General features: G+C 53.3%; 451 protein-coding genes, 6 tRNA genes, 1 pseudogene and 1 riboswitch (2 of these 459 only partly in view). Of the genes and pseudogenes, 223 read left to right on the forward strand and 235 right to left on the reverse strand.

Annotation, left to right across the window (positions count from 1 at the left end; all coding sequences use genetic code 11):
- The 3 genes in view from sucD (QBD29_RS08395) to QBD29_RS08405 are tightly spaced (at most 14 nt apart) and all read right to left on the reverse strand, a layout consistent with a single transcriptional unit that may run on beyond the window.
- A protein-coding gene (gene sucD / locus QBD29_RS08395) for a succinate--CoA ligase subunit alpha (RefSeq protein ID WP_280100852.1) crosses the window boundary here: on the reverse strand, positions 1–613 show its 5' portion. The gene continues 290 nt to the left of window position 1, outside the view; 613 of the gene's 903 nt are visible here — the first part of the coding sequence; the start codon lies at positions 611–613; its stop codon lies off the left edge, out of view.
- Positions 610–1,809, reverse strand: coding sequence for a malate--CoA ligase subunit beta (locus tag QBD29_RS08400; protein WP_280100853.1), 1,200 nt, complete (start codon positions 1,807–1,809; stop codon positions 610–612). The genes sucD (QBD29_RS08395) and QBD29_RS08400 overlap by 4 nt, the downstream gene beginning before the upstream one ends.
- 14 nt (positions 1,810–1,823) lie before the next feature.
- A complete protein-coding gene (locus QBD29_RS08405) occupies positions 1,824–3,065 on the reverse strand; it encodes an aminotransferase (RefSeq protein ID WP_280100854.1) in 1,242 nt (413 codons plus the stop codon).
- A gap of 214 nt (positions 3,066–3,279) precedes the next feature.
- On the opposite strand from QBD29_RS08405, the gene QBD29_RS08410 reads away from it, so the two are divergent.
- Positions 3,280–3,903: a response regulator transcription factor gene (locus QBD29_RS08410; protein ID WP_280100855.1), complete on the forward strand. Its 624-nt coding sequence runs from the start codon at positions 3,280–3,282 to the stop codon at positions 3,901–3,903.
- 113 nt (positions 3,904–4,016) lie between these two features.
- Positions 4,017–4,991, forward strand: coding sequence for a CoA ester lyase (locus QBD29_RS08415; protein ID WP_280100856.1), 975 nt, complete (start codon positions 4,017–4,019; stop codon positions 4,989–4,991).
- Positions 4,992–5,089: 98 nt separating this feature from the next.
- Here QBD29_RS08415 and QBD29_RS08420 read toward each other — a convergent pair.
- Both QBD29_RS08420 and QBD29_RS08425 read right to left on the reverse strand, forming a co-directional pair.
- A tRNA-Ala gene (locus QBD29_RS08420) sits at positions 5,090–5,165 on the reverse strand.
- Between the two features lie 68 nt (positions 5,166–5,233).
- A complete protein-coding gene (locus QBD29_RS08425) occupies positions 5,234–5,578 on the reverse strand; it encodes a TIGR02300 family protein (protein ID WP_280100857.1) in 345 nt (114 codons plus the stop codon).
- A gap of 142 nt (positions 5,579–5,720) precedes the next feature.
- Between QBD29_RS08425 and QBD29_RS08430 the strand changes: the two genes are divergently transcribed.
- The gene (locus tag QBD29_RS08430; protein WP_280100858.1) at positions 5,721–6,407 is read left to right on the forward strand and encodes a SprT family zinc-dependent metalloprotease; all 687 of its coding nucleotides are present in this window, start codon (positions 5,721–5,723) and stop codon (positions 6,405–6,407) included.
- 37 nt (positions 6,408–6,444) lie between these two features.
- Entirely contained in the window at positions 6,445–7,101 is a 657-nt protein-coding gene (locus QBD29_RS08435) for a GntR family transcriptional regulator (RefSeq protein WP_280100859.1), read from the forward strand.
- Between the two features lie 7 nt (positions 7,102–7,108).
- Here QBD29_RS08435 and QBD29_RS08440 read toward each other — a convergent pair whose 3' ends face one another.
- The 17 genes from QBD29_RS08440 to QBD29_RS08520 all read right to left on the reverse strand — a co-directional run bounded on the left by QBD29_RS08440 (position 7,109) and on the right by QBD29_RS08520 (position 22,648).
- Entirely contained in the window at positions 7,109–8,107 is a 999-nt protein-coding gene (locus tag QBD29_RS08440) for an ABC transporter ATP-binding protein (protein WP_280100860.1), read from the reverse strand.
- A gap of 104 nt (positions 8,108–8,211) precedes the next feature.
- Positions 8,212–8,943 (reverse strand): sulfite exporter TauE/SafE family protein, encoded by a 732-nt coding sequence (locus QBD29_RS08445; protein WP_280100861.1) that lies wholly within the window; start codon positions 8,941–8,943, stop codon positions 8,212–8,214.
- Entirely contained in the window at positions 8,943–9,749 is an 807-nt protein-coding gene (locus QBD29_RS08450; protein ID WP_280100862.1) for a polysaccharide lyase, read from the reverse strand. Before QBD29_RS08450 ends, QBD29_RS08445 begins: the two co-directional genes overlap by 1 nt.
- On the reverse strand, positions 9,746–11,134 hold the full coding sequence (lpdA, locus tag QBD29_RS08455; protein ID WP_280100863.1) for a dihydrolipoyl dehydrogenase: 1,389 nt from the start codon (positions 11,132–11,134) through the stop codon (positions 9,746–9,748). The genes QBD29_RS08450 and lpdA (QBD29_RS08455) overlap by 4 nt, the downstream gene beginning before the upstream one ends.
- Before the next feature lie 61 nt (positions 11,135–11,195).
- Positions 11,196–11,579 carry a hypothetical protein gene (locus tag QBD29_RS08460; protein WP_280100864.1) on the reverse strand — a complete coding sequence of 128 codons (384 nt, stop codon included), beginning with the start codon at positions 11,577–11,579 and terminating at the stop codon, positions 11,196–11,198.
- 2 nt (positions 11,580–11,581) lie between these two features.
- Positions 11,582–12,232, reverse strand: coding sequence for a VOC family protein (locus QBD29_RS08465; RefSeq protein WP_280100865.1), 651 nt, complete (start codon positions 12,230–12,232; stop codon positions 11,582–11,584).
- On the reverse strand, positions 12,229–12,654 hold the full coding sequence (locus QBD29_RS08470; RefSeq protein WP_280100866.1) for a hypothetical protein: 426 nt from the start codon (positions 12,652–12,654) through the stop codon (positions 12,229–12,231). The genes QBD29_RS08465 and QBD29_RS08470 overlap by 4 nt, the downstream gene beginning before the upstream one ends.
- A complete protein-coding gene (locus QBD29_RS08475; RefSeq protein WP_280100867.1) occupies positions 12,651–13,061 on the reverse strand; it encodes an MAPEG family protein in 411 nt (136 codons plus the stop codon). Before QBD29_RS08475 ends, QBD29_RS08470 begins: the two co-directional genes overlap by 4 nt.
- Positions 13,058–13,270, reverse strand: coding sequence for a hypothetical protein (locus QBD29_RS08480; RefSeq protein WP_280100868.1), 213 nt, complete (start codon positions 13,268–13,270; stop codon positions 13,058–13,060). The genes QBD29_RS08475 and QBD29_RS08480 overlap by 4 nt, the downstream gene beginning before the upstream one ends.
- A 92-nt stretch (positions 13,271–13,362) precedes the next feature.
- Positions 13,363–14,883: a 2-oxoglutarate dehydrogenase complex dihydrolipoyllysine-residue succinyltransferase gene (gene odhB / locus QBD29_RS08485; RefSeq protein WP_280100941.1), complete on the reverse strand. Its 1,521-nt coding sequence runs from the start codon at positions 14,881–14,883 to the stop codon at positions 13,363–13,365.
- Entirely contained in the window at positions 14,883–17,840 is a 2,958-nt protein-coding gene (locus QBD29_RS08490) for a 2-oxoglutarate dehydrogenase E1 component (protein ID WP_280100869.1), read from the reverse strand. The genes odhB and QBD29_RS08490 overlap by 1 nt, the downstream gene beginning before the upstream one ends.
- A 2-nt stretch (positions 17,841–17,842) precedes the next feature.
- On the reverse strand, positions 17,843–18,484 hold the full coding sequence (locus tag QBD29_RS08495; protein ID WP_280100870.1) for a hypothetical protein: 642 nt from the start codon (positions 18,482–18,484) through the stop codon (positions 17,843–17,845).
- Positions 18,477–19,175, reverse strand: a complete 699-nt coding sequence (locus QBD29_RS08500; RefSeq protein ID WP_280100871.1) for a sulfotransferase family 2 domain-containing protein — start codon at positions 19,173–19,175, stop codon at positions 18,477–18,479. The genes QBD29_RS08495 and QBD29_RS08500 overlap by 8 nt, the downstream gene beginning before the upstream one ends.
- A 67-nt stretch (positions 19,176–19,242) precedes the next feature.
- Complete coding sequence (gene sucD, locus QBD29_RS08505) at positions 19,243–20,124, reverse strand: succinate--CoA ligase subunit alpha (RefSeq protein ID WP_280100872.1); 882 nt, start codon at positions 20,122–20,124, stop codon at positions 19,243–19,245.
- Between the two features lie 146 nt (positions 20,125–20,270).
- On the reverse strand, positions 20,271–20,795 hold the full coding sequence (locus QBD29_RS08510; RefSeq protein WP_280100873.1) for a succinyl-CoA synthetase subunit beta: 525 nt from the start codon (positions 20,793–20,795) through the stop codon (positions 20,271–20,273).
- A gap of 4 nt (positions 20,796–20,799) precedes the next feature.
- On the reverse strand, positions 20,800–21,993 hold the full coding sequence (sucC, locus tag QBD29_RS08515; RefSeq protein ID WP_280100874.1) for an ADP-forming succinate--CoA ligase subunit beta: 1,194 nt from the start codon (positions 21,991–21,993) through the stop codon (positions 20,800–20,802).
- 262 nt (positions 21,994–22,255) lie between these two features.
- Positions 22,256–22,648: a carboxymuconolactone decarboxylase family protein gene (locus QBD29_RS08520; RefSeq protein ID WP_280100875.1), complete on the reverse strand. Its 393-nt coding sequence runs from the start codon at positions 22,646–22,648 to the stop codon at positions 22,256–22,258.
- Positions 22,649–22,762: 114 nt separating this feature from the next.
- On the opposite strand from QBD29_RS08520, the gene QBD29_RS08525 reads away from it, so the two are divergent.
- The gene (locus QBD29_RS08525; protein WP_280100876.1) at positions 22,763–23,050 is read left to right on the forward strand and encodes a cupin domain-containing protein; all 288 of its coding nucleotides are present in this window, start codon (positions 22,763–22,765) and stop codon (positions 23,048–23,050) included.
- 4 nt (positions 23,051–23,054) lie between these two features.
- Here QBD29_RS08525 and QBD29_RS08530 read toward each other — a convergent pair whose 3' ends face one another.
- Together QBD29_RS08530 and QBD29_RS08535 are read right to left on the reverse strand one after the other, a co-directional pair.
- Positions 23,055–23,531, reverse strand: coding sequence for a hypothetical protein (locus tag QBD29_RS08530; protein WP_280100877.1), 477 nt, complete (start codon positions 23,529–23,531; stop codon positions 23,055–23,057).
- Positions 23,532–23,533: 2 nt separating this feature from the next.
- Positions 23,534–25,108 carry a bifunctional metallophosphatase/5'-nucleotidase gene (locus tag QBD29_RS08535; RefSeq protein ID WP_280100878.1) on the reverse strand — a complete coding sequence of 525 codons (1,575 nt, stop codon included), beginning with the start codon at positions 25,106–25,108 and terminating at the stop codon, positions 23,534–23,536.
- A gap of 212 nt (positions 25,109–25,320) precedes the next feature.
- Between QBD29_RS08535 and surE the strand changes: the two genes are divergently transcribed.
- From surE to QBD29_RS08550, 3 genes are read left to right on the forward strand one after another with little or no spacing between them, the layout of a single operon-like run.
- Positions 25,321–26,100 (forward strand): 5'/3'-nucleotidase SurE, encoded by a 780-nt coding sequence (gene surE / locus QBD29_RS08540; protein WP_280100879.1) that lies wholly within the window; start codon positions 25,321–25,323, stop codon positions 26,098–26,100.
- Entirely contained in the window at positions 26,100–26,741 is a 642-nt protein-coding gene (locus tag QBD29_RS08545) for a protein-L-isoaspartate(D-aspartate) O-methyltransferase (RefSeq protein ID WP_280100880.1), read from the forward strand. Before surE ends, QBD29_RS08545 begins: the two co-directional genes overlap by 1 nt.
- Positions 26,742–26,781: 40 nt before the next feature.
- The gene (locus tag QBD29_RS08550; RefSeq protein ID WP_280100881.1) at positions 26,782–27,942 is read left to right on the forward strand and encodes a peptidoglycan DD-metalloendopeptidase family protein; all 1,161 of its coding nucleotides are present in this window, start codon (positions 26,782–26,784) and stop codon (positions 27,940–27,942) included.
- Between the two features lie 57 nt (positions 27,943–27,999).
- Here QBD29_RS08550 and serS read toward each other — a convergent pair whose 3' ends face one another.
- The gene (gene serS / locus QBD29_RS08555; protein WP_280100882.1) at positions 28,000–29,292 is read right to left on the reverse strand and encodes a serine--tRNA ligase; all 1,293 of its coding nucleotides are present in this window, start codon (positions 29,290–29,292) and stop codon (positions 28,000–28,002) included.
- A gap of 132 nt (positions 29,293–29,424) precedes the next feature.
- On the opposite strand from serS, the gene QBD29_RS08560 reads away from it, so the two are divergent.
- Entirely contained in the window at positions 29,425–29,748 is a 324-nt protein-coding gene (locus QBD29_RS08560; RefSeq protein ID WP_280100883.1) for a hypothetical protein, read from the forward strand.
- Here the strand turns inward: QBD29_RS08560 and QBD29_RS08565 are convergent.
- Complete coding sequence (locus QBD29_RS08565) at positions 29,740–31,086, reverse strand: pentapeptide repeat-containing protein (RefSeq protein ID WP_280100884.1); 1,347 nt, start codon at positions 31,084–31,086, stop codon at positions 29,740–29,742. The genes QBD29_RS08560 and QBD29_RS08565 overlap by 9 nt on opposite strands.
- A gap of 361 nt (positions 31,087–31,447) precedes the next feature.
- Between QBD29_RS08565 and yajC the strand changes: the two genes are divergently transcribed.
- From yajC to QBD29_RS08600, 7 genes are all read left to right on the forward strand, one after another.
- Positions 31,448–31,768: a preprotein translocase subunit YajC gene (yajC, locus tag QBD29_RS08570; protein WP_280100885.1), complete on the forward strand. Its 321-nt coding sequence runs from the start codon at positions 31,448–31,450 to the stop codon at positions 31,766–31,768.
- Positions 31,769–31,816: 48 nt separating this feature from the next.
- Positions 31,817–33,490, forward strand: a complete 1,674-nt coding sequence (gene secD, locus QBD29_RS08575) for a protein translocase subunit SecD (RefSeq protein ID WP_280100886.1) — start codon at positions 31,817–31,819, stop codon at positions 33,488–33,490.
- Positions 33,491–33,502: 12 nt separating this feature from the next.
- Positions 33,503–34,471, forward strand: a complete 969-nt coding sequence (gene secF, locus QBD29_RS08580; RefSeq protein ID WP_280100887.1) for a protein translocase subunit SecF — start codon at positions 33,503–33,505, stop codon at positions 34,469–34,471.
- A gap of 1 nt (position 34,472) precedes the next feature.
- Positions 34,473–35,225 carry a sulfite exporter TauE/SafE family protein gene (locus QBD29_RS08585; RefSeq protein ID WP_280100888.1) on the forward strand — a complete coding sequence of 251 codons (753 nt, stop codon included), beginning with the start codon at positions 34,473–34,475 and terminating at the stop codon, positions 35,223–35,225.
- Between the two features lie 10 nt (positions 35,226–35,235).
- The gene (locus tag QBD29_RS08590) at positions 35,236–35,589 is read left to right on the forward strand and encodes an Mth938-like domain-containing protein (RefSeq protein ID WP_280100889.1); all 354 of its coding nucleotides are present in this window, start codon (positions 35,236–35,238) and stop codon (positions 35,587–35,589) included.
- Between the two features lie 54 nt (positions 35,590–35,643).
- Positions 35,644–36,105 (forward strand): hypothetical protein, encoded by a 462-nt coding sequence (locus QBD29_RS08595; RefSeq protein WP_280100890.1) that lies wholly within the window; start codon positions 35,644–35,646, stop codon positions 36,103–36,105.
- A gap of 107 nt (positions 36,106–36,212) precedes the next feature.
- On the forward strand, positions 36,213–36,812 hold the full coding sequence (locus tag QBD29_RS08600; protein ID WP_280100891.1) for a superoxide dismutase: 600 nt from the start codon (positions 36,213–36,215) through the stop codon (positions 36,810–36,812).
- Between the two features lie 56 nt (positions 36,813–36,868).
- Here the strand turns inward: QBD29_RS08600 and QBD29_RS08605 are convergent, their stop codons facing one another.
- Positions 36,869–37,417 (reverse strand): TIGR00730 family Rossman fold protein, encoded by a 549-nt coding sequence (locus QBD29_RS08605; protein WP_280100892.1) that lies wholly within the window; start codon positions 37,415–37,417, stop codon positions 36,869–36,871.
- A 112-nt stretch (positions 37,418–37,529) separates the two neighbouring features.
- On the opposite strand from QBD29_RS08605, the gene QBD29_RS08610 reads away from it, so the two are divergent.
- Positions 37,530–38,525: a LysM peptidoglycan-binding domain-containing protein gene (locus tag QBD29_RS08610; RefSeq protein WP_280100893.1), complete on the forward strand. Its 996-nt coding sequence runs from the start codon at positions 37,530–37,532 to the stop codon at positions 38,523–38,525.
- Between the two features lie 74 nt (positions 38,526–38,599).
- Positions 38,600–40,438, forward strand: a complete 1,839-nt coding sequence (locus QBD29_RS08615; protein ID WP_280100894.1) for an ABC transporter ATP-binding protein/permease — start codon at positions 38,600–38,602, stop codon at positions 40,436–40,438.
- A gap of 115 nt (positions 40,439–40,553) precedes the next feature.
- Here the strand turns inward: QBD29_RS08615 and QBD29_RS08620 are convergent, their stop codons facing one another.
- Positions 40,554–44,111 (reverse strand): efflux RND transporter permease subunit, encoded by a 3,558-nt coding sequence (locus tag QBD29_RS08620; RefSeq protein WP_280100895.1) that lies wholly within the window; start codon positions 44,109–44,111, stop codon positions 40,554–40,556.
- Entirely contained in the window at positions 44,108–45,199 is a 1,092-nt protein-coding gene (locus QBD29_RS08625) for an efflux RND transporter periplasmic adaptor subunit (RefSeq protein WP_280100896.1), read from the reverse strand. Before QBD29_RS08625 ends, QBD29_RS08620 begins: the two co-directional genes overlap by 4 nt.
- Positions 45,200–45,409: 210 nt before the next feature.
- On the opposite strand from QBD29_RS08625, the gene QBD29_RS08630 reads away from it, so the two are divergent.
- From QBD29_RS08630 to der, 3 genes are all read left to right on the forward strand, one after another.
- On the forward strand, positions 45,410–46,081 hold the full coding sequence (locus QBD29_RS08630) for a tetratricopeptide repeat protein (RefSeq protein WP_280100897.1): 672 nt from the start codon (positions 45,410–45,412) through the stop codon (positions 46,079–46,081).
- 100 nt (positions 46,082–46,181) lie between these two features.
- Entirely contained in the window at positions 46,182–47,528 is a 1,347-nt protein-coding gene (locus tag QBD29_RS08635; RefSeq protein ID WP_280100898.1) for a PQQ-binding-like beta-propeller repeat protein, read from the forward strand.
- An 80-nt stretch (positions 47,529–47,608) separates the two neighbouring features.
- Entirely contained in the window at positions 47,609–49,099 is a 1,491-nt protein-coding gene (gene der / locus QBD29_RS08640; RefSeq protein WP_280100899.1) for a ribosome biogenesis GTPase Der, read from the forward strand.
- A gap of 156 nt (positions 49,100–49,255) precedes the next feature.
- Here der and QBD29_RS08645 read toward each other — a convergent pair whose 3' ends face one another.
- The 23 genes from QBD29_RS08645 to QBD29_RS08755 all read right to left on the reverse strand — a co-directional run bounded on the left by QBD29_RS08645 (position 49,256) and on the right by QBD29_RS08755 (position 69,453).
- Positions 49,256–50,638 (reverse strand): sulfatase, encoded by a 1,383-nt coding sequence (locus QBD29_RS08645; RefSeq protein WP_347936449.1) that lies wholly within the window; start codon positions 50,636–50,638, stop codon positions 49,256–49,258.
- 99 nt (positions 50,639–50,737) lie between these two features.
- A complete protein-coding gene (locus QBD29_RS08650) occupies positions 50,738–51,379 on the reverse strand; it encodes an HAD-IA family hydrolase (RefSeq protein ID WP_280100900.1) in 642 nt (213 codons plus the stop codon).
- Positions 51,380–51,382: 3 nt separating this feature from the next.
- Positions 51,383–52,033 (reverse strand): SDR family oxidoreductase, encoded by a 651-nt coding sequence (locus QBD29_RS08655; protein ID WP_280100901.1) that lies wholly within the window; start codon positions 52,031–52,033, stop codon positions 51,383–51,385.
- Positions 52,030–52,722, reverse strand: a complete 693-nt coding sequence (locus tag QBD29_RS08660) for a DUF4145 domain-containing protein (protein ID WP_280100902.1) — start codon at positions 52,720–52,722, stop codon at positions 52,030–52,032. Before QBD29_RS08660 ends, QBD29_RS08655 begins: the two co-directional genes overlap by 4 nt.
- Entirely contained in the window at positions 52,719–54,194 is a 1,476-nt protein-coding gene (gene purF, locus QBD29_RS08665) for an amidophosphoribosyltransferase (RefSeq protein WP_280100903.1), read from the reverse strand. Before purF ends, QBD29_RS08660 begins: the two co-directional genes overlap by 4 nt.
- Positions 54,195–54,305: 111 nt before the next feature.
- The gene (locus QBD29_RS08670; protein WP_280100904.1) at positions 54,306–54,902 is read right to left on the reverse strand and encodes a CvpA family protein; all 597 of its coding nucleotides are present in this window, start codon (positions 54,900–54,902) and stop codon (positions 54,306–54,308) included.
- Positions 54,903–54,916: 14 nt separating this feature from the next.
- Positions 54,917–56,290 carry a DNA repair protein RadA gene (radA, locus tag QBD29_RS08675; RefSeq protein WP_280100905.1) on the reverse strand — a complete coding sequence of 458 codons (1,374 nt, stop codon included), beginning with the start codon at positions 56,288–56,290 and terminating at the stop codon, positions 54,917–54,919.
- An 18-nt stretch (positions 56,291–56,308) separates the two neighbouring features.
- Complete coding sequence (locus tag QBD29_RS08680) at positions 56,309–56,785, reverse strand: paraquat-inducible protein A (RefSeq protein ID WP_280100906.1); 477 nt, start codon at positions 56,783–56,785, stop codon at positions 56,309–56,311.
- A gap of 120 nt (positions 56,786–56,905) precedes the next feature.
- Positions 56,906–57,937 carry a glycosyltransferase family 2 protein gene (locus QBD29_RS08685; protein WP_280100907.1) on the reverse strand — a complete coding sequence of 344 codons (1,032 nt, stop codon included), beginning with the start codon at positions 57,935–57,937 and terminating at the stop codon, positions 56,906–56,908.
- 81 nt (positions 57,938–58,018) lie between these two features.
- Complete coding sequence (locus tag QBD29_RS08690; protein ID WP_280100908.1) at positions 58,019–58,390, reverse strand: hypothetical protein; 372 nt, start codon at positions 58,388–58,390, stop codon at positions 58,019–58,021.
- Complete coding sequence (locus tag QBD29_RS08695; protein ID WP_280100909.1) at positions 58,391–59,137, reverse strand: ATP-binding cassette domain-containing protein; 747 nt, start codon at positions 59,135–59,137, stop codon at positions 58,391–58,393.
- Positions 59,138–59,315: 178 nt separating this feature from the next.
- Entirely contained in the window at positions 59,316–60,110 is a 795-nt protein-coding gene (locus QBD29_RS08700; RefSeq protein WP_280100910.1) for an ABC transporter permease, read from the reverse strand.
- A 99-nt stretch (positions 60,111–60,209) separates the two neighbouring features.
- Entirely contained in the window at positions 60,210–61,262 is a 1,053-nt protein-coding gene (gene alr, locus QBD29_RS08705) for an alanine racemase (RefSeq protein WP_280100911.1), read from the reverse strand.
- Between the two features lie 112 nt (positions 61,263–61,374).
- Positions 61,375–61,821, reverse strand: coding sequence for a hypothetical protein (locus tag QBD29_RS08710; RefSeq protein WP_280100912.1), 447 nt, complete (start codon positions 61,819–61,821; stop codon positions 61,375–61,377).
- The gene (locus QBD29_RS08715; protein ID WP_347936453.1) at positions 61,821–62,891 is read right to left on the reverse strand and encodes an agmatine deiminase family protein; all 1,071 of its coding nucleotides are present in this window, start codon (positions 62,889–62,891) and stop codon (positions 61,821–61,823) included. Before QBD29_RS08715 ends, QBD29_RS08710 begins: the two co-directional genes overlap by 1 nt.
- A gap of 3 nt (positions 62,892–62,894) precedes the next feature.
- The gene (locus QBD29_RS08720) at positions 62,895–63,740 is read right to left on the reverse strand and encodes an arginine deiminase family protein (protein WP_280100913.1); all 846 of its coding nucleotides are present in this window, start codon (positions 63,738–63,740) and stop codon (positions 62,895–62,897) included.
- Between the two features lie 17 nt (positions 63,741–63,757).
- A complete protein-coding gene (locus tag QBD29_RS08725; RefSeq protein ID WP_280100914.1) occupies positions 63,758–64,378 on the reverse strand; it encodes an isochorismatase family protein in 621 nt (206 codons plus the stop codon).
- A complete protein-coding gene (locus tag QBD29_RS08730; RefSeq protein WP_280100915.1) occupies positions 64,375–65,307 on the reverse strand; it encodes a 2OG-Fe(II) oxygenase family protein in 933 nt (310 codons plus the stop codon). Before QBD29_RS08730 ends, QBD29_RS08725 begins: the two co-directional genes overlap by 4 nt.
- Before the next feature lie 994 nt (positions 65,308–66,301).
- Entirely contained in the window at positions 66,302–66,712 is a 411-nt protein-coding gene (locus QBD29_RS08735) for a VOC family protein (RefSeq protein WP_280100916.1), read from the reverse strand.
- A gap of 2 nt (positions 66,713–66,714) precedes the next feature.
- On the reverse strand, positions 66,715–68,214 hold the full coding sequence (locus QBD29_RS08740; RefSeq protein WP_280100917.1) for a replicative DNA helicase: 1,500 nt from the start codon (positions 68,212–68,214) through the stop codon (positions 66,715–66,717).
- A gap of 456 nt (positions 68,215–68,670) precedes the next feature.
- Entirely contained in the window at positions 68,671–68,892 is a 222-nt protein-coding gene (locus QBD29_RS08745; protein ID WP_280097710.1) for a hypothetical protein, read from the reverse strand.
- A gap of 1 nt (position 68,893) precedes the next feature.
- Positions 68,894–69,103 (reverse strand): hypothetical protein, encoded by a 210-nt coding sequence (locus QBD29_RS08750; protein ID WP_280097711.1) that lies wholly within the window; start codon positions 69,101–69,103, stop codon positions 68,894–68,896.
- 8 nt (positions 69,104–69,111) lie between these two features.
- Complete coding sequence (locus QBD29_RS08755) at positions 69,112–69,453, reverse strand: hypothetical protein (RefSeq protein WP_280097712.1); 342 nt, start codon at positions 69,451–69,453, stop codon at positions 69,112–69,114.
- A 269-nt stretch (positions 69,454–69,722) separates the two neighbouring features.
- Here QBD29_RS08755 and QBD29_RS08760 point away from each other — a divergent pair, with 269 nt between their 5' ends.
- Genes QBD29_RS08760 through QBD29_RS08770 form a run of 3 tightly spaced genes read left to right on the forward strand, consistent with a single transcriptional unit; the run spans position 69,723 to position 72,333 of the window.
- Positions 69,723–70,415 (forward strand): prolipoprotein diacylglyceryl transferase family protein, encoded by a 693-nt coding sequence (locus QBD29_RS08760; RefSeq protein WP_280097713.1) that lies wholly within the window; start codon positions 69,723–69,725, stop codon positions 70,413–70,415.
- Positions 70,382–71,821 (forward strand): radical SAM protein, encoded by a 1,440-nt coding sequence (locus tag QBD29_RS08765; protein ID WP_280097714.1) that lies wholly within the window; start codon positions 70,382–70,384, stop codon positions 71,819–71,821. Before QBD29_RS08760 ends, QBD29_RS08765 begins: the two co-directional genes overlap by 34 nt.
- Positions 71,818–72,333 carry a hypothetical protein gene (locus QBD29_RS08770; RefSeq protein ID WP_280097715.1) on the forward strand — a complete coding sequence of 172 codons (516 nt, stop codon included), beginning with the start codon at positions 71,818–71,820 and terminating at the stop codon, positions 72,331–72,333. The genes QBD29_RS08765 and QBD29_RS08770 overlap by 4 nt, the downstream gene beginning before the upstream one ends.
- Before the next feature lie 305 nt (positions 72,334–72,638).
- On the opposite strand, the gene pyrC is transcribed toward QBD29_RS08770, so the two are convergent.
- Positions 72,639–73,676: a dihydroorotase gene (gene pyrC, locus QBD29_RS08775; protein WP_280097716.1), complete on the reverse strand. Its 1,038-nt coding sequence runs from the start codon at positions 73,674–73,676 to the stop codon at positions 72,639–72,641.
- A gap of 127 nt (positions 73,677–73,803) precedes the next feature.
- On the opposite strand from pyrC, the gene mbfA reads away from it, so the two are divergent.
- A complete protein-coding gene (gene mbfA / locus QBD29_RS08780; protein WP_280097717.1) occupies positions 73,804–74,787 on the forward strand; it encodes an iron exporter MbfA in 984 nt (327 codons plus the stop codon).
- Between the two features lie 10 nt (positions 74,788–74,797).
- Here mbfA and QBD29_RS08785 read toward each other — a convergent pair whose 3' ends face one another.
- Entirely contained in the window at positions 74,798–75,607 is an 810-nt protein-coding gene (locus tag QBD29_RS08785; RefSeq protein WP_280097718.1) for a crotonase/enoyl-CoA hydratase family protein, read from the reverse strand.
- Positions 75,608–75,766: 159 nt separating this feature from the next.
- A riboswitch (FMN riboswitch) is annotated at positions 75,767–75,896 on the forward strand.
- Between the two features lie 75 nt (positions 75,897–75,971).
- Here QBD29_RS08785 and QBD29_RS08790 point away from each other — a divergent pair.
- From QBD29_RS08790 to QBD29_RS08800, 3 genes are all read left to right on the forward strand, one after another.
- Positions 75,972–76,397 (forward strand): 6,7-dimethyl-8-ribityllumazine synthase, encoded by a 426-nt coding sequence (locus tag QBD29_RS08790; protein WP_280097719.1) that lies wholly within the window; start codon positions 75,972–75,974, stop codon positions 76,395–76,397.
- A complete protein-coding gene (locus tag QBD29_RS08795; protein WP_280097720.1) occupies positions 76,397–76,846 on the forward strand; it encodes an RpiB/LacA/LacB family sugar-phosphate isomerase in 450 nt (149 codons plus the stop codon). The genes QBD29_RS08790 and QBD29_RS08795 overlap by 1 nt, the downstream gene beginning before the upstream one ends.
- Positions 76,847–76,971: 125 nt before the next feature.
- Positions 76,972–77,322, forward strand: coding sequence for a hypothetical protein (locus QBD29_RS08800; protein WP_280097721.1), 351 nt, complete (start codon positions 76,972–76,974; stop codon positions 77,320–77,322).
- Between the two features lie 75 nt (positions 77,323–77,397).
- On the opposite strand, the gene QBD29_RS08805 is transcribed toward QBD29_RS08800, so the two are convergent.
- The 8 genes from QBD29_RS08805 to QBD29_RS08840 all read right to left on the reverse strand — a co-directional run bounded on the left by QBD29_RS08805 (position 77,398) and on the right by QBD29_RS08840 (position 81,936).
- Positions 77,398–77,928 carry a DsbE family thiol:disulfide interchange protein gene (locus QBD29_RS08805; RefSeq protein ID WP_347935654.1) on the reverse strand — a complete coding sequence of 177 codons (531 nt, stop codon included), beginning with the start codon at positions 77,926–77,928 and terminating at the stop codon, positions 77,398–77,400.
- The gene (ccmD, locus tag QBD29_RS08810) at positions 77,928–78,080 is read right to left on the reverse strand and encodes a heme exporter protein CcmD (protein WP_280097723.1); all 153 of its coding nucleotides are present in this window, start codon (positions 78,078–78,080) and stop codon (positions 77,928–77,930) included. Before ccmD ends, QBD29_RS08805 begins: the two co-directional genes overlap by 1 nt.
- Positions 78,077–78,802: a heme ABC transporter permease gene (locus QBD29_RS08815; protein WP_280097724.1), complete on the reverse strand. Its 726-nt coding sequence runs from the start codon at positions 78,800–78,802 to the stop codon at positions 78,077–78,079. Before QBD29_RS08815 ends, ccmD begins: the two co-directional genes overlap by 4 nt.
- A 78-nt stretch (positions 78,803–78,880) precedes the next feature.
- Positions 78,881–79,375: a hypothetical protein gene (locus QBD29_RS08820; RefSeq protein ID WP_280097725.1), complete on the reverse strand. Its 495-nt coding sequence runs from the start codon at positions 79,373–79,375 to the stop codon at positions 78,881–78,883.
- A gap of 70 nt (positions 79,376–79,445) precedes the next feature.
- Positions 79,446–80,102, reverse strand: a complete 657-nt coding sequence (gene ccmB / locus QBD29_RS08825; protein ID WP_280097726.1) for a heme exporter protein CcmB — start codon at positions 80,100–80,102, stop codon at positions 79,446–79,448.
- On the reverse strand, positions 80,102–80,716 hold the full coding sequence (gene ccmA, locus QBD29_RS08830; protein WP_280097727.1) for a heme ABC exporter ATP-binding protein CcmA: 615 nt from the start codon (positions 80,714–80,716) through the stop codon (positions 80,102–80,104). The genes ccmB and ccmA overlap by 1 nt, the downstream gene beginning before the upstream one ends.
- Positions 80,717–80,746: 30 nt before the next feature.
- Positions 80,747–81,718 carry a zinc transporter ZntB gene (locus tag QBD29_RS08835; protein ID WP_280097728.1) on the reverse strand — a complete coding sequence of 324 codons (972 nt, stop codon included), beginning with the start codon at positions 81,716–81,718 and terminating at the stop codon, positions 80,747–80,749.
- A 62-nt stretch (positions 81,719–81,780) separates the two neighbouring features.
- Positions 81,781–81,936: a hypothetical protein gene (locus QBD29_RS08840; protein ID WP_280097729.1), complete on the reverse strand. Its 156-nt coding sequence runs from the start codon at positions 81,934–81,936 to the stop codon at positions 81,781–81,783.
- Positions 81,937–82,042: 106 nt separating this feature from the next.
- Between QBD29_RS08840 and gcvA the strand changes: the two genes are divergently transcribed.
- The 5 genes from gcvA (at position 82,043) to QBD29_RS08865 (ending at position 87,088) form a co-directional block, all read left to right on the forward strand.
- Positions 82,043–82,975 carry a transcriptional regulator GcvA gene (gcvA, locus tag QBD29_RS08845; protein ID WP_280097730.1) on the forward strand — a complete coding sequence of 311 codons (933 nt, stop codon included), beginning with the start codon at positions 82,043–82,045 and terminating at the stop codon, positions 82,973–82,975.
- Positions 82,976–83,086: 111 nt separating this feature from the next.
- Positions 83,087–85,780 carry an aconitate hydratase AcnA gene (gene acnA / locus QBD29_RS08850; RefSeq protein ID WP_280097731.1) on the forward strand — a complete coding sequence of 898 codons (2,694 nt, stop codon included), beginning with the start codon at positions 83,087–83,089 and terminating at the stop codon, positions 85,778–85,780.
- A 95-nt stretch (positions 85,781–85,875) separates the two neighbouring features.
- A complete protein-coding gene (locus QBD29_RS08855) occupies positions 85,876–86,247 on the forward strand; it encodes a TM2 domain-containing protein (RefSeq protein ID WP_280097732.1) in 372 nt (123 codons plus the stop codon).
- A gap of 9 nt (positions 86,248–86,256) precedes the next feature.
- Entirely contained in the window at positions 86,257–86,604 is a 348-nt protein-coding gene (locus tag QBD29_RS08860) for a TM2 domain-containing protein (protein WP_280097733.1), read from the forward strand.
- 34 nt (positions 86,605–86,638) lie between these two features.
- The gene (locus QBD29_RS08865) at positions 86,639–87,088 is read left to right on the forward strand and encodes an isoprenylcysteine carboxylmethyltransferase family protein (RefSeq protein WP_280097734.1); all 450 of its coding nucleotides are present in this window, start codon (positions 86,639–86,641) and stop codon (positions 87,086–87,088) included.
- A gap of 36 nt (positions 87,089–87,124) precedes the next feature.
- Here QBD29_RS08865 and QBD29_RS08870 read toward each other — a convergent pair whose 3' ends face one another.
- Positions 87,125–88,144 carry a 2-dehydropantoate 2-reductase gene (locus QBD29_RS08870; RefSeq protein WP_280097735.1) on the reverse strand — a complete coding sequence of 340 codons (1,020 nt, stop codon included), beginning with the start codon at positions 88,142–88,144 and terminating at the stop codon, positions 87,125–87,127.
- A 166-nt stretch (positions 88,145–88,310) separates the two neighbouring features.
- Here QBD29_RS08870 and QBD29_RS08875 point away from each other — a divergent pair, with 166 nt between their 5' ends.
- Positions 88,311–89,012, forward strand: a complete 702-nt coding sequence (locus tag QBD29_RS08875) for a DUF1223 domain-containing protein (protein ID WP_280097736.1) — start codon at positions 88,311–88,313, stop codon at positions 89,010–89,012.
- A 37-nt stretch (positions 89,013–89,049) separates the two neighbouring features.
- Here the strand turns inward: QBD29_RS08875 and QBD29_RS08880 are convergent, their stop codons facing one another.
- The 4 genes from QBD29_RS08880 to QBD29_RS08895 are packed head-to-tail and all read right to left on the reverse strand — an operon-like array spanning position 89,050 to position 91,166.
- A complete protein-coding gene (locus QBD29_RS08880) occupies positions 89,050–89,946 on the reverse strand; it encodes a DMT family transporter (protein ID WP_280097737.1) in 897 nt (298 codons plus the stop codon).
- On the reverse strand, positions 89,943–90,593 hold the full coding sequence (gene nthA, locus QBD29_RS08885) for a nitrile hydratase subunit alpha (RefSeq protein WP_280097738.1): 651 nt from the start codon (positions 90,591–90,593) through the stop codon (positions 89,943–89,945). Before nthA ends, QBD29_RS08880 begins: the two co-directional genes overlap by 4 nt.
- Positions 90,583–90,858 carry an SH3-like domain-containing protein gene (locus tag QBD29_RS08890; RefSeq protein WP_280097739.1) on the reverse strand — a complete coding sequence of 92 codons (276 nt, stop codon included), beginning with the start codon at positions 90,856–90,858 and terminating at the stop codon, positions 90,583–90,585. The genes nthA and QBD29_RS08890 overlap by 11 nt, the downstream gene beginning before the upstream one ends.
- Entirely contained in the window at positions 90,855–91,166 is a 312-nt protein-coding gene (locus tag QBD29_RS08895) for an SH3-like domain-containing protein (RefSeq protein WP_280100944.1), read from the reverse strand. The genes QBD29_RS08890 and QBD29_RS08895 overlap by 4 nt, the downstream gene beginning before the upstream one ends.
- 108 nt (positions 91,167–91,274) lie before the next feature.
- Between QBD29_RS08895 and QBD29_RS08900 the strand changes: the two genes are divergently transcribed.
- Positions 91,275–92,165, forward strand: coding sequence for a glycine/sarcosine/betaine reductase selenoprotein B family protein (locus tag QBD29_RS08900; RefSeq protein ID WP_280097740.1), 891 nt, complete (start codon positions 91,275–91,277; stop codon positions 92,163–92,165).
- Between the two features lie 79 nt (positions 92,166–92,244).
- Here the strand turns inward: QBD29_RS08900 and infC are convergent, their stop codons facing one another.
- Entirely contained in the window at positions 92,245–92,799 is a 555-nt protein-coding gene (infC, locus tag QBD29_RS08905) for a translation initiation factor IF-3 (RefSeq protein WP_280100945.1), read from the reverse strand.
- A 209-nt stretch (positions 92,800–93,008) separates the two neighbouring features.
- On the opposite strand from infC, the gene QBD29_RS08910 reads away from it, so the two are divergent.
- A complete protein-coding gene (locus QBD29_RS08910; protein ID WP_280097741.1) occupies positions 93,009–94,283 on the forward strand; it encodes a hypothetical protein in 1,275 nt (424 codons plus the stop codon).
- 157 nt (positions 94,284–94,440) lie between these two features.
- Positions 94,441–95,073: a hypothetical protein gene (locus QBD29_RS08915; RefSeq protein WP_280097742.1), complete on the forward strand. Its 633-nt coding sequence runs from the start codon at positions 94,441–94,443 to the stop codon at positions 95,071–95,073.
- Between the two features lie 47 nt (positions 95,074–95,120).
- Here the strand turns inward: QBD29_RS08915 and QBD29_RS08920 are convergent, their stop codons facing one another.
- On the reverse strand, positions 95,121–95,543 hold the full coding sequence (locus tag QBD29_RS08920) for a hypothetical protein (RefSeq protein WP_280097743.1): 423 nt from the start codon (positions 95,541–95,543) through the stop codon (positions 95,121–95,123).
- A 93-nt stretch (positions 95,544–95,636) separates the two neighbouring features.
- Here QBD29_RS08920 and QBD29_RS08925 point away from each other — a divergent pair, with 93 nt between their 5' ends.
- On the forward strand, positions 95,637–96,653 hold the full coding sequence (locus tag QBD29_RS08925; protein ID WP_280097744.1) for a hypothetical protein: 1,017 nt from the start codon (positions 95,637–95,639) through the stop codon (positions 96,651–96,653).
- A gap of 8 nt (positions 96,654–96,661) precedes the next feature.
- On the opposite strand, the gene QBD29_RS08930 is transcribed toward QBD29_RS08925, so the two are convergent.
- From QBD29_RS08930 to hisA, 5 genes are all read right to left on the reverse strand, one after another.
- Positions 96,662–96,979: a phosphoribosyl-ATP diphosphatase gene (locus QBD29_RS08930; RefSeq protein ID WP_280097745.1), complete on the reverse strand. Its 318-nt coding sequence runs from the start codon at positions 96,977–96,979 to the stop codon at positions 96,662–96,664.
- A gap of 2 nt (positions 96,980–96,981) precedes the next feature.
- On the reverse strand, positions 96,982–97,740 hold the full coding sequence (gene hisF, locus QBD29_RS08935) for an imidazole glycerol phosphate synthase subunit HisF (protein WP_280097746.1): 759 nt from the start codon (positions 97,738–97,740) through the stop codon (positions 96,982–96,984).
- Positions 97,741–97,816: 76 nt separating this feature from the next.
- Positions 97,817–99,286: a metallophosphoesterase gene (locus QBD29_RS08940; protein ID WP_280097747.1), complete on the reverse strand. Its 1,470-nt coding sequence runs from the start codon at positions 99,284–99,286 to the stop codon at positions 97,817–97,819.
- 192 nt (positions 99,287–99,478) lie between these two features.
- Entirely contained in the window at positions 99,479–99,763 is a 285-nt protein-coding gene (locus tag QBD29_RS08945) for a hypothetical protein (protein WP_280097748.1), read from the reverse strand.
- Positions 99,760–100,482 carry a 1-(5-phosphoribosyl)-5-[(5-phosphoribosylamino)methylideneamino]imidazole-4-carboxamide isomerase gene (gene hisA, locus QBD29_RS08950; protein WP_280097749.1) on the reverse strand — a complete coding sequence of 241 codons (723 nt, stop codon included), beginning with the start codon at positions 100,480–100,482 and terminating at the stop codon, positions 99,760–99,762. The genes QBD29_RS08945 and hisA overlap by 4 nt, the downstream gene beginning before the upstream one ends.
- Before the next feature lie 141 nt (positions 100,483–100,623).
- Between hisA and QBD29_RS08955 the strand changes: the two genes are divergently transcribed.
- Complete coding sequence (locus QBD29_RS08955; RefSeq protein WP_280097750.1) at positions 100,624–101,013, forward strand: DUF2147 domain-containing protein; 390 nt, start codon at positions 100,624–100,626, stop codon at positions 101,011–101,013.
- Between the two features lie 18 nt (positions 101,014–101,031).
- On the opposite strand, the gene hisH is transcribed toward QBD29_RS08955, so the two are convergent.
- From hisH to QBD29_RS08970, 3 genes are all read right to left on the reverse strand, one after another.
- The gene (gene hisH / locus QBD29_RS08960) at positions 101,032–101,667 is read right to left on the reverse strand and encodes an imidazole glycerol phosphate synthase subunit HisH (protein WP_280097751.1); all 636 of its coding nucleotides are present in this window, start codon (positions 101,665–101,667) and stop codon (positions 101,032–101,034) included.
- Positions 101,664–102,257, reverse strand: a complete 594-nt coding sequence (gene hisB, locus QBD29_RS08965; RefSeq protein WP_280097752.1) for an imidazoleglycerol-phosphate dehydratase HisB — start codon at positions 102,255–102,257, stop codon at positions 101,664–101,666. The genes hisH and hisB overlap by 4 nt, the downstream gene beginning before the upstream one ends.
- 114 nt (positions 102,258–102,371) lie before the next feature.
- The gene (locus tag QBD29_RS08970; protein WP_280097753.1) at positions 102,372–102,836 is read right to left on the reverse strand and encodes a sel1 repeat family protein; all 465 of its coding nucleotides are present in this window, start codon (positions 102,834–102,836) and stop codon (positions 102,372–102,374) included.
- A 21-nt stretch (positions 102,837–102,857) separates the two neighbouring features.
- Here QBD29_RS08970 and QBD29_RS08975 point away from each other — a divergent pair, with 21 nt between their 5' ends.
- From QBD29_RS08975 to QBD29_RS08985, 3 genes are all read left to right on the forward strand, one after another.
- Positions 102,858–104,108 carry a cytochrome c peroxidase gene (locus QBD29_RS08975; RefSeq protein WP_280097754.1) on the forward strand — a complete coding sequence of 417 codons (1,251 nt, stop codon included), beginning with the start codon at positions 102,858–102,860 and terminating at the stop codon, positions 104,106–104,108.
- A 125-nt stretch (positions 104,109–104,233) separates the two neighbouring features.
- Positions 104,234–105,151, forward strand: coding sequence for a LysR family transcriptional regulator (locus QBD29_RS08980; RefSeq protein WP_280097755.1), 918 nt, complete (start codon positions 104,234–104,236; stop codon positions 105,149–105,151).
- 42 nt (positions 105,152–105,193) lie between these two features.
- On the forward strand, positions 105,194–106,159 hold the full coding sequence (locus QBD29_RS08985) for a LysR family transcriptional regulator (protein WP_280097756.1): 966 nt from the start codon (positions 105,194–105,196) through the stop codon (positions 106,157–106,159).
- Here the strand turns inward: QBD29_RS08985 and QBD29_RS08990 are convergent, their stop codons facing one another.
- Positions 106,160–107,674, reverse strand: coding sequence for a trimethylamine methyltransferase family protein (locus QBD29_RS08990; protein ID WP_280097757.1), 1,515 nt, complete (start codon positions 107,672–107,674; stop codon positions 106,160–106,162).
- Positions 107,675–107,827: 153 nt separating this feature from the next.
- On the opposite strand from QBD29_RS08990, the gene QBD29_RS08995 reads away from it, so the two are divergent.
- The 4 genes from QBD29_RS08995 to QBD29_RS09010 all read left to right on the forward strand — a co-directional run bounded on the left by QBD29_RS08995 (position 107,828) and on the right by QBD29_RS09010 (position 110,922).
- Positions 107,828–108,490: an SOS response-associated peptidase gene (locus QBD29_RS08995; RefSeq protein ID WP_280097758.1), complete on the forward strand. Its 663-nt coding sequence runs from the start codon at positions 107,828–107,830 to the stop codon at positions 108,488–108,490.
- Between the two features lie 57 nt (positions 108,491–108,547).
- Positions 108,548–109,441, forward strand: a complete 894-nt coding sequence (locus tag QBD29_RS09000) for a LysR family transcriptional regulator (protein ID WP_280097759.1) — start codon at positions 108,548–108,550, stop codon at positions 109,439–109,441.
- 87 nt (positions 109,442–109,528) lie between these two features.
- Positions 109,529–110,692, forward strand: a complete 1,164-nt coding sequence (locus tag QBD29_RS09005) for an aromatic ring-hydroxylating dioxygenase subunit alpha (RefSeq protein WP_280097760.1) — start codon at positions 109,529–109,531, stop codon at positions 110,690–110,692.
- A complete protein-coding gene (locus QBD29_RS09010; RefSeq protein WP_280097761.1) occupies positions 110,689–110,922 on the forward strand; it encodes a hypothetical protein in 234 nt (77 codons plus the stop codon). The genes QBD29_RS09005 and QBD29_RS09010 overlap by 4 nt, the downstream gene beginning before the upstream one ends.
- Here the strand turns inward: QBD29_RS09010 and QBD29_RS09015 are convergent.
- Positions 110,919–111,866 carry a LysR family transcriptional regulator gene (locus QBD29_RS09015; RefSeq protein WP_280097762.1) on the reverse strand — a complete coding sequence of 316 codons (948 nt, stop codon included), beginning with the start codon at positions 111,864–111,866 and terminating at the stop codon, positions 110,919–110,921. The two genes, QBD29_RS09010 and QBD29_RS09015, sit on opposite strands and share 4 nt — an antisense overlap.
- A gap of 125 nt (positions 111,867–111,991) precedes the next feature.
- On the opposite strand from QBD29_RS09015, the gene QBD29_RS09020 reads away from it, so the two are divergent.
- Together QBD29_RS09020 and QBD29_RS09025 are read left to right on the forward strand one after the other, a co-directional pair.
- Positions 111,992–114,412 carry an FAD-dependent oxidoreductase gene (locus QBD29_RS09020; protein WP_280097763.1) on the forward strand — a complete coding sequence of 807 codons (2,421 nt, stop codon included), beginning with the start codon at positions 111,992–111,994 and terminating at the stop codon, positions 114,410–114,412.
- Between the two features lie 3 nt (positions 114,413–114,415).
- A complete protein-coding gene (locus QBD29_RS09025) occupies positions 114,416–115,177 on the forward strand; it encodes an NAD(P)-binding domain-containing protein (protein ID WP_280097764.1) in 762 nt (253 codons plus the stop codon).
- 143 nt (positions 115,178–115,320) lie between these two features.
- On the opposite strand, the gene QBD29_RS09030 is transcribed toward QBD29_RS09025, so the two are convergent.
- Genes QBD29_RS09030 through QBD29_RS09040 form a run of 3 tightly spaced genes read right to left on the reverse strand, consistent with a single transcriptional unit; the run spans position 115,321 to position 118,688 of the window.
- Positions 115,321–116,628: an FAD-binding oxidoreductase gene (locus QBD29_RS09030; RefSeq protein WP_280097765.1), complete on the reverse strand. Its 1,308-nt coding sequence runs from the start codon at positions 116,626–116,628 to the stop codon at positions 115,321–115,323.
- A 10-nt stretch (positions 116,629–116,638) separates the two neighbouring features.
- The gene (locus QBD29_RS09035; protein ID WP_280097766.1) at positions 116,639–118,009 is read right to left on the reverse strand and encodes a glutamine synthetase family protein; all 1,371 of its coding nucleotides are present in this window, start codon (positions 118,007–118,009) and stop codon (positions 116,639–116,641) included.
- The gene (locus QBD29_RS09040) at positions 118,002–118,688 is read right to left on the reverse strand and encodes a type 1 glutamine amidotransferase (RefSeq protein ID WP_280097767.1); all 687 of its coding nucleotides are present in this window, start codon (positions 118,686–118,688) and stop codon (positions 118,002–118,004) included. Before QBD29_RS09040 ends, QBD29_RS09035 begins: the two co-directional genes overlap by 8 nt.
- A 226-nt stretch (positions 118,689–118,914) precedes the next feature.
- On the opposite strand from QBD29_RS09040, the gene QBD29_RS09045 reads away from it, so the two are divergent.
- Entirely contained in the window at positions 118,915–120,138 is a 1,224-nt protein-coding gene (locus QBD29_RS09045; RefSeq protein ID WP_280097768.1) for an acyl-CoA dehydrogenase, read from the forward strand.
- A 65-nt stretch (positions 120,139–120,203) separates the two neighbouring features.
- Here the strand turns inward: QBD29_RS09045 and QBD29_RS09050 are convergent, their stop codons facing one another.
- The 3 genes from QBD29_RS09050 to secG form a co-directional block, all read right to left on the reverse strand.
- On the reverse strand, positions 120,204–120,656 hold the full coding sequence (locus QBD29_RS09050) for a TerB family tellurite resistance protein (RefSeq protein WP_280097769.1): 453 nt from the start codon (positions 120,654–120,656) through the stop codon (positions 120,204–120,206).
- Positions 120,657–120,713: 57 nt separating this feature from the next.
- A complete protein-coding gene (locus QBD29_RS09055) occupies positions 120,714–122,357 on the reverse strand; it encodes a CTP synthase (RefSeq protein WP_280097770.1) in 1,644 nt (547 codons plus the stop codon).
- Between the two features lie 237 nt (positions 122,358–122,594).
- Entirely contained in the window at positions 122,595–122,960 is a 366-nt protein-coding gene (secG, locus tag QBD29_RS09060; protein ID WP_280097771.1) for a preprotein translocase subunit SecG, read from the reverse strand.
- 229 nt (positions 122,961–123,189) lie between these two features.
- On the opposite strand from secG, the gene QBD29_RS09065 reads away from it, so the two are divergent.
- The 4 genes from QBD29_RS09065 to QBD29_RS09080 all read left to right on the forward strand — a co-directional run bounded on the left by QBD29_RS09065 (position 123,190) and on the right by QBD29_RS09080 (position 126,904).
- The gene (locus QBD29_RS09065) at positions 123,190–124,485 is read left to right on the forward strand and encodes an adenylosuccinate synthase (RefSeq protein ID WP_280097772.1); all 1,296 of its coding nucleotides are present in this window, start codon (positions 123,190–123,192) and stop codon (positions 124,483–124,485) included.
- A gap of 10 nt (positions 124,486–124,495) precedes the next feature.
- Positions 124,496–124,726 (forward strand): DUF2842 domain-containing protein, encoded by a 231-nt coding sequence (locus tag QBD29_RS09070; protein ID WP_280097773.1) that lies wholly within the window; start codon positions 124,496–124,498, stop codon positions 124,724–124,726.
- Positions 124,727–124,861: 135 nt separating this feature from the next.
- The gene (locus QBD29_RS09075; protein ID WP_280097774.1) at positions 124,862–126,346 is read left to right on the forward strand and encodes an inorganic phosphate transporter; all 1,485 of its coding nucleotides are present in this window, start codon (positions 124,862–124,864) and stop codon (positions 126,344–126,346) included.
- Between the two features lie 96 nt (positions 126,347–126,442).
- The gene (locus tag QBD29_RS09080) at positions 126,443–126,904 is read left to right on the forward strand and encodes a helix-turn-helix domain-containing protein (RefSeq protein ID WP_280097775.1); all 462 of its coding nucleotides are present in this window, start codon (positions 126,443–126,445) and stop codon (positions 126,902–126,904) included.
- Between the two features lie 56 nt (positions 126,905–126,960).
- Here QBD29_RS09080 and QBD29_RS09085 read toward each other — a convergent pair whose 3' ends face one another.
- From QBD29_RS09085 to rpsF, 6 genes are all read right to left on the reverse strand, one after another.
- Complete coding sequence (locus QBD29_RS09085) at positions 126,961–128,343, reverse strand: aminotransferase class III-fold pyridoxal phosphate-dependent enzyme (protein ID WP_280097776.1); 1,383 nt, start codon at positions 128,341–128,343, stop codon at positions 126,961–126,963.
- 126 nt (positions 128,344–128,469) lie between these two features.
- Positions 128,470–128,853, reverse strand: a complete 384-nt coding sequence (locus QBD29_RS09090) for a DUF2237 domain-containing protein (protein ID WP_280097777.1) — start codon at positions 128,851–128,853, stop codon at positions 128,470–128,472.
- Between the two features lie 64 nt (positions 128,854–128,917).
- Positions 128,918–129,451 (reverse strand): tetratricopeptide repeat protein, encoded by a 534-nt coding sequence (locus tag QBD29_RS09095; protein WP_280097778.1) that lies wholly within the window; start codon positions 129,449–129,451, stop codon positions 128,918–128,920.
- Between the two features lie 277 nt (positions 129,452–129,728).
- Positions 129,729–130,367: a 50S ribosomal protein L9 gene (rplI, locus tag QBD29_RS09100; protein ID WP_280097779.1), complete on the reverse strand. Its 639-nt coding sequence runs from the start codon at positions 130,365–130,367 to the stop codon at positions 129,729–129,731.
- Between the two features lie 11 nt (positions 130,368–130,378).
- Positions 130,379–130,606 (reverse strand): 30S ribosomal protein S18, encoded by a 228-nt coding sequence (rpsR, locus tag QBD29_RS09105; protein WP_069299854.1) that lies wholly within the window; start codon positions 130,604–130,606, stop codon positions 130,379–130,381.
- 16 nt (positions 130,607–130,622) lie between these two features.
- Positions 130,623–130,976: a 30S ribosomal protein S6 gene (gene rpsF, locus QBD29_RS09110; protein WP_280097780.1), complete on the reverse strand. Its 354-nt coding sequence runs from the start codon at positions 130,974–130,976 to the stop codon at positions 130,623–130,625.
- 287 nt (positions 130,977–131,263) lie between these two features.
- On the opposite strand from rpsF, the gene QBD29_RS09115 reads away from it, so the two are divergent.
- A complete protein-coding gene (locus tag QBD29_RS09115) occupies positions 131,264–131,836 on the forward strand; it encodes a YceI family protein (RefSeq protein ID WP_280097781.1) in 573 nt (190 codons plus the stop codon).
- Between the two features lie 54 nt (positions 131,837–131,890).
- Here QBD29_RS09115 and QBD29_RS09120 read toward each other — a convergent pair whose 3' ends face one another.
- Positions 131,891–133,081: a cytochrome b/b6 domain-containing protein gene (locus QBD29_RS09120; RefSeq protein WP_280097782.1), complete on the reverse strand. Its 1,191-nt coding sequence runs from the start codon at positions 133,079–133,081 to the stop codon at positions 131,891–131,893.
- Between the two features lie 152 nt (positions 133,082–133,233).
- On the opposite strand from QBD29_RS09120, the gene fabD reads away from it, so the two are divergent.
- Complete coding sequence (gene fabD, locus QBD29_RS09125; RefSeq protein WP_280097783.1) at positions 133,234–134,172, forward strand: ACP S-malonyltransferase; 939 nt, start codon at positions 133,234–133,236, stop codon at positions 134,170–134,172.
- Between the two features lie 5 nt (positions 134,173–134,177).
- Positions 134,178–134,915, forward strand: coding sequence for a 3-oxoacyl-[acyl-carrier-protein] reductase (fabG, locus tag QBD29_RS09130; RefSeq protein ID WP_280097784.1), 738 nt, complete (start codon positions 134,178–134,180; stop codon positions 134,913–134,915).
- A 50-nt stretch (positions 134,916–134,965) separates the two neighbouring features.
- Here the strand turns inward: fabG and QBD29_RS09135 are convergent, their stop codons facing one another.
- Complete coding sequence (locus QBD29_RS09135) at positions 134,966–135,613, reverse strand: hemolysin III family protein (protein ID WP_280097785.1); 648 nt, start codon at positions 135,611–135,613, stop codon at positions 134,966–134,968.
- A 74-nt stretch (positions 135,614–135,687) separates the two neighbouring features.
- Complete coding sequence (locus tag QBD29_RS09140) at positions 135,688–136,536, reverse strand: lytic transglycosylase domain-containing protein (RefSeq protein WP_280097786.1); 849 nt, start codon at positions 136,534–136,536, stop codon at positions 135,688–135,690.
- Between the two features lie 598 nt (positions 136,537–137,134).
- Here QBD29_RS09140 and ftsY point away from each other — a divergent pair.
- The 4 genes from ftsY to QBD29_RS09160 all read left to right on the forward strand — a co-directional run bounded on the left by ftsY (position 137,135) and on the right by QBD29_RS09160 (position 140,782).
- Positions 137,135–138,505 carry a signal recognition particle-docking protein FtsY gene (ftsY, locus tag QBD29_RS09145; RefSeq protein WP_280100946.1) on the forward strand — a complete coding sequence of 457 codons (1,371 nt, stop codon included), beginning with the start codon at positions 137,135–137,137 and terminating at the stop codon, positions 138,503–138,505.
- A gap of 23 nt (positions 138,506–138,528) precedes the next feature.
- Positions 138,529–139,431, forward strand: coding sequence for an EamA family transporter (locus tag QBD29_RS09150; protein ID WP_280100947.1), 903 nt, complete (start codon positions 138,529–138,531; stop codon positions 139,429–139,431).
- Between the two features lie 19 nt (positions 139,432–139,450).
- Complete coding sequence (locus QBD29_RS09155) at positions 139,451–140,062, forward strand: inner membrane-spanning protein YciB (protein ID WP_280097787.1); 612 nt, start codon at positions 139,451–139,453, stop codon at positions 140,060–140,062.
- A 135-nt stretch (positions 140,063–140,197) separates the two neighbouring features.
- Entirely contained in the window at positions 140,198–140,782 is a 585-nt protein-coding gene (locus QBD29_RS09160; protein WP_280097788.1) for an HNH endonuclease, read from the forward strand.
- On the opposite strand, the gene QBD29_RS09165 is transcribed toward QBD29_RS09160, so the two are convergent.
- Together QBD29_RS09165 and QBD29_RS09170 are read right to left on the reverse strand one after the other, a co-directional pair.
- Entirely contained in the window at positions 140,779–141,234 is a 456-nt protein-coding gene (locus QBD29_RS09165; protein ID WP_280097789.1) for a disulfide bond formation protein B, read from the reverse strand. The two genes, QBD29_RS09160 and QBD29_RS09165, sit on opposite strands and share 4 nt — an antisense overlap.
- Complete coding sequence (locus tag QBD29_RS09170) at positions 141,231–141,809, reverse strand: YqaA family protein (protein ID WP_280097790.1); 579 nt, start codon at positions 141,807–141,809, stop codon at positions 141,231–141,233. The genes QBD29_RS09165 and QBD29_RS09170 overlap by 4 nt, the downstream gene beginning before the upstream one ends.
- 112 nt (positions 141,810–141,921) lie before the next feature.
- On the opposite strand from QBD29_RS09170, the gene QBD29_RS09175 reads away from it, so the two are divergent.
- The 12 genes from QBD29_RS09175 (at position 141,922) to QBD29_RS09230 (ending at position 151,984) form a co-directional block, all read left to right on the forward strand.
- Positions 141,922–142,776, forward strand: a complete 855-nt coding sequence (locus QBD29_RS09175; RefSeq protein WP_280097791.1) for a neutral zinc metallopeptidase — start codon at positions 141,922–141,924, stop codon at positions 142,774–142,776.
- Positions 142,777–142,834: 58 nt separating this feature from the next.
- Positions 142,835–142,919 (forward strand) — tRNA-Leu (locus QBD29_RS09180).
- Between the two features lie 148 nt (positions 142,920–143,067).
- Entirely contained in the window at positions 143,068–144,990 is a 1,923-nt protein-coding gene (locus QBD29_RS09185) for a tetratricopeptide repeat-containing sulfotransferase family protein (RefSeq protein ID WP_280097792.1), read from the forward strand.
- A gap of 282 nt (positions 144,991–145,272) precedes the next feature.
- Positions 145,273–145,962 carry a 50S ribosomal protein L21 gene (locus QBD29_RS09190; RefSeq protein WP_280097793.1) on the forward strand — a complete coding sequence of 230 codons (690 nt, stop codon included), beginning with the start codon at positions 145,273–145,275 and terminating at the stop codon, positions 145,960–145,962.
- An 11-nt stretch (positions 145,963–145,973) separates the two neighbouring features.
- Entirely contained in the window at positions 145,974–146,243 is a 270-nt protein-coding gene (gene rpmA / locus QBD29_RS09195) for a 50S ribosomal protein L27 (protein ID WP_280097794.1), read from the forward strand.
- A 115-nt stretch (positions 146,244–146,358) separates the two neighbouring features.
- Positions 146,359–146,913, forward strand: coding sequence for a GNAT family protein (locus QBD29_RS09200; RefSeq protein WP_280097795.1), 555 nt, complete (start codon positions 146,359–146,361; stop codon positions 146,911–146,913).
- Complete coding sequence (locus tag QBD29_RS09205; RefSeq protein ID WP_280097796.1) at positions 146,910–147,512, forward strand: LysE family translocator; 603 nt, start codon at positions 146,910–146,912, stop codon at positions 147,510–147,512. Before QBD29_RS09200 ends, QBD29_RS09205 begins: the two co-directional genes overlap by 4 nt.
- Positions 147,509–148,051, forward strand: a complete 543-nt coding sequence (locus QBD29_RS09210; RefSeq protein ID WP_280097797.1) for a GNAT family N-acetyltransferase — start codon at positions 147,509–147,511, stop codon at positions 148,049–148,051. Before QBD29_RS09205 ends, QBD29_RS09210 begins: the two co-directional genes overlap by 4 nt.
- A gap of 71 nt (positions 148,052–148,122) precedes the next feature.
- Entirely contained in the window at positions 148,123–149,154 is a 1,032-nt protein-coding gene (gene obgE, locus QBD29_RS09215) for a GTPase ObgE (RefSeq protein WP_280097798.1), read from the forward strand.
- Complete coding sequence (gene proB / locus QBD29_RS09220; protein WP_280100948.1) at positions 149,154–150,260, forward strand: glutamate 5-kinase; 1,107 nt, start codon at positions 149,154–149,156, stop codon at positions 150,258–150,260. Before obgE ends, proB begins: the two co-directional genes overlap by 1 nt.
- 12 nt (positions 150,261–150,272) lie before the next feature.
- The gene (locus QBD29_RS09225) at positions 150,273–151,529 is read left to right on the forward strand and encodes a glutamate-5-semialdehyde dehydrogenase (RefSeq protein ID WP_280097799.1); all 1,257 of its coding nucleotides are present in this window, start codon (positions 150,273–150,275) and stop codon (positions 151,527–151,529) included.
- Complete coding sequence (locus QBD29_RS09230; RefSeq protein ID WP_280097800.1) at positions 151,526–151,984, forward strand: GNAT family N-acetyltransferase; 459 nt, start codon at positions 151,526–151,528, stop codon at positions 151,982–151,984. Before QBD29_RS09225 ends, QBD29_RS09230 begins: the two co-directional genes overlap by 4 nt.
- A gap of 55 nt (positions 151,985–152,039) precedes the next feature.
- Here QBD29_RS09230 and QBD29_RS09235 read toward each other — a convergent pair whose 3' ends face one another.
- Positions 152,040–152,612 carry a DUF882 domain-containing protein gene (locus tag QBD29_RS09235; protein WP_280097801.1) on the reverse strand — a complete coding sequence of 191 codons (573 nt, stop codon included), beginning with the start codon at positions 152,610–152,612 and terminating at the stop codon, positions 152,040–152,042.
- 316 nt (positions 152,613–152,928) lie between these two features.
- On the opposite strand from QBD29_RS09235, the gene QBD29_RS09240 reads away from it, so the two are divergent.
- From QBD29_RS09240 to QBD29_RS09255, 4 genes are all read left to right on the forward strand, one after another.
- Positions 152,929–154,536, forward strand: a complete 1,608-nt coding sequence (locus tag QBD29_RS09240; RefSeq protein WP_280097802.1) for a L,D-transpeptidase family protein — start codon at positions 152,929–152,931, stop codon at positions 154,534–154,536.
- 64 nt (positions 154,537–154,600) lie between these two features.
- Positions 154,601–155,695, forward strand: a complete 1,095-nt coding sequence (gene lpxD / locus QBD29_RS09245) for a UDP-3-O-(3-hydroxymyristoyl)glucosamine N-acyltransferase (RefSeq protein ID WP_280097803.1) — start codon at positions 154,601–154,603, stop codon at positions 155,693–155,695.
- Positions 155,696–155,732: 37 nt separating this feature from the next.
- Positions 155,733–155,993, forward strand: coding sequence for a phosphopantetheine-binding protein (locus QBD29_RS09250; protein ID WP_280097804.1), 261 nt, complete (start codon positions 155,733–155,735; stop codon positions 155,991–155,993).
- A 2-nt stretch (positions 155,994–155,995) separates the two neighbouring features.
- Positions 155,996–157,210 carry a beta-ketoacyl-[acyl-carrier-protein] synthase family protein gene (locus QBD29_RS09255; protein ID WP_280097805.1) on the forward strand — a complete coding sequence of 405 codons (1,215 nt, stop codon included), beginning with the start codon at positions 155,996–155,998 and terminating at the stop codon, positions 157,208–157,210.
- A gap of 46 nt (positions 157,211–157,256) precedes the next feature.
- Here the strand turns inward: QBD29_RS09255 and QBD29_RS09260 are convergent, their stop codons facing one another.
- Positions 157,257–157,871, reverse strand: coding sequence for an invasion associated locus B family protein (locus QBD29_RS09260; RefSeq protein ID WP_280097806.1), 615 nt, complete (start codon positions 157,869–157,871; stop codon positions 157,257–157,259).
- 421 nt (positions 157,872–158,292) lie between these two features.
- On the opposite strand from QBD29_RS09260, the gene QBD29_RS09265 reads away from it, so the two are divergent.
- Positions 158,293–159,861 carry a helicase HerA-like domain-containing protein gene (locus QBD29_RS09265; RefSeq protein WP_280097807.1) on the forward strand — a complete coding sequence of 523 codons (1,569 nt, stop codon included), beginning with the start codon at positions 158,293–158,295 and terminating at the stop codon, positions 159,859–159,861.
- A gap of 21 nt (positions 159,862–159,882) precedes the next feature.
- Here the strand turns inward: QBD29_RS09265 and QBD29_RS09270 are convergent, their stop codons facing one another.
- A complete protein-coding gene (locus QBD29_RS09270) occupies positions 159,883–161,199 on the reverse strand; it encodes an HlyC/CorC family transporter (protein ID WP_280097808.1) in 1,317 nt (438 codons plus the stop codon).
- Between the two features lie 74 nt (positions 161,200–161,273).
- Here QBD29_RS09270 and QBD29_RS09275 point away from each other — a divergent pair, with 74 nt between their 5' ends.
- Positions 161,274–162,092 carry a metallophosphoesterase family protein gene (locus QBD29_RS09275; RefSeq protein WP_280097809.1) on the forward strand — a complete coding sequence of 273 codons (819 nt, stop codon included), beginning with the start codon at positions 161,274–161,276 and terminating at the stop codon, positions 162,090–162,092.
- Here QBD29_RS09275 and QBD29_RS09280 read toward each other — a convergent pair.
- From QBD29_RS09280 to QBD29_RS09290, 3 genes are read right to left on the reverse strand one after another with little or no spacing between them, the layout of a single operon-like run.
- Positions 162,071–162,991 carry a site-specific tyrosine recombinase XerD gene (locus QBD29_RS09280; RefSeq protein WP_280097810.1) on the reverse strand — a complete coding sequence of 307 codons (921 nt, stop codon included), beginning with the start codon at positions 162,989–162,991 and terminating at the stop codon, positions 162,071–162,073. The genes QBD29_RS09275 and QBD29_RS09280 overlap by 22 nt on opposite strands.
- Complete coding sequence (locus QBD29_RS09285) at positions 162,991–164,493, reverse strand: hypothetical protein (protein ID WP_280097811.1); 1,503 nt, start codon at positions 164,491–164,493, stop codon at positions 162,991–162,993. The genes QBD29_RS09280 and QBD29_RS09285 overlap by 1 nt, the downstream gene beginning before the upstream one ends.
- Positions 164,483–164,617: a hypothetical protein gene (locus QBD29_RS09290; protein ID WP_280097812.1), complete on the reverse strand. Its 135-nt coding sequence runs from the start codon at positions 164,615–164,617 to the stop codon at positions 164,483–164,485. The genes QBD29_RS09285 and QBD29_RS09290 overlap by 11 nt, the downstream gene beginning before the upstream one ends.
- 198 nt (positions 164,618–164,815) lie before the next feature.
- Between QBD29_RS09290 and QBD29_RS09295 the strand changes: the two genes are divergently transcribed.
- Both QBD29_RS09295 and aroB read left to right on the forward strand, forming a co-directional pair.
- Positions 164,816–165,370, forward strand: a complete 555-nt coding sequence (locus QBD29_RS09295) for a shikimate kinase (protein ID WP_280097813.1) — start codon at positions 164,816–164,818, stop codon at positions 165,368–165,370.
- Positions 165,370–166,482: a 3-dehydroquinate synthase gene (aroB, locus tag QBD29_RS09300; RefSeq protein WP_280097814.1), complete on the forward strand. Its 1,113-nt coding sequence runs from the start codon at positions 165,370–165,372 to the stop codon at positions 166,480–166,482. Before QBD29_RS09295 ends, aroB begins: the two co-directional genes overlap by 1 nt.
- On the opposite strand, the gene QBD29_RS09305 is transcribed toward aroB, so the two are convergent.
- A complete protein-coding gene (locus QBD29_RS09305) occupies positions 166,479–167,366 on the reverse strand; it encodes a DMT family transporter (RefSeq protein WP_280097815.1) in 888 nt (295 codons plus the stop codon). The two genes, aroB and QBD29_RS09305, sit on opposite strands and share 4 nt — an antisense overlap.
- Positions 167,363–168,325 (reverse strand): radical SAM protein, encoded by a 963-nt coding sequence (locus QBD29_RS09310; RefSeq protein ID WP_280097816.1) that lies wholly within the window; start codon positions 168,323–168,325, stop codon positions 167,363–167,365. Before QBD29_RS09310 ends, QBD29_RS09305 begins: the two co-directional genes overlap by 4 nt.
- A 141-nt stretch (positions 168,326–168,466) precedes the next feature.
- On the opposite strand from QBD29_RS09310, the gene zwf reads away from it, so the two are divergent.
- From zwf to QBD29_RS09330, 4 genes are all read left to right on the forward strand, one after another.
- Positions 168,467–169,921, forward strand: a complete 1,455-nt coding sequence (gene zwf, locus QBD29_RS09315) for a glucose-6-phosphate dehydrogenase (protein WP_280097817.1) — start codon at positions 168,467–168,469, stop codon at positions 169,919–169,921.
- Positions 169,918–170,595 (forward strand): 6-phosphogluconolactonase, encoded by a 678-nt coding sequence (pgl, locus tag QBD29_RS09320; RefSeq protein WP_280097818.1) that lies wholly within the window; start codon positions 169,918–169,920, stop codon positions 170,593–170,595. The genes zwf and pgl overlap by 4 nt, the downstream gene beginning before the upstream one ends.
- 9 nt (positions 170,596–170,604) lie before the next feature.
- Positions 170,605–172,209 carry a glucose-6-phosphate isomerase gene (gene pgi, locus QBD29_RS09325; RefSeq protein ID WP_280097819.1) on the forward strand — a complete coding sequence of 535 codons (1,605 nt, stop codon included), beginning with the start codon at positions 170,605–170,607 and terminating at the stop codon, positions 172,207–172,209.
- A 625-nt stretch (positions 172,210–172,834) separates the two neighbouring features.
- On the forward strand, positions 172,835–174,397 hold the full coding sequence (locus QBD29_RS09330) for a response regulator (RefSeq protein WP_280097820.1): 1,563 nt from the start codon (positions 172,835–172,837) through the stop codon (positions 174,395–174,397).
- A 22-nt stretch (positions 174,398–174,419) separates the two neighbouring features.
- Here the strand turns inward: QBD29_RS09330 and QBD29_RS09335 are convergent.
- The 6 genes from QBD29_RS09335 to QBD29_RS09360 form a co-directional block, all read right to left on the reverse strand.
- Positions 174,420–174,493 (reverse strand) — tRNA-Gly (locus tag QBD29_RS09335).
- A gap of 73 nt (positions 174,494–174,566) precedes the next feature.
- Positions 174,567–176,621: an ASKHA domain-containing protein gene (locus QBD29_RS09340; protein WP_280097821.1), complete on the reverse strand. Its 2,055-nt coding sequence runs from the start codon at positions 176,619–176,621 to the stop codon at positions 174,567–174,569.
- Positions 176,622–176,742: 121 nt separating this feature from the next.
- Complete coding sequence (locus tag QBD29_RS09345) at positions 176,743–177,129, reverse strand: ectoine synthase (RefSeq protein ID WP_280097822.1); 387 nt, start codon at positions 177,127–177,129, stop codon at positions 176,743–176,745.
- A gap of 6 nt (positions 177,130–177,135) precedes the next feature.
- Positions 177,136–178,224, reverse strand: a complete 1,089-nt coding sequence (locus tag QBD29_RS09350; protein ID WP_280097823.1) for a methyltetrahydrofolate cobalamin methyltransferase — start codon at positions 178,222–178,224, stop codon at positions 177,136–177,138.
- A gap of 11 nt (positions 178,225–178,235) precedes the next feature.
- On the reverse strand, positions 178,236–179,162 hold the full coding sequence (locus QBD29_RS09355; protein WP_280097824.1) for a methylenetetrahydrofolate reductase: 927 nt from the start codon (positions 179,160–179,162) through the stop codon (positions 178,236–178,238).
- Between the two features lie 27 nt (positions 179,163–179,189).
- Entirely contained in the window at positions 179,190–179,486 is a 297-nt protein-coding gene (locus QBD29_RS09360; protein WP_280097825.1) for a virulence factor, read from the reverse strand.
- A gap of 185 nt (positions 179,487–179,671) precedes the next feature.
- Here QBD29_RS09360 and QBD29_RS09365 point away from each other — a divergent pair, with 185 nt between their 5' ends.
- From QBD29_RS09365 to QBD29_RS09375, 3 genes are read left to right on the forward strand one after another with little or no spacing between them, the layout of a single operon-like run.
- Positions 179,672–180,781 carry a Ppx/GppA phosphatase family protein gene (locus tag QBD29_RS09365; RefSeq protein ID WP_280097826.1) on the forward strand — a complete coding sequence of 370 codons (1,110 nt, stop codon included), beginning with the start codon at positions 179,672–179,674 and terminating at the stop codon, positions 180,779–180,781.
- A gap of 2 nt (positions 180,782–180,783) precedes the next feature.
- On the forward strand, positions 180,784–181,491 hold the full coding sequence (locus QBD29_RS09370) for an RlmE family RNA methyltransferase (RefSeq protein ID WP_280097827.1): 708 nt from the start codon (positions 180,784–180,786) through the stop codon (positions 181,489–181,491).
- Between the two features lie 2 nt (positions 181,492–181,493).
- The gene (locus QBD29_RS09375; protein WP_280097828.1) at positions 181,494–181,973 is read left to right on the forward strand and encodes a hypothetical protein; all 480 of its coding nucleotides are present in this window, start codon (positions 181,494–181,496) and stop codon (positions 181,971–181,973) included.
- Here QBD29_RS09375 and QBD29_RS09380 read toward each other — a convergent pair.
- From QBD29_RS09380 to speB, 4 genes are read right to left on the reverse strand one after another with little or no spacing between them, the layout of a single operon-like run.
- A complete protein-coding gene (locus QBD29_RS09380; protein WP_280097829.1) occupies positions 181,970–182,860 on the reverse strand; it encodes a fatty acid desaturase in 891 nt (296 codons plus the stop codon). The genes QBD29_RS09375 and QBD29_RS09380 overlap by 4 nt on opposite strands.
- On the reverse strand, positions 182,850–183,275 hold the full coding sequence (locus QBD29_RS09385; RefSeq protein ID WP_280097830.1) for a cupin domain-containing protein: 426 nt from the start codon (positions 183,273–183,275) through the stop codon (positions 182,850–182,852). The genes QBD29_RS09380 and QBD29_RS09385 overlap by 11 nt, the downstream gene beginning before the upstream one ends.
- Positions 183,272–184,177 (reverse strand): aminotransferase class IV, encoded by a 906-nt coding sequence (locus QBD29_RS09390; RefSeq protein WP_280097831.1) that lies wholly within the window; start codon positions 184,175–184,177, stop codon positions 183,272–183,274. Before QBD29_RS09390 ends, QBD29_RS09385 begins: the two co-directional genes overlap by 4 nt.
- Positions 184,174–185,133, reverse strand: a complete 960-nt coding sequence (gene speB / locus QBD29_RS09395; RefSeq protein ID WP_280097832.1) for an agmatinase — start codon at positions 185,131–185,133, stop codon at positions 184,174–184,176. The genes QBD29_RS09390 and speB overlap by 4 nt, the downstream gene beginning before the upstream one ends.
- Positions 185,134–185,202: 69 nt before the next feature.
- On the opposite strand from speB, the gene QBD29_RS09400 reads away from it, so the two are divergent.
- Positions 185,203–186,165, forward strand: coding sequence for a hypothetical protein (locus QBD29_RS09400; RefSeq protein ID WP_280097833.1), 963 nt, complete (start codon positions 185,203–185,205; stop codon positions 186,163–186,165).
- 9 nt (positions 186,166–186,174) lie between these two features.
- Here QBD29_RS09400 and hpt read toward each other — a convergent pair whose 3' ends face one another.
- Positions 186,175–186,717 carry a hypoxanthine phosphoribosyltransferase gene (gene hpt / locus QBD29_RS09405; RefSeq protein ID WP_280097834.1) on the reverse strand — a complete coding sequence of 181 codons (543 nt, stop codon included), beginning with the start codon at positions 186,715–186,717 and terminating at the stop codon, positions 186,175–186,177.
- A 114-nt stretch (positions 186,718–186,831) separates the two neighbouring features.
- Between hpt and QBD29_RS09410 the strand changes: the two genes are divergently transcribed.
- Both QBD29_RS09410 and QBD29_RS09415 read left to right on the forward strand, forming a co-directional pair.
- Positions 186,832–187,293, forward strand: coding sequence for a type II toxin-antitoxin system RatA family toxin (locus QBD29_RS09410; RefSeq protein WP_280097835.1), 462 nt, complete (start codon positions 186,832–186,834; stop codon positions 187,291–187,293).
- Between the two features lie 9 nt (positions 187,294–187,302).
- Positions 187,303–188,367 carry a nitronate monooxygenase gene (locus QBD29_RS09415; RefSeq protein WP_280097836.1) on the forward strand — a complete coding sequence of 355 codons (1,065 nt, stop codon included), beginning with the start codon at positions 187,303–187,305 and terminating at the stop codon, positions 188,365–188,367.
- 23 nt (positions 188,368–188,390) lie between these two features.
- Here QBD29_RS09415 and QBD29_RS09420 read toward each other — a convergent pair whose 3' ends face one another.
- From QBD29_RS09420 to QBD29_RS09430, 3 genes are read right to left on the reverse strand one after another with little or no spacing between them, the layout of a single operon-like run.
- The gene (locus QBD29_RS09420) at positions 188,391–188,867 is read right to left on the reverse strand and encodes a CinA family protein (RefSeq protein WP_280097837.1); all 477 of its coding nucleotides are present in this window, start codon (positions 188,865–188,867) and stop codon (positions 188,391–188,393) included.
- The gene (locus QBD29_RS09425) at positions 188,867–189,358 is read right to left on the reverse strand and encodes a phosphatidylglycerophosphatase A (RefSeq protein WP_280097838.1); all 492 of its coding nucleotides are present in this window, start codon (positions 189,356–189,358) and stop codon (positions 188,867–188,869) included. Before QBD29_RS09425 ends, QBD29_RS09420 begins: the two co-directional genes overlap by 1 nt.
- Positions 189,355–190,497 carry a bifunctional 2-C-methyl-D-erythritol 4-phosphate cytidylyltransferase/2-C-methyl-D-erythritol 2,4-cyclodiphosphate synthase gene (locus QBD29_RS09430; protein WP_280097839.1) on the reverse strand — a complete coding sequence of 381 codons (1,143 nt, stop codon included), beginning with the start codon at positions 190,495–190,497 and terminating at the stop codon, positions 189,355–189,357. The genes QBD29_RS09425 and QBD29_RS09430 overlap by 4 nt, the downstream gene beginning before the upstream one ends.
- A gap of 108 nt (positions 190,498–190,605) precedes the next feature.
- Here QBD29_RS09430 and dusB point away from each other — a divergent pair, with 108 nt between their 5' ends.
- The 20 genes from dusB to QBD29_RS09535 all read left to right on the forward strand — a co-directional run bounded on the left by dusB (position 190,606) and on the right by QBD29_RS09535 (position 213,940).
- Positions 190,606–191,595, forward strand: coding sequence for a tRNA dihydrouridine synthase DusB (dusB, locus tag QBD29_RS09435; RefSeq protein ID WP_280097840.1), 990 nt, complete (start codon positions 190,606–190,608; stop codon positions 191,593–191,595).
- Complete coding sequence (locus tag QBD29_RS09440) at positions 191,592–192,665, forward strand: ATP-binding protein (protein ID WP_280097841.1); 1,074 nt, start codon at positions 191,592–191,594, stop codon at positions 192,663–192,665. Before dusB ends, QBD29_RS09440 begins: the two co-directional genes overlap by 4 nt.
- 2 nt (positions 192,666–192,667) lie before the next feature.
- Positions 192,668–194,038 (forward strand): response regulator, encoded by a 1,371-nt coding sequence (locus QBD29_RS09445; RefSeq protein ID WP_280097842.1) that lies wholly within the window; start codon positions 192,668–192,670, stop codon positions 194,036–194,038.
- Between the two features lie 47 nt (positions 194,039–194,085).
- Positions 194,086–196,335, forward strand: coding sequence for a PAS domain-containing sensor histidine kinase (locus QBD29_RS09450; protein WP_280097843.1), 2,250 nt, complete (start codon positions 194,086–194,088; stop codon positions 196,333–196,335).
- Positions 196,336–196,359: 24 nt separating this feature from the next.
- The gene (locus QBD29_RS09455) at positions 196,360–197,775 is read left to right on the forward strand and encodes a sigma-54 dependent transcriptional regulator (protein WP_280097844.1); all 1,416 of its coding nucleotides are present in this window, start codon (positions 196,360–196,362) and stop codon (positions 197,773–197,775) included.
- A 58-nt stretch (positions 197,776–197,833) separates the two neighbouring features.
- Positions 197,834–199,210, forward strand: a complete 1,377-nt coding sequence (gene trkA, locus QBD29_RS09460; RefSeq protein WP_280097845.1) for a Trk system potassium transporter TrkA — start codon at positions 197,834–197,836, stop codon at positions 199,208–199,210.
- A gap of 17 nt (positions 199,211–199,227) precedes the next feature.
- Positions 199,228–200,733 carry a potassium transporter TrkG gene (locus QBD29_RS09465; RefSeq protein WP_280097846.1) on the forward strand — a complete coding sequence of 502 codons (1,506 nt, stop codon included), beginning with the start codon at positions 199,228–199,230 and terminating at the stop codon, positions 200,731–200,733.
- A gap of 158 nt (positions 200,734–200,891) precedes the next feature.
- The gene (gene hfq / locus QBD29_RS09470) at positions 200,892–201,128 is read left to right on the forward strand and encodes an RNA chaperone Hfq (RefSeq protein WP_280097847.1); all 237 of its coding nucleotides are present in this window, start codon (positions 200,892–200,894) and stop codon (positions 201,126–201,128) included.
- A gap of 61 nt (positions 201,129–201,189) precedes the next feature.
- Positions 201,190–202,452: a GTPase HflX gene (gene hflX / locus QBD29_RS09475; RefSeq protein WP_280097848.1), complete on the forward strand. Its 1,263-nt coding sequence runs from the start codon at positions 201,190–201,192 to the stop codon at positions 202,450–202,452.
- A gap of 175 nt (positions 202,453–202,627) precedes the next feature.
- Complete coding sequence (locus QBD29_RS09480; RefSeq protein ID WP_280097849.1) at positions 202,628–203,530, forward strand: MoxR family ATPase; 903 nt, start codon at positions 202,628–202,630, stop codon at positions 203,528–203,530.
- 3 nt (positions 203,531–203,533) lie between these two features.
- Positions 203,534–204,775 (forward strand): VWA domain-containing protein, encoded by a 1,242-nt coding sequence (locus QBD29_RS09485; RefSeq protein ID WP_280097850.1) that lies wholly within the window; start codon positions 203,534–203,536, stop codon positions 204,773–204,775.
- Positions 204,772–205,746: an XdhC family protein gene (locus QBD29_RS09490; protein WP_280097851.1), complete on the forward strand. Its 975-nt coding sequence runs from the start codon at positions 204,772–204,774 to the stop codon at positions 205,744–205,746. Before QBD29_RS09485 ends, QBD29_RS09490 begins: the two co-directional genes overlap by 4 nt.
- On the forward strand, positions 205,743–207,341 hold the full coding sequence (locus tag QBD29_RS17310; RefSeq protein ID WP_347935681.1) for a molybdopterin-binding/glycosyltransferase family 2 protein: 1,599 nt from the start codon (positions 205,743–205,745) through the stop codon (positions 207,339–207,341). The genes QBD29_RS09490 and QBD29_RS17310 overlap by 4 nt, the downstream gene beginning before the upstream one ends.
- Positions 207,342–207,396: 55 nt before the next feature.
- Positions 207,397–208,356, forward strand: coding sequence for a GAF domain-containing protein (locus tag QBD29_RS09505; RefSeq protein ID WP_280097852.1), 960 nt, complete (start codon positions 207,397–207,399; stop codon positions 208,354–208,356).
- Positions 208,357–208,460: 104 nt separating this feature from the next.
- On the forward strand, positions 208,461–208,904 hold the full coding sequence (locus QBD29_RS09510; RefSeq protein ID WP_280097853.1) for a carbon monoxide dehydrogenase subunit G: 444 nt from the start codon (positions 208,461–208,463) through the stop codon (positions 208,902–208,904).
- A gap of 52 nt (positions 208,905–208,956) precedes the next feature.
- The gene (locus tag QBD29_RS09515) at positions 208,957–209,439 is read left to right on the forward strand and encodes a 2Fe-2S iron-sulfur cluster-binding protein (protein ID WP_280097854.1); all 483 of its coding nucleotides are present in this window, start codon (positions 208,957–208,959) and stop codon (positions 209,437–209,439) included.
- Positions 209,440–209,453: 14 nt separating this feature from the next.
- Positions 209,454–211,814, forward strand: a complete 2,361-nt coding sequence (locus QBD29_RS09520) for a xanthine dehydrogenase family protein molybdopterin-binding subunit (protein WP_280097855.1) — start codon at positions 209,454–209,456, stop codon at positions 211,812–211,814.
- A gap of 13 nt (positions 211,815–211,827) precedes the next feature.
- The gene (locus tag QBD29_RS09525) at positions 211,828–212,622 is read left to right on the forward strand and encodes a xanthine dehydrogenase family protein subunit M (RefSeq protein ID WP_280097856.1); all 795 of its coding nucleotides are present in this window, start codon (positions 211,828–211,830) and stop codon (positions 212,620–212,622) included.
- A 64-nt stretch (positions 212,623–212,686) separates the two neighbouring features.
- Complete coding sequence (locus QBD29_RS09530) at positions 212,687–213,568, forward strand: LysR family transcriptional regulator (protein ID WP_280097857.1); 882 nt, start codon at positions 212,687–212,689, stop codon at positions 213,566–213,568.
- Positions 213,569–213,706: 138 nt separating this feature from the next.
- Positions 213,707–213,940, forward strand: coding sequence for a cold shock domain-containing protein (locus QBD29_RS09535; protein WP_280097858.1), 234 nt, complete (start codon positions 213,707–213,709; stop codon positions 213,938–213,940).
- A gap of 40 nt (positions 213,941–213,980) precedes the next feature.
- Here QBD29_RS09535 and ilvN read toward each other — a convergent pair whose 3' ends face one another.
- Positions 213,981–214,532: an acetolactate synthase small subunit gene (gene ilvN, locus QBD29_RS09540; RefSeq protein ID WP_280097859.1), complete on the reverse strand. Its 552-nt coding sequence runs from the start codon at positions 214,530–214,532 to the stop codon at positions 213,981–213,983.
- A gap of 46 nt (positions 214,533–214,578) precedes the next feature.
- On the reverse strand, positions 214,579–216,333 hold the full coding sequence (locus QBD29_RS09545) for an acetolactate synthase 3 large subunit (protein ID WP_280097860.1): 1,755 nt from the start codon (positions 216,331–216,333) through the stop codon (positions 214,579–214,581).
- A 588-nt stretch (positions 216,334–216,921) separates the two neighbouring features.
- Between QBD29_RS09545 and QBD29_RS09550 the strand changes: the two genes are divergently transcribed.
- The 3 genes from QBD29_RS09550 (at position 216,922) to QBD29_RS09560 (ending at position 221,816) form a co-directional block, all read left to right on the forward strand.
- Entirely contained in the window at positions 216,922–218,013 is a 1,092-nt protein-coding gene (locus QBD29_RS09550; protein ID WP_280097861.1) for a TRAP transporter substrate-binding protein, read from the forward strand.
- Positions 218,014–218,154: 141 nt separating this feature from the next.
- The gene (locus QBD29_RS09555; RefSeq protein ID WP_280097862.1) at positions 218,155–219,147 is read left to right on the forward strand and encodes a TRAP transporter small permease subunit; all 993 of its coding nucleotides are present in this window, start codon (positions 218,155–218,157) and stop codon (positions 219,145–219,147) included.
- A 17-nt stretch (positions 219,148–219,164) separates the two neighbouring features.
- On the forward strand, positions 219,165–221,816 hold the full coding sequence (locus QBD29_RS09560) for a TRAP transporter large permease subunit (RefSeq protein WP_280097863.1): 2,652 nt from the start codon (positions 219,165–219,167) through the stop codon (positions 221,814–221,816).
- Between the two features lie 61 nt (positions 221,817–221,877).
- Here QBD29_RS09560 and QBD29_RS09565 read toward each other — a convergent pair whose 3' ends face one another.
- Both QBD29_RS09565 and QBD29_RS09570 read right to left on the reverse strand, forming a co-directional pair.
- Positions 221,878–222,084, reverse strand: coding sequence for a hypothetical protein (locus QBD29_RS09565; protein WP_280097864.1), 207 nt, complete (start codon positions 222,082–222,084; stop codon positions 221,878–221,880).
- A 2-nt stretch (positions 222,085–222,086) separates the two neighbouring features.
- A complete protein-coding gene (locus tag QBD29_RS09570) occupies positions 222,087–224,546 on the reverse strand; it encodes a penicillin acylase family protein (RefSeq protein WP_280097865.1) in 2,460 nt (819 codons plus the stop codon).
- A gap of 115 nt (positions 224,547–224,661) precedes the next feature.
- Here QBD29_RS09570 and QBD29_RS09575 point away from each other — a divergent pair, with 115 nt between their 5' ends.
- The gene (locus QBD29_RS09575) at positions 224,662–225,525 is read left to right on the forward strand and encodes an NAD(P)-dependent oxidoreductase (protein WP_280097866.1); all 864 of its coding nucleotides are present in this window, start codon (positions 224,662–224,664) and stop codon (positions 225,523–225,525) included.
- Positions 225,526–225,664: 139 nt separating this feature from the next.
- The gene (locus tag QBD29_RS09580) at positions 225,665–227,041 is read left to right on the forward strand and encodes a DEAD/DEAH box helicase (RefSeq protein WP_280097867.1); all 1,377 of its coding nucleotides are present in this window, start codon (positions 225,665–225,667) and stop codon (positions 227,039–227,041) included.
- Positions 227,042–227,050: 9 nt separating this feature from the next.
- Here QBD29_RS09580 and QBD29_RS09585 read toward each other — a convergent pair whose 3' ends face one another.
- The gene (locus tag QBD29_RS09585; RefSeq protein ID WP_280097868.1) at positions 227,051–228,385 is read right to left on the reverse strand and encodes a dienelactone hydrolase; all 1,335 of its coding nucleotides are present in this window, start codon (positions 228,383–228,385) and stop codon (positions 227,051–227,053) included.
- A 150-nt stretch (positions 228,386–228,535) separates the two neighbouring features.
- Here QBD29_RS09585 and rpe point away from each other — a divergent pair, with 150 nt between their 5' ends.
- Both rpe and QBD29_RS09595 read left to right on the forward strand, forming a co-directional pair.
- Complete coding sequence (rpe, locus tag QBD29_RS09590) at positions 228,536–229,222, forward strand: ribulose-phosphate 3-epimerase (RefSeq protein ID WP_280097869.1); 687 nt, start codon at positions 228,536–228,538, stop codon at positions 229,220–229,222.
- Positions 229,223–229,226: 4 nt separating this feature from the next.
- Positions 229,227–229,868 carry a DUF3885 domain-containing protein gene (locus tag QBD29_RS09595; RefSeq protein ID WP_280097870.1) on the forward strand — a complete coding sequence of 214 codons (642 nt, stop codon included), beginning with the start codon at positions 229,227–229,229 and terminating at the stop codon, positions 229,866–229,868.
- Here QBD29_RS09595 and QBD29_RS09600 read toward each other — a convergent pair.
- Positions 229,865–230,479, reverse strand: a complete 615-nt coding sequence (locus QBD29_RS09600) for a LysE/ArgO family amino acid transporter (RefSeq protein ID WP_280097871.1) — start codon at positions 230,477–230,479, stop codon at positions 229,865–229,867. The two genes, QBD29_RS09595 and QBD29_RS09600, sit on opposite strands and share 4 nt — an antisense overlap.
- Positions 230,476–231,165, reverse strand: a complete 690-nt coding sequence (locus QBD29_RS09605) for a DUF502 domain-containing protein (RefSeq protein ID WP_280097872.1) — start codon at positions 231,163–231,165, stop codon at positions 230,476–230,478. Before QBD29_RS09605 ends, QBD29_RS09600 begins: the two co-directional genes overlap by 4 nt.
- Before the next feature lie 123 nt (positions 231,166–231,288).
- Here QBD29_RS09605 and QBD29_RS09610 point away from each other — a divergent pair, with 123 nt between their 5' ends.
- Complete coding sequence (locus QBD29_RS09610) at positions 231,289–232,221, forward strand: mechanosensitive ion channel family protein (protein ID WP_280097873.1); 933 nt, start codon at positions 231,289–231,291, stop codon at positions 232,219–232,221.
- Positions 232,222–232,241: 20 nt separating this feature from the next.
- On the opposite strand, the gene QBD29_RS09615 is transcribed toward QBD29_RS09610, so the two are convergent.
- From QBD29_RS09615 to QBD29_RS09630, 4 genes are all read right to left on the reverse strand, one after another.
- On the reverse strand, positions 232,242–232,721 hold the full coding sequence (locus QBD29_RS09615; RefSeq protein WP_280097874.1) for a hypothetical protein: 480 nt from the start codon (positions 232,719–232,721) through the stop codon (positions 232,242–232,244).
- Positions 232,718–233,623, reverse strand: a complete 906-nt coding sequence (locus tag QBD29_RS09620) for a pseudouridine-5'-phosphate glycosidase (RefSeq protein ID WP_280097875.1) — start codon at positions 233,621–233,623, stop codon at positions 232,718–232,720. Before QBD29_RS09620 ends, QBD29_RS09615 begins: the two co-directional genes overlap by 4 nt.
- Positions 233,620–234,513 (reverse strand): PfkB family carbohydrate kinase, encoded by an 894-nt coding sequence (locus tag QBD29_RS09625; protein ID WP_280097876.1) that lies wholly within the window; start codon positions 234,511–234,513, stop codon positions 233,620–233,622. Before QBD29_RS09625 ends, QBD29_RS09620 begins: the two co-directional genes overlap by 4 nt.
- 63 nt (positions 234,514–234,576) lie before the next feature.
- Entirely contained in the window at positions 234,577–235,395 is an 819-nt protein-coding gene (locus tag QBD29_RS09630; protein WP_280097877.1) for a hypothetical protein, read from the reverse strand.
- Between the two features lie 453 nt (positions 235,396–235,848).
- Here QBD29_RS09630 and QBD29_RS09635 point away from each other — a divergent pair, with 453 nt between their 5' ends.
- From QBD29_RS09635 to tsf, 3 genes are all read left to right on the forward strand, one after another.
- Positions 235,849–236,253, forward strand: coding sequence for a hypothetical protein (locus QBD29_RS09635; RefSeq protein WP_280097878.1), 405 nt, complete (start codon positions 235,849–235,851; stop codon positions 236,251–236,253).
- A 152-nt stretch (positions 236,254–236,405) separates the two neighbouring features.
- Complete coding sequence (gene rpsB / locus QBD29_RS09640) at positions 236,406–237,164, forward strand: 30S ribosomal protein S2 (RefSeq protein WP_280097879.1); 759 nt, start codon at positions 236,406–236,408, stop codon at positions 237,162–237,164.
- 74 nt (positions 237,165–237,238) lie between these two features.
- The gene (gene tsf / locus QBD29_RS09645; protein ID WP_280097880.1) at positions 237,239–238,120 is read left to right on the forward strand and encodes a translation elongation factor Ts; all 882 of its coding nucleotides are present in this window, start codon (positions 237,239–237,241) and stop codon (positions 238,118–238,120) included.
- 72 nt (positions 238,121–238,192) lie between these two features.
- Here tsf and QBD29_RS09650 read toward each other — a convergent pair whose 3' ends face one another.
- From QBD29_RS09650 to QBD29_RS09660, 3 genes are all read right to left on the reverse strand, one after another.
- Positions 238,193–238,753 (reverse strand): hypothetical protein, encoded by a 561-nt coding sequence (locus QBD29_RS09650; protein WP_280097881.1) that lies wholly within the window; start codon positions 238,751–238,753, stop codon positions 238,193–238,195.
- An 80-nt stretch (positions 238,754–238,833) separates the two neighbouring features.
- Positions 238,834–239,082, reverse strand: a complete 249-nt coding sequence (locus QBD29_RS09655; RefSeq protein WP_280097882.1) for a zf-TFIIB domain-containing protein — start codon at positions 239,080–239,082, stop codon at positions 238,834–238,836.
- 73 nt (positions 239,083–239,155) lie between these two features.
- Complete coding sequence (locus tag QBD29_RS09660) at positions 239,156–240,568, reverse strand: M20 family metallopeptidase (protein ID WP_280097883.1); 1,413 nt, start codon at positions 240,566–240,568, stop codon at positions 239,156–239,158.
- A 319-nt stretch (positions 240,569–240,887) separates the two neighbouring features.
- Here QBD29_RS09660 and QBD29_RS09665 point away from each other — a divergent pair, with 319 nt between their 5' ends.
- The 9 genes and pseudogenes from QBD29_RS09665 to dddP all read left to right on the forward strand — a co-directional run bounded on the left by QBD29_RS09665 (position 240,888) and on the right by dddP (position 250,013).
- Positions 240,888–242,519 (forward strand): thiamine pyrophosphate-dependent enzyme, encoded by a 1,632-nt coding sequence (locus tag QBD29_RS09665; RefSeq protein WP_280097884.1) that lies wholly within the window; start codon positions 240,888–240,890, stop codon positions 242,517–242,519.
- Between the two features lie 8 nt (positions 242,520–242,527).
- Positions 242,528–243,304, forward strand: coding sequence for a 3-hydroxybutyrate dehydrogenase (locus tag QBD29_RS09670; protein ID WP_280097885.1), 777 nt, complete (start codon positions 242,528–242,530; stop codon positions 243,302–243,304).
- 172 nt (positions 243,305–243,476) lie between these two features.
- Positions 243,477–245,012: pseudogene (locus QBD29_RS09675) on the forward strand (cryptochrome/photolyase family protein).
- Positions 244,993–245,139, forward strand: a complete 147-nt coding sequence (locus tag QBD29_RS09680) for a DUF2256 domain-containing protein (protein ID WP_280097886.1) — start codon at positions 244,993–244,995, stop codon at positions 245,137–245,139. The pseudogene QBD29_RS09675 and the gene QBD29_RS09680 overlap by 20 nt, the downstream one beginning before the upstream one ends.
- Positions 245,140–245,282: 143 nt before the next feature.
- Entirely contained in the window at positions 245,283–246,068 is a 786-nt protein-coding gene (locus QBD29_RS09685) for an amino acid ABC transporter ATP-binding protein (protein ID WP_280097887.1), read from the forward strand.
- A gap of 21 nt (positions 246,069–246,089) precedes the next feature.
- On the forward strand, positions 246,090–246,815 hold the full coding sequence (locus QBD29_RS09690; protein ID WP_280097888.1) for a transporter substrate-binding domain-containing protein: 726 nt from the start codon (positions 246,090–246,092) through the stop codon (positions 246,813–246,815).
- Positions 246,816–246,890: 75 nt separating this feature from the next.
- On the forward strand, positions 246,891–247,745 hold the full coding sequence (locus QBD29_RS09695; RefSeq protein WP_280097889.1) for an ABC transporter permease subunit: 855 nt from the start codon (positions 246,891–246,893) through the stop codon (positions 247,743–247,745).
- Positions 247,742–248,581: an ABC transporter permease subunit gene (locus QBD29_RS09700; RefSeq protein ID WP_280097890.1), complete on the forward strand. Its 840-nt coding sequence runs from the start codon at positions 247,742–247,744 to the stop codon at positions 248,579–248,581. The genes QBD29_RS09695 and QBD29_RS09700 overlap by 4 nt, the downstream gene beginning before the upstream one ends.
- 91 nt (positions 248,582–248,672) lie before the next feature.
- The gene (gene dddP, locus QBD29_RS09705) at positions 248,673–250,013 is read left to right on the forward strand and encodes a dimethylsulfonioproprionate lyase DddP (RefSeq protein WP_280097891.1); all 1,341 of its coding nucleotides are present in this window, start codon (positions 248,673–248,675) and stop codon (positions 250,011–250,013) included.
- Between the two features lie 52 nt (positions 250,014–250,065).
- Here dddP and clpX read toward each other — a convergent pair whose 3' ends face one another.
- Positions 250,066–251,337: an ATP-dependent Clp protease ATP-binding subunit ClpX gene (gene clpX, locus QBD29_RS09710; protein WP_280097892.1), complete on the reverse strand. Its 1,272-nt coding sequence runs from the start codon at positions 251,335–251,337 to the stop codon at positions 250,066–250,068.
- A gap of 218 nt (positions 251,338–251,555) precedes the next feature.
- Entirely contained in the window at positions 251,556–252,185 is a 630-nt protein-coding gene (clpP, locus tag QBD29_RS09715) for an ATP-dependent Clp endopeptidase proteolytic subunit ClpP (protein WP_280097893.1), read from the reverse strand.
- A 180-nt stretch (positions 252,186–252,365) separates the two neighbouring features.
- Between clpP and QBD29_RS09720 the strand changes: the two genes are divergently transcribed.
- Positions 252,366–253,379 carry a hypothetical protein gene (locus QBD29_RS09720; RefSeq protein ID WP_280097894.1) on the forward strand — a complete coding sequence of 338 codons (1,014 nt, stop codon included), beginning with the start codon at positions 252,366–252,368 and terminating at the stop codon, positions 253,377–253,379.
- A 72-nt stretch (positions 253,380–253,451) separates the two neighbouring features.
- Here the strand turns inward: QBD29_RS09720 and tig are convergent, their stop codons facing one another.
- The 3 genes from tig to QBD29_RS09735 form a co-directional block, all read right to left on the reverse strand.
- Positions 253,452–254,780: a trigger factor gene (gene tig / locus QBD29_RS09725; RefSeq protein ID WP_280097895.1), complete on the reverse strand. Its 1,329-nt coding sequence runs from the start codon at positions 254,778–254,780 to the stop codon at positions 253,452–253,454.
- A 153-nt stretch (positions 254,781–254,933) separates the two neighbouring features.
- Positions 254,934–255,018 (reverse strand) — tRNA-Leu (locus QBD29_RS09730).
- A 252-nt stretch (positions 255,019–255,270) separates the two neighbouring features.
- Entirely contained in the window at positions 255,271–256,998 is a 1,728-nt protein-coding gene (locus QBD29_RS09735; RefSeq protein WP_280097896.1) for an NAD(P)H-hydrate dehydratase, read from the reverse strand.
- Between the two features lie 159 nt (positions 256,999–257,157).
- On the opposite strand from QBD29_RS09735, the gene QBD29_RS09740 reads away from it, so the two are divergent.
- The 3 genes from QBD29_RS09740 (at position 257,158) to QBD29_RS09750 (ending at position 259,726) form a co-directional block, all read left to right on the forward strand.
- On the forward strand, positions 257,158–257,496 hold the full coding sequence (locus QBD29_RS09740) for a P-II family nitrogen regulator (protein ID WP_280097897.1): 339 nt from the start codon (positions 257,158–257,160) through the stop codon (positions 257,494–257,496).
- 39 nt (positions 257,497–257,535) lie between these two features.
- On the forward strand, positions 257,536–258,942 hold the full coding sequence (gene glnA, locus QBD29_RS09745; RefSeq protein WP_280097898.1) for a type I glutamate--ammonia ligase: 1,407 nt from the start codon (positions 257,536–257,538) through the stop codon (positions 258,940–258,942).
- A gap of 79 nt (positions 258,943–259,021) precedes the next feature.
- Entirely contained in the window at positions 259,022–259,726 is a 705-nt protein-coding gene (locus tag QBD29_RS09750; protein ID WP_280097899.1) for a VWA domain-containing protein, read from the forward strand.
- A 4-nt stretch (positions 259,727–259,730) separates the two neighbouring features.
- Here QBD29_RS09750 and QBD29_RS09755 read toward each other — a convergent pair whose 3' ends face one another.
- The 12 genes from QBD29_RS09755 to QBD29_RS09810 form a co-directional block, all read right to left on the reverse strand.
- Positions 259,731–260,396, reverse strand: a complete 666-nt coding sequence (locus QBD29_RS09755) for a hypothetical protein (protein ID WP_280097900.1) — start codon at positions 260,394–260,396, stop codon at positions 259,731–259,733.
- Between the two features lie 86 nt (positions 260,397–260,482).
- On the reverse strand, positions 260,483–261,487 hold the full coding sequence (locus tag QBD29_RS09760; protein WP_280097901.1) for a LacI family DNA-binding transcriptional regulator: 1,005 nt from the start codon (positions 261,485–261,487) through the stop codon (positions 260,483–260,485).
- A gap of 107 nt (positions 261,488–261,594) precedes the next feature.
- Complete coding sequence (locus tag QBD29_RS09765) at positions 261,595–262,815, reverse strand: cysteine desulfurase (RefSeq protein ID WP_280097902.1); 1,221 nt, start codon at positions 262,813–262,815, stop codon at positions 261,595–261,597.
- A 4-nt stretch (positions 262,816–262,819) separates the two neighbouring features.
- On the reverse strand, positions 262,820–263,425 hold the full coding sequence (locus tag QBD29_RS09770) for a YIP1 family protein (protein ID WP_280097903.1): 606 nt from the start codon (positions 263,423–263,425) through the stop codon (positions 262,820–262,822).
- Positions 263,422–264,087, reverse strand: a complete 666-nt coding sequence (locus QBD29_RS09775) for a hypothetical protein (RefSeq protein WP_280097904.1) — start codon at positions 264,085–264,087, stop codon at positions 263,422–263,424. The genes QBD29_RS09770 and QBD29_RS09775 overlap by 4 nt, the downstream gene beginning before the upstream one ends.
- A gap of 40 nt (positions 264,088–264,127) precedes the next feature.
- Positions 264,128–264,625 (reverse strand): YIP1 family protein, encoded by a 498-nt coding sequence (locus tag QBD29_RS09780; RefSeq protein ID WP_280097905.1) that lies wholly within the window; start codon positions 264,623–264,625, stop codon positions 264,128–264,130.
- A complete protein-coding gene (gene sufD, locus QBD29_RS09785; RefSeq protein WP_280100950.1) occupies positions 264,625–265,911 on the reverse strand; it encodes a Fe-S cluster assembly protein SufD in 1,287 nt (428 codons plus the stop codon). The genes QBD29_RS09780 and sufD overlap by 1 nt, the downstream gene beginning before the upstream one ends.
- Positions 265,912–266,017: 106 nt before the next feature.
- On the reverse strand, positions 266,018–266,773 hold the full coding sequence (gene sufC / locus QBD29_RS09790) for a Fe-S cluster assembly ATPase SufC (protein ID WP_280097906.1): 756 nt from the start codon (positions 266,771–266,773) through the stop codon (positions 266,018–266,020).
- A 36-nt stretch (positions 266,774–266,809) separates the two neighbouring features.
- Positions 266,810–266,998 (reverse strand): hypothetical protein, encoded by a 189-nt coding sequence (locus QBD29_RS09795; RefSeq protein WP_280097907.1) that lies wholly within the window; start codon positions 266,996–266,998, stop codon positions 266,810–266,812.
- 4 nt (positions 266,999–267,002) lie between these two features.
- Complete coding sequence (gene sufB, locus QBD29_RS09800) at positions 267,003–268,514, reverse strand: Fe-S cluster assembly protein SufB (protein WP_280097908.1); 1,512 nt, start codon at positions 268,512–268,514, stop codon at positions 267,003–267,005.
- 10 nt (positions 268,515–268,524) lie between these two features.
- The gene (locus QBD29_RS09805) at positions 268,525–269,658 is read right to left on the reverse strand and encodes a cysteine desulfurase family protein (protein WP_280097909.1); all 1,134 of its coding nucleotides are present in this window, start codon (positions 269,656–269,658) and stop codon (positions 268,525–268,527) included.
- 49 nt (positions 269,659–269,707) lie between these two features.
- A complete protein-coding gene (locus QBD29_RS09810) occupies positions 269,708–270,169 on the reverse strand; it encodes an Rrf2 family transcriptional regulator (protein WP_280097910.1) in 462 nt (153 codons plus the stop codon).
- Between the two features lie 180 nt (positions 270,170–270,349).
- Between QBD29_RS09810 and QBD29_RS09815 the strand changes: the two genes are divergently transcribed.
- On the forward strand, positions 270,350–271,003 hold the full coding sequence (locus tag QBD29_RS09815; protein ID WP_280097911.1) for an alpha/beta hydrolase: 654 nt from the start codon (positions 270,350–270,352) through the stop codon (positions 271,001–271,003).
- Between the two features lie 41 nt (positions 271,004–271,044).
- Here the strand turns inward: QBD29_RS09815 and QBD29_RS09820 are convergent, their stop codons facing one another.
- Entirely contained in the window at positions 271,045–272,145 is a 1,101-nt protein-coding gene (locus QBD29_RS09820) for an anhydro-N-acetylmuramic acid kinase (RefSeq protein WP_280097912.1), read from the reverse strand.
- 70 nt (positions 272,146–272,215) lie between these two features.
- Here QBD29_RS09820 and tyrS point away from each other — a divergent pair, with 70 nt between their 5' ends.
- On the forward strand, positions 272,216–273,466 hold the full coding sequence (gene tyrS / locus QBD29_RS09825) for a tyrosine--tRNA ligase (RefSeq protein ID WP_280097913.1): 1,251 nt from the start codon (positions 272,216–272,218) through the stop codon (positions 273,464–273,466).
- 49 nt (positions 273,467–273,515) lie between these two features.
- Here tyrS and QBD29_RS09830 read toward each other — a convergent pair whose 3' ends face one another.
- The 6 genes from QBD29_RS09830 to QBD29_RS09855 form a co-directional block, all read right to left on the reverse strand.
- Positions 273,516–273,809, reverse strand: coding sequence for a hypothetical protein (locus QBD29_RS09830; RefSeq protein WP_280097914.1), 294 nt, complete (start codon positions 273,807–273,809; stop codon positions 273,516–273,518).
- A 298-nt stretch (positions 273,810–274,107) separates the two neighbouring features.
- A complete protein-coding gene (locus tag QBD29_RS09835; protein WP_280097915.1) occupies positions 274,108–274,689 on the reverse strand; it encodes a peptidylprolyl isomerase in 582 nt (193 codons plus the stop codon).
- Complete coding sequence (locus tag QBD29_RS09840) at positions 274,689–275,198, reverse strand: peptidylprolyl isomerase (RefSeq protein ID WP_280097916.1); 510 nt, start codon at positions 275,196–275,198, stop codon at positions 274,689–274,691. Before QBD29_RS09840 ends, QBD29_RS09835 begins: the two co-directional genes overlap by 1 nt.
- 90 nt (positions 275,199–275,288) lie before the next feature.
- Entirely contained in the window at positions 275,289–275,783 is a 495-nt protein-coding gene (gene coaD, locus QBD29_RS09845; RefSeq protein ID WP_280097917.1) for a pantetheine-phosphate adenylyltransferase, read from the reverse strand.
- Between the two features lie 92 nt (positions 275,784–275,875).
- Positions 275,876–276,310 (reverse strand): CBS domain-containing protein, encoded by a 435-nt coding sequence (locus QBD29_RS09850; RefSeq protein ID WP_280097918.1) that lies wholly within the window; start codon positions 276,308–276,310, stop codon positions 275,876–275,878.
- Between the two features lie 72 nt (positions 276,311–276,382).
- Positions 276,383–277,288 carry a LysR family transcriptional regulator gene (locus QBD29_RS09855; RefSeq protein WP_280097919.1) on the reverse strand — a complete coding sequence of 302 codons (906 nt, stop codon included), beginning with the start codon at positions 277,286–277,288 and terminating at the stop codon, positions 276,383–276,385.
- 104 nt (positions 277,289–277,392) lie between these two features.
- Here QBD29_RS09855 and QBD29_RS09860 point away from each other — a divergent pair, with 104 nt between their 5' ends.
- The 4 genes from QBD29_RS09860 (at position 277,393) to mmsB (ending at position 282,092) form a co-directional block, all read left to right on the forward strand.
- The gene (locus QBD29_RS09860; RefSeq protein WP_280100951.1) at positions 277,393–278,892 is read left to right on the forward strand and encodes a CoA-acylating methylmalonate-semialdehyde dehydrogenase; all 1,500 of its coding nucleotides are present in this window, start codon (positions 277,393–277,395) and stop codon (positions 278,890–278,892) included.
- Between the two features lie 150 nt (positions 278,893–279,042).
- The gene (locus QBD29_RS09865) at positions 279,043–280,188 is read left to right on the forward strand and encodes an acyl-CoA dehydrogenase family protein (protein ID WP_280097920.1); all 1,146 of its coding nucleotides are present in this window, start codon (positions 279,043–279,045) and stop codon (positions 280,186–280,188) included.
- Positions 280,188–281,210, forward strand: coding sequence for a 3-hydroxyisobutyryl-CoA hydrolase (locus tag QBD29_RS09870; RefSeq protein WP_347935699.1), 1,023 nt, complete (start codon positions 280,188–280,190; stop codon positions 281,208–281,210). Before QBD29_RS09865 ends, QBD29_RS09870 begins: the two co-directional genes overlap by 1 nt.
- Before the next feature lie 9 nt (positions 281,211–281,219).
- Complete coding sequence (gene mmsB / locus QBD29_RS09875) at positions 281,220–282,092, forward strand: 3-hydroxyisobutyrate dehydrogenase (protein WP_280097921.1); 873 nt, start codon at positions 281,220–281,222, stop codon at positions 282,090–282,092.
- Positions 282,093–282,219: 127 nt separating this feature from the next.
- Here mmsB and uvrA read toward each other — a convergent pair whose 3' ends face one another.
- The gene (gene uvrA, locus QBD29_RS09880) at positions 282,220–285,078 is read right to left on the reverse strand and encodes an excinuclease ABC subunit UvrA (protein ID WP_280097922.1); all 2,859 of its coding nucleotides are present in this window, start codon (positions 285,076–285,078) and stop codon (positions 282,220–282,222) included.
- Between the two features lie 117 nt (positions 285,079–285,195).
- Positions 285,196–285,780, reverse strand: coding sequence for a lytic transglycosylase domain-containing protein (locus QBD29_RS09885; protein WP_280097923.1), 585 nt, complete (start codon positions 285,778–285,780; stop codon positions 285,196–285,198).
- Positions 285,781–285,963: 183 nt separating this feature from the next.
- Here QBD29_RS09885 and ssb point away from each other — a divergent pair, with 183 nt between their 5' ends.
- The 7 genes from ssb to gluQRS all read left to right on the forward strand — a co-directional run bounded on the left by ssb (position 285,964) and on the right by gluQRS (position 294,982).
- On the forward strand, positions 285,964–286,470 hold the full coding sequence (ssb, locus tag QBD29_RS09890) for a single-stranded DNA-binding protein (RefSeq protein WP_280097924.1): 507 nt from the start codon (positions 285,964–285,966) through the stop codon (positions 286,468–286,470).
- Positions 286,471–286,521: 51 nt separating this feature from the next.
- Entirely contained in the window at positions 286,522–287,910 is a 1,389-nt protein-coding gene (locus tag QBD29_RS09895; protein WP_280097925.1) for a hypothetical protein, read from the forward strand.
- A gap of 124 nt (positions 287,911–288,034) precedes the next feature.
- Positions 288,035–290,812, forward strand: a complete 2,778-nt coding sequence (gene gyrA, locus QBD29_RS09900) for a DNA gyrase subunit A (protein ID WP_280097926.1) — start codon at positions 288,035–288,037, stop codon at positions 290,810–290,812.
- Between the two features lie 182 nt (positions 290,813–290,994).
- Positions 290,995–291,831: a LysR family transcriptional regulator gene (locus QBD29_RS09905; RefSeq protein WP_280097927.1), complete on the forward strand. Its 837-nt coding sequence runs from the start codon at positions 290,995–290,997 to the stop codon at positions 291,829–291,831.
- 305 nt (positions 291,832–292,136) lie between these two features.
- Entirely contained in the window at positions 292,137–293,486 is a 1,350-nt protein-coding gene (gene trmFO / locus QBD29_RS09910) for a methylenetetrahydrofolate--tRNA-(uracil(54)-C(5))-methyltransferase (FADH(2)-oxidizing) TrmFO (protein WP_280097928.1), read from the forward strand.
- Positions 293,487–293,519: 33 nt separating this feature from the next.
- Complete coding sequence (locus tag QBD29_RS09915) at positions 293,520–294,137, forward strand: methyltransferase domain-containing protein (RefSeq protein ID WP_280097929.1); 618 nt, start codon at positions 293,520–293,522, stop codon at positions 294,135–294,137.
- Positions 294,134–294,982, forward strand: coding sequence for a tRNA glutamyl-Q(34) synthetase GluQRS (gluQRS, locus tag QBD29_RS09920; protein ID WP_280097930.1), 849 nt, complete (start codon positions 294,134–294,136; stop codon positions 294,980–294,982). The genes QBD29_RS09915 and gluQRS overlap by 4 nt, the downstream gene beginning before the upstream one ends.
- Here the strand turns inward: gluQRS and hisI are convergent.
- Positions 294,954–295,328: a phosphoribosyl-AMP cyclohydrolase gene (gene hisI, locus QBD29_RS09925; RefSeq protein WP_280097931.1), complete on the reverse strand. Its 375-nt coding sequence runs from the start codon at positions 295,326–295,328 to the stop codon at positions 294,954–294,956. The two genes, gluQRS and hisI, sit on opposite strands and share 29 nt — an antisense overlap.
- Positions 295,329–295,406: 78 nt before the next feature.
- Here hisI and QBD29_RS09930 point away from each other — a divergent pair, with 78 nt between their 5' ends.
- A complete protein-coding gene (locus tag QBD29_RS09930; RefSeq protein WP_280097932.1) occupies positions 295,407–295,853 on the forward strand; it encodes an iron-sulfur cluster assembly scaffold protein in 447 nt (148 codons plus the stop codon).
- A 188-nt stretch (positions 295,854–296,041) separates the two neighbouring features.
- Here QBD29_RS09930 and QBD29_RS09935 read toward each other — a convergent pair whose 3' ends face one another.
- From QBD29_RS09935 to QBD29_RS09955, 5 genes are all read right to left on the reverse strand, one after another.
- Positions 296,042–296,167, reverse strand: a complete 126-nt coding sequence (locus tag QBD29_RS09935; RefSeq protein ID WP_280097933.1) for a hypothetical protein — start codon at positions 296,165–296,167, stop codon at positions 296,042–296,044.
- A 99-nt stretch (positions 296,168–296,266) separates the two neighbouring features.
- The gene (recG, locus tag QBD29_RS09940; protein ID WP_280097935.1) at positions 296,267–298,357 is read right to left on the reverse strand and encodes an ATP-dependent DNA helicase RecG; all 2,091 of its coding nucleotides are present in this window, start codon (positions 298,355–298,357) and stop codon (positions 296,267–296,269) included.
- Complete coding sequence (gene ligA, locus QBD29_RS09945; protein ID WP_280097936.1) at positions 298,354–300,480, reverse strand: NAD-dependent DNA ligase LigA; 2,127 nt, start codon at positions 300,478–300,480, stop codon at positions 298,354–298,356. The genes recG and ligA overlap by 4 nt, the downstream gene beginning before the upstream one ends.
- A gap of 149 nt (positions 300,481–300,629) precedes the next feature.
- Complete coding sequence (locus tag QBD29_RS09950; RefSeq protein ID WP_280097937.1) at positions 300,630–301,343, reverse strand: response regulator transcription factor CtrA; 714 nt, start codon at positions 301,341–301,343, stop codon at positions 300,630–300,632.
- Between the two features lie 127 nt (positions 301,344–301,470).
- On the reverse strand, positions 301,471–301,755 hold the full coding sequence (locus QBD29_RS09955; protein ID WP_280097938.1) for a DUF1153 domain-containing protein: 285 nt from the start codon (positions 301,753–301,755) through the stop codon (positions 301,471–301,473).
- 155 nt (positions 301,756–301,910) lie between these two features.
- On the opposite strand from QBD29_RS09955, the gene mnmA reads away from it, so the two are divergent.
- Both mnmA and QBD29_RS09965 read left to right on the forward strand, forming a co-directional pair.
- Entirely contained in the window at positions 301,911–303,056 is a 1,146-nt protein-coding gene (gene mnmA / locus QBD29_RS09960) for a tRNA 2-thiouridine(34) synthase MnmA (RefSeq protein WP_280097939.1), read from the forward strand.
- Positions 303,057–303,115: 59 nt separating this feature from the next.
- Positions 303,116–303,661: a hypothetical protein gene (locus QBD29_RS09965; RefSeq protein WP_280097940.1), complete on the forward strand. Its 546-nt coding sequence runs from the start codon at positions 303,116–303,118 to the stop codon at positions 303,659–303,661.
- Here the strand turns inward: QBD29_RS09965 and QBD29_RS09970 are convergent.
- The 3 genes from QBD29_RS09970 to QBD29_RS09980 form a co-directional block, all read right to left on the reverse strand.
- Entirely contained in the window at positions 303,658–304,086 is a 429-nt protein-coding gene (locus tag QBD29_RS09970; RefSeq protein WP_280097941.1) for a PaaI family thioesterase, read from the reverse strand. The genes QBD29_RS09965 and QBD29_RS09970 overlap by 4 nt on opposite strands.
- Before the next feature lie 115 nt (positions 304,087–304,201).
- Positions 304,202–305,749: a trimethylamine methyltransferase family protein gene (locus QBD29_RS09975; RefSeq protein WP_280097942.1), complete on the reverse strand. Its 1,548-nt coding sequence runs from the start codon at positions 305,747–305,749 to the stop codon at positions 304,202–304,204.
- A gap of 128 nt (positions 305,750–305,877) precedes the next feature.
- A complete protein-coding gene (locus QBD29_RS09980; protein WP_280097943.1) occupies positions 305,878–306,414 on the reverse strand; it encodes a gamma carbonic anhydrase family protein in 537 nt (178 codons plus the stop codon).
- Positions 306,415–306,522: 108 nt separating this feature from the next.
- Between QBD29_RS09980 and guaA the strand changes: the two genes are divergently transcribed.
- From guaA to QBD29_RS09995, 3 genes are read left to right on the forward strand one after another with little or no spacing between them, the layout of a single operon-like run.
- Positions 306,523–308,121 carry a glutamine-hydrolyzing GMP synthase gene (gene guaA / locus QBD29_RS09985; RefSeq protein ID WP_280097944.1) on the forward strand — a complete coding sequence of 533 codons (1,599 nt, stop codon included), beginning with the start codon at positions 306,523–306,525 and terminating at the stop codon, positions 308,119–308,121.
- Between the two features lie 6 nt (positions 308,122–308,127).
- Entirely contained in the window at positions 308,128–309,897 is a 1,770-nt protein-coding gene (locus QBD29_RS09990; protein WP_280097945.1) for an acyltransferase family protein, read from the forward strand.
- A gap of 38 nt (positions 309,898–309,935) precedes the next feature.
- Entirely contained in the window at positions 309,936–310,787 is an 852-nt protein-coding gene (locus QBD29_RS09995; protein WP_280097946.1) for a class I SAM-dependent methyltransferase, read from the forward strand.
- Positions 310,788–310,791: 4 nt separating this feature from the next.
- Here the strand turns inward: QBD29_RS09995 and QBD29_RS10000 are convergent, their stop codons facing one another.
- Positions 310,792–312,177, reverse strand: a complete 1,386-nt coding sequence (locus QBD29_RS10000) for an MATE family efflux transporter (RefSeq protein ID WP_280097947.1) — start codon at positions 312,175–312,177, stop codon at positions 310,792–310,794.
- A gap of 57 nt (positions 312,178–312,234) precedes the next feature.
- Complete coding sequence (locus QBD29_RS10005) at positions 312,235–313,122, reverse strand: endonuclease/exonuclease/phosphatase family protein (protein WP_280097948.1); 888 nt, start codon at positions 313,120–313,122, stop codon at positions 312,235–312,237.
- 132 nt (positions 313,123–313,254) lie between these two features.
- Between QBD29_RS10005 and parE the strand changes: the two genes are divergently transcribed.
- The 3 genes from parE (at position 313,255) to QBD29_RS10020 (ending at position 316,919) form a co-directional block, all read left to right on the forward strand.
- The gene (gene parE, locus QBD29_RS10010) at positions 313,255–315,243 is read left to right on the forward strand and encodes a DNA topoisomerase IV subunit B (protein WP_280097949.1); all 1,989 of its coding nucleotides are present in this window, start codon (positions 313,255–313,257) and stop codon (positions 315,241–315,243) included.
- Positions 315,244–315,393: 150 nt separating this feature from the next.
- A complete protein-coding gene (locus QBD29_RS10015) occupies positions 315,394–316,065 on the forward strand; it encodes a hypothetical protein (protein WP_280097950.1) in 672 nt (223 codons plus the stop codon).
- 176 nt (positions 316,066–316,241) lie between these two features.
- Positions 316,242–316,919: a hypothetical protein gene (locus tag QBD29_RS10020; RefSeq protein ID WP_280097951.1), complete on the forward strand. Its 678-nt coding sequence runs from the start codon at positions 316,242–316,244 to the stop codon at positions 316,917–316,919.
- 41 nt (positions 316,920–316,960) lie between these two features.
- On the opposite strand, the gene QBD29_RS10025 is transcribed toward QBD29_RS10020, so the two are convergent.
- Both QBD29_RS10025 and QBD29_RS10030 read right to left on the reverse strand, forming a co-directional pair.
- Positions 316,961–317,953 (reverse strand): Ldh family oxidoreductase, encoded by a 993-nt coding sequence (locus tag QBD29_RS10025; protein WP_280097952.1) that lies wholly within the window; start codon positions 317,951–317,953, stop codon positions 316,961–316,963.
- Positions 317,950–319,044 (reverse strand): CaiB/BaiF CoA-transferase family protein, encoded by a 1,095-nt coding sequence (locus tag QBD29_RS10030; protein ID WP_280097953.1) that lies wholly within the window; start codon positions 319,042–319,044, stop codon positions 317,950–317,952. The genes QBD29_RS10025 and QBD29_RS10030 overlap by 4 nt, the downstream gene beginning before the upstream one ends.
- 184 nt (positions 319,045–319,228) lie before the next feature.
- On the opposite strand from QBD29_RS10030, the gene QBD29_RS10035 reads away from it, so the two are divergent.
- The gene (locus tag QBD29_RS10035) at positions 319,229–319,783 is read left to right on the forward strand and encodes a lipid-binding SYLF domain-containing protein (protein ID WP_280097954.1); all 555 of its coding nucleotides are present in this window, start codon (positions 319,229–319,231) and stop codon (positions 319,781–319,783) included.
- 52 nt (positions 319,784–319,835) lie between these two features.
- On the opposite strand, the gene QBD29_RS10040 is transcribed toward QBD29_RS10035, so the two are convergent.
- Positions 319,836–321,551 (reverse strand): extracellular solute-binding protein, encoded by a 1,716-nt coding sequence (locus QBD29_RS10040; RefSeq protein WP_280097955.1) that lies wholly within the window; start codon positions 321,549–321,551, stop codon positions 319,836–319,838.
- Between the two features lie 391 nt (positions 321,552–321,942).
- Here QBD29_RS10040 and QBD29_RS10045 point away from each other — a divergent pair, with 391 nt between their 5' ends.
- From QBD29_RS10045 to QBD29_RS10065, 5 genes are all read left to right on the forward strand, one after another.
- Positions 321,943–322,425 (forward strand): arsenate reductase ArsC, encoded by a 483-nt coding sequence (locus tag QBD29_RS10045; RefSeq protein WP_280097956.1) that lies wholly within the window; start codon positions 321,943–321,945, stop codon positions 322,423–322,425.
- Complete coding sequence (locus tag QBD29_RS10050) at positions 322,425–323,081, forward strand: MIP/aquaporin family protein (protein WP_280097957.1); 657 nt, start codon at positions 322,425–322,427, stop codon at positions 323,079–323,081. The genes QBD29_RS10045 and QBD29_RS10050 overlap by 1 nt, the downstream gene beginning before the upstream one ends.
- Positions 323,082–323,122: 41 nt before the next feature.
- The gene (locus QBD29_RS10055) at positions 323,123–324,628 is read left to right on the forward strand and encodes an AMP-binding protein (protein WP_280097958.1); all 1,506 of its coding nucleotides are present in this window, start codon (positions 323,123–323,125) and stop codon (positions 324,626–324,628) included.
- Positions 324,625–325,281 carry a DsbA family oxidoreductase gene (locus QBD29_RS10060; RefSeq protein ID WP_280097959.1) on the forward strand — a complete coding sequence of 219 codons (657 nt, stop codon included), beginning with the start codon at positions 324,625–324,627 and terminating at the stop codon, positions 325,279–325,281. The genes QBD29_RS10055 and QBD29_RS10060 overlap by 4 nt, the downstream gene beginning before the upstream one ends.
- 105 nt (positions 325,282–325,386) lie before the next feature.
- Positions 325,387–326,601, forward strand: coding sequence for a multidrug effflux MFS transporter (locus QBD29_RS10065; protein WP_280097960.1), 1,215 nt, complete (start codon positions 325,387–325,389; stop codon positions 326,599–326,601).
- Here QBD29_RS10065 and QBD29_RS10070 read toward each other — a convergent pair.
- The 3 genes from QBD29_RS10070 to QBD29_RS10080 all read right to left on the reverse strand — a co-directional run bounded on the left by QBD29_RS10070 (position 326,598) and on the right by QBD29_RS10080 (position 331,809).
- The gene (locus QBD29_RS10070; protein ID WP_280097961.1) at positions 326,598–327,689 is read right to left on the reverse strand and encodes a Hint domain-containing protein; all 1,092 of its coding nucleotides are present in this window, start codon (positions 327,687–327,689) and stop codon (positions 326,598–326,600) included. The genes QBD29_RS10065 and QBD29_RS10070 overlap by 4 nt on opposite strands.
- A gap of 106 nt (positions 327,690–327,795) precedes the next feature.
- The gene (gene mfd, locus QBD29_RS10075; protein ID WP_280097962.1) at positions 327,796–331,242 is read right to left on the reverse strand and encodes a transcription-repair coupling factor; all 3,447 of its coding nucleotides are present in this window, start codon (positions 331,240–331,242) and stop codon (positions 327,796–327,798) included.
- A 42-nt stretch (positions 331,243–331,284) separates the two neighbouring features.
- Positions 331,285–331,809, reverse strand: coding sequence for a component of SufBCD complex (locus QBD29_RS10080; RefSeq protein WP_280097964.1), 525 nt, complete (start codon positions 331,807–331,809; stop codon positions 331,285–331,287).
- A gap of 114 nt (positions 331,810–331,923) precedes the next feature.
- On the opposite strand from QBD29_RS10080, the gene hemB reads away from it, so the two are divergent.
- Entirely contained in the window at positions 331,924–332,937 is a 1,014-nt protein-coding gene (gene hemB / locus QBD29_RS10085) for a porphobilinogen synthase (RefSeq protein ID WP_280097966.1), read from the forward strand.
- On the opposite strand, the gene QBD29_RS10090 is transcribed toward hemB, so the two are convergent.
- On the reverse strand, positions 332,934–334,745 hold the full coding sequence (locus QBD29_RS10090; protein ID WP_280097967.1) for an ATP-binding cassette domain-containing protein: 1,812 nt from the start codon (positions 334,743–334,745) through the stop codon (positions 332,934–332,936). The two genes, hemB and QBD29_RS10090, sit on opposite strands and share 4 nt — an antisense overlap.
- 79 nt (positions 334,746–334,824) lie before the next feature.
- On the opposite strand from QBD29_RS10090, the gene QBD29_RS10095 reads away from it, so the two are divergent.
- The 3 genes from QBD29_RS10095 (at position 334,825) to trpE (ending at position 339,508) form a co-directional block, all read left to right on the forward strand.
- Positions 334,825–336,021, forward strand: a complete 1,197-nt coding sequence (locus QBD29_RS10095) for an aminotransferase (protein WP_280097968.1) — start codon at positions 334,825–334,827, stop codon at positions 336,019–336,021.
- Between the two features lie 95 nt (positions 336,022–336,116).
- Entirely contained in the window at positions 336,117–337,991 is a 1,875-nt protein-coding gene (locus QBD29_RS10100) for a SurA N-terminal domain-containing protein (protein WP_280097969.1), read from the forward strand.
- Entirely contained in the window at positions 337,991–339,508 is a 1,518-nt protein-coding gene (gene trpE, locus QBD29_RS10105) for an anthranilate synthase component I (RefSeq protein ID WP_280097970.1), read from the forward strand. Before QBD29_RS10100 ends, trpE begins: the two co-directional genes overlap by 1 nt.
- Positions 339,509–339,512: 4 nt before the next feature.
- Here trpE and QBD29_RS10110 read toward each other — a convergent pair whose 3' ends face one another.
- Positions 339,513–341,147 carry a divergent polysaccharide deacetylase family protein gene (locus QBD29_RS10110; RefSeq protein ID WP_280097971.1) on the reverse strand — a complete coding sequence of 545 codons (1,635 nt, stop codon included), beginning with the start codon at positions 341,145–341,147 and terminating at the stop codon, positions 339,513–339,515.
- Between the two features lie 138 nt (positions 341,148–341,285).
- Here QBD29_RS10110 and QBD29_RS10115 point away from each other — a divergent pair, with 138 nt between their 5' ends.
- The 6 genes from QBD29_RS10115 to lexA all read left to right on the forward strand — a co-directional run bounded on the left by QBD29_RS10115 (position 341,286) and on the right by lexA (position 346,157).
- On the forward strand, positions 341,286–341,867 hold the full coding sequence (locus QBD29_RS10115) for an aminodeoxychorismate/anthranilate synthase component II (RefSeq protein WP_280097972.1): 582 nt from the start codon (positions 341,286–341,288) through the stop codon (positions 341,865–341,867).
- The gene (gene trpD, locus QBD29_RS10120) at positions 341,864–342,889 is read left to right on the forward strand and encodes an anthranilate phosphoribosyltransferase (RefSeq protein WP_280097973.1); all 1,026 of its coding nucleotides are present in this window, start codon (positions 341,864–341,866) and stop codon (positions 342,887–342,889) included. Before QBD29_RS10115 ends, trpD begins: the two co-directional genes overlap by 4 nt.
- Positions 342,882–343,694: an indole-3-glycerol phosphate synthase TrpC gene (gene trpC / locus QBD29_RS10125; RefSeq protein ID WP_280097974.1), complete on the forward strand. Its 813-nt coding sequence runs from the start codon at positions 342,882–342,884 to the stop codon at positions 343,692–343,694. The genes trpD and trpC overlap by 8 nt, the downstream gene beginning before the upstream one ends.
- Positions 343,694–344,164, forward strand: a complete 471-nt coding sequence (gene moaC, locus QBD29_RS10130) for a cyclic pyranopterin monophosphate synthase MoaC (protein WP_280097975.1) — start codon at positions 343,694–343,696, stop codon at positions 344,162–344,164. Before trpC ends, moaC begins: the two co-directional genes overlap by 1 nt.
- Positions 344,161–345,345, forward strand: a complete 1,185-nt coding sequence (glp, locus tag QBD29_RS10135; protein WP_280097976.1) for a gephyrin-like molybdotransferase Glp — start codon at positions 344,161–344,163, stop codon at positions 345,343–345,345. The genes moaC and glp overlap by 4 nt, the downstream gene beginning before the upstream one ends.
- Before the next feature lie 125 nt (positions 345,346–345,470).
- Positions 345,471–346,157, forward strand: a complete 687-nt coding sequence (lexA, locus tag QBD29_RS10140; protein WP_280097977.1) for a transcriptional repressor LexA — start codon at positions 345,471–345,473, stop codon at positions 346,155–346,157.
- A 42-nt stretch (positions 346,158–346,199) separates the two neighbouring features.
- Here lexA and QBD29_RS10145 read toward each other — a convergent pair whose 3' ends face one another.
- Positions 346,200–348,308, reverse strand: a complete 2,109-nt coding sequence (locus QBD29_RS10145) for a ComEC/Rec2 family competence protein (RefSeq protein WP_280097978.1) — start codon at positions 348,306–348,308, stop codon at positions 346,200–346,202.
- Positions 348,309–348,332: 24 nt separating this feature from the next.
- Between QBD29_RS10145 and gltX the strand changes: the two genes are divergently transcribed.
- From gltX to QBD29_RS10165, 4 genes are all read left to right on the forward strand, one after another.
- On the forward strand, positions 348,333–349,742 hold the full coding sequence (gltX, locus tag QBD29_RS10150) for a glutamate--tRNA ligase (protein WP_280097979.1): 1,410 nt from the start codon (positions 348,333–348,335) through the stop codon (positions 349,740–349,742).
- 58 nt (positions 349,743–349,800) lie between these two features.
- On the forward strand, positions 349,801–351,096 hold the full coding sequence (gene gltA / locus QBD29_RS10155; RefSeq protein ID WP_280097980.1) for a citrate synthase: 1,296 nt from the start codon (positions 349,801–349,803) through the stop codon (positions 351,094–351,096).
- Between the two features lie 130 nt (positions 351,097–351,226).
- Entirely contained in the window at positions 351,227–351,880 is a 654-nt protein-coding gene (locus tag QBD29_RS10160; RefSeq protein WP_280097981.1) for an alternative oxidase, read from the forward strand.
- A gap of 87 nt (positions 351,881–351,967) precedes the next feature.
- On the forward strand, positions 351,968–353,101 hold the full coding sequence (locus QBD29_RS10165) for a hypothetical protein (protein ID WP_280097982.1): 1,134 nt from the start codon (positions 351,968–351,970) through the stop codon (positions 353,099–353,101).
- 3 nt (positions 353,102–353,104) lie between these two features.
- On the opposite strand, the gene QBD29_RS10170 is transcribed toward QBD29_RS10165, so the two are convergent.
- The 13 genes from QBD29_RS10170 to QBD29_RS10230 all read right to left on the reverse strand — a co-directional run bounded on the left by QBD29_RS10170 (position 353,105) and on the right by QBD29_RS10230 (position 362,889).
- Positions 353,105–353,881 carry an enoyl-CoA hydratase-related protein gene (locus QBD29_RS10170; RefSeq protein ID WP_280097983.1) on the reverse strand — a complete coding sequence of 259 codons (777 nt, stop codon included), beginning with the start codon at positions 353,879–353,881 and terminating at the stop codon, positions 353,105–353,107.
- A gap of 67 nt (positions 353,882–353,948) precedes the next feature.
- On the reverse strand, positions 353,949–354,401 hold the full coding sequence (locus QBD29_RS10175) for a cytochrome c-type biogenesis protein CcmH (protein ID WP_280100953.1): 453 nt from the start codon (positions 354,399–354,401) through the stop codon (positions 353,949–353,951).
- A complete protein-coding gene (locus QBD29_RS10180) occupies positions 354,401–356,383 on the reverse strand; it encodes a heme lyase CcmF/NrfE family subunit (protein WP_280097984.1) in 1,983 nt (660 codons plus the stop codon). The genes QBD29_RS10175 and QBD29_RS10180 overlap by 1 nt, the downstream gene beginning before the upstream one ends.
- Positions 356,384–356,468: 85 nt before the next feature.
- The gene (locus QBD29_RS10185; protein WP_280097985.1) at positions 356,469–356,951 is read right to left on the reverse strand and encodes a holin family protein; all 483 of its coding nucleotides are present in this window, start codon (positions 356,949–356,951) and stop codon (positions 356,469–356,471) included.
- On the reverse strand, positions 356,942–357,553 hold the full coding sequence (locus QBD29_RS10190; protein WP_280097986.1) for a holin-associated N-acetylmuramidase: 612 nt from the start codon (positions 357,551–357,553) through the stop codon (positions 356,942–356,944). The genes QBD29_RS10185 and QBD29_RS10190 overlap by 10 nt, the downstream gene beginning before the upstream one ends.
- A gap of 77 nt (positions 357,554–357,630) precedes the next feature.
- Positions 357,631–358,071, reverse strand: a complete 441-nt coding sequence (gene ccmE / locus QBD29_RS10195; protein WP_280097987.1) for a cytochrome c maturation protein CcmE — start codon at positions 358,069–358,071, stop codon at positions 357,631–357,633.
- Positions 358,058–358,891, reverse strand: a complete 834-nt coding sequence (locus QBD29_RS10200) for a YihY/virulence factor BrkB family protein (protein ID WP_280097988.1) — start codon at positions 358,889–358,891, stop codon at positions 358,058–358,060. The genes ccmE and QBD29_RS10200 overlap by 14 nt, the downstream gene beginning before the upstream one ends.
- Positions 358,891–359,922 carry an N-acetyl-gamma-glutamyl-phosphate reductase gene (argC, locus tag QBD29_RS10205; protein WP_280097989.1) on the reverse strand — a complete coding sequence of 344 codons (1,032 nt, stop codon included), beginning with the start codon at positions 359,920–359,922 and terminating at the stop codon, positions 358,891–358,893. Before argC ends, QBD29_RS10200 begins: the two co-directional genes overlap by 1 nt.
- Positions 359,923–360,020: 98 nt before the next feature.
- On the reverse strand, positions 360,021–360,833 hold the full coding sequence (locus tag QBD29_RS10210; RefSeq protein WP_280097990.1) for an aspartate/glutamate racemase family protein: 813 nt from the start codon (positions 360,831–360,833) through the stop codon (positions 360,021–360,023).
- The gene (locus QBD29_RS10215) at positions 360,833–361,234 is read right to left on the reverse strand and encodes a hypothetical protein (RefSeq protein ID WP_280097991.1); all 402 of its coding nucleotides are present in this window, start codon (positions 361,232–361,234) and stop codon (positions 360,833–360,835) included. The genes QBD29_RS10210 and QBD29_RS10215 overlap by 1 nt, the downstream gene beginning before the upstream one ends.
- A gap of 105 nt (positions 361,235–361,339) precedes the next feature.
- Entirely contained in the window at positions 361,340–361,843 is a 504-nt protein-coding gene (gene rpsI / locus QBD29_RS10220) for a 30S ribosomal protein S9 (RefSeq protein WP_280097992.1), read from the reverse strand.
- The gene (gene rplM / locus QBD29_RS10225) at positions 361,840–362,307 is read right to left on the reverse strand and encodes a 50S ribosomal protein L13 (protein WP_280097993.1); all 468 of its coding nucleotides are present in this window, start codon (positions 362,305–362,307) and stop codon (positions 361,840–361,842) included. Before rplM ends, rpsI begins: the two co-directional genes overlap by 4 nt.
- A 162-nt stretch (positions 362,308–362,469) precedes the next feature.
- On the reverse strand, positions 362,470–362,889 hold the full coding sequence (locus QBD29_RS10230) for a PaaI family thioesterase (protein WP_280097994.1): 420 nt from the start codon (positions 362,887–362,889) through the stop codon (positions 362,470–362,472).
- A gap of 69 nt (positions 362,890–362,958) precedes the next feature.
- Here QBD29_RS10230 and QBD29_RS10235 point away from each other — a divergent pair, with 69 nt between their 5' ends.
- A complete protein-coding gene (locus tag QBD29_RS10235; RefSeq protein ID WP_280097995.1) occupies positions 362,959–363,753 on the forward strand; it encodes an enoyl-CoA hydratase in 795 nt (264 codons plus the stop codon).
- Between the two features lie 9 nt (positions 363,754–363,762).
- Here the strand turns inward: QBD29_RS10235 and QBD29_RS10240 are convergent, their stop codons facing one another.
- The 7 genes from QBD29_RS10240 to recA all read right to left on the reverse strand — a co-directional run bounded on the left by QBD29_RS10240 (position 363,763) and on the right by recA (position 371,709).
- Positions 363,763–365,250 carry a carboxypeptidase M32 gene (locus QBD29_RS10240; protein WP_280097996.1) on the reverse strand — a complete coding sequence of 496 codons (1,488 nt, stop codon included), beginning with the start codon at positions 365,248–365,250 and terminating at the stop codon, positions 363,763–363,765.
- A gap of 14 nt (positions 365,251–365,264) precedes the next feature.
- On the reverse strand, positions 365,265–366,401 hold the full coding sequence (ctaA, locus tag QBD29_RS10245; RefSeq protein WP_280097997.1) for a heme A synthase: 1,137 nt from the start codon (positions 366,399–366,401) through the stop codon (positions 365,265–365,267).
- Between the two features lie 86 nt (positions 366,402–366,487).
- Positions 366,488–367,261: an RNA methyltransferase gene (locus QBD29_RS10250; RefSeq protein WP_280097998.1), complete on the reverse strand. Its 774-nt coding sequence runs from the start codon at positions 367,259–367,261 to the stop codon at positions 366,488–366,490.
- A 6-nt stretch (positions 367,262–367,267) separates the two neighbouring features.
- Entirely contained in the window at positions 367,268–367,552 is a 285-nt protein-coding gene (locus tag QBD29_RS10255) for a DUF1330 domain-containing protein (protein WP_280097999.1), read from the reverse strand.
- Positions 367,552–367,836, reverse strand: a complete 285-nt coding sequence (locus QBD29_RS10260; RefSeq protein WP_280098000.1) for a DUF1330 domain-containing protein — start codon at positions 367,834–367,836, stop codon at positions 367,552–367,554. The genes QBD29_RS10255 and QBD29_RS10260 overlap by 1 nt, the downstream gene beginning before the upstream one ends.
- Positions 367,837–367,838: 2 nt before the next feature.
- A complete protein-coding gene (gene alaS / locus QBD29_RS10265; RefSeq protein WP_280098001.1) occupies positions 367,839–370,490 on the reverse strand; it encodes an alanine--tRNA ligase in 2,652 nt (883 codons plus the stop codon).
- Positions 370,491–370,620: 130 nt separating this feature from the next.
- Positions 370,621–371,709, reverse strand: coding sequence for a recombinase RecA (gene recA / locus QBD29_RS10270; protein ID WP_280098002.1), 1,089 nt, complete (start codon positions 371,707–371,709; stop codon positions 370,621–370,623).
- 229 nt (positions 371,710–371,938) lie between these two features.
- Here recA and QBD29_RS10275 point away from each other — a divergent pair, with 229 nt between their 5' ends.
- Positions 371,939–372,538 (forward strand): sulfotransferase family 2 domain-containing protein, encoded by a 600-nt coding sequence (locus QBD29_RS10275; protein ID WP_280098003.1) that lies wholly within the window; start codon positions 371,939–371,941, stop codon positions 372,536–372,538.
- Here the strand turns inward: QBD29_RS10275 and QBD29_RS10280 are convergent.
- From QBD29_RS10280 to QBD29_RS10320, 9 genes are all read right to left on the reverse strand, one after another.
- A complete protein-coding gene (locus QBD29_RS10280; RefSeq protein WP_280098004.1) occupies positions 372,535–374,310 on the reverse strand; it encodes an ATP-binding protein in 1,776 nt (591 codons plus the stop codon). The genes QBD29_RS10275 and QBD29_RS10280 overlap by 4 nt on opposite strands.
- Before the next feature lie 69 nt (positions 374,311–374,379).
- Complete coding sequence (locus QBD29_RS10285) at positions 374,380–375,552, reverse strand: RsmB/NOP family class I SAM-dependent RNA methyltransferase (RefSeq protein WP_280098005.1); 1,173 nt, start codon at positions 375,550–375,552, stop codon at positions 374,380–374,382.
- Entirely contained in the window at positions 375,553–377,007 is a 1,455-nt protein-coding gene (gene guaB, locus QBD29_RS10290) for an IMP dehydrogenase (protein ID WP_280098006.1), read from the reverse strand.
- Between the two features lie 153 nt (positions 377,008–377,160).
- On the reverse strand, positions 377,161–378,114 hold the full coding sequence (lipA, locus tag QBD29_RS10295) for a lipoyl synthase (RefSeq protein WP_280098007.1): 954 nt from the start codon (positions 378,112–378,114) through the stop codon (positions 377,161–377,163).
- Between the two features lie 21 nt (positions 378,115–378,135).
- Positions 378,136–379,530, reverse strand: a complete 1,395-nt coding sequence (lpdA, locus tag QBD29_RS10300) for a dihydrolipoyl dehydrogenase (protein ID WP_280098008.1) — start codon at positions 379,528–379,530, stop codon at positions 378,136–378,138.
- Between the two features lie 109 nt (positions 379,531–379,639).
- Complete coding sequence (locus QBD29_RS10305) at positions 379,640–380,218, reverse strand: DUF924 family protein (RefSeq protein WP_280098009.1); 579 nt, start codon at positions 380,216–380,218, stop codon at positions 379,640–379,642.
- Between the two features lie 254 nt (positions 380,219–380,472).
- The gene (locus QBD29_RS10310; protein ID WP_280098010.1) at positions 380,473–381,747 is read right to left on the reverse strand and encodes an MFS transporter; all 1,275 of its coding nucleotides are present in this window, start codon (positions 381,745–381,747) and stop codon (positions 380,473–380,475) included.
- Between the two features lie 155 nt (positions 381,748–381,902).
- On the reverse strand, positions 381,903–382,961 hold the full coding sequence (gene queA / locus QBD29_RS10315; RefSeq protein WP_280098011.1) for a tRNA preQ1(34) S-adenosylmethionine ribosyltransferase-isomerase QueA: 1,059 nt from the start codon (positions 382,959–382,961) through the stop codon (positions 381,903–381,905).
- A gap of 48 nt (positions 382,962–383,009) precedes the next feature.
- Positions 383,010–386,270, reverse strand: coding sequence for an AsmA-like C-terminal region-containing protein (locus QBD29_RS10320; RefSeq protein ID WP_280098012.1), 3,261 nt, complete (start codon positions 386,268–386,270; stop codon positions 383,010–383,012).
- Between the two features lie 132 nt (positions 386,271–386,402).
- Between QBD29_RS10320 and QBD29_RS10325 the strand changes: the two genes are divergently transcribed.
- The 4 genes from QBD29_RS10325 (at position 386,403) to QBD29_RS10340 (ending at position 389,667) form a co-directional block, all read left to right on the forward strand.
- On the forward strand, positions 386,403–386,864 hold the full coding sequence (locus tag QBD29_RS10325; RefSeq protein ID WP_280098013.1) for a peroxiredoxin: 462 nt from the start codon (positions 386,403–386,405) through the stop codon (positions 386,862–386,864).
- Positions 386,861–387,673, forward strand: a complete 813-nt coding sequence (locus QBD29_RS10330) for a ferritin-like domain-containing protein (protein WP_280098014.1) — start codon at positions 386,861–386,863, stop codon at positions 387,671–387,673. The genes QBD29_RS10325 and QBD29_RS10330 overlap by 4 nt, the downstream gene beginning before the upstream one ends.
- Positions 387,674–387,839: 166 nt before the next feature.
- On the forward strand, positions 387,840–389,177 hold the full coding sequence (locus QBD29_RS10335; RefSeq protein WP_280098015.1) for a DUF5930 domain-containing protein: 1,338 nt from the start codon (positions 387,840–387,842) through the stop codon (positions 389,175–389,177).
- Entirely contained in the window at positions 389,167–389,667 is a 501-nt protein-coding gene (locus tag QBD29_RS10340; RefSeq protein WP_280098016.1) for a polymer-forming cytoskeletal protein, read from the forward strand. The genes QBD29_RS10335 and QBD29_RS10340 overlap by 11 nt, the downstream gene beginning before the upstream one ends.
- A 71-nt stretch (positions 389,668–389,738) precedes the next feature.
- Here the strand turns inward: QBD29_RS10340 and QBD29_RS10345 are convergent, their stop codons facing one another.
- Positions 389,739–390,248 carry a c-type cytochrome gene (locus QBD29_RS10345; RefSeq protein WP_280098017.1) on the reverse strand — a complete coding sequence of 170 codons (510 nt, stop codon included), beginning with the start codon at positions 390,246–390,248 and terminating at the stop codon, positions 389,739–389,741.
- A 169-nt stretch (positions 390,249–390,417) separates the two neighbouring features.
- Here QBD29_RS10345 and QBD29_RS10350 point away from each other — a divergent pair, with 169 nt between their 5' ends.
- The gene (locus QBD29_RS10350; RefSeq protein WP_280098018.1) at positions 390,418–392,217 is read left to right on the forward strand and encodes an IlvD/Edd family dehydratase; all 1,800 of its coding nucleotides are present in this window, start codon (positions 390,418–390,420) and stop codon (positions 392,215–392,217) included.
- Positions 392,218–392,263: 46 nt separating this feature from the next.
- A complete protein-coding gene (locus tag QBD29_RS10355; RefSeq protein ID WP_280098019.1) occupies positions 392,264–393,514 on the forward strand; it encodes an NAD(P)/FAD-dependent oxidoreductase in 1,251 nt (416 codons plus the stop codon).
- A gap of 48 nt (positions 393,515–393,562) precedes the next feature.
- On the opposite strand, the gene QBD29_RS10360 is transcribed toward QBD29_RS10355, so the two are convergent.
- Positions 393,563–393,650: transfer RNA gene (locus tag QBD29_RS10360), tRNA-Ser, on the reverse strand.
- A 308-nt stretch (positions 393,651–393,958) separates the two neighbouring features.
- Here QBD29_RS10360 and QBD29_RS10365 point away from each other — a divergent pair.
- The 7 genes from QBD29_RS10365 to QBD29_RS10395 are packed head-to-tail and all read left to right on the forward strand — an operon-like array spanning position 393,959 to position 400,336.
- Complete coding sequence (locus QBD29_RS10365) at positions 393,959–394,840, forward strand: SPOR domain-containing protein (RefSeq protein WP_280098020.1); 882 nt, start codon at positions 393,959–393,961, stop codon at positions 394,838–394,840.
- Between the two features lie 59 nt (positions 394,841–394,899).
- The gene (locus QBD29_RS10370) at positions 394,900–396,027 is read left to right on the forward strand and encodes a D-alanyl-D-alanine carboxypeptidase family protein (protein WP_280098021.1); all 1,128 of its coding nucleotides are present in this window, start codon (positions 394,900–394,902) and stop codon (positions 396,025–396,027) included.
- Positions 396,027–396,650: a dTMP kinase gene (gene tmk, locus QBD29_RS10375; protein WP_280098022.1), complete on the forward strand. Its 624-nt coding sequence runs from the start codon at positions 396,027–396,029 to the stop codon at positions 396,648–396,650. The genes QBD29_RS10370 and tmk overlap by 1 nt, the downstream gene beginning before the upstream one ends.
- Positions 396,638–397,771, forward strand: a complete 1,134-nt coding sequence (locus tag QBD29_RS10380) for a DNA polymerase III subunit delta' (protein WP_280098023.1) — start codon at positions 396,638–396,640, stop codon at positions 397,769–397,771. Before tmk ends, QBD29_RS10380 begins: the two co-directional genes overlap by 13 nt.
- A 32-nt stretch (positions 397,772–397,803) precedes the next feature.
- Positions 397,804–398,604, forward strand: a complete 801-nt coding sequence (locus QBD29_RS10385; protein ID WP_280098024.1) for a TatD family hydrolase — start codon at positions 397,804–397,806, stop codon at positions 398,602–398,604.
- Positions 398,604–399,401 (forward strand): MBL fold metallo-hydrolase, encoded by a 798-nt coding sequence (locus QBD29_RS10390; protein WP_280098025.1) that lies wholly within the window; start codon positions 398,604–398,606, stop codon positions 399,399–399,401. The genes QBD29_RS10385 and QBD29_RS10390 overlap by 1 nt, the downstream gene beginning before the upstream one ends.
- The gene (locus tag QBD29_RS10395; RefSeq protein ID WP_280098026.1) at positions 399,398–400,336 is read left to right on the forward strand and encodes an AEC family transporter; all 939 of its coding nucleotides are present in this window, start codon (positions 399,398–399,400) and stop codon (positions 400,334–400,336) included. Before QBD29_RS10390 ends, QBD29_RS10395 begins: the two co-directional genes overlap by 4 nt.
- An 86-nt stretch (positions 400,337–400,422) precedes the next feature.
- Here QBD29_RS10395 and QBD29_RS10400 read toward each other — a convergent pair whose 3' ends face one another.
- The 4 genes from QBD29_RS10400 to QBD29_RS10415 all read right to left on the reverse strand — a co-directional run bounded on the left by QBD29_RS10400 (position 400,423) and on the right by QBD29_RS10415 (position 405,302).
- Complete coding sequence (locus QBD29_RS10400) at positions 400,423–401,697, reverse strand: ABC transporter permease (protein ID WP_280098027.1); 1,275 nt, start codon at positions 401,695–401,697, stop codon at positions 400,423–400,425.
- 4 nt (positions 401,698–401,701) lie between these two features.
- Entirely contained in the window at positions 401,702–402,967 is a 1,266-nt protein-coding gene (locus tag QBD29_RS10405) for an ABC transporter permease (protein ID WP_280098028.1), read from the reverse strand.
- 72 nt (positions 402,968–403,039) lie between these two features.
- Entirely contained in the window at positions 403,040–404,122 is a 1,083-nt protein-coding gene (locus tag QBD29_RS10410) for an ABC transporter substrate-binding protein (protein WP_280098029.1), read from the reverse strand.
- An 88-nt stretch (positions 404,123–404,210) separates the two neighbouring features.
- Positions 404,211–405,302, reverse strand: coding sequence for an ABC transporter ATP-binding protein (locus QBD29_RS10415; protein ID WP_280098030.1), 1,092 nt, complete (start codon positions 405,300–405,302; stop codon positions 404,211–404,213).
- Between the two features lie 340 nt (positions 405,303–405,642).
- Here QBD29_RS10415 and QBD29_RS10420 point away from each other — a divergent pair, with 340 nt between their 5' ends.
- Complete coding sequence (locus QBD29_RS10420) at positions 405,643–406,530, forward strand: Hint domain-containing protein (protein ID WP_280098031.1); 888 nt, start codon at positions 405,643–405,645, stop codon at positions 406,528–406,530.
- 681 nt (positions 406,531–407,211) lie between these two features.
- Positions 407,212–407,649: a type II 3-dehydroquinate dehydratase gene (gene aroQ, locus QBD29_RS10425; RefSeq protein ID WP_280098032.1), complete on the forward strand. Its 438-nt coding sequence runs from the start codon at positions 407,212–407,214 to the stop codon at positions 407,647–407,649.
- A gap of 35 nt (positions 407,650–407,684) precedes the next feature.
- Here the strand turns inward: aroQ and QBD29_RS10430 are convergent.
- Together QBD29_RS10430 and QBD29_RS10435 are read right to left on the reverse strand one after the other, a co-directional pair.
- Positions 407,685–407,771: transfer RNA gene (locus QBD29_RS10430), tRNA-Leu, on the reverse strand.
- Positions 407,772–407,826: 55 nt separating this feature from the next.
- Positions 407,827–408,327 carry a DUF2306 domain-containing protein gene (locus QBD29_RS10435; RefSeq protein ID WP_280098033.1) on the reverse strand — a complete coding sequence of 167 codons (501 nt, stop codon included), beginning with the start codon at positions 408,325–408,327 and terminating at the stop codon, positions 407,827–407,829.
- Positions 408,328–408,425: 98 nt separating this feature from the next.
- Here QBD29_RS10435 and QBD29_RS10440 point away from each other — a divergent pair, with 98 nt between their 5' ends.
- Positions 408,426–409,205, forward strand: coding sequence for a LytTR family DNA-binding domain-containing protein (locus QBD29_RS10440; protein WP_280098034.1), 780 nt, complete (start codon positions 408,426–408,428; stop codon positions 409,203–409,205).
- Positions 409,206–409,252: 47 nt separating this feature from the next.
- A complete protein-coding gene (lipB, locus tag QBD29_RS10445; RefSeq protein ID WP_280098036.1) occupies positions 409,253–409,927 on the forward strand; it encodes a lipoyl(octanoyl) transferase LipB in 675 nt (224 codons plus the stop codon).
- Here the strand turns inward: lipB and QBD29_RS10450 are convergent.
- Complete coding sequence (locus QBD29_RS10450; protein WP_280098037.1) at positions 409,910–411,478, reverse strand: DUF2235 domain-containing protein; 1,569 nt, start codon at positions 411,476–411,478, stop codon at positions 409,910–409,912. The two genes, lipB and QBD29_RS10450, sit on opposite strands and share 18 nt — an antisense overlap.
- Positions 411,479–411,722: 244 nt before the next feature.
- Here QBD29_RS10450 and QBD29_RS10455 point away from each other — a divergent pair, with 244 nt between their 5' ends.
- The 4 genes from QBD29_RS10455 to QBD29_RS10470 all read left to right on the forward strand — a co-directional run bounded on the left by QBD29_RS10455 (position 411,723) and on the right by QBD29_RS10470 (position 416,652).
- Positions 411,723–413,402 carry a cytochrome c oxidase subunit 1 gene (locus QBD29_RS10455; protein WP_280098038.1) on the forward strand — a complete coding sequence of 560 codons (1,680 nt, stop codon included), beginning with the start codon at positions 411,723–411,725 and terminating at the stop codon, positions 413,400–413,402.
- 81 nt (positions 413,403–413,483) lie between these two features.
- Positions 413,484–413,945: a cbb3-type cytochrome c oxidase subunit I gene (locus QBD29_RS10460; RefSeq protein WP_280098039.1), complete on the forward strand. Its 462-nt coding sequence runs from the start codon at positions 413,484–413,486 to the stop codon at positions 413,943–413,945.
- Positions 413,946–414,025: 80 nt separating this feature from the next.
- Entirely contained in the window at positions 414,026–414,565 is a 540-nt protein-coding gene (locus tag QBD29_RS10465; RefSeq protein WP_280098040.1) for a DUF2244 domain-containing protein, read from the forward strand.
- A 749-nt stretch (positions 414,566–415,314) separates the two neighbouring features.
- On the forward strand, positions 415,315–416,652 hold the full coding sequence (locus tag QBD29_RS10470) for a calcium-binding protein (RefSeq protein WP_280098041.1): 1,338 nt from the start codon (positions 415,315–415,317) through the stop codon (positions 416,650–416,652).
- Positions 416,653–416,738: 86 nt separating this feature from the next.
- Here QBD29_RS10470 and QBD29_RS10475 read toward each other — a convergent pair whose 3' ends face one another.
- A complete protein-coding gene (locus QBD29_RS10475; protein ID WP_280098042.1) occupies positions 416,739–417,194 on the reverse strand; it encodes a GatB/YqeY domain-containing protein in 456 nt (151 codons plus the stop codon).
- Between the two features lie 184 nt (positions 417,195–417,378).
- Between QBD29_RS10475 and carA the strand changes: the two genes are divergently transcribed.
- A complete protein-coding gene (gene carA / locus QBD29_RS10480) occupies positions 417,379–418,530 on the forward strand; it encodes a glutamine-hydrolyzing carbamoyl-phosphate synthase small subunit (RefSeq protein ID WP_280098043.1) in 1,152 nt (383 codons plus the stop codon).
- A gap of 67 nt (positions 418,531–418,597) precedes the next feature.
- A complete protein-coding gene (locus QBD29_RS10485; protein WP_280098044.1) occupies positions 418,598–420,541 on the forward strand; it encodes a glycosyltransferase family 2 protein in 1,944 nt (647 codons plus the stop codon).
- Here QBD29_RS10485 and QBD29_RS10490 read toward each other — a convergent pair.
- From QBD29_RS10490 to QBD29_RS10500, 3 genes are read right to left on the reverse strand one after another with little or no spacing between them, the layout of a single operon-like run.
- Positions 420,454–421,233 (reverse strand): hypothetical protein, encoded by a 780-nt coding sequence (locus QBD29_RS10490; protein ID WP_280098045.1) that lies wholly within the window; start codon positions 421,231–421,233, stop codon positions 420,454–420,456. The two genes, QBD29_RS10485 and QBD29_RS10490, sit on opposite strands and share 88 nt — an antisense overlap.
- Positions 421,199–421,855 carry a GntR family transcriptional regulator gene (locus QBD29_RS10495; RefSeq protein WP_280100954.1) on the reverse strand — a complete coding sequence of 219 codons (657 nt, stop codon included), beginning with the start codon at positions 421,853–421,855 and terminating at the stop codon, positions 421,199–421,201. Before QBD29_RS10495 ends, QBD29_RS10490 begins: the two co-directional genes overlap by 35 nt.
- A gap of 4 nt (positions 421,856–421,859) precedes the next feature.
- Positions 421,860–422,630 carry an FkbM family methyltransferase gene (locus QBD29_RS10500; protein WP_280098046.1) on the reverse strand — a complete coding sequence of 257 codons (771 nt, stop codon included), beginning with the start codon at positions 422,628–422,630 and terminating at the stop codon, positions 421,860–421,862.
- Positions 422,631–422,764: 134 nt separating this feature from the next.
- Here QBD29_RS10500 and QBD29_RS10505 point away from each other — a divergent pair, with 134 nt between their 5' ends.
- Positions 422,765–423,406: a pyrimidine 5'-nucleotidase gene (locus QBD29_RS10505; protein WP_280098047.1), complete on the forward strand. Its 642-nt coding sequence runs from the start codon at positions 422,765–422,767 to the stop codon at positions 423,404–423,406.
- A 38-nt stretch (positions 423,407–423,444) separates the two neighbouring features.
- Complete coding sequence (locus QBD29_RS10510; protein ID WP_280098048.1) at positions 423,445–424,635, forward strand: UbiH/UbiF family hydroxylase; 1,191 nt, start codon at positions 423,445–423,447, stop codon at positions 424,633–424,635.
- Here QBD29_RS10510 and QBD29_RS10515 read toward each other — a convergent pair whose 3' ends face one another.
- Entirely contained in the window at positions 424,636–428,055 is a 3,420-nt protein-coding gene (locus QBD29_RS10515; RefSeq protein ID WP_280098049.1) for an indolepyruvate ferredoxin oxidoreductase family protein, read from the reverse strand.
- 142 nt (positions 428,056–428,197) lie between these two features.
- Between QBD29_RS10515 and QBD29_RS10520 the strand changes: the two genes are divergently transcribed.
- A complete protein-coding gene (locus tag QBD29_RS10520) occupies positions 428,198–429,091 on the forward strand; it encodes a LysR family transcriptional regulator (RefSeq protein ID WP_280098050.1) in 894 nt (297 codons plus the stop codon).
- Positions 429,092–429,258: 167 nt separating this feature from the next.
- Here QBD29_RS10520 and QBD29_RS10525 read toward each other — a convergent pair whose 3' ends face one another.
- The 3 genes from QBD29_RS10525 to QBD29_RS10535 form a co-directional block, all read right to left on the reverse strand.
- Positions 429,259–430,545: a sigma-70 family RNA polymerase sigma factor gene (locus tag QBD29_RS10525; protein ID WP_280098051.1), complete on the reverse strand. Its 1,287-nt coding sequence runs from the start codon at positions 430,543–430,545 to the stop codon at positions 429,259–429,261.
- A 3-nt stretch (positions 430,546–430,548) separates the two neighbouring features.
- The gene (locus tag QBD29_RS10530) at positions 430,549–430,899 is read right to left on the reverse strand and encodes a YciI family protein (protein WP_280098052.1); all 351 of its coding nucleotides are present in this window, start codon (positions 430,897–430,899) and stop codon (positions 430,549–430,551) included.
- Positions 430,900–430,964: 65 nt separating this feature from the next.
- Positions 430,965–431,354 (reverse strand): MAPEG family protein, encoded by a 390-nt coding sequence (locus QBD29_RS10535; protein WP_280098053.1) that lies wholly within the window; start codon positions 431,352–431,354, stop codon positions 430,965–430,967.
- Positions 431,355–431,527: 173 nt separating this feature from the next.
- On the opposite strand from QBD29_RS10535, the gene purL reads away from it, so the two are divergent.
- The 5 genes from purL to grxD all read left to right on the forward strand — a co-directional run bounded on the left by purL (position 431,528) and on the right by grxD (position 434,731).
- Complete coding sequence (gene purL / locus QBD29_RS10540; RefSeq protein ID WP_280098054.1) at positions 431,528–433,687, forward strand: phosphoribosylformylglycinamidine synthase subunit PurL; 2,160 nt, start codon at positions 431,528–431,530, stop codon at positions 433,685–433,687.
- Between the two features lie 19 nt (positions 433,688–433,706).
- A complete protein-coding gene (locus QBD29_RS10545; protein WP_280098055.1) occupies positions 433,707–433,943 on the forward strand; it encodes a BolA/IbaG family iron-sulfur metabolism protein in 237 nt (78 codons plus the stop codon).
- Entirely contained in the window at positions 433,940–434,068 is a 129-nt protein-coding gene (locus QBD29_RS10550) for a hypothetical protein (RefSeq protein WP_280098056.1), read from the forward strand. The genes QBD29_RS10545 and QBD29_RS10550 overlap by 4 nt, the downstream gene beginning before the upstream one ends.
- Entirely contained in the window at positions 434,065–434,283 is a 219-nt protein-coding gene (locus QBD29_RS10555; protein WP_280098057.1) for a hypothetical protein, read from the forward strand. The genes QBD29_RS10550 and QBD29_RS10555 overlap by 4 nt, the downstream gene beginning before the upstream one ends.
- 85 nt (positions 434,284–434,368) lie before the next feature.
- The gene (gene grxD / locus QBD29_RS10560; protein ID WP_280098058.1) at positions 434,369–434,731 is read left to right on the forward strand and encodes a Grx4 family monothiol glutaredoxin; all 363 of its coding nucleotides are present in this window, start codon (positions 434,369–434,371) and stop codon (positions 434,729–434,731) included.
- Between the two features lie 43 nt (positions 434,732–434,774).
- Here grxD and QBD29_RS10565 read toward each other — a convergent pair whose 3' ends face one another.
- Both QBD29_RS10565 and QBD29_RS10570 read right to left on the reverse strand, forming a co-directional pair.
- Positions 434,775–435,218, reverse strand: coding sequence for a cell division protein ZapA (locus tag QBD29_RS10565; protein WP_280098059.1), 444 nt, complete (start codon positions 435,216–435,218; stop codon positions 434,775–434,777).
- 1 nt (position 435,219) lies between these two features.
- Positions 435,220–435,738, reverse strand: coding sequence for a hypothetical protein (locus QBD29_RS10570; protein WP_280098060.1), 519 nt, complete (start codon positions 435,736–435,738; stop codon positions 435,220–435,222).
- Positions 435,739–435,946: 208 nt separating this feature from the next.
- Here QBD29_RS10570 and tkt point away from each other — a divergent pair, with 208 nt between their 5' ends.
- The 10 genes from tkt (at position 435,947) to QBD29_RS10620 (ending at position 446,676) form a co-directional block, all read left to right on the forward strand.
- Entirely contained in the window at positions 435,947–437,965 is a 2,019-nt protein-coding gene (tkt, locus tag QBD29_RS10575; RefSeq protein ID WP_280098061.1) for a transketolase, read from the forward strand.
- Between the two features lie 134 nt (positions 437,966–438,099).
- Entirely contained in the window at positions 438,100–439,101 is a 1,002-nt protein-coding gene (gene gap / locus QBD29_RS10580; RefSeq protein ID WP_280098062.1) for a type I glyceraldehyde-3-phosphate dehydrogenase, read from the forward strand.
- Positions 439,102–439,291: 190 nt separating this feature from the next.
- Entirely contained in the window at positions 439,292–440,476 is a 1,185-nt protein-coding gene (locus QBD29_RS10585; RefSeq protein ID WP_280098063.1) for a phosphoglycerate kinase, read from the forward strand.
- 27 nt (positions 440,477–440,503) lie between these two features.
- The gene (locus QBD29_RS10590; protein ID WP_280098064.1) at positions 440,504–441,397 is read left to right on the forward strand and encodes a fructose bisphosphate aldolase; all 894 of its coding nucleotides are present in this window, start codon (positions 440,504–440,506) and stop codon (positions 441,395–441,397) included.
- A 157-nt stretch (positions 441,398–441,554) separates the two neighbouring features.
- Complete coding sequence (locus tag QBD29_RS10595) at positions 441,555–441,818, forward strand: septum formation initiator family protein (protein WP_280098065.1); 264 nt, start codon at positions 441,555–441,557, stop codon at positions 441,816–441,818.
- Positions 441,819–441,963: 145 nt separating this feature from the next.
- The gene (locus tag QBD29_RS10600; protein WP_280098066.1) at positions 441,964–442,563 is read left to right on the forward strand and encodes a hypothetical protein; all 600 of its coding nucleotides are present in this window, start codon (positions 441,964–441,966) and stop codon (positions 442,561–442,563) included.
- 127 nt (positions 442,564–442,690) lie between these two features.
- Positions 442,691–443,680: a pyruvate dehydrogenase (acetyl-transferring) E1 component subunit alpha gene (gene pdhA / locus QBD29_RS10605; protein ID WP_280098067.1), complete on the forward strand. Its 990-nt coding sequence runs from the start codon at positions 442,691–442,693 to the stop codon at positions 443,678–443,680.
- An 11-nt stretch (positions 443,681–443,691) separates the two neighbouring features.
- Positions 443,692–445,062 carry a pyruvate dehydrogenase complex E1 component subunit beta gene (locus tag QBD29_RS10610; RefSeq protein WP_280098068.1) on the forward strand — a complete coding sequence of 457 codons (1,371 nt, stop codon included), beginning with the start codon at positions 443,692–443,694 and terminating at the stop codon, positions 445,060–445,062.
- Positions 445,059–445,376 carry a DUF5076 domain-containing protein gene (locus QBD29_RS10615; RefSeq protein WP_280098069.1) on the forward strand — a complete coding sequence of 106 codons (318 nt, stop codon included), beginning with the start codon at positions 445,059–445,061 and terminating at the stop codon, positions 445,374–445,376. The genes QBD29_RS10610 and QBD29_RS10615 overlap by 4 nt, the downstream gene beginning before the upstream one ends.
- 10 nt (positions 445,377–445,386) lie before the next feature.
- Entirely contained in the window at positions 445,387–446,676 is a 1,290-nt protein-coding gene (locus QBD29_RS10620) for a pyruvate dehydrogenase complex dihydrolipoamide acetyltransferase (protein ID WP_280098070.1), read from the forward strand.
- A gap of 87 nt (positions 446,677–446,763) precedes the next feature.
- On the opposite strand, the gene QBD29_RS10625 is transcribed toward QBD29_RS10620, so the two are convergent.
- The 6 genes from QBD29_RS10625 to rpiA form a co-directional block, all read right to left on the reverse strand.
- Complete coding sequence (locus tag QBD29_RS10625) at positions 446,764–448,227, reverse strand: Do family serine endopeptidase (protein WP_280100955.1); 1,464 nt, start codon at positions 448,225–448,227, stop codon at positions 446,764–446,766.
- A gap of 195 nt (positions 448,228–448,422) precedes the next feature.
- Positions 448,423–448,596, reverse strand: a complete 174-nt coding sequence (locus QBD29_RS10630) for a DUF2065 domain-containing protein (RefSeq protein WP_280098071.1) — start codon at positions 448,594–448,596, stop codon at positions 448,423–448,425.
- Positions 448,597–448,610: 14 nt separating this feature from the next.
- Positions 448,611–449,480: a protease modulator HflC gene (locus QBD29_RS10635; protein ID WP_280098072.1), complete on the reverse strand. Its 870-nt coding sequence runs from the start codon at positions 449,478–449,480 to the stop codon at positions 448,611–448,613.
- Positions 449,480–450,628, reverse strand: a complete 1,149-nt coding sequence (gene hflK / locus QBD29_RS10640; RefSeq protein ID WP_280098073.1) for an FtsH protease activity modulator HflK — start codon at positions 450,626–450,628, stop codon at positions 449,480–449,482. The genes QBD29_RS10635 and hflK overlap by 1 nt, the downstream gene beginning before the upstream one ends.
- A gap of 81 nt (positions 450,629–450,709) precedes the next feature.
- Entirely contained in the window at positions 450,710–452,059 is a 1,350-nt protein-coding gene (gene gor / locus QBD29_RS10645; protein WP_280098074.1) for a glutathione-disulfide reductase, read from the reverse strand.
- 39 nt (positions 452,060–452,098) lie between these two features.
- Entirely contained in the window at positions 452,099–452,887 is a 789-nt protein-coding gene (gene rpiA, locus QBD29_RS10650; RefSeq protein WP_280098075.1) for a ribose-5-phosphate isomerase RpiA, read from the reverse strand.
- A 201-nt stretch (positions 452,888–453,088) separates the two neighbouring features.
- Here rpiA and QBD29_RS10655 point away from each other — a divergent pair, with 201 nt between their 5' ends.
- The gene (locus QBD29_RS10655; protein WP_280098076.1) at positions 453,089–454,468 is read left to right on the forward strand and encodes an L-serine ammonia-lyase; all 1,380 of its coding nucleotides are present in this window, start codon (positions 453,089–453,091) and stop codon (positions 454,466–454,468) included.
- On the opposite strand, the gene QBD29_RS10660 is transcribed toward QBD29_RS10655, so the two are convergent.
- Positions 454,449–455,129: a thiamine diphosphokinase gene (locus QBD29_RS10660; RefSeq protein WP_280098077.1), complete on the reverse strand. Its 681-nt coding sequence runs from the start codon at positions 455,127–455,129 to the stop codon at positions 454,449–454,451. The genes QBD29_RS10655 and QBD29_RS10660 overlap by 20 nt on opposite strands.
- A gap of 137 nt (positions 455,130–455,266) precedes the next feature.
- Between QBD29_RS10660 and QBD29_RS10665 the strand changes: the two genes are divergently transcribed.
- The 3 genes from QBD29_RS10665 to QBD29_RS10675 all read left to right on the forward strand — a co-directional run bounded on the left by QBD29_RS10665 (position 455,267) and on the right by QBD29_RS10675 (position 459,109).
- The gene (locus QBD29_RS10665) at positions 455,267–456,739 is read left to right on the forward strand and encodes a hypothetical protein (RefSeq protein ID WP_280098078.1); all 1,473 of its coding nucleotides are present in this window, start codon (positions 455,267–455,269) and stop codon (positions 456,737–456,739) included.
- Between the two features lie 160 nt (positions 456,740–456,899).
- The gene (locus QBD29_RS10670; RefSeq protein WP_280098079.1) at positions 456,900–458,525 is read left to right on the forward strand and encodes a choline dehydrogenase; all 1,626 of its coding nucleotides are present in this window, start codon (positions 456,900–456,902) and stop codon (positions 458,523–458,525) included.
- A complete protein-coding gene (locus QBD29_RS10675; protein WP_280098080.1) occupies positions 458,522–459,109 on the forward strand; it encodes a LysE family translocator in 588 nt (195 codons plus the stop codon). Before QBD29_RS10670 ends, QBD29_RS10675 begins: the two co-directional genes overlap by 4 nt.
- On the opposite strand, the gene prfB is transcribed toward QBD29_RS10675, so the two are convergent.
- Together prfB and QBD29_RS10685 are read right to left on the reverse strand one after the other, a co-directional pair.
- On the reverse strand, positions 459,106–460,230 hold the full coding sequence (gene prfB / locus QBD29_RS10680; protein WP_280098081.1) for a peptide chain release factor 2: 1,125 nt from the start codon (positions 460,228–460,230) through the stop codon (positions 459,106–459,108). The genes QBD29_RS10675 and prfB overlap by 4 nt on opposite strands.
- 60 nt (positions 460,231–460,290) lie before the next feature.
- Positions 460,291–461,373: the 3' portion of an aminotransferase class I/II-fold pyridoxal phosphate-dependent enzyme gene (locus tag QBD29_RS10685; protein ID WP_280098082.1), read on the reverse strand. It continues 75 nt past the right edge of the window; the window shows 1,083 of its 1,158 coding nt (coding positions 76–1,158); its start codon lies off the right edge, out of view; the stop codon is at positions 460,291–460,293.

The following is a 461,373-nucleotide window of genomic DNA, read 5'->3' on the forward strand; positions in this document are numbered from 1 at the left end:
TTTCGTCATCGTTTTCAAAGCGTTGCAAGATGTCTTTGAAAGAGGAACCGTTGATGGGGTCGCCGCCAATGCCCACGCTGGTGGACACGCCGATCCCCAAGTCTTTGAGCTGGGCCGCCGCTTCGTACCCGAGTGTCCCTGATCGGCCGATGATGCCCACATTGCCAGGCAGGAAGATGTGGCCTGGCATAATGCCGAGCATGGCTTTGCCGGGGCTGATTGTGCCTGCGCAGTTTGGGCCTGTAAGAACCATGCGCGATTCCTTTGGGTAGCGCATCATGTAGCGTTTCACGCGGATCATGTCCCCCGCTGGGATACCATCGGTGATACAGACACAATGGCGGATACCTGCATCGGCGGCTTCCATAATGCTGTCTGCCGCAAAGGGAGGCGGGACAAACACGAGAGAGGCTTCGGCCCCTGTTGCGGCCACTGCTTCTTTGACGGTGTCAAACACGGGCACGCCTTCGACGGATTCGCCGCCTTTGCCGGGAACCACGCCGCCCACGACCTTGGTGCCGTAGTTCAGCATGTCTTGGGTGTGGAACCGCGCCATCTTACCTGTGATGCCTTGGACGATAACCTTTGTATCGTTGTCTAAGAGAATGCTCATTTCGCCACCTTTAACTGAGTTCCGAGTGTCGTATCGTTTTGCCATGCCCCGACGGCGCGTTCGGCTGCTTCCATCAAAGTGTTCGCGCGAATGATGGGCAGGCCGCTTTGGGCGAGGATTTTTTGGCCCTCTTCGACGTTGTTTCCTGCCAGACGGACGATTACGGGCACGTCCACTTGCACATCTTTCAAGGCCTGTACGACCCCATCGGCCACCCAGTCGCAGCGGTTGATGCCTGCGAAAATATTGACCAAGACTGCTTGGACATTTTGATCTGACATGACCAAACGGAAGGCTTTGGCCACGCGTTCGGGTGTGGCACCGCCCCCGATATCGAGGAAGTTCGCAGGTTCACCCCCTGCGAGCATGATGGTGTCCATCGTGGCCATAGCAAGGCCAGCGCCGTTGACGATACAGCCAATTTTGCCATCAAGCCCCACATACGACAGACCGCGATCCGCTGCGCGGCTTTCACGAGGGTCTTCCTGGCTTTTGTCGCGCAGTTCGCTGATTTGAGGGTGACGGAACAGGGCGTTGTCATCAAAGGTCATTTTTGCATCAAGTGCGATAACGCGGTCGTCACCTGTAACAACCAGCGGGTTGATTTCCACCATCGTCGCATCAAGATCGGTGAAAGCGCGGTAACACCCCTGAAGGGTGCGCACCATTTGCGGGATTAGCCCAGGTGCGATGCCAAGGTTAAAGGCGATTTCGCGGGCTTGGAAGTTTTGCAAGCCAACTGCGGGTTCCACAGTGGAACGCACGATGCTGTCTGGCTTGGATGCGGAGATTTCTTCGATTTCCATGCCGCCTTCGGCGCTGGCAACGATCATCACACGTTGGCTGGAGCGGTCCATCACAAAGCCGAGGTAATATTCCTGTTCAATTGGCACAGCTCCTTCGACGTAGACGCGGTAGATGCCTTTGCCTTCGGGGCCTGTTTGATGTGTGACCAGTTTTTTGCCGAACATATCTTCGCAGGCGGCTTCGATTTCATGTTCATTTGCGCAGAGTTTGACCCCACCTGCTTTGCCGCGACCGCCTGCGTGAATTTGGGCCTTTACGATCCATTTTTCACCGCCAAGTTCGCGGGCGCGGTAGGCGGCTTGTTCTGGACTGTAGGCGAGTGCGCCCGGAGGCACAGCAACGCCAAAGTTCGATAACAGCTCTTTGGCCTGATATTCGTGGATGTCCATTTGGCTCTCCTGTTTTAAGCGGCCACTGACACGCCGTAGCGTGAATCAAGCAAGGCGTTGATGGCGTCTTGGTCCACTTCGCCGCCCAGATCGCGGATGGCTTGCCCGAACCGATTGATGATTTCGGTGATGGCGTGGCGGTTCAACTGGTTCAGAATGCCGATGCGCACTTGGACAGGGGCGCTGAGGGTTGGCCAGATGCCAAAGTTTTGCGCACGGCAGTGTTGCACCAGTTCCATCTCGCGGCCCGCCATGCTGGGCGGGAGGTTGAGCACGACAAGGCTTGTCATGTTTGATGTGACTTCACAGCCCATCAACTCCACGGCTTCGCGCAGGACGTTTTCATGGGTTTGATAGGATTTGGCACGGGCTGTGACGCCCTGTTCAAGAGTAAGGCGCAAGGCTTCGTGGAAGGCTGCCACGGCATAGCCCGAGTGGGTGCGGTGATAGGTGCCTTGTGCCACGTCTTCGCCATCAATGATGCCCCAGTGGCGGGCTTCGAAGATGGGGTGATTGGCGTATGTGGCCGCGCCCGTTGTTTTTAATTCGGTGATAAAGCGATCCGTAAAGGACACGGGCGCATAGGTGAGGGGCAGGCAACAGATGCCCTTTTGCGGGCAGGAAGCCCAACCCACCACACCAGGAAAATCATCAATGCGGAAATCTTCGACCCCAAGGGAAGAGACCGCGTCGATGAGGCCCATTGCACCGTGTGCTTCGCAGGCGTCGGAAAATCCTTGCAGATCGTTGATGCGGCCAGACCCTGTTTCCCAATGCGCCATGAAAGCCCATTTTGGTTTATGCGCCGCAAGGGCTGCGTCCACCATTTCGCGGGTAACGGATTGGCCGTGGGGCACGTCAATCACTGTGACGCTGGCAGCATCTGGGTTGAGGCTGTCTTTGGCCAGTTCTTCGGCGGTGGCCGCTTTGATCCGAATGGTCAGACCGTCGATGCCCGAAAACGTGCCGTTGTTAAACGCAACAACCTTGTCGCCTGGGCGAATGGCGGAAAACATCATATCAAGAGCGGACCAACCGGTGCCAGCAACGCCGAATGTGTAGGTGTTTTGAGTTCCCCAAACGGCGCGCAGCATGTGTTTTGCTTCGACCATGCCCCGCAGCACATCGGGTTGCATGTGATCAGCAACGCCAGCGGCGGCAAATCTTGCCAGCACCCGCGCATCGGTGTTTCCAGGCCCTGGACCCGCTGCCAGTGTTTCGGGGATTTCGAGTTGAGGGAAGAGTGTTGCCGTCATGGGGTCTCTTTCGTGTTCGAGGTTTCGATTGCTTGAGGGCAGCAGACCCCGCATTGCTAAATAGGACAACACACTCTATTACTGCTTTTGGGTAGCTTTATGGGTGGGTAAAATACCACCCATTTGTGTGAGTATTCGACGGTATACCGTAATCTGTCCCATACTTATGGGTAGTTTATTGGGATTTTGTTTCTAAAAACAAAAGGATAGTGAAATGGATCGTCCTATTGAGATCATGCTCGCGGATGCAAACCCGTTGGTTTTGTCGGCCATGTCCGAACTTTTTGAACGGGATGCGCGATTCTCTTTGGTGGCCACCTCTGCCACGGCGGAGGGGTTTCTGGGCATGGTGATGCGGTTGAAGGTTGATGTGGGGGTGATTGACTGGAATTTGCCTGCGTTGGGCGGGGGGAAGCTGATCGAAGTTCTGCGCGAACAAGACAACGCGCCACGGTTTGTCGTGTACGGGGAGAATGCCAAGAACTTGCCACGGTTGGCTATGACGGCAGGGGCGGCAGGGTTTGCGCCGCGATCTGCGGATGGAACCGCGTTGCTGAACACCTGCGCCGATGTGGCGGCGGGCAAGATGGTATTTCCGTTCATTGATGTGCGCGAATTACAGACCGATCCGATGCAAAGTCTGAGCCGCAAAGAGCGGGTGATGTTAGAGGCGCTGTCCAAGGGTTTGACGAACCGAGAATTGTCCAAGGAATTGGGCATTTCCACGAACACAGTAAAGTTCCATTTGTCGAACATGTATGACAAGCTTTCGGTGAAAAATCGCGCCCAAGCGATTGCGTTTTACTACGGGTCAAAACAGACCTTGAACGACCCGTAATTGGCGCGTTTTGGTATACAAAAGTACGCCCAAAAAAATCTTGACTTAGAGAATTTTTGCCCGCTTTTCTGGCCGCTATGCAAATCATGCAGCACAACCAGGAGCGTTAAAACATGTCTTTCCACCCCATCGAACAAGCCCCAGGGCGCCTTAACCGCAGCGAGTTGGCCGTACCAGGATCACAGCCGCAAATGTTTGAAAAAGCAGCAGAATCTGATGTTGATGTGATCTTTCTTGATATGGAAGATGCGGTCGCGCCAGACGAAAAAGAGCAAGCCCGCAAAAACATCATCAAAGCGTTGAATGAAATTGACTGGGGCACCAAAACCATGTCGATCCGCATCAACGGGCTCGACACACATTACATGTATCGCGATGTTGTGGACGTGGTTGAGCAGGCTGGCGAGCGGCTGGATCTGATCATGATTCCGAAGGTTGGAACAGCGGCAGATGTCTATGCAGTGGACATGATGGTGACCCAGATTGAGGACGCCAAAGGGTACACAAAACGCATTGGTTTTGAACACATCATTGAGACCGCTTTGGGCATGCAAAATGTGAACGAAATTGCAGGGGCTTCCAAGCGCAATGAGAGCCTGCATTTTGGGGTTGCGGATTACGCCGCGAGCATGCGCGCACGCACCACGGTTATCGGCGGTGTGAACGAACATTATTCGGTGCTGACAGACCCAGCAGAAGACGGGTCACGCCAAGTGCATTGGGGCGACATGTGGCATTCTGCGCTGGCCAATATGGTGGTGGCTGCGCGGGCGAATGGATTGCGTCCGATTGATGGGCCGTTTGGTGATTTTTCCGATCCGGAAGGGTACAAAGCGGCAGCCTATCGTGCGGCGGTTTTGGGGTGTGAAGGCAAATGGGCGATTCACCCAAGCCAAATCGCGCTGGCCAATGAGGTGATGAGCCCGTCAGAAGCCGAAGTGACCAAAGCGAACCGTATTCTGGAAGCTATGGCAGAGGCGGAAGCGGCAGGCAAAGGGGCGGTATCGCTCGATGGTCGTTTGATTGACTATGCGTCCATCCGCCAAGCAGAAGTTTTGGTCCAAAAAGCCAAGCAAATCGCGGCTTAAGCTTTAAAATTCATACTTGCGGGCTTTGGCTCGCAAGTATGCACACAGGGTTAAACGCACGATATGCGAAACCCGAAATTTTCTGAACTTTGGGAAATTGGTGGAGCCTAGGAGGATCGAACTCCTGACCTCTTCGCTGCCAGCGAAGCGCTCTCCCAGCTGAGCTAAGGCCCCACATGTGCGGTTGCACGCACGGTGTTTAGGAAGTCCCGCCTGACCTTGCAAGCGGAAAATCCAAAAAATTAACTATCGTCGTCGTCGCTTGTTGCAACGTCTGCGATTTCTTCGAGCGGAACTGTGTCGTCGTCGTCATCATCCAACACGTCATCGCCCAGATCCACATCCACATCAGCGTCATCATCGTCGAGTACATCGAGATCGTCGCCGTCTTCGGCTTCGGTCGCTTTCTTGATGGCGGATTTATCTTCTTTGTCGGCCATTGTGGTTTTGGATTTATCCGAAACGAAATGGGACAGTGGATATTCTTTACCGGTGTACGGGCTGACGATTGGGTCTTTGCCCAGATCATAAAAACGTTTGCCTGTTTCAGGGCAGACGCGTTTTACACCCCATTCTTCTTTTGGCATTGAGAACCCCTTGGGTTGACTGATTTCTCGAGTATCGCCGCCAATTGCCATAGGGGACGAGGGTTGTCAAAGGCTGAATGGGACTTTTTTGACGCAGTGGTTTTGTATTGCCGTTTTTTGTGGCCACGGTAAGGATGCGAGCATGGCAGAAACCTTGGACATTGGCGATCCTCCAATCCGTGTTTTGATTAAGAAATCGGCGCGCGCGCGGCGGTTTTCTTTGCGCATTTCCAATGTGGATGGAGCGGTGAGCTTGACCATGCCAAAACGGGCCGCGCTGCGGGATGCGGTGGCATTTGCACAAGATCACGACGGGTGGATGCGCAAGCATTTGGGAAAGCGGCCCGATCAGATTGTGCCAACCTTTGGCGGTAGCATACTGTTGGACGGTGTGGATGTGCCCATCACGCTTGGAACAGGGCGCAAGGTGCAGTTTGAGGCGGGTGTTCTCTATGTGCCTGGAACCGGGGCGCAGGTGCCTGCAAAGCTGCGGGCGTTTTACAAAACACTGGCGCGGGATCGGTTGGCCGAAGCATCAGAGCGGTATGCTGGATTGGTGGGGCGGAGATTTTCGCGCATTACCTTGCGCGATACGCGGTCCCGTTGGGGTTCTTGTACCAGTGATGGCAACTTGATGTATTCTTGGCGTCTGATTATGGCCCCGCGTGCGGTGCAGGACTATGTGGCGGCCCATGAGGTGTGCCATCTGGTAGAGATGAACCATTCTGATGCTTATTGGCGGCAGGTGGCGGCGGTGTTTCCAGATTATAAGGCGCAGCGGAGTTGGCTGAAACGCAACGGCCAGCAGCTGCATCGGTATCAGTTTTAACGTTGACTTGCCGCGCTGATGTGATCACAAAAGCCGCATGATCCGACCAGACCGCATTGCAAGCAGTGAAACCAGTGTACCAACCCACGAACGGGTGTTTCGGGCGCTGCGCGCGCGCATCATGCACGGGGAAATCGTTCCAGGCCAAGCCATGACCATTCGTGGCATTGCAGAGGAATTTGACGTGTCGATGACCCCCGCACGCGAGGCCGTGCGGCGATTGACGGCGGAAGGGGCCTTGTCCATGTCGAAAACGGGGCGGGTGACGGCCCCTTTGTTAAGCACAGATCGGATTGAAGAGCTGGCCTCCATTCGGGCGTTGTTGGAGCCAGAGTTGGCGGCACGGGCCCAGCCAAGGGCGCATATGGCGTTGATAGAGCGTTTGCAGAACATCAACACCACCATTGAACAAACCATCGTTAAAAATGACGCGGTGGGGTATATCCGCGCCAATCTGGAGTTTCACCGCACATTGTATTTACGCGCGCAAGCGCCTGCCATGCTGGCCATGGTGGAAACTGTTTGGTTGCAGATGGGCCCAACCATGTCTGCGCTTTATGCGCGGTTGCAGCGGCCCAATGCGGCGAGCAACCATCGCATGGCGATTGAAGCATTGCGTGCAGGGGATGAACCGGGGCTGAAAGTGGCCATTCGCGCGGATGTGACCCAAGGGCTGCGGATGTTGGGGAATTAACGAGCGACTACGCTTTGGATTTTGTTGCTTTCGGATCCTCGTCGACCACATGTTCATCGGGAAACCCATCGAGCAGCGTGGCATAGCGCATGCGGGCATCTGTGATTTGGCTGTATGAGCCAACGAGTTCCCGCACGGGTGATGACAGGCGTTCGAGGCCTGTGACAAAGGCGAGGATGACGCCCACTTCCATTTGGCCATTGATCGCCAGATAGCCGCCGTAAGTGATAACCCCAAAGGGCCCGAGTGCGATGAGGATGTTGTTGATCGTCTTCATCACGTTCTTGGTTAGGATAAAGCGGGTGCGCAATGACAGGATGGTTTCAACGAGGCTGGTGAACCGTTCCGGGGGGGCTGCGCGTAAGATATCGTCTTCGGGGGTGTCGACGATAAAGTTACCGAGTTTGCGCACTTCAAGCGCTTTTTTCTGGGCCAAACGGTTCATGATGCTTTGCATGTAAGGCACGATAAACAGTTGCGGTGTGTAAAGAGCCACGCCGATAGAAGCGACGAGTGGTTCCACATAGAACATGTAGCCGAGGATTGAGACGAGCGTGCCTATTTCAAACAGCGGACCGGAAATGGCAGACCCTGCAAAAGCGCCGAGTTTTTCCACCTCTGACGACATCATGGAGACCACCGCGCCTTCGTCCACTTCGTTTTCAAGCGCTTCGCGGCTGTCTGGGGCGTGGGTGTAGATGGAGTAGTAGACCGAATAGCGCAGTTTGCGCACGATATTGGCCGAGATGATTTCGCGCTGATACCGCATGGCGAATTTGAGCGCGGCGGCAAGAAACAATGCGCCAAGGTACAGCATGCCAAGCCAGATCAGGAGGTCGAAATCTTTGCCCGCCACCGCGTCATCGAGCATGCGGCGTTGCAGTTCAAGCGGGATGGGGGCGAGGGGGAGAAGAGAGAGTGTGAGCAGGATCACCACCACCTGTTGCCATTTCGAACGCTCGAAAATGTAGCGGTAAACGGATAATGGCATTTTGCGGCTGGGCATTGGATCGGCTTTGTATTGCTAAGGTTTGCGCGAGCCTAAGGTGGACGGTGTCTGCTGCAAAGGGGGAATTGGATATTTGCACCAAGAAAAAGGGCAGACGGGCGTTATCCTGTGAGAACAGAGATCACGAGGTTGGTGGCGGAGAGGGCAAGGAGGATGTTGATGAGTTTGCTAAATCCAGCGTTGCCCATGCGTTCAAAGATGCGCACGCCGATGCTGGCGGCCAACAGGGTTAGCGGTAATGCGATGAGCGCGGTGTAAAAGAATTGTTTATCAAGATAGCCCCAAGCGGCGAAGAGGATCAGTGACAGGATGCCCATTGAGAGGTTAAACGCCTGAAACACGCCGCGTTTTTCTTGTTTTGTCCAGCCAAAGAGCCCAGACCAGATGGTTGTGACCACGCCAGATAGGGCGGAGATGCCGCCAAAGATACCGCCGATAAAGCCTGCGATAATGTGAAAGCGTTCTGCGGATTTCGGCAGGGAAAAGCGGGATTGCAGGGTGAGGACGTAGATAAGATTGATGAGGATCAAGCTCGCCACAAAGAGTTTGAACGTGGGCAGTGGAATCAAGGGTAGGATCGCGATGCCGATGGGAACGCCTGCTAAGCCGCCAAGGGTGAGCGGGCGCGCACGTTTAACATCAATCATGCGCCAGATGCGGGGCAGGGTGAAAAGCTGGCTGGCCGTCATGCAGACCGCCATGAGGGGAACGACGCTGGTGGGGGGCAGGATCAGCAGCCAAAAGCCAGCGGACATGAGTGCAAAGCCAAAACCCGTTAACCCGTTAATGAAGCCACCAGCAATGGCGCCAAGGGCAAGGAGAATAAGTTCCATTAGTGCAGACCTTTGCGGGATCGGGCGCGTTTCACATTGGTAAAATAGGCGATTTGGGTTGGGACCGTATCAGCGGTTTTGGCGGATTTATAGCGCGATACAAAGCTGCGATTGACGCCGTAGCGAAAATAGACCGTGTCAGCGGTCATGGTGGGACCTTTGTGGGTGAAAACCTGCTCGCCGTTGATCCAAACGTCGAAAGTGCCTGTTTCGTCTTTGGCCCATTTGGATCGTATTTCAACTTTGTGCCAACGGTCGCGCATATCGGCATCGGGGATTAGGGTAATTACGCGGGATGTGAGCCCTGTGGTCTGATCGTCGAGCACCAGCCCGAACGGGTGCATGAGGAGCATCCAAACGGGTTGCGTGCTGCGTCCTGTCTGATCCGTTTGGTGGAATTGGGCCAGCGTGGTTTTGGTGGGCCAAACGTCTGGAAAATCAGGCGGAAGATAGAACGACCAGCCGTACCAGAGTGTTTCACCTTCGCCTATGTTGCGTTTGGTTTGCGCCAGTTCAGAGCGTTCGCGATCTTGGGCGCATTCATCCCACGCGCCGTTTTTGACGCAGTCGCCGTTGCGTACCTCGAACCGTTCTACGTGGCGGGTTGGGGCCAGTTCGGTGGGGTCTGGGACAATCTGATAACCGTGATCGGTGGTGTTAAGCGCGCGTTCGAACGGGCCGAACCCGCCATTTTTGGATGTAATCGGTGCTGAGAGCATTGCCATGGCGCTAATCAACGCCACAAGCCCAAGGGCCGCGCTGCCGCGCCAGATTTTGAGGTTGGCGCGGCGGGTGGCATTGGTCATGCGTGGATTGCGCCGTCACCACAGGCGAGCGCGGCTTCGCGCACCGCTTCGGAGAATGTGGGGTGAGCGTGGCAGGTGAGGGCGATGTCTTGGGCGGAGGCGCCAAATTCCATCGCTACGCAGATTTCGTGGATCATGTCGCCTGCCGCAGGGCCGATCAGATGACAGCCCAAAATGCGGTCGGTTTCGGCATCCGCCAAAATTTTCACGAACCCATCGGATTGATGCACCGCCTTGGCACGGCCATTGCCTTTGAAGCTGAATTTACCAGCTTTATATGCGATGCCTTCGTCTTTGAGTTGTTCTTCGGTTTTGCCGACACTGGCCACTTCGGGGGTGGTGTAGATCACACCTGGAATGACGCCGTAGTTTACGTGGCCATGGTTGCCAGCAAGGACCTCGGCGACGGCCATGCCTTCGTCTTCGGCTTTGTGGGCGAGCATGGGGCCTTCGATCACATCACCAATGGCGTAGATGCCGTCGATGTTGGTTTTCCAATGATCATCGGTTTTGACCTGACCGCGGTCGGTCATTTCACCGCCAAGATCCGTAAAGCCAAGGTTATCGGTGAACGGACGGCGGCCCGTGGCCACGAGGACGACATCGGCATCAAGCGTATGTTCGCCGCCTTTTTTGCGATCTTCGTAGGTGAGTTTTGCTTTGGTTTTGGAGGCTTCGACGGATTGCACCGCAGCGTTCAAAATGAAGGTAAGTCCTTGTTTTTTCAATGTGCGTTGAAAGGTTTTGCCTGTGTCTTTGTCCATGCCAGGGGTGATGTGGTCAAGGTATTCGATCACTGTGACCTCGGTTCCCAAGCGGGCGTAAACAGAGCCGAGTTCAAGCCCGATGACACCCGCACCGATGACGGCCATGGTTTTTGGCACTTTGTTCAATTCGAGCGCACCTGTGGAGGTAACAACCACCTTTTCGTCCACATCCACACCTTTGAGGGTGGAAGGTTCAGAGCCTGTGGCGATGACGATGTTTTTGGCGGTATGCTTTTCGTCACCAACTGTGACTTCGCCTTTGGCGGTGATTTTACCCCAGCCCTGAATGTGATCGACTTTGTTCTTTTTCAGCAAGAACGCCACGCCGCCTGTGTTTTGATCGATGGTGTCCTGTTTGTAGGCCAGCATTTGTTTCCAATCCACGGACGGGGATTTGCCTTTAAGGCCCATGGCGGCGAAGTTGTGTTCGGCTTCGTGGAGCATGTGGGAGGCGTGTAAGAGCGCTTTTGACGGGATGCAGCCCACGTTGAGGCAGGTGCCGCCGAGGGTTTCGCGGCCTTCAACCACAGCCGTTTTCAGGCCGAGTTGGGCGCAGCGAATGGCACAGACATAGCCGCCGGGCCCGCCACCGATGATGATTACGTCATAGTCTGCCATGTCATGTCCTTTCGAGGAAATCTTTAAGACTTTTTACTGTGTGTTTGTGCGAAGTGCCAGATCATTCGCGGTTTGGGTTGGGTGTTTCAGGAAGGTTTGATCGGTGCATTGGGCGGTATTGCTGCGTGGCCCATAGGATCAGCATGAGGCCGATCAGGATTGGCGCGGGCAGCAGAAAGAGTGAGGATTGTGTGGCGTAAACGGCGACCATGACCCGATCAAAGGTGGCGGCGGTGTAGGCGAGATAGATCGGGATCACAAGGAGCGAGCGGCGGGTGTGCGCAAAGAAGACAGCGACGGACAAGGGCATTGTAAACCAGTGTTCGTACAAATCTCCGCCAAGGTTGCCCGCAAAGCTGAGGCAAACGGCACCTGCCAGACAGACGGTCGTGAGCCAAAAGAGCAGCGTGGGCAGCATAGAGCCGTTTGTCGGGGGACGATACACGGTTAACCGACCACCATGGTACGTCCGTCGGGCGTGGTGTAGGTGGCTGTGATGTGTTTTTCAGAGCCGTGTTCCACAAAGAGGCGGTTGTCTTGAACGTTTATCGCAGTGAATAGCGCGGTGAGCGCATCCGCATCGGGTGTGGCGATGGTGAGTTTGGTGAGGATCAGGCCCGCGTCTGGCATGGTGTGCGACACGTGTGGGCCAGCGGGCCATTCGATCAGAGGCGGGGCCGCGCCATTGAGTGCCAATGTGCGGTCTTTGCGCAGAACAAGCACCCAGCGCAGATCGCCACGTGCAGCATCGACAATTTCCCCCAGATCGACGCCTGCATCGCGGGCCAGTTGCAGATCGCGGGCGGCATCGTCTGTGCGCAGGATGACGTTTTGGATGTGGGGGCCAGCGGCGGTTTTGGCCACCGTTGCAGGATTGTCGAGGTCAAAGGCCCGTGGGGTTGCGGGTTCTGGTTGGTTCGGGTCCTTGGCGATTATTTCGATGTAGCTGTCATCGCCCGTGGCCATCAGGCAGTTGTGTGTGCCCATGCCTTGGTGAACGCCGCCAAGGGGTACGGTGAGGCCCGTGATGTTGCGCACGTATTCTTGACCGATTTCAAGGGTTTGCGCGGCGAGGGCGAAGTGGTCGATGCGGATCATGAGAGGTGTCCTGCTTGGCGAAGGCGTCGGGTTGCAAAGAGGAGTGCGACGAGGATCGCGATTTGCGCAGCACAAGGTGCAGCCACAACGGCGAGGATTCTGTAACCTGACAGACCTGAGGTGTTGAACAGATAGAATTGCGCCAGCGGTGCAACGTGCATCACGCAAGAGACCACGATGTAGAGGAGAGCGATGAGCAGGACCGCGCTGACCCAATGGGATCGTTTTCGTGTGGCAAAAATCAGGGCTGCGCCGATGGCCAACCAAAACAGGCTGTTGAGTACCAGAACGGCCTGATCCGAAGCTGAGTAGAGCGGATCTGTCCAAACATCGCCAGACGTGAGGAGGGTGTACACCGTCCACAAAATCGCAATGGCCCCAAGGGTGTAAAGCGCCGCAAATGTGATCGTTTGCTTGTTCATATCAGTGCCGCCAGAAGCATGATGAACGTGGCGCCAAAGCCCACGAACCAGATGAACGAACGCCACGGGGCCCAGCCAAAGTAATAGGCAGGGATATAGGCGATGCGGGCGATAAGGTAGGCCCAAGCGGCAGTTGAGGTAACGCTGGTGGATTGATCCCCGAGCGTAACCACGACCACCGCGATGGTGAACAGGGTGAGGCCTTCGAAGTGGTTGTTAAAGGCGCGGAACAGGCGACCTGGCTTTTCGCTCAGCAGCTCTTGGACGGGTTTGCCAAGGCGGGCGGGATCGCGCGGTGACATGGTTTTGGCAGGGCCGACATCGAGGTTTGCTGAAATGGACATCAGCGCGAATTGCACGACTTGGAGAAGGGCCGCGTAGGTGAGGACGGTGAGTTCTGGGGTCATGCTTTTTTCCCGGGTTTGTCAGCCCAAAGGACGGTGCCGTCATTGGGGCAGGTGATAGAGGGGCCGTCTACGCCTGTTTCGCGGCGGTTGTGCGCTTGGTACGGTATGTCGCCCTTTTTGGAGTGGGGACCGACGCCGACGACCACTTCGATTTCCGTGGTGTAATCGCAGTTGGGGCAGCGGAGGATTTCGGGTTTTAGGTAGGCCATGGATTTGTGTCTAGTATCCTTTAAACCAAAGCGGCAGGTCGAAAGCCCAACCTACGGATGGGGGTAGGGCGGGGTTTTACCCCGCCGCTGTTTTACAAATCCATCAACAACCGTCGCGGATCCTCAAGTGCTTCCTTAACCCTTACAAGGAACGTCACAGCGCCCTTACCATCCACGATCCGGTGATCGTAGCTGAGGGCGAGATACATCATCGGGCGGATCACAACTTCGCCGTTGATCGCCATGGGGCGGTCTTGGATTTTGTGCATGCCGAGGATGCCTGATTGGGGTGGGTTCAGGATCGGGGAGGACATGAGCGAGCCGTATACGCCGCCGTTTGAGATGGTGAAGGAACCGCCCTGCATATCGGCCATGGAGAGTTTGCCTTCGCGGGCCAAACCGCCCAAACGACCGATTTCTTTTTCAATCGCGGCGAATGACATGCTGTCGGCGTCTTTGACCACAGGGACCACGAGGCCCGTAGGTGTGCCAGCGGCGATGCCCATGTTTACGTAGTTTTTATAGACGATTTCGTCGCCGTCGATTTCGGCGTTCACTTCGGGCACTTCTTTGAGGGCGTGGTTGCACGCCTTAATGAAGAAGGACATAAAGCCGAGTTTCACGCCGTGTTTTTTCAGGAACAAGTCCTTGTATTCATTGCGCAATGCCATGACCTCGGTCATGTCCACCTCGTTATAAGTGGTGAGCATAGCCGCGGTGTTTTGGCTGTCTTTCAGACGGCGCGCGATGGTTTGGCGCAGGCGGGTCATTTTAACCCGTTCTTCGCGGGCGGCCTGATCTGCGGCTACGGGTGCGGCGGGGGCTGGTGCGGGCGCTGGGGCCGCTGCGGGTGCAGAGGCGGGGGCGCTGGCGGCCTTCATCACGTCTTCTTTCATGATGCGGCCATCGCGGCCTGTGCCTGTGACTTGATCAGGAGACAGGCCCTTTTCCGCTATGAGTTTTTCGGCGGAGGGGGCGTTTTTCGTGCCGTCCTTGCTGATTTCGGGTTTGGCGTCTGCTTTAACCTCGGCGCTGTGGGCGGTAGAGGCCGCACCTGCACCAGAGGAGATGACGGCGAGTTTGCCGCCAGCTTCGACCGTGACGCCATCACCTGCAATGATTTTGGACAATACGCCAGCGGCGGGGGCGGGCACTTCGACGCTGACTTTGTCGGTTTCCAACTCGCACAGCATTTCATCGGCAGCGACAGTGTCACCTTCGGCTTTGAACCATGTGGAAACAGTGGCCTCGGTGACGCTTTCGCCCAAGGCGGGGACCATGACGTCCACATCTTCGCCGCCTGCTTCTGGCTCTGCCTTTGCTTCAGCTTTTTCGGCTTTCGGGGCTTCTTTGGCGGGGGCTTCGGTTGCTTCGTCGCCTTCGGAAATAACGGCGAGCAGGGCATCCACGCCAACGGTTTCCCCTTCGGTAGCAACGATTTCGCCGAGTGTTCCTGCAACAGGGCTTGGGACTTCGACGGTGACTTTGTCCGTTTCCAGCTCGCAGAGCATTTCATCCACGGCCACGCTGTCCCCTGGTTTTTTAAACCAAGTTGCGATTGTGGCTTCGGTTACGCTTTCGCCAAGGGTTGGGACTCTTACATCAGCCATGATTATTTACCTTCCAGTGTCAGCGCTTCATCCACGAGCGCTTGTTGTTCTGCTTTGTGCCGACTTGCGAGACCTGTCGCAGGTGAGGCAGATGTGTTGCGGCCCACATAGGTTGGCCGTTTGTTTTTGTGATCAATCCGCGTGAGAATCCATTCGATGTTGGGTTCCACGAAGGTCCACGCGCCCTGGTTCTTGGGCTCTTCCTGACACCAGATAAATTCGGCGTTGGGGAAGCGAGACAGTTCTTTGACCATGGATTGCGCAGGGAACGGGTAGAATTGTTCAAGGCGCAGCAAGTAGATGTCTTCGATGCCGCGTTTGTCCCGTTCTTCGAGCAGGTCGTAGTAGACTTTGCCTGAACAAATAACGACGCGTTTGATTTTGTCGTCCTTTGCCAGTGTTGTATCTGAATTGCCGTATTGCGCATCATCCCACAAAACGCGGTGGAAGGACGATCCTTCGGACATTTCATCAAGGGTGCTGACAGCCAGTTTGTGACGCAGCAAGGATTTTGGCGTCATCAGGATCAGCGGTTTGCGATAACTGCGGTGCATTTGGCGGCGCAGGATGTGGAAATAGTTTGCAGGGGTTGTGCAGTTGGCCACAATCCAGTTGTCGTTGCCACACATCTGCAAGAACCGTTCCAATCGGGCGGAGGAGTGTTCTGGCCCCTGACCTTCGAACCCGTGGGGCAACAGGCAGACAAGGCCAGACATGCGCAGCCATTTGGTTTCACCAGAAGAGATGAACTGGTCAAACATGATCTGCGCGCCGTTGGCGAAGTCGCCAAACTGTGCTTCCCAGAGGGTCAGCGCGTTGGGTTCGGCCAAAGTGTAACCGTATTCATACCCCAGCACGGCATATTCAGACAGCATGGAGTCGATGACTTCGTATTTTGCGTGAGTGTCTGGGATGTGGTTGAGCGGTAAATAGCGTTCTTCGGTTTTCTGGTCGATGATACCAGAATGGCGCTGGGAAAACGTGCCACGGGTACAGTCTTGGCCAGAGAGGCGCACAGGGTAGCCTTCTGTTTGCAAGGACCCGAATGCAAGCGCTTCGGCGGTGGCCCAGTCGAAGTTTTTGCCCGTGTTGAACATCTCTTTCTTGGTATCGAGCAGGCGTCCAACAGTGCGATGCACGTTGTAGCCTTCGGGCAAGGTCGTAAGCGCTTTGCCCACCTTTAAGAGTGTGGATTTGTCCACTGCTGTGGCACCGCGCTGGTATTCTTCGCCCCGTTTATCAAGGTGCGACCAACGCCCGTCGAGCCAATCGGCTTTGTTTGGTTTGTATTCTTTGCCCGCTTCGAATTCTTCGTTGAGGTAGGCCTGGAAAGCAGCTTTTTGATCCTCAATCTCGCCTTCTGGGATCAGCCCATCACGCACGAGCCGTTCGGTGTAAACGGCGAGCGTGGTTTTATGGCTTTTAATGGCGGAGTACATCTCGGGGTTGGTGAACATGGGTTCATCCCCTTCGTTATGGCCAAAGCGGCGATAACAGATGATGTCGAGCACCACGTCTTTGTGGAATTTCTGGCGGAATTCCGTTGCCACTTTGGCGGCGTGAACCACCGCTTCGGGATCGTCGCCGTTGACATGGAAAATCGGGGCTTCAACCATCAGTGCGATGTCAGTGCAATAGGGGCTGGAACGCGAGTTCGCAGGTGCGGTGGTGAAACCAATTTGGTTGTTAACCACGATGTGCATCGTGCCGCCAGTTTTGTGACCGCGCAGGCCAGAAAGGCCGAAACATTCCGCCACAACACCTTGGCCTGCAAAGGCTGCATCACCGTGCAACAGGATCGGCAGGACCTTGATGCGGTCTTCGTCGTCGAGTTGTTCTTGTTTGGCGCGGGCTTTGCCCAGAACCACTGGGTTCACCGCTTCTAGGTGAGAGGGGTTGGCGGTGAGGGACAGGTGGACGGAGTTGCCATCAAATTCACGGTCTGAGGAGGCGCCGAGGTGGTATTTCACGTCACCAGAGCCATCGACGCTTTCTGGTTTAAAGCTACCGCCTTGAAATTCGTTAAAAATCGCGCGGAAGGGTTTTTGCATCACGTTTGACAGTACGTTCAAACGGCCACGGTGAGGCATGCCGATGATGATGTCTTGCACGCCAAGAGAGCCACCGCGTTTGATGATTTGTTCCATCGCAGGGATCAGGCTTTCGCCGCCATCAAGGCCAAAACGTTTGGTGCCTGTGTATTTCACGTGCAGGAATTTTTCGAACCCTTCTGCTTCGACCATTTTTTTCAAAATGGCTTTGCGGCCTTCCTTGGTGAATTGGATTTCCTTGCCGAACCCTTCGATGCGTTCCTTGAGCCAGCTGGCCTGTTCCGCATCAGAGATGTGCATGTATTGCAGGGCAAATGTGCCGCAATAGGTGCGGTTCACGATGGCGAGGATTTCGCGCATGGTCGCGGTTTCAAGGCCAAGAACATTATCGAGGAAGATCGGGCGATCCATGTCTGCTTCGGTAAAGCCGTAGTTTGCAGGCTGTAGTTCTGGCAGGTCTGGGTTTTTGTGAAGGCCAAGCGGATCAAGATCAGCGTTGAGGTGGCCCACAATGCGGTAGGCGCGGATCAGCATCAGTGCGCGCACACTATCCAGAACAGCATTGCGGACTTGGTCTTCGGTGACCGAGACGCCTTTTTCAGCGGCTTTTGCGGTGATCTTTTTCTCGGCATTGGCGCTTGGGTCGTCGCCCCATTGACCATCCAACGCTGCGGTCAGATCATCGGCGGGTTGTGGCGGCCAATCTGTGCGGGCCCAAGAGGGGCCAGAGGCTTCTGCCACCACTTCACCAGACGGGTCACCCATCGCCTTAAAGAAATCTTGCCATGCGGCATCCACAGCGTTCGGGTCTTGGGCATATCGTGCATAAAGCTGTTCGATATATTCCGCATTGTGCCCTTGCAGGAAGCTGTCTGCATGGAATTGTGCGTTTGATGGATGTTCAGTCATGGTCAATTTTCCTTTGCAAGGAAGCTGAGGTAGGTTTCGATGATGGCGTCTGAGGGGACAGGGACGCCGAGGTCTTGGGATAGGCTTGCACGGTTGAGCGCGACGATGTCCTGACTGGCTTGGGTCTGGTCTAGGGAAGCGTTCGAATGAGGGATGCGCAAAAACAGGGGCATGGCATCTGGATTGGGGACGTGAGTGGCCCAATTGTCCACCGAGGACGCGCCCACGGAAAAGGTGCAGTGGATCGTTGTTTGGGTGGGGGAGACCGCGACCCATACAACTTTGGCCAGTTCAATTTGAGTGTCTGTTTGGCGGGTTAAAATGCGTGTTTGGGCGTCTGGTAGGTCTTTTTTGCGCAAAATCCCACGGGCTGACATGCGTTTCATATCCAGCACGTTGGCGAGCGATTGCCCGCCGCTGTCTCCTGCGAAATACTGCGGCATGCCTGTCCATGTGAGATGTTCAATCACCAGATCAGAGCGATCAGTTGTTGTTTCCCAGCCATCTTTGGCCAGATCGTCGGTGACGCTGGTCAGAGTGGTCGCGGGTTGAAAACAGGCCGAAGTGTCGAGTGCAAGGGCCGGGGCCGCAAGCGTGCAGGTGGCAGCACACGTCATCATGATGTATTGAAGGCCGTTACGCATCTTTGGGCTCCGCTGAATAGTCAAAGCGGTCAAACACCCAAGACTGCGCGCGCAAAACGGCATCTGTGGTGGCGGTGGTAAAGTAATCGGCCACGGGCACATCTTTGGGGCGCGAGGTCTGGGATTTGGTGCGTGGGATCGGTGTAGTTGGGGCAATCGGCAGGTTGAGCCGCTTGCACAGGGCGTGCAGATCATCGGCCAGATGTTCAAAGCGAATGGCGCCTTTCATCCAGTATTTGCCCTTACGATGCACAATGGAGCGATCATCGCGGTATTCGCCAGAATGGAGAATAAATTCCTGAAACCCGTCTTTCATATCTTTGAAGGTGTGAAAGGCGGGCCATTTGAAAAAGTCGTGCAGCCAGTGGAACATGCTGACCGCGCGATCAAACGGGTTTCGCACGGAGGTAAACCGAAAATATTCTTTCCATGTTTCACGTCCTAACGCTTTGCGGGCTTCCCAAACGGGAAGATGTTCGCGCCACATGGACACTTCGGCGATGTTTTTTTCGCCGTCCCACATGGAACGGTGTCCGATGATGCCTTCGACTCCTTCGCGGCCCATGGTTTTTTCAACCACGGTGTGGCCGCGCGGGGCGCACAGCGGTTCCAGATACAGTTCGATAGACGTGCCCGCCGTTTTACGGGTTTTCATGTAGATGAATTTATGGCTGTGACAGATTAAAACCATCAGCGCACCCCGCTGACACGGCCAACAGGGGCCGTGATCGCATATTGGATGGGGTGCGCGTGGTGCATTAGCCGATTGCCTTTAACACCGCTTCGCCCAAGCCTGCGGGGCTTTCAGCAACAACAATGCCTGCGGCTTTCATGGCTTCGATTTTGTCTTCGGCGCCGCCTTTGCCACCAGCGACAATCGCCCCAGCGTGGCCCATTCGACGGCCCGGAGGCGCTGTGCGGCCTGCGATAAAGCCTGCGGTTGGTTTGGAGCGGCCCTTTTTGGCCTCATCAATTAGGAATTGGGCTGCGTCTTCTTCAGCGGAACCGCCGATTTCGCCGATCATGATGATGGCTTGGGTTTCGTCGTCACCCAGCAGCAGATCTAGTGCGTCGATGTGTTCTGTGCCTTTGATCGGGTCGCCGCCGATGCCGATGCAGGTGGATTGGCCAAGGCCAATGGCGGTGGTTTGGCCCACGGCCTCGTATGTCAGCGTGCCTGAACGGGACACGACGCCAACAGAGCCACGTTTGTGAATGTGACCCGGCATGATGCCGATTTTACAGGCATCTGGTGTGATAATGCCGGGGCAGTTTGGGCCGATCAGGCGGGATTTGGAACCTTCGAGTGCGCGTTTCACCTTCATCATGTCGAGCACTGGGATGCCTTCTGTGATGCAAACGATCAGTTCCATTTCCGCGTCGATAGCTTCGAGGATGGAGTCCGCCGCGAAGGGGGGCGGCACGTAGATGACGGAAGCGTTGGCTTCGGTTACGTGCTTTGCTTCGTGAACAGAGTTGAACACGGGCAGGCCAAGGTGGGATTGTCCGCCTTTGCCAGGGGTCACGCCGCCAACCATTTTGGTGCCATATTCAATGGCTTGTTCGGAATGGAAGGTGCCTTGGGAACCTGTGATGCCTTGGCAAATCACTTTGGTGTTTTCATCTACGAGTACGGCCATGTTTTTGGTCCTTAGGTTGCGGCATGCTGGGTCAGCGGTGCCTGAATATTGTCGTCGCGCCAGAGGCTGGCTTGGGTGAATTTAAAATCGAAACCCGCTGATGCAGAGGGTGAAGGGTGAGCGGAGGTCGGTTTTTGCTGTGGCCATCAATTTCCCCCAGTGGGGCGCAAGCGTTCCACGGTCATATAGGTTTCTACGCCGTTGGGCCCTGCGCGTGTGCCGACAATGACCACTGCAACACGGCGAGGGTTTAACTGTCGAGCGCCCACAAATGTTGCGCCGTTGATGTTGGCGTATGCTGGTGGGATCGGTGCGGATTTGCGGATGCCTTCTTGGCGCAGACCGCGTGCGGCTGCCTTAGCGGCGGCGTCAGTTGCAATACCATCAAAGCTGACTTCGCAGCGGCGATCTGTGTTGGGGGTGACGGCGCGTTTTAGAGCGGGTGAGGGGGCGTTTGAGCGCACGAATGGGTCAAGGTCGTAAAAATCGTACCGAGTGCCCGCGTGTGGCAAAACAGACTTGGCCCGCGCGGCGGTCATGGTGGGGCGAAAACAGTTGTCGGCAAAGGCTTGCATCGCGCGGGTTGGATTTGCTGTCGCAGCGTGGATCGGAGTGGTCAAGAGACACACTGCGAGTCCAAGCCTGCGAAACAAGAGAGTCCCAGCGCGCATCGCCTTACCCTTTAACGGCCTTAACGATTTTTTCTGCCGCATCGCCAAGATCGTCGGCGGCGATCACGTCCACGTCGCTTTCGTTGAGGATACGTTTGCCTTCTTCGACGTTTGTCCCTTCGAGGCGGACGACGAGGGGCACTTGCAGGCCGACTTCTTTTACAGCCGTTACAACGCCTTCAGCGATGACGTCACAGCGCATGATGCCGCCGAAGATGTTCACGAGGATGCCTTTGACCTGTGGATCGGAGGTGATGATTTTGAAGGCTTCGGTAACTTTTTCAGTTGTTGCACCGCCACCCACGTCGAGGAAGTTGGCAGGTTCAGAGCCATACAGTTTGATGATGTCCATTGTGGCCATCGCCAGACCTGCGCCGTTTACCATACAGCCGATTTCTCCATCCAAAGCGATGTAGTTGAGATCGAATTTGGAGGCTGCGAGCTCTTTTGGGTCTTCTTCTGTTTCGTCGCGCAGATCGAGGATCGCTTTTTGACGATAAAGGGCGTTGGAATCAAAACCCATCTTGGCGTCCAAGCATTTGAGATCGCCTTCATCTGTGACGATCAGTGGGTTGATTTCCAGCATTTCCATGTCCCGTTCAATGAACATGCGGTAAAGATTTGAGATCAGCTGCACGCATTGTTTGACTTGCTTGCCTTCGAGGCCAAGGGCAAAAGCAACGCGGCGCCCGTGGAATGAGGAAAGGCCAGACGCAGGATCGACAGAGAATGTGACGATCTTTTCAGGGGTTTCTGCGGCCACTTCTTCGATGTCCATGCCGCCTTCGGTTGAGGCAACGAAAGACACGCGAGATGTAACGCGGTCCACCAGCAGGGCGAGGTAGAGTTCCGTTTCAATGCCAGAGCCGTCTTCGATGTAGACGCGGTTCACTTGCTTGCCTGCGGGGCCCGTTTGGTGCGTGACCAATGTGCGGCCCAGCATTTTTTGGGCTTCTTCGGCGGCTTCAGCCACAGATTTTGTCAGGCGCACACCGCCAGCTTCGCCAGCAGCGGCCTCTTTGAAGGTGCCTTTGCCGCGACCCCCTGCGTGAATTTGTGCTTTGACCACCCAAAGCGGACCATCCAGTTCACCTGCCGCTGTTTTGGCATTTTCTGCCCGCAAAACGGCCCGACCATCGGAGACGGGAGCGCCGTATTCTTTGAGAAGTTGCTTGGCTTGGTATTCGTGGATGTTCATCTGAGCTGTCCCTTACGGCGATAATTTTCACTTTGGTCGCACAGTTGGGACAGCGTTCAAAGGGGAAAACGCCAATAATTGTTGATATCACGCAATTTTGTGTATTTTGTGATCACACGAATTTTTTACGTGATCACAAAATTGTTGAGCTGTGGCGAAATTCTGTTTTTTCATTGAGTCGGTGTTGTGACGCGGGTTGGCGATCTAATGCCAGTGGGCAATCACCATGCCCCCTCAGCGCGAGACGGATTGTCCACAGACCCTAAAGTTCACCAGCTTCTTCCAGCACCTTTCGAGCCACGCGAAAACATTCTAGCGATTGGGGGACGCCGCAGTAAATGCCGACCACATGGATGATGGCGCGGATTTCTTCTTTGGTGACGCCGTTTGTCAGTGCGCCACGACAGTGGATTTCCCATTCGTGCATTTTACCAAGCGCGCCGAGCATGGCGAGGTTCATCATGGAGCGGGTTTTGGCAGGGATCACATCATCGCCCCAACCAAAGCCCCAGCACCATGCTGTCATTGCTTCTTGAAACGGTTGGGTGAATTCATCCGCAGCGGCAAGGTTCTTTTCCACGTATTCCGCCCCAAGGGTGGATTTGCGTTGTTCCAAACCTTTGAGGAACAGGTCTTCGTTAAAGAGATCGGCCATGAGGTGTCTTTCTGCTGAGGAATCGTCCCCTTATGCCTAACATGGGATTGCGCATTTGACAGGGTGCTGATTGCCTGTTTCTTTTGTCCTAACAAATCCAAAAGGAAATTCCCGATGCCAAAGCCACAAGCCGTTGCGACCCAGATGATTGATGACGCGCGGGTGCGTGTAACGCGGTTTGATTTTGCGCCTGGTGCGGAAACAGGCTGGCATACTCATGCGTATGATTATGTGATCACGGCGGTCACGGATTTGCTGATGTTGTTGGAGCATCCCGATGGGACCACGTCAGAGGTGAATATCCCTGCGGGAACGGCTTATCGCCGTGAAGAGGGTGTGGAGCATAATGTGATTAACACGAGCGACACGACCATCAGCTTTGTTGAGGTAGAGCTGAAATAGGGGCTTAGTCGTCCAAAGGCGGGCAGTTGTCCATCGAGGCGCGGTTGAGGCGGAAAGTGGTAAAGCCGTCGGTTTTGTCTTTGACCAGACGTGTGTCGGATGCCGCGTCATCACAGCCGCCAGAGACCACAAACCCATCGGTTTTCAGATAGATCGTTTCGCGATTTTTCCATTTGATTTCTGCGCGTCCCCCGTCGCATTCGACACCGCAATAATGCGATCCGTCGTATGACGAACAATAAAGGGTTTGGGTGTATTTGGTGTCTGAGCCGTGAAAGAACACGGTGGTGTCGCCCCATTCGCCAGTGTTGGATTTATCTGTGGCGGGGCCTTCAAACCGGATGGCGATGCTGTCGATCACTTGTTCAGGGTTTTTGCGCAGATGTTCGGTATCATAGTGGCGGGCAAAGCAGCTTTGTTGTGCGAGGGTCGACGTTCCCAGCGCGGCGAGTGCCGCGCTGAGGAAGAGAGTTTTGCGCACGATCATTTGGCTGTGATGCGGCCATCTGTGTAGGGTTGGTAATTCCCCGACTTTGCCATGTATTCCGCCAGAACATCGGCCACATCTGGGCCGTAGTCATAGGCGTTTTTCGCATCGCGGAACATCGCATATCCATCGCCGCCGCCACGCACATAGTTGTTGGTTGTGACGTTGTAGGTTGCGTTTAAATCAATGGGGGCAAATCCGTTGTCTGTTGCGACCATCACATCAGAAACGCGGCCTTCGTTGGGGGCCACTGTGATGTCCCATGTGAATTTCAGACCTGCCACTTGGGGGAAGCGGCCTTTGACCTCTTCCACTTGGGACACGCCGTTTTCAAGAGCGTCGACAATGGTTTGGCCTGAGACTTGGAAGGTGGAGAGCGTGTTTTGGAACGGCAGCACGGTCAGGACTTCGCCCATGGTGACTTCGCCTGCATCCATCGACGCCCGCACGCCACCAGAGTTGACAATGGCAATGGTAACGCCTTGGTCTTTGACGCGGTCGAGCAGGGCATCCGCCACAAGGTTGCCCATTTCGCATTCTTGAATGCGGCAGACGCCACGGTCCCCTTCGATGGGGGCGGCGGCGCTGGCCACAACTTTGTTGCGGATTTCATCAAGCGGTTGCGCGGCCTCGGCGATGCGGGCTTTGGTGTCGGAATCTTCAACGACTGTGCCGTCCATTACGAGTGGTTCGCCCGTTGCGGCGGTTAATTCGCCAGCGTCATTGAAGGTGACATTCAATTCGCCCAAAAATTTGCCGTAGGCGTAGGCCTGCACAATCGCGGTGGAGCCGATCATTGTGGGGTAGGGACCCGCTGCGCGGTCATTGGTGTTGGACAGCAACGTGTTGGAATGCCCACCCACGATCACGTCAACGCCGGTGGTTTCGGCGGCGACTTTCTGATCCACCACATAGCCAGAGTGGGACAGGACGATGATTTTGTTCACACCTTGGGCGGTGAGTTTGTCCACCTCACCCTGAACGGCGGCCACGGGATCGGAAAATGTGATGTTTTCACCAGGGGAGGCCAGTTCATGTGTGTCTTCGGGGGTAAGGCCGATCAGGCCAATTTTTTCGCCACCCCTTACAATCACGGCGGATTTTTCCAGTTTACCCGCGAGGATTTCTTCGGCGGATACATCGGCGTTGGACATTAGGACGGGGAAGTTTACGGCATCCATAAAGCCGCGCAGCACTTCAGGGCCATCGTCAAATTCATGGTTGCCGACGGTCATACCGTCATAGCCCATCTTGTTCATCATTTCGGCGGCGAGTTTGCCTTTGTAATAGGTGTAAAACAGCGAGCCTTGGAATTGGTCGCCGCCATCCACAAGGATTGAATTGTTAGAGCGTTTGCGTGCGTCAGCGATGGCCGTGACCAGACGGGCGGAACCGCCAAAACATTTGCCTTCGGCGTTGTCTTCTTCGCCGCATCCGCTGTCGTATTTGCTGATGGGTTCAAAACGGGCGTGGAAATCGTTGGTGTGCAGGATTGTCAGTGAATAATCTGCTGTGGCTGCGGTGGCGCTGAGCGCGAGAGCGGAAATGGTTGATAGGAATTTGGCAGACATTTGGGGCAGCTCCTGTTGGTTTGGGGGCACGCGGCACGGCAGACATGTGCAGGCGTTCATGGTGTAAGTGTTGAGTTTGCGCCCCAAGCTGTCAAGGTTTCCCTTGCGGTGGCATGGACAAAGCGGTGATTTGCTTCTTTTCATGAGAGGCCACTTGGGGTAGCAACGAAGCGAGTGGCGTTAGATCACATTTATCATGAGGGCAAAGTGCGGTGCGTATCCTAATTACGAATGACGATGGTATTGGTGCGGAGGGTTTGACCGTTCTGCATGAAATCGCCTGTGCGATTGCTGGAGAAGACAATGTTTGGACGGTTGCGCCTGCGTATGAGCAATCTGGTGTGGGGCATTGCATTTCTTATTCCAACCCTGTCCAGCTGATCAAACACAGTGAGCGACGGTATTCGGTGACGGGATCGCCAGCGGATTGTGTGTTAGCTGGTTTGTTCGAGGTGATGAAAGATTGCCCGCCAGATATCGTTTTGTCTGGGGTCAATCGGGGCAATAACGCGGCGGATAACACGCTATATTCTGGGACCATCGGGGCCTGTATGGAAGCGGTTTTGCATCATGTGAAATCCATTGCGCTGTCCCAGTATTATGGCCCGAAAAACAGAGACTTGGACGACACATTTGAAGCATCGCGCAAGGCGGGTGTTGAGGTCGTGCGTAAGTTGATCGAAGAGGCCCCGTGGCATGAAGGGCCTTACGAGTTGTTTTACAACGTGAATTTCCCGCCCTGTTCTGGGGCAGAGGTTAAGGGCATCAAAGCGGTGACGCAGGGCTGGCGTGAAAATGTGGAGTTTAGCGTGGCCCCCCATGACGTAGGCATGAAGAAGTTTCTGTTCATCCAAGGGGGGCCGCAGGATCAGCCAACGGCCCCGGGCACAGATGTGCATGCCAATCTAAACGATTTTGTATCAGTGACACCAATGCGAGTTGACCTAACCGCCCATGAGAAAATGGGGCAAATACAAGAGATTTTCGACTGATGGTTGATGCGCAAACCAAGATGCAATTCATGTTTGCCCTGCGTGCGGCAGGGGTAACGGACGCCAAAGTGTTGGCGGCCATGGAAAAAGTGCCGCGCCATGACTTTGTGCAGGGGCATTTCGCGCCCCGTGCGTATGAAGATTTGGCCATTCCAATTGCCAGTGGGCAAACGATCAGCCAGCCTTCGATTGTGGGCAAAATGACGGCGGCGTTGAATGTGCAGCCACGCGATAAAGTGTTGGAGATTGGAACGGGGTCTGGGTATCAGGCGGCGATCCTGTCCCATCTGGCGCGACGGGTTTACACGATTGAGCGCCACCGTGGATTGGCGCGGGATGCGCGTCGGTTGATTGACGAGATGCGGTTGGTGAATGTGATCGTTATGACAGGCGACGGGAGCCAAGGTTTGGCAGATCAAGCGCCGTTTGATCGTATTTTATTAACCGCAGCGGCGGAAGACCCGCCTGCAAACCTCTTGGCGCAATTGCGTGTGGGCGGTATAATGGTGTTGCCCGTGGGGCAAACGGATGCGGTTCAACATCTGATCAAGGTCGAAAAAACAGAAAACGGCTTTGAATACACAGAGTTAGAACCCGTTCGATTTGTGCCATTGGTAGAAGGGGTTGCGCAGGAACCCTAAACGATAAGCCCAAAAACGGGCAATGATTGAGGTATGCAGTATGGTGATTGGTCTCCCAAAAGCGCGCAAATTTGCGCTGATGCTGACAGGTGGCGTTTTTTTGCTTACGGCCTGTGAAGGCGGTTTTGACCTTGGAAATCTGAGCGAACGGTTGGATCGACGCCCCACCGCTGGTGCGGCAGAGCAGGGCAATGTTGCCCCGCGACCCAAGCCCGATAGTCGTGGTTTGATCACTTATCCCAATTATCAGGTGATCGTTGCGCGGCGCAATGACACGATGAACGATGTGGCAGGTCGCGTTGGCCTGACGGGTGCGGAATTGGCCCGTTACAACGGGTTGCCAGCGGATTATCTGCCCCGCTCGGGCGAAGTTTTAGCCTTGCCCAAGGGGACAGTTATTCCTGTTGAAGCGTCCGATGCGGATGCGGTGGCGAGCCCAAACAGTTTGGAAGCGATTGCGCAATCGGCCATTGGGCGGGCCAATGATGCGGCCCCCAAAGTGGCGGTGCAAGATGGGCCAGAGCCGATCCGACATGTGGTGGAACCAGGTGAAACGATTTATTCCATTGCGCGGTTATACCGTGTGTCTGTGCCCGCATTGGCCAGTTGGAATGGGTTGGGCAAAGATTTGGCCGTGCGTGAAGGACAGCGTTTGCTGATCCCAGTTGTGGAAGACGGCAGTGTTAAGTCACAAGACAATGATTTCGTGGTGGAAGAACCCGCACCCGGGGAAGGTTCGATTACGCCGATCCCGCCAAGTGCGGATGATCCGCTGCCAGATGCGGTTGAAACGGCGGTTATCCCAGAAAGCCCAGATTTGGTGCAGGACCGCACACCCGTTGGCGCATCGCGTAAGTTGTTGCGGCCTGTGTCTGGCGAAGTCTTGCGCGGGTATTCCAACAAACCTGGCGGGAACGAAGGTTTGGACATTGCGGCGGCCAAGGGAACATCAGTGAAGGCGGCGGAAAACGGCGAGGTGGCGCTTGTGTCATCTGCGGGTGGTAACACCAAGATCGTTTTGATCCGCCATCCTGACAATCTGTACACAGTGTATTCGAATGTGTCGGATGTGGCTGTGAGCAAAGGTCAGAGCGTTAGCCGTGGGCAATCCATCGGTAAAGTGGCAGGCGGCAGCCCCGCGTTTTTGCATTTTGAAATTCGCCGTGGCACGGAAAGCGTGAACCCAGAGCCTTATTTGTAAATCGGATGCTTAGAATCGAAAACGCCGCCCAATGGGGCGGCGTTTTGCATTTTAGGTTCAGGCCATTTGCCCATCGGCGTTGATGCGAGTTTTGCCGCCAAGCCAAGGGTGGAGTGCCTTTGGCAATTCCACAGAGCCATCGGCCTGTTGGCCGTTTTCCAGCACTGCGATCAAGCAACGGCCCACAGCAAGGCCAGAGCCGTTGAGTGTATGGACAAACTCTGGCTTTTTCTCGCCTGCGCGTTTGAAGCGGGCATTCATGCGGCGGGCCTGGAAATCGCCACAGACTGAGCAAGAGCTGATCTCGCGGTAGGTGTTTTGGCCCGGCAACCAGACTTCGATGTCGTGGGTTTTGCGCGCGCCAAAGCCCATGTCACCCGTACACAGAACAACCGTGCGGTAGGGCAGTTCCAGACGTTCCAAAATACCTTGGGCGCAGTCTGTCATACGGTCCAACTCGGCAAGGCTGTCTTCGGGTTTGGTGACGCTGACCATTTCGACTTTTTCGAATTGGTGCTGGCGCAACATGCCAGATGTGTCACGGCCCGCGCTGCCTGCTTCGGAGCGGAAGCATAAGGAATGCGCGGTATAACGGCGGGGCAGGGTGTCTTCGTCCACCATTTCGCCAGCCACGAGGTTTGTGAGCGTGACTTCGGATGTGGGGATCAGCCACCAGCCGTTGGTTGTTTGATAGCTGTCTTCGGCGAATTTCGGGAGTTGCCCTGTGCCGTGCATCGCTTCGTCACGAACCAGAACAGGGGTGTTTACCTCTGTCAGGCCGTTTTCTGAAGTGTGCGTGTCGATCATGAATTGTGCAAGTGCGCGGTGAGCACGCGCCACAGCACCAGACATGACAACGAAACGAGAGCCAGACAGTTTGGCGGCGGTTTCGAAATCCATGCTGCCTTGGACGGCGGGCAGGTCGTAATGCTCTTTTGCTTCGAAATCGAGTTCGACAGGCGTGCCCCAGCGGTGGATTTCGACGTTGTCTTCTTCGTCGGCCCCTTCTGGAACATCGTCATGTGGCAAGTTCGGGATGGTTGCGAGCAATTCTTGCAGGCGTTCATCTTCGTCTTTGGCTTCGTCTTCCAAAATGCCGATTTGGGCCTTTTTGTCGGCCACAAGGGCGCGAAGGCGTTCGAATTCTTCTTCTAAACCTTGGGCTTTGGCGGCACCGACCTGTTTGCTGGCAGCGTTGCGATCCGCAAGCGCGGTTTCAGCGGCGGTGATTTTGGCGCGACGGCTCTCGTCGATTTCGAGGATTTGGGACGACAACGGGGCCAATCCACGCTTTGCCAGTGCGGCATCGAACCCTTCAGGGTTTTCACGGATCAGTCGAATGTCATGCATTTTCCTCTAGCCTTTCATGAGTGTGCAAAATGTAGCGCGGGGATACCGCAGGTCGCGCGGCGGTGCAATGGTTGGTGGCGTGCTGGTGCGCGTTAGGGATTTATTAACAACACTGTTTCAAAGATGGCGATTATGAGAGCTGCCATTCTATCCCTTATTGTTCCACTGCTGGCTGTTGCCGCCTGTGACACGCCGCGGTTTGGATTTCAGTATGACCAAGTGGATCAACTGTCTGTCGCGGGCAATGATTACAAGGTATATTACACCAAGACAGAGGCCCAAGCGGTGCGGTTAAACCGTGTAGGAATTAAATCCCTGCAAACAGCGGCGGACGCGGGGGTGTTGGCGATAAAGCTCGCCACACAATGCGATATCAAACGAGTGGACCCAAAATCAGATCCTGTGCTGATTATCGCGCGGATTAATTGCGCGGACCCCAAAGAAACGTCAGGTTAGCCCTGCTTGTTTCTTCACATTGCGCCACAGGCTGAAGAAGGTTTCAGACGGCAGGACCTTGTCTGTCCATGTTTCGGTTTGGGGCATCAGAATGTTCACTGGCAAAATCGTAGAGGCATCGCCCACACTGTCGGCCAGTTGTTCAACGCCAAGGTGTTTGGCGTTTGTGAAATCAGCGTTTTTGACGGCGGCATAGCTGAGTTCAGTTGCAGAAAAATTGGCGTTTTGGAATTTGGCCAAAGACAGCTGTGAGCCATGGAAAACTGCCCAATCCAGCCAAGCATTTGAGAGTTTCGCACCAGAGAGCCATGCTTCGGTCAAGTTGGCTTTGAAGAGGTCGGCGCTTTCAAGGCTGGCGTCTTTCAGACGTGCGCCGCGCAGGTTGGTAACGCAAAGGGAAGCGTGATTGAGGCTGGCCCCGTCCAAAATGGCGTTGGCCAAGTTGGCGTTGGACCAATCAATGCGATCCAGATGAACACCGCGCAGATCAAGGACGTATTTTTCGCGCACTTCCAGATCAATGGCATCCAAAGATCGACGGCCCAAAATGGTGGCCGCCGCCTGCACATCGGCACGGGGGACGGCATAGGTCAGGCAAGCGGCTTTGTCGCTGGCGTCCAGTTCGGATGTTTTAATCTTGAGCCGTTTGGCAGCCGCCTTTTCATTTTCGCGGGTTGTGACTGTGTCGATGTGCGGCGCGTTGGCGTTTTCGCGGATGTAGGCACAGATGGTCTCTGCGATGGGGACGTGGTCGCGCGGGCTGTCTTTGGCGATAAGTTCCAACAGGTACAGCGCGCCCATGCGCACCTCTAGGTTGGGTTCAGAGGATTGTTTGTTGTCGCGCCATACGATGCGTTCAGAGCCAAGCTTTTCGACGGCTTGGGCAATGCGATCCGTCAAATAGCTTTCCTCGGATGCGCGGGTGCGGCGTTCGGCGTGAAAGGCATTCATGATGAGAAGGGGGATGGACAAGAGGCCGCCGAGGGCAGCGATCATGCCCACGATGGCCAACACATGCCAGCGCATGCTTTCAACGCCAATGGCCTGCCCAAAGGTGGTGGCCAGTTTCCAGATTGAGAAAAATACGAGGAAGATGAGGGCAACCCAGAGAGGGGAGATCAGCACAGACAGCCAACCGATAAATTTCAAAAGGGGCTTTTCGGTACGGCGAAACAGGTTGAGGCGACGTTTCCAACCGCGCCAGATTTTGTAGCGCAGGGCAAGAATGAGCAACAAAACCACAGCGGCAATGGCCCAAGGCATGGTTTGCGCATCTAGCGAATTTGGAATGGTGAAGGGCGGCAGATCAAAGACCAGCCCCGTTTCCGTCTTTTCCATAAAATGTACCCCCCCAAAAGGCACGCAATCAGTAATTGTTTTGCAGCAACTTTGATAGGCTGCGCTTAATTTGGTTAATTTTCAACAATTTTGATGCAAATGAGGGGCAGATAATGTGCAATTGCATGTGACAGTTTCCATAATTGAAACGGTGGGACACACCTTTGGGCGTTTCGGCCATAGATGGAAACAAGGTGAAAAAATCGGACGGATTGGGGGCGGACGCTCATAAAACCGCGATTCGATTGGAGATTCCTTGCTTTCCCTCTTGCCAGACGGGTTGCTATCCCCCATCTGAAAGTCTAGGTTCCACGCGAAATTTCGGTGGCCGATCTGGCCGCCTCTCACAAAGGAAAATGATATGTTTGCAAGTCCTGCTTATGCTCAGGCCGCTGGTGGTGGATTAGGTGGTATCGGTGGGTTTGTTCCCCTGATTTTGATCTTTGCCATCATGTACTTTTTGATGATCCGCCCACAGCAGAAAAAGATGAAAGAGCATCGTGCAATGGTGGATGCCCTGCGCAAAGGGGATCAGGTTGTTACGGCTGGCGGTTTGATCGGCAAAGTGACCAAGGTTAAAGAAGACAACGAAGTCGAAGTTGAACTGGCCACAGGCGTGAAAGTGCGTGTTGTACAGTCCACAATTCAGACCGTTCTGAACAAGACCGAGCCAACAACGTAATCACGGTTAAGTGGTTGTAAATTAACACATTCGCAATAAGGGCGGACCATGCTTCAATTCCCACTTTGGAAGAAAATTGTTATTTGGGGCGTCTGCGTTTTTGGCGTTTTATTGGCTGCGCCCAACTTGCAATACACAAAGGTAGAACTGCACAATGATGCCAAGGCGACCATTGCGCAGCTGCCCGAAGGATCAGCGATTTCCCCCGAGCTGCAGGCGCAATTGGATGGGTATCCCAACTATCTGCCTTCTTCCTTGGTGAACTTGGGCTTGGACTTGCGCGGTGGGGCGCATTTGCTGGCGGCGGTTCAATTGCAAGAGGTTTATGCGGCGCGTATCGACGGCATGTGGCCAGAAGTGCGGGATGTGTTGCGTGAGCAGCGTGCCACCATTGGCACCATTCGCCGCCAAGATGGACCTGACGATCAATTGCGGGTTCGCATTTCCCAACCGGAGGCGATTGGCGAAGCGGTGGCCGCGGTGCGCACTTTGGCACAGCCCATTTTGTCGCTGACTGGTGCGGGCACGTTTGACATTGATGTCAGCTCTGATGGGGCGGATGTGATTGTTCAGCTGTCTGAGGCCGAAAAATTGGCCACAGATCAGCGCACGATGGAGCAAACGCTCGAGATCGTGCGCCGTCGTGTGGATGAGGCAGGGACGCGAGAGCCGACCATTCAACGCCAAGGCAATGATCGGGTTTTGATCCAAGTGCCGGGTATTGGGTCTGCTGAAGAGTTGAAAGAACTGATCGGAACCACGGCAAAGCTGACGTTTCATACAGTGGAAACGCGCACGGGTGATCAATCCTCACGGGTAAACTCACGCCAGTTGCTGTTGCCTGCAGAAGATGAGCCAGGCGTGTATTATGTGTTGACCAAATCGCCTGTGATTTCGGGCGAGCATTTGGTGGATGCGCAGGCGGCGTTTGATCAGAACAATCAGCCAGCCATTAACTTTCGTTTGAACCCAGCGGGTGCGCGGATTTTTGGTGAATACACCGCCAACAACATTGGCACGGCCTTTGCGATTGTGTTGGATGACGAAGTGCTATCCGCCCCTGTGATCCGCAGCCATATCCCCGGGGGATCGGGCATTATCACAGGGCAGTTTGGTGTGGAAGAAACCGCAAAACTGTCCATCCAGCTGCGGGCAGGGGCCTTGCCTGCCAAAGTGACTTATCTTGAAGAGCGCACCATTGGGCCAGAGTTGGGCCAAGACAGCATTGATGCAGGGCGTATCGCTTGTATCGTCGCGTTTATTGCGGTGCTGGTGTTCATGGGGCTGAGTTATGGTTTGTTCGGGGTGTTTGCGAATATCGCGTTGATCATCAACGTTGGTTTGATTTTCGGGTTGCTGAGCGCCATTGGAGCCACGTTGACCCTGCCCGGTATTGCAGGGATCGTATTGACCATCGGGATGGCGGTGGATGCCAATGTTTTGGTGTTTGAGCGCATCCGAGAAGAGTTGAAATCGGCCAAAGGCCCTGCACGGGCGATTGAGCTGGGGTATGAGCGTGCGTTTTCGGCGATTATTGATGCGAACGTGACCACGTTTATTGCAGCGGTGATCTTGTTTGTCATGGGTTCTGGCCCTGTTCGCGGCTTCTCTATCACGCTGGGGCTGGGTATTTTGACATCAGTGTTCACAGCGATCTGGGTGACGCGTTTGATAATTTCAATCTACATGGGTCGCGTGCGTCCCAAATCAATCGAAGTGTAAGGGAGCAATATTATGCGTTTGAAACTGGTCCCGACATCGACGAATGTTGATTTTTTCAAGGTCAACAAGATCACCTTTGGCGCGTCAATCTTAGCGATGATTGCATCCATTGTGGTGTTTTTCCTGATCGGCCTGAACTATGGCATTGATTTTCGTGGCGGCACAACGATCCGCACGGACAGCCAAGTGGCAGTGGATGTAGGTGCATACCGCACGGCGTTGGAGCCGTTAAATCTGGGCGATATTTCGATCACTGAGGTGAACGACATTTCCAACCCTGATCAGAATGTGGCGCAAATCCGCATTCAGGCGCAGGATGGGGATGAAGCAATTTCCAACGATCTGATCCTGAGTTTGAAAGCGGCGTTGAACGCGCTCGACAGTACGATGACGTTTCCGCAGGTGGAAAGCGTCGGCCCAAAGGTTTCGGGCGAGTTGATCCAGACGGCCGTGATTGCGGTGGTTTTGGCCATGTGTGCGGTGTTGTTTTACATCTGGTTGCGGTTTGAATGGCAGTTTTCTGTGGGTGCTGTGGCAGCACTGGTCCACGATATCGTGCTGACCATCGGCGTGTTCAGCCTGTTGCAGATTAAGTTTGATCTGGCGATTATCGCGGCGCTTTTGACCATTGTAGGCTATTCCTTGAACGACACAGTGGTTGTGTTTGACCGTGTTCGCGAAAACCTGCGCAAGTACAAAAAGAAGCCGTTGAAAGACGTTTTGAACCTGTCGATCAACGAAACCCTGAGCCGTACGGTGATGACATCTGTGACCACGCTGATCGCGTTGATTTCGCTGTTTGTGTTGGGTGGCGATGTGATCCGCGGCTTTGTGTTTGCGATGATCTGGGGTGTTCTTGTTGGGACATATTCATCTGTGTTTGTGGCCTCCGCGATTTTGCTAAAACTGGATGTAAAGCGCGATTGGTCCAAAGAAGCCGCCGCAAATGCGGGTGGCCAATACGCCAACATCGACGCCTAAGATGGATGCCATATCCACAGCCCTTGCCGTTGATGGGCTGTGGTGGATTTTCATAGGGGCCGTGCTGGCAGGGATCGTGCGCGGGTTCACGGGGTTTGGTACTGCGATGGTGTTTTTGCCGTTTGCAGGTGCGGTTCTAAACCCGATTGCGGCGCTTTTGTCGCTGGTTTGTATGGATATCTTTGGGCCCTTGCCGTTGGTTCCAAATGCACTGCGCAAAGGGCATCCGCGTGATATTGCGTTGATGGGTCTGGGCATGATTGTGATGCTGCCTGTTGGTGTTTATTTGCTCGGAAAGATGGAAGGCAGCACCTATCGGTATGTGGTGTCAATCGCCACGCTCATTGCGTTGATCGTGCTGATTTCGGGGTTTCGGTATACCCGTGCGCTGACGTCAAAGGTGATTGTTGTGACGGGCGGATTGGGCGGATTTTTGGGTGGTGTCGCGGGATTGCCAGGGCCGCCTGTGACAGTGCTTTATATGGCAAGCAAGCTGCCTGTTGAAACGGTTCGTGCAAACATGATCTTGTTTCTTTTGATGGCGGATATTTTGATTTTCCCGATAATGGCAATGCAGGGAATGTTAAGCCTGCAACCCTTTATTATTGGCGCGTTGATGTTACTGCCCTATATGGCGGGCAGTGCAATTGGGGTGATGTTGTTTAACCCTGAAAAAGAGCTGGTTTACCGTTTGGTGGCCTATGGCGTGATTGCTGGGTCTGCGATATTGGGCCTGCCGTTTGTGATGCAGTGAGGTGATGGATATGCAGCTGAATGAAGTGAAATTCGAAGATCAGGTTCCCGTTGATGGGTATGGTCCAGGATTTTTTCGTGTGGCAGATCAGGTGTATAATGGCGCGATGTTTTTGACGGCGGAGGGTGTGAAACCATGGGGCGGGTATGCGGATTTAACGCCTTTGATCGACTCTGTTGGCACCTATGATTTTGTGTTTGTCGGAACGGGTGCAGATATTGCCCCTGTGCCAAAAGATATCCGCGAAACACTGGAAAATGCGGGTGTCGCAATTGAAGTGATGTCGAGCCCGAGCGCCTGTCGCACCTATAATATCCTGCTGTCTGAGGGGCGCCGCGTGGCCTTGGCCGTGCTTCCTGTTTGAAACTATTTGCTAAAGTCGCTTGGAAATTAACCTTTTGGCTCTAGGTTTATTCACATGAAACAGACCAAGTTAGCGATTGCGGCCTTTGCAATCGGCCTTTCGGGGACCGCCAGTATGGCGGAAACCTTCATTTGTGAACTGCATGATGCACGCAATTCGGGCTGGCTGCCTGAAAAGTTGGTTGTGCAGATCAGCTCTGATGAAACCATGGGGCAAACCTATGACCCGATTACATTTTCGACGTTGAATGGTTTTGCGCCCACGCGGGTACACGCGGAAAATTCTGTGCGGGTCGAATTGAGGTGGAAAACGGGACGGTATCGAAACTCGAGCGAAATGCGCAGTCGAGATCGACCATCCTCTGTTCCAACCGAAATCGAATATCGCGCCACGATTTTGCGGGGTGGTAATAAGATTTTGATGCGGGCGGCCCCAGACGGCGTGCGCGATCGGTTTAGCGCCAAGGGCTCGTGTGAGATTGTGAACGCGTCGATCAATGAAGTGGTGCGGCGCTAATCTGGTAGGCGTCGAAAATCCGCCTTTCCCTGAAGGGCAGAACCGCTATATACAGAGGCGGACGCCAGTGCATTTTGCTGGCATTAATTTTTGAGAAAGAGGCACAGATGGCTTTTGAACTTCCAAACCTTCCCTATGCACACGACGCGCTGGCCGATGGCGGCATGTCCAAAGAAACGTTGGAATACCACCACGATCTGCACCACAAAGCCTATGTGGACAATGGCAACAAGCTGATCGCTGGTACTGAATGGGCAGATAAGTCCATGGAAGAAATCATCGTTGGCACATATGACTCGTCCAGCGTTGCGCAAAACGGCATTTTCAACAACATCAGCCAGTTGTGGAACCACAACCAATTCTGGGAAATGATGGGCCCAACGGGGCGCAACATGCCATCCGAGTTGGAAGCGGCGATCAAAGACAGCTTTGGGTCTGTTGATAAATTCAAAGAAGAATTCGGCGCAGCGGGTGCTGGGCAGTTTGGCTCCGGCTGGTGCTGGCTGGTAAAAGACGCTGACGGCGGTTTGAAAGTGACGAAGACAGAAAACGGTGTGAACCCATTGTGTTTCGGTCAAACTGCGCTGCTCGGCTGTGATGTGTGGGAGCATTCCTATTACATTGATTTCCGTAACAAACGCCCTGCGTATCTGACGAATTTCTTGGATAACTTGGTAAACTGGGAAAACGTGGCGTCCCGCCTGTAATTTCCCGTCATTCCTGAATTTTGAAAGCCCCGCAGTGTTCTGCGGGGCTTTTTGTTTTAAAGCTGAGCCATAAGATCGTTTACGGTGGGCACAACCGTAAACAAATCACGCAAGGACGCGTCGGCGAAGCCTGAGGCGATTTGGTGGTCTATGAGGGTGACGAGCGGATCCCAGTAGCCTTCGACGTTGAGCAGGAATATCGGTTTGTCGTGAAGACCGAGTTGAGACCATGTGAGGACTTCGAAAAACTCTTCTAACGATCCTGCGCCCCCGGGGAGTGTGACAATGGCATCGGCGTTCATGAACATCACCTTTTTGCGTTCGTGCATGTTTTCGGTGACGATAAAATGGGTGAGGTCGCGTTTGCCCACCTCCAAGCCCATCAAATATTCGGGGATCACGCCAAAGGTTTCGCCGCCTGCGGCTTGGCAGGCGTTGGCCACTGTGCCCATTAAGCCCACATCACCCGCCCCATAGACGAGCTGTATGTGACGATCTGCGAGCGTTGTACCAAGGTCTTTGGCGGCCTGTTCAAAAGCGGGGTTCGTGCCAAAGCGAGAACCGCAGAAAACACAGACGGAGGAAATGGGGGAGTTTGCAGGCATGGATCAGGTCTTTGTGATTGGGGTTTTGTGATAAGTGGGTTTCGGTGTATCACGTAAGCGATCCTGTGAAACGCTGAAAGTTAAGCAAGCGAAAGCGAATGTTGAAATGATTATGTCTGCGCCCCTTCGAATTGCTGCTGGTGCCACGTCTTTGGGGGCGGTTTGTGTCGTGGGTGTGTTGTCTTATGGGACACAAACGCTGGAACCGAATGACGCAACGCCCTCCGAAAGCGTTGTGGTGGAAACACCAACAGCGCAAGAGGCCGAAACACTGAGTTCGATTGTGCCCAATGCGCCGTCTTTTGATTTGGTGCGTGTGGATGACAGTGGATCGGCCGTATTTGCAGGCAGTGCGGAGCCGCTGAGCAATGTGGCGATCACGATGGATGGCACGGTGTTTGAAACGGTGCAGGCAGATAACAACGGTGCGTTTGTGGCGCTGGTACAGTTGCCCGCCGCAGAGGACGCGATGACCGTGGGGTTGCAGCAACTGCGCGATGGCAATGTTGTAGCGGTTTCGATGGGCACGGTCCTTGTGGTTCCGCCATTGCCAGAGTTGGAAGAGGTAACAGTTCCAACGATTGTATTGGCCGATGAAACGGGTGTGGAAGTGTTGCAAGGGGGCGCACGCGGATTGGAAACGGCGGCGCGAAACCCGCTGACCCTTGATACGATATCATACGATGATAGTGGCGCGGTGGTTTTGTCAGGGCAGGGCACAGGCGCACAGTTTGTGCGGGTTTACGTGGATAACACGCCGATCGAAACGGAGTTGGTGCCTGATGATGGCAACTGGCGGGTGGTTTTGCCTAACGTGAATGAAGGCCGATACACGTTGCGGGTGGATGAAATTGACGAAGCGGGCAAGGTTAAAGCCCGTGTCGAAAGCCCGTTTCAACGGGCAGCAGCGACAGATTTGGTGTCTGAAGAGGTTCAGTCGTCTGACACGGGACGTGTGGTGGTGCAGCCTGGTCACACGCTTTGGGCCTTGGCAGAGGATACCTATGGGGATGGGATCAAATATGTGCAGATTTTCCATGCCAACCGTGACACGATCCGCGATGCCAACTTGATCTATCCAGGACAAATTTTCGAAATTCCCGAATAAACGACGCAATTGAGTTTCGAGGTCTGGCCAATGGGTCGCCTTGGGACTATTTACAGGTGTTCAGGAGAATACCTATGCGCAAGACCCCCATCACAGATGCAGAAATTGACCGCAAAAGCGGCATGCGGACCATTCGCAAAGTGGCGCCGTATTTGTGGCCTGCTGACAAGCCGTCTGTCAAAGTTCGTGTGGTGTTGGCGCTGATTGTTTTGGTTCTAGCGCGAGCGGTTTCTGTCGCCACGCCGTTTTATTACAAGGCAGCGGTGGATGCGCTGGCCCCTGTGGCCAAAGAGGCGGATCCAGTGTTTTTGTTGGCCATGGGCGCGGTTGGGTTGACCATTGCCTATGGTGTTTTGCGCCTGTTGGCGGTTGGGTTTAACCAACTGCGGGATGTGATTTTCGCCCGTGTGGGACAGCGGGCATTGCGTAAACTGGCGCTTGAGACATTTGAACATATGCACGCGCTGTCTTTGCGGTATCACATTACGCGCAAAACTGGTGGGTTGAGCCGTATTATCGAACGGGGTGTGAAGGGCGTTGAGTTCCTGCTGCGCTTTATGCTGTTTTCGATTGGGCCGCTTGTGCTCGAATTGTTGATGATTTCGGCGATTTTGTTTTTCGTTTTTGATGTTTGGTATCTGGCGGTGGTGGTGCTGACCATCGGGATTTACATCTGGTTCACGTTCAAAGTGACCGAGTGGCGCGTGCAAATCCGTAAGGAAATGAACGATCAGGATACGGATGCGAACCAAAAAGCTATTGATAGTTTGTTGAACTTTGAAACCGTCAAATATTTCGGGGCAGAGCAGCGCGAAGCCATTCGCTACGACGAGAGCATGAAGGGGTATGAAGCGGCGGCGCTCAAGACCAATTATTCGCTAGCGTTTTTGAACTTTGGGCAATCGTTTTTCATCACCACGGGGTTGGTGATTGTGATGGTGATGGCGGCCATGGGGGTGCAAAACGGTGATCTGACCGTGGGCGATTTTGTGATGGTGAACGCCTATATGATCCAGATCACTATGCCGCTGAATTTCCTTGGCACGGTATATCGTGAAATTCGCCAAGCCTTGGTGGATATGGGCGAGATGTTTGATCTGTTGGAGCAACCCGCAGAGGTGACGGACAAGCCAAATGCTAAGGCGCTGAATGTAACGGGTGGGCGTATTGCGTTTAAGGGTGTGGATTTTGGATATGACCCTGATCGCCAAATCCTCAAATCGCTCGACTTAGAAGTGAAGCCTGGCCAGACCGTGGCGGTTGTGGGGCCGTCTGGATCAGGGAAATCCACCATTGGGCGTTTGTTGTTTCGGTTTTACGATGTGAATGAGGGCAGTGTTGCGATTGATGGGCAAGATATCCGCGATATTACGCAGATTTCGTTGCATGATGCGCTCGGGATTGTGCCCCAAGACACGGTTCTGTTTAACGACACGATTGGGTACAACATCGCCTATGGGCGCGAGGGCGCGACGCGCGATGATGTGATTGCAGCGGCGAAGGCGGCGAAAATCCATGACTTTGTGGTGGATTTGCCTGACGGGTATGACACCACGGTCGGCGAGCGGGGATTGAAGCTGTCGGGTGGTGAAAAGCAGCGTGTTGGGATTGCACGGACCTTGCTGAAAAACCCACCAATCCTGCTTTTGGACGAGGCCACATCGGCGCTCGATACAGAAACCGAACGGGACATTCAGGATAGTTTGCGGGCTATGGGGCAGGGACGGTCGGTGATTACGATTGCACACCGTCTGTCCACGGTTGTGGATGCGGATAAGATTGTGGTGCTGGAAGATGGGCATCTGGTGGAGCAGGGCACGCATGATGAACTGCTGGAGCTGGGGGCGCGGTATTCGAGCATGTGGCATCGCCAACTAGCCGATGAAGAGGATGACGCACCGCAGGTGGCCTAACGGCGCCGCTTGCGCGGCATTCCATGAGCCGCTGGCGCGGCGGTTCGCTCCGCTTGGGGGATATTTTAGGCCAGAAGAATGTTGAAAGGCGCGGTGTTTGAACCGCGCCTTTCTTTTATTCGGCAGCTTTTAACGGGGTGACAGGGGCAGGATCAGGAGCTTCGACCAAAGGTTCGGGGCCGTTGTCTGCTATGTCTTCCCATGTGAGTTCTGCCGCTTGGGCTTTCTTGGTGGCTTTGCGTTGGACGCGGTTTTTCGCAACCTTGCTTTGTGCGCCAGCGATGAGTGAGCCGACGGTTGTGCCACCAAGGTAGGCGCCTTCGGCCACCCAAACGCGGAAGGCAAGCATGGAGGGCGTAAAGACAAGCGTGAGGACCGTAGCAATGCCAAGGCCAAACACAACGGCGGTGGCCAGTTGTTTCCACCAAAGCGCTGTGGGTGCATCAATGGAATAGCCGCCATTGGCAAAGTCGATGGAGAGACCAATCATCATGGGGGCAAGACCCGCCATTGTGGTGATCGTGGTCAAAAGAACAGGGCGAATGCGGTCTTCGGCGGTGCGCACGATGGCCTGCAAACGCGGCATGTATTTGGCGTATTCCTGATAGGTGTCGATAAGCACAATGTTGTTGTTCACCACGATCCCTGCCAAGGCGACGATGCCTGTACCCGTCATGATGATCGAGAAGGTTTGATCCATCACAAGCATGCCGATCAGCACACCTGTTGTGGACAAAACCACGGCAAGCAAAACCAGAACGGAGTTGTAGATCGAGTTGAATTGCGCGAGCAGAATAACAAACATCAGACCCAAAGCGCCCATGAAGGCCTTGCCCAAAAAGGCAGCGGATTCTTCTTCGTCTTCTTGGTCGCCTTCCCATTTCCAGTTCACACCGTTGGGCAGGTCTGCTTCTTCTTCGAGCCATTTGGTCATGGCGGCGATAGCAATGGAGCCGCTGAAGGGTTTTGCGCCCGCTTCGTCTGCATCTACAAATTCACCGTCGGCATTCACGAAGAGCGTGGCATCCACGTCTGATTTCACATCGAAATACCGTTGGGAATCCGCGCGGTCGATTTGGCCGAGTTTTTGCACAGGGGTGCGGGTGATAAAGTTTGACAGCGGGATCAGGCCAGAGGCGGTACGCACTCGCAGCGTGTCGATGGTGGACAAGATGCGATCCTGTTCGGGGAGGCGGACGCGGATTTCGATTTCTTCATCCGAAGAGTCCACACGCATAGTATCCAGCAAGAGGCCACGGGTGACGAGCTGAACCATTGCGCCTACGGAGAGTACATCGGCGCCGTAGCGGCCTGCGCGTTCCACATCCACGTCAATTTGCCAGTCGATACCGGGCAGGGGGCGCGTGTCTTCGATTTGGGTGAGGCCTTTGGTGGCTTCGAATTTGGCGCGTACGATTTCAGCGGCGGCGAGCAATTGATCCCAGTCTTCGCCTTTGAGGCGCAGGTTTAGGGGTTTGCCAGAGGCGGGGCCCATAGCTTGTTCGGTGACTTCGGCTTGGATGCCTGGGATGTTTTTGATGCGTTCGTTGATTTCGTCCAAAATGCCTTGACCCGAGCCGATAGGACGTTCGGACCAGTTCACCAGTTCGATTTGCACTTGGCCGATGGTGTCGATGGGCGGGGCAGCGCCACCTGTGTTTTGCGACAGCCCACCTTCGCCTGCGAATGCGAAAGTGCTTTCGATGTATTTCACGTCTTTGATGCTGGCCTCGACCTGACGCAAAAGCTGGTCTTTTTCGTCAAGGGACAGGTTCCCGCGTGCGCGAACATAAGCGTTGGCGCGTTCGGGTTCGGTGGTGACGAAGAATTCGGTGCCTTTAGAGTTTTCACCGAATACAGAGAACACCATCATGACAAAGCCTAAAACGGCGATGATCGAAACAACTGGCATGATCGGGTTGCCTGTAATGGCGTGAATGAACCAGCCAAATGGCGAGCGTTTGTAGCCTGCTTGGACTTTCTTTTCCTTGCGAAGGGGGGTGATGGAGCCTCCTGTGATCGCCAAAGCTAAACATGCAATCAGGAAGGACGGTGCTGAGCCGAGGACTTCGCCACGCAACAGCATGAGAACGCTTGAGAACAGCAGCGCCGCGCTGGCTGCAAACAGTGCAAGACGGATCGTCCAATGCAGTTTTGCGCGCATCGCGGATGCGATGTTTTCAAGCAGCGCCGAGACACGCCCTGCAACGCCACCAACGACGGGCAGGTAGACGAGAGCCACGAGGAGAGACGCAGAGAGGACAAAGATCAAGGTGATCGGGAGCATGCGCATGAATTCACCCGGCACACCCGGCCAGAACAGCATGGGCAAGAAGGCGCAGAGCGTTGTGGCGGTGGAGGAGATGATCGGCCAGAACATGCGTTTGGCCGCGGCGGCATAGGCGCGCATGGGGCCGACACCTTTGGATATTTCCTTGTCAGCGTATTCAACGACAACAATGGCACCGTCCACCAGCATCCCCACTGCGAGGATGAGACCAAACATCACCATGTTCGAAATGGAAATGCCAGACAGCGCCATCAGCGCAAACGCAAGCAGGAAGGATGTCGGAATGGCAAAGCCAACGAGCAGGGCCGAACGCACGCCAAGGGCTGCTAAGATGACGATCATCACGAGGGCAACGGCGGTGAAAACCGAGGCTTCGAGTTGGCTGACCATATCGGCCACTTGGTTTGATTCATCCATGGAAAAGCTGACTTGGATTGAATCTTGCAGCTCTTCTGGCCAATCCGCTTTGGCGTCGTTCACCAGTTGGCGCACGTCCGTTACGGTGTTGATGAGGTTGAAACCTTTGCGTTTGACAACTTGCAGCGCCACCGTGGTTTGCCCGTTGTAGCGGGCGGTGCCGAGGCGATCTTCGAAGGTGAGGCGGATGTCTGCGAGATCACGCAGGGTGATGACGCTGTCGCCGTTAACCTTTACGGGCAGGTTATAGACGTCTTGGGGCTCATCAAAGGCTGATGGGATTTTGACGGAGAATGCGCCGTTGGCGGTTTCCACTTCGCCTGCGGCGATCAATTGGTTGTTGTTGGTGACAACGTTGATCAATTCACCAGCGGTGACGTTGTAAGCTTCGAGTTTGAGGGGGTCGATCAGAACTTCGAGCATTTCATCGCGGTGCCCAGCGAGGCCTGCTTCGAGCACGCCTGAGTGGCCTTCGATGTCGTCTTGCAGGTCTTTGGCTACACGCAGCAACGTGCGTTCAGGGATTTGGCCGGAAAGGGACACGACAAGGATCGGGAACTGAGAGAAGTTGAATTCGTCGATTGTGTATTGTTCGCCGCCTTCGGGGAAGTCTGCTTCGGCTTGATTTACCTTATCGCGCACGTTGGCGATGGTGGCGGTTTTGTCCCAGCCAAATTCAAACTCCATCACCACAAGGGCATAGTTTTCAGAGGCGATGCCTGAAATTGTCTTTAGGCCATCCAATTCTGAGAGTTTGGATTCCAGCGGTTTGACGAGGAGTTTTTCGCTGTCTTCCGCAGAGATGCCCGGAAATGGGACCGAAACAAAGAGAGCGGGGACGTCAATGTCGGGTTCGCCTTCTTTTGGCAGTGTCGCATAGGAATAGCCCCCTGCAATCAGGGACAATGCGATAAAAGCGAAGATCATTCGCGCGCGGGCAGAGGCCCAATCTACAAGGCCAGTCATGACTCGTCCTGTTGGTAGGTAACGGTGACGCGCCGTCCTGTGACGACATATTCTTGGCCCACGACGATCACTTCTGCGGTTTCGCCAAGGCCAGAGACCCAAAACCCATCTGAGGTTTCGTTGATGATGTTCACAGGCATGAATTTGGCGGTTTCGCCGTTTACGACACGCACGCCAATGACGCCTTCATCGTTAAGCGTAAGCGAGGATTGCGGCAGCAAGTGACCCGTTTCACCAGAAAGAGCAATGTAGATTTCAGCGGTGGAACCGTCGCGGATTTTTAAGTTCTCGTTTGGAACCGTTACCTCGACCTTGAAGGTGCGGGTTTGGGGATCGGAGCTGCGAGAAATGAACGTCAGTTTGCCCACAACGGTTTCGCCGCCAATCAAGCGCGCACCTGCTGTGCCGCCAACGGCTATGCGTTTGACCTGTTGTTCAGTGGCAAAGCCCACAAGTTTGATCGGGTTGAGTTCCAAAATGCGGGCGCATGTGGCGCCGGGCTGCATCAAAGCACCAAATTCTGCGGTATCCGTTTCCAAGATGCCCGAAAACGGGGCGTGGATTTCCAGATGATCCATTTCTTTTTCGGCACGATCGACGGCGGCTTGGGCTGCTTCAAGTTGTGCGACGCGAGAAATGGCGGTGGTTTCAGACGCATAGCCCTTTTGGACAAGGCTGGCGGAGGCGTTGTTGTTTGCTTGTGCTTCGGCCAATCGGGCCTTTGCTTCGGCGAGGGATGCCTTTTTCGTGCCTTCGTCCAAACGGCAGAGCAGTTCGCCTTCGCCCACCATTGTACCTGCGCGCAATGGGGTTGAAATGACTTGTCCGCTGGTTTCAGATTTTACATCCAGCAAACGGAAAGCTGCGGTTTGACCCCGCAGTACAATGCCCCGCTCAACAGGTTTCGCTTTTGATTTCAGGACCATAACAGAGACAGGAGGTTTGTCTTCGATGCGGTTTGAAACGGGTTCTTCGACGGTTTCTTCTTTTTCGACTCCAGCAAAAGCCAGCAGGGTTTCGCGTTCTAAGATCAGCATGTAGGTGAAAGCGCAGACCAAAGCCGCAGTTAAGAAGGGGGTAAATCGCATGTTCGTAACCTCTGGCCCTTAAAAACAAGATATGCTGCGGGCGTAAATAAGCACTGCTCTCTAAATAGGGGGATGGTGGGGGGGTGGCAAGAGAGCAATGCTTATTTTCTGTTCAAATCGTTGAAAGGTCGCAGGCAAGCGGTAAATGCGCCTTGGCAAAGGGTCCTGCTTCGCAGTAGGGTCCGCGCGAATTCTGGTCAGGAGACAGACGTGAGCGATACCGATTCCTTTATTGAAGAAGTGACCGAAGAAGTTCGGCGGGAACAGCTGTTTAAATACGTCCGCCGCTATGGGTGGATCGCGATTGTTTTGGTTTTGGGTGTTGTGGCCCTGACGGCGTATTACGAATACCAAAAGGCAACAACAACGCGGATGGCGCAAGAATTGGGTGATCGGTTGGTGTCTGCCATTGATGAAGAAGATCCAGCGGCGCGGGCTAAAGCATTGGCCGTTATTGCCCCTGAAGCGGGTGATGCGCGGATTATCGTTGATTTGCGCCGTGCCAGCGATTTGGTTGATGCAGGTGACACAGCGGCCGCGATTGAAGTGTTTGAATCCGTTGCGAACAGCGGTGCGAATGCGGCCTATGCAGATATGGCGCTGTTAAAAGCGATCATCCTGAAAGGCAAAGACCAAGACGCCACAGAACGGGATGCGACATTGGCACAGTTGGCCGCGCCCGGTGCGTTGTATCGTCCATTGGCAATGGAACAGCAGGGGTTGTTTGCCCTTTCCGATGGAAATCAGGACAAAGCGGTCGAGATTTTCACTGAATTATACCAAGACAGCGAGATCACAGATGCGTTGCAAAATCGGGCCACACAGATGCTTGTTGCCTTGGGTGCTGATGTACCCACGGTGACGTCACTGTTGCCTGAATAAGATGCGAAGGGTTTGATTGCTTTTTCAGTGAGAACCTTGCACAAATAAACCAGCAATTGGGTCAACCAATAAGATTAAGGCAAAGCGGGTGGCGAAGACGATGACAGGACAGACGATAAAATTCGGGCAGGCGGTGATGATGTCGCTGTTGGCGGGTGCAGTTTTGTTTGGCTGTGCGCAGCGTGAAGCCCCGTTGGAAGGCGAGCGGCTCGATCTGCGTGCGCCAAACTTGCAAGTTGGGGAAGAAGCACCTGAGGTCGAAGAAGAAGAGGTGCGCATTGACAAGCTGTCTTTGGCATCCCCGGCGACGAATTCAGAATGGACCCATCGCAATGGGTCCGCGCAGCATTTGATCCGGCATCCTGCCCTTGGACGCAGCCTGACACGGGTTTGGAGCGCGAACATCGGTTCTGGTAACTCCAAAAAGCACTTTGTGACCGCAAGCCCGATTGTTGCGGGTGGCCGTGTTTTCACAATGGATGCCAATTCTGGTGTGCGGGCGTTCACCACAGCGGGCGCGCCTGTTTGGGCGGTTGATCTGACCCCGCCTAATGAGAAATCAAACGAGGCGTCAGGGGGCGGTTTGGCCTTTGGTGGTGGCGTTTTGGCTGTGACCACGGGCCACGGCGAAGTGATCGCCATGGACCCTGCATCAGGTGCGGTGCGCTGGCGTCATCAAATGACAGGCGCGATTTCTGCGGATCCTGTGATTGTTGGAAACACAATTGTTGCTGTGGCCCGTAACAATGTGGCGCTGGGGTTAGACATTAAGAATGGCCGAATTCGCTGGCAACAAGTCAGCCCGGGCAACACCGCAGGTGTGGCAGGGGCAGGGGCACCAGCGGCCAAAGGGAAATTGGCTGTGATCCCGTTCTCTTCTGGGGAATTGGTTGGCACTGTGGCGTCAAACGGGTTGCGCGCGTGGAGCGGGTCTGTTTCTGGCGGCAACAAAGGTTTGGCGCGCAACTTGGTTGCTGATATTTCTGGCGATCCTGTGATTGATGGGCGCACGGTTTATGTTGCGAACCAGACAGGGCGGCTCGCGGCGATGGATCGTCGGTCTGGGGAGCGGATTTGGACCGCGAAAGACGGGTCGTATACTCCTGTGTGGCCAGCGGGCGGCGCGGTGTTCATGATCACGGATCGTTTTGCGGTAAAACGGTTGAATGCGTCTGACGGGACCGAAGTGTGGTCCCAAGAATTGCCTGACTTTAAATCAGAAAGGGACCGCCGCAAACGCGCAACCTATGCGTATTTCGGGCCCGTTGTGGCAGGTGGCCAAGTGTGGGTTGGCGGCAGCGATGGTTTGTTGCGCAGCTATAACCCTGTGGATGGCACGCTGACGGGTACGTTTGATATTCCAGGTGGTGCGGCATCCCAGCCTGCCATTGCTGGCAATCGGCTGTATATCCTGTCTGGCAACGGTCAAATTCACGCCTTCCAATAAGGGCACGGGGCCCAAGCCCCTTTTCATTAAATCCGCAATGGGCTAGACGGCACGTCTAACCATAAGCACAGGTGTGTAAAATGTCGTTTACGCTGGCCATTGTTGGGCGTCCCAATGTGGGAAAATCCACGCTGTTCAACCGTTTGGTGGGCCGCAAGCTTGCGCTTGTGGATGACCAACCAGGTGTGACGCGCGATTTGCGTGAAGGGGATGCACGGCTTGGGCCGTTGCGGTTTACCGTGATTGACACGGCTGGGCTGGAAGAAGCCACCGATGAGAGCCTGCAAGGGCGTATGCGGATGCTAACAGAACGGGCCGTGGAAATGGCCGATATCTGTTTGTTTATGATGGACGCGCGGGCAGGAGTGTTGCCTGCGGATCAAGTGTTTGCAGAAATCCTGCGCAAGAAAAACGCGCGGGTGATTTTGGCAGCGAATAAGGCGGAAGGTAACGCAGGCGAAGTTGGTTATTACGATGCGTTTTCGTTGGGTCTGGGCGAGCCTGTGCAGCTGTCTGCAGAACACGGTGAAGGCATGGATGACCTGCTGCGCATGTTGCAGCCTGTGGCCGAAGAATTTGCGGATCGACAGATTGAGCCCGAAATCGAAGTGGAGATTGATGACGAGGATTTTGACAACGAAGATGTTGAAATCACATATTCCACGTCGCGCCCGTTGCAAATTGCAGTTGTAGGCCGCCCAAATGCGGGTAAGTCCACGTTAATCAACAAGATTTTGGGGCAGGATAAGCTGCTGACAGGGCCAGAGGCTGGCATCACGCGGGATGCCATTTCCACCAATGCAAACTGGGATGGTATTCCGTTTCGCATCTGGGACACTGCGGGGATGCGCAAACGCGCAAAGGTTCAGGAAAAGCTGGAAAAGCTGTCTGTGTCTGATGGTTTGCGTGCCGTTAAATTTTCCGAGGTTGTGGTGGTTCTGCTGGATGTGGATATCCCGTTTGAACAGCAAGATTTGCGCATTGCGGATTTGGCCGAGCGCGAAGGCCGTGCGGTTGTGATCGCGGTGAACAAATGGGACCTTGAGGACGAAAAACAAAGCAAGTTGAAAGACTTGCGCGAACAGTTCGCGCGGTTGTTGCCCCAATTGCGGGGTGCTCCTATGGTGACGGTTTCGGCCAAGACGGGCAAAGGATTGGATCGCTTGCATGGGGCCATTTTGGCGGCGCACCGTGTTTGGAACCGCCGTGTATCCACCGCGCGTTTGAACCGTTGGCTGGAAGGCATGCTGGAGGCGCATCCGCCCCCCGCACCTGGTGGCAAACGCATTCGCATGCGGTACATGACGCAAGTGAAGACGCGGCCGCCAAGTTTTGTTGTGATGTGTTCGCATCCTGATTTGGTGCCTGAAAGCTATAACCGATACCTTATCAATGGGTTACGTGCTGATCTTGATCTGCCTGGCACGCCCATTCGCATCTATCTTCGGTCGCAATCGGATAAAAATCCGTATGCGAATAAGAAGGAGAAGAAGGTGACGAAACTGAACAAACACACCGAAGGGCGCTATCGGAAAGAAGCGGGTCGTGGTGTGAAGCCCAAGAGCAAGTAAAGCAGGGGTAAAGCGCGCGGGCGTGGCGTTACCATGACAGGTGTGGCGGGTTTGCCGAAAAAAGCAAACCACCCCGAAACAGGGGTTCTGTAGGTATGGGTTGCGTGTTTTTTTCACCGCTGCGCAAAAGTTAACGGCAGAAATGCACCTGTTGCGCTAAATCGGGCGGGCTTGCACGGGGTCTGCAAAGTCTTCGGGCAAAAGCAGTTGCATGGTTTCTCGCAAAGTTTCGAGATCTTCTGAAAGATCATCGGACTGTTCAGCCAAGAGGTTTGTGTGTTCAAAGGGGTCGGTGCGGTGGTCGTACAACTCCTCCGTTCCATCCCAATAGAGAATATAGCGGTGAGTGCGCGAGCGGGACGACATGGCCAGTTGTGGGCCGTCTGATCGGAATCCTTTACCCCAGACCGCGGTGGCGTGACCGCGCAATTGGATCGTGGGATCGTCAAACAGCGGTGTGAGGTCTTGGCCGTCAAAGTCATCGGGGCAGTCGAGCCCCATTTTGCTGAACAATGTGGGGGCAATATCGGTGAGGGTGACAGGTTCGGCACTGCGCGAAGGGGCAATATCGGCCCCTGCGAACATCAAGGGCACACGCAAGGAGCGTTCCCAGAGTGTGAATTTGCGAAAAGCGAGTTTTTCGCCCAATTGCCAGCCGTGATCGGACCATAGCACCACCAGCGTGTCATCCCACAAATCACACGCATCCATGTGATCGAGGACTTTGCCAAGCAGTTCATCGGCATAATTGATGCAGGCGAGGTAGGCGCGCAGGAAGTCTTTGTACTCGCCATGGCGGTTCAGTTGATTGCGCAACACGCGGCTGTTGTTGGCCATGCCTTGCCCTGCTTTTGGCAGGGGGTGGTGCAGGGTTTCATTGTCGGGATCAAAACGGTTGAGACCAAGACCTGGGGGATCGGCCACCACATCGGGCAGACGATCGAAACAGCGTTTTGGGGCGATAAAGGGCAGGTGTGGGCGATAGATGCCAAGGGCCCAAAATTTACCCGTGTCCCCGGCTTTGATCTGGTCGATGATCCATTTGGTGTTGAAATCATCGTATTGTAAATCGTCGTCTTCTATCGCGCCGAAATCGGTGTTGCCGCCTGCTTTGCCCACTTCGCGGGTGCGTGAAATGGCATCAAATTGTTCGATGTCGCGGCGGTTGTAATCCGTCCAGTCGGCCGCGTCGAAGTGATTTGGGGCCACGTGGAAGACTTTGCCCGCGCCGTAGGTTTCAAAGCCCGCATCCTTGAAACGGCCGACGAGGGATTGTTTTGCGCCGTGATCAAAGGCGAAGTGGGATTTGTGGTTGTTGGCATAAACACCTGATGTCCAAGGATGTTTTCCAAAAAGCGTAGCTGTTCTTGACGGGGAGCAGGCGGGGGCCTCCGCATAGGCGTTTTCACACAACAGACCGCGATTGGCGAGGCGGGTGAGGTTTGGTGTCAGCGTGTCAGGATGGCCGCCAAGCGGTTCAATCCAGTCGTTCAAGTCCTCGATCGAGAGGAAAAGCACGTTTTTAGGTGTGGTGGACACGGGGCTGTACTGCCTTTTGATTTCCTGAGAGTTTGGTGGAAAACAGCGCGTTTGGGAAGCCTTCGGCGAGGATATTTTTGGCCAAAAGAAGCGAGTGGTTTACAGGTGAAGGAGTTTGGGGAGGTCGGCCATGGATGCAAAAGGGATCGCGCCGTGCGGGGGATCGGCAGGTTTGGGCGTGTAGACAAGGCAGGGCATATTGGCGGCGGCTGCGGCGGCGCAGCCCGATGCGCTGTCTTCGATCACCAGGCAATCGGCGGGATCGGTTTGGTTTTGCGCGGCAGCATGAAGGAACAGATCGGGGGCGGGTTTGCCGTTTGGCACGTCATAACCAGAGTACATTTTACCCGCAAAATAAGGCAGAAGACCCGTTTTGGTGAGTGTGGCGTTCATTTTCGGGTGGATTCCGTTCGACGCGACACAAAACGGGATGTTAGCCGCCACAAGCGCATCCAAAGCGGATTGGATGTGGGGGATCGGTTGGCAGTGTTTGGACAGCTCTGCGATGGAGCGGTCATAAAATTCATCAGACCAATTTGCGGGCAGAGAAAGACCGTGGGAGTCCATATAAGCGGTGATGGCGTAGCGGTTTTTACCCGTGAACTCTGCCTCTGACTGGGCGAGGGTCAGGGGGGCGCCGTGGCGTGCGAGGATATCGTGTAAAACCGCGTTGGCGATGGCTTCGCTGTCCACCAAAACCCCATCGCAATCAAATATGACGAGTTTTGGTGGCATCGTCATGAATCAGCCTTGCAGTTGTTCGATAAGGCGCTGTGCTTCATCGGCGCAAGGGGTGAGGGTTGAACGGTCTTCACCTGGGAAAAAGCGGGCGCGGGTGGCGGTGGGCATAGGGTTAGGTGAAAATCCGATAACTTTGCGGCCCTTTGGCTCCACCTCTTTGGCCCATGAATTGAACAGCGCGCGTTGTGCGGCCTTGGATGCGCCGTAAACGGCAAAGAATTTGTCGCCTGCGCGGTGGTCTATGCAGTGGACAGCCGTGCCTTTGCGCGGTTCCAGCAGCGGATCAAAGTTGTTGATCAGCTGTTGGGCCATGCGCACATTGACGTTGAAGCTGTCGTCCCAGTCTTTTTGTGCGGCCATATTGGCTGGGGACATAGGCGGCGCGTGAACAACGCAGTGGACCCACAGATCAAGACCGCCCCAACGATCATTGATGGACATGGCCAGCCGTGCAATGGCGTCGGTGTCTTTGATATCGAGAGGCACGAGGGTTGATGTGCCGCCAGCCGCTTGGATGCGGTCGTCGAGTTCTTCGAGCGCCCCAGTGGTGCGGGCGAGCGTGATGATGTGGTGACCTTGGGCGGAGAGCGCTTCGGCGGTGGCAGCGCCAAGGCCGCGCGATGCGCCAGTGATGAGGGTGATGGGTTGTGTCATGGGAGGGTGTTCTTCTTGGGGATATTCTTTGACAGTTTTTTTGTTCTCTCTGGTATGAGAATTGCTCTTTCGACAAAGCTCTCTAGCACAGAAATCATCATTTCAATTTCGGTATCTGAAGGTCGCCAATTTCGATGCGCAGCTGCACTGCCAGCATCGACTAGGCTATGCAAAGAAATTTTGTCGCGTCCCGAAATGTGACCATCTCGGAAAAGCTGGTCCAGTTTTTTGCTGAATGACAGATTTATGTCAACGCCAACTATTTCCGACGCTTTATCAAATGCAGTCCTAGTTCCTATCGCCGCTAGTACTGCTAGATTATTTGCCCAAGCCTCGTAAATGTCATGTAGTAAATGATGAAGCAAACCATCCTTCAATTCACGCTCAACCAACCATCTGGGCATCGGGCGGGGTGGAGCTGGTGGCCAGAATTCATACTCTTCAATTTGAACTAGTGTTGGGTTTCCGTTTTCATCGAAGTCGTGTTCATAGTTTTCGCTGAAATGGGACTTTGTTTTAAAATATATTTCGCCACAGCCGCTGCATTCAACTATCATATGCCAATTTGTTACAGAGACGTGCTGATCGGTATCTGTGGTTTTAAACTCCTTCCGTACCCGAGCGCGTTCAGAAGCACACTTTGAACAGTGGCCGAGCTCGTAAGGAAGTGCTTTAACGTACCTTTTCACTCCGCCGCTTTCATCACAAACCCGTTCTCTATCTGATCTGCTGGTTTCACAGGGTATTCGCCGCTGAAACAGGCATCGCAGTAGGCGGGGCTGGTTTTGTCGCGGCCGTCTTTTTCCCCTGCGGCGCGGTAGAGGCCGTTGAGGGAGATGAATTTGAGGGAGGACACGGCGAGGTGTTCGCGCATTTCGTCTTCGCTCATGGTGGCGGCGAGGAGTTTTTCGCGTTTGGGGGTGTCCACACCATAGAAACATGGCCATGCAGTAGGGGGCGAGGCGATGCGCAGGTGGACCTCTTTTGCGCCTGCGTCGAGGATCATGTCTTTGATTTTGATGCTGGTCGTGCCGCGTACCACGGAGTCGTCGACGAGGATCACGCGCTTGCCTTTGATCAGGGCGCGGTTCACGTTGAGTTTCAGGCGCACGCCCATGTTGCGAATTTGTTCGGTGGGTTCGATAAACGTGCGGCCCATGTATTGGTTGCGGATGATGCCCATGGCGTAGGGAATGCCGCTTTCTTGGGAATAGCCAATCGCGGCGGGTGTGCCGCTGTCTGGGACGGGGCAAACGAGGTCAGCTTCTACAGGGGCTTCTTTGGCCAGTTCCACGCCGATTTGACGGCGGGTTTCATAGACAGATTGCCCGCCCAAGATGCTGTCAGGGCGCGAGAAATAGACGTGTTCAAAGATGCAGGGGCGCGGTTTTGCGGCCTCAAACGGGGTGGAGGTTTCGATGTGACCATCGGCATGACAGATGACCATTTCACCAGGGTTTACTTCGCGAATAAACTCGGCCCCGATGATATCGAGCGCGCAGGTTTCAGAGGACAGCACCCAACCATCGCCAAGTTTGCCCAGCACAAGGGGACGCACGCCAAGGGCATCGCGCACACCAATGAGTTTGGTGCGGGTCATGGCGACAACGGAAAACGCGCCTTCGACGCGGCGCAGAGCATCTTTGAGCCGTTCGGGTAAAGAATTTTGATAGGATCGCGCGATCAGGTGAATGATACATTCACTGTCTGAGGAAGACTGAAAGATAGAGCCGCGTTCGATCAGTTCAGTGCGCAAGGCTTCGGCATTGGTGAGATTGCCGTTGTGCGCGATGGCGCAACCACCAAGGGAGAACTCGCCAAAGAAGGGTTGCACGTCGCGGATGGCTGTTTGGCCCTTTGAGCCCGCAGTGGAATAGCGCACATGGCCAATGGCGTTGGAGCCTGGCAGGGTTTCCATTAGCGATGCTTTGGTGAAGTTGTCACGCACATAGCCAAAGCGGCGGGCGTTGTTAAAGCCATGGTCCGCATCATAGGAAACGATGCCGCCTGCTTCTTGGCCGCGATGTTGAAGCGCATGGAGGCCAAGGGCCACGAAGTTTGCCGCATCTTTCACGCCAATGGCGCCGAAAATACCGCACTCCTCTTTCAATTTGTCGTCGTCGAACGGGTGCGCGAAGAAGGGCTTGGCAGTGCTCAGCATGAGGGCGATTCCGAGTAGGGCAGCAGATACACATGGTATAGCGTGATGCTGCTCTGAGAGTCTATGGCTGAGGTCGGAAATGAGGGTGCGACATCGCTGCCGCAACCAGACTTATGTTTCAGATTCGTTTGGTGCAGCGTCTTCGCCAGCAGGTGCGCCGCATGCGCCAACAAAACCTTCGTAACGATCTTTAAGCCACGGTGGCACTTCGGTTGGGAGCATCGCCGCCAGATTAGATTGGCTGGAAGACAGGATTTCGCGTGATTTGCTGTTTTCAACAATATCAAGGCGATCCCCTTCGGGGAAGATATTATCGTACAAAATCAGAGCGATAAGAACGAGAAGGATGCCGCGTGCCACACCAAAGAGGAAACCGAGACCTTGATCAATGCCACCAAGTGCGGATTTTTGGATCATGCCAGAGAACAGCGGCGTAAAGATCGACACCACAATCAGGGCCACCGCAAAGACCACGGCAAACGCGATAATCAAGGACAGAACGCAAGAGCCGCTGATCAAATCAGAAAGAACGGGAACTTCTTTTAAGAAAGGTTCAACAGTGGGGGTAAAGGCATAGGCCACGATGGCTGCTACAACCCAGCCCGCAATGGACAGAACTTCGCGTACCAATCCACGCGAATAGGCCAAGATTGCCGAGATCAAAATGATGACAGCGACGCCGCCGTCTACCAGAGTAAAACCTTCCATTCGTGTCCCCTTCGTCAGGCCTCTATTTCGCCGAAACAGTCGGCAATGAATGTGCCGACATCATCCACTTTTTTAACGTTCATGCCAGATGTGCTGGCTAATTTCATCCGTGATGGCGCAAATGCGCCACTGAACCCGAGCTTTTTGGCTTCTTTCAGGCGCGCTTCTGCCTGAGAAATTGGTCTTAATCCACCCGAAAGACTGATTTCGCCAAAAATTACGAGGTCTCCTGCCAAGCTGGTGTCTTGGCGGGCCGATATCAAGGCAGCGGCCACAGCCAAATCGGCGGCGGGTTCGGAAATGCGCATGCCCCCTGCGATGTTGAGGTAGACATCCATGCCATTGAACGAGAGCCCGCAGCGGGATTCGAGCACGGCGAGGATCATGGACAATCGCCCACTGTCCCAGCCCACAACCGTGCGCCGTGCATTGGCGAGCGCGGATTGGGCGACGAGGGCTTGGATTTCCACAAGAAGCGGACGCGTGCCTTCGATGCCTGCGAAAACGACGGAGCCGGGGGCGGGTTTTTCGCGATCTGAAAGAAACAGGGCGGAGGGGTTTCGAACTTCGTCCAAGCCTGCACCCGTCATTTCAAACACGCCGATTTCATCTGCGGGGCCGAAACGGTTTTTCACAGCGCGCAGGATTCGGAACTGGTGGCCGCGTTCGCCTTCAAAATAGAGGACAGTATCGACCATGTGTTCCACAACGCGCGGACCTGCGATTTGGCCTTCTTTGGTGACATGGCCCACAAGGATGACGGCGATGCCTTTGCGTTTGGCAAACGTGGTAAGTTCGTGCGCAACGGCGCGGACTTGAGATACAGAGCCAGGTGCGCTGTCGATGTGATCGACCCACATGGTTTGGATCGAATCGATCACCACAAGATCGGGCTGTTCCGCCTCGAGCGTTGTGAGGATGTCACGCAGGTTCGATTCAGAGGCCAGTTGCACGGGGGAATGGGTGAGATCAAGGCGTTGGGCGCGCATACGGATTTGGCTCGCGGCTTCTTCGCCTGACACATAGATCGCTTTTTTGCCCGTGAGCGCGAACCTGGCGGCGGCTTGCAACAGGAGCGTTGATTTGCCGATACCTGGGTCACCGCCCACAAGGACGGCGCTGGCAGGGACAAGACCACCGCCCAATACGCGATCCAGTTCTTCGATGCCGCAGTTGGCGCGGGGCAACGGTTTGTCTTCGGTTTTGAGGTCAGACAGCTGAACCTTGCGGCCCTTCGTTGCGCCCAGCGTTTTTGTGCCTGGACCTGCCGCCAAAGGCGCTTGTTCTTGAATCGAATTCCATTCCCCGCAGGCATCACAGCGGCCTGCCCATTTTTTGTGGGACGCGCCGCAAGACGCACAAGAGAAGGAAAGGTTCGTTTTAGCCATAGCGCGTGTTTGCGGGTTTTAGGCGTTTGGATCAAGCGTGTCTTTGCCCGATTTATCGAAAATCGTGATGGCATAGGACGCCAGCACGCAGGCGGTAAAGAGATAGAGACCCCAGCCTGTTTCCAAACGGCCCACACCCACGCCTTTGGCAACCACGATGTAGATGGCGATAAGAAAGACATCGGCCATGGCAAGGCGGCCCATATGGATGAGGATGGGTTTGATGCGGGCGGATACGAGACCGAATTGGATAAGGGCGGTTGAGATGACTTTGATCATTGGGGCGGCAAGCGCGAGCAGAGACACGACGATGGCAAGGAAGATGTCTTTTTCCCAAAGGGCTTGGATGCCAGAGATCACGGAGATTTCGGAGAGTTTGAAGAAAGGCAGGAGACCCGCCTTTAGCAGCGGGGCGAACCAAGCAATGGGAAACAGGATAAGAAGCGCGAGGTTGGCCAGTTTAAGGAGGGTTTGGGGAAGGGTGGTTAGCTGCATTTGGCAGGCCTTTGGTTATTGTGGCTTTGCGGTGCAAAGCGGTGTGCCTGCGGCGCGGATATTTTTGGCCAAAAGAAGCATGGGGCACGTGATACTGGGCTTTTGGAGTGAAGGGAAGGGTTAGCGCATTTTAGACCAAACGGTGTCTTCGAAATAGTCTTGAAGGGTATCTGACAGGCGGTATCGGCGGGTGATGGTGGGCAGGGTTTCGTGGCTGTCGACTGCGGTTTGGCAGAGCTGGGTGAGTTTTGTGAAGCGGTCGATCGCGCGGGATTCGATGGCGGCGACTTTGGGATTTTGGCGCAGGGTGTGGGCGATGTCTGCGGCGTGGATGGCGTGTGCGGTGTTGAGCGGCAGGTGGACGGTGTTGGGGTTCATTTCGTCAAACATTTTGGCCCCGAGTTGGGAGCGTTTGTCAGGTGGCGTGCAGGCGAAACCACGCACGATTTTCACGCAAAACTCGGGGTAGGATTTGGTGTGGTAGTGGCGCAAGTTGGCGGTTTTGAATTGGAAATCGGACAGTTGCGCGGAGTTGCGCATCTGGGGGCGGATGGGCGTGCCATCTGGATCAAGCCATGTGACGCCTTCGCGAAAGGCGCGGGGTTTGTGCAGATTGTAAAGGCGGGTGATTTTCGGGCGGTACAGGGATTTGACCTGTTTGAAGGGGCGTTCGGTGCCTTGGTCGTTGATGTCCGCGGCCATGGTGAAGCGGGTTGTGACGGGGGCTGGATCGAAAGCTGTTTGGCCAGAGGAGCCCATCATGCGCCATGGCATGGAGACCACGTCTGGGTGGTTGAGGCGGGTGAGGAAGGTGGTAAGGTCGGTGTCGGCTGGCAGTTCGAGGTATTCGTCTGCGTCGATGACGAGGATGTAGTCGGAGGATTGCACCACTGGGTGACGCAGGGCACGGCCATAAGCGCGGCGTTGGGGGGGGAGGTCGCGGAATTTTGGTGGGGCGTCGGCGGGGTTGGTGTTGTCGATGTAGTGGATATCGCCTGCGTCTTGGAGGGTTTGGAGAAGGGCGGTGGTGCCGTCCACTGAGTCATTTTGGTAGAGGACGAAGTCGGTGATCCCGATGGCGCGGTGGTGGGCGATCCAGTCGATGATGTAGGGGGACTCGTCGCGGAGGGTGGCTAGGAGGGTGAGTTGCATTATTTGCGGTGACGGGGCGGAAATGTGCTGAAAAACTCAAAGTAAAGTAAGAACATTCAGGTTCTCTTTAATGAAATCGGATCAATAATTTGGTGCGAGATATGGGCTGTCTCGACTGAAGGGCGGGTTATCAAAAGCGTTACGCCAAAAGGCTATCAACGCGTAAAAAGTAATTTGAGCGGAAGTTTCATCTTCCGATGGCAAGACGGGATAAATAAGTGCATCGTCAAAACAACCGTTTGTCCGGCCTGTAGGAAACGTTGCAGCTACGCTTTTCGCGCGGTCAAAGTAAACGTGTTCGAGATGTTCAAGAATAATTTCAAATTTCTTCAGGCGCAGGCCCATGTTGTGTGTCTCACAGAATTTCATCAGAGTGTAGGTCGCATGCCAGGCATTCACCACTTTGTATTCCGTATTGCTTGATAAATTTTTTGGGGTTTGTTTGAAGATCATCTATCGAACCGCCTCAATCGGGCCTTCAGCCCGCGCGTTGATGAACTGATCTAGGTACGGGTCGCCACTTTCGTCCATATCCGCGACTTCGCCTGTCCACTGCACCTTTCCCTCGTGCAGCATGGCGACTTTGTCGGCTATGGCGCGGACGGAGGACATGTCGTGGGTGATGGTCATGGCGGTCGCGCCCATTTCGACAACGATTTCGCGGATGAGTTCGTTGATAACCCCTGACATGATCGGGTCGAGGCCTGTGGTGGGTTCGTCAAAGAAGATGATCTCGGGTTCGGCGGCGATGGCGCGCGCCAAGCCGACGCGTTTTTGCATGCCGCCTGAAAGCTCGGCGGGGAAGCGGTCGGCGACGTCTGCTTTGAGGCCGACGCGGCGGAGTTTTTCGATGGCGAGGTCTTTGGCGTCTGATTTGTTCAGCTTGTTCGCGCCGCGCATCAGGCGGAAGGCGACGTTTTGCCAGACGGAGAGGCTGTCGAACAGGGCGCCGCCTTGGAACAGCATGCCGAATTGGGCGAGAAAGGCATCGCGGTCGCCTTTGGTGGCGTCTGCGCCGTTGACTGTGATTGTGCCACTATCGGGCGTGATCAGGCCGAGGACGCATTTGAGCGCGACGGATTTGCCTGTGCCAGAGCCGCCGATGATCACCATGCTTTCGCCTTTGTCGATTTGTAGGTCGACGCCTTGGAGGACGTGGTTGGAGCCGAAGGATTTTTTGACGTTTTGGAGGGTGATCATGTGTTTAATCCAACTGCGAGAGCGGCACGGATGTGCCAAGCCCGACCTCCCCCATGGGAGGGCTTTTTCCACGGTGTCATTGATGGGCTGAACGGAGCGGCATGGGCCATCGGTGTCTCTGGGCCTAGGGCCTCCCGAGGTCGGGCTTGGCACATCCGTGCCTGTGTGTTTTCCATTTTCATGATGTGAAAAACACCTCTGTGAGAATGTAGTTTGCGGCTAGGATCAGCACGCTTGCACTGACCACCGCGTTTGTTGTGGCTTTGCCGACGCCCTGTGCGCCGCGGCCTGAGTTGTAGCCGTGATAGCAGCCCATGATGGCGACGATGAAGCCGAAGACGGCGGCTTTGACGAGGCCTGAGAAGACATCGCCAAATTCCAGAAAATCGAGAGTGTTGTTGATATAGGTGGCCGCGTTGAAATCGAGCCGCTGTGTGCCCACAAGGAAGCCGCCCATGATGCCGATGACGTCTCCGATAAAGGCGAGGACAGGCATGGCGAGAGTGGCGGCGAGGACGCGAGGGACGACGAGGTATTTCATCGGGTTTGTGCTGAGCGTGGTGAGCGCGTCGATTTGTTCTGTGACGCGCATAGTGCCAAGTTCTGCGGCGATAGAAGATGCTACACGGCCCGCGACCATAAGGCCGCCGAGCACGGGGCCAAGCTCGCGCACCATGGCGATGGCCACAACCGTGGGGACCACGGCTTCGGCGTTAAAGCGTGCGCCGCCTGAGTAGATTTGCAGTGCCAATGCGCCGCCCGTAAACAGGGCTGTGAGCCCGACAACGGGGAGCGAGAAGTAGCCGATGGTGAGCAGCTGTTGGGCAAATTCACGGAAATAAAACGGCGGGCGGAACAGGTGCGCGATGGTCATAGCCGCAAAAATAACGATGCGCCCGACCGAGGCGCAGAGGCCCAGAACGCTGCGGCCGATGGAGGCGAGCGTGTTGTCGATGAATGTCAGTGCCTGCATGGGGTTCCCTATTGCGTGCGTCGCTCGTTGCCAATTCGCGTTTGGTTGTGGCGCGTAACGGCCCCTTTTTCAAACTGTTTGGCATGTAAGAACATGCCTTTATCCGCCTTCATATACGCGATTGTAGCGTCCGCCAAGGGAGGTGAGGATTTCATAGCCGATTGTGCCTGCGGCATTGGCGAGATCGTCCACGGTTTGGTGATCACAGAGGATATCAAGGTGTGTGGGTGTTTGATCTAGGTCAGTGATGTCGACGGTGATCATGTCCATCGACACGCGGCCAATGAGCGGGCAGGGCGTGTCGCCTGCGAACAGGTTTACGCGGTGGTCGTTGGTGTGATTGCCCATCTGGCGGATCAGGCCATCTGCGTAGCCTGCAGCGATGGTTGCTACTTTGGATGTGCGTTTGGCCTGCCAGAACGCGGCGTAACCGACTGCTTCGCCCACTTCAACCGTGCGGGTTTGGATAACGGGGATTGAGACACGAACCACGGGGGCAGCATCAGTAAACGGAAAGCCGCCGTACAGGCCAACGCCTGGGCGGGTGAGGTCGAAGTGATAATCGGGGCCAAGAAGTGTGCCGCCTGTGGCTGCGAGGGATTTTGGGATGGTGAGGCCGTCTGTCATGGCCTTAAACGCCGAGCGTTGTTGGGTGTTCATGGGGTGGTCGGGTTCGTCTGCGCAGGCGAGGTGGGACATGAGGATTTCTGGCTCAGCTGCGATGATTTGGTCGCGTAGTGCGTTGAATTCATGGGGTTCTAGGCCGAGCCGGTTCATGCCGCTGTCAAGTTGGATGCCGAAGGGGGAATCCTCAGCAGCGTATTCTTGCACCTGTTCAGGGGAATTGAGCAGCGGGACAAGGTTGTTTGCCTTGAGGATGTCGTGATCGCCCATGCAGCCGCCAGAAAAGACATAAATCGTTGTGTCATTTGGCGTGTTTTTACGCACGGCAATGCCCTCTTCGGCCGCGGCGACGAAAAATGTTTTCGCCCCTGCTTTTGATAATGCGGCAGAAACGCGCCCTGCGTCACAGCCGTAGCCGTCTGCTTTGACAACAGCGGCGGTTTCCACGTTTGAGGCGGATTTCGCATCCAGCGCCCGCCAGTTTTCAACGAGCGCTGCGAGGTCGATTGTGAGGGTTGCAACAGCCATATCTGTGATCCTTTTCCTTGCATCCGTAGGGACACCACAGCGCGGTTTGGGTCAATAGGCATGGGGTGGATTTTGGATATTTAAACCAAGAAAAAGGCGCAAAAGGCAGCGATTATTGGCAGCTGAGCGATGCGCCGCAGTGTTGTGCGCGAATGTCTGCAATAAGGTTTGACACATCTGTTGTGTATCCCTGCCAATCATCCGAGGTGCAGAAATATTGGGTATGTGGTGCAATGCGTTCGGCGATTGCCGAATCCCAATCCGATTGCGTGGCGAGGATTTGTTCGGAGGTATAGAGCAGGTGTTCAACAAAGGCGGTGTAGGCGGGGGCTTTGTCAGATGAAGTGAGGGCGCAGACGTCTGGTTGGGCAAATTCTGGGTTGGCGATAGACAGGGTGAGGTGTTCGCGAAAGATATCACGGGCCGATTGCGTGGCTTGCAGATGGGCATTGGCGTCGAGTTGCAGTTTCACGCCGATAAGGGCCGCGACGGCCACAAGGGCCGTGATCAAAGCGGCAATGGCCTCAATACTTGGGGCGTTTTCTTTGAGCCAGCGCATTAGAGTTTGGGTTGTTGCTGTGTAGCGCAGTGGATGCCACCGCCCAGCTCGCCAAGCGGGTCCACATTGAGCGTGATCACTTCACGACCTGGATAGTGTTTTTGCAAGGCGTGTTTGGCGATTTTGTCGGTACGCTTATCGCCAAATTCTGCGGCGATTACAGCACCGTTGCACACGTAGTAATTGGCGTAACTTGCCACAAAATCATGGCTTTGCACGCGCCGTGTAACGGGTTCAGGGATGACAGTGATGTCAAAGGCGCGTCCTGATGCGGCGCGACTGCCGCGAATGAAATCATAGGTTTCGTAAGGGACAGTCTGCCAGTTGTCGTTTGGATCGGGATCTTCGATCAGTTGGATCAACACACGATTTGGACCTGTGAACCGTGCGAGGCTGTCGATGTGATAATCGGTGATGTCTTCGTTCCAGATGCCTGGCGCCCAGATGATTTTTGTGGCCCCATAGGCGGCCAGAAGTCGGGTTTCGATTTCGGATTTCGAAATTTTGTTGCGGTTTTTGTTCACCCAAGAGCTTTCATGGGCCAAAAGCGTGCCGTGGCCATCGGTTTCAACACCACCTGGTTCCCCCACAAGCCCTGTATCGTGGAATTCAAGGCCGAGCCGCTCGGCCACGCGCGCGGCGATTTTACCATCGCGCTCGTGGGTTTGGCGATTGCCCCAGCCGTTGAAATTAAAGTTGTGGATTCGTTGGGTTTTGCCGTTTTGGGCAAAACATGGCCCTGCATCGCGACACCAGAGGTCTTCGGTTGGAACATTCCAAAGCTCCACTTTTTCAGAGACTTGCGCGCGGATGTTCGCGTGATCATCTTTGTGAGCGAGCAACACCACGGGTTCAAAATCGGCGATGGTGTTGGCGATATCTGCGATGGTGGCTTGGGTGTCGGCCAAGAAGTGCGATGAACTATACACTTTGCGGCTGGTGGGCCATTGCATGAAAGTGCGTTCGTGGCGGGCCTCTTCGGCGGGGATATAAAATGGTGTGGTTGCGGCAGCCGGCCGTGCAACGCTGGCAGCAGCGCTGGTGGCGACAAATGTGCGGCGTGTCATCATGGCTTATCCTCGCAGTATTGGACGGGTGAGACAGGTGGGTCCGCCTTCGCAGGCGATGCAAAGCGCATCGGCGGAAAAGGTGGTGACGGAGATACCTGCGGCCTCGATCAAGTTTTGTGTTTTTGGGATGCCGTTCAGCATGATCACATTTTTGGGGCTGGTACACAGCACATTGGTGGACAGGGTGCCCGTGGATTGGAATTCATCAAATGGGGCGGGGATCAAGGTGATGCCCTTATCCGCAAGGAGTTCGAACATCGCTACAGGCAGCAGTTCCATGCAAACAAGAGCGGTTTTCGTGTCGAGCATTGAAATCAACGACATAAGGTGGAGGCAGGCATCGGCCCCTGTGTAAACGGGGAGGTCGAAGGTAGGGCAAGTGATGCCATACGGGGCCAGCGCGGCGGCGATTTGATCAGCACCTGCTTGATTGGTGCGAAAACCTTTGCCGATCAGCAGGGTTTCATCGTCAAGCCAAAGGGTATCGCCTGCTTCGGCGCGGGCGTTTGTGACCTCGGCCAAGATCGGAATTTGGTGGCTGTTGTAAAAGGCGCGGTGCAGCTCTTGTTCGCCTTGACGTAAGCGTTTGCCTGGGGACATGAGAATGGCGCCGTGCGGGGTCATAAGGGAGGCGTCGTAGGTAAAAACCGCGTCGGCGATACCCTGATCATCGCCATCCATGTAAATCACATCACATCCCGCAGTTTGTAGGATTTGTGCAAATTGTGGATAACATTCTTCAATTTTTTCTGCATCGTACAGGTCGGAATAGTGCCATTTGTGCAGGTCTGCATTGAGCAACGATGGGCCTGGTGCCCGCAAAGCGACCCGTTTGAGGGGCGCTGTCATGGAAGAAACGCCGTATGTCATTCGTTGCCCTGTACACGATCAAGGTGAGGGGCGTCCGCATCCATAAGGGCGTGAGCGTCTTTGGTCGAAATGGCGGTGCAGAACTCCCCATGTAAGGAAGCGAGGGCCATGTTGTGGACCAAATCGGGATCGTAATCCGTGCCGTCGATGCCGATCATGTTCATGGTCGCGCAGGCGTCATGCACAAGGTACGTATCATAGCCCATGTTGCCCGCCATACGGGTGGTGGTTTCCACGCAGATGTTGGTGAAATAGCCGACAATCACAAGGCGGTGGATGCGGGCGCGGTGGAACTCCTGTTCCAGATTTGTGCCGATAAAGCCGCTGTTGGCGGATTTGCTGACCGCGATGTCCCCTTCGTGAATTTCCATTCCTGGCAGCTGTTCGCCAGATTCGAGCGAGAGTTTGAGGGGGGAGCCGTCTTCGATGCTGTCGTGGCGGGTGAAGGCGACTTTGCCACCCTTTTTGCGCCATGCGTTCAACAGGCCGATGATGTTGTCTTCGGCATCAAAGTTGTTGCGACGGCCCGTTGGGCCACCGTAGTAGGCCGTGTCGTTGACGCCTTTTTGGACGTCGATGAGCAAAAGAGCGGTGTTTTCGTCAAATTGTGGGATCATGGGTCGGCTTTCTTGTGTTTATCGTAACTTGCGCCAAGTTCAGCGCGAAGGAAATCCCCGAAATGCAGCGGAGAGAATTTTGGATCGCCTGTGCCTGCGAGTGGTTGAACGGTGGTGTTCACGTGTGGGTCAAAGAAGAAGGGGATGGAGTAGCGTTCGCGCCCTGATCGGTTGATGACCCGATGGGGAGTGGATTTGAGGAAGCCGTTTGAGAAACGGTTCAGCATGTCGCCCACATTCACCACGAAAGTGCCGTCGATTTTTGGTGCGTCGATCCAGTCGCCTGAGGGTGTTTGGACTTGCAGACCGCCCACGCCGTCTTGGGCGAGGAGGGTGAGGGCGCCGAAATCGGTGTGCGGAGCAGAGCCGTAGAGATCATCAGCGGAAAGTGGCGGTGTAGGGGGGTAATGGAGCAGGCGGAGCCACAGGGTTGGGTTTTCGAAGGCAGGTGCGAGGTTTGCTGGATCGGCATTGCAGGCCTTGGCCGCGATAGAGATGAGGCGTTGGCCAAGGATTGTCATCGCGGCGGTGTAGGCGGTGAGGGTATCGCGGAAGTTTGGCAGATTGGGCCATTGGTTGGGGCCTGAGAGGTATTCATCAGGATTGGCCGCGCTGTCGTGCATCATCATGAAGCTGCTGGATTGGTTGGGTTTTTTCACATCAGCTAGTTTGGAATTTACGTCCGTGGATGTGTTAATGGGGATGTAGCCGCGATGATTTTCGTTGAGGGCGATGGCTTGTTTCGTGGCCTCGGGTAAAGAGTGAAAATCGGCGGAGGCTTGGAATGTGGCGTCGATCAGGGATTGAGGGATGCCGTGGTTTTTGATGTAGGCAAAGCCAGCGGTAGAATAGGCTGCGGCGAAGTCGGAAACGATGGTTTCGTCCGACTGGGACAGATCAATTACGGAGATTTTCGTGAAATCAGTCATAAGGGCACCTTGTGCAAAAAGTTGAAGGGACTAGGGCGCGGGTGGGCGCTATCCTTCGAACCGTTTGCGGCGGTGAAAATCGTGGCGTTCAAGTGAGACGCGGGGTGGGAAAGGCATCATCATCGTCAAAACCGTAACAAGGTGATGGTGCGGGAGCAAGCGTTGTCATTTAGACCGTTGTTTTTGCCTAATCAGCGTTTCGATCCCGAGCCAATTGTGACAGGGATAGAATATGCGCAACGACCGCGTAAGGCACCAAAAAGAGCGGAATAAGCCCAAGGGGGTATTCGATGACCTTGTTGGGGGCTTCAAACGAAAACAACTGGATTGGTGTTGCTGAACTTGTGAAGCCGAAAAAGAAGGCGCTTGCGAAGTCCAGAAGGCCAAGACACGCGACCATCAGCACCCAAAACGTTGGAATTTCGCGCTGCCAGAACCTCCAAAGTACGTAGGCTGCTACGCACCCAACCAACAAGTCACCCCAACCAGCTGGATGCGCAAAAATGCCTGGAAGCGTTCCTCTGTAGTATTCAAACACAAAAACCAACCCAATCGGGCGGATCAATTGGAGTCCTATCAGGACATGTTGGCTGACGCCTGAATCTAGGATCCAATTTCGCGCCAAATAGGCCATCAAACTGATAAGGCTGAGGTAAATCAACGGTCGGGCAGGCGCTATTGGCCCCAAGAATGCCAGATCGAATTGTGTTGTCACGGCTGTAAATGCGAAGACAGTCCAAGCCACCATGAAGGTCAGAATGAGACAGCGTTTTCCAAAGGCATGACCGGCTGATCGCGATACAATCAGCATGTGCCAAAATGGGCTCGACAGAAAAAACAGGACCCAGAATTCGGTGATCGGTGAGAAAGGCAAGGCTCGTTCATCTCTTTATTTCACTTTTCTACGGTACGCGGCAAAAGACGGACTGGATCAACAATGCGCGCTAAAAATCAGCGGTTGTCGTCTTAAATTGGGGGCAATCGTGCCGCAGGTTCAGTGAAAGAAGCGCATCCCTTCGGGCCGCATTTTTTCATAATGCGCCAACCGCGATTGCAAACTCCCCGCGTGCAGTTCCAGTTTGTGCCCGTCTGGGTCTAGAAAATAGAGCGACGCGCCTTCGGACGTGTTTTCTTTCCACTGTTGCGCGCTTTCGGCGATGTGGTCGGCAGTGTAGTCAAACGCGGATTCTGTGCAGTTGAAGGCGATGTGGGTGTCATCACCGCGCGGGGTGACGTTTTGGGCGAGTTCCAAGCAAAGCCATAGATCGCCGAGTTCAAAATATGCGCCACGCGGCCATTCGGCCTTGAGCGTTGCGCCCAGCACATTGCGGTAAAAGGCGATGGATTTTGGCAGATCGGAGCAGGCCAGTGTGATGTGGTTCACGCCCTGTAAGTCTATGGTCATGCTTAGAATTCTTCGTTGCGGGGGCCGCCTTGCCACGGTTGGGCAAGATCAGAGAAGCGGGTGAAGCGGCCTTCAAAGGCCAGATCAACGGAGCCGATAGGACCGTGGCGTTGTTTGCCGATGATGACTTCGGCTTTGCCCATCAATTCTTCCATTTCGGCCTGCCATGAGGCCATTTTTTCCAGCTCGTGTTCGGCGGGTTTTTCCCGTTCTTTATAATATTCGCCGCGATACACGAACATAACGCAGTCGGCGTCTTGCTCGATCGAGCCAGATTCACGCAGGTCAGACAGTTGCGGGCGTTTGTCGTCGCGGCTTTCCACTTGGCGGGACAGCTGGGAGAGGGCGATGACGGGAATGTCGAGTTCCTTGGCGATGGCTTTCATGCCTTGGGTGATTTCGGACACTTCGTTTACGCGGCTGTCTTTGGCAGAAGCGGGGCGGACAAGTTGCAGGTAGTCGATGATCAGCACATCAAGGCCGTGCGTGCGTTTTAAGCGGCGGGCACGGGCGGCGAGGGCTGAAATAGGCAGGGCGGCGGTGTCGTCGATGAACAGCGGGCAGTTTTCGAGGCTTTTGGCGGCTTCGACAAAGCGGCGGAATTCTTCTTCGGACATGTCGCCAGAGCGGATGCGGTGAGATTCCACTTCGGCGGCTTCGGACAAGATACGCGCAGCAAGCTGTTCTGCGGACATTTCGAGAGAGTAAAACCCAACAACGCCGCCTTCTACTGCCCCTTCGGTGCCATCGGGGCGCACGCCTTTTTTATAGGCTTTGGCGATATTGTAGGCGATGTTCGTGGCAAGCGATGTTTTCCCCATCGAGGGGCGACCCGCAAGGATCAAAAGGTCAGAATTGTGCAGACCGCCGAGTTTTGAATCCATGTCCCGTAGGCCAGTGGAAATACCCGCCATGTCGCCGTCCCGTTGGTAGGCAGCATTGGCGACATTCACAGCGTCGGTGACGGCTTTGAGGAAGGACTGGAAGCCTGAATCCACGGACCCTTGTTCGCCAAGGGCATAGAGGCGCTGTTCAGCGGCGACGATCTGTTCTTTGGGCTCGTCATCCACATCCATGGCGTTGGCTTTGATTGTGATTTCTTCGCCAATGGCGATCAGATCACGGCGGATGGCCATGTCATAGATCATCTGGGCGTAATCTTTGGCAGCAAACACCGACATAGATGCGCCAGCAAGGCGGACGAGATAGGCAGGACCGCCAAGCTCGGCAAGACCGGGATCGTCTTCGAGAAAGGCTTTGATCGTAACAGGTGAAGCGAGCGCGTTTTTCTGGATTCGGCGGGCGATGACTTCGAAAATGCGCCCATGGACGGGATCAAAGAAGTGCGCTTCGTTCACAAGAGAGGCAACGCGATCATATACCTCGTTGTTGACGAGCAACGCACCGAGCAGGGCCTGCTCCGCTTCGATGGAATGCGGCAGGGCCATTGTCGGGTCATTTTGCGTCTCTTGACCGTCTTGGGGTGGGGCGTTGCCGTCCATTTTATCCTCGGAATTTGATAAAAATGGTTGTTGTGGATTTGGGTCCAAATGGCAATCTTGATAAGGTTGTGGATAACCTTTGTATAAGCCAGAAAATGACACAGAATTCGGGGGTTAAGGGGTTTAGTGAATGCGCGAAAAAAGTTTGCTATGCAAATGTGTGAACACTAAATCCTGTGGAAAACTTTTGCTCCACCACAATTCGTGCTAGGTTTCAAACATGAGAACGCGAATCGGGTGGGGTTCGGGTGTGTACAAATCCTCGTCTCGGGAAGGCGCAAGCTGATCCGATTTTTGTATGCAAAAGGGCCTCCTGCGCCAGCTTTGTCTGGATTCGGACTGTCGTTCTTGTAACTGCCTCATGGCTGTTGTGCCCTCCAAGGTCGACGGCTATTCATCAGGTATACTTACCCGGCTGCTTTTGAAGTCGGGTTTTTTCTTGGAATGTGCTTGGGATTAGGGGGCGTTCTGATCTTCGGCCGCACGCTTTTCCTTGTGTTTGTTCACGGCGATGCCGACGAACAATATGCCAACCCCAATGGCAAAGGGAACGCCGCCTACCACCAATGCGGCGCCTGCGAACGGGTCATTTAGACCCATATCCGAGAGCGCGAGGAGGGTGCAGCCGCCACACAAAATCGCGACAAGTGCGCCCAGAACGATTAAAAAAGTGCCCATATCAGTTGCTTTCGTCTTGATCCGGTGAGGGTGTTTCGTTTTTTGCCACGATGGATCGGTAACATACAATGGCGATGATCAGCGCCACAACAAAGGGTGGGCCAGCGAGCAGAAAGGCGGCGTCGGCAAAGCCACCAGTGGCAAACACCAGACCGCAGCCACCTGTGCCGATCATGACGATGATGCTGAGAACGAGAAAGAATTTGGCCATATTGGTGCCTAACGTTTTGATTTAGATTTAATCCGATCCAGGGTGAAACTACCCGATTTTCGGCGGCGTTCTGAAATTTTGTTTTTAGGTATAACAAAGATGCCGAGTGCGACCAGAAATGGCAAGCCACCGATAACAATCGTGGAAGGGCCGATCCCGATCACAAAGAAAAGAGTACATCCGCCGATCAACACCAACATAAGGGTGCTGAGGACGAGAAAGAAATTAGGGCCTGTTAACTCTATCGACATCTCCGCAGCGCGAGACGGATTTTGCTCTGCACAAGGCATCTGGCGTGCATAAATCAGGCGATTTTCAGCGATAGATAACGCCCCCTCTCGGGCATGCAAGCATGCCCTGCCGGGCAGCGGAGCAGGGCAAAATCCGCCGTGCCGCGTTGCGGTTTCGCGAATTTTCGCCAGACCTGCGTTATCTGCCCTTGAAATAGATCACTATTCCTGCGGTCAGATGCCTTGTTCTGACGAAAATTCGACTGAAACTGCGGTGGTGTCGATAGTGTTAACAGGCCCTAGCCAATGGATTTCTTTCAATGTGGGTGGACAGTGTTCATAGAATTGCCCAATGCTGTGTCAAAGGCAAATAAATTGAGGCCCTTGGGGTGAACAACGTCCATCTGATATTTGATTTGATCGCGGCCAGTTGTTCGGGGGGGCTGACGTTTTTGTTGTCCAAAACCGTACTGCACACGGGGTTGGAGCGGGTCAATGCGCTGGGGTGGCCATATTATGGTGGGTTGCTCGTCGGGGCGATTTGGGGAGCGTTTTTCTTTGGCAGTTTGAACCTGTGGATCAGTGGAGAGCCGCAGTTGGGGCGATCCATCCTTGGGGCGCTGGTGGGGGCGATCCTGTTCGTGGAGGTGGCGAAGGTTTGGCTGGGGGTGTCCGGGTCCACGGGGGCGTTGTTTGTGCCTGCATTTACGATTTCCACTGTGGTCGGGCGCTGGGGCTGTCATTTCACGGGACTTGACGATGAAACGGTAGGGATCCGCACAAACGTGGCTTGGGCGGTGGATTACGGGGATGGGCCGCGCCATGCGGTTGCGCTCTATGAGAGTGGGGCGATGGGCCTGTTTTTTGTGCTGTGTCTTTTTTTAATGCGAACAAATCTGACCTTTTTTCAGAAATACGGTTTCTATCTGATGTGCGTTTGGTACGGTGGTCAAAGATTTTTGTGGGAGTTTTTAAAGCCTTACGGCACAGTGATTGGCCCGTTTAACGTGTTTCATCTGTGTTGTATCGCCTTGATAGGATATGGATTATGCATGATGGTAGCCGCCCAGAAGCGGGCTTAGACGGGTTCACACGCAAGGTCGCGCCTTATGTGTTTTTGGGGCAAACTCTTTCGATGTGCGAAGAGTGTTGGCAGTTGGTGCCGACGAAGATCATGCGCGAAGGGGATAACGTTTATTACCAAAAGCGGTGTCGCGAGCATGGGGTGCAAAAGACGATTGTTAGCACGGATGCAGCGTATTTTTTGGCCGCTCGGGACTATTTGAAGCCTGGGGATCGGCCGTTAAAGCCACAAACACGGACAGATTATGGCTGCCCCTATGATTGCGGGCTGTGTCCAGACCATGAGCAGCATTCGTGTTTGGCGATTATTGAGGTTAATCAGGCCTGTAACCTGACGTGCCCTGTGTGTTTTGCCAATTCATCGCCAGCAAAGGATGGGACGAAGACGCTGGCAGAGGTGGAGCAAATGCTCGATCTGCTGGTGGAAAGTGAAGGGGAGCCTGATCTGGTGCAGATTTCAGGCGGGGAGCCGACGATACATCCCCAGATTATGGATATTCTGCGTCTGACCATGACCAAACCGATCCGCCATGTGATGTTGAACACCAATGGGCTGCGGATTGCCCGTGAGGATGGGTTTGCAGCAGAGTTGGCCAGCCTTGGCGAGGGATTTGAGGTGTATTTGCAGTTTGATAGCACCGAGAAGGACGCGTTGAAGGATATTCGGGGCGCAGATTTGAGTAAGGTGCGAATGCAGGCGCTCGCGGCGCTTGAAAAGCACGGAATTTCCACAACGCTGGTGGCGGTGATCAAGAAGGGTGTGAATGACCACGAGATTAACGCGATTATTGAGGAAGGTTTACGCTGGAATTGTGTGCGGGGCGTAACCTTTCAACCTGTGCAATCTGCAGGGCGGAATGAGGGGTTTGACCCGAAGAAGAACCGCATGGTTCTGTCGGAAATTCGCCGCGCGATTGTGGATGGGCCAACGGCGTTTGAAGGGGGCGATATGATCCCGCTGCCGTGCAATCCTGAAAGTATTTCAATCGGTTACGCGTTGCGCAATGGGGAGCAAATTGTGCCGATCACGTCGATGATCCCGAAAGATGTGATTGTCGACGAAGTGCCAAATGCGGTTACATTTGAGAAATATCCAGAGCTGAAGGCGCGGATATTTGAGTTCTTTAGCCTGTCTACGAATGACCAAAACGCAAGCCAGCGGATGGAGGCGTTGCTGTGCTGTTTACCGAGCATCGAAACGCCGCAATCGGTGAGTTACGAGAACCTGTTTCGGGTGGCGATTTCAGAGTTCCTTGATCCCTATAATTTCTGCGTGGCGCGGGTGAAACGATCCTGTGTGCATTTTGTGACGCCCGATCAAGGGATTATCCCGTTCGATACTTATAACCTATTGTACCGGGACGGAAAAATTGAGGAACGCCGCCGCGCAGCAGGGTTGTTGTGAGCGTAACGCGGCCATCGGGCGTTCCCTTTTCAGACAAGATAAAGTTCGGCTGGGCCGCTGTGGCCCGACACGGCATGTTGTGGGGAATTTTTGGTACGTTTATGGCCGCTGGGGCGTTGGTGGTTTGGGCTGCACCCGTTCTGGATGATGCTTGGTTTGTCTATGCCTTTGGCTGGCTGTTTATCCTGTTTCCCCTTGGTATGATGGTCTGGACGATGCCATCGAGCCTGATGTTTTATTATGAAAAACAGGTGGTTAAGAAGTATGGGCGCAGTGCCGAAGCTGTGGTGACAGATATTTACGATGAGGTATTGGATGAGAATGTAACGCTGTATTATGTGGAATATGAGTTCACTTATAAATCCGCGCAGCATTCGGGAAAATTTTATGTGGATGAGCACAAACTGGTGGCGCGGATGAGGGTTGGCGACAATGTGCCGATCAAGTTTCTGGCGTTTGATCCCAGCCAGTCAGATGTGCGCATGCGCAGCCTGAAGGGCAAGTATAAGTAAGATGCCTGCGGCGCGGATATTTTTGGCCAGAAGAAGTTAAGACGCGGACCAAATAGAGCCCATGCTTTGCTCAAACTTAGTGTCAGAAAAAGAGACCTAATAGAATGGCTGCAATAATTGAAATCAAAATAGAGAAGGTAACTGCCATTAGGATTGTGAGGAATTTTTGGCCGTAACTCAGTGTTTTCCAATTTTTGAAATTTACCCAAACTCTGTGAATCGCCTTGCAGAAATCTACAAGTGCGGAAAACCATGAAAGATACAATTATAACTCCCAAATTTTAAAAATATGAGGCAAGGGGTAACTAAGCCACCTGCCAGTATAGCGGGAAACCTGGATCAAAAAGAGTCACAGGATCGGTGCTGGTTTCGATTTTGGCGGGGAAGGTCACGGGGGTCCCTTGCTTTGTTAAAGTGAGCGTTTCTGTGTTCACAGGTAGGCCGTAGTAGGTGGGGCCATTGAGGGATGCGAAAGCTTCGAGGTTTTCGAGTTTCCCTTCGGTTTCAAACACATGGGCGAGGCAGGACATTGTGTTGGTGGCAGAGAATACACCAGCGCAGCCACATTCCATCAGTTTGTTGGGATCGGTGTGCGGGGCGCTGTCCGTGCCAAGGAAAAACCGTGCATCGCCAGAGGTTGCTGCATCAACGAGGGCGCGGCGGTGCTCTTCGCGTTTGGCCACGGGCAGGCAGTAGTAATGAGGACGAATGCCGCCCGCGAGGATATGGTTTCGGTTGATGATCAGGTGATGCGTTGTGATGGTCGCGGCGAGGTTTTTGTCCGCCGATTTCACGTAATCCACGCCGTTTTTCGTGGTGATGTGTTCCGAGATGATTTTGAGGTCTGGCAGGCGTTTGCGCAGGGGATCAAGGATCGTATCGATGAACACGGCTTCGCGGTCAAAAATGTCGATATGGCTGTCGGTGACTTCGCCGTGGATGCATAGGGGGCATCCGATTTCTGCCATTTTTTCAAGGATGTGCATGGCGTTGTTGATGTCTTTTACGCCTGAGTCCGAGTTGGTGGTCGCGCCAGCGGGATAAAGTTTTACGGCGGTGATGAGGCCGCTCTCATGGGCGGCGGCGAGGTCTGCTGGATCGGTCCCTTCGGTCAGATACAGGGTCATCAGCGGTTTAAAATCAGCGCCTTCAGGCAGGGCGGCCAAGATGCGGTCGCGATACGCGGTGGCATCAGCGGCGGTGACAACAGGAGGCACAAGGTTTGGCATGATAATCGCGCGCCCGAAATCACGCGCGGTTTCAGGGGCCACAGCCTTGAGCATATCCCCATCGCGCAGGTGCAAATGCCAATCGTCGGGGCGGCGGATGGTGAGTGTGGTCATGGGGCGGCTCCTGTTTTTGTTCCTGTCTGATAACGGGTAGTGGGGGCACGGGGCAAGGTGGATTTGTGGTTGAAGGCGTGGGAACTTCGCCTTACTTTAGAATCATTCTAACTCTATTGGTGTAAAAATGCTGTCCCGTTTCATCCGTCCCTCAAAGCGTGATTTTTCAGATCTAAGTGAGCAGGAAATCCTTGCGCTTGCGATTTCGGCTGAAGAAGATGATGCGCGGATTTATGCGGCTTATGCAGATGGGTTGCGGGAAGAGTTTCCTGACAGTGCCAAGATATTCGACGGCATGGCAGAGGAGGAGAATACCCACCGCAATTGGTTGATTGAGCTGCATAAAAAGCGGTTTGGGGATGTGATCCCACTGATCCGTCGGGACCATGTGAAGGGGTTTTACGAGCGCAAACCTGATTGGCTGGTGCGCCCGCTTGGGATTGAAAAGACCCGCACTGCAGCACGCGAGATGGAAGCACAGGCGGCGCGGTTTTATCGGTTGGCGGCGCAGAATACGACGGATGCAGATACGCGAAAACTGCTTGGCGATTTGGCGCTGGCAGAAGCTGGACATGAGGCCACCGCCGTTCAGTTAGAAGAAACCCATGTGGGCGAAGATGTGGCCCGTGCGGAGGCAACTGAAGAGCACCGCCAGTTTGTACTGACGTGGGTGCAGCCTGGTTTGGCGGGGCTGATGGATGGCTCTGTGTCCACGCTTGCACCGATTTTTGCGGCGGCCTTTGCCACAGGGGATACGTGGCAGACTTTTCTGGTGGGCCTGTCGGCGTCCGTGGGGGCGGGGATTTCCATGGGGTTCACCGAAGTGGCGTCCGATGACGGTGTGATTTCGGGGCGGGGATCGCCGATGAAACGGGGGATTGCAGCGGGGGTGATGACCACGCTTGGAGGGCTTGGTCATGCCTTGCCGTATCTGATCCCCGACTTTTGGACGGCGACAACCATTGCCATTTTGGTGGTGTTTGTCGAGTTGTGGGCGATTACGTGGATTCAGAACAAATATATGGAAACCCCGTGGTTGCGGGCGGGGTTTCAGGTGATCCTTGGCGGCGCATTGGTGTTTGCGGCGGGGATATTGATCGGAAATATGTAGGGGGTGATGCCTATTCTTGATTGCGGCGCACACGGGCGGCGGATTTATCAGCGAAAGCGGCAAGGCGTGCGCGGGCATCGTGTTGAGTGTTGACCACGCCTGCGACCACAGCTTCGGCGTAAGCACCGTCCATTGCTGACATGTTTTGGATGTGGCTGACGGCAGAGCAGATGGCAAAGTTGGAAAGGGGCAAGTTTTGCGCGGTTTTACGCGCCAGTTCGAGCGCTTTTTCCAGTGGATCACCGTCGACTTTGTATTGTGCGAACCCGAGTTCAGCGGCCTCGGCCCCTTGATACACACGGCCTGTAAGCATCATGTCAATCATGCGCGATTTACCCACGAGATCGGTGACGCGGATGGTGGCGCCACCGCCTGTAAAGAGACCGCGCTGCCCTTCAGGTAGAGCAAAATAAGTGGTTTTATTCATTACACGGATATGGGCAGAGCTGGCGAGTTCTAGGCCGCCCCCGACCACTGCACCCTGTAGGGCTGCAATCACGGGAACGCCGCCATATTCCATTTTGTTAAATGCCTCGTGCCATCGCAAGCAGACGTGCATGAAATCTGCAGGGCTGCGATCTGCGTCATGGTGTTCGATCAGATCGAGCCCAGCACAAAAGTGATCACCCGCACCTGCAAGCACCACAGCGCGAACTCCTGCACGTGGGGCGGTGGAAAAGAAATCTACCAATTCGTCTATGGTGGCAATGTCGAGTGCGTTGCGTTTTTGAGAGCGGTTTAGTGTGACCATCCACACGCCATCGCCTTGATCCGTAAGAGCGAGGTTCGTGTAGCGGCTGGGGTCGATCTTGGGCTGCATGGGTGGCTCCTGTTAAAAGCTGTTTGCACCAGCAAGAACAGGTAGAATGGCAATGTGCAAGACGCGGAATCCAATGTTGCGTGACGTTACGATGGGCGTGTCTGGATCGGTATGGGGCGGGATTGGTCTTGTGGCGCGGGGCTGGGCTTGATACCGATTTGATATTCTCAGGGCGGGGTGTGATTCCCCACCGGCGGTGATGGCGTTAAGCATGAGCCCGCGAGCGATAAAACGCAGACTTGGTGTGATCCCAAGGCCGACGGTATAGTCCGGATGGAAGAGAATGGATGTGCTAGCACGGGATGCGTGCGCGTATGTCTGAACGCTCTGGGTCTTGTCTTGTTGTAAGGAAAGGATCAGAGCAATGACAAAACCCAACAAAATCGCCTTTATCAAAGCCCGCTGGCATGCGGAGACTGTGGATCAGGCGTATGATGGATTTAAGGACGCGATGGGCAACGCAGAGATTGATGCGTTTGATGTGCCTGGTGCGTTTGAAATGCCGCTGCTGGCCAAAAAGCTCGGTGAAAGTGGTGAATATGCTGCGGTTGTGGCTGCCGCGTTGGTTGTTGATGGTGGGATTTATCGCCATGATTTTGTGGCCAGTGCTGTTGTGGATGGATTAATGCGCGCGCAGATGGATACAGGTGTACCCGTATTTTCCGTCAGCCTGACGCCACATCATTATCAAGAAACCCCAGATCATGACGCATTTTACAAAGCGCATTTTGTGAAAAAGGGGGCTGAGGCGGCCAATGCGGTGAAAATGGTTTTGGAGCTTGGGGTCTGATGGCGTTGAACAAACGAGTTGTCTTATCAAGCGATCACGCCGCGATTGAAATGCGTATGGCGGTGGCACAGCGTGTAACCGATTTGGGGTGGGAGGCTGTGGATATCGGACCGAGCACGCCCGAAAGCACGCACTACCCTGAACATGGGGCCGCTGCGGCGCAATTGGTGGCATCTGGTGATTGTCGGTTCGGCATCATCCTGTGTGGCACGGGCCAAGGAATTATGATGGCCGCCAATAAGGTCAAAGGTGTGCGCTGTGGTGTGTGCAGTGATCTGTTTTCTGCGGAAATGATCCGCGCTCATAATGACGCGAATATGCTGTCGCTGGGTGCGCGGGTGATCGAAGAAGCCGATGCGATGCAGATTGCAGAGGTGTTTTTGACCACGGAATTCGAAGGCGGGCGACATGGCACGCGTGTGGATATGATTTCGGCGCTTGAGGGGTAGGCAAGCGTAAGGGCACGCAACCACATTGTCTAAGCATCATTGAATAGTGTCTTGTTGGCGGAATGTTGGCGTTGTCCTTCATTGGCAATGACATGCAGCTTGCTCTCGCTGCAGAGGAGAAATGCGTGTCTAATCCCGAATTTGAAAAATCAGTGCAAGATTTCCTTGCACCAATTCTTTCTTTTTTGTCAGATGGTAACCCATCTCGTCAGGTGTATTGGGTCCATCCACGTGAACCGCAGGAAAACCACGACTTTTCAATGCCTCCAGAAGAGGTTGAGCCCTACACACGCTCTTTCATGTTTGAAGGTTTCTGCGTCGGTATTCGTAGCACTGCGAATGGAGAAGAAAAGCAACTTCAGATCGTTTTTTGGGAAGACGGGGATGGCAATTTTAAGCAGGTAGATTGGCCCAGTTTTAACGGAGTAGGAATGAAGGAATGGGTTTGGCGCGGCTTTTCAACAGCACCAGAATGACCATTTTAGATTAAGGTGGCGCGTTCGGGGCTGTCACTGTTGGCGCTAGCCCAGCTGTCCCAAAGTTTTAGACGCCTATTGCGCAGCTGCCGTCATCGCTGGAATCAGCTGTTCGCGAATGACGCGTTGTGTGATGGGGCCAGCGGCGCGGAACAGGATTGTGCCGTTGCCATCGAGCAGAAACGTTTCGGGCACGCCGTAGACGCCCCATTCGAGGGATTGACGGCCGTCGATGCTGCTCACACCCTGGTAAGGGTTGCCCAGTTCTTCAAGGAATGCGAGCGCGTTGGCGTCGGCATCCTTATAGTTGAGGCCGATGACCGGCAAGCCGTTGTCGGCAAGCTCTGTGAGGTTTGGGTGTTCTACGCGGCAAGGGCCGCACCAACTGGCCCAGAAGTTCACGAGTTTTAGATCGCCAGAACGGATCATGTCTTCGGTCACAGGGGGGAGGGAGCCGAGCGGTTCAGCCACAAGCGGTGGGGCGGATTTACCGATAAAGGCGGATGGCAGTGTGTTTGGGTCCGCGCGGAACAGGCCGACTGCAAACATGGCCGCGATGGAGAGGAAGATAACAGGGGGGGCAATGACCCAAGGGGAAATGCGCATCACGTTTTATCCTGTTGTTCGGCTTGAGTTAGGGCAGCGCGCGCTTTGGCGGCTTGGCGCACGGAAAGGACAACCAGACCGACAAGCAACAGTAGGGCAACTGCATAAGCCGAAAGAACATCGGCGGCGTATTTTCCAAGATCGGGGATCATGCGTTTGACCGTGCGAGCAGCGCTTTGGCCCGGCGCAAGCGGATGTGCATGCGGGTGCGCAAAAGCACAAGCGTGAAAAAGAGGAGAACAAAGCCCGCGATGGAGATCAGAAGCGGGTAATAATAACTCGCGTCAATCGGGCTGCGTTCTGTGGCAGTGAGGGTCGCGCCTTGGTGCAGACCTTGGTTCCACAGGTTCACCGCGTATCGAGACAACAGCGCGAAGACGGAGCCCACCATACAAAGGATCGACGTAAGATCGGCGGCGGTGTCGTCGTCTTCGACCGCTTGCCACAAGGCGAGATAGCCGAGGTAGAATACAAACAGGATCATGAACGACGTAAGGCGTGGATCCCATGCCCAATAGGTACCCCACATGGGTTTGCCCCAGATTGCACCAGTAAACAGGGCAATTAGGGTCATGGTGACGCCAATTGGTGCTGCCGCGCGCGCTGCAAGAGCGGATACATGATGGCGGCGCACAAGCCAGATAAGGGAAGCGACCAGCATCATGATCCAAACGTTGATGGCCATCATGGCGGCAGGAACGTGGATAAAGATGATCTTAACCGTAGAGCCCTGTTTGAAATCATCAGAGGTAAAGAAAAAGCCCCAGATCAGACCCGTTGCAAGAAGCGCAGCTGTTAGGATCGCTGCAAACGGCAAAACACGGCCCGAAAGAGCCATGAATTTTACTGGATTTGCGTATTCCCAAAGCGACATGAGCCGTATCTAGCGGGTTTTGTAATGTTCGCCAATGGACATCGGGTCACAGGCTTTGTGAATTGGTCAATACGTGAGTTAATACTTGCCGAGTTCAACGCGCGCCGAGCCGAGTTTCTTTTTCTTGCCGTTCATGGCGTGGACATCGGCGAAATACCGGTTACCGGCGCCACCTGAACATGGGGGCAGGTATCCTTTGGAGGCATATTTGCCTTTGCTTTTGGCGCGTTTGTGAACGAAAGCACCGCCTGCAAGTTTGCTCGAATTTGCTTTGACAGCGGGGAGTTTCGCGCTGCTGCCTTTGACGGGGTAGCCGATAGAGCCGTGCCCCCCGCGTTTTGACAGAGGTTTGTAGTCGCGGTCGTTGTATTCTACCAGCACCCATTCGGTGCCTTCGGGCAGACCCGAAATGACCATTGGGGGCGTTTTGCCTTTGCCACCATGAAGTTTGCAGTGCTGTCCTGCTGGTACAGTTTTGCCGTTCCAGCCGCCTGCGAGTTTTACCTTGAAATCAGCGGCGTATGTGGCGCTTGCCATGGAAAGCGCGATGAGTGTTGCGGTGGTTCTGAGCATAAGAAACTCCATATAAAATTTGCGAAAAGACGAAGAATAGGGCCACTATGCAAAGTCAATTTGCGGATTGTCAACGCAGATTGGCTCGCAGCGCCATGCTGGCGGCAAATGGGATAAGTGCAATTGTCAGAAGGGATAGTCCGCTGAGAAGCGCAAAGGTCGCCAAAGTGCTGTCTCCGTCGATGGCGCGTGTGACGCATTGGGCCCCGAGGATCAGCGTGGGGATGTAAAGCGGCAGCACCAGAAGGGAGAGCAGTAAACCGCCGCGTTTGATACCCACGGTGACGGCTGCGCCAAACATTCCGATGAAGGAGAGCGCCACAGTGCCAGACAGTAAGCTGAGCGTGAGAGGGAGGTAGCCAGACGCGGGGAGGCCAAGCAGATAGCCAAGGGGGGCGCTGGCGATTGTAAGCGGCAGGCCAGTGGTGACCCAATGAGCGAATGCTTTGGCCGTGGCGATCCCTGTTAACGGGATGGGTGCGGTTGCGAGGGCTTCGAGTGTGCCGTCTTCGGCATCGAGCTGGAAGATGCGGTCGAGGGAAAGGAGGCAAGAGAGAAGAGCGCCGATCCACAAAATACCTGGGGCGATGATTGAAAGGAGCGCGCGATCTGGGCCGACCCCGAAAGGAACAAAGAGCGTTAGGATTAGAAAGAACGCGAGCGCGAGGCCAAAACCGCCGCCTGAGCGCAAGGCCAAGGTGATATCGCGTCGGATGAGGGCAAGCATTAAAACGCCCCTTCGAGAAAGGGATCGTTTGCAGAGATGTCCTCTGCGCCAAAGGCGGCTACGTTTAGGGTTTGAGCATGAGGGATGGGCAGATCGAGGTGAGTTGAGACAACAGCAATGCCACCCGCAGAACAATGATCGGTGAGAATTTGCGCAAACTGCGCCACGTGATTTGCATCAAGGGCGGTGGTCGGCTCGTCCAGCAACCAGATTTTGCAGCCAGAGATGTGCAAACGCGCCAGCCCAAGGCGACGTTTTTGCCCTGCGGACAATGTTGCGCCATCGCGCTGGGCTAAATCAGATAGATTGAAGCGGGTTAAGGTGTCTGTTTGTTTGGTTTGATAAACTGCGTGCCAAAAGGCGATGTTTTCTGCCACGGTGAGTTGTGGTTTCACAGCGTCCAAATGGGCCGTGTAGACGATTTCATCTGGATTGACGTTGATCGTTCCCGCGCTGGGCGGGGTCAGGCCCGCAAGGGTGCGCAGCAGCGTGGTTTTACCAGATCCATTCGGCCCGCGTAAAAACAGGCAGGCCCCCGCATTGAGTGAAAAGCTGACATTTGTCAGAACGCGGCGGGTCCCGCGCTGGGCATCTATGTTTTGGACGTGAAACATGCCCGCAGCCTTAGTAGATTTGGCGCGGTGTCACAACAGCCCCCATTTTCGGAACAGCCAGATCAGCAGACCTGTTAATCCCACAAGGGCTGCGCAGACAATCCAAAAGGCGTTGGGATTTTCGACCCCGGGAATGCCGCCCACATTGATGCCGAGCAATCCTGTGATCAGGCCAAGAGGCAAGAAAATTGCTGCCACGGCGGACAATAGGAACAGCTGGCGGTTCATGGCCTCGGACCGTTTGTCGAGAATTTGTTCCTGCACCAGTTGGGCGCGGTCGCGGATGGAATCGAGTTCTTCGGCCAAAAGCGTGATGCGATCTGTGGCTTCGCGCAAATGGGTAAGGTCGGTTTGCGAAAGCCAGCTGAAATCTTGGATCAGCAATGTGGTCAACGCATCCCGTTGTGGCAGCATGTAACGGCGCAGCGCGATGGCGGTGCGGCGGATTTCCGACAGAGTAGCGAGATCGGGCAGGGTGCTGTCGCTGAGCAGGGTTTCTTCGACACCGTCGAGTTCTTCGTTGAGTTCTGTCACCGTAGGTTCAGCGCGATCAGCCAAGCGGCGGGACAGGCGTGAAATCAGATCGCCTGTGGATTTTGCAGGGTTTGGGCCAAGCGTGGCGGTTTTCAGGTCTTCGACCGCCATCAAAGGGCGCAAGGCGTAGCTGACGATGCTGGTTTTGGTGATCCAAAGGCGGATGGAGATCATATCTTCGGCCCGCGCCCCATCGTTAAGGTTGACGCCGCGCAGGATCACAACAGCGCCGTCACCATGGGGTGTGCAGCGGGGGCGTGTTTCTTCGGCGGTAAGAGCGGCAAGGATGACAGGTGGTAGTTTCGTGGCCGCCATCCAATCAGCGGTTTTAGGATCAGATTGCACCAGATGCGCCCAAGTGAAACCCTGTTTCGGGATCAATTGGCTTTCGGTGATGTCGATTTTTGTTGCACGTCCTTTGCCATCAAAGAAAAACGCACAAGAGGAATGGTTGGTCTGGTCTGTCATGGGCGCAACATGACGGGAAACGGCCCCCCTGTCACGTGATTTGTGACAGGGGGACGGGGGTATTAGGCGGAACGGTACGTTCCAAAAGACGGGGCTTTTTTGGTGGCTTTAAAGGGGCTTGTCAAAGCCTCGAGCGCATCAAAAAATGCTAAACTGCGCAATTCATGGGCGCGTTTGATGCCATCGTCGATTTCGTCTTGTGTAAGTGTATGTTTCATTGTCATGATCCAATCATTGTTCATCTGTTGAGATTGAATATGGCGGATAAGGAAAATTTTACAAACGAGACTTTCTTTCACGTCAGTTAAGGTTTACTAATCTGATATGAGCACACCCCATCCCGATAGATTGCCCCCCTTAAACGCGCTGCGTGCGTTTGAGGCCGCGAGCCGGCATTTAAGTTTTGCGAACGCTGCGGCGGAGTTGCACGTGACGCCCGCCGCGTTGAGCCAGCAGATTAAATCGCTGGAGGCGCATCTGGGTGCGCCCGTGTTTTTGCGTTTGAATAGACGTGTCGAGTTGACCGACATTGGACGCATGCTCGCACCCGTCGTTTCAGAAGGATTTGACACCTTGCTGGCCGCGTGGTCGGCGGCGTTGCGGCGTGTGGAAAAGCAACATCTGACGGTCACGGCTGGGCCTGCGTTTATGGCGGGCTGGTTGGCGCCACGCATGGGGAGTTTTGTAACTGCCCATCCCGAGGTGGAGTTGCGGTTCACGGCGAGTCTGCGGATGCTGAGTTTTGAACGGGACGAAATTGATTTGGCCATCCGCTTCGGGGCAGGGGACGATGAGGGATACTTCAGTGAAGAGTTGTTTGTGGATTGGGTGACGCCGATGGTGGCCCCAAATTTAGCAGAGCGCATTAAATCGCCCCAAGACGTGGGACATCTGCCCATGATCCAACAAGACAGCGGTGGCATGTTGCAGGACTACGAACGTTGGAATGCGTGGTGTAACATGTTTGATGTGCAGAAAAACGATGATGGCCCTGTGTTTACGACGCCTGATTCCGCGCTGACCTATGCGGTAAATGGCAGTGGTGTTGTGCTGGGGCGTTTGTCGTTGGCACAGCATTTGTTGCAAGCGGGGCAATTGGTGATGCCGTTGCGCGAAAGCCTGCGGCGATCACTGCGGTATCGTTTGGTGTGTCCGCTTGGTAAAGAGCAGGACCAGAACGTGCAGGTGTTTCGCCAATGGATCAAAGGAGAAATGGCCGCGTTAGAGAATTGGTCTGAAGGGCGTTTGTTTGTTTAAACTTCACGTTAGATCACCATTGTACACAATTGTATACAATAGCCCTTGCGAGGCCGCGCCAAATGGTGCATTACCCATCCAAATTCAAAAAATCCCATAACGGAGGCCAGTATGACCGTACAAGTCGGCACAGACACCAGCAAAACCCGTAAGACAATCAGCGCAGGTGGTGCGTCGATTGATTACTATTCCATTCCAGCGGCGACAGCGGCGGGTTTGGGGGACTTTTCCAAGTTGCCCGCATCTTTGAAGGTGGTTTTGGAAAATATGCTGCGGTTTGAAGACGGCGGTCGCACCGTTTCTGTGGATGACATTAAGGCGTTTGCCGAGTGGGGTGCCAATGGCGGTAAAAACCCGCGCGAGATCGCCTATCGCCCAGCACGTGTTCTGTTGCAGGATTTCACTGGCGTTCCAGCGGTAGTTGATCTGGCCGCGATGCGTGATGCGATTGTCGAACTGGGTGGTGATGCAACGCAGATTAACCCGCAAAACCCTGTTGATTTGGTCATCGACCACTCTGTTATGATTGACGAGTTTGGCAACCCACGTGCGTTCCAGATGAACGTAGACCGCGAATACGAGCGTAACATGGAGCGGTATACTTTCCTGAAATGGGGTCAGAGCGCGTTTGACAACTTTAAGGTTGTTCCTCCGGGTACTGGTATTTGTCACCAAGTGAACCTTGAGTATCTGAGCCAGACGGTTTGGACGGACAAAGACCAAAACGGTGTTGAGGTTGCGTATCCTGACACGCTGGTCGGTACAGACAGCCACACAACCATGGTAAACGGCGCTGCTGTTCTGGGTTGGGGTGTTGGCGGGATCGAAGCGGAAGCAGCGATGCTGGGCCAACCGATTTCCATGTTGATCCCTGAAGTGATCGGCTTTGAGCTGACCGGGCAGATGGTTGAAGGCACAACGGGTACTGATTTGGTGCTGAAAGTTGTGGAAATGCTGCGCGAGAAGGGCGTGGTTGGCAAGTTCGTGGAATTCTACGGCGCTGGTTTGGATACGCTGCCATTGGCGGATCGTGCGACGATTGCCAACATGGCCCCAGAATACGGCGCGACCTGTGGTTTCTTCCCAATTGATGGGGAAACACTGCGTTACATGCGTACAACGGGCCGTGACGAAGCACGGATCGCATTGGTTGAGGCCTATGCCAAAGAAAACGGCATGTGGCGGGATGCGGATTATGCGCCGATTTACACAGACACGCTGAAACTCGACATGGGCACAATTGTTCCTGCGATTTCGGGGCCAAAACGACCACAAGATTTTGTGGCTTTGGACAATGCCAAAGCGGCATTCAAAAAAGAGATGGAAGAGACCTTTAAACGCCCAATGGGCAAAGAGGTTGCTGTTAAGGGCGAAGATTACACGATGGAAAGCGGCAAGGTTGTGATCGCGTCGATCACCTCCTGTACGAACACATCGAACCCATATGTGATGATCGGTGCGGGCCTTGTGGCACGCAAAGCCGCCGCACTTGGCCTTGATCGGAAGCCTTGGGTGAAAACATCCCTCGCGCCAGGTTCGCAGGTTGTTTCTGCGTATTTGGAAGCAGCCGATTTGCAGAAAGACCTTGATAAGGTTGGATTTAACCTTGTTGGCTATGGTTGTACGACCTGTATTGGTAACTCTGGCCCGATCCAAGCTGAGCTGTCTGAAGCGATTGCCGAAGGTGATTTGGTGGCCACGGCTGTTCTGTCTGGTAACCGTAACTTTGAAGGTCGGATTTCCCCTGACGTGCGTGCGAACTATCTGGCGTCACCGCCGCTGGTTGTGGCCTATGCGCTGGCAGGGACGCTCGATATCGACCTGACCAAGGATGCCATCGGGCAGGACAAAGACGGCAACGATGTTTATCTGAAAGACATCTGGCCATCTACGCAGGAAATCGCAGATCTGGTTGAGCAAACCGTGACGCGCGAAGCGTTTTTGGAAAAATACGCGTCTGTGTTTGATGGGGATGAGAAGTGGCAGAGTGTTGCGACAACTGACAGCCTGACATACGACTGGCCAGCCACATCAACATATGTGCGTAACCCACCGTATTTCCAAGGAATGTCAGCAGAGCCTGCGGATAAAATCTCTTCTGTTGAGGGGGCGAAAGTGCTCGCGCTGCTTGGGGATATGATTACCACAGACCACATTTCCCCAGCGGGTTCTTTCAAGCAATCCACCCCAGCGGGTGAGTATCTGACATCGCATCAGGTGCCTGTGCGTGAGTTCAACTCTTATGGGTCCCGTCGTGGGAACCACGAGGTGATGATGCGCGGTACGTTCGCCAACATCCGCATCAAGAACGAGATGCTGGATGGCGTTGAGGGCGGCTACACCAAGGGGCCAGATGGCGAACAAACTTCCATCTATGACGCGGCGATGGCGCATCAGGCAAATGGCACGCCTTTGGTTGTCTTTGGCGGTGTTCAATACGGCGCAGGGTCCTCACGTGATTGGGCGGCCAAGGGCACAGCTCTGTTGGGGGTGAAGGCGGTTATCGCGGAAAGTTTTGAGCGTATTCACCGGTCCAACTTGGTTGGCATGGGCGTGGTTCCGTTTGAATTCACAGGCGGGGACAGCCGCAAAACGCTGAACCTGACGGGTGAAGAAACTGTTTCTATTCATGGACTTGAAAGCGTTGAGCCGCTTGCCGATGTGTCTTGCACGATTACGTACCCGAATGGCGAGAGCAAAGAGATCACGCTGAAATGTCGTATCGATACGGAAGTTGAAATCGACTACATCAAAAACGGCGGTGTGCTGCACTATGTTCTGCGGAACTTGGCCAAAGCTGCGTAAATCGCAACACATTTAAATCAATTGAAAGCGCCCCAATCGGGGCGCTTTTTGTTTGTGCCTGATGGCCCTAGAGTACAAGAAAAAAGAGGGCACACATGCAAAACGAAAAATCGAAAATCACGGCTTATGCGTTGTGGTTGGTTATTGGCGCCTTTGGGGCGCATCGGTTTTATTTGGGGCGGATCAAGACGGGCATTTTACTTGCGGCGCTGTTGGTTGTGAGTATCGGCTTAGCAACTGCGGGTGGTTTGATGTTGTACCGCGCAGTTGATAGCGGCGCGTCCATTGAAACAGTCGTTGCCCCCGGTTCATCTTATATTGTTTTAACTTCTGTCGGAACGTTGATGTTTTTTGCATGGGCGGTTTGGTATTTGTTGGACCTGATTTTCATCCATACGATGATGAAAAAGGATCAGTTGCGGGCAGGTAATTTAACGCAAAAAAAAGCCGCCGAGGTTTTTGAATAGGGGCCGAACATGCAGAAAATGCGCACAGAAAAGTCTATGGTGATTGCCTATGTGATTTGGTTCTTTTTGGGTCAATTTGGGGTGCATCGGATGTATTTGGGGCGGGTGCGTTCTGGTCTGTTGATGTTAGGATTGATCGTTGGGTTCGGTATCTTCCTTTTGATTGGTTTGTCACAGGATGCAGGGACCCTTAGTGACACTGGGCTTATGATCATGTCTGTATCGAGCTTTTCGATGCTTGCACTTTGGTTTTGCTGGTACATCGTTGACATCGTTTTGATTGCGGTCATGGTGTCAAAAGACAATAATGAGGCGCGAAAAACCAACCCTGACCATATGGAACAGGTGTTTAAGTGACCCCGAATTTTTTGGTTCGCGCAAGGATAACCAAATGAAACACTTCCCAGATTTACCGCCTGTTTGGACCATTGGCGCGTTTGTGCTGAGCTGGGTGTTTTCACAGGTTTTGCCCCTTGTCAGCGTTCAATCCTTTGGGTTGCAGTTGTTGGGGCTGGCGTGGATCGGTATTGCGGTTTTGATTGTGCTTTGGGCTGCACTGCAATTTCGCAAAAGCAAAACAACGATTGAACCGCATCACACACCAACTGCGTTGATTATCAAAGGGCCGTATCGGTTTTCACGCAATCCAATTTATGTGGCGATGGTGTTGTCATCTGCTGGTGTGGCGCTGTGGTGTGCCGCATTGAGTGCATTTATCCCTACAATCGTGTTGGCGATTGTGTTGCACCGCCGATTTGTCATGCCCGAAGAACGCTTGTTGCGCGAAACGTTCGGGAACGATGCGGATGCCTATATCAGCTCGTCAAAACGGTGGGTATAAGCTTTGCCGTTTGGAGCGGTTGCTGATCGTGAAACCTTAGTTGTTCAGACCGAGCGCATTTAAGAGGTCTTTCCCTGAATAGGTTTTTTTTCCACCAGCTTCGGCGTGTTTCACCAAGTCTACCAACCTCGCATTAATAGGGGCGTTTTGTCCTGTTTGTGCAGCGATATGACAAACCTCTCCGTTGATCGTGTCGATTTCAGTGGGTTTGCCCGCAGCGAGGTCTTGGGCCATTGACGTTTGTGCCGTTGGGTCCAGTTTTTGGCGCGGCAGAACCAGAGTGTTAAAGATCCAATTGGGCATCCGCAGCATTTTCACAATTTTACGGGCAGGCAAGGGGCCAGACTGTGCGTGTTGAATGCCAGCCAATTCGATAACGTCAATGGCTTCGGCCAGCGTGGCTGCATAGACGCAGCGATAGTTGCGGTCGCGCAGTTGATGAAACAGGGTTTTTCCAGAAAGTGCGTTGATTGGGTTGTTCAGGTTTAACAAAAGTTTGCCATGCTGCACGGATTCGATATCCGTTGACAGAACGATGGGTTCTACCGCGTCAGATAGGGCAGTGGCCAGTGTCTGCGTAATTTGCGCATCTTCTAGGGTGACATCCCCTACCGAGGATCGTTTCAAGGTGCTGGGATCGGTCCAAACCACGTTATAAGGCACCATGCCTGCCAAAACTGTCCGATTGGGAAAAGCTGCCCGAAGATCGCGGACAGGTTTCATTCCGTTTAACAAGCATAGGATTGGCGTATCTGGGGCGGCGTGCGTTTGGATTTCAGCAATGGCTTGCGGGATCGCGGTGGATTTGACCGTAATCACAATTAGCCGTGCGTGCGCCAAAACCGCTGGATCCTTGGCAAGGGAGAGCGTTGAGGTGAGGTCATCGGGGGATAATGTAATGCCGTTTGACAGCGACAGCCCCGTTTTTTGCAAGGCAAAAAGACTTTGACGACCGAGCAGTGTGATAGGGATACCCGCATTGCCCCAAATTGCGCCGAGGTAACAGCCAATGGCCCCTGCGCCAAGGATCACTGTTTTTGGGGGTGATTGAGTCATCAAACCTGTCCGTCTGCTTTGGCAAACGGTAACATGGGGCAGGTGTGATGCAAGCCATTGCGCGGCGAATTTAGAATTGTAACAATTCGCTCTCGAAACGTTTATTGGCCAAATTGGTGTGCGTTTGGCTATATGATGAGCAACAGTATGAGATACGAGCACAGACATGCGTAAATTATTGGCCAGTTTGGCCCTAGCAACTTTGGGATTTGGCAGTCCCGTATTGGCCGATAAGTCGGTGGTTGTGGTGGAACTTTACACCTCTCAGGGGTGTTCTTCCTGCCCACCTGCAGATGAAATTCTGGCTGAAATTGCTGGGCGAGAAGACGTGATCGCTTTGGGGTTGCATGTGGATTATTGGGATTATTTGGGATGGCGCGACAACCTTGCGCGGCCTGAGTTTACCGAACGGCAATCCCAATTTAACACGAAAATGAAAAGCCGTTATCGTTTGGTAACGCCACAGATGATTTTCAATGGCGAGCATTACGTAGCGGGGGCGAGCCGGAAAAAGGCGTTGATGTATGTGGATATGATGTCTGAATCCACTGAAAAAGCGTATATGACGCTGTCGCGCAGTGGAACGACGATGGAAATTCGGGTGTCAGCGCGGGGTGGAAAAACCGCGCCGTCTGATCTGCATGTGGTGCAATACACGCCCAACATTCCCGTCAAGATTAAGCGCGGTGAAAACGCGGGGCGGACGATCAATTACGTGAATACTGTCACCTCTTGGGACACGGTTGCCCGTTGGGATGGTGTTGGCGCGCTGACCGTCAAACATGATGTGACGGCTGATGGTAAATATGCGGTTGTGCTGCAAACTCAAAACCTCGGCCCTGTTATTGTGGCGCGACGATTGGATTAACAAAGATAGATGGTGCAGGCTGGGCGTTTGGGGAAACTCAAACGCCTTTTTCTTTGGCAGAGAATGTTTCGCGATACCAGACATAAACGCCTGCACTGATGATGATCGCAGCACCCAAGATGGTTGGGGCGTCTGGGATCTCAAAGAAGAACAGATATCCCCAAAGCCCGTTGAACAGCAGCGTGACATAGCCGAACGGGGCGAGGTAAGAGGCTTCGGTGATGGTGAACGCGCGGATCAGTAAATAATGACCGCATCCTCCCACGATGCCCATGCTTGTCATGAGACCCGCATCTGGCAGGGTTGGGGTTTCCCAAATTGTTGGGACGATCAGGCAGCTGGCGATGCAGCCAATCAATGCGGTGTACAAAAAGCTGGTCCATGGGCTTTCGTCTTTGCCAAGGAACCGCGTGGAAATGGCATAGCCCGAGAAACAAAACGCGGCGAGGGCAGGGAGCAGGGCAACAAACGAGAAGACTTCACTACCAGGGCGAATGATGACCATTGCGCCGATGAGGCCGATGAACACACCGATCCAGCGGCGCAGGCCGACTTTTTCTTTTAAGACAAAGAAAGACAGGATTGTGATGAACAAGGGGGCGATTTCGAACACCGCGGTTGCCGAGCTGATGGGGATGTATTTCAGGGATGTGAAGAAAGACATGGTTGCGCCAAACAGAAAGGCGGAGCGAATGAGTTGCAGGCCTATGTGTTTGGTGCGCAGTAGTTTTGCAAGGAACGGCGATAGGACCACAAAAGCAATGACGGTTTGCGAGGTATAGCGGGCCCAAACGACTTGCAAAGGGTGGTGACGGTCGGTCAGCCCCTTGGCGATGCCATCCATGATGGAAAACAGGAAAAGTGTGGTAAGGAACAGCAGCGTGCCTTTGGCAAGCGGACCAAGCCCATCCCAAAGGCGTAGGGCTGATGTCATTCTGGGGCGGACGCCAATGCCACGCCGATCATAGAATCGCGGTTTACCAGTGCTGCGAGCGCGTCTTCATCCATGTCCTCGGTCCCTTCGGGCCGCGTTGGCAGGATCAAATAGCGCATGTCGGCGGTGCTGTCGTGAACGCGGACTTGCACATCATCAGGCAGATCGAGACCGAATTCGGACAGAACTTTGCGCGGGGTTTTCACCACGCGGGAACGGTATGCCCGTTGTTTGTACCAATCGGGTGGCAAGCCGAGCAGATTGCGCGGGTAACAGGAACACAATGTACAAACGACGACGTTGTGCTCTGTCGGTGTGTTTTCCAAAACCACGAGTTTCATGGCATCCGCATGAAAGCCCATTTCGTTGATCGCCGCAGAGCCATCGGTCAAAAGGCGGGCTTTGTAGTCGGGATCTGTCCAAGCGCGGGCAACCACTTTGGCGCCGTCGGCAGGGGAGCGGCGGTCCATAGCTTCGACCGTTTTGGTGATTTCTTCGCGGGTGAGGATGCCTTTTTCCACCAACAATTCGCGCATGGCGATTTCCATGGCTTGCCATTTGGTCAGTGGATGGTCCTGATCGGGCTGATACGGGTGTCCAGAAGGGGACAGATGATCATGCCCGTGGTCGTGATGGTCATGTGGCATTTACAGGCTCCAACCAGTGTTCATAGATTTCTGCGTCAATTGTGTCCGTTGGGGTCTCGGCATCATCGCCCCAGACTTCGGCCATTGTGAAGCGGACGCGCACAAGTTTGCGCATGTCGGCTTTTTGGCGGTAGGCCCGTTGTTCGGGATTTTCAAAGGCACCCAGTTCCCGTTCGATCACGCCCGTTTTGCCACGTAGGAAAAATGGTGTGCGAACGTGGCCAGGGGGAAACCAGCTTTTGACGCGAACGGTTTGCGTGCTCATTCTCCGCCCCCTGCGCATTCGCCGTAGGTTTCGCCGCGTGCGGTCACTTCGGCCATTTTTGTAGAGAGTTCTTCTAATGTATAAGCGCCTGCTTCGAGCATGTTTTGGTTCACGGATTGAACCCAGCGTTCGTAATAAGACATCGTTTCAAAGGCGTCTTCGCCCATGTCTTCGAGAACGCGGCGCAGGCCATCCACGGTGAAATACCCTTTGCCCGAGGTCAAAACCAGCAGAGCATCTACCCTCTTTTCCCAAAGCGCAAAGTTATGTTGATCGAAGTCGATCTCGCCAGCAGGCTGGCCACCCATATCGTGCCAGCGTCGTATTTTGTCATGTTCCATAACGATCACGTTACGAGAGTTGGAATGGGCCTGCAAGCAGAGTAAATTGAGGGAAGCAAGAAAGTGATATCCCCTATGAGCACCTCTGAGTTGGAATATATTCCGCGTATTCGCGCCTATTATCAGGCACTTGGCTACGGTAAACCCTACGAGTGGGCGCAAGTGTCTGATGTGCCGTTTGCACCGTTGGGCAAGCCACTGAGCCAAGCACGGATTGGAATTGTTACAACGGCAGCCCCTTACAAGATGGGAGCTGGTGATCAGGGGCCAGGTGCGCCACATAACGGGCTGGCCAAGTTTTTTGAGGTTTACGCGGGTGGGATCGACCCAGAACCAGACGTGCGTATTTCCCATATTGCGTATGATCGGGTGCATACCACGGCGCGTGACAGACGCACGTATTTCCCACTGCGCGCGCTGATGGCTATGGCGAAACAAGGTGTCATTGGCGAGCTTAGTCCGCGGTTTTATGGACTGCCGACCAATCGATCACAACGGGTGACACGCGAAGTGGATGGGCCTGCATTGGTATCACTGTGTAAAGAAGATAATGTCGATGCGGTGGTATTGGTCCCCAATTGCCCCGTGTGTCATCAGTCTGTGGCCCTTGCGGCCCATGCGTTAGAAACGGCAGGCATTGCCACCGTCATCATGGGGTGTGCCAAAGATATTGTCGAACATGTGGGCGTACCCCGTTTCCTGTTCAACAATTTCCCGCTTGGGAACGGTGCTGGGTTGCCTCATGATCGAGAGAGCCAAGAAACATCCATGCGAATGGCCCTTGATCTGCTGGAAACGGCAGATCAGCCGCGCACCACTGTGCATTCGGGATTAGAATGGTCCGGAGCGGCGGATTGGCAGAAGGATTATTCAAATCCTGCTTTGTTGAGCCGCAAAGAAATTGCTCGCCGCCGCGCCGCGTTTGATGACGTTAAAGCAGAAGCCAAAGTGGTGAAAGCGGGGTAATCACCGTCTGCAATCTGGCCTTGAATGCAAAAAGCGCGCCCAAATGGACGCGCTTTAATTTGTTGGTCAGATGGGTTGCTTAGCTTTTTGCAACAGGGCCGATCATCATGATCATCTGACGGCCTTCCATCTTGGGCATGTTTTCAACTTTGCCCACTTCTTTTTCTGTCACAGCTTCGGCCACGCGGTTCAGTAATTCCGCGCCCAAACGCTGGTGCGCCATTTCCCGACCACGGAACCGCAAAGTAATTTTAACTTTGTCGCCGTTGTCTAAGAATTTGTAAACGTTACGCATTTTCACATCGAAATCGTGCGTGTCCGTGTTTGGACGGAATTTCACTTCTTTCACTTCGATGATTTTTTGCTTTTTGCGTGCCTCGGATTCGCGCTTTTGCTGTTCATATTTGAACTTGCCGAAATCCATGATCTTAACGACGGGTGGATTGGCATTGGGCGAGATTTCGACGAGGTCGAGGCCTGCTTGAACGGCAAGTTCCATTCCGCGTGCGGGGGAAACAACGCCGACATTTTCGCCTTCGGCGCCAATCAAGCGAATTTCGTTGGACGTGATGCGTTCGTTAACGCGGGGTCCAGTGTCGCGCTGTGGTGGCGCGTGATGTGGTCTACGAGCTATTGGATTCTAGTCCTTTGTGGTTATCGTTCATTCGATGGGCAGAATGTACACTGTGTGGCAAAAGGTTCAACCATCGTTTTGCCGTAAAACCAAAGGAAATTGCTTGTTTTCACCGATTTAGGGGTTGCATGAGGGTGTGGAATGTCCAAGCTGTTGAGCGGGAAATGGCCATTGAGAAAATGGCGTCAACATAAGTTCAGGGACAAAAGATGAAAAAGATTGCAGGAATAGGGGCGCTCGCGCTGGTGGGGATCATCGCTGTTTGGGGGATCACCGACAAAACGAAGCGCGATAACATGGAAGCGGCGCAATTGGCGGCGAAATCTGCAGCGGAGACGGCGCAGGTTGCCGCACAAACCGCCCAGCAAGGTGTGACAGATGCCACAGCCGCCGCGACAGAGGCGATGTCTGCACTGGAAAACGCCAAAGCCTTGATCGTTGAAAAGCAAGAAGCGGCCAAAGCAGCAGCGGCTGCAATTCCAGATGCGCAAGCCGCGCTTGATGCGGCAATGTCCGCTGTTAGTGAAAGCACTTCGGCGGTAGAGGCTGCACGCGAAGCAGCCGAAGCGGCCAAAGCGGCAATCGGGACAGCAAATTTTGACGCGGAAATGGCTGCGGTGGAAGGGGCGCAAGCCGCCCAGGCCGCCGCACAAGATCAAGTGAATGCGGCGCAAGCTGCCGTAGATGCTGCAATGGCCGAAGCCAGCGGCGCGATGGCCGCTGCCGATAGCGCAAAAGACGCGTTGGTAGCTGCGTCATCTGCAGCCGAAGCATCAGCGGCGTCTGCGGCTGAAGCGGCGACAGTTGCCAGTGAGGCAGAAGGGGCAGCAAGTGCTGCGCAACAAGCTATTGATGAGCTGAAAGCGCGCGCCGAAGCAGCGGCGTCTGATGACACTGCGCCAAAGGTTGACGAAGCCACAATGACAGCCGCTGAAGCGGCCCTGACAGCGGCAAATGATGCACTGAGCGCCGCGCAGGACGCAAAATCAGCGGCAGATGCGGCTGCGGCGGCGGATCAAGACGCTTTGGGCACAGCGCAATCTGCATTGAACAGCGCAATGGAAGCGGCAACTGAAGCCAATGAGCCTGTGAAAACAGCCGAAGCTGCCTTGGCGGACGCACAAACCGCAGCGGATGCTGCAGCAGGTGATGCACAAGCGGCAAACGCCGCGCTTGAGGCCGCAAAAGCTGCAGTGGCGGAGCAGGAAGCGGCCGCAGGGGACGCATCCAACGCCCAAGCACAAGCTGAAGCCGCCTTGGCCGAAGCCACGGCAAATGTAGATGCTGCCAAAGCCAGCCTGACCAGCGCAAATGAAGCTGCCGAAGCCGCAACGGCAGCGGTAACCGCCGCCGAAGGTGCCGTTCCCGCGGCGCAAGAAGCCGCGGACGCCGCACAGGCCGCTGTTGAAGCTGCAACCGCCAAAGCGGCCGAAGCCCAAGCTGCTGCGGATGCCGCAATGGAAAAGCTGAATGCGCTGAATTAAGCAAAGTTACAAAATTTATCGGCGGCAAAGCAATTTGCCGCCTTTTTTGTGCCAAAAACCGCCGAGTGACCAATTTAATGTGTTCACGCGGTTGTAATTTACGCTGCAAACTCACAGATGCCTCCCAGTGAATACTTATCCCAAAAGGGGGCTTAAAATGAAAAATGTACTTATTCTTGGCGGTGTGGTTGTCGCTGCAGTTGTTGGTTATTTTGTTTGGACATCTAACCAAACACCAACCGAAGTGGCCGAAACGCCAAAGGTGGAGGCCACGACTGAAGACGTGACCGAAACGACTGAAGAAACCACCACTGCGGTTGATGACGCGGTTGAAGAAGTAACGACAGCGGTTGAAGACAAAGTTGAAGAAGTGACAACGGCGGTTGAAGACAAAGTCGAAGAGATCACAGAAGACGCCACCGAAACGGTGACTGAAACGATCTCAAATGTGACGGAGACTGTTTCTGAAACGGTGTCAGACGCAACCGAAACGGCCACAGAGGCCGCATCTGATGCAACCGAAACTGCCAGCGATGTTGCCGATAGCGTGACGGAAACGGTGACAGAAACTGTTTCTGATACAGTTGATGCAGTGACGGAAACTGTAACTGACACTGCAACAGAAACGACAACTGAAGCAGCCACGGAGACGGCAACAGATGCTGCCACCGATACGGCAACTGAATCTGTTACAGACACAGCGACAGATACTGCAAACGAAGCCGTTGACAATGCGGTTGAAGGGGCAAGCGACGCGGTTGATGACGCGGTTCAAACTGTGACCGAATAATTTTGAACTACACACTGATTTGAGGGCTGCCTTCGGGCGGCCCTTTTTTATGGGATAAGAACCGAATTTCGTTCGAATGTGACACTGTCGGTTGTGTCATCGTCATAAATCAAATCAATCTGAATGGTCGTAATCGAGTTGAGCGGCTGTGTGAGATATATCGGTTGATCTTCGCCGATGGCTGCGGGTGTTGGGCTGTCTTCGTTACAAGGGGTGAGGGGCCAGTCTTGGGTGGTTTTTGCTCCGTTGAGCGCGTATCGCACACTGGTCAACCCACACCGCCAAGCCAAAAGATGGGTGAAATATAACAGGTCTTGCCCATCATATTCCCGCACGGCGATCCAGCTTCCTTTGGTGGCGTTTAGGATCGGTTTTACCTCTGCCGCCGTAAGGAATTTGCCTTGGGCGCTGGCGATTGCGGGGCAGGCAAGTAGCCCAATGATGAGAGCGGGTTTAAAGATGTGAAACATAGTCTTTCCGATCATTTGTATTTTTGCGGCAGTTTAAAAAATTCTAGCCGAACCAATGGGGCGGGCATTTCATTTTAACCTTTGGGGCGCTATATGTCAGCAAACGAAGATGGGCAGGGCCACGTGGCAAAAGATTTTAACGTATTTGCGATTGTTCAGGGCGGGCGGCTTGAATATGAGGCGGTGCTGTTTGTAGCATCATTTTTTGCGAAAAACCCCAATTTTACGGGTCGTTTGATCCTTGGAGAACCCCAGCCTTCGGATCGTTGGGAAGAAGACCCACGCATCACCAACCCTGCTGTGCGCGAGTTGCTGCTGGAGTTGGGGGCCGAGATTGTACCCTTTCAAAATGGTGTGTTTGGCACGCGGTATCCGAACGGGAATAAGATCATTGGCCTGACGTGTTTGCCCGAAGGGGAGCCGTTTGTGTTCTTTGATACGGACACGGTTTTCACGGGGCGCATCAACCAAGTGCCCTTTGATTTTGATCGGCCAACAGCGTCGATGAAGCGGGAGAACACGTGGCCAGAGGTGGATTTATACGGCCCAGGCTATGGGGAGATGTGGAAATCGCTCTATGACAAGTTTGATCTGGATTATGAAAGTTCGCTTGACCTGAGCCAGCCAGATGAGTTTTGGAAACGGTATATGTATTTCAACGCGGGTTGGTTTTTTTACAAAGACCCTGCGGAATTTGCGACCTATTTCACCCATTATGCCACCGAAATTGAACGCGAAGCGCCGTGGCAGATTGAAACACAAGAGCTGTACCCATGGCTCGACCAGATTGCGCTGCCTTTGGTTATTTCCAAACTGGGCGGAGCGCGCGATACGATCCCAAGCGGACTGCTGGATGGAACAGTGAGTTGGCATTATCGATATGTGCCCCTGCTGTATGCGGTTGCGCCTGATGAGGTGGTGGAAACGGTCGAAAAGGTTTTGGCCCCGAACAAAATCAAAAAGGTGGTAAAGGCATACGAGCCGTTCCGCCGTTTGGTGTTTCAGGGCAAGGGCGAAAAGGTGCGCGGGATGTTTGACCGCGAAAACCTGCCGCGCAAAGAAATGGCGATCCGTCAACGGATTAAGAAACGGAATATGTGGTATCGGTGACGTCCGCTTTATTTCTTGCGGCTTTCCTTTTCGACGATACCTGATGTGCCTTCGCGGCGTTCAAGTTCGGCCAAGACGTCTTCGAATTTAACCCCTTGGGACGATAGCATCACAAACATGTGGAAAATCACGTCGGCGGCTTCTTCGGTGAGGTTCTTTTTGTCGCCTTTGACAGCTGCGATGATGGCTTCCACCGCTTCTTCGCCAAATTTTTCGGCGCATTTTTCTGGCCCGCGTGAAAACAGTTTGGCGGCGTAGGATTTCTTGTCATCGGCCCCTTGGCGGGATTCGATGGTGCGGGCAAGGCGGGTGAGAACGTTTGGCATGGTTACAACCTGACTGGGATGCCTGCGGCATTCATGTGGTCTTTGGCTTGTTTGATCGTGTAATCGCCAAAATGAAAGATGGATGCGGCAAGCACAGCGGATGCGCCGCCTTTGGTGACGCCTTCGACCAAATGATCGAGGTTGCCAACGCCCCCTGATGCGATGACGGGAATGTTGACAGCATCTGAAATGGCGCGGGTGAGGGGCAGGTTAAAGCCTGCGCGGGTTCCGTCGCGATCCATCGAGGTGAGGAGGATTTCACCAGCACCCTTGGCTGCCATGTGTTTGGCAAATTCAACTGCGTCGATGCCTGTCCCTTTGCGCCCGCCGTGGGTGAAAATCTCCCACTTTCCGGGACTGACGGTTTTTGCGTCGATGGCCACGACAATGCACTGAGAACCGAAACGATTGGCGCTGTCGGCCACGACATCGGGATTGGCCACAGCGGCGGAGTTGAAGGAAACTTTATCTGCGCCCGCCAACAGAAGGTTGCGCACGTCATCTGGCATGCGCACGCCACCCCCAATGGTCAGCGGCATAAAACACTGTTCTGCGGTGCGCCGCGCCACATCAAACATGGTGCCACGGTTTTCAACAGTGGCGGCAATGTCGAGAAAACACAGTTCATCCGCCCCCGCCGCGTCATAGGCTTTGGCAGATTCCACTGGGTCGCCTGCGTCGATCAGATCAACGAAGTTCACGCCTTTGACGACACGGCCGTCTTTGACATCGAGGCAGGGGATGATGCGGGTTTTAAGCATATTCTGCTTTTAAAACCTGCGCCTCAAAAGGCAATCGCAAACTCTGGTGCCATTGCCTTTGAGGGGGTGTTCAGGCTTACGAAGACGACCAGGTTTCTGTGCCGTCTTCGTCATAAAAGGATTCTTTGATGCCATTTGGGCTGAGGGTGATGAGCATGAAGCCGTTTTTCACCTGACCGTTTGGCTTGCTTGCGTCTTTTGGTGTGCCTGCCGCAAATTCCACGGTGTCGATCCAATCGCCAGCTTTAAACGGGGCCACGGCATTTGGTTTGGCCAGTCCCCACGGGGCGCCGTAGGGCATAGAAGCGTGGCCCGTGCAGCGTGCTTTGCAGCCGTCAAAATAATTGCCGCCTTTGGGTTCAACATAGGCGATACCATCGTGAATATGTCCAAAGTACCAGTAATCTGGAACCTTTTTGTTGGTTGCTTCGATCATTTGGTTCCAAAGGGACACGGTTGTACCGCCTTTTTGTTTGCTGATCTTTTCCGTGCCCGTCAGGTTAAAGGGCGTGTGATGCGTGAGAATGACGGTGGTTTTGGATGAATCAATTTTGCTTTGAACAAAATTGATCTGGCTTTGGTTCAGGGCCCCATCCATAAACAGCCAATCTGGGCTGTCATAGGCGCTGTCGAGGCCGAAAATCTGATAGTTGTCGTTTTCCAAAAGGAAATAGGTGCAGCCTTGTTGGTGTTTGAACGGGGCAGCGGTGAGCGCATCTTCGTAGAGTCCATAGGCCCCACAGTACATTTCGTGATTGGAGTTCATCGTATAGGATTGACCGTTTGCCATATTCGCAGGCCATTGGTTCACGAGGTGGTTCACCTCATCATCCATGCCAACGAAAGGTCGCAGATCAGACCATTGCGGTGTTCCTGTGTAATACACATCGCCAAGATGGATGAGATAATCTGGGTTCAGCGCCATTGCCGCATCGCGGACGTTCTGTGCGTCTGAGGCGCCAGTGCCCCAATCACCGATCAGCGCAATCTTGATCGCATCGGTATTCGCCCCCGTAAGCGAAGCCGTGGATGGGGTCGTGATGAAGGGGGATTTTTTGTAGATGTGATTAACAAAGAACACGTTGATCACGGCTTCGATCCAACGGAAATTTAGCTGGCCATAGGGTTCTGTGCTCCATAATGTGCCATCTGATCCGACGGCATAGCCCCCCTGAACTGCGTTGAGCAAAGTGTTATATTCTGATTGCGTAATGGTTGGCGGTGGGAAAACACCCGCATCGTCCAGCAGTTTTAATCCTTCGAGTAGGATAGACGGGATTTTATCCGCATAGGGGATTTGAGACGGATTCTTTGCCCAATAGGGTATCGCGCCAAATTCCACATCTCCATCCGATGTGACCACAGGTCGATCATGGGGCGGGGCGAAATAGGGAATGGTTTGTTTCAGCGCCGCATCTGCCGCGACCAGATCGTCATAATAGGTGGAGAGAAGCAGGCCTTCGGTTTTGGTCGTGAGTTCATCACGCAGCGCGTTCAATTGTTTGCGAATGTGATCTTCTTGGGATTGGGAATATGTTTGTGTCATTGGGCAACCGTTTCATAAAAATGCGTTTCTGCTTTCACGCGGATGAATGGGCGTGCGTGAAAATACCATAGGTAGAGTTAACCTTGGAATTGAAAAAGAAGTCCAGTAATTTGTGAATTTTTGTAAGTGTTTTGCAAATAGAAGAAGGGGGTTCAGACGTGTGTATTTGGCAGTGATCCCGCGTCTGATGGGCTATTTGCTGGCGTCCCGTTTTTTCATCCAGTCGCGAACGTAGAGCGTGCAACCGCCCAGCAAAATCCAGAAAAAGAACAGACTGGTGTTGGCAAAAATGCTGATGATCGGGTTGGAGTTGTAGAGTGCTGATACGTCAATCGCCCCGATCTGGCAGGTCTGCATGATGCCATCGTCATATGTGCAAATGCCAATAATATCGAGAAAAGTGGCGAAAAGCACTACAAGCAGGAACACTGCGAGAAAGGCGATGTAGACAGCGATTATGGCAGTTTTGGTGCTCACGATTTCAGGAGAGCCGTTGCATCTGCCACGTTGATTTCGCCGTCATAAAGCGCGCGACCCGAAATAGCCCCATCGAGCGGTGCGCCGCAGTCTTTGAGCGCTTGTAAATCCGCCATAGAGGACACGCCACCCGATGCGATGACGGGAATGGACACGGCATGGGCGAGGGCGGCTGTGGCTTCTACATTTGGGCCTTGCATCGCGCCGTCGCGGTTGATGTCGGTATAAATAATGGCGGCAACACCTGCATCTTCGAACTGTTTGGCAAGATCGGTTGCGTCCACATCTGTTTCTTCGGCCCAGCCGCGTGTGGCGACTTTGCCGCCGCGGGCATCAATGCCAACGGCGACATGGCCCGCAAAGGTTTTTGCGGCTTCGCGCACGAGGGCTGGGTCCTCGACCGCGACAGTGCCAAGAATAACGCGCTGGAGGCCGCGATCGAGCCAGCGTTCGATGGTCGCCATATCGCGGATACCCCCGCCGAGTTGGGCAGGAACCTTGCAGGTTTTGAGGATATCTTCGACAGGCTTGGCGTTCACGGGTTCGCCCGCGAATGCGCCGTTCAAATCCACCAAATGGAGCCAATCGCAGCCTTGATCCACGAAGGCCTGCGCCTGTGCGGCAGGATCGTCGTTGAACACAGTGGCCTGATCCATTTCACCCTTGTAGAGGCGCACGCAAGCGCCATCTTTGAGATCAATTGCGGGGTATAGAATCATGACAGGTTCCAGATTTGTGGTCTTTGACCTTCGGATAACGGGATGCGCAAGGAAATGCAAAGGCGGTTGGTTTACCCAAGGTTTAGGTTGACCCTTAGGGCAAGGGTTTGCATGGTTTCTGCGCAACATGGGGAGAGAAACATGAAGAAATTAGCATTGATCGCGGTGATGGCAGCCTTTGCAACGCCGACATTTGCGGATGATATCTTTGGCACGTGGAAGACCATTGCTGATGACAATGGCAATTCTGGTCACATTAAAATTGCGTCTTGCGGGTCCAAGATTTGCGGAACACTGATCCAGTCTTTCGATAAAAACGGCAAAGCATTCAAATCCGAAAATCAGGGTAAAAAGCTGATGTGGGATATGGTGAACAAGGGCGGCGGCAATTACGGTGATGGTAAAGTTTGGTCCCCTGATCGGGATAAGACTTATTCAGGCAAACTGGTTTTGTCTGGGAACAGCCTGAACGTGAAAGGCTGCGTTTTCGGTGTATGCCGCAGTGGTGGTAAGTGGAAACGCGTAAAATAATCGTTCCACTTTAAGGCTTTACGGAGCCCACTGTAAGAAATTGCCAATCAATCGCAGGCCGGTTGATTGGCTTTTTTCTGGGTGGAACTGTGTGCCGATGATGTTGTCGCGCCCCACGGCTGCGATAATGTCGCCGCCGTAATCGCAGGTCGCCACCACATCGCTGCGGTTTTCAGGGACGAGGTGGTAGGAGTGTACGAAATAGATGTGGTCGCCCTTGGCAATACCCTCGAACACAGGGTGTTCGGGTGTTTGCGTCAACTCATTCCAACCCATGTGCGGAATTTTGAGTGCGGGGTCTGATGGGGTGAGGGCGGTGACTTCGCCTTTGATCCAGTCAAAGCCTTTGTGATTACCGTGTTCACGGCCCCAGGTGGCCATCATTTGCATGCCAACGCAGATGCCCATGAAAGGATTGCCTGCTTTGACCTTTTCTTCGATTGCGCCGAACAGGCCGTCGATGGCCCCCAGTTCGCGGCGGCAATCGGCAAATGCGCCTACACCCGGAAGGACAACGCGGTCAGCCGCACGCACCTTATCGGGATCAGCCGTGACGATGATATCGCCGCCGTTTACCTCAGCCGCCATGCGCTGAAATGATTTCTCGGCAGAGCGTAAATTGCCAGAGTTGTAATCAACGATTGCGGTGATCATTCCGACAACGTGCCTTTGGTGGATGGAATGGCATCTGCTTTGCGCGGATCCGTTTCAAGCGCAGCGCGCAAGGCTTGGGCCACGGATTTGAAGGCGGCTTCAGCAATGTGGTGGCTGTTGAACCCATCCAGTGCTTCGACGTGGAGCGTAATGCCGCCCTGCATGGCGAAAGCGGTGAAGAATTCGCGCACCAATTCTGTGTCAAAGTTGCCGATTTTGGCGGTGGGCATGTCCACTTTCCACACCAGATAGGGGCGGCCAGATAGATCAAGCGCCGCACGTACCAGCGCGTCGTCCATGGGCAATAGGCAAGAGCCATAGCGGCGGATGCCGCGTTTGTCGCCAACGGCTTCTGTCAGCGCTTTGCCAAGGGCAAGGCCCACATCTTCGACGGTGTGGTGATCATCAATGTGCAAGTCACCTTTGGCGCGGATTTTCATATCAATCAGCGCATGGCGGGACAGTTGATCGAGCATGTGATCAAAAAAACCAACGCCTGTTTCATTGTCGTAAACACCTGTTCCGTCGAGGTTTATTTCAACGGTGATGGCGGTTTCTGCGGTGTCGCGAGTGATCGTAGCCGTGCGCATGAGCGTACCCTTTGGTCTGTTTGGCTGCGTTATAGGCGCGGAATGGACCCGTTCCAAGGGCTGAGCGACGTTTCGCGAAAACGTGTTTCGCGCTGTTGCAGTTGGGTGTTACTGTCAGTCGAGCGGAAACAGGTAGGTGCGATAGTCTTGCAGCAATTCATTGGCAATTTTGGCGTCCTCAGAAGAGAGTTTTTCGCGAAGAAAACTGCTTTGGTTTTTTGCCCCATCCGCACGCCCAATCGCGGCAAGTTCGGCCCAAAGGAAGGCACGAATTGGATCAATGGCCGTGCCTCTGCCTTTTTTGTACGCGTGGGACAGGCGCAGTTGCGCGGCTGGATGCCCTTTGGTGGCGGCGCGAAGGTAAAAATCAAACCCACGGGCAAAGTTTTGTTCAACGCCAAGGCCAAGCGCGTGGATGTTTCCAAGCAGAAACTCGGCCTCTGCATTGCCCGCGTTGGCGGCTGGAACCAAGTTTTCAACGGCCTTTTCAAACTGTCCATTGATAAACGCGTCCCGCGCGATTTGTATATCGGCCTGCGCGGGAAGGGCAAAGCAAAGCAGAAAAAGAAGAGTGCGCATTGGCTTAGCCTTTGGTTTGGCATGTGTTTCGCAGGGTTTGCGGGGGCGCAAGAGTTGCCCAAGCCGCTGAGCGATGACGCATTCTTGCAGTTTGACCCAGCGCAGGCAAGGCTCGGCCAGATGTTGTTTTATGATCCCATCCTGTCGGGCAATCGCAACATTTCCTGTTCTACCTGTCACAGTGGTGCGTTTGGATCAGGGGACGGTGTTGCGCTGAGTTTTGGAGAAGGGGGCATTGGGCTGGGGCCTGCCCGCATACAAGGCACGGCCAAAGTGCGCCAATCGCGCAATGCGCCGCCTTTGTGGAACCTGAGCGCAATAGAGGTTCGAGCACTGTTTCATGATGGGCGCGTTGAGGTTGTGAATGGCACGTATCAAACGCCCGCAGGGGGGCGTTTGCCTGATGGGTTGACGTCATTATTGGCGGTTCAAGCCCTTTTCCCGCTGATCGCGCGAACAGAAATGGCCGGCGATCCAGAAGAAAACGACATTGCCTTGGCCGCGTTTGACAATGCCCCAAAGGCGTGGCGGCTGATTGCGGCGCGCGTGGCGGAAATTGAAGGCTACCAAAGTATGTTTGACGCTGCTTACGGCACTGATGATGTTGATATTGCACGTATTGCCAATGCTTTAGCAGCTTATATTGATGCCGACTTTCGTGCGCAAAATACGCCGTTTGATCGGTTCCTAAGCGGGGACGAAGCGGCATTGAGCGAACAGCAAAAACGCGGCGTTGCGTTGTTTTATGGCGATGCAGGGTGTTCTGGCTGTCACAGTGGGCCGCTGTTTTCCGACCAGCAGTATTACAACATTGGATTGCCAACGTTTGGGCCAGGTATGACGCGACGATTTGATCCTGTGGCGCGGGATGTGGGCCGAATGGCGGTGAGCGGTGATCGCGCTGATGCCTATAAGTTTCGCACGCCCTTTCTGCGTAATGTGGCAAACACTGCGCCCTATGGGCACAACGGTGCGTATAAAACTCTGGAAGGCATTATTCGCCACCACGGCGATCCTGAAAGGGGGTTGCGCAGCTACACACGCCAGAGCGTGGATTTGCCCGAAATAGACAGCGCAGTTGACGATTTTGCCTTCGTATCAGACCCGCGCATCCAATCGCAAATAATTGACGGACTGTCGATCCAGCCTAAGTTAATAAGCAGTGAAGACTTAAAAGCGTTGGTGGACTTTTTAAAATCTCTTTCACCTTCTCAACCAAAAACACCTTTCGGACGGCCCAGTTCCGTTCCCTCTGGATTAAACATGGATTGAAGAGGTGACGCGAAGTTACGGGCTCCTTCTGCGTGACAAGAGTGATAGCTGTTCAATTCAGGATTGCCAAAGATAGCATAATCGCAAGACACCTTTGGCGCTTAGCAGCCTAAGGAGCGATTTTTATGATAGATAACCTGCGGTCCTTAGCGATGCTGATTACGGTTTTAGAAGAAGGTTCTTTCCAAAGCGCTGCGGATCGTTTGAATGTTTCGGCGACTGTTGTTTCCCAAAACATCAAATCGTTAGAGGTTCGCCTTGGACATACGCTGTTAGATAGATCAAAACGTTCCATCCAACCCACAGCGCAAGGGCGCAAGTTGATCGGGCCCGCCCGCGCCATGTTAGATGCGGCAGAAGGTGGGTTTCAGGCGCTTAAATCTGACCCGACCGAGGTGTCTGGCAATTTGATTGTATCGGTCCCTTCGATGTTGTCGGGTGGGCCGCTGGTGAACATTGTAGAAGATTTTCTGCTGGCCAATCCGCGCATTAAGATGGATTTACGGTTTGAAAACGTTCAGCGCCATCCGATCCATGATGATGTGGATTTGACCATTGGGCTTTATCCATTGAACCACAAAAACATCCAAATTCGCGACCTTAGGGGCGGGGGCGGTGGATTCTTTGCGGCACCTGACTTGGCTGAACGCATTGAACGGATACCCGCGCAAAGTGTTTTGACCACCATTCCGTTGTTGATGTGTTATGGATTTGGCAGTGATGAATGGGCGCAAGCGTTTCAGAAAGAAGACGCGGAATTGGATTTGGACATTCCATTTAGGATGAAATGTGATGATGTGTCTGTCATCTATCGACTGTGCGTTTCGGGTGCAGGGTTGACCGTTTTGCCCCATTCTATGGTGCGCGAAGATGTTAAGAACGGGCGCTTGGTGCAGGTGCTGAAGCATATATCGCTCGGGCACGCGCATTTTTTCGCAATGTGGAACGGGCGATCTGCAAAATCAGATATTATCGAACGGTTTTTAGACCACAACGAAGAGGTTTTGGCCCGAGTACGCGCGCAATCGGCCCAAGCGGAGTAAAAATGGCTTGCTGTTTGCGATGCGCCCCGCCTAATAGCAGGTATGGTTGATACTCCTGGTAAATTGTCGCTTTGGGCGATCGAAGTTTTCATTGCAGCGGTCGAAGAAGGCTCCGTTTCTGCGGCAGCGAAACGCTTGTCAGCCAGTGTTTCATCAGTGTCTCAGCAGTTGACCAATCTGGAAAACGCATTGGGTGCAATTTTGCTGGATCGCACAACGCGGCCACAGCAGCTTACCTCTGCGGGTGCGGTGTTTTTGAAACGGGCGCAAACCATTTTGTCCGAGGCCAATCAGGCCAAGGCAGAGCTGGCGGTTTATAATTTTTCCAAAATGACACGATTGCGGCTCGGTGTAATCGAAGATTTTGATGCGGATGTGACGCCTGCGCTTATGGTGCAGTTGGCTGGCGCGTTAAAAGGCTGTCAGTTCTTGTTAGAAAGTGCGAGCAGTTATGCTTTGGCCGATGCGTTGGAGTCCCGTTCGCTCGATGTGATTGTGGCGGCGGATTTGGATATTACGTCCAAGTGGATGGAAGTTCATACGCTGATGACAGAACCGTTCATTGCCGTGGCACCCAAGGGGTATGTGGATCGCTCCAAGCCAGTGTTCGAACAGGTCGAAAAACTGCCGTTTGTGCGCTATTCCTCGCGTCAGATGATGGGCCGCCAGATAGAAGCGCATTTGGCGCGGCAACGGATCAATCTGCCCAATCGTTTCGAATTTGGCAGCTATCATGCGATCCTTTCTATGGTTGCAGGTGGCGGTGGCTGGACCGTGACAACCCCACTTGGCTACATGCGTGCGCAGCGGTTTCATGGGTCGCTAGATGTGATGCCACTGCCGTTTAAAGCACTGTCGCGGTCCATTTCGCTGATTGCGCGTAAAGGGGAAATGGAAAGCATTGCAGGGGATGTAGCAGGACTGATGCGCCCGCTGATCCGCGAAATGCTGGTTACACCCTGTGTGGCGGATTATCCGTGGATGGATGGGACATTCCGCGTCGAATAATCAATCCAGTAAGATATTGAACCGCTTTCGAATTTCACGATCTGCGGTTGGATCAAGGTAGGCCGGATCGGGGCGCATAAGGAGTTCTTTTGCGCGGGCGTTTGCTTTGTCCCACATGGTTTCAGCACCCAGATCCCCCCACGTTTTGGGGTCGTTTCTATCAGAAAGGGTTGGGTAGAAATAATCCCGCTCCATCGCATCGAGCGTGTGTTGGCCGCCAAGGAAGTGCCCTTCGCCAAGGACTGCATCTTTGATCGCTTGCACGCCGAGCGTTTCAGGCGTTACCTCAACTCCGCGCAAAGTGCGATAGATGAGAGAGTGCATTTCATCGTCGATGAGAAATGCCTCGAATGATGCGCCAAGCAGGCTTGCCATCATCCCGGAACTTTCGTGGATCATGTTGCCACCTGCGAGGCCTGCGGCGAGTGCGGTGATGCCTTTTTCCATACCCATTTGGGCGTCGGGGGCTTTGGCATCAGACATGCTCGAGGCCACACCCGAGGGCAGGCCAAGCCAATTGATGATTTGCGCGGAGGCGGCGTTCATTACGGCGGTTTCCCCACCCGCGCCCGAAAACGCGCCAGTGCGCAGGTCGATGACCAGAGGCCAGTTCGAAAAGATCATCGGGTAGCCTGGCTCATAAACGTTCACCATGATCAGGCTGGCCAATGTTTCCGCGAGCGATGAAGCAAGAAATCCTGCGAGCGTGGCGGGCGCGGTCGCGCCTGATTGGGCAGCGGTGATGCAATTGAGCGGAAGGCCAAGGCGCATACATTCAAGGGTCACATCCACGGCATCCTCACCATAACGCAAGGGGGAGATAACGGGCGAAATGTGAGCAAACACCCACGGGCGTTGACGAAAAGTTCCCGTGTCGCTGCCTGCGATGTCGAGCATGTTGCAGACAGGTTCGATAAATTCGGGCAGGAAAAACGAGGTCGCAACAGGTTTTGTGGTGCCCCGCAGCAATGCGTAGACGGTGTTGATATCGAGATCGAAATTGTCTGGCACATCGGTGGCAACACAGCATCGGGTGAACCAGCTGACATTTGGGAGCGTATCCTGAAGGCGGGTGAAATCGTAAAGGTCTGTGAGGGTGCTGGGGCGATACAACCCCGTGTCTAGGTCGAGCGTTTGTACCGCTGCACCCCCTGTTCCAAAATGGACGGATTGGCCGCCGACCTCGATAGATCGCGCTGGATCGCGGCCATGCAGCGTGATGGTCTTGGCCGCGCTATCAACGATTTTATGCGTAAAATCAGGGGGAAAAGACAGGCGGCCATGGGTGTTGATATAGGCCCCCTTGGACAAGCATTGCGCCTTTAGCCCTTCTGGGACTTCGCCCATGCCAAGTTCGTCTAGGATTTGTAGGGCGGTGGCATAGATGGTTTCAACTTCGCTGTCTGACAGCGGTTTATACTGTCCCCCCAAGGGGCCAATGGGGGCTGGGTTGTGTTCCTGTTCCTGCGCTCCGCGTTTCGCGATGCGGGCCTGTCTGCCACCTGATTTACGCATGGGTCGTCCATTTCTTGTGTTGTGTCAAGAAAAGCAGGGAACGGCGCAGCGGCAAAGCCCCAAAATAGCTTTCGGGTTCTGTGAACGGGTCTCTACAAATTTCTGCAACAGGGTGGGGTTGCTGTTTGAGGTAAATTGCGCTGGACTGTGCCTATGTGTGGACGATTTGCCCTTACGCTTCCCCCTGATGCGGTGGCAGGCTGGTTTGACGCGGTGCATGTGAAGGCATCGTTTGAGCCTCGGTACAATATTTGCCCAACCACCGATATTCCCGTGGCGGTGAATTACGAAGGGGAACGGCATTTGGTGCCGATGCGGTGGGGGTTCATTCCCAAATGGTACAAATCCCCGAGTGACGGGCCGATGCTGATCAATGCACGGGCAGAAACCATTGCGGAAAAGCCTGCGTTTCGAAGTGCGGTGCAGACTCGCCGGTGTTTAATCCCAGCAGATGGATTTTACGAATGGCACCGCGAAAAGGGTAAAGGCAAAGAACCGTGGTACATTTATCCAAACGAAGGGGAGTTGATGGCCTTTGCGGGGATTTGGCAGGTTTGGAAGGGGCCTGATGGGGCACGATCCGTGACCTGTGCCATGGTCACAACTGCGGCGGGCGAGGACCTGGCGCAAGTGCATCACCGCGAGCCCGTTACGATCAAACCTGACGATTTTGGTTTGTGGCTCGGGGAAGAAGGCAAGGGGGCGGCCAGCTTAATGCACGCCGCTGATCCTGCGTATTTCGTACGCCATCGCGTCGGGCTTGAGGTGAATTCAGGTCGTGTGGAAGGGGCTGAGCTGCGCGATCCATTGGATTGAAATGCACGGTTTTTCGTGCAAGATAGGTGAAGTGAGTTCATCTAAGCGAGCGGTCCCATGCGAGCCAAGCAATACGATATCCCGCCTTTGACGATGTTGCGCGCCTTTGAGGCCGCGTCGCGCCGTGGTGCGTTTAACGAAGCGGCGAGCGAATTGAATGTGACGCCTGGCGCCGTCAGCCATCAGGTTAAAGCACTGGAAAAATGGTTGGGTATGGCGCTGTTTTCACGCGGACATCGTGCGGTTACTTTGACGGATGAAGGGGAGCGGTTGTTCGCCGTGCTGCGTGACAGTTTCCGCGATATTGCAGCCATTACGTCGTCCTTGCGGATGCAGGCCGAAACACCGCGGGTCGAGGTGTTGGCCACCACAGCAGTGTCATCCTTATGGTTAACGCAACGGGTGATTTCATTTGGGGTGGAAAACGAAGATATTCAGGTAAACCAACAGGTGTCCGACAGTACTATGGAACGCCCGTTGACGGTAGATTTGGCCATTGAATACCGTTTGGAGCCGCCCAAAGAGCCGAAGTTTGTTAAACTCTTTGATGATGAACTGGTGCCTGTCTGTACCCCAGAAATGGCCGAAAGGCTTAAAGATGCCAGCCTTGAAGAGCTGTCACAGCAGGCATTGATCAACATGGACGCCCGCAATGAAAATTGGACCACTTGGGCCACATGGTTTGACATGATGGGATACATGGGACCCGTGGCCATGGCGCGGCGTGTAAACAATTATTCCATCGCCATACAATTGGCCCGTGAAGGGGCCGGAATTGCGCTCGGGTGGCGTAAACTGACATCTGTGATGATCGAAGATGGCCGTTTGGCTACGTTGGAAAAGCATTTTTGCCCGTCACCTGGTGCGTTTTATCTGATCTCTCCTTTGCCTGAACTGGCAGAGCCGACGGCAAAACTTTTCAATTGGATGGTTGAGCATCACGTGAAATAGATTCACCTTTTTGAAAAGATTCCGCCTCTTTTCAGGTGAGATAATTGACGACATAGTCAGGTGAAATTCATTCAATTTGGTGCTGTCATGACCCAACAATCCGATCTGTCCGCTGTGATGCAACCCGTGGCCTTGGCCAAGGGGTTGCCCAATGCCCATTACGTAGAGCCTGAAGCGTTTGAAGAAGAACGCAAATCGGTTTTGTTTGCCAATTGGTCAGGTGTTGGGTTTGCCAAGGATGTTCCCAATGAGGGCGATGCGATGCCTGTGGATTTCCTTGGCGTGCCGCTGTTGATCCTGCGCGATCACGATGGGGCGGTGCGGGTGTACCAAAACACCTGTCGGCATCGCGGCATGATTTTGGTTGATAAGCCGGGCAATATTCGTGGAACCATCCGCTGTCCCTATCATTCATGGTGTTACGGTCTGGATGGCAAGCTGCGGTCTACGCCGCATGTGGGTGGGCCAGGGCAAAACATCCACGAAGATATTAAGCGCAATGAACTGGGCCTCATCGAAATGCGCAGCCATGTGTGGCTTGGTGTGGTGTATGTAAATGTGTCGGGTAAGGCGCCTGATTTTGATGTTGTTCATGCAGAGCTTTTGGAGCGTTGGGCAGAGTTTGACAAACCGCTTTATCATTCAGGGGCGGACAGCTCGTTTAAGCTGGATGTGAACTGCAACTGGAAGCTGGCGGTCGAGAATTACTGCGAAAGTTATCACCTGCCTTGGGTGCATCCGGGCTTGAACAGCTATTCCCGTCTGGAGGACCATTACAACATTGAAGAAAATGGTCGATATTCTGGTCAGGGATCACTTGTTTATCGCCAGTTGAAAGATGATGACGGCAAGGTTTTCCCAGATTTTCAAGGGATTAGCGATAAATGGGATACGGGCTCTGAATACATCACGGTCTTTCCCAATGTTTTGTTAGGGGTGCATCGTGACCACACTTTTGCGATTGTGTTAGAGCCAAAAGAACAGGGCAAAACGCAAGAACATATTGAAATTTTCTACGCCGCTGAAGACGCCATTGGTGAAGGTTTTGCAAGCACACGCGCCAAGAATACGGCGCAGTGGAAAGAGGTCTTCGAAGAAGATATCTTCGTCGTGGAGGGCATGCAAAAAGGGCGTCAGGGTCCGTTTTTTGATGGTGGTAAGTTTTCCCCTGCGATGGATGGGCCGACCCATGTGTTTCACGAATGGGTGGCGCACAAGCTGGATGCGGGCCGACAAATGGCGGCAGAGTGAGTAATCAGAATATTGGCCCCTTGAACGAGGCACTGCTGGCTGCCCATGTGGCGGGGGACAATGAAACGCTCGTGCGCCTGTATCGCGCGGCAGGTGAGGCGGCGTTGGACACAGACGAGGTGCAGGGCTGTTTCTATCTGACCCACGCCTATGTGTTTGCGCTGGAAGCTGGACTGGCAGAGGCCGAAGAGTTGCGCGCGATGTTGGCCGCCCGAGGGCGAGAGGCCTAAGGGTTTGCTTCGCGGATCATTGCGGCGGTTGCGGGGTCCACGTGTTCCCATGGACCGTTGGCCAATTGGTTAAAGACCACTTTGAATTTCTCATGGGCTGCGGCGGCTACGGCGCGGTGTTCGCCTGCGCGATTGAGCAATGAAAATTCCCGTGGCACGCTGTTTGGGCAGGGAACCACATGCAGGTCTTTCAACGCGGTTGGCGATTGGAGCAAGCAAAAGGCCGAGGTAATGGCCCAGCCATAGCCTGCTTGCACGAATCGCAGCAAGCTTTGCGTGCTGTCAAAGTTGAACCGTGTGGGGCGATCCACCCCGATGCGGCCCAAAAGTTCAATGATCAACGCACCCATTTTCGAGGTGCGGCCATAGCCAACGTAGTTTTCTGTGCGCAAAATTTCGGCCACATCGCGGTCTTTGAACGATTTGGGCATGGCGATGACAAACGGGTCGCGGAACAAAGACTGTAATTCGACTTGTGTGGTGTCCACAAAAGGCGGGCTGTCCACTGCAAGATCAAAATGGCGGGCGCGAAAGGCGGTTTCGAGCCATGGGGAGATACCTGATTTCAGCTCTACCACATGGGCAAAAGACTGCATCGCGCCCACAAATTCAGCGCCGAGAATTTCTGACAGAGTGTCGGACATGCCAATGCGCATCAAGGGTAGGCCTGATGTGTTCATGGCGCGGATATCTGTGGTCAATTCGCGGGCTTCACGCAGCAGCGACGGCGCACGTTCCAAAAGGATGTTGCCCGCTTCGGTAACTTGTAACGGGCGCGCGTGGCGGTCGATCAATTCCACTTCAAAGACGGACTCTAAGCGTTTGATTTTCTTGGTGACAGCAGGCTGTGTGATTTCAAGAGACCGCGCAGCCTGTGATATCGAATGGTGTTCGGCCACAGTTAAAAAGGTTTGCAACAGGTCGAGGTCTGGCAGTTGTAACATTGCGCGTTCATTCCGTTTTGGATGAAAAGGGTATAACTTTTGTTAATAGGCATAATTTCTTTCAATCTCGCAAGGGTTTTCGCGTTTAGTTGCGGTAACATTTTACATCAAGGCGGAGAGACCAGATGAAGACCCATGCGCAGGCTGTTGTGATCGGAGGGGGCCTTGTTGGCTGCTCCATCCTGTACCATTTGGCAAAACTTGGTTGGACGGATGTTGTTCTGTTGGAACGGGACGAATTAACGTCGGGCTCCACGTGGCATGCGGCGGCGAACCTGCACGGACTGCATGACAATAACAATATCTCTAAGATCCAATACTATACCATGAACCTGTATAAGGAGTTGGAACAGGAAACGGGCCAAGGGTGTGGTGTTTTTCAACCTGGGTCCATCTATTTGGCGCAAACTGAAGAGCGTGAACATCAATTGCGTCTGCAAGAAAGCAAGGCGCGGTATTTTCGCGAGAAGTTTTATGAATTGACGCCAGAACAGGCGCTGGAAAAGAACCCGCTTTTGAATTTGGACGGCGTGCGCTGCATCATGTTCGAAGAAGACGGCGGCAATGTGGACCCGTCTGGCGTGACGCAAGCCTATGCCACGGGGGCGCGGCAGATGGGGGCGGAAATCCACCGATTCTGCCCCGCGACGGCGACGATTCAACAACCCGATGGCACGTGGATCGTGGAAACACCCAAAGGCAACATTCACACGCAATGGGTGGTGAACGTGGGTGGCCTCTGGGCGCGGGAAGTGGCGGCCATGGCGGGGATAAAACTGCCGTTGCAGCCCACAGAACACCAGTATTTGGTGACAGAAACCATTCCTGAAATCGCTGCAATGGATCGCCGTTTGCCATCTGTGGCGGATCGTGATGGCGAATATTACATGCGCCAAGAGGGCAATGGGTTGCTGATCGGGGCCTATGAAAAGAACCTGAAATTCTGGGCTGAGGACGGCACGCCAGCGGGCTTTGGGCATGAGCTGTTTGATGGGGATTTGGATCGCATTATGGACAATCTGGAACGGGCGATGGATCGCGTTCCAGTGGCGGCCACGGCAGGGATTAAGCGGGTGATCAACGGACCAATGATTTGGTCCCCTGACAGCGCGGCGCTCTATGGCCCTGTGCCAGAGTTGAAGAACTATTTCTGTTGCTGTGGGATTATTCCTGGGTTTAGCCAATCTGGTGGACTTGGCCTGATGTCAGCGCAGTGGATCATTGAAGGGGAACCAGAATTTGACATGTTCCCGTGGGATTTGACGCGGTTCGGCCATTGGGCGGATGAGACATTCACCAAGGAAAAGGTGGCCGATCAATATTCCAAACGCTTTGCCATCCACTTCCCGTTTGAAGAGCGGGATGCGGGCCGTGAGACACGCACACGCCCGATTTATAAGCGCCAAAAGGAGATGGGCGCGGTGCATGGGCTGAACTACGGCTGGGAACATCCGCTTTGGTATGCAGGTGAAGGCAAGGTTGGCACAGAAAGTTATGGATTTACCCGTCAGGACTGGTTCGAGCCTGTGGGGGCTGAGTGCCGCAACCTGCGCGAAAATGTGGGCGTGGTGGATGTGTCAAATTTCGGCAAATACGAGATTAAGGGGGCGGGTGCTGCCGATTGGATTGACCGTGTGATTGCCAACCATGTGCCCAAAGAAGTTGGAAGGTCTTGCCTGACGCCAATGCTCGGCGTGCGCGGTGGTATCGCGGGGGACTTCACCGTAACGAAATTGGCCGAAGATCATTTCTTTATGATCGGCACGGGCATCGGGGAGCGGTATCACCAACGGTATTTCCAGATGGTGGACCTGCCCGAAGGCACCACGTTTGAGACGGTCACGGATACCTATTGCGGGGTGAATGTGGCAGGTCCAAAATCCCGCGAATTGCTGGCGCGGTTAACGCAAGAGGACTTGAGCAATGAAGGTTGGCCGTTCATGCGGTCGCGAAAATTTACCATCGCAGGGATCGAGGCGATTGGCATTCGCGTGTCGTTTACGGGCGATCTGGGTTGGGAAATCTATGTGGCCGAAGCGGATCAGGCCAAACTGTGGGATACGCTGTTTGAAACGGGCAAAGACCTCGGCATTATGCCCGTAGGTGGCCGCTCGCTCGGGTGTTTGCGCATTGAAAAGGGCTATGGTTCATGGTCGCGCGAATATTCACCTGAATACTGGCCCCAAGAGGTTGGCTTTGAACGGTTGATTAAGATGGACAAGCCAGATTTCCTTGGCAAATCGGCCTATGCCGCGATCAAAGATAAGGCGCCGCGCGAAAAGTTGGTGTGTTTGACTATTGAAACCGAGAATGCCGATAGTTCCGGTGGCGAGCCGATTTTCCTCGCCGATGGGACGCCTGTTGGGCGGGTGAGTTCGGGGGCCTTTGGGTTTGCTGTCGATCAATCCTGTGCGCTGGCGTTTATCAAAACGGAACATGCGGTGGTAGGAGCTGAGGTGGATGTAGCGGTTTTAGGCCGCCCGCATAAGGCGGTGATACTTGAGCAACCTGCTTTTGATCCGTCTGGTTCACGGTTGCGGGGATAAACGATGGCACGGATAGGATTTATTGGTACAGGTGAAATCGCCGCGGCCATGGTCAAGGGGCTGGCGGGGCAGGGGCATCAGATTATTGTGTCCGAACGCAATGCAGATATGGCACGAGCCTTGGCCGAAGAGTTTGAAGAGGTTCAGGTTGCCCCAAACCAAGCGGTGTTAGATGGGACAGATACCGTGTGGCTGTGCTTGATGGCGCATGTGGCAGAAGATGTACTGACAGACCTGACATTTCGTGAGGATCATGTGGTTGTGTCCGCCATGGTGGATGTGTCCCATGGAGCGCTGCAACAGTTGTGTGCGCCCGCGCACAATATTTCCATGACCATTCCCATGCCGTTTATCGCGCTTGGCGGCTGTCCCTTGCCAGTGTTTCCAAGCCCAGAGGCAGTGGACGCGATTTTTGGTGCGCGCAATATCATTATCCCCGTGGACAGCGAGCGCAATCTGAACGCCTATTTCGGCGGGTCGGCCCAAGTGGCGGCAGTGCTTGCGCAGATGCGCGAAGGGGCGGTTTGGTTGGGAGAGCAAACAGGGGACGCGGCAGCCGCAGAGGCCTATATTGCGGCGATGTTTGCCGGCACGATGGCCGAAATGCCAAAAGACGGCAACGGGCGCTTTGACCGCGCGTTGCAGGCGCTCAACACCGAAGGTGGGTTGAACACCACAGTGCGCGGGCATCTGCGCGAAACAGGCAGTTTGCGCCAGTTACGTGTGGCACTTGATGGGCTGAAAGGGCGTCTGGGGTTGGAATAAATGCGGGCACGTGGGGCGCTGCTTGCTTTCAAATGTCTTAACAAACCTTAAACGCCGACACGTCCAAACAAACGTGTCGGCGTTTAGAGCTTGTTAACTTTTGGATTGGGATCGCGCGATTTTTGTTCGAATAAGTCTGCTGCTTAAATGCCCAACCGGTCCCGCATTGCATACCACGTCATCGCGAGTTTCAGTGCCGGAGAACGCAGCGCACGCCCCCCTGGAAAACGATGGGTCGGGACACGGGACATCACATCAAAGTCTTCTGCTTGGCCCGCAATGGCGGCGGCAGTGATTTTCCCTGCCAGCGTGGCAAGCGCGACGCCGTGGCCAGAATAGCCTGAGGCGGTGAAAATATTGGGGCGGATGCGGTCAAAATACGGCATTCGGTTGATTGTAATCGCCAGCGTGCCGCCCCAAGCGTAATCCAACTTTACGTCTTTGAGCTGGGGGTAAACCTGTAACATTGGCTTGCTGACGAGCGCACGAATGTCGCGTGGAAATTTATAGCCATAACTTTCGCCGCCGCCAAACAGCAGGCGATGATCGGCACTGCGGCGGTAATAGTTAACCACAAACTTGCTGTCAGCAATGGCCACATCTTGTTTGATGAGCGCTTCCGCACCGCTTTGGTCCAACGGTTCTGTGGCGACGATGAAGTTGTTAATGGGCATAACGCGGGCTGCGGTTGGTTCGTTCAGCCCCCCAAGGTATCCATTGCAGGCGAGAACCACATGGGCGGCCGTGACTGTGCCACGGGCGGTCACAACGGTGGCGGGATCGCCCGCGTCTATTTTTGTAACTTCAGAGGTTTCATAGATTTGCACCCCAGCCGCATGGGCTGCGCGCGCAAGGCCAAGCGCAAAATTCAGGGGATGGATGTGCGCAGCACCCATATCGAGTGCGCCCCCGTGATAGACTTCTGTGCCAAGAAGATCGCAGGTTTGCGCCCGATCCAAGTTTTGGATTTGCGTATAGTCGTAGGTTTTTTCCAAATGCGCGGTGTAAGCATGTAATTCAGGGACGTTTTTGGCGTGCCATTCCACATGGGCCACACCAGGTTTGTGGGCGCAATCAATCGCGTGTCGTTCTGACAGAGATTTAACGAGCGCTTTGGCGTCTTCGGCCAATCTCCACAGGTGTTTGGCGTCATCCAAACCCACTGTTTTTTCCAATTCATCTTGCTCGGCCCGCTGGCCAGAGCCCACTTGCCCGCCATTGCGACCAGATGCGCCCCAGCCTACGCGATGAGCCTCGATTAGCGAAACAGTATAGCCGCGTTCTGCAAGGTGCAGCGCGGTCGAAAGCCCTGTGAACCCACCCCCAATGACGCAAACATCTGCATGGTGCGATCCTTTGAGCTTAGGAAAGGGATCAAGGGCTTGGGACGTGGCCGCGTACCAGCTGTTTGGATATTGCCCAGTGGCGTCGTTGGCATAAAGGAGGTTCATGGCACGTGCCTTAAACGTTCATCAGCAGGTGTTCCCGTTCCCACGGGCTGATGACTTCCTGATAATCCTCTAATTCTTTGTGTTTTGCTGCTTTGTACACTGCCGTGAATTCTGGACCCATCATGTCTGTGAGCGCATCGCTGTCATCAAGCAGGTTCAAGGCTTCGCGCAAGGACGGTGGAATGTCACGCTCCGCGTCATATGCTTCGCCGGTGGCTGCGATACGTGGAGTGAGTTTATTTTTTAAACCAAGATACCCGCAGGCCAATGACGCCGCCAAACCGATATACGGGTTGCAATCCATGCCAGCGACACGGTTTTCAACGCGACGGGATTCAGGTTCCGAAATCGGAACGCGGATGCCTGTTGTGCGATTGTTTTCGGCCCATTCCAGATTAATCGGGGCAGAAAAATTGGCCACATACCGACGATAGCTGTTCACATAGGGTGCGATGAACGGCGTGGCCGCAGGCAGATGAGTTTGCAAGCCAGCGATAAAGTGGCCAAAAGCCTCGGTTGGGTTGCCATCCGCATCGGTAAAGATGTTCTGGCCCGTTTTGGTGTCCAACACAGAATGGTGGATGTGCATCGCTGACCCAGGCTGATCGCCCATCGGTTTGGCCATGAAGGTGGCATAACAATCATGACGCAGCGCGGCTTCTTTGATCAGGCGCTTAAAGTAGAAAACCTCATCCGCCAGTTTCACCGCATCACCATGTTTGAGGTTGATTTCAACCTGACCTGCGCCGCCTTCCTGGATGATGGTGTCGATTTCAAAGCCTTGCGCCTCGGCAAAATCGTAAATGTCGTCGATGACGGGACCGTATTCATCCACCGCTGACATGGAATAGGCCTGCATGGACGCCGCAGGGCGGCCTGTGCGACCAAGTTTTGGGACAATAGGTTGGTTGGGGTCCGTGTTACGCGCCACAAGAAAAAATTCCATTTCTGGTGCCACAACAGGGGCGAGCCCGTCTGCTTCATAGAACGACAGAACCCGTTTCAGTACATTGCGCGGGATTAGCGGCATTGGGTTGCCATTAAGGTCCGTCACATCATGGATGATTTGTAAGGTGACATCCCCCGTCCATGGCGCAGCGGTTGCGCTGGAAAAATCGGGAGTCAGGATCATATCGCCTTCTGTGTATTGGTTTTCAATCTCGTCCATATCGACGTAAGAGCCTGTCACCGTTTGATAAAAAATACTGTCGGGCAAATACATCGGATCGAGGCGGCCAAATTTGCGCGCGGGCATACATTTGCCGCGTGAAATTCCTGTGGTGTCCGAGATGATGCACTCAACCTCTTCCAAGCGGCTGTCTTTGATGTAGTCCTGCGCGGCTTGCGGAATCTTTTCGATCCATTTCAAACGATCATCCATTGGCATTGCCCTGTTTCAAAAACGTTTCGAAATGGTTTGCCATGTGTTCCTTGGCAACAGGTTTGTCTGCGCTCTTTATGGCTGCAATCCGTTGGTCATCGGGCACAACGCCTTTGGCCCGCGTGTTGGCAAGCCCTGTGACAAAACCAGCATCAAATTCGGGATGGGGTTGAATGGTATAGATATGTTCACCAATGGTCAGCGCTGCATGAGCACAAAAATCGGTGCTGGCGACAGTTTTCGCGCCCTTGGGTGGGGTTATCACCTGATCCTGATGCCATGCAAACAGCGGGAGTGTTTCGCCGCCTGCATCGTATTCCACGCGGCCCACAGACCAACCGCCGTCAAATTTCTCGACCGTACCACCTAGGGCTTGGGCAATAATCTGATGGCCAAAACACACGCCAATCATAGGCGATTTTGCGGCGTGGATGTCGCGGATCAGATTTTCAAGCGGGGGAATCCAATCATGGTCTTCATAGGCGCCGTGGCGTGATCCTGTGATGATCCATCCCTCCTGTTCCGACACTGTTTTTGGAAAAACGTGCTCCAGAATGTCATAGGTCGTAAATTCAAACCCGCGACCGTCGAGCATCCGTTCGAACATATCGCCATAGTCCCCAAACTCTGGCGCAAGTTGTTCGGGGGATTTTCCTGTTTGCAGGATACCAATTTTCATAAAACACCCATTGATGGCTTTCGTGTAGTCCCGCGTCCGTTTGACGGGGCGCGACACAGTCATAGCCCGATTATCTGGACAAGGTTTCACGAAACGCATTTGTCGCACCCCGTGCGGTTGGATCATGGCTAGCATTGACGTAGCTTGGGGGGCAAGAGCCTTGATATGTCCTACCTATTGGCATACCAACGCCGCAACGATTTAAATGCCACAAAGAGGTTCCGTCATGAACGTGCAAACGCCAAGCCTGAAAGCCAAAGACAAACCTGATCTGAGCTCGTTTCAGTGGGATGATGCGCTGCTGCTTGAAGATCAGCTGACCGAAGAAGAGCGGATGATCCGCGACTCTGCGCGGGCCTATGCACAGGAAAAATTGCAGCCACGGGTGACAGATGCTTACGCCAGCGAAAGCACGGATCCTGAGATTTTTCGCGAAATGGGCGAGATGGGCCTGCTTGGCGTTACTGTGCCAGAAGAATATGGCGGCATTGGCGCGGGTTACGTGACCTATGGTCTGGTTGCACGCGAAGTGGAACGTGTGGACAGTGGCTATCGCTCTATGATGTCTGTGCAATCCTCGCTCGTGATGTACCCAATCTATGCCTACGGCTCTGAAGAGCAGCGCATGAAATATCTGCCTAAATTGGCCTCTGGCGAATACATTGGCTGTTTTGGTCTGACAGAACCTGATGCAGGGTCTGACCCAGGTGGCATGAAAACACGGGCGGAAAAAGTGCAGGGCGGCTATGTCCTGAACGGGTCCAAAATGTGGATTTCAAACGCACCGATTGCCGATGTGTTTGTGGTTTGGGCAAAATCCGAAGAACATGGCGGTAAAATCCGTGGCTTTATCTTGGACAAAGACACCAAAGGCCTGACGGCGCCAAAGATCGAAGGCAAACAATCGCTGCGCGCGTCCATCACGGGTGAAATCGTGATGGACAATGTGGAAGTGGGCGAAGACGCGCTTTTGCCAAATGTCGAGGGCCTGAAGGGGCCGTTTGGGTGTTTGAACCGTGCACGTTACGGTATTTCTTGGGGCGTTCTGGGGGCTGCGGAAGCCTGCTGGCACGGCGCACGGCAATACGGGTTGGATCGCAAACAGTTCGGCAAACCGCTGGCACAAACACAGTTGTTCCAGAAAAAACTGGCCGACATGCAAACAGAAATTACGCTTGGGCTTCAGGCCTCTTTGCGGGTTGGGCGTTTGATGGACGAAGCAAATGCCGCACCAGAAATGGTGTCCATAGTGAAGCGTAACAACTGTGGCAAAGCGCTCGATATTGCGCGGATGTCGCGCGATATGCACGGGGGCAACGGGATTTCACAGGAATTTCAGGTAATCCGTCACATGATGAACCTTGAAACAGTGAACACCTATGAAGGCACACATGATGTTCATGCGCTGATCCTTGGGCGGGCGCAAACGGGCTTGCAGGCGTTTTTCTAAAACTACGGATTGGGGCGCTGCCCCAAACCCCGAGATATTTTTGGCCAAAAGAAGAGCAGGGCGGTTTAGCCCTGTTCGAGTTGCGCAACGACTTTTTGGCGGGCGAGGCCGCTGTCGCGGTCGTTCACGCCGAGCAGATTGACGATGAGGCGGATGAATCCGTCTTCTTCGTGATCGCGTGTTCCGTCAGCGAGTGCCACACGCCATAAGGCTTCAACCACGCCTGAGCGATCCTCGTAGGGCACAGCTTCTTTGACAATTTTAGTGAACCGCACGGTGTCAGGCGCTTGTTCTTCGAGCGTTTCTGCATCCGATTTCAGCTGCTGCGCATCTGCATCCGATAGCACGTAGCGGGTTTTCAAAACTTCGGTGATCATGCGTTGTTCCGCCGCTTCGTAATGATCATCCGCGCGGGCAATGCGCACAAGAAGCGTGGCAAGCGCCGCGCGCGCGTCCTCCGGCTGAAGGTCCGCACGGGCATTGGGTGTTGAGAAGAGGTCGATGAGGGCTTGGAACATGGGTTTAACCTATGGAGTGGGAGAAGGGCCCCTGATTGGATCAGGGGCCATGTTAGATTAAACGAGGCGGCTTTGCTCCACCGCGGCTTTTACAAATTCGCGAAACAGCGGATGCGGCTCAAACGGTTTGGATTTGAGTTCGGGGTGGAATTGCACACCGATGTACCAAGGATGGTCTGGGACCTCTACGATTTCGGGTAGGCGGCCATCTGGGCTCATGCCGGAGAATTTCAAACCCTTGGCTTCCAAATCTTCGCGGTATTTGATGTCCACTTCGTAGCGGTGGCGGTGGCGTTCTGAAATGGAGGTTGAACCATAGATTTCAGCCACTTGACTGCCTTCGGTCAAGGTCGCGTTATAGGCCCCGAGGCGCATGGTGCCGCCCTTGTCGTCGGTTTCTTCGCGTTTGATGGTGCGATTGCCTTCGACCCATTCTTTCAGGTGATACACCACAGGCGTAAAGCGTTTTTTGCCAGCTTCATGGTCGAATTCTTCGGACCCTGCATCGCTGACACCTGCCAGATTGCGGGCTGCTTCGATTACGGCCATTTGCATGCCAAGGCAGATACCAAGGTAGGGGACTTTGTGTTCGCGGGCAAATTGGGCGGCTTTGATTTTGCCCTCTGTGCCGCGTTCGCCAAAGCCACCTGGAACGAGGATGGCGTTGAAACCTTCGAGATAGGGTGCTGGGTCTTCGCGTTCAAAGAGTTCAGCATCGACCCATTCGACCTTCACTTTGACGCGGTTTGACATTCCACCGTGGGTCAGAGCCTCGGCAATGGATTTATAAGCGTCCTCAAGCTGGGTGTATTTGCCCACGATGGCCACTTTGACCTCGCCATCGGGGTTGTGAACACGGTCGGATACGTCTTCCCATGTGGCCAATTTTGGCTTTGGCGCTGGTTTGATGCCAAAAGCGTCCAGAACCGCCTGATCAAGACCTTCTTTGTGATAGGCCAGCGGCGCGTCATAGATGGACGGCAGATCATAAGCGGCGATCACGCTTTCAGGGCGCACGTTACAGAACAGGGCGAGCTTTTCGCGCTCTTTCACAGGAATCGGATGTTCAGAGCGGCAGACCAGCACATCAGGCGCGATGCCGATGGATTGCAGTTCTTTCACGCTGTGCTGAGTTGGTTTGGTTTTCAATTCACCCGACGCGTTCAGATAGGGCAGGAGCGTGAGGTGCATAAAGATACATTCGCCGCGCGGGCGTTCATGGGCAAATTGGCGAATGGCTTCAAAGAAGGGCAGACCTTCGATGTCCCCCACTGTGCCGCCGATTTCACATAGCATGAAATCCACTTCATCATCGCCGATGCGCAAGAAATCTTTGATTTCATTGGTCACATGAGGAACCACCTGAATGGTTTTTCCCAGATAATCGCCACGGCGTTCTTTTTCGAGAACATTGGTGTAGATGCGACCTGAAGACACCGTGTCGGTGCCACGCCCTGCAACGCCTGTGAAACGTTCGTAGTGTCCAAGGTCGAGATCGGTTTCAGCCCCATCATCTGTGACAAACACTTCTCCATGTTCAAACGGCGACATCGTACCAGGGTCAACATTGAGGTAAGGGTCAAGTTTGCGCAAACGCACAGAATAGCCGCGGGCCTGCAACAAAGCCCCAAGCGCCGCTGACGCGAGCCCTTTGCCAAGGCTCGAAACCACACCACCAGTAATAAAGATATAACGCGCCATCGTGGGCTGCTCCCCGTGTTCTTTTTGTTGCTTATGGAAGTCCGCTACAGTCGGCAGAAGAGCTGCACGTGACCATGTCCACGGGATTTAAGGATAATGGGATTCGGGGGATAGGTGCAACCCAGAACCGCAGAATATGGTAGAGAATTTTGAATGGTCCCCAAGGTCTAGGGGGCAAAAATCCAATCGGGCCAAATCAGGCCCGATTGGATGTATGTGGTGCGCCCAAGGGGCGTTTTAGTCTTCCGCGGTCGGCGGTGTTGTTGGCTCGTCTTCTGCGGTTGGAGGCAGAAGGTTGCCACCCAACGGAGAGTCGGTTGCATCATCTGTCGCCGCAGTTGGTGCGGTCAAATCGCCAGACAGCAGGGAATCATTTGCAGCATCGCGCGAAGACACGATGGTCAGCGCCAAACAGGCCACCATGAAGCCCGCGCCAAAGAACCATGTCAGCTTTGCAACAGGGGTCGCAGGGGGTCGGCCGCCCGTGCCGTTTCCACCGCCGCCGCCAATGCCCAAACCGCCCCCTTCAGAGCGTTGCAAAAGGACAGTCACAATCAAGCAAAGCGCCAGAATGAGCAGGATAACAAGGATGATATTTGACATGTGTGCGGTTCTTTATCGTAAGGCCTGTGATCCGCGAGAAGCGGTATGGGCGGGTGAATAGCGGATTGTAACAGGGTTGTCTAATGGGAAGTGGGCGATTCAAGGCTATTTGGGGAACTTCGGCCCAAGTTTAAAGTGATCTACGCCAACTGCGGCGATTTAGGTGTTTCGGCCCGCCCATTGCATCGCTATACGGGGCAGGGTTTTTGAACATCACGGGACGATTGATATGGCCAATGTAGTTGTTGTGGGCGCGCAATGGGGCGACGAAGGAAAGGGCAAAATCGTTGATTGGTTGTCCGAGCGTGCAGATGTAATTGCGCGATTCCAAGGGGGCCATAACGCGGGCCATACGTTGGTGATTGATGGGGAAGTCTATAAACTTCACGCGTTGCCATCTGGTGTTGTACGCGGTGGCAAACTGTCGGTGATTGGCAATGGTGTCGTTTTGGACCCATGGCATTTGATCAAAGAGATCGGCACGATTGAAGCCCAAGGCGTAAAGATTACTCCTGAAACGTTGATGATTGCGGAAAACACGCCGCTGATCCTGCCGATTCACGGGGAATTGGACCGCGTGCGTGAAGAAGCGGCCAGCAAGGGGACCAAAATCGGGACCACGGGCCGCGGCATTGGCCCAGCCTATGAAGACAAAGTTGGCCGTCGTTCGATCCGCGTGGCAGATTTGGCCGATGATGCCACGTTGGAAGCGCGTGTTGATCGTGCGTTGCAACATCACAACCCATTGCGCAAAGGGCTCGGCTTTGACGAGATTGACCGCGATGCACTCATCGCCCAATTACGTGAGATCGCGCCGAAGATTTTGCCATTTGCAGCCCCTGTTTGGAAAGTGCTGGCGGAAAAGCGCAAAGCGGGCAAACGCATTTTGTTTGAAGGGGCGCAAGGGGCGCTTCTTGATATCGACTTTGGAACCTATCCATTTGTGACCTCGTCCAACGTGATCGCAGGGCAGGCGGCCACAGGCGTGGGCCTTGGCCCAACGGCAATTGATTATGTGCTTGGCATTGTTAAGGCCTACACCACCCGCGTGGGTGAGGGGCCTTTTCCATCTGAACTGCACGACGATGACGGGCAGCGATTGGGGGAGCGGGGCCATGAGTTTGGCACGACCACGGGACGTAAGCGCCGTTGTGGGTGGTTTGACGCGGCATTGTTGCGCCAGACCTGTGCCACATCTGGGATTACGGGGATTTGTCTGACCAAACTTGACGTTTTGGATGGATTTGAAACGTTGAAAATCTGTGTGGCCTACGAATTGGACGGTAAACGTTTGGATTACCTGCCAACGGCGGCGGATGAGCAGGCCCGTTGCACGCCGATTTACGAAGAGATGCCAGGTTGGTCAGAAAGCACAGAAGGGGCGCGCTCTTGGGCCGATTTGCCTGCTGCTGCGATCAAATACATTCGTCGCGTTGAAGAATTGATTGATTGCCCGGTTGCACTTGTTTCCACATCACCAGAGCGGGAAGACACCATTTTGGTAACCGACCCGTTTGCGGATTAAGGATTAGATCATGGCTCTTTCCTATAAGGCGCGGCGGCGCTGGTCTTTGGTGCTGCTTTTGATTTGGTTGCCGATTTATTGCATCATTGCGGTGACGATCATGACGGCTTTGCCGCGCTTTCCAATTCTTGTGGAACTGCTGATTTACGTGTTCTTGGGCATCGCTTGGGCGTTGCCGTTTAAGTTTGTGTTCAAAGGCGTGGGCAAAGACGACCCAGACAACGATACAAACGAACAATAATTCCGAAAAAAGCGTAACTTGATTAAAGTTCGTTACATGACTGTTACAAAGATTTCATATAGCACTCGCGAAGACGGGAATCACCGTTAAATTTTTGTGACTGGGCAGTCCCGGTCCTGTGTTGGAGACACTGCCATGTCAAAGAACCCTCGCCCAAATAAGGCGCTCGATCGCGACCTTAAAAGCCGCGTTTATCTGGAAAATGCGAATACGGCCATTCGGCGCCCACTGGTTGCCCCTGCTTTGGCTGGGCTGTTTATTCTGATCGCCGTATTGGCCGCCGCAAGCGTATTTGGCTTTGCAGGTCAGGGCTTTATCATCGCAATTGCTGCTGGTCTTGGCGCGTATATGGCCTTGAACATTGGCGCGAACGATGTGGCCAACAATGTTGGTCCTGCGGTTGGTGCTGGTGCGCTGTCTATGGGGGGCGCGTTGTTGATTGCGGCTGTGTTTGAAAGTGCAGGCGCGCTTTTGGCAGGCGGTGACGTGGTTGGAACCATTTCCAAAGGCATTATTGATCCTGCAGCTGTTGGTGAACCACGGGTGTTCATCTGGGCCATGATGGCCGCGTTGATTGCATCAGCGGTTTGGGTGAACCTGGCCACATGGATTGGCGCACCCGTGTCCACCACACACTCTGTTGTTGGTGGTGTAATGGGGGCAGGGATCGCAGCAGCCGGTTTTGCCGCTGTGAACTGGCCCACAATGGGTAAAATCGCGGCCAGCTGGGTGATTTCACCAATGCTTGGCGGTCTGATCGCAGCGTTGTTCCTGTGGTTCATCAAATCGCGTGTGGCCGATCAACAAGACAAAATCGCGGCTGCGCGTCGTTGGGTTCCTGTTTTGATCGCCATCATGGCGGGTGCGTTTTCGGCCTATTTGGCGGTGAAAGGCGTAAAGAAGATCATCAAAATTGATCTACAAACCGCCATTCTGATTGGTTTGGGCATGGCGGCGTTGTTCTATTTCGTGACCCGCCCAATGATCAAAAAACAATCCGAAGGCAAAGCCAACACCAAAGAAACAGTCCGCGGGCTGTTTACGATCCCAATGATCTTTTCCGCTGCGCTGTTGTCATTTGCACATGGTGCAAACGACGTGGCAAACGCGGTTGGCCCCTTGGCCGCCATCGTTCATACGGCTGAAGCAGGGGACGTGCTTGCCAAAGTGTCCATTCCGATCTGGGTTATGGTTGTGGGGGCCTTTGGCCTGTCCTTCGGTCTGTTGTTGTTTGGCCCGAAACTGATCCGCATGGTTGGTCAGCAAATCACCAAACTGAACCCGCTGCGCGCGTATTGTGTGGCCCTGTCTGCGGCGATCACAGTGATTGTGGCCAGCTGGCTCGGCCTGCCTGTGAGCTCCACACATATCGCTGTTGGCGCCGTGTTTGGTGTTGGTTTCTTCCGCGAGGCGCACTGGCGTGTCACAACCAACAAATCTTACGTGGAACAGGTTGTTGCAGCAGAAGCGGCGAAATCTGAAAAGAAGAAGCGCAAGCACCGCAAGCTCGTTCGTCGTTCCCACTTTATGACCATCATTGCGGCATGGGTTATCACCGTGCCTGCGGCGGCGGTTCTGTCAGGAATGGTGTTCCTGCTGTTGAACACATTTGGCGGCTAATAACCGTTTAAACGCAAATACTTGCTTTCGTTTCTGAAAGCAGGACGATAGGGTGGCTTTTGAAAATAAAGCCACCCTTTTTCGTGAAGATACCTCATGCCCAATACCCGCCGTTCTGATTGCCCGTTGTCGTGTTTTCTGGATGAATGGGGGGATAAATGGACGTTTCTTATCCTGCGTGATCTGTTGAGTGGCCCACGCAAATTCAGTGGTTTTCTGGAAAGTGCCGAACCTTTGCCCACGAACCTATTGTCCAACCGTTTGGTCAAGCTGGTCGAGGGGGGCTATGCGATCAAAATCCAATACCAAGAACGGCCCAAACGGTTTGAATATGAAATCACCGACAAGGGGCGGAGTTTGGTGCCCATTATGCAAGCGATGATTGGCTGGGCAGAAACACATTTAGATAGTGTCGCAGCGGCCCCAGCAGGACTGACAGCGGTGGAAGCGAAGCCTGTGAAAGCAAAACCTGCATCAGCAAAACCAGCGGCGCAAAAGAAGCCGAAACAGACCAATGAAACACCCACAGCGCCGTCACAAGGGGCGTTTGATTTCTAGAATCAAAAAGGCCGCAGAGAAGTCTGCGGCCTTTTGTAATTTTGCGACGGGCTGGTTTAGCCAAACACCTCTGTCAACGCCTTGTCCATTGCGCCTGTGATTTCGTCGATATCGTCTTTCGTGGAGATCAACGCAGGGGACAAGCACAGTGTGTTGTTCAAGCCTGGCAATGAGCGGTTGGTCATACCGATGATCACGCCTTGGGCCATACAGTTGGCAACCACGGCTGCGACCATTTTCTCGTCTGCCGCTTCTTTTGTGTCGCGGTCTTTGACCAGCTCGGCACCAAGGAACAGACCTTTGCCGCGCACTTCGCCGATATTTGTGTGCTTGTCCATCAGCTCACCCAATTTACCAAGGCAGTATTCGCCCATGTCGATGGTGTTCTGCAGAAGGTTCTCTTCTTCGATGATCTTCATGTTTTCGATCGCTGCCGCAGGGCCGGCTGCGCAGCCGCCGAATGTGGACACATCGCGGAAGTAGGACATTGGATCGTCAGCGTTGTCTTTGAACTGTTCAAACACGGCTTCTGTTGTCACACAGCAAGAGATCGCAGCATAACCAGAGGCCACGCCTTTCGCCATTGTCACGAAGTCAGGCTTGATGCCGTAGTGCTGATAGCCAAACCATGTGCCTGTACGGCCCACGCCACACACAACTTCGTCGATATGCAGTAGGATTTCGTACTTTTTACACAGCTCTTGGATGCCTTCCCAATACCCCTTTGGCGGAACGATGACGCCGCCACCTGCGGTGATCGGCTCAAGACAGATCGCACCGATTGTATCTGGGCCTTCGCGCAGGATAACTTCTTCGGTCGCTTTCACACAGGCCGCGCCGTACTGTTCGGCGGATACACCGTGTTGGTTGCGGTATTCGAGGCAGTGTGGAACCTGCACGAAGCCTGGAGTGAACGGGCCGTATTGTGCGTTACGCTCTGGCTGACCGCCAGCGGACAGGGTTGCGATTGTTGTGCCGTGATAATCACGCTCGCGGAAGAGGATTTTGTTTTTCTTGCCGCCGTGTTTGTTGTGGGACAACTGGCGCACCATTTTGAAGGCTTTTTCGTTCGCTTCGGACCCAGAGTTTGCGTAATAGACGCGGGACAGGCCCGGCATTTTGTCTGTCAGCATTTTGGAAAAAATTGCGCCTGGGATTGATCCCGCTGTTTGCGCAAAATAGTTCATTTTAACCAGCTGATCCCGCACTGCATCCGCAATACGTTCGCGGCCATAGCCCACATTTACGGTCCAGACGCCACCAGACACAGCATCCAAATGCTCTTTGCCTTTCTGGTCCCAAACACGGTTGCCTTTGCCTTCGACGATGATACGCGGATCAACGGTTTCAAACGGTTTGTGTTGGATCAGGTGGTGCCACACGTGGGCGCGGTCATTTTCAACGATTTCTTGAATGTCATTGGTGGTCATCGAGTCCATTGCAGGCACCTTTCAGTTGTCAGAGGAAGGGGCGGGAGTGATTCCTCGCCATTTTTCTAACATGGACCAAAGCGGAAAACGGGGACCAGTGTATAGGGCCAGAGTTTTGGCCACATAAGGCCAGATTCAATTCATATCGAGCGCTTTAGCCCGCAGAATTTCAAAGGGGATGGTGTCCAGCGTATTGATGTGTGTGCTTTCTAAAACCACATGGGGCGCGGCGCCGTTTGCATCGGCTTGCGCCCAGCGATCCGCACATAAACACCACCGATCCCCTGCCTTTAAACCAGCAAAACCGTATTCGGGGCGTGGTGTGGACAGATCGTTGCCGACAGACTTTGAAAACGCGAGGAAATCATCGGTTAGCAGGCAACATACGGTATGTTTGCCGTGATCCATCGGACCCGTGTTGCAGCAGCCATCGCGAAAGAACCCTGTGACAGGATCAGTAGAACAGGGCTTCAAGACCTCACCCAAGACGTTCAGGCTGTCATCCATATCTGGTTTCATAGGATCCTCACAAAAATACGGCCACCGTAAAGGTGGCCGCATCTGATTGGAATGTCACGTAAAATTAGTAGGTGACAGTTGTTTGGATTGCATTTTCCAGCATCACATAGGCCCAGCTGTCCGCGTGACCGCGGTCGCGAATTTCGGCCAGCTGTGCTTTGGCACCTGCCATATCGCCATCAGCAACAAGGCCTTGGCCCATGTAAGAGCGTGCAAGGATGTAATCTGGGTCAATCGCCAATGCGCGAGCGTAATATTCCATCGCAATCGCCGTGCGGCCCAATTTGCGGTTAGCAAAGCCAAGATAGTTTAGAACCCGTGGGTCGTCTTGGTTCTCGGCCAATTGAAGAAGGTTAATCGCGTGCTGAAACTGACCATCATAGGCCATCGCACGGGCATTCACGTAAATGAAATCATCGTCAAACATGCCTCGGGATGCTTCGACACATTTTTTGGTCTTTTTGTCGTACACAAGGCCCTTTTTCTCGCACTTCTTTTTTGAAGCCTTAGAAGAACCGCCGCCATCGCCCGCTGCAAATGCACCGCTTGCGACGGAAAGGCTGACCATTGTTGCCGTTACCAAAGGTAAAAATTTCATTGTGTTGCTCCTTCAAACTGCGCCAAGCCTGTCTTAACGCTTGCAATTTATAAACACCTTATCGAGAAAATTATTCGAGTATAGTGCTCTAACGTCTTCGTGATGAAACTGTGACTGTCTCGGTATCACTTAGTTAGTCTACGCAGAATATGAAGGAATGGTTCACAAATTTTACGCAATCGGCAACGCGCGCCAGAATTTGCCGATAAAAACACCCAGACTCAAAAGGCCCGCTGACGGATCAGCGGGCCTTTGAATTTTAGATAATGACAGAGACTTAAGCTTTTGGCTCTTCGCTGTCTTCAGCAGGGGCTTCGTCTTCGTCAGAAGACGGAACAGCCTCTTCCAGATCGTCGAGCGCAGCGGAACCGATATCGTCGAACAATTCAGCGATTTCGAATTCTGCTTCTGCTTCCGCTTCGGCTGCCAGCTCTTGGATAGACTTACCAGAGGCTTGCAGTTCTGCTTCTTCTTGGGAGCGTGCAACGTTGATCTCTACTGTGCATTCCACTTCTGGGTGGAGACGTACGATCATGTTGTGAACGCCCAGCTCTTTGATTGGCGCTTCCAAGATCATCTGTTTCTTATCTACAGAGAAACCAGCTTCTGTCGCTGCATCAGCGGCATCGCGGTTGGAAACGGAGCCGTACAAAGAACCAGCATCAGAGGCGGAGCGAATCACAACAAACTGTTGTCCGTCGAGTTTTGCAGCCACTGCTTCGGCTTCTTTCTTGGTCTCAAGGTTCTGAGCTTCAAGCTGTGCTTTGCGGTTTTCAAAGCTTTCCATGTTGCCTTTGGTGGCGCGCAGCGCTTTGCCTTGGGGCAGCAGGAAGTTACGTGCGTAACCTTGCTTTACAGAAACCACATCGCCCATTTGACCGAGCTTTGCGACGCGTTCGAGAAGGATAACATCCATGAGTGTACTCCTTACTTCACAGCGTAGGGCAGAAGTGCCAAGAAACGTGCGCGTTTGATGGCTTTGGCCAGCTCGCGTTGTTTCTTTGCAGAGACTGCGGTGATACGAGATGGAACGATTTTGCCGCGCTCAGAGATGTAGCGTTGCAGCAATTTCGTATCTTTGTAGTCGATCTTTGGCGCGTTATCGCCAGAGAACGGACAAGATTTACGACGGCGGAAAAATGGTTTGTTAGCCATGATTTAGCGTCCTTTCTTAACGTTCGCGGCGACGTTCGTCGCGGGAGTTTTTGGCTTGAATTACAACAGACGGGCCTTCTTCGTGCTCATCAACTTTGATGGTCAGAACGCGCATAACGTCTTCGTGCAAACGCATCAGGCGTTCCATCTCGGCGACAGCAGGCGCAGGAGCGTCTGTGCGCAAGAAGGCATAGTGGCCTTTGCGGTTTTTGTTGATCTTATAGGCCATTGTTTTCAGACCCCAGTATTCGTTCTCGACAACTTTACCACCGTTGTCTGTCAGAACGGCGCCGAAATGCTCAATGAGGCTTTCGGCTTGCGCGTTGGAAAGATCCTGACGCGCAATAAATGTGTGCTCGTAGAGCGCCATTTTATCACCATATGTAAGCGTGCTTCAAAACCGGGTTTATCCTTGTGCGCCCCGGTACGAGAGGCATCCGCGTGAAAGAGAAGATGCACAAGATTTGTGGGGTTTAGCAGAGGCGCGGGGGAATGCAAGAAGAAGTGCGCACGAATGCGAATTTCGCGCTATGGTGCGAACCATTGTCCTATTCGTTGCGAAATATGGAACACAGAATTTTGATCTCGCATCTGTTGAGGCTATTTAAATTACTGTTACACCTTTGACGATAATCTTTTGGACATGGAGGTCCCCTTATGAAAACCACTTTATTCGCCGCTGCCCTCGCACTTGTTGGAACAGGCGCTATCGCAGAGCCAGCAAAATACACGCTGGATTCCAGCCACAGCCAAATCCTTTTTTCTTATGACCACATCGGGTTTTCCACCACATGGGGCATGTTCTCTGGTTTTGCTGGTGAAATCATGTTCGACGAAGCTGATCCAGCGGCGTCCTCTGTGTCTGTATCCATGCCACTGAGCTCTATGTTCACAGGCTGGGAAGCACGCACAGGCCATTTCATGTCCCCAGACTTTTTTGATGCCAAGGGTGATGAGGTTGTGTCTTTCACATCCACTGGTATCGAAGTGACAGGCGACAAAACTGCTGTAATCACAGGGGATCTGAGCTTGAACGGTGTGACAAAATCTGTGGCGCTTGATGCGGTTCTGAACAAAGCAGACACACACCCAATGGCCAACAAAGCATGGTTGGGCTTTGATGCAACAACAACTTTGTTGCGTTCTGACTTTGGCTTGGGCGCATTCGCACCAGCCGTGAGCGACGAAGTAGAGGTTAAAATCTCAATCGAGGCGGCTGCAGCTGAATAAGCCACCTTTGATCAATTCGAAAAGGGCGCCGATTGGCGCCCTTTTTTGTGTCGTTTATTCTGCCTGACTGGCCGTGAGTTCAAAGCTGACTGAAACACCAAAGCCGAGGTTGTTTTCAGTGGGCTGCACCTCGCCAATCTTGTGGGTGCGACGGTCGATTTCGGTGCTGCCAGAGGCGGTCGCAATGCCGTCTGTAATGGACAGCGTGAACGGCAGATCAAGCGGCGCGTCAACGCCGTGCAGGTTCAGCGTGCCCGTTGCCAGATGCCCCGTATCCGTTGGCGCAATCGTCGCGGTATAGGTGGCCGTTCCAAACATCGCAGCATTCAGGTAATCCGCCCCCAAAGCCTGTGCCGTGACCCCACCCAAATCGAGCGAACCGATAGAAACGGTGACAACCAAATCGCCTGTTTGACTGGCCTCATCGTAAGAAATCTCGGCGGTCCAATCCTTAAACGTACCAGACACGTCAGAGCCGAATTGCTTAACCGTCAGACCCAATGTGCCAGATTGAACCTGCCAATCGCTGCTGACTTCGGCCAATTCGGCGGCTTCGGTCTCGCTGTGTTTGGCTTGCAATCCGATGGCAGAGCCTGCGCCCATTGCCACAAGATAAATAACAATCGCCGCAAAAACTGGGCCTTTGGGGTGATGCGTGTCAATGCCTGCGGGCAGGGACGGTGTACCTGGCAACATACGGCGCAGTGTGGCGTCTTTGTCGATCACATGGTGTTTGATTGCGCCTGCGATATGCAAAAAGATCGACAGCGCGAGCACTTTGGTAAAGACAAAATGCCAGCCTGAGAAAAAGGCAGAGACAGCCTCGGATTTTGGTACAAACGGCAAAGAGTCCCCAAAGGGCCAGTAAATCGGGGCAAACCCAGTATCCGCAGCGTGGTGCAACCAACCTGACAACGGCACGATGACGAGCGAGATATACAAGAGCCAGTGAACGATTTCTGCCAAGGCTGCTTCTAACTTATGATCAGCGTTTAGAAGGCCGGGTTTGGTGTTCGTCAGTGCCCACAAAATCCGCAGAACGGCCACAAAGAAAGCAGTAATCCCAACGGTTTTGTGCATCGAGAACACAAAAGCGGCTTGGCTGACGCCAGCCTCGGTGCTGAAATCAATGCCACGTGTTCCATACAAGCCAAGAGCAAAAGCAGTGAAGATCAACAACGCTGTAAGCCAGTGGAAGGTTTTGGTGATGCTGCCGTAATGGGTGGCGGTGTTGCGCGATGTCATGGCATTCCTACTATCTGTTTAATGCGATCATCCTAGCAGTCCTATCCCATGACGCAATTCAAACTGCGCGAACTGGTTGCGAATGCGCCAAGAAACTTGCATCCTTTCCATCACCCGCATAAATCGCAGGGACATTAACCAAGAGGACAGTCATGACACGGGCATTTGTATTTCCAGGGCAAGGCGCACAAACAATCGGAATGGGGCAGGCGCTTGCTGATGCCTATCCCGCCGCAAAGGCGGTTTTTCAAGAAGTTGACGACGCATTGGGCGAAAGCCTGTCAGGATTGATCTGGGACGGCGACATTGCCGATCTGACGCTGACACAAAACGCGCAACCTGCATTGATGGCAACATCCATGGCTGCCATGGCCGCGCTCAAAGCCGAAGGGGTGGAGGTTTCAGCAGCGGATTATGTGGCAGGTCATAGCCTTGGCGAATATTCCGCTCTTTGTGCGGCGGGTTCTATCTCGCTGGCAGACACCGCGCGTTTGCTGCGCATTCGCGGCGAAGCCATGCAAGCCGCGGTTCCCGTGGGTGTCGGCGCGATGGCCGCACTGCTGGGCCTTGATTTTGAAGGGGCGCAAGCCGTAGCAGAAGAGGCGGCACAGGGCGAAGTCTGCCAAGCCGCCAACGACAATGATCCGGGGCAAGTGGTTGTGTCTGGTCACAAAGCTGCCGTGGAACGCGCGGTAGAAATTGCCAAGGACAAAGGCGCAAAACGGGCGGTTATTTTGCCTGTGTCTGCGCCATTCCACTGTGCCTTGATGCAGCCCGCTGCGGATCGCATGGCTCAAGCACTGGCAGATGTGAATGTAAGCGCTCCCTCCGTGCCTTTGATCGCAAATGTACGGGCCGAAGCGGTAACAGATGCCGAAGCGATCAAAGGTTTGTTGGTGGAACAGGTCACAGGGTCTGTGCGCTGGCGTGAAAGCATGGGTTGGGCCGCAGCCCAAGGCGTGACCGAAGTGTATGAAATTGGCGCAGGCAAAGCCCTGTCAGGTATGATCCGCCGCATTGATCGCGCATTGGCCTGTACCGCCGTTAATGACCCAGACGGTGTGAAAGCCGCAGCAGAAAAGATTGGATAAGACATATGTTTGATTTAACAGGAAAATGTGCGCTGGTGACGGGTGCTTCAGGGGGGATCGGTGGCTCTATTGCCAAGGCACTGCACGCGCAAGGCGCGACCGTGGCGCTGTCTGGCACGCGGGTTGATCCGCTGAATGCGCTGGCGGCTGATCTGGGCGATCGCGCCCACGTGACACCGTGTAATTTGGGCGATGCAGAGGCTGTTTCTGCATTGGCTGGTCAAGCGTCTGAGGCCATGGGCGGTTTGCATATCCTTGTGAACAACGCAGGCATCACGCGCGACAACATTTTCATGCGTATGAAAGACGAAGAATGGCAGGACGTGATTGACGTGAACCTGACATCTACCATGCGCCTGATGAAATCTGTGATGCGCCCAATGATGAAGCAAAAATTTGGCCGCATCATCAACATCACATCCATCGTTGGTGTGACAGGGAACGCGGGGCAGGTGAACTATGCCGCGTCAAAAGCTGGGATGATCGGGATGACGAAATCCTACGCCCAAGAAATCGCTACGCGTGGGATCACGGCGAACTGTGTGGCACCTGGGTTCATTGAAACGGCAATGACGGCTGAACTGCCAGATGCGGTTAAGGATGGCATGCTTGGTGCAATCCCCATGGGTCGCATGGGCGCATCAGATGAAATCGCATCCGCGGTGGCGTATTTGTCATCTGATGAAGCCAGCTATATCACGGGGCAAACGCTGCACGTGAATGGTGGCATGGCGATGATTTAACCGTCATCACAATCGTTATTACGATTTGGGGCGCGATTTGCGCCCCTTTTTTATAAGGGGATGTTGTAGATGCCGACGGCAATCGCTGCGAAAAAACAGGCAGAGGCGGCAAAAACGAAGCCATGCCAGATTGCCAGCGAAAATTTCAGTTTTTCCCAGTTAAAGAAAATCACACCCCCCGTGTAGAGCAAACCACCCGCCGCGATCAGCCCAGACGACAGCCAAGGCAATATCGGGGTGAGGGACCACAACAGCGGCAAGCTGAGCCAACCCATGAACAAATACAGGGCAGGGCCGTATTTGCCGGGGGTATGCCAGAAAAACAGTTTTTGGATTATGCCATAGACCGCCAACACCCAAACCAAAGTAAGCACCAGAAAGCTGGTCATACTGCCAATAAACAGGACCAATGGCGTGTAAGTGCCCGCAATCTTGAGGTAAATCGCAGCATGATCAATGCGTCGCAGCATCGGGCGGCGGTTTTCCCACGGCGTAAAGTGGTAGAGCGCCGAGGCGGCAAAGGTCGCAATCAAAGTGGCGCAGTAGATGGCGATGGCCGTGATCATCGGGCCAGAGGTATGTCCAAAAGACAGGCCAAACAACAAACCCGCGCTGATAATCGCGGCGGTGCATCCCAAGATATGAACGGACCCATCGGCAATCCGTTCGGGACGGGAATAGGCGGGATAGTCGGACATGGGATCAGGCTACGCCCAAAAAATGAACAGCGGGTGCATGACCTAAGGTCAATTCGCAACTATTTTATCAAATGCTAATTTTTAAAGACCACGCAGACGCAATTGAATTTGCGCAAACGATTACACAGTTTTTGCGCCGCACCGCGAGATTTTTCACCCAGACGCGCAACATAATAAGGTTTGCGACCAGCTACTTGTGGAGATTTCTTAATGTAATCGGGTTTTCGCGATTTTATCACACTGCGACAGGCACGGGCGTTTCGTGTGTACATGGATTTGGCCTTATCCACGCTCGAACCTGTCGCCATTTGCACGCCCCATGGGGGCAGTTTCGGTTTTGGTCGCAGTGACTTTATTTTTGAAAGTTGCCTATCTTTCGCTAATGCCAAACAGGCGGGCATAAACGATGTGGTTTTATCAAGTGAGAGGTTCAGGTTCTTTGGCGGGGCATCACGCCAATCAAGGGCGCTTTGTCCTGTAATTATTTCAACGTAATCCACGGTTTCCTGCGCCAACCCGCCTGTTTTTGCGATGAAATTTGTCGCCCGTGTTTCCCCACCATTGTATGCCACAGCGGCGAGGCCCAGATTCCCGAACCGATCCACCAACTCTGCCAGATATTGCGCCGAATGATCGAGCGCGAGGGCAGGGTTGTAAGCCGCGTTCAGCCCACGCAGTTTGGCGGTTTGGGGCATAAACTGTGCAATCCCCTCGGCGCCAGCTGGGGACAACGCGTTTGGATCAAATCGGCTTTCTTGCCAGATCAAACGGGTGAAGAAATCGGCGTTCAGCCCGTGGGTGCGCGACACATCACGCAAGGCTTGGCAGGTGTCAAACGCATAAAAATCGGTGCGAATGCACACAGGATGGCCCCATTGCCCGGCACTGCACATGCGATCTGGCGGCTCTGCAAATGCAGGCATGCTGAGACACAAAAGGGCAAACAAGGAACGCATTTGCACGGTGTAGCGGTTTTTCAGTGTAAGGTCGCGTGAAAATCGGACTTGGAAACACCGCACCAGAGGGTTAGGTGAAAGAAACGCCTATTTCAGCAGCAGGACGCCCATGTCTTTCTTCAAAAAACTCAAAGATCGTTTGTTCAAGTCGTCTTCGAAAATCGAAGAGGGGCTGGATGCCATTGTCGAAGACGGAGGCGAAACAGACGTCGAAGAGGTTGTGGTCGATCAACCCACAGAGGCAGAGGCCCAAGCGCAATCAGACGAAGATGCCGCCGCGATTGCAGCCGAAGAAGAAGCCGTCGCGCAGGTTGCGTTGGCCGCTAAAGAAGCACGACTGGCCGAAGACGCAGAAGCCGCCGAGCGCGCACGCCTTGATGCAGAACAACAGGCCGCCGACGAAGCACAGGCCGCGCAGGACGCACTTGATGCGGCACAGGCCGCAGAAGAACAGGCACAGGCCGAAGCCGAAGCGGCCCGCGTTGCCGAAGAAGCGCGTTTGGCTGCTGAAGCAGAAGCACAACGAGAAGCCGAGGAAGAAGCTGCTGCAGCTGAGCGTGCGCGATTGGAAGCTGAAGAAAAAGCCGCGCAGGCGGAGGCCGATCGTTTGGCCGCCGCTGCCGCTGCGCAAGAAGCCGCAGATGCAGAGGCCGCTCGCGCCGCAGAGGCTGCCGCAGCCGAGGCCGCTGCAGCAGCCCAAGCCGCCAAAGACGCCGCCGCTGAACAAGCCCGCGCCGCAGAACAAGCAGAACGTGATCGCGCCGCAGAAGCAGCTCGATTGGCCGCTGAACGCGAAGCCGCCGAAGCCGTGCGCCGCGAAGAAGAGGCTCAAGCCGCCGCAGTGCAAAAGGCAGCAGAAGAGGCTCGTCTTGCAGCCGAGGCCCAAGCTGCAGCTGATTTAAAAGCGCAACAGGAACGCGATGCGGCAGAAGAAGCCCGCCTAGAGGAAGAAAACCGATTGGCTGCGGTCGCGCGAGAAGAAGCGGAAAAAGCCGCAGAAGCAGCCCGCGCTGCATTAGAAGAAACGGTAGAAGCCGCGCCTGCAGAGCCAAAATCTGGTCTGTTTGGGCGTTTGTTCGGCCGCAAAGAACAAAAAACCGTTGTGCGCCGCGCGCTTGATGATGCGATGCTTGAAAGCATCGAGGATTTGCTAATCACCGCGGATATGGGCGTTGATACGGCCCTGCGCGTGTCTGCCAATCTGGCCGAAGGGCGGATGGGTAAAAAGCTATCTACCGCCGAATTGAAGGGGCTGTTGGCGGACGAAGTGGCTCGCATTATGGAACCTGTGGCCAAACCCATGCCGCTCTATCAAAAACGCCCGCAAGTTGTGTTGGTGGTTGGGGTCAACGGGTCGGGTAAAACGACGACCATCGGCAAACTGGCCAGCCAGTTCAAGGCCGCTGGGAAATCTGTGGTCATCGCAGCTGGTGACACGTTCCGCGCCGCTGCCGTGGAACAATTGCAGGTCTGGGGCGACCGTGCGGGCGTGCCTGTGCTGACCGCACCCGAAGGCTCTGATCCCGCATCGCTGGCATTTGACGCCATGACCAAGGCAGAGGCTGAAGGTGCAGATTTGTTGATGATCGACACCGCTGGACGATTGCAGAACCGCCAAGATTTGATGGAAGAATTGGCCAAAATCGTACGTGTTATCCGTAAGAAGGACCCCGATGCACCGCACAACACATTGTTGGTTTTGGATGCGACAACGGGCCAAAATGCGCTGAGCCAAGTGGAAGTGTTCCAGAAGATTTCCGATGTGTCTGGTTTGGTCATGACCAAACTTGATGGCACTGCAAAGGGTGGTGTTTTGGTGGCCTTGGCTGATAAATTTGGCCTGCCTATTCATGCCATTGGGCTTGGTGAACAGATCGACGATCTGGCCCCATTTGACCCCGAAGAATTTGCCAAAGCCCTTACAGGCGCGGAGTAAGTTGGGGCGTGACGGCGCTCGTGATAAGCGAATGGGTTCTATCACTTGAGGGAACAGATGCGGGCCGCATGCTTGCGTTTGGATTGGCGATCATGGCTGCGGTTTTGCACGCGGTCTTTGGGGCCTTGCAAAAAGGCAGCCTTGATCCCTGGATCACGCGCGGGTCCATCGACGTTAGTTACAGTTTGATGTCCATTCCGATTGTGCTGTTCCTTGTGCCTTGGCCCGAACCGCATTTGTGGCCGTTGTTGATTGGCGCGATGGTGATTCATTTCCTTTATAAACTCGCGCAGGCCATGGCCTATGAACGAGGAGACTACACTGTTGTTTATCCCATAGTTCGGGGAATGGGCCCCCTGATTACAGTCATTGCGGTTGGGTTCGTATTTGGTGAAAACTACAATGTCGTACAGTGGTTTGGCGTCATTTGCCTGTCATTTGCAATTTTTGCGCTGGCGGGTGTGAATTTGGCCCAAAACAAAATGGACCGTGCCACCATGTGGGTGGCTTTGTTTTATGCGGTGCTAACGGGATTTGGCGTTGCGGCTTATACCACTTGGGATGCTTACGGGGTACGGGCCACGGTGAACCCGTTTACATTCATCTTTTGGCTGTTCCTGCTAGAAGGCGTTTTATTCCCGCCAATTTCCGTTCTGAAATATCGCGCCATGGCCGTGAAACCTGCTGTTTCGGCCATGGCGAGCCGTGGCATTATTGGCGGATTGGTGGCCTTTGCCAGCTTTGGCGCCATCATGTTTGCCACGCGATTGGACAAAGTCGGCGAGGTGGCGGTGCTTCGGGAAACCTCCGTTGTGTTCGCCGCGTTGATCGGTTGGCTGTTTCTGCGCGAAAAAGTGGGTTTTTTGCGCGCAGGCCTGATGGTTGCCATTGCAGGGGGCGCCATTTTGGTAGAGTTTGGCGGCTGAATATCAAAGGCAGGGTAGCATGAGCGAAAAGAAGGTCAGTCCAGCATTGAAAATGGGGCTCGAATTGGGGCCAGTGGTGCTGTTTTTCATTGCCTACACGCGGATCAAAGATCGCGAGTTCGAGATTTATGGCAGCACTTATGACGGGTTTATCGTGGCGACCGCTGCCTTTATTCCTGTGCTGTTGCTGTCCACAGGCATCCTGTGGAAGCTGACGGGAAAGCTCTCGCGTATGCAATTGGTCACTGCCGTGCTGGTTGTTGTTTTTGGCGGCATGTCCATTTGGTTTAACGATGATCGGTTCTTTAAGATGAAACCGACAATCATTTACGTTTTGTTTGGTGGCATTCTGGGGATCGGCCTGTTGCAGGGTAAATCCTATCTGCGCGCAGTAATGGAAGAAGTTATTCCGCTAAAAGCCGAAGGGTGGATGATCCTGACACAGCGGGCTTGTGCGTTTTTCTTTGCCCTTGCCATCGCGAACGAAGCTGTGTGGCGATTGATGTCAACGGATGCATGGGTCAACTTTAAAACCTTTGGTCTAACGGCGGCGGTGTTTCTGTTCTTTATGGGGCAGGGGTCGTTGTTTGCGAAATACGCAATCGAAGAAGACACCAGCGAAGAAGCGTAAATTCGTTCCAACCTAAGCTCTGAATATAGAGGGTTGTTCCAAGACAGCATCTATATATAGTTTTCGTAAGTGTAAGGGCGGGATGCCCCGCTCTGAGGCTTAACAGCGATTACAGGGCAGGGACGCTTTACGACTATGACTTCTGAATTTACGCAAGATTTTATCCGAAACCCCGCAGGTCTGAAAGACAATCCAGCATTGGTCTTGAACGCGGATTTTCGCCCGCTGAGCTATTTCCCGTTGTCCGTGTGGAAATGGCAGGACGCGGTCAAAGCCGCCTATTTGGATCGTGTGACCATTCTGGCCGAATACGAAGAATCGGTTCGCTCCCCGTCGGTGGAAATTCGGATGCCTTCGGTGATTGTGTTAAAGGATTATGTGAAACCCGCGCGCACTACGGCATTCACACGGTTTAACCTGTTTTTGCGCGATGAATTCACCTGCCAATATTGCGGGGCGCAAGGAGACATGACGTTTGATCATGTGGTGCCGCGGTCTCGTGGGGGGCGAACCACATGGCAGAATGTTGTTGCATCTTGTGGGCCGTGTAATTTGCGCAAAGGGGCACGATCCTTGAAACAGGCTGGTATGAGCCTACGGGTGACCCCCGATCAGCCAAGCGCCAACCAGTTGTTGAACGCAGGGCGCAAATTTCCACCAAACTATCTGCACGACAGTTGGATGGATTTTCTGTATTGGGATGCGGAACTAGAGGCTTAACGCCGCGCGGCCAACAGCCAAAGCGCCACCAGTCCAAAAGAGATAATGGCGTTCCATCCAGCCATGGAGATTCCAAACAAATCCCAGGGGATTTCATCACAGCGTACGATGGGGGCCTCTAGGATCTGTTTTAGCAAATCCTTTACAGGGACGTCAGCAACGGATCCTGATGTGCAGGTTGATGGACCTTCCCACCAATCCTGTTCCACACCCGCGTGGTAAAGCCCGATCACCGCCGTGGTCAGGGCCGCCAATGCGCCCAACAGCGCCAAGCCGCGATGATAGACAAGCGCACCAATCAAGCCGATTAGTACCGCCACACCGTGGGGCCAGCGTTGCCAGATGCACATTTTACACGGTGGCAATTCACCGATGTATTGAAAGCCAAACGCCCCCGCGAGCATGAGTGCGGAACCAAGGGCCGCAAGAAGAAGAAACCGTTGACGTGTCATAAGTATTTCACCGCTGCAAATCCGACGACCAGTAAAACAACCAGCGCGGTAAACACCAAACCCAGCCGCCGTTCAATGAAATCTCGGATCGGCGCACCAAAGAACCACAACAAAGTCGCCACCACGAAAAAGCGAAAGCCGCGTGCGATCATTGACCAGAACATGAAGTTCCAAAATGGCAATTCGGTCACGCCAGACGTGATTGTGATAACCTTATACGGAAATGGCGTGATCCCAGCGAACAAAACAGCCCAATGACCTTGTTCGTTAAAGCGGGTTTTGAATTCCTCAAATGCGTCGAGTTTGTGGTAAAAATCAAGGATCGGGCGGCCCAGCGTGTCAAACAATTCTGCCCCGATGTAATAGCCAAACGCGCCACCTGCCACGGATGACACCGTGCAAACAAACGCGATCAGGAAGGCCCGTGTTGGGGCTGCGATGATCATCGGGATCATCAAGATATCTGGGGGGATTGGAAAGAAAGAGCTTTCCACAAAGGAAATCATCGCCAAAGCCGCCAAGGCCCATTTGGTCATGGCAAGCGAAACGGTCCAATCATAAAGTCTGCGTAGCACTGCGGATGCCTCTTTTTCTTCCCGTCTTGCCCCGTGATCGGTGTTGCGTCAAGCCTTGCGAATGGTCGCAGGGCTGCTTAGCTTAAACGCGGACACAGTTTGGGGGACCATCATGAAATGGCAAGGACGACGCGGCAGCCGCAATATCGAAGATCGACGCAGACGCGGTGGCGGCGGTAAAGCTGCTGGTGGCATTGGGGGCTTTGGCCTGATTGCGGTTTTGGCGATCGGGTATTTCATGGGAGTGGACCCCGCGACATTGCTCAACATCGCTGGGGGCCAAAACACGGGCGGTGGTTCTGTTGAAATTACCGAAGCCGACAAACAGGCAGGCCAATTTGTGTCAGTGACCTTGGCTGACACAGAAACCATTTGGACCGAAATCTTCGAAAACCAGCTTGGGCGCAGATACAATCCTGCTACGCTTGTGCTGTTCAAAGGGTCCACACAATCGCCCTGCGGCGCGGCCAGCGGGGCATCTGGCCCGTTTTATTGCCCCGCAGATAAGAAAGCGTATTTGGACACGGATTTCTTTGTCACGATGTCGCGCCAGTTGGGCGCGTCTGGTGATTTTGCTGCGGCATATGTTGTGGCCCATGAAATTGCACACCATGTTCAAAACGAGCTTGGCACATTGGGGCAGGCAAACCGCGCACGGCAGCGCATGTCCCAAACCGACAGCAACCGCGTGTCTGTTATGATTGAATTGCAGGCGGATTGTTATTCGGGAATTTGGGCGCGATATGCCCAAGAGCGTTTGAAAACTTTGGAACGTGGCGATTTGAAAGAGGCGATTAATGCGGCCAAGCAAATCGGTGACGACACATTGCAGCGCAATGCTGGCCAACGGCCCAATCCGCACACGTTTACCCATGGAACGTCAGCGCAGCGGCAAAAATGGTTCCAACGCGGTTTTAACACAGCCCGAATAGATCAATGTGACACCTTCAATACAGAGAATTTGTAAGAAGGCGCATTTTGGGCGTTGACGGGGCGCGAACGCCTCGCTAAATCACCCGAGCGTTGCCCGAGTGGCGGAATTGGTAGACGCAGGGGATTCAAAATCCCCCGCCGCAAGGCTTGCCGGTTCGAGTCCGGCCTCGGGTACCATATTCCAGTTTTGGAAAAGCACAAAAGCCGTGACAGTTGTCGCGGCTTTTTGCGTTTGGGCTATTGCGATCTTACTGCGTTGCAAAACCGCTGGACAGGGCAGGGCAGCCTTGCGAAAAGCAACGAAGCATAAAGGAACGAGGCGCATATGGCGGGTATTAAGCAAGTTTTGGATTTGGCCGAAGCAGCTGCGAAAGCAGGCGACACGGGCCGTGCCATTGGGTTGTACCGTCAAATCCTGACCAAAGTGCCAAAACATTCCAAAGCCAAAAAAGCGCTTGCTCGGTTGGAAAAACAGGGTGGTGGCAGTGGGCAAATGACCCAAAACGATGCCCAGGCCCTGATACAGATTCTAAATTCGGGCAATTTCCCCGCCGCACAATCCGCCGCCAAACAATTGTCCGAACGGTTCCCAAATGAGCCATTCGTGTTCAACATTCTTGGCTATGCCAGTGGGATGGTGGGCGATGAAAAGGCGGCAGTGGCTGCGTTTAAATGGGCAATCAAACTTAATCCCAATTTTGTTGAAGCATTGTCAAACTATGGGTCGTATCTGGTCCAAATTGGCAAACCAAAAGAAGCAGTTGAAGTCTTGCGCAAGGCAATCGCGAAAAAGCCGAATTATGCTGAAGCGCATCACAACCTTGGTTTGGCGTTAACCGCACTGGAAAACGCCCAAGACGGTATGGTGCATTTGGACAAGGCCATTGCGTTGCAGCCAAATTATGGAAACGCCTTTAACAGCCGTGGCAACGTTTTCAAAAATATCGGCCAATTGTCCAAAGCGGTTGAGGATTTTCGGGCTGCATTAAAAATTAACCCTCAAGACAGTGGCGCCAAAGAAAACCTGAGCAACGTGTATGCAAGCCTTGGGGATGTTACTGAATCGCTAAAGTTGACAGATGAGCTGCTTGCCACGGACCCAAACAACCTTGATTGGTTGCGCCGCCGCGCAATCCAACTGCACGCACTTGGACGCAAAGATGAAGCAGTTACCGCCTTTCGCGCGGTTTTGGAAAAATCTGAAACAGATGCTGAAGCCATCGCAATTTCATTGGAATTGGTTGCGCCCGAAGACCGTGTTGCCTTGCGAGACCGCGCGACACATTTGGCCCAAGATGACAGCGTCGATCCACACGACAAAGTTCGCTTGGCTTTTGCCTTGGCGAGCGACGCTGAAAGAACCAAGCAATTTGATGTTTCGCAAAAATGGCTTACCACCGCCAATGCACAGTACAAAGATATCCTGCCGCCCCTTCCAGAAGAGGAGGCCGTGAAGTTTGAACAAGCGCGCAAGTTCTTTGGAAAAGGAATACCTGATAAGTTTAAGAGCGCGGGACTGGACACGGATCGCCCAATTTTCATTGTGGGGCTCATGCGGTCAGGAACATCATTGGCCGAGCAGATCATTTCCAGCCATTCAAAAGTGTTTGGCGCAGGTGAATTGAACTCGGTGCGTGATCTGGGGGGGCCAATCCTTGCCGCGCAAGACACGGCGACCCCCTCACAAATAACCGCATTTGCACAAGATTATCTTTCCGTTTTAGATTTGGCCGACCCGCAAAAGCGCCGTGCCGTTGATAAAATGCCTGCAAATTTCTTGTACGTAGGCTTGATCAAAACCGCGTTCCCCAATGCGAAAATAATCAATACCGTTCGCGATCCGCGCGACACGTGCTTTTCGATTTGGAAGAACTTCTTCGACACATATGCCCACCAATATGCCTATGATCAAAAAGAATTGGCGGCGTTTGCCAACAGCTATAAATCGCTGATGAATTTCTGGGATGAACAGTTCCCAGGCGACATTTATCACCTTCGCTACGAAGACCTCATTGCAAACCAAGAAGGCGAAAGCCGCAAATTGCTCGATTATTTAGGGTTGGAGTGGGAAGACGAGGTTTTGGAATTCCACAAATCAAAACGCGCCGTGCGAACTGCTTCCGTTAACCAAGTCCGAGAGAAAATTTACAATACCAGCGTCAAAAGCTGGACACATTACGTCGATCATTTGCAGGATTTGTTTGATGGGCTTGATGCGGATTTATGGGCACATGCCATGGTGGATTAACCCGCGTACGCCCTAATCGTTTCTTGATAGGGTGGCAGATGCGGTCTGAGTAGTGGGCGATTGTATCCTAATTTTGTGTTTTGCAGGAATAGGTCGGTTTTCCCTTCTTTCTTGCTTGACTTGGAAGCGTCTCGCCCACATAAGGCCCCATCCGCGCGATGGAAGGGATTCCACGCGCTTTTCTTAATATTGCTCTGTGAAGAGCACGTTGTCCGAGGCGGGTTGCCCCACAAACACCTGATAGGTGGCCACAGGATACGGAAACTGAAAAAGGTCGAACAGATGTTCGCAGTCGTTAAAACTGGTGGCAAACAGTACAAAGTTGCCTCTGGCGAAGTGCTCAAGATCGAAAAGATCGCAGGCGAAGCCGGTGAAACAGTCCAATTCAACGAAGTTCTGATGCTCGGTGGTGACAAAACCACTGTGGGCACGCCAACTGTTGCTGGTGCCGGCGTTCAAGCCGAAATCCTTGAGCAGGGCAAAGGTCCTAAGGTCATCAACTACGTGAAGCGTCGTCGTAAGCACTCTTCTCAGCGTAAAAAAGGCCACCGTCAGCAACTGACAGTTGTTCGTATCACGGATATTCTGGCCTCTGGCGCAGACAAGTCTGGTGTTATGGCCGCTGTAAACGGTGCTGGTTTTGTTGCTGCCGCTGGCGCAGCAGGTGCTGCAGCTGCAGCCCCTAAGAAAGCCAAAGCTGAAAAGAAAGCGCCTGCCAAAGCCGCAGCGCCGAAAAAAGCCAAAGCTGAAACAGCCGCACCAGCTGCCGCTGGCGCAGATGATTTGAAAGAATTGTCAGGTGTTGGTCCAGCTCTTGAAAAGAAATTGCACGCAGCAGGCGTGACAACTTTCGCACAAATCGCCGCTTGGGGCGAAGCTGACATCGCAGAATTCGATGAAAAGCTGTCGTTTAAGGGTCGCATTGAGCGCGAAGGTTGGGTAGACCAAGCCAAAGCATTGGCTAAAGGCTAAGGAGAGAACTCATGGCACATAAAAAAGCAGGCGGTTCATCCCGTAACGGTCGCGACTCCGCAGGACGTCGCCTCGGCATCAAAAAATACGGCGGCGAAGCTGTCATCCCAGGCAACATCATCGCGCGTCAGCGCGGCAACAAGTGGTGGCCAGGTGAAGGTGTAGGTCAAGGTAAAGACCACACAATCTTCGCAACAGTTGAAGGCGCAGTGTCGTTCCGCAAGGGCTTCAAAAACCGCACGTTCATTTCTGTTCTGCCAGTGGCTGAGGCCGCTGAATAACCGATACCTACATCGGAACGCAAAGTTCAAAAGGGTCGGTTGAAAAACCGGCCCTTTTTCGTTTGGGCGTTCTATTTCATCCAACCAATCAAGCAAGGAGGGGATGATGACTGCAATGACGTTAAGACCTCGCCTTGTTGGGGAACGGGTTGTCCTGCGGGCTCCAATCGAAAGCGATGTAGATGATCGTCTGGCCTTGGGCCGTGATCCTGAGATCGTAAAAATGTTTGGTGGCGATCCGATCAATATTGCTCCGTTAACACGTCAGATGGCGCAGAACTGGGTCAACGATCAAATAGACCTTGAAACCGCTTGGATAATCGAAATTGCGGGCCGTTGTGTGGGGGACATTCGCCTGCATTCTGTAAACCAAATAGATGCGCGGGCGGTTTTAGGATTGGGAATTCTGGACCCAACACTGTTGGGGCAGGGGTATGGAACCGAGGCCATTACACTATTGCTTCAACACGCTTTCGGCGCTTTGGGTCTTCACCGCGTGTCTTTGCGGGTTATCGAATTTAATTCACGCGCCATTGCGGCCTACAAAAAGGTAGGTTTCAAAGAAGAAGGGCGTGAACGTCAAGCGGCGTTGGTCCAAGGGGAGCGGTATGATGATTTGATCATGGGAGTGCTTGCCCATGAATTCCATTCGCTTGAGGCTCAATCATGATCGCATTTGGTCCTCTGTTGATCTTCTTCGCCTCCCAAGTGGGCACACCTGGACCTGCAAACATGGCTCTCATGGCGACAGGTGCGCGGTTTGGGTTGCGGCCCGCGCTGCCTTTTGTGGCGGGCGTGGCTGTTGGCAAGCAATTCATCATCTGGCCCATTGGGTTTGGTTTGATGGGAGTGCTGAGCGCGTATCCTTTGATCTTTACCACGCTGAAATTCGCTTCTGCGGCATACATCATTTATTTGGCGTGGAAGGTGGCGAACTTGCGGCTGAACACGGATGGTGCGGCTGAAACCGCCCCGGGGTATGCGGCGGGGCTTATTGTTCATCCGCTTAATCCAAAGGCTTGGGCGATGATCACAGCGGGCTTCACTAACTTTGTCCCGCTTGGCACGCCCACTTTGCAGGCTACGGCTGTAATCGCGGCTTGTTTATTTGCATGTCAACTGGTTCTGCACCCTTTGTGGTGTTGGGGTGGCGACAGATTGGCAGCCACTGTTGCAGGAAAACCTGCGGAACGGTGGCTGATGTGGGCCTTGGCGGCCCTGACGGTTTTAAGTGTTTTATTCGTTTTGTTTCAAGGAGGTGAAGCATGATGCAATCAGAAATTACAGGTCAATTGGTGATCCCAACGGCGCGTTTTTCCCTGCGCCCTGTCCGCAACAGCGATGCGGGCATGATCAATCTGTTTGGCGAAGACAAACGGTTGGCGCGGATGACCACGCACATCCCGCATCCTTTGCCGCCGGGCGCAACAGAGGCGTTTTTGGATCGCGTTACCAAAGAAGACAGCGATGAAAAACTGTGGTCAATTGACGGCAGTGCCAGCGGAATGGGTGAATTGCTCGGCATGATTTCTTTGAAAAAAGTGACCGAAGATCAATCCGAAATCAGTTATTGGGTCGCGCCAAATCTGTGGAATTCAGGGTTGGCATCCGAGGCAGTTCAAGCGCTGATTTTGGCCAATCCTTTGGGGGATAAATCCATGGTGGCGAGCGTGTTTCAGGACAATCCTGCATCTGCCAAAATTGTCACAAACATGGGCTTTCAATTGATCGGCGAAAGCGAAGTGTTTTCTGTGGCACGCAATGGTATGGTGAATACATGGGATTACGTGCTGCGATTGCCAGAATAACCGAAAGCGCGGGTTGAGAAGACACGCCCCTTGCGGTATCGGTGGCCCAAGCCTGAACGAGAGCAAACCACATGAAATTCCTTGATCTTACCAGAGTACACGTAAAATCTGGCGCAGGTGGCAATGGCTGTGTGTCGTTCCGTCGTGCCGCGCACGAAGAATTCGGTGGCCCTGACGGGGGCAACGGCGGGCAGGGCGGTGACGTTTGGGCCGAAGCGGTTGAGGGGCTGAACACGCTGATTGATTTTCGCTATCAACAGCATTTCTTTGCTAAAAATGGTCGTCCGGGTATGGGCAAACAGCGATCTGGTAAAGATGGCGATGATGTTGTGCTCAAGGTTCCAGTGGGCACTGAAATCTTAGAGGAAGACGAAGACACCGTTGTGGCTGATCTGACCGAAGTGGGACAACGTGTTCTGCTCGCCAAAGGGGGGAACGGCGGCTTTGGGAATTTGCATTTCAAGTCTTCGACAAACCAAGCCCCCCGCCGCGCCAACCCAGGGCAACCATTGATCGAACGCACGATTTGGCTGCGCTTGAAATTGATCGCGGACGCGGGTTTGCTCGGTTTGCCAAATGCAGGGAAATCCACATTCTTGGCGGCCACATCCAACGCACGACCAAAAATTGCGGATTACCCATTTACCACGCTGCATCCCAATTTGGGCGTTGTGGGCGTGGATAACACAGAATTTGTCATGGCCGATATTCCGGGCCTGATCGAAGGCGCGCACGAAGGGCGTGGCATTGGCGACCAGTTTTTGGGCCACGTAGAACGTTGCGCTGTCCTTTTGCACTTGATCGACGGCACAGCCGAAGATGTGGTTGCCGATTATCGCACCATTATCAACGAGCTGGAACAATACGGCGGCGAACTGGCGGATAAGCCACGCATTACGGCGCTCAACAAAATTGATGCGCTGGATGACGTGGAACAAGCGGAAAAACACAACGCTTTAGAGGTGGCATCTGGGGGAACCGTGCATCAAATCTCTGGTGTCGCGCGGGATGGGCTCACAAATGTGCTGCGGGCCTTGCGCTCTGAAATCGACAGCCGCAACACGGCGGAGGAGGAGACGGAGGACACTGGATGGCGTCCATAATCAATCCTCTGACCAGTGCCAAACGGATCGTTGTTAAGATCGGGTCTGCGTTGCTGGTGGACGCGGCCACCGGGGCGTTGCGGATTGATTGGCTGACCTCACTGGCCGCTGATATTGCCGAACAAAAGAAACGGGGCCGCGATATTTTGGTTGTCAGCTCGGGCTCTATCGCGCTTGGTCGGCGGGTCTTGGGATTGCCTGATGGGGAGCTATCGCTTGACCAATCACAGGCAGCAGCAGCCGTAGGGCAAATCCGTCTGGCCCGCGCCTATGAAGAAGTCCTCGCGCCACACAACATTAAAACCGCACAAGTTCTGCTTACGCTGGATGACAGTGCGGATCGAAGACGGTACCTCAATTCTCGCGCCACATTTGGGGCATTGTTGACCTATGGTGTTGTGCCGATTGTGAATGAAAACGATACGGTGGCCACAGATGAAATTCGGTTTGGCGACAATGACAGATTGGCCGCACAGGTGGCCTCTATGTCGGGCGCGGATATTTTGGTTTTGCTGTCCGATGTGGATGGGTTTTATTCGGCCAATCCAAAAACCGATCCATCGGCGGTTAAATTTGATCTCATCACCGAAATCACGCCCGAAATGGATGACATGGCTGGGGATGCAGGCACTGCAGCGGCCAAAGGTGGCATGAAGACAAAGCTGATGGCGGCAAAAACGGCGATGCAGGCGGGCTGTGCCATGGCTATCGTGGAAGGGGACCAAATGAACCCCCTACAAACCTTGGAAACAGGCGGTAGCGCCAGCTGGTTCCTCGCCGCAACCAACCCCAAGGCTGCGCGCAAACAGTGGATTTCTGGCATGAAATCCAAAGGCATTCTTGTGGTGGATGAAGGGGCCGCGCGAGCCTTATCAACAGGGAATTCGCTGCTGCCCGCTGGGGTGCGCAGCGTACATGGCCAATTCCAGCGTGGGGATTTGGTGTCTGTGGCTGGGCCTGACGGAAACGAATGTGCCAAAGGGCTTGTTGGGTATTCGTCAGATGAAACATCGGCCATTGCAGGCCGTCAAAGCAATGAAATCGCCGAGATTTTGGGCTATGCGGGGCGGGCTGCGCTGGTCCATCGCGATGATATGGTGAGTTAAGGAAAATTAAGCATGACAACAATTGCTGCTTTGATGAAAAACATCGGCGTTACCGCAAAACAGGCAAGCGCTGAACTTGCCTATGCCAGTGCGGCGCAAAAGCAGGACGCTTTGATTGGCGCTGCAGATGCGATTGAAGCGCGCACAGATGACATTATCAAAGCCAATCTTCTTGATCTTGATTACGGGACGGAAAAGGGGCTGTCCCCTGCGATGATGGATCGCCTGATGCTGAACAAAGAGCGCATTTTGTCTATGGCGGACGGCCTGCGTGCTGTGGCAAACCAAGCCGACCCTGTTGGCAGTGTCATGGCCGATTGGACGCAGCCGTCTGGCTTGCACATTCAGCGGGTCCGCACACCATTGGGCGTGATTGGTGTTATCTATGAAAGTCGTCCCAACGTGACGGCGGATGCGGGTGCATTGTGCCTAAAAGCGGGCAATGCGGCCATTCTGCGCGGTGGCTCTGAGAGTTTTCATTCCTCTGGTCTTATCCATGAATGTCTGGTGCAAGGGTTGGGTGACGCGGGCCTGCCAGAAGGGGCCATCCAACTGGTTCCAACCCGTGATCGCGAAGCCGTGGGCGCAATGCTGACCATGACTGATTACATCGACGTAATTGTTCCGCGTGGGGGCAAAGGGCTCGTGGGGCGTGTGCAATCGGATGCGCGCGTTCCTGTGTTTGCCCATCTCGAAGGGATTTGCCACATCTATGTGGATGCCAGCGCGGATCTGGAAAAGACCAAAGCGGTGGTGATGAACGCCAAAACGCGGCGCACGGGAATTTGCGGCTCTGCCGAATGCCTTTTGGTGGACAAAGCCTTTTTCGAAACCCATGGCGCACCTTTTGTGAATGAATTGCTCGGTGCAGGGGTCGAAGTCCGCGGCGATGCAGATATCCAAAGCATCAACGGCGTGATTGCAGCGCAAGCGGATGATTTTGGTCGCGAGTTTCTTGATATGATTATTGCCGCGCGGGTTGTTGATGGGGTGACGGGCGCGATTGCCCACATTCAGGAATATGGCTCTAACCACACGGATTGCATCATGGCCGAAGACGCTGCTGCCGTTGACATGTTCTTTGCGCGGTTGGACAGCGCGATCTTGATGCACAACGCCTCAACGCAATTTGCGGATGGTGGTGAGTTTGGCATGGGTGCGGAAATCGGCATTGCTACGGGTAAAATGCACGCACGTGGCCCCGTGGGGGCAGAACAGCTCACCAGTTTCAAATACCTTGTGCGTGGCAACGGAACCGTCCGTTCATGAGCATATCCCTGCGCCCAGCGGTGGTGGCCGATTGTGCCGCGCTGAGCGATGTGGTGTTTCGTTCAAAGCAGTCGAATGGTTATGACGATGCTTTTATGGACGCCTGCCGCGCAGAGCTAACCATTACTGCGCGGACCCTGGCACAGACGCAGCTATGGGTGGCCGAAGACAATGGCGTTTTGCTCGGTTGTGCTGCTCTTGATACGCAACCGAACAATCGCGGCGAAGTTTCCTTGTTCTTTGTCGATCCAAACGTACAGGGGCGGGGCGTCGGGCGTATGTTGTGGAGTACGATTTTTCGGTTAGCCCATCAAAGCGGATTTAAAACGCTTGAACTGAGCGCGGACCCAAATGCAGTTGGGTTTTATGCCAAACAAGGTTTCGTAGAAATTGGCAGCACACCGTCTGGTTCTATCAAAGGGCGCCGCCTGCCCAAAATGCAGCTGACCCTCTGACAATAAGGCAAAAGAAAACCCGCCGAAGCGGGTTATTTCTGTTTTTGATGTCGGCTTAACCGCGCCAAGTGCGAACAGGGCCGCAATCAAAGTGGACAAAGTTGGACCCGTGGTAGCGCCCAACGCCACCGGAGCGGCAGGAAATGCCAGCTTTGGCGATTTGGCTTACAGAACGGGAGCCCAAACGCAAATCAGCGGCCATACCCTTCACGTGATAGCTTTGCTTTGCCACACCGCGGGATTTAGACCGCAGCATGTTATTTGTGCGGGATGTGCGGTAACCGGACAGAACCAAGAAGGGCTCTTCCGTGTCGAGCAGGTTCAGCGCAGCGGCCATCAGGTCGATATTGCGGCGATCCATGTTGCGCGTGGAGTTTTGACGCCAATCACGCATGAAATAGTTAATCTCTTCCAAGGCAGGTTTGATGTACTGGCCTTCGACCCAGTAGATCGTGTTGAGCGATTCACCTGTACGTTGGTTGCGCAGATTTACCTTGCGGATATTGCCTGCGCCTTTCAGGTAGCCTGCTGCATTCGCATAGTACGGTGTTGCCGAAACCATGGTGATACCTGCAAAGGCACCGAGAAGCTTACGCCGTGAAATAAGGTCGTTGGTTTTGCCAGTCATAGTCTACTGTCTCGTCTTTTTGTCCACGATTCCCGCGGATCTTTTAGTGTCCCGATCACAAAAGTTGACGCTTTATTACACAGACCGATTCGTGAACCAAGCATTCTGTTTCGAGATAAGCGTTTTTTTGCTTATTTCCTGTGCTCTTAGGTCTTTTTCGCCAACGAGTGATTTTGATCACATTTTGTTCTGCTCTAGTGACGTCAATAAACCTCAAATTTGGCAAAACTTTGCCGAAAACGTGATTGGACTATGTTTTTTAGGCATTGTCTAACCTATGTAGGGTCCAACAGACAAAGTGGTATCGAGGGGAACAATGTTTTTTTTACGCAATCGACTGATGGGAATCGCTGCTGCAGGTGCAATTGCATCGCTCACTGTTTTTTCAGCTCCAGCTGTCCACGCAAAACCAACAAATGCGCAAATTTCAGCGGCTGTTAAGGCTGACAAATCACTTTCTGGTGAAGCGAAACAATTCTACGCGCAACGTGGCTACAAACCGATCTGGGTGGGCAACAAAAACAAGTCCCGTGCCAAGGCATTGCTGGCGGCGGTAACAAATTCTGCCGCTCACGGCTTGCCTACCGCACAATATCGGATTGCGGACCTAAAGGCCGCTTTGCGAAACGGGAATGGCAAAGAGGGTGCCTCTGCCGAAGCGTTCGCCACAAAGATTTTCCTCAAATACGCCCATGATTTGTCTTCTGGCGTTCTAGAGCCCAAGAAAGTGGACCGCGAAATCGCTGTGCAACCGCCGCGCAGATCAGAATTGGCCTTATTGGATGCTATTTCGCGCAGCTCCCCCAGCGGCTTTTTCAAAGCCCTGGTTCCAACTCACCCAGAATACGCGCGTTTGTTGAAAGAAAAGCAAAATCTCGAACGTTTGATTGGCAAAGGCGGCTATGGTGCGAAAGTTCCAGTTGCAACGCTGAAACCCGGCACGTCGAGCAAAAACGTGACCAAAATGCGCGCACGGTTGTCCGCACTCGGCTATGGCCGTTTGGGTGCAGACGCTGGTTTTGATGAAAACCTCAAGAAAGTTGTGCAGCAATTCCAAACAGACCATGGCCTAAAGGCAGATGGGGTTGCAGGGCCCGGTACAATCAAGGTGATGAATGTCTCCGCAGATCAACGCTTGCGTCAGGTTCTGGTCAATCTGGAGCGGGAACGCTGGATGAACCGCTCGCGCGGCAAACGCCATATTGTCGTGAACTTGGCTGATTTCTCTTTCAACGTGTACGACAATGACCGCGTGACTTTCACTTCGGTGACCGTGATCGGCAAAGTGGGCAAAGACCGCACACCAGAATTTCACGATCAAATGACCCATATGGTTGTGAACCCAACATGGCACGTGCCGCGTTCCATCGCGGGCAAAGAATACCTGCCGATTATCAAAAAAGACCCTGGCTTTTTGGCCCGTCGCGGAATGCGCATGGTTGGCAGAAATGGCAAGGCAGTGAACCCTGCCAACGTGAATCTGTCCCAATACAGCGCAAAGAACTTTCCGTATTCCATCAAGCAAAAGCCATCCAAAGGGAATGCGTTGGGTTTGGTGAAATTTATGTTCCCAAACAAGTACAACATTTATCTGCATGACACGCCGTCCAAGAGCCTATTCAACCGCGAAGTGCGTGCCTTTAGCCATGGCTGTGTTCGGGTGCAAAAACCGTTCGAATTTGCTTATAAGCTGTTGGAAAAACAGACATCTGATCCAAAGGGCGCGTTTCACGGGTGGCTGAAAACGGGCCGTGAACAGTATGTGAATTTGCAACAACCTGTGCCGATTTACCTGAACTATCGCACTGCATTTTTCAAAGAAGATGGTCGTATCAACTACCGCAACGACATCTATGGTCGTGACAAAACCATCTTTAACGCTCTGAGCAAAGCTGGGGTGGCATTGCAAGCCGTTCAGGGGTAAAACCCAACTGAATTTCGGTTAGAACGGGCGCCGCAAAGGGCGCCCGTTTTCGTTAGAGGACAGCATGGCAGATTTTTCAATCGCAGACATCGCAGAACAGTTGGGCGCAGAGGCGGAAGGGGATCTTTCGCTACGTGTTACCAGCGTTCAAGAGCCGCACAAAGCGGAAAGCACGCAATTGGCGTTGGCGATGGAACCGTCCTATGCAGACGCGGTGGTGGCGGGCAATGCCCAAGCGGCTGTGGTCTGGGAAGGCGCCGATTGGCAAGGCATGGGGCTGAAGGCGGCAATTTTTGCGCCGCGATCTCGGTATGTTTTATCTGGGGTGACGCGGGTGTTTGAACATGTGCCTGACATTGACCTTGGAATCCATCCTACGGCCATTATCGACCCAAGCGCAGTGATTGGCGCGAACCCATCCATTGGGCCATTTGTGGTGATTTCATCTGGCGTTGTGATTGGTGACAACGCACGTATCGCCAGCCATTCCAGCATCGGGCGCGACGCCGTTATCGGCAATAACCCATTGATTTACCAAGGGGTTCACATTGGCGCACGTGTGCGCATTGGCGATGATTTTTATGCGCAGCAAGGCGCTGCAATTGGTGTGGATGGGTTTTCGTACGTCACTCCTAAACCGGGAGCCGTGGAAGAGGCAAAAGCAACGGGCCAAATCACCCAAGCCAGCAAAACCAGTGGATTTGCCCGTATCAATTCGCTCGGTTCTGTCGTTCTCGGGGATCGCGTTGAAGTTGGCGCAAATTCCGCACTTGATCGTGGGACGATCGCGAATACCACAATTGGCAACGGCACAAAGCTGGATAACCTCGTACATGTTGGCCACAACGTGACTGTGGGCGAAAATTGTTTGCTGTGTGGCCAAGTGGGCGTTGCAGGCAGCAGTGTGATTGGGGATCGCGTTGTACTCGGCGGCCAAGTGGGTGTTGCCGATCACATCACCATCGGATCAGATGTGATTGCTGCAGGTAAATCCGGCATCTCCAGCAACGTGCCATCGGGCCGTGTGATGATGGGCAGCCCCGCAATGAAAATGAACCTGAATATCGAAGCCTACAAAGCCCTGCGCCGATTGCCCCGATTGGTGGCCAAAGTGGCGCAATTGGAAAAGATGGTTTCCAAATCGCCCGAAACGGATTAATTCGGTGATCAAGTTTTGAGCATTGGTGAACACACCCATGAACGTGCATGAAAAAATCCGAGCGATCTTAGCCGAGCAAGCCTTGCTGGAGCCTCAAGACGTCACCGATACCGCATCCCTAGAGGATTTGGGCATCGATAGTCTGGGCGTGGTCGAAGTGATCTTTGCCATTGAAGAAGCTTTCAGCATCTCTGTCCCTTTTAATGCGAACGATCCCGAAGCATCCAATTTCGATTTGTCTTCGGTGACGGCCATTTCCACTGCAGTTGAATCCCTGATTGCTGAGCAGGCAAAATAAGCATGTCAAACCGTGTGGTGATTACAGGGCAGGGGGCAATATGCGCCCTTGGTCTATCTGCTACCACAACATTGGATGCGATGCTCAATGGGCGGTGTGGGATCGGTGCGCTGGACTTCCCTGATGTGGATCGTCTGTCTGTTCAGATTGGGGCGCAGATAAAGGGCTTTGATGCGGATGCGCGATTTACGCGCTCTCAACAGGCGCTCTATGATCCGTTTACGCAATATGCGCTCATTGCCGCGCAAGAGGCCGTAACCCAATCTGGCCTAACCATTTCAGACGCTTTAGCGCTGGAAACAGGTGTGGTGCTTGGCTCTGCTGGCGGTGGCTTACAAACGCAGGATCAAAATTACAAAACGGTTTATGAAGATGGCAAAAACCGTGTGCATCCCTTTGTTGTTCCACGATTAATGATGAATGCGGCCTCCAGCCATGTGTCGATGGCACAGGGGGCGATGGGTCCGTGCTTCACGGTGAGCACCGCCTGTGCCTCGTCCAACCACGCCATGGGACAAGCGTTTCAAATGGTGCGGTCTGGCGCGGCCAAGGTGATGTTGACGGGGGGCAGCGACAGCATGTTGTGCTTTGGCGGGATCAAAGCATGGGAAGGGCTTCGGGTTTTGTCCCCAGATGGGTGCCGCCCGTTTTGCGCCACGCGCAACGGAATGGTCCAAGGCGAAGGTGCGGCCATTTTTGTGTTTGAAAACCTTGATCATGCTACGGCCCGTGGGGCCAATATTCTGGCCGAAGTTGCAGGGTTTTCTATGACGTCTGACGCGGCTGATATCGTCGTTCCAAACGCTCAAAGCGCGGCGCGTGCGATGGCGGCCTCTGTCAAAGATGCGGGTCTCAATCCCGAAGACATTGGGTTCGTAAACGCGCACGGCACGGCTACATCGGTCAACGACAAAACCGAAATATCCGCTCTGCGATTGGCGTTTGGTGCGGCAGCCAACGACATGGCCGTTACGTCCACCAAATCAATGCACGGCCATATGATGGGCGCAACTGGGGCGGTTGAACTGCTGTCATGTGTGGCCGCTGTAAAAGACGGTGTTTTGGCCCCTACGATTAATCACGCAGAAGATGATCCTGAATGTGACTTGGACATCATCGCCAACACGTCGCGTGAAACACCTGTGACCGCTGCGATCAGCAATGCCTTTGCCTTTGGCGGATTGAATGCTGTTCTAACGCTGAAACGATACAAATAAAAAACCCCGCACAATGGCGGGGTTTCATTTCGGATCTGATATCAGCTTATTTTGGCTCGATAGCCGTCCAAGCCGCAGTAAACCCTTTGAGTGATAACTCAAGGTTCAAAGGTTTGTCCGCCGCCGCAACAGATGCAATCACGACAGTGGCTTTAGCACCCTTTTTCATGGCTGCAATTTCACCAGCCGTCATACCGAAACGCGCATAGCACCCCAGTTGGTCACACCATGTGTAAGGGTAGCGTTTCGCCTTGCCAGCGTCGATTTTCATTACGACCTGCGCTGTCAGCAAAGAGCCAAGTGGCGTTGCAATATCAACACCTGCCACGGCTTTGCCGCCCTTAGGCAAGGCCTGCATATCGATTTGTGCAACAGGGTTGCCATCGGCATCTGGCAACAGATTGTACAGACGGCAGACTTCTTCTTCTTTGACTTCCCCTTTGATGCAACGAACTTCCCAGGCTTCGAATTTGTCGCGCAAATAGCCATCGCCAATTTGCGGTTCAGTTGTTTCTTCTGCTACTGGAAATTCCTCATCCGTCGCAGGAGCTTGGGTTGTTTCTTCGGTTGCTGTTTCCGTTTCAGTCGCAGTTTCCTGCGCAAACGCAACAGGAGACATCATCAACAATGCAAGTGCGGCGGGGATCAATGTATTTTTCATCAAGAGACCTTTGTGTTCCTTCGGAAGATCATTTTCCATGAGCGTTTACATAATGGCAAACGCTGGGATTGTCAGCGCATTTTTTCGTGTGTGCAAGTGATCGCTCATTTATTCTGCTGCGCTTCACAAAGCGTAACATACAGCAATGTTTAGATGCAAAAAAGACGCTTGGAGTTTTCTCCTAAGCGTCTTTTTTTCTGCGTAAGCAGTTCTCCCCATCGGACTGGCCGATCAATGAGAGGCAACCTAGGCGAGAAAAAATAACGCGTCAACAGTCCGATGGCCAAATTGTCGCAGATATTTAACAAATTCAGGAACGAGGCGTGAACACTGACCAAAGGGTCAAAAATGAACGCGATTCAGGCGTGGCATGAGCCAGAATTTTGGGTATGGTTTGCCAAGATTTAAGGGAGCAGGCGCAATGGACAATCCAGAACTCATTTTTATTGGCGGCGGCGGTGAAGGCTATGAAGAGCCTCAATCGTTGATCCTAAAGTATGCGAACCGTCACGGGTTGATCGCAGGGGCCACGGGTACCGGTAAAACAGTGACCCTGCAAATTTTGGCCGAAAGCTTTTCAGCGGCAGGTGTGCCTGTGGTGCTGTCCGACGTCAAAGGCGATTTGTCAGGTATCGCAAAATCAGGCTCGCCCGATTTCAAACTGCATGACGCTTTCATGAGCCGCGCAGAAAAGATCAAGTTTGATACCTATGACTACGACAAATTCCCTGTCACTTTTTGGGATTTGTTTGGCGAACAAGGCCATCCCGTACGCACCACAGTGTCCGAAATGGGGCCGTTGTTGCTGTCACGTTTGATGGAGCTGTCAGAAGCGCAGGAAGGCGTGATGAATATCGCGTTCCACGTGGCCGATGAACAGGGCCTGGCTCTTTTGGATCTAAAGGATCTTCGCGCCATGTTGATTTGGCTTGGTGAAAATGCGGATGAAGTTTCGCTTGAATACGGCAATGTGGGCAAGAACTCGATTGGGGCCATTCAGCGCCGTTTGCTTGTCCTTGAAAATCAGGGTGCGGATTCGTTCTTTGGGGAACCCGCGCTTGATCTGAACGATATGATTTCCACCACACAAGGCGGGCAGGGGCGGATCAATATTCTGGCCGCGGATAAGCTGATGCAAAGTCCCCGCCTTTACGCGACCTTCTTGCTGTGGATGTTGTCTGAACTGTTTGAAATGCTGCCCGAAGTGGGCGATCCAGATAAACCCAAACTGGTGTTTTTCTTTGATGAAGCGCATCTTCTGTTTGATGACGCGCCAAAGGCCCTGCTTGATAAAGTGGAACAAGTGGCCCGTTTGATCCGGTCCAAAGGGGTTGGCGTTTATTTCGTGTCCCAAAACCCTGCGGACGTGCCTGATGACATTCTGGGGCAGCTGGGCAATCGCATGCAACACGCCCTGCGTGCCTTTACCCCCAAGGATCAAAAGGCATTGAAACTGGCGGCGGCCACCTTCCGCGAAAACCCAGCGTTCAGTACGCGTGAAGCGATCACAGACATGGGGGTGGGCGAGGCTTTGGTGTCCACGCTTGAAAAAAAAGGGATGCCGTCCATTGTGCAGCGCACCTTGATCCGTCCGCCATCGTCACAGCTTGGCCCGATCACCAAAGATGAACGCGCCGCCGTGATTGCCAACTCACCCGTGGCTGGGATTTACGAGGCCGAAGTGGACCGCGAAAGCGCATTTGAAAAGCTGCGCAAACGGGCAGAAGAGGCTGCCGAAGAGGCCGAGCGTTTAGAGCGCGAAGCAGAAGAAGCCGAAGCCCGCGAAGAAGCGGAAGCAGAGCGCAAACGTGAATTCCAAAAAGCACGGAGATACGATGGCGCCTCTTCGCGTTCCACCAAACGGAAACGCTCTTCTCGCCGTGACAGTGTTGGCACAACCTTTGCCAAATCCTTTGCGCGCCAACTGGGTACGAAAGCGGGGCAAACGCTCATTCGTGGGGTTCTGGGCAGCTTGTTCAAAGGGCGCTAGGCCCTTTGAAACTGTTGCGGATCAAAGGCGTTTGATCCGCAAGCTGGTGATTTTGTTCTGCTCGCGCGCTGCGATTTCAAAGCGGAAGCGGTGGAACGCAAACACTTGGCCCACCTCTGGAATCATCTGCGCTTCGTGGATCACAAGGCCAGCGATGGTATTGGCTTCGTCATCTGGCAGAGACCATTCTAATGCGCGGTTCAAATCGCGAATGGTCATTGCCCCGTCGATCACATAATTGCCCGCATCATCCATTTGCGGGGCTGTTTGATCGTCCACATCGTGTTCATCCGAAATCTCGCCAATGATTTCCTCGATGATGTCTTCGAGCGTGATCAGACCTTGCAATGCGCCATATTCGTCAACGACCAGGGCAAAGTGGGTTTTACGGCGCAAAAATTCACGCAACTGATCATCCAGTGTGGTGGTTTCTGGCACGAAATAGGGTTTCATCGCCACATCAAGCGCGTTGAAATCATCAAGCGCGGCAAGTGCATTGCTTTCGCCGCGCATAACTTTGTTCACGGCACGCAACAAATCCTTGGCATGAACAACACCCACGATGTTTTCTGGATCATCTTTCCACAAAGGCAAACGGGTATAAGCCGAAGTCAGACATTGGTTGATAATGTCCTGCGGTGCGCTGTTCGCATCAATCATTTCCATATCAGATCGGTGCAACATGATTTCTTCGACTTCGCGGTCCTTCAGGTCCAGCGCACCCAGCAAACGGTCACGATCATCCCGATCCACATTGCCTTCCACATGGCCAAGCGCGATGGTGCCTGCAATCTCTGCCTGGGCTGCGCCTGCTTCGGCTTGATCTGATGCAGACACACCAATCAGCGACAAAATCCCCCGCACAATAAATTGCACCATGGCCACAATGGGGGACAACACCGCCACGACAATTGTAATGGGCAAAGACACAAGCGTCGCCGCTTTTTCAGATTGTAAAATGGCATAGGTTTTTGGCAGCACCTCGGCAAAAACCAGCACCAGCGCGGTCATAACCAGCGTTGCCATGGCGATTCCGTTTTCCCCAAACAACCGCAAAAACAGGCTGGTTGCCAAAGAGGCCGCCAGAATGTTCACAAGGTTATTGCCCAACAAAACCGCACCGATCAAACGTTCGGAATTCTCTGTCAATTTCAGCGCCCGATTGGCCCCAGTGGATCCCCGATCTGCAAGGGAATGCAGCTTCCCGCGGGATGCTGCGGTCAGCGCGGTTTCACTGCCTGAAAAAAAGGCCGAGACACATAACAAACAAATGATCGCAATCACGGTCATCCATGCCTCAAAATCCATCAAAACTGTTGCACTTTGTGCGGTTTCCATTTCTGGTCTTCCTCGAAGTTGATCTTGCCCTTGTTATGGGCATCCAAACCGCGCCCCGCAAGAGAGGAGCCGTCATGCGTATTCAAGATTTAGGTGTGATGACGGGTGAAATCCTGCTTTTTGGCGGAATTTATTCAAACTTACCCGCATTGGATGCGCTTTTGTCCATTGCAATGGACCGTGGGATCAAGCCGCAAAACATGATTTGCACGGGTGATGTGGTGGCCTATTGCGCTGATGCTGAAGCCTCTGTTGCGCGACTGCGTGCGCTTGGGTGTCTTGTGTTGTCAGGGAATTGCGAGGTGCAATTGGCCCAAGACGCAGACGATTGTGGTTGCGGTTTTGAAGAAGGTTCCACCTGTTCTGCACTGTCCGCACGGTGGTATGCCCATGCCAAAAATCAAGTTACTTTAGAAAATAAAGTATGGATGAGCGGCTTACCTGAGCGCATCATTTTTACACACGAAGGCCGACGTTACGCAGTTGTCCACGGCGGTGCGAGCGATATCGCAACATTTGTCTGGCCCGTTACATCTGACGCGGATATTCAGCGTGAAATTGATCTGGTGCAAACACAGGTTGGCCCAGTGGACACGGTGATCGCAGGGCACACGGGTATTGCGATGGACAAGCAGGTTGATGGTGTACGTTGGATCAACTCTGGCGCAGTTGGTATGCCTCCAAATGATGGTGATGCCCGGGGAGCCTTTGCGATTTTGTCTGGAAATACCGTTCAATTTGAACGACTTACCTACGATACTGAAACCGCGCATCAGGCCATGATCGCGGCAGGGCTGACCCAAGGCTATCACGAAACGCTTGTCTCAGGCTTTTGGCCCTCCGAAGAAACCTTACCACCAGAAATGCGGCGTCAGTCATCCGCCAATGGGTGATGGGTCAGCACGAGGGATTTTAGATTTTCATCCAAAACATGGGTGTAAATCTCGGTTGTGGCCACATCCGCATGGCCCAGCAGCATCTGAATTACCCGCAAGTCCGCGCCACCTGCCAACAAATGCGTTGCAAAAGCATGGCGCAGCGTATGTGGCGTTACCGTTTCAGGGCTCACACCCGCCATAACAGCAATTTCTTTGACCAGTGTGTAAAACCGAACGCGGGTCAAATGACCGAGCTTGCCTCCAGAGGGGAACAAAAAACGCGATGCGGGTTTGCCGTTTTTCACATTGGCTTCTTCAACTCCATCACGCACCACCAACCACGCCGCAATGGCCATCTTTGCAGGCGGGGACAACGGCACAAGCCGTTCTTTATCCCCTTTACCTCGCACCAGAACCATTTCGGGATTACCGCGCACGGATGCCACGGGCAAAGACACCAATTCGCTCACCCGCATACCTGTGGCATACAGCAATTGCATCAAACAGCTGTTGCGCAAGCGATCCGCCTCGGAACGGCCCGTAATTTGGGCTGCGTCCAGCAAGCGATCTACTTCGGCTTCTGATAGGGTTTTGGGCAAATGGCGTTTTTTCTTGGGGCCGCGTATTTGCGTGGCGGGATCATCATCACGCCAGCCTTCTTCAAAAGCAAAGCGAAACAACTGCCGCACTGCCGATAACCGCCGCGCGCGGGTGGCCTGAGCCATGCCTCGGTTGTCCAGACTGATTAGGTATCCTTCGACATCTGCGCGTGTGGCCTGTTCGAATGTTACTTTTTCAGCTGTTAAATACTCCGAAAACTCTGCCAAATCACGGGCATAGGCCTTCAGCGTGTTTTCGGATGCGTCTTGTTCAGCATACATCGCTTCCAGAAATATTTCGATCCAGTTTTGCATCACGATCGTCGCGACAAATACAGCACTGCTTGGATTGCAATACGCCGTGCTTCGTCTTCCAAACCTGCGATGCGCAGTGTTGCGATGGTTGTTTCCAACGCCGCAGGATCGCGGTGTCGCGAGCGAATTAGGTTGATCATGGACTTCATGATAGCTTCGCCCATTTGCCCCCGCTTCGCATCCTCGATCAGTGAATTGGAAAAGGTTGTGCCTTGAAATGCCGCCAAAATCGCCGCTTCGATATCTGTGCTGGCGGTCTCTGGCAATTCACCCAAGGCCAAAGTTTGCAAAAACGCATCCGTGGCCGTTTGGGGGGCGTAATCTGCCACCAGCTCTGCGTTGTCCGCATGCAAAAGGTTCAGGAAAAACCGCGTGCGATCCCCTGATGGGGTCAAGGCGACACCTTCCAAATCATCTGCTGCAATATCTGATAGGATAAATTCCAAACCTACCGCATTCAGATCACGATAAGCTGTGCGCAGCGCATCAGAAATCTGTTCCGCAGTGCCCACATCCATGGCGCGCAACAGTTTTTGGACCGCCGACACACGCACCCAAACACCCCCAGAAGCCGATGGTTTTCCATCTTGATACAAGGCGATCAATTGCTGTGGCGGGATCGCTTGAGACCGTACCAAACGTTCCATAGCAATCACCTGATTGCGCCAACCTGTTTCACGCTGCAAATCTTGGTGCAAGAACGCCAAAGGCAAGGCCTGCCCACTGCGTGGCATGGCAAGCGCCTCTCGCATTATGAAATCAAGCGCGGTCAAGGGCACAGGGGCAGGGGGCGGATTGCTTTCGTCAAACAGTTCTGGATCCAGAAACAGGGTCAGCAGTTCCGCATCCAATTCGGGGATTTGACGTAAGGATTTCGCGGTGGTCAGGGTCAAAGCCGCCGCCGACCAATCATTTTCACGAGCCAAACAAAACACCCGTTCCTTAAGGCCTGGGGCAAGGGATGGATTGCGCAACATGGTGGCACAGGCCGATTGCGCCCGACCCGTCAACAACCCCACCTCAAAGGATTGTTGGAACAGTTCGGGTGTGCTTGGCCCTGCTTGGTTCAACAACGCCTCCGCCTGATCAAGCGCGCCAGCATTCAACAAATGGGCCACACGAGCAGACAACAATGTACCTGGGTTTGAAACTCGTGCAGGTGGATCAATTTCGCTGAGCGCAATGCGTTGCCACAACGCTGTAATTTCATGCAACGTAAAATCGAAATAGGGTGCAATGAGCCGCGCAATGACCTTTGGGTCGCCATTGCCCCAAAAATTCTGCGGAATGCCTGTTTGCTGTGAGGTTAAAATTCCAACCGCATCGGGTTGTGACGCGCTCAACGGTGTCGACGTAATCGCCTCGGAAGAGGGGCTGTCGATACTGTTTTGGACAACGGGATCGAGCGTGGTTTGTTTAATCTGTGCGAATGCAGGCCCTTGTCCTGCAAGGGACAAAGCAATCAATACCCCCGCATTGGCTAGAAATTGTTTATGAATCATCAAGCGTAACAGGAACCGTCACCTCGGTTTGGGGGGTGGAAAGATCACCCACAAAGGAATAGCCGAGTAAGCCCAAGAACCCCAGAACGATCAGAATAATTACAAACCGTATCAACTTGCCCATTATAATATTCGCCCTTGAGCCCTGTTTTCGTTTCGTTGCCCCAAAACCGCATCCGAAGAAAACGATCCTAAGGGGTTGTGTGAAGTTTAGACAATGTTATCACCCAAAATGGAATTTGATAATGGGGCATCGGCAGGAAGTTGCGTATTTTCTGCCCGTGTGGTCCAAATTGAAACGTCACACTGAAACGGAGCCGCCGTGCGCTATCAGCTGAATAAAACCATTGCGGTCATCGGGCTTATGGGGGCAGGCAAAACCGCTGTCGGTACGCTTGTGGCGCAAAAACTCGGTGCAGCGTTTCTTGATTCCGATCAGGAAATTGAAAAAGCCGCGAACATGTCCGTGGCCGAGATTTTTGCCCGCGATGGCGAAGGGTTTTTTCGCACCAAAGAAAGCCAGATTTTAGAACGCCTGTTAAAAAGCGAGCCTTGCATCCTGTCCACAGGTGGCGGCGCATACATGACAGAAGTGAACCGCAAGCTGATTTCAGATCACGGCGTGGCGCTATGGCTTAAGGCAGATTTGGATTTGCTGTGGTCGCGGGTCCGCCACAAAGACACGCGGCCCTTGTTGCGCACGGACAATCCAAAACAAACGCTGGCCGATCTGTTGGAAAAACGCGAACCCGTTTACGCCAATGCAGAAATTGTGGTGGAATCCGAAAAAGGCATCAGCCTTGACGACATGGCGAACAAAGTCGTGGAAACATTGCTCAACGCGCCCCACAGCGGCGTGACACAAAAGGCAGGATAATGCGCGAACAAGTACATGTTGCCCTTGGCACACGGTCCTATGACATTGAAATCGGTACGGATTTGCTGGGCCAAAGCGGATCGTTTATTGCACCAATGTTGCAGCGCAAAAAGGTGGCGATCATTACCGATGAAACTGTCGCTGGCCTGCATTTGACAACACTGCTTGAGGGGCTGCACGCTGAAGGGATAGAGGCTGTGACCCTAACCTTGCCTGCGGGCGAAGCTACGAAATCTTGGGATAACATCCAGAATTCCGTGGAATGGTTGCTGGCGGAAAAGATCGAACGGGATGACATACTCATCGCTTTTGGCGGTGGGGTCATCGGCGATCTGGCGGGCTTTGCGGCCGCTATTGTGCGCCGTGGCATTCGCTTTGTGCAAATTCCGACGACGCTGTTGTCACAGGTGGACAGCTCGGTTGGGGGTAAAACAGGGATCAACTCGCCCCACGGCAAAAACCTTGTGGGCGCTTTTTATCAGCCGCAATTGGTTTTGGCAGATGTGTCCGTGCTTGGCACGCTTACACGGCGGGATTATTTGGCAGGTTACGGCGAAGTCGCAAAATACGGTCTGCTTGGGGACGCTACATATTGGGAATGGCTTGAAGAAAACGCCAGTGCCGCCGCCGAAGGGGACGTGGCCAAACGCATTTATGCGGTGAAACGATCCTGCGAAATGAAAGCAAACATAGTTGCGCGCGATGAACAAGAACGGGGCGATCGAGCGTTGTTAAACCTTGGCCACACCTTCGGTCACGCGCTAGAGGCTGCAACAGGCTATTCTGATCGTTTGTTACACGGCGAAGGCGTATCCATCGGGTGTTCGCTGGCCTTTGAAGTGTCCCAACGGCTCGGGTTTTGCTCGCAAGAGGCCCCAAGCCGCGTGCGCGAACATTTTAAGGCAATGGGCATGAAATGTGACCTGTCTGAAATCGACGGCGATTTGCCAGATGCGGACGGTTTGATTGCCTTAATGGGGCAGGATAAAAAAGTCCGTGCAGGGGTAATCGGCTTCATCATGGCCCGCGGGCTGGGGGATGCTTTCGTTACGCGGGATGTGGATTTATCGGTGGTAAAAGACGTGCTGGAACGGGCGCTCGCGCAGCGTTAATCCGCCGCCTTTTTTATCGCACCGGATGCCAAAGCAACGCCCACCGCGACAATGGCAATACCAACCCATTTTGCCATGCTGATCGGCTCGGCCAAGAACATCCACCCCCCAATTGCGCCGATTGTCGGAACCATGGCAGCTGCTGCAGCGGCGATGGCGGACCCAAGGGCGCGGATCGCATAAAGATAGGTAAAGTTGGCCACAAACCCAGCCATAAACCCTTGAAACAGCTGTAAACTAAGGATCGGTGCGGGCAGGGAGGTTAGCGTGGTTCCAAAGATCAACAAGCCCACCGCAAACGCAATGGCCGACCAGCCGAGCAACAGGATAGCCCCATCCACTGGGTCAAGCGATGCCCAATTGAACCGCACGGTATAGCTGGCCCAACAGCACGAGGCACACAGGAACAGCAAATGGCCTCGCCATGCTCCGTTTTGCGCGTTTGAAATGGCTTCAAAGCCGCCAACGGCCAATGCGCCAATCACCACCAGCGCAATGCCGACAAACTGCGAAATTCGATAGTTTGATCCAAGAACCCCAATGGTGATGGCCGCCACGAACACGGGCAACATGGATGGAGTAAACAATCCCCCATCAACCGTTGGCGCAAACCGAAACCCAGACGCCAACAACACCGTAAACAACGTGCCACCCAAACCGCCGATGATTGCCACATCCAGCCAACTTGCGCCTTTAGGCTTCAGCCCGCGTTTCAAAATAAACGGCAACATCGCTACGGCTGCAGGAAAGGATCGTAAGAACCCAACATCAAACGCACCAAGATTTTGCGTCATGGCGGCCCGTGTGGACACCAGATAGCTGCCCCAGATCAGAATTGTAATGAACAAAGCGCCCCAAGCCAAAATGCTTTGGCGCAGGGTCATGCGGAACAGGACGCGCCACCCAAAACGCAAAACTTGGCGCAATGTGGGTGGTTTAATTTGACGGGTTGTTCGGCCTCTTCCAGTGTCTGACCCAAATCAAACTGCGGATCATAGGCCAGCAAGGTACAGGCCAACACGGACAAATGATCAGAACCTTTTTTCTTAACCACCATACGCGAAGACGCACACATCACATTATTGGGTGATTTGTTTAAGATACCCCAGCAAGCAGTTGTAATTTCGGGCACTTCCACCGTTTCATCCATTTCTGGGAACAGCAAAGTTGCAGCTGGATTATAGGCATCAATGTCAAAACCGTGGGTTTCGTAAAACGCTGCATATCCCGCGCGGCTTTGGGCATCCGTATCGCCCCAAACCGTGCGCCCGGCCACGTGCATGGTAAATCCATTGTCCTGCAACCACGCCATCCCCTTCAAAGCAATGGCATAGCTGCCTTTCCCACGTTCTTGGTCGTGCAATTCTTCTGAATAGTGATCCACAGAAATGTGCAGCGTCAGTTTGTTGGGGAATTCAGCGTTCAGCGCCAATAAACCTGCTTTCATAGACTTACGCATCATCGGCAACATGGCATTTGTCAGGATCAACACGTCAAAGCCGCGCTCCAAACAGACGCGCGCGATGTCGATCATCTCGGCGTTCATGAACGGCTCGCCCCCCGTAAAGGCGATTTCGGTTGTGGGCCAATTGCGTTCGGCAATTTGATCCAAATAGGACGAAACCTCATCCGCAGTGATATAAACCAGCCGATCATTCTTGGGCGAAGATTCGATATAGCAATTCAAGCATTCGATATTGCACAATGTCCCTGTGTTGAACCACAGCGTTGTCGCCCCACGCAGGGCCACACGAGCCCGTGGTTCACCCTTGGCCGTGATATCAGGGTCTTGAAACTTTGCCGCTGGCAGTGGGTCGGGCAGGGTAAATTTTTGGTCGTTCATAGGGTTGCCTGTAGATGCTCTGCCATTGGCTAACCTGTATCAGGTTACATATCAAAGGAAAGCTTGTAAAATGCACGGAGTTGTGACTGTATACGCACAAGAAATGATATCGCTAACGTAAACGGAATCAGAGGCTTACAAATGGTGGCAACCACAATCCCCGTCGACGCATTTGACTTGGTCATTATTGGGGGCACAGGGGATCTGTCCCGCCGCAAAATCCTGCCAGGCCTATTTCGCCGTATGTGTGCAGGACAAATGCCTGACACCGCGCGCGTTATCGGGGCGTCACGGTCGGATATGGACAAGGCAGGCTTTCAGGCTTTTGTCCGTAAAGCCCTAGAGGAATTTGCAGGCGAAACCCAATGTGATGACGGCGCGGTTGATCGTTTCTTGGAGTTGATCGACTATGAAACGCTCGATGTGTTTGCCGATGACGGTTGGAAACGCCTCAAGAAGAAGCTGCGTCCTGATGTGATACGCTCTGTGTATTTTTCCGTTGGGCCGAGCCTGTTTGGCGAAATTGCCAGAAAACTGTCGGCTCATGGTGTAACGGATGACCACAGCCGTATTGTTGTGGAAAAACCCTTTGGCCATGATCTTGAAACCGCCAAAGAGTTAAACGCAGAACTGCGCGCCTGTTTCAAAGAAGAACAAATTTATCGCATTGATCATTATCTGGGCAAAGAGACCGTGCAAAACCTGATGGCCGTTCGGTTCGGCAATGCACTGTTCGAACCGCTGTGGAATGCACAGCATGTGGATCACGTGCAAATCACCGTTGCGGAAACGGTCAGTGTTGACGGACGAGGGGCCTATTACGATAAATCTGGCGCGATGCGGGACATGGTGCAAAACCACATCATGCAGCTGTTGTGCCTCACCGCTATGGAACCGCCCAGCAAATACGGCGCAGACGCAGTGCGCGATGAAAAGCTCAAGGTTATCAGGGCTCTCGAACCCGTTGCCATGGATGAAGTTGTGCGTGGGCAATACAGTGCGGGCGGGGATATTGCCGACTATCTTACCCATTCCGAGAACCCAAAATCGAAAACCGAAAGCTTCATCGCGATGAAGGTCAAGATTGCGAATTGGCGGTGGGCAGGAACACCGTTTTACATTCGCACAGGCAAACGGTTGCGCAAACGCATGTCCGAAATCGCCATCGTGTTCAAAGACCCGCCTCATTCCATTTTCGATGGGGATTTCAATCGCAAAGGCAATGTTTTGGTCATTCGCCTGCAACCAGATGAAGGCATGACCCTGCGTGTCACCATCAAAGAACCAGGTCCAGGTGGAATGCGCCTAACCGAAGTACCCCTTGATATGACCTTTGCCGAGGCTTTGGGGGATCAGGTGGCCTTTATGCCAGATGCCTATGAACGGTTGATCATGGATGTTATTCGCGGCGATCAAACCCTGTTTATGCGCGGAGACGAGGTCGAAGCCGCATGGAACTGGGTCGATCCCATCATTGACGCATGGCAATCCGCAAATGACACGCCAAGCGAGTATGATGCCAATGGTTCGGGCCCCGAAGACAGCCTTATGTTGTTGCACCGTGAAGGTCGGCGCTGGCGCGAAATTAAATCATGACCAAAATTACAGAATACAACAGCCGCGATGCCTTGTTTCATGGGCTGGCCCATTGTGTGGGGCAGCAACTGGAAACGGCGCTCAGCGCCAAAACGCATGCGACGTTAGCAGTTCCAGGCGGCACAACACCGGCGCCTTTCTTTGAACGGCTACGGCAAAATCCGCTCGATTGGAAAAACATCCGCGTCACGCTGACAGATGAACGTTTTGTTCCCGAATCCTCTGATCGGTCCAACACGCGACTGCTGCGCCAGACCTTGTTTCAAGATCACGCCGCAGATGCGCAGTTCATTCCGCTTTATGCACCCGCAGATCAGCCAGAAGACGTCCTGCCGGCTCTTCGAATGGGTGTGACCCAAGTTTTGCCATTGGATGTTTGCGTGCTGGGGATGGGCACTGATATGCACACCGCCAGCCTGTTTCCTGGTGCAGACCTTTTGGCTGAAGCTTTGGGGGACACAGCTCCAACAGTTTTGCCGATGCGCGCCCCAAATGCGCCAGAACCGCGCATGACGCTGTCCGCGCCCGTTTTGCGCGGGGCAGGGCATGTGCATCTTCTGATCACAGGCCCTGACAAAAAACAGGCGTTGCAAAACGCAATGGAACTCACCGACGAAACGCTGGCTCCTGTGCGCTGTATTTTGGCCCAAGCCCACGTTCATTACGCAGATTAAGAGGACACGATGGATTACTGGAAAACACTCGCTGCGCAGCAGGAAACCCACAAGGACCGCGCTATCTTGGATTTGTTTGATGAGCCGACACGGTTCGATCAGTTTTCCGCCCGCTGCGGTGATTTCCTGATGGATTTCTCCAAAACCAATATCGACGCAGACACCAAAGAAACCCTATTGGATTTGGCCCGTTCCCGCGGAGTGGAACATCAGCGCGATGCGATGTTTGCAGGACAAAAGATCAACAAAACCGAAGACCGTGCAGTACTGCACACCGCCCTGCGCAACTTATCTGGTCGCAAAGCCGAAGTTGACGGCAAAGACGTTATGCCCGATGTTTTGGCCACCTTGGATAAAATGGCCAGTTTTGCAAACGGCCTGCGTTCGGGCGCAATTCAAACCGCTTCGGGCGCGGTATTCACCGATGTAGTGAACATCGGCATCGGGGGATCTGATTTGGGGCCAGTGATGGCAAATGCCGCGCTAACGCCGTACGCCGATGGCCCTGCGGTGCATTTCGTGTCCAACATTGATGGCGCAGACATTGCCGATACGCTCATGGGATTGAACCCTGCCACGACCCTTGTAATCGTTGCGTCCAAGACTTTTACCACCATTGAAACCATGACCAACGCGCAAACGGCCAAAGACTGGTTGTTGGGCGCGGTTTCTGAAAATGACATCGGCAAACATCTGGCGGCCTTGTCCACGGCTGAGGACAAAACAGCAGACTTTGGCATCCCAGCGGATAGCGTTTTCGGTTTCGAAGATTGGGTAGGCGGGCGCTATTCCGTTTGGGGACCCATTGGCTTGTCGCTCATGATTGCAATCGGTCCAGACGCGTTTACTGATTTCTTACGAGGGGCCGAAGAAATGGACACCCATTTCCTGAAAACCCCGCTGGACCAAAACCTGCCGGTTTTACTGGCTTTGGTCGGCATTTGGCATGCCAATATCTGCGGCTATAATACCCGCGCTGTGCTGCCCTATGATCAGCGTTTATCGCGCTTGCCCGCCTATCTTCAGCAGCTGGACATGGAAAGCAACGGCAAGGGCGTTGCAATGAACGGCGCAACCCTGTCGCGCCATTCAGGCCCGATTGTTTGGGGCGAGCCTGGCACCAACGGCCAACATGCGTTTTATCAACTGATCCACCAAGGTACGCGCGTAATTCCTTGCGAATTTTTGGTGGCGCGGCGCAGCCATGAAACCCATCTGGCGCATCAACACCGCTTGTTGTTGGCAAATTGTCTGGCCCAATCCGAAGCGTTGATGATTGGCCGTGACATGGACACGGCCCGCCAATTGATGGCCGACAAAGGCTTTACAGGCGACGAGTTAGAACGCCAAGCCGCCCATCGTGTGTTCACGGGCAATCGGCCAAGTGTTACGATGATGTATGATGTAATGGACCCAAGAAGCCTGGGCAAAATTATCGCGCTTTACGAACACCGTGTGTTTGTCGAAGGGGTGATTTGGGGCATCAACAGCTTTGATCAATGGGGGGTCGAACTGGGTAAAATCCTCGCAACCCAAATGCTACCCCTGATCGAAGGCAGCGAGGTTTCCGAAGGCAAAGACGGATCGACACGGGGGTTGTTGGCGTCTTTGTAGCATCGCAAATCGAGCGTAATCCTCTAAAACCGTTATATATTTAGGGCTGAATTTTTCGGTTGCTTGCGTGTGACTTTTAAACGTTAAGGGTTTCTTCAACCCAATCGCGTACTTCTTTTCCAAACTAGCGTTGGATTAGGAGGTGCCTCATGCCTGTGGGTCTTCATCATCATAGGGGGTATCGCCATTTAACTGTCACGCTTTGTGGCTTTGCGTTCTTTTGCGGGTTTGTCCTCTAACCATGCGCAAACTCCGCCTCAAATCACAGTTTATGATTGCGATGGGTCTGGGCGGCCTCTGTATCGCACTCCTGATAGGTTCCGTTGCGTTAAACTTTGGCATCGGGGTGACAGGCGCTTTGATCCTTTTTGCGGCGCTTTGGTTCGTGGTTGCGGTTATTCTCTTTCAATTTCTATTCGCGGCTCTGTTGAACAAGGTACAAACCCAACTTGATCAAATATCGTCCCAAAATCCGCCTTCGAACCCGCCTAATCTCCAGTTTTCAGGCTTAGAATTTCAACACCTACAGGCGACCCTATCTAAAATTACAGATCAACAAAAAAAGATTGAGCAAGACTGCGCTGACCATGAGCGCGCCGCCCGTCAAGCCGAACAGGCGAATAAAATGAAATCAGATTTCCTCGCCAATATGAGCCATGAAATCCGAACGCCTATGAATGGTGTTATCGGAATGAGCGAACTGTTGATGGAAACCAAACTCGATGCAGATCAGCAGCTGTTTGCAACCACGATTGCCAAATCAGGCACGGCGCTTTTGACGATCATTAATGATATCTTGGATTTCTCGAAAATCGCCGCTGGAAAAATGACACTCGAACCTACGGATTTCAACCTTGAAGCCGCACTCGAAGACGTTGTCACATTGCTGTCCGTAAAAGGCGCCGAAAAAAACGTGGAACTCGCACTGCGCTATGATCCTACATTGCCCCAGATGGTCAAAGGGGATGTTGGCCGTATTCGTCAAATCATCACCAATATTGCCGGTAATGCAGTGAAATTTACTCAACAAGGCCATGTCAGCCTAGACGTGTCAGGTGCAAAAACAGACGAAGGGTGCGCCATCACCTTTAAGATTACGGATACAGGAATTGGTATTCCCGATCACATGATGGGCCGCATATTCCAAGACTTCGAACAGGTTGACGGCATCGAACACCGCAAATTCGAAGGGACGGGCCTTGGGTTGGCTATTTCTACACAACTTGTTCATCTGATGGGCGGGGATATTTCCGTCACCTCATCACTCGGGCAAGGGTCTGTTTTTACAGTAAATCTCCTATTGGCCGCCGCCGATGTAGGGCAAAAAAAATGCACGGATCCCTTTTTGAAAACCCATGCGACCGTGTTGGTCGTTGACGATCTGCCGATCAATCGCACCGTTCTGTCTGAAAGGCTGGCTTGCTGGGGGATTAAATCCCTTGTGTTCGGCTCCCAAAAAGAAGCGTTGGAGGCTGCGCGCAACGCGATCAACGGCATTGATCTGTTCATTGTTGATGCGCAAATGCCGAATGCGGATGGTGTAAAATTTTGCCAATCCATACGTCAAATTCCGCAACGCGCCACAACACCCATTCTGCTTATGTCCGCGGTAAACCATCCGATTCCAAAGGAAGACTTGAACGCAATCGGCCAGTGTGACGTCATGTTAAAACCCTTGCGATCTTCACTTTTGCACCAGACTATTGGCAACCTTCTTGACGTTGATCCAATTCAGGACGCTCCGAAACTCCTGGAGCAAACCATCATGGCGGCCCCAGCTAATCTGTCGCTCAACGGCCATCGGTTGAAACTGTTGGTGGCAGAAGACAATCGCACCAATCAACTGGTCGTTAAAGCCATGTTAAAAGGGGCAGGTATTGACTTAATCTTCGCCAATACCGGTGCAGAGGCAGTGAATTTGTTCCAAGAATGTCAGCCAGATATGATCTTTATGGACATGTCGATGCCCGAAATGGACGGTATCGAAGCGGCAAAATGGATACGCGATCTTGAACAAGAACAGGGCAAAAAGCCATGTCCCATCGTCGCACTTACGGCCAATGCCATGGCTCAAGATCGTGAGAAATGCGAACAGGCTGGCATGGATGACTTTTTGGCCAAACCCATCAAAAAATCCCAACTGTTGGGCGCTTTGCACAAATGGACCGCCCTGTTACAGGCCGCGTAGTCATTCAGGACGCTAAAGATTTTGGAGCGGGTAACGAGAATCGAACTCGTAACTAAAGCTTGGGAAGCTGCCGTGATACCTTTTCACCATACCCGCCTTGCACTGTGAGCTATGCAAAATCATCCATCGGGTCAAGCGCCAACAGAACGGTCGGCGCAAAACCCGTGATTTAACCGCGCCGTCTGCGGCGGCGGCCTGTTGATCCTTCGCCTGTCTCCGCCGTGCCTGTATTGAAATTCACCGGTGGCAACGTCACAGTAGATTCCAAAATCGGGAAGGTTTCCACACTGTTCGGGATCGCGCTCGCATTCACAAAATGCTCTTGGAAGCGGGGCTCAATGGCGGTTTCAATTTTGTGAATATCGCGCACCACTTTTTCAATTTCGGTGCGGGCATCTTTGTTCAACAATGCGATGCGCGCCCCTGTGCCCGCAGCATTCCCGGCGCTTGTTACCTTATCGAGCGGGCAATCAGGAATCATGCCCAATACCATCGCGTGTTTGGGGGAAATATGGGCCCCAAAAGCCCCCGCCAAAACAATGCGATCCACTGAATCGACGTCAAACTTGTCCATCAACAGTCGCGCCCCAGAATAAAGCGCCGCTTTGGCCATTTGAATTTCGCGAATGTCACGGTTGGTTACCGTAATTTTTGGGCCACCGTCTGCGGAACCATCCCACACCAGATACGAATGTGTACGCCCATCCAAGAAACACCGCTCTGTTCCCGTTTGTTCTGGGGACCCGATCAATCCTGGCCCATCAACAATTCCGGCTAGGCGCATTTCAGCGACCAATTCAATGATCCCAGACCCGCAAATTCCCGTAATGCCTGATGACAAAATGCTCTGCTCAAACCCGTCTTCATCGGACCAAATATCTGAACCAATCACACGAAAACGCGGTTCCTTGGTCACAGGATCAATCTCAACCCGTTCGATGGCCCCAGGGGCTGCCCGTTGCCCACTGGAAATCTGTGCTCCTTCAAAGGCAGGGCCAGTGGGGGATGAGCAGGCCAAAACTTTGTCTTTGTTGCCCAGCAGGATTTCCGCATTGGTGCCAACATCCACAACCAAAACCAAATCGTCAGATTTATCAGGAGCTTCGGACAATGCCACAGCCGCCGCATCCGCCCCAACATGACCCGCGATACAGGGCAAAAGGTATACGCGCGCCGCTGGATGCAGGTTCAAATCCAGCTCAATCGCACGCATTGAAATTGCATCTGATGTGGCAAGAGCAAAGGGCGCTTGGCCCAATTCAAACGGATCAACACCCAAGAAAAGATGGTGCATCACTGGGTTACATACAAACACCGCATCTACGATCAAATCTCGGTCAATTTCGGCCTCTGACGCGATGTTGACAAACAGCGCATTCATGCCTTCACGCACGGCGCGGGTCATTTCCTCGGCCCCATTTGCGTTCATCATTGAATAGCTGACTCGGCTCATCAGGTCTTCGCCAAACCGAATTTGTGGATTCATGATACCAGAAGAGGCGACAACTTCGCCCGTTTGCAGATCACACAAATGCCCAGCAATCGTGGTAGAGCCCAGATCAACGGCCAACCCATAGATCGAACCGTCGTAAAATCCTGGCCAGATGTGCATGATGCGCGGTGAAAACATATCATCGCCCAGATGCACGGCGCATGTAACCTTCCATTCGCCTTTGCGCAAAATGGGTTGCATGGTCTGCAAAATACGCAGATCGGCCTCCAAATGGGGCAAATCCCACTGAGCGCGCAATGCCATCACCAAGCGTTCCAAATCGCCTGACGGATCGTGCATGTCAGGCTCTTGAACCTCAACATAATAGAGCTTGGTAGACGGGTTCATCACGATATCACGCGCCTCAACCCGCTTGCGCACCACTTGTTTATGCACTTGGCTTTCTGGCGGGACATCGATCACAACATCGCCATTTACCTGCGCCTGACAGCCCAATCGCCGTCCGTCAATCATGCCGCGTTTGGATTTATACCGCTCTTCGACACTGTTCCACTCGCTCAGCGCATCATCCGCAACGGTCACACCGTGCTTGGAAAACTCGCCGTAAGAGGGCTGAATTTGACATTTTGAACAAATCCCGCGCCCACCACAGACACTGTCCAAATCGACCCCCAACTGACGTGCCGCAGTCAGAATGGGCGTTCCAACGGGAAAATTCCCGCGTTTACCTGACGGAGTGAAAATCACCAAAGGATCGTTTGAATCGGTCATGGGTTTTGCCTTGTGACATGTCTTTTGTTCAACAAAACAATAGGCATAGCGGCCCGAATGGAAAGCCAAACCGCGTCACTTTTGGGCGATTTGCGCCACTTTCTTAACTTTTTGAGAAAACCTACTCGGATGCGGCGTAACTGCCGCTTGCGTCATGGGTTTCAGTGCCAGACAGGGCAGGGGTGAACACACAGACCAAGCGCAAATCGCCTTTCGTGGCGGTCAGAATATGGGGTTCATGATTGTCGAGCACATAGACCGTCCCCGCGCTCAGTGGAAACACCTCACCCGTCAGCACATTTGTAACCGTGCCTTCGCCCGCGATGCAGTAATTGGTTTCAACGTGGTTTTTGTATTCCAGCTCAAGAGTTTGACCTTCACTCACCACAGTGTCGTGCAGCGAATATCCCAATCCTTCCCGTGCAAGCAAAAGGCGACGGCTTTGCCAACCATCGCCCGAGGCGTGATCGGCCGTACCGATCACATCCGTAAGTGATTTGACAATCACAGCGTTTTACCCGCGACGCCGACGACCACCACCCGCACGACGGCCACGCGCCCCTGCTTCGGCTTCGCCTGCTTTTGGTGCAACTTTGTTAAAGTTGATCCAAGTAGAGCCGTTCGGATCGTTATCTGTCAGGAAGTTGGCCGCATGGATGGCTTCCATCTCCTTGCCAGCCTTTGGTTTGGTCGATCCCAAGCCAACAAGGTTGGCGAATACTTCCAAATCAATTCCATCAGGAACAATGATGCCTGCTTCGGCCAATTCCGCCATTTTCGCATCAATCTTCTTTTGGTTCACAGGCAGGGCTACAGGGTTCATGATTGCTGATGTCATCCCTGCCGCCATGGCCATAGGCAAGAACGCGTTGTTGATGCCGTGGCGGTTTGGCAAGCCGAACGAAATATTGGACGCGCCACATGTGGTGTTCACACCCAATTCTTCACGCAAACGGCGCACCAGTGTGAACACCTGCAAACCAGCGGTGGACATGGCGCCGATTGGCATCACCAGCGGGTCAACCACGATATCATGGGCAGGGATGCCAAAATCAGCGGCCCGTTCCACGATCTTTTTCGCAACGGCAAAGCGCACATCTGGGTCTTCTGAAATACCAGTGTCGTCGTTAGAAATTGCCACAACTGGAACATTGTATTTCTTCACCAGTGGCAGAACCATTTCCAAACGCTCTTCTTCACCAGTGACGGAATTCAACAGCGGGCGGCCTTCGGCTGCGGCCAAACCGTTTTCCAGCGCACCTGGAACAGAGGAGTCGATACACAATGGCACATCCACAACGGCCTGCACCTTTTCCACCAACTCTTTCATCAGGGTTGGTTCAACAAAGTTGTTGTCGGCATAACGGGGGTCTTCGGCCATTTTGTTGGAAAACACCGCGCCAGAGTTCACGTCGAGCACATTTGCCCCAGCCATAACCTGTGCAATCGCATCGGCTTCAACGCGGGAAAAATCCCCTTTTTCCAGCTCTTCGGACAGAATTTTACGGCCCGTTGGGTTAATCCGCTCCCCGATAACGCAGAATGGCTGATCAAAGCCGATGATCGCGGTTTTTGTTTTAGATTCGACGACTGTGCGTGTCATGGTTAAGCGCCTTATGCTTGTGCTGCTGGGATGGCAGAGCTGCCACCGTTGTTGATCGCCCATGTGGCGTTGGTTTTGATGCCACCAAGCGGGAAGAAATGCACCTGCTCGATGTTGAAATTCGGATTGGCTGCCTTGTGATCGGCCAATTCAGTGATGATCTGTGTTGGCTCAAACGGTAGCAACAGCTTTGTCACGTCTTTGGCACGTTTTTGCAGCACTTTCAGAGAAGGACCAACGCCACAAGCGATGGCAAATTTGATCATTGTCTGCAATTTGGCAGGGCCTGCAATGCCGATGTGAACAGGGATATCAATACCCATTTCAACAAGGCTATCGGCCCACTCAATCACGGGAACACTGTCAAAACAGAACTGTGTGGCCAGCGCCATTTGCGCGTCTGTGCGTTTGGAAAACTCTTGTTTCCAAGACAGCGCATCATTCACGTTCTTGCGCCCGCCATCTGGGTCAATGTCTGTATTTGGCTCTGGGTGGCCAGCGGTGTGCAGCCGCTTGAAACCCGCTTTGTCAAACAGACCTGTTTCCAACAACTGCATGGAAGAATGGTAATCCCCATGCGGTTTGGCCACACCACCGGCCAACAACAGTGCTTGATCCACACCAGCTTCGCCTTGGTAACGGGCGATCCAATCTCCAAGTGTGGCCTCATCTTTGATGATCCGCGCAGGGAAATGCGGCATCACATCAAACCCTTCGCCACTGATCCGCTTAGCGGTGGCGACCATGTCTTCGATGGGTGTGCCTTCGATATGGGCGATATAAACACGCGTGCCTTTGGGCAACAGCGCGGTAAAGTCTTCTACCTTTTCTGCGGTGCGCGGCATCACCTCAATGGAATAGCCTTGCAAGAAGGCTTCTACATTGGGGTTCACCTCTGTCGGTGTGTCGTTTTTGGAACCAAATTTCAAAAGAGCCATGGGCTTACACTTTCAAAAGGGCAGGGGTTAAGCCCAGCCGTCGTTGTCGATCAGTTGTTTGATGCGGTCTTTGTCGTATTCCGCTTCGAGTCGGGCAGCCTCCGCTGCAGCCACCTCGTTTTGGTCACCGTCCATCGGATACGGGGTCGCTTTGCGCCATTCCGCCAAATAGGCATCGCTGTCTTTCGCGTCAATTTTCATGGCACATCGGTCGATGGCTTGCTCGAACCGTTCCGCCAATTGCACTTTGGCCCCACGGCGCCCTTTGCCAACGATAACTTGGGCTGGAATATCGCGCCAATAAACGATGGTTACATCAGGCATACCAGAGAATCCTTATCTGCGTTTCCCTTCCCATGTATTTTGTTCAAGGCGATTTAAGAAGACCGTTTTCGACTTCGTCAGCCAATTTAGCGACACTTCTCGCGTTGCGAACCTTCAAAAAGAACAATCTTGTAAATTCGCTGTTCTGTGCCTACTTTGGAGGGAACAGAATTTGGTGCAAGCTCATGCGAGCCAATAATAAACATGCGGCCCCAAAAGGCCGACACAAAAACAACAACCGCCAACCCACGGCCACGCCGGATGGGGGGCTTTTTGCTGCGCTGGATTTGGGCACAAACAGCTGTCGAATGCTGATTGCACGCCCTATAGGTTCAGAATTCGAAGTGGTGGATGCTTTTTCCAAACCCGTTCATTTGGGCGCTGGATTGGCGGAGTATGGCACGTTGGCCCCAGCTGCGATCAAACGCACTTTGGGGGCCTTGCGCATTTGCGGTAAAAAGTTGCGCCAACATGGTGTAAAACATTCCCGTCTTGTCGCAACCGAAGCCTGCCGCCGGGCCCGCAATGGCGACAGTTTCGTGAACCTTGTTAAACGCGAAACGGGCCTGAATCTGGAAATCATTGACCCCGCAGAAGAGGCACGCCTCGCCGTGGTCAGTTGCGCCCCCCACCTCAAAGACGATTCCGATCAATTGCTGATCGTGGATATTGGCGGCGGCTCCACCGAACTTGTTTGGCTCGATCTGTCTACTGTTGCCCCAAAAAACCGCGCCCGTGCGATGGTGGAATTGGATTTGAACAAACGGGGCAAAGCAGGGTGCGAAAAATCCGCCTGTATCATGGATTGGAAATCGGTCCCACTTGGCGTGGCGACGCTCAAAGACATGTTTCACGATGTTGATGACGACTGCGCCAAATTCGCGCTGATGTCGTGCAGCTTTGAAGAACAGATTGATGAATTTGTTCCCCCAGAAATCGGCGATGGCGCGCGCTGCCAAATCATCGGCACATCGGGCACTGTCACAACCGTGGCTGCATCCCATTTGGGGCTGGCCCGATACGAACGATGCAAAGTGGACGGCGTGTCCATGTGCAAACAGGAAATCGACCAAGTGGTTGATAAATATCTGTCAATCGGCCCAGAAGGGCGCAAAAACGCGCCCTGCATCGGATCAGATCGTCATGAATTGATCATGTCAGGCGCCGCAATTTTACAAGCAATCCTGCGCGTCTGGCCATCGAGCTGCCTGACAGTTGCAGACAGAGGCCTGCGCGAAGGGCTTCTCTATTCACAAATGACCGCCGCTGGCGTTCTTGGCAACAGGCCCAACTGACAATGGCAAATGAAAAGAAATCCTCTGGTCGCGGTCAACGCGACCTGCGTGTGCGTGTTAAATCGGCAAAAGGGCGGCGATTGTCCTCAACCCTTTGGCTCGAACGCCAATTGAACGACCCTTATGTGCAAAAGGCACAAAAAGACGGATATCGGGGCAGGGCGGCCTATAAAATCCTCGAGTTGGATGAAAAATACCGCTTTCTTGTGCCGGGCGCTCGCGTTGTGGATCTGGGCTGCGCCCCCGGCGGTTGGTGTCAGGTTGCGGTTCCCAAGGTAAATTCATTGGGGGAACGCAAAGGCAAAAAAGTTGGCACAATCCTCGGTGTTGATTTGCAAGAAGTGGACCCGATTCCTGGGTGTGAACTTCATGTTCTCGACTTCTTGGATGAAGGGGCCGACGAACAGGTAAAAGAATGGCTCGGTGGCAAAGCGGATGTTGTGATGTCTGATATGGCTGCGGCGTCGTCTGGTCACAAACAAACCGACCACCTGCGTATCATGGCGCTTTGCGAAGCAGCCGCCTATTTCGCTTTTGACGTTTTAGAAGAAGGCGGAACCTTTGTGGCCAAAGTCCTTGCAGGTGGGGCCGAGGGTGATTTGCAAAAACTGCTGAAACAGAAATTCACCAAAGTCGCGAACGTAAAACCACCCGCCAGCCGATCAGACAGTTCTGAAAAATTTGTCGTGGCAACGGGATTTCGCGGATAACCATGTCGCGTCGAACACCTGCGCTACTCATCCTTGGGGCCGTTATCGGCCTTCCTATCGTGGCGGTTTGCGTGCTGATGTTTACGCCTTTGGGTCAACACCTCAAGGATACAATTGGCGAAGACTATGTTGTTGAAACATCTGTCGATCTCCTTGTTGCTGATGGAGGTTTAAACGACGCTTTAACCATAACGTATTCTGAACTTAACAGCGAAGAATTACTGTACGACCCCCTTTGGCTGATGGGCGTGACCATTGAAGAGGCAACTGTCACGCACACATACCAACACAAGGCCGATTTTGACGATGTGTCAGATGTTTTCGATGCCAGTTTTGACCGTGACATTGCATGCAACCAAGCGCTGACACGGCGTTTTATGGCTTATGGCGCCATTTTTGTGGATCGGTATCTTGACCAAAACGGCGCCGAAATCGGTTCGGTAACAACCAAAGCTGAAACCTGCGGCATTGAACTGTTTTAACGCTTCGTCCCACTAATGTATTCGCTATGAAACTGCACGTAACCATCCGATGTGCTTTGCAGTTGGTCCGAAGCCAAGGAATGCAGTTCTGGCAATTTGTGAAACGGCACCGCGGGATAGGCGTGATGTTCTGCGTGATAGGGCATGTTCCACGCCAAAAACCGAACAACGCGGTTGGTAAATGTGGTGCGGGTGTTTTCAAACATATTGGCCACAGGCGGGCACAGCCCATGTTCCGCCAGCAAATAAGCCCGCAAAAACGGTTGGCCCAGCGCTACGGGCAGCATCCAGCACCAGAAAATCCAGCCCCATCCCGTCAGCACCAACAAAACCGCCAATGCGTAAAGTGCAATCATCAAACGGGCTTGCCACATCACCGATGGTTCTGCTCGTTCAGGCAAATATGGCGCAGCCACATCGCCTTTGGCCTGCCGCCAGATCAGTTTGGCCACATTCGCCCAGTACGGTAAGGCGCTGATATGCCATATATAATCCTGTGTCGTGATCGGCTTTGGTGTTTCCAGTTCGGGGTCGTTCAGCGGATCATTGGTATGTTTGTGATGGGCCAAATGGAAGTAGCGGAACCACGTGTTTGGCACGATCACAAGGATTGAACAAACATGCCCCACCACTGCGTTTAACCGTGCTGCCTGAAACGGCGTGGAATGCACGGTTTCATGCAGCAACGTAAACAAAAACACGATGCAAATCCCAAGCGGGATCAAGGCCAGTCCCCAAAACGGTGCCCCCACCGCCACATAACAGCCCAGCACAAGGATCCAGCCCCCATGCGCGCTCAGTCGTTTCAGCCCAGCGCGATCCGATTTTGTGGTTAATTCCGTGCGTACATCTGGGTCTAGGGTTTTTACAAATTCCTTATGATCCATCAGTTGGCTCCCAGTTGTCGGCCGCCAATTCAAAGCGTTCAAATTCAAAACCGGGGGAAACCGTACATCCCACCAATACCCAGCCTTCCACAGGAACGGATTTTTGCCACGCGTTTGGCGGCACAATCAACTGAGGGCGTTGATTATCCATCAGGTTTGGACCCAAAATTGAAACCTGCGTGTTACCATTTTCGTGAATATGCAATTCCATTGTTGAACCCGCATACCAATGCCAGATTTCCGCACTATCGACGCGGTGCCAATGGCTGGTCTGATGGGCTTCCAGCAGGAAATAGATGCTGGTTCCCGCTGCACGGGGCTTGGTGCCGTCCTGCCACGTTTGTCTATACCAGCCCCCTTCGGGATGGGGCTGCAAATCCAATGTTTTGATGATGTCTTGTGCGGATTGGGTCATTTGTAAGTAACTTTCAAATTTAAATCCGTTCGCGTGTGCCAGTCCCAATAGGTCTTGATAATGCGTTCTGTAATGGCGCCCGTCGCGTCATTGCCCAAAATGCGTTCGTTGACTCGTGTCACGGCCACTGGGCCGCCCGCCGTCGTGGCCGTAAAAACCTCATCCGCCGATAAAAACACGTCTTTTGGAATGTCCCGCGCCTCGCAGGGAATTCCCAGCTCGGCGCATATCTCCATCACTGTTTTGCGCGTAATCCCTTCGAGCATGCCAGATTTCGGCGTCACAACCGTCCCATCTACCACTGCGAAAATGTTAAAGCCCGGTCCTTCGGTCACACACCCATCGTGATCCAGCAGAACCGTTGTATCATACCCCGCATCAAGGGCTTGAAACAAAGCCGCAGTCATATCGCCCCAGTGATAGTTTTTCACCGTTGGATCCACTGAATTGATTGGAATACGCCGCGCATCTTCGGCCAATGAAATATGCGCCCCGCGCTTGGCCACATCTTGGGGGATAACCCAAACAAATGGCACGGCCCAAGCATAGAAATGGTTGTTGCACGCGCGTGGATCACGGGTTCCAGCCACAATCGGAGTGCCGCGCGACGCCACCATCGACACATAAGCCGACGTCAAACCAGATGTGGCCACCATATCAATCAGTGCGGCGCGAATTTCGGCGCGCTCCATGCCAACATCCATGCGCAATTTGCCCATAGATGCCATAAAGCGGTCCAAATAATCATCGAGCCGAAAAAAGGCTCCGTCCCAGACATGCACCACATCATAGGTGATATCCGAACGGGTCAGCCCCCAATCAAACACCGATATCTTGGCATCTGAAATCGGAATGACCTTAGCATTCATCCATGCCGCACCCGATGTGTAATCGGCGCTCATTTCTGCGTGCGGGCGTGAAAGATAAACCCGATAAAGTTCAACAACAGCTGCGCCGCCAAAATCGCTGTACCGCCTGTGTGATCATAATCAGGGGCCACTTCCACCAGATCAATGCCAACAACCTCGTGGTTTTGCGCCACCAACTGCAACAGTTCCAATACCTCGTAATACAGGAACCCCCCATGGCTCGGCGTACCTGTCCCTGGGGCAATGCTGGGGCAAAACGCATCAATGTCGATGGTCACATACACCCGCGCCCCTTTGGGGATACGCTTCGCCGCCGCCTCTGTCCCTAATTTGCGCACCTGACGCACGGACTGAATGTCCGAGCCCATCTCGCGGGCCGCTTCGTACCCTTCTTTTGCGGTGGAACTGACATTGCGAATGCCAAATTGCGACAGCCCCGTCACGTAATCCTTTTCTGCCGCACGGCGCATTGGGTTGCCGTGCCCAAATCGCACGCCGTGGCGTTCATCGACAAAATCCAAATGCGCATCAATCTGCAACACGTGAATATCGCCCTGATCGTCAAAGGCATTGATGCAGGGAATATTCACCGAATGATCGCCGCCAATGGTGACGGGCAGGGCCTTTGCTGCCAAGGCTTTGCGCACCGCAAATTCGATGTTTTTGTGCGAATTGATCGTGTCGGTGTGGATGATATCTGCATCCCCCATATCCACAATGCGGACATCTTCGCCCAGATAGGTGGCATCATCTTCATGATCATACGCGCCAGCGTGTCCAAATGAAAACAAAGTGGATGCTTCGCGCACGGCCCGAGGACCAAATCGCGCGCCTGAACGGAATTGCGCCCCAAAATCAAATGGCGCGCCAATAATGGCCACATCTGCATCAATGGCATCCCAATCCGCCACATAGTCCTTTTTGCCAAAGGTTGCGATGCCCACAAACGGCAGGTTCAACCGCCCACCTTCATAACCATGTCCTGACATTGCGTTCTCCCGTAAATAATTTGCATTTCATGGATGGCGTAACTGGATCAGGACTGCAATAAAAACATCATGGCTACGTTAAAACCATTCTGGCGCCGCACGCCTCCTGCTTTATTCCCGAGCCTTCTGGGCCTGTTCGGGCTGGCGCTCGCATGGAAAGCAGCAGCATCGGTCTGGAACATACCACCTGCCATTGGATCAAGCATCGGGCTCGTTGCCACGCTGATCCTTTTGGTCACACTGTCGAGCTATGTGGCCAAACTCTGCATCCGCCCCAAAGTGTTATGGGAAGACCTGCAAATCGGCCCCGCCCGTGGGTCCGTTTCTGCGGGGTCCATGTGTGCAATGGCCATGGCGCTGTTTCTGTTGCCGTATACAATCACGGGCGCATTCCTGATCTGGTGGATGGCGGTGGCCCTGCACGCGGTTTATTTCGCCTGTGTGGTTGTCATCCTCATGCGCCATGAAAACACATTTGATGAAATCACCCCCGTTTTGATGCTGCCCATTGTTGGCGTCTTGGTGGCAACGCTGGCCGCGCCGCGTTTGGGCTATGACGCTTTTGCGCTGTTGGTGTTGGTTCTGGCCATTCCCATTTCAGCGGTGATCCTGATGATCTCGCTATGGAATGCCCGCACCAAGGGCGTGCCGCCGCCTCAACGTTCCAGTTACGCGATTTTACTGGCTCCGCCATCCGTAACAGCCATGGGCATTTACGCGCTCAGCGGGGCAGAATATTACATGCCTGTCTGGGTTGGTGCCTCCCTTGTTGGGTTGGCTTTAATGCCGTTTGTGCGGTGGATGGCGCAGGGGGGGTGGACCCCCGCATGGGGCGCATTTACCTTCCCGATTTCCGCTTTTGCGGGTGTGCAAATCTATGCCGTCAAAGCGGGTTACGGCTGGGTGGCAGAGGTTATGGCCATCGGGGCACTTGCAGTTGCAACGGCGTTGGTGCCGTACATTGTATTGCGCACTTACATCAGCTGGTATCAGGGCAAACTCGGCCCCGCCACCAAAGCAGCCGTCGCGTAAGCTTTTACCTTAATCCTCGATAAACCGAACCGCGCCGATGTGATCCAGATTGCGATTGCGCTGCGCGTAATCAATGCCGTAGCCAACCACAAATTCATCGGGAATCTCAAATCCTGTCCACGTGGCTTTAACGTCCACTTCCCGCCGTGATGGTTTATCCAACAGCGCACAAACCTCCAACCGCGCCGGATTGCGCGATTTAAGCAAACCAATCACATGTTTCAGCGTATGGCCGGTATCCACGATATCTTCGACCACCAAAATATCGCGGCCCTCAATCTCGCCGCGCAGGTCCTTTAATATGCGTACTTCGCGCGACGATTGCATCCCATCGCCATAAGACGATGTTTCCAGAAAATCCACTTCGCACGGCAAATCCAACTCTCGCACCAAGTCGGCGATAAACACAAAACTGCCTCGCAACAGCCCGACCACGATTAGTTTATTTGTATCCGCAAAATGTGCCGAAATCTCATCAGCTAAGGCTTCGACCCGTGCCGCAATAGATTTTGCCGAAATCATTTGATCAATGACGTAGTTACTGTGGTCCATCTGGGCGAATCCTTTATTGCGACGCCCCAAAATACCGCCCCGCACGAAATTGTCAGCACCCGCGACACATAATCTTAGTGACGATCCCGTTTAGCCATTCTAGATAAGGCAGCAATGCCAAAGCACAGTGAAACCCGCCAAATGCCCTACAGCGCGCAACAGATGTATGATCTGATTGCCGACGTTGGGAAATACCACGAATTTCTACCGTGGTGCGCGGCCACCCGTATCCGCACAGAATTTGAAAAAGACGGACACAGAGTGATCGACGCTGATCTGGTGATTTCCTTCAAAGTGTTCCGCGAACGCTTTACCAGCCGTGTTACCCTAAAACCCGAAGACGGTCGAATTGACGTCGAATACCTCGATGGGCCTTTCAAATACCTCTACAATCACTGGAAATTCACACCAGTTGATGAAGACACCTGCCAAGTGGATTTTCACGTGGATTTCGAATTTAAGTCTGCAATCCTGCAAGGTTTAATCGGTATCGTTTTCAACGAAGCCATGCGCCAAATTGTTGGGGCTTTTGAAAAACGAGCCAAGGCGCTTTACGCAAACAATCCAACCGTCTAGCGTTGGGCTATGAACTGGCCTGATACCCGTCTTTGCGATCTTCTTTCGATCGAACACCCCATTATCCAAGCCCCAATGGCAGGGGCCACATCGCCCGACATGGCCATTGCGGCGGCCAATGCTGGGGCGCTCGGTTCGCTCGGCTGTGCGCTGCAAACGGTGGAACAGATGGCGGCTGACGTGGCGGCCGCAAAATCTGGCACGAATCGTGCGCTAAATTTCAACTTTTTCGTTCATAAACCACCACAACACGACCCCGTTCGCCACGCCGCCGCCATTGAACGCCTGCGTCCCTGGTACACCATGCAAGGCATTGATAAAGTTGTAGAACCGGCCGAAACGCATCCCCCTTTTGATCAAACCATGTGCGATGCGCTGCTTGATCACGCGCCGCATGTTGTCAGCTTTCATTTCGGCCTGCCAGACCGATCCCTTGTGGATCAAATCAAAGCAAAAGGTTGCACGATCCTATCCTCTGCAACGTCCGCCGCAGAAGCCATTTGGCTCGAACGTCACGGCGCTGATGCGATCATTGCCCAAGGGTACGAAGCTGGCGGCCATAACGGTTGGTTTTTGCCGCGAAACGGTTCTGATGTGCCGGGCACAATGGCGCTCGTGCCGCGTGTCGTTGATGCGGTTGATGTTCCTGTCATTGCCGCAGGTGGCATTGCTGATGGGCGCGGTATCGCAGCGGCCTTCATGCTTGGCGCGGCGGGCGTGCAAATTGGGACGGCCTTTCTGGCAACGCCTGAATGTCGCTCCCATGCTGTTCACAAAGACGCGGTGATCAACGCCACCGGCGATGAAACGATGCACACCACGGCGTTTTCGGGACGCGCTGCACGCACGCTGACAAACGATTATGCCCGCGATATGGCAGATGTCACGGACTGGCCTGATTTCCCGTTGATGAATGCCGCGACCGCACCGATCCGTGCGGCCACCGCCAAAGACGGCAGCGGCGATGCGTTTGCCTTGTGGGCAGGGCAGGGTGTTGGCTTGGCCCGAGCTGAAACCACAACAGAGGTTATTGAACGCCTTGTGGCGGAAGCCAAAGCCATTCTGAACCAATAGGTCCTAGGGCCTGTTAACAGGCCCTAATCCAGCCGTTTATCGCGCAACGCCCGTAAGGCAAATTTCATGGCTTTTTTGCGCACTTTTGATCGGCCAAGCGCACCAAATTCCACTGTGCTTGTGACAGTTGCTTCTGGTGTGGACAGGCCAAAACACACCCGTCCTTCGGGTTTGTGATCCGATCCACCTGGCCCTGCAATACCCGTGACACTGACGGCAATATCAGCTTTGGACTGACTTAACGCACCCACAGCCATTTCGGCGGCCACATCCTCAGACACCGCACCATGTGCGTTCAGCGTTTCCATACGAACACCCAGCATCTCCACCTTGGCGTCATTGGAATAGGTCACAAATCCTCGCTCCATGACATCAGAGGATCCCGCAACGCTGGTTAATTGCGCGGCAACCATGCCACCTGTGCAACTTTCCGCGGTGACGATTTTTTCACCCCGTTCACGACAGGCTGCCAGTGTTTCCGTTGCAAGCGTTTTTGCCATTATGAAAACCCTCCATGTGCCAAATATCCACCAATAGACAGAACAACAGCCGCCATTATACCCGCCAATACATCATCAAACATCACGCCAAACGGTGTGGATTTCTTGTCTGCCCAACTCACCGGCCACGGCTTCAGGATATCAAACAAACGAAACAGGAAAAATCCGCCAACCAACCCAGGCCAAGGCAGGATTGTTACGGATGACCCATGGGACCAAAGCACATAGGACAACGGCATCAAGGTAATCCACTGGCCCGCAACTTCATCAATCACAACCATACCTGGATCATGTTCCGCTTGGCCGCGAGTCACTTCTGCTGTGGCCCACCAGCCGACGAAAAACACGACAATCGTCCCAATCAACAGTGCAGGAAACCCGCCAAGCGCGTGTAGCACGACCGCAAAGGGCAGGGCTGCTGCTGAGCCCCATGTTCCCGGAACCTTGGGCAGCAATCCTGCGTAAAACCACGTGGCAATCAGCTTGTTCATGATTTCACCAATGTCGCTGTGGCCAGCGCTGCGATACCTTCACCACGTCCCGTAAAACCAAGCGTTTCTGTTGTGGTTGCCTTCACGCTGATCCGATCAACTGCAACTCCTGTTATCTGGGCGAGCTTGTCTCGCATCGCCTGCGTATGAGGACCAATTTTGGGCATTTCGCAAATAATCGTGCAATCCAAATGGCTGATCTGAAAGCCGCGCTCTGTCGTACGTTCCACCGCTTTGCGCAGAAAGATATCGCTCGCAGCACCTTTCCATTGTGGGTCAGAGGGTGGAAACCACTGGCCGATATCCCCTTCCGCCAGTGCCCCGAAAATCGCATCCGTCAGCGTGTGCATCGCCACATCCGCATCCGAATGCCCGACCAATCCGCGATCAAACGGAATGTCGACACCGTTCAACGTCACATGATCACCCGGTCCAAACTTATGTACGTCAAACCCGTTGCCTGTTCGTATATCCACCGTTTTCCCCATCAGTTTTTCGGCTAGAGCAAAATCCTCAACCCGTGTAATTTTAATATTGGTATCAGACCCTTGTACGATCTCAACCGCGATGCCAAAGGCGCGTGCGGTTTCCACATCATCTGCCATGGGCACTGTTGTTGCGTTATGCGCATCAACGATATCTTTCAACGCAAATGCTTGGGGTGTTTGGGCCCGCCACAAATGATCGCGCGGCTGCGGTGTGGTGGCTTTGCCATCCTCAGCGTTCCAAAGCGCATCAACAACAGGCACGGCCAGCACTGCCGCCCGATGATCTTGTAATGCGCTCAGCAGGCCACCAATATCGGCTCGATCAATCAATGGCCGCGCCCCATCGTGGATCAACACATGACTGCCAGCACAGACCGCAAGCCCAAGGCGCACAGAGTCACTGCGCGTTTCCCCACCGCGCACAGGCTCCATCAAACGATCATCTCGAATGTCCGCAACCGCCTTTGCATAAAGGTCGGCGTCATCTGCGTGAATAACGACTCGAACGGCCCTAATCTCAGCATGGGACAAACATGCGCGGATCGTATGCGTTAAAACCGCAGCACCAGCGAGGGTGCGATATTGCTTGGGTGTCCCACCCCCCGCACGGGCGCCGCGCCCCGCCGCAACGATTAATATTTCAGCATCCATGCCAATTCCTTTGCTCCCCCTTCCATTACCGCGCGATGCGGTGCGTCACAATGGGGCAAAGCAGCATCAAATCCTTGCCAAACCGCGCAAAATGCACAATTAAGCGGCATGTCTCAGATAATGATCGGAAATAAGGCACTTGCCCCTCCTGTGTTTCTTGCCCCGCTGGCAGGGATCACCGATCTGCCGTTCCGAAATCTGGTCACCAGCTTCGGGGCTGGGCTGGTTGTGTCTGAAATGATCGCCAGCGAAGAAATGATGCAGGCGCGACCTGGCACTTTGGCGCGCGCCGAGCTTGGTTTTGACAGCGAAAACACATCTGTGCAAATCGCGGGTCGCGATGCCTATTGGATGGCGGAATGCGCCAAACTCTGTGTGGGCAATGGCGCGCAACTGCTTGATATCAATATGGGATGCCCTGCGAAGAAGGTCACGCAAGGGTATTCTGGTTCGGCCCTGATGAAAGACGTGGATTTCGCGCTTACCTTGATCGAAGCCGTGGTCGAAGCCGTCGATGTGCCTGTCACGCTGAAAACCCGTCTGGGTTGGGATGACAACATGCTGAACGCCCCACATCTTGCCAAAGGGGCTGAAGATGCAGGCGTGCAAATGATCACTATTCATGGTCGAACCCGGTGTCAGTTTTACAAAGGGTCCGCAGATTGGGCAGCCATCTCTCGCGTTAAACAGGCGGTTTCTGTCCCTGTAATTGCCAATGGTGATATCATTGATGATGCGAGCGCTGCCAAGGCGATGCAGCAATCTGGCGCGGACGGCGTGATGGTTGGGCGCGGTGCGCAAGGGCGCCCATGGCAGCTGGCCCAAATAGCGTCAAAATTATTCGACACGCCGCCGCCTGTCATTCCCACGGGAACAAGTTTTTTAGACATGATTTCAGCGCATTATGAAGCCATGCTCACCTTCTATGGTGCGGACCTTGGCAACCGTGTCGCCCGCAAACATCTGGGGTGGTATATGGACACCATGCCAACTCCCACGGACCTGCGCAAACGTATCTTTACCGAAAAAGATGGCGAAACAGTCCTGCGGCTGATCCGCGACTTGCCTGCGGAAAACCTGCAAATGGCCGCGCAATGATCCCCGACTACGAACAAATCTGGGCGACTCTACCATTTCCTGCTTTTGTGCTGAACACGGATAACCAAATGCGCCACGCCAACAGTGCCGCAGAACAACTGGTCAAACTGTCCGCCAAACATCTGCAAACCCGTTCTGTTTCGTCGCTGTTTGGCGAAAACTCCGTCATTGCCGATACGGTGGCGCAGGCTCGGGCGAAATCGGGCTCGTTGATGCAATATAATGTGGATGTTGGGTTGAACGACATGGATCCGATCACCTGTAATGTACATGTGGGCCCACTTGATGCGGATGCAGACAGCCTTTTGTTGCTGATCCAACCCACAGGTGTTGCCCAAAAGATGAGCCGATCTATCACCCATATGGCAGCTGCACGATCCGTTGTGGCGATGTCTGCCATGCTAGCGCACGAATTGCGCAATCCGCTCGCGGGTATTTCAGGGGCGGCGCAGCTACTGGCTATGAACGCCAATGAAGAAGACCGCGAACTGACCGAGTTGATCGAAGCAGAAACCCGTCGCATCGGCAATCTGATCGACCGCGTTGAACACTTTGGCGATGACCGCCCTACGACCCTTGCAGCCGTAAACATCCACGATGTTCTGGATCGCGCAGTGCGCGCCGCCAGCGCAGGATTTGCCAGCCACATCGCATTTTCTGTAGCCTATGATCCATCCTTGCCTGATGCGGCGGGTGATGCAGACCAACTGTTACAAGTGTTTCAAAACATTATTAAAAACGCCGCAGAGGCGATTGATGGAACCCACGGCAAAATCAAACTTCGCACATCCTACAACTCTGGCGTGAAATTCGCTGTAGGCGGCAATCGCACGCAGAATGTACCCTTGCAAATCGAAATCACCGACAACGGCAAAGGCATTCCTGATGCCCTGATAGCCGAAGTGTTCGATCCCTTTGTCACGTCAAAATCAAACGGCAGCGGGCTTGGCCTGCCGCTCGTTTCAAAAATCATTTCTGGCCATGGTGGCCTTGTCGAATGCGACAGCGCACCAGGGCGTACAACTTTCACCATTCGCCTTCCGCTTTGGCGCTCACAAATGGAAAGATAATCATGGATGGCACTGTTCTTGTTGCAGATGACGATCGCACAATTCGCACGGTTTTGTCCCAAGCCTTAACGCGCGCGGGGTGCAAAGTCCGTGCCACCAGCAATACCACAACCTTGTGGCGGTGGATCGAAGAAGGCGAAGGGGATGCGGTTATCTCCGATGTGATGATGCCCGATGGTAATGGGCTCGATCTGCTGCCCGCCATTCGGCGCAAACGCCCTGATTTGCCCGTGATTGTAATTTCCGCGCAAAACACAGTTGTAACTGCCATTCGCGCCACGGACGCTGGGGCATTCGATTATGTGCCAAAACCATTCGATCTGCGCGAACTTTTGTCCAAAGTGTCCAAAGCGCTGAGCCAATCAGGCCAAAACCTGCCCGTGGTTGACGCCCCGCAATCTGATGGTGAATTGCCCTTGGTCGGGGGCAGCCCTGCCATGCAAGAGGTCTACCGCATCGTGGCCCGTGTGGTGAACACGGACCTCAACGTTATGATCAACGGCGCCAGCGGGACGGGTAAAGATTTGCTTGCCCGAGCATTGCACGACTTGGGCAATCGCGCAGGAGGGCAATTCCTGCGCATCAATTGTGGAACGGCCACACCCGATCAATTGGATTCGCAAGTCCTGTTTAGCGCAGGGCAGGGCGCAACAATCTATCTCGACGAAGTGGCAGAGCTGTCCTCACAAAGCCAAATTCATCTCTTGAACCTGACCCAATCCGATAGCGTGCAATCCTTGGGCATTCGGTTTGTATCGTCCAGCAGCCGTCCCATGGTGCCTTTGATCAACGAAGGCGCGTTTCGCGAAGATCTGTTTTACCGCTTAAACGTCATGCCCATAGATTTGCCGCCATTGCGGGATCGAATCGACGATATTGTGCCTTTAACGCAGCATTTTTTGCGCACCAGCGCGGATCGCGGATTGCCGCTGAAAACCATCGCCAAGTCTGCTGTGGAACACATGCGCGTTGCGCCATGGTCTGGAAACGTGCGCGGCCTAGAAAATTTCGTTCAGCGGCTCGTGTTGCTTTGCCCAGATGATGAAATCAGCGCCAGCTTTGTGGCAGCACAGCTAAAGGCAGAGGCAGACCAAGCCGTCCCAAACACGCCAATGGTCACAGACAAACTGTCTGCATCGGTCGAAGCACACATAAAACGTTACTTCGATCTGCATGGGGATGCTTTACCACCGCCCGGCCTTTATAACCGTGTTTTACGCGAAGTAGAGTTGCCCTTGCTGGCCCTGGCATTGTCCGCAACACGTGGAAATCAAATCAAAACGGCAGAGTTGTTGGGCATTAACCGAAATACGTTGCGCAAAAAGATCAAAGAGCACGATATTCAGGTGACACGCACCAAGAAAATGATGTAAAACGGCCACAGTCGGCAGCGTAAGCCGAGTCTGATAGAGCAGAACCCATGAACATTGGGAAAATTTGGCGGCGGTTGAACACGTGGCGTAAGCAGCGCCGCGTTCAGACCATTTTTGCAATCTCACTGGCGCTTATGGCGCCCTTGTTGGTTCTCTTCACCTATTTGGTGTTGCGTGCGTCAAACGGCTCTGTATCCAACGACCTGATCCGCTTCGTTCTGCTCCTCGATTTTGTGTATGTGTTGGTTGTCGCGGCCCTTGTTGGGCAACGTATTTTGCGCATGATGACAGCCCGATCCAAGAAAACGGCGGGCTCTCGGTTGCACCTGCGTTTGTCAGGCGTGTTTGCATTTGTCGCTTTGGTCCCCACAGTTTTGGTTGCGGTTATTTCCACGATTCTGCTGAACTTCGGCTTTGAAAACTGGTTTTCCACCCGCGTTCAGGATGTGGTTGGCAATTCATTGGCCGCCGCCCAAGCCTATGAAAACGAACAACGGGATGATCTGGTCACAGACGCGCAATTGTTGGCGCAATTTCTAAACCAACAAAAACGCGTCCTCGGCTTTGCAGCAGAAAGTGAATTGCGCTCTTCCTTGACGTTGGGCCAACAACGCATTCAACGCGGTCTAAAAGAAGCCTACGTGATCGACGGCGCTGCAAACCTAAAGGCACGCGGGGAACGCAGCTATCTTTTCGATTTCGAAGCCCCGTCGGAAAACAGCTTGTCACAAGCAGAAGAAGGCAAAACCGTTGTCATCCAAGACTGGGACAACAACGAATTTCGCGCTCTGATCCGCCTGTCATCTTATCCCGATCGCTACGTCTATGTGTCACGCACCGTGGATGGTGAAATCCTCAACCTTTTGGACGAAACCAAAGAAACAGTCGCGCTTTACAATCAGGGCGAACAGGAGCGGGACCAGTTGCTGTTTGACCTTGCCTTAATCTACCTCGGCTTTGCGCTCATCGTAATCCTTGCGGCCATCTGGCTTGGTCTCTGGTTTGCGGAACGTCTGGCGCGTCCCGTTGGGCGTCTTGCTGGGGCGGCGCAACGTGTCACGGCAGGGGATTTGAATGCCCGCGTGAAAGAAGAGCCGGGTGACGATGAAATCGCCATGCTTAGCCGGATTTTTAACCGCATGACCCAACAAGTGAAACGCCAGCACGATGATCTGCGCGAAGCGAATGAGCGCACCGAACGCCGCCGCCGTCTGTTTGACAGCGTTCTGTCAGGGGTTACCGCAGGTGTCATTGGCCTAAACTCAGATGGCCAAATTGCCATGATGAACGCCGCCGCCGCACGGTTGCTGAACCTTGATATCGATGCGGATGTGGATAAAGAACTCATCCTTGCCGTGCCCGAATTTGCCACGTTGTTTTCCCAACTCGAAGGACGCAAAGCCAACGTTGCCCAAGACGAAATCCGCCTCACCCGCGCCGACAGCCCCGAAATCCTATTGGTGCGCATGGCCGTGCGCACATCAGAAGAGGGGTATCTCGAAGGTTACGTTGTGACTTTTGACGATGTAACCTCATTGGTATCCGCCCAACGTTTGGCCGCATGGGGCGACGTGGCCCGCCGCATTGCGCACGAGATTAAGAATCCCCTAACACCGATTCAGCTGTCCGCCGAACGTATGAAACGCAAATTTGGCCCCAAACTGGGCGAAGATGCCGCAGATTTGGAACAATACTCGGATGTCATTATTCGCCAAACCAATGACCTGCGCCGCATCGTGGATGAGTTCTCAAAATTCGCCCGAATGCCTGAACCTGAACGGCGCCAAGAAGACCTCGCACAACTGATCCGCGATGTTGTCGTATTGCAGCAAGAAGCGTTGCAACCCACCCAAATCTCGCTTGATATGGAACGCACTGAAATCCACGCCAGCTTTGATGCGACGATGTTCAATCAAGCCTTTACAAACCTGATTAAGAACGCTGGCGAAGCCATTGATGGCATGGAAGAAAAACCAGCGGATTTCACCCCCGAAATTCGGGTGTCTGTGGTCAGTCACGAAGGTGCCACACATATCGAAATCCAAGACAACGGTATGGGATTGCCCGCCGAAAACAGATCGCGCCTGTTCGAACCCTACGTGACGCACCGCGACAGTGGTACAGGCTTGGGCCTTCCGATTGTTAAGAAAATTATCGAAGAACATGGCGGCACGCTTGAGCTGTTAGACGCGCCGCCCTTTGATGAAACGGGACGGGTCGGTGCAATGGCACGTATCGTTTTGCCATTTGGAAATGAATTAGGTACAGTAAACGAAAACATAAAAGCGGCCCAATAAGGGCCCGAGCAGGAGTGGTAATTGATGGGCGATATCCTCGTTGTAGATGATGAAAAAGACATCTGTGAACTGGTGTCAGATATTTTGGTGGACGAAGGCTACACCACACGCAAGGCGGCAAATTCAGACGAAGCCTTTGGTGAAATTAACAAAGACGCGCCAGACCTGATTATTCTGGATATCTGGCTCAAAGAGAGCAAACTCGACGGCATTGATATTCTCAAAACCGTGCGGCGTGACAATCCAGATATCCCTGTGGTTATCATCTCGGGCCACGGCAACATTGAAATCGCAGTGGCAGCCGTAAAACAGGGTGCTTACGACTTTATCGAAAAACCGTTCAATATTGACCAGCTGATGGTGGTGATTGCACGGGCTATGGAAACATCCCGTTTGCGCCGCGAAAACGCACAGCTCAAGGTGCGCGATGTAACCTCATCTGTCATGGTTGGCAACTCTGCTGCGTTCCGCAATCTGCAAAGCCAGCTTGATAAAGTGACCAAAACCAACGGGCGCGTCATGCTCACAGGTCCGTCTGGCTGCGGCAAAGAAGTGGCAGCCCGCTACATCCATTCCAAATCCGACCGTGCCAAAGCGCCGTTTGTTTCTGTGAACTCTGCCAGCATCGAACCCGACCGTATGGAAGAGGTTCTGTTTGGCCGTGAAGGGGGCGAGCGCGGATTTGAGCCGGGGCTTTTGGAACAAGCCCACGGCGGCATTGTGTTCTTTGACGAAGTGGCCGATATGCCCATTGGCACGCAATCCAAAATCCTGCGTGTGCTGGTGGAACAATCCTTCACCCGCGTCGGCGGCGCAGACAAAGTGCGCGTCGATATCCGCGTTCTGTCTGCTACGAACCGCGATCTGGTGCAGGAAATCGCTGCAGGTAATTTCCGCGAAGAACTTTACCATCGTCTGAATGTTGTGCCGATCACCGTGCCCTCGCTCGAAGCACGCCGAGAAGACATCGCCATGCTGGCCGAACATTTCATGGAAGAGCTGAACAGCGCCCAAGGCTTGCCCGTGCGCCCACTGGCAGAAGAAACCGAAGCCTTGCTGCAAACCATGTCTTGGCCTGGCAACGTTCGCCAATTGCGCAATGTGATCGAACGTGTCCTGATCCTTGGCCCTGAAAAAGGTGAAATTGAACCGAGCGAGATTCCAGGCAATGAATCCTCAGGCGGCGGGGACAGTGCTGGCCTGTCCAACAGCTACGCCACGCTTCCATTGCGCGAAGCCCGCGAAATGTTCGAACGGGAATACCTGATGGCGCAAATCAATCGGTTTGGTGGGAATATTTCTCGCACGGCCAACTTTGTTGGGATGGAGCGCAGCGCCCTTCACCGCAAGCTAAAAACGCTCAATGTGGTGACCACCAACAAGGCAGGCACGCGCATTGCAGAAATTGATGATAACGGCGAACGGGACGAAGACGCTTGATGCGCACCGCCCCTTTGGTGTTTAACCGCCAAACGAACTGATACGGCAGGAGCCTGAAATGAAGGTTATCGTGTGTGGCGCAGGACAAGTGGGCTGGCAAATCGCCCGCCACTTGGCCGTTGAAAACAACGATGTAACCATCGTCGATAACAATCCAGGGCTCGTGAACCAAGCCACGGATGCGCTTGATGTGTCGGGTATTGCAGGTTTTGCCAGTTACCCTGATGTATTGCGGCGTGCTGGGGCGCGGGACGCGGATATGATTATCGCCGCCACCCATTCGGACGAAGTGAACATGGTCACCTGTCAGGTGGCGCACTCGGTTTTCTCTGTTCCGCGCAAAGTGGCCCGTTTGCGCGCGCAATCCTACCTCGATGTGATCTACACCGATCTATATCAACGGGATCACTTACCCATCGACGTTGTGATTTCCCCCGAAAAAGAAGTGGCCGCCGCAGCGCTGCGCCAATTGGCAGCCCCCTCGACCTTTGACAACGAACCTTTTTTGCAAGGGGATGTCGAAATGCTCGGCATCACGCTCGAAGAGGACTGCGCCGTCATCAACACGCCACTGCGCCAATTGTCCGAACTGTTTTCCACACTTCGCGCCGTTGTGTGCGGCGTGCGGCGGGGCGAATCCTTATTCACCGCAAATGCGGACGACCAGCTGTTTCCGGGCGATCAGGTCTATGTGTTCACGCACAAAGATGACGTGCGCCGCGCATTGGAAATTTTCGGCAAAAACACCAAAAAACGCGAACGTGTGATCATCATTGGCGGCGGCAACGTGGGGTTGTCCGTGGCCAGCCAGTTGGAGCAGGGCTCGGATCGGATCCGCGCCAAAGTGATCGAAAGATCCCGTGAATGCGCGGAAAAAGCCGCCGAAGCTCTTGAACGAACCATCGTTTTGCATGGCGACGGGCTCGACAAAGACCTCTTGGAAGAAGCCAATCTTGATAAGGCCGATGCGCTTTTGGCCGTAACCGATGACGACAAAACCAATTTGTTAACGGCCACGCGGGCCAAGGCTGCGGGCTGTCCGCAGGTTGTTGCTCTGGTCAATGATCACGGCCTTGCGCCCTTGATGCAGCCATTGAACATCGATGCTTTCATTCACCCGCGCGCCACCACGGTATCGTCCATTCTGCGCCACATCCGCCATGGCCGCGTGCGGCAAGTCTATTCTATTGGCGATGCCGAGGCCGAAGTCATCGAAGCACAAGTGATGTCTACTTCGCCAATTTCGGGCCAACCCATCCGCGATATTGCCATTCCCGAAGGCGCCATTGTTGCAGCCGTTCAAAAAGGCGACCAAGTTATACGCCCCACAGGGGACACCCGTATTGACGAAGGCGATGTTGTCGTCATCTTCTCACTGGCTCGCAACATCGAAGAGGTCGAACGCTTGCTCCAAGTGCAGATCGACTTTTTCTAGAAAGCGGTGGCCATCTTATGAACTGGCTCAAATCTCTACCCTTGTTTGTACAGCTGTTGGCGTTTTCCGTCATCATGATGTACCTGCCGATGGCCTTTGCCATTCGGCTAGAAGATTGGGACGTCGCCCGTACCTTTTTCTACTACACCACGTTTTTATTGATCCTGTTAACCTTGGTTGGCATTGCCGTATCGGGGTATGCGTCTCGAAACTCCGCACGGCACTATTTGCTCACCGCGTTCGGTGCGTTTCTGACCATCCCCGCTCTTTTGGCACTGCCATTTACCTATTTGGTCCCGTCGATCACCTATTTCCAAGCCTATTTTGAAATGCTTTCAAGCCTGACAACCACAGGCGCCACGCTGTTTGATGATCCATCCCTTGTGCCTGCGCCTTTACATATGATGCGCGCCATTGTGGGTTGGATTGGCGGCTTTTTCATTTTGGTTGTAGCCGTTTCCATCTTTGCCCCCTTGCAAATCGGCGGCTTTGAAGTGTTCGCCGCCAGCCGCACAGGGCAAAAATCCACAACACAGATTGCCAAAGCAGACGCCAGTAAACGCTTGGGGCGCAACGCGGCGCAAATCTTTCCTGTGTACGTGTTTGTCACCGCGCTGCTGGCTTTGTGCCTGCTTATTTCAGGGGATCGAACACTGGTTGCTGTATCCCACGCCATGTCCATCATTTCCACCAGCGGCATTTCCCCTGTGGGTGGGCTGCAAGGGGCCAGTTCTGGCTACGCTGGCGAAGCCTTGATGTTCTTTTTCCTGTTTTTCGCCGTGTCCCGCCACAGCTTCTTTTTCGGCTCTGACAGCGAAGCCTTTTCAAACCTCAAGCTCGACAAAGAAATCAACCTTGTTTTGATTTGCATCACCGTCATCCCGGTTTTGTTGTTTATCCGTCATTGGAGCGCCGCGTTCGAAGTCTCAGCCACAGACGAGGCAACATCTGCCATCATCGCGCTGTGGGGGGCGATATTCACGGTGTTGTCTTTCCTGACCACAACAGGCTTTGAAAGTGATGCGTGGGAAGGGGCACAAAACTGGTCTGGCCTTGGCACCACGGGTATTATCCTCATGGGGCTGTCTATCATGGGGGGCGGGATTGCCACGACAGCGGGCGGTGTGAAACTGCTGCGGGTGTACGCACTTTATAAACACGGTCAGCGTGAAATCGAACGTCTCAGCCACCCGAACTCGGTGGCCAGTTCTTCGCAACGGGTGCGCATGATCCGCCGCGAAGGGGCGCAAATCGCATGGATTTTCCTTATGCTCTTTGTACTGTCTCTGGCCTTTGTCGCGCTCGCACTGGCGGCCACGGGCATCAGTTTTTCCGACAGCCTTTTGTTTGCCACCGCAGGGCTGTCTAACACGGGTCCACTGGCCCACGCCGCAGGGGAGAGCTTTACAGGCTACGCCAATATTTCCGACACAGGCAAAGCGATTCTTTGCGTGGCCATGATCCTTGGGCGGCTCGAAGCCCTCGCCGTGATCGCCGTTTTAAACCCAAACTATTGGCGATAATTGACCAAAATACCGCCCAGATTCGCTTTTGCACTGGCCAAACTAAAAATTAGCCTCATACTCTGATCATCCAAAACTGCGCTGCGCGGCTTTTGGGCGACTAACAACAACAATATCCCGCTCAATCAATGCGGGGCATAAAACTGAAAGCTGACGAGATGGCTGGCGACAAACAAAACCTGCAAGACGCATTCCTTAACAATGTGCGAAAATCCAAAATTTCTGTAACAATCTTTTTGATCAACGGGGTCAAGCTGCAAGGCATGATCACGTGGTTTGATAATTTCTGCGTTTTGCTTCGCCGCGATGGCCAAAGCCAGCTGGTGTATAAACACGCGATTTCCACCATCATGCCAGCCCAAGCGGTTCAGCTTTATGATGGCGAGGAAAGCTAAACCACGCATGTTGCAAACCCCAATGCACATTTCACATTGTGATCGGGAAGGGCGCTAACACGTGGAAAGAGCCTGCGTCCTCCACCCTGACATTCCCAACAAAGACACGCGGCGTGCGCCCAAACATGCGCTCGCCGAAGCCGTGTCTTTGGCCAATGCTCTGAACCTTGATATCGGTTTTTCAGAGGTGGTGAACCTGCGCAATCCCCATGTGGGTCTGCTGTTCAGCAAAGGTAAACTGGCTGAAATTGGCGAAAAGCTCCACGATCACGACATCGGACTTGTCATCATCGACGGTCCTGTCACCCCGATCCAGCAACGAAACCTTGAACGCCACTGGAAGGTCAAAGTTCTTGACCGTACGGGCTTGATCCTCGAAATCTTCTCTGATCGCGCTGCCACGCGCGAAGGTGTGCTGCAAGTGGACCTAGCGGCTCTCAGCTATTCCAAAACCCGCCTTGTACGGGCCTGGACCCACCTGGAACGCCAAAGAGGCGGCCTTGGGTTTGTTGGCGGCGCGGGTGAAACCCAGATCGAAGCTGACCGCCGCGCCATTGATGACGCCATCGTGCGGTTGAAAAAACAATTGGCCAAAGTGGTTAAAACCCGTGAATTGCACCGCGCCGCACGGGCCAAAGTACCGTATCCAATTGTTGCACTCGTTGGGTATACCAACGCGGGCAAATCCACCCTGTTTAACACGTTAACGGGTGCGGATGTGATGGCCAAAGACATGCTCTTTGCCACGCTGGACCCCACCATGCGCGAACTGGAATTGCCCGAAGGCCAGAAAATCATCTTATCCGACACAGTTGGTTTTATTTCTGAACTGCCAACCCAACTGGTCGCCGCCTTCCGTGCCACTTTGGAAGAAGTGCTTGATGCAGACCTAATCCTACACGTCCGCGATATCGCACATCCTGAAACACAGGCCCAAGCGGATGATGTGACTGATATCCTCAATGATCTTGGCATTTCCCAAAAGGCAGAGGAAACCATGATCGAAGTTTGGAACAAATCCGATCTGCTCGACGAAAACGCCCTTGAAACCGCGCTCAACACTTCAGAGCGCACCGAGAACATTCACACGATTTCAGCCATTACAGGGCAGGGGCTCGACACGCTGTTAACACTGATCGAAACCGCCATCGAAGACCCGATGACCACCGAAACCATTCGGCTGGCCTATTCCGAAGGGGCCCGTCGCGCATGGCTGTTCGAACAGAATGTGATCGATTCCGAAGGTTTATGGGACCAAGGCTATGAAATCACGGTCACGTGGACCGCAAAACAAGCCGCCCAATTCGAAAAATACGGCAGTTAAACCACCACCCCCACGGCTTCTTCTGGCCCAAAATATCCAATTCCAACGCCGCCTCACGCAGTGTACGCCCAATTCAGTCGTCTCACATCTGCGACATTTCCCAATGGCGACACCCCGCACAGACTTCCCCCGCCCAACAATCCTGCTACATTCGCGCTAACTCCAAGGATTGCACATGACAAAACTGCCCACATCCATCGACGCCACGCAAACCCTACTGTCTGATGAAAATTACATCTGCGACCGATCTCTCGCCACGTTGGTCTATCTCTCCCTTACGCTCAAACGCCCCATCTTTTTGGAAGGCGAAGCGGGGGTGGGCAAAACCGAACTCGCCAAAACCCTAGCCACGGCCCTTGGCCGCGACCTTATCCGCCTACAGTGTTACGAAGGGCTCGACGCCAGCTCCGCTGTGTACGAATGGAACTTCGCCGCTCAAATGATCGCCCTTCGCGCAGCAGGGGACGGCAAAACATCCGAAGACACGCTGTTCACTGACAAATACCTCATCAAGCGCCCTCTTTTGCAAGCCATGGAACCCAACCCCAAAGGCCCGCCAATTCTGTTGATCGACGAAATCGACCGCACAGATGAACCATTCGAGGCATTCCTGCTGGAAGCGCTCTCAGACTATCAAGTCACCATCCCCGAACTTGGTACGTTCAAGGCCCCTGAACCCCCAATCGTCATCCTCACGTCTAACCGCACCCGCGAAGTCCACGATGCCCTCAAACGCCGCTGCCTTTATCACTGGGTCGATTACCCCGGCTTTGAACGCGAAGTTGAAATCCTGCGCGCCCGTGCGCCCGAAGCAACGGAAATCCTCTCGCGTGAAGTGGTGGGTTTCATCCAACACCTGCGCGACGAAGACCTGTTCAAAAATCCAGGGGTTGCCGAAACCATCGACTGGGCCAAATGCCTTGTCGCCCTTGATGCCGTGGCCCTGTCCCCAGAGGTCATCGCTGACACGCTTGGTGCGGTTCTGAAATACCAAGACGACATCGCCAAAATCGCCGGCTCCGAGGCCACACGCATCCTCGATCACGCCCGCGCAAACATCGCCAATTCTGGCCTGTAATCCATGACGGCTCCGGTCAAAGACCTTCCTGTCAACGGCAAGCTTGTTGCTAATATCGTTTATTTTGTGCGCACCCTGCGCCGCGCTGGGGTTCCCGTTGGAACGGCCCAAACCCTCCAAGCCATTCGCGCTGTTCAGGCGGCGGGCTTTACCCAACGGCGCGACTTTTTCTTCACCTTGCGCGCAACGCTCATCACCCGCGCTGAACACCTTGATGTGTTTGAACGTATCTTTTCTATGTTCTGGCGCGATCCTGAGTTTCTCGAAGTCATGGTGCAAACCATGCTCCCCATGATCCAAACTCAAGCTGGGGATAAGGATAAGAAAACCGCTGAACAACGAGCGGCTGAGGCGATGATGGATGGCGCACCGCCACCGCCCCAACCGGATGTCGAAGATGCCCGCGAAGAAATCGAAGTGGATGCAGAGTTTTCCTTTTCTGCAGATGAAAAACTCGGCTCCATGGATTTTGAACAAATGTCCAATGCCGAACTTGCGATGGCCAAAGCCGCAATCGCCAGCATGACCCTGCCAATTAAACCGATTCAATCGCGCCGCCTTGCGCCCGCTTTGACGGGCAACCGCATTGACGCCCGCGCCACCCTGCGTGCTGCCATGCGTACAGGGGGGGAGGTCATCGACCTGCCCAAACGCAACCCGAAACAACGCAATCCTGATCTGGTCGCGCTCTGTGACATCTCGGGCTCCATGTCCACCTATTCGCGTCTGTTCATGCACTTCCTGCATTCTGTTTCTGTGACCAAAGGGCAGGGCTGGGCCAAGGTTCACGCCTTCACCTTTGGCACGCGCCTCACCAATATCACGCGCAGCCTGTCCGAACGGGACCCTGACGCGGCGCTGAAGGCTGTTGGTCAACAATCCCAAGATTGGGACGGTGGCACGCGGATCGGCGCGAGCCTTGAACAATTCAACAAACATTGGTCCCGCCGCGTTCTATCACGTGGCGCGGTGGTTCTGCTCGTCACCGATGGCCTAGAGCGCCAAAACCCCGAAGACCTAGAACGCGAGGCCCGCCGCCTGCGCCTATCAGCCCGTCAAGTCATTTGGCTTAATCCCCTTATGCGTTGGGACGGATTCACACCGCAAGCTGCAGGCATCCGCGCCCTGTTGCCCCATGTGGATAGCTTTCATTCCTGCCATTCACTCAATTCTTTTCGCGATCTGACCGATGCACTTTCCACTGGCGGAAGCGGTGAAAAACAACGACTAATGAGCCTGTTATGACTGATACAAACCTTGATAACATGCCCGCCGTGGCGCTCGATTACATCGCAAACGGCCACCGTGCGGCCATTGCCACGGTGATCGAAACATGGGGCAGCGCCCCACGCCCCGTTGGCGCACAACTGGCCATCCGCGATGATGGTGCATTCCAAGGCTCCGTGTCAGGGGGCTGCGTCGAAGGCGCAGTTGTTGCCGAAGCACTCGAAGTCTTGGAAACAGGAGAGCCGCGCATCCTCGAATACGGTGTGTCTGACGAAAACGTTTTCGCTGTTGGTCTTGCCTGTGGGGGCGAAATCAAAATCCTTGTGGAACCCATCGGCATCGGGCAGGGGGTGTCTGTTGAAATTTTAAAGTCACTGGATGACGCTCGTACAAACCGAACGCCAATTGGCGTGTCCATCCACCTGCAAACATGGGACCGCCGCTTAGTCGGCCCAAACGATGCGCCCCTTCGCTTTACCAAAGATAAATCAGGGGTGGACGATAGCAGTTTCACGCTGATCCAAAACCCGCCCCTGCGCCTAATCGTTGTTGGCGCGGTCCACATTGCCCAAGCTCTGCTGCCCATGGCCCACATCGCTGGCTACGCGCCTTTTCTGATCGACCCGCGCGACAGCTTTGGTTCTCAAACACGGTTCCCGAACGAAACCATCCTCAACGAATGGCCCGATGTTGCGGTTGAAAGCCTTGGTCTTGATGCACGAACCGCACTTGTAACCCTCACACATGATCCAAAACTCGACACGCCTGCATTGGCCGCCGCGCTTAACTCTGATGCGTTTTATATCGGCGCACTTGGCTCTTCGCGCACCCACGCCAAACGCCGCGCACAGTTGATTGATCTGGGTTTTACAGACAGTCAAATCGACCGCATCCACGGCCCCGTGGGCAGCAATATCGGCGCAGCAACCCCATCAGAAATCGCCATTTCCATCATGGCGCAAATCACCGAAGTTTTACGCACGCCATGAAATTCGGGACGGTACGAACAGCGGATGCAGCGGGGCACACTTTGGCCCATTCGCTGAGCTTTGACGGCCTTCGGTTCCCAAAAGGGCGCGTTTTAACCGATGCGGACGTGAACGACCTGCAATCGCTTGGGGTGCGGGACGTGACCGTCGCCCAGTTCGACAGTACTGACACAGATGAAAACACAGCCGCCGCGCAACTCGCAGCCCCTTTGGGGGGGGCGAACATTCGCCAAACCGATCCGTTTTCTGGCCGCGTGAACCTGATTGCGCAAACGGGCGGCATTTTGCGTGTTTGCGCATCAGATATCGCCGCGTTCAACGCGGTGAATGAGGCGATCACCATCGCCACGCTTCCAGATTACGCTCGTGTTTTTGACGGCACGTTGCTCGCCACCATCAAAATCATTCCCTACGCCGCTGCCGCCTCAGACGTTGCAAAAGCCGTGCAAACGCTCAGCGCCGCAACGCTGCAACTTCATCCCCTGCGCCTCAAAACTGCGCAATTGATCCTCACGGAAACCCCTAATTTCAAACCCTCGCTTCTGACCAAAGGCGAAGATGCTGTGCGCACCCGCACCACGGCCCTTGGCCTTGATCTGCGTTCGGTTACAACCGTTCCACATACACAAACCGCTGTTGCTGACGCGCTCGTAAAATCCACCGCCGATATCACGTTAATCCTCGGCGCTTCGGCCACATCCGACCGCGCTGATGTTGCACCCGCCGCCCTTATTGAAGCGGGCGGCACGCTCACCCGGTTCGGTATGCCCGTCGATCCAGGCAACCTCTTGTTCCTCGGCTCGCTTAACGACACACCCGTTGTTGGCCTGCCAGGGTGTGCCAGATCCCCTGCGTTGAACGGGGCGGATTGGGTGTTGGAACGCCTCTGCGCGGGGTTGCCTGTCACGTCGGATCACATCGCCGCCATGGGCGTTGGCGGATTGCTCAAAGAGGTCCCAGCCCGCCCTCAACCACGCCGCAACGCCGCCAAGCCATCCGGAAAACCGCATATCCTTTTGCTTGCCGCAGGCACCTCAACCCGAATGCGCGGCGACAATAAACTCTTGCGTCAAATCGACGGTGAACCGCTTGTGGTGCGCACAGCAAATCAACTGTCCCAATCATCTGCTGGCGGTATGACAATCGTCATCAACCCCGAAACCTCGGGCCTTGTTGCCGCTGTTTCGGGGCAGGGCGACCAGATTGTCACAGCCCATGACGCCAACACAGGGCTCGCGGCCAGTCTGCGTGCAGGAATCAACGCGCTGCCCGCATCTGCCAGCGCCGTGATTATCGCGCTTGCCGATATGCCAGACGTGACCGCGGATGATATCGACGCGCTCATTGCGGCTTATGACCCTTCCAACAACGCGCTTATCGTGGCGCCGACCGCCCCAAATGGAAAACGCGGCAACCCCGTCCTGTTTGATCGGCGCTACTTTGAACCGCTTGCCTCTTTGTCAGGGGACACAGGGGCAAAAGCACTTATCGAAACCGAAACGGCCAATCTCTGCCTGATCCCAAGGGGCGCAGGCGTGCTTATGGACCTCGATACTCCCGAAGCTTGGGCCGCTTGGGAAGCGGACCGCAGCTGATCCAATTCTTGCAATTCGCTGCAACCCATGGTTCCATCCCCGTCAGGGAGAAACCATGCCAGCGCAAACCTACGCCAGTCACGTCGAAAAAGTCCAAGCCGAGATCGAAGGCCGCGCCCCTGCGCGCAGCGCCATCGCCGCAAGCTGGGCACGTTCCGCATTTCACCACGGCCTAGAGCCAGACCTGCGTCTGAACCAAAACGTGCTGACCCAATCCGAATTGAAACGTGAACAGGAACGGCTCGATTTACTGCTACATATCGCACGGCCAGTCATGGAACAGCTGTTTGTCGCCGTTGTTAAAACAGGCTGTTGCGTCGTTCTGACCAACAAAGACGGCGTCATCCTGCACCGCCTGATCCACGAAGTTGACCGTATCGACATGAACGCCGTTGGCGCACGATCAGGCGCGATCTGGTCCGAAGAACATGCAGGCACAAACGGCATCGGCACCTGCGCCATCGAAGAACGCCCCGTCACCATCCACAAAGACCAACATTTCCGCGAAGAAATCATCGGCATGTCCTGCGCAGGTGCGCCGATCTTTGATGTGACGGGTGAAATCATTGCCGTTCTGGATATTTCAAGCGCACGAGAGGATATGCACGCAAGTTTTGCCCAAGTCATGTCATCACTCGTGGTTAACGCCGCCAATCGCATTGAAACCGAACACTTTCGCGCGGCCTTCAATGGTGCGAAAATCATTGTCGCCGAAGGCCATTCCAACATCGGGACGCCCTTGCTCGCTTCGGATCGCGACGATCTTGTGATCGGGGCCAACCGCGCTGCGCGCCGCATGTTTGGTTTGCAAAATGAAACCTTTGAAATCCCGCTGCCCCGTCACGAGATTCTGGCCGAAGAAGCCCCGTCAAACGGGCTTTTGGATGCAGAACGGGCAACCGTGCGCCGTGCGCTCGCCACTGCGCGAGGCAACGCCACACAGGCGGCCAAAGACCTCAACGTCAGTCGCGCCACGTTTTACCGTTTGTTGAAAAAGCACGACATCACAACCTGATCTGTCTCAGGTCTGAGACAATCCCACCGATGGGTGATGCGAAACCGTTGACAGGAAAGCGAAGCATCGGGTCTATTTTATGCAGTCTGGGAGGAAAGCATCACATGGATATGTCTGGCCAATACCGTATCGAAGCCCCAATCGACGTTGTGTGGGCTGCGATCCAAAATCCCGACATCCTGCGCGAAGCCATCCCTGGCTGCGAAGATCTGGACAAAACCAGCGACACCGAAATGAACGCCAAGGTCGCACTTAAGATCGGCCCCGTGAAAGCAAAATTCGCGGGCGAGGTTGAACTTCAAGATCTAAACCCGCCCAATTCTTTGAAAATTCAGGGCGAAGGCAAAGGCGGCATTGCAGGCTTTGCCAAGGGCGGCGCGGATGTTCAATTGGCTGAAGATGGCGAGGAAACCATCCTAACGTACACCGCCAGCGCACAAGTGGGCGGTAAAATCGCCCAACTCGGTTCGCGGCTAATTCAATCCACGGCGGCGAAACTGGCCGATAAGTTCTTTGCCAATCTAAAGGATCAACTCGCCGAAACCTAATTCGAAATCATATCATTGGCGCCATGCGCCTGTCATTTTCTGGGAGGATACGATGACCAAAGTTTCAATGACCGTAAACGGGAAGGCGCGCAGCGCCGAGGTGCCCGACAATACGCTTCTGGTGGACTACATTCGCGAAAACCTGCGCCTGACAGGCACCCATGTTGGCTGTGACACATCCCAGTGCGGCGCGTGCGTTGTGCATGTGAACGGCCAAGCGGTGAAATCCTGCACCATGCTTGCCGCCGCCGCTGATGGGGCCGAGGTGACAACCATCGAAGGGGTCGCTGCCAGCAAAGATGAACTTCATCCCATGCAAGCTGCGTTCAAAGAGAACCACGGTCTTCAGTGCGGGTTCTGCACCCCGGGCATGATCATGACAGCCACAGACATGGTCGAGCGTTACAAAGCATCCGGAAAAACCCTCGATGAACAAGCAATCCGTGAAGAGTTGGAAGGCAACATCTGCCGCTGCACGGGTTATCATAACATCGTTAAATCGATCGCCGACGGCGCATCGAAAATGAACGCATAAGGGGAGATCAGAATATGACCGAAGGAATTGGCGCCCGCGTCCTGCGCAAAGAGGACAAGCGTTTCGTAACCGGCAAAGGCCGGTACACAGACGATATCGTTGAACCCAACCAAGCCTACGCCGCGTTTGTGCGCTCCCCGCACGCTCATGCAGAGGTGAAAGGCATCGACAAATCTGCAGCACTCGCCATGGAAGGTGTGGTTGATGTGCTGGATGGCAACCAACTGACGGGCGATGAAATCGGCAACATCATCTGTGGCTGGGGTATTACATCCAAAGATGGCACCCCGATGAATATGGGGGCATGGTCCGCCCTTGCCACAACCAAAGTCCGCTATGTGGGCGATGCCGTGGCTGTTGTTATCGCAGACAGCAAAGCACAGGCACAAGCCGCCGCCGAAGCCGTTGATGTGGACTACAATGTCCTTCCAGCGGTTTCCAACGTTTTGGCGGCAACAGCAGAAGGCGCTCCGCAAATCCACGAAAATGCGCCCGGCAACCTGATCTTTGATTGGGAAATCGGCCTAAAGGATGAAACCGACGCTGCCCTTGCAGGCGCAGCTCATACCACAACGATGGACATCACCAACAACCGTCTGTCGCCAAACCCTATGGAACCCCGTTCCGCTATTGCGACCTATAACGAGGCTGAGGATCACTACACCCTCTATACCACTTCGCAAAACCCGCATGTGGCACGCCTTGTTCTGTCCGCGTTTTACAACGTGGCACCCGAACACAAATTGCGCGTGATTGCCCCTGATGTGGGCGGCGGCTTTGGCGCCAAGATTTACATTTATCCAGAGGAAATCACCTGCTTGTGGGCATCTATGCGCACTGAACGCTCGGTGAAATGGACATCCACGCGCTCCGAAGCGTTCTTAACAGACGCTCATGGCCGCGATCACGTGTCCACGGCCACGATAGGGTTTGATGAAAACAACAACATCGTTGGTCTCAAGGTGAACACAAAGGCGAACCTTGGCGGCTATATGTCGTTGTTCTCCTCTGCTGTGCCCACCTACCTGTACGCCACTTTGCTGTCAGGTCAGTACAACATCGCCAATGTCTATTGTGATGTGCAAACCTACTACACCAACACCGTGCCAGTAGACGCTTATCGCGGGGCAGGGCGACCAGAAGCCTGCTATCTGATTGAACGCATGATGGAAACGGCGGCCCGCGAGTTGGGCGTCGACGCAGGCGAGTTGCGTCGCCAGAACTTTGTCCAAGAATTCCCGCACCAAACGCCAGTGATCATGGCCTATGACAGCGGCGATTTCGCGGGCAACCTGGACCAAGCCAAAGCCGCCGCTGATGTGGCAGGCTTTGAAGACCGCAAAGCCGAAGCCGCGCGGCGCGGCAAACTGCGCGGTCTTGGTTACTCCAACTACATCGAAGCTTGTGGCATCGCCCCATCCGCAGCCGTTGGCTCCTTAGGGGCAGGCGTTGGCCTGTGGGAAAGCGCCGAAGTCCGCGTGAACCCCGTTGGCACAATCGAAATCCTTACGGGATCGCACAGCCACGGGCAGGGCCACGAAACCACATTCGCCCAACTGGTGTCAGACCGCTTTGATCTGCCAACCGACAACGTCCAAATCGTCCACGGCGATACGGATAAAGTGCAGTTTGGCATGGGCACCTACGGGTCGCGCTCTGGCGCGGTGGGCATGTCCGCCATTTCCAAGGCGCTCGACAAAGTGGAAGCCAAGGTCAAGAAAATCGCGGCCCACGTTCTCGAAGCCTCCGAAGATGACATTGTTATCGAAGGCGGCGAAGTCAAAGTGGCTGGCACGGACAAAGCCATGGGCTGGCACGAGGTGGGCCTATCCGCCTACACCGCGCACAACCTGCCCGAAGGCATGGAACCGGGATTGAAGGAAGGGGCGTTCTACGACCCGACCAACTTTACCTTCCCTGCGGGCTGTTACATCTGCGAAGTGGAAGTGGACCCAGCAACGGGCACCACGGAAATTGTGCAATTCACGGCCTCTGATGACTTTGGCACAATCATCAACCCGATGATCGTAGAAGGTCAAGTTCACGGCGGCATTGCCCAAGGTGTGGGCCAAGCCCTACTTGAACACGCAGTCTATGATGACGACGGCCAACTGCTATCAGGGTCTTACATGGATTACACCATGCCCCGTGCGGACGATCTGCCATCTTACAGCGTGCATCATCACAGCACCGAATGCCCAGGCAACCCGCTTGGCATGAAAGGTTGCGGCGAAGCAGGGGCCATCGGCTCCCCACCTGCGGTGATCAACGCGATCACAGATGCCATTGGAAACAATAACCTCGCAATGCCCGCGACCCCATCCGCCGTATGGGCCGCCCTGCAAGAGGTCTCTGCCGCGCAAGCCGCAGAATAAGGAGGAAAACACAATGTACGATACAAACTATCACCGTGCCGACACAGTTCTCAGCGCCACCTCAAAATTGGTGAGCGCCGAGGACGGCAAATACCTCGCAGGGGGGCAAACCCTGATCCCAACGATGAAACAACGTCTGGCAGCGCCTTCTGATCTGGTCGACGTATCAGGTGTTGAAGAAATGCGCGGGATCGCAGTGCGCGGCAACACCATTACCATCGGGGCATCCTGTACCCACGCCGAAGTCGCCAGTTCTGCGGAAGTAACAGGTCTAATCCCCGCCCTCGCGGCCCTTGCTGGCGGTATCGGCGATCCAGCAGTGCGCGCAAGGGGCACCATTGGTGGCTCCATCGCCAACAACGATCCCGCAGCGGATTATCCTGCGGCGTGCCTTGGCCTTGGTGCAACGATCATCACGGACAAGCGCGAAATCGCGGCGGATGATTTCTTTGTGGGGATGTTTGAAACGGCCCTTGATGAAAATGAAATCATCACGTCGGTGAATTTCCCCGCACCAACCAAAGCAGCCTATGCCAAGTTCCCCAACCCAGCCTCCCGTTACGCAATGGTTGGCGTCATGGCAGCCCAAGCCGCGGATGGCGTGCGCGTGGCCGTCACGGGCGCTGGGTCTGATGGTGTTTTCCGCCATGCAGATATGGAAGCAGCGCTCGGTTCCGACTGGTCCGCTGCCGCAGCTGAAGGCGTAGCAACAGATCCAGGCAACATGATGGCCGACATCCACGGCTCCTCTGAATACCGCGCGCATCTTGTGGGCGTGATGGCCGGGCGTGCCGTTGACAACAGCTAACAACTGCTAAAACAATCCAAAGGCCTCTGCACACCCGCAGGGGCCTTTTTCACGAGGTACGTCCATGGACATCGTCCATATGAAAACCCTGATTGCTGTTATCGAAGAAAGCGGCTTCACCGCTGCTGCCGCGCGGCTTGGCATTGCCAAATCCGTTTGCTCACGTCGTATCACAGATCTGGAAACCGACCTTGGCGTGCAACTGGTCAACCGCACCACGCGATCCGTCGTGCCAACTGAACTGGGCCGTGAATATTATGAAAGCTGCCTTGATATCCTTGCCCGCATTGATGCTGCAACCGAGGCTGCAAAAGGTGCCAATTCTGCCATATCAGGCCGCCTGCGGCTCGCAGTCCCCAGCAGCTACACCGATGCCGTGCTGGCCGCGCAATTCGACCGGTTTGCACAAGACAATCAGGATGTAGAACTGGTCCTGCACCTTTCAGACAAACGCGTTGATCTGATTTCCGAAGGGTTCGACGCCGCCATCCGCATTGGTGTGCTTGACGACAGCGGCTTGTTCGCCCGCAAACTTGGAACCACTAAAATTCGAATGTATGCAGCACCGTCCTATCTGGCCCGTCACGGCGAACCCGACAGCTTTGATGCGTTAAACGATCACGAATGTATTCGGTACAATAACCTGACATCCGGGTCAGAATGGGTGGCGCTGCACAATGATGCCGAAGTGCGCAAACGCATCACGGGGCGGTTTTCGTCCAACTCAGGCACGTACAACCGCAACATGGCGATTGCGGGCCGTGGAATTGCGGTTCTTCCCGATTTTATCGCCTGTGATGCGGTGGAAAATGGCACGCTTGTTGAAATCCTCAAAGACTACGCCTTTCCGCTTTTGGACATTAATATTCTCTACCCGCAAAAGCGGAACATGCCTGCCTCACTTCGCGCATTGATTACACATCTGACCGAAACCGAAGCACAATAATCCACTTAGCATGCTGAAATTAAATACAAATTTTTGACGTTAAAAGTGTGTTGGTTTCAAACTTTCTCTGCGTTAAACTTTACGGGCGTAAAGTGAGCAAAGCAATTTTGACTTTTGGTATTTTGGGGACCAACAAAATTGGGACAAGCAATCAAAAAAGGCCATGTCCTTTGGTATGATCCGTCGCGGGGATACGGTTTTATTCGCGATAACACGGATCAAACAATCTTCATCACACAAGGATCGCTCGACGCTATTGGCATGGAAGAATTGCCCGAAGGCGCAGAAATTGAATTTAATGTGATAAAGGGCAGGGCCTCTGACAAAGTGAACTCTATCGTTCATGTAGATCAGATGGGGCCAATTCAGTAGATACGCCTCTTTGATGTAAGAGGCGTATCAAAAACGGGGGTTACGTGCCGCGCATGATCGCGGCCACACCTGTGCGTGCGATTTCAACCATACCCAAAGGCCGCATCATTTCCGCGAACGCATCAATCTTTTCAGGTGCGCCAGTGATTTCAAACACGAAACTCTCCAAAGTGCTGTCTACAACCCGCGCACGGAACACTTCGGATGTGCGCAGGGCTTCGACCCGCTTGTCACCCACACCCGCCACTTTAATCAACGCCAACTCACGCTCAACGCTTGGCCCTTCAACGGTCAGGTCATGCACGTCGTGAACGGGCACCAAACGACCCAACTGCGCTTTGATCTGTTCAATCACTGCAGGCGTGCCCGTTGTCACAACCGTAATGCGCGACCGATGACCCTCGTGGTCAATCTCGGCCACCGTCAGGCTTTCGATGTTGTACCCACGGCCTGAAAACAGACCGATGACACGGGCCAAAACCCCCGCTTCGTTGTCCACAATCACTGCGAGCGTGTGTGTTTCGATCTCATCGCCGTAAACGCTTTGTAGGTTATACGCGCTGCGCCGCGATGTGCCTTTTTTAACTTTCATAGTACTTTTCCTATTCTGATCTTTTGGTTGGGGGCAGGGCGGTGGTTTACACCATCACCGCGCCGCCAGCCTCAATCGCGCCCTCTGTCGAAGCATCGCCAAGCAGCATTTCGTTGTGTGCCTTACCCGATGGGATCATTGGGAAACAGTTTTCGTGCTTTTCAACCAAGCAATCAAACACAACAGGACCATCGTGATTGATCATTTCCATGATCGCATCATCCAGATCCGCTGGATCAGACACTTGAATGCCTTTCGCGCCAAAGGCTTCGGCCAACTTCACGAAATCAGGCAGCGCTTCGGACCAGCTTGATGAATACCGCTCACCGTGCAGCAATTCTTGCCATTGGCGCACCATGCCCAGCCGTTCGTTGTTCAGGATGAACTGTTTCACGGGCAAACGATACTGCATTGCTGTGCCAAGTTCCTGCATGTTCATCAACCAGCTGGCTTCGCCCGCCACGTTAATTACCAGGCTGTTAGGATGGGCCATTTGCACGCCAACAGACGCAGGGAAACCGTACCCCATCGTGCCCAAACCACCTGATGTCATCCAACGGTTCGGATCGTTAAAGCCCATGAACTGTGCCGCCCACATTTGGTGCTGGCCCACTTCGGTGGTCACATACCGATCATGATCCTTGGTCAAGGCTTCCAACCGTTCGAGCGCATACTGCGGCTTGATAATTGAGCCTTTCTGCTCGTACTTCAGGCAGTCTACGGCACGCCAGTCATTCAACTGCCCCCACCAGTTCTGAACCGCATCCGCGTCTGTCTTGCGACCACGGGATTTCCACACTTTCAACAAGTCCTCCAACACATGGCCACAGTCCCCAATGATCGGGATATCCACATGAATCACTTTGTTGATGGAAGACGGGTCAATATCGATGTGCGCTTTCTTGGAATTTGGGCTGAACGCGTCAACCAAACCCGTGATACGGTCGTCAAACCGCGCACCAATGTTGATCATCAAATCACAGCCGTGCATGGCCATGTTTGCTTCATAGGTGCCGTGCATCCCCAACATACCAAGCCACTGATCGCTTTTGGCAGGATACGCCCCAAGCCCCATCAACGTCGATGTCACTGGAAACTTCGTCGCATCCGCAAATTCGCGCAACAACGTGGATGCGGCTGGGCCAGAGTTGATTACACCACCGCCAGAATAAATGATCGGCTTTTTCGCCTTTTCAATCAATTCAACCAGTTCTGTGATCTTTTCCATGTCCCCTTTCACGCGCGGCGCATAATGGCCTTTGTCCGCCTTCGCAGGGCCAACGTAAGTGCCGTTCGCAAACTGCACGTCCTTTGGAATGTCGATCAACACAGGGCCAGGGCGACCAGATGTGGCCACATGAAACGCTTGGTGCATGGTTTGCGCCAATTCGTTGGTGTCACGTACCAGCCAGTTATGTTTCGTACACGGGCGCGTAATGCCAACGGTGTCGGCCTCTTGGAACGCATCATTGCCGATCATGAATGTCGGAACCTGTCCTGTCAGAACAATCATCGGAATGCTGTCCATCAACGCGTCAGTCATGCCTGTCACTGCATTTGTTGCACCAGGACCAGACGTGACCAAAACAACGCCCGGTTTGCCCGTGGACCGTGCATACCCTTCAGCGGCGTGCGTTGCCCCTTGTTCGTGGCGCACCAATACGTGGCGAATATCGTTTTGCTGGAAGATTTCATCATAAATCGGCAGAACAGCCCCGCCTGGATATCCAAAGACGACGTCGACGCCCTGATCCTTCAAGGCTTTAACAACGATTTGCGCTCCAGTTATTTGACGTGTCATTTTCTTGCTCCAGCTTCACATCATCGGTTTCGAATTCGGTACAGGCATAAAAAAACCCCCAATCAGGGGGCTGCGCATGGGGATAGAAACGAGTGTTATCGCTTCCGCGCCATGCGCTTGGTCACTACGACTAGAATGTCTGCTTGTTCCGTATTCATGCGCGTAAACTATGGCTGCCACGAAAGGCGGTCAAGGTCTTTCGCCAAGAAAATGTCGCGAAATGCTGCCTTTTTGAAACAATCTTCCAAATTTAGGGAATTTCGCAAAAGCCCTGCTGCGGGTTTTTGTAATTTTGTGAATCAGTTTAACGATAACACCAGCCCATCCCTATTGCGTCGGTGTGCAATTGTATACCGAACGGAGTCGGGTCAGCGTAATTTTCAGATAGCGCCTCGTAAGAATTCGTTACATTCTTTCAAAATACGGAAAAAATTGGAAATTCTGTAATAACTTCGCCGTCAAGTCTCGAAAATCAGTTGCATTATTCCTTGGCCCCATTGCATGCTCCACACAGCATTCGGCGGGTGGCCTTGGGAACCACCATATCTGCTTGCCCGAATTGCGTTTAACATGGAGGAGAATACATACATGGAACGTCGTAAGTTTCTAAAAGGCGCAGCACTTGGTGCAGGCGCTGCGGCTCTGGCAACACCAGCGGTGTCTGCGAGCCACGCCAAAGAAATGACAATCGTATCTACTTGGCCACGGGACTTCCCGGGTTTGGGTATTTCAGCACAGCGTCTGGCTGCGCGCATCGAAGAGCTGTCTAACGGTGCAATCAAAGTAAACTACTTCGCTGCTGGCGAGCGCGTTGGTGCGTTTGACTCATTTGACGAAGTTGCTTCTGGTAACTCCCAAGCGTACATCGCTGCGGACTATTACTGGGTTGGTAAGCACCCAGCATTCGCCTATTTCACATCCGTGCCATTTGGCATGACAACAGTGGAGTGGAACGCGTGGATCAAGTTCGGTGGCGGTCAAGCGCTCTGGGACGAAGTATCTGGCGAATTCGGCCTGAAAGCACTCGCATGTGGTGCCACAGGTACGCAGGCTGGTGGCTGGTTCAACAAAGAGATCGAATCCCCAGAAGACCTTAAAGGTCTGAAAATGCGTATTCCGGGTCTTGGCGGTAACGTGATGTCCAAACTGGGCGTTTCAACTGTTTCATTGCCAGGTGGTCAGATTTACGAAAACCTCGTTTCTGGTGCTATCGACGCGACAGAATGGGTTGGTCCTTACAACGACTACTTCATGAAGTTCTACGAAGCTGCCAAATACTACTACACTGGCGGCATGCACGAGCCAGGTGGTGGTCTTGCGTTCGGTATGAACAAATCATGGTACGAAGGTCTGTCAGACTGGGAAAAAGCTGTCATCGAAGCTGCATGTAACGAAGAGCACGCGGCACAATTCGAAGAAACAGTCGCTCTGAACGGCGAATACCTCACAAAACTCGTAGACGAGCAGGGCGTACAAGTTCGTGCATTCAACGACGATGTTTGGGACGCAATGGGCGAAGCAGCAGCGGAAGTGTTTGAAGAAACACGTGCGCACTCTGATCTCGCAACGAAAGTTGACGATGATTTCCAAGCCAAACTCCGCGAGTACGGCAGCGCGATGGCTGCGTTTGAGGTTACTTACGTGAACCAGCGCAACCGCGTTCTGGGCATCACAGAGTAATCAACTCAACGAACTGATCTTTTGCGGGGCTTTCGGGCCCCGCAATTCCAAAACACTGCGATTGTAACTGCACCATCGCAGGGGCTGTTTGGAGACAGCTACAACAGGTTTTGCGGATCTTCGGGTCCAACGGGGAATATCATGGCATCTGATGCGTCTTCTGTAATCGTTCAGAAATACGGCAGCCCAGCACCACTTATCCGCCTGATTGGTTGGACAATGTTGGCCGTGCTGGCCGCTTTTCTTATCAACAATGTTCTAAATGTGGGCTTCGAATTCCCCCACGTTACAGCTTTGTTTGATGGCAACATGGGTGCGCTGGTTCCCGCTCTGATTTATGTGATCGCCATTGCATTGGCCTTTCTCTACGTCCTCACCTCAAGTTCAGTTGCCTTGCGCTGGGACGCACACATCATACACAAATTCAACGTCTACCTGATCCGTGCCTGCTTCTGGTCGGTATTTCTTGTGGGCATTGCAGACACCGCTATTGCGTTTTTGCGCGTTGAAAACCTTTGGGAGGTCTTTGTCTCCTCGGAAATGGCCTCAAACTTCAAAAGCGCTCGCTTTGTCGGGGGCACAATTCACATTCCGCTGATTGTCGCAGGCTTTGTCATCGCGATCTTTACGCGCACTTTGGGCTTTACGTGGCTTGCGCTTTTAATCGTCGCCGCCGAACTCGCAATTGTAATCACACGGTTTGTTTTCTCTTATGAACAAGCCTTCATGGGCGATTTGGTACGCTACTGGTACGCCGCGCTGTTCCTCTTTGCCTCGGCTTACACATTGTTCGAAGAAGGCCACGTTCGCGTTGATGTCCTTTACGCGGGGTTCAAAGACAAAACACGCGGTATGATCAACGCGGTGGGTTCGCTTGCCTTAGGGGCGACAACCTGCTGGGTCATTCTGGGGCTGGGCCTGAACGGCAAACAGTCAATGATCAACTCCCCTGTAATGAACTTCGAAGTAACGCAATCTGGCAGCAATGGCCTGTATATCAAATACCAAATGGCGGCGTTCTTGGGCATTTTTGCGATCACAATGCTGATCCAATTTACCAGCTACTTCCTAGAAGCCGTTGCAAACTACCGCAACGAACCCGGCCAGCGCACAGTTGCGCCACCAGCTCACTAAGCTAAGGACCTCGTCACATGGAACTCTTCTTTCTCGCCGTTCTGGTCCTGACCATGGCTTTTGCCCTGGGTTCTGGCTATCCCGTTGCTTTCGCGCTGCCAGGGGCTGCGATCATCTCAATCGGCTTAGCCGCAGGTACAGGCTATCTCTTTGGCGGTGGCACAGACGCTTACTTCCATACGGGAGGGCCACAACAATGGCTCTCCGCAGGGACAATTAACCTACGCGGCACCTTTTGGGAGGTCGAGAGGGATACGCTCATTGCCATTCCGCTCTTTATCTTTATGGGCATCATGCTCCAACGTTCCAAAATCGCCGAAGATTTGCTGCTCACCATGGCGTCTTTGTTCGGGCCAATCCCTGGCGGTTTGGGTATCTCCGTTGTTTTTGTGGGCGCATTGCTCGCTGCGACAACGGGTATCTTGGGGGCGACTGTTGTGGCCATGGGCCTCATCTCTTTACCTGCCATGTTGCGAAACGGCTACTCGCCATCCCTCGCGTCTGGCACAATCGCAGCATCTGGAACGCTCGGTCAGATCATCCCACCGTCCATCGTTCTGATTATTCTCGCGGACCAATTGGCCTCCGCCACAGACCAAGCGTCCTCTGCACGCAAAGCCCTCCACAAAGAAAGCACTGGCGAACTCTCAATGCCGTCCATCTTTGATGTGGCCTCCACATCTGCTGGCGAAATGTTCCTTGGCGCTTTTGTTCCGGGCCTCGTTCTGGTTGGCCTCTACATGCTTTACATACTTGTGTACGCATTGATCAAACCAAGCGCCGCACCTGCCGTTAAATACGAAGGCCAGATGAACCTGCAATTCTGGGGCAACGTTGTTATGACACTCGTGCCACCTTTGGCGCTGATCTTCCTCGTGCTGGGTTCCATCATCGGCGGTATTGCAACGGTGAACCAAGCGGGCGCAATTGGTGCGGCAGGGGCCATGATCATGGCCGGCTATCGCCTGTGCGAAGGCAAGAAATCCACCTATCTTCCCGCCATATTGGCCATCGTTTCATTGCTGGTGATCACATTTGCGCTGCGCAATTACGAAATGAACGTCAAAGCCATGTCGACCCCTGAAGACGCCACTGGCATCATGATTGGCGCGTTTGGAACCATCGGTCTTTTGATTGCGTTGATTTGGTCAGGCATCCGCGTCTTGCGCATCGACAATACGCTGCAAGGTGTGATGCTCGAAACCGCGAAAACCACGTCACTGGTGTTTATCATCCTGTTAGGGGCCGCAATGCTCACCGCAGCCTTCCGCGCCTTTGGAGGTGAAGAGCTGGTGCGTGAATTCCTACTGTCCTTACCTGGCGGGTTCTGGACCCAGTTTATTATCGTTATGGCGGTTATTTTCTTCCTCGGGTTCTTCCTCGACTTCATCGAAATTGCGGTGGTTGTCGTGCCGATTGTGGCACCAATCCTGCTTGCAGACCCAGGCGCAAATATCACGGCTGTTTGGCTGGGTGTGATGATTGGTTTGAACATTCAAACCTCGTTCCTCACGCCGCCATTCGGCTTTGCACTGTTCTACCTGCGCGGGGTCGCACCTGCGGCGGTGAAAACAATCGCCATGTACAAAGGTGTCATTGCGTTCATCGCACTGCAACTTTTTGCACTTGGCATCGTCGGTCTGTACCCACCTCTGGTGAATTACTTGCCAAACCGCGTCAGCTTCCTGTCGGATCAGGCGCCACCGCCGCGCAATCCAAAGCTGCAATTCTGCATGGAAGACTACGTGTCTGGTCAATTGGCAGCGGATGACGGCAAAACGCTTGCCGCGATCAAAACCGCTCAAGGCCTGAATTTCGATGTCCTGCCGAAGAAGATGTCAAAAAGCGTGTCCAAAGCCGTCGACAGTGCAGAAGAAGCCATCGCCAAACTGAATGAGGCTTTCGTTGCTGCCGACGCAGTAGAGGCAGCCTCTGGCGCGTATCGCCCTCAATTGCGCTTGGTGCGCGGCATCGAAAAGAACATTCGCCGTGAACAAAAGCACCTGACGGAAATGAACACCACTCTTGGCCGCCTCCCGGCAGACAGCCCCGATCGCGAAGACCTGATGGCTGACATCGCCAAGGCAGAGGCGCATATCGCTGAACTGCAAGGTCAAATCCCTGACACATGGGATGGGGTGCATGAAACCTTCGCCAAACTGACCAAAGCGGAGAACGATGCGCGCAACAAATACCGCCGCAACGCAGATACATCCTACGAAGATGTTGCCGAAGCCTTGGCTGCCATGAACGACACCACCGCATACCTTGGCTTTGAAGAAGAGCTTTTGGCACTGCGGGCCACTGTTGAAGCGGGTGATCCAAAAGAAACCGAAGCTTTGGTCAACGATCTGTCCAAACGCATCGGCAAACTCGGTGCAACGGACGATGTGAAAAAAGCACTCGGTAAGGCTCGCCGCAAATTGAAAGCGAAAACCCCCGATGTTGAGGCCGCGCTTTCAGAATATGACAAAGCCATCGCCTCCTTTGAAAATGGCAAAGTCTGGCGTGCAGAAGCAGAAACCGCGCTGCGCCCAGGGTTGGAAACATACCTGTCTACCATCGAAGGCACTTTGGGGCTGCGGATGCAATCTGGTCTCACACGGGAACAGGCGCTGTTCATGGCCAGCTGTTCTGCACATCACCGCGATATTTCCCTGAACTTCTAAAGCGCAGGGCAAATACACCAACACAAAAAGCGCGGCCAATTTGGTCGCGCTTTTTACGTTTTCAAGACGTCCAATAAACCGTCTGAATTGGCGTACGCTCTAAAATGTTCAATTCTCGCCAAGTCGCGCGGCATATTTCACCGTTGTCCTCCGTGAAATACACCGCATCTTGATCCGAAAGTGTTTCATCTGGAAACGTCACATCTGCCAAGAACACTATCTCAAGCGCTTTGCCCCGAATGTCTTGAAGAGGGCGCCACACAGACATGCCTACTCCGCAGGTGTCAGCTGACTGATCCCCACCGCGCCCCCACGGGCCAGATCAGGATCGAGCGACATGATGATATATTCTCCGCGCCGCCACAGCTGTGCCAGATCATCGTAATGCCGCGACAGGAAATGCCCCGATTGCCCCGTGGAAATGATGTAAACGGAACTGTCTGGATCGGCGAAATCAATGACCGAACGGAACCCCGCTGCATGCACGTTGGCATAAGGCGCTTCACCCGTTCCACTGGTACGTGCGCGCATCAACGTATGATCCCCGCCTGATGTCTCTTGGCGAATATTTGTCACCCAAGCCATTAGGGGCACTTTGCCCAAAACCTCATGATCGTGATGCGCCTGATGCGCTTCGCCCCAGCGCCAACTGTCAATCCGATCTCCGTATAGTTCCGTCAATTCCAATATGGCGGCATCTAGCGAAATGCGGGCCAAATCAGAACAGCTTTCAGGTCGCGTGGATTGTTTAATGTCACACCATGAGGCTGCCCCCTCAATGTTGCGGAACACCCGTTCAATAAACACAGGGTCAGGGCGTGGAAAATGTGTTGCCAACGTTGCCAGATCATCGCGGATCAAACGGTTTTGCAATTGACGCATCCATGCCGCATAAATCAGGGGCTCTGGAATATGTTCATCCATCTGCCCATTCCACGCCGCCAACAGTTCGAGCGCAATTTCCCGCTGTCGCTCCACCGTACCCTCTGGGGCCGCTTCCCCCGTGAACCACAGCTCTTTGGCCACCAAAGGCAACAACGCCGTTGCCCCAACAGATCCCGTATCAAGCTGCGCCTCGATGAAACTGTCCCGTGTATGCACTTCGCGCTCGTTCATCAAAGAGGATAGCCGCAAATATCGATAGGTATCTCCCCACGAATGGCTCACATGCCGTGGAAACGGCGCATCCGTGATCTTGTTGTTGGTGTTGGCCACAATCCCACTTGCAGGGTCTTTAGAAGACGGATTGTCATCAAATGGCAAATACCCGTCCCAGCGGTTTTCTGGCAACCACCCTTGTGAAGGAAACCGCCCCAACGATGTGTGGCGCGGATCGCGTTTCGCCTGCTTGCCGATCATCTGCATCATCACACCGTTCTTATCGGCAAGGGTCACATTCTGGCTCGGCGCTTTGTAAAATGCCATGGCCGCACGGGCCGCAGGGATAGATTTTGCCCGCATCATATTAAGCGCAGCCGTCATCGACTGGTCATTGGCGTCCAGCGCCGTCCAACGGATCGACGTCACATGCCCCTTGGGGGTAATGGATTGTAGATCGTAATGATCACCCGGAATCACGGGTCCGTTTTCTGTCCAACGCATGGTGATCGTGCGCGGCGCTTGGTCTTTGATGCGGATCAAAACATCTTGTGTTTTGAACGGTTTGTACCCATCAGGTGTCAGGTACTCTTCTGGATTGTCAGGATTTAACTGCTCCACGTAAACATCCAGATCATCCAAATAGCTGGATGTTAACCCCCAGCCGAGCGCCTCTGATCGGCCAGACATCACCGCTGGAATTCCTGGAATAGTGCCGCCAATAATACCCCCATCCGGAAAATCCATACGGGCCAGCATCCAGATAGACGGCGCAGACAGCCCCAAATGCGGATCATTGGCCAAAATCGGCGCACCCGTTGCACTGCGGCTGCTGGCAGCGGCCCAAGCATTACTCGCCCCAGCCATATCGAACGGCTTTACCGGATCAAGACGGTGTTGTGGTGCCATTGCCGCAAAATCGCGTGGTAAGTCATCAAACAAGGCAGCCAATTCAGGCAACGCCATTGCCCCTTTGCTCGGCGCGTCTGGCAAAATATCTCGTACCCGCTCTGGCCCGACAGTCAACGTTACTTGCGCACGTACAACTTCGGATCGCAAATGCCCGGACAATTGCAACGCCATAACCCGTAAAATCGACAAACTGTCTGTTGGGGTCCATGGTTCCAATTCAGGCGAAAACAGGAAAAACTCAGGCGCACCGCGCCCCAGCGCATCCTTTTGCACCACATTCAACCACGCATTCACACCCGCAGAATACGCCTGCAACGCGGCTTTCACTTCTTCGGTTTGAAACTCGTAAGATGCGCGTGACAGGGCCACCAAATCCAACCGCCGCACAAAATCGTCAATCTGATAGGTTTCCTCTCCAAACAACTCGCTCAGCCGCCCTTGGGCGGTGCGCCGCAGCATCGTCATTTGCCACAACCGATCCTGCGCATGCGAAAAGCCAAGACCGAAATATACATCCTTGGCGTCATCTGCAAAAATATGCGGCACATTATTGGTGTCGCGCACAATTTCCACTGGGCCGTTCAGACCATCCACCACATGATCGCGGTTATAATCAGGCAGCGATTGCGTAGCGAAATAATACACCAGCATCAGCGCCAGCAAAGCCAATACACCAAGAGCCAAAAAACTGCGAAACAACCAGCGAAAAGCAAACGCCATGCACACCTCAAACGTCAAATGGGGTTCTGAACCTTGACCCCTTTACCCCAACAGTCCAAACACAGAACAACAGATGAAACCGCGCGGATGTGGCGGATATACAGGAGTTGGAACTATGGCGAAACTAGCATTTTTGGGAATGGGTGTCATGGGTTACCCAATGGCAGGTCATTTGGCCGCAAAAGGTCACGATGTCACCGTTTACAATCGTACTTTCGCCAAAGCTGAAAGCTGGAGCACCGAACACGGTGGCACGGCTGCAAAAACGCCCCGCGAAGCAGCGCAAGGCGCTGATATCGTTTTCGCCTGCGTCGGAAATGACGATGATTTGCGTTCGGTTGTGCTTGGCGATGATGGCGCACTGGCGGGTATGGCCGAGGGCACAATTTTTGTGGATCACACAACCACATCCGCAACCGTTGCCATTGAACTGGCCGATGTGGCTGCGTCCCAAAAAATTGGCTTTATCGACGCGCCTGTCTCTGGCGGCCAAGCGGGTGCTGAAAACGGCCAACTCACTGTGATGTGTGGGGGCGATCAAACCACCTATGACCGCGTTGAATCCACGATCAACTGTTTCGCCAAATCCTGCCGTCTGATGGGCGATCAAGGGGCAGGGCAGCTGACCAAAATGGTCAATCAAATCTGCATCGCAGGTCTGGTCCAAGGCCTGTCCGAAGGGATGCACTTCGCCCAAAAAGCGGGCCTCGACGGCGAAGCTGTATTGGACGTGATCTCCAAAGGCGCGGCAGGCAGTTGGCAAATGGAAAACCGCGGCTCCACAATGCTCAAAGACGAATTTGAATTTGGTTTTGCGGTGGATTGGATGCGCAAAGACCTGGGCATTGTGCTCGATGAAGCCAATAACAACGGCGCATCTGTGCCTGTCACGGCGCTTGTGGATCAGTTCTATGGCGATGTTCAAAAAATGGGTGGCGGGCGCTGGGACACTTCCAGCCTGATGCGCCGTTTGAAATAAATGTCATTGCTGCGTCGCAGCAAGATGTTGACTTTCAAAGGGTTATCTCTATGTAAGGCGGTGAACGGGCCCATATGCCCTCAACCGCGCTGAGCTTTCTTGATTGTATTGCCCTTGCGCACACATGAAAGAGAACCACGTGACGTTCACCGAACTCGGCCTTTCAGCGCCGATCCTTAAGACGTTGTCCAACAACGATTATTCCACCCCGACACCGATTCAAGCACAGGCCATTCCCGCCGTATTAGAAGGCCGCGATATCGTCGGCCTCGCCCAAACAGGCACGGGTAAAACGGCAGCCTTTTCCCTGCCGATCCTGCACCGTCTGTCCGCTAACATCCCAAGCGGTCCGCGCAAAATCCGTGCGCTGATCCTTGCTCCCACACGCGAACTTGCCACACAAATCAACGATGCCATTTGGACCTATTCCAAGGGGCTGGGTCTGCGATCCGCTTTCGTGATTGGCGGTGTGCCTATCAAAAAGCAAAAGAAACAGCTGGCTGACGGCGTTGATATCCTAGTGGCCACACCGGGCCGCCTCGAAGATTTGATTGCTCAAAAGGCGTGTAGCCTCAAAAGCATTGAAACCGTGGTCCTCGATGAAGCCGATCAAATGCTCGACATCGGGTTCATGCCTGCGATCCGTCGTTTGCTGTCCCAAATGCCAAAGAAACGCCAAACACTGCTGTTCTCGGCCACAATGCCAAAAGAAATCTCATCACTGGCAAACGATTATCTCACGGATCCTGTCCACACGTCCGTGAACGTTGTCTCCAAAACCGCAGATCGCATTGATCAAACCGTGATCCACATGGAAAACGGCGCAAAACCCACCGCGATTTTCAAACTGGTGCAACAGCATCCAGGCAAACGGGTCATCGTGTTCTGCCGCACCAAACGCGGCTCTGACAAAGTGGCGAAAAAACTCGGCGCTGAGGGCATCGGCGCAGATGCGATCCACGGCAACAAATCCCAAGGCCAGCGTCAACGCGCCCTTGATGCGTTCCGCAAAGGGGACAAACCCGTGCTGATCGCCACGGACATCGCCGCGCGTGGCATCGATATTCGCGAAGTCGAAGTCGTCGTAAACTACGATCTGCCCAATGTGCCAGAAGCTTATGTTCACCGCATCGGCCGTACCGCGCGGGCAGGGGCATCAGGTTTCGCCGTGGCCTTCTGCTCCCCCGAAGAACAGAAACTGCTGCGTGACATTGAAAAAGTCATCAAGATGAAAATCCCTGCCAAAATGGCAGATGGTTCCCCTGTGCCAAACGTGCATCGCCCGATTGAACGAACCAAACCGAAAAACAACCGCCGTGGCGGTCGGGGCGGCGCAGTTACAGGCAAAGGTGAAAAACCCGAAGGCAATCCAAACAAAAAGCCATGGCACAAACGGCGCACGTCAAAACTGGATGCAAACGGCAATATTGTTGCGATTGATCCAAACGCCAAAGGCCCAAAAGGCAAACGACCCAGACGGCGCAAACCATCTGGGCCGAAAGTGGCGGCGTCCTAGGTCAGAACCCTAGTCAGCCGCAGGGAGAACTTCAAACCGCAGGCCTTTGGCCGTGCGGTTATGAAAACCCTTCCAATGGGTGTGTTCGTCTTTGAACGTGCCATCTTCATTCACCGCCCAAACGCTGTCATTGGCGTTTGGGGTCAGGTCCAGATACGCTTCCATTTCCGCATCACCGCCCAGATATTTTCCGAGCCACGCCGTGACGAAATGCTGTGCGATATTGTTCATCTTCACCGTATCCCAAACAGGATCGGCATAATGATCATAGGGGGATAGGCCCCCATCTGCTACTTGCAATGCCTCAGCAGGGGCAGGCATCGGGGCCGCCGCATTGTGATTGGCATTGTCAAATGTCAGTAGGCTGCGATCCACATTCACTGCACCCTCCCAAATGCTGCGAATACCGGGATTATACCCTGAAACATCATCCACAGACCCTGCCACGAACAACATGGGGATTTGCACACTAGCAAGGCCCGCCGCATCCCAAACCCCATAGGTCAACCCCCAAGGCGCAAAGGCAACAGCCGTTTTGATCCGTGGATCGGGCAGGGCGTTGTGCGTGTCTGTGCCCGCCACATGAATGTTCAGCGTACCGTGGGGCGCAAATGGCGCTGCCGCAGCACCAGCTGTGACACCGCCACCCGCCGTAATCACCGCGCCGTAGCCTCCCATGGAATAGCCAATCAGCGCCGTATTATCCGCATCCACCATCCGGCTCAGGAACCCATCTCCCGCAGACATGGCAGCCATCTGATCAAGCAGGAACAATTGATCCAGCGATCTGTTCACAAGAGTAGACCCGAAAGCAGCCTGATCCGCATAGGTGCTGTCTTTGTGATCAAGCGAGGCAACAACATACCCCTTGGACGCGATATTTTCGGCCAAATGGCTCAACAAATATCGGTTCCCTGGATACCCATGACTGATCATCACCAGCGGAAATTTCCCCGCATTAGGGGCCGCATCGCGCATGGCCTGCCCTTGCAATTGCACTTGCGTCTTTCCATCGCGCAAGTTCGCCGTCAAAACCGTATTGCCCGTCGCATCCGCCGCCGCTGGATACCAAACCTCTACCGTCAATTCGCGATCATACGTCGGCATCGGATCAGGTTTTGGCGCCGCTGGATCAATGGCCAGAATGTCGATCTGATCTGGATTGGTGATCGTCATCGTGCGAACACCAACTTTATGCGCGCCATAGGCGGCCAATTCCGGCGCATCAGGGCGCTGCGTATCAATGCGGTTCACGGCGCTACTCCCATGTCCATCTGCTAAAACGGGACTTGCCATAACACTCATACCAAGGGCCAGAGACGTTAATGCCTTGCGTACAGTCATGTGAATTCCTCCCAAAATTTCATGAATTGCATCAACCCTAGGGGGCAGCCCGCGCAGAGGTCCACCAATTGTTCAAAAAACCCTACGTCGCGGCCTTTTCGCGGGCCGCGTTTTCACCTATCAGAAACACGAGCTACAAAGGACACTGCCATGCCTCTCGAATTTGATCCCGCCCGTAATCTGAAAATCGCTCCCTCTATTCTGTCCGCCGATTTTGCCCGCTTGGGCGAAGAAGTCCGCGCGATCGAGGCCGAAGGCTGCGATTGGGTGCATATCGACGTGATGGATGGCCATTTTGTCCCCAACATCACCATCGGCCCAGATGTGGTCGCCGCCCTGCGTCCGCACTGCAAAACCGTGATGGATTGCCACCTGATGATTTCCCCCGCGGACCCGTATCTAGAGGCCTTTGCCAAAGCAGGGGCCGATATCATCACCATCCACGCCGAAGCAGGCCCGCATCTGGATCGTTCACTGCAATACATCCGCTCCTTGGGCTGCAAGGCAGGGGTAGCGCTGAACCCATCTACACCCGAAAGCGTGATCGAATACTGCCTCGATAAAATCGACCTGATCCTGATCATGACCGTGAACCCCGGCTTTGGCGGGCAAAAGTTCCTGCACAACCAACTCCCGAAAATGGAACGCGTGCGTAAAATGATCGGCGACCGTCCCATCTGGCTCGAAATCGACGGCGGCGTAACCCCCGACACCGCGCCCCTCGCATGGGCCGCTGGCGTGGATGCGATGGTTGCAGGCTCGGCCGTTTTCAAAGGTGGCACGCCCATGCACTATGGCGAGAATATGAAGGCCATTCGGAAGGCGTGTGAGGGGTAGGCATTTGGTTCAAGAAATTCAGCAAAAATCAGGCTGGCAAGATCGGCTAGAACAAACATTTGGCAGGCATGACTTCCCCAACGGTATGTTCTATGAATTTGACTTTGGACTGCGGTTTGAATTGGGTGGAGAAATTAGCTTTGCTAATCCCATCCGACGTTTTCTGCAGGCGCATTCTAGAGCAAATGAAATTGCTCAGTTTGTTTTTAAGCCTTCAAAAGAATTGTATGCCGTTACCGTCTGTTGGGGCAACAAAGAGGGTACATCCTCAGACCTAAGCCGTTTGGGTGGAATATTCCCAAAATTTAACAAAAATAACTATGACTTTGCTATTGATGAAAGCTCCGAAGAAGTTGGCGAGGACGTCGATTATTGGTTTTTAAATCAAATTACAGAACCGGAGCAGATTACGGAGCTATTGTGGCTTGATATTGCTTCAGAGATGATGATTATGCCCGCAGCAGATGGTCATTCCACATTTTTGGTAGATTTCGATAATGCTGTTGCCGTTAATGCGTATGATGATCGCGGTATGGACGTTATTGCTATGAATAAACAAAAACTGGCAGGAGCGTATAAAAAGTTCAATGATTGGTTATTGGACTATGATCGAAAAGAAATGGACACGATGTTTCTAAGCGATTAATGCGCCCCTAAACTCAACACCAACCCAACTGCAATCATCCACATCACGCAGCCTATGATCACATCCAGCACCCGCCACGTGAACGGCGTTTGCATGATCGGCGCCAATATCCGTGCACCGTACCCAAGACCAAAGAAAAACACAAAAGACGCCAGCACCGCCGCAGCGCCAAAGGCGATCTTTTCATCCCCTTGATATTGCGTGCTGACCGCTCCGATCAGGGCCAATGTGTCCAGATACACATGCGGGTTCAGCCAGGTAAACGCGAACACAACCCCAAGGGCCGCACGCAATCCCATGCTCTCGCCCGACAGCTCCATCGCGTATTCACCGCCCCAGGCTGCCCAAAATCGTAGGCCACCATAAACAAACAAAAACGCAGCACCAGCGAGCGACATAATCAAGGGCAGGGACGGGATGCGTTCCACCACCACGCCAAATCCCGCAACACCCGCGGTGATCAAAATCGCATCAGATACCGCGCAAAACAAGGCTAGCGGAAACACATGGCTGCGCAACAACCCTTGGCGCAGGATAAACGCATTTTGCGCGCCAATCGCCAAAATCAGGGAAAACCCCGTGAAAAACCCAGTCGTCGCTGCGCCGATCATTTTTGATTAATGACCCGTGGTTTGGCTTTACCCGCTGCAATTTCTTCTTTGGTTGGGGGCATCACCAACCCCGCAGAAATCACCAGCTTGGCCGCCGCTTCCACATCCATATCCAAAATCACCACATCCTGTTTGGGCACAAACAGCAAAAAGCCCGATGTGGGGTTCGGTGTTGTTGGCAAAAACACCGACATCATTTCCTCTTCGCCTGATTTTGCCAGAACTTCGCCCTTGGTCGCAGTCGAAACAAAAGCAATCGCCCAAATCCCACGGCGCGGATATTCCACCATGCAGGCTTTTTCAAAGCTGGTGTTGGACTGGTTCAAAACCGTTTCAACAATCTGCTTCACACCGTTGTAAATCGTGCGCACAATCGGCATCCGATCCACAAGACTTTCGATGTATTTCAACAGTTGTTTGCCGAAAATACCCTTGGTCAACGACCCCACAACGGTCGTGAACACCAAGAACACAATCACACCATATCCACGCCACCCAGACGATGGTTTGTACCCTTCAGGCACCAGCGGCAGCACAGAACTGTCCACAAATCCGATAAACGCCCAGATCATCCAAATCGTCAGCGCCACGGGCAACACGATTACGAGCCCAGTTAAAAAATTGCCGCGTAGACGTGAAATCAAACCGGCCTGTTTGCGTTTAGTACGAATAGGTTTCTTAGACACGACACATTTCCACTGCGAAGATTAGGGTTCTCACCTAAGCGATTGGACAAAATCATGCAACGCCATTGCGCATGATCACCGAAGCACTTAACGTTTTTTGTAAGTTACATATAAGGAATTTCGATGGAAGAAGTAGATGCAAATCCAGGATTAATTTTCGATAAGATCGACGCCTGGCTTGATGGTTTGTTTAAACTCTTACCGAACCTTTTGGTTGCGATCATCGTATTTGCAATATTCTGGTTTGCCGCCTCTTTGATCAGTAAACTGGTCCAACGAATGGCCCGCAATCAGGACCGCCCCAGCTTGGCAGAGGTGGGCGGCTCTTTGATCCGATGGGCCATCGTCATCGTTGGTTTTATGTTGGCCGTCACGATTGTCGCGCCAACCATTACCCCCGGCGATTTGATTGCGGGTCTCGGTGTCAGCTCCGTCGCAATCGGATTTGCGTTCAAAGACATCTTACAAAACATGTTGGCAGGTATTCTAATTTTGCTGCGACAACCGTTTGAAGTGGGCGATCAAATTGTATCAGGCGGCCATGAAGGCACGGTTGAAAAAATCGAAACACGCGCGACATTGATCAAAACCTATGATGGCCGACGTGTGGTTATCCCCAACACCTCAATCTATACCGACAGCGTTGTGGTCAACACCGCCTTTGAAACCCGCCGTTCGCAATATGATATCGGAATTGGTTGCAACGATGATTGGAAACGCGCCCGCGAACTCATGTTAGAAGCCTGCAAAAGCGTAGAAGGCGTCATATCTGATCCAGAGCCTGAAACCATACCCGTAGACCTTGGAGATTCAGCAAATATCGTGCGATTGCGGTGGTGGACGAAATCTGACCGTGCCAGCCAAATACACACTTTTGGTGCCGTGTTGCAGGCTGTGTATATGCGCTTGGATGACGAAGGCATTGATATGCCATACCCAACACAAGTGCATCTGTTTCACGACCAAACTGAAGAAACAGATGGGGATCGTTCAAAACAACGCGAAGGTTGGCCTGCTGGGAAGGGCGACGTGCCCAAACCGCGAAACAAAACCTGATTTTTGTGGGATGGTCCGATTTATGCAGGCACGAAACCTGCCAATTTCGGATCATCCGCCCAGTCTTTCATTGCCGCCTCAAACGCCGCGTCCATCTCGCAGCCTTCCAAAAATACGGCCACGTCGTCCCCTTTAAGCCCACGCATAACGTCGGAGGTTTGGGCCCAAAACTCAGCAACTTTTAGACCAACGCCATTTTGCGCCCAAAAAGGATCCAGCACGCCTGACAATTCATAAAGCGCATCTTCACGCGAATGGGCGTAATCCTCATCCCACTCCAGATCGAGCGCAATGCAATCCTGCAAATACTCAAAACACGCTGCTGGATCGCCTGCCTTGGGTTTGAAATCCACCATGACAGCGCGCAAATGCGCTTCGGCCATCACGGCATATCCCAACCCGCGCGTGTTGATATCCTTATCCGCCAGCGCTTTGCGCACCAAATGTGCCTTCACTTTGCCTTGCTCAATGCCAGCTTCGATTTGGCGCAACAGTGTCATGCCAGTGAAACGGCAATCTCTGACGCCAGTTTGGCGTTGTTGCGCACAAGCGCAATGTTCGCGGTCAGCGATTTACCTTCTGTCAACTCGACAATACGGCCCAACAGGAACGGCGTCACACCTTTGGCGGCAATCCCCTGCGCTTCGGCCTCGCTTACCGCTTGCGCGATAATCGGTTCCAGATACGCGCGTGACAGCTCTGCCTCAGTAGGGATTGGGTTGGCCACCAATTGCCCGCCTTTCAAACCCAACGTGGCCCGCATTTGATGCGCCGCTGCAATCGCTGCGGCCGTGTCGCTGCGCAAAGGGATCGCAATATCAGACTCGCGCGACCAAAACGCTGGCAGAACATCTGTTTGATACCCAATCACAGGCACGCCGTTGGTTTCCAACACCTCCATCGTCATGGGCAGGTCCAAAATGGCCTTGGCCCCCGCACAGACCACTGTCACAGGGGTTTGGGCCAGTTCCAGCAAATCAGCACTGATGTCAAACGTGTCTTCTGCACCTTTATGCACCCCGCCAATGCCACCTGTTGCAAAGACAGAAATCCCTGCGAGCGCAGCACAAATCATCGTGGCAGCAACTGTTGTCGCGCCCGTGCGGCCGTGCGCCACTGCAAAGGCCAAATCCGCACGGCTCAGCTTCATCACGTCTTTCGCCTGTGCAAGCCATTCCAAGCGTTCCGCCGACAAACCGATGTGAATTTCGTGATCAATAATGGCAATCGTCGCAGGCACCGCGCCGTTGTCACGAACCACATCTTCAACACCGCGCGCGGTTTCAAGGTTGGCAGGGTAGGGCATGCCATGCGTAATAATCGTGCTTTCCAACGCCACAACGGGTTTGCCCGCATCAAGCGCGGCGCGCACTTCATCTGAATAAGTAAGGGGCAATGTCATAGCGATGTCTCCGTCGAAATATAGGTGGCTGTGTGGGTCAGCGCAAAATCCAGAGCCTCAGCTCCAGTCAACCCGCGCATATCCGCTGCGATGTGGCTTGCCATAAACACATCACCGGCCCCCGTCACGCGCAAAACTGTCACAGCAGGGGGCAGGGCCGATTGCACACCGCGATCATCCGCAATCGCGGTCATATTTGGCCCATCCGTTACGGCTGCGCGAAACACACCCGCATCAACCATTGCGGCTGCGGCCTCTGGCGCGGTGGCCAATTTCGTGCCCAACAGAATATTCGCTTCAATCAGGTTCACGTAAAACGTGGCTTTCGAATGCTTGAAAAACGGCTTCAACCGCTCTGCCTTACCGGGTGAAGCAGGGGCAAGCCGCACATCCGCCATTGAAAACTCCGCAGCCCCGCTCATGTAATCCAGCGTGGCTTGTGGCAAATTACCTTCACAGACGATCATCCCATCATACGGCGCATCCACCGTGCCCACACGTCCATCACGCATTGGCGCAATCACCGCATCGGCCTCGGCCTCTAACGAATGCGCATCTGCAATCGCTGCAATCAGGCCATTACTGCCTTCAATCGCCATATACTGATCTGTTGGATGGCTGTCAGAAATATGCACCAATGCCGTTTCCATGCCCCGCTGCGTGGCCTCTTGCAACAAATCCCGCCCCGCAGGATCCGCACCGAGGGAGGTGAGCAAAGACACAGGCACATCATGCATCCGAAGCGCCATGGCGATGTTCATCATAACGCCACCAGGAATTCGAATAATCCGCCCAGGCACATCATGCCCCGCCTTCATATGGCGATCAGAGCGGCCAACAATGTCCCACAAAACGGAACCGATACAATGGATTGGGGCAGGGGAGGTCATAGGGCGTAATTGACCCGAAAGCTTCCAAAATGCAAGGGGATGACTGATGCTTTCCCGACAACCTTATTGCTCAGGTGCGCCTAAACCACCGCTATTGTAGTCGGCTCCCGGTATCTTTTTTGTGCTGTAATCTTGCAGTAATACGAAAAAGCGAAACTCGTCGCCTTGTGTATTTCGTTGGATCACACCAGCTTGCTCAAGCTGCAACAAAATAGAATGCGCTCGCGTTTTGGGAATATGGTATTGATTGAACAAGGCTCGCTCAACATCTTTCAACGTTGCAGTTCCTCCATTGTCCGCAATCAATTTAAAAACAACTTTTTGCGTTTCTTCCATTCTTCGTGCCTTTTTGTGCAGGTTCGAAAAGTAGGCAACAGTGTTTGTATAGTCTTCATGCGTTTCGCTCACAGCGACAGCATAATGGTCCACTTTGGGGGAAATAATTGCCCCTGATGTGATCAAGTCCAAAAGCACGCGTTTTAGTTCCGTATCAGAAAGAAATTTTCGCTCAATTTGCGGCGTCATACTCGCTGATGCAGCCGTAATATAGTCTTTTTGAATGTTTTCAAAACCCATACTTGTGTCTCCGCGTTTCGCAGATTTAATCAGCATGTCGTAAACAACCGTTCGTTGCCATTCAAACACCAATGTCTTGTTTCGGGCAGCTCTATCGTTCAACACCATAAAAACAAAGGTGGCGAGAGCACACATGGCAATGATCGTATTTGCTACAGGCCCCCATTGCATCACGCCCCTACGATTTACCGTGGCATCGCCCGACGTTCGTAACAATGACCCGTCAGAACTTGCTATAACATCGGGATTTGATGCCGCTGAAACAGCTGCTGTTTCTTGGTCGAGTGTTTTTGTTTTATCGGCCATTTTTTGTCCCCAATAAATTAGCTTTTCTAGTTAAAATTCTAAAAAATCCGTCGCCTCTACTTTTATTAGAAAAGCCAAGCAACACGTCAAGAAATACTTCGCCTAAAAAATGAAGATGATGAAAGAAAATCCTCGTTAAACCCGAAACTTAGACCTCAACACTGAGCGAAGTTATAAGACTCTCAAATCAAACCGTTCCGCAAAAGCCAAAACCCATAAATCCTTCCAAACGCACATCATGCGCCGCCTTCATAACGCGATCAGAGCTGCCAACGATGTACCAAAGGACGGAACCGATACAATAAATGTATGGAGGTACGGCAGGACCTGGACAAGGGTTTGGTTTCATTTGCAAGAAATCGTAACACTCTAGATTGTCATCATCCCCTTAATATGGTCATTTTGAACGATATTTCTTCCTAATCAATATCCATACAAATCAGGAGGCTTAAAGTGGAAGCTATTCAATTTCTTAATTCCCCAATGGTTCAGCGTATTTGCACCGGCTTGTTTTTTGTTGCAATGGGTGCCGCGATTGCCTTTGGCATTTATGCGATGTCCCTTTACGGGCGGGCCAAAGAAACAGAGTTAAGCGCAAAAATTGATCCACCATGGGAGCTGTTGATCGCAACATGGCGCGACAGCCTCATTATTACTGTGTTGTTTGTGTGCGAAGGCTTCTTATATCGAATGGTGATCTTTTCTGGTTTCATAAATTTGCATGAAGGGTCCTATTATCGGATCAGTTCGCTCGTTGACCCAATCGCGTCATTGATCATTCTTTTGCTGATCACTTACATCGCAATTGCCCGCATAATTAAACTTCGGATTTGGATGCAAGCAAACGGCATAGAATAATGCTTGCCACGCCCCCCAATCCCCCCTATACGGCCCTCACTTAAATCCACAGGCGGGACTTGCGGGTTGGTAGGGGAGAAATCCTTACGAACTCCACCGGTTGGGCACATGCCCTTCTCCCGCTGAGGCGAAACCGGAAAAGGAAAACTACAATGGCTCTACCAGAGTTTACATTGCGCCAACTGCTCGAAGCAGGCGTACACTTCGGCCACCAAACACACCGCTGGAACCCACGTATGGGTCAGTACATCTATGGCCAGCGGAATGGCATTCACATTCTTGACCTGACACAGACTGTTCCTCTCTTGGATCAAGCTCTGCAAGTGACACGCGAAACAGTTGCCAAAGGCGGCCGTATCTTGTTCGTAGGCACAAAGCGTCAAGCCTCCAAAGCCGTTGCAGAAGCCGCTGAGCGTTCCGCACAATACTACATGAACCACCGCTGGCTCGGTGGCACGCTGACAAACTGGCAAACAGTGTCCAAGCGTATCGCGCACCTTAAGCAGCTTGATGAAAAACTGGCAGGCGACGCATCCGGCCTGACCAAGAAAGAATTGTTGGGCATGGAACGCGAGCAGGCCAAACTGCAAGCATCCTTGGGCGGCGTTCGCGAAATGGGCGGCACACCTGACCTGATCGTTGTAATCGACACCAACAAAGAATCCCTCGCTGTGGCAGAAGCCAACAAACTGGGCATTCCTGTGATTGCTGTGCTGGATTCCAACTCCGCACCAGAAGGCATCGACTACCCGATCCCTGGCAACGATGACGCGGCACGCGCCATTGCGCTTTACACAGACCTGATTGCACGCGCAGCCCTTGATGGCATGGCATCCGCAATGGGCTCCGCAGGTATCGACATCGGCGCAGCCGAAGAAGCCCCTGTTGAAGAAGCTGTCGCCGAAGCCTAAGTCGGCCTCAACGCACAAAATAATTGGGGGTGCATCACGCGCCCCCAACCCCCTGTTATTTAGGAGAGATAAAGATGGCTATCACAGCTGCACTCGTTAAAGAACTGCGCGAAAAATCAGGCGCAGGCATGATGGACGCGAAAAAAGCGCTCACAGCCGTAGACGGCAACATGGAAGAAGCCATGGACTGGTTGCGCACCAAAGGTCTGGCAACAGCGGCGAAAAAATCTGGCCGTACAGCGGCTGAAGGCCTCGTTGCGGTCAAAGTTGAAAACGGCGTTGGTGTTGCGGTCGAAGTGAACGCAGAAACCGACTTTGTTGGTAAAAACGCAGAATTCCAATCCATGGTTGCTGATATTGCCAATGCTGCATTGTCTGTTGATGACGTTGACGCGCTCAAAGCGGCTGACATCGACGGCAAAACAGTTGAAACAGTGGTCACAGACGCCATCGCCAAAATCGGCGAAAACATGTCCGTGCGCCGCATGGCCAAAGTGTCTGGCGATGTTGTGGGCACATACATCCACACCGCAGCCGCTGACGGCATGGGCAAAATCGGCGTTCTCGTAGCACTCAAAGGCGGCGACGAAGCCTTCGCGAAACAAGTGGCCATGCACGTAGCAGCCGCTGACCCGCGCCCACAGTCCCTGTCCGAAGCAGACCTCGACCCAGCGGTTGTGGCCAAGGAAGAAAAAATCCTCACAGACCAAGCCCGCGAGTCAGGTAAGCCAGAAAACATCATCGAAAACATGATCAAAGGCCGCATGAAGAAATTCTTCGGCGAAGTGACCCTTGTGAACCAGTCTTTCGTGATCAACCCTGACGTAAGCGTAGGCCAAGCCGCCAAAGACGCAGGCGCAGAAATCCTCGGCTTTGTTCGCCTCGAAGTTGGCGAAGGCATCGAGAAAAAAGAAGAAGACTTTGCAGCGGAAGTTGCGAAAACAATGGGTGGCTAATTTTTTAGTTATTGCTAGAATTTAGACCCAAAGTTACAGATTAAGCCCCGCCAGCATGCGGGGCTTTTTCGTTTAAGTACAGTCGACTTTTTCACCTTTCAGCCAAATGCTGCCTGAGTCACTGTTTACGTTTGTATCAAGTACGCGCAGGCATTGGTCATAGTCGTTTTTAACTTTGATGGTTCCAATCGCTGTTGGGCTAGGGTTGGCCACAGACATCCAAGTTTCACGTAAATACATATCTGTCTTGGGTTTTACGATTTGGCCTTGAAATTCATCTATATCCAAATTTTTTAATGCAGGGTAATACCAACCTTCCTTGTTGTTATTGTTTCCAAGAAATGACCACCCTACCAAGCCAAGTACAGTCTCAGGGGCTCCAATCGCAACAATGTCACTCACGACAGGATCTTTGCTCTTGTTCAATCCAAATAACTTTTTGCCGTTGTTAAAAAAGGAGTTAACAGCTTGCTGCCCTTCTGCCCCACTCATACTTAAGGCGGACAAGACAACGCCACTAATTATCGTGAGCGATCCGATAATACTGGCAACAGACTTTAATCTGCTTTCAATAACAGCGAAGATCGATTTCGGCTTTTCGTCTTCAATGATTTTAACAAGAACAGGGTCCATATTAGTGCCTTTCAAAAAAAAGTTCCTAAATCCTAAGTGGTTTGGAGAATTTTGAAAGATTTTTTGTCAGGACAACCGTGTTAATCCAAAAAGTCGAAAATCTCGCCAAGCAGACCCTTTTTCTTCTTCTTTTTGTATTTCTTCGGCTCTTTCACTTGCGTCACAATATGTTGATGAACGGGGGCAGGGGCGCTGACAGAAGCGCGGTCAATCAGCTTGTCCAACTCGCCACGGTCTAGCCAAACACCGCGGCAGGTTGGGCAATAATCAATCTCGATTTCGTCGCGGTAAACAATGGACAGCGTTGCTCCATCAATTGGACATTTCATGAAAGTGTTCTCCTGTATTACATGCGCAGAAAAGGCCAATTTGGTGCGCAGATCAACAATCAAGAATTTGTTTTCAGATTTCCGTTGCAGATTTTCTACGGTCTCGGCGCGTTAGGCCTGATCTTCCCCCAATATCCCAAAACACCCCAACCATCCCCCGCAGCGCATCGCGACATATATCCTTCAAAACATGCTCATTTGGCGCATGTTGCGAACAGCCTTTGTAGGAGTGTGGTATCCAAACCGTTGGCATCCCCAGCACCTCGCTAAAACAATGGTTCGGAATCCAGCCCGCTAAATTCGGCAAGATATGGGGCTTTTTGCCCATAACATCCTCCAGCGATGCCGCAACGGCCTGCACCCACGGATTATCCGCATTGCTGCGCGTGGCAGGGGCAACGCCCTCAACACATTCGATCTCAACCGATGCGAACCCACCTGCATCCAAATGCCGCCGCAACGCAGGCAGGATATCCGCTTCATCTGTCCCAACCACAAACCGCAGCTGACACGTTGCTCGCGCCGACCCAGCAATCGCATTTTGCGGTGCTTCTGGCTCCCCATGATCCAGCGCCAGCACCGCGAATGAATTCCATCCAAACACTTTTTCCGCCGTGCTCAGACCCGCCTCATTCCAGCTTGGATCAATTCCATCTCCCTCAACAGGGATCGCCGCCAAATCCGCCTTAACTTCATCTGTTAAGCTGTCAGGCCGCCATTCAGGGATCAGGATTTGCCCATCTGCATCTGTGATGGACGCCAGCGCTTGGGCCAACACCATTGCAGGATCACGCAACAATCCACCCCAATTGCCTGAATGGTTCGCCCCGTCGCGCAAGGTCACTTTCAAATCGAAATTCACCACCCCACGGGATCCCAGAAACAGGGTAGGGGTGTCTGCCACCACACGCGGCCCGTCAGAGGCGATCAAAACATCCGCCGCCAACATCTCGCGGTTTTGCGCGCAAAACTCGGCCAAGCCAGTGGAGCCGATCTCCTCTGACATTTCCATCAGGATTTTCACGTTGAACCCCATCGCCCCGCGCACAGCCAAAACAGCCTCAAGCGCGGCAATGTTGATCAAATGCTGCCCCTTATTGTCTGCAACACCGCGCCCGAAATACCGATCATCGGTTTCGCGCAAGGTATAGGGGTCCATCTCGTTATCCCATTGCCCGGCCTGTCCATGCACCACGTCCCCATGGCCATAGATCAGCACAGTAGGTAAATCTGGGCGCTCCTCCCGAACGGCCACCATAATCGGCCCACCGTGGGCCTGAGGGTTGTCACAGGTGGTGCAGTCAAACCCAATGGCCGCCAAACGCGGGGCAATCCCGTCGTTCAGATACGACACCATCGCAGGCATCGCTTCGCCCGTCTGGCTCTCGGTTTGAAACGAAACGAGTCTCGCCAACTCAGACTGAAACCGACCTTGATCAAAATAGGTTTCAATTTGGTGAAGGGCGTCGGATTTTTTGGATGTCATGGCGCCACGCTAAATAAATTTAGTCTGAACGCAACGATCTTTACTTTTGGCAGCCTCAGAAAACCCAACACGACACCCATACTGTTTGCACCCATAGTTCTGGGTCGTTTGCATTTCGGTGTTGCGTGGGTTTTGAAAAGAGTTAACGCAGGTTTGGGGCATTGTGAACCGGGAAGAACTGAGCCCCAAACCTGCAAGTCATTCGCTTTCGCGTTTGGCTTACTGTAATCTACATTTTCGGGTTGAAAATTAAGTGAGGTCTGTCACACATTTTGAACAAAGTTTACAAAATCGAAACGCGCAAAGGGCAGGGGCCAAAATGACCAGAACAGGCGGCGAGTTACTCGTAAAATGTCTTTTGGAACAAGGGGTTGATACGGCCTTTGGGATTCCTGGCGAAAGCTATCTCGCGGTGCTTGATGCGCTTTACGATGTTCAAAATCAACTTAAACTTATCACGACACGGCACGAAAGCGGCGCATCTTTCGCGGCCGAGGCTTACGGCAAACTAACAGGCCAACCCGGCATTTGCTTTGTGACCCGCGGTCCAGGGGCCACCAATGCGTCCATCGGCGTTCATACGGCCATGCAAAACAGCAGCCCAATGATCCTGTTTGTCGGCCAAATCGGCCGCGACATGCGCGACCGTGAAGCCTTTCAAGAGGTTGATTACAGAGCATTTTTTGGAAAAATGGCAAAGTGGGTGACAGAGATCGACAACCCTGATCGCATCCCGGAAATCGTCGCGCGGGCCTTTCAAATGGCAACCTCTGGCCGTCCAGGTCCAGTGGTTGTTTCTCTGCCCGAAGACATGCTGACGGACACAACAGACGCCACCCCATGCCGCCCGATAAAACCTTTCCGTCCTGCGCCCGATCCCGCAGCCGTTCAGGACGCCGCGGACCTGTTAAATAGCGCCAAATCACCCATCATGGTTGTTGGCGGCGGCGGATGGACAGAGGCCAGCAGAAATGCGCTAAATGCCTTTGCACAAAAGACAAATATCCCAGTGGCCACTGTTTTTCGCAGCCAAGATTTGATCGACAATCGCGGTCCACACTTCATCGGTGACGCCTCTTTTGGGATGCCACCCCACCTGCGCGATGCGCTAACAAATGCCGATGTGATTTTGGCTGTGAATATTCGTTTTGGTGAAATCCTGACAGACGGTTGGACCATCCTTGATGTGCCAAACCCCAAACAGCAGATCATTCATTGTCATCGTAGCGCCGATGAAATCAACAAAATCTATCAGGCAGATGTTGCGATTCAATCTGAACAAGAGCTTTTCCTAAAGGCATTAAATGAATTGGTTTCAATTGATTGCTCTGAAAACTTAAAGCAGATCAAAGCGGCGCATGAAACGGTTTTGTCGCCGAAACCCGCCAAAGGTGCAGTGGATATGGCACCAATCTGCGCCCATCTGCGCGATGTATTGGATGACGATGTGATCATCACCAACGGGGCTGGCAATTTTTCCATTTGGTCTGGCAGGTTTCTGAAGTTCCACAAAAACCAGCGTCTTTTGGGACCACAAGCAGGCGCAATGGGGGCAGGGCTGCCCGCTGCCATTGCCGCCAAAGCGGTGCATCCGAACAGGCAGGTGGTGTGCTTCGCAGGGGACGGAGATTTTCAGATGTCATCCCAAGAGCTTGGCACCATGCTGCAAAACGGTCTGCAACCGATTATTCTGGTGCTAAACAACGGACTTTACGGCACAATACGCCTTCACCAAGATCGCCGTTATGTAGGCCGTCCGTCAGGAACCGAAATTGTTAACCCTGACTTTGTACAATTGGCCAAAGCCTATGGGTTTTGGGGCACACGGATCGAAAAAACCGAAGATTTCGCCGAGGCCTTTGCCACGGCAACCACCAAACCCAATGGCGCGCTGATCGAATTGATCATTGATCCGGCGGATATCGCCCCAAATGTCATTCTGGAAAGCTAGGAAATCTCATGCGTAAATCCGCAGTAATCACAGGATCCACCAGCGGAATTGGCAAGGCCGTTGCGGAGTCTTTGGCCGCGTCAGGCGTAAATATTATGTTAAACGGCTTTGGAGACGCCGAAGAAATCGAAGCACAACGCGCTGATTTAGAACAGAAATATGGGGTCACAGCGCGGTATAATGGCGCTGATATGACCAATGGTTCTGAAATTCGTGCCCTAATCGACGCGACGAAATCCGAGCTTGGCAGTGTCGACATCGTTGTAAACAACGCAGGTATCCAACACGTCAGCCCAATTGATGAATTCCCAACGGATAAATGGGATGCGATCATCGCAATCAATCTGACAAGCGCATTTCATACCACAGCCGCAGCATTGCCGCACATGCGGGCCGCTGGCTGGGGCAGGGTTGTCAATATCGCCTCCGCTCACGGGCTGGTCGCTTCACCGTTCAAATCTGCTTATGTCGCAGCCAAGCACGGGATTCTTGGGCTGACCAAGACCACAGCGCTTGAAACGGCACAGGATGGCATCACGTGCAACGCCATTTGCCCAGGTTACGTGCGCACACCGTTGGTCGAAGCACAAATCCCAGACACCGCCAAGGCGCGCGGCATCACCGAAGACGAAGTGGTCAAAGACGTGATACTCGCAGCGCAGCCAACCAAATCCTTCGTAGGATTAGACGAGCTGGGAGCATTAACTGTGTTTTTGTGCAGCGATGCAGCCAAGTCAATCACAGGAGCGTCTTTGCCCATAGATGGCGGTTGGACAGCGAATTAGGCGTAAATAACTGATATCATACAGTATAAATATTAACATAATATTAATTATGCGTAATTTATCAAATTGAGACTGAACACCAAAGCCAGCACAAACCAGCACCCTCTTGACTGGAAATCACCGCTGATTGCCCCATATCACGGAATATGAATTCAATACGGAAATCAATGTGATGCGGCTTATCCTTGTTCTTGGCGATCAACTGTCCCACACGGTGTCGAGCCTGGCTGATGCCGATCCGTCCAGCGACGTTATCCTGATGTGCGAACTGCGCGAAGAAGCGGTTTATGTTAAGCATCACAAAAAGAAGATCGCGCTGATCTTCGCTGCCATGCGCCACTTTGCTCAAGAGCTTACAGATCGTGGCTTTGACGTGCGTTACACACGTTACGATGACAAAGACAACACAGGCTCTTTCAAAGGTGAGGTTGAACGGATTTTGGGAGACACAAGCGCACAGCAAATTGTCGTCACCTCCCCTGGTGAATACCGCTTGAAAGCTGAGTTTGAAACTTGGGCAGATCACGTCGATGCCTCCGTTGAACTGCGCGACGATGATCGGTTTCTTTCATCGACAGAGGCGTTCAACTCTTGGGCCGAAGGACGCAAGCAGTTGCGAATGGAATATTTCTATCGCGACTTGCGGCGCAAATATAACATCCTGATGGACGGGTCCGATCCGATTGGTGGCCAGTGGAATTATGATGCAGAGAACCGCAAACCTGCAAAAGATGGCCTGCGCATACCACAACCCACTTAGTTTGAACCTGATGCCGTCACACAGGACGTATTGGACTTGGTTGAAGCGGAATTTGCCGACCATTTTGGTGATCTTCACCCCTTCCCTTTTGCGGTGACTCGCGATCAAGCCCTTGTGGTTTTGGAAGAGTTTATCGAACATCGGTTGCCAAATTTTGGCGATTATCAGGACGCCATGGTCCAAGGTGAACCTTGGATGTTCCATAGCCATATCAGTTTCTATTTGAACTGCGGTCTTTTGGAACCGCTTGAATGTATCCAGAAAGCTGAAGACGCGTACCACAAAGACGCGGCCCCCTTGAATGCGGTTGAAGGTTTTATTCGACAAATACTCGGCTGGCGAGAATACGTTCGTGGTATCTATTGGCTGAAAATGCCTGACTACAAATCGCAAAACGCGTTGAACGCCACGCGCGCCCTGCCCGAGTTTTATTGGACGGCAGACACGCAGATGAATTGCCTTCGCCAATGCGTAGCGGAAACCAAAGAAAACGCTTACGCGCACCACATTCAACGCCTGATGGTACTGGGCAATTTCGCGTTATTGGCGGGGTTGCACCCTGATGAGGTGAATGAATGGTATCTGTTGGTTTATGCTGACGCTTTCGAATGGGTGGAATTGCCCAACGTATCTGGCATGATTTTGTTTGCGGACAATGGCTTACTAGCATCAAAGCCCTATGCAGCGAGTGGTGCTTACATCAATCGGATGTCCGATTATTGTAAGTCGTGCAGGTACAAAGTGAGCAAGAAAAACGGACCAGACGCCTGCCCGTTTAACTACCTCTATTGGGACTTCCTTGATCGCAATGGCGAAACGTTGCGCAACAATCCTCGGATGGGTTTAGTGTTCAAATCTTGGGCGCGTATGAGCGACGAAAAACGCCAAGCCGTGCGATCCGATTCAACACGGTTTTTCAAAGCGATGGATGCAAATGAAAAAGTCTGATTTACCGCAAAAAACCTGTGTCGTTTGCAAGCGCCCGTTCACTTGGCGCAAGAAGTGGAAAGACGTTTGGGACGATGTCAAATACTGCTCCAAAAGATGCCGTGACGGCAAGCGAAACGCACCCTAATTTTTAAAAATACGACATAAAAACAACAATTTGCGCACTATTTCTCATGTAAATAAAGTGCTCATCGGGCTCACTCTTGCATTGACATAGGCCGCTTGCGGAGTCACGTTGTCGCCACTCGACACGCCAGTTTGGATTTTCCAGTGACACAAGACAACGCTTCTGCGGAAACACCCGTAATCGAATTGCGGAACATTCACAAAAGTTATGGCAATCTTGAAGTAATCAAGGGCGTCAATCTGACTGCTCACAAAGGCGATGTTATTGCGCTTATTGGTTCATCAGGCTCTGGCAAAAGCACGCTGCTGCGCTGTGTGAATCTTCTCGAAACTGCGCAACAGGGCGACATCATTATTGGCGGAGAACCAGTGTCGTGGACCCGTGACTCCGCGGATCGTCAACCCAAAGACAAAGATCAAGTTCGCCGGTTTCGAACCGATCTTTCTATGGTGTTCCAACAGTTTAACCTCTGGTCTCACCTAAACATTTTGCAAAACGTGGTCGAGGCCCCTGTGACTGTTCTTGGCCGTGAAAAAGCGGATGCTGAAAAATTGGGGCGCGCCTTGCTCGACAAAGTGGGGATCGGCGACAAAGCGGACATGTATCCCTCGCAGCTTTCAGGGGGCCAACAACAACGGGCCGCTATTGCACGGGCATTGGCAATGGAACCATCTGCCATGCTGTTTGATGAGCCCACCTCGGCGCTCGACCCTGAAACAGAAGCAGAAGTCGTGGCTGTAATTCGTGCGTTGGCCGCCGAAGGGCGCACAATGCTTCTGGTGACGCACGATATGAAAATGGCACGCGATGTTGCGAACCATGTGATCTTCCTTCATCAAGGCGTGATCGAAGAACAAGGCACACCCGATGAGGTGTTTAACAATACAAAATCAACGAGGTTGCAGCAATTCTTAAGCTCAACCCACTAAGTTCAACCAAGGAGAAATCTCATGAAAAAACTACTTTTGGCAGCGGCAGTGTCCGCATTGGCAACAAGTGCAGCATTCGCAGAAACAGTGCGCATGGGCACTGAGGGCGCCTACCCTCCCTACAACTTCATCAACGACAAAGGCGAAGTTGATGGGTTCGAGCGTGAGCTGGGCGACGAAATCTGCAAACGCGCATCACTGGAATGCACATGGGTCACTAACGAATGGGACAGCATTATCCCGAACCTCGTTTCTGGCAACTATGACACAATCATCGCAGGCATGTCTGTAACAGCTGAACGCGACGAAGTGATTGATTTCACAAACGAATACATCCCAGGCTCCCCATCTTCCTACGTTGCGTTGGCTGGTGGCTCCGTTGATCTGACAAAAGGGATCGTTGCGGCACAAACAAACACAATCCAAGCGGGCCACGTTGCTGCTTCTGGTGCGACACTTGTTGAATTCGCAACACCTGATGAATCCATCGCGGCTATCAAAAACGGCGAAGCAGACGCGGTTCTGGCGGACAAAGACTTTCTCGCACCGATCGTAGCTGAAAGCGGCGGCGAATTGGTATTCGTTGGCGAAGACGTGTCAATCGGTGGTGGCGTTGCAATGGGCATGCGCGAAAGTGATGGCGAATTGAAGGCCAAAATGAACGCAGCAATCGACTCCATGAAAGCTGACGGCACATTGAACACAATGCTCGCGAAGTGGTTCAAAGAAGACACTCCGCAGTGGTAAAACCATTGGGGCGGTCGTTGGTTCGACCGCCCTACCCTTTTTTTGATGTTAACCACGTAGTCAGGTCAAACGCCCATGTTTGAATATTGCGCCGATCCGCGCAGCCTTGAGGGGCTTACGTGGCTCTCTTGCTACCTCACCACGCCCAAACATGCGGCGATGTACACCAGCGTCCTGACTGTCATGGCGCTGCTGTTGGCGGTTGTGCCGCCGATCCTGTTTCTGGGGTTTATGGGCGCTTTGGCGCGTCGGTCAAAGTTCGCGCCGTTTCGCTGGTTCGGCCTTGGCTATACATCCATTGTCCGTGGCGTCCCTGACATTGTTTTCTTTCTATTCTTTCCCATCGCCATTGATCAGGCCGTTGAATACATCCGGCACAAAGTGAAATGCGGCGATGTGCTGGAACCCGTTTACCAAGGTAACGATTTTGTGGTCTGTCAGGCCGCAAAGATGCCTCTTGGGGCGTCTGACCAGATTTATCACGAAATCTGGGGGTTTTCCTTGGCCGTCTTTGCTTTTGCCATCGTGTTTGGGGCCTTTACCGCCAACACGTTGCATGGCGCTTTGCAAGCCGTTCCCAGAGGCCAACTCGAAACCGCGCAGGCCTTTGGAATGAGCGAACGCCAAGTGTTCTGGCGCATCCACATGCCGCAAATGTGGGTTTATGCTCTTCCAGGCTTGTCTAACCTTTGGATGATCCTCATCAAAGCGACACCTCTGCTGTTCTTGCTTGGAATCAAGGACATCGTGTACTGGGCCAAAGAATTGGGCGGTATGAAAACCCAAGTATACACCTATGCCCACCCTGATTGGCGGCTTTGGTATTTTGCTGCGCTGTTGGTGTTTTACCTGCTCCTCACTCTGATCAGCCAAAGCGTCTTTGATCGCATCTTTAAACGTGCGTCACGCGGCATGGCGGTGGCAACATGAGTTGTGCGCAAACCTTTTGGGATTATGGGCTGCGGGCCTTTGGCTATGGTGAGCGGTTGTTGCCAAAGACTGACATCACCTTTTGCGATCAGGTGGTGCTGATCGGCAGTGGCATGTTGTGGAATGTGTATTTCGCATTTGTGGCCATTATTTTGGGGTTCTTTCTGGCAACCGCCCTTGCCTTTGCCCGCGTGAACGCGGGTCCGATATTGCGTATGCCCGCCGATTTCTTCGTCTTTATCATTCGCGGTTCGCCCCTGTTTATCCAATTCTTTTTCGCTTACGAGTTGTTCGTTCAAATTCCGCGCATGGGCTTTGAATGGGACCTTGGCTTTATGGTCTTGTCTGCTCAAACGAGCTGGTTGACCAAAGCATGGCTGGGGGCGTTGATTGTGTTGTTCTTAAACACCTCTGCCTATAGCGCTGAAATCTTTACAGGTGCCTTGCGCGCCGTTCCCAAAGGCGATGTCGAGGCTGCGGATGCCTATGGTATGAACGGCAAAACAAAGTTTCGCCGCATCGTGTTTCCAACCATGTTGCGCTTGGCCTGGCCGTCATATTCGAACGAAGCGATTTTTCTGTTCCACTCTACTGCGCTGATTTTCTTTTCAGGCTTTCCAGCGTGGCGGCGGCAAGGGGATGGTTTGTACTATGCTAATTACTTCGCGGAAAACACATTCAACCCCTTCGTCGCTTATCCCATCGTTGCGGTGTATTTCATTCTGGTAACCTTGCTGATCGTTGGGTTTTTCGGCTTTGTGAACAAGCGGTTGAACAAACATATTCCGAACGCACCCAAAATGAAATTTCGGTTTGGCTCGATCTTGGGGCGGTAAAATTGCCTATTTCCGACAGAGAATTAGGCGCAAATAGGCAGGTTTGATGTATCAAAGCGTGGTTCCATAGCTCCAATAACGGGAGGCCGCCATGAACAAACATTTCTCTGAAACGCGCAAAATTGATCCGCAAAAAGGGCCCACCCTGGCCGACGGAACCCCGAACGATCTGAACCGCATTGAAATTGGTCCGACGCAATTGGCGTTCACCGAATGGGAAGCGGCTGGCCTGACCATGCCAAACCTTGAAAAAATGCGCGCGTTCCGCCACCAGCGGCTCACACAGCATATCGTTGATAGGGAGTATGGCGGGCTGTTGATGTTCGACCCTTTGAACATCCGATATGCAACCGATTCCACGAATATGCAGCTGTGGAACACGCACAATCCGTTCCGCGCGGTGCTGCTGTGTGCCGATGGGTACATGGTGATCTGGGATTATAAGAATTCCCCTTTCCTATCGGAATTTAATCCACTGGTGCGCGAACAACGTTCTGGTGCGGATTTCTTTTATTTTGATCGCGGCGACAAAATTGGGCCTGCGGCTGATGTGTTTTCGAAACAAGTGCTTGATCTGATTAATGAACATGGGGGCGGCAACAAACGCATTGGCGTTGATAAGATCATGTTGCACGGTTTGCGTGCGCTCGAAGCGCACGGGTTTGAGGTGATGGACGGCGAAGAGGTTACCGAGAAATCCCGCTCGATCAAAGGCCCTGATGAGATTCTGGCCATGCGCTGCGCATCTCATGCCTGTGAAACCGCAGTACAAGCAATGGAGGATTTCGCCCGTGCCAATGTGGGCGATGGTAAAACCTCAGAGGATGACATTTGGGCCGTGCTGCACGCCGAGAACATTCGACGCGGCGGTGAATGGATCGAAACACGGCTGTTGGCCTCTGGTCAGCGGACCAATCCATGGTTCCAAGAATGCGGGCCACGGATCACGCAGCAAAATGAAATCATTGCCTTTGATACCGATCTTATCGGATCCTATGGCATCTGCATTGATATCAGTCGCACATGGTGGATTGGGGATCAGAAACCGCGCGCGGACATGGTCTATGCGATGCAGCATGCCCACGAACATATCATGACGAATATGCAGATGTTGAAACCTGGCGTTCATATGAAAGAGCTGACCTTCAACACCCATGTGCTGGACGACAAATTCCAAGCGCAGAAATACGGGTGTTTGATGCACGGCGTTGGGTTGTGTGACGAATGGCCGTTAATTGCTTACCCTGACAAATTTGTCGAAGGAGCCTACGACTATGTGCTGGAACCAGGCATGGTTTTGTGTGTCGAAGCGGCCGTTGGCGAGGTTGGTGGTGACTTCTCGATCAAGTTGGAAGATCAGGTTTTGATCACGGAAGACGGTTTTGAAAACCTAACCAAATATCCATTTGACCCCGCATTGATGGGGGCGTGAACCGAGAAAAGGCGCTGATTTTCAGCGCCTTTTTACATTGTTTAACAATTATTTAGCTGGCTGTCGCTGGCTCTTCCGCCACGTCGGCATCTGCATAAACGATCAGCGGTTCTGCCTCCCGGCGCACAGCTTCTTCGTTCACAACAACCTCTTGCACGTTTTCCAAACCTGGCAGTTCGAACATGGTGTTGAGAAGGATGTCTTCCATGATAGAGCGCAAACCACGTGCCCCTGTTTTGCGTTCAATCGCACGTTTGGCGATTGCAGACAGGGCATCATCTGTAAATTTCAGATGCGCATCTTCCAGTTCGAACAAACGCTGATACTGTTTCACAAGCGCGTTTTTCGGCTCTGACAGGATGGTGACAAGCGCGTCTTCGTCCAGATCCGTCAAGGTTGCGATTACTGGCAAACGGCCCACGAATTCTGGGATCAGACCGAATTTCAGCAAATCTTCTGGCTCCAGATCGGTGAACATTTCTCCCACGCCGCGATTATCTTCTTCTTGGACGTCTGCGCCAAACCCAATGGCCGACCCTTTGCCGCGCTGGCCAATGATTTTTTCAAGGCCCGCAAAAGCGCCGCCACAAATGAACAGGATATTTGTCGTGTCCACTTGCAGGAATTCTTGCTGAGGATGCTTGCGCCCGCCCTGTGGTGGAACAGAAGCAACTGTGCCTTCCATGATTTTCAACAGCGCTTGTTGCACCCCTTCCCCGCTCACATCGCGGGTGATGGAAGGGTTGTCTGATTTGCGCGTAATTTTATCAACTTCGTCGATATACACGATGCCACGCTGAGCGCGTTCCACGTTGTATTCTGACGCTTGCAGCAGTTTGAGGATGATGTTTTCAACATCTTCGCCGACATAGCCTGCTTCGGTCAGGGTTGTGGCATCCGCCATGGTAAACGGTACATCCAAAATCCGTGCCAACGTTTGGGCCAGCAGCGTTTTACCGCAGCCTGTTGGACCGATCAGCATGATGTTGGATTTCGCCAATTCGATTTCGGAGTTTTTCTCTGCATGGTTCAGCCGTTTGTAATGGTTGTGAACCGCCACAGACAGAACCCGTTTCGCCATGGCTTGCCCGATCACATAATCGTCTAGGACTTGGCAGATTTCTTGGGGTGTTGGCACACCATCGCCTGATTTCACCAGACCAGATTTGGCCTCTTCGCGGATGATATCCATGCACAATTCTACGCATTCATCACAGATGAAAACGGTGGGGCCGGCAATCAGCTTGCGAACCTCGTGTTGGCTTTTGCCGCAAAAGGAACAATAGAGCGTGTTTTTCGCGTCACCATTGTTTGAATTTGCCATAATACGTCTCCGCTCTTTGCTTGCCCGATCCCGTATTTTCGCACGGGTGTGCCAGTGTTGTTTCCCCAGCTTTTGCCCACCGTATGGCAGAAATTATCTGGGTACAATGCCATTATTCTAACGATTTGACGAACAGAGAACACATTAGAATTAACCCGTGCCCATTGTATGACACGGATTAATTAACATGTATTTCTAAACAAACCTTTTAGATTTGATTAGCTTTCTTCAGCACCCTCTTCGCGCTTCTGCACGATTTCGTCGATCAAACCCCAATCTTTGGCTTCTTCTGCCGTCATAAAGTTGTCCCGATCGAGTGCCTTTTCAACGTTTTCAATGTCTTGACCGCAGTGTTTCACGTAGATGTTGTTCAGGCGATCTTTGAGTTCCAAAATCTCTTTGGCGTGCAATGCAATGTCAGACGCTTGACCTTGGAAGCCGCCAGATGGCTGATGCACCATAATACGCGAGTTTGGCAGGCTGAACCGCATGCCTGGTTCGCCTGCGGCCATCAGCAAAGATCCCATGGAAGCCGCCTGCCCCACACAAAGAGTTGACACCTTTGGGCGGATGTATTGCATGGTGTCGTAAATTGACAAGCCAGATGTCACAACACCACCTGGGCTGTTGATATACATGGCGATGTCTTTGGTCGGGTTTTCCGCCTCAAGAAACAGCAATTGTGCAACGATCAATGTGGACATGCCATCGTGAACGGGGCCAGACACAAAGATGATCCGTTCTTTCAGAAGGCGCGAAAAGATATCGTATGCACGTTCGCCGCGGGATGTCTGCTCAACAACCATTGGGACGAGCGTGTTTGCGTAGACTTCGAGTGGGTCTCTCATTTTGAAGGCCTGTATTTAGATGTGAAAATTGGTTCCAACAGAGTGTAGTGTGGAGGCATTGGGGCTTCAAGGCGTGTTTGATGCAATCCGCTTTAAACTTCACTTGGCCCCCAGCTCCATCAATCGAAAAATCATGAAAATTTGACTAACGGCCGTCATAATCATGGCGATCACGGCTTTTTGTTTCGTTATTTACCTGCGTTGTCAGCGGGCGGGTTGGATCGCTCCACGCTTGATACATCCATCCTGTTTGAAACAGGAAATCGCGTTAAGCTAACCTGGGCGCGGACGGCGCCTGATCTCACGGCAGATTCCGCGCCTTCGGTTGATGTTGGCGTTAACTTCAATACAGCCAAAATTGAATATAAAACTGACTTTACCGATCGCTTGGCCTTTGCGCTTCTTTTGAATGACGCGCCTTTGGGGGCTGATATCAGCTATGCTGGCCAAGGTTTGCCGTTGGATGCCTTTGTCGAAAGCTTTGCCGCAGTGGCCCTGTTGAAATATCAAGTATCGGATAATTTCAGTGTTTTTGGCGGGTTAAAATATCAATCAGCCAGTGCCGTTGCTGATTTAACAGGTATCGGCGGTGCGCCGTTGAATTTCAGCACGGATGGCGGTGTGGGATACGTGGCTGGGGTTGCTTACGAGCGCAAGGATATCGCGTTGCGGGTTGATTTGACCTATGAAAGCCGGATTGATTTTAAATTGGATACCGCTGCGCAAGCCGCCCCAAATACAATTTTGGGCGAAACCACTGCCGCCGCTCCCGAAGCATTGACCCTACGGTTCCGAACCGGCGTCGCCCCCAAAACCTTGGTGTTTGGCAGCATTCGCCACGCGTTTTGGGAAGATGCCAATGTCACGTTGCCAGCAAGTCTAGGTGGCACGGCCATCACATCATTCAGCAACACCACAGCGTATTCATTGGGTGTGGGACGTGTCATTAATGATCAGTGGTCCGTATCCGCTGCCTTGAACTACGAATCCTCGAACGGCAGAGTACAAAGCCCATTGGCCCCAACTGATGGAACGAGAGGCGTGTCATTCGGAGTGAAATACACAGCCGATGCGTATGATATCTCGTTTGGGGTGAGTCATTCAAAGCGCGGATCTGCGACCACCGCTTTGGGACAACAGTTCTCAAACAACACTGTGACAACGGCGGGTGTGTCTGTCGGCTTTTCTTTTTAAAGTCACCTCAGAGACAACAAAAAAGGGCGCTCTGCCAACAGAGCGCCCTTTTCATTTACCCGATGGGATAAATTAATCTTCCAAAGATTCCACTGCTTTTTGCAGGTCTTCTTTTGAAGTTGATTTCTCGGTCACTTTTGCAAGCTCGATGATGTAATCAACAACTTTGTCTTCAAAGATTGGCGCGCGCATTTGCTGTTGCATTTGCTCGTTTTGTTGCAGGAATTCAAAGAATTGACGCTCTTGGCCAGGGTACTGCTGTGCTTGTTGCATGGCAGCTTGCTGCATTTCTGCGTCTGTCACTTGGATTTCTTGCTGTTGGCCTACTTCAGCCAGCAACAGGCCCAAACGCACACGGCGTTCTGCTAGGTCTGTGTGTTCGGCTGTTGTCTCGATCTCTGGGTGATCGTGGCCCTGAACGTCGGGGTTTTCCTCGTGCCACAGCTGGTGTGCAATGGATTTGGCTTCGTTTTCCACCAGTGTGGGTGGCAATTCGAAGGACACCAGCTTCGCCAGTTCGTCCATCAGATTGCGCTTCATCACCATGCGGGCCGCACCGTTGTATTCTGCTTGCAGGCGTTCTGTGATTTTGCCTTTCAGATCAGCGAGGTCTTCTGCGCCAAATTTTGTGGCCAGTTCGTCGTTGATTTCTGCGGCAACCGGAGCTTTCACCTCGTTGACTTTACATTCAAAAACAGCGTCTTTGCCTGCGAGGTTTTCAGCTTGGTAGTCTGCTGGGAAGCTGACGTTCACTTCAACGTCATCGCCTGCTTTGGCACCAACCAGTTGTTCTTCGAACCCAGGGATGAAAGAGTTGGAACCCAATACCAGTGGGTAGTCGTCTGCTGCGCCGCCTTCAAAGGCTTCGCCGTCGACTTTGCCAAGGAAGTTGATCACAACCTGATCGCCATCTTTGGCTTTAGAGCCTTTCTTACGATCTTCGAAGTTTTGCGCTGTTTCTGCGAGGTTTGCCAAGGCTTCATCGACGTCTTTGTCTTCGATTTCGGCAACCAGTTTTTCCAGTTTTACCTTGGAAAAATCAGTTTCTGGCACAGTTGGCAGGCATTCGTAGTTCAGAGAAACCTCAACGTCGTCGCCTTCTTTCCAGTCTTCGTTGGTCATTTTCACGTCTGGCTGCATTGCAGGCTTGTCGCCAGATGATTCAAAGTGATCGTTCATGGCGCCGTCGATGCTTTCCTGCATCGCTTCGCCCAAGACGGATTTGCCAAACTGTTTTTTCAGCAGAGCCATCGGAACTTTGCCCTTGCGAAAGCCCTTAATCTCTACGTTTGGCTGCGCTTCTTTGAGCTTTTCTGTCACTTTTTCTTCCAGCTCTGCCGCTGTCAGTGTGATGGAATAGCCGCGCTTCAGGCCTTCGTTAAGTGTCTCAGTTACCTGCATTTTTCTTCCTTCATCAGGCCGGAGGTGTCCGGTTCAACTTGGTTTGGCTGGGAAATCCCTGCCTTGAATTTCGATGGCCGTATCGGTGGCCTGTTGCCTCTCAGTGTTTCTGCGAAACACGTGCCGGCTGACTTTTTGCAGGGCAAAAAGTCTTGGTGCGGGTGAAGGGACTTGAACCCCCACGCCTTGCGGCGCCAGAACCTAAATCTGGTGCGTCTACCAATTCCGCCACACCCGCATAACTTAGTTGGGCAGCCCAAAGACTGCCCTAATTCCGGCGCCCTTCTAACAAGTGTTTTCCGGCTTGGCGAGTGGAAAATTCACCGGCGTTGCGTCTGTTTGAAAGTTGGCGCAACACAGCGCGCAACGGGGCATTTTCAAAAAAAGCAAACTACCCAGAACCAAGGGTGCAACTCTACTGTATGCACGGTTTGGCAAAGCGGCGTACGCTTAACGCGGCGTTCGTGCCAAGGGCAATTTGTTAACCACGTTAAAGGCCCAAATCAGCAAAGACTGCTGGCAGTTGTTCTGAGATGTCTTCGGCGATCAAGCCAGGCCCAAATTTCAACGCACATTCCACGTGGAGCCACGCCGCGGTTTCAGCGGCTTGCATGGGGGCGAAGCTACGCGCGAGGAGACCAGTGATAAAACCAGCGAGCACATCCCCTGATCCAGCAGTGGCGAGCCATGGGGCGGCGCGATCATATTGGGCAGAGTTGATGCACGCCCTGCCCTGTTCGTTTGCGATGACGGTGTCGGCGCCTTTGAACAGAACCGTGCATCCTGCGCGTTTGGCGGCATCGCGGGTGGCATCAACCTTGCTGTAGGCGGGGCCAGTTGTGGCGGGGGCAATGAGTTTGGCGTGGATGTCCGGGAACAAGCGCTTGAACTCGCCGCCGTGTGGGGTGAGCACGCAGTTTTTGTGGAGGTGTTGGAATAAATCTGAGGGGTCGTCTTGGAAGGCTGACAGTGCATCGGCGTCAAGAACCACTGGACGCCTCTGAACTGATCTGGGGCCTGTGGCCGAGAGAGGCCCCGTCTCGTGGGACAGGGCGTTTGTGCTGGCGGCTAACGCTGTTTTAACCATTTCGCGTGTATGACTGAAATCGAGGCCTCCAGACTCAACTTCGCGTGCAAATCCAGGACCAATACAGATTGAGGAGATGCGATTATCTGAGAGAAGTGTTTCAAAATCAGCAGGTGTGTTTGCCTCTCGCAGCATGATCGCAGTTAGCTGCGCCGCGTTTTCGGGCAGTGCATCTGATGGGCTGGCCACGGTAACAAGCCCCGCACCGATGCGCAGTGCCCCACGGGCCGCAAGGCGGGCTGCGCCTGTTTTGGTTGCAGGGCCAGAGCAGATGAGGGCGTGGCCGTGGGAGAATTTGTGTTCGCGCTTTGCTTTTTGCAGACCGAAGTTGAAGAAACCGTTCCTTTCTAAATCCAAATCCTTCTTTTCAAAAAGGGCGCACGAATCTTCAAAAACCTCGAAGTCATGCTCTGCTAACCCAATATCTTTACAGTGGATTTTGGATACATCGTAATTGCAAGGGCCGAGATAATGGCCCGTTTTGGGTTTGTGAAACGTGACCACCAATCGGCTGTAGAACCAGTTGCCGCCGACTGCTTCGCCAGAATCTGCACTCAAGCCAGATGCGATGTCGATTGCCACGCCATTTTGCCAACACTCGTCGTCCCATTCCTGCGAGATTTCAAGAAGGTCATCGGAGAATTTTCTGGTTAAACCTGTTCCCAAAAGAGCATCGACAAAAATCGTGTGTTGTCCCTTGGTATAATCTGCTCCGATGTATCCATCTGGCCCAAACGTGTAATCCCCTAGTATGTCATTGGCTCTTTGGACTGCATCACTTAGGCTTTTTTTTGTTAAGGGTGAGATTAAAGCAGACTTCGCCCACCGTTCATAATTCACCTTTGCATCCGCGGGTAGCTTCTCCGCATCACCGTAGAAAAACACCTCAACCTCCCAACCCCACTCTTTGAGTAACCGCGCAACGACAAAGCCGTCGCCGCCGTTGTTGCCCGGGCCGCAGAGCACGACTGCGCGATGGCTGGTTTTCTTTAGGTCTGGCCATTCTTCAAAGATCGCCTCAACAACGCCCTGCCCTGCGCGTTCCATCAGCTCTAGTCCTGTGACTTCGCCGCTGTCGATGGCGGCTTGTTCGATGGTGCGCATTTGGGCGGCGGTAAGGAGTGCGGTCATGGTGGATTCTGCTTTGGTTATAAAATGTGCAATTTGCCTGTTTTTTAGGCAGTGCCGTTTGAATCGTTACACGCTTACTATCACTGTAAATCGTTAGAATTGCCACCGCTGCAAATCCTGCCAAACAGCAAGGAATGGACCCAACTCGGAGGCGCTGACGTGAAAAAGATTGAAGCAATTATTAAGCCGTTCAAGCTCGATGAAGTGAAAGAGGCTTTGCAGGAAGTTGGTGTGCAAGGATTGAGCGTGATTGAGGCCAAAGGTTTTGGTCGCCAAAAGGGCCATACAGAACTGTATCGCGGCGCGGAATATGTGGTGGATTTTTTGCCAAAGGTGAAAATCGAAGTGGTAATCGCCGCAGATCAGGTGGATGCCGCTGTTGAAGCCATCATCGGGGCCGCACGTACCGAAAAAATCGGGGATGGGAAAATCTTCATCTCGACCATTGAACAAGCCATCCGCATTCGGACAGGCGAAGAAGGGCCTGACGCGCTTTAGGCGTGGCCAGAAGAATAACTCTAGCAAGGGAATATGAAAATGAATGCTAAAGACGTTGTAAAGATGATCAAGGACGAAGAGATCGCGTATCTTGACGTTCGCTTTACCGATCCACGGGGCAAGTTGCAGCATGTGACCATTATCAACGATGAAGTTGACGAAGATTTCTTCGACGATGGGTTCATGTTTGACGGGTCATCCATCGCGGGTTGGAAATCCATCGAAGAATCCGACATGAAACTGATCCCAGATACGACATCTGTGTATATTGATCCGTTTTACGCAGAAAAAACGCTATGCGTTCACTGTTCTGTTGTGGAGCCAGATACGGGCGCGTCTTATGAGCGTGATCCGCGCTCCACTGCCGAACGGGCCGAGGCGTATTTGATTGCATCTGGCATTGGGGATCAGTCTTTCTGGGGACCTGAAGCAGAATTCTTCCTGTTTGATGATGTACGTTTTTCCAATTCTATCAACAAAGTATCATACGAAGTTGATGCGGCGGACGCGTCTTGGAACACAGATACAGAATACGAAATGGGCAACATGGGCCACCGCCCGGGTTTGAAGGGTGGGTATTTCCCAGTGAACCCAACAGATGCGGCGCAGGATTTGCGTTCTGAGATGCTGTCCACGATGAAATCCATCGGCATGAAAGTGGACAAGCACCACCACGAGGTTGCGTCTTGTCAGCACGAATTGGGTTTGGTTTTTGGTTCGCTGACAAAACAAGCGGATGAGCTGCAGAAGTACAAATACATCATCCATAACGTTGCCCATGCCTACGGGAAATCTGCGACGTTCATGCCAAAGCCGATCTACGGTGATAACGGCACGGGGATGCACGTGAACATGTCCATTTGGAAAGACGGCAAGCCGTTGTTTGCAGGGGACAAATATGCAGACCTGTCACAAGAAGCGCTGTGGTTTATCGGTGGTATTCTGAAGCACGCCAAGGCACTGAACGCGTTTACGAACCCATCTACAAACAGCTACAAGCGTTTGATCCCGGGGTTTGAAGCTCCTGTGCTGCGGGCCTATTCCGCGCGGAACCGGTCTGGTTGTGTGCGTATTCCTTGGGCTGAATCCCCGAAGGCAAAACGTGTTGAGGCACGGTTCCCTGATCCAGCGGCAAACCCATACTTGTGCTTTGCGGCACTGTTGATGGCTGGCCTTGACGGGATCAAGAACAAGATCGACCCAGGTGAAGCATCTGACAAAGATCTGTACGATCTGCCACCAGAAGAGTTGGCAGAGATTCCAACGGTTTGTGCGTCTTTGCGCGAAGCCTTGGACGAGCTGGAAAAGGACATGGATTTCTTGACTGAAGGTGGCGTGTTCACGCGCGACCAGATCGAAGGATACATGGAGCTGAAATGGGAAGAAGTGTACCAGTACGAGCATACACCGCACCCTGTTGAATTTGGCATGTATTATTCCTGCTAAACACTGGTTTTAAAGTTTTAAGAAGGCGTTCCAATTTGGAGCGCCTTTTTTGTGCGGTGGCCATGCTAGTTTATTGGGTATGAAAAATATTTTTTTGGCCCTTGGCGTTGCTGCATGGCCGTTTGCAGTTTCGGGGGCGGATTGTACCCGCGATGCGATGTTGGTGTTTGATGGATCGGGGTCCATGGCAACACTGGCCGCCGAGGCGCCGTTTGCGCGGCGGATTGATGACGCGCGGTCGGCGTTGCAACGGTCCCTGCCCCGTTACGCACCTTATCGGAATGTGGGATTGGTGATTTACGGTCCCGGCCCGCTTGGGCCTTGTGATAACGTGACGGTCGCGATGGAACCGAAGGCCAATGCCGATCTGGATATTTTGGGGGCCGTAGCGGGATTGGAACCTGATGGGGACACACCCCTGGCGCAAGCGGTGGAAACAGCCGTTGAGGTGTTGGACCCGCGCGGTGGTGGGGATGTGGTTGTGATTACCGATGGGCGGCAAACTTGTGGGGATCCCTGCCCGATGGCGCAGGGCTATGCGGATCTGGGCGTTGTGGTGCACGTGATTGGGTTCAAGATTGATGAGAATTTTGAACGCTGGCCCGGATATTACGCGGAATCTGGCGGGTTAAAACGCGAGCCATCGCGGTGTTTGTCGGATGCAACGGGTGGTATTTTTGTGATTACGAATACAGTGGATGAATTGACTGATGCGTTACAGGAAACCATGGGATGTGCGGTCGTTGGGCGTAACCAAAGTATGCTTTACTTGCAGTCGGGCTGACAGCTTAATTCAAACTTTGGATATCGTGCTTCAAGTAAATGCGATCTATGCCTGTTGGGATATTGTATTCAGGGATGTGACTTCGCAGCTCGTTCGCTTCGACTCCGCAAAACGTCTCACGACCAACAGAAAACTCTTCGACACAGGGTACGGAGTTGAGGTCTTGCACCTGACGTTTTTCAAGCCGTGCGTTTGAATCGCCATTGAGTACCGTTCCCAGCCCAAACGGGCCATACGAACGCGGTTTTTGTAGCGTCATTTCAATGGTTTGATTTTCGATTGTGTGCGATTTCATTTGTGCGACCGCAGGAGCAGCGATAGTCAGCGTCGCAGCCGTGTTCATGGAAACCAAAACCCCAAAAACGGAAGAGCCACGCACAAAGGCTTGTGGCCGATTACGGGGTTGGTAGACGAAACATAGGCCAAGCCCCATCAGCAGGAAGACAAAAAAGGCAGCGGTTTCAAAGCCGACGCCCGCCAACATGCCCATGTTCAGCTTTTCAAAAACATAGCTCATTCGAGACGTTACCGCGTTTTCACGGTTGAATAGCAAGTCGGCGATGGTGAGGAATGAGCCGCCAATAAAGGAAGCTGTTATAATTTCCCATGTGCGGACGACAACAGGTGGTTCAATGTAGGGCGCAGGGGTATTGATATCTGAATCGTGCATAACAAAAACCTAAAAATTGAGTGAGTCTTAATTGAATAACTCAACTTTAAGGGAGATTTCGAGAAAAATCAATTCCTGCAAAATTGTTACAACGTATCGCCAAATTCGATATCCGGTTTAAACTCAACCACTTGGCGCACGGCGCGGTAGTCTGGTTGTTCGTGTTCCAGGATCAGCTGCGCCGCTTTCTTGCCGATTTCAAAACGATAGGCGTTCATGGTTGCTGTGAGCATGGGCATGCCATGGCGCAAATCAAGGCCGTTGAAGCCTGCAAGGGCGAGTTGATCGGGGACTTTGATGTCGTTCATAACACAGTGCATCAAGCCACCGCAGGACATTGTGTCTGAGGAATAATAGATCATTTCAATGTCAGGGGATCGATTGAGCAGTTTTTCTGTGAGTTCGCGCCCCAAAAGAAGGGTCGAACCACCTGTATATAGTTCCTGATCCAAGAGTGTGATGCCTGCTTCGGACAGGGCCTGTTGAAAGCCCTGAAACCGTTTGGCCGCACGGTGGTCAAGCGGGTATTTCGTGCCGATAAATCCAAGTTTTTTATAGCCGCGCGCCAAAATCGCCTTGCCCGTTTCATAGCCTGCGCGGCGGTGGGATACGCCCACGGCAAGGTCCACTGGATCGCCGTCTACATCCATAATCTCAACGATGGGAATGCCCGCGTTTTCCATCATTTTCCGCGCAGCATCCGTGTGTTCCAGCCCTGCGACCACGAGGCCCTTGGGTTGCCAGCTGAGCATTTCGCGGATCACGGTTTCTTCCGTTTCCAGATCGTAATCGGACACGCCAAAAACAGGCTGCATGGCAGTTGTTTTGAGGACGGTGGACAGGCCTGTGAGAACTTCTGCGAAGACAAAGCTGCTGATGGAGGGGACGACAACGCCCACAAGATCCACAGATTTTGAGGATAGGCTGCCTGCGATGCGATTGGGGACGTAACCCACTTGTTTGGCGGCTTCTAAGACGCGGTCGCGGGTTGGGGCGGACGCCTCGCCTTTGCCACGTAAGACGCGGCTGGCGGTCATTTCAGATACACCAGCGAGTTCGGAGATGTCTTTGAGTGTGGGTCTGCGGGCCATAACTGTACCTAACAATTTCTAACGTTATGTCGATTTTCTAACGTTAGAAAATGTTAAAGTCAAACGTAGTGCGTTAGCCCTTTGTAATTACGATGATATTTGAAGGGTTAGCCGAACAGTTCGTGGCATAATTCTAATGCGCTGACCAATTTGTCGACTTCTTCTTCGGTATTGTAAAGCCCGAAAGATGCACGACAGGTGGCGGTAACGCCCATGTGTTCCATAAGCGGCTGGGCGCAGTGATGCCCTGCCCGCACAGCAATGCCCCGTTGATCGACAACGGTGGAAATATCATGGGGATGCGCGGCGCCATCGAGCGTGAATGAGAAAATCGCACCCTTGGTGGCGGAGTTCCCTTGGATGTTGAGCCAGTTCAAGCCAGAAAGTTGTTTTTGGGCATAGTCGCGCAGCGCAGTTTCATGGGCTGCGATGTTGTCCATGCCCAAATCCATCATGTAATCGAGCGCAACGCCAAGGCCGATGGTTTGCACGATGCCAGGTGTGCCTGCTTCGAACTTATGGGGCGGATCGTTGTAAGTGATGACGTCTTTGGCCACCGTGCGGATCATATCCCCGCCCCCGATAAAGGGCTGCATTTCCGCTTGGCTGTCGCGGTTTACATAGATCGCGCCAGAGGCAGAGGGGCCGTAGAGTTTGTGGCCCGTGATTGCGTAAAAATCAGCGCCGATGTCTTGCACATCGACGGGCATGTGAACCGTGGCTTGAGACCCATCCACGAGGACTTTGACCCCTTTTTCATGGGCGGCGGCACATATGGTTTTAACGTCCACCACAGTACCCAAAACATTGGACATATGGGTGATAGCAATGAGTTTGGTTTTGTCGCTGATGGCGTCGATCACCGCTTGGGGATCGAGATCGCCGTTTACGTCTACATCAACCCATTTCAGCACTACGCCCATTCGCTCGCGCAAGAAATGCCAAGGCACGATGTTGGCGTGGTGTTCCATGACGGAGAGGATGATTTCATCCCCTGCCCGCAAATTTGGAATGCCCCAGCCGTAGGACACCATGTTGATGCCTTCAGTTGTGCCAGAGTTGAAGATGATTTCGTCTTCGTGTTCGGCGTTGAGGAATTTTTGAACGGTTCCGCGCACGGCTTCGTATTTTTCAGTGGCGAGATTTGACAGGTAATGCAGGCCGCGATGTACGTTGGCATATTCTTCGGCATAGCCGCGTGTGACCGCGTCTATCACCACTTGCGGTTTTTGTGCCGAGGCCCCGTTGTCAAGGTAAACCAGCGGCTTTCCGTTGACTTCACGAGCGAGGATAGGGAAATCTGCGCGGATTTTTTCGATATCATACATGGGCTTAGGTCGGTTCCGGTAGCGGCATAGGTTCTACGCCAAGAAGAAGAAGGATGATGGAGAGCGCAAAGGCAATGACAAGGTACGTGCCAATAATGCCCAGTGTCACGAGGAATGGGTTTTTGAATCCGTGAACTTCGGAAGTGATCGAAACGAATTGCACCAGCATGTAGGCCATAGCCCCAAGGAACAATAGTGCCCCAAGCAGTTGGCTCAGCAGTGCGCCGATGACCATGGCGATCATGGCCAGATAGGTGAGGAAATTGTGCCAGATCACACCAGTAAGGCATTCGTAAAACGTGCCAGTTCCTGAAAACATTCGACCCACAAAGGTCATGACCGCAGCTGTGATTGGCAGACCAGCAGCGATGAGCATAATGTTTTGATAGATCGTCAGTTGAAACAGCGGTTCTGGGCCGTTTGGATTTTTGGGGATAGTGGCGTCTGCCGCCAAGAGAATGATTGTGCCAAACACCACCACAATGGCGCCAGCCAAAATGACAGCGTTTGTATTTCTGGCCAACGGCAACAGGGCGCGGACGGCCTCCCGTGGTTGGGTCAGCGACTGGACTGCCAAAAGCAGGAAATCAATCAGTCGCTGTGGGGTCATCCAATCATATCTCCGACGCCGAGGGTAAGTGTGGCCACAGTGAGGGCGAGCGCAAACAGGGTCATCGCCATGAACGTTGGTGACGTGAGGCGGAATTTATTTGCCTCGGCTGTGCCAGCGGCGATGTACCAAACGAATGGGATCAGGCCGAGCCAGTATACGGGCAGTGCCACAATTTTGTTGCCAAGGATCGGCATTTGGGGTTCGTACATGCCCATCACCGCAGCGATAATTGCAGCGGCGAGGCCAAAGGGTGCAGACACAAACGCGCCCCAGAACACGCCAGTGCGCGTGTCTTTCCAATCTGCAGCACCCTTGAACACAGAAGTGACCGCAAATACCAACAGGGAAAACCCGTACATCAGGGCCGTGCGCAACATCAATGCAGCAATCATCAAAAGGCCGATTTTGTCAGCGCCAACAATGCCGCCCGCCGCAGACGCGGGTGCAACCATTGTTTTCAGGGTCCAAGAGATGAAAAACACCATGTCGGACACGAGAATGTAAAACAGCAGACGCCCTTCGCTGGGTTTTTCGCGCAACAGTCGCCGTGTTGAGGCGCGCATGTCTGTCCAACCGTCCTGAAGACGTTGGAACAATCCGCTGCGTTCAAACTGAAATACGCCGTTGCCAGCTTCGAATTCTTCGTCGATCTGTGTCATGTGCCTGCTCTGCTTTTTATGTTGTTTTTCAACACTTTATTCAGGCCTTCGCACTGCGCGGAAATTCTGTGACCGCAAGGCACGTGACCCATTGCCAGAAGAAAACCACAGTGGTGAGCAAGGACGCAACTAAAAAAACGGGCGGTGGGGCAAACACTTTGCACATGCCGCTAATCAGCACCAGCGGTGTGGAGACCATCAGCGCCCACATGAGCGCGAGGCGGGCCTCGATCCATGTCCCCTGCCCTTGGAACAGTTTGAGGATAAGACGGGAGAGTGCCGCGATTGCGTAAAACATCAACAGGGCAAAGAACACGCGCCAGATGAACAGCGACCCAACCTTGCCGTAAAGCACGTCATTGCTTTCCCCTGCCAAAGCAACCTCGGCGGACAGGCCAGGTAATTCGGCCAAGAAGGACAAGGCGCAATAGGTCAGGCCCAGCATCATGATCCGAGGTTCGGTCATGATGCTGAGTTGGTGATCCATTTCACGCCGTGGGCTGCGATAGGCCGCGCCGATGTCCACAAGGATCGACATTAGCCGTGACGCCGTGCCATCCAGCGTTCCAAACGGGCGCGGATGTCTTCTGCCAAGTCTTCGTCTTCGATTTCATCAATGGCTTCGCCAAGGAATGCGAGGGTGAGCATATCCTGTGCTTCTTTGTGCGGTATGCCCCGCGACGTGAGGTAGAACAGAGCCGTGTCATCCAATGCGCCAACGGTAGAGCCGTGCGAACACGCCACGTCATCGGCATAGATTTCAAGCTCTGGTTTGGCTTGGAAGGTGGAATCGTCATCCAACAGCAAACCTTGGCTGATTTGATAGCCATCGGTTTTCTGCGCGTCTGGCTTCACCAGAATTTTGCCTTGGAAGACACCAACAGCGCCGTTGCGCAGCACCTTTTTATAGACCTGACGGCTCTCGCAGTTGACGGCGTCATGGGTGATGAACACGGTGTCGTCGTGGTGAAAATCGCCGTCCCCTGCACATGCGCCAGCCACAGTGGCATGAGCATCATCGCCAGTGAATTCGATGATGGCTTCGTTGCGTGTTAGGACGCCATTCACGGTTAGCGTGAAGGATTTAAAGCTGCTTTCGCGGCCCAAACGAGCAAAGATGTGCGTTACCGCGCGCCGTTCATGATCACGCCCTTGGGCGCGGACATGGTGGAATGATGCGCCATCGGCAACGTCTACTTCCATTACTTTGTTAAAGCGCGCCGCAGCGGGACCGTTTTCAAGGATGGTGAGGTCTGCACCTTTTTCCAGTTTGATCGTGTGGTGGATCGTGGCGTCGGATGATGTGTCTTCGTGCAGGTAGATAAAGCTGATCGGTTTGTCTGCTTTGCCTGTTGCGCGGATCACGGTCCCTTGCGTTGCTGTGGCTGTGTTCAGTGCCGCCAATGGACGTGGCACAGGGCGCTGTCCGTTGGTTTCCAACACACCGTAAAGGCTTGATGCCCAATGGATATCCGCCTGCCCTGCGGTTTCGAGTGTTTCGATTTCCACACCTGCAAGGGACAGGTCATCGGACATGTCTGCGTTGAACACCCCGTCCACGAAGAACAGTTTTAGGCGATCTACATTGTCAAACAGGCCCACCTCATCCGCGTCGAAAATCGCCGCCGGAGTCGGTTGATCGGATGTCAGTGTGGTTGGATCGGTGTATTTCCAATATTCGTCACGTTTTTGCGGCATACCGTATTCGGATGCGCTGGTAAGCGCGGCTTTGCGTGCCTCGGTGATCCATTTGCCGCCCGTAGGCAGCGCGATTTCTGGCATCACATAGGCCGTCTTTTTGATCGGCTTGCGGTCGGCGTACATCATTCTACTTCACTTCCACTTATTCCCAACACCACTGCGGCCATGTTTGGCGCTGCGATCCCTTGGACCGATTGGCGTTTCCTATTTGTTTTGAGCATGAAACGCCTTAGGCAACCTCAGCCAAAATGTCGGCATACCCGTTGTTTTCCACCTCAAGCGCGAGGTCTGGACCACCTGATTTGATGATTTTGCCATCGGCCATAATGTGAACCACGTCCGGTTTGATGTGATCGAGCAAGCGTTGGTAGTGCGTAATGACAAGGAAGGACCGTTTGCCATCGCGCAGGGCGTTTACACCTTCAGCCACCAGCTTCATCGCGTCCACATCGAGGCCTGAATCTGTTTCGTCAAGAACGCACATTTTTGGTTCCAGCATGGCCATTTGCAGGATTTCGTTGCGTTTCTTTTCACCGCCGGAAAAGCCAACGTTTACGGGGCGTTTCAGCATATCCGCGTCGATCTTCAGGGATTTTGCCTTGGCGCGCACTTCTTTGAGGAATTCAGCGGCGGACAGCTCGTCTTCGCCCCGTGCCTTGCGCTGTGCATTTACGGCAGTGCGCAGGAAGGTCATGTTGCCGACGCCCGGGATTTCAACGGGGTATTGGAAGGCAAGGAACAGACCAGCGGCGGCGCGTTCTTCGGGTTCCATATCGAGGATATCTTCGCCGTTGAGCGTGGCGGAACCATCTGTCACTTCGTAGCCGTCTTTGCCTGCGAGGACGTAAGACGTTGTGGATTTACCTGAGCCGTTTGGCCCCATGATCGCGTGGACTTCGCCTTCGCCAATTTGCAGATCGACGCCTTTGAGGATTGTCTTTTCTTCTTCTTCAAGATCGACGCAGAGGTTTTTGATTTCTAACATTTTTCTTCTTTCGGATAAGGCTGTGAGGCCAATGTTCTATTTTGAGGGTTTGTTACGGGTGATGTAGCGGAACATAAGAGCCGCCATGATGCCCATCAGGATTGCGAATACGAAGTTGGGCAGAAACGCCCCGCCCATGCCCGTGGTCTGGCCTGCAAAGAGGACCGCAAACCACACGGCGAGGCCGTATTTGTAGTGATCGGGTTGAGAACGGAACCAAGTCATTGGATTAACCCACAGACCCCTCAAGCGAGATCGCCACCAGCGCCTGTGCTTCCATGGCGAATTCCATTGGCAGGGCTTGTAGCACTTCTTTACAGAACCCGTTGACCACAAGTGCGACGGCTTCTTCTTCGTCCATGCCACGCTGGCGGCAATAGAACAGTTGGTCGTCGTCCACTTTCGACGTAGTGGCTTCGTGTTCTACGCGGGCGGTGTTGTTTTTCACCTCGATATAGGGAACCGTGTGTGCCCCGCATTTGTCGCCGATCAGCAGGCTGTCACACTGGGTGTAGTTGCGCCCGTCTTTGGCCTTTGGGTGCATGGTCACAAGGCCGCGGTAAGTGTTTTGCGCTTTGCCCGCAGAAATGCCTTTGGACACGATCCGTGACTTGGTGTTTTTGCCAAGGTGGATCATTTTGGTGCCCGTGTCGGCCTGCTGCATGTTGTTGGCGATGGCGATGGAGTAGAACTCGCCTTGCGTATCGTCGCCGCGCAGGATGCAGGAGGGGTATTTCCAAGTCACGGCGGAGCCTGTTTCCACTTGGGTCCACATCACTTTGGAACGGTCGCCACGGCAATCGGCACGTTTCGTCACAAAGTTATAGATGCCGCCTTTGCCCTCTTCATCGCCAGGGAACCAGTTTTGAACGGTGGAGTATTTGATTTCGGAATCTTCGAGCAGGACAAGTTCGACGACGGCGGCGTGCAACTGTGCGATGTCCCGTTGTGGGGCTGTGCAACCTTCGAGGTAAGACACGTAAGAGCCTTTGTCCGCGATGATCAGTGTGCGTTCAAACTGGCCTGTGTTTTCCGCATTGATGCGGAAATAGGTGGACAGTTCCATCGGGCATTTGGTGCCTTCTGGGATGTAAACGAACGACCCATCGGAAAACACGGCAGAGTTCAATGTGGCGTAGTAGTTATCTGATTGAGGAACCACGGAGCCGAGGTATTTTTTTACCAACTCTGGGTGGTCTTGAATCGCCTCAGAAATGGAGCAAAAGATCACACCTGCTTTGGCGAGTTCCTCTTTAAAGGTGGTGCCGACGGAAACAGAGTCAAACACCGCATCCACGGCGACTTTGCGTTCTTCTTCGGGGGCTTTCACGCCTGCGAGCAAGGCTTGTTCTTTGAGCGGGATACCAAGTTTCGCGTATGTTTCGAGGAGCTTAGGATCAACTTCGTCCAATGATTTTGGCTTTTCGACCATGGATTTTGGTCGGGCATAGTAATATTGGTCTTGGAAGTCGATTTTTGGGTAATCGACCATGGCCCATTCGGGTTCGTCCATTTTGAGCCAACGCTCGTAGGCCGCCAAGCGCCATTCGAGCATCCATTCTGGCTCGTTGTTCTTTTCGGAAATCAAACGCACGATATCTTCGGACAGGCCTTTTGGGGCGTATTCGATTTCGATGTCGGTTTCGAACCCGTATTTGTATTTGCCGCCAACGGATTGAACGGCATCTACGGTGTCCTGATCGACGCCGTCTTTGACTTGTACTTGATCTTGGGTGTCCATGTCGTTTCCTTTACGCCGCGCGGGCCTTGAATTTCTTGTATTGGGCGATCCATGCGTCTGCGAAACCCATGACCTCGTCCGGTGTGGTTGTCGGGCCAAAGCTCACGCGGATGGCGGAGCTGGCGGTAATGTCGTCAAAGCCCATGGCCGTCAAGACACGGGATTGTTTTACTTTGCCAGAGGAACAGGCTGAGCCTGCGGAAATGGCGTAGCCTGCCAAATCCATCTGCATGACCTGCGTTTCGCCTTTCCACCCTGGCACGGCAATGCAAGAGGTGTTGGGCAAACGATCCACACCCTGACCCACGAAGATAGCGTCGGGGGCTGCATCGGCAAGGCGAGCTTCGAGTGTATCGCGCAGTTCGCGCACGGGTTCCCAAACACCGTTGTCGAGGTCCCGCTGCGCGGCCTCAGCCGCTGCGCCAAAGCCTGCGATTCCGATGACGTTTTCGGTCCCAGCACGCTGTCCCTTTTCTTGAGAGCCTGCGGTTGCAAACTGACTATACCGACCGCCGCTTTCAGTTGACTTTGAAAGCAATGCACCAACACCTTTCGGTCCACCAAATTTGTGCGCAGAAAGAAGTGCAAAATCCGCACCCAACCAAGCGAAGGCAAACGGTACGCGGCCCGCGGCTTGTACCGCATCTACCGTAATTTCTGGTGCGTTTTTATGTGCAGAAAGTGTTCTGACGGCGGTTTGCACATCTTGGACGACACCAGTTTCACTATTCGCAGATTGGATGGCAACACCGTGTGGTCGGAAAGTGTCTTCGTCCAATTTTGCTAAAACTGGGGCTAAATCTGCAATACCAGTGTCAAAGACTGGAAATTCCTGTTCTTCGTTCAGGCCGAGGAAGCTATTCAAAATAGCGTCGTGCTCAACAGTGGTCGGCAAACCAAAACCATCTGGAGCGGCCATTGCCGCTGATTCCGATGCGCCAGAGTTGAAAATTACTTGGTCACGATCTGCACCGAACGCAGCGGCCACCTGCCCCCGCGCTGTCTCTACAATCGCTTTTGCCTTACGTCCTTCGGCATGCACGCTCGACGGATTGCCGACCACATCCATCGCCGCGATCATCGCATCTCGCGCTTCTGGGCGCAGGGGCCCTGTGGCGTTCCAGTCGAGGTAGACGCGGGTCACGTTGCACCCCCAGACTTCTTTTGGCCAAAAATATCCAAAACCCGACCCATCATTTCTCATCCACCATTTCGAACAGAGAAGGAACGGCGGGGCATGGGGCCATTTGGTTTGTGATGATATCAGACAGCCGCGCAGAGTGCAGGAACACATAGACGTGGGCTGACAGGCTTTCCCAGAATCGATTGGACAGGGATTGTGCGCGAGAGCCTGAGGATGCGCCTGAGGCCCCTGCCCCTTGGGACAAGGCATCCATGGTTTCATCAACTGCAGAAAGGATTGTGGTAAGGCGAATGGCGTCTGGGTCTTGGGCCAGTCGGTATCCGCCCCCTGGACCGCGTACGCTTTCAACCACACCCGCGCGGCGTAGTTTGACGAAAAGTTGTTCGAGGTACGCGAGAGAGATGCTTTGGCGTTCTGAAATTTCGCCAAGCGACACAAGCCCGCCTTTTGATTCTTGCGCTAAATCTACAAGCGCAATGAGGGCATATCGGCCTTTTGTGCTGAGTTTCATGCGACTTCCGCCATGGCAAGTGTTGACGTGCGCGGTGAGAGGCCGTACTTCGGTTCAACTTGAGTGCGGCCCCCGCGCCCAATTTAGAATTGTTCTAGGTTTTCCGAGCAGTTTAGTCAACATCGTGTGACGTTGAATTATTCATTCGGACAACCTTTCTTACGGAGCCTGATTGCACGAATGCCTGAAGTCATTTTTCCTGGACCAGACGGACGTCTGGAAGGCCGATACCATCCGCAAAAACAAAAAGACGCGCCGATTGCGATTATTTTGCATCCGCATCCCCAGTTTGGCGGGACGATGAACAACAAGGTTGTTTATAACCTGCATTATGCGTTCCATAACATGGGGTTCACCGTACTGCGGTTTAATTTCCGTGGTGTTGGCAAATCGCAAGGGGAATATGATCAGGGTATTGGAGAGCTGTCAGATGCGGCATCTGCGCTCGACTATTTGCAGGCGATGAACCCGAATGCCAAGCATTGCTGGGTCGCTGGATTTAGTTTTGGCGCGTGGATCGGCATGCAGTTGTTGATGCGCCGTCCTGAAATCTCTGGTTTTATCAGTGTATCACCGCCCGCCAACATGTACGACTTTTCGTTTTTGGCCCCGTGCCCGTCATCTGGTCTGATTATCAATGGATCTGGGGACCGTGTTGCGCCGCCATCTGATACGATTGATCTGGTGGAAAAATTGCACGAGCAAAAGGGTATCACCATCACCCACCAAGAGTTGGAAGGGGCGGGTCATTTCTTTGAAAACGAGCATATGGACACAATGATTGGCAATGTGGACGAATATGTGCGTCGGCGTTTGACAGAGACAACGCGGTAAATTTTCTTGCCTTCGGCGAGGATATTTTAGCTCAAAAGAAACTAAGGGGTGGCGATTTTGCCGCCCCTTTTTGGTTTTGTGATGCCTGTTGTGGATGGGGCGCTGATCGGCAGGCCGCGCAGGGTTCTGGCGGCGAGATAGGCAAAGGCTTGGGCTTCTAGCATATCCCCATCGAGGTTTAAGGACTCGATTTGGGTGACGTTGCCTGTGAGGCGATTTTGGAGTTCGTGCATGAGTGTTGGGTTTTGTGCGCCGCCGCCGCAAATGTACCAGTTGGCAGGTTGAAACGGGAGATGCGATTGGTTCGCGGCAACGCATGCGGCTGGAAGTGCTGTGAGCGTTGCGGCGGCGTCGGCATCTGAAAGGTGTTCAACGAGTGCGAGAGCATCGTGGAAGTCGTGGCGGTCTAAGGATTTGGGGGGCTTTTGCGCGAAGTACGGGCGTTGAAAGATGCGTGTGAGGATGGTTTCATCGACGGTGCCCGTGGCCGCCAGCGCACCGTTTTCATCAAACGGTTTCTTCAGGCGCGATTGCATCAGATCGTTGAGGGGCGCGTTAGCGGGTCCTGTATCAAAGGCGAGGAGTGCGCCATCTGTTTCTGGGCTGGGTTTACTGGGGTCGATCAAGGTGACATTGCCAACGCCGCCGAGGTTTAGAAATGCGGTGGGCTCAGTTAGCCCTGCCCATTTGGCGCAGGCGAAGTGGAAGAAAGGGGCCAGTGGTGCGCCCTGCCCGCCGTGCGCCATGTCGTTGGTGCGAAAATCCCACGCCGTTGGGATATTCGTGCGTTTGGCAAGATCTTGGCCATCGCCCAGTTGGAAGGTGCGGGCGCTGTCGGGATCATGGTTTAGGGTTTGGCCATGAAAGCCAACGAGGTCGATGTTTTCGAACTCGCCGATGATATCCGCATGGGCAGATTGGATGATTTTAAGGGCGGCGTTCAGGATTTCAGGTTCGTCTTCGGGCCAGAGCCCTTGGGCCGCAGTGAGGGTTTCCATTTCGGATGTTGTGAAGGGACGAAAGGCGCTTTCGCCAAAGTCCTGGATATCCACGCCATCCGTGAGCAAAACAGCCGCATCGACACCGTCCATGGATGTGCCAGACATCAGGCCGAGCGCGCGGATCGGGGTAAAATCTGCCAAGGCTCTTTCCTTTCGTGGGCCAGTGTTTATACGTGGCCATTCCTTACCCTAGAAAGAAAGACAAAGACCGATGACTTACAAGCCCAAATCAGAGTTTCTGCACGTGATGCAGAGCCGGGGCTTCTTGCAGGACTGCACAGACCTGGAGGGGCTCGATGATCGCCTACTCGAAGGTGTCCTTCCTGCCTATATCGGCTTTGATGCGACGGCGGATAGTTTGCATGTGGGATCACTGATCCAGATCATGATGCTGCGCTGGCTGCAAAAGACAGGGCATAAGCCGATCACGTTGATGGGCGGTGGGACCACCAAAATCGGTGATCCGTCTGGTAAAGATGAATCGCGCAAGATGATGACGCCTGAAGTTATCGACAGCAATGTTGGCGGTATTTTTAAGGTGTTTGAAAAATACCTGACTTTTGGCGATGGGCCGACCGATGCGGTGCAGCCCAACAATGCAGAGTGGCTTGATAAATTAAACTATATCGAGTTTTTGCGTGATATCGGGCCGCATTTCACCATCAACCGCATGTTGACGTTTGAAAGCGTAAAGCAGCGGTTGGACCGTGAACAGCCGCTGACTTTCTTAGAATTCAACTACATGTTGTTGCAGTCCTATGACTTTATGGAGTTGAACAAGCGGTTTGGCTGTGGGCTGCAAATGGGTGGCTCTGATCAGTGGGGCAATATCGTGAATGGCGTCGACCTGACGCGGCGAATTTCGCAGACACAAGTGTTTGGCCTGACCACCCCCCTGCTGACCAAAGCGGATGGGTCCAAGATGGGCAAATCTGCGGCGGGTGCAATCTGGCTGAACGAGGACAAACTGTCGGCTTATGAGTTCTGGCAGTTTTGGCGCAACACGCTCGATGCGGATGTGGGCAAGTTTTTGCGGTTGTTTACCGAGATTGATCTGGATGAATGTGACCGTTTGGGCGCGTTGGAAGGCTCCGAAATCAACGAAGCAAAAGTGATTCTGGCCAACGCAGCCACGACACTGGCACATGGTGCAGAAGCGGCCGCGGCGGCAGAGGCCACTGCGAAAGAAGTGTTTGAAAAAGGCGGTGTTGGCGATGATTTGCCGACAGTGTCTTTGGATACAGCCGATGTGGGTGACGCGATTTCCATCGTTCAGTTGTTCGTGAAATCGGGGCTTTCAGGCTCCGGTAAAGAGGCCAAACGTTTGATCGCCGATGGCGGCGCTAAGTTGGATGATGTGGCGGTTACGGATGCGGGGACCATGGTGTCTGCGGATCAATTGCGTGCGTCGATTAAATTGTCAGCGGGTAAAAAGCGGCATGCGTTGGCTAAGTTATCGTAAAATCTGTGGGGCGCTTGAGGCGCCCCACGATGAATCTGTTTGATACGGATCAGTTTGAAAATGTAACTGTCATTGTAAATTCGCCAGAAAATCCATCCACGTCCGCGATATATTGATTTTCGTCAGCTGGATTTGGGTATTTGATATTCAAGCCAGCGTTTTTGATTTCTGTTGAATCAAACCCCGTTTTGTCATTGTTCACGTTAAACGTAATGTTGTCAGGAACGCCTTTGGCGGAAAACGTGACATAGCTGCCTTGGTTTTGTGCGTTAAAGTTCGCGCTTGCCCGATGATTTTGGCCATCTTGATGTGGAGCTGTAACGAGTACTTGTTGAGTAGACATGTTTGTTTCCTAATCGATTATCTGGTTTCAAAAAAATTATGCAGGAATACCATAAGGTAATTTTAATCAGCACAACACTACCAAGAGTAGAAATGCGGATGGTCGTGCGTCAAGTAAATCTTTGGAGATTTTTTGGAATTACTTTTAAATCCCTGATTTCTGGATTTAAATTTAATAAAATTCATTCTCAAATAACAAAAAGACCTTCTCTGCAAAGGGCCATAAACGGACCGACGAAGAAAAATCGCGTTAAAATTTGAGAAAAGTGTAAAGGGCGCAGGACTGACCTGCGCCTTTTTTATTCAGCGATGTCGGACTTCACCTTCACCGATTTCATGTAATCAGGTTTTGCAACGGCGCCGTTTGCGGCTTCGTCGCCTTTTTTGATTGCATCAACCACGTCCTGGCCAGAAGATACTCGGCCAACGACAGTGTATTGGCCGTTCAAAAATGACCCTTCCGCAAACATGATGAAAAACTGAGAGTTTGCGGTGTTTGGCTGTGACGAACGTGCCATGCCGACAACACCCGCGTCATAGTTGATGTCGGAAAATTCGGCTGGCAAATCAGGCAAGGCAGAGCTGCCCGTACCTGCATAACGCAGGTTAAACCCTTCGCGTTTGCCGTGTTCGACATCACCTGTTTGTGCCATGAAGCCAGGGATCACGCGGTGGAATACCACATCATCATACAGACCTTCACGCGCCAAACGTTTGATGCGTTCAACGTGTTGTGGCGCAACATCTGGCAACAATTCGATTTCGATCGTGCCTGTGCTTTCACCTGCAACTTCGATCACCAGCGTGTTTTCAGCATCTGCCGCAAACAGCGGTGCAGCGGCAAAGGCTGCCACTGCAAAAAGGGATGTAAAAAACCGCATTATACGTCTGCCGCCACTTTGACGGAGATCATCATGTCAGGCTCTGCTGGTGGCTCGCCGCGTGTGATGGCATCAACATGTTCCATGCCTTCGATGACTTGGCCATAAACGGTGTATTGGCCGTTCAAGAACGCGTTGTCGTTGAAGTTAATGAAAAACTGAGAGTTCGCGCTGTCTGGATTTTGGCTGCGTGCTGCGCCGATGGACCCGCGTGCGTGTGGAACCTTGGAGAATTCAGCAGGGACATTGCCCAGATCAGAACCGCCCGTGCCTGCCATGCGAATGTTAAAGCTGGAATCGTTTTTGTTGCCGTTGGCCACGTCACCCGTTTGAGCCATGAACCCGTCAATAACGCGGTGGAACACAACACCGTCGTATTTGCCTGCGCGGGCCAATTCTTTCATGCGCTCTACGTGTTTTGGGGCCACATCTGGCAGCAGGTCAATTTTCACATTGCCGTCTTTAAGTTCGATGATGATGCCGTTTTCGGGGTCTTTGAAATCTGCCATTTTGGGCTCCTGTAGTGCAATTTGGCGCACCCTAGTAGATGCGTTAAAGAAGGGAAAGTGCGGTTTCGTCGCGGTGCGAACAATTGCGCGTTATTTGGCGTATTTCGCCTTGAGCGCGGTTGCCACTTCGGCTGGGACGAACTTGGAAATGTCCCCATCGAGGCGGCAAATCTCTTTTACCAGTTTGGATGCAATTGACTGGTATTCAGCGTCTGCCATCAGGAAGACGGTTTCGATATCGTCGTTCATGGCACGGTTCATGCCGACCATTTGATATTCATATTCGAAATCGGCGACAGCGCGCAGGCCACGGATAATCACGGTTGCGCCCACATCTTGGGCACATTGGATCAGCAGGTTTTCAAAGGGGTGTACGACGATTTCAACGCCTAAGTCCTTGGCAATGCCTCCACATGTGCTTTCGACCATGGCGACCCGTTCTTCGAGTGTGAACAAAGGTCCCTTATCGCGGTTAATGGCAACGCCAATGACCAAACGATCCACCAAGGAACAGGCGCGGCGGAAGATATCCAAGTGGCCTTCGGTCACGGGATCGAACGTTCCAGGGTACAGACCAGTGCGCATAATGGGCCTCTTGCTCAGTTTCGTGGCAGATGGATGCGGTGAAGTGTCCGCAATTGCAAGGGAAAATCGGTTTTAACGGTATCGACGTTTCGTCAATGACCCATGATCATGCCTTGGAGGGCTTCTTTTTCCGTGTTGATTTCAGACAGGCGCGCACTGACGATATCGCCGATTGAAACGATGCCAACCATCGTGCTGCCATCCATGACGGGCATATGGCGAAAGCGATTTTCAGTCATGATGCTGAGAACGGACTCTGCGGTTTCGCTGCCCGTTGTGGTGATGATTTTGGCGGTCATGAGATCGCTGACCTGATCAGACATACAGGCCACGCCGCGTTTGCCAAGTTCACGCACGATGTCGCGTTCGGACAGAATGCCCACAACATCCGCGCCTGTGTTTGACACAACCAAGGCGCCGATGCGTTTGGATGACAAAAGATTTGCGGCGTCACTGACGGTGCTGTCTGGCTTGATCGTTGTGATCGGACCAGATGTTTTGCCTGCGAGGATTTGTTTGATGAGCATAAGTGACCTCCTAAAGCCAGTTGCGAGCGCCTGAATTGGTCCTTTCAATGGTGACGAGCCAGCGACAGGCTGTCAAGCGGCGGCTTCGAGGCGTTTGATTTCTTGGCGAATTTTGGTGATCAATTGACCTGCAATGCGATTGAGCCGTTCCACTTTGCGATCATCATGGTGGCGGACCAGATAAAACGACCGCTTTAAGGAGATTTGATCCATCAGGATGCGTTGTAGATCGGGGAATGTTGGGATGGCAAAGTCATGCACAATGCAAACCCCTGCCCCACGGCGCGCCCAGTTCAGTTGGACGGAGAAGCTGTTTGAAGTGAGCGGCGCACGAATGTTTTGGCCAAGTTCGCCCATGTAATCGAGTTCGTCGTCAAAAATCAGGTCGTTGATATAGCCGATCAAGCGGTGACCTTTGAGATCGTCGATGGTTTCGATTTTCGGATGATTGGCAAGGTAATCAGGCGTGGCAGCGAGATGGAGGCTGTAATCGGAGATTTTCTGCACCGACAGCCGCCCTGCGTTTGGGGGTGATACGGTGATGGCCATGTCTGCTTCTTGTTTAGAAAGGTTGAGAACACGGGGTAAGGCCACGATCTGAATGTCGAGAGACGGGTTTTCATCGCAAAGTTCCGCGCAGACTTGGGGCAGAAGGTAATTCGCGGACCCATCAGGCGCGCCGATGCGGATAGAGCCAGAGAGTTGGTCTGCTTGGTTCTGCACCTCTCCTTGGGCGGAGCGCACGGCGCGGTTCATGCCCTCTACATGATCGAGCAGCCGTGTGCCCGCGTCGGTAAGTGCGTAGCCTTGGGGAGATTTGACGAATAGGCGGGCGTTCATATCTTCTTCGAGCCGCGTAATGCGACGGGACAGTGTAGCGGGGTCCATGCGCAAGGTTTTGGCAGCAGCGGTAAGGCTTGCAGCCTCTGCCACGTGAAAAAAGACGCGCAGGTCGTCCCAGCGGAGGTTTTCTGACATGATTTCTCCTTGCAAAAATGCAAAATGAATTTGCTCTATTGAGGCTTTTGGGTGGAAAAATGCAAGACTATACTGGCGTGGACATTCAACAGGAGATTCTGACGATGGAAACGATTGGACATTATATCGGTGGCGCACATGTTGCCGGCACATCTGGGCGCACAGCGGATGTATTCAACCCAGCCACGGGTGAAGTACAGGCCAAAGTGGCGCTGGCCAACGAAGCGGAGATGGCAAAAGCGGTTGAGATTGCGCAAGCAGCGCAGCCAGCATGGGCCGCAAAAAACCCGCAAGTGCGCGCACGCGTGATGATGAAGATGGTGTCCCTGTTGCACCGCGATATGGACAAACTGGCCGAGGCGCTGAGCCGTGAGCATGGCAAAACCCTGCCAGATGCCAAGGGCGATGTGATCCGTGGTTTGGAAGTGGTGGAATACTGTATCGGTGCGCCACAACTGTTGAAGGGTGAATTCACCGATGGCGCTGGCCCCGGGATTGATATGTATTCCATGAAACAGGCGCTTGGTGTGACGGCAGGGATTACGCCGTTTAACTTTCCTGCGATGATCCCGATGTGGATGTTTGCGCCCGCGATTGTGTGTGGCAATGCGTTTATCCTGAAACCAAGCGAGCGCGATCCGTCCGTGCCAATGATGTTGGCCGAACTGATGGAAGAAGCAGGCTGTCCTCCTGGCATTATTCAGGTGGTGAATGGTGACAAAGAAGCCGTGGATGCGATCCTTGACCACGAGGTTATTCAATCCGTTGGTTTTGTCGGCTCTACCCCGATTGCCGAATACATCTATGGTCGTGGCTGTTCCAACGGCAAGCGCGTGCAGTGTTTTGGCGGTGCAAAGAACCACATGATTATCATGCCAGATGCGGATATGGATCAGGCAGCGGATGCGCTGATCGGTGCGGGTTTTGGGGCTGCTGGTGAACGCTGTATGGCCATTTCTGTGGCGGTTCCTGTGGGTGATGAAACTGCGGATCGCTTGATTGAAAAGCTGACACCGCGTGTCGAGGCGTTGAAAATTGGGCCATACACATCAGGTGACGATGTGGATTTCGGACCCGTTGTAACCGCAGCGGCCAAGCAAAACATTCTTGGACTGGTGGAAACCGGTGTAAAAGATGGTGCGAACCTTGTGGTTGATGGGCGTGATTTTTCACTCCAAGGCTATGAGGATGGGTTCTTTGTGGGGGCATGTTTGTTCGACAATGTGACAACCGATATGGATATCTACAAGAAAGAGATTTTCGGCCCTGTTCTGTCCACTGTGCGCGCGCAGTCTTATGAAGAAGCCATCGGCATGGCGATGGATCATGAGTACGGCAACGGCACGGCGATCTTTACCCGTGATGGGGATACGGCGCGTGATTTCGCGAACCGTATCAACGTGGGCATGGTTGGTGTGAACGTGCCGATCCCAGTTCCATTGGCGTATCACACGTTTGGCGGTTGGAAAAAATCAGCCTTTGGCGATTTGAACCAACATGGGCCAGATGCGTTTAAGTTCTATACACGCACGAAAACAGTGACATCCCGTTGGCCGTCTGGGACGAAAGAAGGGGCGGATTTCTCTATCCCGACGATGGAGTGAATCTGGCTTTGTGAATTGAAAGGCCGCGCTTGGAAACAAGCGTGGCCTTTTGAGTATTTGAAGAACAAAGAAACGGGTTTCGGGGTTGCAAAACTGTTGTAACAATCGAAATTTAACACATGTTCAATTCCATCCCCGAGGAGAGGTTTCATGGACTTTGCACTGACAGAGGAACAGCAAGCGATTTTCGATATGGCCTATGCGTTTGGCCAAGAAAAGATCGCGCCATTTGCAATGGAGTGGGAGCGTGCTGGAACAATCCCGAAAGAGCTGTGGTCTGAGGTTGGTGAACTGGGTTTTGGTGGATTGTACGTATCTGAAGAGGCTGGCGGCGCGGGTCTGTCGCGTCTTGATGCAACGTTAGTATTTGAAGCCTTGGCGATGGCCTGCCCGTCTGTTGGATCGTTTCTTTCGATCCACAATATGGTCGGCGGGATGATTGATAAGTTTGGATCCCCAGAGAGCAAGGCCAAATGGCTGCCTGATCTGGTGTCGCTGAACAAAGTGTTTTCCTATTGTTTGACAGAGCCTGGCAGCGGGTCGGATGCGTCTGCTTTGCGCACGAAGGCCGATCGCACGAACGAGGGTTATGTTCTGAACGGGACCAAGGCGTTTATTTCGGGCGGCGGATATTCGGATGCCTATGTGGTGATGGTGCGCACGGGTGAAGATGGGCCGAAGGGGATTTCGACAGTCGTGGTTGAAGATGGAGCAGTTGGCCTGTCTTATGGTGCGCTGGAAGACAAGATGGGGTGGCGTTCGCAACCCACAGCGCAGGTGCAATTTGATGATTGTAAGGTGGCGGCCGAAAACCTGATTGGCGAAGAAGGCCGCGGCTTTTCCTATGCTATGGCGGGATTGGATGGCGGACGATTAAACATTTCCGCAGGGGCATTGGGTGGTGCGCAAACGGCGTTGACCACTGCGTTGAATTACATGGGTGAGCGCAAGGCGTTCGGGAAAACCATTGATCAATTTCAGGCTTTACAATTTAAAGTCGCGGATATGGAGATTGAATTGCAAGCGGCGCGGGTGTTCTTGCGCCAAGCGGCATGGAAGCTCGACACAGGGGCGCCTGATGCGTCGAAATATTGTGCGATGGCCAAACGGTTTGTGACAGATGTTTCGTTCAATGTGGCCAATGATGCGCTGCAACTGCACGGGGGCTATGGCTATTTGGCGGATTATGGGGTTGAGAAGATTGTCCGCGATCTTCGAGTGCATCAAATCCTAGAAGGTACAAACGAAATTATGCGCCTGATTACAGCGCGGCATTTGTTGGCAGAGCGCAGCTGATGGATGTCCATATTCGCACAAAAGGCCATGCGGGGCGGATCACATTGCATCGGCCAAAGGCGCTGAATGCGCTGACCTATCAGATGTGTTTGGATATCGAAGCTGCGCTCGATACGTGGCGCGATGATGATGCGGTCAAGCTGGTGGTGATCGATGCCGAAGGGGACAAGGCGTTTTGTGCAGGAGGGGATATTCAGGACCTGTATGATACGGCTGTTGCAGGTGATTTCGCCTATGGGCAGAGGTTTTGGCGCGATGAATATCGGCTGAACCAAAAGATTTTCAATTACCCCAAACCCTATGTTGCGTTGATGCAAGGATTTGTCATGGGCGGTGGCGTTGGGGTGTCATGCCACGGATCGCACCGTGTGGTCTGTGACACGAGCCAGATTGCGATGCCAGAATGCGGTATTGGGCTGATCCCTGATGTTGGTGGGTCGCTGATGTTGGCCCGTGCGCCGGGGCGACTGGGTGAATATTTGGGCACAACGGGCGCGCGAATGGATGCGGGTAATGCGATTTATGCAGGGTTTGCGGATTGTTATGTGCCAAAGGATGATTGGTCCACGCTATTGCGCGCTCTGGAGCAAACGGGGGATGTTGGTGTAATAGACGCCCATACGCGCCCTGCCCCAACGGCATCTTTTTCGACACTGCAGGTGGATATTGATCGTCATTTTGCAAGCACGGATATGAACGATGTGATGGCGTCGTTGGGTGAGGATGAAACCGAATTTGCGGCGTCTGCCATAAAATTATTGCGTAAAAAAAGCCCACTGTCGGCCGCAGCCACGCCAACCCTGATTGAAAGAGTGCGTGCAGCAGATACGATTGAGGCGGCGCTGTCAGAGGAATATAAATTCACATATCGTGCAGCGCAGCATGGGGATTTCATCGAAGGCATCAAAGCCACCATCATTGATCGCAGCCACACGCCGAAATGGCGCTTTGCAACTTTGGCTGATGTGGGTCAAAGTGATGTGGAGACGATGCTTGCCCCGTTGGGCGATGCGGCACTTTAGGAGATGAGCATGAAAATCGGATTTATCGGGTTGGGCAATATGGGCGCGCCTATGGCGGCTAATCTGGCGGCTGCGGGCCATACTGTGACGGGGTTTGATCTGGTTGCAGATACCCCTGAAGGTGTGGCAAAGGCTGATACCGTTATTGCTGCGGCGGCGGGCCAAGATGCGGTGATTACGATGCTGCCAAATGGCGAGATTTTGCAATCCGTTGCAGGGGATATCGTTGCAGAAATGACCAAAGGCGCTGCCTTTATTGATTGTTCCACGGTTGATGTAGAAAGCGCACGGGTTGTGGCCGAAGCGGCGACAGCCCTTGGCCTGCACGCGGTTGATGCCCCCGTTTCTGGTGGGATAGGCGGTGCGGCGGCGGGAACCCTAACGTTTATGGCAGGTGGATCGGAAGAGGCGTTTGCCTTGGCAGAGCCGTTGTTTGACATCATGGGCCAAAAGGCGGTGCATTGTGGGGACAGTGGCGCGGGGCAAGCGGCCAAAATCTGTAACAATATGATCCTAGGGATCACGATGCTGGGCACATGCGAAGCATTTGCTTTGGCAGATAAACTTGGGCTTGATCGGCAAAAAATGTTTGATGTGGTCAGCACGTCATCTGGGTATTCCTGGTCTATGAATGCCTATTGCCCTGCCCCAGGTGTGGGTCCTGAGTCCCCTGCGGATAACAATTACAAACCTGGATTTGCGGCGGAATTGATGCTGAAAGATTTGCGCCTGAGCCAGCAAGCGGCGGTGTCAGCCAATGCGGACACGCCGATGGGTCAACATGCGACGGATTTGTATGCCACGTTCGTTGAGGAGGAAGATGGCGAAGGAAAAGATTTCTCCGCCATGCTGCCGCGGCTTGAAGGACGAGGCCGAGGTTAACGAATAATTTTGAAGAGTGGAAACGCCTGTGACCGTCCACTTTTTGTTTTCCAAATATCCTCGCCGCAGGCGGACCGTTTGAACCTGTGGTTCAAACTTTTGCGGCGTGGGCGAAAGCCCACTCCGATTATTCGGCGGCTACGGATTTTGCACCGAGCATGTCCTTTAGATACCGCCCCGTGTGGCTGAGCGTGCTTTGCGCCACCTCTTCGGGTGTGCCTGTGGCCACGATCTCGCCGCCGCCATCGCCGCCTTCTGGGCCGATGTCGATGATGTGGTCTGCGGTTTTGATGACATCCAAATTATGTTCAATAACCAACACAGAATTGCCCTGATCGACCAATTCATGCAGTACTTCTAGCAGTTTTCGAACATCTTCGAAATGTAGGCCCGTTGTTGGTTCATCCAAGATGTAAAGTGTTCGTCCTGTGGATCGTTTGCTGAGTTCTTTGGACAATTTCACGCGCTGTGCTTCGCCACCTGATAGAGTTGTGGCTTGCTGACCCACCTTGATATAGCCAAGGCCAACGCGCAAAAGCGCGGTCATTTTATCGCGGATCGAAGGAACGGCTTGAAAGAATTGTTCGGCATCTTCGACGGTCATATCAAGTACGTCTGCGATGGATTTGCCTTTGAACAGCACTTCGAGTGTTTCGCGGTTGTAGCGTTTGCCATCACAGCTTTCGCAGGTGACATACACATCGGGCAGGAAGTGCATTTCGATTTTGATGACGCCGTCCCCTTGGCACGCCTCGCAACGGCCGCCCTTAACGTTGAAAGAGAACCGACCGGGTTTATAGCCGCGTGCTTTTGCTTCGGGCAGGCCCGCAAACCAATCGCGGATTGGTGTGAAGGCCCCAGTGTACGTGGCTGGGTTGGATCGAGGGGTGCGCCCGATGGGGCGTTGATCAATGTCGATGACTTTGTCGAGGTATTGCAGCCCTTTGATCGTGTCACAGGGTGCGGGTGTCTGTTTGGCTCCGTTCAAACGCATCGAGGCGGTTTTGAACAAGGTTTCGATTGTCAGAGTGGATTTCCCGCCCCCTGATACACCCGTGATGCAGCAAAATGTGCCGAGTGGATATTCTGCTGTCACGTTTTTCAGGTTGTTGCCAGTGGCCCCTTCAACGACAATGCTTTTGCCGTTGCCTGTGCGCCGTTCCGCCGGGATTTCAATTTTTCGTTTGCCCGTAAGGTACTGTCCCGTAATGGATTTTTTGTTTTTGGCAATTTGAGCGGGCGTACCTTTGCCAATGATTTCGCCACCGTGAACCCCTGCACCTGGGCCGATGTCGAGCACATAGTCTGCTTCACGAATGGCTTCTTCGTCGTGTTCAACAACGATGACGGTGTTGCCCTGATCGCGTAGGTTTTTCAGCGTGGTCAAAAGGCGATCATTGTCGCGTTGATGGAGACCGATGGAGGGCTCATCAAGCACATATAAAACCCCCGTCAGTCCAGAGCCGATTTGGCTCGCCAAGCGGATGCGTTGGCTTTCCCCACCTGAGAGCGTGCCAGAATTGCGCGACAGGGTGAGGTAATTCAGGCCTACGTTTACGAGGAACCCGAGGCGTTCGCGGATTTCTTTAAGAATGGCGCGGGCAATTTCGTTTTTTTGGTCGCTAAGCTCTGATGGGATTTGGTCGGCCCACTCAAGTGCTTCGGCGATGGACATTTCTACCACTTGGCCAACGTGCTGTCCGCCCATTTTAACGGCTAATGCTTCGGGGCGCAGACGATAGCCATCACAAACGCCGCAATGGCGGTTGTTTTGATAGCGTTCAAATTCTTCGCGAATCCAGTTGCTGTCCGTTTCGCGATAACGACGTTCCATGTTGGGGATGATCCCTTCAAAGGCGCGGGATACTTCGTAAACGCGGCCACCTTCGTCATAGCGGAATTTGATTTCTTCATCATGCGAGCCGTGCAGCATCACCTGTTGCACGTGTTTGGGCAGATCGCGCCATGCGGCGTCTTTGTCAAATTCATAGTGTTTGGCGATGGCTTCGATGGTTTGGCGGAAATATGGGGATTTCCCTTTGGCCCACGGTGCGAGCGCGCCGTTGTACAAGCTTATGGTTGGATCGGGCACGACAAGGCGTTCATCAAAGAACAGCTCAACGCCAAGGCCATCACATTCAGGACAGGCCCCAAAGGGTGCGTTGAACGAGAACAAGCGCGGTTCAATTTCGGGAATGGTGAACCCCGAAACAGGACAGGCGAAGTTTTCAGAGAATGTGATACGTTCGGGATCGCCTTCTTTGGGGGCCGTTTCCAGAATGGCGATACCATCAGCGAGATCGAGGGCGGTGCGCAAACTGTCAGCGAGACGGGTTTCAAGACCTTCCTTCACCACCAAGCGATCTACGACCACATCAATGTTATGGCGGAATTTCTTATCGAGCGTGGGAGGTTCGTCCAATTCATAGAACTCACCGTTTACTTTCACCCGTTGAAAGCCAGATTTTTTCAGCTCGGCAAATTCTTTGCGGTATTCGCCTTTTCGGTCACGCACAATCGGGGCAAGTAGGTATGCCCGCGTGCCGTCTTCCATGGTCATGATACGATCAACCATTTCAGAGACTTGCTGTGCTTCGATTGGTAGCCCTGTCGCAGGGGAATACGGTGTGCCAACGCGGGCGAACAACAGCCGCATGTAATCGTAAATCTCGGTCACTGTGCCCACAGTGGAACGGGGGTTTTTCGATGTGGTTTTCTGTTCAATCGAAATGGCAGGTGACAGGCCAGAAATGTGATCCACATCTGGTTTTTGCATCATATCAAGGAATTGGCGGGCATAGGCGGAAAGGGATTCAACGTATCGGCGCTGGCCTTCGGCGTAAATTGTATCAAACGCCAAAGACGATTTACCTGAGCCTGACAGCCCTGTGATCACCACCAACTGATCCCGCGGGATGTTCACGTCCACGGATTTCAAATTATGCTCGCGTGCGCCGCGAATTTCGATGTTTTTTAGCTCAGCCATTACTCTGCCCCCAAGACATGCCTTTACCTAGGACATCGTGGTGGGATTGCCAATGGAAAATTGAGAACATTCAGCGAACGTATGTGCTTCCTGACATCTACCGTCAGGAAGGGCGCGTTATTTGCCCAGAATCTTTTTCACATAGTTGCGGGTTTCTTTGTAAGGCGGCACGCCGTTGTGTTTTTCAACGGCCCCTGGCCCCGCGTTATAAGCGGCCAGCGCCAAACGCCAGCTGCGGAATTTATTGTACTGTTGTTTGAGATACCGCGCCCCACCTTCGAGGTTTTGGCGTGGGTCATGAGGGTTTACACCCAATGCCTTGGCGGTGAACGGCATCAATTGCGCAAGGCCAATGGCGCCAGCGTGGCTTTTGGCGCGTGGGTTCCAATTGCTTTCTTGTTGAACCAGACGGTTAAACAAATCCACGGGAATACCGTATTTACGGGCCGCAGCCTCGGCCATTGGTTTGTATACGCCTTTGTAATTGCCAGTGTAGCGTGGGATGATATCCAAACGGTTGGTATTGGTTGGCAACAGACGGCTGGAGCTGGAGTATTGTTTGGACAGGCGTTTATCAATCAGGCTCGAATGCGCATTGGAAATACGTTTGCGCGATTTCGAGGATTTGATGATATCTGCTGACGTCGCGATGGGCCCGCCCATCACGGCCAACGCCGTCATTACTGCAATCGTTTTACGCACGCTGAAAGCCTTTACCGAAACCCTGCTGAAGGAGCCTTACCTAATTTTTTCTGACTTGGCTAGCAATTGTGACAGGATGTGGCGTTGTTAACGGTTTCTTGAGCGGTTGCAGGCCAAACAGATCGTGGTTAACAACGTTGAAACGGTTCAACAGCAGAGAATCGACATTAGGGAGGCGCGCCAATGGCCGGTAGTTTGAATAAAGTAATGATCATCGGAAATCTGGGGCGTGACCCAGAGGTGCGTTCGTTTCAGAATGGCGGCAAGGTCTGTAACCTGACCGTTGCCACATCTGAACGCTGGCGTGATAAAAACACAGGTGAAAACCGCGAAAAGACGGAATGGCACCGCGTTGCGATTTTTTCTGAAGGTTTGGTGCGCGTCTGCGAGCAATATCTGCGTAAAGGCTCCAAAGTCTTTATCGAAGGCCAATTGCAAACACGCAAGTGGCAGGACCAAAGCGGCAACGACCGGTATTCCACAGAGGTGGTGATCCAAGGGTATAACGGCACTTTGACCATGCTGGATGGCCGCGATGGTGGCGGTGGCGGCTATGGCGGCGGCGACAGCGGTGGTGGCTATGACCAAGGGGGCGGTTACGGCAGTGGCGGCAGCTTTGGCGGCGGATCACAGGGCGGCCCACAAGGGGGTGGCGGCAGCTCTGATCTTGATGACGAAATCCCGTTCTAAACAAATTTAAAGGGGCACGCTGCGGCGTGCCTTTTTCATTGTGGGGGCGCAATGACCTGTTTTCTTATGGAAAACCCGCGCGCGGTGTTTATCCACATTCCCAAAACGGCAGGTACGTCGGTGCAGGCTATGTGGGGCACACACCCTGTGCGGCGCTGTTTTGGCCATATCCCCACAGACTGGATGGATGCACCCAAGTTTTCGATTGTACGGGACCCGAAAGCGCGGTTTCTGTCCGCCGTGCGCATGTTCAAGTATGGGTCAACGGGGCGCACAGGCACGGGTGAAAAACCCCGAATGCCCAAGCTTACAATTGATCAGGCGCTTGATATTGCACAGGATGCACGGATTGCGTTTGATCGCACGCAGCGGTTTCATAAAGCCAATTTGAAACATCATCTGTTGCCCCAAACGCACCCGTTTAATTGCCTGCATTTGGCGGATCACATTTTCCGCCAAGAGACCCTGAGCCGTGATTTAGCGGCGCTCGATCTGCCTGGATTGAAGCCATTGCCGCACTTGCGGTTGTCTACTGAGGAAAGTGCGGATTTACAGCTGTCGGAGCGCCAACTTTCACGGCTGGAATGGATTTTCGCAAAGGATTACAAACAGTTGGGGTATGCGCTGGATGGCAAAGTGGTGAGCGACGTGTCGCTGAAACCGCCGACAGCACCTGACATTTGGTCCAAGTGGCCTGCGTTTTTTTCCGATGAAACGATTAGGGTGGATCGAGCGGATGACGCCCTGCCCGCCCCTGACGTGGATTTGGAGCCATTCGAACAGGATGTGATTCTGGGAGTGCCAAAATCCACATGGCCTGGACGGTCTGCCAATCTGGTAGATCATTTTCAAAAGTTGATGCCAGAATTTGTTGGGCAAACACGCTTGGCGCATTTGGCGGCCTGTTGCATCGTGGTTATTCGACGAAAAGGCGACACAGGCACGGCGTTACCGTTGTTTCGGCGCATCATAAACGATCACACGGATGTTGTGTTGTCGGACATGAGCAGCCGTTGGTTAACGTCTGTGTCGGACACGTTGGCAGATTGGGGCGACAGTGATGTGCAAAAGGCGCTGGGGCTGTGTGGGTCGATGTTGTCAAATTCGGTGAAATTAGCCGAAACAGAACGGATGATTTATGCCATTCCCCGCCCTTGGCCGCCTGCTGCGCGACATGGACGCAATGGGACGATGTATGACGGTGTGATTTCATTTTGGCAGGAAAACGGCGATATGATCGACAATCAGCTGGATCGCGTGGCCAATAGTTTGGAATTGGATACGCTTGGGGGGAAAGTGTTGATCGAAATCACCTGTCGCATTTTGCAAAACGACACGTTTTTTCGGCGTATGTCTGCCCTGGCAGGAGAGCCGCAAGTGCCGCTGGTTTCGCCAAAAGCGCGCGAGCGATTGCAGCGTATCGCGCACAAATGGTTGTAACGGATTTTGATCGTCAGAAAGCGCAGAAAAACCCACGTTTTTGACGCGCTCACAGTTGTTCTGCCCTGCTGTTTGGGATAAGGTTATCCACAACATATAGTGTACAACGACAAGGCAGAGCAGCGTGAGCGACGAGACAGAAGACCAGCCAGACGTGCCCGCAGACCGCCCCGTATTTGACGGGCCATCCATCAGCATCGAAGAGGAGATGAAATCATCCTACCTCGACTATGCGATGTCGGTGATTGTTAGCCGTGCGATCCCTGATTTGCGTGACGGATTGAAGCCTGTTCACCGCCGTATTTTGTATGCGATGAATGAGGGGGGCTACACCCACGACAAAGCCTATCGGAAGGCTGCGAAGTCTGTTGGCGATGTGATGGGCAGCTATCACCCGCATGGGGACAGCGCGATTTACGACAGTTTGGTGCGTATGGCGCAGGATTTCTCCATGTCGCTGATGCTGATTGATGGTCAGGGGAATTTCGGTTCCATGGACGGGGACAACCCTGCGGCCATGCGATACACCGAGGCCCGTTTGGCGAAGTCTGCGCAGTCTTTGTTGGCAGATTTGGACAAAGACACGGTTGATTTCCAAGACAACTATGACGGTAAAGAACGTGAGCCCACTGTTCTGCCTGCAAAATACCCCAATATGCTGGTGAATGGCGCGGGTGGTATCGCGGTTGGTATGGCCACAAACATTCCGCCTCACAATTTGGGCGAAGTGATTGATGCAACCCATGCGTTGATCGAAAATCCCGATCTGTCCTCTGAGGATTTGATGGAATACATCCCTGCCCCAGATTTCCCAACGGGCGGTGTGATCCTTGGGCGGTCTGGAGCGAAGAAAGCCTATGTCGAAGGGCGTGGCTCGGTCATTATGCGGGCCAAAACGCGGATTGAGGAAATCCGTAAGGATCGTTTTGCGATTATTCTGGAAGAAATCCCGTATCAGGTGAACAAAGCCACGATGATCGAAAAGATCGCGGAATTGTCCCGCGATAAAAAGATTGAGGGCATTGCCCATGTTCAGGACGAATCTGATCGTGTTGGCGTGCGGGTGGTTGTGGAATTGAAACGGGATGCGACGCCAGAAGTGGTGTTGAACCAGCTTTACCGCTTTACCCAGATGCAAACATCCTTTGGCTGTAACATGCTGGCGTTGAATGGCGGGCGGCCAGAACAGCTGACGCTGCGCGATTTCTTGACCTATTTCTTGTCTTTCCGCGAAGAAGTTGTGGCACGCCGTACTGCATTTGAATTGCGTAAAGCACGCGAGCGCAGCCATGTGCTGTGTGGTTTGGCCGTGGCAGTGTCCAATGTGGATGAGATCGTTGCCACCATTCGTGCATCTGCGGATCCAGCAGAGGCCCGTGAAAAGTTGATGACGCGGCGCTGGCCGGCGGCTGATATTGCTGAGTATATCAAGCTGATCGATGATCCGAGCCATACAATGAACGACGATGGGACCTATAACCTGTCCGAAGTTCAAGCCCGTGCGATCCTTGATTTGCGGTTGCAGCGTTTGACGGCCATGGGCGTTAAGGAAGTGACGGATGAGTTGCAATCCTTGGCTGCGAAAATCACGGATTATCTGGATATTTTGCGGTCCCGCACGCGGATCATGGAAATCATCAGCAACGAGCTGACAGAAGTGCGCGAACAGTTTGCTGTGCCACGGCGCACGGAAATTGTGGAACACGTTGAAGGGTTTGAAGACGAAGACCTGATCGAGCGCGAAGATATGGTGGTGACCATCACCAACTCTGGCTACATCAAACGCACGCCTTTGGATGAGTTCCGCTCGCAAAAACGGGGTGGCAAAGGCCTGCAAGGCATGTCCACCAAAGACGAGGATTTCGTCACGACCCTGTTTGTGGCCAATACCCATACGCCGCTGCTGTTCTTCACCACCGATGGGATGGTTTATAAGCTGAAAACGTGGCGTTTGCCTCCAGGTGGGCGCACAGCCCGCGGCAAGGCGATTGTGAACATTCTGCCGATCCCATCTGGTGTGTCCATCGCGGCCATTATGCCCGTGGATCGGGACGAGGATGAGTGGGACGAGTTGCAGGTGATTTTCGCCACGAGCGCGGGCACAGTGCGCCGTAACCGCTTGTCCGATTTCGCCAATGTGATGCGCAACGGTAAGATCGCGATGAAATTCGAAGATGATCACGCGAACACCCGTTTGATCAATGCGCGCATTTGTTCCGAAGACGACGATATCATGTTGGTCACGGATTCTGGCCGTGCGATCCGCTTTAAATCCACCGATGTGCGTGTGTTTAACTCGCGTGCGTCTGTTGGGGTGCGTGGCATCCTGCTTAAGGGGGAATCTGAAGTCGTTTCCATGTCTGTCATTCGCCATTTTGAGGCAACACCTGATGAACGGGCGGCGTATTTGAAAATGCGCCGATTGATGGCTGGTGTGGCCGATGATGCAGAGGTCGAAGAGGATGAAGAAGGCAACGCGGATGCGGCGATTTCGCAAGAGCGCTATGCCGAAATGTCCGCGGCGGAGAACTTGTTGCTAACCATTACGGTGGATGGCGCTGGGAAACTGTCGTCGAGCCATGATTACCCATTACGCGGACGTGGCGGCCAAGGTGTGATGGCCATGGACAGCAAAATGCGGGGTGGTTCGATTATTTCGTCCTTCCCAGTTGAATTGGGTGATCAGATCATGCTGGCCACCTCCACGGGGCAATCCATCCGTGTTCCTGTTGAGGGCATTTCGTTCCGATCCCGCAGTGCGGGCGGTGTTCGTGTGTTCAACACTGGCAAAGACGAGAAAGTTGTTTCCGTCGCTTACATCGCCGAACAAGGGGATGAAGACGGTGATGGGGATACATCCTCTGGTGAAGTAGCCCCTGAAAGCTCGCCATCTGCGGAATAAATTGGCTACCTTGCGTTGAATAAACGTGAAGTATTCGTAAATAAATGAAAGAAGACGCGTAATACTTGCGCGTCTTCTTGACGTTGTGATGCCAGCCCCCTAGCACAGTGCTACGATCTTTGTGTTTGCGCGACCCAAGCGCGCAGATGCAGCCTCCCTCATTCTTTTAGATCGGTGTGTGCATGGACAATTGGGATGATCTTCGGTTTGTGATCGCTCTGGCGCGGTATGGCTCCATGGCCAATGCTGCACGTCATTTGCGCACTAATACAGCCACTGTCTCGCGCCGCATCAAGCGCCTGAATGAAAGCGCGCATACGGCGTTGTTTCAAAAAGGTGCGACGGAATGGGAACTGACAGCTGAGGGACGTCGGCTTTATGAGATGGCCGCGAGTTTTGGTGAGGAGCTCGACACGTTTCATTCTGCTACGCATGAGAGTGATCTTTCATTTCAAACGGTGCGTGTGACTGGGCTTGAGTTTTTGAACGACCGAATCTTGTCCAACACTATTGATGTGTTTCATGCCAATCATCCCAACATCACGCTTGAACTTTCGGCTACGGATCGAAATGTAAGTTTGGCCTATGGGGAAGCGGATATTGCGTTGCGGTTGTCTCGTCCCAACGAAGGGCGGTTGATGACACGGCGGATCGCGAATGTGAATATGGGGGCTTTCGCGCGTGCAGGCCAGCACAGTTCCGATTGGATCGGCTTACCCTATGAGTTGGATTGGACACCAGAGATGAAGTTTGGTGCGTCTTTCTTTGGACGGCCGCCTGCGTTTCGCATGTCCTCTTTTTCAAGCATTCTGAACGGAATGGAGCGTACTGGATTGTCTGGCATCGCCCCGCACTTTATGGCCGCGCCGTTTCAAAAATTGGAAATGCTGCACGCGCCAAAAGATGCTTGTGTGCGGGAGGTTTGGATGTTGGTTCATGAAACACGCAAGGCAGATGCGGGTGTGCGCCATACGTGCAAGTGGATTGAAGAGTCTGTGGCAAAAGCATTGAATTCGTAGGTAAGCTTTTGGTTTACTGGCTACTTATTCTATTTTAGAAATTCAATGAAATACACTAAATCAATAGTTTAACGGCCTATGGTTTTGCGTTTTTGCAAAGTCACCTTTGCATTTTAGTTGCTTTACCATTTTGTCCAATTCGCGTTCATTACAGATGGTATCAAGGCCTGCTACCCATCTTTGGCCTTGTGCAGTCCCTAGGACTCGTACCAGTCCTCACTGCGAACCCCTACCGCAGTGAGGACACCTAAACCCCCACACATTTGCACCTTTTCAAACGGCTCGGCCTGCCCTACATCCGTGCCATGAGCAAACCTATTCATATCATTGGCGGCGGCATGGCCGGTTCCGAGGCGGCATGGCAACTCGCATCTGCGGGACAGCCTGTTGTTATTCATGAAATGCGCCCGAACGTGGGAACATTTGCCCACCAAACAGACAATCTGGCCGAGTTGGTGTGTTCGAATTCGTTTCGTTCTGACGACCACGAAGCGAATGCTGTTGGCCTGCTGCATTGGGAAATGCGTGCCGCGGGCAGCTTGATCATGGAATTGGCAGAGGCCCATAAATTGCCTGCAGGGGGTGCGTTGGCGGTGGATCGCGATCCATTCGCAGAGGCGGTTACGAAACGGTTGTTAGACCACCCAATGGTCAGCCTTGAGCGGGGTGAAATCACGGGCATGCCCCCCAAAGACTGGGGCCAGACCATTGTTGCTACGGGGCCGTTGACCTCGACCGCGCTGGCTCAAGCCATTTTGGATGAAACAGGCGAAGGGGCGCTGGCGTTTTTTGATGCAATTGCGCCAATCGTTTATGCAGACAGTATTGATATGTCCAAAGCGTGGTTCCAATCCCGTTACGACAAAGGCGATACAGAAGAAGAGCGCACCGCGTATTTGAACTGTCCCATGGACAAAGACACGTATGAAGCGTTTATCGACGCGCTTTTAGAGTCTGGCAAAACAGAATTCAAAGACTGGGAAAAAGACACGCCTTACTTTGATGGTTGCTTACCGATTGAAGTTATGGCGGAACGGGGCCGCGAAACACTGCGCTTTGGTCCGATGAAACCTGTTGGCCTAACCAATCCGCATAACCCAGATGAACGGCCCTATGCAGTGGTGCAATTGCGCCGTGATAACGCGCTTGGCACGCTTTACAATATCGTCGGGTTTCAAACCAAAATGAAATACGGTGAACAGGCCGAAGCCTTTGCGCTGATCCCAGGGTTGGAAAATGCGCGGTTTGCCCGTTTGGGCGGCATTCATCGCAATACGTTTATCAATTCTCCGCTTCTGCTGGATCATCAAATGCGTTTGAAGGCACGGCCAGATGTACGGTTTGCAGGGCAGATTTCAGGGGTTGAAGGCTATGTCGAGAGTGCGGCCATGGGAATTTTAGCGGGGCGATTTGCACTGGCCGAAGCCCAAGGGCGCGATGTAGCAGAAGTGCCGCAAACCACGGCTATGGGAGCATTGGTGACGCATATTACGGGTGGTGCAGAGGCGAAGACGTTCCAGCCAATGAATGTGAATTTTGGCCTGTTCCCGCTGGTTGAAGGGGTCAAAGGCGGGCGGCGCAATCGCAAGGATCGCTACAAAGCCTATACCGACCGTGCCAAGGCAGATTGGCAAGATTGGTTGCGCGAGAATTGATGGCTGTTTAGTGTTTTGGTGAAGGGAAATGCCATGACCAAACACAACAACCATTTGGATCGCGCCTATCAGCTGGACACGCCTGATGAAACGCGGGATTTTTATGCGGATTGGGCGGCGACCTATGACGCAGAGATAGCTGAAAATGGCTATGCGACTCCTGCCCGTTGCGCAGCGGCACTTGCGCAGTTTTGTGACTCAGATGCTCTGATACTGGACACTGGATGTGGCACGGGTTTGTCGGGCGTTTCGCTGGTTCAGGCGGGGTTTTCAAATATCGACGGGTTCGACATCACCGACGAAATGCTGGATATCGCCCGTTCGCGTGGGATTTATCGCAATATTTGGTTGGCCCAAGCAGGTGCGCCCATCGATATGTCACGTGGCCCTTATGATGCGATTGCCGCGATTGGTGTGATCGGGAATGGTGCGGCACCGCTTTCGTTTTTTCATGACATTGTGAACAGCATGCCAACTGGAGCGCATTTTGTGTTTTCTTTTAATGATCACACGCTTGAAGACCCAACGTTTGAAGCAGCGGTTGATGATTTGGTGGCGGCGGGTGCGCATGAATTGCTGTTTAAAGAATATGGGCCGCATTTTCCGAAACGGAACATGAATTCGAATGTTTACGTGATTGTGCGATTGTGACCATTGAACGGTTTGCCCCATCGCCCACAGGGCTTTTGCATCTGGGACATGCGTTTTCGGCGTTGACCGCGTTTGAAGCGGCGCAAGAGGCCAAAGGGCGTTTTTTGTTGCGGATCGAAGACATAGACGGGCCACGGTGCAAACCCGAATATGTCGATGCAATTTATGACGATTTGCGATGGCTGGGGATCCGTTGGGACACGCCTGTTTTGCATCAATTAGATAGATTGGAACGGTATCAGGAGGCCGTAGATCAGCTTACACAGATGGGGCTGACCTATCCCTGTTCTTGTACACGCAAAGATATCGCTGTGGCATTGTCTGCACCCCAAGAAGGGGACGATGCGGCGATGGGACCTGATGGGGTGATTTACCCCGGAACCTGTCGCCATCGGATTTCTGGCGGGGAAAATGACGCGATCCGTTTGGACATGCGCAAAGCGGTGAAGTTTTTGGGGACTTCAGACGTCAAATACCGCGAAATTGGCGAGGATGCTGGTCCTAAATCATTCGATACTGCGTTTCTGGTTAAGCATTGTGGCGACATTGTTCTGGCGCGCAAAGACATTGGCACGTCTTATCATATTGCCGTGGTGGTGGATGACGCATTTCAAGAGGTTACCCATGTGACGCGCGGCTTGGACATGGCACCTGCCACGCCGATCCATGTGCTGCTGCAAAGGTTGTTTGGCTATGCAACGCCAACCTATCGACACCACCGATTGATCCGTGATGACACGGGTAAACGTTTGGCAAAACGACATGATGCGCTGGCCATATCGGCCCTACGCCAAGCGGGTTGGAGTGTGGCGGATGTTAAGGCTGCGGTTGGTTCATCGGCTTAAGTAATTCCACCTCTTCACCGTCCAAAACGCTGGTATAAAAACAATTTCTGCGGTTTGTGTGGCATGCTGCCCCTGTTTGATCCACCAGCACAAGAATGCAGTCGCGGTCACAATCAATGCGCATGTCGATCAAACGTTGGGTGTGGCCGGAAGTTTTTCCTTTGACCCAAAACTCTGATCTGGACCGAGACCAATACGTCACCTGCCCTGTTTCCAGCGTCATGGCTACGGCTTGGGCGTTCATCCATGCGAGCATGAGAACTTCGCCTGTGTCGTGTTGCTGGGCGATGGCGGGCAAAAGGCCAGCATCGTTAAATTTCAGACTGGTTGGATCAAATTTTGTCATGATGCGCGGGTTCCTCTTTCCAAGGACTGTTTGGAAGCCTAGTTAATGGGGTAAGCGAGAAAACGAAAGGGCTGCGTAATGGCTGACGCATCCGATATGATTAAACTCTATTCCAACCAGATTTTGGCTCTGGCGGCGCATATCCCCCACAGTGAACGGCTCGATACGCCAGACCGATCAGAGATGAAACGTTCCCCGTTGTGTGGGTCAACGGTTACGGTCGATGTGGCGGTGAAAGACGGTGTTGTTTCTGATTTTGGACAGGACGTTAAGGCCTGTGCATTGGGGCAAGCGGCGGCCAGTGTTTTGGGCGCATCGGTGATTGGGCAATCCCTTGAATCCATCCGAACAGGGCGTGATCAATTGGCGGCTATGTTAAAATCGGATGGCCCTGCCCCAGATGCGCCCTTTGATAGGTTGAAGGTTTTAGAGCCAGCCAAAGCCTATAAAAACCGTCATGCGTCCATTTTGTTGGCGTTTGATGCCACGGTGGCCGCATTGGATTCCCTGGACGAAACTGCATAAAAAAACGCCGCAACCCAGTTTGGGTGCGGCGCAAAGTAAGCGGTTGGTTGCAAGCAGTTGAAACGAGGCAACGTTTCGGCCGTAAGGGGACGGCGGGGTATCATCAGGGACGAGGCAACATCCAGATACCGCAGGGTTTCAAACGAGACTAAGAAACCCTGAAGCGGCTTGCGAACCGCGGACGAAACTTAGAGGGACGTAACAGGCAGGTGCAAAACGACCAGCATCATCACAAAAATTGCGGAAACACCGGCAAGGTCCTCAAGGACGTTTAGGGCGTTGTTGCTCAGGATTTGGATCATTTGGCGGATCATTTTGGACCTCAATGTTGTTTTGTTCTCGTCAGTTCCTGTAATGTTCTATATTTGTTTACCATTTTCAAGAATAAAATGAGAACATTTGCGAACTTTCTGCTAACCCACTGAAATAAAACGAATAGCTTTGTCCTGTTCCATCAAATAAAGCAGCGTTCGTGCCGCATTTCCGCGGTCTGATTGCAGATTTGGATCCGTTGAGAGCAATAGTCGAGCGTCATCTTGCGCAATTTTCATCAAATCGCTTTGGGTTTCTAAATCGGCAATTTGAAAGCGTGGTAGGCCTGATTGTGCCACGCCTAAAACATCGCCAGATCCACGAATTTTCAGATCCTCTTCGGCGATCTTAAATCCATCATCCGTGTCGCGCATGGTTTTCAAACGCCGTTCAGCGGTTTGGCCAAGGGTTCCGTACATCAGGAGGCAGGTTGATGCCTCTGATCCGCGCCCGACCCTGCCGCGCAACTGGTGGAGCTGGGCCAGGCCGAAACTTTCGGCCTGTTCGATGACCATGATGGAGGCGCTTGGGACATTCACGCCAACTTCGATCACTGTGGTTGCGACAAGAACCTTGGTACGCCCTTCGATGAAGTCTTTCATGGCGGCGTCTTTATCGGCTGGGGGCAATTGCCCGTGGACCATGCCCACGTTTTCTTCGCCTAAGGCCACGCGTAACATCCGATATCGGTCTTCTGTGGCGGCCCAGTCTTTGACTTCGCTTTCGCCCACCAAAGGGCAGACCCAATAGGCCTGTCGCCCCTCGGCAATGGCTGTTTTCAGGCGGGAAATCACCTGTTCCAAACGGCTTTGGGAGACTAGGACTGTTTCAATGGGTTTGCGCCCTGCGGGTTTTTCATCCAGCACAGAAACATCCATATCGCCATAATTTGCCAGCTCTAACGAGCGCGGGATTGGGGTGGCGGTCATCACCAGAATATCAACGGCGCGGCCTTTTTCCCCAAGGTCAAGCCGTTGGCGCACGCCAAATCGGTGTTGTTCGTCGATTACCGCAAGGCGCAAGTCTTGGAACTGCACATCAGCCTGAAACACCGCATGAGTGCCCACTAGAATTTGAATTTTTCCATCGGCCAAGGCGGCCAATTTGGCGCGTCGTTCGGCCCCTTTGTCGCGCCCTGTCAGGATTTCGAGCACAACGCCCGCCTCTGCCGCAAGTGGTTGCAATCCTTCAAGATGTTGCTGCGCTAGAATGCTGGTTGGGGCCATCATGACCCCCTGCCCGCCTGCTTCTACGGCGGCGAGCAGCGCGATCAATGCAACCAGTGTTTTGCCGGAACCCACATCCCCTTGCAGCAAGCGGTTCATGCGGCGTGGGCGGGCCATATCGGCTGTGATTTCTTCAAACGCGCGCAGTTGTGCGCCTGTGGCGGTATAGGGAAGTGCCGCCAATACTTTGTTGCGCAGATGCCCGTTGCCTTCGGTAATGACGCCCTTTTTCTTGCGTTGGGAATTGCGGGCTAAGGCGAGCGTCAGTTGGTGGGCCAGTAATTCGTCATAGGCCAAACGCGCCCGTGCAGGGGCGGCGGGGTGCAGATCGCTGATTTTTTCAGGGCTGTGCGCGCTGATAACGGCCTGTTTCCACGCGGGCCATTCGTGTTTTTTAATCAGGCTTGGTTCGATCCATTCGGCCAAATCAGGCACGCGGGTCAGCGCGCTTAGGCTTGCCTTGCCGATCTGTTTTTGTGTGACCCCTTGTGTGAGCGGATAAAGGGGTTCGTTTTGCGGGATTTGGTCCGCAGCAAAGCCGGGTTTCAGAATGTAATCCGGGTGAACCATCTGCGCGATGCCGTCAAACAGCTCTACTTTGCCAGACACCACACGTTTTTGACCCGTTGGCAGCTGATCACGCAGCCAATCGGCCCGCGCATGGAAAAACACAAGCTGAAAACTGGTGCGTTCGTCTTGTACCGTAACACGGTAAGGCCGCCCTTTGATCGCGTTGGGTTTGTGCATCCCAACCGTGACTTCGACGGTTGCAACGGCGGGGGCTTCGACGTCCAGAACGCTCGCGGTGATTTGGCGATTGATTAGGCCGTGCGGCAATGTGAAGATCAAATCTCGGGGCCGCGTAATACCCATTTTGGCGTAGTTTTGTGCGGTTTTGGGGCCGATCCCGTCCAGAACTGGCAAATCTGCGAACAAGGGGAACAGGATTTCGGGGCGCGCTGTCATGTTTCGATCAGTACCAGCCAATCATCTTCGCTGATGATTTTCACCCCGAGGGATTGCGCTTTTTTCGCCTTACTGCCCGCACCTGGTCCCGCAACCAAAAGGTCCGTTTTGCCGGAAACAGAGCCTGACACTTTGGCTCCCAATGCCTCGGCACGAGATTTGGCCTCTGCACGGGTCATTTTTTCAAGGGTTCCTGTAAAGACAACGGTTTTGCCCGCCACATCACTGCCAGATGTGTCTGGCGCGACCACATCTTGGACATCGAGTTCCGCGATAAGCCGTTCAATCGCTTTGCGTGTGCTGTCAGTGTGAAAGGCGTCGACCAATGCGCCAGCCATAACGCTGCCCACGCCATCAATGTCGTTTAGATCGTCCCAAGCGGGGCCAGATTTGTCTTTTGCGGCGGTCATTGCGTCAAAGAAATTGGTCCAGCTGGAATAATGGCGTGCCAGCAGTGCGCCGCTGGTTTCCCCGACATGGCGAATACCAAGGGCGAAAATCAAACGGTTTAGCGCAATTGTGCGTTTTTCATTGATCGCGGAAAACAGATTGTCCACCGATGTATCGCCAAACCCGTTGCGGTTTTTCAATTTGGCCAATGGGTTGGCGGCGTCACGCGCCTGTAACGTGAAAATATCGGCCGGTTCTTTGATCGGAAGATCCACGTCAGCAAAGAACATTTCGATCTGTTTTGCACCTAAGCCGTCGATGTCGAATGCAGACCGCGACACAAAATGTTTTAGCTTTTCAACCGCTTGTGCGGGGCAGATCAACCCGCCAGAGCAATAGGCAACGCTGTCTCCTTCTTCGCGTACTACGTCAGAGCCGCATTCGGGACAGGTTTTAGGAAAGGTGTAAGGCACGCTTGTGGCGGCGCGTTTTGTGATGTCGACATCGCGCACTTTGGGGATTACATCGCCAGCGCGGTAGATTTCCACCCAATCCCCTTCGCGCAGATCGCGACCTTCGCGGATTGGGGCGCCTTTGCTGTCAACGCCTGCGATATAATCTGCGTTGTGCAGTGTAGCGTTTGACACAACCACGCCGCCTACGGTGACGGGTTTTAGGCGGGCAACAGGGGACATAGCCCCAGTGCGGCCCACCTGAATTTCGATGGATTCGAGCGTGGTATAGGCCAATTCTGCAGGGAATTTATGGGCGATGGCCCAACGCGGCGTGGTCGCGCGAAACCCAAGGCGCGATTGCAGAGTCAGGTCGTCCACTTTGTAAACGACACCGTCAATGTCATAGCCCAGCGTGGCACGCTGGGATTCAATCTCTTGGTAGTGGGCCAGCATGGAAGACACCGTTTCATGGCGGCGTGTCAGCGGATTGGTGGAAAACCCAAATGATTTTAGCCGCTCAATCGCGTCAAATTGTGTTTCGGCGAGCGGTTCTGACAGCTCTCCCCACGCGTAGGCAAAGAACAGCAGCGGGCGTTCTTTGGTGATTTCAGGGTTGATTTGGCGCAATGATCCTGCGGCGGCGTTGCGCGGGTTGGCGAATGTTTTACCGCCCTTTGCCTCTTGAGCCGCGTTCAGTGCGTCAAAATCAGCGTGGCTCATGTAGACTTCGCCGCGCACCTCGACCACGGCAGGTGCGTCTTTGATGTGGTGGGGTACATCGCTGATGGTGCGTGCGTTTAGGGTGACGTTTTCGCCTGTTTGTCCATCACCGCGCGTGGCAGCTTGAACCAAAGTGCCGTTTTCATAGCGCAAAGCCAGAGACAGGCCATCAATTTTGGGTTCTGCCGTAAAGGCCACGGAATCGGTGTTGCGTAAGCCGAGATATTTGCGAATGCGGGCGGCAAATTCGGTGACATCTTCATCGGTAAAAGCGTTTCCCAAAGACAACATGCGCACACTGTGTTCGACCTTGGAAAAAGCAGAAGAAATGGGCGCACCCACTTTCAATGAGGGGCTGTCATCGCGTTTGAGATCGGGAAAGAGCGCTTCGATTTCGGCGTTTCGCCGTTTTAGATCGTCATATTCGGCGTCGCTCAGTTTGGGCGCATCATGGGTGTGATAATCCGTGTTTGCCGCATTCAAAATCTCTGCAAGGCGCGCCAGTTCTGCAATGGCTTCTACCTTGTCCAGTTCCGACGGTTTGCGCTGCGCCAACATAGGTTTGTTCCCGTATTTTTCCCGTGCTCAAGTTGTATGTCCCAAGCAAAGACTCGTCCATAGTGTTTCGCTTGCAGCGCAGATGGCTGAGTAGCAAAAAGAAACCCCCGAAAATCGAGGGCTTCATTTGGATTGGTTGTTTTGATTGTTTACGCGCTGGCGGCGATGGGTTCTTGAACCGCTGCGGCAATGGGATCACGCAAAACGTATCCCCTGCCCCAAACGGTTTCGATGTAATTTTCACCGTTGGTGGCCTCGGCCAGTTTTTTGCGCAGTTTACAGATGAACACATCGATAATTTTCAATTCCGGTTCATCCATGCCGCCATAAAGATGGTTGAGGAACATTTCTTTGGTCAGGGTCGTACCTTTGCGCAAGGACAAAAGTTCAAGCATTTGATACTCTTTCCCTGTGAGGTGGACTGTGTTGCCTTCCACCTCCACTGTTTTGGCGTCGAGGTTCACCGAAATCTGGCCTGTTTCAATCACTGATTGTGCGTGTCCCTTTGATCTGCGCACGATTGCGTGGATACGGGCGACCAATTCTTCGCGGTGGAATGGTTTCGTTAAATAATCATCAGCGCCAAATCCAAAGCCCTTAACCTTTTCGGCGGCATCGTCGTTTCCAGACAGAATGAGGATTGGTGTTTGCACCTTAGCCACACGCAATTGGCGCAAAACTTCGTGTCCTGTGATGTCTGGAAGGTTCAAATCCAACAAAATGAGGTCATAATCATAGAGTTTCGCAAGATCGATGCCTTCCTCCCCCAAATCCGTGGCATAGACGTTGAGGTTGGCGTTGGCCAACATAAACTCGATACTGCGGGACGTTGTTGGATCGTCCTCTACCAATAAAATACGCATTTCAATTCCAATCCTTGATGTTGCACTGCAAATAGTTAATCAGCAGATGGTTAATCAGAGGTTACGGCAATTAACTTTTATCAAAACTACTTTAAGTTGTCTATGTTTTGCAATTATTGCGGTGTCTTTACGGGTCGGCCTGTCGATATTTCTGCAAAGCGGTCACGCGCAGAGCCGCAGGACCAAATGATTTCACTGCGTTAATCCATTCTTTCAGCTCGTCTGTGGTAAGCGCGTACGTCTCACATGCTTCTTCTTCTGAGATCAATCCACTGACAACTGCGGCCACGACCTTGGCTTTGCGGCGTGCGACCCATCGGGATGTGTCTTTGGGGGGCAAGTCAGATCGGCTTAACCTCGACCCATCTGGGAGGGTGACATAAACGGGGCCTGTTTCCTTACGGATATACATAATTTACCTTTAACGTGGGTTTGAAAGGCCAAAATCTGCTTAAACTCCTAACAATGGGTGAACCTCACCCTTGAGAACCCATAAGGTTTTACTATATTCCGTCACAAATCGGCCCAAACCTTCTGCAATGGGCGTTTTACGGAAATGATAATCGCATGGCACTGGATACACCGACCCCAGAACTAAACTCATTGGGCTTTGCCAAAGCGCCAAAGGACACGCGTGTCTTGGTGGCTATGTCTGGGGGCGTAGACAGTTCTGTTGTGGCAGCGCAATTGGCATCTGAGGGCTATGACGTGGTTGGCATAACGTTGCAATTGTATGATCACGGTGCGGCGCTGGCCAAAAAAGGCGCGTGTTGCGCAGGGCGTGATATTCATGATGCACGGCGTGTGGCCGAGGAGATGGGCTTTCCGCATTATGTTTTGGACTATGAAAACAAGTTCAAGGAAAGCGTGATTGATGAGTTTGCCGACAGTTATTTGGCAGGCGCTACACCCGTGCCCTGTATTCGTTGCAACGAGCGGGTGAAATTTCGCGATCTGTTGGAAACGGCCAAGGATTTGGATGCGGATTGCATGGCGACGGGTCATTATATCCAACGCTTTATGGGCAAGGAAAAAGCAGAGTTGCACAAGGCGGCGGATGGGGATCGCGATCAAAGCTATTTCCTGTTTTCCACCAAACAAGAGCAGTTGGATTATCTGCGTTTTCCGCTGGGGCATCTGACATCAAAAGCAGAAACCCGTGCATTGGCCAAGAAATTTGGCCTGCCTGTGGCGGATAAACCTGACAGCCAAGATATTTGCTTTGTGCCAAACGGATCTTATGCCGCTGTGATTGAAAAGCTGCGTCCAGGGGCCGCTGATCCAGGTGAAATCGTTCACATGGATGGTGAAGTGTTGGGCGAACATAAAGGCGTGATCCATTACACCATCGGCCAACGGCGCGGTTTGGGCATTGGCGGGCGCGAGCCGTTGTATGTGGTGAAACTCGACGTGGACAAAAAGCATGTGATTGTTGGGCCCAAGGAGGCCTTGGCCACGCGCACGGTCCCTGTGCGCGAGATTAACTGGTTGGGTGACGCGCCATTTGAGAGCCGCGAAGAATGGCATGTATCTGTGCGTGTTCGATCGACCCGTGCGCCCAAAGAGGCCATTGTGAGGCCTTTGTCTGCCACAGAAGCAGAAGTTGAATTGCTATCTGCTGAAGAAGGTGTCGCACCTGGGCAAGCCTGTGTGTTTTACGAAACTGAAGGCACGCGCATATGGGGTGGTGGCTGGATTTGGCGGGGGTATTGATCGACGGGTCTGCCCCTGCCATAGTCATCTCATTCCTGACCCTATGAGATTAGCCTGCTATGCCACGTCGATTTATTACCATCCTTACAACCAGTCTTATTGCCCTTGGCAGTATGCCGATCAGTGCAACGGCAGAAGTCACCAAAGAAAACATCGAAAGCGGGACAACGGATTACCGAATTGTTCGCTATACTCGCGAAAACAATGCGATGACCTGTACCGCTATGGTGTGTGAGCGGCGGGACTCGCACCAATGTGGCACCCAAGATGGGCTGTTTTCTGTGTCAAAACGCACAGAAGAAGATTTGGTTTACATCAGCTATTACCCCGCAGAACGGGAAGCCAGCCGTAAGCTGCGTACAGAAATTCGCATCGGCGGATTTCAAAGCAGATCGTTCCTGCCCATTCAGGATTATCCCGAAACTTGGGTCGTGCCAGACCTGACCACGAATGAGGACATGCTTTATGAGATTGAGCGGGAAAATCGGGTTGGTCCTGTTGAATTGAGCATACAAACAGAATCCTTTTCGCAGAAATTCATGCGAATGATTGATTATGACGGTATGAAACGCGATGTGACCCGTTTGTGCCCCACACGTGGTTAGCCTGAAACAGGACTGCCTGTAACAACCATAATTGCTTCGCCTGTGGCGACCAATTTTTCTGATCCTTTTGTGATGCCAAACAACTCGGCTTTGGCGAAACACTGAACCTTGCCAGGTTTAATGAGCGTGGCGCGGGCAATGAACCGTTCGCCGACGGCAGGTCGCAGGCAACTGACGGAAAAGTGGGAGGTGAGTACGGGGCCGACTTGGTTAACGGCGGCAAATCCGCAGGCGGTGTCCAAAAGAGCGCCCACCATACCCGCGTGCAGAAAACCCGCGTATTGGCCAAATTCTGTGCGCCAATTGATTGCGATTTCGGCGTGACCCGCAGAGGCGCTCAACACCTCTAGCCCGGCCCACGTGTTGAAAGGCGCAAGGGCATTTATGGCGTTTAATGTCGCAACATGGTTTTCGGGATCGGTCATTTTGGCATCCTTTCAATGATGCTCAAGATGATGATAGCCGACCCAGAAACGGCAAAGCAGGCCGTTACGTCACAGATTTCCAAATTGTCTGTGACGCAACGTCGATTCTGTTTTGTTAGCCAAACGCGTCTGGTTCGGAGGCTTTGCGGTCTGCGATATAGGCCTTTAATGCTTCGTCAATTGCGGGATCAATCGCGGGCTGTGTGTATTCAGACAACATGCGTTTCACCTTTTCATTGGCCAGCTGCATGGTGTCTTTGGACCCATCATCTACCCATGTTTCGTAGGGTTTGTAATCCAGCACACCAGACTTCCAGAAGCTGTCTTTGAAGTTGCGTTGCGTGTGATCGCAACCAAGGTAATGCCCTGCTGGTCCCACTTCGCGGATGGCATCCATAGCTTGGCCGTTTTCGGACATATCCACGCCTTCGGCGATGGAGTGCAAGACGCCAAGTTGATCTGCATCCATAACGAATTTTTCAAATGATGTGACCAAACCACCTTCGAGCCAACCTGCCGCGTGCAGACAGAAGTTCACACCACCAAGCAATGCGGCATTCAGTGTGTTGGCGGTTTCATATGCGGCCTGTGCATCTGGAAGTTTAGAGCCACACAAGGAGCCACCAGACCGGAACGGCAGGTTCAAACGGCGGGCGAGTTGCCCTGCCCCGTACAGAATTTTGGAGGCTTCCGGCGTGCCAAAGGTTGGCGCACCTGAGTTCATGTCGATGGAGGTCACAAAGGCCCCCATAATGACAGGCGCACCAGGGTTGCACAGCTGGTTATAGGCGACGCCTGCAAGTGCTTCGGCCAAAACCTGTGTCAGCGTGCCCGCTACAGATACCGGGGCCATCGCGCCGCCCACGATGAACGGAGACACGATACAGGCTTGGTTGGCTTTTGCGTAAACCTCCATCGCGCCCATCATGATGTCGTCAAACACCATAGGTGAGTTGATGTTGATCAGTGACGTCATCACTGTTTTGTCCTGAATGGAGCCGCCGAACAGGATTTCAGACATTTTCACGGAATCAACGGCCCGTTCTGGTGCGGTTACAGACCCCATGTAAGGTTTGTCGGACAAGGTCATATGCGAATACAGCATATCGAGGTGACGTTTGTTCACCGCCACATCTGTTGGTTCACAAACCGTACCGCCTGAATGGTGTACCCATTTAGACATGTAGATCAGTTTCACCATTTTGTTGAAATCATCCATCGTGGCATAGCGACGGCCGCCATCCATGTCGCGCACGAAAGGCGGGCCGTAAACGGGGGCCAGAACCATGGAATTACCGCCTACGCGCACATTGCGATCTGGATTGCGGGCGTGTTGGATGTATTCAGAAGGGGCGGTTTTGATCAATTCACGGGCCAAGCCACGTGGGATGCGCACCCGTTCCCCATCAATATCTGCCCCTGCGTTTTTCCAACGTTCAATGGCGGCTGGGTTATCGGGGAAATTGACGCCGATTTCTTCGAGGATGGTTTCAGCGTTGGTTTCGATGATTTGCAACGCTTCTTCGTTCAGGACCTCAAAGTTCGGAATGTTCCGCTCGATGTATTTCGCGGCTTCGATCCGAACAGCAGTACGTTCAGCGCGGCGCGCAGCACCACCGCCACCACGGGCGCGACGACGAGGAGATTGTGCTTCATCAGACATGGGAGAGGTCCTTAGATCAGAGACAAATTCAAAGTTGCCCCATGATTTAGAGGAATCGCAGACCCGTTAGTGTGCGGAATCGTCGTTTGTGAGCGCATAGCGACATTGGGTGTCGGTTTTTTGCCGTCTTAGCCTTGCAGAGCTTTGAAATCGTCTGGGGTAAAGCGCTCGATCCCCTTCGCGTAGTTCAGGGCGTTTTGGTAATAAAACCGTGCATTCATCAGATTTGCGGTGGAATTGTCGCGGGTTTTGATCAGCTTGGCTGGGCTGCCTGCGATTATGGAATTTTCGGGGAATACAGACCCTTCGGTCACGATGGAATGGCCTGCAACGATGGAATTGTTGCCAATTTTTGCGCCATCCATGATGGTTGCGCCAATGCCGATCAACACGCGATCCCCAAGGGTGCAGCCGTGCAAAACCACGCGGTGGGTGATCGAACAGTCTTCGCCCACAAGGGTTGGCGTATCGTATCCAACGTGAATCATAACGTGGTCTTGGATATTGGTGCGCGCGCCAATGGTGATTTCGTGCATTTCGGCGCGTGTCACCACATAAGGCCCCACAGATGTGCCCTGCCCTAGTGTTACCTTGCCGTGCAACAAGGCGGTGTCATGAATGAATGCAGGATCATTGAGCGTGACGTCTGGACCGATGTGAGGCATGGGAAACTCCTTTGCAGGTATCATTTGTCGGGTAGGATCATCATGCAAGTGTGCCGTTGCGCCAAACTGGGCCTTGCGATTCTATGATGTGTTTCTTATTGACCTGCCATGACAGATACTTCCAACGCCCCCGCCGCCGCTGTAACACACGAACGCTTGCTGATTATTGATTTCGGCTCTCAGGTGACGCAGTTGATTGCGCGGCGATTGCGCGAATTGAATGTATATTGTGAAATTCATCCCTATCAGTTGGTGACAGACGCGTTTTTGGCAGAATTTGCGCCCAAAGCGGTAATCCTGTCTGGTGGCCCTGACAGTGTGACACGCGACGGCAGCCCACGCGCACCCGAGAGCCTGTGGAGCGCAGGATTGCCCGTTCTGGGCATTTGCTATGGCCAACAGGTGATGATGGAGCAGTTGGGCGGCAAAGTTGAGGGTGGCAAAATCTCTGGTGGCGGTGGTACGGCAGAATTTGGCCGCGCGTTCGTGAAACCTGAAGGATCGCTTGGACTGTTGGACGGTTGGTTTGCTGACGGCGACGAGCAGGTTTGGATGTCTCATGGGGATCACGTGAGCAAGCTGGCCCCCGGTTTTGATGTTTATGGCACGTCGCCAAACGCGCCTTATGCCATAACAGCGGACACCAGCCGCGATTTTTATGCGGTGCAGTTTCATCCCGAAGTGCATCACACCCCAAAGGGTGCAAAACTGTACGAGAATTTCATCAAACACGCTGGATTTAGCGGTGATTGGACCATGGGTGCCTACCGCGAACAGGCCATTGCGGCGATCCGCGAGCAAGTGGGCGATGCAAAGGTGATTTGTGGTTTGTCTGGGGGTGTTGATTCCTCGGTCGCGGCGGTGTTGATCCACGAAGCGATTGGCGATCAGCTGACCTGTGTGTTTGTGGATCACGGTTTGCTGCGCCAAGGGGAAGCGGAAGAAGTGGTCACGATGTTCCGTGACAATTACAACATGCCGCTGATCCATGCAGATGAGCAGGAATTGTTCTTGGGCGCGCTTGATGGGCAATCCGATCCAGAAACCAAACGCAAAATCATCGGGAAGCTGTTTATTGATGTGTTCCAAAAACACGCCACAGCGGTGGGTGATGCAAAGTTTTTGGCGCAAGGCACGCTCTATCCTGATGTGATTGAAAGCGTTTCCTTTTCTGGTGGGCCGTCGGTGACGATCAAAAGCCACCATAATGTGGGTGGATTGCCCGAAAAAATGGGATTGAAACTGGTAGAGCCTCTGCGCGAGTTGTTTAAAGACGAAGTGCGTGCCTTGGGGCGTGAATTGGGTCTGCCTGCCAGCTTTATCGGTCGGCATCCGTTCCCAGGACCAGGCCTAGCGATCCGTTGCCCAGGAGAAATCACCCGCCCGAAACTGGACATCTTGCGCAAGGCGGATGCGGTTTACATCGATCAAATCCGCAAGCACGGATTGTATGATGAAATCTGGCAAGCGTTTGTGGCAATCTTGCCTGTAAAAACTGTCGGGGTGATGGGTGATGGGCGCACCTATGACTATGCTTGCGCGTTACGGGCGGTCACGTCTGTGGATGGGATGACAGCAGATTATTACCCGTTTTCCCACGAGTTTCTTGGAGAAACAGCCACGCGGATTATCAACGAAGTCGAAGGTATCAATCGGGTGACTTATGACATCACGTCAAAACCGCCCGGTACAATTGAATGGGAATAATCCCGATTGGCTGAACTGACCTCTCATCCATTCAAGAAGCCAGATGTAAATCCCGATTATCGTGCGGATATCGACGGGTTGCGGGCCATCGCGCTGCTGCCTGTGATGGGATACCATGCGGGGTTTGAAGGGTTCAAAGGGGGCTATCTCGGCGTTGATATTTTTCTGGTGATTTCGGGGTATTTGATCACCCGCTTGATCCTGAAAGAGGCAGACGAATCCCAATTTTCCTTTTTCGGATTTCTGGAACGAAGAGCGCGGCGGCTGTTGCCCGCGTTGTTGTTGGTGATCCTGTGTATATCGCCATTCGCATGGGTCTGGATGTTGCCCGATGCTTTGGAAAATTATGGCCAGTCAGTGGTGGCGAGCCTGTTCTTTGGCAACAACATTCTTTTGTATCTGACCGCCGGATATTGGGATCTGCAGACACAGTTTAAGCCTCTGTTACACACGTGGTCCTTGGCTATTGAAGAACAATACTATCTGTTTTTTCCGTTGCTGGTCATGGGATTGTGGAAATTAGGGCGGCGTGGGCTGTGGGTGGTTTTTGCGCTGTTGTTCGTCCTGAGCGGGGCGGCGTGGCTCTGGGCCATGCAGGCCGCGCCCGAAGCGGCGTTTTATCTTTTGCCGTTTCGCGGTTGGGAATTTCTGTTGGGCTCGTTTTGCGCGCTTCGCAGTGTACAGCTGAGCCGTTGGCCATCTGAACTGTTTGCCCTGTTGGGGGGCATTTTGATCCTGTGGAGCCTGTTTGTCACAGGTGGGCATGATCCGATTTTGGGGCGTATTTTGGTGTGTTTGGGGTCTGTTTTACTGATCCAAGTGCTGCGTCCAGGTTTGGTGGTTCATTGGCTTTTGGCGCGGCCCGTTTTGGTGGGATTGGGGCTAATTTCTTATAGCGCCTATTTGTGGCATCAGCCGGTGTTGGCTTTGGCTGGGATTTACAGCGCCGAAGCACCCAGTGATCTGTTCTTATTGGGATTGCTCGGCATGGCTATTGGGCTTGGCTGGGCCAGTTGGCGTTATGTAGAAGGGCCGTTTCGCGACCGAGACATAGTTTCGCGGCGTTCGTTTCTGGTGACAGTGCTGTGCCTAGGGGCGGTGTTTGCGGGATTTGGATTGGCCGCCCATCAGAGTAAGGGATTTCCTGCGCGGGTTTGGGACCCAGAATTGGTGCCTCAAGCGCAGATGGGGCCTGAATTTAACAGGCAAGCCATGGCTTATCGCGCACCAGCGTTTCAAACCGATAAAGTCCGTGTTCTGGTGATTGGAAACAGTTACGCGCGCGATTGGGTGCATGTTTTACGGGAAGGTTTTGATCATGAGGCCATGGAGATTGTGTACCGCAACGATCGGCGGGTTTGTGATCTGGCCTCTTTAGCCAATGTAATTTTCGTGGTGACGCCCGTTGGACCTAGTCAGTTTGAATGTGTGGATAGACAAAGTGCAGTTTATTACGTGGGATCAAAGACTTTTGGCGCCAACCTAAACTGGATAGCGCGAATTGATCCTGCCAATCGGGCGCTGCTGCGAAACCCACCTGATACGGCGCGTGTGCAGGCCGAGAAAAAAACGGCTGGGATCATTGGGCCGCGGTATTTGAGCGTGCAACCCCTGTTGGAAAATGCGGATGGTGTTGTGATTACTGATCAGCAGGGTCGACCATTGAGTCATGACGGGTTTCACCTGACACAATGGGGTGCAGAATTTGTTGCCGATGGTTTGTTGAAGCGTGGTGATTTGACGGATGTATTGCCAGCGCGGGTCAATGGGGATTGAGTGGGTTTGCGCGTGGCGAGAAGAGGAAGAGGGCAATTATGGGTAAAATGACAGATAACAGCCGCAGCGAGAATGTGGATTGGGCCGTTGTGAAGGATTTTGGCGCGGAGTGGGAAGCGTTTGATTTCGCTGGGTTATCGGGCCCCGAGCTGCAAAAGAACTTTGAGCAGTATTTCGGGATTTTCCCATTTGACGCCCTGCCCGAAGATGCCAGCGGGTTTGACATGGGGTGCGGCACAGGGCGTTGGGCGCGGTTTGTGGCGGATCGTGTGGGGCATCTGATTTGTGTTGACCCAAGTGCAGCGATTGACGTTGCCAAACGCAACCTATCTGGGGCCGAAAATGTATCTTTTCTGAATGAGGATGTTTCAAGCTGTTCAATCGAAACAGGATCGCAAGACTTCGGCTATTCGCTGGGGGTGTTGCATCATATCCCAGACACGGCACGGGGTATTGCCGACTGTGGGCGATTGCTGAAATCGGGCGCGCCGTTCCTGCTGTATCTGTATTACAATTTTGAAAACCGCCCCCTTTGGTTTCGGGGGATTTGGCAGGTATCAAATGTGGTGCGTCGGGTCATTTCGGCCCTGCCCCATCCCGTCAAAAAACCGATTTGCGATGTAATTGCGGCCTTGGTGTATTGGCCTTTGGCTCGCGGCGCTGCGTTGATTGAAAAGCTCGGCGGTGGGGTTAATTCCGTTCCCCTGTCTGATTACCGCGATAAACCGTTTTATCAGATGCGTAATGATGCGTTGGATCGGTTTGGGACGAAGCTGGAACAGCGGTTTAGCCGCGCAGAGATCACGGCGATGCTTGAGGCTGGTGGATTTGAGCGGGTCAGTTTTTCTGACAGCACACCTTATTGGGTGGCTTTAAGTTATAAAGTCTAAGATTTCAGGCGGCTGAAAAATCCAAATTCCGCTGTAATTTCAGGTATCGCCAGATCATTGTGATCGCGGCTACAGTCAGGCCGATGACCAAACCACCCCATACCCCTTGAGCACCGTATCCCAATGGAAACCCGAGGATATAGGCCGAAGGCATGCCAACGATCCAATAGCTGAATACTGCGAGGATCATGGGCACGGTGGTGTCTTTGATGCCGCGCAACAGACCGAGGGCGGCCACTTGCATGGCATCGACAATTTGAAAAGCTGCAGACACCAACAACAACAGAACGCCGATTTCTACAATCGCATCGAGGTTGGGTTCACTTGGGTCCACAAACAGCCGCATCAAAAATTCTGGAACGGTCAGATACAGGGTCAACGACACCAAGGACACGGCAAATGCGCCCCACATCACAACCGCAGCGGCGCGTTTCAAATGCAGTTTGTCCTTGCGGCCAAGCGCCCTGCCCCCGCGAATGGTGCCAACATTGGAAATACCCAAGGGGATCATAAAGCCAACGGATGTGATTTGCAGAACAATGCCATGTGCGGCCAGCGCGATGGTTCCCGACCACCCCACCATGATGGTTGCCGCTGAAAACAATGTTGTTTCAGCCAGTAGTGTAAGCGAAATCGGCCAGCCGAGTTTGAACGTTTCAACAAAGGCTTCGCGATCAAATCGAAATGGGTTTTGGAACAGTTCGTATTTTTTTAACGCAGGCAGAACGCGGCAATAGACCAGCAAAAATACAAAATCGAGGGTGATGGTTAAGACGGATGCCCAAGCCGCGCCTTTTGCGCCCATTTCAGGAAAACCCAAATTGCCAAAGATAAAGGCGTAGTTGAACACGATGTTTGCTGCGGCGGCCACCAAAGTGGCGATCAGAACAATTTGTGCGCGTTCCAACGCTGAAAGATAGCTTTTCAGCACCATAATCCACAGGCTTGGGAACAGGCCCAACACTGCAATGCGCATGTAATCTTGGGCAATCTGTGCCAAATCGGGCTGCTGCCCCAACGCCAGAAGGATTGGTTCAAGGAACCACAAAGGCACCGCAAACAGGACCCCGTAAAGCGTGACCAGCCATGCGCCCATCCGTACAGACCTGCGCACTTGTCTGTCATTTTCGGCCCCAAGCGCGGTGGCGCACATGGGCATAATAGCAAAGGCGAAGCCTGATCCAACAATGAAGACGATGAAATACAGTTGCGATGCCAGAACCACGCCCGCCAAAGCCTCGACCTGATACCAGCCCAGCATGACCACATCGGTGATATGGGTCAGCATTTGCGCCACATGACTGCCCACCAACGGCAACCCCAATAGAATAGAGGCGTTGATATGGCCGCCCCATGACATGGGCGCGGAAGATTTCTGTGTGGCGGTCATTGCCATAGCTTTCGGTTGTGAACTGTTTGGGCGGCGGAAATGCGCAGCGCAAGCAGGTTAGCAGGCTTCCAAAGTGAAGCGCGCAAGCACACCGTGATGATCCGATCCGAGAAGGTCAAGGGTCGAAACCTCGCCCACGCAGTTTGTTGGGGCCAAGACGTGGTCGATTGGAATTGTGATCAGGTCTTCGAGAAGAAAAGTCCCATTTGTGGCCCCGACCCGTTTGGCGCGGATAGCCGTTTCGACCCGTGTCATGGTGTAAGACCATGGGACCATGTTGAAATCACCCCCCAACACAACAGGACCCTTTAAATTTTCAAGTGTAGGTAAGATAGCGTCCAAATGGGCCGCTTGGCTGTAAGGATACGGCCATGACAGGTGTAAAGACAGCAACCAGACTGGTCCATCAGGGGTTTGCACATTCATGCCCACCAGCCCCAATTCTTCGATACAGAGGATATCTGCATCGGTTCGGGGATATTTTGATGCAACGGCGACACCGCCCACACTGCGAAACTTACACAAGGATTGTGCGGCATAGGTTGAGGATAGGCCCGATAGGATTTCCGTGTTGCGGCGCGTGACCTCTTGCAAGGTGACAAAATCCGCATTTGAGCCTTTGATGTGAGCGATGATGTCATCTGCTTTGCCCAAACGAAACGACAGGTTCTTTTGATAAAGCGAATACGGCAGATCGTCGTTTGGCGTTTGTGGGAAATAGCTCCACCAGATGGCACCGATGGCCGCCAAAGATAAGGCACCCACCGCCAAACCAGAGCGACGCCAGCCTTGCACCAGCAAGACCACGGCCCCTGCCAAGGCAAACCATGCGATGTGAAAGCGGAATACAGCGAGGCTGTCTGCGACGGGATGCAAGGATCCCGGCGTCGATCCCAACAACAATAGGATCGGAATAAGTGCCAGGAAAAACAGAAGCCGTGCCATGGCGCAGCACTTGACCGAAAACACGACAAGGAGCAAGTAAGTTTTGGCAACAAGCCGACACAACATCTTGCGCCGCCCTGCCCCAAATGGTCTAATGCGGCCAACAATTGAGCCAGCAGGAATCGAGCAATCATGGCCGCAAGTGACCTTCTTTCAGGAGCTGAACCTGAGAAAAACGCCTATGACGCGTCTTCTATCCAAGTGTTGGAGGATATGGAGCATGTACGTTTGCGCCCGGGTATGTATATCGGGGGCACGGATGACCGCGCTTTGCACCATATGGTGGCCGAAATTGTCGATAACTCCATGGACGAGGCGGTCGCGGGCCACGCCAATTGGATTGAAATTGAGCTGAACGCAGATTTCAGCGTAACCGTGCGCGATAACGGGCGCGGTATCCCAGTTGATCCGCATCCCAAAGACCCGAGTAAATCGGCGCTCGAGATTATTTTTTGTACGCTGAATGCGGGCGGAAAGTTTTCGGGCGACAACTATGAAACCTCTGGTGGTTTGAACGGTGTTGGTTCGTCTTGTGTGAATGCGTTGTCTGATCATTTGCGGGTCGAAGTGGCACGCAACCGCGAGCTATTTGCCATGGAATTTAGCCGTGGCGTGCCCCAAGGGGCGTTGCAGAAGCTTGGGGCGACGAACAATCGGCGCGGTACAACTGTGACGTTTCATCCTGATCCTGAAATTTTTGGCGCAACGGCGAAATTGAAACCAAAACGCCTGTATGCCATGGCCAAATCTAAGGCGTATTTGTTTTCGGGTGTTGAAATTCGTTGGAAATGCGATGCAGCCTGTATTGGCAAAGACGATGACACGCCACTGACAGATAAATTCCACTTCCCCAATGGTTTGGCGGATTATCTGGCGGAGCGGTTGGAAGGGTCTAGCACCTATTCTGATAAGGCATTTGCTGGGCAGGTGAATTTTTCCGAAAAATTCGGTTCACAAGTTGTCGGCTCTGTGGATTGGGCGATCAACTGGACCCCATCACGCGATGCGTTCATGCAATCCTATTGTAACACGGTCCCAACGCCCGAAGGCGGCACCCATGAGGCGGGTTTTTGGGGCGCGGTGATGAAAGCGATCAAGGCGTATGGCGAATTGCTCGGCAATAAAAAGGCGGGCCAGATCAACCGTGACGATGTGATGGGCGGCGGGTGTGCGCTGGTGTCTGTTTTCATCCGCGAGCCAAAGTTTGTGGGCCAGACAAAGGATCGTTTGGCCACAGTCGAAGTGCAAAAATGGGTCGAGAATTCGGTTCGCGACCATTTTGACAACTGGCTGGCGGCAGATACCAAAGCGGCAGGTGCGATCCTTGATTACATGGTGCTGAAAGCCGAAGAGCGGATGCGCCGACGGGCCGAAAAAGAAACCGCACGGAAATCCGCTACGAAAAAGCTGCGTCTGCCAGGTAAATTGGTGGATTGTACCAACAAAGACCGCACTGGAACCGAGTTGTTCATCGTAGAGGGCGACTCTGCGGGGGGATCAGGCAAAGGCGCGCGAGATCGTAAGACGCAGGCTTTGTTGCCGTTGAAGGGTAAAATCCTGAACGTTTTGGGTGCGGCCAGCGGCAAGTTGATGTCAAACCAAGAAATCAGTGATCTGTGCGAAACGCTGGGCGTTGGCATGGGGACCAAATTTAACCTTGATGATCTGCGGTATGAAAAAATCATCATCATGACCGATGCCGATGTGGATGGAGCGCATATTGCGGCCCTGTTGATGACGTTCTTCTTTACCCAAATGCGCCCACTGGTGGATGGGGGGCATTTGTATTTAGCGTGTCCGCCGCTGTTCAAGCTCGTTCAAGGGTCCAAAACCGTGTATGTTCTGGATGAAGTGGAACGGGATGAATTGCTGGAAAAAGGCATTGGTGGTCGTGGTAAGATCGACGTGTCCCGTTTTAAGGGTTTGGGTGAAATGAATGCGGTGGATTTGAAAGAAACCACCATGAACCCCATGACGCGCAAATTGATCCGCGTGTCCGTTGATGACGATGAACCAGGGGAAACATCTGATCTGGTAGAACGTTTGATGGGGAAAAAACCAGAGTTGCGGTTCGAATACATCCAGCAAAACGCGCAGTTCGTCGAAGAGCTGGACCTGTAAATCGGCGAGAAAAGAACGGTGGTGTTGCGGGCTTTCAACTTAATGGGGTAAATTCGCCACAGTTTTTTGCGTGCATTTCCCATCTGTTGCCCAATTTTTGCCGAAAACGGCGGTCATCTTTCTGCAAAGATCAAAAATAACGAGCATAAGATGACACTTCGTATTTCCAAAATCGCCCTCGCTGCTGCCATGACTTTTGCTTTTGCAGGGCCAAGCCTTGCCGAAGACACAGAGCCAACGCTCCCAGAAAAGACGATGGCTGAAACCTTCGCTGGTTGGAGCAAAGATCAATTCACCTTTGATGCAATGGTGAGCAACCAGCGCCGTTCGCGCCCTGATTTCCAATTTAAGATCGACAACACGCGGTATCAGGTTCTGTTTGACGCGGGTCGTCAAAAACGCAATGCGATCCTTGATTGTCTTGAACTGGCCGATTCCTGCGAGATCAAGGGCACAGCGTTTATGCTGTTCAAAGATGGTCGGATGCAGATGAATGTGACTGATATCAACTGGTTGGCCGTTCCTGCGGTCGATTTTGATGAAAAGGCCGCCCGCCTGCACCGTTGCTACAAATACGCAAGCCGTGATCGGAAGAAGTTTTCAGGTATTGTCGAAGCAAAGCTGAGCATTGATGATCTGGAACGCCGTCAGGGGTATACGTTGGAACCTATTGCACCACGGGAAATTGGGCGTGGGTTTGAAATGCTGGAAGATGCCGTTCACAACTGCATGGGTTCGCGGTTCCGTTTGCCAGTGGGCGATTATACGGTGAAGCTCTATACCCAAAGCGGCGAAACTTTCATCGATTATCTCGACGAATAACAGGCTGTTTGGCTGATCGGGATTACCTAGGGTAGTTGTGCGCAAGATTTGATGCGATCACAATTTCTCTATCGGCCAAAAGATGCTCAAAAGTCCCTTTATTTCCTGACAATTGCCGCTTATTTTCGCGGCTTGTCCGTTGGGGGCAAAGGACAACTGCTGCAAGGATACTTTGGATGAAAGTTTGTTTGATTTTGGGGGGCTTGGCTGCTGCTGCGACGCTTGCTCCTGCTTCGGTTGGTGCTGAAACGCTGAATTGGCGCAACAGCTGTGATCGTTGGGAACATATCCCTGCAAGCGAGTCCTTGGACAGTCCAGAAACAGCTTTGTTGTTTTGCAGCAATGACGCCGATCAAAAATGGCTGGCATTGCAGGTGCATTGTGATGTGTCTGTGCCAACCATGGTGATCCGGTACCGCCCAGGGTTTGATTTTGAACCCCCTGTCATTGCACAAGAAATCGAAAGCGGCACGGAAGGTGGCGATCAGTTAAGCGCCGAAGATCGCGAAGCCGCCGCATTGGTTGCAGCGATCCCTTATAACGACAGCGGAATTCGCACAGAGCCAAACGCCATTGGTGGGCCAACGGAAATGGTGTTCATGGATTTTCGGTCCTTTGGATACACCAATGTTGCCAATTTTGACGACAGTACCAATGACTGGACGTTTGTTGAAAAACAGCCGCTGTCCCCTGTGTTCAGCCGCATGGTGTCTGGCAATTTTGCCGATATCAAACTGCTGGCCTATGACAAAACGGAACGGTTTCCATTGCGCGGATCAAGCAAAGCCCTGCGTCCTGTTATCGAAGTTTGCCGTATCGCAAAACGAGAAGCAGACCGTGCAGCGAAGAATTAAACCCGTTTGAATTCAATGTGTTCAAACGGGTTCTTTAAGCATTAAGCCTGTGCGAGCTTTTGGGTGTTTTCCCACAGTGTTGCATCGATGGAAACTTCGCTTGGCAACACCCGCTGCGACCCGGGTAGGCGTGCGCCTTCTTGTTCTGCAACGGCATCTGATACACGTGCCAAACGGTCGTAAAACGCGTCGCCGGCGAATGTGGTCGGGTCCACAAGGAAATAGAACTGCCCCAAATCATGTGGGGGGCCGTCTGGCAGTTTCAGCCCTTTCACATCCAAGGAGTTAACAGAACCCGTGAGCGCGGCGGCCAATACTTCGACCATGAGACCAAAGCCCCAACCTTTGTAGCCCCCTGTGGACACAAGCGAGCCTTTGAGAGCAGCTTTGGGATCGGTGGTTGGCGTGCCGTGTTCATCCACAGCCCAGCCGAGCGGAATATCTTCGCCAGCGGCCGCGGCCATTGTGATCTTGCCCAAAGCAATGGCGGACGTGGACTGGTCAAACTGAAACGCCAGACCGCCCTGCTTAGCTGGAACAGACAAAGCCATCGGGTTGGTTCCAAGCACAGCTTTGTTCCCACCCGGAGGTGAAACAACGGCAGAGGCGTTGGTAAATCCAAGGCCGATCAATCCCGCATCTGCGATTTGTTCAGTGAAATATCCCAAAGACGTACAAGTATGCGAATGGGCCACCGCAAAGCTGGCTGTGCCCATATCATGCGCAGTTTCAAGGGCCGTGGACAGCCCTTTGGCAAAGGCTGGCTGGGCAAAGCCAAGTTTGGCATCAACCAGAACAGAGGCGGGTTTGGGTTTGGACACCACGGGATCAACCGTTCCGTTCACCCGCCCCGATGCCAACTGTGTGCAATAGCTTTCCAGGTAATAAAGCCCGCAGATCAAGTTGCCTGTGGCTTCTGCTTTGCGCACGGCTTTGGCAACTTCGGCGGCGATCCAAGGGGCCGCGCCGTGTTTGATCAGTGCATCGGCAGATGTTTTTTCGATGAGGTCGAGGGATACAGTGGTTTTGGTCATTTTGACTGCCATCTTTCAAGAACAGAGGAAACGTTTAAGGGAACAGATTGTGATGCGGGTTGAATAGCACCTGGGGTGCGGGACAAATGCGGTGTTGGGCGCGGTTGCACAACATTTTCATGTGTTTCAAACAGGTTACGTGCGGTGTTGTGGGGGTCTTTGAAGGCTTCGGCGATGGTTAAAACGGGGGCAAAACACGTGTCGGTCCCGTGTAACAGCGCCGTCCATTCATCGCGGGATTTGGTTTTGAAAATCTGCGCGAATGTGTCTTTGACTGCTGGCCAAGTGCTGCGATCCATTTGGGTTGTTTTTAACGTGGGGTCCGCGCAAATGCGATCCACCAGTTCGGCGTAGAACTTGGGTTCAATCGCGCCAATGGCCACGTGACCGCCGCACGCCGTTTGGTAAACGTTGTAAAATGGGGCTGCCCCATCGAGGATGTTTGTTTCGCGCGCGTCAGTCCATGCGTTTCCTTGGGTCATCGCATACATCATCGACATCAGATGCGCGGTGCCATCGGTAATAGCGGTATCCACCACCTGCCCGGCCCCTGAACGGGACGCTTCTAACAATGCGCACACAATGCCGTAGGCTAGATAAATGCCACCGCCGCCAAAATCCCCCACGAGGTTTAGCGGAATTACCGGCGTGTCTGCTGGTCCGATGGCATGCAATGCGCCTGACAACGCGATATAGTTGATGTCATGTCCCGCTGCGTGGGCCAAAGGCCCCGTTTGACCCCATCCTGTCATGCGACCGTACACAAGTTTTGGATTTCGCGCCAACATCGGGTCTGGGCCCAAGCCCAAACGCTCCATTACGTTGGGGCGCATGCCTTCAATCACAGCATCCGCAGATGCGATAAGGTTCTGAGCCGTTTCGATATCGGTTGGATTTTTCAGGTCCAGTTCAATGAACCCTCGGCTGCGGTCTAAAATATCGTATTTCAGCCCCATTAGGTGTTGCAGGTTTGGACGCTGAATGCGGATCACCTCGGCCCCCATATCCGCCAGTGACATGGCGGCAAATGGAGTTGGGCCAAGCCCAGCAAATTCAACAATTTTGATGCCGTGAAGTGGACCGTTAGACATCTGATCATCCCCTGTGATTGCAAGGTTCACTACGGTTTTTTAGACAATAAGCAAGGTTAATGTGGGAAAAATCGCCGATTTGCCAATGGACGCTGCGCAAATAGATGACAGCTGCGACAAAGGCGTGTAAGGAAAGATCAATGTCGGCAAAAGATCGACGCAGCAGTTTTACAGGAGACATCCCATGACTGGATGGAGCAGACGCGCATTTATGGCGAGCGCAGCAGCAGGCGGATTGAGCGCTTGTGCAGGTGGCACAAACAGCCGAGCCAGATTTACAATCGACGAAAAAGTAGCAGGCGCCGTGCAGCAAATGCACAGTGAGTTGCCTTTTACGCGCCAACTGATGGATGATGCGGCAGGTGTTTTGGTTATTCCAACCGTGACCAAAGCGGGCCTAATCATCGGCGGGTCCTACGGCGAAGGGTCGCTTTTGATTGGCGAGGCCCCAGTTGATTACTATTCCGTCGGGGCAGCCAGTTACGGTTTGCAGGCAGGCGGTCAGCAATATTCTTCCGCGTTGTTCTTTATGGACAGCGAACACTTGCAGAAATTCCGCTCTCGTCCGGGTTGGACATTGGGTGCAGATGTTGAATTTACGGTTTTGGACAATGCCAAAGCGGCGGGTGTGGACAACAACACCATCGACGAAGCGGTTTATGCGGTTGTGTTCAACCAAGCGGGTATTCTGGTGGGCGTGTCCATCGAAGGATCCAAGTACACGCGGATCGTACGTTAACCCTGCCCTACATTGCCAAGAGAATTCAGGCCTTTGGGATCATCCCAAGGGCCTATTTTTTGTCGTCATACCACCAGACATCAGGCAAGAATCCAGACCAATCCCCATAGGCGGGTAAAGTGCTGGGGTATCTTAGCCGCGCGTCGTGGGCGATGTTGCTGACGTCTGAGTACCAAATCGGGATCACATACCGCCCTGCTGTGAGCGCACGATCCAAAGCGCGAACGTTGGCCTGAAACGTTTCTGTGTCCCGTGCTTCGAGCATTTGGGAAATGGAGGTTTCAACGGCGGGACTGTTAACGCCCATATAATTGCGTGTGCCCGGCTCAGTGACCCCTGCACTGCCCCAATAAAGCGTTTGTTCGTTACCAGGCGACAGGGACATGTAGCGTTTGTAATGGGCCATTTCGAAATCATAGGTTTTCATGCGCTGGCGGTGTTGGACGGAATCCACCAGCTTTATCGTCGCCTTGATCCCCAACCGTTCCAGCGCATCCACATAGATGTTCATGATGGCTTCGTTTTCAGTGGCGGTGTTTTTCAGCAGAATTTCGAAAGTGAACGGCGTACCTTCGGCATTTTGCAAGACACCGTCCTTGATCACCCAGCCTGCATCGTTGAGCAATTTGCGCGCTTTGCGCAGGTTTTTACGGTTGCGAGGTGTTCCATCTGATTTTGGCAAAGCGTAGCCAGTCAACGCATCCGCTGGAAGCGTATCGGCAAATGGTGTGAGGACATCAGCCACTTTGCCCGTTGCGGGCCCGTTTTGCATCGACAGAACCGAGTTTGAAAAATAGCTGGTGACGCGGGGCAATGTGCCCCCGTTTAAAGTTTGATTGATAAATTCAAAGTTAAACGCATGGATCATTGCGTCACGCACACGGATGTCGGCAAATTTTGGATCGCGGGTGTTCATTACAAACCCAACCATCCCTGATGGACGCTGGTGCGGGATTTCAGATTGGACCATCCGCCCTTCGGCAATGGCGGGAAAATCATAAGAATTGGTCCAACGTTGCGCGTTGCCTTCGCGGTAGATCGAAACGGAGCCTGCTTTGAACACCTCAAAGATCACCGCGTTGTCGATGTAATAGTCGTATTTGATGGTATCAAAGTTATCGAACCCCGCCTTTAGGCCAAGGTTTTTGCCCCAATAATCGGGATTGCGTTCAAAGGTAATAAAGCGGCCAGGTTCCAGATTGCCGATAACGTAGGGTCCAGAACCTGTGATTTGATCCAGAGAACTGTCTTCGAAATTGCGCCCTTCCCAATCGGCTTTGCGCAGAATTGGGCGCAGGCCAAGGATCAGCGGCAGTTCGCGATCTTGGATGTTGAAGGTAAAGGTAACTGACCGTGGACCCGTTTGTTCGGCTTTGGCAATTTTTTTCCATGCAAAACTGTAGCGCGGATGCCCTTTGGTCCCCAAAGTTTCAAACGACCAAAGAACGTCTTCAACAGTAACAGGATCCCCATTTGAAAATCTGGCCTCTTCACGCAGGGTGAAGGTGACAAAACTGCGGGCGTCATCTGTTTCGACGGTTTCGGCCAACAACCCATAAAGAGAGAAGCTTTCATCATAGCTGCGCCCCATGAGCGATTCCACCACATGGGTGCGAATGCCGTAAGGGGCTGTGCCTTTTAGGATGTAAGGGTTGAGCGAATCGTAGCTGCCAGATTCGGATAAAGTGACCGTTCCTCCCTTTGGTGCGGTCGGATTCGCGTAGGGCAGCGCCTTGAACCCCTTTTCAAGGGCAGGTTTACCGTACATTGCAAGGCCATGTTGCGGCGATGCCAAGGCAGTTTGTGGTAGAAGAAAGGCCATTGACGCCACAATGGAAACAATAGCAGACGCGCGGTGGGATGGTCGTGTCATCGGTGCAACAATAGCCTCGTGTTTTTGTGTTTTTCTATATGTATCAAGCCTGTCTGGGAAATACTTCATTTTTTTACTTGGCGTGTGAGGCGCGAAATTGTATAACAACTTTACTGCTCGATAGGTTTCTTGCCTGTATGAAACCTGCCTCAATAACTTAACGCCCTCCTTGTGAGGGCGTTTTTTTTTGCTGTATGTAAATTCACATCTGAGCGTGGTTCCGACTTTGCCCTTTGTACGTTGGTTAATGAAGGGTTAGCTCCGCAAAAATGGGGAATATAACGAAATGAATGTTTTGGTTCTGTGTACTGGAAACTCCGCACGGTCAATTTTGCTCGAATCGATTCTGTCACATTGCAGCGATGGGCGGATTTCAGCGTATTCAGCGGGGTCGCACCCTGCGGGCAAGGTCAATCCAGGGGCTTTGGCACAATTAAAAGCGGTTGGATTGCCCGACACAGGGTATTCATCGAAAAACTGGGACGTTTTTGCCAAACCCAATGCCCCAGAAATGGATTTGGTTGTCACCGTGTGCGGAAATGCGCGCGATGAAACCTGTCCTGTCTGGCTTGGGGCGCCTGTTTCAGCCCATTGGGGTGTGGATGACCCTGCCCTTGTAACGGAACCACACGCTGCGGTAGTTGACGCCTTTTCAAAGGCTTATGATGAACTGCGAAAGTACGCGGATGCCTTTCTTTCCCTAAAGTTTGAGGATATGGATCGCCAATCTTTGCAAAAAGCCGTCAACACAATCGGAGAGATGTCGTAATGCAGCGTTTATTGGCCGAAGGATTGGGAACTGCGTTTCTGCTCGCCACGGTGATCGGATCGGGCATCATGGGGGAAACCCTTGCGGATGGGAACACTGCGATAGCGTTGTTGGGGAACACGCTGCCAACGGGCGCAATCCTTGTTGTTTTGATCACTATCTTTGGGCCGATTTCGGGTGCGCATTTCAACCCTGCGGTCACATTGGCGTTTTATCTGCGCAAGGAAATCACGCTGCATGAAGGGGCTGGCTTCATCATCGTACAAATCATTGGAGGCTTGCTGGGGGTATGGGCGGCCCATCTGATGTTCGATCTGGACGTGTTGCAAGTTTCGCAAAAGATGCGCGCAGGGCCAGCGCAGGGGTTTTCTGAACTTATCGCGAGTTTTGGTTTGGTGCTGATCATTTTTGGCGGCATTCGCCATAAACCCGATGCGGTGCCAATGCTGGTCGGGCTTTATATCACTGCAGCCTATTGGTTCACGGCCTCTACCAGTTTTGCCAACCCTGCTGTGACCATCGCGCGGATGATGAGCGATACGTTTGCAGGCATTACCCCTGCTAGTGCGCCATTGTTTATTGCGATGCAGATTATCGGTGCGGTGGCGGCATTTGCCGTGGCAAAGGTGTTGTTTCCGAACGATCCTGCGGATTGATCCCACTTGCAGTGGGAATTACAGCACGATAGCGGTGGGGCATGACCCAACTGTCCATCTTCCAGAACGGAGCCCCAGAGCCCTGCCCTGATCCATTTAACCTTGCTGATTATGTTCTGGCGGCTGGTGACAATGGTGCCATTGCGCTTGAGGTGTTTGGCGAAACGGTTGAACGCTGGCGATATGCAGATTTGCGTGATGCGGTATGGCGCACGGCGGGCGGATTGCTCGATCTGGGGCTGAAGGATGGGGACAATTTGCTGTTGCGGGTCGGCAATGATCCTGCGTTTCCTGTGCTGTTTTTGGCCGCCATTGCAGTGGGGGTCGTGCCTGTACCTACATCCTCCCTGTTAACCGAGGCTGAGACCCGTCACATCGTTTCCGAACTGCGCCCTGCCATGGTGGCCTTTGCAGGTGGATTGGACCCACTTTCAAATCTGGGCGTGCCCGTGTTGGATGCAAAGGGCGTGGCGCAGTTGCGCGCATCAGACCCTGCCAGCCCTGTTTTCGGGTCGCCTGACCGTCTGGCCTATATGATCTATACGTCCGGAACATCGGGCAAACCCCGTGCGGTGATGCACGCGCATCGTGCGGTTTGGGCGCGGCGCATGATGTGGGAGGGTTGGTATGGCCTGCGGTCGGATGACAAAATGCTGCACGCAGGGGCGTTTAACTGGACGTACACCATGGGCACGGGATTGATGGACCCTTGGGCCATCGGGGCCACGGCGATGGTGTATACAGGGCCGCCAGATCGCCAAGTGTGGGGGCGATTGGTGCAAGATCATCAAGCCACCATTTTTGCCGCCGCCCCTGGTGTGTATCGCCAGATCGTCGAAACGGGGGCCGATGGGTTTGACACCCTGCGCCATGGTCTGAGTGCAGGTGAAAAGATGCCCCAATCCGTGAAAAGCGCATGGGAAAGCCAAACGGGCAAACCCGTGTTTGAAGCATTGGGCATGAGTGAAGTGTCCACATTTGTATCTGCATCCCCAAAGGTGGCTCACAAATCTGGTACTTCGGGCAAGGCGCAAAATGGTCGGCATTTGGCGGTGTTGGATGAAAACGGTCCGGTTCCTGTTGGTGCATCTGGGGTTCTGGGCATTCACAAATCCGATCAAGGTTTGATGCTTGGGTATTTCGAACAACCCAACGAAACGGCTGCGAAATTCCAAGGGGATTGGTTTTTGACGGGCGATACCGTGTCGATGGATGAAGATGGGTATGTGACCTATCTGGGGCGTGATGACGACATGATGAACGCAGGCGGGTATCGTGTGTCCCCTATGGAAGTTGAGGCCGCCATGATGCAAGCCACGGGTGTCACACAGGCCGCCGCTGCTGAGGTTGAAGTCCGCGAAAACGTGCGTGTTATTGCTGGGTTTTTCGTGGCCGACACAGATTTGAGCGATGAACTGAGCGAAATTTGCGCCCAGACACTGGCCAAATACAAAAGGCCGCGTATGTTTGTGAAAATGGATGCGTTACCGATGGGCGCGAACAACAAAATTCAGCGCAAAAAGCTGCGTGATTGGACCCCGACATGACCAAACTAGATATCATTTCCGACCCGATTTGCCCGTGGTGCTATATCGGGAAAACCAAACTGGATCGCGCGCTGGAAAAGCACCCAGAACATGATTTTGTGATCGAATGGCACCCGTTTCAATTGAACCCTGAAATGCCCGCCGAGGGCATGGATCGACGCGAATATCTGGAAGCTAAGTTCGGCGGTAAAGAGGGTGCGGTTAAGGTGTATGGCGCGATTGCGCAGGCTGCCGAGGCCGCAGGAATCGAGATCAATTTTGAAGGGATCGAACGCACACCAAGCACGTTAAATGCGCATCGCCTGCTGCATTGGGCTGCTCTTGAAGGCAAGCAAAACGCCGTGGTGGATCGTCTGTTCAAAGCGTATTTCCGCGAAGGTCAGGACATATCAGATCATGACACGTTAATTGACATTGCCACTGGTGCGGGCATGGATGCAGATGTAACCCGCCGTCTGTTGGAAAGCGACGCGGATGTCAAAGACATCCAAGACCGCGACGCATCTGCACGGGAGCGCGGCGTGTCTGGCGTGCCGTGTTTTGTCATTGGAAATCATTATGTCGTACAAGGCGCCCAAGACACCGCACTGTGGGAAAAGGTCATAAACGAGCTATCCGACGCCCATGACAAACCTGCCAGCCCTGCGGGATGATTATCGGGCATTTGCCATCTGGCTATATCCTTGGCCGAGTTCTGCCTGTCGGTATACTTATCGGTGTGATTGGCATAGCTACTTTATTTTTTAAAGGCAGGCGTCATGGGTAAAAAGCTTTCTATTGCAGAGTTCATCGTGCTGATTGCGTTCATGTTCTCGCTTATTGCTTATGCCACAGATGCAATGCTGCCTGCGTTCGAGCAAATTGCATCCGATCTGAACACAGCAAATGTAAGCCGCGTGCAGTTGATCATCGCGACATTCTTCTTGGGTACGGGAATCGGGCAATTGCTGGCGGGGCCGCTGTCGGACACGTTGGGGCGTAAGCCTGTAATCCTAGGCGGAATTGGTATTTTCATTGCATCGAGCGTTTGGGCCTATGCCACACAGTCCATAGAAATGCTTTTGGTGGCTCGATTTGTCCAAGGACTGGGTATTTCCGCGCCGCGCACGGTTGGAATGGCTATGGTGCGCGACATGTATGCGGGGCGGCAAATGGCCCGTGTGGTTTCGTTGGCGATGATGTTGTTTGTGCTGGTGCCAGGTGTTGCGCCCCTGTTTGGGCAATATTTGATGCTGAACTTTGGCTGGCGGTCGATCTTTTTATCTTGTGTGGTGTTGGGTCTGATGGTTTGCCTATGGCTGTGGGTGCGCCAAGAGGAAACCTTACGCGTGGAAAAGCGCAAGGCGTTTCGCTGGATGGTGTTGATCGAAGGCTGGCACGAACTGCGCAAATCACGCCGTGCAATCATGTCGGTCATAACGCTTTGTTTCGCCTATTCGTTCATCTTTGCTTATCTCAGCAGTGCGCAGCAGGTATTTGTGGATTGGCTTGGCGTGGGAGAAGCCTTTCCGCTGTATTTCGGGATCATTGCAGTAATTTCGGGGGCTGCTGGGGCCTTAAACGCGGCGCTGGTGGTGCGATTGGGCATGTGGTTGCTCAGCTCCATTGGGATGCTGATTATCTTTGTGTGTTCCATGGCCACAGGCACAGTGATCTGGGCGGGATGGGTTGATGGACCCGCGCTGTTGTATCTGTTTTTAGGCTGGTCGATTATGATGTTCTTTGTGTCAGGGCTGGTGTTCACAAACTTGAATGCCATGGCTATGGAACCCATGGGGCATATCGCAGGGACAGCCAGTGCGCTCATCGGTGCCATTTCCACCATTGGCAGCATGGTTTTGGTTATCCCCATCGGGCAAATGTACAACGGCACGGGAATGCCACTAATTTTTGGTGTGGGGGCCTGCGCCGGCGTTGGATACATGCTGAATAAATGGAACCCGCGCGAGTTGGACGCAGATTTGAGCCGTTAAACCAAAAGAGCGGCTTCTTTGGGGCGCAGCATGTGGCGGGCTTTGTATCCATATCCGCCTAAATTGCTGCGCAATTCAGGGAAGATTTCGAACACTTCTTCACGGCTTTCAGCAGACAGCATATCAAGACTTTCATCACCCAAATACAGGCTCTCGGCCCACATTCCGTTAGATTGGATCAACGCGTGCTGATCCAAGAGGATGTGGAAATAGGTGACAGCCCGATCGGTGCTTTGATACACAAAATCGGATCCGATGAAACTTTTGGCCAGTGCCAGAACTTCGTCTTGGGCGAAATACAGTGTGTTTTTCCAGCTATCGTTCAAAATGGCGTGGTTTGGCGACAGTTTGATGTCCCGCATCGGAATATTGTGGCCGAAGGCATGCGCCTTGATCGTGATTGGCTGTAAATGCGCGTGCGTTTGATCCATCTGAGCAAAGTGGCGTTGCCCGATCCAGCGAATGGTTTGCAAGCCAGCGTCTTTGGTGATGACACGGTCCCCAATGGCCAAACTTTGAACAGAGCGTTCGCCGCGATCTGTTAGGATCATCGTGCCTTGAGTGAAACAGATATAACTACTGCCCGGATCAGGTGAGGTATTGGTTGTGTAGGTTCCACCCGGCTGACGCTCAAGTGAGGTTACACCGTTTTGCTGGCCCGTGGTGTCGAGGTTTTCGCTCGCGACCCCAGCAAAGGGATCGCCTGAATTTGTGGAAACCGTGTAGTCATTTCCAAAGGAGTAAAGCCCATAGGTTTCCCCCGTCACCGAATTATAAAGACCAACCGCATCTTGCGCATGAAGGCGGATCGTATCGCCGTTTTCGCTGGTGCCAAATGTATAGTGTAAAACACCATCATCGTCGTTTCCGTCGTTGTCCGTGTCTTCGGTATAAAGCAGGCCATCGTTTGTAACGGCATAGATATCAGACGCAGCGGGGGACGCAGTGGTAGAGCCGTTATGAGTGCGATCATAGATCACCATCACAAGATTTTCGGGATCGGGATAGTCGTCAGGAATGCGTATCTCGACCATGTCGAGAGTCCCAGACCCTAGATATTTGATTTCTGAAATGACTGGATCAGCCATACGACCTGCCTCTGCTACCAAAATCGCAGATAGGCACCATTCATGGCATTTTTAAGACTTTTGCCGCAATTCCCCTTAGGGTTGTGACAAAAATGCCGAAAATCCGTTACTTTTGTTTTGCATGAACGGCCAAATCGCGGGCAATGATATAGGCGCCCTTGATTTTGGTTTCGTCTTTGTCCCAGTCACGGCGCACGATAATTTTGTTGTCTTTCACTTTAGCTGTGCCGCGCTGTTCTTGAAGATATTCCACCAAACCCGCAGGATTTGCGAATTTGTCGTTGTGGAATTGGATCACCGCGCCTTTTGGTCCGCCGTCCAATTTTGCAATCCCTGCCCGTTTACACATGCCTTTCACGCGCACGATTTTCAGCAATGTGTTCACCTCGGATGGCAGTTTGCCAAAACGGTCAATCAATTCAGCGGCAAAGCCTTCGAGTTCGACCTTTGTGGACAGAGATGATAGGCGACGATAGAGGCCAAGCCGTACATCAAGGTCGGGAACAAAGGCTTCAGGGATCAAAACAGGTACGCCAAGGTTGATTTGTGGAGACCAGCTGTCCGTGTCCGTGAGCCCTTCCATGCCGCCGGCCTGCATCTTGGCAATCGCTTCTTGCAGCATTTCTTGATATAACTCGAAACCCACTTCGCGCACATGGCCCGATTGATCGTCGCCCAGCAAGTTACCTGCCCCACGAATATCGAGATCTTGGGACGCCAGCGTAAAACCTGCCCCAAGACTGTCGAGTGAGCCGAGCACACGGAGGCGTTTTTCTGCATTCGGGGTCAGCGGTTTGCGAGGTTTGGTTGTTAGATACGCATAGGCGCGGGTTTTGGAGCGCCCGACCCTGCCCCTGATTTGATACAGCTGAGACAGGCCGAACATATCAGCGCGGTGGATAATCATCGTGTTCGCGGTTGGGATATCCAGACCGCTTTCGACAATCGTGGTGGCCAGCAACACATCGTATTTACCGTCATAAAACGCGTTCATGCGATCATCGAGTTCGCCTGCAGCCATCTGGCCGTTTGCGGTGATAAAGGTGACTTCGGGTACTTGGGTTTTGAGGAAGTCTTCGATTTCTGGCAGATCAGAAATACGCGGCACAACAAAGAACGATTGTCCGCCGCGATAATGTTCGCGCAGCAGGGCTTCACGCAGGGTGACGGTGTCAAATTCGGAAACATAAGTGCGGATGGCAAGGCGATCCACAGGCGGTGTGCCGATGATTGACAATTCTCGCACACCAGACAGGGACATTTGCAAGGTGCGTGGGATTGGCGTGGCCGTCAGCGTGAGGACGTGAATGTCAGAACGCAGTTGTTTCAGGCGTTCTTTGTGGTTCACGCCGAAATGCTGTTCTTCGTCCACAATTAGCAGGCCAAGGTTGGCAAATTTGATGTTTTTGGCCAACAACGCGTGGGTCCCGATAACAATTTCCACACCCCCATCACGCATGCCGTTTTTGGTTAATTCGGCATCTTTGGCAGACACAAAGCGAGACAGTTGACGCACGCGAATTCCTGTGTTGCGAAACCGTTCAGCGAACGATTTGTAATGCTGACGAGCGAGCAAAGTGGTTGGGGCCACGATGGCAACCTGAGTGCCAGCAGAGGCTGCAACGAATGCCGCGCGCAGGGCCACTTCGGTTTTGCCAAAGCCTACATCGCCGCAAACCAGACGGTCCATCGGTGTGCCGCTGGCCATATCCCCAAGCACGTCTTCGATGGCATGTAGCTGATCATCTGTTTCCACATAAGGGAAACGCGCACAGAATTTATCCCACGCATCAACGGGGGGCTCCATGATCTCTGCCTTGCGCAGCGCTCGTTCGGCGGCGATGCGGATCAATTTGTCCGCCATGTCGCGGATGCGTTCTTTTAGTTTGGCCTTTTTAGCCTGCCACGCCCCGCCGCCCAAACGATCCAGCAACCCTTCTTCGTGGCCATAGCGGCTGAGAAGTTCGATGTTTTCAACGGGCAAATACAGACGATCATTGTTGGCGTATTCCAAAAGAATACAGTCATGAGGCGCCCCTGCGGCGGTCACTGTTTCTAAGCCGCGATACCGCCCAATGCCGTGATCAAGATGCACAACCAAGTCACCGGGCGACAAGGATTGTGCTTCGGTTAGGAAGTTTTCGGCCCGCCGTTTGCGCCGTGGTCCACGGATCAGGCGATCCCCAAGAACGTCTTGTTCAGAAACAACGGTCAACCCTTTGGCTGTGAACCCCTGTTCCAGCGGCCACACAGCAAGAGAAATTGAGTTATCGTTCGCCACATCAGAAAAGTTACCGATGTTGGTTGCGCCGTTTACATCCTGATCGGCCAACAGACCCGACAATCGTTCGCGTGCCCCTTCTGAAAAGCTTGCAACGATGACTTTGCCATCTTTTTGTTTGGTGCGCAGATGATCCGCGAGCGAACCAAACAGGCTGATGTCTTCTTGTTGGCGCTCTGGTGCGAATGACCGCCCCAGTCGCCCTCCCGCGTCCGTGGTGTTTGGTCCCGAGCCCTGTGGCAGCACGGAAAAGGTTTTGACGGTTCGGTCTTCCAAACAGGCAGTGAATGCGGTGTCGTTTAGGTAAAGCAGGTCTGGTGGGCAGGGTTTATACACGCTGTCCATGCGGGATTTGTTGCTCAGCGCTTCGAGCCGCGCGTCGTATTGATCGGCGATGCTGTCCCAGCGAGACAGGCGCATTTGTGTGGCGCGATCATCCATGAAAATCTGCGCATCGGGCAGATAATCGAACAATGTGTCCATGGTTTCGTGAAAGAATGGGGCCCAATGTTCGATCCCTTGGTGTTTACGCCCTGCGGATACCGCTTCGTACAAGGGGTCATCTGTGCCAGCCGCGCCAAATTCGATGCGATAGTTTTGGCGAAAACGTTGGATGGAAGGCTCGTCCAGGATCACTTCGGACACCGGGGCGAGTTCCAGTTTGCTGAGTTTTTCGGTGGTGCGCTGCGTGGCGGCATCAAAACGGCGCGCTCCATCGAGCACATCGCCAAACAAATCGAGCCGCACAGGGCCGCTTTCCCCCGGAGGATAAACGTCGATCAGCCCCCCGCGAATGGCAAAATCACCAGGTTCTGCAACGGTTGGTGCTTTGACAAACCCCATGCGGGCGAAAAAGTTTCGCAGAGCGGTCTCGTCGATCTGACGGCCCACCTCGGCCACAAAACTGGCAGATTTAAGCGTGTCACGGGCTGGCACGCGCTGCATTGTGGCGCTGACGGTCGTGAGCAGAATGAAAGGTTTATTAAACCCTGCTGCCAAGGTGGCCAACACAGCCATGCGGGCGGCAGAGATTTCGGCATTTGGGCTGACCCGATCATAGGGCAGACAATCCCAAGCGGGGAACACGAACACAGGAATTTCTGGCGCAAAAAATTGCAGTGCCGTCTGCATGGCAGCAAGGCGCGCGTCATCGCGCGACACATGCAAAATCGGTTTGTTGTGCGTTGTTAATGCTTGCGCCAAAATATGGGCATCAAACCCTTCGGGTGCGCCGCCAATTGTGCTGTGATTATTGTTGTACTGCTGTGCCATTGAGCGGATTTAGCGCAGCCACCCCCATGCGACAAGCAGAGTTTACAGACCCGCCGCGTAAGGCGAGAACAAAGTCTGCGACACGCCCCAGAATGCTGCGAAAAAGATCGACAACGCGCCAATCGCCTGTTTCACGCGCCGATGCCAAACGTAGGCCTTGATCAGGCGGTCTCCGTGCATATCTTCATCGCGCAACCGCTGGGCCAAATGCACCGAAAGCGCGGACACAATGGTCAGCGGAAACACCAGCAAAAACACCGCCTGCATCATCTGAATGTCAAAATAGAACCCCAGCATGAACACCGTGGCAAGCAAAAACGCGGCACTGGCGGTTAAGAACACACTGTTGGCTTCGAATACGGCCAAGGTTTTGCGCACATTGATCGCCATTTGCGTTTCCAGATCCAACAAGTGCTGGTCCCCAATCGCATTTGCGTTGCGCACGTCTTCGTAAGGAACGCCAAGAGTCCAGTGAGTCGTACGAGTCCAAACCACAGCAAAAACAATCCAGTACCAAATACTGGCAAAGCTGCGAGAGCCGATCACCTCTTCGTAAAACCCTTCCATTTGGGGTCCTTTGTCACTGCGTTCGGGGGTTGGTAAATCATTGCGTCGAAAATTCCAATTGAAGTTTACAGGTTTTATGGCGCATTTAGGAGACGAATGAGTAAGGTGAGCAAAATGGCAGTGACCCCAGCCCCGTTTCCCATGTCCCGCCCCCGTCGAAACCGACGCACGGATTGGATGCGCGATCTGACGCGCGAAAACACTTTGACGGCCCATGATCTGATTTGGCCGATCTTTGTGCGTGACGGCGATGATGTAGTAGACCCCATCGACAGCATGCCAGGCGTGAACCGTTTGAGCATTTCACGGGCCGTTGAAGCGGCCAATGACGCAGCGAATTTAGGCATTCCAGTTGTGGCGCTTTTTCCTTACACCGATCCATCGATAAAAACACCTGGTGCAGAGGAAGCCTGGAACCCTGAGAACCTCGTCAATCGGGCGACCCGCGCGATTAAACAGCAGGTGCCTGACATCGGTGTGATGCTGGATGTGGCGCTCGATCCATATAATTCCGATGGTCACGATGGGCTGGTGCGCGATGGTGTGATCCTGAACGACGAAACACTGATGGCGTTGGAACAACAAGCCTTGGTGCAGGCAGAGGCTGGTGCCGATATCCTTGGCCCGTCTGATATGATGGACGGACGTATCGGTGTGATCCGCCGCGCGTTAGAACAGAATGATTTCCCTGACACAGCGATTATGGCTTATTCCGCGAAATACGCGTCGGCGTTTTATGGCCCGTTTCGCGATGCAGTTGGGGCGTCTGGGGCGCTGAAAGGCGATAAAAAGACGTACCAGCTGGACCCGGGCAATACAGATGAAGCCCTGCGCATGGTTGCGCGGGATCTGGATGAAGGTGCGGATATGGTCATGGTGAAACCAGGCATGCCGTATTTGGATATCTGTCAGCGCGTTTCATCCGAATTTGGCGTGCCGACCTATGCCTATCAGGTGTCCGGCGAATACGCGATGATTTCAGCCGCAGGGCAAAACGGCTGGATCGACCGCGAAAAGGCCATGATGGAAAGCCTGCTGGCGTTCAAACGCGCGGGCTGTTCGGGGATTTTGAGCTATTTTGCCTTGGAGGTGGCGCAAATGATGGCGGATGAGGCGCGGCTCGGTTAAGTACCGAGCTTTTCCTCAAGTTCTAGCCATTCCATTTCAGCGGCCTCAAGTGCGTCTTGCCGCTCTGTCAGCGCTTCTGTGGCTTTCTGAAATTTCACGGGTGCTGTGGTGTAAAGCTCTGGATCAGACAGATATTTCGTCAGTTTGGCGATCTCTGCCTCAAGGCGCTCAATCACCGCTGGCAGTTCTTTCAAGCGGTGTTCTTCCTTGAAGGTCGCTTTTGGTTTTTGCGCCTTGGGTTTGGCTGATTTTTCGCCTTTTTTGGGTTTAGCTTGTTCTTTTGACGTGGCTTTTGCAGTGCCTTTGCGTTGTGTTTGGTAATCTGTCCACCCGCCCGCATAGACGGTGGCTTGGCCGTCCCCTTCCATCACAATGGATGTGGTGGCCACACGGTCCAAAAAATCCCGATCGTGGCTGACGAGCAAAACGGTACCATCGTAATCGTCCAAAATCTCTTGCAACAGGTCGAGCGTTTCCACATCCAGATCGTTGGTGGGTTCATCCAGCACCAGAAGATTGCTTTCCTTGGCCATCAAACGGGCCAGCAAAAGCCGTGCTTTTTCACCCCCTGACAGGGCCGAAACAGGACCGCGCGCTTGATTTTCGTTGAACAAGAATTCTTTAAGGTAACCCACAACGTGTTTGGGCGTGCCACGCACCATGATTTGGTCGTTTTGCCCTGAAACGCCGAGTTCTTTGTCTTCGGTGAGGCTGTCCCAAAGGCTGACTTTTGGGTCGAGCGCGGATCGGTTTTGGTCAAAGATCGCAGGGATTAGGTTTGTGCCAAGTTTCACATCCCCGGTGTCCGGCGCGAGCTTACCCGTTAACATGTTAAGAAGCGTGGTTTTCCCGACACCGTTTGGCCCGATCATAGCAATGCGCTCCCCCCGCGCCACACGGATGGAAAAATCTGTGACGATGGTTTTGTCGTCAAAGGTTTTGGAAATGTTGTTTGCCTCTATCACGCGTTTGCCTGATTTTTGACCGCTGTCAAAAACCATCGCCGCGGGGCCGGCCCGTTTAATCTGCGATGCGCGTTGATCTTTCAACTCGCCCAAACGGCGCACGCGCCCTTGGTTTCGTTTGCGCCGTGCGGAAATACCCTCGACTGCCCAACGGGCCTCTGCCTTGATCAAACGGTTCAGTTTGTGGCGCTGCATGTCTTCTTCATCAAAGGTCTTGTCGCGCCATTCTTCAAAGCCCTCAAACCCTTTGGGGTTTTGGCGCACAATCCCACGATCCACCCACATGGTATCGCGCGTCAATGAGCGTAAAAATGCGCGGTCGTGTGAAATCAGGATGAACGCATCGCGCGTTTGGCGCAGGTGATCTTCGAGCCATGCAATCGCTTCGATATCCAAATGGTTGGTTGGTTCGTCCAGCAACATCAGGTCAGGCGCTTCGGCCAAGATCTTGGCCAATGCGGCGCGGCGGCGCTCACCGCCTGATGCGGCTTGTGGTGTTTGATCGGGATTGAGCTTTAACCCTTCGGCAGCCATTTCGACCTTATATTCTTCGCCCTGCTGCAGACCAGACATGGCGAAATCGCCCAAGGTTGCAAAATCCGAAAGGTCAGGATGTTGATCCATATAGCCAATCGACATGCCCGGTTGCACAAACCGATTGCCGCTGTCTGGCTCCACGATCCCCGCGATCACCTTTAACAGTGTTGATTTGCCCGACCCATTGCGCCCCACAAGGCAAGTTCGTGCGCCTTCGTGAACGGTTGCATTCACCCCTTCAAACAAAGGGTTGCCGCCAAAAGTCAGCATGATATCGGAAAGGGTCAGGATCGGTGGATTTGCCATACCGCCCCTATCGTGTATGCGCATTGCGCCGTCAAGAGCAGGACGCTAGGTTCTGATCAAAGCCGTAAAGGAAACACCTATGTCAGTTAATCCAGTGAACCCTAATTTGTTCGCAACCATGTCTTCACCCATTATGGATTCGCGCCGCTGGGTGGATGGAAAAACGTTTTCTGACGGAATGCCGCTAATCAACGTCAGCCAAGCCGCCCCTGTTGATCCGCCCCCTGCCCCTTTGCGTGAAGCACTGGCGGATGCGGTGCTGAATGATGCGGGGGCGCATCTGTACGGGGCCGTTTTGGGTTTTCCTGAGTTGCGTGCCGAAGTGGCGCAGCAATGGTCCGCAGCTTATGGCGGCAAACTGGATGCTGAAAACGTTGGCATTACCTCTGGCTGCAATCAGGCGTTTTGTGCGGCGATTTCATCGCTGTGTGGTCCAGGGGACGCAGTGATTTTACCAGCCCCTTGGTATTTCAATCATAAAATGTGGCTTGATATGGCGGGGATCGAGTGCCGTGTTCTTATGTGTGGCGATGATATGTTGCCCGTTCCAGAACAGGCGGCAGAGTTGATTGACGACAAGGTCAAAGCCATCATTCTGGTGACGCCAAACAATCCAAGTGGGGTGGAATACCCTTCTGCGCTGGTCGATGCCTTTTTTAAAGTCGCTAAAAATGCGGGCATTTCGCTGGTGATTGACGAAACTTACCGCGATTTTCATTCTGTGACGGGCGCGCCCCATGGGCTGTTTGCCAAGGATAATTGGCAGGACACGTTGATCCAGTTGTATTCCTTTTCCAAAGCCTATCGCCTGACAGGGCATCGCGTGGGGGCCATTATTTCCAGTACTGCGCGATTGGCAGAAATGGAAAAATTCCTCGACACGCTAACCATATGTCCAAACCAATTGGGTCAGCGTGGTGCGTTGTTTGGGATGCAAAATCTAGGCAATTGGCTAGGCGGAGAGCGGCGCGAGATTTTGGACCGTCGCGCGGCCATGATCGAAGGGTTTCCATCGCTTGAAGGCTGGACGCTTAAAGGGTGCGGCGCGTATTTTGCTTATGCCGAACATCCGTTTGAAGCGTCTTCGCATGATGTGGCAAAAGCACTGGTGGAGGAGGCCGCCATCTTGGCGCTTCCAGGCACTATGTTCAGCCCAACTCTGGCTGAGGGCGGAACTGGCCACGCCGAACGGCATTTCCGCATCGCATTCGCCAATATTGATCGCGCGGGTATCGGTAAGTTGTTTGACCGATTGTCCAGTTTTTCCATGCCATAACGACATGTTGAGGCTGCATTTAACGGTTGCCGCTTGCCTTGCGCGTTGTGGCTGTTAAAACCTGCGCCTGACATAAGGTTAAAAGGGTCCAATCGATGTTAAACAGCATGCGCGGTAGCGGTCAAAGCAAGACAATGTGGATCATTATGGGTTTGCTGATGTTTGGCCTGACCTTTGGGTTTGGTTTAGATAGCTTGCGCGGGGCAAATGTAACCGCAATCGGGACTGTTGGGGAAGAACCCATCGAAGTAAACACCTATGCACGCGCGTATCGCGCAGCATCGGCGCGCCTGAGCCAACAATTTGGCCGCGCCCTTACACCTGCTGAACTGGATCAGTTGAATGTACAGCAACAAGTTCTTGATGCGGTCGCGGCTCAAGCGGCGCTGGACAATGAGACAGCCAACCTTGGTTTGTCCGTTGGAGACAATATGGTGCGCGACAGCATTCGCAACAGCGTACAGTTTCAGGGTTTGAATGGCGGGTTTGACCAAGAGACCTATCGCTATTTCCTTGAAAACCAAATGGGCATGAGCGCGAATGATTTTGAAACACAAGTGCGCAAGGAAAATGCCCGTGTTTTGGTTCAAAACGCAGTTGTTGGGGGTGTAAACAGCGACACAACCATGGCGTTGACCCTGTTGAATTTCGCCCAACAAGAGCGTTCATTTGAATGGGCTGCGCTGAGCGAAGCGAACCTTGCAGCACCTGTAGCAGACCCAACGCAAGCAGAACTTGATGCGTTTTATACTGTACAAGCAGCGGATTACATGACGCCGCTGACTCGTAAGGTGACATACGCATGGTTGAACCCAGCAGACCTGCTGGATCAAGTGAATGTGGATGATGCAGAGATCCGCGAAAGCTATGATTTGCAATCAGATCGGTTTAACCGCCCAGAGCAACGCGCTGTGGATCGACTGGTATTCCCAACTGTGGAAGAAGCACAAAACGCGCGGGACCGTCTTGATGCAGGATCCGCAACCTTTTCTGAAATCGTTGCCGAACGGGGTTTGGCCGAAACAGATGTGGATTTGGGCGAAGTTGATCGCACGGGTCTGAGCCCTGCTGCCGCGGATTTGCTGTTTAGCCAAGAGGAACCAGGTGTTGTTGGTCCTGTCGACTCTTCGCTCGGCCCTGCCCTGTTCCGCATCAACGCCGTGATCCAAGCGGACAACACACCGTTTGAAGAGGTTCGCGACGAACTACGGACCGAACTAGCGGGCGAAAGCGCACGCCGTTTGGTGGTGGATTTGGTTGGCGATTTGGATGACGAACTGGCCGGTGGTGTGCGCCTTGAAGAGTTGAACAAAATCGAAGGCGTTCAAGTTGGAACGATTGATTACTTTAACGGTGTTGAACATCCTTTGGCTGGCTACAACACGTTCCGCACTGCGGTTGTGGCCCTTAACGAAGGGGACTTTCCTGAAATCCTCGACCTGAGCGATGGCGGCGTTTTCGCCGTGCGCTTGGACGGGATTGAAGAACCAGCACAGATTCCACAAGATGAAGTTGGGGATAAGCTGATTGCAGATTGGCGTGCTGTCAAAACCAACGAAGCCCTGCTGGAACTGGCGGAACGGTTCAAACCTGGGCTCGAGCAAGGTGGAGACCTGTCTTTTGTTGGTGTTGATTTGACAGCCGTAGACGGGATCACACGCACCAGCTTTATCGAAGCATTGCCACCGACAGCGGTTTCTGAGGTATTTACGTTAGAGCTGGGGGACGTGACTGTGATTGACGCAGGAAACGCAGCGATTTTGGTTCGCCTGACAAACATCACTGATTTCGACCCAGACCAAGACGGTAACGATGTGGCGCTGGATCGGATCAAAGAGCAGATTGATGCGCAAGTGTCGTTGGACATTCTGGATTACTTTTCTGATGCTTTGCAGGCAGATGCGGGCGTGGCCTTGGATCAAAACATCATCAATCAGGTAAACCAGCAAATTTTGGGCGGTGGATACTAGTGAGCGCGCTTGTCCCTTCTTTTGACACGTTTGAGGCACAGCACGACGCGGGCCACAATCAGGTTGTCTATACACGTTTAGTGGCTGACATGGACACGCCAGTGTCCTTAATGCTGAAACTCGCGCAGGCGCAAAAAGACAGCTTTATGCTCGAAAGTGTGACAGGCGGCGAAGTACGCGGTCGGTATTCCTGTATCGGGTTCAAGCCTGATCTGATTTGGCAGTGTCACGGCGATCATGCGCGGATTAACCGCCAAGCACGATTTGATGCCCAAGCCTTTGAACCCATGGAGGGCGACCCCCTTACTGCGCTGCGGTCAGTTATTGAAGAAAGCCACATTGATCTGCCAGAAGGGTTACCAGCGATTGCAGCAGGTCTGTTTGGCTATCTTGGCTATGACATGATCCGTCAGGTGGAACATCTGCCCAATGTAAACCCCGATCCCCTTGGCCTGCCCGATGCGGTGATGATGCGCCCATCCGTGGTGGTGGTGGTGGATGGTGTTAAAGGTGAAATTACAGTTGTGTCCCCTGTTTGGGTGGCTGGCGGGTTGTCAGCCCGCGCCGCATATAATCAAGCGGCAGAACGGGTCATGGATGCAGCGCGGGATTTGGAACGCTCTATCCCCATGTCCACCCCTGTCACGGATATCGAAAATTCGGTCGGTGAACCTGTTTCAAACACCACAAAAGACGAATATTTCGACATTGTCGCCAAGGCCAAAGACTACATTAAGGCGGGCGATATTTTCCAAGTGGTGCCCAGCCAACGTTGGGCGCAGGATTTCAAACTGCCCCCGTTTAGCCTGTATCGCGCATTGCGTCGTACCAACCCTAGCCCGTTCATGTTTTTCTTTAACTTTGGTGGGTTTCAGGTTGTGGGGGCCAGCCCTGAAATCCTCGTTCGTTTGAAAGAAGGCGAAGTCACAATCCGTCCGATTGCTGGCACGCGCCATCGCGGCAAAAATGAAGCCGAAGATCGTGCGTTGGAACAGGACCTGTTGAGCGATCAAAAAGAACTGGCAGAACACTTGATGTTGCTGGATTTGGGCCGCAACGATGTGGGCCGTGTTGCCAAAGTGGGCAGCGTTCATCCCACCGAAAAGTTCATCATCGAGCGGTATTCGCATGTGATGCACATTGTTTCGAACGTTGTGGGTGACTTGTCTGACGATCATGATGCGCTGTCAGCACTGTTGGCGGGTATGCCAGCGGGGACAGTATCTGGGGCACCCAAAGTGCGCGCGATGGAAATCATCGACGAGTTGGAAAAAGAAAAACGCGGTGTGTACGGCGGTGGGTGTGGGTATTTCTCTGCAAATGGGGAAATGGACATTGCCATTGCTCTGCGCACAGCAGTGTTGAAAGATCAAAAGCTGTACATCCAAGCGGGTGGCGGTGTGGTTTATGACAGTGACGCTGAGGCGGAATTCCAAGAAACCGTCAACAAATCCAACGCGTTGCGCAAAGCAGCGGAAGACGCAAAAGACTTCGTGTCCTCTGGCGGCAACTTTTAAACCATCAGTTTTTCAACAAAGCTGCGGATGCTGGGGCGAGCGTAACAGCCCGTGCTTTGGAACTGAGGCTCCAGCTGAGAAGTGTGCCGAGCGTTGCTTTGGACGGGGTGGCCATAATCATCACCGCTCCTTTTGATCGGGCTTCGCGTGCTGCGCGATCCAGTTGTTGAGTGATGACTGGCCCTGCTTCGCCCGATTTATCGACAAATCTGAAAATCGTCGCGCTTGCGACGTTTTCCTGTTCTGCAATGCGTTTAGTGCCGTTTAACCCACCCGCGTAAGTCACCAAACCGTGGCCCGAAGTGGCAAAGTGTTTGACCACAGCACGTGATAGACGTTGGTCTTTTTGCAAGTTAGCAGATGGACGATCAATCAGACCAACCGCCGTTGGCATAATCTCGAAATACTCTGCGAGCAATTCTGCCACTTGGGCGTTTGATTGCCCGCCTGATAGGGAAAGTTTGACGTTGCGCGGCGTCATGGCCAGCACTTCAAACCCTGCATCACGGTACATCTGAGCCTTGTTTCCTGCATCTGGTTCATCCAATGACACAGCAATCGTCAACGGCAGGTTCAAGCCTTGCAAACTAGGCAATTGATCGGAAATTTTTCCGTTGTCGATCAGCACGATAGACATCAATGGATCATCCGTAACGGGGAAATCATTGGCATTGCGCACCAAAGCGCCTGCATCCGTGTTGTCCTCATTTGTGGTTTCTGTCGGTTCTTGCTCAACAACACTGTCGCCAATGGTTTTAAACCGACTGTTGGATTTACCCGTACGCAGCGCCGCCAAACCCGTTTCGGACTCTTTGCCAATCTTGGGCAGTTGCGCCCCGCGTGTGATGATCGACCCGCCTGTTGTTTTAAACGTGCCAGATGTGTTTGGTTTTTCTTCTTCAACCGCGTCTTGCACAGCTACAGCGGCGGTTTCTGGTTTTTCGGGGTCCGTGATGTCGGGGAGTGTTGCAACGCTTGGCGCATTGGTGGCCAGTTCGAGCGGCTCATCTGCGGATTCAGGATCGGCAACTGTGGCGGTCTGCACATCTGTGTTTTCGCTTGGCTCTACCTCTGCCACACTGGGGCTGTCGGTTTCTAATTCTGGCTCGGCCAGTTGAACCGCGTCCGCAGGTGTTGTGGAGAGTGTTGGGCTGTCATCCCCTTGCGCCGCTGTTGGTTGTTCTGGTGCAGCGTCCACATCAACCGCTGAGGTGTTTTCAGGCAGCACCATGGCCAATTCTGTGTCTGGATCTTCTACAGGACCAAGAGACTCAACATCAGACAGTTTTGGCGGTTTTGATTGATCGAGCGGTGCGATTTCCGGGGCTTCTACGTCTGCGACTTTGGGTTCTTCAACAACTTTGGGTTCTTCAACAGTTGGCTCCGGTTCAGTGGTATCTGCCACCTCTGGCGCATCAACTGTTTCGTCTGTTTTTGGCTCCACCATGCTCAGTTTGGGTAAGGCTGGATCGGCAGATTCCGTTTCTGTTGCGGCGGCATCGGCCTGTTTCGCAGTCACATCTGCATCGACTTTGCCCTTGGGGGGCACAATCGGGTTTAGCGCCGCCAAAATGACGCCAGAGGTTAATCCGACTGCCAAACCTGATACGATTCCAAGTGTTTTTCCACCGATTGCCATCTGGTGCCTCTTTGCCTGTGTGTGGCGTGTGTTTTCTTATGATGGTGCTCTTGACCTCGGACCACGCCCGTGAGCAATGTATAACGCACAAATCAAGTGGGATCACCCCTAAAACTGCGCGGATCGAGGACAGGCAATATGCTGCTTTTGATAGATAATTACGACAGCTTCACCTATAATTTGGTGCATTACGTCGGCGAATTGGGCGCGGATGTTGTGGTGAAACGCAACGATGAAATCACCGTCCAAGATGCTATGGGCATGGGCGCGGATGCGATTATGCTGTCCCCTGGTCCTTGCGACCCAGATCAGGCTGGTATTTGTTTGCCCCTAACCATGGCCGCAGCGGAAACAAAAATGCCGCTGATGGGGGTGTGTTTGGGTCACCAGACGATTGGCCAAGCCTTTGGCGGCAATGTGGTGCGCTGCCATGAAATCGTACACGGCAAAATGGGTAAGATGCACCATTCTGATACATCTGTGTTCAAAGGGCTGCCCACTCCGTTTGATGCCACACGCTATCATTCTTTGGTCGTGGAAAAAGAAACGCTGCCTGACTGTTTGGAAACGACAGCTTGGTTAGAGGATGGAACGATCATGGGGTTACAGCACAAAACGCTGCCCATTCATGGTGTCCAGTTTCATCCCGAAAGCATCGCCTCGGAACACGGTCATGCCCTGCTGAAGAACTTTCTTGATATGGCATTGGAACCTGCATGAGCACTCAACTAAAAACTCTGATCGCAGCGGCCATTGATGGCCCCTTGAGCGGCGCACAGGCCCGCGAAGCGTTTGAAATTATCATGAATGGGGATGCCACGCCTGAACAAATCGGTGGATTGTTAATGGTGATGCGCACGCGGGGTGAATCTGTGGCGGAATATGCTGCGGCTGCCGCTGTGATGCGCGCGAAATGCAATGCGGTGTCCGCACCCGAGGGGGCGATTGATATCGTGGGCACAGGGGGTGACGGGAAATCAACCCTGAACATTTCCACCGCCACTGCGATTGTCACCGCAGGTGCTGGTGTTGTGGTTGCAAAACACGGCAACCGAAATCTGTCTTCGAAATCGGGTACGGCAGATGCGCTTGGTGAATTGGGGGTTGAAGTGATGGTCGGCCCCAAAGTGGTTGAAAAGGCCATAAACACTTGTGGCATCGGCTTTATGATGGCACCCATGCACCATCCTGCAACGCGTCACGTGATGCCCGCACGCCAAGCGCTTGGCACACGCACGATTTTCAATATTCTTGGCCCACTGACCAATCCAGCAGGCGCAAAACGCCAGCTGACTGGTGCATTTTCCAAAGACATGATCCGCCCCATGGCGGAGGTTTTGCTGGAGCTTGGGTCGGAAAAAGCATGGCTGGTTCATGGCTCAGACGGCACAGATGAAATTTCAATCGCGGGCCCTACTTGGGTGGCAAAATTGGAAAACGGCGCGGTCACAGAGTCCGAAATCGCCCCCGAAGATGCGGGCCTGCCAGAGCATCCATTTGAATCGATCGTTGGCGGCTCCCCTGCCCACAATGCCCAAGCCCTGCGCGATCTGTTAAAGGGTGAAAAGTCCGCCTATCGCGATGCGGTCCTGTTTAACACCGCCGCCGCATTGGTTGTTGCAGACAAAGCCGCAACCTTGCCAGAAGGCGTTGAAATGGCGGCACACAGCATTGACAGTGGCGCCGCGCAACAAAAGCTCGACGCTTTGGCCCAGATTACAACGGAGGCCGCAGATGGCTGATATCCTAGAAAAAATTAAGACCTATAAGCTCGAAGAAGTGGCCAAAGCAAAAGAAGAAGTTTCGTTGGCTGAACTCGAAGCGCTGGCAGGGGATCAAACACCACCGCGCGGGTTTGCCGAGGCATTGCGCGTGGCCAGCACATCTGGCGGATATGGTTTGATTGCTGAAGTGAAAAAAGCCAGCCCATCCAAAGGTCTGATCCGAGAAGATTTTGATCCTGCCACATTGGCGCAAGCCTATGCGGAAGGAGGCGCGACCTGTCTGTCCGTTCTAACCGACACGCCATCGTTTCAAGGGGCGCCCGAGTTTTTGACCCAAGCGCGTGATGCCTGCACCCTGCCCTGTTTGCGCAAAGATTTCATGTATGACACCTATCAAGTGGCCGAAGCACGGGCATGGGGTGCGGATTGTATCTTGATCATCATGGCATCGGTTTCCGATGCACAGGCCCAAGAATTGGAAGCGGCCGCCTTTGAAAAAGGGATGGATATGCTGGTTGAGGTGCATGACCGCGAAGAACTGGATCGTGCGGCGATTTTAAAATCTCCATTGCTGGGCATCAACAACCGCAACTTGAAAACGTTTGACGTGAGCATTGATACGTCAAAAACGCTGGCGCGATATGCCCCTGCGGAACGGATGCTGGTGTCAGAAAGCGGGTTGAACACACGCCATGATTTGGCCGAACTGGCCCAATTCGGTGTGCGCTGTTTCTTGATCGGGGAATCCTTGATGCGCCAAGACAATGTAACGGGCGCAACCCGTGATCTGTTATCGAGCCCTTGGGCCCCGCAGGCCATGTGATGACAGGTCTTACGCATTTTGATGACACGGGCGCGGCCCATATGGTGGATGTGTCCGAAAAGGACGTAACCGCCCGCGTTGCCACCGCCAAAGGCCGTGTTGTTATGAACGCAGCCACCCGCGCCATGATCGAAGAAGGACGCGCCAAAAAAGGCGATGTGCTGTCTGTTGCGCGTCTTGCGGGCATCATGGGGGCCAAAAAGACCCCTGATCTAATCCCACTGTGTCATCCGCTGGCCATTACCAAGGTAACCGTTGATCTGCGCTATGTAGAAGATGGTGTGGAAATCGAAGCAACGGTCAAAACAACGGGTCAAACCGGGGTCGAGATGGAAGCTCTGACCGCTGTGAATGTGGCCGCATTAACCGTTTATGACATGGTCAAAGCGGTCGATAAGACCATGCAGATCACCGATGTGCGCGTTGTTCTGAAAGATGGCGGCAAATCTGGGCGGTTTGAAGCGGAATGATTACCGTCGATGACGCACTGTCCAAGGTTTTGGACCTGTTTTCCCCGCTTTCCGCTGAAACTGTTCCTTTGCGCAAAGCAGCGGGCCGCGTTTTGGCTGCAGATGCAGTGGCGGATCGGGATCAGCCGCCCTTCGCGTCATCTGCAATGGATGGCTACGCCGTTCAAAACGCGGATTTGGCGCAAGGCGCAACGCTTACTGTGATTGGTGAAAGTGCTGCGGGCAGTGCTTTTGATGGGGCCATAACATCGGGGCAAGCTGTACGTATTTTTACAGGTGCGCCTGTCCCCGTCGGGGCGGATCGGATCTTGATCCAAGAAGACTGCACCGCCGCGGGCGAAACGATCACCGTTGGCGCAGGTCTTGATGAGAGCTTTTATATTCGCCCCGCAGGTGGGGATTTCAAACGCGGAGATATCATGGCGGCCCCGCGTGTGTTGTCTGCGGGTGATATTGCACTGTTGGCATCCATGAATTGTGCGCAGGTTCGTGTAGTGCGCAAACCCCGCGTTGCTCTTGTTGCGACGGGCGATGAATTGGTTATGCCTGGTGAAAGCCCGAGTGCGGACCAGATTATTTCTAGCAATAACTTTGGCTTAAAAGCATTGGTTGAAGCCAACGGTGGCTCCGCGCAGATTCTGCCCATTGCCAGTGACAGCGAAGACAGCCTCGCGGCGGTGTTGCAAGCCGCATCAAGCGCAGACGTGATTGTCACCCTTGGGGGTGCATCGGTTGGGGATCATGATTTAGTGCGCAAAGTCGCCACCAAAGCGGGATTGGAACAATCGTTTTACAAAGTCGCCATGCGCCCGGGAAAACCTCTTATGGCGGGGCGTTTGGGTGACACGGCCATGATCGGCTTGCCCGGCAACCCTGTCAGTTCGATGGTTTGTGGGACGGTGTTTCTGATCCCTGCTCTGCGGGCTATGCTGGGTCTTGGGAAATCTGCCATGCCGCGCGAAGTGGCGCGTTTGGGCCGCGATATCGCCAGCAATGGGCCGCGCAGCCATTACATGCGCGCGCAACTGTCCATCGAAGATGGGCTGCTGACCTGCACGCCAGAAACACGCCAAGACAGTTCTTTGCTGTCAGTGTTGTCTCGGGCCGATGCACTGATGGTTCGGGATCCAGATGATGCGCCTCGAGTAAAAGGTGATACGGTAGAATTTATTCGGCTCTGAGCCACAAAAGGTCATTCGGTTTGACTTTCTGTAAAATTTTATTTTGACACAAAACAAGAACACTTGTAGAACAATATCGAACACATGCGAACATAACGCGATATTTTTGACGCAGGAGGATTGTTATGCTGACACGAAAGCAGATGGATTTGTTGGAGTTTATCCACAAGCGGATGCAAAAAGACGGCGTTCCCCCTTCGTTTGACGAAATGAAAGAGGCACTTGATCTGCGATCAAAGTCGGGCATTCACCGCTTGATTACAGCCCTTGAAGAACGTGGATTTATCCGCCGCTTGGCTCACCGCGCCCGTGCAATCGAAATTGTGCGCCTACCTGACAGCATTGATGCAGGCGGTTTCAAACCCCGTGTCATTGAAGGGTCGCGTACGGATCCGCCACGTGATGCAATCGCGGTCGAATCTGCGAATTCTAATTCCCTGCCAATCATGGGGAAAATCGCGGCGGGTACACCGATTGCTGCGATCCAAGATATCCAAAACCATGTGACCGTGCCCGATCAGATGATGCACAATCAAGGCCGTCACTATGCGTTGGAGGTGAAGGGCGATTCCATGATCGAGGCTGGCATCAACGAAGGTGATGTTGTGGTGATCCATGAACAAACTGATGCGGATAACGGCGATATCGTTGTGGCCTTGGTCGAAGATCAAGAAGCCACGCTGAAATATCTGCGCAAGAAAGGTTCTGCCATTGCGCTGGAAGCGGCCAACCCAGCCTATGAAACGCGGGTGTACCGTGACGATCAGGTAAAGGTTCAGGGCAAACTCGTTGGCTTGATCCGCACATACTAAACCTCTGAAAACCGTTGATAAACGCGTCCCAACGGAGCGCGTTTATTCGTTCCAGATGCGGTGTCCCGACACATCCTTGGCGGATTGCAGTTTCAATCCTTGTGGCGTTGCCCAAACCGCCACAGCCCCACCTTCACGTAGACTGATTTGATTGACTTGATGACATGGGCCATCAACCCTGTCTTTGATTTGAGGCGAGATCAGCAAAGCATGTTCTACGCAGGCAGTGCGCAACACTTCAGGGTCTGGTGACTTGCTCCACACGTAATACACGGATTGGCCAACGACATCGTAACGCCATTGCGATTTATCAAAAACCATTCGCGCTGCGGCAGCGGATTGAATGGCCCCGTCCCCATCGTTTTCAAGCCATGTCTTGGCGGCAAATCCGTTTCCTTTGTCCCGCGAAAGCGCGCGACCCTTTCCCGTTTCAATGCCCACCATACGGCCATTGTCGGTAATCAACATCTGTGGGCGGTCCGATTGCGACCACAGACCCAAGGCAATGGCTGATAGGCCAATACCGACTAGCCGACCACGCCCCTGGATCAAAATCAATACCAGTGCCCCGAAGGTGAACAGCCCCAGAGTGGCGGATGACGTGGACGCAAAACGGATCACGGCGCCCTCTAGCCCAGATACAAAATTGGCCACCCCAAGTATCCATTCAATGCCTTTACCCATGACCCAAAAGGCAGGCCCTTGCAGACCGATCACAGACAAAACAGCCGCAATGACGGCTGCAGGCATCACCAACATCCCCATGACGGGAACCGACAACAGATTGGCCAGTAATCCGTATTGCGCGGTCTGGTTGAAATGGAACGCCGAAAACGGTGCGGTGGCTACCCCTGCAATGGCTGATGCGATAACCAAGGAAAACACGGGCGACAGAAAACGAAACCGCCCCCGATTAAGGCCGTGCCACATCGGGGATTTATTCAAGGCCTCAAACGTTGCCACAAGGGCGGTGGTGGCCGCAAAAGACATTTGAAACCCAGGTTGGGTCAGGCTCTCTGGGCGGGCAACGAGAATGATCGTGGCAGCAATGGCAACGGCACGCAGTGTAATGGCTGGACGGTCCAACAGGATTGCAATCAACATAACCGCAACCATGACGAACGCTCGCTGTGTGGCGATATTGGCCCCTGATATCATAAGATACGCCAGCCCCGCCACCAACGCGATCACCGCGCCGATTTTCTTTGCTTGCCAGCGCACGGCAAGAACAGGAACGGCGGCGATACCAAAGCGCACAAAGCCAAAGATGAACCCTGTCAGCAATCCCATATGCAGCCCAGATATCGCCAAGAGATGCGCGAGGTTGGATTGACGCAAGTCGGTGAGCAGATTGGGATCAATCTGGCTACGGTCCCCCGTTATAATTGCCGCAGCAAATGCCCCGCTTTGACCTTTTACCTGTTTTTGAATGTGCCCAGACATCCACATTCGAAACGCAAACAGGCGCAGTTTGAACGTGTTTGGATTGGCCGGTTCAGCAAGCATAGGGGGATTGCGCGAATATCCGACCGCGCCAAGCCCATCAAACCACGCCTTGCGCTGAAAATCGAACCCACCTGGTTCAACAGGGCCAGCGGGTGCGGATAAGCTGCCCGTCACCATAATACGTGCGCCAGGTGTCAGGGGTGTTCCTGTGATTTTGGAATGGAGCGCAACGCGAATGCGATCTGGGGTGCGTGCTGCGCTGATCTTGCTGAGCGTTGGATGGATCAGCGTGACGCGAGGTTTATCTGATGTCGAGCGATCCAGATGTGAAATCGTACCCTCGATTGGGCCGTAGTAATGCAACCCCAATTTGGGCGCATCCACTGCATGGGACCGCGCCACCGCCAATAAGAACCCAAAAGCGATGAAAATCGGAACCCACACCAGAACGCGCAGGGTTTCGGGCAGCAGTTTTGTGACCAATACCAAGCAAAGGCAGATGCCAAGAACCGACAGGATAAGGTTGAAATCAGGCTCAAACCGAATGGCAAAATATATGCTGATCCCAACGCCCAGCCACACAGGAACCCACAGCGCAAAGCGGTGGCGCTGCGCAAATAGTGCCGCATGAAACCCGTGCAACAGCATCGTGTGCTTGTCCTTTGATGGTGGGACGCATAAGAAGTGCTCACCTTGCAAAGTCATGGTTTCCAAAAGGTTAATTTCCACATGTCCGATCAAACTGTCGTCACACGTTTTGCACCCTCGCCCACTGGTTTTTTGCACATTGGGGGCGCGCGCACTGCACTGTTCAATTGGCTTTATGCCCGAAACCAAGGTGGCAAGTTCCTTTTGCGCATCGAAGACACGGACCGCGAACGATCCACACCCGAAGCCACGGCGGCGATTTATGATGGGTTGAAATGGTTGGGGCTGGATTGGGACGGCGACGCTATCAGCCAATTTGAACGCCGTGATCGCCATGCCGAAGTGGCCCATGACATGTTGGCCAATGGAACGGCTTATAAGTGTTACTCAACACCCGAAGAGATCGAAGCCTTTCGCGAAACTGCGCGAGCCGAAGGGCATGCCACCCTATTCCAAAGCCCGTGGCGGGACGCGGACCCAGCAGATGCACCTGACGCGCCCTATGTTGTGCGGTTAAAAGCGCCGCGCGATGGAGAAATTCGTATCAAGGACAAAGTGCAAAAAGACGTAAAATGGCAGGCAGAAACCCTTGACGATATGGTCTTGCTGCGCTCGGACGGGACACCGACCTATATGCTGGCCGTAGTGGTTGATGATCACGACATGGGTGTCACACACATCATTCGCGGTGATGACCACCTGATCAACGCGGGCCGCCAGAGCCTGATTTACCGTGCCATGGGCTGGGATATTCCTGTGTTTGCCCACATCCCACTAATCCATGGGGATGACGGCAAAAAACTGTCCAAACGTCACGGCGCGCTCGGTGTCGAAGCATACCGCGATATGGGTTATACACCTGCAACCATGCGCAATTATCTAACCCGTTTGGGCTGGAGCCACGGCAACGACGAGTTGTTCAGCACAGAGCAAGCAATTGAGTGGTTCGATTTCAAAGGGCTGGGAAAATCTCCGTCCCGTTTGGATTTCAAAAAACTCGATTCTGTGAGCGGATTTCAAATTGGGGCCTCTGATGAGGCCACACTCATGGCAGATATTGATGCCTTTGTCGCTGCGTCAGATGGCATAACTCTGTCCTCTGATGATCGCGAAAAATTGTCTGCGGTGTTACCCCTTGTCAAAGATCGCTCTAAGAAGATCGGCGATGTGCTTGAAAAGGCTTATTTTGTTTTGGGCACGCGCCCGTTTACGCCAAATGAAGCAGCGGAAAAACTGCTCGATACAGTATCCCGTCGTATACTGAAGCAATTGACTGCTGCGCTGCAGCATGCTACTTGGACCCTCGAAGGATTAGAGGCCTGTTTGCAAGAATTCGCAGCGGCCAATGACCTAAAGCTCGGCAAGATTGCACAGCCCCTGCGGGCCGCATTAACTGGGCGCACAGTATCTCCGTCAGTGTTTGACATGATGGCAGAACTGGGCAGAGAGGAAACCCTCGGCCGGCTGCAGGATGCAACTATGGGCATCTAACAAACGGCGCAAACAAACATAAGCAGGCGAACGGCTTGCAGACACAAAGAGAGGTCACATGACAGATAGTCCAAAAACAGCCAAACTCACCTTTGGAGACACCGAATTGGATTTGCCAATGTACTCTCCAACTGCTGGCCCGGATGTGATCGACATTCGCAAATTGTATGGCGAAGGTAAGGTTTTCACGTACGATCCTGGCTTCACATCAACAGCCGCTTGTGACAGCACAATCACTTTTATCGACGGGTTCAAAGGCGAATTGTTGCACCGTGGATACCCAATTGATCAACTGGCAGGGAAATCGCACTACCTCGAGGTTTGTTACCTGTTGCTTTATGGTGAATTGCCAAGCGCTGAAGATCTGGAAGATTTTGAAAACCGTGTAACAAACCATACAATGCTCCACGAGCAGATGATGAACTTCTTCCGTGGTTTCCGTCGCGATGCGCACCCGATGGCGATTATGACGGGCGTTGTTGGTGCAATGTCAGCGTTTTATCACGACAGTACCGATATTTCTGATCCATGGCAGCGCGAAGTGGCATCCATCCGCCTGATCGCGAAAATGCCAACAATTGCGGCTTACGCGTATAAATACCACGTTGGTCAGCCGTTTGTGTACCCACGCAATGATCTGGATTATGCGTCAAACTTCTTGCGTATGTGTTTCGCGGTTCCGGCCGAAGATTACGAAGTGAACCCCATTCTGGCCCGCGCAATGGATCGTATCTTTACGCTTCATGCGGACCACGAGCAAAACGCATCGACGTCTACTGTACGTCTGGCTGGCTCCTCTGGTGCGAACCCCTTCGCCTGTATCGCAGCGGGTATCGCCTGTCTTTGGGGCCCTGCGCATGGTGGCGCAAACCAAGCCTGTTTGGAAATGCTCGAAGAAATCGGGTCTGTGGACCGCATTCCCGAATTTATTGATCGGGCAAAGGACAAGGATGATCCGTTCCGCCTGATGGGTTTTGGCCACCGCGTATACAAAAACTTTGATCCACGGGCGACCGTGATGAAAGAAAGCGCGGATGAAGTGCTTGAGCTGCTCGGCGTTGGCAACAATCCAAAGCTGCAAGTGGCAAAGGAATTGGAGCGCATCGCTTTGGAAGACGAATACTTCGCGTCCAAAAAGCTGTTCCCGAACGTGGATTTCTATTCTGGCATCATCCTCGAAGCCATGGGTTTCCCAACATCCATGTTCACACCGATCTTTGCCCTGTCGCGCACAGTTGGTTGGATTGCACAGTGGAAAGAAATGATTGGCGATCCAACACAGAAAATTGGCCGTCCGCGCCAGTTGTACAAGGGTGCAACTCTGCGCGATTACGTCGACGTCGAAGACCGCTAAACATCAAAGAAATCACAGAAAGCCGCTCCTATTTGGGGCGGCTTTTTCTTGTGAAAGTGTCGCAGGCTGTGTCCCTTGTAAATCCTCTATCCGACTTAAATACTAAGGTATAAAGTGTGAGGATAATCTAATGATGACTGAGCCGAAAACCCCCGAAATCGAAGCGGATCATTTGACCGCGCACCATGTGCCACAGGATTTCCGTGATCGTTTGGCGTTTCGCATTGTGAAATTCATGCGTATTTTTGCAGATGCGTTCTTTTCCAACCGTTACGGCCACCGCGCCGTGGTTTTGGAAACGGTTGCCGCTGTGCCTGGCATGGTGGGGGGGCTGTTGCAGCATTTGAAAGCCATTCGCCACATTCGCGACGATCAGGGCTGGATCAAAGAGCTGATTGACGAAGCCGACAACGAGCGTATGCACCTTATGACCTTTATCAAAATCGCAGAGCCATCCCGATTTGAGCGTTTGTTGATCATGGTGGCGCAGTTGATCTTTTATAATCTGTACTTCTTTCTCTATCTGTTTGCGCCGCGTGTGGCCCACCGCGTCGTAGGGTATTTGGAGGAGGAAGCGGTTGTCAGCTACACCAATTATTTGGCGGAAATCGATGCTGGACGACAAGAAAACGTGCCAGCGCCCGACATTGCCAAAGACTATTGGAACCTGCCCGATGATGCGCGTTTGCGCGACGTAGTGATCGTGGTACGCCAAGATGAAGCAGAGCACCGTGATACAAACCACAGGTTTGCCGATACCATTGCAGCGGGCAAACAAGCATAAAACCACAGACATTTAAATTGTGAAGGCCATCCAAATTGGGTGGCCTTTTGCGTTGCAGTTCTACGCCTGTTTTGTTTGAGTAGTTCCATGAAAAGATATCTCATTTTAACGGCCACGCTTTTGATGTTGGCGCACCCGAGTTTTGCGGCAAATCAGTTTGTTAGATGTGTTCAGGAGCAGTTGGTTGCGATGGGTCAAGACCCCGGCCCTATTGACGGATCCCTTGGAAAACGAACACGTGCCGCGCTTGCCAAAGCGATCAACGGACACCCAGACTTAGAAACCCTACCCCGAATGTCGAACACTTATGCAGTAACTTGGTGTCGAAAGCTTGGGCAACACAGTTCGGATCTGCTGAAATTTTACCCCTCAGAAACCAAAGCCGTCATCAATGCGGATGAACCGAATTTGGAAAAAAACGAAGCGCTGATGCAAAGCGCTTTTCTTGGCGTTGAGTTGGAAAAAGTACGTGATTGGTACTACCGAGCGCATAATGTTCGCTTGGCATCTCGTGTGGATTTGGCAGCGTCATCTTCAGGAAAACGCGTGGCTGCACGTGTTCGTAAAATGCAGGCCCAAGGTGGGCATGCCAAAGTTCCCACCAAAAACGTTTTGGCACGCTGTAAACAGAGCGAGATTGCCGCCTACGCAGATCAAAACTTTATCGTGGTTTGTTTTCAGAATGAAAAAACCTTTGATTTTGCATGGACCGAGAAGATCAAAGTTCGGCTCGGCTACACGCTCGCCCATGAGTATTTTCACAGTATTCAGTTTGAATACGCGGCAGCCAAGCAACTGATCGTATATCGAAAAGGCCAAAAACCACCGAGATCAAAAGTGCGCCCCTCTTGGATGGTGGAAGGATCCGCCGATTACATGGCAAACTTGTATATTACGGACACTTACAAACGATTTATCACACCTGACCGCATTTTCGAATATGGCAACAAACATGACCAAACCCTCAATAAGATTGCCCGAACAGACAGTCTGCGAGACCCTACTGATTATGAAGTGTCCTTCTTGGCCGTTCATCTATTGGGCGAACGATACGGCGTGGATGCGCTGTTGAAATATTGGGAAAATATTGGGTTGGGAATGACTCACAAGGCATCGTTTGAGGATGCTTTCAACATGACGCTCGACGCTTACGAAAAGAAGTTCGAGATCTTGCGCAAAGACAAAGATGCTGCATTTGCCTTTGCTGCTGGTTTTGGTTGACGATTACCGTCCTTCAAACTGCGCTTTGCGTTTTTCCAAAAATGCCATGACACCTTCTTTGAAATCGGATGTGCGCCCTGCTTTGCCTTGCAAATGCGCTTCGGTTTCGAGCTGTTCTGAAAGCGTTTGATCAACGCTGGCGCGCATGGCTTTTTTGATCAGGCGATAGCCTTCGGTCGGGCCATTGGCCAAATGCTGGGCGCGGGTTTGTACAACGGCCTTAAAGCTGGCATCTGGAACCGCTTCCCAAATCATACCCCATTCGGCGGCTTTGCTCGCGCTGACGGGTTCTGCAAAAAGGGCGGCGCCCATGGCCCGCGCCATGCCGATCTGGCGTGGCAGCCAATAGGTTCCCCCTGCATCAGGGATTAGACCAATGCGCGAAAACGCCTGAAGGAACGTTGCGCTTTCGGCGGCAATGACAACATCCGCGGCCAACGCGAGGTTCGCCCCTGCCCCTGCCGCTGTGCCGTTCACCGCCGCAATGGTTGGAATGCGGCAATCAAAGATCGCATGCAACATTGGCTCGTATTCGTCGCGCAAAGTGCCTTCTAAATCAATGTTGGCCACTTTCGCTGCATCGCCCAAATCCTGACCCGCACAAAATCCACGACCAGCCCCTGTTAACACCAAAACCCGTGCTTCGGACTCTGCCTTTTTAACGGCGTGCAACACTTCTGCACGCATTTGCGTGGTCAAACCGTTCAAAACATCAGGGCGATTCAGCGTGATCGTGGCCACATTGTCGGACAGATCATAAAGAAGGGTTTCATAGTCCATGGCAGGCTCCTATTTTTCTGATCGCAGTGTAAACGCACGCCCCAGATTGAAAAGCGAAATCATCGTTTCACTGGTCGAGCAATTTGGCCAATCGGTCCGCTTCTTGTTTGCTGAGCCCTTTGTCTTTTTCTTCGGGGCGCTGGCGACGACGAATATAGTAAAACGAGACCCAAGCACCGCCCAAAAACAGCAGTGGTCCTGCCAAGTACAGGATTGCGTTTTTGGCAGAAAACGGTGGCTTTAGCAGAACGTATTCCCCGTACCGCGCCACGATGAAATCACGAGCTTCGGCATTGCTATCACCAGCCACAAGGCGCTCACGCACCAAAAGCCGAAGATCGCGGGCAATATCGGCGTTTGAACTGTCGATGTTTTCGTTGCGACACACAAGGCAGCGCAATTCTTTGGACAATTCGCGCGCCCGTGCTTCGAGCATTGGATCATCCAAAACTTCGTCGGGCAACACTGCAAACACGGGCGTCGCCAAGAGACACAAAGACAAGATCAGTCCGCGAAACATCATTCGGCGGCCTGCAGGGATGCGTTTGATTTTGCACGGGTTGGCGCGGCCACACGATAACGTCGATCTGTCAGGCTGAGCGCGCCGCCAAGGGCCATAACGATACACCCGATCCAAATCCACGCCACAAACGGTTTGATATACGTATGGACGGCCCAGACCTCTCCGTTACGATCTTCCCCAAGGGAGATATACACATCCCGAAACAGAGTGCTGTGAATGGCGGCTTCGGTGGTGGGCATACGTTGAACGGGATAGAACCGTTTTTCTGGGGTCAGAACCCCAACTGCATTGCCGTTCTTTGACACAGAAATCGAACCAACTTGCGCAGTGTAATTCGGCCCTTTGGTGTTTTCGACCGCATTGAACACAAATTCATATTGCCCAAGCGTATAGCGATCCCCAATTGCAGCGGTGCGAATGTCTTCTTGTTCCCATGCGGTAATGGCGGCAATGCCAAACACCATAAACCCAAGGCCTGCATGGGCGACGGCTTTGCCCCAATCAGACCGCGGCAAGTTGCGCAGACGGCGCAAAACTTCGGGCAGTGACGCGGTGGTGTACCGCGCCCGGATCAACAGATCGAGGATCGCACCCATGACCAACCACGCCGCCAATGCCAGCCCAAATGGGGCCAACATACGCCCGCCTGTTTGCAAAGACCAAACCAAAACGCCAAGCGCAACAGACAGGGCCAGCGCCCCGCGCAAGTGTTTGATAGATTTACCCACATGCGCACGCTTCCACGGCAAGATCGCCCCAATGGGCAGCAGCATGCACAAAACCACCATAAACGGCGTAAAGGCAGCATCAAAAAACGGTGCCCCGACAGAGAGTTTTCGCCCCGAAATTAGTTCTGCAAGCAGGGGCCAGATCGTGCCAAAGAACACCACACCTGTGGCCACAACCAACAAAAGATTGTTAATCACCAATCCGCTTTCACGGCTGAAAAACGAAAACACTGCGCCGGTTTTCATCTGCCCTGCCCGCGCCGCATACAGCGTTAAGGCCCCGCCAATCGCCACCGTCAGAATGGCCAGAATGAACACACCGCGTTCTGGATCATTGGCAAAAGCATGCACCGAAGTGATGACGCCAGATCGCACGATGAATGTACCGATCAAGGAAAAGGAAAACGCAAGGATCGCGAGCAGAATGGTCCAGCTTTTCAGCGCATCGCGTTTTTCCACCACGATTGCAGAGTGCAACAGCGCCGCCGCGATGAGCCACGGCATAAAGCTAGCGTTTTCAACAGGGTCCCAGAACCACCAACCGCCCCAGCCAAGCTCGTAATAGGCCCACCAAGAACCAAGCCCGATCCCAATGCTGAGCGTGACCCATGCCAACAACGTCCATGGCCGCACCCACCGTGCCCATGCTACGTCTACCCGGCCTTCGATCAATGCGGCAACCGCAAAGGAAAACGACATCGAAAGGCCAACATAGCCTAGATACAAAAACGGCGGATGAAACGCGAGCCCAGGGTCCTGAAGCAGCGGGTTTAGATCGGCCCCATCAAGCGGTGGGTTCGCCAGCCGCAAGAAAGGATTAGAGGTGAAAATCAAAAACGCCAAAAACGCCGCAGATATCATCGACTGTACAGCCAAAACCCGTGCTTTCAGGGCCATTGGCAGGTTCTGCCCGAACAGTGCCACCAACGCGCCGTAGAACACCAAAATAAGGATCCATAGCAGCATGGACCCTTCGTGATTGCCCCAAACACCTGTCACTTTATACAGCATTGGCTTGGCCGAATGCGAATTTCCTGCCACCAAATTGAGCGAGAAATCCGATACCACAAAACTGTAGGTAAGCGCGGCAAAGCTGATGGCGATTAGGATGAATTGCGACATGGCCGCCCCATCCCCAAGCCGCATCCATCCTGCCCAATTTTTCTGCGCCCCGATCAGCGGAATCACAGATTGCACGCAAGCAATGACAAACGCGAGAACAACGGCGAGGTGGCCAATTTCTGCAATCATGAGGCTGCCTTTGATGGTTTAATTCACCATATAGCAGGGCCGCACCTACCAACAATCCAAAAGTAAGTGCGCTTTGTCGCAGCGTTTACCGCTCGCCCCCATCATTGCGCCAATCTGTTATGGCAGGGTTGTCTGTGTCGTCTGGTGGCGCTTTACGTTTATTGCGCAGTATTCGTGGTCTTTTTCGCTGTGATGCCGTGCGCACGTAATGCAACTCTCGGGCCCCGAAATAGAAGGACACAATCGCCCCAAGCAGCCACCATAATTCGCGCGGTACGGTGTTCAGGCCCGCCATACGGCGTGAAAACCCGTCGGGATTGTACATGGCAAACACAAACAGCCCAACTGCCCCAAGCGCCAAAATGGGACGGGGCAAACGATTGAGCCCGTCGATCACATTGTTAAACCACGTGCCGCGCCCTCTGCGAAACTCTTCGCCAAATTGTTCGAGCGCGGCGGAGTGTTCCAAATGTTCAAACTCGGCGTTTTCGGTTTTGTTGACAACAAACACTTCGGCCACATCTTTGACCGCCTTGCCGAGCCCAAATATATCGCGGATCACCCCCATTTTGCGCACCTCTTTTTGTGTTCAGCCAATGTCAGATGGTATTTTTGGGAAATGAACTCTTCGGCCCGTTTGATCCACCCGCCTTTGCCACCAGATCGTGATCGCGCATATTTTCGCGAGGCAGGACGCCGATCTGCAAGCGCGTAATAGTAATTACGCCGTGCAATGCCATAAGCATCGACAAAGTGTTTAGGAGCACTGTGAAACGCGTCTTGCACCGCTTTCAACGAATTTGGCCCCAACTGCCCGTCTACAACTACAGGATGGCCAAACTGCGCTAGGGTGCGCTGCAAAATTTTCACCGCATTGCCCCCTGCGTTGACGTACATGTCAAATACGCTGGCCTGTAAGGGGGCTGGCAGCTCCCCAATACGCGGTTTGTTGAAATAGTGGGTTTTAAAAATTTCCACCGCTTCGTTTTCACTCAGCGCTTTGACATCATGGGCATCCACCTGCCCGTCCTGAGTCAAATCCAACCCCAATCGGCGCATCGTATGGATTGTCACGCCGTATTTTGTCGCCCCCCCTGGATCGTCGGGGTCGTTTACATAGCCCCCTTCACGGCGAACAATTTCGCGGGCAATGTCATCAACGGTTTGCATGGTGTCCTCGCAGTTGAACGATCAAAACCGCGCAACCATGCAAAACTTTTGATAATTTTAGGTAAGACCAGCGAACGCTACTCTGTTGCGGGTTTGAACACGCCTTGCTTTTTCAACGCATCGGCCACTTCTTTTGGCATGTATTCTTCATCATGCTTTGCCAAGATTTCATCGGCTTGGAACACACCATTTTCCAGCGCCCCGGTTGCGATCATGCCTTGGCCTTCGGTGAACAGGTCTGGCACAATGCCTGTGAAGGTGACGGGCAATGTTGCGCCTCCGTCCGTGACAGAAAAGGAAATTGTTGCACCAGACTGCTCAATGGAACCCACTTCGACCAATCCACCGATGCGTATGACTTTGCCATCTTGTGGTTGCTTTTCCACGATGTCACTTGGGCTGTAAAAATATTGAAACGCATCCCCTGCCGCAAAATAAATCGCGATGAAGGCTGCGGCCAAACAGGCAAAGCCCAAGCCAATCAATTGAATGCGGCGTTGTTTTTTAAGACCTGCCATGCTGCGAAATCCTGTAGCGTGCCAAAGCGGCGTTTAACTCTGCTCCAAATAGTATGATCGCACCAGAAAAGTACAGAAACAGCATCGTGATAACGATCCCTGCCAGCGCACCATATGTAATGGAATAGGACCCAGAGTAGGCCAGATAAAACGATAAGCCTGTGGCCATTATCAACCATGTCAGCGTTGAAAACAGCGCACCTGGCCAACGGGGAAACCCTTGGGCATGGTTGTTTGGTAAAAACCAATGTAGAAGCCACATCAAAACATAAAACACAACAATTCCAACGGCATATCGCATCAAGGTGATGTTTGTGGGGATATCCCACTGTGTAAAATCTTCGATCAGTTTGATCAAACTTGGCGCCAATAAGATCGACAACCCAAGCACAACAGCCCCGATGGCCGACACGATCACCACGATCAAGGCTTTGGATTTTCGCAACAACCAAACCCCTGTATCCCGTTCACCATAAATGCCGTCAAAGGCGCGGTTAATTGCCTCAACTGCGCGCATGGCCGCCCAGATCGCCAATACAATAAATAGCGTGAACAGGCCGTGATCGTGGGCTAATACCTCTTCCAGTGCGGGGCGTAACACTTCGGCTAAATAAGTGGGCGCAAATTCGAACAAAACGCCCACCGCCTCGGCACTGCGTTCATCGCCAATGGCCCAGCCTGTTAGGGACACACAAAAGATCAGAAACGGAAAAATCGCCAGAAGCATGGAATAAGCGATGTAACCTGCCTGCATATCACCGCCACGGGCCAAAAATGCGCCAAACGCATCCCGTGGAACGGTAATAAGCGGATGATCCATCACGGGAACAGTGGTGCCATTGTCAGGCCCATGGTTTCAGGCAGCCCAAGCATCAAATTGGCATTTTGAATGGCTTGTCCTGATGATCCTTTGGTCAGATTGTCGAGCGTGGAAAACACCATAACACGACCGGGCTTGCGATCTGGGATAACCCCTAAATGGCAATAGTTCGATCCACGAACATGTTGCGTTGCGGGCGCTTCACCAAAGGGCAGCACATAAACGAATGGCTCTTCATCATATTTCGCCTTGAGCGCCCCATAAATCGCATCCGCGTCCCCTTTGACGTAAACGGTCGCAAGGATACCTCGGTTTTGCGGTAACAAATGCGGGGTGAATGTCACTTCGACGGGTTGCCCTGCAATCAGGCTCATTTCCTGATCAAATTCGGCCAGATGACGGTGCGCTGCCACGTTATAAGCACGGTATCCTTCTGACACTTCGGAATGCAACATGCCTTCCTTTGCACCGCGCCCTGCCCCAGATACGCCCGTGGCAAGGTCGATCATAATGTCATCTGGTTCGATCACACCTGCCGCCAACAAAGGCAGCACAGGCATGAGGCCCGTCATGGCGTTACAGCCCGTGCCCGCCACCAAACGCGCGGATCTAATCTGGTCGCGGTAGTATTCGGTCAGGCCATAAACAGCCTCTTTTTGCAGGTCTTGTTGCGTATGTTCGCCGCCATACCATTTTGCATAAACATCAGGATCGCGCAGACGGAAATCTGCGGACAGGTCCACGATTTTCACGTTTCTGGGCAATTTGCCGATCACCTCTTGGCTGGTGGCGTGGGGCAATGCGCAAAACACCATGTCGATTTCGCTGAAATCCACTTCGGCAATCGTGGTGAGTGTGGGCAAGTCAAGATACCGCAGGTGTGGGAACACTTGGCCATACGCCATACCCGCCTTACGATCTGCCGTAAGCGCTTTGATTTCCATTTGCGGGTGGGTGGCAATCAGGCGCACCAATTCAGCGCCCGTATAGCCAGAAGCCCCCAGAATTGCGATGTTTTTAGACGTTGTCATGGCCGTCTCCTTCAAAGTCATACGTGATTTACGCCAATGCGCAGTGCCGCGCAATCAGCCGTTTCAAGAGCGTGAGGAATTTCGGTGTTTGAGCCGCGTTATACGCTGTCAAACACCAGTTTTCGGCCAATAAATCGCGTGGCAGCGGTGCCAACCACATCTGGGTCCCCAGATGTTAAGCATCGCGTTTCGCCTGCTGCCCCCACCATATCGGGATGGCGTTGCAGGTAATCTTCTAAACTTGCGGCCGTTAGGCGGCCTTGGGAATAGACGGACACATCAGGGCCAAGCGCATCTTGGAACACCTTCTCCAAAATCGGATAGTGCGTACAGCCAAGGACCGCCGCTTGTGGGTTTGGCATCCGCCGTTTTAGAGCCGCCACATGGGAGCGCGCCAAGGCTTCAGCCAGTTCCAAGTCATTATCCTCCAGCGCATCTACAAGGCCGCCGCAGGGCTGCGCCTCTACGTCCACGCCGACGGCGCGAAAGGACAGCTCCCGTTGAAATGCGCGGCTGGCAACGGTTGCGGGGGTGGCAAACAGGGCCACTTGTTTGATCGCCACTTCGCGTGGTGGGGATTGATCGCCCCAATTGCGCTCTGTCATGGCCTCGATCATCGGAACAAACACGCCCAGAACACGTTTATCTTGAGGAACCCAGTTTTCCTGCATCCGTTTCAGCGCCACCGCAGATGCAGTGTTACAGGCCAAAATCACCAGATTGCAGCCCTCATCAAACAGCCGGTCACAGGCTCGCGTGGTGATATTGTAAATGTCATCCGCATCGCGCACCCCAATGGGCGCAATCGCGTTGTCCCCGAAATAAACCAAAGGCTGCTCTGGCATCCGTTTACGGATCGCTTCAAACACGGTCAGGCCGCCAAGGCCGCTGTCAAACACACCAACTGGCATCAGTTTTGACCCGTTTTTTGGCACCGCGCCATAAAGGCCGAGCTGAAACCATCAATGACAAAGGTCCGCACATAAGACGCTGATCCGTCTGCGTTTTTGTAGAAAGACGACGATGTGTGTCCGCCCCTGTTTTGGTAGTCAATCACGTGCGTCAGAAATGAATTTTCGTCCTGATGCGTAATGTTCAAAATGTTCGGCTTTTGCAGAACCTCGTACTGAACCTCGGCAGTTGTTTCCAGCCAACGGATGGTAAAGCTGAAAAAGTCTACGTCTTGTTTCTCGGTCCCGCTGTAAACAGTGTTGTCAAAATCCAGACATTCATACGTATCCCCAATGCCCGCCTGCACTTGATGGCCCGCCATACAGAGCGCAATCGCAAAAGCAGCGTGAAAAAGTTTCATCGTTTAATCCTTTTCTATCAGCGTAACACCGTTGATCCCGACCCGCACAAAGAAAAAGGGCCCACGCGGTTGCGCAGGCCCTTTCCAAATTCCGATATGGAAAGTTTAACGCTTGGAGAACTGGAAGCTACGACGCGCTTTGCGCTTACCGTATTTCTTACGTTCTACAACACGCGCATCACGTGTCAGGAAGCCAGCGGCTTTCAATGGGGCACGCAAAGTTGGTTCATAAAGCTGCAACGCTTTAGAAATACCGTGCTTAACCGCACCCGCTTGGCCAGAAAGACCACCGCCTTTAACTGTACACATCACGTCGAATTCGCCAACAACGCCAGCAACTTCGAAAGGCTGTGCCAAGATCAGGCGCAGTACAGGACGTGCAAAGTAAACTTCTTGGTCACGACCATTTACAATGATCTTGCCTGAACCAGGCTTAACCCAAACACGGGCAACCGCGTCTTTACGTTTACCAGTTGCATAGGAGCGGCCCAATTCGTCGCGAACTGCTTCGCGTGTCACAGGCGCTGCTTCTGTTGCAGCTTCTACAACCATGTCAGATGCTTCTACAGCGTCTTTCAAGTCGTCCAAGGATTTGATTTCGTCGCTCATGACTGGCTCCGCGTGTTTTTAGGGTTCATCGCTTTTACATCGAGAACTTCAGGGTTTTGCGCCTCATGCGGGTGCTCTGCACCAGCGTATACACGCAGGTTTGTCATTTGCTGACGGGACAATGGCCCGCCTGGCAACATGCGCTGAACCGCTTTGGTCAACAGACGCTCTGGGAATTTACCCTCAAGGATCTGACCAGCTGTGCGCTGCTTGATCCCGCCTGGGTGGCCAGTGTGCCAGTAGTGAATTTTGTCTGTGCGTTTTTTACCAGTCATCTGCACCTTATCGGCGTTGATGACGATAACATTGTCGCCCATATCCATGGACGGCGTGAAAGACGCCTTGTGTTTACCACGCAGACGCATTGCCACGATCGATGCCAAACGGCCCAACACCACGCCTTCGGCGTCGATGATGATCCATTTTTTGTCGATGTCAGCAGGAGTAGCTGAGAAAGTTTTCATCGGATTAGTCCCATTCAGGAAGTGAAAACGAGACCCGAAGGCCTCGCTGTAATTCTGAGTGTGCTTTTAAAGGGTTGTGCGCCCATGTCAAACGTCATTTACCGCAATAAAATGTTTAAAAACAATGTGTTAAAATTATGGTATTATTTTACCCCAACCAATTTAGTCCTTAGGCGGGATCGAATAGGTGACATTTGCATGGGCCACGGGTTTTTCCATACCTTCAGAAAACAACAGCACATCCCCTACCGCGAGCGCCTTGCCTAGTTTAAGCAACCGTGCCTTAGCGATCAAATCTTTGGGTGCAGGTTTGCGCATGAAATCAATGGAACAATTGGTTGTCACCGTCAGCGCCTTCGGCCCGACATTGGCCAAAATGATCAAGTAAAAACAAACATCCGCCAATCCAAACATCGACGGGCCCGATACTGTGCCGCCGGGCCGCAGGTGTTTTTCGCTTACTTTCAGGCGTACAGTGATTTCGTCTTCTGACAATTCTTCAATGGCGAAGTCGTCGCAGACTTGTGGAAAGACGTCTTTGAGGAAGACATCCAGATCCTTGATTGTCATTTTAAGCGCCATAGTCTTTCCCTGCTTGATCCTGTTGAGTAAGGTCTGATCGAAATTTAAATCTCAGACAAGAGAAAAGCCATGACCGAAGACATCCTGATCCGCGAAGACGTGGGGGCCGTTGCCACCCTTACCATGAACACCCCAAAAACGTTGAACGCGCTGTCCGAAGACATGATCGACGCGCTGCAAGCCCAGTTCGATGATCTGATGACTGATCACAGCACTCGCGTTGTGATCTTGCGCGGCACTGGCAAAGCGTTTTGCGCGGGCCATAACCTCAAGGAAATGACCGCCGCGCGTCAGGCAGAAGATGGGGGCAAGCAATACTGGCTCGATCTGTTCGCCAAATGCACCAAGATGATGACCAGCATCCCGAAACTGCCCCAACCCGTGATCTGCCAGCCCCACGGCTTGGCCACCGCCGCTGGGTGTCAGTTGGTGGCCAGCTGCGATATGGCTGTGACGGATACAGAAACAAAATTTGGCGTAAACGGCGTGAATATCGGTTTGTTTTGTTCCACCCCAATGGTGGCTTTGTCACGCAACATCCCGCGCAAACAGGCATTTGAAATGCTCACCACAGGTAATTTCATCACAGCAGCAAAGGCGATGGAATTGGGTTTGGTGAACCGCGTGGTTGATGCGGCAGAATTAGAAGCGGAAACAAACGAACTCGCCACTCTTGTCGCATCAAAACTCGGCGCGGCCGTGAAGGTTGGCAAACAGGCGTTTTACGAACAAATCCAAATGCCCCTGCTTGATGCTTATGCCTATACGGGCGAAGTCATGGCCGACAATATGACCTTCCGCGACACCGAAGAAGGCATCGCAGCCTTTTTGGAAAAGCGTCCACCAGAGTGGACGCAGGACTGAATTTAATAATTAAAGTCCATAAATCTCCCCAAACTTCGCGTTCAAATACGCCAACAGTGGTGCTGCGGTTGGTGCGTGACCAACGGCGCGTTTTATGGTTTCGCGCGGTTCGTACAGACTACCGTGTTGATGGATGTTTTCACTCAGCCACGCCAAGGCTTGTGTTGTATCCCCCTGCCCCAAATCATCTTGCAGGTTCGGCACGTCCACAGACATTTTGTCGAACAATTCGCCCGCATAGATATTGCCCAAGGAATACGTCGGGAAATAGCCGAACAGGCCCACGGACCAATGCACATCCTGCAACACACCGTTGGACGGTTTGTCGACGGGATAGCCAAAATCAGACAGGAACCGCGCATTCCACGCCTCTTCCAAATCCGCCACTTCCAAATCGCCCGCGATTAACTGGCGTTCCAGATCAAACCGCAGTGACACATGCAGGTTGTACTGTACCTCATCCGCTTCGGTGCGGATAAAGCCACGGTTCATTTTGTTCACAACGCGGTAAAAGGTTTCGGCGTCATCAATGCCGAAATCGCCAAACACATCGCGCATACGGCGGTACAAATACCCTGTAAACGCGCGGCTGCGGCCCAGTTGGTTTTCCAAAATGCGGCTCTGACTTTCGTGGACACCCATGGAAACGCCCCGCCCTAGCATCGACAACCCCATGGTCTGATCGATCCCTTGTTCATAGGTGGCATGGCCCACCTCGTGAATGGTGGAATAGAAACAATTGAAAGGGTCTTCTTCGGACACACGCGTGGTGATGCGCACATCGTTAAAGCTGCCAGATGAAAACGGATGGACAGAAAAATCGAGCCGCCCACGAGACCAATCGTATCCAAAGGCGCTCGCCAGTTCATGTGCGATCATGGTTTGCTGATCGCAGGAAAACTGCCCTGATAGGGTAGGAATGTTTGTGCCGCTTTCAACCGCTTTGGCGCGGAGTTCGACCAAACCCTCGCGCAATCCGCCAAGCAGCGCGGCCAGTTCCGATTCTTGCATACCAGGTTCGTAATCTTCCAGCAGCGCGTCATAGGGATTGCCGCCGTCTGCAAGGGCCGCTGCTTCTTCGCGACGCAGGTTCAAAACTTCGGTCAACACACCCTGAAAGGCGGAAAAATCGTCGTTTTCCCGTGCTTTTGCCCAAATTCCTTGTGCTTGCGATGTGACACGCGCAATTTGTGTGGCCAATGCGCTTGGCACTTTGGATTGGCGTTCAAATTGGCGGCGGATAAGGCGCACGTTTGCTGCCTCTGCTTGGGTCAGGTTTTCGGCGTTTACAGCATCCAGCCAATCCGCAATGCGCGGATCGGTGCGCTGTGCATGGCTGACCTTTTCAAGCGTGCTCATCCATTCGGATCGCTGTGCCGCAGACCCAGATGGCATGATCGTTTCTTGATCCCAACCCAAAAGCCCCGAAATCTGCCCAAGGGCAACAACATCACGGAAATGTTCAGACAGGGCAGCATAAGCGGAATTTGAAGTCATCAAATAAACCTTTGTTATCTAAGCGTTTGCGCTTTTGGATAGAGCGCTGAAAAACGGGCGTGCAAAACACTGACAATCACAATAATGGCGCCGAGTTGATGCAGGATCGCCCATTGCCAAGGTGCTGCGTTCAGAACCGTGATGATCCCCAACACCATTTGCGCCAAGACAGCTGCCAAGACCCAAACGAATGCACGCCGTGTGGCAACAATAGCCGAGCTGCGCGATGAATACCACAGGTAGAGCGTCACTAAGAGCGTGATATACCCAAGTAGTCTGTGATTGAACTGGACCAACGCGGGGTTTTCGAAAAAGTTTGACCAGAACGGCTCGTAATCAAAACTCTCAGACGGTAGGAATTCCCCATTCATCATCGGCCAATCAATATAGCCGCGACCCGCATCAATACCCGCCACCAATGCTCCGCTAAGAATTTGCACAAAGGCCAACACCAACAACATCGTGGCCAATGTCACAAGACGTTTTTCCTGCCCGCGGCGCGCTTGAAACAACTCCATTTCTGAACGCTGTAACTGCCATGCGAACCAAGCCAGTAAAGCCAGAATGACAAACGCCAATCCCAGGTGAGTTGCCAATCTATAAGACGCCACATCAAGCATGCGCCCGCTTAGACCAGAGGATACCATCCACCAGCCAATGGCCCCTTGCAATCCACCTAATGCCCCGACCAGAACCAAACGCCCTGTCCATCCCTTCGGGATTTGGCGGCGCAACAGGAAATAGAAAAAGCCAAGTGCCCACACCAGCCCAACAATGCGTCCTAATTGACGATGCCCCCATTCCCACCAATAGATGACTTTGAATTCAGACAGGCTCATGCCTTTGTTTTGGATTTGATATTCTGGGATTTCTTTGTATTTCGCGAACTCTTCCTGCCACACGGCTTCGCTCATTGGGGGGATCGCGCCAGTCACTGGTTTCCACTCTGTGATCGACAAACCACTGTCTGTCAGTCGGGTCAAACCACCGACGATAATCATCGCTGCGACCAGCGCAAACAAAACCAGCAACCACGCCGCTATGGCGCGTCGCGCGCCTGTTTTTCCTGCATCAATCAAGCCGCCTTTCGGGGCTGTTTCGGCAGGTTTATCCGTGGCGACGTCTTCGAAAATGCTGCGTTTGTTGCTCATGCTCGGCCTCTTTCACTTCGTGCTTCAACCTAGGGCGCGTTGAGTGGTGTTTCAACGGCCAAACGGTCGCGCCTGCGGATGCTGCTTTAGCGTGATTTTGGGTGCTTTTCGGCAAGGGATTTGATGATCCCGTGGAACACGCGCACGTCTGCTTCTGTCAATGGCAGGCGGGAAATCATGTTGCGCAGGGTCGTGATCATGCTTTCGGCTTTATGGTCGGGCCAAAAGAACCCCACACTGTCAAGCCGCGCCTCAAGCACTTCGGTAAGTTTTTGAATTTCAATGGCTTCAGCCCGCCGTGTGCCAGCCATTTCCAACACTTCAGGCATCACATCCGCCCCGTGGCGGCGCCATTCATAAGCCAACAGCAGTACACATTGCGCAAGATTCAGGCTCGCAAAAGCTGGATTCACCGGCACAGAGATAATTGCATTTGCGCGGGCAATATCGTGGTTTTCAAGCCCAGATCTTTCGGGACCAAACAATATCCCAACCTTTTGGCCCTCTGCCACCATGGCACGGGCCTGTTCCATGGCACGTTCTGGTGTAACAACGGGTTTGGTCAGATCGCGCCCTCGCGCGGTTGTCGCAAAAACATAATGCAGATCTTCAACCGCCTGCGCCGTAGTGTCTTTGACCTGCACGTTATCAATCACACGGGCCGCCCCAGAGGACATCGTGACCGCTTTTTGGTTCGGCCACCCATCACGTGGATTAACGATACGCATCCGCTCAAGACCAAAATTCCACATGGCGCGGGCCGCCGCACCAATGTTTTCGCCCATTTGCGGCTCGACCAGAATGATCGCAGGCTGTGGCCCGCTCCAGTCTTCGGCCTTGGCGTGATCCGTCCCTGACATGAGTGTTTAAACGCCTTCAACCAGAACAGCGGTGCGATTGGAATTGGCCAGAGCGATCGGCAAAATGGCCTGGTATTCATCCGAATTGTAAAAGGTTTTTGCCGCATCCATGCTTTCAAATCGAATGATCACATTACGGTCGGCGCCTGTGCCTTCGATCCATTCGCAAGCGCCCCCTTTCACAAGGAACTCCCCACCAAATTTCTCCGCGCAGGCAACGGTTTGGCTGGCGTATTTCATGTATCCATCAAGGTCAGTTACCTCGATCTGTGCAATCATATATGCGGCCATTACACGCCCTCCACGAACAGGTAATCCCGCTCTGCCGCAGGCAAACCATGGGCGAGCGCTGCTTGATAGTCAGGGCTGTCATAAAACGCCTGTGCCGTTTCCATATCTGGCCACTCGATGATCACGTTGCGCGCACGTGCTTTGCCTTCGCGCACCACGGTTTCACCGCCACGGGCCAGAAACTTGCCACCAAACTTCTCTACCGCAGGGCCAGCCAGAACAGCGTATTTGCCGTATTCTTCGTCATCATGCACATCAATGTGCGCCATAGTGTATACAGCCATTTCTAGCCCTCCAAAATCTTGCGCACAGCCTCAAGCGCCGTATCTGCGTTATCCGCAGATGGTCCGCCCGCTTGCGCCATATCAGGGCGTCCACCGCCCCCTTTACCACCGAGCGCCTCGGCAGCGGCTATCACCAGATCGACGGCAGACAAGCCATCCGTCAAGTCATCCGTGACACCTGCCGCAACGGCCGCTTTGCCACCCGCACCAGAAATCAGCACGATTGCACCGCTTTCCATGCGGGATTTGTGCTCGTCAATCAAACCGCGCAGGTCTTTGCCTGGCACATCTGCAAGAACCTGCCCCAAGAACGGGATACCATTAATGGTTTCTGTATCCGCCCCACCGCCAGCGCCGCCCATAGCAACCTGTTTACGCAACTCGGCAATCTCGTTTTGCATAGCTTTGCGTTCGTCTTGCAAAGCTTTGATCCGCGCGGGCACTTCTGCTGCTGGCGCTTTCAGCGCCAATGCAGCTTCGGCCAACAGATGATCTTGCGCACGCAAATAATCTTGGGCTGCCTGCCCTGTCAGTGCCTCAATACGGCGCACACCAGAACTGCTCGCGCTGTCACCAAGGGCCACAAACGCGCCGATGTCACCCGTGCGCACAACATGCGTCCCGCCACACAGTTCGAGCGAATAAGTGTTTCCATCCGTGCCTTTGCCAGAGCCGTCTTCGCGCCCCATGGACACAACACGCACTTCATCGCCGTATTTTTCACCAAACAACGCCTGCGCACCCAAATCGCGCGCCTCATCTGGCGTCATGATCCGCGTTTCCACTGGCGTGTTTTGGCGGATGTAAGCGTTCACGTCCTTTTCCACCTGCGTCAGTTCATCCGCAGTCAGGGCTTTGGCGTGGCTGAAATCAAACCGCAAACGATCATCCCCGTTCAGCGACCCGCGCTGTGCAACGTGATCGCCAAGAGCCACACGCAAGGCTTCGTGCAACAAATGTGTTGCCGAATGGTTTGCGCGAATGGCACTGCGCCGTGCGTGATCCACGATCAGTTCCGCATTATCACCTTTGGCAATTGTGCCTTCGGATACTTCGCCAATATGAACGAATGCACCCGCTTTTTTCTTAACGTCAGTGATGGTTACAACGCCACTTTCAGTTTTCAAAACGCCCGTGTCACCAACCTGACCGCCGCTTTCCGCGTAAAACGGCGTTTGGTTCAAAACGATATTCACCGATGCGCCCGTTTCGACGGCATCCACAGGTTTTCCGTCCACGACCGCAGCAACGATCTGGCCTTCGGCCACTTCGGTATCATAGCCAAGAAATTCGGTCGGACCGTGTTCATCGACCACATCAAACCAGATGCTTTCGTCCACCGCACCACCAGCGCCCGTCCATGCGGCACGGGCCTTGGCTTTTTGCGCCTCCATAGCATCATCAAAGCCAGCGGTGTCCACATCAACACCTTTTTCGCGCAGCGCGTCCTGTGTCAAATCAAGCGGGAACCCATACGTGTCGTACAATTTAAACGCGGTTTGCCCATCGAGCGGCTTACCCTCTGGCAGGCCCTCAAGCTCCGCATCCAGCAGTTTCAACCCTTTATCCAGTGTCTTTTTGAAGCGTGTTTCTTCTAGCAAAAGTGTTTCTTCGATCATGGATTGCGCACGGCCCAATTCGGGATAGGCCTGCCCCATCTGGCGCACCAGTTCAGGAACCAAACGGTGCATCAACGGATCCACTGACCCCAGCAGATGCGCATGACGCATGGCGCGGCGCATGATGCGGCGCAGCACATAACCACGACCTTCATTTGAGGGCAGAACACCGTCAGCGATCAGGAATGACGTAGAGCGCAAGTGATCCGCAATCACACGGTGATGCACGTTCTGATCCCCATAAGGATCAACGCTCGTGCCGTGTGCAGATGCTTCGATCAGCGCCTTAAACAGATCGGTGTCATAGTTGTCGTGCGAGCCTTGCAGCAGTGCCGCAACCCGTTCGATCCCCATGCCTGTATCAATGCTTTGTTTTTCGAGCGCTTCCAATCGGCCGTCAGCAAACTGTTCGTTCTGCATGAAAACGATGTTCCAGATTTCAATGAACCGATCACCGTCCTCTTCTGGTGAGCCGGGAGGTCCGCCCCACACATGGTCGCCGTGGTCATAGAAAATCTCGGTACATGGACCACAAGGGCCAGTTGGTCCCATGCGCCAAAAGTTGTCATCCGTGGCAATACGGATGATGCGCTCTTCTGGCACGCCAATCTTTTTCCAAATTCCAAAGGCTTCGTCGTCCGTGTGAAAAACGGTCACGTACAAGCGAGATTTTTCGATGCCAAAGTCTTTGGTGATCAATTCCCATGCAAACTTAATCGCGTCCTCTTTGAAATAATCGCCAAAAGAGAAATTCCCCAGCATTTCAAAGAACGTGTGGTGACGCGCGGTATAGCCCACATTATCAAGATCGTTGTGTTTGCCCCCTGCCCGAACACATTTTTGCGCGGTGGTCGCACGCACATAATCGCGGTTTTCAGCGCCCGTGAACACGTTCTTAAACTGCACCATGCCCGAGTTAACGAACATCAATGTCGGGTCATTGCGCGGCACAAGTGGAGAGCTGTCAACGCGCGCGTGTCCGTTCTTTTCAAAGTAAGAAAGAAAAGTGGAGCGGATATCGTTTACGCCAACCATAGTATGTGCCTTTGTGTCGGTGGGTTTGGGTTTAAACGCGGTTATACCGCGCCTGTCGCAACTGTCCACAGCACAAACAAAAACGCCGTGGATTTGCAGCCACGGCGTTCTGAGTGAATTTTAGCGTTTATTACGCTTCCAAAACGTCGTCGCTGTCATCTGCAGCGGCGGCTTCGGCTTCTGGTTTTGGCATATCGAAATCGAGCCCATGGGACGCGCGAATTTTATCTTCGATCTCCCATGCAACGCCAGGGTTTTCTTTCAGGAAGTTCTTCGCGTTTTCACGACCTTGGCCGATGCGTTGATCCCCATAAGAGAACCAAGAACCTGATTTTTCAACAATGCCCGCTTTCACGCCAAGGTCGATCAATTCGCCCCGTTTGGAAATGCCTTCGCCGTACATGATGTCGAATTCCACCTGTTTGAACGGCGGAGCCACTTTGTTTTTCACAACTTTCACGCGGGTGGCGTTGCCCACCACTTCGTCGCGATCCTTGATGGCGCCAATACGGCGGATATCCAGACGCACAGAAGAGTAAAATTTCAGCGCATTGCCGCCTGATGTTGTTTCAGGCGAACCGAACATAACACCAATCTTCATCCGAATTTGGTTAATAAAGATCACGGTGCATTTGGATTTGCTGATAGAGCCTGTCAATTTGCGCATAGCTTGCGACATCAGACGGGCCTGCGCGCCCACTTGGTGGTCGCCCATATCCCCTTCGAGTTCTGATTTTGGCGTCAGCGCCGCCACAGAATCGACCACAACCATTGAAACCGCACCAGAACGCACCAGCGTATCTGTGATTTCAAGCGCTTGTTCACCCGCGTCTGGCTGTGAAATCAGCAGTTCATCCAGATCAACGCCAAGCTTTTTCGCATAAGTTGGATCAAGCGCGTGCTCCGCATCCACAAACGCACATACGCCGCCTGATTTCTGCTCTTCCGCAATGGCGTGCAGGGTCAGCGTTGTTTTACCAGAGCTTTCAGGGCCATAAATTTCAATAATGCGCCCTTTTGGGATGCCACCAATACCAAGCGCGATGTCCAGACCGATGGAGCCAGTAGACGTGGCCTCAACATCCATGACGGCATTGTCGCCCAGTTTCATGATGGAGCCTTTGCCGAACTGCCGCTCAATTTGGCCGAGCGCAGATTCGAGTGCTTTTTGCTTATCCATTGACTTTCTTTCCGTCATATCGAGTAGGTTCGTCGCCATATTTCGTCTCCGTTATTTCACATTGCCTTAGGCTCGGCAATCGCTGCTGGTGTGTTTCGAACCTAGGTTCGGGGATTTTAAATGTTCGCCTCTTGTTCTCAGTCCACTGTATGAGAACAAAAAGCAAACATTTCAAGTAAAATTTTTCAATTCCACAATTCGCTAGGAAGGTTTATGAATGGTAAAGAGTAGTGATTTTTGTAATTTGCGGCAGGGTAAATAGCCTAAGATGATGGTTTTCCTCAAAGAAAAATTGGTTTTCTTTGCCACCCCGAAAACGGCGTCCACGTCGATTGAAATGGCACTTGGCACAACCTGCGACATCCGAATCTCTAAGGTTCCAAACGCCAAACACACGCCTTACCGAAAATACCAACGGATGTTGGAACCTTTCATCATGACCCTGACAGGCGATGAACCTGATACGGTTGCGGTTATTCGCGAACCAATCGACTGGCTTGGCAGTTGGTATCGCTATAGATCGCGTGATGAATTGAAGGGGGCAAAAAACTCTACCGCTGGCGTTTCATTTGACGCCTTTGTTGAAAGTTACCTGTCGGATTCCCCGCAGCCCTTTGCTCGCATCGGATCTCAAGCGAAATTCATGTCTGACAAAGATGGCGAAGTCGGCATGAGCCATTTGTTCCGATACGAGGACATGGATGGGTTGGTGCGGTTTTTGCAAAATCGTTTGGGCAAACAAATTCAATTGGGCCGCGCCAATCAATCCCCAAAGGCAGAGCTGACCCTAAGTCCAAATTTGCGCACAGAATTAGAAACGGCCCTTGCGGCGGATTACGATATCTACAACCGTCTTCGCCACGACTAATCCGCCAATTCTCGTACCATTTCGATCAGCTGTTTCAGGGAAAATGGCTTTGGCAGGAACCTTGCATTTGAAATCTCACCATATTTGGTGGTGAAACTTTCTTCAGCATAGCCAGACACAAATATCACTTTCACATCTGGCCTATCTGCTTTGGCCTGAGCCACCCATGTTGGCCCATCCATACCAGGCATCACAACATCCGTGACAATGATATCGACAAACAGATCAGGGTCGGACAATTTTTCCAGCGCCACTTCGGCAGAGTCCGCTTCGGTGATGCGCACCCCTTGCATGGCCAACGCACGGGACGCGAAGGTGCGCACAGGGGCTTCGTCTTCAACCAACAACACCGATAATCCGTTCAGTGACGTTGGCGCACCTGTGCGCGTGTCGGTTTTGGGTTCAACAGGCGCGGATGTGCCTTCGTGCGCTGGCAACAGGATGGTAAACTCCGATCCCTTTCCCACTTCGCTATCGGCAAAAATGAACCCGCCTGTTTGTTTCACAATCCCGTACGCCATCGACAGGCCCAGCCCTGTGCCCTCCCCCACATCCTTAGTAGAGAAAAACGGTTCAAATATTTTTTCCAGGTGTTTGGCACGAATACCGCAGCCCGTATCCTGCACTGTGATGGTCACATAGGTGCCTTTGGGCACAACAACACGGTTCATGCGCTTACTGGATTCAAACACTTGCGTATCGCTACGAATGGTCACTTCGCCGCCATCAGGCATCGAATCCCGCGCGTTCACTACAAGGTTCATGATCACCTGTTCGAGCTGGCGTCCATCGACAAACGCACGGGGCAAATCCTTGCCGTATTCGGCAACCAACTGCACTTTTTCGCCCAGCAATCGGCTGAGCAGATGGGTCAATTCGGACAACGTGTCATTCACCGAAAGAACCTGCGGCGTAAGCGTTTGTTTGCGCGAAAACGCCAGCAATTGGCCAACAAGCGCCGCCGCCCGATTGGCGTTTTGATTGATCTGTACCAAATCCGCGTGATCCTGATCGCCCTTTTCATGGCGCAACAACAACAGATCGCAGTACCCCGATATGGCGGTCAGCAAATTGTTGAAATCATGGGCAACGCCTCCTGCAAGTTGCCCAATCGCCTGCATCTTTTGGCTTTGCACAAATTGCGCTTCTAAGGATTTCAATTCGGTCGCATCGGACAACGTTGCAATCAAACCGCCCTGCCCATCCACGGGGGGCGGCATCAAAGACACCTGCAAAATGGCCTCCGTTTTGCTGCGCTTCACCTGCACCATTTCTGGTTTGCAAATCACATCATTGTCCCGCGCGGTTTGCATCCAAACCCCGACGCTGCGGCCTAACCCTTCGACAAGGGTTTCAAAGGGCGGCGTTTCGGCGGTTTCAAGGCGCAAAAACCCGCGCGCCGCCGCATTGGTTTGCCCAACACGGCCATCACGATCAATATGAACCATGGCGATAGGCAAGCGATCAAACAGGTTTTGAATTTTCTGCGCGATCTGCTGTTCCGTAATCGCATCAATCTGGGGGGTATCTTCTTGGATCGGGATATCAGGCGCTGGGCTTTGCACAACGTCCGTAGGGTCAAACGCAAGGTCATCTGCCCGCGCAGCAGCCATGCGCCGCGCCAAAGTCACGAGGACAAAGCCGCTGATGAAGGCCAGCATTCCAAATCGAAGCGTGGCATCCGGCATTGCCCAAAACAAAAACAGGCTTGCCCCAATAATCCAAATCATCGCCACAGGTGTGACGAAACGTGAAATCTTTATGGAGTTCATAAAGCCTCCCTCGGCTAAACGATGAAACTCCACCCCCTTTTCGCGCCTAAAGTACTAACAGATTAATTTTTACACGCCAGAGTTGTTTTTGAGGATTGCCACATAAAACCCATCTCCGGGCTCATTTACGCGGTAACTTTGATCGTCGACCAAAGAAAATGCCGCGTTTTGCGCCAAAAAGGCATCCACCTGCTCCCGATTTTCCCGCGCAAACACAGAACATGTCGCATAAACGAGGGTTCCATTTGCTTTGACGCATTTGGCCGCCTTGTTCAAAACTGCCGCTTGGATGCCTTGTAATTCTTCCAGCCGATCGGGCGCTAAGCGCCATTTCCCTTCGGGATTGCGCCGCCATGAACCAGCCCCTGAACAAGGTGCATCAACCAGCACCAGTTCGTATTGCGCAGATCGTGGTTCAGCTGCCAAAACGCGTACCCGCGCCCCTGCTCGTTTGGCCCGTTCTTTCAACGGCTCCATCCGTGCCGCGCTAATATCCCATGCGTCAATGGACGCGTTTGGTGCGGCGGCAGCCATGGCCAGTGTTTTACCACCGCCCCCTGCGCAGTAATCAAGGATCGGTCCATCAGCGGGCAAATCGAGCCTGTTTAAAATGGCCTGGGATGCTGCATCCTGCAATTCGATGTAACCACCTGCAAAGGCTTTTGACCCTGCAACGCGGCGCGGGTTTTCGCGTACTCGCAATGCGGTGGGCACACCATCAACGGCGTCCACTGCAATACTGTCAGCGGCCAACATCGCAATGGCGTTTTCTATTGTTGTTTTGCTGATATTCACACGCAAATCAACGGGCGCGCGTTCGCTCATGGCCGCGCAGCTGCGTTCAAAATCTGCCCCTAAATCGGCCTTCAAGATATCGGCAATCCAGTCAGGAAAATTGTCAGACGCCTGCCCACCGACTGCCTGTCCAAACGCCGCAGTTTCGGCGTCACTCAAAGGGTCAGGGGCATAACCTTCACCAGAAAACACCGAGTTTGGATCAGTATCACCAGCCACGCAATGCCCCAATGCCAAGGCGCGCCCGCCGTCAAATCCTGCAGACTTGGCAAACCGGCCTTGATTGCGCAGACAGTCAAATACGATATCGCGCACCGCTGCGCGATCTTTACTGCCCGCATACCGATTTTTTCGCGCCCAGTTGGACAGCAGTTTTTCAACAGGTTCCCCAGCCAAGAACCCGTCTAAAACCCCAATCGCAGCGGCGTAGCGTGCGGCAGGTGTCATTTATCCAATCCGATAATTTGGACTTTCGCGGGTGATTTGCACGTCATGCACATGGCTTTCTTTCAAACCAGCCCCCGAAATTTTCACAAATTTGCAGTTTGTTTTCATGTCTTCGATGGTCGCGCACCCTGTATAGCCCATGGCCGCACGTAGACCACCGATCATCTGGTGCAACACTGTTCCTGCTGGCCCTTTGTAAGGCACCTGCCCTTCGATGCCTTCAGGTACTAGCTTTTCTGCACTGGCTTCTTTCTGGAAATACCGATCCGCAGACCCCTGCGCCATTGCCCCAACAGAGCCCATGCCACGGAACGATTTGAAGGAGCGCCCTTGATACAGGATCACTTCGCCTGGGGCTTCATCCGTACCGCCGAGCATTGAGCCAACCATCGCACAGGATGCGCCAGCGGCAATCGCTTTGGCAAAATCGCCCGAGAATTTGATGCCGCCATCGGCGATCACAGGAATGCCTGTTTTGGCCCCCTCTTCGGCGCAATCATTAATCGCGGTCAACTGAGGCACACCCACACCTGCCACAATACGCGTGGTACAAATGGACCCTGGCCCAATGCCCACCTTGACCGCATCCGCACCCGCATCAATCAATGCACGGGTTGCTTCGGCGGTGGCGACATTGCCGGCAACCACTTGGACAGAGTTGCTGGCTTTTTTGATCCGTTCCACCGCTTGGGCCACACTGGCGGAATGGCCATGCGCCGTATCAATCACCAACAAATCAACGCCCGCGTCGATCAACTGTTCAGAGCGTTCAAACCCGTTGTCCCCAACAGTCGAGGCCGCACCAACGCGCAAACGCCCCTTTTCATCTTTACAAGCATCAGGGTTCAGCACGGATTGTTCGATGTCTTTGATGGTCAACAGCCCTGTGAGTTTATTGTTTTCATCAACCACCAACAGCTTTTCAATACGTCGCGCGTGCATCATGGATTTCGCCTCGGCCAAATCCGCAGGCTCGCGCAAAATCGCAAGGTTTTCCCCTGTCATCATTGTGGCCACCGGCGTGTCATCCGCGCTCGCAAAACGCATATCGCGGTTGGTGACGATCCCCAGAACACGCCCTTTTTCATCCACAACAGGAAACCCAGTAACACGGTATTTGGCCTGCAATGCCTTGGCATCCCCCAGCGTTTGGTTGGGCGTCAGAGTGATCGGATTATACACGATCCCACTTTCAAACCGTTTCACGCGCCGCACCTGTTGTTGCTGTTCATCAAGCGTAAGGTTGCGGTGTAGGATCCCCATGCCACCCGCCTGCGCCATTGCAATGGCCATGCGCGCTTCGGTCACTGTGTCCATCGCAGAACTTAACAGGGGAATGTTTAGCGGAATGCTCTTTGTCACAAACGTGCGTGTGTCTGCCGTTGCGGGCAACACCTCGGACGCGCCGGGCACAAGTAAAACATCATCAAAGGTAAGGGCCTCACGAATCTCCATTGCATTCTCCTGCTGGAAGTCTCTGTGTTGCCAATGCCCTATCCCACGAGATGGGATAAATGGAAAGGGGGTAGCGTATGAATTGCCACAGCTTTTTCGTCGCGGCCCTGCTTTTGAGTATTTTTAGAACAAAGAAACCTAAAGGCGGCTCGCCTAAGCGCGGCCCAACGCCTTCATCCGTGCATCGCGCAAACGCGCAAAGTCATCCCCCGCGTGATAGGACGAACGCGTCAGCGGCGTGGCGGACACCATCAGGAACCCTTTGCCATAAGCCGCTTTTTCGTAGGATGCGAATTCTTCGGGCGTTACAAACCGATCCAAAGCATGGTGTTTGGGGGTCGGTTGCAGATATTGGCCAATGGTCATGAAATCAATGTTGGCCGCCCGCATGTCATCCATCACCTGAATGACGGATTGTTTGTCTTCGCCCAAACCCACCATGATACCAGATTTGGTAAACATTGAAGGATCGAGTTCCTTGACCCGTTGCAACAGGCGCAGGGAATGGAAATACCGCGCACCAGGGCGCACTTCGGGGTAAAGCCCCGGAACCGTTTCAAGGTTATGGTTGAACACGTCTGGGCGCGCTTCCACCACGACTTCTAAGGCGCTGTCATCGCAGCGAATGAAATCGGGCGTCAGAATTTCGATTGTCGTGTCTGGGGATTGTTTGCGAACCGCTCGTATGGTTTGGGCAAAATGCTCTGCGCCGCCATCGGCCACATCATCGCGGTCTACAGATGTGATCACCACATGGTTCAGACCCAACTTTTTCACCGCTGCGGCTACACGGCCCGGTTCAAACACGTCCAAAGCTTCGGGCGGTTTCCCCGTTGCGATGTTACAGAACGTACAGGCCCGCGTACAAACCTCGCCCATGATCATCATTGTGGCGTGCCCTTGGGACCAGCATTCCCCCACATTCGGACAGCCCGCTTCTTCGCAGACGGTCACCAGTTTGTTTTCGCGCATGATATCGCGGGTTTCAAAATACCCTTTAGATGTGGGCGCTTTGACCCTGATCCAATCGGGTTTGCGCGGTTGCGCATTGTCTGGCTTGCGCGCCTTTTCAGGGTGGCGCTGGGCGGAGATTTTCAGATCACGCATAGGGAAGCCTTTGGTTTTCGGTTAAAAGTGGATTGCGCCGCCATAGGCATCCAAAACACTTTCGTGCATCATTTCAGACAATGTTGGATGCGGGAATACCGTTTCCATCAAATCTTGCTCAGTGGTTTCAAGCTGACGCCCAATCACATAGCCTTGGATCAGCTCTGTCACTTCGGCACCAATCATATGCGCACCAAGCAATTCGCCTGTTTTGGCATCAAAGATGGTTTTCACCAAACCCTCTGGCTCGCCAAGCGCGATGGCTTTGCCGTTGCCAATAAAGGGAAAACGACCCACTTTAATATCTAAACCCGCCTCTTTGGCCTGCGCTTCTGTCATACCAACGCTCGCCACTTGCGGGTGACAGTAGGTACAGCCTGCGATGCTGTCCGGCTTCACGGGATGGGCCTTTTTGCCGGCCACCAAATCTGCCACCATCACACCCTCATGGCTGGCTTTGTGGGCCAACCACGGCGCACCAGCAATATCGCCGATGGCAAACACACCTTTGGCATCTGTGCGGCAGTATTCATCCGTAATCACATGGGTGCGATCCACTTTGATGCCATGCTCTTCCAGGCCGAGCCCTTCGACATTGCCCACAATCCCGACCGCAGAAATGACCGTGTCAAACTCCAACTTTTCCACTTTGCCTTTGACTTCGATATGCGCTGTGACTTTGCCCTTGGCACGATCCAGCTTTTTCACCGTGGATTTCTCCATGATGGTCATGCCTTGTTTTTCAAACTGCTTCTTCGCCAGTTTGGAAATCTCTGCATCTTCTACGGGCAACACACGATCCATCACCTCAACCACAGTCGTATCTGTGCCAAGCGTGTTGTAAAAACTGGCAAATTCAATGCCGATTGCACCCGATCCAATCACCAACAGTTTTTTTGGCATCCGTGGCGGGTTTAATGCGTGTTTGTAGGTCCAGACCAAATCGCCATCCGCCTCAAGCCCTGGCAGCTCCCGTGCCCGCGCCCCTGTGGCCAAAACGATGGATTTTGCGGAGATGGATTCTTCGCCTTTGTCCGTCTTAACTGTGACCTTGCCGTTTCCAGCGAGCGTTGCAGCCCCCATGACAACCGTCACCTTATTCTTTTTCAGCAGATGGCCCACACCGCCCGAAAGCTGCTTGGCCACACCGCGGGATCGCGCCACCACCGCATCAAGATCATAGCCAAATTTATCTGCAGTCAGGCCAAAGTCCTTGGCCCGTTCCATCAGGTGAAACACTTCTGAGGAGCGCAATAAAGCTTTTGTGGGAATACAGCCCCAATTCAAACAAATACCGCCCAAATGCTCGCGTTCAACAACCGCAACTTTCAACCCATTTTGCGCACCGCGAATGGCGCTGACATAGCCGCCTGGCCCTGCCCCAATAACGATCATGTCAAATTGCGTATCAGCCATAGCATCCTCTTAGAAATTGGTTCAACGTTGAACTATCTATAAGAATGCGCTATTTCAGACAAAGTCGCAAGGGCAACCGACGCATAGCAATTATGCGCCAGCCCCAACCTTAAGCGGCTTTTTGCATATCCTGCGTAATTTTACCGTATCCACCATCGTCCATGAACTTTTGTTCTTGGGATGTGTTGCTGCGCCCCAAAGCATCATTGCGATAAGGGAAACGGCCAAATTTGCGGATGACCTCGCGGTGGACTTTGGCGTGCAACAAATTGCTGCCACCAGACTCCGACATACGGTTTTTGATCAGTCGCACACATCGTTCTTGGTGTTGCAAGCATTCGGAGTGCATGAACGGCAAGTAATAAAACTGGCGTTGCGGCTCATCCGTGCGCTGATCGTACCCCTGCTCGATTGCCAGGTTCGCCACTTCACGGGCTTTCTTATCCGTTGAAAACGCCCGTGGATCATCGCGAAACATGTTGCGTGGAAATTGATCCAGCAGGATCAGCAAAGCCAGTGATTTTCTTGGGCATCGGGCCCACCCATCGTAGTCACCCGCTTTGGCCGCTTCCCAATCTGACATGAATTTATCACGAATAGATTGATCCAAAGCATCCGTGCCTTGATACCACCCTTGTGGGCCAACTTCATCAACCCAAAACTCAATAATCGCTTGCGCTTTGTCCATTATATCCTCCGACAAAGAGCCCCCAAAGTATAAGAACAGCGTTGTGCCGTAGCGTAACGCAGGTCAACAGTTATTTAATAAAATTTTAAAATGTTAGCGTTAAAGTTACCATTTGTTGCGCTTGCACCAGAAAACGTGATCAACAGCGGTTCGCGGTTCACCACAAGCAAAGGCGTTTTGCTAACGGCCCGAAAGTGGTGACACGTCCACCAACATGAACGCCACAAGGGAAACAGAATTGAAAAAGAAGCGCCTCAAGGCGCTTCTGCGGCGCTTTCATCTTCTTCTGCTTCCAGCTCCATTTCAATCGACAGCTCTTGTGCCACCTCAACCGCAACAGGCGATGCCGTCGCAAAAACTGGTTGATAAGACGCGGTATCGTCCACGCTTGGAGCCTGACGTTGGAAGGTTCGGTAGAACGCGTAAATCGACGTCACAAACAGCAACAGCGCAATATAAAGGAAGAAACTATCAGGGCCGAATTGTCCCATCATCCAACCCACAACCAATGGGCCTGCAATGGCACCAATCCCGTTGATAAAGATCAAACCGCCAGACGCCGCCGCCATATCATCATGATCCAAAAAGTCATTGGTATAGGCCAACAACAGAGAATACAGCGGATTGGCCACCCCCCCGATGATAAAGCTACACACCAGCAAAATCGTCAGACTGCTCGCTGAGGTAAAGGCAACAAGGCAGGCCACACCACCAAATACCGTAATGCCGATGATCAGCAAACGGCGATCCATCCGATCCGACATCCACCCGATTGGGTATTGCAACAGCATCCCGCCCACATAGATGATCCCCACAAAAATCGAAATCTCACCGACAGACATGCCTTTTTCCGTGCCGTAAACGGAGGTCATGCCAAACAGGGCCGCAAAGATCCCGCCAAGGAAAAAGATACCGACCACACCAAGGGGCGATGCCACATACAGTTCCTTCAGGCTCATTGGCTTTGTTGTTTGAAACACAGGCGCTGGGCTGACAGACAGCAAAATCGGCGCAAACGACAAAGACACCGCAACCGAAATGATGATAAACAGGATAAATCCGCCCGCATCGGCAAAGTTCAACAGCCATTGCGCCATCACAATGCCCATCATTTGCACGATCAAATAGGCGGACAAGGCTTGGCCGCGGGTTTCATTGGTGGAGCTGTCGTTCAGCCAGCTTTCGGCCACCACATAAATCCCCGAAAAACAGAACCCCACCAGAATACGCAGCAAAAACCAGACAATTTCATTGGGCAACGCCGCATAGAGAATCAGCGCAGCCGATACAAAAGACGCTAGCGCTGCAAAAACACGCACATGCCCAACATTGCGGATCAGAGTGGGCGCAATGCGCGAGCCCCCCAAAAAGCCGATGAAATAGCCAGACATGATTAACGACATGCTGCCCGCGCTAAAACCTTCGAGCGAACCCCGAATACCCAGCAACGTGCCCTGCACACCGTTGCCCAGCATTAGCAAAAACATTCCGAGCAACAGAGCCCAAGAGCTTTTAAGAACGTAACCCATGTGACGACTCCGTTATGCGTCTATTGCGTTTGTGTTAACCACGGCCATCCGCATGTCTTTTGTACTGCGACTGTGAAAAATTTTAAACGGCCTCAAACCACCCTTAGGAGATTCGCACAGGTTCATGCGTTTCAAACGCGACCCAACAGTGCCGTTTATGACATTTCTGGGATCAGCAAAGAGCTGTCACCATAGGAAAAAAACCGATAGTCCTGTGCGATTGCATGAGCATAAATATCTTTGATCCGTTGCGTTCCCATTAACGCGCTGACCAACATCATCAGTGTGGATTTCGGCAGGTGGAAATTTGTGATCAACCCGTCAGCTACATTAAAGACAAACCCTGGCTTGATGAATATATCGGTCTCCCCTACCCACGGTGTGATCTCGCCAGAGCCCTGCGCCGCCGTTTCAAGCAACCGCAGCGCCGTTGTTCCAACAGGGATCACGCGCCCACCGTCTGCCTTGGTCTGCGCAATCTCGGCAGCAGCAATGTCGTCAACCCGCCCCCATTCCGCGTGCATTTTATGGTCTGACACATCATCGGTTTTCACAGGCAAAAACGTTCCCGCCCCCACGTGTAAGGTGACTTTGCTAAAGGTCACCCCCATCAGAGCCAAGGCGTCCAACACGGTTTCATCGAAATGCAAGGATGCCGTTGGCGCAGCCACAGCACCAGAATGCTGTGCAAAAACGGTCTGATAATCTTGCGCATCCTGTGCATCCGCCGCCCGTTTCGCGGCGATATAAGGGGGCAACGGCATTTGACCTAAACCGTTCAACGCGTCCTCAAACGCAGGGCCGCTCAGCGAAAATCGCAATCGGATACCGTCTGATCCTTTGCCTAAAACTTCTGCGTGTAACGCATCCGAAAAGACAATGGTTTCTCCATCTTTGACACGACGCCCCGGTTTCGCAAGCGCCAGCCAATCGCCCTGCCCGTCCATTGATAAAAGCGTGACTTCGACCTTTGCAAAAGTCTCGCCTTGATCAGACATGCGGCGGCGCTGCCCTTGCAGGCGTGCAGGGATCACTTTGGTGTCGTTCAGCACCAACCGGTCCCCTGCGCGCAAAAAATTGGGCAACTCAAAGAATTGCTGATCCTGCAATGCCCCATCCTGCGCAACCAACAAACGTGACGCGCGACGCGGTTTTGCTGGGCGTAGCGCGATCAGCTCTTCTGGAAGGTGGAAATCGAAATCTGACAGGTTCATGTGTGCCCAGTGCCCAATTCACAAAATCTCTGCAAGAGGATTTCGGTGCTAGGAAGGCGGTGTTGGCGCTTTTTGGCGGAAAATTTCACGAAATGCCCCAGGCGTCAGGATTGAAAGTGGGTTCACACCCACCTTGGGCTGGCTTGCAGGGCCGCGCATCCGATAGGTAAAGCTGAACATACCTTCGCCTTTTCTGCGCCCCACGAGTTGCCCGAAAAGTCGTTCAAACACACCATTCACCACATACAGTGGCGTCACCACGCCTTCAAAATTGACCGACTTGTTTTTGGTGTCATACCACCCATCAAGTGTCATACCGATAGATGGGCCTACGGCACTGATGTTTTCCAGCTTTACGCCGTTGCCACGGATTTTAAATTGCCCTTCGATGGTGTTGAAATGGATGCCTTCGCCTTCCAATTGCTGCAATGCACCGATCAATGAAATTCCGTTCAGCAATGCCGCCATCGCAGAGGCGTCTTTGATGCGAGTGCGCTTCACATCCAATGTACCATCGTAGTTGCCGTCCCCTGCTTTGGGGATCAAAACAACTCGCAACGCGCCATCGCGAGCGTTGGTCAATAAGCCCGCAGATGACATAACACCCCCTGCATCTGAACTTGCCAATTCAATCGCCGTCCCGTGGCGCTGTGGGAACAACTGGCCATTCACCCATGAACGGCCATTCACCCGCCCTACAAAGGTGCCGCGCAAACCCGCTTTGGTGTTTAGCTTTCCTTTGAAATTCGTCAGCGACAAATCGTTCGTCACACGCACACGATCCAATTGAAGATCAATCGTGGTTGCGCCCGATCCCGTTTCACCAGAGCCGCCGTTATCCCCCATAAATCGTAGGTCAGCCGTGCCGCCAGACACTGTGATCCGCGTGCGCCCACCTGCTTGCGGGGTTAACACAGCCGAGGTGCTAAGCCATTTGCCCACATCAACGGTGCTGAACCTCGCACGTTGCAACGTATTGTCCGCATTCAGATCAACCGTTCCCCGCGCATTGAGTCCGTTTGCGTCTAGCACCAGATCACCGATATCAATGCGATCCCCCAGCGTCCCGTCCACGCGGAACAGCCCACGGGTGCGCGCGGGTTTCAACCATCCAAGGGCTGGAATTTGCATCGTTGCCCCGACCAAATCGCTGGTCAGGGTGAATTTCGGATCCGAACCGCGATTGAGCGTGATATCCATCTGCGCAGGGGCGGCCCCTGAAACGGTTCCTTTGGGTAAAATAATGCCAAGCGCTGTCAGATTTTTCGCATTCAAATCCAGTTTTGCCGCGACTGTGCTTTGCTTGGCCCCCTGATTGAACGATTGTGCCCATTTGGCAGACACGGGCACGGCATCGAACAAAACGTCCCCTGCAATTTCAACGCCATCATGGGTCACATTTGCCAACAATTTGCGCGAAGTCAGCGTTCGGTCCTTGATCAGAGTCGTGGATTTCACGTTCAACAGTTCCGCCTGAACCGCCAATTTCACATCCTGCGTTCTGGTGTCCTTAGACAATGGCAGTTTGAACCACCCGCTCAAAGACACGGCCCCTTGGCCGAGTTTTGGCGTCAAGCCAACCTTGTCCAAGAAACGGAACTTTTCCACATTCAGCAATTCCAAAGCCGCCTCGATGCCGCCTTTGGCATGCAGTGTTATTTCGCCTGGTGTTGGGCGGATATCGGTATCGGGGATAAAGATGCTTGATCCTGCAATATCCACCTGGCCCCCATTGGCAGCAATCACGTGGCCGGCGCTCAGGTCAATGCGCAGGTCAATTTCTGTCAGATATCCAAACCCAGCCCCGTCTTGCAAATGTGGCATCGTGTTCAGAAAATTAAAATTCGCGTCATTCACATTGAAATTAAACGCGTAATTCGGTTTGCCGTCTTTGCTTCGAAAGCCGCCAGAAATATCTTTGAAGGTGCCTTCAAAGATGTTTTTGACCACCCATTTGCGCGTTTTATGCACCACAGGTTTGGGCCAAAGCTGTTTCAGCCGCGCAGCGGTAATTTTGTTCAGATCAATGTCATAGCTGTTTGTCCAAAAATCCTGTCCCGCCTTTGATGATCCAGCGATCTTGACCACGCTGTCCCCGTCAAAAACAGTCAATCGCCCCACTTCGACTTTCAAAGGTGAAAACGACAAACGCGCATCAAGCGCAGCTTCGTTTAAGGTCAGCGTGTCATCAAACAGGTCGGGTCGCTCAATCACAATATCACGCGCGCGCAACTGCCCTGCCATGGACTTCACCACACCGTCAGGCCCGCGCTGCAATTCTACAAAACCACCTGCGATGACGGACCCCGAGCTGGTTTTTAAATCCACTTGTTCGAGATTAAGGGCGTCCGTTTCAGGATCATAATCGAAATACACTTTAGCCGTGCTAAAGGTGATGGGCTGGCTCGCAGGAGTTTGGGCCACTTTCCCTTCGGCCAATTCCAATACGCCGTGCAAATTGCCCAGTTTGCCGTCCCCCGCAAATTCAGCCCGCACGGACCCAGACAGGCGCGTGTCAAAATTGCGCAGCCAATCAAACGCTTGAAACAAATCCGCAATCTCTTCGGGCGACGCATCAGAAAACTGAAACGAAACGGATGCCGCTTCGGACCCGAGCAGATAATTCGCGCTTAGGATCATGGATGCAGGCGATAGGTCTTTTCCGTCTTCTTGCCCCAGTTCCAACACCGCACGGCCAGATACGGTGTCACCTTCTCGTTCAATTGTCAGTTTGGAATTGTCTAGCACCCAGCCCCGTTTGGTAATTTGATCTTCAAACCGAACCCGCGTGTTTTCCAATTCCACGTTTTTTAACAAAGACAATTCGCGCTGATCTTCCAACGCATCCAACAGCTGCAATACGTTTTCACCCTTCGCCATTGTCCCTTGCGAACCAAACAAACTTATCGCACCAGTTTCATCCCGCTCCAGCGACAGTTCCGTCCCAACAATGGCAACGTCTTCGGGCGATATCTGCCCTGAAACCAGATCCAGCAGAGATAATCGGGTGCGCACCTCTGATACTGTGATTAATGACGCGCCTGTTTCATCCAGCACAGATACATCGCTCAGCAAAACGTAATTCCCGACACCCGTGTCGCTTGATGCCAACGCGATACTGCCGATTTGCATATCATGGTTCGACAATTGGGCATTTAATCGGTCTTCGACCATTGCATGAAGCTGCGGCAGCTCTAGGGGTCCGCGCTGCAACAGGATCGTCACGACACCAATGGCCAGCACCGTCAGAACGATGCCCGCCATCAACATGGCCAACAAGGCCACCAAACAGTGTCTTATCCAGATCAAAACGTCTCCGCCCGTATTGTTCAAAGCCTTGCGCATTCCGCGCTTGAACTCTGCCGTTGCACCCTATTTAGGATAGAAGCCAACAGCACCATAGGTGTTCTTTAACAATTTTTCGTCACTGGAGGGGGACAAATGCCCGAAATCGGAGAAAAATCGCCTAACTTTACTCTGCCGCGCGATGGTGGTGGAACTGTATCGCTCGCGGATTATGCAGGCAAAACGCTGGTTTTGTATTTTTATCCGCGTGATGACACCCCTGGATGTACCAAAGAAAGCATCGGCTTTACCGAACATCTGACCGCGTTTCAGGATGCAGGTGCAGAGATTGTCGGCGTGTCCAAAGACAGCGTAAAAAGTCACGTTAAATTCGTTGCAAAACATGACCTTGGCATCCCATTGATCAGCGATGAAAACGGGACACTGTGCGAAGACTTTGGCGTCTGGGTTGAAAAAAACATGTATGGCAAAAAATACATGGGCATTGAACGGGCCACCTTTATCATCGACGGCGAAGGGGTCATTACCCACGCATGGCGTAAGGTCAAAGTACCAGGCCACGTCGAAGCGGTGTTAGACGCGGTGCAACCCACGTGACCCAACCAACCCTAACAGAACTGGCCTGTGACGTACTTACCACCGCTGATGGGCGCGAAAAAACCGCGAAATCCCATGCTGCGGCGGCGCTGTGGTTTGAAATGAAAGAGGCAGGCACCCCGCTGGCCATTGGCAACAGCACCCCACCCGACGTGCCTGCGCGCCCAGCAACACCAGAACTTTTGCCCCCGAACGAAGTCCCACGCCGCCGTTTAGGATCAGAGGCAGGGCGCATCGCGCTTATCCATGCTGTTGCCCATATCGAATTGAACGCGGTAGACCTGCATTGGGACATCATTCCTCGGTTTGCACAGACGGAGATGCCCATTGGATACTACGACGATTGGGTGAAGGCAGCAGATGAAGAAAGCAAACATTTCAATCTGTTATGTGACCGTCTTGAAGCCATGGGGTCCCACTACGGTGCTTTACCCGCTCATGCTGGCATGTGGCGCGCAGCCCAAGACACCGCGACCGATTTCATGGGCCGCCTTGCCATTGTCCCCATGGTGCTAGAGGCCCGCGGGCTCGACGTCACACCGGGCATGATCCAGCAGTTCAAATCGCTTAAAGACACCGAAACCGTCGCCGCACTTGAGATCATTTATGCCGAAGAAGTCGGGCATGTGGCCTATGGCTCCAAGTGGTTCCATTTTCTGTGCGGCCGTCACAATGCCGATCCAAAAGAGGAATTTCACCGCCTTGTGGAACACTATTTCCATGGAGGCTTAAAGCCCCCTTTCAACGATGAAAAACGCGCCGAAGCAGGTATTCCGCTCGACTTTTACTGGCCAATGGCAGTGCAATAAGGGGCTCTGTTGTTCAATTACCCTGCTAAATGCGCGGTTTATTGCCCGTTTGGCAGGATTTTCTTGCCTCTCGCGTTAAGGTTTTGTAGACCACTTGAGCGTTCTTAAAGAAGCCGAAAAGGTCCCGAAACAGGGTAACAAGAGCTCAGAGGCAGAGGGAAAATCCATGACTGGACCGTTTGAAAAATTAAACGCTCTTTTGGCACGCCATGTGCCCGAACAGCGCATTTACATGCGCACAGAGCGCACCACGCGGTATTTCCGCGCTACGCCGCTGATGCAAGCCACCGCTGGTTTGTTGATTACTGTGGGTGTGTGCTGGTCCGTTATTGCCACCTCTGCCCTGTTGATTGATCACATCTCAGCACGCTCTGACACCAAGCAAGCCGAAGTGTTGCAACGCGCCTATGAGGCACGTTTGAACGAACTGTCCCAAGAACGCGATCAGCGGGCACTTGAAACGCAAACCGCCCAAGATCGGTTCTACATCGCTCTTGAACAGATTTCTTTACAGCAAAGCGAACTGCTCCAAGCCGAAGAAGAACGCCGCGAATTGGCCACTGGCCTCGATATTATGCAAAAGAAATTGCAAGCGGCGATCAAAGAGCGGGATCAGGCGCAAAAGCAATCAGATTCAATTCTCGCTGAAATGCAGGCCGTAACAGGCAGCCTCAGCACCAAACTCGGCGGCGCTCAGGATAACGAAGAAACGCTCGAACATATGACGCGCGCGTTGAAATCCACCGTTGCACAGCGCGACAATCTGGAAACAACAGCCACCGAACTTTACAGCCAAATGGCCAAAATGTCGAACGAACAGCTGTTGCAGCAACAGCAAAACGCCCGCATCTTTTCTAATCTGGAACAGGCTGTGAATGTGACGCTTGGCCCCTTGGAAAAAGCACTGAGCAACGCGGGCATGAACACTGATGCCCTTATCAAAGACATGCGCAAAAGCTATTCTGGATCAGGCGGCCCGCTTACGGCTCTTTCCATTTCTACAAAGGGTGATGCGGCAACCGCGCTTTCTGCGGATACTGTGAAATTGTTTGAACGGCTCGATCGGGTGGGCTTGGCCAAGCTGGCCGTTGAAAAGCTGCCCCTCGCCTTCCCAGTGCGCGGCGGATATCGCCACACCTCTGGGTACGGCTATCGCCGCGATCCCAAAAACGGCGGACGCCGATTGCACAAAGGCCATGATCTCGCGGGCGCACGCGGCACTGCCATTGTCGCAACTGGGGACGGTGTCGTTACTTTCGCAGGCCGTCAAAGCGGCTATGGCAAACTCATCAAAATCCGCCATATCAATGGCTTTGAAACTTACTACGCTCATTTGAACAGAATTCGGGTCAAGGCGGGACAAAGGGTCTCGCGCGGGGAACGAATTGGTGATATGGGCAACACGGGCCGGTCAACCGGCGTGCATCTTCACTACGAAGTGCGCATCAACGGAAATGCAGTCAATCCCTCTAAATATATGAAGGCGTCAAGAAATGTTTTCTAAAAACAAAATCAGCGAAACAAACAAAACCGATCCCGCAGCGGATACAAGCAAGCCAGTGGCCACACCTCCACCTGCTTCAACACCTGCGGCAAAGCCAGCAAGCTCTGCAGCGCCAACACCAGCGGCTCCACCAAAAGCAAAGCCACCTGCATCTTCATTGTCTTCTGATCTGACAATCACAGGCAACCTGAAAACGACTGGCGACATCCAGATCGAAGGCAAAATCAAAGGCGACATTCGCGCCCATTTGCTGACAGTTGGCGAAGGCGCCACTGTAGAAGGCGAAATCATTGCTGACGACGTTGTGGTCAACGGTCGCATCATTGGTCGCGTGCGTGGTCTTAAGGTTCGCCTGACCTCCAGCGCCCGCGTTGAAGGCGACATCATCCACAAAACTATCGCTATTGAAAGCGGCGCACACTTCGAAGGCTCTGTTCAGCGCCAAGAAGACCCGTTGAATGCAAAAGCGGACAAAAAAGCAGACAGCTAATCCTCTCTGCTCCCCAATAAAAAAGGCCCAGCATCGCGCTGGGCCTTTTTCGTCTAAACTGTGATCTGGCTTTAGCCTTTGGACGCGTCATCCAAGTAAGCGATCAGATTTTCAATGTCTTTATCTTTCTTCAAACCGTTGAACAACATGCTCGTGCCTGGCACCAACTTTTTAGGTGCTTTCAAGTACGCGGTCAGCGTTTCAACATCCCATGTCAGACCAGATTCTTGCATCGGTTTGGAATACTTGAAGCCTTCGATTTGAGCTGCCTCACGGCCAATAATTTTATAAAGCGTTGGCCCCGCACCGTTTTTGCCTTCTTTTACTTTGTGACAGGCTTTGCACTTCTTAAAAACCTTTTTGCCCTTTTTCACATCCCCAGTTATTTCAGCAACAACCACCTCTTCTGTGGTTTCGGTTGTTTCGGTTATAGTTTCCGCATTTTCGGATGCTGGCTGTTCAGTTTCTGCTTCTACAACGGGTTGTTCTGCATTTTGCGTGGTTGTGTCGGCCCAGGCTGTGCTGGCAGACAAAGCAATTGCAACGGTAACGCCTGAAAAGTTACGCAATACTGAAGACATGGCTGTTTTCCTTTTAATTGGCTGGCTCGATTTGGCCTCTTGTGAATTCAACACGCCAAGGCGCGAATTTATTCGCTCGATTGTTGCACAGATTTGTCAATCCAGTCTTTACCAATTCGACCAATCGCGGCACTCTACCGCAAACCCCAATTCAAAGGTTAATTTCACCGTGTCCACACAGAAAAAACAGATCAAGCTGCGCTCCCAAGATTGGTTTAACAATCCAGATGATATGGAAATGACCGCGCTGTATCTGGAACGCTATCTGAACTATGGCCTAACACGCGAAGAATTGACCTCTGGCAAACCCATAATCGGGATTGCCCAAACAGGCAGTGACCTAAGCCCCTGTAACCGCCACCATATTGAACTGAGCAAGCGTGTTCGCGACGGTGTGATCGCGGCAGGTGGAACGGTCATCGAGATTCCAGTTCACCCGATCCAAGAAACGGGTAAACGCCCAACCGCCATGCTGGATCGCAACCTGGCTTATCTCTCGCTTGTGGAAACGCTGTTTGGTTATCCCATCGACGGCGTCGTGCTGAACATTGGCTGTGACAAAACCACTCCTGCCCTGTTGATGGCCGCCGCCACGGTGAACATCCCCGCAATCGCGCTTTCTGTCGGCCCCATGCTCAACGGCTGGTACAAAGGCAAGCGCACGGGATCGGGCACAATCATGTGGAAAGCCCGCGAATTGCACGCCAAAGGCGAAATTAACGATGCGGAAATGGTTGAACTTGTAGCCTCCTCCGCACCCTCCACAGGCTATTGCAACACAATGGGCACCGCCACCACGATGAACTCTTTGGCCGAAGCATTGGGCATGCAGATGCCAGGTTCCGCGGCCATCCCCGCCCCTTACCGTGAACGGGGTCAAATGGCCTATCAAACAGGTCGGCGCATTGTCGATATGGTCTGGGACGATCTGAAACCCTCTGACATCATGACCCGCGAAGCCTTTGAAAACGCAATTGTCATCAATTCAGCCATTGGAGGCTCTACCAATGCGCCCATCCATTTGAACGGCATTGCCAAACACTTGGGTGTTTCCCTGACCAATCAAGATTGGCAAAACGTAGGTCACAAAATTCCATTGATGGTAAATCTGCAGCCCGCTGGGGAATACCTTGGCGAAGATTACCACCGCGCAGGCGGCGTGCCTGCTGTGACGGGCGAACTGATCCGCGCTGGCCTGCTGCCTCATCCCGATGTGGTTACAGCCAATGGCCGCACCATGGCCGAAAACTGCGCCGATGTCGAAATCGAAAATACCGATGTGATTTGGCCTGTGTCCGCCCCCATGGTCGATGCGGCAGGGTTTATCAATCTGACGGGCAACATTTTTGACAGCGCGATCATGAAAACCTCTGTCATTTCCGAAGAATTCCGCACGCGGTATCTGGAAAATCCCGACGATCCCAACGCAGTCGAAGGCACAGCCGTTGTTTTTGACGGGCCTGAACAATTCCATGCCACCATCGACGATCCCGCGCTTGGTATTACCGAAAATTCCATGCTGTTCATGCGTGGCGCTGGCCCATTGGGATATCCAGGCGGGGCCGAGGTGGTGAACATGCGCGCACCCAGTTATTTGTTGAAACAGGGTGTAACATCCCTGCCCTGCATCGGGGATGGCCGTCAATCTGGCACATCAGGCTCTCCATCAATCCTCAACGCCTCCCCCGAGGCTGCCGCGGGTGGCAACCTTGCTATTTTGCAAAACGGGGATCGCGTGCGTATTGATTTGAACACCTGCACTGTGACCATGCTTGTGGATGACGCTGAAATCGCAACGCGCCACGCCGCCCTAGAAGCCGCAGGTGGTTATGCCAGCCCTGACAGCCAATCCCCATGGCAACAGTATTTCCGCGAATTGGTCGAACCCTTTTCCGAAGGCATGACCCTACGCGACTCCACCAAATATCAATCCATCGCACAGAAACACGTTCCCCGGAACAATCACTAACCTTTCAAAAAAAAACAGAAGGGTAAGCTGCGAAAAGGACGCCGTGATGTCAGTTGAAAAAATAAACACACTTGTTGTTGGTGGCGGCCAAGCAGGCATTGCCGCAAGTGAACACCTGTCGAACTTGGGCATTTCGCACATTGTGCTTGAAAAAGACCGCATCGCCGAAAGATGGCGCACCGCCCGCTGGGATACGCTCGTTGCAAACGGTCCCGCGTGGCATGATCGCTTTCCAAATTTGGAATTCAACGTTTCTGGCCCCGATGATTTTCCGAACAAAGACGAAGTGGCCGACTATTTCGAAGCATACGTCAAAATGATAAACGCCCCCTTGCGCACTGGCGTCGAAGTAATCAAAGCGGCGGCGGTAGCGGGGGGCAACGGCTATCACATCGAAACCACAAACGGGACGATCCATGCTCAAAACATCGTCGCTGCTACGGGTCCGTTTCAAAAACCAGTGTTCCCTAAACTAATTCCAGAAGACCCCGATCTGCTGCAGATCCATTCAAACGCTTACAAAAACCCCGCTGTCCTACCAGATGGCGGTGTTTTAGTGGTTGGCGCGGGATCATCAGGGGCACAAATTGCAGAAGAGTTGATGACCTCTGGTCGCGATGTTTATCTGTCTGTTGGTCCCCATGATCGACCACCGCGTGCCTATCGCAACCGAGATTTTGTCTGGTGGCTGGGTGTGTTGGGCAAATGGGATATGCAAACGCCAGGTCCGGGCACAGAACATGTGACCATCGCGGTTAGCGGAGCCAATGGTGGCCGCACCGTCGATTTTCGCCGCTTTGCCGCGGGCGGGATGAAACTTGTCGGCATGACAGGTTCGGTGGAAGATGGCGTTTTGCACTTCGCCGATGACCTTGCGAAAAATATCGCCAATGGGGATAAAAACTACCTCTCTGTCCTCGACGAAGCAGACGCATATGTAGACAGAAACGGTCTTGATTTACCGCTTGAACCGAGCGCACGTGAAAGCTGGCCTGATCCAGATTGCTTAACCAATCCGATCCGCACCCTGAACCTGAAAGATGCAGGTATCAAAACCGTCATCTGGGCCACAGGTTATGTGCAAGAATACGATTGGCTCGACGCCGATGTGTTTGACACCCAAGGCAAGCCCCAACACAAACGCGGCGTCACAGATCAGCAGGGCATCTACTTTCTTGGCTTACCATGGCAATCCCGCCGTGGTTCGTCTTTTATCTGGGGCGTTTGGCACGACGCAAAATTCGTCGCGGATCACATCAAAACCCAACAAGTCTATCTGGATTACAAACCGTCCTGAAAGGGTTTTGGGCCAAAGGCCCGATAGCGCATCGTAATTTAAGGAAAATGGCGGAGAGACAGGGATTCGAACCCTGGGAGGCTCTCACCTCAACGGTTTTCAAGACCGCCGCATTCGACCACTCTGCCACCTCTCCGCTTTTTGGGTGCGTGCTTGTCGTTCGCTCGGTTTTCGTAATTGCGATGGACCCAAACTGCAACCCTCTTTTTGGCAAAAATTCACCTCTTTGCCACAGGCGCATCACATGGGGGGCAACACAGCTAAGCAACACACCGCTGGTAAATAGATCACAGACGATTAACAGGCTTCCAAAACACCATTGAATGTGGTTAGTGTGTGGCTAAATCCACGACACAGTGGAGTAAAGGCAGAGCATAGGCGACAGTTTTGGATCAATCGGCGTTAGATCGATGTCCCAAATGCGCGGTACAGGAGACAGGTCTCATGGGTAACGGTATGATTTTTTCATCCACTGGCAAAGTGGGCGTTTTGTTGGTTGCAGGGTTTGTTTTGGCAGGCTGCGAAGACGGGTTTCAGGGACTGAACTTTGGCAAAGGCAAATCAGCAGAAGCCGAAACAAGCGCACCAAACGCAGGTGCAGGCAACAAAATCAAACTGGTCGAGCGAGACGTCGAAGCCCCCGAAGTGTTTGAAAAGAACGAAAACGCGCTCTGGGATGGTCGCCCGTCATTGGGCGGTGTTTGGGTTGCGCACGCAGACAGCAAACAGCCTGAACGTGTAATCATCCGCAACGAAGCCAACAACAAATTTGTGATCGGTGCCCTGTTCCGCCGCGAACGCGCCAATCCTGGTCCTGCGTTGCAACTGTCATCCGATGCAGCTGCCGAATTGGGTGTGCAAGCGGGCACACCAACCAAACTGCGCGTCACGGCCCTGCGCCGTGAAACGGTAAATGAAACACCTGTGGCCGAAGACGTCACACCAAATGTAACCGAAACTGTCGCCGCTACGGATTTGGACGCTCCAGCATCCGATGACGCTGCATTGCAGGCACAAATTCTGGCCTCGGTTGCAGCGGCGGAAAACAAAGCAAAACCAGCAGAAAAACCTGTGGCCAAACCCACCGCCGCCAAAGGCGCGAAATATGTGCAGATCGGTTTCTTCAGTGTTGAAAACAACGCGAAATCCAACGCCAAAGCCATGCAAGCCAACGGAATTCCCGCAACTGTGGTGAAATCAGAATCCAAAGGCAAGACATTCTGGCGCGTCATTGCAGGCCCAGCCACCACACCAACCGAACAGCGCCAGCTGCTTGGCATGGTAAAGGGGCAAGGCTTTGCCGATGCCTATCTTGTGAAGGGCTAAGGCTCTTCCATTGCTCCTTTCGCTTGTCTAAAGTCAGGGCAACTTGAACGGAGCAATCAATGCGCTTTGCACATCTATTTACGGGCTTTGTGATTTGGCTTTTGGCCGCCCTGCCCGCCACCGCCTTTGACACAATCGCCACATCTGCCTTGGTGATGGATCAAACGAGCGGCACAGTCTTACTCGCCAAAAACGAAGATCGCCCCGTGCCCCCTGCGTCTATGTCGAAATTGATGACTTTGAATATGCTGTTCGAAGCCTTGCAAGATGGCCGCGTGAACCTTGATACAAAATTCACCGTGTCAAAAAATGCCTCTGAAAAAGGCGGCTCGAAAATGTTCGTCAAACAAGGGGACCGGATCAGTGTGGAAAACCTAATCCGTGGGATCATCGTGCATTCGGGCAATGATGCCTGCATCGTTGTGGCCGAAAACCTTGCAGGGTCCGAAGCCGATTTTGCCCGCATTATGACGGCACGCGCCCGCAAACTTGGCATGAACGAAAGCACATTTGCCAATGCCACAGGCTGGCCTGATCCAAATCACCGCATGAGCGCCCGTGATTTGGTGTCTCTGGCCAATCGCTTGATGACGCAATTCCCTGAATACTACGGCTATTTCCAAGAACGCAGTTTCACATGGTCCGATATCACGCAATCCAACCGCAATCCGCTTTTGGGTCTGGGCATTGGCGCAGATGGCCTTAAAACGGGGCACACATCCGAAGCTGGTTACGGTCTTGTGGGCACAGCACGTCAAGGGGATCGTCGTGTGATCCTGATGATCAACGGCTTACAGAGCTCTGGCGAACGCGCCCCTGAAGCAGAGCGCCTGATGAATTGGGCCTTTCGCCAATTCGCACAGGAGACCTTGATCAAAGCGGGAAAGAACGTCGCCCAGGCAGAGGTCTGGCTGGGCGAGACAAGCACTGTGGCGTTGGAGGTTGCCGATGATATTTCGGCGCTGGTTCCTTATTCCTCGCGCGACAGCATCACAATGAGCGTCACGTATGACGGCCCTATCCCCGCCCCGATTAAAAAAGGCACGGAACTGGGCGTGTTGAACATTGAAATCCCCGATTTGCCATCCCAAAGCTACCCTGTATTTGCGGCAAGCGATGTAGAATCTGGTGGCATAATGAAACGTTTGCGCGTCTCGGCTGACAAACTGATGAAGGCCCTTAATTAGTGTCCAAAGGTCTGTTTATTACGTTCGAAGGCATTGATGGCTCGGGCAAATCCACCCAAGCACGCCTGCTTGCTACCCTCATGCGCGACTATGGCGATGGTGTCATTCACACCCGTGAACCAGGGGGCAGCACAGGGGCCGAAGATATTCGCCGCTTGCTCGTCGAAGGGGATCCGGGCCGCTGGTCGCCAGAAACGGAAATTCTGTTGTTCACCGCCGCGCGGCGCGACCATCTGGAACGCACCATTGCCCCCGCTTTGGCAGACGGCAAAGTCGTCATTTCAGATCGGTTCGCGGACAGTACGCGTGTTTATCAGGGCGTGGCTCGTGCCGATTTGCGCGACACAGTGGATCAATTGCACACCCTGATGATCGGGCGTGAACCGGATTTAACCTTCATCATTGATATGGACCCAAAAGTCGCCCTTAATCGTGGCTTGGCCCGCAATTCAGGCGAAGACAGGTTCGAAGACATGGGCCTGCAATTTCAAATCGACCTGCGCCAAGGTTTTCTGGACTTGGCCAAACAATTCCCAAATCGCTGTCATGTCATTAACGGCAATCAATCCCCAGCAACCGTGTCTGGCGACATTCAAACTGTGATTGAATCATGGCTCCTTTAACAAGCGATGACATTCCCGAACCGGATCGGGCCGCAGGTGCGCCGCATCCACGCGAAACCCTACGATTGTTAGGTCAAGACAGCGCCCAAGCCAGTTTCCTTGATGCCTACAACAGCGCACGAATGCACCATGCTTGGCTCATCACGGGTCCACGCGGTGTGGGCAAGGCCACCCTTGCATGGCGCATCGCCAAATTTCTGTTGGCACAGCCCGAAAACGATACAGATCAGGACAGCATGTTTGGCGCCCCCCCTGCCCCGACCAGCCTTGATCCTGATGAAAACCATCCCGCAGTACGCCGCGCTATGTCCCTTGGTGAACCACGCCTGTTTCTGTGCCGCCGCCCGTGGGATGAAAAGGCAAAGCGCCTGAAAAAAGACATCACCGTGGACGAAGTGCGTAAGCTAAAGTCGTTCTTCGCGTTGTCCGCCGCTGATGGTGGCTGGCGCGTGGCTATCGTGGATGACATGGATCAGATGAACACCTCAGCGGCCAATGCGCTCCTCAAGGTGCTCGAAGAACCACCAGAAAAAACCATCATCCTATTAATCAGCCACCAACCTGCGAAACTCTTGCCCACCATTCGCTCGCGCTGCCGCAACTTACGATGCAACAGCCTTTCTGCCCAAGATCAGGCAGAGGCATTGCAGCAAGCAGGATACGAAGACCTCAACAGCCACGCCACGGCTGAACTTTCAGGCGGATCTGTCGGAACGGCTCTGCGTCTGGCGCAGTCAGATGGGGCGGAACGTTACGCCGCGCTTGTGACACTCGCCAAATCTGCACCGGGGCTGGATCGTGCCACGGCCGTGACCCTCGCGGATAAATGCGCTGGGGCTGCAAATGCCGAAATCTTTGATGTCACTGTCAACCTGATCGACCTTTTGCTGACCCGCCTTGCGCGATTTGGAGCCCTGCAACCAAACCAGTGGACTGATGCCGCCCCAAACGAATCCGTAACCCTTGCAAAACTCGCACCAACGCCGCACGCCGCACGCAATTGGGCCGATCTGGCCCAAGACCTGTCCGCCCGTGTTGGTCATGCTCGCGCAGTAAACCTTGACCCGTCGAGCGTGATCCTTGATATGTTGCTCAAACTAGACGACGCCGCGCGGTCCTAATCTGCATCGGCCACGGCCCAAAGTGCAAAGACATGACACCAACCATCGTAGACAGCCACTGCCACCTCGATTTTCCCGATTTTGAAGGTGAAATCGACGCCCTCATTGATCGCGCTGCGCAAGCTGGCGTCACCCGTATGGTTACCATCTGCACAAAGCTAAAGAACGAGCCAACCGTGCGTGCCATCGCCGAAGCGCACGCGCCCATCTTTTACGCCGCAGGCACCCACCCCATGAGTGCAGCTGATGAACCGCTCGCCACTGTGGACGAGCTGATCGCGCTCACCAAACACCCAAAATTGGTCGGCATCGGGGAAACGGGCCTCGATTATCACTACGCATCCGAAAGTGCGCAAATCCAAAAGGACAGCCTTCGCATCCACATTGCAGCTGCCCGTGAAACAGGTCTGCCTCTGATTATTCACGCCCGCGCCGCAGACGACGATATGGCGCGCATCCTATCCGAAGAATACCACAACGGCGCCTATTCCTGTGTCATGCACTGCTATTGTTCTGGCCCTGAACTGGCAAAAACTTCGCTTGATCTAGGATTCTATCTGTCGATGTCAGGCATCGCCACCTTCAAAAACAGCCAAGAGGTACGCGATATCTTTGCGAATGCGCCTGTAGACCGCGTGCTGGTGGAAACTGACGCGCCCTACCTTGCACCAACACCGTTTCGTGGCAAACGGAACGAACCCGCCTATACCGCACATACCGCACAAGTGGGCGCGGATGTGTTTGCCATGAGCTATGCGGATTTCGCCGCGCAAACCACGGCCAACTTTGATCGGCTGTTCACCAAAGCTGCGCAATATCAGGTGGCTGCATAATGGGCGAATATGTTTTCACCATACTGGGCTGCGGCTCATCAGGCGGCGTCCCGCGACTAGGTGGTCACTGGGGCGATTGCGATCCGTCTAATCCGAAAAACCGCCGACAACGCTGCTCACTGCTGGTGGAACGCATCACGGATCAGGGTAAAACATCCGTTTTGATCGACACCTCCCCCGATTTGCGCAATCAACTGCTGAATGCAGACGTCGGCGCGCTCGACGCAGTGGTTTACACCCATGATCACGCGGACCACACGCACGGAATTGATGATCTGCGCATGATCGTGTTCAACATGCGCAAACGCCTGCCCATCTGGGCCGATGCCACCACGCAAAACACCCTGCGCCAACGGTTCGGCTATACGTTTGAACAGGTTCCAGGCACGCTCTACAAACCCATCCTTGAAATGAACGACATGACGGGCCCTGTCGATATTACAGGCGATGGGGGGACGATCACGCTGTCCCCGTTTCTGGTGGATCACGGCCCGATCAAAGCCAACGGTTTTCGCATCGACACCCTCGCCTATCTACCCGATGTGTCTGCAATGAATGATGTGGCTTGGGATATGGTACGCGGGCTTGATATGTGGATCGTCGATGCCCTGCGACGCGAACCCCATCCAACCCATTCCCATTTGGAACAAACACTCGATTGGATCGAACAGGCTGCACCGAAACAAGCGATCCTGACCAACATGCACAATGATCTCGATTACGCGACCATCTGTGCGGAAACACCCGATCACATCACAGCGGCGTTTGACGGTATGCAAATCAGGCTCCCTGCATGATCGAGGTCTTCCTCGTCGTCTTTCCCGTCTTTCTGGTGGTGGGCGCGGGATACGCAGCGGTTTCTTTCAATCTCTTCAAAAATGACTACGCCGATGCGCTGATGAAGTTCACCCAGAACTTCGCCATTCCTTGCCTCTTGTTTAACGCTATTGCGGGCCTTGATTTGTCCGCGGTTTTTAAACCTGCACTGCTTGGGTCCTTTTACACAGGCTCTGCTGTTTGCTTTATCCTCAGCACCCTTGGGGCCAGATACCTGTTTCAACGGCGTTCTGGCGAAGCGGTGGCCATTGGCTTTTGCGCCCTGTTCGCCAACTCGGTCCTACTCGGGTTCCCAATTGTAGAACGCGCTTTTGGCACGGATGCCCTCGGCCCGATCACAGCAATCGTGTCAATTCACGCGCCGTTCTGCTACCTGCTTGGCATCACCGCAATGGAGTTCGCCCGCGCCGATGGCCGCGCACTGCCAGACACAATCAAAGTTGTGACCAAGGCCATGTTCTCAAACGCGCTGATGATCGGCTTATTGCTGGGCTTTTTCGTCAATCTGACAGGCCTATGGCTGCCCCAAGGCATCAGGGACGCGACCGAAATGATGGCCCGTGCGGCCCTGCCTGCCGCCCTCTTCGGGCTAGGCGCGGTTTTGGTCCGCTACGGCATTGCGCCAAATATCGGGGAAACCGCGATGATCCTGTTTCTGCGCTTGGTGATCCATCCCAGCATCGCGCTTATCTTGGCAAGCCGTGTCTTCAATCTCTCTACCGAGGTAACACAGGTCGTTGTCCTTACCGCCGCCATGTCACCGGGCATCAACACCTATGTCTTTGCAAACATGTATGATCGTGGCAAAGCGACCGCAGCTAGTGGCGTCCTGCTTGGCACAGGGGCCGCTGTCGTCAGCGTGACCATTTGGCTCGTCATTTTGCGGGCCCTATAGGTATTTTCTCTTAATAATTTCCGCACCGCAGGCAATCCGCTTGGCCTAATGGCCAAGCATACTGTCATGACGCGCAAGCGTCCCCTTTATGCAGGAGACAACCCGCGCATCCGCTCTGATCGGCGTCGCAGCAATTCCACAACCGTCAGCAGGGCAATCGAGATAATCACAAGGATCGTTGCCACCGCCAGAATGGTCGGGCTGATCTGTTCGCGAATACCCGAGAACATCTGACGCGGGATCGTGCGCTGGGACACATCCGCCAACTGCAACGTCAACACCACCTCATCAAACGATGTGATAAACGCAAACAACGCGCCTGAAATCACACCAGGCAAGATCAACGGCATCTGCACCTTAAAGAAAGTCCGAATGGGGCTCGCGCCCATATTCGCCGCCGCACGTGTCAGGCTTTGATCAAAGCCAACGAGGGTCGCCGTTACCGTGATAATCACATAAGGCGTGCCCAAAACCGCGTGACCAATGATCAAACCAAGATAGCTTTTCGCGATCCCTTTTTCATAGAAGTAAGGAATACGGAAATCGGAAAACGCAAAGAACATGCCAGAGGCGATAATCACCAAGGGCACAATCATTGGTGAAATCAACAGCGCCATGATCGGCTTCTTGAACGGCATTTCAGAACGGGACAAACCAATCGCGGCCAATGTCCCAATGCTGGTCGCCAGCAACGTTGCCATGATCCCAACATAGAAAGAATTGCGAACCGAGCGAATCCACTGCGCATTGTTCCACATATCAGACCACCAGCCCGCAATCGCATCAGGCGCTGCCATACCATTGCGGAAAATATCCGCATACCAGCGCAACGAAAACGCATCACTGTCAAGCGCAAGCATCCCAGCGGTAAAGCTGAAGTAAGGCTCTTGGTTAAAGGACAGCGGGATCACAACAATGATTGGCGCAATCAGGAAAAGAAAGATAAGCCCACAGATCGTACGGAACGTGTAAAACCACAGCACTTCGTTCGATGTCACATAAGGCGGTTGGTTCAAACGGTAATCCCCCGTGGACAACCAAATTGACATGCGCGCCAGAATAAACCCGACGATGCCAACCAGCAGGCCATAGGAAAACCCAAACACGGCCCAACCAAGGGCAAAAAACAACAGCCCGCCAAATGGTCCTGCAAGCTTGCGCGTTTTTAGAAATTTGATCGAAACAAAGGCCAAAGCCGCTGCAATCACCGCCCCTGCAATCAGGTACGGCAGCATCAAGGCAAACTGCCCCTGCGCGGTCAAGAACCCAACGAGCCCCCCAAAGCCAGCAGGCCACGCCAAATTGAACGACATCGGTGGGCGTGGCGGAGTGTAGCGGTATTGTTGTGCAACTGTGCTCATCAGATTAACCCAACTTCATGTTATCAATGCCCACGATCCGATCGTAGAGCCAGTATAGGAACAAGACGATCACCAGCAGCACCGCACCAAGCGCGGCGGCAAGCGACCAGTTCAAAGAGGATCGCATGTGGAAATCAATGATGTTCGAAATCATCGTACCAGACTGACCACCTACCAAGGCAGGCGTGATGTAGAACGAGATCGCAAGGATAAACACAAGGATCCCCCCCGCCCCGATACCTGGGATCGATTGCGGGAAATACACGCGCCAAAATGCGGTCCACGGTGTTGCGCCCATAGATTTTGCAGCACGGACATAGGATGGCGGGATGGTTTTCATCACGGAATACAGCGGCAACACCATAAACGGCAGCAAAATATGCGTCATGGAAATCAGCGTACCGGTCTTGTTGTAAATCAGACTGAACCGATCATCATCGGTCGCCAACCCAAAGACCACAAACAAATCGTTCAGCACCCCCTGCCCTTGCAACACCGCAATCCACGCCGTGGTTCGCACCAACAAGGATGTCCAGAATGGCAACAACACAAGGATCAGCAACAGGTTCGACGTGCGCACAGACAATGTCGAAAGCAGATACGCGATGGGATAACCAAGAAGGACGCCCATTATGGTCACAATGACCGAAATTTGCAGGGTGCGAACAAACAGCTGCAAATTGATGCGGCGATCTTTGTCTTTGCGTGCAATTGAACCATCTGCTTCGACTTTCAGGTCAACTGCAGATGCCAAATACGCCCCAGTAAAGGATTTGGATGCGATCTTCATCGCCTGCCATGTTTCGATGTCGCCCCATTTCTTTTTCTTTGCGATCAAAGCGTCTTTGAATGGCGCTTCCATTTTGGCGGCACTGCGCGCGGAGGACGTGAACAAAGAACGTGTGCCAGACAATTCACGGTTTACGCGCGTTGCAACTTTACCGATTGTCTTGTCTTTGCGCCCTTGCACCAAATCCGCGACCAAAGCCGCATACATTTCTTCTGTGGGTTCCGATTTTCCGTCCCAAGCAGCCAATACGGGCGTGGTGTTGGGCATATACCGCTCATAAGTGTCGTTATAAACGGCGCGGCTCAGAAACAGGACAATCGGGATCAAAAACGCCATCACGATCAGGATCAGCAAAGGGACAACCAACCCAAAGGCCCGCACGCGACTGCGAAACAGGGCTTGGCGTAGCTTCTTCTTAAGGGGTGTCCCATCCGCAGCGGTTAAAGGTCCTGCGGGGTGATCAACTGAGGTGTCTGTCATGGCACTTCTTACGTAACTTTGTGGTGTGGATGGGGCCATAACGGCCCCATCCTGTGTCAGACCGAAGTCAGATTAGTTTGCCAACCATGTGTTGAAACGCTCGTTCAACTCGTCTTGGTTGTCAGCCCAGAATTCAAAGTCGTTCTGGATCGCAGTTTTGAAGTTCTCAGGTGCTGTTGGCATCTGAGGACCCATTGCGAGGTCTGGTTTGTTGTGGAAAGAGCCAACCAGCGGTGCGGAAGACGCACGTGCAGGACCGTAAGAGATGTAGGACGCTTGTGCGGCCAACTGCTCTGTTGCTGTTGAGAACGCGAGGAAGTCCATTGCGGCTTCTTTGTTTGGCGCACCTTTTGGGATTACCCAGAGGTCGAGGTCAAAGATTTGTGAATCCCAAACGATTTCAAAGTCTTGGCCTTCTGCTGCTACAGCGTTGAAGATACGGCCGTTGTAGGCTGTTGTCATTGCAACTTCGCCGTCTGCCAACAGTTGTGGAGGCTGAGCGCCAGCTTCCCACCAAACCACGTCACCTTTGATGGTGTCGAGCTTTGCGAATGCGCGATCAACGCCTTCTGGTGTGCCCAGAACTTCGTAGATGTCTGCAGATGCAACACCGTCAGCGGCCAGAGCCATTTCCAGGTTCGCTTTTGGAGACTTACGCAGGCCACGCTTGCCTGGGAATTTCGCTGTGTCAAAGAAATCAGCGATTGTTGTTGGTGCATTGTCGCCCATTTCAGACTTATCGTAGGCGAAAATTGTGGACCAAACGATGTTTGCAACCGCACACTCGTGCAGTGTACCTGGCAAGAAGTCGTCTGTTGCTGCTGTGCCGTCTGGGGCAGCTGGCAGGATGGATGTGTCGATTGGCTCAAGCAGGCCTTCGTCACAACCGCGAACAGCATCAGACAATTCAACGTCCACGAGATCCCAAGTTACGTTGCCAGCTTCCACTTGCGCTTTAACTTCGGCCAAACCGCCGTTGTAGTCTTCGGAAGTGATTGTTTTACCAGTCTTAGCCATCCAAGGCTTGTGGTATGCTTCAACTTGAGACTTGGTGTAAGCACCGCCCCAAGAAACAACCGTCAGGTCTTTCGCACCAGCAACACCCGCAAACAATGCAGTCGCCGCAGCGCCCATCAATAAAGTCTTAACGTTCATGTGAACTTCTCCTAGTTAGTTTCCCGTTTCTCCCGATACTGCAATGCCACGGGTTGGACGTTGCAGTTTAACCAAAAACCCTCAACGCTTACGCGTCGAGTGCTCGGCAATCTTCTGTTTCCCAACTGATATTGGTCTTTTCACCCACTTCGAGGTGCTTGTGACCAGATGCGTTCGGAACTTTGACAACGAACTCGTCATTGCCATGGACATTCATACGACAGCGGATGTGATCGCCGAGGTAAATCAGCTCTTTCACTTCGGCTTCGGTTGTTACCAACCCTTCGCGACCGCCAACGAAGACTCGCTCAGGGCGGATCGAGAGCGTCGTGCGGCTGCCCACACCACCGTTGTTCACGGTCAGGCCACGCACTTCTGCGCCATCGTCCAATGTGATGGATGCTACATTGTCGTCAATTGATTTAACTGTACCCATCAACGTATTGTTTTCGCCGATAAATTGCGCACAAAACGCATTTTCAGGACGTTCGTACAAATCTTCTGGCGGCGCCAATTGCTGAATCACACCATCATTGAACACTGCAATACGATCAGACATGGTCAACGCTTCAGACTGGTCATGCGTTACATACACAACTGTGATGCCCAAATTTTCATGGATGTGTTTGATTTCAAACTGCATGTGTTCGCGCAGCTGTTTATCCAGCGCCCCAAGCGGCTCATCCATCAACACCAATTCCGCATCAAACACCAAGGCCCGAGCCAAAGCGATCCGCTGCTGCTGACCACCTGAAAGCTGTGCAGGACGACGCCCCGCAAAATCGCCCATCTGAACCATATCAAGCGCGCGTTTCACTTTTTCTTCGCGCTCGGATTTACCCATGTTGCGCACTTCGAGCGGGAACGACAAGTTCTCGCCCACCGTCATGTGTGGGAACAGAGCGTAATTCTGGAACACCATACCAATGCCGCGTTTATGCGGTGGAATATTGTTGATTGGGTTGCCGCCAAGCAGGATATCCCCGCTCGTGGCCGTCTCAAAACCAGCCAACATCATAAGACATGTTGTCTTACCAGACCCTGATGGCCCAAGCATTGTAAGGAATTCGCCCTTGGCGATCTGAAGGTTCAGGTCCTTAACAACAAGAACTTCACCGTCATAACTCTTTTGCACGCGATCGAATACGACGAACGCGTCATCTTGCAAATTGGCAGCCAACTTTTTCTCCCAGCGACTTTAGTGACGGACCTTTTCGGTCTCATTTTTTCAAAAACCAACCTATGCGAAGCGCGTCAAGGTTGGCAACAGCCAATAATGGCCTAAGACCAAACTTTTGCTCACTTTGTTCTTTTGCAGCTTCGAATGGGGCTGAAATAGGCAAGGCAATTGCGCCAGAAAACACCACTTTTTGCTCATTTTTGGGTCATTTTTGGCTTTAATCAAAAAACAGACCGAATGTGGCCGCATTTGTGCCTTATTTCGCACTCAAGATTCTCTGGACTTCCAGCGCCCTAGTGGGTGAGCCCTTAATTTCGCGTTCAGCTTAGCGAGTAAACAAATGACGACACAAAACATCTACTCTGTTTCCCCTCGGTCCACACCGTTTTCGATCACCCCAGGGGGACTCGCCACCTTTGCAAACACACCAAACGCAACACCGCCCCAAGCACAACACAAAGCGGTCAGCCAAATCACATGGACATTGCGCGACCGGATCACAGATGATGTGTTTGTGGCCTACCAAGATGTCTCAACCGATCACGCTGCTCTTTATTCAGCTGTTGTGTCCGAAATCCCGCTGCACGCCGATCACGTTTACGAAACCATCAGCGTTTCCGCCTCTGGCGCTTTGACGAAAAAACTCAAAACGCCCTCTAGTCGGTCAAACACTGCGCAAAATCGGATGGGCGTGGCCCGTGGCACCTATATTATGACTTCACGTGGTGAAATGCCTGTGGAGCGTTTGACAGTTGGCGACCGTGTCATCACACGCGACCACGGGATGCAGGAAATCCGCTGGATTGGTTCAGAAAAAAAACATGTCACCGCGCAAAACGCCCCTATCCTGTTTAAAAAGGGCGCCATCAAAAACAATCGTGACCTGATCGTCAGCGCCGATCACCGTGTTGTCTTCAAAGGTGCCGAAGCGATGATGCTGTATGGCGTCAAAGAAGTGCTGATCCCAGCGCGCAAAATGGTGAACGACGAAACCATCATTCGTGCCACAAGCGGCGAAGTGGAATTTTTCCAAATCGTACTGGATCAACACGAAGTGATTTATTGCGAAGCAGCGGCAACCGAAAGCTTTATGCCAGATGAAAATGGCATCGCGGCGCTCAGCAGTGATAATCAATCAGACATGCTCAACGCCCTACCCGTTTTAAAGGCGGCATCTGACAGCTATGGCCCAACTGCCCGTGGTTTTGTGGACGCCGAAACCTGCTAAGTCTCTGGTTTCCACAACAATGGCCTCGAATGCGCACGCGTTCGGGGCCATTTTTATTTGTGAACATTTTTATATGTGGACGTGTGATTGCGCAACAGATCGCAAACACAAAAAAAGCCACGCTTTTGCGCGGCTATTTTTTCAGTCTGTACCTAAGTTCAGGCGAGGAAAGCGTAAATCAGCGTAAAGCTAACGAAACCCACCAAAAAACCAATTGCGATACCAGACGCGAAGATGCTTGCTACAACCATTATGTTACTCACTCACTCAATATTAAACGTAACGCGCGATACTCACCTGCCCGCTACTCCCACCTATTTATAGCGTGAAACATGACAAAAGTTTGTTTCGAATTTGATACAAGTTTGTTTATTGAGAGGCGACATTCAGATTTTTCAATTCAAGTGAAATTGTTTTAAGCATCTGTTTTAAATCTATTTTTCAACCTATCTCGCAACATTCACCCAAAAAACATCACTCTCCCAATGGTGGAATATGACAAGTGGTACTCAATGCACGCCCACGAACTCCTTAACAAGCTAACGACAAAATCTGTAAAACTCGAATCGAATGGCATGTTGTTTTGTGCAACATTTTCAAACCCAATACCCACCCCGCTCCAATAACAGTTGAAATGCACTGTGTAATTGCTATCCCCAGCCCTATGGATCGGAGAACACCATGTCGAAACTCGTCACAATTCTAAATGGCCCAAACCTTAACCTCTTGGGCAAACGAGAGCCCGAAATCTACGGCCACGCCACGCTTGATGATGTGGCCAGAGACTGCGCGGCAGTCGCGACCGAATTTGGCCTGCGGTGCGAGCTTCTGCAATCCAACATCGAAGGCGAACTGGTCAATATGATCCAAGCCTGTCGCGAAACATCCGCAGGTATCATCATTAACCCTGCTGCCTATACACACACCTCTGTTGCCATCTTGGATGCGCTCAACACATTCGAAGGTCCGGTTTTGGAAATTCATATTTCCAACGTGCATCACCGCGAAGAATTTCGACACCATTCCTTCGTATCAAAACGCGCCAACGCCTCCATTATCGGCATGGGCGTCGAAGGCTATGCTCTTTGCATGCGCCACATGGGATCCCTGCTCGCTTAAGCAAACAATCGACACAGATTTGCAGGAAAACCCTTTGGTGCGGCCGAGAAGACTCGAACTTCCACTCCGGTTAAGGAACAGCGACCTCAACGCTGCGCGTCTACCAATTCCGCCACGGCCGCACGCGAGGTAGGGGCCGTATAGCCAAGGGTTTGCCCCTTGTGAACCCCAAAATTGTCACGAAATTAAATCCTTTGGCTGCACCCGATCAAACAGTGTTGAAATCACTGCGCCGAGAAAGATGAAAACACCAAAAGCCACGCCGAAAACCACCCAGGGTGACGCAAAAGTAAACATATCATTCATCATGCGCTGCGGCAGAAAAGAAAACAGCCCAGCTAAACCAATCGCCTGATAGTACAAACGCCACAAAACCCGTCTGTGCCCAAAGATATCCCGTTGCTTGATTCGATAAATGGCTTGAACCAAACCAATAATCGTGATCACCGATAAAATGTGAATTGGCGAAAACACTCCGACCACGCGGATTGTCCAAATAAAGAACGACGTCAAAGCCGTAATCGCCATGACCGTAACCCAAACATATCCGGTCACCTTATGAATGCGATCTTTTCGTTTGCGCAGCAAAGCAATCGGCCCCAAAATAGCTGCAGCCAGCGCCGTCAAAACGTGAATTTGAATAACAAGACTTGCCTCTGCGAACGCCGTAAAACTCATATCCAAGACCTCCATTTGTCGAAGAAAAAACTTGCGCTACTCTTCTTCTCAGCCCCATTTAGAAACAAGCAAACTTGCGTAAAATAAGAGAATACTCCTTGAAAACACACGGTTCGTCATTCGCGCTTCGTCAAACACGAGAGCATTTAGCCAGCCGCAACGTTGTGTTGGCCATGCTTGGCACGTCCATCCTGCTCGGTTTGTCTGGTCCATTTGAAACATTCGAGGCTTTGCCGCTCTTGCCGCGGGTCGCATATTGGGCGGTGATCGTTTTTGTGACCTATTGCACCGCGATCACCGTCATCAACCTAGTCCAAACGCTGCTACCGGAAACCTGGCCCAACCTGTTACGAGATGGCATCGCGGGCAGTTGCGCAGGGCCCATTCTGGCTGTCATCGTCACGGTTATCAACGCAATGACCTTTACCGCCAACACTGCGGACCTGCCGAGTTTTCAAACACTGCTGCTCTATACCACGATAATTGCGGCCACTGTTTCCATCCTCATCGGCATGGCTTTTGGCAACGCAGAACCCCATTCAGCAAACGAGGGTTCTGATCAAACGCCCCCGCTGTTTAAGCGTCTGCCCTTTGACAAACGAGGCCCTATCGTCTCGCTCCAGGCGCAAGATCACTATGTTTTGGTCACAACCACAGCGGGCCAAGAGCTGGTTCTCATCCGCATTGCCGACGCAATGGCAGAAGTCGGAGCAACCGCAGGGTTCCAGACGCACAGATCACATTGGGTCGCCCAAGATCAAATCGCGTCGTCCAAACGGTTGGGGGAACGCGGAACACTCTTTCTGAAATCAGGGGCCGAAGTCCCCGTCAGCCGCAGCTTCATGCCCGCGTTAAAAGAAGCGGGTTATTTTCTCTGATCGACCGCTGCATTTGACATGTCAGACCAGTTGGTTCAGATGCTCCCATGACTGATTGGATCACTTCACAGGGCTTTGCCCCCTACCCCGAGACCATTGCCCAAATGGAATCTCATGTGAACGAGATGATCGACGGCAAAGCAGATGAACGGATTTGGCTGCTGGAACATCCGCCCCTTTACACTGCGGGCACGTCTTCTGACATCAACGATCTGACGGATCCGAACCGGTTTCCCGTGTATGAAACCAAACGCGGCGGGCAATACACCTATCACGGCCCTGGTCAGCGTGTGGCCTATGCCATGCTCGATCTGAACAAACGGGGCCGCGATCTGCGCAAGTTTGTTTGGAATCTGGAAGAATGGGTCATCCAAACCCTCGCCGAATTCAACGTAAGGGGCGAACGCCGCGAAGGCCGCGTCGGCGTCTGGGTGGTCCGCACCGACAAACCACTGACGGCACTGGGCAATCCCCCCGAAGACAAAATCGCCGCCATCGGCGTGCGCCTGCGCAAATGGCACTCCTTCCACGGCATTTGCATCAACGTGGAACCCGACCTCAGCCACTACGACGGCATCATCCCCTGCGGCATCGCCGAACACGGCGTCACATCACTCGTCGATCTGGGATTGCCCGTAACGATGGACGATCTGGATGTAGCGTTGAAGCACAGTTTTGACAAAGTCTTCGACGAAAAGACGCCGTTACTCCAAAGTGATTGAAATATCTAACTCACCACTGTTGTTGTCATAAAATTGCCAGACGTCGTTTGGATAGCAATATAAATATCCGCCTCGTTTGAGCGGATGATCCGTGCCTGCGCCAATCCGCACGCCGTTGCCAATTTCAAATTTAGTATGAGCATCGGGCAAAATCGCACCATCTAAATCGCGCACCCCGCGGCCGTCCGCAACCACACCCATCAACATAAAGGGCTTGCTTTCCGGATCACGCCATCCACCGGGAACTCGCCGATAGGGTTTGGAGCGGCGCAACCAGCGCGCAACGCCTGCAACCATATTTGGAATGTGATGCGCATCAAGCGCCCGCGCCCCAATACCCGTGGGCTGGTTCAACCAAGTGCCATCGGGTGTGTATTCGCGCGTCAAATCGTACCAGACCCCTTCAGCAGTGATGTTCAAAGTGTCTGTCGGCTCCACGAACACGCCCATCGGGTTCCAGCGCTTTGCGGCCTTGGCGACTCGATGAACTGTATCACCCTGTTTCAGATCAGGTGCCTCCCAATTCGGTATCGTCGCCCGTTCTTTGTGTTCATAACGGCGTAGAACCGACGGATGGAACAGTTCTTTGTTTTTTGGATCGGAAACATTTGGCACGCCTCGGGGCCGCGACCACATTTTTTTAAAAACGGATGTCATAGAGTCATTGACAACCCCTAGAGCGCGGTCCTCGGGAATGGGTCTCTTTGGATCGGGTTCGAGCAATAAACCCAGATTTTTCGCCTCAGTGGTCATCCACCCCATCGCGATATTGCCCAGATCGCGCTGTTCGTATCCACCGCCTACATCGGTGTGAACGCCAGAAAACCACAATTGCTTGACGCGCTTAGTGTTTAACATTTCGCCTTTTTCATCCGTCCAAAAGGCGGGGACAAAGGATTCACGGGCTTCATCCATTGCAATCGCATGACGGGCATTTTGCACGACATCGCTGATTTGCGTGTTTGCCCAATTGTGCCCCTTTGACACCCAATCCAGAACATTCAGCGTGACATAATGATCGGGAATACCAGCCGTACCAACGGTATCCCACACCCCCACCATGTGGATCGGCGTCGTCCCTGCCGCAGCTTGTGCATTGGCTGCATTGAAAAAAGTCTTTTCTCCGACTGAGCTAACGTCTTTCTTACCACGGTATACATCGTAAAGAAGCGCGCAGACTGCATCGCGATCCTCTTTTGGGACATCGGTCAGATCAACAAGACCGATTTGCGCGATCATGTCGGCAATAGTGCGCACGGTGTAGGCCCCTCGGCTAAATCCAAACAAATAGATTTTCGCATCTTGCTCGTATTTTTCCGACGCTGCTCGGTATCCGGCGCAAATCCCCTTTTTCAATCCACGCCCGAAGGCACCCCCAAGGGCTTTGTCAACCAACCCGCCAGCCCCAACGCCGTCTGTGTACCAAACTTCCTGCACGCCAGGTTCATCAATGCACAACTCCCGCAGCCAGACCACGTTGGTTAGTAGCGACCGTTCTTGATTGTCGTCATCGTTCCACGTTCCATTGACCAAAATCACAATATTTTTCATGCCAACTTCTCTAATTTTTCGCCGTAAAACTTAAAAATATACCCAAAAATAGCACAAATTACCTTATGCAGCAATGATTAGCACCAATTGCTGAAATGCCCCTGCGACAGATGTTCCCGCTTGACCATTAAGTGTTTCAACACAGTTGAGGAATACGCCGCGCTACGGTATGACCACGGCGGGTAACTGCGGGCTTTGGTGACAAAGATTCGCAGGAACAAAAAGACGTGTCAGGAGAACTATAATGGCAGACGCAGCCACCCACGGTCACGACGACCACGCTCGGCCGGGCTTTTTCACGCGTTGGTTCATGTCAACCAACCATAAAGATATCGGCATCCTCTATCTATTTACAGCAGGCCTTCTTGGCTTTGTTTCTGTTTGTTTTACCGTTTTCATGCGGATCGAACTCATGGAACCTGGTGTACAGCACATGTGTATGGAAGGTGCCTCTTTGCTGGCATCCACCGTCGAAAACTGTACGCCAAACGGTCACCTATGGAACGTGATGATTACAGGCCACGGCATCTTGATGATGTTCTTCGTGGTTATTCCTGCCCTGTTCGGCGGGTTTGGTAACTATTTCATGCCGTTGATGATCGGTGCGCCTGACATGGCGTTCCCACGAATGAACAACCTGTCCTACTGGATGTATGTCGCTGGCTCAACACTCGCGGTTCTGTCCGTTGTGATGCCAGGGGGTAACGGCCAAGCTGGCTCTGGCGTTGGTTGGGTGCTCTATGCACCGCTCTCCGTCAAAGAGGCGGGTTCCTCCATGGACTTTGCGATCTTCGCGGTTCACGTCTCGGGTGCATCATCCATCCTTGGTGCGATCAACATGATCACGACCTTCCTGAACATGCGTGCGCCGGGCATGACCCTGCACAAAACGCCTCTGTTTGCATGGTCGATCTTTGTCACAGCCTTCCTGATCCTTCTGTCCCTGCCTGTTCTGGCTGGCGCGATCACAATGCTGCTGACAGACCGTAACTTCGGCACAACCTTCTTTGACCCATCAGGCGGCGGCGACCCAGTGTTGTACCAGCACCTCTTGTGGTTCTTTGGTCACCCCGAAGTATACATGATCATCGTTCCTGGCTTTGGTATCATCAGCCACGTGATCGCAACTTTCTCTCGCAAACCGATCTTTGGCTACCTGCCAATGGTGTATGCGATGGTTGCCATTGGCGCGCTGGGTTTCGTTGTTTGGGCTCACCACATGTACACCGTTGGTATGTCCCTGACACAGCAGTCCTACTTCATGCTGGCAACCATGGTGATTGCGGTTCCTACGGGTATCAAAATCTTCTCATGGATCGCCACAATGTGGGGCGGCTCGATCGAGATGAAAACACCAATGTACTGGGCGTTCGGCTTCTTGTTCCTCTTCACCGTTGGTGGAGTTACAGGGATCGTATTGTCACAGGCTGGTGTGGACCGCGCCTATCACGACACTTACTACGTGGTTGCACACTTCCACTACGTGATGTCGCTTGGTGCTGTGTTCTGTATCTTTGCGGGTGTTTACTACTGGTTTGGCAAAATGTCGGGCAAGCATTACCCCGAATGGGCAGGTAAACTGCACTTCTGGATGATGTTCATCGGCGCCAACATTACCTTCTTCCCACAGCACTTCTTGGGTCGTCAGGGTATGCCACGCCGTTACATCGACTATCCAGAGCAGTTCTCACTCTGGAACGAGGTGTCATCCTACGGTGCCTTCCTGTCATTCGCATCCTTTGTGTTCTTCATTGGTCTCATCTTCTACTGCCTGATCTGGGGCAAAAAGATCGAAGAGAACAACGAAAATTACTGGGGCGAAGGTGCAGACACGCTGGAATGGACACTCCCGTCCCCTCCACCAGAGCACACGTTCGAAATCCTGCCTACACAAGACATGTGGGATCACCAAAAAGGGCATTAGCCTGATTGGTAAAATCATTCAAAAGGGCTGGATCACATCCAGCCCTTTTTCGTTTCCACTCGGATTTACGCGAGGAACACCATGCGTATTGTGTATCTTTGGCTTGCTGCGCTGTTGATATTTGTGCTGCTGGCTGGCGCAACAGGTATAAGCCTGTCAAACGGCAGCGTCGATCGCGCCTATCACGATACCTATTACGTGGTCGCCCATTTTCACTACGCGCTGAACATCGCCGCGGTATTCGCTACGATTTTCTTTATCATTCACCGATGGACCAACCGCGCAGTGCCACTTTGGGCAGGCAGCATACAGTTTACCCTATTCGCCGTCGGCGCCTTTATGACCTTTTTCCCCCAGCATTTTTTGGGTCTATCTGGCATGCCACGTCGCTACATCGACTATCCCGAGGCCTTCGCCTTTTGGAACAAAATCAGTGCCCTAGGCGTTCTTCTCTGCACCCTGTCCCTAATCGTCTTTGTGATAATCTTAATCTACACCATCTTTTGGGGGCCTACGAAATCCAGCAAATCTAATGGGTCCTAGCGGCCCAACAAACCGCACAACTCCCATTGCCGTTTTTTGCGAAAACCCTATCTTGTGGATCACCCCAAAGATAAGCCGCAATGACCACCCCTGCCCCAACACCCTCTGATATCGAAGCAGATTTCCACCGCGCCGTGGATCGCGCCGATACGCCGATCTACACCAACTCCATCAAACCCTACCGCTCACTCAGCAACTTTGGCTTTGGGGCCACCATCATGTTCACCGCCTGCGCGTTTCTGCTGCCACTGCTGGCCTTTCTTGGCACACAGGCACTTTGGACACTGTTGTTGTTTGTCGGCCCAGCGGTTGCCGCCCTTTGGTATTTCATCCGACGCAACGACAAAGACGGCACCCTGCGCGAAGTCATCACCCTTTGGCCCGACCTAATCGCCGTCCACCGTCAAAATCCGCGCAAGGCGGATCAGTTTTGGCACGCCAATCCCTATTGGGTCAGCGTCCACATGAAAGATACGAAGAAAATCCCAAGCTATCTCACACTCAAGGGCGCAGGACGAGAGATCGAACTTGGCGCGTTTCTCCCCGTGGAAGACCGCAAAGACTTGGAAAAAGACCTGCGCAAGCATCTTGCTCAGGCCATCAACACACGAAACGGTTAACGCGGCTGTCCGCCCAACAGGCGTTTCGCTGCGCCACCCCCTTTCAGCCCCATATCCAAAGCAACACTGTTTCAACTTGGTCGGTTATTTGGGTGATTCTGTCCTAAAATTCGGTGGTGCCAATCACCCCGCATCACCAATCACGAATGGTGGACGTAGGGTCAACTACGCTCCACCAAGGATAGAATGCTTCTGAAAATGTGTGCCAAATTTCACTGTTTTTAAAGAGTTTGATTGTTTGTCACACAACTCTAACGCATATTTTTAGCGTTAATTCGGCAGTGCGCTTTAATTTTTCGACCTTTCATTTGAAGCAAACCAATTGGTTTTAGATTGTTCGACCCAATTGGGATGCACACCCAAAAATCACAAAGCAAGTGATACACCAAAATTAGCAATCTGGATTGGGGTCCTGTCCAGAACAACACAACAGGGGGAATATTATGACCGTAACATACATCGACACAATCACCACATCTGCGCAAACCTTAGATGGGCAGGATGTCCTGTTCATCGGCGTTGATGGCGCACTGCGCACGGATAGTACCGATGGCATCAACTAAAGCGGCGATGGCGTGATCCTTATCGAGGATATGACCGAGAACCAATGGGGCAATTCGGATTTTATCTTTGCGTGATGTCCATTTCCAAACTTTGAAAAATGTGGGTACCAGCATGTCGGCTGGCACCTTTTTCGAAACGATTTCAATTCGCTAAACAAGACCTGATCCTTAAAGGAGGACCTTCCCATGACAACTACAGTGGTTTCAACAGACACAGTGCAAAGCTACACACTCACAAGTGGCGATGAACTTTACCTTACCGAAGGCACCCTGTTACAGGGCCATATAGACATTACATCGGGCGTAGACCATCTGGTTGGCATTTACGGGCATCTCATTTCATCTGGGCAGTTTGACGTAGAAGCCGCTTGTACTGATACCAGTATTTTCATTTCTTCCACTGGCCGCGTGAGCACTACATCTGATTCCCTCGCCTCTTTCAACCTTTTGGGAACAGGTGTTTCCCTGCTAAACCTTGGTGAAATTTATGGCGGATACGGCATCTGGGTGCGCGGCGTGGGCGCCCATATCACCAACGCCGGTGTCATCCACTCTTCCTCGGACCATCCCACGTTAGGTTCAGGAATTCTCCTTAATAGTAGTGATGCAGAAGTTTCCAATTCCGGTACCATTGTTTCGCAGAAATTTGGCGTTGCCACATATTTATCAGGCACGATTTTGAACAACCGGATCGACAACTCGGGACACATCGAAGGCGAAATCGCAATTCGTTTTGAGAATGGCAGTGATTTTTTCTTGTCCAACACGGGGGATTTGATCGGGCGCGGCGGTACGTCAATGTATCTCAGCCAAACGACCGAAGTGCGCAATTTTGGTACAATAACAGGCGATGTAGATGCCGTAGACATGACCGCCACGGGTTCCACATTGAAACTGATCAACGGTGGTTTGATTACGGGCGATATCAACATGGGTGACGGCGATGACACCTATCGCGGCAAACTGGATGGCTGGACAGACGGGCGTGTAAACGCCGGTGATGGCGCAGATACCCTGCGCGGTGGCACTCGGGATGACGATCTGCGTGGCGATGCTGGCGCAGATAACATTCAGGGCAAACAAGGCAATGACGAACTGTATGGTGGTTCAGAAAGCGACATGATCCGGGGCAACGATGGTGATGACTATATCGAAGGCAACCAGGACAATGACGAATTGTATGGCGGTCGTGGTAACGATGAAATCAAAGGCGGCTCTGGCAATGACACGATCACAGGGGGCACCGGCAATGACATCCTGTCAGGCAACACAGGGGCTGATGTGTTTGTCTTTGGCCGCAATTCCGGCAATGACGAAATCACCGATTTCGCAAATAACACAGACCAGCTCGACCTCAGCGCCTTTGCTGTTTCCTCGCGCCAAGACCTCACAGACGCAGGTGCAATCATCGCAAATGGCACAGGCTCGATCATCGACCTTACCAAAATCGGTGGCGATGGCGTGATCCTTATCGAGGATATGAGCATCGGTGCCTGGGGCAACTCAGACTTTATTTTTGCGTAACACGTCTGCCCTCTCAAAAAGAAAGCCCGCGATTTTCGTCGCGGGCTTTTTCGTTGTGGCAGATTGTGCGCAGAACCCGTTACTTGTCACCCCGCCAAAGCAGCTTTCACAGCGCCGCCAGCCTTGCCGAAATCCATCTGACCAGCGTATTTGCCCTTTAATTCACCCATCACACGCCCCATGTCGCGAATGCTCTCCGCCCCTGTGGTTTCGATGGCGTCTTTAACCGCAGCAGTCAGTTCCTCGTCGCTCAATTGTTTGGGCAGAAATTGCTCCACCACCACAATCTCGCGCCGTTCTTTCTCGGCCAACTCCAAGCGCCCACCTTCTTCATAAACTTTGGCGCTTTCGGTGCGCTGTTTAATCATCTTGGCCAAAACTTGCAGGATTTCATCATCAGACACCCCGTCATAGTTGCCCTCAGCCCGCGCTGCGATATCGCGGTCCTTGATTGCAGCATTGATCAAACGCAGCGTCGTCAATCGTTCGCTGTCTTTGTCCCGCATGGCCTGTTTGACCTGTGTATTGATCTCGTCGCGCATTTTCGTGCTTCCCGGCAGTTGCGATAAATCCAAGTGCTGCTTCTACCCTGAATTGTCGCCCGAGACAACTCCGAACGAAAAATCCAAGCCGTTGTTTTTATTGCATATTACAATTGGATCAAACCCTTGACCATTTCGCGCCCCCCGCGTAGTTTCGCGCAAATTTGGCTCAAGGAACGCTGCAATGACCACGCCAGAAACACCCGATCACCCGACCGCATGTATTGTTCTTGCCGATGGCAGCACCTTTTACGGGCGCGGTTTTGGGGCAACGGGAAAAACCGTTGCAGAACTGTGCTTTAACACGGCAATGACGGGGTATCAGGAAATCATGACAGACCCGTCTTACGCGGGTCAGGCCATCACATTCACTTTCCCCCATATCGGCAACACAGGCGTGAACACCGAAGACGATGAAACCGCCGATCCTGTTGCGCGCGCCATGATCGTGAAATGGGATCCGACCGAACCATCGAATTGGCGCAGCCAAGAAACCCTGTCCGAATGGCTGTCCAAACGGGGTCGCATTGGCGTTGGCGGTATCGACACACGTCGTTTGACCCGCGCCATCCGTATGCAGGGCGCACCCCATGTCGCCATTCAGCACAATCCTGACGGCGAATTTGATATGCCTGCCCTTTTACAAGAAGCCCGCGATTTCGTTGGCCTTGAAGGGCTCGACCTCGCGAAAGAGGTCACATGCGCACAATCCTATCGCTGGGATGAACAACGCTGGGCGTGGCCAGACGGCTATCCCAAACGCACAGGCGAAGGCAAACGTGTTGTCGCCATCGACTACGGCGCAAAACGCAACATCCTGCGCTGTCTCGCCTCTGCGGGCTGCGATGTGACTGTGCTGCCAGCCACCGCCACCGCCGAAGACGTATTGTCCCACAACCCTCAAGGCGTGTTCCTTTCAAACGGTCCAGGGGACCCAGCGGCCACAGGCGAATACGCCGTCCCGATGATCCAAGGGATTTTGGACAAGACCGATCTGCCAATTTTCGGAATTTGCCTTGGGCACCAAATGCTCGCGCTCGCTTTGGGGGGTAAAACCCTGAAAATGAGCCACGGCCACCACGGTGCAAACCACCCTGTTAAAGAAAACGAAACGGGCAAAGTGGAAATCACATCCATGAACCACGGTTTTGCCGTTGATGCACAAAGCCTTCCAGACGGTGTCGAAGAAACCCATGTGTCCCTGTTTGACGGTTCAAACTGCGGTATCCGCATGACAGATCGGCCTGTGTTCTCGGTTCAGCATCACCCAGAAGCCAGCCCAGGCCCTCAAGATAGCTTCTATCTGTTTGAACGCTTCGCCGCGAATATGGGCTGATACTTGATTTGTTAACCAACGGTTAACTTAACCATCCCAGACTGCTCCTATTCGCTTAGGGGCTGTTATGGCACTTCACGTCAAAAATCTCGATTTTCCACCGCCCAATCGCCCGCGGCGCGGTCCTGCGCAGCCGACACTGAAGGATATTCTGGTCGCACGCGGCGATGTCTCCCCCGACGACATGTTCAAAGCGGTTGCCTTACAAAGCTTTGAAAACGCGAAACTTTCCGACTTATTGCAGGGACTTGGATACGCAAAAGAAGATGTCATCCTCCGCGCCGCATCCGAACAATCCAACCTCGCGATTGTGGATCTGGCCATTGATCCCCCCAGTCGGCTTTTGTCTTCCCTCGTTGCACCTAGCATCAGTTTGCGCCACTTGTTTGTGCCATGGAAATACATCGACGAAGTGTTAATCATCGCCGTGTCGGACCCTGAAGACATTCCAGACATCCTGCAGCGCGTAAACAGTTTTGCAAAACGTTTTGAATTTGTTCTGGCCCCGAAATCCGAAATCATCCGCTATCACCAAACCGTTCACGGTTCTGCTTTATCTGCTGCGGCCAATGAATATGTGGATGAAACGCTCAGTTGCCGCAACTGGGTCGGCAAAGGCCCACGCCGCATCGGGCTATCGCTGCTGCTGATATGCGCCGCCCTCCTCTATGTAGCGCCCATCCCTTTCATCAACATCATCTTTGGCTGGATCCTGATCGCTCTTTTGGCCAACGGCGTGTTCAAAGCGTCCATGCTGTGGGCCAGACGCGGGATCAAAACCACAGATCACAAATACAAACGCCCAAAGAAATTTCCTAAAATGTCGATCCTCGTGCCACTTTTACGCGAAGAAGACATCGTTGAACGCCTTATTAAACGCATGTCTCTGCTGGTTTACCCCAAAGAGTTGTTGGAAATTTGCCTCGTATATGAGGCCACCGACACCGCCACAAAACAACACCTTGCGCAGTGCAAATTGCCCTATTGGATGAAAACCATCGAAGTGCCTGAAAACACGCTGCAAACCAAACCCCGCGCCATGAATTATGCGCTCGATTTTTGCAATGGCGACATCATTGGCATTTACGATGCAGAAGACGCCCCAGAGCCGAACCAATTGTTTCGGGTGGCTCAACGGTTTGAAACAGGCGATGAAAATCTTGCCTGTGTGCAGTGTCAACTTGATTACTACAACAGCAGCACAAATTGGATATCCCGTTGTTTCACAATCGAATATTCAATCCTATTCCGCATGATCCTGCCTGCACTGGAACGATTGAACCTGCCAATCCCACTTGGCGGCACCTCCGTATTTTTCCGCCGTGACATCCTGGAATCTTTGGGCCGTTGGGATGCACAAAACGTAACCGAAGATGCGGACCTTGGCATTCGCCTGCACCGCATGGGCTATCGTTGTGCATGGTCCGATGCCACCACCTACGAAGAGGCAAATTTCCGCGTTTTACCTTGGGTGCGGCAAAGGTCCCGCTGGCTCAAAGGGTTTCTTATGACGTGGATGATCCACATGCGCCACCCGGTGCAACTTTTCAAACAACTCGGTCCCATTGGATTTTTCGTGTTTCAGGTCCAAATGCTTGGCACGGTGTCTTCTTTTGCTGCTGTGCCTTTGGTTTTGCCAATGTGGCTGTTCACAGTCGGATTTCAGCTTCCCCTGTACGACCTCATCAATCCAGCCTTGTTCGCCACCCTGATTATCAGCTTTGTCGTCACTGAATTGTTTCTTTTGGTGCTCAGCAGTGCCGCAGTTAAATCACGCGGGGATAGATCGCTCTACAACTACGTCCCCATGATGCTGCTCTATTGGCCGCTTGGCGCATTCGCCGCGTACAAGGCGGTGTGGGAACTTTTCGTGCACCCAACGTATTGGGACAAAACCGAACACGGCATCAACGACACATCTTATCAGGGTGAAATCGACAGGCTCACCTCTTGCCCAGAAGACAGCGAAAACTCATATGTTCCCGTCCCTTCGATGACCATCGGTGGGTGATGCGCACCGCATAATATCACTTCGCCCGCCTTCACGGCCTGCCCCCGTGCGGTGAAATGATTGATAACAAAGGCGCAAGCTTCAAGCGGGTTTTGTGGCGCAGTTGCAGGCCCATTCACAATCACGCCGCCCTTTGCCGTAAACGTTGCCGCATATGCCCCCGCATCAAGCGCCGCTATATCCAACGGTGCCTGATCCAACACAATTCCCGCATTATAGACATTGTTCGCAACAAAGGTTGGCGCGTGCATAGCATGGGTATCGTTGCGTTTGTCTAACAGCTCAAACGCCAATGAAATTCGCGCAATAACATCGCCTAACGCACGCGCCTCTATCCGTGTCCCTGCGGGAATATCCTTGGCAATCACCACCGCGAACTCTGGCTCTACCGCCAATTCACGATAGTCAGACACGCGCAGTGACGCGCCGCTCGCTAGTGGCGCATCTCCAACAACATGCCCCACAATTGGCTCTGTAATTCTGGCCATTTCCATCAAGGCCGCTGAATTCATTGCAATTTTTCGCCCGCACGTTGGCCCAAGATGGGGAACAACTTGATCCTGAACGTCATAGGCTGCCTCCAGATCATCCAGCACACCAGACAAAGATCGCACAGGGCAGCCAAGCCGAATGTCATCCACCAAATCCTGGATCAGGTCATCCCCCATTGGATGACTTAATACTGCCTGCATCCGCCTTTAGGCGCGTTTGGAACGCAAAGGACAAATGATCTTTTAGCAGCTGATCCGCCGCCGTCGCATCGCCCTTTTCAATGGCTTGAACCAAGGCCAAATGCTCGGCCAAGGCCATTTCGCCCCGCCCATCAGCAGCCAGTGATGTTTCCGCCAACAACGCCATAGAACGATGCACCATTTCCAATTGCTGCACCAAATACCGATTGCGACTGGCCAGATGGATTTGGCGATGGAATCGACGGTTCGCAATAGATAATTCTCTTGGGTTATCAAGGTATTGCCTGTCTTCTTCGACCATACCATACAACACTTTGATTTCTTCTGGTGACGCATGCTTTGCCGCCAATGCAGCCGCCAAACCTTCCAACTCCGCCCGCACTTCATAAAGCTCGGCCATTTGATTGTGATCCAAAGACGACACGATCAAAGACCGCCCGTCACGGGTCAACATTGATTGCGTTTCCAGACGCTGCAACGCTTCGCGCACCGGCGTGCGCGACACGCCAAACCGCTCTGCCAACTCGCTTTCTACCAAACGATCCCCAGGGCGGTACACCCCAACATCAATGGCGTTCAAGATCAGATCATAGGCGTCTTTCGGTTCACTTTGCATCTTCATCCCCTCAGGTTTCACGCCGCTTGCGGAAAATATCATCCACACCCGCAAATTCGATTAGATCAAATCCATTGTCTCGCATAAGTTCAGGAATCGCCGTTTCTTGCGTGTTATTCTCCACACTCCAGATTTCTACATCCACCGCGTCAAAGTCGAAATTGCTCAGAATGCTCATCTCGCCCCCTTCAACATCCAGCGACAAGAAATCCACTTTATCAATATTTTGCGCCGCCAAAATATCATTCAACGTCTTGGTTTCCAGCGTGTGTACAACCTCTTCGTGGCGCGAGTCTTGGCGCACACGAGCCAGCAAATCGGGGTCATAACTGTCAAGGAATCCGCTCATTTGCGTATACCCTTTGGTCACTTCCATAAACTCAAGGCTCCCCGCCTGCCCCGCAACCGCATATCCCAAACACGGACAACGCCGCACAGCCTCTGCTTTGCGCAATTGCGTTGGTGCGGGTTCTACCAAAATCCCGCTCCATCCGCGAAAAACTTCAAAGAACAGAGAGTTTGATCCCGTCACACCATCATATCCGCCCACATCTACGAACACGCCGCCCGTTTTGTGACCCAAAGCGGAATCCACAATCCGATCTTGCCCCGCTTGTGAGAAAAACTGCGCCACTTCTCCGCGCAGCGGGCCGATGGAGTGCAATTCGCGTACGGTCGCTCCGCGCGCGCGCGTGCGATCCGATTGCAGCTTTGCAGTCAATTCCTGACCAGCCTCTTCCAACAGTTTGCGTGCTTTTGCGATTTTTTCGCTCGGTGTCATTACTCTGTCCCATATTGCACTGAAAAATCAGCGTTTCTTTGACGTTACCCGCTTTGGCGTGCAGCACAATGTTTTTCCCAACCCTGCGACCTTTCACCCTTTTCCATTTGGCCAACACAGCCTAGGTTTGGCACATGAAAAACAGCTTCTCACATGTCTCCACTTGGGTGTTTGACCTCGACAATACGCTTTACCCGCCCGAATGCGCGCTCTTTGACCAGATTGAGGTGAAAATGACCGCCTATGTGATGCGCGAATTGGGGGTGGATCAGTCGCGTGCGAACTATCTGCGCGATCACTACTGGCAGACATACGGCACGACCCTGTCTGGCATGATGCGCGAACACAACATTGACCCCATGCCCTATCTCTTTGATGTGCATGATATTTCTTTGGATCACGTCCCCCAAGACCTCGTCCTGCGATCCCACATACAAAACCTGCCCGGGCGCAAAATTGTTTATACCAACGGATCAGAATTTCACGCTGACCGCGTATTAGAGGCACGCGGCCTCACAGGAATTTTCGATGCGATTTACGGCATTGAACACAGCGATTTCCATCCCAAACCCAGCGCCGAAGCTTACAGCGCCATCATCACCCGCGATGGATTTACATCTCAAACGGCAGCCATGTTCGAAGACGACCACCGAAACCTCAAAGTTCCCCATGACATCGGAATGCGTACCGTTTTGGTCGGCCCATCGCGGCCCGAAGATTATATCCACCATCAAACCACCGATTTAACGGCCTTTCTGTCGCAGATCGTTGACTGATCCTTTCCCAATCACCCAAAGCCCCCTACGTCTGATCCATGGCACGTGAACACTTTGACATATTCATCAGCGGCGGCGGCCTTGCAGGGCTCATCGCGACGTGCGCTTTTGCCGCCAAAGGTCTGTCGGTTTTATGCGTCGATCCGTCTGCGCCGATCACAACGTCGGCCAGCCCAGATGCGGACCGCCGCAGCACCGCATTTTTGCAACCTGCCCGCACCACATTGGAAACCGCTGGGGTCTGGCCACGCCTGCAATCACACGCCGAAGCTTTGCAAATCATGCGTCTGGCTGATGCGGGCGGAGTCGAAAATGAAATCCGCTACGTTGCCGATTTTGACGCGTCAGAAGTGTCCGATTTGCCTTTCGGCTGGAACTTCCCGAACTGGCTGTTGCGCCGCGAACTTTTGGCCCAAATCAACGATACACCAAACGCCACCTTTCGCGTTGGCATCGGCACAAAACGCGTGCTGACCCGCAATACAGAAGCACTTGTTACACTCACCGATGGACCCCAAATCGCAACCCAGTTGGTTATCGCCGCCGATGGGCGTAATTCCCCCATTCGTGACGCAGCAGATATTGGCGTGCAAACATGGCGTTACGGACAGAAAGCGATTGTTTTCACCGTGTCCCATCCCATTCCGCATGACAACATCTCAACCGAGATTCACCGCTCTGGCGGGCCGTTCACTTTGGTCCCCTTGCCCGATCACAACGGCCAGCCGCAATCCGCTATTGTCTGGATGGAAACAGGCGCAAATGCCACCGCCCTCATGGCGCTTGATGATACGGAGTTTGCTGCCCGCGCGTCAGAACGCAGTTGCGAAATCCTCGGCCCTCTGACCCTCACAGGGCAACGCGGACTATGGCCCATCATCTCACAAAAAGCAGATCGCCTCACCGCAGAACGCACCGCCCTTATCGCCGAAGCAGCCCATGTTATGCCCCCTATCGGGGCGCAGGGCTTGAACATGTCACTGGCCGATATCCAAACTCTGACAGACCTGTGTGATGATCATGATCTGGGCAGCGAATCCATGCTCGGCGCTTACGAAAAGGCCCGATCCAAAGATGTGGCAATGCGTTTACAAGGCATTGATCTGTTAAACCGTGCCTCGCTCGCCTCTGGTGAAAACTTGCGCGCCTTGCGCCTCAAGGGGCTGCAATTCCTGCACGGTTCCATCACCACACGCAAAATCGCCATGCGTGCGGGATTGGGTGTGTAACTATTCTGCCGCCGCAGCCTGAACTGCACCACCACTGCGAATGGCCGCCAGCAATTCTTCACGGCGTTTCGCAACAGTCTGCACGTTTTGTTGTTTTACAGGTCCAAACCCACGAATTTGCATCGGCAATTCAAACAACGCCAAAATCAAATCCTGCGTGGCGGGTGTCACCAGCGGCATAACCTCTGCCACATCCCGCTCAAACTCCGCGATTAACGCACGTTCCATCCGCCGCTCCGCTGAATAGCCAAACAGATCAAGCGGTGTGCCCCGCAATGCTTTGCCCTTTCGCAGCACTTTAAACAGGTTCAAAACCCACGGCCCAAACTTGCGTTTCTTGGGCCGCCCATCCGCGGTCTTACCTGGCAGGATTGGGGGCGCTAAATGAAACCGCAACGCTTTGACGTTGTCAAAATTCTCGGCAACCATCTGCTCCACATTGGCGGCATGCAATCGCGCCACCTCATATTCATCCTTATATGCCAACAGCTTATGATAAGACTTCGCCACCGCTTCGCGTAATTCAGCCCCTTCAATACCCTCCACAAAGGCGCGGTATTTCGCGGCCAACTTGGCGTTTTGATACAGCACCAACTCTTCTTCTCGAAAGCGGATGATATCCTCTACGGATGTGGGCAGTTCTACCACATTCGTGCGCAACGTGCGCGCCGCATCCTCGGGGTGCAGCGCGGCCCAACGGCCCACTTCAAACGCCCGTTTGTTGCCTTCAACTCCTGCCCCGTTCAGCGCAATAGCTTGCAAAATCGCCTCACGGCTCAGCGGAATTAACCCATTTTGCCAAGCCGCCCCAACGATCAGCATATTCGCATAAATACTATCGCCCAGATGCACCCGCGCCAATTCCGTCGCGTTCAAAAACGCCACATCCTCTTCACCCAAACGTCCCGTCAGGGACAGCTGCATCCGATCACTTGGCAGGGAAAATTCGGTATTTTGGGTAAATTCACCCGTGATGATTTCATGGCTGTTACACACAACTTTGGTGCGCCCCCGCGTCATCAGGCCCAAGGTTTTCGCCCCCGCCGTCACCACCAAATCGCCCCCAATCACACTGTCTGCTTCGCCAACGGCCACGCGCACGGCGCTGATATCTTCGGGACGTTCGGCAAATCGGCAATGGATGTGAACCGCGCCTCCCTTTTGCGCCAGCCCCGCCATTTCCATCATGCCAGCACCTTTGCCATCCACATGCGCCGCCATGGCCAACACCGCACCAACGGTCACAACACCTGTGCCGCCAACACCTGTAATCACCATATTATGCGTGCCATTGATCGCAGGAACCACCGCTTCAGGCAGGTCGGGCAACTGCATTCCGCTGGCCTCTTGTTTCTTTGGCGTGCCACCTTCCACGGTCACGAAACTTGGACAAAAACCATTCACACAGGAAAAGTCTTTGTTACAGCTTGATTGGTCAATCTTACGCTTGCGTCCAAGCTCCGTTTCCAATGGCGTGACGGACACACAGTTTGATTGCACACCACAATCACCACAGCCTTCACACACCGCTGGATTGATAAATATCCGTCGATCAGGATCAGGGAACAGCCCACGTTTGCGCCGACGCCGTTTTTCCGCTGCGCAGGTCTGCGCATAAACAATCGCAGACACACCTTTGGTTTTGCTGAATTTTTCCTGAACAGATTGCAGATCAGCCCGCTCATATGTGGGTACGCTTGACGGAAATTCCGACAGATCAATCTCTTCTTTTTCGTCATACACCAGTGCGATATTTTCAACACCCATGGCCTTGATTTCGGCCACAATTTTTGCCGCAGACAAATCACCATCATTCTGCTGCCCGCCCGTCATAGCAACCGCATCATTAAACAGGATTTTATAGGTAATGTTTGTCCCCGCCGCCAAGGCCATGCGGATCGCCTGAACGCCCGAGTGGTTATAAGTCCCATCCCCCAGATTCTGGAACATGTGATCGCGTTTCGAAAACAGCGATTCCCCAACCCAGTTGGCTCCTTCGGCCCCCATATGGGTAAATCCAATGGTTTCACGATCCATCCATTTTGCCATGTAATGACAGCCAATACCCGCAAAGGCACGAGATCCCTCTGGCAGCTTCGTGGATGAATTATGCGGACACCCAGAACAGAACCACGGCGCGCGCACCGCAACCTCCTCTGCATTGTCCCCAGCGGTGGCTTCATCTAATTTGGCCAAGGCTTTACGGCATTTTTCAGACAAATAGCCCTCTTCGCCCAACAACATCGCAATTTTCTGCGCAATGGTCACAGGATCAAGCGAGCCCTTCACCGTGAAAATTGTCTCCCCCTTGCGGCGATCATGTTTCCAGCCCACCACACGGCGGCCATCACGGTTGTCAAATAGCGCCTCTTTGATCTGCACTTCGATCAGCTTGCGCTTTTCCTCCACCACAATAATCAGGTCGAGCCCTTCGGCCCATTCCTCAAATGAAGTCATGTCAAGCGGCCACACCATCCCAACCTTGTAAGTTGTGATGCCCAAACGCTCGGCCTCGACTCCATCTATTCCCAACAGATCAAGCGCATGTTGCGTATCGAGCCAGTTTTTCCCCGCCGACACGATCCCAATCTTGGCGCCCGCTTTCCCCGCCATCCGTTTATCGAGCTTGTTGGCCCGACCAAACGCTTCGGCTGCGAACCGCTTGTAATCGTGCAACCGCGCCTCTTGCGGGATGCGGTCATCAATGGCGCGGATGTTCAGGCCATCTTCTGGCATGTCAAAATCTGTGGGTGTTTTAATATCCAACCGCGCTGGATCAGCATTCACAACCGCTGTGGCCTCAATCGTGTCTTTCACACACTTCAAGCCAACCCAGCAGCCCGAATAGCGGCTCAGCGCATACCCATAGGCCCCGTAATCCAGAATTTCTTGCACCCCCGCTGGGGACAAGATCGGCATCATCGCATCAACAAACGCAAATTCGGATTGGTGCAATACGGTGCTGCTTTCGCCCGTGTGATCATCCCCCATACAGGCCAGAACACCGCCAAATTTCGACGTGCCTGCCATATTGGCATGACGAAACACATCACCAGACCGATCAACCCCAGGCCCTTTGCCATACCACATGCCAAAAACGCCGTCGTATTTCCCCTCACCATACAACTCTGCTTGCTGCGCGCCCCAAATGGCAGTTGCGGCCAAATCCTCGTTCAATCCAGATTGGAACACCACGTCATGGGCTGTCAGTTGCTTTTCCGCCCGCTGCATTTGCATATCAACCGCCCCCAAAGGCGAGCCGCGATACCCCGTCACAAACCCAGATGTGTTCAACCCCGCCGCACGATCCCGCTCTTTTTGCTCCATCATCAAACGCACCAGCGCTTGGGTGCCGTTCAGCAAAACCGCATGTTTTGATAGGTCGTATCGATCTGCGAGTGTGATTTCTGGCTTGGACATAACGCCTCCCAACGTATTAGCTGAGTCAAACATAGGTCATAAATTCTGACCTAACAAGAAAATTCTGCCCCGCTGTTTTCGTTGCTATTACTGTCCTGAAATCGTACACAAAAAGCAAATAACAAATTTAGGGGACAAGACATTGGATTGGGACAAATTACGGATATTTCATTCCGTTGCTGATGCAGGCAGCCTGACACACGCGGGCGAAGCACTCCACCTTTCACAGTCCGCCGTCAGTCGCCAAATTCGCGCGCTCGAAGAAAGCCTTGGCGTCACCCTATTTCACCGCCATGCCCGTGGCTTGATCCTGACAGAACAGGGCGAATTGCTGTTTGATGCCACATCAGACATGAGCAAAAAGCTCGATAACGCCGAAGCCCGCATTCGCGACAGCGAAGACGAAGTTTATGGTGAGTTAAAAGTCACCACGACAGTTGGCTTTGGCACGCTTTGGCTCGCGCCGCGTATGGGGCGGCTCTATGACCGTTTCCCCGATCTTAAAATTGATCTCCTGCTCGAAGAACGCGTGCTCGATCTGCCCATGCGCGAGGCAGATGTGGCCATTCGCATGAAAGAGCCAAGCCAAGCCGATCTGGTGCGCCGGCGTTTGATGGACGTAAACATGCGATTTTACGCTTCAGACGCGTATTTCGAAAAACGCGACATGCCCAAAGACTTTGAAGACTTGCGCAATCACCGCATCATCAGCCAAAGCCTGTCATCCCAACAAGTCAGCGCCAGCGTGAATTGGCTGCGTCCGCTTTTGTCTGGGGAACACGACAGCCATCTCACGGTAAACAACTACTTTGGCGTTCTGCAAGCCGTGCTGTTCGGCGTCGGTATTGGCGTGTTGCCAAGCTATGTCACCGCCGATTTCCCGCACCTGTTACGCGTTCTTCCCGAAGAAGAAAGCTCCCAAGTCCCCGTCTATCTGGCCTATCCAGAAGAGTTACGACATTCAAAAAGGGTGCAAGTGTTCCGCGATTTCGTGCTGGAAGAGATCAAAGCCGACAAAAAGCTGTCACAATTTTAAGGCGTTAAAACAACGGATAAACCCAAATATCACGCCTTTTTTGTCGTGCTATGCAAATCCAGCATGACCGATATGCAACCACTGTGGCCTATTTACACTTGTTCTTAACCCTTTCGGTTTATATCTTATAAGTGAAGATGTTGGTTGAGCGAAAGTTCTCAGCATCTTCACCTCCCTGTTGGACTAAGGCCGAGCATTTGCTCGGCCTCTTTTTTTGCCTCACGCCTTTTGCGATCCAGAAACACTGCTTCGCTGTGGTTCTTTGACAATCCAATAGCTCTGGCATAACACGTATCCGCCTCTTCAAACCGCAGCGCCGCGCGATAAAACGCAGCACATGCCGCATGATAAGGTTGATACGCCTCCAAGTCCTGCCCCAAATCCGCGCTTGCCCGTATGGCCGCTTCTGGCCCTTGCACAAAGGACAGCGCCACACACCAATTCAATCGCACCACGGCGGACGCATCAAACTGCATCAACGCCTCATAGAGCCCAACAATCTCGGGCCAGCCAGTAGATTTAAACGTGTCAGCTTCTGAATGCACCGCCTGTATGGCCGCCTGAATCTGGTAGGGACCTGGCACGCCCCTCCCCAGCGCCCGCTTCACCAAGGCACACGCGGGTTCTATTGCCGCTTTATCCCACAAAGAACGGTCCTGATCCTCTATCGAAATCATGCCACCATCGGGTGTGGCCCGCGCCGCCTTTCGCGCATGGATCAGCGACATCAGCGCAATCAATCCCTCCACTTCGGCCTGTTCAGGACACAATTGATCCACAACTTCCGCCAAAAACAACGCCTCTTCACACAAGTCCTTGCGGATCTGCTGCTCCCCGCGTGTGGCCGCGTAACCTTCGTTAAAAATCAGATAGATAACCATCAGAACGGAATGCAACCGATCAGGCAAATCTGACCCTTGGGGCACTTCAAACGGTATACCAGAGGCTTTGATCTTCTTTTGCGCACGCACCAAACGCTGCGCCATGGCGGATTCCGTGTCCAAAAACGCCCGCGCAATTTCTGCCGTTGTCAGCCCACCCAACGTGCGCAACGTAAGGGCCACTCGGGTCTTTGCATCTAATGCGGGATGACAACAGGTGAATATCAACCGCAGCCGCTCATCTGGAATTTCTTCTTGCCGCTCGTCTTCAGCATCTTGCTGATCAAGCCGCAACAACATGGCATAATCTTTTGATTTCGCGTCAAAATTCTTTGCCCGCCGAATGCGGTCAATGGCCTTGCGCCGCGCGGTTTGCAACAACCACCCTGTCGGGTTTGTTGGCACGCCAGACCGCCCCCAATGCAAAATGGCCGAGGCCAGCGCGTCTTGCAAACTGTCCTCGGCCATTTGAAAATCGCGCAGATTGGCGATCAGCGCAGAAAGAAGGCGGCCATGATACTCATTTAATACGCCCGCAAGAGCCTCATGAACATCCTCTTTGGCCGCCACCATGTGTTACTCAAGCGCCATAATTGGACGCACCTCAACCGTGCCTGTACGGGCCGTCGGGATCATGGACGCGTATTTAATCGCCTCGTCCAAATCTTTGCATTCAAACAGATAATATCCGCCCAATTGCTCTTTGGTTTCGGCAAACGGGCCATCCATGGTTTCCAATTTCCCATCACGTTTGCGAATGGATGTGGCGGTTTCAACAGGCTGCAACGCTTCGCCGCCCACCATGACACCGGCATCTTGATACACTTGCGTCACATCGCGCCATTCTTGCATCATCGCCTCAAACTCTGGTGTGCCAAAATCAGGGGTCGGCTCAGGTTCGGAATAGATTAAAGCCAAATATTGCATGATAGTTTCCTTTCAAGTGGGTTAAGTGTGATCCAAAATCGGATCGGTTTGCAACTGTTGAGTGTTCAGGCGAATTGCGTCAGGCCAATCAGGACCACACAAATCAACATCGCCAAATGCGTGCCGATATTGCCCGCAATCCGCACAGGATGCGTCATGTTTTCGACCTTTAGGCCAAAGGGCAAAATGATGCGCGATATCACCAAAATCATGGCGGCCACGCTCAGGGCCGTTTTGTTTCCCCCTGCATTCTCCGCCAATGCCATCAGGATCAACGCAAGGGGTACAAATTCCGCAAAATTCCCATGCACCCGCATTTTCAAGGCCAATGACATGTCATCCCCATGCAGGATTGAAATCCCTGCCGCAGTGCGCGCTTTGATAACGCCAAAGGTTAAAACCAGAAAAACGATGGCCAAAACCGCCGCGCTCAATGCTGTTATTTGAAGGTCCATTTTCATCTCCATCTTGTTGGTCTTCCCACTAAAGACGAACGGCGTTCGTCCAAATCGACACCTCGGGTGAAAAAAAATGAAAAAACTTATGAAAGGTCCGCTCCACACCCTTTCGCGCCGGTTCCCCTTCCAGTATGACACGCCCAAATCCATTCGCTTTGGGGGCTATTTTCATGACCGAACCAGCAATCACCGACAAACTCATCGCTGATCACGGACTAAAGCCCGATGAATACCAAATGATCCTTGATATCATTGGTCGCGAACCCACGTTTACAGAACTCGGCATCTTTTCGGCCATGTGGAACGAACACTGTTCGTACAAATCTTCCAAAAAATGGCTGCGCACCTTGCCCACCGAAGGCCCCCAAGTGATTTGCGGCCCTGGCGAAAACGCGGGCATCGTGGACATTGGCGATGGCCAATGTGTTGTCTTTAAAATGGAAAGCCACAACCACCCCTCCTACATCGAACCCTACCAAGGGGCCGCTACAGGGGTTGGTGGCATCCTACGCGATGTATTCACCATGGGCGCACGCCCGATTGCGGCCATGAACTCCCTGTCCTTTGGCGAAGTCAGCCACCCAAAAACAAAATCCCTTGTCGCAGGTGTAGTCGAAGGCGTTGGCGGATACGGCAACTGTTTTGGCGTCCCAACTGTGGGCGGAGAACTGCGCTTTCACGAAGCCTACAACGGCAACTGCCTTGTAAACGCGTTCGCAGCAGGCCTCGCCGATACAGACGCGATCTTCTATTCCGCCGCTTCTGGTGTTGGTATGCCCGTGGTGTATCTTGGCGCAAAAACGGGCCGCGACGGTGTGGGCGGCGCAACAATGGCGTCTGCGGAATTTGACGAAACAATCGAAGAAAAACGCCCAACCGTTCAGGTTGGTGATCCCTTCACTGAAAAACGCCTTATGGAAGCCACGCTCGAGCTGATGGCAACAGGCGCTGTGATCTCCATCCAAGACATGGGCGCGGCTGGCCTGACCTGCTCCGCCGTTGAAATGGGCGACAAAGGTGATCTTGGCGTGCGCCTTAACCTTGAAGATGTGCCAATCCGCGAAGACAACATGACAGCCTATGAAATGATGCTGTCTGAATCCCAAGAACGCATGTTGATGGTGCTGAAACCCGAACTTGAAGCCGAAGCAAAAGCGGTTTTTGACAAGTGGGACCTCGACTTTGCTATCGTCGGTGAAACCATCGCCGAAGATCGCTTCCTCATAATGCACAACGGCGAAGTCAAAGCAGACCTGCCGCTCAAGGCTCTGTCAGGAACCGCACCAGAATACGACCGCCCGTGGGTCGAAACACCCCAAGCAGCTGCCCTAACAGATGCCCCAAGTGTGGACGCGGGCGAAGCCCTCCTCGCACTCGCATCCTCCCCAAACTACGCGTCTCGCGCTTGGGTTTACGAACAATACGACACGATGGTCATGGCCGACACGGTCAAACGGCCAGGTCTCGACGCGGGTGTCGTGCGGGTTCACGGAACCCCAAAGGCATTGGCCTTCACCTCTGATGTGACGCCGCGCTACTGCAAAGCAAACCCGTTTGAAGGCGGCAAACAAGCCGTTGCCGAAGCCTACCGCAATCTTTGCGCGACAGGGGCTAAACCGCTGGCCACAACTGACAACATGAACTTTGGCAATCCAGAAAAGCCAGAAATCATGGGCCAATTCGTTGGTTGTATCAAAGGTATCGGTGATGCGGTGTCCGCACTCGACATGCCCATCGTGTCTGGCAACGTGTCCCTTTACAACGAAACAGATGGCACAGGCATCCTGCCCACTCCAACCATCGGCGCCGTCGGTTTGATGACCGACCTTGATCAATTGATTGGCACCGCCCCGAACGACGGCGACAGCCTTGTCCTGCTGGGTGAAACCACGGGCCACCTCGGCCAATCCGCCCTATTGAAAGAACTGTTCAATCGCGAAGACGGCGATGCCCCCCATGTGGACCTCAAGGCGGAATGGGCCGCTGGTGAATTGGTACGTGCGTTACAATCTGATAAATCCATCACTGCTGCCCATGACCTCTCTGATGGTGGCCTCGCACTCGCGGCGGCTGACATGGCGCTTGCAGGCAATATCGGCATGGCCCTCAAAGACGGCGACACAGGCTGGTTCTTTGGCGAAGATCAGGCCCGTTACCTGATCGCAACCGCCACCCCTGATGCCGTGCTGGCCGCCGCTCAAACAGCAGGCGTTCCCGCACAAGTGATTGGCACAGCCACAGGTGATACGCTAGAATTAGGCGCAGCCAAGGTTGCCATGTCCGATCTGCGCGATGCCTTTACCACGGGCCTGCCCAAAGCAGTTGCTTAACACCACAAAGGAATTCGAAATGCCAATGTCCGCCCCTGAAATCGAAGCCTTGCTGCGCGAAACCTTCCCTGACGCTGATATCACGGTCCAAGGGGATGATGGTGTTCACATGGCGGCCCAAATCATCGCTGAAGAGTTTCGGGGCAAAAACCGCGTGGCTCAACAGCGTATGGTTTACGCCGCACTAAAGGGTAAAATGGACGGCCCTTCTGGGGAATTGCACGCACTGGCCCTCACGACCAAGGCTCCTGAATGACAGATGCGACTCTCATCGCATTTATCCTGGTTCTGATCCCGCTTCTGGTGATCGCCATCATCGTTATGTCCCTACGCTTGCGCGCCGCCGTAAAACGGGATCAACAAAACGATAATCAGCAATGACTTTTCTGGGCGGACTTCTGCTAATCACCGCCCTGATCTGGGCGCTTCTGGTGCGTTCTAAAATGCGCGGCGATGCGTGGGAAAAAACGCATGCGCAGCGATCAAACCACAGCGCAATCCATTCCAGCACCTCCGAAGCAGGGCATTCACACTCTTACTTCGTAACCAAAGACCCAGATGAATACGCGCGGATTTTTGTACCTCGCGGCAGATAAGCCAGCCCCATTGTAATCTGCGCACCCCTTGATATATCAACAGGCAACGTTGGGCGAAACGGCCCACCCCGAAAAGGATATCGAAATGACTGATGCAAATGCACAAATCCAAGACACGATCACAAACAACGACGTTGTGTTGTTCATGAAGGGCACCGCCTCTATGCCACAATGCGGGTTTTCTTCGCGTGTGGCTGGCGTTCTAAACTATATGGGCGTGCAGTTTTCCGATGTAAACGTGCTGGCTGACGACAGCATCCGCCAAGGCATCAAAGACTTCTCAGATTGGCCTACAATTCCACAGCTTTACGTCAAAGGCGAATTTGTGGGTGGCTGCGACATCATCACCGAAATGACCCTGTCAGGGGAACTCGACACACTGTTCACAGAAAACGGCGTCTCTTTTGACAAAGACGCCGCTGATAAAATTCGCGAAGCAAACAGCTAATCATCGCAATACAATCGCGTCATAACTGATTGAAAAGGCTGGTTTATCCAGCCTTTTTTATGGCATCCGCCGCGCTTTCAACCTGCGCAACCATGTTTTTCATTTGCGCCACAGCCGCATCACGAGCCTCTGCCGCATCTTTGGCCGCCGCTTGCACTTCGGCCAACTCTGCTTTGACTTCGGCCAATTGCTCTTGCGCTGCGTTCAGTTGCTTTTCTGCTTTATTGGCCCGCTTGGCCGCACCAGAACTGTCCGCACCCGCAGCCCCATTTGCTTTTAACTGATCCTCAAGGCTCGCCGTTTTATCCGCCAGCATCAAACCTGCCATCAACAACATCCGTGTTTCAGGCATCCGACCCAGTGCTTCATTCAGCGCGCCCGCTTCATTGTCGAGCATCCCAGCGGCAGACTGCAAGAAATGCTCTTCGCCATCGCGACAGGCCACTTCGAATTCACGGCCACCGATTGTTACTTTTACTTCAGCCATCTTACGCGCCCTCCACCAGCGGTGTCAGTCGGGCAAGAATGCCATTGACCTCTTCCAGATCAACGTCCCGCTGTGCTTTGATTTGTTCCAATTCCGCTTCCAATGATTGGTTGATCAAATCGGGATCCCCCACATTGCTTTCGTTTGCTTTGCGCAAACTTGCGTTCATCTTTTTCAGATGCTTGTTGTATTGACGCGTTTTGTCCAATTCCGCATCAACAGCCGCGCGCGCCTTATCCAGCGCATCAATCTGCTTTACCATGGCCGTGCGCTGCGCATCCGCACCTTCGTCCTTTTGCGCCAATTCTTTTTCCAGCGCATCCACACGCTGACGTGCCTTTTTCAACGCCTTCGCTGCAGAAGCCGCCTCTTCTTTGGCCGCTGCTGCATCTTTTTCTGCGCTCGCCACCTGATCGGCCAGCTTTTTCACGTCTTCAGGGTCTGCACCACCTGCGCTGGCCCCTTCGATCGTTTTCAGCGCTGCATCCAACCGCGCTTGAATTTTTGGAAATTGTGTCATCGTTTCACCCACTGCTCGTCCGTCTTGCCGCAAAGCGCCGCTGTCGAATCAATTTTCTGATACCATTATGATCATTTTCTTACTGTAAAAACAAATTGCTGCAAAAGAAAGCTGATGTAAACGGCTTTGATCCGCTTGACCCCCTTATCTGAGTTGGTATCACAGGCCCATCTTTCACCATGCGTATCACCCCAAGAAAGGGCTTTTCGTGGATATTTCAAACCTGAAAAAAGATCACCCGCAACACTGGAAAAACGCCGCTGCTCTGCGAATTTTGGCCGCTGACGCCGTTCATGCTGCCGCATCTGGCCACCAAGGCATGCCCATCGGCATGGCAGACGTTGCGACCGTGTTGTTTGAAAAGCACCTGAAATTTGATGCCAAAAACCCTGATTGGCCAGATCGCGACCGTTTCATCCTGTCCGCGGGTCACGGCTCCATGCTCATCTACGGCCTGTTGCACCTGACAGGTTACGAAGACATGACCATGGATGAAATCCGCAACTTCCGTCAGTGGGGCGCGAAAACAGCGGGCCACCCTGAATACGGCCACGCCAAAGGCATCGAAACCACAACAGGTCCGCTTGGCCAAGGCATCGCAAATGCGGTTGGTATGGCAATGGCCGAACAATCCATGATGGCGCGCTACTCTAAAAAAGTTGTGGATCACCACACCTATGTGATCGCGGGCGACGGCTGCTTGATGGAAGGTGTCAGCCACGAAGCTATCGGCCTCGCTGGCAAACAAAAACTCGGCAAATTGATCGTACTTTGGGATGACAACAACATCTCCATAGACGGGGAAATCTCCATCTCTGACGTCACCGACCAACAAAAACGGTTCAAGGCTGCTGGCTGGTCCGTGTTTGAATGCGATGGACACGACCCTGTTGCAATCGACGAGGCGATTACTGCCGCCAAGAAAACCAACACACCATCTATGATTGCCTGCAAAACCACCATCGCTGTTGGCGTTGAAGGTGTTGCCAATACAAACAAAGGCCACGGTTACGCGATCAAAGACGATCAACTGAAACAGATGCGTGAATATTTTGATTGGCCCTACCCTGCTTTTGAAATCCCCGCAGATGTAAAATCCGCTTGGGAAGCCATCGGCTCACGCGGCGCAGCCGAGCGTGAAGCATGGGAAGAGCGTATGGCAGGCCTGTCCGAAAACCGCCAAGCCGATTTCCACCGTGTTATCGCAGGGGAACCGCACAAACGCCTTTCCGCTGTGATCAAACAACTGAAACGCAAGGTCTCAGAAGAGCAGCCCAAAAAAGCCACGCGCGCCTCGTCCCAAATGGCACTCGAAGTGATCAACCCGATCATGAAAGAAACCATGGGTGGTTCTGCGGACCTGACGGGGTCGAACAATACCCTGACCGAAGGTTTGGGCTGGTTTGACGATGACAACCGCAAAGGCCGCCATGTGGCCTACGGCATCCGTGAACACGGTATGGCCGCAGCGATGAACGGCATGGCTCTGCACGGCGGCGTACGCCCATACGGCGGCACATTCATGTGTTTCACCGATTATGCGCGCCCATCCATGCGTTTGGCGGCCCTGATGCAAATCCCAACGGTTTTTGTGATGACCCACGACAGCATCGGCCTTGGCGAAGATGGCCCAACCCACCAGCCGGTGGAACATCTGGCCATTTCACGCGCCACACCAAACACCTACGTGTTCCGCCCTGCGGATACGGTGGAAACGGCGGAAAGCTGGGAAATCGCCATGTCGTCGAAGAAAACACCTTCTGTTTTGTCTTTGACACGTCAGGGTGTCGCCACAGTGCGCACCAAGCACACAAACAAGAACCTCACCGCCCAAGGGGCCTATGTTCTGGCTGAAAGCGAAGGCAAACGCCAAGCGATCATTATGGCCACAGGCTCCGAAGTGGAAATCGCACTCGAAGCCCGCGAAAAACTGCAAGCTATCGGCATCGGCACACGTGTTGTCTCCATGCCGTGCTGGGAATTGTTCGAAGAACAAGACGAAAGCTACCGTCGCAAAATCCTGCCCCCTGGCCCTGTCCGCGTTGGCGTCGAAGCCGCCGTTCGCATGGGTTGGGACAAATGGCTCACTGGGGAACGCGGCAAAGCCAACAAAGCAGACTTTGTCGGCATGGACAGCTTTGGCGCCTCCGCCCCAGCAGAAGAGCTCTACGCCAACTTTGGCATCACCGCCGATGCCGTGGCAGAGCGCGTGAAGAACCTTCTTTAACGTTAACATCCCGCTTTAACGTTAACATACGCACCTAAACAGACGCCCGATGGTTTCCATTCGGGCGTCTTGCGTTTAGGCGGTGTCCCAATCACGTGCGCATCTCTGCGTCTTTCTTTGCTAAGGATATAAAAATGGTTCTCAAGGTTGGTATCAACGGTTTTGGCCGCATCGGTCGCTCCACTCTGTCCCACATCATCGAAAGCGGACGTGACGACATCCAAGTCGTCGCCATGAACGCAACTGGCCCCATCGAAACCACCGCGCACCTGCTGAAATACGACAGTGTACATGGTCGGTTCCAAGGCGACATCAAAGTGGCGGGCGATACTATGGATGTGGGCCAAGGCCCAATGCGCATGTTCTCCACCTACGACCCGACCGAACTGGATTGGGAAGGTGTCGACATCGTTTTGGAATGCTCAGGCAAATTCAACTCCAAAGAAGGCTCGCAAATCCACTTGGAGCGTGGCGCGAAACGCGTTCTGGTCTCAGCACCTGCTAAGAATGCCGACAAAACAGTTGTTTACGGTGTAAACCACAACGCCTTGACCGAAGACGACCTTGTGGTGTCCAACGCTTCTTGCACAACCAACTGCTTGGCCCCGATCGCGAAAATCCTCAATGATGCAATCGGCATCGACAAAGGTTTCATGACAACGATCCACGCATACACAGGCGATCAGCCAACTCTTGATCGTCGTCACAAGGATCTCTATCGCGCCCGCGCAGCCGCCATGTCCATGATCCCAACAACAACAGGCGCAGCCAAGGCCGTTGGCCTCGTTATGCCAGAGCTGGCTGGCCGTCTCGATGGGTCCGCGATCCGCGTTCCAACACCGAACGTATCCGCCATTGATCTGAACTTCATCCCAACACGCCCCACATCCGTTGAAGAAATCAACGGTGCCGTGCGCGCCGCCGCCAAAGACAGCATGGCGGGCATCGTGGAATACGTAGATGAACCCACCGTTTCCATCGACTATACACACAACACGCATTCTTCTAACTTTGCGTCCCTCCAGACCACAGTAATGGGCGGAAACCTTGTGCGCATCCTGTCTTGGTACGACAATGAATGGGGTTTCTCTTGCCGTATGGCCGACACAGCGGTAGCAATGGGCAAACTTATCTGATGGGTCCTGCCCGTCACCAGCACGGGTAGCACGCCACATGAACAATTCAGTCGCAGTCATTCTTGGTCTGTGTATCCTTGGATTGGTCGTGTTCGACTGGCGCGTCAATGACGCGGAATACATAATCTTGTGGGGCAAGCAATTGCTCCGCTTGATTGATTGGATAGCCTTCTGGCGATAGGAAATTTGTATGACTTGGAAGACACTGGACGCGTTTGATCTGTCGGGTAAACGGGTGCTGACGCGCGTGGACATCAACGTTCCGATGAAAGATGGCATTGTCACAGACACCACACGCATAGAACGGATTGTACCAACTGTGAAACACATCATCGCGTCTGGCGGTTCCGTTGTTTTGCTGGCCCACTTTGGCCGCCCAAAGGGCCAAGTTGTCCCAGAATTGTCCTTGTCGCAGTTGGTTCCCGCCTTGTCCGAGCATTTTGGCCAAGACGTTGTATTCGTCGAACGCCCATCCCGCGACTTTATTGATGCACAGGCGAAGGATGCTATCATTCTTGTGGAAAACACCCGTTTTTCCGCGATGGAAACCGAAAACGATCCCAAAATGGCAGGTTTTCTCGCCACCCTTGGCGATATCTACTGCAACGATGCGTTTTCCGCGGCGCACCGCGCCCATGCGTCCACCGCAGGCGTGGCCGAACACCTGCCCTCTTGCGCGGGTCGTTTGATGCAAGCCGAACTCGAAGCACTAGAAAACGCGCTGTCCAAACCAGAACACCCCGTTGTTGCCGTGGTTGGCGGGGCCAAAGTCTCTACCAAGATTGATCTGCTTGGCAATCTGATCCCCAAAGTCGATCAAATCATCATCGGCGGCGGCATGGCCAACACATTCCTCGCGGCCCAAGGCCACCCCGTTGGCAAATCCCTCTGCGAACATGATCTTTTGGACACGGCACGCGACATCATGGCTGCAGCCACCGCAGGAAACTGCGAACTGATCCTGCCAACAGATGTTGTATCTGCCACCGAATTTGCTGCCAATGCGCCCCACACAACACACGCCGCATCCGCTTGCCCCGATGACGTGATGATCCTTGACGCAGGACCAGACAGCATCGCACGGATCAAATCTGTACTGGATGCGGCCAAAACACTCGTCTGGAACGGTCCACTGGGGGCGTTTGAAATTGAACCCTTTAACACCGCCACAGATGCCGCCGCTTTGCACGCAGCACAGCTGTCCAAAGCAGGTAAACTCCGCTCCGTCGCTGGCGGTGGTGACACTGTTGCGGCACTCAACACATCAGGTGCGGCCGACGATTTCACCTATATTTCCACTGCTGGCGGGGCTTTCCTCGAATGGCTCGAAGGCAAAACCCTCCCAGGTGTCGCCGCGCTCGAAGCCAGCGCCTAATCCACACAACACAGAACGGACATTCTCATGACAAACGCCGCACAAACAAAACAAATGCAATCAGGCCCGGGCTTTATCGCAGCCCTTGATCAAAGCGGCGGTTCCACTCCCAAAGCGCTTGGCCTTTACGGCGTGTCAGAAGACGCCTATTCCAACGATGCCGAGATGTTCGACCTGATCCACGCGATGCGCGCGCGCATCGCCCAAGCCCCTGCATTTACGGGAGAAAAGGTTATCGGCGCCATCCTATTTGAAATGACAATGGACCGCGAAATCAACGGCAAACCCTCCGCCACATTCCTGTGGGAAGATCGCGGCGTTGTCCCATTCCTGAAGGTGGACAAAGGTTTGGAAGACGGCGCAAACGGCGTGAAAATGATGAAACCCATGCCCGATCTTGATGCCCTTCTGGATCGCGCCGTAGCCGCAGGCATTTTTGGCACAAAAATGCGTTCCGTCATTGATGCAGCCAACCAAGCAGGCATCGAGGCCATCGTTGCCCAGCAATTCGAAGTGGGCGCACAGATCACTGCCAAAGGCCTGATGCCGATCATCGAACCCGAAGTGAACATCACCATCGTGGATAAGGCCGAAGCCGAGGTGATGCTGCTTGCCGCCCTCACCCGTCACCTCGACGCCCTACCCGAAGGTCAGCAGGTTATGCTCAAACTGACCCTGCCAGAGGTTGAAAACCTCTACAAACCGCTGGTCGATCACCCTGCGGTTATGCGCGTCGTCGCTTTGTCAGGTGGTTATTCCCGGGACGAGGCCAACGCCCGCCTGTCCACCAACACTGGCATGATCGCCAGCTTTAGCCGCGCTTTGACCGAAGGCCTGTCAGCGGGTCAAACGGACGATGAATTCAACGCGACCATCGCCGCCACAATCGACAGCATCGCAGCCGCTTCAAACGCAGGCTAGCGCGGAAAAAGCAAAAAATCTGCAAGTGATTCGTTTTAGGGATTCACAAAACGAATCACTTGATGTACGGTGATCTCAACCCGTCGACAAAGAACGGGTATGAGGACAGAGCATCGTGTTACAGCAAGGAAAAACTGGGTCGGCAATCGGATCTGTGATGTTATTCATCACAGCCATCGGACTGATCGCCTATTTTGTTTTTGCCGCCGTTCAAGGTGACTATGGCCACTTCCGCCGTGTGCAAATCGAAGCCGACGAAGAAGCTTTGAAGGTACAACTGGCACAACTCCATGCAGAACGTGCGACGCTAGAAAACAAGACCCGACGCCTATCAGACACTTACTTGGATCTGGATTTACTAGACGAACGGGCCCGCAGAGTACTCGGCATGGCAAGAGGGGATGAAATCATCATCCAATAACCCCCGAACGTTTATCAAGGTGCAAAAAATTCTGGCCGCTGCCCCAAGACAGCGGCCTTTTTGCTGTCAAAATTGCAATTGCACTTAAATGAAGTAATAATGAAATCAATACTTTCGAATACTGCCGTTTTGAAAGGGTTCCAAAATGAAACTGAATATATGCAACAAAGTACTTATAAATTCTATCGCGATAACTCTGCTGATTGCATTCAATCTCTCAACTCCAACTCAAGTTATCGCTGACGGTCAGGATCCAAAAGAGATCAAAAAGACCCCCTTCGACCCAAGTCAAAAACTCAAAAGTCTAAACAGCGATCTGCGCATCTGCATAACTAAAGTTAAAGAGATGGAATTACAGCTCGCGTCTCTAAACAAAACCATCAAAATTGATACGCAACAATTAAATCGCGCCCGAAAAAACGAAAAAGACATCAAAGCTGCGCGTGACAATCAAGCCGCCTTAGCAAAAAAAGACACCAAACTACTCAAGAAAGGAGTCGACGCAAAGGGCAAGCCACTGTCCACCGAAGGCCGTGCAAAACTCCAGAACCGCCAAATTCTGACGAGCCGCGAAGCAAAACGCTTGGACGGCAAATACAAGCAAAGCCGTAAGGACACTAAAGTTGCTGACAGACGCCTTCGCACAACAAAGTCAGAGCACAAAAAGCTGCGTTCAAAACACTTCCGCCAAATCAACAAGTGCGATGAAATTAGGCGCAAGATAGCCGCTGCAAAGAAAATCTAATCAGTTTTGCCTCGCGAAATTACGAGCAGAATAGGCTTCGAAACGTCTTCTGAAAAAAACGGGTGCACTCGGGATGGGCTTAAGGTATAGTATAGTTTAATATTAAACTATATTGGAGCCCTGCCCTATGGCCACTGCGAAAAAGGCGAAGAAAGCCAATGTCTCTGCCGAAGAGCTGATGAACCACTACCGCGAGATGTTGATGATCCGCCGGTTTGAGGAAAAAGCAGGCCAGTTATACGGCATGGGTTTGATTGGCGGGTTCTGTCATCTTTACATTGGGCAAGAAGCTGTTGTCGTCGGGCTAGAGGCCGCTGCGAAGAAAGGCGATCAACGCATCACATCCTACCGCGATCACGGCCATATGTTGGCCTGTGGCATGGACCCAAAAGGCGTGATGGCCGAGCTGACAGGCCGCGAAGGTGGCTACTCAAAGGGAAAAGGCGGCTCTATGCACATGTTCTCCAAAGAGAAAAACTTCTACGGCGGCCACGGCATCGTGGCAGCCCAAGTCCCTCTCGGCGCGGGCCTTGCATTCGCAAACAAATACCGCGGCAACGACAATGTGTCCTTTGCCTATTTCGGGGATGGTGCCGCCAACCAAGGCCAAGTCTACGAAACCTTCAACATGGCAAGCCTTTGGGAACTGCCTTGCATTTTTGTCATCGAAAACAACCAATACGCCATGGGCACATCCCTGCAACGTGGCTCTTCCACACCTGAACTTTACACCCGTGGTGCTGCCTTTGGCATTCCTGGCGAAGCCGTGGATGGCATGGATGTTCTGGCCGTTAAGGAAGCAGGCGAACGGGCGGTAAAACACTGCCGCTCTGGCAAGGGCCCCTATATTTTGGAAATGAAAACATACCGCTACCGTGGTCATTCCATGTCTGACCCTGCAAAATACCGCACCCGCGAAGAAGTGCAAAAAATGAAAGCGGAACGCGATCCCATCGACCACATCCGCGACATGTTGGTGACAGGCAAACACGCCACCGAGGATGAGCTGAAAGCCATCGACAAAGAGGTGAAGAAAATCGTTTCCGAAGCCGCAGATTTCGCATCCGAGAGCCCAGAACCCGCGCTCGAAGAACTCTACACAGACATTTACGCGTAAGGACAAAACACATGGCTATCAAAATCCTCATGCCCGCCCTTTCGCCCACAATGGAAGAAGGCACACTCGCCAAATGGCTCGTCAAAGAAGGCGATACTGTTGCTTCTGGCGACATCATGGCAGAAATCGAAACAGACAAAGCAACGATGGAATTCGAAGCGGTCGATGAAGGCGTGATCGGTAAAATCCTGATCGAAGAAGGCACCGAAGAGGTAAAAGTAAACACCCCCATCGCTGTGCTGCTGGAAGATGGCGAAGACGCCAGCGCCGCAGATGACGCCTCCGATGCACCTGAAAAATCAGATGATGCACCTTCGGCACAACCTGCCGCCGCTGCACCAGATGCCGCCATGCCCAAGGTCGAAGCACCCGCCATGGAAGAAGTCCCCGAAGGCACCACCTTCAAAAAGCAAACCGTCCGCGAAGCCATCCGCGACGCTATGGCAGAAGAAATGCGCGCCTCTGATGACGTGTTCCTGATGGGCGAAGAAGTGGCCGAATACCAAGGCGCTTACAAAGTGTCCCAAGGCATGCTCGAAGAATTCGGCGCGCGCCGCGTGATCGACACACCCATCACCGAACACGGTTTTGCAGGTGTTGCCACTGGCGCTGCTTTTGCAGGTCTACGTCCCATCGTGGAGTTCATGACCTTCAACTTCGCCATGCAGGCCATTGACCAGATCCTCAACTCCGCTGCCAAAACGCTTTATATGTCTGGCGGTCAGATGGGGGCCCCAATGGTGTTTCGTGGTCCCAACGGCGCAGCCGCGCGCGTTGGCGCACAACACTCCCAAGACTACGCCGCCTGGTATGCGCAAATTCCGGGTCTGAAGGTCGTGATGCCCTACACCGCAGCTGATTATAAGGGCCTGATGAAATCCGCGATCCGCGATCCAAACCCTGTGATCGTGCTTGAAAATGAAATCCTCTACGGCACATCGGGTGACGTACCCGAAATGGAAGATTTCACCGTGCCAATCGGCAAAGCCAAAATCGCCCGCGCGGGCGATGACGTCACTATCGTGTCCTTTGGCATTGGGATGAAATACGCGCTCGAAGCCGCAGATAAACTCGCCGAAGACGGCATCAACGCCGAAGTGATCGACCTGCGCTCCTTGCGCCCGATGGATACTGAAACAGTGATTGAATCGGTGAAGAAAACCAACCGCTGTGTCACAGTCGAAGAAGGCTTCCCAGTCTGTTCCATCGGCAACCACATCAGCGCCGTTTTGATGCAAGAAGCGTTCGATTACCTCGACGCACCCGTCATCAATTGCACAGGCAAGGACGTTCCAATGCCCTATGCCGCCAACCTTGAACGCCACGCGCTTATCACCACACCCGAGGTGATAGACGCCGTGAAATCAGTGACTTACCGATGATGCGTATGATTTTACCCATTGCCGTTTTCAGTTGTCTAGGCAGTGCAGTCATAGCGGGTGATTGTGCGAACAAACCATTCTTTACGGCCGAAGGAAACTATGTAGCAAATGAGCCTCTGGTGGTGAACATAAGAACCGAGTGTCTGGGTGACCCTAAATTGGCAGGATTGGTGCTAGCCGATTTCGCTCAACACTTGGCCCTCGCTCATGCACGCACAGGAAAAGCCAAAGATCGTCAAACGGCTCTGGATGAAATGCTTCAGCTTTTCGTAGCCGAACTTCAAAACCCGACAACCCAATGGCCAGAAAGATAGGATAGCTTAAATGCCCGTAGAAATCCTCATGCCCGCCCTATCTCCGACAATGGAAGAAGGCACACTCGCAAAATGGCTCGTAAAAGAAGGCGACACCGTCGAAAGCGGTGATCTTCTAGCCGAGATTGAAACTGACAAGGCAACGATGGAATTCGAAGCGGTCGATGACGGTGTGATTGGGAAAATCCTGATCGAAGAAGGCACAGAAGGCGTCAAAGTGAACACGCCGATCTGTGTCCTTCTGGAAGACGGCGAAGACGCCAGCGCCGCAGACTCTTCTTCTGCGCCCAAGGCCGACGCCCCAAAGTCAGAAGCCCCAAAAGAAGAAAAAGCAGACGCGCCAGCCCCCGCACCAACCCCAAAAGCGGCCCCTAAGAAAGACGGCAATCGCATCTTTGCCTCCCCCTTGGCGCGCCGCATTGCAGAGCAAAAAGGCCTCGATCTCTCCACCCTCTCTGGCTCTGGCCCACATGGTCGAATCGTCAAAGCAGATGTTGAAAACGCGCAGGCAACCGACACACCAGCGGCAGCAAAATCTGACGCGCCAGCGGCCCCAGCGCTCGCCACATCCGCAGACAGCGAAACCGTCAAAAAGATGTACACAGAGCGGGACTACGAGGAAATCTCCCTCAACGGCATGCGCAAAACCATCGCCGCACGCCTGACCGAAGCAAAACAAACCATCCCGCATTTCTATCTGCGCCGATCCATCACGCTAGATGCGTTGTTGAAAACCCGCAGCGAAATCAATGCTGGCCTCGCGGATAGCGGCGTGAAAATCTCAGTCAATGATTTCATCATCAAAGCCAGCGCCAAAGCCCTTCAAGATGTACCAGGCTGTAACGCCGTCTGGGCAGGAGATCGCCTGTTGCAGATGAAAGCATCCGATGTGGCTGTGGCTGTGGCCATCGACGGTGGCCTGTTCACACCTGTGATCCAAGACGCTGAAATCAAACCACTATCCGTGATTTCTACTGAAATGAAAGACCTCGCCGCACGGGCCAAAGAACGCAAACTGGCCCCGCACGAATACCAAGGCGGCAGCTTTGCAATTTCTAACCTTGGCATGATGGGCATCGAAAACTTTGATGCCGTCATCAACCCTCCGCACGGCTCAATCCTCGCCGTTGGGGCGGGTCAAAAGCAGCCAATCGTCAACAGCGATGGGGCATTGGCCACGGCCACCAAAATGTCTGTCACCCTGTCTGTGGATCACCGCGTCATCGACGGCGCACTCGGTGCCGAATTCCTTGCGGCCCTGTCAGGCTACATCGAAAAACCAATGTCGATGCTGGTCTAAACCATCATCTTCTTTGTTCTAAAAATACTCAAAGAAAAAGGGCGCTGAAATCTCAGCGCCCTATGTCGTTTCTATGGAACGGATGTCTTATTTAACCAGCGACAGGGCCACAAACCGTGGCGCGCCTTCGCGTTGAACCAACATCAACACGGACTTCCGCCCAGCATCCTTTGCCGCTTTCAACGCGTCTTCCACGTCTTTGGGTGCTGTCACAGGCTTTTGCCCGATCTCTGTGATCAAATCACCAGACCGCATCCCTTTTTCAAAGGCGTCAGACACTTCATCAACGGTCAAAACTGCGACGCCTTTAACGTTAGCTTCCAGATTAAGCTGCGCACGCACCTCATCTGTCAGCGCTGTCAAACGCATGCCCATCACGGATTTATCGGCCTCATCTGTGTTGGCAACCGCAGGCACAACAGGATTGCGCTCTGCGTCCTCACGGCGGCCCAACACAACCTTCAACGTCTGTGTGCCACCATCACGGAACACCACAACACGCACAGCCTTGCCAACCGCAGCATTGCCAACGGCGCGTACCAAACCACGGGTGTCTTTCACTTCGCGCCCGTCAAAGTTCAGGATGACGTCACCTGCCAAAATACCAGCTTCCTTCGCGGGACCATCTGGTACATTACTGACCAGCGCACCTTTTACACTGTCCAATCCAACCGCATTGGCGATGTCTTCATCCACATCTTGGATCTGCACACCGAGCCAACCACGGCGCGTTTCCCCAAATTCCTTCAGCTGATCCACCACTTTGGTCACAACATTCGAAGACATGGAAAAGCCCAAGCCAATGGAACCGCCTGTCGGGGAAATAATCGCTGTGTTCACACCAATCACTTCGCCATCCATATTGAACAATGGCCCACCAGAATTGCCTTTGTTAATGGCGGCATCCGTTTGGATGTAATCGTCATAGGTGCCACGCAGGGAGCGTTCCCGCGCAGAAATAATCCCCGCAGAAACAGAGAACCCCTGACCCAGCGGGTTACCAATGGCCAGCACCCAATCCCCCACACGGGCAACGTTGCTGTCCCCAAAGCCCACAAATGGCAGCGGACGATCTGCTTCTACTTTCAGCAGGGCAATATCTGTCTTTGCATCCGTGCCGATCAACTTTGCATCCAACAACGGACCGCCTTCGAACAATTCCACCTGAATTTCATCCGCGCCATCAATCACGTGGTTGTTGGTCACAACAAACCCATCCGCAGAAATGATAAAACCAGACCCAAGTGCCGAGGCACGGCGCTGGCGTGGGTTCGTGCCACCTTGCGGGCCAAACAAATCAGGGAATAACTCTTCAAGCGGAGATCCACGCGGCGCACGGGGCAATGGGGCCGCATCACGGCCCGCCACAACCGTGCTTGTGGTGATGTTCACCACCGCAGGGCTCAGACGTTCGGCCAGATCGGCAAAGCTGTCAGGGGCGCCTCTGGCGGCGGCTGACACGGCTTGCAACAAGATCAGTGCAAGTGTCACAAATGCGCCCGTTGCATAGGCCATCGCCTTTTGCGAACTCACGGCGCGGGTCGCTGTCATGGTTTTCAAAGTCTTCTCTCCTCAAAGTACTGCTAGACTTTTGGAACATTTCTCCGCCTTTTGCGGTGTTCCGTGCATATTATCTGTGTCTTACCTGCATCATTGCAATGAATTCGCCTGCAACAAAAGGTGAAAATAACGTGATCAACAGGTGAGCGGCTTTGGGCCACCACCCCGATTGGCAGTGAACGCCCCTCAGATCAAACGGGACATCCAAACGATAACAACCCCTACCGCCACACACCCCAACCCAATATTGCGCCGCGTCTGCACAGGAATGTCACGCAACGCCTTTAACAAGTCTTCCAAACGCAAAGGGACCAGTGCAAGCACCAGTCCCTCAATTACGGCGACGAGGCCGAGAGCCATAATCAGCTCTTTCATTAGCGGCCTGTGTCTGACTTCAAGAAGTCAAAGAACTCGCTGTCTGGTGATATCACCAGCGTCGAGTTGCTGCCCTTGAGCGATGACTCATACGCCGCAAGCGAACGGTAAAAGGCAAAGAACTCAGGATCACGGCCAAAGGCTTCCGCAAAGATCGCGTTACGCTCTGCATCCGCTTCACCGCGAATGATATCGCTGTTCTTTTGTGCTTCTGACACGGTTTCAACCACGGTACGATCTGCCTGCGCACGCACCCGCTGCGCCGCCTCGTTACCACGAGCGATCTCGTCTGCCGCTTCACGTTCACGCTCTGCACGCATCCGCTCGAAAGTGGCTTCAAGGTTTTGCGCGGGCAAATCAGCACGTTTGATCCGAACGTCTACGATTTCCACACCCAGACCAGCGGCCTCTGTGCGGGACAAATCGCGAATTTGGTTCATCAGAGCCACACGATCCGCAGACAAAACCGCACCCGATGTGACGCCACCCAGAACACCACGCAACTGCGCGTTCAAGATGCGTTCCAAACGGGACCGCGCCCCATTGACGCCAGATGCACCCACCGCACGGCGGAACTGCTTGGCATCGGCAATACGCCAGCGCGCAAAGGCATCCACAACCAGACGACGATCATCCGCAGGCGTAACTTCCAGCGGCTGCGTGTCGAGGGCAAGAATACGGTCATCGTATTTCACGATTTCATGAAACAGCGGCACTTTGAAATAAAGGCCTGGTTCCGCGATTTCCGCAGTTACCTCACCAAACCACAACCGCAGCGCTTTTTCACGTTCGTCAACGATATAGACAGAGCTAAACAGAATGATCAGCGCCACACCCAAAACAGGGAGTAAGAATTGCAAACGTTTCATTAGTTTGATCCTCCACGGTTTTTATTCAACTCATTCAGCGGCAGATACGGCACAACGCCCTGCCCGCCTCCTGCGCTTTCGTCGATGATGATCTTTTCAACACCGCCCAAAACGCGCTCCATGGTTTCCAGATACAAACGTTTGCGTGTCACTTCGGATGCTTTCGCATATTCGTCGTACACGGCGACAAAACGGCTCGCTTCACCCTCAGCTTGGTTCACTTGCTGCGCACGATAGCCTTCGGCTTGCTCCAGCAACTGCGCCGCTTCACCACGGGCTTCCGCCACAACGCGGTTCGCATAGGCATCCGCTTGTTTTTCCAGCGTATCACGGGTTTGTTCGGCAGCTTGTACCTGACGGAACGCATCAATCACCTCTTCTGGCGGGTCAGCTTTGTCAAAGTTCACACGCACCACATTCACACCGCTGTCATAGCTGTCGAGCGTGGCTTGGATCAATTCACCCAATTCCTGAGAAATCGCATCGCGATCACGGTTCAAAATCGGCGCAAGGTTAGACCGCGCAATAATTTCACGCATCGCAGACTCAGAAACGGCACGAATGGTGTCTTCTGGTTCAGCCAAGTTGAACAGGAACTTTTGCAAATCGCTGATGTTCCAAACAACCTGGAAATCAATATCAACGATGTTCTCGTCACCCGTCAGCATCAAGCCGCTGTCCAAACGCGATCCACGACCCACACCAATGTCTTCTGTGTTCTCGCGTGTGACCGCACGAATTTCTTTGGTCACAATCGGCCACGCCGCAAAGTTCAGACCCTCGTTGCCCGTTTGGACATATTCACCAAACAACAGTTCGACGGACTGTTCGGATGTGTCCACGCGATAAAAGCTTGCAAACATCCACAGAACCACAGCCCCGAGAAGTACCAAACCGACCATACCACGACTGACACCCGGGGAAGGTAAACCGCCCCCTGATCCGCCGCTGCGGCCACCGCCGCCTTTGCCACCCATCAAAACGCGCAACTGCTCTTGGCCTTTGCGGACAATCTCGTCGATTTCGGGCATTTGGCCTTGGTTGCCACCGGTTGGACGACGATCGTCGCCTTCGCGGTTATTGTCATCGTCACCGCCACGGTTTCCACCGCCGCCGCCCCAAGGACCCCCAGAATTATTACCTGCCATGTAAACAGCATCCTTTCGTAAGGTGTTCAGCACTCTAGTTTCCTAGTTGGCTGTATTTGTCAAAAAATCAAGCCTTCTGCGTCACCGTGTCGGGGTCGACATGGTAACCAATTCCTCTGCCGCCGTTGGATGTACAGCAACCGTTCTATCGAAATCCTCTTTTGTGGCGCCCATCTTTACGGCAACGCCCGCCAATTGGATCATTTCACCTGCGCCGTGGCCGACGATATGGCAGCCCAGAACCTTGCGCGTGGCTTTGGACACAATCAGCTTCATCAGCATCTTTTCGTCCTTGCCTGCCAAGATGTGCATCATCGGGCGAAACGCAGCGCTGTAGACTTCAATCTCTTCGCTTTCGCGCGCCTCTTCTTCCCCCATGCCCACTGTGCCAATCTCTGGCTGCGTGAACACAGCTGTGGGGATCAAGTCATGATCTGGGCTGGTAGGGTTGTCTTTAAACACCGTTTCCACAAACGCCATACCTTCACGGATGGCCACTGGAGTCAGCGCCACGCGGTCGGTTACATCCCCAACGGCGTAAATCGACGGAACGCTGGTGGCGGAATAGGCATCAACCTTCACTTCGCCTTTGCGACCCAGCTCCACGCCCACATCTTCCAGCCCAAGACCCTTAGTATTTGGCACGCGCCCTGTGGCATACAACACCTGATCCACTTCAAACGTATCACCGGCGGTGTCTGTCACCAAAATACCTGTGTCAGTTTTGCTCAACGATGCCACATCGGTGTTCACCCGCAAATCCACACCTTTATTGCGCATCTCTTCGGCCACATGATCGCGCACTTCATTATCAAAACCGCGCAAAATCTGTTCAGAGCGGTAAAACTGCGTGGTTTCCGTGCCCATGCCGTTCAAAATACCCGCAAACTCCGATGCGATATATCCACCACCCACAACCAACACGCGCTGAGGTTGTTCAGGCAACAGAAACACCTCGTTCGATGTAATCGCCAATTCTTTGCCTGGAATATCTGGCACAAATGGCCAGCCACCTGTGGCCACCAAAATGGTCTTGGCCGTGATCACCTGATCGCTGGACAATGTCACCTCATGGGGGCCCGTCACAATCGCGCGCGCATCATACAGGGTCACACCCGCCGCCTTCAGGTTCTTGGCGTAAATGCCTTCCAAACGATCAATCTCTGCATTCTTAGCGGCCATGAACCGCGCCCAATTGAATGATTGATCTCCGACGGTCCAACCAAAGCCAACAGCATCTTCAAAATGTTCAGAAAACTGCGATGCGTACACCATCAGTTTTTTGGGAACACAACCACGGATCACACAGGTCCCGCCATAACGGTGTTCTTCTGCCAAACCAACTTTTGCGCCAGCCTGTGAGGCCACGCGCCCTGCGCGCACGCCCCCAGACCCGCCACCAATGACAAATAAGTCGTAATCATATGACATGTTTTTCGTCCTTACTCAGATGCTTATGCGGTGGGTGGATCAATCTTCGATATCTGCAAACAGATTTTCGTTTAAAAGAATATCAATCTGCTCGTTCTCCACCGTGCCGTTGTTAATATCGCGCACTTCCACACGACCGTCCCCATGGCCAATCACAATGGCGTCAGCAATATCCAGAAACAGCCCGTTTTCAACAACGCCGGGCACTTGGTTCATGATCAACGACAATTCACGCGCGTTTTCAATCCGCTTCAGATGCAGATCCAGAATATAGTGCCCCTCATCCGTTACAAACGGTGTGTCGTTTTGCAAACGCAATGTGACCGCGCTGCCCAGTACGTTCACATTGGACAGGCACTCTTCGATCAATTCTTTGGTGGTTTCCCAGCCAAATTTCACAACCTCGATGGGCAATGGAAACGCGCCCAGCTTTTCAACAGATTTACTGGCATCAGAAATCACAACCATCTGGTCACTGGCCGTTGCCACGATCTTTTCTTGCAACAATGCGCCACCACCACCTTTGATCAGGTTTAGATGAGGATCAAACTCATCCGCGCCATCAATGGTCAAATCCAACCATTTCACCTGATCGAGCGTGAAGACATCAATGCCCACATCCCGCGCCAACTGTGCGGTGCGGCTCGATGTGGGAACAGCTTTGATTTTCAACCCCTCATCGCGCACCAATTCGCCCAACATCTTGACCATCCACGCCGCTGTGGAACCCGTCCCCAGCCCCAAACGCATCCCGTCTTCGACATAATAAACGGCCCGTTTCGCGGCGACAAATTTGGCCTTATCGATGGGGGAAAACTCACTGCGCATAAAACGGACCTCGGTTTTGCTGGTTTGCAACGGGTATAAAACGTTCCGCGCCCTGCTGCGAGCGTGAAATGACCCAAACACCGCGTTTTTTGCACCTCATTTTTTCATACATGCCCCTTTGTATACATTTTATGTCGGATACAGGTGTTGAACCTGAAACACTTGGCGTTAGACATCCCCAAAATAGTCAGGACACCGCTCATGTTTCTCAGCATCTTCGAAATCTTCAAAGTTGGCGTCGGCCCATCATCCTCCCATACCATGGGCCCAATGACAGCCGCAGGCCTGTTTTTGGAAAAGCTCAAAGCGGAAAACATCAATGCCACCTCCCTTGGTGGCTCGCTGCACGGATCATTGGCGTTTACAGGCATAGGCCACCGCACAGACCGCGCTGTGATCCTTGGTCTGGATGGCTTCACACCGGATGACTTTGATCCAGACGCCGCCAAAATGGCCGAAGACCGCATCGCCACCCATAAAATGGTGAAACCTGCGGGCCACCCAGAATATCACTTTGATCCCGAAACCGATCTGATCTTTGACTATGACATCGCGCTTACAGGTCACGCCAACGGCATGAAGCTTTGGGCCAAAGACGAACACGGCGCCATCCTTGTGGAACAAATCTACTATTCCATCGGCGGCGGTTTCGTCGCGACAGCCGAAGAAATGGAACAAGTCGAAGCCGAACAAGGCGCAATCCCAGACGAAGTCCCCTTTCCCTTCAAAAACGCGGATTACATGATGGACATGGCCAAACGGTCAGGCAAATCTATCGCCCAAATGAAATGGGAAAACGAACTTGTGCGCTCTGGCTCAGAAAACCTGCGCGAACGCATCATGCGCATTTGGCACGTGATGAACAACTGCATCGATAAGGGCCTTGATACAGGCGGCATCCTTCCAGGGGGCCTCAATGTTAAACGGCGCGCTATGGGCATCCACGAACAATTGCAGGCCGAACAGGGTCAAAACGTCACCGCGCCCCATATCATTAACGATTGGATTTCCGCGTACGCTATGGCCGTGAACGAAGAAAACGCCGCGGGTGGCCAAGTGGTCACGGCCCCCACCAACGGGGCCGCAGGCGTGGTTCCCGCAACCATTCGCTACTACCTCGATCACGTACCAAGCGCCAAAGAAGACGATGTGGTGGATTTCCTCCTCACCGCAGCTGCTATCGGTGGCATCATCAAAAACAACGCTTCTATCTCTGGGGCCGAAGTGGGCTGTCAGGGCGAAGTTGGCTCTGCCTCCGCAATGGCCGCCGCTGGCCTGTGCGCTGTCCTTGGCGGAACCCCTGAACAGGTGGAAAACGCCGCTGAAATCGCGCTGGAACATCATCTCGGCATGACCTGCGACCCGATCAAAGGCCTCGTCCAAGCCCCCTGCATCGAACGCAATGGCCTTGGCGCAATCAAAGCGGTGTCTGCCGCCTCGCTGTCTATGCGCGGCGATGGCAAACACCTTGTGTCCCTTGATGCCTGCGTTGAAACCATGCGCCAAACAGGCCATGACATGTCAGAAAAATATAAAGAAACATCCCTTGGGGGATTGGCCGTTAACCTGCCTGCCTGCTGATCTCCAACGCTGTCACCGCATCCATCATCAGATGCTTGGGCAGGATCATCAGCATATCCCCTGACAGGATTTGAACGCGCATATCCCCACCACTGGCCGCATTGGAACAGCCGATTTGCCCATTTGGGCGAAACGGCACCCCATCTAAATCCCACTGCAATCCCGTGCTTGTCGCCGAAACTTCCGACATTGGAAACACTGAAACCCGCTCCCCAGCGGCCAAACACAGGATGAAATCAGGCGGCAGGCGAAACACCACATCTTCTTCCCCGATCAACACCACACTGCGGTCCTTAACAAATGCCAACGCATTCATCGCAGCCACCTGATGATCCAGTCGCCCGCCCAAAAACCCAACACCCAGCACGGTTTTTGCGCTGGTTTTGTCTAAACACTTTTCCAAATCCGTCGAATTTTGGTCATCCACAAACACCGTTGGAACGCCCAAAGCCTCCGCCTGCGGACGATCGACACTGTCCAAATCCCCAACCACAACGGCAGGAGAAATGCCCCAATCCATCGCCTGATTTGCCCCCCCATCCGCTGCAATCAACGTGGGCGCGATATCCAAAGCCGCCATCAAATCCGATTTTTCCACCGAACCGCCGCCCAAAAGTGTCAGCTTTGTGGCACTGTTTACAATTTGCGGAAAGTTTTTCACATTGGTTCCTATTCGTGTGCAATCGGCGAAATATTTTACATATTCACTGTTTTTTTAACGTTTTTTCCTAGGGTGAACGCCAGCACAAGGGTAAATTAACCATAGTATCTGTGTAAATTCGAGTAGTAGAGTAAATTATGGAATCGCAAAACAAAGTAATGACAGTGTCCTACGGGACTTTCTCATGCACGCTGGATGGATTCGACGATCCCTTCACAACCATGCAACTTGTGGCTGAATACTTTCGCAAACTTGCCGCAGAAGATCGCTACTTTGGCGGTGAACCCCTCCAACCAGATCACAACGCCCTGCACAAAATTGCTCAGGATGCGAACCCCTACAAAGTAGACGCCGAAGTTACAGATACAGGCGTTACCCTGCGCAAGGCTGACGTGGTGGATGCAGATGCGGCCCCAACGCGGGTCAGCAACGCCCCAGCCCCTGAACAGGCTCCTGTCGACGAAACGCCTGCTCCGCTCTTCACCTCCAAACGCGCACCTGCCGAAACCACGGCGGAAACACCCGCAACACCAGATACGGTCCCTGAAACGAACACAGTGGATGAAGACACAGCATCCTTTGTCGAAGCAGCGGTCTTCTCGTCGCGCCGTGGCGCATTGGCCGCCGCCGAATCCGAACCAGAAAAATCCGCTGCAGAATTGATCGCCGAAGAAGACAACGACGAAAACGGCGCTGAAATCGAACAAGCTGCCGAATTGGAAGCCATCAAAGCGCAGATCAAAGAAGACGTGATCGCAGAAGACACCGATGCGACGGACGCAGTGGCCGAAACTCCTGCGGAAAAACCAAAAGCAGCCGACGACATCCAACGCGAAGAAGCCGCCTTGGAACGTCTGCTCGAAACCACCAACTCCAAGCTCGACAATCCCGCACATGCGCGCAAATCAAACGCTTTGGAACGGCTCAAAGCGGCGGTCGCAGCAACCGAGGCAGAACGCCGCTTGCGCAATGACCCCGCCAAAACCGAACGCCCGAAGGTTCAAAAAATCGAATCTTCCGTGGAATTCAAATCCCGCATGAGCGAAGTGCGCCGCACCCACGAAGACGTGGTTAAAATTTCGCGGCCAAAATCCAAAAAAACAGGGGATCGCGCACGCGGCGCAATCGCAACGCTGATCCTTGGCAAAGACCAACGTGTTGGCAAAGACGCTGCGGAGGCAGCCGCTCCTGTAAAAAAGCCCGCGGCTGACGGCCAGCAAACTGCCGAACGCACCGTAGAGCGTGCCAAACCCGCACTGAAAATTGTGCGCCCAGAACCAGACAACGCCCCTGCCAGCGACCAACCCGCTGCGCAAAAACCCTCCGAGTTTGCACGTTTTGCCAACCAAATCGGCGCAACGACCCTGCACGAACTGTTAGAAGCATCTGCCGCCTATATTTCCATCGTGGAAAACAAAAAACGCTACAGCCAAGGCCGCATCATTGGACATGTCAGCAAAGTCATGGACAAAAGCGAATTCTCGAAAGAGGCCGCCAGCCGCTCTTTGAACCGCCTCATGCGCGAAGGCCGCATCTTACGTGTTAAAAAGGATCGCTTCACAATTTCTAAGTCCGCCAAAAGCGGTTATCAAAACCGCTTGGCCGGCTGACGGCAATTCATTAAAACTCTGACTTCAGAAAAAGCCCGCGTCATGCGGGCTTTTTTGATAGCCCCATGCCCCATCTTCGTGTTCACTGATCAAGAATGAAAAACGCGCTCGACAAAGGACCAGCAGTGACCGCGAAACACTCTCTGAATGACCAAACCTAATGGCCTCCTTTGACACCATAATCATCGGCGCTGGCTCTGCGGGTTGTGTTTTGGCCAACAAACTTGGCGCGGACCGCACCCGCTCCATCCTTGTCATCGAAGCAGGTCCAGTGGATCGCTCGCTTTATATCCACATACCAGCGGGCGTGTATCGCGCATGGAAAGACCCGAAATACAACTGGGATTACACCGCTGCGCCACAGAATAACCTACACAAAACGAACATAGAAATCCCACGCGGGCGCGTTTTAGGGGGCAGTTCTAGCATTAATTCGATGGTTTACATGCGTGGCCATCCGCTCGACTATGATGCTTGGGCAACGGATCACAACTTGCCAGATTGGTCTTATGCCAACTGTCTGTCCTATTTCAAAGCAGGTGAAACCAGCGATCGTGGCGGTGATGAATATCGCGGCGACAACGGCCCATTGGGGGTCAGCAAAGGGCAATACGACAACCCCCTATTTGATGCGTTCATCGCATCGGGCGAACAGGCGGGCCAAGGGCGCACCGACGATCCAAACGGCTTCAACCCCGAAGGCGTCTGCCGCCTTGATGCCACGCGGCGCAACGGCCGCCGCTGTTCCGCCGCCGTCGCCCATCTGCGCCCTGCCCTCAAACGGGGCAACGTGACGCTTTTGACCAACGCCCAAGTTACCCGCATTCTGATGTCAGGCACGCAGACAACGGGCATTGAATTCATTCAAAACGGCGAAACCCAGCAAGCTCATGCCAGCGATATCATTCTTTCTGGTGGCGCGATCAACTCCCCTCACCTGCTGATGCTGTCAGGCATCGGCCCAAAGGATCACCTGACAGACAAAGGCATCGAAACCCGCGTGCATTCCCCAGGGGTTGGCCAAAACCTGATGGATCACGCCAATCTCATCCTTCAATTTGAAAGCCTCAAATCCTTCCCCATCCACCGCGTCGATCACCCCATTCGCAAGGGCCTTGCGGGGGCCTATTGGCTGTTCACCCGCAAAGGCGTTGCTGCCAGCAATATATGGGAGGCAGGTGGCCTGATAAAATCAGACGACACCGCCGATTACCCCGATATCCAATACCATTTCGGCCCCGTTGGGTTTGAATACACAGGCAATAAAATCACCCTAAACCAAGCCTTCGCAATCCACGTGGATGTTCTGCGCCCGAAATCGCGCGGCGTGATCTCACTGTCCACATCCAATCCGCTCGATAAGCCTTTGTTAAATTTTAACTTTCTCGACAAAAATCATGACATGGATATCCTTATCAAAGCGGTCCACAAAACCCGCGATCTTGTCTCTCAACCCGCCTTTCGCGGCCTTGCAGGGCGCGAGTTGTTCGAAAGCGCCGATGCCAAAACAGACGCTGACATTATCACTTGGATTCGCCATCATCTCGAAACTGATTTCCACCCGTGTGGCACCTGTAAAATGGGCAACGACGACATGGCCGTCACCGATGATCAGGGCCGCGTTCATGGCACAACGGGCCTGCGCGTTGTGGATGCCTCGCTCTTTCCAATGATCCCCAGCGGCAATCTCAACGCCCCCACACAAATGCTCGCCGCAAAGATCGCGGACAAAATAACTGGTGCTGCGCCGCTGGCTCCGATTCACGCAAAGTTTGCTTTTCAATGATCAACTTCCTGCTCGCCTGTCTGTTCATCCTCTCCACTCCAGGTCCAGGTGTACTCTCCACGGCGGGCCTCGGCGCGGCTTATGGCTTTCGCGCGGGGTTTGCTTATATCGCTGGTCTGTTCGTTGGCTCTAACCTTGTCATGCTCGCTGTGATCAGCGGGCTCGCCGCGATTGTGTTCCAAATCAACGGGTTACGTACAATCCTGTTAATCGCATCCACTGCCTATTTGGTCTATCTCGCAGCGCGCATCGCCTTTGCGGGCAGTAAAATCGCCTTTATTCACGCCAACAAACAACCGGGGTTCTGGGCCGCCGTCACCCTACAAATCATCAACCCCAAGGCCTATGTGGTGGGCACAACCATGTTTTCAGGCTTTCCCATCTTCCCCGATGCCTTCCTGTTCGAAGTCATTGTGAAAATGCTTATCCTGAACGCAGTTTGGATCCCCGTACACTTCGGCTGGCTGTATGCAGGGGCTTCCCTGAAACGGCTCAATCTGTCTGATAAAACGCAGCGCGCGATCAACATCTTTATGGCGCTGGCCATGCTCGCGGTCGTCGGCCTCGCGGCTTTGTCGGTTTAATCCGCGTTTGCATCCGCGCGCGATTTACCCGCTACATCTTGCGCCAACACCGCCTCCATGAACGGCGTGATATCTCCGTCCAAAACACCCTTTGTGTCAGAGGTTTCATAGTTTGTGCGCAAATCCTTAACCATCTGATAAGGCTGCAAAACATAGGAACGGATCTGGTTGCCCCAGCCTGCATCGCCTTTGTTTTCATGGGCCTCGTTGATGCTTGCGGATCGTCGGTCCAATTCCATCTGATACAGCCGCGATTTCAACGCTTTCATGGCAATATCGCGGTTCTGGTGCTGCGATTTTTCCGAACTGGTCACCACAATCCCCGTAGGGTGGTGGGTGATCCGCACGGCGGAATCCGTGGTGTTTACGTGCTGACCGCCCGCCCCGGACGAACGATAGGTATCAATGCGAATATCCGCAGGATTCACTTCAATCTCGATATTGTCATCCACCACAGGATACACCCAGACAGATGTAAACGACGTATGCCGCTTGGCCGCACTATCAAACGGGGAAATTCGCACCAAACGATGTACACCACTTTCGGATTTCAACCACCCATAAGCGTTGTGCCCTGAAATCTTGTAAGACGCTGATTTCAAGCCAGCTTCGTCGCCTGCCTGTTCTGATTGCACTTCAACGGAATAGCCTGCTTTTTCCGCCCACCGCACATACATGCGCGCCAGCATCGACGCCCAATCACAGCTTTCCGTGCCACCCGCACCCGCGTTGATCTCCAGAAACGTGTCATTGGCATCCGCTTCGCCGTTCAACAGCGCTTCCAGTTCCTTTTGCGCCGCCACTTTCTTGAGTTTTTTGATCGCGGCTTCGGCTTCGTCGATGACCTCTTGGTCCTCTTCCATCTCGCCCAGCTCGATCAAATCCACATTGTCGGTCAGCTCTTGGCGCAGGCCTGTAAACGTGCCCATTGCATCCACCAACGCCTGCCGTTCACGCATCAGTTTTTGTGCTTTGTCAGGGTCATTCCACAAATCTGGGTCTTCGGACATGGCATTGAATTCTTCCAACCGATGCTCAGCTGTGTCCCAATCCATCCGCTGTTTCAACAACTCCAAAGAGTTCTCAATCTCAGTGACGAGGTTTTCAATTTCAGCACGCATGACTTTTGTCCTTCAAATTTAAAGGCGGTGATACTACCGCGGCCGTGCCGCGTCCAGCGGTTACATGCTTGTGTTTAAACCATTCATAAACGTGCCCAATCGCGCCAGCCCTTCGCGAATGTCTGCATTGGACCGCGCATAAGAAAACCGAATGGTCTGATGGCCCCGCTCTGGATCAAAATCCAACCCTGGCGTCACTGAAACCCCCGCTTCTTTCAGGATTTGCGCACAAAACGCAGCACTGTCATCGGTCCAGCGCGATACATCCGCATACACATAAAACGCCCCATCCGGTGGTGCGATCTTGTCAAATCCCATTTTGGGCAACGCTTCTAACATCAAACGGCGGTTCTCTGCATAAACCGCAAAGTTCGCCGTTAATTCCGCCTCTGCCTCCATTGCACCAAGGGCGGCCACCTGCGCCGCGTGGGGCGCACAAATAAACATATTTTGCGCCAACCGTTCCACCGTGCGCACATGGCTTTCAGGCACCACCATCCAGCCAATCCGCCACCCGGTCATCGAAAAATACTTGGAAAACGAATTGATGACAAAACAATCGTCACTTATTTCCAGCGCTGAAACCGCCCGCCCCTCGTACTGAATACCGTGATAAATCTCGTCTGAAATAAACGCGATGTCCTTATCCGCACAATAATCCATCAAAACCTTCAACGCTGGTTTATCGAGCATTGTGCCAGACGGATTCGCAGGGGATGCCACCAACAGCCCCGCCAAATCGTTTAACGCTGCCACATCCGCCAAAACAGGCTGGTATCGGTCTTCAACACGGGTTTGGATGCCCACAGGCTCCAGCGATAACGCCTTCAAAATATTGCGATAACTCGGGTATCCAGGTTCCCCAATCGCAACCCGTTCCCCCTGATCAAACAGTGCCGTAAACGCCAAGGTAAACGCCGCTGATGATCCCGCAGTTACGACAATACGGCTCGCAGGCACATCCACGTCATACCAATCGCGATACAGCTGCGAAATCCGCTCGCGCAGGTCAACACGCCCCAAAGCAACGGTATAACCAAGCGCATCTGAATCCATCTCGGCAGCCAACCGCTGACGGGCGGTTTCTGGGGCCGCTGTCCCTGGTTGGCCCACTTCCATATGGATAATCGACCGTCCTGCGGC

The sequence above is a fragment of the Amylibacter sp. IMCC11727 genome (assembly GCF_029854195.1).
Taxonomy (GTDB): domain Bacteria; phylum Pseudomonadota; class Alphaproteobacteria; order Rhodobacterales; family Rhodobacteraceae; genus Amylibacter.

Coding starts and splice junctions, on each gene's coding strand:
- QBD29_RS08400 (WP_280100853.1), bottom strand. CDS start 1,809: ATGGACATCCACGAATATCAGGCCAAAGAGCTGTTATCGAACTTTGGC.
- QBD29_RS08405 (WP_280100854.1), bottom strand. CDS start 3,065: ATGACGGCAACACTCTTCCCTCAACTCGAAATCCCCGAAACACTGGCA.
- QBD29_RS08410 (WP_280100855.1), top strand. CDS start 3,280: ATGGATCGTCCTATTGAGATCATGCTCGCGGATGCAAACCCGTTGGTT.
- QBD29_RS08415 (WP_280100856.1), top strand. CDS start 4,017: ATGTCTTTCCACCCCATCGAACAAGCCCCAGGGCGCCTTAACCGCAGC.
- QBD29_RS08425 (WP_280100857.1), bottom strand. CDS start 5,578: ATGCCAAAAGAAGAATGGGGTGTAAAACGCGTCTGCCCTGAAACAGGC.
- QBD29_RS08430 (WP_280100858.1), top strand. CDS start 5,721: ATGGCAGAAACCTTGGACATTGGCGATCCTCCAATCCGTGTTTTGATT.
- QBD29_RS08435 (WP_280100859.1), top strand. CDS start 6,445: ATGATCCGACCAGACCGCATTGCAAGCAGTGAAACCAGTGTACCAACC.
- QBD29_RS08440 (WP_280100860.1), bottom strand. CDS start 8,107: ATGCCCAGCCGCAAAATGCCATTATCCGTTTACCGCTACATTTTCGAG.
- QBD29_RS08445 (WP_280100861.1), bottom strand. CDS start 8,943: ATGGAACTTATTCTCCTTGCCCTTGGCGCCATTGCTGGTGGCTTCATT.
- QBD29_RS08450 (WP_280100862.1), bottom strand. CDS start 9,749: ATGACCAATGCCACCCGCCGCGCCAACCTCAAAATCTGGCGCGGCAGC.
- lpdA (WP_280100863.1), bottom strand. CDS start 11,134: ATGGCAGACTATGACGTAATCATCATCGGTGGCGGGCCCGGCGGCTAT.
- QBD29_RS08465 (WP_280100865.1), bottom strand. CDS start 12,232: ATGATCCGCATCGACCACTTCGCCCTCGCCGCGCAAACCCTTGAAATC.
- QBD29_RS08470 (WP_280100866.1), bottom strand. CDS start 12,654: ATGAACAAGCAAACGATCACATTTGCGGCGCTTTACACCCTTGGGGCC.
- QBD29_RS08475 (WP_280100867.1), bottom strand. CDS start 13,061: ATGACCCCAGAACTCACCGTCCTCACCTACGCGGCCCTTCTCCAAGTC.
- QBD29_RS08480 (WP_280100868.1), bottom strand. CDS start 13,270: ATGGCCTACCTAAAACCCGAAATCCTCCGCTGCCCCAACTGCGATTAC.
- QBD29_RS08490 (WP_280100869.1), bottom strand. CDS start 17,840: ATGACTGAACATCCATCAAACGCACAATTCCATGCAGACAGCTTCCTG.
- QBD29_RS08495 (WP_280100870.1), bottom strand. CDS start 18,484: ATGCGTAACGGCCTTCAATACATCATGATGACGTGTGCTGCCACCTGC.
- QBD29_RS08500 (WP_280100871.1), bottom strand. CDS start 19,175: ATGGTTTTAATCTGTCACAGCCATAAATTCATCTACATGAAAACCCGT.
- sucD (WP_280100872.1), bottom strand. CDS start 20,124: ATGGCCGTACTCGTAGATGAAAACACCAAAGTGATTTGCCAAGGCATC.
- QBD29_RS08510 (WP_280100873.1), bottom strand. CDS start 20,795: ATGCGCGCTGGGACTCTCTTGTTTCGCAGGCTTGGACTCGCAGTGTGT.
- sucC (WP_280100874.1), bottom strand. CDS start 21,993: ATGAACATCCACGAATACCAAGCCAAGCAACTTCTCAAAGAATACGGC.
- QBD29_RS08520 (WP_280100875.1), bottom strand. CDS start 22,648: ATGGCCGATCTCTTTAACGAAGACCTGTTCCTCAAAGGTTTGGAACAA.
- QBD29_RS08525 (WP_280100876.1), top strand. CDS start 22,763: ATGCCAAAGCCACAAGCCGTTGCGACCCAGATGATTGATGACGCGCGG.
- QBD29_RS08535 (WP_280100878.1), bottom strand. CDS start 25,108: ATGTCTGCCAAATTCCTATCAACCATTTCCGCTCTCGCGCTCAGCGCC.
- QBD29_RS08545 (WP_280100880.1), top strand. CDS start 26,100: ATGGTTGATGCGCAAACCAAGATGCAATTCATGTTTGCCCTGCGTGCG.
- QBD29_RS08550 (WP_280100881.1), top strand. CDS start 26,782: ATGGTGATTGGTCTCCCAAAAGCGCGCAAATTTGCGCTGATGCTGACA.
- serS (WP_280100882.1), bottom strand. CDS start 29,292: ATGCATGACATTCGACTGATCCGTGAAAACCCTGAAGGGTTCGATGCC.
- QBD29_RS08560 (WP_280100883.1), top strand. CDS start 29,425: ATGAGAGCTGCCATTCTATCCCTTATTGTTCCACTGCTGGCTGTTGCC.
- QBD29_RS08565 (WP_280100884.1), bottom strand. CDS start 31,086: ATGGAAAAGACGGAAACGGGGCTGGTCTTTGATCTGCCGCCCTTCACC.
- yajC (WP_280100885.1), top strand. CDS start 31,448: ATGTTTGCAAGTCCTGCTTATGCTCAGGCCGCTGGTGGTGGATTAGGT.
- secD (WP_280100886.1), top strand. CDS start 31,817: ATGCTTCAATTCCCACTTTGGAAGAAAATTGTTATTTGGGGCGTCTGC.
- secF (WP_280100887.1), top strand. CDS start 33,503: ATGCGTTTGAAACTGGTCCCGACATCGACGAATGTTGATTTTTTCAAG.
- QBD29_RS08585 (WP_280100888.1), top strand. CDS start 34,473: ATGGATGCCATATCCACAGCCCTTGCCGTTGATGGGCTGTGGTGGATT.
- QBD29_RS08590 (WP_280100889.1), top strand. CDS start 35,236: ATGCAGCTGAATGAAGTGAAATTCGAAGATCAGGTTCCCGTTGATGGG.
- QBD29_RS08595 (WP_280100890.1), top strand. CDS start 35,644: ATGAAACAGACCAAGTTAGCGATTGCGGCCTTTGCAATCGGCCTTTCG.
- QBD29_RS08600 (WP_280100891.1), top strand. CDS start 36,213: ATGGCTTTTGAACTTCCAAACCTTCCCTATGCACACGACGCGCTGGCC.
- QBD29_RS08605 (WP_280100892.1), bottom strand. CDS start 37,417: ATGCCTGCAAACTCCCCCATTTCCTCCGTCTGTGTTTTCTGCGGTTCT.
- QBD29_RS08610 (WP_280100893.1), top strand. CDS start 37,530: ATGTCTGCGCCCCTTCGAATTGCTGCTGGTGCCACGTCTTTGGGGGCG.
- QBD29_RS08615 (WP_280100894.1), top strand. CDS start 38,600: ATGCGCAAGACCCCCATCACAGATGCAGAAATTGACCGCAAAAGCGGC.
- QBD29_RS08620 (WP_280100895.1), bottom strand. CDS start 44,111: ATGACTGGCCTTGTAGATTGGGCCTCTGCCCGCGCGCGAATGATCTTC.
- QBD29_RS08625 (WP_280100896.1), bottom strand. CDS start 45,199: ATGCGATTTACCCCCTTCTTAACTGCGGCTTTGGTCTGCGCTTTCACC.
- QBD29_RS08635 (WP_280100898.1), top strand. CDS start 46,182: ATGACAGGACAGACGATAAAATTCGGGCAGGCGGTGATGATGTCGCTG.
- der (WP_280100899.1), top strand. CDS start 47,609: ATGTCGTTTACGCTGGCCATTGTTGGGCGTCCCAATGTGGGAAAATCC.
- QBD29_RS08650 (WP_280100900.1), bottom strand. CDS start 51,379: ATGACGATGCCACCAAAACTCGTCATATTTGATTGCGATGGGGTTTTG.
- QBD29_RS08655 (WP_280100901.1), bottom strand. CDS start 52,033: ATGACACAACCCATCACCCTCATCACTGGCGCATCGCGCGGCCTTGGC.
- purF (WP_280100903.1), bottom strand. CDS start 54,194: ATGCTGAGCACTGCCAAGCCCTTCTTCGCGCACCCGTTCGACGACGAC.
- QBD29_RS08670 (WP_280100904.1), bottom strand. CDS start 54,902: ATGGAAGGTTTTACTCTGGTAGACGGCGGCGTCGCTGTCATCATTTTG.
- radA (WP_280100905.1), bottom strand. CDS start 56,290: ATGGCTAAAACGAACCTTTCCTTCTCTTGTGCGTCTTGCGGCGCGTCC.
- QBD29_RS08680 (WP_280100906.1), bottom strand. CDS start 56,785: ATGCAGCTAACCACCCTTCCCCAAACCCTCCTTAAACTGGCCAACCTC.
- QBD29_RS08685 (WP_280100907.1), bottom strand. CDS start 57,937: ATGCAACTCACCCTCCTAGCCACCCTCCGCGACGAGTCCCCCTACATC.
- QBD29_RS08690 (WP_280100908.1), bottom strand. CDS start 58,390: ATGATCTTCAAACAAACCCCAAAAAATTTATCAAGCAATACGGAATAC.
- QBD29_RS08695 (WP_280100909.1), bottom strand. CDS start 59,137: ATGATCACCCTCCAAAACGTCAAAAAATCCTTCGGCTCCAACCACGTC.
- QBD29_RS08700 (WP_280100910.1), bottom strand. CDS start 60,110: ATGCAGGCACTGACATTCATCGACAACACGCTCGCCTCCATCGGCCGC.
- alr (WP_280100911.1), bottom strand. CDS start 61,262: ATGGCTGTTGCAACCCTCACAATCGACCTCGCAGCGCTCGTTGAAAAC.
- QBD29_RS08710 (WP_280100912.1), bottom strand. CDS start 61,821: ATGCGCTGGCTCAAAGAAAACGCCCCAAGTATTGAGGCCATTGCCGCT.
- QBD29_RS08715 (WP_347936453.1), bottom strand. CDS start 62,891: ATGATGACACGCCGCACATTTGTCGCCACCAGCGCTGCTGCCAGCGTT.
- QBD29_RS08720 (WP_280100913.1), bottom strand. CDS start 63,740: ATGACAGCGCCCCTCAAACGGGTCGCTTTGCGGGCACCAGGCCCATCG.
- QBD29_RS08725 (WP_280100914.1), bottom strand. CDS start 64,378: ATGATCCCACAATTTGACGAAAACACCGCTCTTTTGCTCATCGACGTC.
- QBD29_RS08730 (WP_280100915.1), bottom strand. CDS start 65,307: ATGACTGATTTCACGAAAATCTCCGTAATTGATCTGTCCCAGTCGGAC.
- QBD29_RS08735 (WP_280100916.1), bottom strand. CDS start 66,712: ATGACCATAGACTTACAGGGCGTGAACCACATCACACTGGCCTGCTCC.
- QBD29_RS08740 (WP_280100917.1), bottom strand. CDS start 68,214: ATGGACGGCAACGCCCCACCCCAAGACGGTCAAGAGACGCAAAATGAC.
- QBD29_RS08745 (WP_280097710.1), bottom strand. CDS start 68,892: ATGGGCACTTTTTTAATCGTTCTGGGCGCACTTGTCGCGATTTTGTGT.
- QBD29_RS08750 (WP_280097711.1), bottom strand. CDS start 69,103: ATGGCCAAATTCTTTCTCGTTCTCAGCATCATCGTCATGATCGGCACA.
- QBD29_RS08765 (WP_280097714.1), top strand. CDS start 70,382: ATGCATGATGGTAGCCGCCCAGAAGCGGGCTTAGACGGGTTCACACGC.
- pyrC (WP_280097716.1), bottom strand. CDS start 73,676: ATGACCACACTCACCATCCGCCGCCCCGACGATTGGCATTTGCACCTG.
- mbfA (WP_280097717.1), top strand. CDS start 73,804: ATGCTGTCCCGTTTCATCCGTCCCTCAAAGCGTGATTTTTCAGATCTA.
- QBD29_RS08785 (WP_280097718.1), bottom strand. CDS start 75,607: ATGCAGCCCAAGATCGACCCCAGCCGCTACACGAACCTCGCTCTTACG.
- QBD29_RS08790 (WP_280097719.1), top strand. CDS start 75,972: ATGACAAAACCCAACAAAATCGCCTTTATCAAAGCCCGCTGGCATGCG.
- QBD29_RS08795 (WP_280097720.1), top strand. CDS start 76,397: ATGGCGTTGAACAAACGAGTTGTCTTATCAAGCGATCACGCCGCGATT.
- QBD29_RS08805 (WP_347935654.1), bottom strand. CDS start 77,928: ATGCGCATTTCCCCTTGGGTCATTGCCCCCCCTGTTATCTTCCTCTCC.
- ccmD (WP_280097723.1), bottom strand. CDS start 78,080: ATGATCCCCGATCTTGGAAAATACGCCGCCGATGTTCTTTCGGCTTAT.
- QBD29_RS08815 (WP_280097724.1), bottom strand. CDS start 78,802: ATGTCGCTTTGGGAATACGCAAATCCAGTAAAATTCATGGCTCTTTCG.
- QBD29_RS08820 (WP_280097725.1), bottom strand. CDS start 79,375: ATGCTCAGAACCACCGCAACACTCATCGCGCTTTCCATGGCAAGCGCC.
- ccmB (WP_280097726.1), bottom strand. CDS start 80,102: ATGCTTGCCCTCATCCGACGCGATATCACCTTGGCCTTGCGCTCAGGC.
- ccmA (WP_280097727.1), bottom strand. CDS start 80,716: ATGTTTCACGTCCAAAACATAGATGCCCAGCGCGGGACCCGCCGCGTT.
- QBD29_RS08835 (WP_280097728.1), bottom strand. CDS start 81,718: ATGACAGACCAGACCAACCATTCCTCTTGTGCGTTTTTCTTTGATGGC.
- QBD29_RS08840 (WP_280097729.1), bottom strand. CDS start 81,936: ATGAAACATACACTTACACAAGACGAAATCGACGATGGCATCAAACGC.
- gcvA (WP_280097730.1), top strand. CDS start 82,043: ATGAGCACACCCCATCCCGATAGATTGCCCCCCTTAAACGCGCTGCGT.
- acnA (WP_280097731.1), top strand. CDS start 83,087: ATGACCGTACAAGTCGGCACAGACACCAGCAAAACCCGTAAGACAATC.
- QBD29_RS08855 (WP_280097732.1), top strand. CDS start 85,876: ATGCAAAACGAAAAATCGAAAATCACGGCTTATGCGTTGTGGTTGGTT.
- QBD29_RS08860 (WP_280097733.1), top strand. CDS start 86,257: ATGCAGAAAATGCGCACAGAAAAGTCTATGGTGATTGCCTATGTGATT.
- QBD29_RS08865 (WP_280097734.1), top strand. CDS start 86,639: ATGAAACACTTCCCAGATTTACCGCCTGTTTGGACCATTGGCGCGTTT.
- QBD29_RS08870 (WP_280097735.1), bottom strand. CDS start 88,144: ATGACTCAATCACCCCCAAAAACAGTGATCCTTGGCGCAGGGGCCATT.
- QBD29_RS08875 (WP_280097736.1), top strand. CDS start 88,311: ATGCGTAAATTATTGGCCAGTTTGGCCCTAGCAACTTTGGGATTTGGC.
- QBD29_RS08880 (WP_280097737.1), bottom strand. CDS start 89,946: ATGACATCAGCCCTACGCCTTTGGGATGGGCTTGGTCCGCTTGCCAAA.
- nthA (WP_280097738.1), bottom strand. CDS start 90,593: ATGCCACATGACCATCACGACCACGGGCATGATCATCTGTCCCCTTCT.
- QBD29_RS08890 (WP_280097739.1), bottom strand. CDS start 90,858: ATGAGCACGCAAACCGTTCGCGTCAAAAGCTGGTTTCCCCCTGGCCAC.
- QBD29_RS08895 (WP_280100944.1), bottom strand. CDS start 91,166: ATGGGTGGCCAGCCTGCTGGCGAGATCGACTTCGATCAACATAACTTT.
- QBD29_RS08900 (WP_280097740.1), top strand. CDS start 91,275: ATGAGCACCTCTGAGTTGGAATATATTCCGCGTATTCGCGCCTATTAT.
- QBD29_RS08910 (WP_280097741.1), top strand. CDS start 93,009: ATGAAAAAGATTGCAGGAATAGGGGCGCTCGCGCTGGTGGGGATCATC.
- QBD29_RS08915 (WP_280097742.1), top strand. CDS start 94,441: ATGAAAAATGTACTTATTCTTGGCGGTGTGGTTGTCGCTGCAGTTGTT.
- QBD29_RS08920 (WP_280097743.1), bottom strand. CDS start 95,543: ATGTTTCACATCTTTAAACCCGCTCTCATCATTGGGCTACTTGCCTGC.
- QBD29_RS08925 (WP_280097744.1), top strand. CDS start 95,637: ATGTCAGCAAACGAAGATGGGCAGGGCCACGTGGCAAAAGATTTTAAC.
- QBD29_RS08930 (WP_280097745.1), bottom strand. CDS start 96,979: ATGCCAAACGTTCTCACCCGCCTTGCCCGCACCATCGAATCCCGCCAA.
- hisF (WP_280097746.1), bottom strand. CDS start 97,740: ATGCTTAAAACCCGCATCATCCCCTGCCTCGATGTCAAAGACGGCCGT.
- QBD29_RS08940 (WP_280097747.1), bottom strand. CDS start 99,286: ATGACACAAACATATTCCCAATCCCAAGAAGATCACATTCGCAAACAA.
- hisA (WP_280097749.1), bottom strand. CDS start 100,482: ATGATTCTATACCCCGCAATTGATCTCAAAGATGGCGCTTGCGTGCGC.
- QBD29_RS08955 (WP_280097750.1), top strand. CDS start 100,624: ATGAAGAAATTAGCATTGATCGCGGTGATGGCAGCCTTTGCAACGCCG.
- hisH (WP_280097751.1), bottom strand. CDS start 101,667: ATGATCACCGCAATCGTTGATTACAACTCTGGCAATTTACGCTCTGCC.
- hisB (WP_280097752.1), bottom strand. CDS start 102,257: ATGCGCACGGCTACGATCACTCGCGACACCGCAGAAACCGCCATCACC.
- QBD29_RS08970 (WP_280097753.1), bottom strand. CDS start 102,836: ATGCGCACTCTTCTTTTTCTGCTTTGCTTTGCCCTTCCCGCGCAGGCC.
- QBD29_RS08975 (WP_280097754.1), top strand. CDS start 102,858: ATGTGTTTCGCAGGGTTTGCGGGGGCGCAAGAGTTGCCCAAGCCGCTG.
- QBD29_RS08980 (WP_280097755.1), top strand. CDS start 104,234: ATGATAGATAACCTGCGGTCCTTAGCGATGCTGATTACGGTTTTAGAA.
- QBD29_RS08985 (WP_280097756.1), top strand. CDS start 105,194: ATGGTTGATACTCCTGGTAAATTGTCGCTTTGGGCGATCGAAGTTTTC.
- QBD29_RS08990 (WP_280097757.1), bottom strand. CDS start 107,674: ATGCGTAAATCAGGTGGCAGACAGGCCCGCATCGCGAAACGCGGAGCG.
- QBD29_RS08995 (WP_280097758.1), top strand. CDS start 107,828: ATGTGTGGACGATTTGCCCTTACGCTTCCCCCTGATGCGGTGGCAGGC.
- QBD29_RS09000 (WP_280097759.1), top strand. CDS start 108,548: ATGCGAGCCAAGCAATACGATATCCCGCCTTTGACGATGTTGCGCGCC.
- QBD29_RS09005 (WP_280097760.1), top strand. CDS start 109,529: ATGACCCAACAATCCGATCTGTCCGCTGTGATGCAACCCGTGGCCTTG.
- QBD29_RS09015 (WP_280097762.1), bottom strand. CDS start 111,866: ATGTTACAACTGCCAGACCTCGACCTGTTGCAAACCTTTTTAACTGTG.
- QBD29_RS09020 (WP_280097763.1), top strand. CDS start 111,992: ATGAAGACCCATGCGCAGGCTGTTGTGATCGGAGGGGGCCTTGTTGGC.
- QBD29_RS09025 (WP_280097764.1), top strand. CDS start 114,416: ATGGCACGGATAGGATTTATTGGTACAGGTGAAATCGCCGCGGCCATG.
- QBD29_RS09030 (WP_280097765.1), bottom strand. CDS start 116,628: ATGAACCTCCTTTATGCCAACGACGCCACTGGGCAATATCCAAACAGC.
- QBD29_RS09035 (WP_280097766.1), bottom strand. CDS start 118,009: ATGGATGATCGTTTGAAATGGATCGAAAAGATTCCGCAAGCCGCGCAG.
- QBD29_RS09040 (WP_280097767.1), bottom strand. CDS start 118,688: ATGAAAATTGGTATCCTGCAAACAGGAAAATCCCCCGAACAACTTGCG.
- QBD29_RS09045 (WP_280097768.1), top strand. CDS start 118,915: ATGAACGTGCAAACGCCAAGCCTGAAAGCCAAAGACAAACCTGATCTG.
- QBD29_RS09050 (WP_280097769.1), bottom strand. CDS start 120,656: ATGTTCCAAGCCCTCATCGACCTCTTCTCAACACCCAATGCCCGTGCG.
- QBD29_RS09055 (WP_280097770.1), bottom strand. CDS start 122,357: ATGGCGCGTTATATCTTTATTACTGGTGGTGTGGTTTCGAGCCTTGGC.
- secG (WP_280097771.1), bottom strand. CDS start 122,960: ATGTCAAATATCATCCTTGTTATCCTGCTCATTCTGGCGCTTTGCTTG.
- QBD29_RS09065 (WP_280097772.1), top strand. CDS start 123,190: ATGGCCAATGTAGTTGTTGTGGGCGCGCAATGGGGCGACGAAGGAAAG.
- QBD29_RS09070 (WP_280097773.1), top strand. CDS start 124,496: ATGGCTCTTTCCTATAAGGCGCGGCGGCGCTGGTCTTTGGTGCTGCTT.
- QBD29_RS09075 (WP_280097774.1), top strand. CDS start 124,862: ATGTCAAAGAACCCTCGCCCAAATAAGGCGCTCGATCGCGACCTTAAA.
- QBD29_RS09080 (WP_280097775.1), top strand. CDS start 126,443: ATGCCCAATACCCGCCGTTCTGATTGCCCGTTGTCGTGTTTTCTGGAT.
- QBD29_RS09085 (WP_280097776.1), bottom strand. CDS start 128,343: ATGGACTCGATGACCACCAATGACATTCAAGAAATCGTTGAAAATGAC.
- QBD29_RS09090 (WP_280097777.1), bottom strand. CDS start 128,853: ATGAAACCAGATATGGATGACAGCCTGAACGTCTTGGGTGAGGTCTTG.
- QBD29_RS09095 (WP_280097778.1), bottom strand. CDS start 129,451: ATGAAATTTTTACCTTTGGTAACGGCAACAATGGTCAGCCTTTCCGTC.
- rplI (WP_280097779.1), bottom strand. CDS start 130,367: ATGGATGTTATCCTTCTCGAACGCGTCGCAAAGCTCGGTCAAATGGGC.
- rpsR (WP_069299854.1), bottom strand. CDS start 130,606: ATGGCTAACAAACCATTTTTCCGCCGTCGTAAATCTTGTCCGTTCTCT.
- rpsF (WP_280097780.1), bottom strand. CDS start 130,976: ATGGCGCTCTACGAGCACACATTTATTGCGCGTCAGGATCTTTCCAAC.
- QBD29_RS09115 (WP_280097781.1), top strand. CDS start 131,264: ATGAAAACCACTTTATTCGCCGCTGCCCTCGCACTTGTTGGAACAGGC.
- QBD29_RS09120 (WP_280097782.1), bottom strand. CDS start 133,081: ATGACATCGCGCAACACCGCCACCCATTACGGCAGCATCACCAAAACC.
- fabD (WP_280097783.1), top strand. CDS start 133,234: ATGACACGGGCATTTGTATTTCCAGGGCAAGGCGCACAAACAATCGGA.
- fabG (WP_280097784.1), top strand. CDS start 134,178: ATGTTTGATTTAACAGGAAAATGTGCGCTGGTGACGGGTGCTTCAGGG.
- QBD29_RS09135 (WP_280097785.1), bottom strand. CDS start 135,613: ATGTCCGACTATCCCGCCTATTCCCGTCCCGAACGGATTGCCGATGGG.
- QBD29_RS09140 (WP_280097786.1), bottom strand. CDS start 136,536: ATGCCTGCATTTGCAGAGCCGCCAGATCGCATGTGCAGTGCCGGGCAA.
- QBD29_RS09155 (WP_280097787.1), top strand. CDS start 139,451: ATGAGCGAAAAGAAGGTCAGTCCAGCATTGAAAATGGGGCTCGAATTG.
- QBD29_RS09160 (WP_280097788.1), top strand. CDS start 140,198: ATGACTTCTGAATTTACGCAAGATTTTATCCGAAACCCCGCAGGTCTG.
- QBD29_RS09165 (WP_280097789.1), bottom strand. CDS start 141,234: ATGACACGTCAACGGTTTCTTCTTCTTGCGGCCCTTGGTTCCGCACTC.
- QBD29_RS09175 (WP_280097791.1), top strand. CDS start 141,922: ATGAAATGGCAAGGACGACGCGGCAGCCGCAATATCGAAGATCGACGC.
- QBD29_RS09185 (WP_280097792.1), top strand. CDS start 143,068: ATGGCGGGTATTAAGCAAGTTTTGGATTTGGCCGAAGCAGCTGCGAAA.
- QBD29_RS09190 (WP_280097793.1), top strand. CDS start 145,273: ATGTTCGCAGTCGTTAAAACTGGTGGCAAACAGTACAAAGTTGCCTCT.
- rpmA (WP_280097794.1), top strand. CDS start 145,974: ATGGCACATAAAAAAGCAGGCGGTTCATCCCGTAACGGTCGCGACTCC.
- QBD29_RS09200 (WP_280097795.1), top strand. CDS start 146,359: ATGACGTTAAGACCTCGCCTTGTTGGGGAACGGGTTGTCCTGCGGGCT.
- QBD29_RS09205 (WP_280097796.1), top strand. CDS start 146,910: ATGATCGCATTTGGTCCTCTGTTGATCTTCTTCGCCTCCCAAGTGGGC.
- QBD29_RS09210 (WP_280097797.1), top strand. CDS start 147,509: ATGATGCAATCAGAAATTACAGGTCAATTGGTGATCCCAACGGCGCGT.
- obgE (WP_280097798.1), top strand. CDS start 148,123: ATGAAATTCCTTGATCTTACCAGAGTACACGTAAAATCTGGCGCAGGT.
- QBD29_RS09225 (WP_280097799.1), top strand. CDS start 150,273: ATGACAACAATTGCTGCTTTGATGAAAAACATCGGCGTTACCGCAAAA.
- QBD29_RS09230 (WP_280097800.1), top strand. CDS start 151,526: ATGAGCATATCCCTGCGCCCAGCGGTGGTGGCCGATTGTGCCGCGCTG.
- QBD29_RS09235 (WP_280097801.1), bottom strand. CDS start 152,612: ATGACTGGCAAAACCAACGACCTTATTTCACGGCGTAAGCTTCTCGGT.
- QBD29_RS09240 (WP_280097802.1), top strand. CDS start 152,929: ATGTTTTTTTTACGCAATCGACTGATGGGAATCGCTGCTGCAGGTGCA.
- lpxD (WP_280097803.1), top strand. CDS start 154,601: ATGGCAGATTTTTCAATCGCAGACATCGCAGAACAGTTGGGCGCAGAG.
- QBD29_RS09250 (WP_280097804.1), top strand. CDS start 155,733: ATGAACGTGCATGAAAAAATCCGAGCGATCTTAGCCGAGCAAGCCTTG.
- QBD29_RS09255 (WP_280097805.1), top strand. CDS start 155,996: ATGTCAAACCGTGTGGTGATTACAGGGCAGGGGGCAATATGCGCCCTT.
- QBD29_RS09260 (WP_280097806.1), bottom strand. CDS start 157,871: ATGAAAAATACATTGATCCCCGCCGCACTTGCATTGTTGATGATGTCT.
- QBD29_RS09265 (WP_280097807.1), top strand. CDS start 158,293: ATGGACAATCCAGAACTCATTTTTATTGGCGGCGGCGGTGAAGGCTAT.
- QBD29_RS09270 (WP_280097808.1), bottom strand. CDS start 161,199: ATGGAAACCGCACAAAGTGCAACAGTTTTGATGGATTTTGAGGCATGG.
- QBD29_RS09275 (WP_280097809.1), top strand. CDS start 161,274: ATGCGTATTCAAGATTTAGGTGTGATGACGGGTGAAATCCTGCTTTTT.
- QBD29_RS09280 (WP_280097810.1), bottom strand. CDS start 162,991: ATGCAAAACTGGATCGAAATATTTCTGGAAGCGATGTATGCTGAACAA.
- QBD29_RS09285 (WP_280097811.1), bottom strand. CDS start 164,493: ATGATTCATAAACAATTTCTAGCCAATGCGGGGGTATTGATTGCTTTG.
- QBD29_RS09290 (WP_280097812.1), bottom strand. CDS start 164,617: ATGGGCAAGTTGATACGGTTTGTAATTATTCTGATCGTTCTGGGGTTC.
- aroB (WP_280097814.1), top strand. CDS start 165,370: ATGCGCGAACAAGTACATGTTGCCCTTGGCACACGGTCCTATGACATT.
- QBD29_RS09305 (WP_280097815.1), bottom strand. CDS start 167,366: ATGACCCTGCGCCAAAGCATTTTGGCTTGGGGCGCTTTGTTCATTACA.
- QBD29_RS09310 (WP_280097816.1), bottom strand. CDS start 168,325: ATGAACGACCAAAAATTTACCCTGCCCGACCCACTGCCAGCGGCAAAG.
- zwf (WP_280097817.1), top strand. CDS start 168,467: ATGGTGGCAACCACAATCCCCGTCGACGCATTTGACTTGGTCATTATT.
- pgl (WP_280097818.1), top strand. CDS start 169,918: ATGACCAAAATTACAGAATACAACAGCCGCGATGCCTTGTTTCATGGG.
- pgi (WP_280097819.1), top strand. CDS start 170,605: ATGGATTACTGGAAAACACTCGCTGCGCAGCAGGAAACCCACAAGGAC.
- QBD29_RS09330 (WP_280097820.1), top strand. CDS start 172,835: ATGAAATCAGATTTCCTCGCCAATATGAGCCATGAAATCCGAACGCCT.
- QBD29_RS09340 (WP_280097821.1), bottom strand. CDS start 176,621: ATGACCGATTCAAACGATCCTTTGGTGATTTTCACTCCGTCAGGTAAA.
- QBD29_RS09350 (WP_280097823.1), bottom strand. CDS start 178,224: ATGACACGCACAGTCGTCGAATCTAAAACAAAAACCGCGATCATCGGC.
- QBD29_RS09355 (WP_280097824.1), bottom strand. CDS start 179,162: ATGGCTCTTTTGAAATTTGGTTCCAAAAACGACACACCGACAGAGGTG.
- QBD29_RS09360 (WP_280097825.1), bottom strand. CDS start 179,486: ATGCCTGATGTAACCATCGTTTATTGGCGCGATATTCCAGCCCAAGTT.
- QBD29_RS09365 (WP_280097826.1), top strand. CDS start 179,672: ATGCGAGCCAATAATAAACATGCGGCCCCAAAAGGCCGACACAAAAAC.
- QBD29_RS09370 (WP_280097827.1), top strand. CDS start 180,784: ATGGCAAATGAAAAGAAATCCTCTGGTCGCGGTCAACGCGACCTGCGT.
- QBD29_RS09375 (WP_280097828.1), top strand. CDS start 181,494: ATGTCGCGTCGAACACCTGCGCTACTCATCCTTGGGGCCGTTATCGGC.
- QBD29_RS09380 (WP_280097829.1), bottom strand. CDS start 182,860: ATGGATCATAAGGAATTTGTAAAAACCCTAGACCCAGATGTACGCACG.
- QBD29_RS09385 (WP_280097830.1), bottom strand. CDS start 183,275: ATGACCCAATCCGCACAAGACATCATCAAAACATTGGATTTGCAGCCC.
- QBD29_RS09390 (WP_280097831.1), bottom strand. CDS start 184,177: ATGAGCGCCGATTACACATCGGGTGCGGCATGGATGAATGCTAAGGTC.
- speB (WP_280097832.1), bottom strand. CDS start 185,133: ATGTCAGGACATGGTTATGAAGGTGGGCGGTTGAACCTGCCGTTTGTG.
- QBD29_RS09400 (WP_280097833.1), top strand. CDS start 185,203: ATGGCTACGTTAAAACCATTCTGGCGCCGCACGCCTCCTGCTTTATTC.
- hpt (WP_280097834.1), bottom strand. CDS start 186,717: ATGGACCACAGTAACTACGTCATTGATCAAATGATTTCGGCAAAATCT.
- QBD29_RS09410 (WP_280097835.1), top strand. CDS start 186,832: ATGCCAAAGCACAGTGAAACCCGCCAAATGCCCTACAGCGCGCAACAG.
- QBD29_RS09415 (WP_280097836.1), top strand. CDS start 187,303: ATGAACTGGCCTGATACCCGTCTTTGCGATCTTCTTTCGATCGAACAC.
- QBD29_RS09420 (WP_280097837.1), bottom strand. CDS start 188,867: ATGGCAAAAACGCTTGCAACGGAAACACTGGCAGCCTGTCGTGAACGG.
- QBD29_RS09425 (WP_280097838.1), bottom strand. CDS start 189,358: ATGAACAAGCTGATTGCCACGTGGTTTTACGCAGGATTGCTGCCCAAG.
- QBD29_RS09430 (WP_280097839.1), bottom strand. CDS start 190,497: ATGGATGCTGAAATATTAATCGTTGCGGCGGGGCGCGGCGCCCGTGCG.
- dusB (WP_280097840.1), top strand. CDS start 190,606: ATGTCTCAGATAATGATCGGAAATAAGGCACTTGCCCCTCCTGTGTTT.
- QBD29_RS09440 (WP_280097841.1), top strand. CDS start 191,592: ATGATCCCCGACTACGAACAAATCTGGGCGACTCTACCATTTCCTGCT.
- QBD29_RS09445 (WP_280097842.1), top strand. CDS start 192,668: ATGGATGGCACTGTTCTTGTTGCAGATGACGATCGCACAATTCGCACG.
- QBD29_RS09450 (WP_280097843.1), top strand. CDS start 194,086: ATGAACATTGGGAAAATTTGGCGGCGGTTGAACACGTGGCGTAAGCAG.
- QBD29_RS09455 (WP_280097844.1), top strand. CDS start 196,360: ATGGGCGATATCCTCGTTGTAGATGATGAAAAAGACATCTGTGAACTG.
- trkA (WP_280097845.1), top strand. CDS start 197,834: ATGAAGGTTATCGTGTGTGGCGCAGGACAAGTGGGCTGGCAAATCGCC.
- QBD29_RS09465 (WP_280097846.1), top strand. CDS start 199,228: ATGAACTGGCTCAAATCTCTACCCTTGTTTGTACAGCTGTTGGCGTTT.
- hfq (WP_280097847.1), top strand. CDS start 200,892: ATGGCTGGCGACAAACAAAACCTGCAAGACGCATTCCTTAACAATGTG.
- QBD29_RS09480 (WP_280097849.1), top strand. CDS start 202,628: ATGACAAAACTGCCCACATCCATCGACGCCACGCAAACCCTACTGTCT.
- QBD29_RS09485 (WP_280097850.1), top strand. CDS start 203,534: ATGACGGCTCCGGTCAAAGACCTTCCTGTCAACGGCAAGCTTGTTGCT.
- QBD29_RS09490 (WP_280097851.1), top strand. CDS start 204,772: ATGACTGATACAAACCTTGATAACATGCCCGCCGTGGCGCTCGATTAC.
- QBD29_RS17310 (WP_347935681.1), top strand. CDS start 205,743: ATGAAATTCGGGACGGTACGAACAGCGGATGCAGCGGGGCACACTTTG.
- QBD29_RS09505 (WP_280097852.1), top strand. CDS start 207,397: ATGCCAGCGCAAACCTACGCCAGTCACGTCGAAAAAGTCCAAGCCGAG.
- QBD29_RS09510 (WP_280097853.1), top strand. CDS start 208,461: ATGGATATGTCTGGCCAATACCGTATCGAAGCCCCAATCGACGTTGTG.
- QBD29_RS09515 (WP_280097854.1), top strand. CDS start 208,957: ATGACCAAAGTTTCAATGACCGTAAACGGGAAGGCGCGCAGCGCCGAG.
- QBD29_RS09520 (WP_280097855.1), top strand. CDS start 209,454: ATGACCGAAGGAATTGGCGCCCGCGTCCTGCGCAAAGAGGACAAGCGT.
- QBD29_RS09525 (WP_280097856.1), top strand. CDS start 211,828: ATGTACGATACAAACTATCACCGTGCCGACACAGTTCTCAGCGCCACC.
- QBD29_RS09530 (WP_280097857.1), top strand. CDS start 212,687: ATGGACATCGTCCATATGAAAACCCTGATTGCTGTTATCGAAGAAAGC.
- ilvN (WP_280097859.1), bottom strand. CDS start 214,532: ATGAAAGTTAAAAAAGGCACATCGCGGCGCAGCGCGTATAACCTACAA.
- QBD29_RS09545 (WP_280097860.1), bottom strand. CDS start 216,333: ATGACACGTCAAATAACTGGAGCGCAAATCGTTGTTAAAGCCTTGAAG.
- QBD29_RS09550 (WP_280097861.1), top strand. CDS start 216,922: ATGGAACGTCGTAAGTTTCTAAAAGGCGCAGCACTTGGTGCAGGCGCT.
- QBD29_RS09555 (WP_280097862.1), top strand. CDS start 218,155: ATGGCATCTGATGCGTCTTCTGTAATCGTTCAGAAATACGGCAGCCCA.
- QBD29_RS09560 (WP_280097863.1), top strand. CDS start 219,165: ATGGAACTCTTCTTTCTCGCCGTTCTGGTCCTGACCATGGCTTTTGCC.
- QBD29_RS09565 (WP_280097864.1), bottom strand. CDS start 222,084: ATGTCTGTGTGGCGCCCTCTTCAAGACATTCGGGGCAAAGCGCTTGAG.
- QBD29_RS09570 (WP_280097865.1), bottom strand. CDS start 224,546: ATGGCGTTTGCTTTTCGCTGGTTGTTTCGCAGTTTTTTGGCTCTTGGT.
- QBD29_RS09575 (WP_280097866.1), top strand. CDS start 224,662: ATGGCGAAACTAGCATTTTTGGGAATGGGTGTCATGGGTTACCCAATG.
- QBD29_RS09585 (WP_280097868.1), bottom strand. CDS start 228,385: ATGACTGTACGCAAGGCATTAACGTCTCTGGCCCTTGGTATGAGTGTT.
- rpe (WP_280097869.1), top strand. CDS start 228,536: ATGCCTCTCGAATTTGATCCCGCCCGTAATCTGAAAATCGCTCCCTCT.
- QBD29_RS09600 (WP_280097871.1), bottom strand. CDS start 230,479: ATGATCGGCGCAGCGACGACTGGGTTTTTCACGGGGTTTTCCCTGATT.
- QBD29_RS09610 (WP_280097873.1), top strand. CDS start 231,289: ATGGAAGAAGTAGATGCAAATCCAGGATTAATTTTCGATAAGATCGAC.
- QBD29_RS09615 (WP_280097874.1), bottom strand. CDS start 232,721: ATGACACTGTTGCGCCAAATCGAAGCTGGCATTGAGCAAGGCAAAGTG.
- QBD29_RS09620 (WP_280097875.1), bottom strand. CDS start 233,623: ATGACATTGCCCCTTACTTATTCAGATGAAGTGCGCGCCGCGCTTGAT.
- QBD29_RS09625 (WP_280097876.1), bottom strand. CDS start 234,513: ATGACCTCCCCTGCCCCAATCCATTGTATCGGTTCCGTTTTGTGGGAC.
- QBD29_RS09630 (WP_280097877.1), bottom strand. CDS start 235,395: ATGGCCGATAAAACAAAAACACTCGACCAAGAAACAGCAGCTGTTTCA.
- rpsB (WP_280097879.1), top strand. CDS start 236,406: ATGGCTCTACCAGAGTTTACATTGCGCCAACTGCTCGAAGCAGGCGTA.
- tsf (WP_280097880.1), top strand. CDS start 237,239: ATGGCTATCACAGCTGCACTCGTTAAAGAACTGCGCGAAAAATCAGGC.
- QBD29_RS09650 (WP_280097881.1), bottom strand. CDS start 238,753: ATGGACCCTGTTCTTGTTAAAATCATTGAAGACGAAAAGCCGAAATCG.
- QBD29_RS09655 (WP_280097882.1), bottom strand. CDS start 239,082: ATGAAATGTCCAATTGATGGAGCAACGCTGTCCATTGTTTACCGCGAC.
- QBD29_RS09660 (WP_280097883.1), bottom strand. CDS start 240,568: ATGACATCCAAAAAATCCGACGCCCTTCACCAAATTGAAACCTATTTT.
- QBD29_RS09665 (WP_280097884.1), top strand. CDS start 240,888: ATGACCAGAACAGGCGGCGAGTTACTCGTAAAATGTCTTTTGGAACAA.
- QBD29_RS09670 (WP_280097885.1), top strand. CDS start 242,528: ATGCGTAAATCCGCAGTAATCACAGGATCCACCAGCGGAATTGGCAAG.
- QBD29_RS09680 (WP_280097886.1), top strand. CDS start 244,993: ATGCAAATGAAAAAGTCTGATTTACCGCAAAAAACCTGTGTCGTTTGC.
- QBD29_RS09690 (WP_280097888.1), top strand. CDS start 246,090: ATGAAAAAACTACTTTTGGCAGCGGCAGTGTCCGCATTGGCAACAAGT.
- QBD29_RS09695 (WP_280097889.1), top strand. CDS start 246,891: ATGTTTGAATATTGCGCCGATCCGCGCAGCCTTGAGGGGCTTACGTGG.
- QBD29_RS09700 (WP_280097890.1), top strand. CDS start 247,742: ATGAGTTGTGCGCAAACCTTTTGGGATTATGGGCTGCGGGCCTTTGGC.
- dddP (WP_280097891.1), top strand. CDS start 248,673: ATGAACAAACATTTCTCTGAAACGCGCAAAATTGATCCGCAAAAAGGG.
- clpX (WP_280097892.1), bottom strand. CDS start 251,337: ATGGCAAATTCAAACAATGGTGACGCGAAAAACACGCTCTATTGTTCC.
- clpP (WP_280097893.1), bottom strand. CDS start 252,185: ATGAGAGACCCACTCGAAGTCTACGCAAACACGCTCGTCCCAATGGTT.
- tig (WP_280097895.1), bottom strand. CDS start 254,780: ATGCAGGTAACTGAGACACTTAACGAAGGCCTGAAGCGCGGCTATTCC.
- QBD29_RS09735 (WP_280097896.1), bottom strand. CDS start 256,998: ATGACCGCACTCCTTACCGCCGCCCAAATGCGCACCATCGAACAAGCC.
- glnA (WP_280097898.1), top strand. CDS start 257,536: ATGAATGCTAAAGACGTTGTAAAGATGATCAAGGACGAAGAGATCGCG.
- QBD29_RS09750 (WP_280097899.1), top strand. CDS start 259,022: ATGAAAAATATTTTTTTGGCCCTTGGCGTTGCTGCATGGCCGTTTGCA.
- QBD29_RS09755 (WP_280097900.1), bottom strand. CDS start 260,396: ATGCACGATTCAGATATCAATACCCCTGCGCCCTACATTGAACCACCT.
- QBD29_RS09760 (WP_280097901.1), bottom strand. CDS start 261,487: ATGGCCCGCAGACCCACACTCAAAGACATCTCCGAACTCGCTGGTGTA.
- QBD29_RS09765 (WP_280097902.1), bottom strand. CDS start 262,815: ATGTATGATATCGAAAAAATCCGCGCAGATTTCCCTATCCTCGCTCGT.
- QBD29_RS09770 (WP_280097903.1), bottom strand. CDS start 263,425: ATGACCCCACAGCGACTGATTGATTTCCTGCTTTTGGCAGTCCAGTCG.
- QBD29_RS09775 (WP_280097904.1), bottom strand. CDS start 264,087: ATGACACAGATCGACGAAGAATTCGAAGCTGGCAACGGCGTATTTCAG.
- QBD29_RS09780 (WP_280097905.1), bottom strand. CDS start 264,625: ATGTCGATCCTTGTGGACATCGGCGCGGCCTATCGCAGCCCACGGCGT.
- sufD (WP_280100950.1), bottom strand. CDS start 265,911: ATGTACGCCGACCGCAAGCCGATCAAAAAGACGGCCTATGTGATGCCA.
- sufC (WP_280097906.1), bottom strand. CDS start 266,773: ATGTTAGAAATCAAAAACCTCTGCGTCGATCTTGAAGAAGAAGAAAAG.
- QBD29_RS09795 (WP_280097907.1), bottom strand. CDS start 266,998: ATGACTTGGTTCCGTTCTCAACCCGATCACTACAAATACGGCCTCGCC.
- sufB (WP_280097908.1), bottom strand. CDS start 268,514: ATGGACACCCAAGATCAAGTACAAGTCAAAGACGGCGTCGATCAGGAC.
- QBD29_RS09810 (WP_280097910.1), bottom strand. CDS start 270,169: ATGAAACTCAGCACAAAAGGCCGATATGCCCTCATTGCGCTTGTAGAT.
- QBD29_RS09815 (WP_280097911.1), top strand. CDS start 270,350: ATGCCTGAAGTCATTTTTCCTGGACCAGACGGACGTCTGGAAGGCCGA.
- tyrS (WP_280097913.1), top strand. CDS start 272,216: ATGACTTACAAGCCCAAATCAGAGTTTCTGCACGTGATGCAGAGCCGG.
- QBD29_RS09830 (WP_280097914.1), bottom strand. CDS start 273,809: ATGTCTACTCAACAAGTACTCGTTACAGCTCCACATCAAGATGGCCAA.
- QBD29_RS09835 (WP_280097915.1), bottom strand. CDS start 274,689: ATGCGGTTTTTTACATCCCTTTTTGCAGTGGCAGCCTTTGCCGCTGCA.
- QBD29_RS09840 (WP_280097916.1), bottom strand. CDS start 275,198: ATGGCAGATTTCAAAGACCCCGAAAACGGCATCATCATCGAACTTAAA.
- coaD (WP_280097917.1), bottom strand. CDS start 275,783: ATGCGCACTGGTCTGTACCCTGGAACGTTCGATCCCGTGACCGAAGGC.
- QBD29_RS09850 (WP_280097918.1), bottom strand. CDS start 276,310: ATGCTCATCAAACAAATCCTCGCAGGCAAAACATCTGGTCCGATCACA.
- QBD29_RS09855 (WP_280097919.1), bottom strand. CDS start 277,288: ATGTCAGAAAACCTCCGCTGGGACGACCTGCGCGTCTTTTTTCACGTG.
- QBD29_RS09860 (WP_280100951.1), top strand. CDS start 277,393: ATGGAAACGATTGGACATTATATCGGTGGCGCACATGTTGCCGGCACA.
- QBD29_RS09865 (WP_280097920.1), top strand. CDS start 279,043: ATGGACTTTGCACTGACAGAGGAACAGCAAGCGATTTTCGATATGGCC.
- QBD29_RS09870 (WP_347935699.1), top strand. CDS start 280,188: ATGGATGTCCATATTCGCACAAAAGGCCATGCGGGGCGGATCACATTG.
- mmsB (WP_280097921.1), top strand. CDS start 281,220: ATGAAAATCGGATTTATCGGGTTGGGCAATATGGGCGCGCCTATGGCG.
- uvrA (WP_280097922.1), bottom strand. CDS start 285,078: ATGGCTGAGCTAAAAAACATCGAAATTCGCGGCGCACGCGAGCATAAT.
- ssb (WP_280097924.1), top strand. CDS start 285,964: ATGGCCGGTAGTTTGAATAAAGTAATGATCATCGGAAATCTGGGGCGT.
- QBD29_RS09895 (WP_280097925.1), top strand. CDS start 286,522: ATGACCTGTTTTCTTATGGAAAACCCGCGCGCGGTGTTTATCCACATT.
- QBD29_RS09905 (WP_280097927.1), top strand. CDS start 290,995: ATGGACAATTGGGATGATCTTCGGTTTGTGATCGCTCTGGCGCGGTAT.
- trmFO (WP_280097928.1), top strand. CDS start 292,137: ATGAGCAAACCTATTCATATCATTGGCGGCGGCATGGCCGGTTCCGAG.
- QBD29_RS09915 (WP_280097929.1), top strand. CDS start 293,520: ATGACCAAACACAACAACCATTTGGATCGCGCCTATCAGCTGGACACG.
- hisI (WP_280097931.1), bottom strand. CDS start 295,328: ATGACAAAATTTGATCCAACCAGTCTGAAATTTAACGATGCTGGCCTT.
- QBD29_RS09930 (WP_280097932.1), top strand. CDS start 295,407: ATGGCTGACGCATCCGATATGATTAAACTCTATTCCAACCAGATTTTG.
- QBD29_RS09935 (WP_280097933.1), bottom strand. CDS start 296,167: ATGATCCGCCAAATGATCCAAATCCTGAGCAACAACGCCCTAAACGTC.
- recG (WP_280097935.1), bottom strand. CDS start 298,357: ATGACAGCGCGCCCCGAAATCCTGTTCCCCTTGTTCGCAGATTTGCCA.
- ligA (WP_280097936.1), bottom strand. CDS start 300,480: ATGTTGGCGCAGCGCAAACCGTCGGAACTGGACAAGGTAGAAGCCATT.
- QBD29_RS09950 (WP_280097937.1), bottom strand. CDS start 301,343: ATGCGTATTTTATTGGTAGAGGACGATCCAACAACGTCCCGCAGTATC.
- QBD29_RS09955 (WP_280097938.1), bottom strand. CDS start 301,755: ATGTATATCCGTAAGGAAACAGGCCCCGTTTATGTCACCCTCCCAGAT.
- mnmA (WP_280097939.1), top strand. CDS start 301,911: ATGGCACTGGATACACCGACCCCAGAACTAAACTCATTGGGCTTTGCC.
- QBD29_RS09965 (WP_280097940.1), top strand. CDS start 303,116: ATGCCACGTCGATTTATTACCATCCTTACAACCAGTCTTATTGCCCTT.
- QBD29_RS09970 (WP_280097941.1), bottom strand. CDS start 304,086: ATGACCGATCCCGAAAACCATGTTGCGACATTAAACGCCATAAATGCC.
- QBD29_RS09975 (WP_280097942.1), bottom strand. CDS start 305,749: ATGTCTGATGAAGCACAATCTCCTCGTCGTCGCGCCCGTGGTGGCGGT.
- QBD29_RS09980 (WP_280097943.1), bottom strand. CDS start 306,414: ATGCCTCACATCGGTCCAGACGTCACGCTCAATGATCCTGCATTCATT.
- guaA (WP_280097944.1), top strand. CDS start 306,523: ATGACAGATACTTCCAACGCCCCCGCCGCCGCTGTAACACACGAACGC.
- QBD29_RS09995 (WP_280097946.1), top strand. CDS start 309,936: ATGGGTAAAATGACAGATAACAGCCGCAGCGAGAATGTGGATTGGGCC.
- QBD29_RS10000 (WP_280097947.1), bottom strand. CDS start 312,177: ATGACCGCCACACAGAAATCTTCCGCGCCCATGTCATGGGGCGGCCAT.
- QBD29_RS10005 (WP_280097948.1), bottom strand. CDS start 313,122: ATGGCACGGCTTCTGTTTTTCCTGGCACTTATTCCGATCCTATTGTTG.
- parE (WP_280097949.1), top strand. CDS start 313,255: ATGGCCGCAAGTGACCTTCTTTCAGGAGCTGAACCTGAGAAAAACGCC.
- QBD29_RS10015 (WP_280097950.1), top strand. CDS start 315,394: ATGACACTTCGTATTTCCAAAATCGCCCTCGCTGCTGCCATGACTTTT.
- QBD29_RS10020 (WP_280097951.1), top strand. CDS start 316,242: ATGAAAGTTTGTTTGATTTTGGGGGGCTTGGCTGCTGCTGCGACGCTT.
- QBD29_RS10025 (WP_280097952.1), bottom strand. CDS start 317,953: ATGACCAAAACCACTGTATCCCTCGACCTCATCGAAAAAACATCTGCC.
- QBD29_RS10030 (WP_280097953.1), bottom strand. CDS start 319,044: ATGTCTAACGGTCCACTTCACGGCATCAAAATTGTTGAATTTGCTGGG.
- QBD29_RS10035 (WP_280097954.1), top strand. CDS start 319,229: ATGACTGGATGGAGCAGACGCGCATTTATGGCGAGCGCAGCAGCAGGC.
- QBD29_RS10040 (WP_280097955.1), bottom strand. CDS start 321,551: ATGTACGGTAAACCTGCCCTTGAAAAGGGGTTCAAGGCGCTGCCCTAC.
- QBD29_RS10045 (WP_280097956.1), top strand. CDS start 321,943: ATGAATGTTTTGGTTCTGTGTACTGGAAACTCCGCACGGTCAATTTTG.
- QBD29_RS10050 (WP_280097957.1), top strand. CDS start 322,425: ATGCAGCGTTTATTGGCCGAAGGATTGGGAACTGCGTTTCTGCTCGCC.
- QBD29_RS10055 (WP_280097958.1), top strand. CDS start 323,123: ATGACCCAACTGTCCATCTTCCAGAACGGAGCCCCAGAGCCCTGCCCT.
- QBD29_RS10060 (WP_280097959.1), top strand. CDS start 324,625: ATGACCAAACTAGATATCATTTCCGACCCGATTTGCCCGTGGTGCTAT.
- QBD29_RS10065 (WP_280097960.1), top strand. CDS start 325,387: ATGGGTAAAAAGCTTTCTATTGCAGAGTTCATCGTGCTGATTGCGTTC.
- QBD29_RS10070 (WP_280097961.1), bottom strand. CDS start 327,689: ATGGCTGATCCAGTCATTTCAGAAATCAAATATCTAGGGTCTGGGACT.
- mfd (WP_280097962.1), bottom strand. CDS start 331,242: ATGGCACAGCAGTACAACAATAATCACAGCACAATTGGCGGCGCACCC.
- QBD29_RS10080 (WP_280097964.1), bottom strand. CDS start 331,809: ATGGAAGGGTTTTACGAAGAGGTGATCGGCTCTCGCAGCTTTGCCAGT.
- hemB (WP_280097966.1), top strand. CDS start 331,924: ATGGCAGTGACCCCAGCCCCGTTTCCCATGTCCCGCCCCCGTCGAAAC.
- QBD29_RS10090 (WP_280097967.1), bottom strand. CDS start 334,745: ATGGCAAATCCACCGATCCTGACCCTTTCCGATATCATGCTGACTTTT.
- QBD29_RS10095 (WP_280097968.1), top strand. CDS start 334,825: ATGTCAGTTAATCCAGTGAACCCTAATTTGTTCGCAACCATGTCTTCA.
- QBD29_RS10100 (WP_280097969.1), top strand. CDS start 336,117: ATGTTAAACAGCATGCGCGGTAGCGGTCAAAGCAAGACAATGTGGATC.
- QBD29_RS10110 (WP_280097971.1), bottom strand. CDS start 341,147: ATGGCAATCGGTGGAAAAACACTTGGAATCGTATCAGGTTTGGCAGTC.
- QBD29_RS10115 (WP_280097972.1), top strand. CDS start 341,286: ATGCTGCTTTTGATAGATAATTACGACAGCTTCACCTATAATTTGGTG.
- trpD (WP_280097973.1), top strand. CDS start 341,864: ATGAGCACTCAACTAAAAACTCTGATCGCAGCGGCCATTGATGGCCCC.
- trpC (WP_280097974.1), top strand. CDS start 342,882: ATGGCTGATATCCTAGAAAAAATTAAGACCTATAAGCTCGAAGAAGTG.
- moaC (WP_280097975.1), top strand. CDS start 343,694: ATGACAGGTCTTACGCATTTTGATGACACGGGCGCGGCCCATATGGTG.
- glp (WP_280097976.1), top strand. CDS start 344,161: ATGATTACCGTCGATGACGCACTGTCCAAGGTTTTGGACCTGTTTTCC.
- lexA (WP_280097977.1), top strand. CDS start 345,471: ATGCTGACACGAAAGCAGATGGATTTGTTGGAGTTTATCCACAAGCGG.
- QBD29_RS10145 (WP_280097978.1), bottom strand. CDS start 348,308: ATGACTTTGCAAGGTGAGCACTTCTTATGCGTCCCACCATCAAAGGAC.
- gltX (WP_280097979.1), top strand. CDS start 348,333: ATGTCCGATCAAACTGTCGTCACACGTTTTGCACCCTCGCCCACTGGT.
- gltA (WP_280097980.1), top strand. CDS start 349,801: ATGACAGATAGTCCAAAAACAGCCAAACTCACCTTTGGAGACACCGAA.
- QBD29_RS10160 (WP_280097981.1), top strand. CDS start 351,227: ATGATGACTGAGCCGAAAACCCCCGAAATCGAAGCGGATCATTTGACC.
- QBD29_RS10165 (WP_280097982.1), top strand. CDS start 351,968: ATGAAAAGATATCTCATTTTAACGGCCACGCTTTTGATGTTGGCGCAC.
- QBD29_RS10170 (WP_280097983.1), bottom strand. CDS start 353,881: ATGGACTATGAAACCCTTCTTTATGATCTGTCCGACAATGTGGCCACG.
- QBD29_RS10175 (WP_280100953.1), bottom strand. CDS start 354,401: ATGTTTCGCGGACTGATCTTGTCTTTGTGTCTCTTGGCGACGCCCGTG.
- QBD29_RS10180 (WP_280097984.1), bottom strand. CDS start 356,383: ATGATTGCAGAAATTGGCCACCTCGCCGTTGTTCTCGCGTTTGTCATT.
- QBD29_RS10185 (WP_280097985.1), bottom strand. CDS start 356,951: ATGGGGGTGATCCGCGATATATTTGGGCTCGGCAAGGCGGTCAAAGAT.
- QBD29_RS10190 (WP_280097986.1), bottom strand. CDS start 357,553: ATGCAAACCGTTGATGACATTGCCCGCGAAATTGTTCGCCGTGAAGGG.
- ccmE (WP_280097987.1), bottom strand. CDS start 358,071: ATGGCAGGTCTTAAAAAACAACGCCGCATTCAATTGATTGGCTTGGGC.
- QBD29_RS10200 (WP_280097988.1), bottom strand. CDS start 358,891: ATGGATCATCCGCTTATTACCGTTCCACGGGATGCGTTTGGCGCATTT.
- argC (WP_280097989.1), bottom strand. CDS start 359,922: ATGACAACGTCTAAAAACATCGCAATTCTGGGGGCTTCTGGCTATACG.
- QBD29_RS10210 (WP_280097990.1), bottom strand. CDS start 360,833: ATGCCAGTTGGTGTGTTTGACAGCGGCCTTGGCGGCCTGACCGTGTTT.
- QBD29_RS10215 (WP_280097991.1), bottom strand. CDS start 361,234: ATGAAACTTTTTCACGCTGCTTTTGCGATTGCGCTCTGTATGGCGGGC.
- rpsI (WP_280097992.1), bottom strand. CDS start 361,843: ATGAGCGACGAAATCAAATCCTTGGACGACTTGAAAGACGCTGTAGAA.
- rplM (WP_280097993.1), bottom strand. CDS start 362,307: ATGAAAACTTTCTCAGCTACTCCTGCTGACATCGACAAAAAATGGATC.
- QBD29_RS10230 (WP_280097994.1), bottom strand. CDS start 362,889: ATGGCGCTTAAAATGACAATCAAGGATCTGGATGTCTTCCTCAAAGAC.
- QBD29_RS10235 (WP_280097995.1), top strand. CDS start 362,959: ATGACCGAAGACATCCTGATCCGCGAAGACGTGGGGGCCGTTGCCACC.
- QBD29_RS10240 (WP_280097996.1), bottom strand. CDS start 365,250: ATGACTTCAAATTCCGCTTATGCTGCCCTGTCTGAACATTTCCGTGAT.
- ctaA (WP_280097997.1), bottom strand. CDS start 366,401: ATGAGCAACAAACGCAGCATTTTCGAAGACGTCGCCACGGATAAACCT.
- QBD29_RS10250 (WP_280097998.1), bottom strand. CDS start 367,261: ATGTCAGGGACGGATCACGCCAAGGCCGAAGACTGGAGCGGGCCACAG.
- QBD29_RS10255 (WP_280097999.1), bottom strand. CDS start 367,552: ATGGCCGCATATATGATTGCACAGATCGAGGTAACTGACCTTGATGGA.
- QBD29_RS10260 (WP_280098000.1), bottom strand. CDS start 367,836: ATGGCTGTATACACTATGGCGCACATTGATGTGCATGATGACGAAGAA.
- alaS (WP_280098001.1), bottom strand. CDS start 370,490: ATGGTTGGCGTAAACGATATCCGCTCCACTTTTCTTTCTTACTTTGAA.
- recA (WP_280098002.1), bottom strand. CDS start 371,709: ATGGCGACGAACCTACTCGATATGACGGAAAGAAAGTCAATGGATAAG.
- QBD29_RS10275 (WP_280098003.1), top strand. CDS start 371,939: ATGATGGTTTTCCTCAAAGAAAAATTGGTTTTCTTTGCCACCCCGAAA.
- QBD29_RS10280 (WP_280098004.1), bottom strand. CDS start 374,310: ATGAACTCCATAAAGATTTCACGTTTCGTCACACCTGTGGCGATGATT.
- QBD29_RS10285 (WP_280098005.1), bottom strand. CDS start 375,552: ATGACACCTGCCGCACGCTACGCCGCTGCGATTGGGGTTTTAGACGGG.
- guaB (WP_280098006.1), bottom strand. CDS start 377,007: ATGGAGATTCGTGAGGCCCTTACCTTTGATGATGTTTTACTTGTGCCC.
- lipA (WP_280098007.1), bottom strand. CDS start 378,114: ATGCGTGATCTGAAAATCTCCGCCCAGCGCCACCCTGAAAAGGCGCGC.
- lpdA (WP_280098008.1), bottom strand. CDS start 379,530: ATGGCTGATACGCAATTTGACATGATCGTTATTGGGGCAGGGCCAGGC.
- QBD29_RS10305 (WP_280098009.1), bottom strand. CDS start 380,218: ATGGACAAAGCGCAAGCGATTATTGAGTTTTGGGTTGATGAAGTTGGC.
- QBD29_RS10310 (WP_280098010.1), bottom strand. CDS start 381,747: ATGGGTTACGTTCTTAAAAGCTCTTGGGCTCTGTTGCTCGGAATGTTT.
- queA (WP_280098011.1), bottom strand. CDS start 382,961: ATGAACCTGTCAGATTTCGATTTCCACCTTCCAGAAGAGCTGATCGCG.
- QBD29_RS10325 (WP_280098013.1), top strand. CDS start 386,403: ATGCCCGAAATCGGAGAAAAATCGCCTAACTTTACTCTGCCGCGCGAT.
- QBD29_RS10335 (WP_280098015.1), top strand. CDS start 387,840: ATGACTGGACCGTTTGAAAAATTAAACGCTCTTTTGGCACGCCATGTG.
- QBD29_RS10340 (WP_280098016.1), top strand. CDS start 389,167: ATGTTTTCTAAAAACAAAATCAGCGAAACAAACAAAACCGATCCCGCA.
- QBD29_RS10345 (WP_280098017.1), bottom strand. CDS start 390,248: ATGTCTTCAGTATTGCGTAACTTTTCAGGCGTTACCGTTGCAATTGCT.
- QBD29_RS10355 (WP_280098019.1), top strand. CDS start 392,264: ATGTCAGTTGAAAAAATAAACACACTTGTTGTTGGTGGCGGCCAAGCA.
- QBD29_RS10365 (WP_280098020.1), top strand. CDS start 393,959: ATGGGTAACGGTATGATTTTTTCATCCACTGGCAAAGTGGGCGTTTTG.
- QBD29_RS10370 (WP_280098021.1), top strand. CDS start 394,900: ATGCGCTTTGCACATCTATTTACGGGCTTTGTGATTTGGCTTTTGGCC.
- QBD29_RS10380 (WP_280098023.1), top strand. CDS start 396,638: ATGGCTCCTTTAACAAGCGATGACATTCCCGAACCGGATCGGGCCGCA.
- QBD29_RS10385 (WP_280098024.1), top strand. CDS start 397,804: ATGACACCAACCATCGTAGACAGCCACTGCCACCTCGATTTTCCCGAT.
- QBD29_RS10390 (WP_280098025.1), top strand. CDS start 398,604: ATGGGCGAATATGTTTTCACCATACTGGGCTGCGGCTCATCAGGCGGC.
- QBD29_RS10395 (WP_280098026.1), top strand. CDS start 399,398: ATGATCGAGGTCTTCCTCGTCGTCTTTCCCGTCTTTCTGGTGGTGGGC.
- QBD29_RS10400 (WP_280098027.1), bottom strand. CDS start 401,697: ATGAGCACAGTTGCACAACAATACCGCTACACTCCGCCACGCCCACCG.
- QBD29_RS10405 (WP_280098028.1), bottom strand. CDS start 402,967: ATGACAGACACCTCAGTTGATCACCCCGCAGGACCTTTAACCGCTGCG.
- QBD29_RS10410 (WP_280098029.1), bottom strand. CDS start 404,122: ATGAACGTTAAGACTTTATTGATGGGCGCTGCGGCGACTGCATTGTTT.
- QBD29_RS10420 (WP_280098031.1), top strand. CDS start 405,643: ATGACGACACAAAACATCTACTCTGTTTCCCCTCGGTCCACACCGTTT.
- aroQ (WP_280098032.1), top strand. CDS start 407,212: ATGTCGAAACTCGTCACAATTCTAAATGGCCCAAACCTTAACCTCTTG.
- QBD29_RS10435 (WP_280098033.1), bottom strand. CDS start 408,327: ATGAGTTTTACGGCGTTCGCAGAGGCAAGTCTTGTTATTCAAATTCAC.
- lipB (WP_280098036.1), top strand. CDS start 409,253: ATGACTGATTGGATCACTTCACAGGGCTTTGCCCCCTACCCCGAGACC.
- QBD29_RS10450 (WP_280098037.1), bottom strand. CDS start 411,478: ATGAAAAATATTGTGATTTTGGTCAATGGAACGTGGAACGATGACGAC.
- QBD29_RS10455 (WP_280098038.1), top strand. CDS start 411,723: ATGGCAGACGCAGCCACCCACGGTCACGACGACCACGCTCGGCCGGGC.
- QBD29_RS10460 (WP_280098039.1), top strand. CDS start 413,484: ATGCGTATTGTGTATCTTTGGCTTGCTGCGCTGTTGATATTTGTGCTG.
- QBD29_RS10465 (WP_280098040.1), top strand. CDS start 414,026: ATGACCACCCCTGCCCCAACACCCTCTGATATCGAAGCAGATTTCCAC.
- QBD29_RS10470 (WP_280098041.1), top strand. CDS start 415,315: ATGACAACTACAGTGGTTTCAACAGACACAGTGCAAAGCTACACACTC.
- QBD29_RS10475 (WP_280098042.1), bottom strand. CDS start 417,194: ATGCGCGACGAGATCAATACACAGGTCAAACAGGCCATGCGGGACAAA.
- carA (WP_280098043.1), top strand. CDS start 417,379: ATGACCACGCCAGAAACACCCGATCACCCGACCGCATGTATTGTTCTT.
- QBD29_RS10485 (WP_280098044.1), top strand. CDS start 418,598: ATGGCACTTCACGTCAAAAATCTCGATTTTCCACCGCCCAATCGCCCG.
- QBD29_RS10490 (WP_280098045.1), bottom strand. CDS start 421,233: ATGCAGGCAGTATTAAGTCATCCAATGGGGGATGACCTGATCCAGGAT.
- QBD29_RS10495 (WP_280100954.1), bottom strand. CDS start 421,855: ATGAAGATGCAAAGTGAACCGAAAGACGCCTATGATCTGATCTTGAAC.
- QBD29_RS10500 (WP_280098046.1), bottom strand. CDS start 422,630: ATGACACCGAGCGAAAAAATCGCAAAAGCACGCAAACTGTTGGAAGAG.
- QBD29_RS10505 (WP_280098047.1), top strand. CDS start 422,765: ATGAAAAACAGCTTCTCACATGTCTCCACTTGGGTGTTTGACCTCGAC.
- QBD29_RS10510 (WP_280098048.1), top strand. CDS start 423,445: ATGGCACGTGAACACTTTGACATATTCATCAGCGGCGGCGGCCTTGCA.
- QBD29_RS10515 (WP_280098049.1), bottom strand. CDS start 428,055: ATGTCCAAGCCAGAAATCACACTCGCAGATCGATACGACCTATCAAAA.
- QBD29_RS10525 (WP_280098051.1), bottom strand. CDS start 430,545: ATGGTGGCGGCCAAAGAGGATGTTCATGAGGCTCTTGCGGGCGTATTA.
- QBD29_RS10530 (WP_280098052.1), bottom strand. CDS start 430,899: ATGCAATATTTGGCTTTAATCTATTCCGAACCTGAGCCGACCCCTGAT.
- QBD29_RS10535 (WP_280098053.1), bottom strand. CDS start 431,354: ATGGACCTTCAAATAACAGCATTGAGCGCGGCGGTTTTGGCCATCGTT.
- purL (WP_280098054.1), top strand. CDS start 431,528: ATGACCGAACCAGCAATCACCGACAAACTCATCGCTGATCACGGACTA.
- QBD29_RS10545 (WP_280098055.1), top strand. CDS start 433,707: ATGCCAATGTCCGCCCCTGAAATCGAAGCCTTGCTGCGCGAAACCTTC.
- QBD29_RS10550 (WP_280098056.1), top strand. CDS start 433,940: ATGACAGATGCGACTCTCATCGCATTTATCCTGGTTCTGATCCCGCTT.
- QBD29_RS10555 (WP_280098057.1), top strand. CDS start 434,065: ATGACTTTTCTGGGCGGACTTCTGCTAATCACCGCCCTGATCTGGGCG.
- grxD (WP_280098058.1), top strand. CDS start 434,369: ATGACTGATGCAAATGCACAAATCCAAGACACGATCACAAACAACGAC.
- QBD29_RS10565 (WP_280098059.1), bottom strand. CDS start 435,218: ATGGCTGAAGTAAAAGTAACAATCGGTGGCCGTGAATTCGAAGTGGCC.
- QBD29_RS10570 (WP_280098060.1), bottom strand. CDS start 435,738: ATGACACAATTTCCAAAAATTCAAGCGCGGTTGGATGCAGCGCTGAAA.
- gap (WP_280098062.1), top strand. CDS start 438,100: ATGGTTCTCAAGGTTGGTATCAACGGTTTTGGCCGCATCGGTCGCTCC.
- QBD29_RS10585 (WP_280098063.1), top strand. CDS start 439,292: ATGACTTGGAAGACACTGGACGCGTTTGATCTGTCGGGTAAACGGGTG.
- QBD29_RS10590 (WP_280098064.1), top strand. CDS start 440,504: ATGACAAACGCCGCACAAACAAAACAAATGCAATCAGGCCCGGGCTTT.
- QBD29_RS10595 (WP_280098065.1), top strand. CDS start 441,555: ATGTTATTCATCACAGCCATCGGACTGATCGCCTATTTTGTTTTTGCC.
- QBD29_RS10600 (WP_280098066.1), top strand. CDS start 441,964: ATGAAACTGAATATATGCAACAAAGTACTTATAAATTCTATCGCGATA.
- pdhA (WP_280098067.1), top strand. CDS start 442,691: ATGGCCACTGCGAAAAAGGCGAAGAAAGCCAATGTCTCTGCCGAAGAG.
- QBD29_RS10610 (WP_280098068.1), top strand. CDS start 443,692: ATGGCTATCAAAATCCTCATGCCCGCCCTTTCGCCCACAATGGAAGAA.
- QBD29_RS10615 (WP_280098069.1), top strand. CDS start 445,059: ATGATGCGTATGATTTTACCCATTGCCGTTTTCAGTTGTCTAGGCAGT.
- QBD29_RS10620 (WP_280098070.1), top strand. CDS start 445,387: ATGCCCGTAGAAATCCTCATGCCCGCCCTATCTCCGACAATGGAAGAA.
- QBD29_RS10625 (WP_280100955.1), bottom strand. CDS start 448,227: ATGACAGCGACCCGCGCCGTGAGTTCGCAAAAGGCGATGGCCTATGCA.
- QBD29_RS10630 (WP_280098071.1), bottom strand. CDS start 448,596: ATGGCTCTCGGCCTCGTCGCCGTAATTGAGGGACTGGTGCTTGCACTG.
- QBD29_RS10635 (WP_280098072.1), bottom strand. CDS start 449,480: ATGAAACGTTTGCAATTCTTACTCCCTGTTTTGGGTGTGGCGCTGATC.
- hflK (WP_280098073.1), bottom strand. CDS start 450,628: ATGGCAGGTAATAATTCTGGGGGTCCTTGGGGCGGCGGCGGTGGAAAC.
- gor (WP_280098074.1), bottom strand. CDS start 452,059: ATGTCATATGATTACGACTTATTTGTCATTGGTGGCGGGTCTGGGGGC.
- rpiA (WP_280098075.1), bottom strand. CDS start 452,887: ATGCGCAGTGAGTTTTCCCCCATCGATAAGGCCAAATTTGTCGCCGCG.
- QBD29_RS10655 (WP_280098076.1), top strand. CDS start 453,089: ATGTTTCTCAGCATCTTCGAAATCTTCAAAGTTGGCGTCGGCCCATCA.
- QBD29_RS10665 (WP_280098078.1), top strand. CDS start 455,267: ATGGAATCGCAAAACAAAGTAATGACAGTGTCCTACGGGACTTTCTCA.
- QBD29_RS10670 (WP_280098079.1), top strand. CDS start 456,900: ATGGCCTCCTTTGACACCATAATCATCGGCGCTGGCTCTGCGGGTTGT.
- QBD29_RS10675 (WP_280098080.1), top strand. CDS start 458,522: ATGATCAACTTCCTGCTCGCCTGTCTGTTCATCCTCTCCACTCCAGGT.
- prfB (WP_280098081.1), bottom strand. CDS start 460,230: ATGCGTGCTGAAATTGAAAACCTCGTCACTGAGATTGAGAACTCTTTG.